394 protein-coding genes, 5 tRNA genes, 3 pseudogenes and 1 riboswitch (2 of these 403 cut by a window edge) are annotated in these 461,373 nt (G+C 55.8%); of the genes and pseudogenes, 144 read left to right on the forward strand and 258 right to left on the reverse strand.

Going from position 1 to position 461,373, the window contains the following annotated elements:
* The 3 genes from RIB44_15115 to RIB44_15125 all read right to left on the reverse strand — a co-directional run.
* Positions 1 to 655, reverse strand: the 5' end (the start) of a protein-coding gene (locus RIB44_15115; protein ID MEQ8617902.1) for a biotin/lipoyl-binding protein. It extends 1,598 nt beyond the left edge of the window; only the first 655 of its 2,253 coding nucleotides appear in the window; it begins with the start codon at positions 653 to 655; the stop codon falls past the left edge of the window.
* Between the two features lie 118 nt (positions 656 to 773).
* Entirely contained in the window at positions 774 to 1,697 is a 924-nt protein-coding gene (locus tag RIB44_15120; protein ID MEQ8617903.1) for an HlyD family efflux transporter periplasmic adaptor subunit, read from the reverse strand.
* Positions 1,698 to 1,767: 70 nt separating this feature from the next.
* Complete coding sequence (locus tag RIB44_15125; protein MEQ8617904.1) at positions 1,768 to 3,891, reverse strand: HlyD family efflux transporter periplasmic adaptor subunit; 2,124 nt, start codon at positions 3,889 to 3,891, stop codon at positions 1,768 to 1,770.
* Positions 3,892 to 4,252: 361 nt separating this feature from the next.
* Here RIB44_15125 and infA point away from each other — a divergent pair, with 361 nt between their 5' ends.
* The 4 genes from infA (at position 4,253) to RIB44_15145 (ending at position 7,788) form a co-directional block, all read left to right on the forward strand.
* A complete protein-coding gene (infA, locus tag RIB44_15130; protein MEQ8617905.1) occupies positions 4,253 to 4,477 on the forward strand; it encodes a translation initiation factor IF-1 in 225 nt (74 codons plus the stop codon).
* Between the two features lie 330 nt (positions 4,478 to 4,807).
* Positions 4,808 to 6,541, forward strand: a complete 1,734-nt coding sequence (locus tag RIB44_15135) for a hypothetical protein (protein ID MEQ8617906.1) — start codon at positions 4,808 to 4,810, stop codon at positions 6,539 to 6,541.
* A 127-nt stretch (positions 6,542 to 6,668) separates the two neighbouring features.
* A complete protein-coding gene (locus RIB44_15140) occupies positions 6,669 to 7,199 on the forward strand; it encodes an ACT domain-containing protein (GenBank protein ID MEQ8617907.1) in 531 nt (176 codons plus the stop codon).
* Positions 7,200 to 7,293: 94 nt separating this feature from the next.
* Complete coding sequence (locus tag RIB44_15145; GenBank protein MEQ8617908.1) at positions 7,294 to 7,788, forward strand: 4Fe-4S dicluster domain-containing protein; 495 nt, start codon at positions 7,294 to 7,296, stop codon at positions 7,786 to 7,788.
* A 91-nt stretch (positions 7,789 to 7,879) separates the two neighbouring features.
* Here the strand turns inward: RIB44_15145 and RIB44_15150 are convergent, their stop codons facing one another.
* A complete protein-coding gene (locus tag RIB44_15150; protein ID MEQ8617909.1) occupies positions 7,880 to 8,737 on the reverse strand; it encodes a sugar phosphate isomerase/epimerase family protein in 858 nt (285 codons plus the stop codon).
* A 118-nt stretch (positions 8,738 to 8,855) separates the two neighbouring features.
* Between RIB44_15150 and RIB44_15155 the strand changes: the two genes are divergently transcribed.
* Positions 8,856 to 9,788 (forward strand): site-specific DNA-methyltransferase, encoded by a 933-nt coding sequence (locus tag RIB44_15155; GenBank protein ID MEQ8617910.1) that lies wholly within the window; start codon positions 8,856 to 8,858, stop codon positions 9,786 to 9,788.
* On the opposite strand, the gene RIB44_15160 is transcribed toward RIB44_15155, so the two are convergent.
* The 3 genes from RIB44_15160 to epmB all read right to left on the reverse strand — a co-directional run bounded on the left by RIB44_15160 (position 9,785) and on the right by epmB (position 12,861).
* Entirely contained in the window at positions 9,785 to 10,411 is a 627-nt protein-coding gene (locus RIB44_15160) for a RimK/LysX family protein (GenBank protein MEQ8617911.1), read from the reverse strand. The two genes, RIB44_15155 and RIB44_15160, sit on opposite strands and share 4 nt — an antisense overlap.
* A gap of 181 nt (positions 10,412 to 10,592) precedes the next feature.
* A complete protein-coding gene (gene rlmN / locus RIB44_15165; GenBank protein ID MEQ8617912.1) occupies positions 10,593 to 11,678 on the reverse strand; it encodes a 23S rRNA (adenine(2503)-C(2))-methyltransferase RlmN in 1,086 nt (361 codons plus the stop codon).
* 142 nt (positions 11,679 to 11,820) lie between these two features.
* A complete protein-coding gene (epmB, locus tag RIB44_15170) occupies positions 11,821 to 12,861 on the reverse strand; it encodes an EF-P beta-lysylation protein EpmB (protein MEQ8617913.1) in 1,041 nt (346 codons plus the stop codon).
* Between the two features lie 81 nt (positions 12,862 to 12,942).
* Between epmB and efp the strand changes: the two genes are divergently transcribed.
* From efp to epmA, 4 genes are all read left to right on the forward strand, one after another.
* Positions 12,943 to 13,524: an elongation factor P gene (efp, locus tag RIB44_15175; protein MEQ8617914.1), complete on the forward strand. Its 582-nt coding sequence runs from the start codon at positions 12,943 to 12,945 to the stop codon at positions 13,522 to 13,524.
* Positions 13,525 to 13,804: 280 nt separating this feature from the next.
* Positions 13,805 to 14,407: a LemA family protein gene (locus tag RIB44_15180; protein ID MEQ8617915.1), complete on the forward strand. Its 603-nt coding sequence runs from the start codon at positions 13,805 to 13,807 to the stop codon at positions 14,405 to 14,407.
* Between the two features lie 118 nt (positions 14,408 to 14,525).
* On the forward strand, positions 14,526 to 16,499 hold the full coding sequence (locus RIB44_15185; GenBank protein ID MEQ8617916.1) for a M48 family metallopeptidase: 1,974 nt from the start codon (positions 14,526 to 14,528) through the stop codon (positions 16,497 to 16,499).
* A gap of 3 nt (positions 16,500 to 16,502) precedes the next feature.
* Positions 16,503 to 17,441, forward strand: coding sequence for an EF-P lysine aminoacylase EpmA (epmA, locus tag RIB44_15190; GenBank protein ID MEQ8617917.1), 939 nt, complete (start codon positions 16,503 to 16,505; stop codon positions 17,439 to 17,441).
* A gap of 7 nt (positions 17,442 to 17,448) precedes the next feature.
* On the opposite strand, the gene RIB44_15195 is transcribed toward epmA, so the two are convergent.
* The 4 genes from RIB44_15195 to RIB44_15210 form a co-directional block, all read right to left on the reverse strand.
* Positions 17,449 to 18,033 (reverse strand): DNA-3-methyladenine glycosylase I, encoded by a 585-nt coding sequence (locus RIB44_15195; protein MEQ8617918.1) that lies wholly within the window; start codon positions 18,031 to 18,033, stop codon positions 17,449 to 17,451.
* Positions 18,034 to 18,151: 118 nt separating this feature from the next.
* On the reverse strand, positions 18,152 to 18,655 hold the full coding sequence (locus RIB44_15200) for a dihydrofolate reductase (protein ID MEQ8617919.1): 504 nt from the start codon (positions 18,653 to 18,655) through the stop codon (positions 18,152 to 18,154).
* A 13-nt stretch (positions 18,656 to 18,668) separates the two neighbouring features.
* Positions 18,669 to 19,463 carry a thymidylate synthase gene (locus RIB44_15205; protein MEQ8617920.1) on the reverse strand — a complete coding sequence of 265 codons (795 nt, stop codon included), beginning with the start codon at positions 19,461 to 19,463 and terminating at the stop codon, positions 18,669 to 18,671.
* Between the two features lie 155 nt (positions 19,464 to 19,618).
* A complete protein-coding gene (locus tag RIB44_15210) occupies positions 19,619 to 19,918 on the reverse strand; it encodes a hypothetical protein (GenBank protein ID MEQ8617921.1) in 300 nt (99 codons plus the stop codon).
* A 113-nt stretch (positions 19,919 to 20,031) separates the two neighbouring features.
* On the opposite strand from RIB44_15210, the gene RIB44_15215 reads away from it, so the two are divergent.
* Both RIB44_15215 and RIB44_15220 read left to right on the forward strand, forming a co-directional pair.
* Positions 20,032 to 20,445: a 2Fe-2S iron-sulfur cluster-binding protein gene (locus RIB44_15215; protein MEQ8617922.1), complete on the forward strand. Its 414-nt coding sequence runs from the start codon at positions 20,032 to 20,034 to the stop codon at positions 20,443 to 20,445.
* 21 nt (positions 20,446 to 20,466) lie between these two features.
* On the forward strand, positions 20,467 to 20,781 hold the full coding sequence (locus RIB44_15220; protein ID MEQ8617923.1) for a P-II family nitrogen regulator: 315 nt from the start codon (positions 20,467 to 20,469) through the stop codon (positions 20,779 to 20,781).
* Positions 20,782 to 20,808: 27 nt separating this feature from the next.
* On the opposite strand, the gene RIB44_15225 is transcribed toward RIB44_15220, so the two are convergent.
* From RIB44_15225 to def, 5 genes are all read right to left on the reverse strand, one after another.
* Positions 20,809 to 23,991: a hypothetical protein gene (locus RIB44_15225; protein MEQ8617924.1), complete on the reverse strand. Its 3,183-nt coding sequence runs from the start codon at positions 23,989 to 23,991 to the stop codon at positions 20,809 to 20,811.
* Positions 23,992 to 24,100: 109 nt separating this feature from the next.
* Positions 24,101 to 25,525 carry a tRNA (N6-isopentenyl adenosine(37)-C2)-methylthiotransferase MiaB gene (miaB, locus tag RIB44_15230; protein MEQ8617925.1) on the reverse strand — a complete coding sequence of 475 codons (1,425 nt, stop codon included), beginning with the start codon at positions 25,523 to 25,525 and terminating at the stop codon, positions 24,101 to 24,103.
* A 99-nt stretch (positions 25,526 to 25,624) separates the two neighbouring features.
* Positions 25,625 to 25,810, reverse strand: coding sequence for a hypothetical protein (locus RIB44_15235; GenBank protein MEQ8617926.1), 186 nt, complete (start codon positions 25,808 to 25,810; stop codon positions 25,625 to 25,627).
* Between the two features lie 91 nt (positions 25,811 to 25,901).
* Entirely contained in the window at positions 25,902 to 26,834 is a 933-nt protein-coding gene (gene fmt / locus RIB44_15240; protein ID MEQ8617927.1) for a methionyl-tRNA formyltransferase, read from the reverse strand.
* A 116-nt stretch (positions 26,835 to 26,950) separates the two neighbouring features.
* Positions 26,951 to 27,538 carry a peptide deformylase gene (gene def / locus RIB44_15245; GenBank protein ID MEQ8617928.1) on the reverse strand — a complete coding sequence of 196 codons (588 nt, stop codon included), beginning with the start codon at positions 27,536 to 27,538 and terminating at the stop codon, positions 26,951 to 26,953.
* A 159-nt stretch (positions 27,539 to 27,697) separates the two neighbouring features.
* On the opposite strand from def, the gene RIB44_15250 reads away from it, so the two are divergent.
* Entirely contained in the window at positions 27,698 to 28,786 is a 1,089-nt protein-coding gene (locus RIB44_15250; protein MEQ8617929.1) for a hypothetical protein, read from the forward strand.
* A gap of 63 nt (positions 28,787 to 28,849) precedes the next feature.
* On the opposite strand, the gene RIB44_15255 is transcribed toward RIB44_15250, so the two are convergent.
* Together RIB44_15255 and RIB44_15260 are read right to left on the reverse strand one after the other, a co-directional pair.
* Positions 28,850 to 29,221 carry a hypothetical protein gene (locus tag RIB44_15255; protein ID MEQ8617930.1) on the reverse strand — a complete coding sequence of 124 codons (372 nt, stop codon included), beginning with the start codon at positions 29,219 to 29,221 and terminating at the stop codon, positions 28,850 to 28,852.
* Positions 29,222 to 29,332: 111 nt separating this feature from the next.
* Complete coding sequence (locus RIB44_15260; GenBank protein MEQ8617931.1) at positions 29,333 to 29,734, reverse strand: hypothetical protein; 402 nt, start codon at positions 29,732 to 29,734, stop codon at positions 29,333 to 29,335.
* Positions 29,735 to 30,549: 815 nt separating this feature from the next.
* Here RIB44_15260 and RIB44_15265 point away from each other — a divergent pair.
* The 5 genes from RIB44_15265 to RIB44_15285 all read left to right on the forward strand — a co-directional run bounded on the left by RIB44_15265 (position 30,550) and on the right by RIB44_15285 (position 36,586).
* Positions 30,550 to 32,703 carry a DNA topoisomerase VI subunit B gene (locus tag RIB44_15265; GenBank protein MEQ8617932.1) on the forward strand — a complete coding sequence of 718 codons (2,154 nt, stop codon included), beginning with the start codon at positions 30,550 to 30,552 and terminating at the stop codon, positions 32,701 to 32,703.
* Positions 32,704 to 32,706: 3 nt separating this feature from the next.
* Entirely contained in the window at positions 32,707 to 33,318 is a 612-nt protein-coding gene (locus tag RIB44_15270; GenBank protein MEQ8617933.1) for an exopolysaccharide biosynthesis protein, read from the forward strand.
* Positions 33,319 to 33,363: 45 nt separating this feature from the next.
* The gene (locus tag RIB44_15275) at positions 33,364 to 34,518 is read left to right on the forward strand and encodes a DNA topoisomerase IV subunit A (protein ID MEQ8617934.1); all 1,155 of its coding nucleotides are present in this window, start codon (positions 33,364 to 33,366) and stop codon (positions 34,516 to 34,518) included.
* A 336-nt stretch (positions 34,519 to 34,854) separates the two neighbouring features.
* Positions 34,855 to 35,028, forward strand: coding sequence for a hypothetical protein (locus RIB44_15280; protein ID MEQ8617935.1), 174 nt, complete (start codon positions 34,855 to 34,857; stop codon positions 35,026 to 35,028).
* Positions 35,029 to 35,101: 73 nt separating this feature from the next.
* Positions 35,102 to 36,586: a sodium/solute symporter gene (locus RIB44_15285; GenBank protein MEQ8617936.1), complete on the forward strand. Its 1,485-nt coding sequence runs from the start codon at positions 35,102 to 35,104 to the stop codon at positions 36,584 to 36,586.
* A 62-nt stretch (positions 36,587 to 36,648) separates the two neighbouring features.
* On the opposite strand, the gene RIB44_15290 is transcribed toward RIB44_15285, so the two are convergent.
* The 3 genes from RIB44_15290 to RIB44_15300 all read right to left on the reverse strand — a co-directional run bounded on the left by RIB44_15290 (position 36,649) and on the right by RIB44_15300 (position 41,462).
* Complete coding sequence (locus tag RIB44_15290) at positions 36,649 to 37,044, reverse strand: diacylglycerol kinase (GenBank protein MEQ8617937.1); 396 nt, start codon at positions 37,042 to 37,044, stop codon at positions 36,649 to 36,651.
* Between the two features lie 158 nt (positions 37,045 to 37,202).
* Positions 37,203 to 37,919 (reverse strand): PEP-CTERM sorting domain-containing protein, encoded by a 717-nt coding sequence (locus RIB44_15295; GenBank protein ID MEQ8617938.1) that lies wholly within the window; start codon positions 37,917 to 37,919, stop codon positions 37,203 to 37,205.
* Positions 37,920 to 38,249: 330 nt separating this feature from the next.
* On the reverse strand, positions 38,250 to 41,462 hold the full coding sequence (locus RIB44_15300; protein ID MEQ8617939.1) for an organic solvent tolerance protein OstA: 3,213 nt from the start codon (positions 41,460 to 41,462) through the stop codon (positions 38,250 to 38,252).
* 459 nt (positions 41,463 to 41,921) lie between these two features.
* Here RIB44_15300 and RIB44_15305 point away from each other — a divergent pair, with 459 nt between their 5' ends.
* Positions 41,922 to 44,102, forward strand: coding sequence for an MMPL family transporter (locus RIB44_15305; GenBank protein MEQ8617940.1), 2,181 nt, complete (start codon positions 41,922 to 41,924; stop codon positions 44,100 to 44,102).
* 35 nt (positions 44,103 to 44,137) lie between these two features.
* Here the strand turns inward: RIB44_15305 and RIB44_15310 are convergent, their stop codons facing one another.
* The gene (locus RIB44_15310) at positions 44,138 to 46,501 is read right to left on the reverse strand and encodes a DUF4159 domain-containing protein (protein MEQ8617941.1); all 2,364 of its coding nucleotides are present in this window, start codon (positions 46,499 to 46,501) and stop codon (positions 44,138 to 44,140) included.
* Positions 46,502 to 46,739: 238 nt separating this feature from the next.
* Here RIB44_15310 and RIB44_15315 point away from each other — a divergent pair, with 238 nt between their 5' ends.
* The 7 genes from RIB44_15315 to RIB44_15345 all read left to right on the forward strand — a co-directional run bounded on the left by RIB44_15315 (position 46,740) and on the right by RIB44_15345 (position 54,697).
* On the forward strand, positions 46,740 to 47,732 hold the full coding sequence (locus RIB44_15315; protein ID MEQ8617942.1) for a MoxR family ATPase: 993 nt from the start codon (positions 46,740 to 46,742) through the stop codon (positions 47,730 to 47,732).
* A gap of 9 nt (positions 47,733 to 47,741) precedes the next feature.
* A complete protein-coding gene (locus RIB44_15320) occupies positions 47,742 to 48,641 on the forward strand; it encodes a DUF58 domain-containing protein (GenBank protein ID MEQ8617943.1) in 900 nt (299 codons plus the stop codon).
* Between the two features lie 104 nt (positions 48,642 to 48,745).
* Positions 48,746 to 50,923, forward strand: coding sequence for a BatA domain-containing protein (locus RIB44_15325; GenBank protein ID MEQ8617944.1), 2,178 nt, complete (start codon positions 48,746 to 48,748; stop codon positions 50,921 to 50,923).
* 182 nt (positions 50,924 to 51,105) lie between these two features.
* Entirely contained in the window at positions 51,106 to 53,385 is a 2,280-nt protein-coding gene (locus tag RIB44_15330; protein MEQ8617945.1) for a glutamine amidotransferase, read from the forward strand.
* A 194-nt stretch (positions 53,386 to 53,579) separates the two neighbouring features.
* On the forward strand, positions 53,580 to 53,801 hold the full coding sequence (locus RIB44_15335) for a hypothetical protein (GenBank protein ID MEQ8617946.1): 222 nt from the start codon (positions 53,580 to 53,582) through the stop codon (positions 53,799 to 53,801).
* Positions 53,785 to 54,072, forward strand: a complete 288-nt coding sequence (locus tag RIB44_15340; GenBank protein MEQ8617947.1) for a type II toxin-antitoxin system YafQ family toxin — start codon at positions 53,785 to 53,787, stop codon at positions 54,070 to 54,072. Before RIB44_15335 ends, RIB44_15340 begins: the two co-directional genes overlap by 17 nt.
* A complete protein-coding gene (locus RIB44_15345; protein MEQ8617948.1) occupies positions 54,062 to 54,697 on the forward strand; it encodes a DUF2306 domain-containing protein in 636 nt (211 codons plus the stop codon). The genes RIB44_15340 and RIB44_15345 overlap by 11 nt, the downstream gene beginning before the upstream one ends.
* On the opposite strand, the gene RIB44_15350 is transcribed toward RIB44_15345, so the two are convergent.
* The 4 genes from RIB44_15350 to RIB44_15365 form a co-directional block, all read right to left on the reverse strand.
* Positions 54,660 to 55,376, reverse strand: a complete 717-nt coding sequence (locus RIB44_15350; GenBank protein ID MEQ8617949.1) for a DUF1559 domain-containing protein — start codon at positions 55,374 to 55,376, stop codon at positions 54,660 to 54,662. The genes RIB44_15345 and RIB44_15350 overlap by 38 nt on opposite strands.
* Positions 55,377 to 55,570: 194 nt before the next feature.
* A complete protein-coding gene (locus RIB44_15355; protein MEQ8617950.1) occupies positions 55,571 to 56,278 on the reverse strand; it encodes a DUF1559 domain-containing protein in 708 nt (235 codons plus the stop codon).
* Between the two features lie 180 nt (positions 56,279 to 56,458).
* The gene (locus RIB44_15360; protein ID MEQ8617951.1) at positions 56,459 to 57,616 is read right to left on the reverse strand and encodes a terpene cyclase/mutase family protein; all 1,158 of its coding nucleotides are present in this window, start codon (positions 57,614 to 57,616) and stop codon (positions 56,459 to 56,461) included.
* Between the two features lie 309 nt (positions 57,617 to 57,925).
* The gene (locus tag RIB44_15365; protein MEQ8617952.1) at positions 57,926 to 58,918 is read right to left on the reverse strand and encodes an NADPH:quinone reductase; all 993 of its coding nucleotides are present in this window, start codon (positions 58,916 to 58,918) and stop codon (positions 57,926 to 57,928) included.
* Between the two features lie 379 nt (positions 58,919 to 59,297).
* On the opposite strand from RIB44_15365, the gene RIB44_15370 reads away from it, so the two are divergent.
* The 3 genes from RIB44_15370 (at position 59,298) to RIB44_15380 (ending at position 63,449) form a co-directional block, all read left to right on the forward strand.
* The gene (locus tag RIB44_15370) at positions 59,298 to 60,863 is read left to right on the forward strand and encodes a DUF697 domain-containing protein (protein ID MEQ8617953.1); all 1,566 of its coding nucleotides are present in this window, start codon (positions 59,298 to 59,300) and stop codon (positions 60,861 to 60,863) included.
* A gap of 190 nt (positions 60,864 to 61,053) precedes the next feature.
* On the forward strand, positions 61,054 to 62,391 hold the full coding sequence (locus tag RIB44_15375; GenBank protein ID MEQ8617954.1) for a GTP-binding protein: 1,338 nt from the start codon (positions 61,054 to 61,056) through the stop codon (positions 62,389 to 62,391).
* Positions 62,392 to 62,573: 182 nt separating this feature from the next.
* Positions 62,574 to 63,449 (forward strand): CHRD domain-containing protein, encoded by an 876-nt coding sequence (locus RIB44_15380; protein MEQ8617955.1) that lies wholly within the window; start codon positions 62,574 to 62,576, stop codon positions 63,447 to 63,449.
* A 202-nt stretch (positions 63,450 to 63,651) separates the two neighbouring features.
* Here the strand turns inward: RIB44_15380 and mntR are convergent, their stop codons facing one another.
* On the reverse strand, positions 63,652 to 64,116 hold the full coding sequence (gene mntR, locus RIB44_15385) for a manganese-binding transcriptional regulator MntR (protein MEQ8617956.1): 465 nt from the start codon (positions 64,114 to 64,116) through the stop codon (positions 63,652 to 63,654).
* Between the two features lie 225 nt (positions 64,117 to 64,341).
* Between mntR and RIB44_15390 the strand changes: the two genes are divergently transcribed.
* The 3 genes from RIB44_15390 to RIB44_15400 all read left to right on the forward strand — a co-directional run bounded on the left by RIB44_15390 (position 64,342) and on the right by RIB44_15400 (position 66,706).
* On the forward strand, positions 64,342 to 65,400 hold the full coding sequence (locus tag RIB44_15390; GenBank protein MEQ8617957.1) for a DUF1559 domain-containing protein: 1,059 nt from the start codon (positions 64,342 to 64,344) through the stop codon (positions 65,398 to 65,400).
* 1 nt (position 65,401) lies between these two features.
* Positions 65,402 to 65,716, forward strand: coding sequence for a hypothetical protein (locus tag RIB44_15395; protein MEQ8617958.1), 315 nt, complete (start codon positions 65,402 to 65,404; stop codon positions 65,714 to 65,716).
* 126 nt (positions 65,717 to 65,842) lie between these two features.
* Complete coding sequence (locus tag RIB44_15400; GenBank protein MEQ8617959.1) at positions 65,843 to 66,706, forward strand: YihY/virulence factor BrkB family protein; 864 nt, start codon at positions 65,843 to 65,845, stop codon at positions 66,704 to 66,706.
* Between the two features lie 3 nt (positions 66,707 to 66,709).
* On the opposite strand, the gene RIB44_15405 is transcribed toward RIB44_15400, so the two are convergent.
* From RIB44_15405 to RIB44_15430, 6 genes are read right to left on the reverse strand one after another with little or no spacing between them, the layout of a single operon-like run.
* Positions 66,710 to 66,901: a hypothetical protein gene (locus RIB44_15405; protein MEQ8617960.1), complete on the reverse strand. Its 192-nt coding sequence runs from the start codon at positions 66,899 to 66,901 to the stop codon at positions 66,710 to 66,712.
* Between the two features lie 18 nt (positions 66,902 to 66,919).
* Positions 66,920 to 67,444, reverse strand: coding sequence for a phage holin family protein (locus tag RIB44_15410; GenBank protein MEQ8617961.1), 525 nt, complete (start codon positions 67,442 to 67,444; stop codon positions 66,920 to 66,922).
* A complete protein-coding gene (locus tag RIB44_15415) occupies positions 67,426 to 67,665 on the reverse strand; it encodes a hypothetical protein (GenBank protein MEQ8617962.1) in 240 nt (79 codons plus the stop codon). The genes RIB44_15410 and RIB44_15415 overlap by 19 nt, the downstream gene beginning before the upstream one ends.
* Before the next feature lie 37 nt (positions 67,666 to 67,702).
* Positions 67,703 to 68,155 (reverse strand): hypothetical protein, encoded by a 453-nt coding sequence (locus RIB44_15420; GenBank protein ID MEQ8617963.1) that lies wholly within the window; start codon positions 68,153 to 68,155, stop codon positions 67,703 to 67,705.
* Positions 68,156 to 68,174: 19 nt separating this feature from the next.
* Positions 68,175 to 68,516 (reverse strand): hypothetical protein, encoded by a 342-nt coding sequence (locus RIB44_15425; GenBank protein ID MEQ8617964.1) that lies wholly within the window; start codon positions 68,514 to 68,516, stop codon positions 68,175 to 68,177.
* A gap of 50 nt (positions 68,517 to 68,566) precedes the next feature.
* Positions 68,567 to 68,953, reverse strand: coding sequence for a CsbD family protein (locus RIB44_15430; protein ID MEQ8617965.1), 387 nt, complete (start codon positions 68,951 to 68,953; stop codon positions 68,567 to 68,569).
* Between the two features lie 380 nt (positions 68,954 to 69,333).
* Here RIB44_15430 and RIB44_15435 point away from each other — a divergent pair, with 380 nt between their 5' ends.
* The 3 genes from RIB44_15435 to RIB44_15445 all read left to right on the forward strand — a co-directional run bounded on the left by RIB44_15435 (position 69,334) and on the right by RIB44_15445 (position 73,355).
* Complete coding sequence (locus tag RIB44_15435) at positions 69,334 to 70,509, forward strand: AI-2E family transporter (protein MEQ8617966.1); 1,176 nt, start codon at positions 69,334 to 69,336, stop codon at positions 70,507 to 70,509.
* Between the two features lie 114 nt (positions 70,510 to 70,623).
* A complete protein-coding gene (locus tag RIB44_15440) occupies positions 70,624 to 72,240 on the forward strand; it encodes a hypothetical protein (GenBank protein MEQ8617967.1) in 1,617 nt (538 codons plus the stop codon).
* Positions 72,241 to 72,350: 110 nt separating this feature from the next.
* Positions 72,351 to 73,355 carry a hypothetical protein gene (locus RIB44_15445; protein ID MEQ8617968.1) on the forward strand — a complete coding sequence of 335 codons (1,005 nt, stop codon included), beginning with the start codon at positions 72,351 to 72,353 and terminating at the stop codon, positions 73,353 to 73,355.
* Positions 73,356 to 73,360: 5 nt separating this feature from the next.
* Here the strand turns inward: RIB44_15445 and RIB44_15450 are convergent, their stop codons facing one another.
* Positions 73,361 to 74,047 carry a DUF2490 domain-containing protein gene (locus tag RIB44_15450; protein MEQ8617969.1) on the reverse strand — a complete coding sequence of 229 codons (687 nt, stop codon included), beginning with the start codon at positions 74,045 to 74,047 and terminating at the stop codon, positions 73,361 to 73,363.
* Between the two features lie 226 nt (positions 74,048 to 74,273).
* On the opposite strand from RIB44_15450, the gene RIB44_15455 reads away from it, so the two are divergent.
* The 3 genes from RIB44_15455 to RIB44_15465 all read left to right on the forward strand — a co-directional run bounded on the left by RIB44_15455 (position 74,274) and on the right by RIB44_15465 (position 79,350).
* A complete protein-coding gene (locus tag RIB44_15455) occupies positions 74,274 to 75,053 on the forward strand; it encodes a class I SAM-dependent methyltransferase (protein ID MEQ8617970.1) in 780 nt (259 codons plus the stop codon).
* Positions 75,054 to 75,317: 264 nt separating this feature from the next.
* Positions 75,318 to 76,613 carry a hypothetical protein gene (locus tag RIB44_15460; GenBank protein MEQ8617971.1) on the forward strand — a complete coding sequence of 432 codons (1,296 nt, stop codon included), beginning with the start codon at positions 75,318 to 75,320 and terminating at the stop codon, positions 76,611 to 76,613.
* Between the two features lie 1,192 nt (positions 76,614 to 77,805).
* Entirely contained in the window at positions 77,806 to 79,350 is a 1,545-nt protein-coding gene (locus RIB44_15465) for a sigma-70 family RNA polymerase sigma factor (protein ID MEQ8617972.1), read from the forward strand.
* A 210-nt stretch (positions 79,351 to 79,560) separates the two neighbouring features.
* Here RIB44_15465 and RIB44_15470 read toward each other — a convergent pair whose 3' ends face one another.
* Complete coding sequence (locus RIB44_15470; protein ID MEQ8617973.1) at positions 79,561 to 80,286, reverse strand: hypothetical protein; 726 nt, start codon at positions 80,284 to 80,286, stop codon at positions 79,561 to 79,563.
* 159 nt (positions 80,287 to 80,445) lie between these two features.
* Positions 80,446 to 80,669: riboswitch (cobalamin riboswitch) on the forward strand.
* Between the two features lie 107 nt (positions 80,670 to 80,776).
* Here RIB44_15470 and RIB44_15475 point away from each other — a divergent pair.
* From RIB44_15475 to bioD, 6 genes are all read left to right on the forward strand, one after another.
* Positions 80,777 to 81,586, forward strand: coding sequence for a DUF1559 domain-containing protein (locus RIB44_15475; protein MEQ8617974.1), 810 nt, complete (start codon positions 80,777 to 80,779; stop codon positions 81,584 to 81,586).
* On the forward strand, positions 81,583 to 82,620 hold the full coding sequence (locus RIB44_15480) for a DUF4465 domain-containing protein (GenBank protein ID MEQ8617975.1): 1,038 nt from the start codon (positions 81,583 to 81,585) through the stop codon (positions 82,618 to 82,620). The genes RIB44_15475 and RIB44_15480 overlap by 4 nt, the downstream gene beginning before the upstream one ends.
* Positions 82,617 to 83,519 carry a hypothetical protein gene (locus RIB44_15485; protein ID MEQ8617976.1) on the forward strand — a complete coding sequence of 301 codons (903 nt, stop codon included), beginning with the start codon at positions 82,617 to 82,619 and terminating at the stop codon, positions 83,517 to 83,519. Before RIB44_15480 ends, RIB44_15485 begins: the two co-directional genes overlap by 4 nt.
* A 360-nt stretch (positions 83,520 to 83,879) precedes the next feature.
* The gene (locus tag RIB44_15490; protein ID MEQ8617977.1) at positions 83,880 to 84,692 is read left to right on the forward strand and encodes a class I SAM-dependent methyltransferase; all 813 of its coding nucleotides are present in this window, start codon (positions 83,880 to 83,882) and stop codon (positions 84,690 to 84,692) included.
* A 919-nt stretch (positions 84,693 to 85,611) separates the two neighbouring features.
* The gene (locus RIB44_15495; GenBank protein ID MEQ8617978.1) at positions 85,612 to 86,469 is read left to right on the forward strand and encodes a shikimate dehydrogenase; all 858 of its coding nucleotides are present in this window, start codon (positions 85,612 to 85,614) and stop codon (positions 86,467 to 86,469) included.
* A gap of 66 nt (positions 86,470 to 86,535) precedes the next feature.
* Positions 86,536 to 87,219: a dethiobiotin synthase gene (gene bioD / locus RIB44_15500; protein MEQ8617979.1), complete on the forward strand. Its 684-nt coding sequence runs from the start codon at positions 86,536 to 86,538 to the stop codon at positions 87,217 to 87,219.
* Positions 87,220 to 87,620: 401 nt separating this feature from the next.
* On the opposite strand, the gene RIB44_15505 is transcribed toward bioD, so the two are convergent.
* From RIB44_15505 to RIB44_15520, 4 genes are all read right to left on the reverse strand, one after another.
* Positions 87,621 to 89,807 (reverse strand): DUF1926 domain-containing protein, encoded by a 2,187-nt coding sequence (locus RIB44_15505; GenBank protein MEQ8617980.1) that lies wholly within the window; start codon positions 89,805 to 89,807, stop codon positions 87,621 to 87,623.
* 262 nt (positions 89,808 to 90,069) lie between these two features.
* Positions 90,070 to 91,023, reverse strand: coding sequence for a DUF4931 domain-containing protein (locus RIB44_15510; GenBank protein MEQ8617981.1), 954 nt, complete (start codon positions 91,021 to 91,023; stop codon positions 90,070 to 90,072).
* Between the two features lie 318 nt (positions 91,024 to 91,341).
* Positions 91,342 to 92,847 carry a glycogen synthase GlgA gene (gene glgA, locus RIB44_15515; GenBank protein MEQ8617982.1) on the reverse strand — a complete coding sequence of 502 codons (1,506 nt, stop codon included), beginning with the start codon at positions 92,845 to 92,847 and terminating at the stop codon, positions 91,342 to 91,344.
* A gap of 448 nt (positions 92,848 to 93,295) precedes the next feature.
* Positions 93,296 to 94,501 (reverse strand): amino acid aminotransferase, encoded by a 1,206-nt coding sequence (locus RIB44_15520; protein MEQ8617983.1) that lies wholly within the window; start codon positions 94,499 to 94,501, stop codon positions 93,296 to 93,298.
* Positions 94,502 to 94,765: 264 nt separating this feature from the next.
* On the opposite strand from RIB44_15520, the gene RIB44_15525 reads away from it, so the two are divergent.
* Positions 94,766 to 96,022, forward strand: a complete 1,257-nt coding sequence (locus RIB44_15525; protein MEQ8617984.1) for an inositol-3-phosphate synthase — start codon at positions 94,766 to 94,768, stop codon at positions 96,020 to 96,022.
* Positions 96,023 to 96,132: 110 nt separating this feature from the next.
* Here RIB44_15525 and RIB44_15530 read toward each other — a convergent pair whose 3' ends face one another.
* Entirely contained in the window at positions 96,133 to 97,452 is a 1,320-nt protein-coding gene (locus RIB44_15530) for an NAD(P)-binding domain-containing protein (protein MEQ8617985.1), read from the reverse strand.
* 157 nt (positions 97,453 to 97,609) lie between these two features.
* Between RIB44_15530 and RIB44_15535 the strand changes: the two genes are divergently transcribed.
* Positions 97,610 to 98,164, forward strand: a complete 555-nt coding sequence (locus tag RIB44_15535; protein ID MEQ8617986.1) for a helix-turn-helix transcriptional regulator — start codon at positions 97,610 to 97,612, stop codon at positions 98,162 to 98,164.
* A gap of 132 nt (positions 98,165 to 98,296) precedes the next feature.
* Here the strand turns inward: RIB44_15535 and RIB44_15540 are convergent, their stop codons facing one another.
* From RIB44_15540 to RIB44_15635, 20 genes are all read right to left on the reverse strand, one after another.
* A complete protein-coding gene (locus tag RIB44_15540) occupies positions 98,297 to 98,941 on the reverse strand; it encodes a hypothetical protein (protein ID MEQ8617987.1) in 645 nt (214 codons plus the stop codon).
* Positions 98,938 to 99,165 (reverse strand): hypothetical protein, encoded by a 228-nt coding sequence (locus RIB44_15545; protein MEQ8617988.1) that lies wholly within the window; start codon positions 99,163 to 99,165, stop codon positions 98,938 to 98,940. Before RIB44_15545 ends, RIB44_15540 begins: the two co-directional genes overlap by 4 nt.
* Positions 99,165 to 99,563, reverse strand: coding sequence for a hypothetical protein (locus tag RIB44_15550; protein MEQ8617989.1), 399 nt, complete (start codon positions 99,561 to 99,563; stop codon positions 99,165 to 99,167). Before RIB44_15550 ends, RIB44_15545 begins: the two co-directional genes overlap by 1 nt.
* Positions 99,563 to 100,339, reverse strand: a complete 777-nt coding sequence (locus RIB44_15555; protein ID MEQ8617990.1) for a LamG domain-containing protein — start codon at positions 100,337 to 100,339, stop codon at positions 99,563 to 99,565. The genes RIB44_15550 and RIB44_15555 overlap by 1 nt, the downstream gene beginning before the upstream one ends.
* 2 nt (positions 100,340 to 100,341) lie before the next feature.
* Positions 100,342 to 100,824 (reverse strand): hypothetical protein, encoded by a 483-nt coding sequence (locus tag RIB44_15560; GenBank protein ID MEQ8617991.1) that lies wholly within the window; start codon positions 100,822 to 100,824, stop codon positions 100,342 to 100,344.
* 147 nt (positions 100,825 to 100,971) lie between these two features.
* Positions 100,972 to 102,129 (reverse strand): hypothetical protein, encoded by a 1,158-nt coding sequence (locus tag RIB44_15565; protein ID MEQ8617992.1) that lies wholly within the window; start codon positions 102,127 to 102,129, stop codon positions 100,972 to 100,974.
* A 65-nt stretch (positions 102,130 to 102,194) separates the two neighbouring features.
* Positions 102,195 to 102,668: a hypothetical protein gene (locus RIB44_15570; GenBank protein ID MEQ8617993.1), complete on the reverse strand. Its 474-nt coding sequence runs from the start codon at positions 102,666 to 102,668 to the stop codon at positions 102,195 to 102,197.
* 120 nt (positions 102,669 to 102,788) lie between these two features.
* Positions 102,789 to 103,802 (reverse strand): hypothetical protein, encoded by a 1,014-nt coding sequence (locus RIB44_15575; GenBank protein MEQ8617994.1) that lies wholly within the window; start codon positions 103,800 to 103,802, stop codon positions 102,789 to 102,791.
* 313 nt (positions 103,803 to 104,115) lie between these two features.
* Positions 104,116 to 104,301 carry a hypothetical protein gene (locus tag RIB44_15580; GenBank protein MEQ8617995.1) on the reverse strand — a complete coding sequence of 62 codons (186 nt, stop codon included), beginning with the start codon at positions 104,299 to 104,301 and terminating at the stop codon, positions 104,116 to 104,118.
* Positions 104,302 to 104,363: 62 nt separating this feature from the next.
* Positions 104,364 to 105,716 carry a phage portal protein gene (locus RIB44_15585; protein MEQ8617996.1) on the reverse strand — a complete coding sequence of 451 codons (1,353 nt, stop codon included), beginning with the start codon at positions 105,714 to 105,716 and terminating at the stop codon, positions 104,364 to 104,366.
* 112 nt (positions 105,717 to 105,828) lie between these two features.
* A complete protein-coding gene (locus tag RIB44_15590; GenBank protein ID MEQ8617997.1) occupies positions 105,829 to 107,430 on the reverse strand; it encodes a hypothetical protein in 1,602 nt (533 codons plus the stop codon).
* A complete protein-coding gene (locus RIB44_15595) occupies positions 107,427 to 107,909 on the reverse strand; it encodes a hypothetical protein (protein MEQ8617998.1) in 483 nt (160 codons plus the stop codon). Before RIB44_15595 ends, RIB44_15590 begins: the two co-directional genes overlap by 4 nt.
* 88 nt (positions 107,910 to 107,997) lie before the next feature.
* On the reverse strand, positions 107,998 to 109,095 hold the full coding sequence (locus RIB44_15600; protein ID MEQ8617999.1) for a GNAT family N-acetyltransferase: 1,098 nt from the start codon (positions 109,093 to 109,095) through the stop codon (positions 107,998 to 108,000).
* A complete protein-coding gene (locus RIB44_15605; GenBank protein ID MEQ8618000.1) occupies positions 109,071 to 109,634 on the reverse strand; it encodes a hypothetical protein in 564 nt (187 codons plus the stop codon). Before RIB44_15605 ends, RIB44_15600 begins: the two co-directional genes overlap by 25 nt.
* Before the next feature lie 14 nt (positions 109,635 to 109,648).
* A complete protein-coding gene (locus RIB44_15610) occupies positions 109,649 to 109,957 on the reverse strand; it encodes a hypothetical protein (GenBank protein ID MEQ8618001.1) in 309 nt (102 codons plus the stop codon).
* Between the two features lie 148 nt (positions 109,958 to 110,105).
* The gene (locus RIB44_15615; protein MEQ8618002.1) at positions 110,106 to 110,780 is read right to left on the reverse strand and encodes a hypothetical protein; all 675 of its coding nucleotides are present in this window, start codon (positions 110,778 to 110,780) and stop codon (positions 110,106 to 110,108) included.
* Between the two features lie 119 nt (positions 110,781 to 110,899).
* Positions 110,900 to 112,210, reverse strand: coding sequence for a serine protease (locus RIB44_15620; protein MEQ8618003.1), 1,311 nt, complete (start codon positions 112,208 to 112,210; stop codon positions 110,900 to 110,902).
* Positions 112,207 to 112,821, reverse strand: coding sequence for a hypothetical protein (locus RIB44_15625; protein ID MEQ8618004.1), 615 nt, complete (start codon positions 112,819 to 112,821; stop codon positions 112,207 to 112,209). Before RIB44_15625 ends, RIB44_15620 begins: the two co-directional genes overlap by 4 nt.
* A 284-nt stretch (positions 112,822 to 113,105) precedes the next feature.
* The gene (locus tag RIB44_15630) at positions 113,106 to 114,284 is read right to left on the reverse strand and encodes an endonuclease/exonuclease/phosphatase family protein (GenBank protein MEQ8618005.1); all 1,179 of its coding nucleotides are present in this window, start codon (positions 114,282 to 114,284) and stop codon (positions 113,106 to 113,108) included.
* 301 nt (positions 114,285 to 114,585) lie between these two features.
* The gene (locus tag RIB44_15635; GenBank protein MEQ8618006.1) at positions 114,586 to 115,107 is read right to left on the reverse strand and encodes a MogA/MoaB family molybdenum cofactor biosynthesis protein; all 522 of its coding nucleotides are present in this window, start codon (positions 115,105 to 115,107) and stop codon (positions 114,586 to 114,588) included.
* Positions 115,108 to 115,216: 109 nt separating this feature from the next.
* Here RIB44_15635 and RIB44_15640 point away from each other — a divergent pair, with 109 nt between their 5' ends.
* Together RIB44_15640 and RIB44_15645 are read left to right on the forward strand one after the other, a co-directional pair.
* Positions 115,217 to 116,425, forward strand: a complete 1,209-nt coding sequence (locus RIB44_15640; protein ID MEQ8618007.1) for a HEAT repeat domain-containing protein — start codon at positions 115,217 to 115,219, stop codon at positions 116,423 to 116,425.
* A gap of 150 nt (positions 116,426 to 116,575) precedes the next feature.
* Positions 116,576 to 116,953 (forward strand): CoA-binding protein, encoded by a 378-nt coding sequence (locus RIB44_15645; protein ID MEQ8618008.1) that lies wholly within the window; start codon positions 116,576 to 116,578, stop codon positions 116,951 to 116,953.
* 257 nt (positions 116,954 to 117,210) lie between these two features.
* On the opposite strand, the gene RIB44_15650 is transcribed toward RIB44_15645, so the two are convergent.
* The 4 genes from RIB44_15650 to RIB44_15665 form a co-directional block, all read right to left on the reverse strand.
* Positions 117,211 to 118,623: a hypothetical protein gene (locus RIB44_15650; protein MEQ8618009.1), complete on the reverse strand. Its 1,413-nt coding sequence runs from the start codon at positions 118,621 to 118,623 to the stop codon at positions 117,211 to 117,213.
* 102 nt (positions 118,624 to 118,725) lie between these two features.
* A complete protein-coding gene (locus tag RIB44_15655; protein ID MEQ8618010.1) occupies positions 118,726 to 119,715 on the reverse strand; it encodes a tetratricopeptide repeat protein in 990 nt (329 codons plus the stop codon).
* 105 nt (positions 119,716 to 119,820) lie between these two features.
* Positions 119,821 to 121,071: a hypothetical protein gene (locus tag RIB44_15660; GenBank protein ID MEQ8618011.1), complete on the reverse strand. Its 1,251-nt coding sequence runs from the start codon at positions 121,069 to 121,071 to the stop codon at positions 119,821 to 119,823.
* Positions 121,072 to 121,500: 429 nt separating this feature from the next.
* A complete protein-coding gene (locus tag RIB44_15665) occupies positions 121,501 to 122,589 on the reverse strand; it encodes a HEAT repeat domain-containing protein (GenBank protein MEQ8618012.1) in 1,089 nt (362 codons plus the stop codon).
* Positions 122,590 to 122,929: 340 nt separating this feature from the next.
* Between RIB44_15665 and RIB44_15670 the strand changes: the two genes are divergently transcribed.
* Positions 122,930 to 123,664: a lipoate--protein ligase family protein gene (locus RIB44_15670; GenBank protein ID MEQ8618013.1), complete on the forward strand. Its 735-nt coding sequence runs from the start codon at positions 122,930 to 122,932 to the stop codon at positions 123,662 to 123,664.
* Positions 123,665 to 123,757: 93 nt separating this feature from the next.
* Here RIB44_15670 and RIB44_15675 read toward each other — a convergent pair whose 3' ends face one another.
* Positions 123,758 to 124,330, reverse strand: coding sequence for a DUF1579 domain-containing protein (locus tag RIB44_15675; GenBank protein MEQ8618014.1), 573 nt, complete (start codon positions 124,328 to 124,330; stop codon positions 123,758 to 123,760).
* 440 nt (positions 124,331 to 124,770) lie between these two features.
* Here RIB44_15675 and RIB44_15680 point away from each other — a divergent pair, with 440 nt between their 5' ends.
* Both RIB44_15680 and RIB44_15685 read left to right on the forward strand, forming a co-directional pair.
* A complete protein-coding gene (locus tag RIB44_15680; protein MEQ8618015.1) occupies positions 124,771 to 125,592 on the forward strand; it encodes a peroxiredoxin-like family protein in 822 nt (273 codons plus the stop codon).
* A 233-nt stretch (positions 125,593 to 125,825) separates the two neighbouring features.
* Complete coding sequence (locus RIB44_15685; GenBank protein MEQ8618016.1) at positions 125,826 to 126,995, forward strand: DegT/DnrJ/EryC1/StrS family aminotransferase; 1,170 nt, start codon at positions 125,826 to 125,828, stop codon at positions 126,993 to 126,995.
* A 375-nt stretch (positions 126,996 to 127,370) separates the two neighbouring features.
* Here the strand turns inward: RIB44_15685 and RIB44_15690 are convergent, their stop codons facing one another.
* The 4 genes from RIB44_15690 to RIB44_15705 all read right to left on the reverse strand — a co-directional run bounded on the left by RIB44_15690 (position 127,371) and on the right by RIB44_15705 (position 130,463).
* Positions 127,371 to 127,928 carry an HYExAFE family protein gene (locus RIB44_15690; GenBank protein ID MEQ8618017.1) on the reverse strand — a complete coding sequence of 186 codons (558 nt, stop codon included), beginning with the start codon at positions 127,926 to 127,928 and terminating at the stop codon, positions 127,371 to 127,373.
* 378 nt (positions 127,929 to 128,306) lie between these two features.
* Complete coding sequence (locus RIB44_15695) at positions 128,307 to 128,747, reverse strand: YkgJ family cysteine cluster protein (protein ID MEQ8618018.1); 441 nt, start codon at positions 128,745 to 128,747, stop codon at positions 128,307 to 128,309.
* Between the two features lie 347 nt (positions 128,748 to 129,094).
* A complete protein-coding gene (locus RIB44_15700) occupies positions 129,095 to 129,649 on the reverse strand; it encodes an NUDIX hydrolase (GenBank protein MEQ8618019.1) in 555 nt (184 codons plus the stop codon).
* A gap of 148 nt (positions 129,650 to 129,797) precedes the next feature.
* Positions 129,798 to 130,463, reverse strand: a complete 666-nt coding sequence (locus RIB44_15705) for a hypothetical protein (GenBank protein ID MEQ8618020.1) — start codon at positions 130,461 to 130,463, stop codon at positions 129,798 to 129,800.
* A gap of 327 nt (positions 130,464 to 130,790) precedes the next feature.
* Between RIB44_15705 and RIB44_15710 the strand changes: the two genes are divergently transcribed.
* On the forward strand, positions 130,791 to 131,738 hold the full coding sequence (locus RIB44_15710) for a DMT family transporter (GenBank protein MEQ8618021.1): 948 nt from the start codon (positions 130,791 to 130,793) through the stop codon (positions 131,736 to 131,738).
* Between the two features lie 48 nt (positions 131,739 to 131,786).
* A complete protein-coding gene (locus RIB44_15715; GenBank protein ID MEQ8618022.1) occupies positions 131,787 to 132,089 on the forward strand; it encodes a hypothetical protein in 303 nt (100 codons plus the stop codon).
* A 39-nt stretch (positions 132,090 to 132,128) separates the two neighbouring features.
* Here RIB44_15715 and RIB44_15720 read toward each other — a convergent pair whose 3' ends face one another.
* A complete protein-coding gene (locus tag RIB44_15720; protein ID MEQ8618023.1) occupies positions 132,129 to 133,436 on the reverse strand; it encodes a potassium transporter TrkG in 1,308 nt (435 codons plus the stop codon).
* Between the two features lie 199 nt (positions 133,437 to 133,635).
* On the opposite strand from RIB44_15720, the gene RIB44_15725 reads away from it, so the two are divergent.
* The 4 genes from RIB44_15725 to RIB44_15740 all read left to right on the forward strand — a co-directional run bounded on the left by RIB44_15725 (position 133,636) and on the right by RIB44_15740 (position 137,621).
* Positions 133,636 to 134,220, forward strand: coding sequence for an HAD family phosphatase (locus RIB44_15725; GenBank protein MEQ8618024.1), 585 nt, complete (start codon positions 133,636 to 133,638; stop codon positions 134,218 to 134,220).
* Between the two features lie 40 nt (positions 134,221 to 134,260).
* Positions 134,261 to 135,994, forward strand: coding sequence for a DUF3592 domain-containing protein (locus tag RIB44_15730; protein ID MEQ8618025.1), 1,734 nt, complete (start codon positions 134,261 to 134,263; stop codon positions 135,992 to 135,994).
* A gap of 209 nt (positions 135,995 to 136,203) precedes the next feature.
* Complete coding sequence (locus RIB44_15735) at positions 136,204 to 137,364, forward strand: hypothetical protein (GenBank protein ID MEQ8618026.1); 1,161 nt, start codon at positions 136,204 to 136,206, stop codon at positions 137,362 to 137,364.
* On the forward strand, positions 137,364 to 137,621 hold the full coding sequence (locus RIB44_15740; GenBank protein ID MEQ8618027.1) for a GlsB/YeaQ/YmgE family stress response membrane protein: 258 nt from the start codon (positions 137,364 to 137,366) through the stop codon (positions 137,619 to 137,621). The genes RIB44_15735 and RIB44_15740 overlap by 1 nt, the downstream gene beginning before the upstream one ends.
* 10 nt (positions 137,622 to 137,631) lie before the next feature.
* Here the strand turns inward: RIB44_15740 and RIB44_15745 are convergent, their stop codons facing one another.
* From RIB44_15745 to RIB44_15765, 5 genes are all read right to left on the reverse strand, one after another.
* Positions 137,632 to 138,189 (reverse strand): DinB family protein, encoded by a 558-nt coding sequence (locus RIB44_15745; GenBank protein ID MEQ8618028.1) that lies wholly within the window; start codon positions 138,187 to 138,189, stop codon positions 137,632 to 137,634.
* A gap of 317 nt (positions 138,190 to 138,506) precedes the next feature.
* Positions 138,507 to 138,722, reverse strand: coding sequence for a hypothetical protein (locus tag RIB44_15750; protein MEQ8618029.1), 216 nt, complete (start codon positions 138,720 to 138,722; stop codon positions 138,507 to 138,509).
* Between the two features lie 26 nt (positions 138,723 to 138,748).
* Positions 138,749 to 139,360, reverse strand: coding sequence for a hypothetical protein (locus RIB44_15755; GenBank protein MEQ8618030.1), 612 nt, complete (start codon positions 139,358 to 139,360; stop codon positions 138,749 to 138,751).
* A complete protein-coding gene (locus RIB44_15760; GenBank protein ID MEQ8618031.1) occupies positions 139,350 to 139,571 on the reverse strand; it encodes a hypothetical protein in 222 nt (73 codons plus the stop codon). The genes RIB44_15755 and RIB44_15760 overlap by 11 nt, the downstream gene beginning before the upstream one ends.
* A 1,672-nt stretch (positions 139,572 to 141,243) precedes the next feature.
* Entirely contained in the window at positions 141,244 to 144,375 is a 3,132-nt protein-coding gene (locus RIB44_15765; protein MEQ8618032.1) for a vitamin B12-dependent ribonucleotide reductase, read from the reverse strand.
* A 633-nt stretch (positions 144,376 to 145,008) separates the two neighbouring features.
* Here RIB44_15765 and RIB44_15770 point away from each other — a divergent pair.
* From RIB44_15770 to RIB44_15785, 4 genes are all read left to right on the forward strand, one after another.
* The gene (locus RIB44_15770; protein ID MEQ8618033.1) at positions 145,009 to 145,842 is read left to right on the forward strand and encodes an alpha/beta hydrolase; all 834 of its coding nucleotides are present in this window, start codon (positions 145,009 to 145,011) and stop codon (positions 145,840 to 145,842) included.
* A 10-nt stretch (positions 145,843 to 145,852) separates the two neighbouring features.
* Positions 145,853 to 146,656, forward strand: coding sequence for a hypothetical protein (locus tag RIB44_15775; GenBank protein MEQ8618034.1), 804 nt, complete (start codon positions 145,853 to 145,855; stop codon positions 146,654 to 146,656).
* 187 nt (positions 146,657 to 146,843) lie between these two features.
* Positions 146,844 to 149,843, forward strand: coding sequence for a flagellin hook IN motif-containing protein (locus RIB44_15780; protein ID MEQ8618035.1), 3,000 nt, complete (start codon positions 146,844 to 146,846; stop codon positions 149,841 to 149,843).
* 474 nt (positions 149,844 to 150,317) lie between these two features.
* A complete protein-coding gene (locus RIB44_15785; protein MEQ8618036.1) occupies positions 150,318 to 151,103 on the forward strand; it encodes a response regulator in 786 nt (261 codons plus the stop codon).
* Positions 151,104 to 151,191: 88 nt separating this feature from the next.
* Here the strand turns inward: RIB44_15785 and rlmN (RIB44_15790) are convergent, their stop codons facing one another.
* From rlmN (RIB44_15790) to sppA, 3 genes are all read right to left on the reverse strand, one after another.
* A complete protein-coding gene (gene rlmN, locus RIB44_15790; GenBank protein MEQ8618037.1) occupies positions 151,192 to 152,259 on the reverse strand; it encodes a 23S rRNA (adenine(2503)-C(2))-methyltransferase RlmN in 1,068 nt (355 codons plus the stop codon).
* 64 nt (positions 152,260 to 152,323) lie between these two features.
* On the reverse strand, positions 152,324 to 153,793 hold the full coding sequence (locus tag RIB44_15795) for a right-handed parallel beta-helix repeat-containing protein (protein ID MEQ8618038.1): 1,470 nt from the start codon (positions 153,791 to 153,793) through the stop codon (positions 152,324 to 152,326).
* Positions 153,794 to 153,915: 122 nt separating this feature from the next.
* Positions 153,916 to 155,022 carry a signal peptide peptidase SppA gene (gene sppA / locus RIB44_15800; GenBank protein MEQ8618039.1) on the reverse strand — a complete coding sequence of 369 codons (1,107 nt, stop codon included), beginning with the start codon at positions 155,020 to 155,022 and terminating at the stop codon, positions 153,916 to 153,918.
* A gap of 186 nt (positions 155,023 to 155,208) precedes the next feature.
* Here sppA and RIB44_15805 point away from each other — a divergent pair, with 186 nt between their 5' ends.
* The 3 genes from RIB44_15805 (at position 155,209) to RIB44_15815 (ending at position 158,244) form a co-directional block, all read left to right on the forward strand.
* The gene (locus RIB44_15805) at positions 155,209 to 156,678 is read left to right on the forward strand and encodes a Gfo/Idh/MocA family oxidoreductase (protein ID MEQ8618040.1); all 1,470 of its coding nucleotides are present in this window, start codon (positions 155,209 to 155,211) and stop codon (positions 156,676 to 156,678) included.
* A gap of 165 nt (positions 156,679 to 156,843) precedes the next feature.
* Positions 156,844 to 157,611: a TIM barrel protein gene (locus tag RIB44_15810; protein ID MEQ8618041.1), complete on the forward strand. Its 768-nt coding sequence runs from the start codon at positions 156,844 to 156,846 to the stop codon at positions 157,609 to 157,611.
* Between the two features lie 153 nt (positions 157,612 to 157,764).
* On the forward strand, positions 157,765 to 158,244 hold the full coding sequence (locus tag RIB44_15815) for a transposase (GenBank protein MEQ8618042.1): 480 nt from the start codon (positions 157,765 to 157,767) through the stop codon (positions 158,242 to 158,244).
* A 239-nt stretch (positions 158,245 to 158,483) separates the two neighbouring features.
* Here RIB44_15815 and RIB44_15820 read toward each other — a convergent pair whose 3' ends face one another.
* The 4 genes from RIB44_15820 to folK all read right to left on the reverse strand — a co-directional run bounded on the left by RIB44_15820 (position 158,484) and on the right by folK (position 162,812).
* Entirely contained in the window at positions 158,484 to 159,623 is a 1,140-nt protein-coding gene (locus RIB44_15820; protein MEQ8618043.1) for a PDZ domain-containing protein, read from the reverse strand.
* 162 nt (positions 159,624 to 159,785) lie between these two features.
* Positions 159,786 to 161,060, reverse strand: a complete 1,275-nt coding sequence (locus RIB44_15825) for a prolipoprotein diacylglyceryl transferase (GenBank protein ID MEQ8618044.1) — start codon at positions 161,058 to 161,060, stop codon at positions 159,786 to 159,788.
* A gap of 96 nt (positions 161,061 to 161,156) precedes the next feature.
* Positions 161,157 to 162,017, reverse strand: a complete 861-nt coding sequence (gene panC, locus RIB44_15830) for a pantoate--beta-alanine ligase (protein ID MEQ8618045.1) — start codon at positions 162,015 to 162,017, stop codon at positions 161,157 to 161,159.
* A gap of 72 nt (positions 162,018 to 162,089) precedes the next feature.
* Positions 162,090 to 162,812, reverse strand: a complete 723-nt coding sequence (gene folK, locus RIB44_15835) for a 2-amino-4-hydroxy-6-hydroxymethyldihydropteridine diphosphokinase (GenBank protein ID MEQ8618046.1) — start codon at positions 162,810 to 162,812, stop codon at positions 162,090 to 162,092.
* Between the two features lie 1,062 nt (positions 162,813 to 163,874).
* Between folK and hemE the strand changes: the two genes are divergently transcribed.
* Complete coding sequence (hemE, locus tag RIB44_15840) at positions 163,875 to 165,785, forward strand: uroporphyrinogen decarboxylase (protein ID MEQ8618047.1); 1,911 nt, start codon at positions 163,875 to 163,877, stop codon at positions 165,783 to 165,785.
* Between the two features lie 86 nt (positions 165,786 to 165,871).
* On the opposite strand, the gene RIB44_15845 is transcribed toward hemE, so the two are convergent.
* A complete protein-coding gene (locus RIB44_15845) occupies positions 165,872 to 166,117 on the reverse strand; it encodes a hypothetical protein (GenBank protein ID MEQ8618048.1) in 246 nt (81 codons plus the stop codon).
* A gap of 434 nt (positions 166,118 to 166,551) precedes the next feature.
* Between RIB44_15845 and RIB44_15850 the strand changes: the two genes are divergently transcribed.
* Positions 166,552 to 167,031, forward strand: a complete 480-nt coding sequence (locus tag RIB44_15850) for a hypothetical protein (protein MEQ8618049.1) — start codon at positions 166,552 to 166,554, stop codon at positions 167,029 to 167,031.
* Positions 167,032 to 167,159: 128 nt separating this feature from the next.
* Here the strand turns inward: RIB44_15850 and RIB44_15855 are convergent, their stop codons facing one another.
* From RIB44_15855 to RIB44_15895, 9 genes and pseudogenes are all read right to left on the reverse strand, one after another.
* The gene (locus RIB44_15855; GenBank protein MEQ8618050.1) at positions 167,160 to 168,008 is read right to left on the reverse strand and encodes a hypothetical protein; all 849 of its coding nucleotides are present in this window, start codon (positions 168,006 to 168,008) and stop codon (positions 167,160 to 167,162) included.
* Between the two features lie 294 nt (positions 168,009 to 168,302).
* On the reverse strand, positions 168,303 to 168,512 hold the full coding sequence (locus RIB44_15860; GenBank protein ID MEQ8618051.1) for a CDGSH iron-sulfur domain-containing protein: 210 nt from the start codon (positions 168,510 to 168,512) through the stop codon (positions 168,303 to 168,305).
* A 78-nt stretch (positions 168,513 to 168,590) separates the two neighbouring features.
* Positions 168,591 to 170,081: a hypothetical protein gene (locus tag RIB44_15865; GenBank protein ID MEQ8618052.1), complete on the reverse strand. Its 1,491-nt coding sequence runs from the start codon at positions 170,079 to 170,081 to the stop codon at positions 168,591 to 168,593.
* A gap of 78 nt (positions 170,082 to 170,159) precedes the next feature.
* A pseudogene (locus tag RIB44_15870) lies at positions 170,160 to 170,246 on the reverse strand (zf-HC2 domain-containing protein).
* 140 nt (positions 170,247 to 170,386) lie between these two features.
* A complete protein-coding gene (locus RIB44_15875; protein MEQ8618053.1) occupies positions 170,387 to 170,983 on the reverse strand; it encodes a sigma-70 family RNA polymerase sigma factor in 597 nt (198 codons plus the stop codon).
* 309 nt (positions 170,984 to 171,292) lie between these two features.
* Complete coding sequence (locus RIB44_15880; protein MEQ8618054.1) at positions 171,293 to 171,493, reverse strand: cold shock domain-containing protein; 201 nt, start codon at positions 171,491 to 171,493, stop codon at positions 171,293 to 171,295.
* A 496-nt stretch (positions 171,494 to 171,989) separates the two neighbouring features.
* Positions 171,990 to 173,684 (reverse strand): hypothetical protein, encoded by a 1,695-nt coding sequence (locus RIB44_15885; GenBank protein MEQ8618055.1) that lies wholly within the window; start codon positions 173,682 to 173,684, stop codon positions 171,990 to 171,992.
* 111 nt (positions 173,685 to 173,795) lie between these two features.
* Positions 173,796 to 176,177 (reverse strand): DUF1559 domain-containing protein, encoded by a 2,382-nt coding sequence (locus RIB44_15890; GenBank protein MEQ8618056.1) that lies wholly within the window; start codon positions 176,175 to 176,177, stop codon positions 173,796 to 173,798.
* A 97-nt stretch (positions 176,178 to 176,274) separates the two neighbouring features.
* Positions 176,275 to 177,078 carry a hypothetical protein gene (locus RIB44_15895; protein ID MEQ8618057.1) on the reverse strand — a complete coding sequence of 268 codons (804 nt, stop codon included), beginning with the start codon at positions 177,076 to 177,078 and terminating at the stop codon, positions 176,275 to 176,277.
* 263 nt (positions 177,079 to 177,341) lie between these two features.
* On the opposite strand from RIB44_15895, the gene hemP reads away from it, so the two are divergent.
* On the forward strand, positions 177,342 to 177,521 hold the full coding sequence (hemP, locus tag RIB44_15900; protein ID MEQ8618058.1) for a hemin uptake protein HemP: 180 nt from the start codon (positions 177,342 to 177,344) through the stop codon (positions 177,519 to 177,521).
* A 78-nt stretch (positions 177,522 to 177,599) separates the two neighbouring features.
* Here the strand turns inward: hemP and RIB44_15905 are convergent, their stop codons facing one another.
* The 6 genes from RIB44_15905 to RIB44_15930 form a co-directional block, all read right to left on the reverse strand.
* Positions 177,600 to 181,664 (reverse strand): CheR family methyltransferase, encoded by a 4,065-nt coding sequence (locus RIB44_15905; GenBank protein ID MEQ8618059.1) that lies wholly within the window; start codon positions 181,662 to 181,664, stop codon positions 177,600 to 177,602.
* 307 nt (positions 181,665 to 181,971) lie between these two features.
* Positions 181,972 to 182,451: a response regulator gene (locus tag RIB44_15910; GenBank protein ID MEQ8618060.1), complete on the reverse strand. Its 480-nt coding sequence runs from the start codon at positions 182,449 to 182,451 to the stop codon at positions 181,972 to 181,974.
* A 52-nt stretch (positions 182,452 to 182,503) separates the two neighbouring features.
* Positions 182,504 to 183,373, reverse strand: a complete 870-nt coding sequence (locus RIB44_15915; GenBank protein MEQ8618061.1) for a HAMP domain-containing sensor histidine kinase — start codon at positions 183,371 to 183,373, stop codon at positions 182,504 to 182,506.
* On the reverse strand, positions 183,374 to 183,910 hold the full coding sequence (locus RIB44_15920; protein MEQ8618062.1) for a hypothetical protein: 537 nt from the start codon (positions 183,908 to 183,910) through the stop codon (positions 183,374 to 183,376).
* 283 nt (positions 183,911 to 184,193) lie between these two features.
* Positions 184,194 to 186,578 (reverse strand): M56 family metallopeptidase, encoded by a 2,385-nt coding sequence (locus RIB44_15925; protein ID MEQ8618063.1) that lies wholly within the window; start codon positions 186,576 to 186,578, stop codon positions 184,194 to 184,196.
* Positions 186,575 to 186,973 (reverse strand): BlaI/MecI/CopY family transcriptional regulator, encoded by a 399-nt coding sequence (locus RIB44_15930; GenBank protein MEQ8618064.1) that lies wholly within the window; start codon positions 186,971 to 186,973, stop codon positions 186,575 to 186,577. The genes RIB44_15925 and RIB44_15930 overlap by 4 nt, the downstream gene beginning before the upstream one ends.
* A gap of 321 nt (positions 186,974 to 187,294) precedes the next feature.
* Here RIB44_15930 and ppc point away from each other — a divergent pair, with 321 nt between their 5' ends.
* Positions 187,295 to 190,057, forward strand: a complete 2,763-nt coding sequence (gene ppc / locus RIB44_15935; GenBank protein ID MEQ8618065.1) for a phosphoenolpyruvate carboxylase — start codon at positions 187,295 to 187,297, stop codon at positions 190,055 to 190,057.
* A gap of 176 nt (positions 190,058 to 190,233) precedes the next feature.
* Here ppc and RIB44_15940 read toward each other — a convergent pair whose 3' ends face one another.
* The gene (locus RIB44_15940) at positions 190,234 to 191,637 is read right to left on the reverse strand and encodes a Gfo/Idh/MocA family oxidoreductase (protein ID MEQ8618066.1); all 1,404 of its coding nucleotides are present in this window, start codon (positions 191,635 to 191,637) and stop codon (positions 190,234 to 190,236) included.
* 172 nt (positions 191,638 to 191,809) lie between these two features.
* On the opposite strand from RIB44_15940, the gene RIB44_15945 reads away from it, so the two are divergent.
* A complete protein-coding gene (locus RIB44_15945) occupies positions 191,810 to 193,027 on the forward strand; it encodes a hypothetical protein (protein MEQ8618067.1) in 1,218 nt (405 codons plus the stop codon).
* 90 nt (positions 193,028 to 193,117) lie between these two features.
* On the opposite strand, the gene RIB44_15950 is transcribed toward RIB44_15945, so the two are convergent.
* Positions 193,118 to 193,567: a flagellar basal body-associated FliL family protein gene (locus RIB44_15950; GenBank protein MEQ8618068.1), complete on the reverse strand. Its 450-nt coding sequence runs from the start codon at positions 193,565 to 193,567 to the stop codon at positions 193,118 to 193,120.
* A 119-nt stretch (positions 193,568 to 193,686) separates the two neighbouring features.
* Between RIB44_15950 and RIB44_15955 the strand changes: the two genes are divergently transcribed.
* The 3 genes from RIB44_15955 (at position 193,687) to RIB44_15965 (ending at position 196,057) form a co-directional block, all read left to right on the forward strand.
* Entirely contained in the window at positions 193,687 to 194,172 is a 486-nt protein-coding gene (locus tag RIB44_15955) for a hypothetical protein (protein ID MEQ8618069.1), read from the forward strand.
* A 37-nt stretch (positions 194,173 to 194,209) separates the two neighbouring features.
* The gene (locus RIB44_15960) at positions 194,210 to 194,695 is read left to right on the forward strand and encodes a flagellar basal body-associated FliL family protein (GenBank protein MEQ8618070.1); all 486 of its coding nucleotides are present in this window, start codon (positions 194,210 to 194,212) and stop codon (positions 194,693 to 194,695) included.
* A gap of 183 nt (positions 194,696 to 194,878) precedes the next feature.
* Entirely contained in the window at positions 194,879 to 196,057 is a 1,179-nt protein-coding gene (locus RIB44_15965; protein ID MEQ8618071.1) for a hypothetical protein, read from the forward strand.
* A 47-nt stretch (positions 196,058 to 196,104) separates the two neighbouring features.
* Here the strand turns inward: RIB44_15965 and RIB44_15970 are convergent, their stop codons facing one another.
* From RIB44_15970 to RIB44_15980, 3 genes are all read right to left on the reverse strand, one after another.
* Positions 196,105 to 197,592: a zf-HC2 domain-containing protein gene (locus RIB44_15970; GenBank protein ID MEQ8618072.1), complete on the reverse strand. Its 1,488-nt coding sequence runs from the start codon at positions 197,590 to 197,592 to the stop codon at positions 196,105 to 196,107.
* Positions 197,585 to 198,220 carry a sigma-70 family RNA polymerase sigma factor gene (locus RIB44_15975; GenBank protein ID MEQ8618073.1) on the reverse strand — a complete coding sequence of 212 codons (636 nt, stop codon included), beginning with the start codon at positions 198,218 to 198,220 and terminating at the stop codon, positions 197,585 to 197,587. The genes RIB44_15970 and RIB44_15975 overlap by 8 nt, the downstream gene beginning before the upstream one ends.
* A 121-nt stretch (positions 198,221 to 198,341) precedes the next feature.
* Entirely contained in the window at positions 198,342 to 198,533 is a 192-nt protein-coding gene (locus RIB44_15980; GenBank protein MEQ8618074.1) for a carbon storage regulator, read from the reverse strand.
* A gap of 396 nt (positions 198,534 to 198,929) precedes the next feature.
* Here RIB44_15980 and RIB44_15985 point away from each other — a divergent pair, with 396 nt between their 5' ends.
* Entirely contained in the window at positions 198,930 to 199,430 is a 501-nt protein-coding gene (locus RIB44_15985; GenBank protein ID MEQ8618075.1) for a MarR family transcriptional regulator, read from the forward strand.
* Entirely contained in the window at positions 199,427 to 200,446 is a 1,020-nt protein-coding gene (locus tag RIB44_15990) for an endonuclease/exonuclease/phosphatase family protein (protein MEQ8618076.1), read from the forward strand. The genes RIB44_15985 and RIB44_15990 overlap by 4 nt, the downstream gene beginning before the upstream one ends.
* 99 nt (positions 200,447 to 200,545) lie before the next feature.
* Here the strand turns inward: RIB44_15990 and RIB44_15995 are convergent, their stop codons facing one another.
* From RIB44_15995 to RIB44_16010, 4 genes are all read right to left on the reverse strand, one after another.
* Complete coding sequence (locus tag RIB44_15995; GenBank protein MEQ8618077.1) at positions 200,546 to 201,601, reverse strand: PA0069 family radical SAM protein; 1,056 nt, start codon at positions 201,599 to 201,601, stop codon at positions 200,546 to 200,548.
* Positions 201,602 to 201,763: 162 nt separating this feature from the next.
* Positions 201,764 to 202,906 carry an ABC transporter permease gene (locus RIB44_16000; protein ID MEQ8618078.1) on the reverse strand — a complete coding sequence of 381 codons (1,143 nt, stop codon included), beginning with the start codon at positions 202,904 to 202,906 and terminating at the stop codon, positions 201,764 to 201,766.
* A 44-nt stretch (positions 202,907 to 202,950) separates the two neighbouring features.
* A complete protein-coding gene (locus RIB44_16005) occupies positions 202,951 to 203,937 on the reverse strand; it encodes an ABC transporter permease (GenBank protein MEQ8618079.1) in 987 nt (328 codons plus the stop codon).
* Positions 203,938 to 204,001: 64 nt separating this feature from the next.
* Entirely contained in the window at positions 204,002 to 206,071 is a 2,070-nt protein-coding gene (locus RIB44_16010) for an ABC transporter substrate-binding protein (protein MEQ8618080.1), read from the reverse strand.
* A 448-nt stretch (positions 206,072 to 206,519) separates the two neighbouring features.
* Between RIB44_16010 and RIB44_16015 the strand changes: the two genes are divergently transcribed.
* Entirely contained in the window at positions 206,520 to 210,326 is a 3,807-nt protein-coding gene (locus RIB44_16015) for a c-type cytochrome (GenBank protein MEQ8618081.1), read from the forward strand.
* A gap of 156 nt (positions 210,327 to 210,482) precedes the next feature.
* Here RIB44_16015 and RIB44_16020 read toward each other — a convergent pair whose 3' ends face one another.
* The 5 genes from RIB44_16020 to RIB44_16040 form a co-directional block, all read right to left on the reverse strand.
* Positions 210,483 to 213,992 carry a mechanosensitive ion channel gene (locus RIB44_16020; GenBank protein MEQ8618082.1) on the reverse strand — a complete coding sequence of 1,170 codons (3,510 nt, stop codon included), beginning with the start codon at positions 213,990 to 213,992 and terminating at the stop codon, positions 210,483 to 210,485.
* A 286-nt stretch (positions 213,993 to 214,278) separates the two neighbouring features.
* On the reverse strand, positions 214,279 to 214,593 hold the full coding sequence (gene rplU, locus RIB44_16025; protein ID MEQ8618083.1) for a 50S ribosomal protein L21: 315 nt from the start codon (positions 214,591 to 214,593) through the stop codon (positions 214,279 to 214,281).
* A gap of 180 nt (positions 214,594 to 214,773) precedes the next feature.
* Positions 214,774 to 215,631 carry an anti-sigma factor gene (locus RIB44_16030; GenBank protein MEQ8618084.1) on the reverse strand — a complete coding sequence of 286 codons (858 nt, stop codon included), beginning with the start codon at positions 215,629 to 215,631 and terminating at the stop codon, positions 214,774 to 214,776.
* A gap of 108 nt (positions 215,632 to 215,739) precedes the next feature.
* Entirely contained in the window at positions 215,740 to 216,402 is a 663-nt protein-coding gene (locus tag RIB44_16035) for a sigma-70 family RNA polymerase sigma factor (protein ID MEQ8618085.1), read from the reverse strand.
* Positions 216,399 to 217,013, reverse strand: coding sequence for a DUF4864 domain-containing protein (locus tag RIB44_16040; protein ID MEQ8618086.1), 615 nt, complete (start codon positions 217,011 to 217,013; stop codon positions 216,399 to 216,401). The genes RIB44_16035 and RIB44_16040 overlap by 4 nt, the downstream gene beginning before the upstream one ends.
* Before the next feature lie 445 nt (positions 217,014 to 217,458).
* Between RIB44_16040 and RIB44_16045 the strand changes: the two genes are divergently transcribed.
* The 11 genes from RIB44_16045 (at position 217,459) to RIB44_16095 (ending at position 230,413) form a co-directional block, all read left to right on the forward strand.
* Complete coding sequence (locus tag RIB44_16045) at positions 217,459 to 218,625, forward strand: 8-amino-7-oxononanoate synthase (GenBank protein ID MEQ8618087.1); 1,167 nt, start codon at positions 217,459 to 217,461, stop codon at positions 218,623 to 218,625.
* A gap of 302 nt (positions 218,626 to 218,927) precedes the next feature.
* Positions 218,928 to 220,163, forward strand: coding sequence for a hypothetical protein (locus tag RIB44_16050; GenBank protein MEQ8618088.1), 1,236 nt, complete (start codon positions 218,928 to 218,930; stop codon positions 220,161 to 220,163).
* 185 nt (positions 220,164 to 220,348) lie between these two features.
* Positions 220,349 to 221,200, forward strand: a complete 852-nt coding sequence (locus RIB44_16055) for a rhomboid family intramembrane serine protease (protein MEQ8618089.1) — start codon at positions 220,349 to 220,351, stop codon at positions 221,198 to 221,200.
* Positions 221,201 to 221,325: 125 nt separating this feature from the next.
* Positions 221,326 to 222,234, forward strand: a complete 909-nt coding sequence (locus RIB44_16060; protein MEQ8618090.1) for a formylglycine-generating enzyme family protein — start codon at positions 221,326 to 221,328, stop codon at positions 222,232 to 222,234.
* A gap of 149 nt (positions 222,235 to 222,383) precedes the next feature.
* The gene (locus RIB44_16065; GenBank protein ID MEQ8618091.1) at positions 222,384 to 223,295 is read left to right on the forward strand and encodes a TIGR01777 family oxidoreductase; all 912 of its coding nucleotides are present in this window, start codon (positions 222,384 to 222,386) and stop codon (positions 223,293 to 223,295) included.
* A gap of 283 nt (positions 223,296 to 223,578) precedes the next feature.
* Positions 223,579 to 224,994 carry a dihydrolipoyl dehydrogenase gene (gene lpdA / locus RIB44_16070; GenBank protein MEQ8618092.1) on the forward strand — a complete coding sequence of 472 codons (1,416 nt, stop codon included), beginning with the start codon at positions 223,579 to 223,581 and terminating at the stop codon, positions 224,992 to 224,994.
* A gap of 86 nt (positions 224,995 to 225,080) precedes the next feature.
* Complete coding sequence (locus tag RIB44_16075; GenBank protein MEQ8618093.1) at positions 225,081 to 225,455, forward strand: GxxExxY protein; 375 nt, start codon at positions 225,081 to 225,083, stop codon at positions 225,453 to 225,455.
* A gap of 80 nt (positions 225,456 to 225,535) precedes the next feature.
* Positions 225,536 to 228,241 carry a pyruvate dehydrogenase (acetyl-transferring), homodimeric type gene (aceE, locus tag RIB44_16080; GenBank protein MEQ8618094.1) on the forward strand — a complete coding sequence of 902 codons (2,706 nt, stop codon included), beginning with the start codon at positions 225,536 to 225,538 and terminating at the stop codon, positions 228,239 to 228,241.
* Positions 228,242 to 228,354: 113 nt separating this feature from the next.
* A complete protein-coding gene (locus tag RIB44_16085) occupies positions 228,355 to 229,764 on the forward strand; it encodes a 2-oxo acid dehydrogenase subunit E2 (protein ID MEQ8618095.1) in 1,410 nt (469 codons plus the stop codon).
* Positions 229,765 to 229,820: 56 nt separating this feature from the next.
* Positions 229,821 to 230,096, forward strand: a complete 276-nt coding sequence (locus tag RIB44_16090) for a hypothetical protein (protein MEQ8618096.1) — start codon at positions 229,821 to 229,823, stop codon at positions 230,094 to 230,096.
* Positions 230,093 to 230,413 (forward strand): type II toxin-antitoxin system RelE/ParE family toxin, encoded by a 321-nt coding sequence (locus tag RIB44_16095; GenBank protein MEQ8618097.1) that lies wholly within the window; start codon positions 230,093 to 230,095, stop codon positions 230,411 to 230,413. Before RIB44_16090 ends, RIB44_16095 begins: the two co-directional genes overlap by 4 nt.
* Before the next feature lie 66 nt (positions 230,414 to 230,479).
* Here RIB44_16095 and RIB44_16100 read toward each other — a convergent pair whose 3' ends face one another.
* Entirely contained in the window at positions 230,480 to 231,328 is an 849-nt protein-coding gene (locus RIB44_16100) for a hypothetical protein (GenBank protein MEQ8618098.1), read from the reverse strand.
* Between the two features lie 67 nt (positions 231,329 to 231,395).
* Positions 231,396 to 232,469: a site-2 protease family protein gene (locus RIB44_16105; GenBank protein MEQ8618099.1), complete on the reverse strand. Its 1,074-nt coding sequence runs from the start codon at positions 232,467 to 232,469 to the stop codon at positions 231,396 to 231,398.
* Positions 232,470 to 232,887: 418 nt separating this feature from the next.
* On the opposite strand from RIB44_16105, the gene RIB44_16110 reads away from it, so the two are divergent.
* Complete coding sequence (locus tag RIB44_16110) at positions 232,888 to 235,167, forward strand: tetratricopeptide repeat protein (GenBank protein MEQ8618100.1); 2,280 nt, start codon at positions 232,888 to 232,890, stop codon at positions 235,165 to 235,167.
* A 76-nt stretch (positions 235,168 to 235,243) separates the two neighbouring features.
* Here RIB44_16110 and RIB44_16115 read toward each other — a convergent pair whose 3' ends face one another.
* Positions 235,244 to 235,984, reverse strand: a complete 741-nt coding sequence (locus tag RIB44_16115; GenBank protein ID MEQ8618101.1) for an MBL fold metallo-hydrolase — start codon at positions 235,982 to 235,984, stop codon at positions 235,244 to 235,246.
* A gap of 269 nt (positions 235,985 to 236,253) precedes the next feature.
* Here RIB44_16115 and RIB44_16120 point away from each other — a divergent pair, with 269 nt between their 5' ends.
* The gene (locus RIB44_16120; GenBank protein MEQ8618102.1) at positions 236,254 to 237,363 is read left to right on the forward strand and encodes an extracellular solute-binding protein; all 1,110 of its coding nucleotides are present in this window, start codon (positions 236,254 to 236,256) and stop codon (positions 237,361 to 237,363) included.
* Positions 237,364 to 237,421: 58 nt separating this feature from the next.
* Here the strand turns inward: RIB44_16120 and RIB44_16125 are convergent, their stop codons facing one another.
* The 5 genes from RIB44_16125 to RIB44_16145 form a co-directional block, all read right to left on the reverse strand.
* Complete coding sequence (locus RIB44_16125; protein MEQ8618103.1) at positions 237,422 to 237,745, reverse strand: hypothetical protein; 324 nt, start codon at positions 237,743 to 237,745, stop codon at positions 237,422 to 237,424.
* A gap of 50 nt (positions 237,746 to 237,795) precedes the next feature.
* Complete coding sequence (locus RIB44_16130) at positions 237,796 to 239,064, reverse strand: DEAD/DEAH box helicase (GenBank protein ID MEQ8618104.1); 1,269 nt, start codon at positions 239,062 to 239,064, stop codon at positions 237,796 to 237,798.
* Positions 239,065 to 239,428: 364 nt separating this feature from the next.
* Positions 239,429 to 239,740, reverse strand: a complete 312-nt coding sequence (locus tag RIB44_16135; GenBank protein ID MEQ8618105.1) for a hypothetical protein — start codon at positions 239,738 to 239,740, stop codon at positions 239,429 to 239,431.
* 481 nt (positions 239,741 to 240,221) lie between these two features.
* Entirely contained in the window at positions 240,222 to 241,298 is a 1,077-nt protein-coding gene (locus RIB44_16140) for a potassium channel protein (GenBank protein ID MEQ8618106.1), read from the reverse strand.
* Between the two features lie 182 nt (positions 241,299 to 241,480).
* A complete protein-coding gene (locus tag RIB44_16145; GenBank protein ID MEQ8618107.1) occupies positions 241,481 to 243,733 on the reverse strand; it encodes a glutamine synthetase III in 2,253 nt (750 codons plus the stop codon).
* Positions 243,734 to 243,998: 265 nt separating this feature from the next.
* On the opposite strand from RIB44_16145, the gene RIB44_16150 reads away from it, so the two are divergent.
* The 8 genes from RIB44_16150 (at position 243,999) to RIB44_16185 (ending at position 249,954) form a co-directional block, all read left to right on the forward strand.
* Complete coding sequence (locus RIB44_16150) at positions 243,999 to 244,547, forward strand: hypothetical protein (GenBank protein MEQ8618108.1); 549 nt, start codon at positions 243,999 to 244,001, stop codon at positions 244,545 to 244,547.
* A 154-nt stretch (positions 244,548 to 244,701) separates the two neighbouring features.
* Positions 244,702 to 245,220: a thiol peroxidase gene (gene tpx, locus RIB44_16155; protein ID MEQ8618109.1), complete on the forward strand. Its 519-nt coding sequence runs from the start codon at positions 244,702 to 244,704 to the stop codon at positions 245,218 to 245,220.
* A gap of 68 nt (positions 245,221 to 245,288) precedes the next feature.
* Positions 245,289 to 246,050 carry an aquaporin gene (locus RIB44_16160; protein MEQ8618110.1) on the forward strand — a complete coding sequence of 254 codons (762 nt, stop codon included), beginning with the start codon at positions 245,289 to 245,291 and terminating at the stop codon, positions 246,048 to 246,050.
* Positions 246,043 to 247,650, forward strand: a complete 1,608-nt coding sequence (locus RIB44_16165; GenBank protein ID MEQ8618111.1) for a cytochrome c peroxidase — start codon at positions 246,043 to 246,045, stop codon at positions 247,648 to 247,650. The genes RIB44_16160 and RIB44_16165 overlap by 8 nt, the downstream gene beginning before the upstream one ends.
* Positions 247,651 to 247,656: 6 nt before the next feature.
* Positions 247,657 to 248,241 carry a hypothetical protein gene (locus tag RIB44_16170; protein MEQ8618112.1) on the forward strand — a complete coding sequence of 195 codons (585 nt, stop codon included), beginning with the start codon at positions 247,657 to 247,659 and terminating at the stop codon, positions 248,239 to 248,241.
* A 63-nt stretch (positions 248,242 to 248,304) separates the two neighbouring features.
* Entirely contained in the window at positions 248,305 to 248,871 is a 567-nt protein-coding gene (locus tag RIB44_16175) for a ferritin-like domain-containing protein (GenBank protein ID MEQ8618113.1), read from the forward strand.
* Between the two features lie 74 nt (positions 248,872 to 248,945).
* The gene (locus RIB44_16180; protein ID MEQ8618114.1) at positions 248,946 to 249,353 is read left to right on the forward strand and encodes a GNAT family N-acetyltransferase; all 408 of its coding nucleotides are present in this window, start codon (positions 248,946 to 248,948) and stop codon (positions 249,351 to 249,353) included.
* Positions 249,354 to 249,363: 10 nt separating this feature from the next.
* On the forward strand, positions 249,364 to 249,954 hold the full coding sequence (locus RIB44_16185) for a transglutaminase family protein (protein ID MEQ8618115.1): 591 nt from the start codon (positions 249,364 to 249,366) through the stop codon (positions 249,952 to 249,954).
* On the opposite strand, the gene RIB44_16190 is transcribed toward RIB44_16185, so the two are convergent.
* From RIB44_16190 to raiA, 9 genes are all read right to left on the reverse strand, one after another.
* A complete protein-coding gene (locus RIB44_16190; protein MEQ8618116.1) occupies positions 249,951 to 251,420 on the reverse strand; it encodes an SDR family oxidoreductase in 1,470 nt (489 codons plus the stop codon). The genes RIB44_16185 and RIB44_16190 overlap by 4 nt on opposite strands.
* A 348-nt stretch (positions 251,421 to 251,768) precedes the next feature.
* Complete coding sequence (locus tag RIB44_16195) at positions 251,769 to 251,975, reverse strand: hypothetical protein (protein MEQ8618117.1); 207 nt, start codon at positions 251,973 to 251,975, stop codon at positions 251,769 to 251,771.
* Positions 251,976 to 252,071: 96 nt separating this feature from the next.
* Positions 252,072 to 252,854 carry a hypothetical protein gene (locus RIB44_16200; protein MEQ8618118.1) on the reverse strand — a complete coding sequence of 261 codons (783 nt, stop codon included), beginning with the start codon at positions 252,852 to 252,854 and terminating at the stop codon, positions 252,072 to 252,074.
* 3 nt (positions 252,855 to 252,857) lie between these two features.
* On the reverse strand, positions 252,858 to 253,352 hold the full coding sequence (locus tag RIB44_16205) for an FxsA family protein (protein MEQ8618119.1): 495 nt from the start codon (positions 253,350 to 253,352) through the stop codon (positions 252,858 to 252,860).
* 21 nt (positions 253,353 to 253,373) lie between these two features.
* A complete protein-coding gene (locus RIB44_16210; protein ID MEQ8618120.1) occupies positions 253,374 to 255,062 on the reverse strand; it encodes an Rne/Rng family ribonuclease in 1,689 nt (562 codons plus the stop codon).
* A 175-nt stretch (positions 255,063 to 255,237) separates the two neighbouring features.
* Complete coding sequence (gene ptsP / locus RIB44_16215) at positions 255,238 to 256,980, reverse strand: phosphoenolpyruvate--protein phosphotransferase (protein ID MEQ8618121.1); 1,743 nt, start codon at positions 256,978 to 256,980, stop codon at positions 255,238 to 255,240.
* Between the two features lie 549 nt (positions 256,981 to 257,529).
* Positions 257,530 to 257,832, reverse strand: a complete 303-nt coding sequence (locus RIB44_16220; protein MEQ8618122.1) for an HPr family phosphocarrier protein — start codon at positions 257,830 to 257,832, stop codon at positions 257,530 to 257,532.
* 57 nt (positions 257,833 to 257,889) lie between these two features.
* Positions 257,890 to 258,375: a PTS sugar transporter subunit IIA gene (locus tag RIB44_16225; protein MEQ8618123.1), complete on the reverse strand. Its 486-nt coding sequence runs from the start codon at positions 258,373 to 258,375 to the stop codon at positions 257,890 to 257,892.
* 153 nt (positions 258,376 to 258,528) lie between these two features.
* A complete protein-coding gene (gene raiA, locus RIB44_16230; protein MEQ8618124.1) occupies positions 258,529 to 258,888 on the reverse strand; it encodes a ribosome-associated translation inhibitor RaiA in 360 nt (119 codons plus the stop codon).
* A 292-nt stretch (positions 258,889 to 259,180) separates the two neighbouring features.
* Between raiA and RIB44_16235 the strand changes: the two genes are divergently transcribed.
* Entirely contained in the window at positions 259,181 to 260,569 is a 1,389-nt protein-coding gene (locus tag RIB44_16235; protein MEQ8618125.1) for an FG-GAP repeat protein, read from the forward strand.
* Positions 260,570 to 260,611: 42 nt separating this feature from the next.
* On the forward strand, positions 260,612 to 261,271 hold the full coding sequence (locus RIB44_16240; GenBank protein MEQ8618126.1) for a phytanoyl-CoA dioxygenase family protein: 660 nt from the start codon (positions 260,612 to 260,614) through the stop codon (positions 261,269 to 261,271).
* Between the two features lie 107 nt (positions 261,272 to 261,378).
* On the opposite strand, the gene RIB44_16245 is transcribed toward RIB44_16240, so the two are convergent.
* The 3 genes from RIB44_16245 to RIB44_16255 all read right to left on the reverse strand — a co-directional run bounded on the left by RIB44_16245 (position 261,379) and on the right by RIB44_16255 (position 267,566).
* Positions 261,379 to 263,553 carry a hypothetical protein gene (locus tag RIB44_16245; protein ID MEQ8618127.1) on the reverse strand — a complete coding sequence of 725 codons (2,175 nt, stop codon included), beginning with the start codon at positions 263,551 to 263,553 and terminating at the stop codon, positions 261,379 to 261,381.
* 189 nt (positions 263,554 to 263,742) lie between these two features.
* The gene (locus tag RIB44_16250) at positions 263,743 to 265,842 is read right to left on the reverse strand and encodes a PEP-CTERM sorting domain-containing protein (protein MEQ8618128.1); all 2,100 of its coding nucleotides are present in this window, start codon (positions 265,840 to 265,842) and stop codon (positions 263,743 to 263,745) included.
* 227 nt (positions 265,843 to 266,069) lie between these two features.
* Positions 266,070 to 267,566 carry a Gfo/Idh/MocA family oxidoreductase gene (locus tag RIB44_16255; protein ID MEQ8618129.1) on the reverse strand — a complete coding sequence of 499 codons (1,497 nt, stop codon included), beginning with the start codon at positions 267,564 to 267,566 and terminating at the stop codon, positions 266,070 to 266,072.
* A 239-nt stretch (positions 267,567 to 267,805) separates the two neighbouring features.
* Here RIB44_16255 and RIB44_16260 point away from each other — a divergent pair, with 239 nt between their 5' ends.
* Positions 267,806 to 268,264, forward strand: a complete 459-nt coding sequence (locus tag RIB44_16260) for a hypothetical protein (GenBank protein MEQ8618130.1) — start codon at positions 267,806 to 267,808, stop codon at positions 268,262 to 268,264.
* Between the two features lie 76 nt (positions 268,265 to 268,340).
* On the opposite strand, the gene RIB44_16265 is transcribed toward RIB44_16260, so the two are convergent.
* Together RIB44_16265 and RIB44_16270 are read right to left on the reverse strand one after the other, a co-directional pair.
* Positions 268,341 to 270,845 (reverse strand): hypothetical protein, encoded by a 2,505-nt coding sequence (locus RIB44_16265; protein MEQ8618131.1) that lies wholly within the window; start codon positions 270,843 to 270,845, stop codon positions 268,341 to 268,343.
* Between the two features lie 208 nt (positions 270,846 to 271,053).
* Positions 271,054 to 271,464 carry a hypothetical protein gene (locus RIB44_16270; protein MEQ8618132.1) on the reverse strand — a complete coding sequence of 137 codons (411 nt, stop codon included), beginning with the start codon at positions 271,462 to 271,464 and terminating at the stop codon, positions 271,054 to 271,056.
* 170 nt (positions 271,465 to 271,634) lie between these two features.
* On the opposite strand from RIB44_16270, the gene RIB44_16275 reads away from it, so the two are divergent.
* Positions 271,635 to 271,820 (forward strand): hypothetical protein, encoded by a 186-nt coding sequence (locus RIB44_16275; GenBank protein MEQ8618133.1) that lies wholly within the window; start codon positions 271,635 to 271,637, stop codon positions 271,818 to 271,820.
* Between the two features lie 141 nt (positions 271,821 to 271,961).
* Positions 271,962 to 272,474, forward strand: a complete 513-nt coding sequence (locus tag RIB44_16280; protein ID MEQ8618134.1) for a tetratricopeptide repeat protein — start codon at positions 271,962 to 271,964, stop codon at positions 272,472 to 272,474.
* A gap of 535 nt (positions 272,475 to 273,009) precedes the next feature.
* On the opposite strand, the gene RIB44_16285 is transcribed toward RIB44_16280, so the two are convergent.
* The 8 genes from RIB44_16285 to RIB44_16320 all read right to left on the reverse strand — a co-directional run bounded on the left by RIB44_16285 (position 273,010) and on the right by RIB44_16320 (position 278,526).
* The gene (locus tag RIB44_16285) at positions 273,010 to 273,336 is read right to left on the reverse strand and encodes a type II toxin-antitoxin system RelE/ParE family toxin (protein ID MEQ8618135.1); all 327 of its coding nucleotides are present in this window, start codon (positions 273,334 to 273,336) and stop codon (positions 273,010 to 273,012) included.
* Positions 273,333 to 273,575, reverse strand: a complete 243-nt coding sequence (locus tag RIB44_16290) for a hypothetical protein (protein MEQ8618136.1) — start codon at positions 273,573 to 273,575, stop codon at positions 273,333 to 273,335. The genes RIB44_16285 and RIB44_16290 overlap by 4 nt, the downstream gene beginning before the upstream one ends.
* Positions 273,576 to 273,734: 159 nt before the next feature.
* A complete protein-coding gene (locus RIB44_16295; GenBank protein ID MEQ8618137.1) occupies positions 273,735 to 275,492 on the reverse strand; it encodes a hypothetical protein in 1,758 nt (585 codons plus the stop codon).
* Positions 275,493 to 275,873: 381 nt separating this feature from the next.
* Positions 275,874 to 276,305 carry a PIN domain-containing protein gene (locus RIB44_16300; protein ID MEQ8618138.1) on the reverse strand — a complete coding sequence of 144 codons (432 nt, stop codon included), beginning with the start codon at positions 276,303 to 276,305 and terminating at the stop codon, positions 275,874 to 275,876.
* Positions 276,295 to 276,534 (reverse strand): hypothetical protein, encoded by a 240-nt coding sequence (locus RIB44_16305; GenBank protein ID MEQ8618139.1) that lies wholly within the window; start codon positions 276,532 to 276,534, stop codon positions 276,295 to 276,297. The genes RIB44_16300 and RIB44_16305 overlap by 11 nt, the downstream gene beginning before the upstream one ends.
* Before the next feature lie 78 nt (positions 276,535 to 276,612).
* Positions 276,613 to 277,455 (reverse strand): AAA family ATPase, encoded by an 843-nt coding sequence (locus RIB44_16310; protein ID MEQ8618140.1) that lies wholly within the window; start codon positions 277,453 to 277,455, stop codon positions 276,613 to 276,615.
* A gap of 126 nt (positions 277,456 to 277,581) precedes the next feature.
* Positions 277,582 to 277,905, reverse strand: coding sequence for a hypothetical protein (locus RIB44_16315; GenBank protein MEQ8618141.1), 324 nt, complete (start codon positions 277,903 to 277,905; stop codon positions 277,582 to 277,584).
* A gap of 39 nt (positions 277,906 to 277,944) precedes the next feature.
* The gene (locus tag RIB44_16320; protein MEQ8618142.1) at positions 277,945 to 278,526 is read right to left on the reverse strand and encodes a hypothetical protein; all 582 of its coding nucleotides are present in this window, start codon (positions 278,524 to 278,526) and stop codon (positions 277,945 to 277,947) included.
* Between the two features lie 111 nt (positions 278,527 to 278,637).
* Here RIB44_16320 and RIB44_16325 point away from each other — a divergent pair, with 111 nt between their 5' ends.
* The 5 genes from RIB44_16325 to RIB44_16345 all read left to right on the forward strand — a co-directional run bounded on the left by RIB44_16325 (position 278,638) and on the right by RIB44_16345 (position 282,214).
* A complete protein-coding gene (locus tag RIB44_16325) occupies positions 278,638 to 278,862 on the forward strand; it encodes a hypothetical protein (GenBank protein MEQ8618143.1) in 225 nt (74 codons plus the stop codon).
* 123 nt (positions 278,863 to 278,985) lie between these two features.
* Positions 278,986 to 280,095 carry a 3-dehydroquinate synthase gene (gene aroB / locus RIB44_16330; GenBank protein ID MEQ8618144.1) on the forward strand — a complete coding sequence of 370 codons (1,110 nt, stop codon included), beginning with the start codon at positions 278,986 to 278,988 and terminating at the stop codon, positions 280,093 to 280,095.
* A 6-nt stretch (positions 280,096 to 280,101) separates the two neighbouring features.
* On the forward strand, positions 280,102 to 280,839 hold the full coding sequence (locus tag RIB44_16335) for a single-stranded DNA-binding protein (GenBank protein MEQ8618145.1): 738 nt from the start codon (positions 280,102 to 280,104) through the stop codon (positions 280,837 to 280,839).
* 131 nt (positions 280,840 to 280,970) lie between these two features.
* On the forward strand, positions 280,971 to 281,558 hold the full coding sequence (locus RIB44_16340) for a hypothetical protein (protein ID MEQ8618146.1): 588 nt from the start codon (positions 280,971 to 280,973) through the stop codon (positions 281,556 to 281,558).
* Positions 281,559 to 281,782: 224 nt separating this feature from the next.
* Entirely contained in the window at positions 281,783 to 282,214 is a 432-nt protein-coding gene (locus tag RIB44_16345) for a hypothetical protein (protein ID MEQ8618147.1), read from the forward strand.
* A gap of 340 nt (positions 282,215 to 282,554) precedes the next feature.
* Here the strand turns inward: RIB44_16345 and RIB44_16350 are convergent, their stop codons facing one another.
* Together RIB44_16350 and RIB44_16355 are read right to left on the reverse strand one after the other, a co-directional pair.
* Entirely contained in the window at positions 282,555 to 282,953 is a 399-nt protein-coding gene (locus RIB44_16350) for a DUF4253 domain-containing protein (protein ID MEQ8618148.1), read from the reverse strand.
* A gap of 38 nt (positions 282,954 to 282,991) precedes the next feature.
* Positions 282,992 to 283,615 (reverse strand): TetR/AcrR family transcriptional regulator, encoded by a 624-nt coding sequence (locus tag RIB44_16355; GenBank protein MEQ8618149.1) that lies wholly within the window; start codon positions 283,613 to 283,615, stop codon positions 282,992 to 282,994.
* A 153-nt stretch (positions 283,616 to 283,768) separates the two neighbouring features.
* Between RIB44_16355 and RIB44_16360 the strand changes: the two genes are divergently transcribed.
* Together RIB44_16360 and RIB44_16365 are read left to right on the forward strand one after the other, a co-directional pair.
* Complete coding sequence (locus tag RIB44_16360) at positions 283,769 to 284,332, forward strand: OsmC family protein (protein MEQ8618150.1); 564 nt, start codon at positions 283,769 to 283,771, stop codon at positions 284,330 to 284,332.
* Between the two features lie 45 nt (positions 284,333 to 284,377).
* Entirely contained in the window at positions 284,378 to 285,571 is a 1,194-nt protein-coding gene (locus tag RIB44_16365) for an FAD-dependent monooxygenase (GenBank protein ID MEQ8618151.1), read from the forward strand.
* A gap of 10 nt (positions 285,572 to 285,581) precedes the next feature.
* Here RIB44_16365 and RIB44_16370 read toward each other — a convergent pair whose 3' ends face one another.
* Together RIB44_16370 and RIB44_16375 are read right to left on the reverse strand one after the other, a co-directional pair.
* Positions 285,582 to 286,835, reverse strand: a complete 1,254-nt coding sequence (locus RIB44_16370; GenBank protein ID MEQ8618152.1) for a hypothetical protein — start codon at positions 286,833 to 286,835, stop codon at positions 285,582 to 285,584.
* Positions 286,836 to 286,907: 72 nt separating this feature from the next.
* A complete protein-coding gene (locus RIB44_16375) occupies positions 286,908 to 287,468 on the reverse strand; it encodes a Uma2 family endonuclease (protein ID MEQ8618153.1) in 561 nt (186 codons plus the stop codon).
* A 568-nt stretch (positions 287,469 to 288,036) separates the two neighbouring features.
* Here RIB44_16375 and dprA point away from each other — a divergent pair.
* The 3 genes from dprA to RIB44_16390 all read left to right on the forward strand — a co-directional run bounded on the left by dprA (position 288,037) and on the right by RIB44_16390 (position 291,928).
* A complete protein-coding gene (dprA, locus tag RIB44_16380; GenBank protein MEQ8618154.1) occupies positions 288,037 to 289,161 on the forward strand; it encodes a DNA-processing protein DprA in 1,125 nt (374 codons plus the stop codon).
* Between the two features lie 664 nt (positions 289,162 to 289,825).
* On the forward strand, positions 289,826 to 290,464 hold the full coding sequence (locus tag RIB44_16385) for an RNA polymerase sigma factor (GenBank protein MEQ8618155.1): 639 nt from the start codon (positions 289,826 to 289,828) through the stop codon (positions 290,462 to 290,464).
* A 321-nt stretch (positions 290,465 to 290,785) separates the two neighbouring features.
* Positions 290,786 to 291,928: a type II secretion system protein gene (locus RIB44_16390; protein ID MEQ8618156.1), complete on the forward strand. Its 1,143-nt coding sequence runs from the start codon at positions 290,786 to 290,788 to the stop codon at positions 291,926 to 291,928.
* A gap of 8 nt (positions 291,929 to 291,936) precedes the next feature.
* On the opposite strand, the gene RIB44_16395 is transcribed toward RIB44_16390, so the two are convergent.
* On the reverse strand, positions 291,937 to 293,808 hold the full coding sequence (locus RIB44_16395; GenBank protein MEQ8618157.1) for an ABC transporter ATP-binding protein: 1,872 nt from the start codon (positions 293,806 to 293,808) through the stop codon (positions 291,937 to 291,939).
* Between the two features lie 132 nt (positions 293,809 to 293,940).
* On the opposite strand from RIB44_16395, the gene RIB44_16400 reads away from it, so the two are divergent.
* From RIB44_16400 to RIB44_16410, 3 genes are all read left to right on the forward strand, one after another.
* Complete coding sequence (locus RIB44_16400; protein MEQ8618158.1) at positions 293,941 to 294,981, forward strand: hypothetical protein; 1,041 nt, start codon at positions 293,941 to 293,943, stop codon at positions 294,979 to 294,981.
* 232 nt (positions 294,982 to 295,213) lie between these two features.
* Entirely contained in the window at positions 295,214 to 295,708 is a 495-nt protein-coding gene (locus tag RIB44_16405; GenBank protein ID MEQ8618159.1) for a histidine phosphatase family protein, read from the forward strand.
* 101 nt (positions 295,709 to 295,809) lie between these two features.
* Positions 295,810 to 297,438: an NAD(P)/FAD-dependent oxidoreductase gene (locus RIB44_16410; GenBank protein ID MEQ8618160.1), complete on the forward strand. Its 1,629-nt coding sequence runs from the start codon at positions 295,810 to 295,812 to the stop codon at positions 297,436 to 297,438.
* An 82-nt stretch (positions 297,439 to 297,520) separates the two neighbouring features.
* Here the strand turns inward: RIB44_16410 and RIB44_16415 are convergent, their stop codons facing one another.
* From RIB44_16415 to RIB44_16425, 3 genes are all read right to left on the reverse strand, one after another.
* Positions 297,521 to 298,423 carry a hypothetical protein gene (locus tag RIB44_16415; protein MEQ8618161.1) on the reverse strand — a complete coding sequence of 301 codons (903 nt, stop codon included), beginning with the start codon at positions 298,421 to 298,423 and terminating at the stop codon, positions 297,521 to 297,523.
* Between the two features lie 96 nt (positions 298,424 to 298,519).
* On the reverse strand, positions 298,520 to 298,999 hold the full coding sequence (locus RIB44_16420) for a PA2169 family four-helix-bundle protein (GenBank protein MEQ8618162.1): 480 nt from the start codon (positions 298,997 to 298,999) through the stop codon (positions 298,520 to 298,522).
* A gap of 99 nt (positions 299,000 to 299,098) precedes the next feature.
* Positions 299,099 to 299,263, reverse strand: a complete 165-nt coding sequence (locus tag RIB44_16425) for a DUF1328 domain-containing protein (protein ID MEQ8618163.1) — start codon at positions 299,261 to 299,263, stop codon at positions 299,099 to 299,101.
* A gap of 303 nt (positions 299,264 to 299,566) precedes the next feature.
* On the opposite strand from RIB44_16425, the gene RIB44_16430 reads away from it, so the two are divergent.
* The 5 genes from RIB44_16430 (at position 299,567) to RIB44_16450 (ending at position 304,663) form a co-directional block, all read left to right on the forward strand.
* Entirely contained in the window at positions 299,567 to 301,093 is a 1,527-nt protein-coding gene (locus RIB44_16430; protein ID MEQ8618164.1) for a sigma-54 dependent transcriptional regulator, read from the forward strand.
* Between the two features lie 115 nt (positions 301,094 to 301,208).
* Entirely contained in the window at positions 301,209 to 301,598 is a 390-nt protein-coding gene (locus RIB44_16435) for an SUF system NifU family Fe-S cluster assembly protein (GenBank protein MEQ8618165.1), read from the forward strand.
* A 91-nt stretch (positions 301,599 to 301,689) separates the two neighbouring features.
* Positions 301,690 to 302,976, forward strand: a complete 1,287-nt coding sequence (locus RIB44_16440) for a cysteine desulfurase (protein MEQ8618166.1) — start codon at positions 301,690 to 301,692, stop codon at positions 302,974 to 302,976.
* Between the two features lie 53 nt (positions 302,977 to 303,029).
* Complete coding sequence (locus RIB44_16445; protein ID MEQ8618167.1) at positions 303,030 to 303,557, forward strand: DUF1643 domain-containing protein; 528 nt, start codon at positions 303,030 to 303,032, stop codon at positions 303,555 to 303,557.
* A 134-nt stretch (positions 303,558 to 303,691) separates the two neighbouring features.
* Positions 303,692 to 304,663 carry a M48 family metalloprotease gene (locus RIB44_16450; protein MEQ8618168.1) on the forward strand — a complete coding sequence of 324 codons (972 nt, stop codon included), beginning with the start codon at positions 303,692 to 303,694 and terminating at the stop codon, positions 304,661 to 304,663.
* 194 nt (positions 304,664 to 304,857) lie between these two features.
* Here the strand turns inward: RIB44_16450 and RIB44_16455 are convergent, their stop codons facing one another.
* From RIB44_16455 to RIB44_16465, 3 genes are all read right to left on the reverse strand, one after another.
* Positions 304,858 to 308,526, reverse strand: coding sequence for a M56 family metallopeptidase (locus RIB44_16455; protein MEQ8618169.1), 3,669 nt, complete (start codon positions 308,524 to 308,526; stop codon positions 304,858 to 304,860).
* A 40-nt stretch (positions 308,527 to 308,566) separates the two neighbouring features.
* Positions 308,567 to 308,950, reverse strand: coding sequence for a BlaI/MecI/CopY family transcriptional regulator (locus RIB44_16460; protein MEQ8618170.1), 384 nt, complete (start codon positions 308,948 to 308,950; stop codon positions 308,567 to 308,569).
* A 229-nt stretch (positions 308,951 to 309,179) separates the two neighbouring features.
* Entirely contained in the window at positions 309,180 to 310,403 is a 1,224-nt protein-coding gene (locus tag RIB44_16465; GenBank protein ID MEQ8618171.1) for a hypothetical protein, read from the reverse strand.
* Positions 310,404 to 310,690: 287 nt separating this feature from the next.
* On the opposite strand from RIB44_16465, the gene RIB44_16470 reads away from it, so the two are divergent.
* Positions 310,691 to 312,307 (forward strand): HDOD domain-containing protein, encoded by a 1,617-nt coding sequence (locus tag RIB44_16470; GenBank protein ID MEQ8618172.1) that lies wholly within the window; start codon positions 310,691 to 310,693, stop codon positions 312,305 to 312,307.
* A gap of 6 nt (positions 312,308 to 312,313) precedes the next feature.
* Here the strand turns inward: RIB44_16470 and RIB44_16475 are convergent, their stop codons facing one another.
* The 4 genes from RIB44_16475 to rpmA form a co-directional block, all read right to left on the reverse strand.
* Positions 312,314 to 313,519, reverse strand: a complete 1,206-nt coding sequence (locus RIB44_16475) for a GTPase (protein ID MEQ8618173.1) — start codon at positions 313,517 to 313,519, stop codon at positions 312,314 to 312,316.
* Positions 313,516 to 314,376, reverse strand: a complete 861-nt coding sequence (locus tag RIB44_16480) for a type III pantothenate kinase (GenBank protein ID MEQ8618174.1) — start codon at positions 314,374 to 314,376, stop codon at positions 313,516 to 313,518. The genes RIB44_16475 and RIB44_16480 overlap by 4 nt, the downstream gene beginning before the upstream one ends.
* Before the next feature lie 64 nt (positions 314,377 to 314,440).
* Positions 314,441 to 315,436, reverse strand: coding sequence for a GTPase ObgE (gene obgE, locus RIB44_16485; GenBank protein ID MEQ8618175.1), 996 nt, complete (start codon positions 315,434 to 315,436; stop codon positions 314,441 to 314,443).
* Between the two features lie 172 nt (positions 315,437 to 315,608).
* Positions 315,609 to 315,884: a 50S ribosomal protein L27 gene (gene rpmA, locus RIB44_16490; protein ID MEQ8618176.1), complete on the reverse strand. Its 276-nt coding sequence runs from the start codon at positions 315,882 to 315,884 to the stop codon at positions 315,609 to 315,611.
* 248 nt (positions 315,885 to 316,132) lie between these two features.
* Between rpmA and RIB44_16495 the strand changes: the two genes are divergently transcribed.
* The 3 genes from RIB44_16495 to RIB44_16505 are packed head-to-tail and all read left to right on the forward strand — an operon-like array spanning position 316,133 to position 316,903.
* Positions 316,133 to 316,360 carry an addiction module protein gene (locus RIB44_16495; protein MEQ8618177.1) on the forward strand — a complete coding sequence of 76 codons (228 nt, stop codon included), beginning with the start codon at positions 316,133 to 316,135 and terminating at the stop codon, positions 316,358 to 316,360.
* Positions 316,350 to 316,655: a type II toxin-antitoxin system RelE/ParE family toxin gene (locus RIB44_16500; GenBank protein MEQ8618178.1), complete on the forward strand. Its 306-nt coding sequence runs from the start codon at positions 316,350 to 316,352 to the stop codon at positions 316,653 to 316,655. The genes RIB44_16495 and RIB44_16500 overlap by 11 nt, the downstream gene beginning before the upstream one ends.
* The gene (locus tag RIB44_16505; protein MEQ8618179.1) at positions 316,652 to 316,903 is read left to right on the forward strand and encodes a hypothetical protein; all 252 of its coding nucleotides are present in this window, start codon (positions 316,652 to 316,654) and stop codon (positions 316,901 to 316,903) included. Before RIB44_16500 ends, RIB44_16505 begins: the two co-directional genes overlap by 4 nt.
* 77 nt (positions 316,904 to 316,980) lie before the next feature.
* Here RIB44_16505 and RIB44_16510 read toward each other — a convergent pair whose 3' ends face one another.
* Complete coding sequence (locus tag RIB44_16510; GenBank protein MEQ8618180.1) at positions 316,981 to 317,964, reverse strand: hypothetical protein; 984 nt, start codon at positions 317,962 to 317,964, stop codon at positions 316,981 to 316,983.
* A 245-nt stretch (positions 317,965 to 318,209) separates the two neighbouring features.
* Positions 318,210 to 319,028, reverse strand: coding sequence for a hypothetical protein (locus RIB44_16515; protein MEQ8618181.1), 819 nt, complete (start codon positions 319,026 to 319,028; stop codon positions 318,210 to 318,212).
* A gap of 221 nt (positions 319,029 to 319,249) precedes the next feature.
* Between RIB44_16515 and RIB44_16520 the strand changes: the two genes are divergently transcribed.
* A complete protein-coding gene (locus tag RIB44_16520; GenBank protein MEQ8618182.1) occupies positions 319,250 to 321,178 on the forward strand; it encodes a sodium:proton antiporter in 1,929 nt (642 codons plus the stop codon).
* A gap of 99 nt (positions 321,179 to 321,277) precedes the next feature.
* Here the strand turns inward: RIB44_16520 and RIB44_16525 are convergent, their stop codons facing one another.
* The 35 genes and pseudogenes from RIB44_16525 to rpsJ all read right to left on the reverse strand — a co-directional run bounded on the left by RIB44_16525 (position 321,278) and on the right by rpsJ (position 343,943).
* The gene (locus RIB44_16525) at positions 321,278 to 322,006 is read right to left on the reverse strand and encodes a DUF3891 family protein (protein ID MEQ8618183.1); all 729 of its coding nucleotides are present in this window, start codon (positions 322,004 to 322,006) and stop codon (positions 321,278 to 321,280) included.
* Between the two features lie 127 nt (positions 322,007 to 322,133).
* Complete coding sequence (fba, locus tag RIB44_16530) at positions 322,134 to 323,177, reverse strand: class II fructose-bisphosphate aldolase (protein ID MEQ8618184.1); 1,044 nt, start codon at positions 323,175 to 323,177, stop codon at positions 322,134 to 322,136.
* Positions 323,178 to 324,298: 1,121 nt separating this feature from the next.
* Positions 324,299 to 324,448 (reverse strand): hypothetical protein, encoded by a 150-nt coding sequence (locus RIB44_16535; protein ID MEQ8618185.1) that lies wholly within the window; start codon positions 324,446 to 324,448, stop codon positions 324,299 to 324,301.
* Positions 324,445 to 324,663: an addiction module protein gene (locus RIB44_16540; GenBank protein ID MEQ8618186.1), complete on the reverse strand. Its 219-nt coding sequence runs from the start codon at positions 324,661 to 324,663 to the stop codon at positions 324,445 to 324,447. The genes RIB44_16535 and RIB44_16540 overlap by 4 nt, the downstream gene beginning before the upstream one ends.
* A 212-nt stretch (positions 324,664 to 324,875) precedes the next feature.
* The gene (locus tag RIB44_16545; protein ID MEQ8618187.1) at positions 324,876 to 325,757 is read right to left on the reverse strand and encodes a hypothetical protein; all 882 of its coding nucleotides are present in this window, start codon (positions 325,755 to 325,757) and stop codon (positions 324,876 to 324,878) included.
* A gap of 270 nt (positions 325,758 to 326,027) precedes the next feature.
* Positions 326,028 to 326,612, reverse strand: coding sequence for a putative metallopeptidase (locus tag RIB44_16550; GenBank protein MEQ8618188.1), 585 nt, complete (start codon positions 326,610 to 326,612; stop codon positions 326,028 to 326,030).
* A gap of 617 nt (positions 326,613 to 327,229) precedes the next feature.
* Positions 327,230 to 327,862, reverse strand: a pseudogene (locus tag RIB44_16555) (L17 family ribosomal protein).
* Positions 327,863 to 327,925: 63 nt separating this feature from the next.
* Positions 327,926 to 328,918, reverse strand: a complete 993-nt coding sequence (locus RIB44_16560) for a DNA-directed RNA polymerase subunit alpha (GenBank protein ID MEQ8618189.1) — start codon at positions 328,916 to 328,918, stop codon at positions 327,926 to 327,928.
* Between the two features lie 109 nt (positions 328,919 to 329,027).
* Positions 329,028 to 329,654, reverse strand: coding sequence for a 30S ribosomal protein S4 (gene rpsD, locus RIB44_16565; GenBank protein MEQ8618190.1), 627 nt, complete (start codon positions 329,652 to 329,654; stop codon positions 329,028 to 329,030).
* 96 nt (positions 329,655 to 329,750) lie between these two features.
* The gene (rpsK, locus tag RIB44_16570; GenBank protein MEQ8618191.1) at positions 329,751 to 330,143 is read right to left on the reverse strand and encodes a 30S ribosomal protein S11; all 393 of its coding nucleotides are present in this window, start codon (positions 330,141 to 330,143) and stop codon (positions 329,751 to 329,753) included.
* Between the two features lie 73 nt (positions 330,144 to 330,216).
* Positions 330,217 to 330,600: a 30S ribosomal protein S13 gene (rpsM, locus tag RIB44_16575; GenBank protein ID MEQ8618192.1), complete on the reverse strand. Its 384-nt coding sequence runs from the start codon at positions 330,598 to 330,600 to the stop codon at positions 330,217 to 330,219.
* Positions 330,601 to 330,665: 65 nt separating this feature from the next.
* On the reverse strand, positions 330,666 to 330,779 hold the full coding sequence (gene rpmJ, locus RIB44_16580; GenBank protein ID MEQ8618193.1) for a 50S ribosomal protein L36: 114 nt from the start codon (positions 330,777 to 330,779) through the stop codon (positions 330,666 to 330,668).
* 157 nt (positions 330,780 to 330,936) lie between these two features.
* The gene (gene map / locus RIB44_16585) at positions 330,937 to 331,749 is read right to left on the reverse strand and encodes a type I methionyl aminopeptidase (protein MEQ8618194.1); all 813 of its coding nucleotides are present in this window, start codon (positions 331,747 to 331,749) and stop codon (positions 330,937 to 330,939) included.
* Between the two features lie 107 nt (positions 331,750 to 331,856).
* Positions 331,857 to 332,429, reverse strand: a complete 573-nt coding sequence (locus RIB44_16590; protein MEQ8618195.1) for an adenylate kinase — start codon at positions 332,427 to 332,429, stop codon at positions 331,857 to 331,859.
* Between the two features lie 84 nt (positions 332,430 to 332,513).
* Positions 332,514 to 333,872 carry a preprotein translocase subunit SecY gene (gene secY / locus RIB44_16595; protein MEQ8618196.1) on the reverse strand — a complete coding sequence of 453 codons (1,359 nt, stop codon included), beginning with the start codon at positions 333,870 to 333,872 and terminating at the stop codon, positions 332,514 to 332,516.
* Positions 333,873 to 333,956: 84 nt separating this feature from the next.
* Positions 333,957 to 334,454 (reverse strand): 50S ribosomal protein L15, encoded by a 498-nt coding sequence (gene rplO, locus RIB44_16600; protein ID MEQ8618197.1) that lies wholly within the window; start codon positions 334,452 to 334,454, stop codon positions 333,957 to 333,959.
* Positions 334,451 to 335,023 carry a 30S ribosomal protein S5 gene (gene rpsE / locus RIB44_16605; GenBank protein MEQ8618198.1) on the reverse strand — a complete coding sequence of 191 codons (573 nt, stop codon included), beginning with the start codon at positions 335,021 to 335,023 and terminating at the stop codon, positions 334,451 to 334,453. The genes rplO and rpsE overlap by 4 nt, the downstream gene beginning before the upstream one ends.
* A 40-nt stretch (positions 335,024 to 335,063) precedes the next feature.
* Positions 335,064 to 335,429: a 50S ribosomal protein L18 gene (gene rplR / locus RIB44_16610; protein ID MEQ8618199.1), complete on the reverse strand. Its 366-nt coding sequence runs from the start codon at positions 335,427 to 335,429 to the stop codon at positions 335,064 to 335,066.
* 58 nt (positions 335,430 to 335,487) lie between these two features.
* The gene (gene rplF, locus RIB44_16615) at positions 335,488 to 336,030 is read right to left on the reverse strand and encodes a 50S ribosomal protein L6 (GenBank protein ID MEQ8618200.1); all 543 of its coding nucleotides are present in this window, start codon (positions 336,028 to 336,030) and stop codon (positions 335,488 to 335,490) included.
* Between the two features lie 102 nt (positions 336,031 to 336,132).
* On the reverse strand, positions 336,133 to 336,534 hold the full coding sequence (gene rpsH / locus RIB44_16620) for a 30S ribosomal protein S8 (GenBank protein MEQ8618201.1): 402 nt from the start codon (positions 336,532 to 336,534) through the stop codon (positions 336,133 to 336,135).
* 104 nt (positions 336,535 to 336,638) lie between these two features.
* On the reverse strand, positions 336,639 to 336,824 hold the full coding sequence (locus tag RIB44_16625) for a type Z 30S ribosomal protein S14 (protein MEQ8618202.1): 186 nt from the start codon (positions 336,822 to 336,824) through the stop codon (positions 336,639 to 336,641).
* A gap of 27 nt (positions 336,825 to 336,851) precedes the next feature.
* A complete protein-coding gene (rplE, locus tag RIB44_16630; protein ID MEQ8618203.1) occupies positions 336,852 to 337,409 on the reverse strand; it encodes a 50S ribosomal protein L5 in 558 nt (185 codons plus the stop codon).
* A gap of 75 nt (positions 337,410 to 337,484) precedes the next feature.
* On the reverse strand, positions 337,485 to 337,832 hold the full coding sequence (rplX, locus tag RIB44_16635) for a 50S ribosomal protein L24 (protein MEQ8618204.1): 348 nt from the start codon (positions 337,830 to 337,832) through the stop codon (positions 337,485 to 337,487).
* Between the two features lie 34 nt (positions 337,833 to 337,866).
* The gene (rplN, locus tag RIB44_16640) at positions 337,867 to 338,235 is read right to left on the reverse strand and encodes a 50S ribosomal protein L14 (GenBank protein MEQ8618205.1); all 369 of its coding nucleotides are present in this window, start codon (positions 338,233 to 338,235) and stop codon (positions 337,867 to 337,869) included.
* 213 nt (positions 338,236 to 338,448) lie between these two features.
* Positions 338,449 to 338,694: pseudogene (gene rpsQ, locus RIB44_16645) on the reverse strand (30S ribosomal protein S17).
* A 48-nt stretch (positions 338,695 to 338,742) separates the two neighbouring features.
* A complete protein-coding gene (gene rpmC, locus RIB44_16650; protein MEQ8618206.1) occupies positions 338,743 to 338,949 on the reverse strand; it encodes a 50S ribosomal protein L29 in 207 nt (68 codons plus the stop codon).
* Positions 338,950 to 338,968: 19 nt separating this feature from the next.
* Positions 338,969 to 339,370, reverse strand: a complete 402-nt coding sequence (gene rplP, locus RIB44_16655; GenBank protein ID MEQ8618207.1) for a 50S ribosomal protein L16 — start codon at positions 339,368 to 339,370, stop codon at positions 338,969 to 338,971.
* Positions 339,318 to 340,013, reverse strand: a complete 696-nt coding sequence (gene rpsC / locus RIB44_16660) for a 30S ribosomal protein S3 (GenBank protein ID MEQ8618208.1) — start codon at positions 340,011 to 340,013, stop codon at positions 339,318 to 339,320. Before rpsC ends, rplP begins: the two co-directional genes overlap by 53 nt.
* A gap of 86 nt (positions 340,014 to 340,099) precedes the next feature.
* On the reverse strand, positions 340,100 to 340,426 hold the full coding sequence (gene rplV, locus RIB44_16665; GenBank protein ID MEQ8618209.1) for a 50S ribosomal protein L22: 327 nt from the start codon (positions 340,424 to 340,426) through the stop codon (positions 340,100 to 340,102).
* 50 nt (positions 340,427 to 340,476) lie between these two features.
* Positions 340,477 to 340,746: a 30S ribosomal protein S19 gene (gene rpsS / locus RIB44_16670; GenBank protein ID MEQ8618210.1), complete on the reverse strand. Its 270-nt coding sequence runs from the start codon at positions 340,744 to 340,746 to the stop codon at positions 340,477 to 340,479.
* A 46-nt stretch (positions 340,747 to 340,792) separates the two neighbouring features.
* Positions 340,793 to 341,653: a 50S ribosomal protein L2 gene (rplB, locus tag RIB44_16675; protein ID MEQ8618211.1), complete on the reverse strand. Its 861-nt coding sequence runs from the start codon at positions 341,651 to 341,653 to the stop codon at positions 340,793 to 340,795.
* A gap of 50 nt (positions 341,654 to 341,703) precedes the next feature.
* Positions 341,704 to 342,018 (reverse strand): 50S ribosomal protein L23, encoded by a 315-nt coding sequence (gene rplW / locus RIB44_16680; protein ID MEQ8618212.1) that lies wholly within the window; start codon positions 342,016 to 342,018, stop codon positions 341,704 to 341,706.
* Between the two features lie 49 nt (positions 342,019 to 342,067).
* Complete coding sequence (rplD, locus tag RIB44_16685; protein MEQ8618213.1) at positions 342,068 to 342,724, reverse strand: 50S ribosomal protein L4; 657 nt, start codon at positions 342,722 to 342,724, stop codon at positions 342,068 to 342,070.
* Between the two features lie 49 nt (positions 342,725 to 342,773).
* Complete coding sequence (gene rplC / locus RIB44_16690; protein MEQ8618214.1) at positions 342,774 to 343,430, reverse strand: 50S ribosomal protein L3; 657 nt, start codon at positions 343,428 to 343,430, stop codon at positions 342,774 to 342,776.
* A gap of 195 nt (positions 343,431 to 343,625) precedes the next feature.
* A complete protein-coding gene (rpsJ, locus tag RIB44_16695; GenBank protein ID MEQ8618215.1) occupies positions 343,626 to 343,943 on the reverse strand; it encodes a 30S ribosomal protein S10 in 318 nt (105 codons plus the stop codon).
* Positions 343,944 to 344,358: 415 nt separating this feature from the next.
* On the opposite strand from rpsJ, the gene RIB44_16700 reads away from it, so the two are divergent.
* The gene (locus RIB44_16700; GenBank protein ID MEQ8618216.1) at positions 344,359 to 344,898 is read left to right on the forward strand and encodes a transposase; all 540 of its coding nucleotides are present in this window, start codon (positions 344,359 to 344,361) and stop codon (positions 344,896 to 344,898) included.
* Positions 344,899 to 345,014: 116 nt separating this feature from the next.
* Here the strand turns inward: RIB44_16700 and RIB44_16705 are convergent, their stop codons facing one another.
* A complete protein-coding gene (locus tag RIB44_16705; GenBank protein MEQ8618217.1) occupies positions 345,015 to 345,602 on the reverse strand; it encodes an ANTAR domain-containing protein in 588 nt (195 codons plus the stop codon).
* Between the two features lie 611 nt (positions 345,603 to 346,213).
* On the opposite strand from RIB44_16705, the gene RIB44_16710 reads away from it, so the two are divergent.
* Both RIB44_16710 and RIB44_16715 read left to right on the forward strand, forming a co-directional pair.
* Positions 346,214 to 346,516, forward strand: a complete 303-nt coding sequence (locus tag RIB44_16710; GenBank protein ID MEQ8618218.1) for a hypothetical protein — start codon at positions 346,214 to 346,216, stop codon at positions 346,514 to 346,516.
* Entirely contained in the window at positions 346,513 to 346,716 is a 204-nt protein-coding gene (locus RIB44_16715; GenBank protein MEQ8618219.1) for a CsbD family protein, read from the forward strand. Before RIB44_16710 ends, RIB44_16715 begins: the two co-directional genes overlap by 4 nt.
* A 44-nt stretch (positions 346,717 to 346,760) precedes the next feature.
* Here the strand turns inward: RIB44_16715 and RIB44_16720 are convergent, their stop codons facing one another.
* Positions 346,761 to 348,077 (reverse strand): hypothetical protein, encoded by a 1,317-nt coding sequence (locus RIB44_16720; protein ID MEQ8618220.1) that lies wholly within the window; start codon positions 348,075 to 348,077, stop codon positions 346,761 to 346,763.
* A 2-nt stretch (positions 348,078 to 348,079) separates the two neighbouring features.
* The gene (locus RIB44_16725) at positions 348,080 to 348,661 is read right to left on the reverse strand and encodes a protoglobin family protein (GenBank protein ID MEQ8618221.1); all 582 of its coding nucleotides are present in this window, start codon (positions 348,659 to 348,661) and stop codon (positions 348,080 to 348,082) included.
* Positions 348,662 to 348,820: 159 nt separating this feature from the next.
* Here RIB44_16725 and RIB44_16730 point away from each other — a divergent pair, with 159 nt between their 5' ends.
* Positions 348,821 to 349,282: an Rrf2 family transcriptional regulator gene (locus RIB44_16730; GenBank protein ID MEQ8618222.1), complete on the forward strand. Its 462-nt coding sequence runs from the start codon at positions 348,821 to 348,823 to the stop codon at positions 349,280 to 349,282.
* Between the two features lie 27 nt (positions 349,283 to 349,309).
* On the opposite strand, the gene RIB44_16735 is transcribed toward RIB44_16730, so the two are convergent.
* The gene (locus RIB44_16735; protein MEQ8618223.1) at positions 349,310 to 350,482 is read right to left on the reverse strand and encodes a mechanosensitive ion channel family protein; all 1,173 of its coding nucleotides are present in this window, start codon (positions 350,480 to 350,482) and stop codon (positions 349,310 to 349,312) included.
* Positions 350,483 to 350,685: 203 nt separating this feature from the next.
* Here RIB44_16735 and phnD point away from each other — a divergent pair, with 203 nt between their 5' ends.
* The gene (gene phnD, locus RIB44_16740; GenBank protein MEQ8618224.1) at positions 350,686 to 351,759 is read left to right on the forward strand and encodes a phosphate/phosphite/phosphonate ABC transporter substrate-binding protein; all 1,074 of its coding nucleotides are present in this window, start codon (positions 350,686 to 350,688) and stop codon (positions 351,757 to 351,759) included.
* 124 nt (positions 351,760 to 351,883) lie between these two features.
* Positions 351,884 to 352,504 (forward strand): DUF1559 domain-containing protein, encoded by a 621-nt coding sequence (locus tag RIB44_16745; protein ID MEQ8618225.1) that lies wholly within the window; start codon positions 351,884 to 351,886, stop codon positions 352,502 to 352,504.
* Here the strand turns inward: RIB44_16745 and RIB44_16750 are convergent.
* From RIB44_16750 to RIB44_16865, 24 genes are all read right to left on the reverse strand, one after another.
* Positions 352,501 to 352,665, reverse strand: a complete 165-nt coding sequence (locus RIB44_16750) for a hypothetical protein (protein MEQ8618226.1) — start codon at positions 352,663 to 352,665, stop codon at positions 352,501 to 352,503. The genes RIB44_16745 and RIB44_16750 overlap by 4 nt on opposite strands.
* Positions 352,666 to 352,988: 323 nt before the next feature.
* Positions 352,989 to 354,197 carry a BBP7 family outer membrane beta-barrel protein gene (locus tag RIB44_16755; protein ID MEQ8618227.1) on the reverse strand — a complete coding sequence of 403 codons (1,209 nt, stop codon included), beginning with the start codon at positions 354,195 to 354,197 and terminating at the stop codon, positions 352,989 to 352,991.
* 370 nt (positions 354,198 to 354,567) lie between these two features.
* Entirely contained in the window at positions 354,568 to 356,700 is a 2,133-nt protein-coding gene (gene fusA / locus RIB44_16760; GenBank protein ID MEQ8618228.1) for an elongation factor G, read from the reverse strand.
* A 215-nt stretch (positions 356,701 to 356,915) separates the two neighbouring features.
* Entirely contained in the window at positions 356,916 to 357,386 is a 471-nt protein-coding gene (gene rpsG / locus RIB44_16765; GenBank protein MEQ8618229.1) for a 30S ribosomal protein S7, read from the reverse strand.
* Between the two features lie 119 nt (positions 357,387 to 357,505).
* Entirely contained in the window at positions 357,506 to 357,877 is a 372-nt protein-coding gene (gene rpsL, locus RIB44_16770; protein MEQ8618230.1) for a 30S ribosomal protein S12, read from the reverse strand.
* A 117-nt stretch (positions 357,878 to 357,994) separates the two neighbouring features.
* Complete coding sequence (gene rpoC / locus RIB44_16775) at positions 357,995 to 362,389, reverse strand: DNA-directed RNA polymerase subunit beta' (GenBank protein MEQ8618231.1); 4,395 nt, start codon at positions 362,387 to 362,389, stop codon at positions 357,995 to 357,997.
* 161 nt (positions 362,390 to 362,550) lie between these two features.
* Entirely contained in the window at positions 362,551 to 366,264 is a 3,714-nt protein-coding gene (rpoB, locus tag RIB44_16780) for a DNA-directed RNA polymerase subunit beta (GenBank protein ID MEQ8618232.1), read from the reverse strand.
* Positions 366,265 to 366,597: 333 nt separating this feature from the next.
* On the reverse strand, positions 366,598 to 367,008 hold the full coding sequence (rplL, locus tag RIB44_16785; protein MEQ8618233.1) for a 50S ribosomal protein L7/L12: 411 nt from the start codon (positions 367,006 to 367,008) through the stop codon (positions 366,598 to 366,600).
* Positions 367,009 to 367,147: 139 nt separating this feature from the next.
* Complete coding sequence (rplJ, locus tag RIB44_16790) at positions 367,148 to 367,663, reverse strand: 50S ribosomal protein L10 (protein ID MEQ8618234.1); 516 nt, start codon at positions 367,661 to 367,663, stop codon at positions 367,148 to 367,150.
* 102 nt (positions 367,664 to 367,765) lie between these two features.
* Positions 367,766 to 368,443, reverse strand: a complete 678-nt coding sequence (rplA, locus tag RIB44_16795; GenBank protein MEQ8618235.1) for a 50S ribosomal protein L1 — start codon at positions 368,441 to 368,443, stop codon at positions 367,766 to 367,768.
* 255 nt (positions 368,444 to 368,698) lie between these two features.
* Positions 368,699 to 369,124, reverse strand: coding sequence for a 50S ribosomal protein L11 (gene rplK, locus RIB44_16800; GenBank protein MEQ8618236.1), 426 nt, complete (start codon positions 369,122 to 369,124; stop codon positions 368,699 to 368,701).
* 47 nt (positions 369,125 to 369,171) lie between these two features.
* Entirely contained in the window at positions 369,172 to 370,104 is a 933-nt protein-coding gene (gene nusG, locus RIB44_16805; GenBank protein ID MEQ8618237.1) for a transcription termination/antitermination protein NusG, read from the reverse strand.
* Between the two features lie 19 nt (positions 370,105 to 370,123).
* Positions 370,124 to 370,528, reverse strand: coding sequence for a preprotein translocase subunit SecE (gene secE, locus RIB44_16810; GenBank protein MEQ8618238.1), 405 nt, complete (start codon positions 370,526 to 370,528; stop codon positions 370,124 to 370,126).
* Between the two features lie 91 nt (positions 370,529 to 370,619).
* Positions 370,620 to 370,692 (reverse strand) — tRNA-Trp (locus RIB44_16815).
* Between the two features lie 94 nt (positions 370,693 to 370,786).
* Positions 370,787 to 371,986, reverse strand: coding sequence for an elongation factor Tu (tuf, locus tag RIB44_16820; protein ID MEQ8618239.1), 1,200 nt, complete (start codon positions 371,984 to 371,986; stop codon positions 370,787 to 370,789).
* Positions 371,987 to 372,175: 189 nt separating this feature from the next.
* Positions 372,176 to 372,247: transfer RNA gene (locus RIB44_16825), tRNA-Thr, on the reverse strand.
* A gap of 114 nt (positions 372,248 to 372,361) precedes the next feature.
* A tRNA-Gly gene (locus RIB44_16830) sits at positions 372,362 to 372,432 on the reverse strand.
* Positions 372,433 to 372,539: 107 nt separating this feature from the next.
* Positions 372,540 to 372,621, reverse strand: a tRNA-Tyr gene (locus RIB44_16835).
* A 112-nt stretch (positions 372,622 to 372,733) separates the two neighbouring features.
* Positions 372,734 to 372,806: transfer RNA gene (locus tag RIB44_16840), tRNA-Thr, on the reverse strand.
* Positions 372,807 to 373,034: 228 nt separating this feature from the next.
* Positions 373,035 to 376,421 carry a hypothetical protein gene (locus RIB44_16845; protein MEQ8618240.1) on the reverse strand — a complete coding sequence of 1,129 codons (3,387 nt, stop codon included), beginning with the start codon at positions 376,419 to 376,421 and terminating at the stop codon, positions 373,035 to 373,037.
* 164 nt (positions 376,422 to 376,585) lie between these two features.
* The gene (locus tag RIB44_16850) at positions 376,586 to 377,416 is read right to left on the reverse strand and encodes a hypothetical protein (GenBank protein MEQ8618241.1); all 831 of its coding nucleotides are present in this window, start codon (positions 377,414 to 377,416) and stop codon (positions 376,586 to 376,588) included.
* A gap of 121 nt (positions 377,417 to 377,537) precedes the next feature.
* Positions 377,538 to 380,633 (reverse strand): hypothetical protein, encoded by a 3,096-nt coding sequence (locus RIB44_16855; protein MEQ8618242.1) that lies wholly within the window; start codon positions 380,631 to 380,633, stop codon positions 377,538 to 377,540.
* 404 nt (positions 380,634 to 381,037) lie between these two features.
* Entirely contained in the window at positions 381,038 to 384,115 is a 3,078-nt protein-coding gene (locus tag RIB44_16860; GenBank protein MEQ8618243.1) for a pre-peptidase C-terminal domain-containing protein, read from the reverse strand.
* Positions 384,116 to 384,278: 163 nt separating this feature from the next.
* Positions 384,279 to 384,824, reverse strand: a complete 546-nt coding sequence (locus RIB44_16865) for a DUF456 domain-containing protein (GenBank protein MEQ8618244.1) — start codon at positions 384,822 to 384,824, stop codon at positions 384,279 to 384,281.
* Positions 384,825 to 384,988: 164 nt separating this feature from the next.
* On the opposite strand from RIB44_16865, the gene RIB44_16870 reads away from it, so the two are divergent.
* Both RIB44_16870 and RIB44_16875 read left to right on the forward strand, forming a co-directional pair.
* Complete coding sequence (locus tag RIB44_16870; GenBank protein ID MEQ8618245.1) at positions 384,989 to 385,879, forward strand: ion transporter; 891 nt, start codon at positions 384,989 to 384,991, stop codon at positions 385,877 to 385,879.
* A gap of 135 nt (positions 385,880 to 386,014) precedes the next feature.
* On the forward strand, positions 386,015 to 387,304 hold the full coding sequence (locus RIB44_16875) for a hypothetical protein (GenBank protein MEQ8618246.1): 1,290 nt from the start codon (positions 386,015 to 386,017) through the stop codon (positions 387,302 to 387,304).
* On the opposite strand, the gene RIB44_16880 is transcribed toward RIB44_16875, so the two are convergent.
* Positions 387,301 to 388,119: a hypothetical protein gene (locus RIB44_16880; GenBank protein MEQ8618247.1), complete on the reverse strand. Its 819-nt coding sequence runs from the start codon at positions 388,117 to 388,119 to the stop codon at positions 387,301 to 387,303. The genes RIB44_16875 and RIB44_16880 overlap by 4 nt on opposite strands.
* Positions 388,120 to 388,463: 344 nt before the next feature.
* Here RIB44_16880 and RIB44_16885 point away from each other — a divergent pair, with 344 nt between their 5' ends.
* Positions 388,464 to 389,288 (forward strand): hypothetical protein, encoded by an 825-nt coding sequence (locus tag RIB44_16885; GenBank protein MEQ8618248.1) that lies wholly within the window; start codon positions 388,464 to 388,466, stop codon positions 389,286 to 389,288.
* Here the strand turns inward: RIB44_16885 and RIB44_16890 are convergent.
* The 7 genes from RIB44_16890 to RIB44_16920 form a co-directional block, all read right to left on the reverse strand.
* Positions 389,191 to 389,952, reverse strand: coding sequence for a PEP-CTERM sorting domain-containing protein (locus RIB44_16890; protein ID MEQ8618249.1), 762 nt, complete (start codon positions 389,950 to 389,952; stop codon positions 389,191 to 389,193). The genes RIB44_16885 and RIB44_16890 overlap by 98 nt on opposite strands.
* Before the next feature lie 179 nt (positions 389,953 to 390,131).
* Positions 390,132 to 391,073: a hypothetical protein gene (locus RIB44_16895; protein MEQ8618250.1), complete on the reverse strand. Its 942-nt coding sequence runs from the start codon at positions 391,071 to 391,073 to the stop codon at positions 390,132 to 390,134.
* A 27-nt stretch (positions 391,074 to 391,100) separates the two neighbouring features.
* Entirely contained in the window at positions 391,101 to 392,804 is a 1,704-nt protein-coding gene (locus RIB44_16900; GenBank protein ID MEQ8618251.1) for a hypothetical protein, read from the reverse strand.
* Between the two features lie 21 nt (positions 392,805 to 392,825).
* The gene (locus RIB44_16905; protein MEQ8618252.1) at positions 392,826 to 394,019 is read right to left on the reverse strand and encodes a hypothetical protein; all 1,194 of its coding nucleotides are present in this window, start codon (positions 394,017 to 394,019) and stop codon (positions 392,826 to 392,828) included.
* A 42-nt stretch (positions 394,020 to 394,061) separates the two neighbouring features.
* Complete coding sequence (locus RIB44_16910) at positions 394,062 to 398,435, reverse strand: hypothetical protein (protein MEQ8618253.1); 4,374 nt, start codon at positions 398,433 to 398,435, stop codon at positions 394,062 to 394,064.
* A gap of 58 nt (positions 398,436 to 398,493) precedes the next feature.
* Positions 398,494 to 401,817 (reverse strand): autotransporter-associated beta strand repeat-containing protein, encoded by a 3,324-nt coding sequence (locus RIB44_16915; GenBank protein ID MEQ8618254.1) that lies wholly within the window; start codon positions 401,815 to 401,817, stop codon positions 398,494 to 398,496.
* A 137-nt stretch (positions 401,818 to 401,954) separates the two neighbouring features.
* Positions 401,955 to 402,257, reverse strand: coding sequence for a hypothetical protein (locus RIB44_16920; GenBank protein MEQ8618255.1), 303 nt, complete (start codon positions 402,255 to 402,257; stop codon positions 401,955 to 401,957).
* 13 nt (positions 402,258 to 402,270) lie between these two features.
* Between RIB44_16920 and RIB44_16925 the strand changes: the two genes are divergently transcribed.
* The gene (locus RIB44_16925; protein MEQ8618256.1) at positions 402,271 to 402,561 is read left to right on the forward strand and encodes a hypothetical protein; all 291 of its coding nucleotides are present in this window, start codon (positions 402,271 to 402,273) and stop codon (positions 402,559 to 402,561) included.
* Here the strand turns inward: RIB44_16925 and RIB44_16930 are convergent.
* The 10 genes from RIB44_16930 to RIB44_16975 all read right to left on the reverse strand — a co-directional run bounded on the left by RIB44_16930 (position 402,558) and on the right by RIB44_16975 (position 413,702).
* Entirely contained in the window at positions 402,558 to 403,085 is a 528-nt protein-coding gene (locus tag RIB44_16930) for a pilus assembly protein (protein ID MEQ8618257.1), read from the reverse strand. The two genes, RIB44_16925 and RIB44_16930, sit on opposite strands and share 4 nt — an antisense overlap.
* 36 nt (positions 403,086 to 403,121) lie before the next feature.
* Entirely contained in the window at positions 403,122 to 403,745 is a 624-nt protein-coding gene (locus tag RIB44_16935; protein ID MEQ8618258.1) for a VWA domain-containing protein, read from the reverse strand.
* On the reverse strand, positions 403,723 to 404,283 hold the full coding sequence (locus RIB44_16940) for a pilus assembly protein (GenBank protein ID MEQ8618259.1): 561 nt from the start codon (positions 404,281 to 404,283) through the stop codon (positions 403,723 to 403,725). The genes RIB44_16935 and RIB44_16940 overlap by 23 nt, the downstream gene beginning before the upstream one ends.
* A 79-nt stretch (positions 404,284 to 404,362) precedes the next feature.
* Complete coding sequence (locus RIB44_16945; protein MEQ8618260.1) at positions 404,363 to 404,782, reverse strand: TadE/TadG family type IV pilus assembly protein; 420 nt, start codon at positions 404,780 to 404,782, stop codon at positions 404,363 to 404,365.
* 54 nt (positions 404,783 to 404,836) lie between these two features.
* On the reverse strand, positions 404,837 to 405,349 hold the full coding sequence (locus tag RIB44_16950; protein ID MEQ8618261.1) for a hypothetical protein: 513 nt from the start codon (positions 405,347 to 405,349) through the stop codon (positions 404,837 to 404,839).
* 157 nt (positions 405,350 to 405,506) lie between these two features.
* Entirely contained in the window at positions 405,507 to 405,800 is a 294-nt protein-coding gene (locus RIB44_16955) for a hypothetical protein (protein MEQ8618262.1), read from the reverse strand.
* A gap of 379 nt (positions 405,801 to 406,179) precedes the next feature.
* The gene (locus RIB44_16960; protein MEQ8618263.1) at positions 406,180 to 407,118 is read right to left on the reverse strand and encodes a PEP-CTERM sorting domain-containing protein; all 939 of its coding nucleotides are present in this window, start codon (positions 407,116 to 407,118) and stop codon (positions 406,180 to 406,182) included.
* 292 nt (positions 407,119 to 407,410) lie between these two features.
* Positions 407,411 to 411,859 (reverse strand): hypothetical protein, encoded by a 4,449-nt coding sequence (locus RIB44_16965; protein ID MEQ8618264.1) that lies wholly within the window; start codon positions 411,857 to 411,859, stop codon positions 407,411 to 407,413.
* Positions 411,860 to 412,119: 260 nt separating this feature from the next.
* A complete protein-coding gene (locus RIB44_16970) occupies positions 412,120 to 412,797 on the reverse strand; it encodes a DUF4166 domain-containing protein (protein MEQ8618265.1) in 678 nt (225 codons plus the stop codon).
* Positions 412,794 to 413,702 carry a DoxX-like family protein gene (locus tag RIB44_16975; protein MEQ8618266.1) on the reverse strand — a complete coding sequence of 303 codons (909 nt, stop codon included), beginning with the start codon at positions 413,700 to 413,702 and terminating at the stop codon, positions 412,794 to 412,796. Before RIB44_16975 ends, RIB44_16970 begins: the two co-directional genes overlap by 4 nt.
* A 344-nt stretch (positions 413,703 to 414,046) precedes the next feature.
* Here RIB44_16975 and RIB44_16980 point away from each other — a divergent pair, with 344 nt between their 5' ends.
* Positions 414,047 to 416,680 carry a hypothetical protein gene (locus RIB44_16980; GenBank protein MEQ8618267.1) on the forward strand — a complete coding sequence of 878 codons (2,634 nt, stop codon included), beginning with the start codon at positions 414,047 to 414,049 and terminating at the stop codon, positions 416,678 to 416,680.
* A gap of 392 nt (positions 416,681 to 417,072) precedes the next feature.
* On the opposite strand, the gene RIB44_16985 is transcribed toward RIB44_16980, so the two are convergent.
* The 3 genes from RIB44_16985 to RIB44_16995 form a co-directional block, all read right to left on the reverse strand.
* The gene (locus RIB44_16985) at positions 417,073 to 419,022 is read right to left on the reverse strand and encodes a hypothetical protein (protein ID MEQ8618268.1); all 1,950 of its coding nucleotides are present in this window, start codon (positions 419,020 to 419,022) and stop codon (positions 417,073 to 417,075) included.
* Positions 419,023 to 419,239: 217 nt separating this feature from the next.
* A complete protein-coding gene (locus RIB44_16990; GenBank protein ID MEQ8618269.1) occupies positions 419,240 to 420,619 on the reverse strand; it encodes a radical SAM protein in 1,380 nt (459 codons plus the stop codon).
* A gap of 706 nt (positions 420,620 to 421,325) precedes the next feature.
* Positions 421,326 to 422,990, reverse strand: a complete 1,665-nt coding sequence (locus tag RIB44_16995) for a sigma-70 family RNA polymerase sigma factor (GenBank protein MEQ8618270.1) — start codon at positions 422,988 to 422,990, stop codon at positions 421,326 to 421,328.
* Between the two features lie 619 nt (positions 422,991 to 423,609).
* Here RIB44_16995 and RIB44_17000 point away from each other — a divergent pair.
* Positions 423,610 to 424,965, forward strand: coding sequence for a hypothetical protein (locus tag RIB44_17000; GenBank protein ID MEQ8618271.1), 1,356 nt, complete (start codon positions 423,610 to 423,612; stop codon positions 424,963 to 424,965).
* 290 nt (positions 424,966 to 425,255) lie between these two features.
* Here RIB44_17000 and RIB44_17005 read toward each other — a convergent pair whose 3' ends face one another.
* Positions 425,256 to 427,598, reverse strand: coding sequence for a choice-of-anchor L domain-containing protein (locus RIB44_17005; GenBank protein ID MEQ8618272.1), 2,343 nt, complete (start codon positions 427,596 to 427,598; stop codon positions 425,256 to 425,258).
* 641 nt (positions 427,599 to 428,239) lie between these two features.
* Here RIB44_17005 and RIB44_17010 point away from each other — a divergent pair.
* Entirely contained in the window at positions 428,240 to 430,591 is a 2,352-nt protein-coding gene (locus RIB44_17010) for a sulfatase-like hydrolase/transferase (GenBank protein ID MEQ8618273.1), read from the forward strand.
* 108 nt (positions 430,592 to 430,699) lie between these two features.
* Here RIB44_17010 and RIB44_17015 read toward each other — a convergent pair whose 3' ends face one another.
* The 4 genes from RIB44_17015 to RIB44_17030 all read right to left on the reverse strand — a co-directional run bounded on the left by RIB44_17015 (position 430,700) and on the right by RIB44_17030 (position 435,331).
* The gene (locus RIB44_17015; protein ID MEQ8618274.1) at positions 430,700 to 431,614 is read right to left on the reverse strand and encodes a hypothetical protein; all 915 of its coding nucleotides are present in this window, start codon (positions 431,612 to 431,614) and stop codon (positions 430,700 to 430,702) included.
* A gap of 549 nt (positions 431,615 to 432,163) precedes the next feature.
* Positions 432,164 to 433,813 (reverse strand): choice-of-anchor L domain-containing protein, encoded by a 1,650-nt coding sequence (locus RIB44_17020; protein ID MEQ8618275.1) that lies wholly within the window; start codon positions 433,811 to 433,813, stop codon positions 432,164 to 432,166.
* Positions 433,797 to 434,549, reverse strand: a complete 753-nt coding sequence (locus RIB44_17025) for a hypothetical protein (GenBank protein ID MEQ8618276.1) — start codon at positions 434,547 to 434,549, stop codon at positions 433,797 to 433,799. Before RIB44_17025 ends, RIB44_17020 begins: the two co-directional genes overlap by 17 nt.
* Positions 434,550 to 434,605: 56 nt before the next feature.
* Positions 434,606 to 435,331, reverse strand: a complete 726-nt coding sequence (locus RIB44_17030) for a hypothetical protein (GenBank protein ID MEQ8618277.1) — start codon at positions 435,329 to 435,331, stop codon at positions 434,606 to 434,608.
* A 371-nt stretch (positions 435,332 to 435,702) separates the two neighbouring features.
* Between RIB44_17030 and RIB44_17035 the strand changes: the two genes are divergently transcribed.
* Both RIB44_17035 and RIB44_17040 read left to right on the forward strand, forming a co-directional pair.
* Positions 435,703 to 436,947: a glycosyltransferase family 61 protein gene (locus RIB44_17035; GenBank protein ID MEQ8618278.1), complete on the forward strand. Its 1,245-nt coding sequence runs from the start codon at positions 435,703 to 435,705 to the stop codon at positions 436,945 to 436,947.
* A 167-nt stretch (positions 436,948 to 437,114) separates the two neighbouring features.
* Complete coding sequence (locus RIB44_17040) at positions 437,115 to 439,016, forward strand: hypothetical protein (protein MEQ8618279.1); 1,902 nt, start codon at positions 437,115 to 437,117, stop codon at positions 439,014 to 439,016.
* Between the two features lie 497 nt (positions 439,017 to 439,513).
* Here the strand turns inward: RIB44_17040 and RIB44_17045 are convergent, their stop codons facing one another.
* Positions 439,514 to 440,779 carry an MFS transporter gene (locus RIB44_17045; GenBank protein MEQ8618280.1) on the reverse strand — a complete coding sequence of 422 codons (1,266 nt, stop codon included), beginning with the start codon at positions 440,777 to 440,779 and terminating at the stop codon, positions 439,514 to 439,516.
* 238 nt (positions 440,780 to 441,017) lie between these two features.
* On the opposite strand from RIB44_17045, the gene RIB44_17050 reads away from it, so the two are divergent.
* Complete coding sequence (locus RIB44_17050; protein MEQ8618281.1) at positions 441,018 to 441,914, forward strand: PEP-CTERM sorting domain-containing protein; 897 nt, start codon at positions 441,018 to 441,020, stop codon at positions 441,912 to 441,914.
* A gap of 163 nt (positions 441,915 to 442,077) precedes the next feature.
* Here the strand turns inward: RIB44_17050 and glgC are convergent, their stop codons facing one another.
* On the reverse strand, positions 442,078 to 443,355 hold the full coding sequence (gene glgC, locus RIB44_17055; GenBank protein MEQ8618282.1) for a glucose-1-phosphate adenylyltransferase: 1,278 nt from the start codon (positions 443,353 to 443,355) through the stop codon (positions 442,078 to 442,080).
* A gap of 340 nt (positions 443,356 to 443,695) precedes the next feature.
* Here glgC and RIB44_17060 point away from each other — a divergent pair, with 340 nt between their 5' ends.
* Complete coding sequence (locus tag RIB44_17060; protein ID MEQ8618283.1) at positions 443,696 to 443,908, forward strand: hypothetical protein; 213 nt, start codon at positions 443,696 to 443,698, stop codon at positions 443,906 to 443,908.
* Positions 443,909 to 444,018: 110 nt separating this feature from the next.
* On the opposite strand, the gene RIB44_17065 is transcribed toward RIB44_17060, so the two are convergent.
* A complete protein-coding gene (locus RIB44_17065; GenBank protein ID MEQ8618284.1) occupies positions 444,019 to 445,089 on the reverse strand; it encodes a glycosyltransferase in 1,071 nt (356 codons plus the stop codon).
* Between the two features lie 148 nt (positions 445,090 to 445,237).
* Here RIB44_17065 and RIB44_17070 point away from each other — a divergent pair, with 148 nt between their 5' ends.
* Positions 445,238 to 445,978 carry an alpha/beta hydrolase-fold protein gene (locus tag RIB44_17070; GenBank protein ID MEQ8618285.1) on the forward strand — a complete coding sequence of 247 codons (741 nt, stop codon included), beginning with the start codon at positions 445,238 to 445,240 and terminating at the stop codon, positions 445,976 to 445,978.
* A 26-nt stretch (positions 445,979 to 446,004) separates the two neighbouring features.
* Here RIB44_17070 and RIB44_17075 read toward each other — a convergent pair whose 3' ends face one another.
* The 7 genes from RIB44_17075 to carB all read right to left on the reverse strand — a co-directional run bounded on the left by RIB44_17075 (position 446,005) and on the right by carB (position 457,484).
* A complete protein-coding gene (locus RIB44_17075; GenBank protein ID MEQ8618286.1) occupies positions 446,005 to 449,211 on the reverse strand; it encodes a hypothetical protein in 3,207 nt (1,068 codons plus the stop codon).
* A gap of 81 nt (positions 449,212 to 449,292) precedes the next feature.
* Positions 449,293 to 449,748 carry a hypothetical protein gene (locus tag RIB44_17080; GenBank protein ID MEQ8618287.1) on the reverse strand — a complete coding sequence of 152 codons (456 nt, stop codon included), beginning with the start codon at positions 449,746 to 449,748 and terminating at the stop codon, positions 449,293 to 449,295.
* Between the two features lie 51 nt (positions 449,749 to 449,799).
* Positions 449,800 to 450,321, reverse strand: a complete 522-nt coding sequence (locus RIB44_17085) for an HAD-IIIA family hydrolase (protein ID MEQ8618288.1) — start codon at positions 450,319 to 450,321, stop codon at positions 449,800 to 449,802.
* 214 nt (positions 450,322 to 450,535) lie between these two features.
* Positions 450,536 to 451,654, reverse strand: coding sequence for a KpsF/GutQ family sugar-phosphate isomerase (locus RIB44_17090; GenBank protein ID MEQ8618289.1), 1,119 nt, complete (start codon positions 451,652 to 451,654; stop codon positions 450,536 to 450,538).
* 1,025 nt (positions 451,655 to 452,679) lie between these two features.
* Positions 452,680 to 453,345, reverse strand: coding sequence for a hypothetical protein (locus RIB44_17095; protein ID MEQ8618290.1), 666 nt, complete (start codon positions 453,343 to 453,345; stop codon positions 452,680 to 452,682).
* A 138-nt stretch (positions 453,346 to 453,483) separates the two neighbouring features.
* The gene (locus tag RIB44_17100; protein ID MEQ8618291.1) at positions 453,484 to 454,086 is read right to left on the reverse strand and encodes a Uma2 family endonuclease; all 603 of its coding nucleotides are present in this window, start codon (positions 454,084 to 454,086) and stop codon (positions 453,484 to 453,486) included.
* Positions 454,087 to 454,157: 71 nt separating this feature from the next.
* The gene (carB, locus tag RIB44_17105) at positions 454,158 to 457,484 is read right to left on the reverse strand and encodes a carbamoyl-phosphate synthase large subunit (protein MEQ8618292.1); all 3,327 of its coding nucleotides are present in this window, start codon (positions 457,482 to 457,484) and stop codon (positions 454,158 to 454,160) included.
* Positions 457,485 to 457,663: 179 nt separating this feature from the next.
* On the opposite strand from carB, the gene RIB44_17110 reads away from it, so the two are divergent.
* The 3 genes from RIB44_17110 to RIB44_17120 form a co-directional block, all read left to right on the forward strand.
* Positions 457,664 to 458,683, forward strand: coding sequence for a helix-turn-helix transcriptional regulator (locus tag RIB44_17110; protein ID MEQ8618293.1), 1,020 nt, complete (start codon positions 457,664 to 457,666; stop codon positions 458,681 to 458,683).
* Between the two features lie 176 nt (positions 458,684 to 458,859).
* Entirely contained in the window at positions 458,860 to 460,512 is a 1,653-nt protein-coding gene (locus RIB44_17115; protein MEQ8618294.1) for an acetolactate synthase large subunit, read from the forward strand.
* A 181-nt stretch (positions 460,513 to 460,693) separates the two neighbouring features.
* Positions 460,694 to 461,373, forward strand: partial view of an aldehyde dehydrogenase family protein gene (locus RIB44_17120; protein ID MEQ8618295.1) — the 5' portion only. Its footprint extends 751 nt past the window's final position; 680 of the gene's 1,431 nt are visible here — the first part of the coding sequence; it begins with the start codon at positions 460,694 to 460,696; its stop codon lies off the right edge, out of view.

Here is a 461,373-nt window from a genome sequence, read left to right on the forward strand (position 1 = left end):
AGAGCCCGTGGCCGAACTCGTGGATGACCTTGGTGACCATCAACACGCTACCAAGCACCAGCCAGTTTTTCGCGGCAAAGAACGAGTGAAAATCGGGCAGGCGTGATTGGAAAACGTCGAACTGCACGATCACTAACGTGGCGGCAGCCAAGGCCAGCATGCAGCTTAGAATTGTCGCGGTTGGGGTGAAAAACCAACTGACCCAGGGGTACAACCCATTGAGGATTCGCTCTGGGTCGAACCCGCGGAAACGGAAAGCGAGGACGTTACTTAAAGAGCCGATGAGCTCTTTGCGTTTCTTCTCGTCGCGCCGTTCTTTGAGCTGAACGCCCTGCCCCGAAGCATCGGAGAGCACGAGGCCGCTCTTGTGGAGCATGCCGATGAAGTTTTGGAGTTCCTCGACACGGATGGTCTGCGGTGGAAAGTCCGCCTCGAACTGCTCGGCAATCTCTTCGAGGCTCGACTCACCATCAAGCATCTGCAGGATGGCAAACTCTTCTTCCTCGAAGCGGTAATACTGCAGGCTAACAGGCTCTTTCACAACCCAATAATTGCGGCCCTGGTAGCGCTGCTTGCGTGCCGTTAAGTCAGGCCTAACGCGAATGGCAAGCCGCCGCGACGAGCTGGAGACGATGCTGTCAGCGAGGGTTGCCATTTGGAGAAAGTAGGAGGTAGAGAGGTGAAAGTAGAGAGGATGATTGGTAGCCTGCGAGCTACGTCTCGCCCGGAATGATACACAGACAATTCACTTGCTTGAGCTACGTGTTAGTAAACTACTTCGCACCTTGAGTTGGTTTCATCGCGGTTTCGCTCACGTGGATGGTCATCGATGCTTGCAGGCCGGGGCGGACGAGCCAGTAGTCGCCGGTACGCTGGTTCGCAATTTCAGCGCGGACGAGGTATTGGCCGTCAGACTGGACCGATTGGCTGACATAGATCACTCGGCCTTCAAAAGAAGCCTGGCGACCACGGGCCAGATTCACTCGCACCGTGACTGGCTTGCGAGCCACGTCAACGGGGTCGAATTCGGCCGAGTCTACAAAGCATTCGACCTGCATCGTCTCAAGCTTGAGCAATCGGAGGATCGGCTCGCCCGGATTAAGCCACTCGGATTGATGCTTGTAGAGTGTTTGCACGTCGCCATCGAAGGGGGCGCGGATGACGCGACGATCGACGGCCATCTTCGCAGCATCCAGTTCGGCCAGCTTCACGTCAGCATCTTTGCCGGCGAGGAACTGGTCTTTCTCAGCCTTTTCAATTTGCAAGATCGACCGTTCCCAATCGAGCTTTTTGCGGCGGAGTTGAATTTCAGCGACGGCTCCCGGGTTGCTGCGATTCGCCTGGAGATCCTGTTCCCAGTCAGTCTTTGCCACAGCAGCGGCTTTGCGAGCGTACTTTTCCTCAATTTTGTCGTCAGCGCGAGCTCGGGCCGCTTCTAAACTGAACTCGGCCACCTTGAGTTGTGCCTGAGGCATCCGGTCGTCAATGCGACCAATGACATCCCCTTTTTTCACGCGAGAACCTTCGCGGACGAGCAGTTCGATGAGCACGCCTTCTTCTTCGCCGGGAATGTCGATATCGTCCTGAACTTTAACGCGAACATCGTTGAACGTGGGGTCGCCCTCGTAGCGGGAATTCTGGGCGTAACTGTTGGCAGCTAGGAGGAAAGCCAAGGCGATGGGGACGAAGGTTTTCATAGTTCGATTCCCTATTCTGTTCATGCCTAAGGAGTTCATGGGAGCGAGGTACGCGGCGTACCCTACATGCCTAGAGGCGAAATAAAATTCGCGACTGAATGAACTCAAATAAATCGTGGAATAATACATACCCGACCGGGCGGGTGCCGCAGTCGATTTTGACTTTGACATCTTGGCCAACTTTCAAGTCGTTGACGATGTCGTTGATACCGAGCTGATTCTTCAGCAAGGCTTGGTCAAAGGAGGCGGTCATGCGGACGGTGTTTCCCTGGTCGCCGTGGACTTCGGCGGAGGTGTGGATCTCCTGGACGGTGCCTTCCAGTTTCTCGCCGGGATGGGTGGCGAGAATGAAAGTGAGTTTCAGTTTCGCGCCGGGATCTTTCTCTTGCAGTTTTTGTAAGCGCTCAATGACATGACCCATCTTCGACTCCGGGACGAAGATATCGAGTTCCCAATCTTGGGTCGGATCGGCGACTTCCATCAATTGCTGACCCTTGCGCACCGGTCGACCCTTGAGCCGTTCTTCGACGCGCCAGGTGACAACTTTCCCATCGATCGGGCTGCGAACTTGCAGACCTTCGCGTTTCTTATCAAGCAAGCGCCGTTGGGCCTCGTAGCTGTCCATCACTTTCAGGAGCTGCTTGATCTCGCCCGTGACTTGGGCCATGTCGGCTTCGCTTGCCCGGGAACGCTGATCGAGCATCATCTCGCGTCGTTTTCGTGCCGCGGCGATCTGCTCAGAGGTTTTCTGTAATTCACCGTCTAACGAAGCGGCTTCCGCTTCGAGATCGGTGGATCGCATTTCAGCGACCACATCTTTTTCCTTAACCGGCGAGTTCAGGGAAACCTTGACGTCTTCGATGGTGCCATCCAGATCAGCGAACACATTGCGGCGAACCTCGGGCAAAAGCTGGCCGTCGGCGACCATGGTGAAGTCATATGGCACGAGGATCGCCGCGGCAATCAAACCGGCCAGTACGATGGTCGCGGCGATCGTTTTGGGGAGGTTACGGGCGGTCGTCAGCACGCGGCTTTTGCCGATGAACTTCCACAGCGGCAGCAGGAACAGGCCCTCGTGCGATTGGGCGTTGGTCAGCGATGTAGCGCTGTGCTTGCGCACGACATCGACTCGTTGCATCAGGCCATCGGGGGGGCGGCTATCGACGAGTTGCTCAATGATGATCGCCCCGAGCATGTTCTCCTTCTTACGACGGTTTTCCTTGTCATCCTCGTTGGGATCGGCTTCTCGCAGCGGCAGCACCGAAAGCTGTTTGGTGTGCGATTCGTCAACGTATGCGTTGACCGCTTTCTCCACTTGAGGCGCTAGATCCGAAGTGTCGCCGGTGTACCAAAGGTCCTCTCCGCTCTTGCAAACCACTTTGGAGAGGTTTCGCAAAAGACGAACAACGTTGGAACGCTTATCGAAAGTATCTTGCCCGCTGATCGACTCAACGACGTATTTGGTACCCTTCTTGAGGACGACCGTTACGCGATCGCAACCAATCAGCCGGCGACCTTCATTGGCAATCGTGTAGGCCGTCTCGCGGGAATCGAGGTGCTGGTGAACTTGCGAGGTGAACGACTCGAGTTGTTCCCAAAGCGTTTGCTTGGTGGCAAAATGGCGGAGGCGGCGAGTCTTCAGGTACTCGCCGGCCAGCTCACACAGTTGCATCAGAAAACGCAAATAGCCGCGCTGCGTGGTCGGGCGTGCGCCGGGACGTTGGAAGACTTCCACCAGACCGTCCACGCCACGGTCGGTCTGAATCGGCGCGACGACTAAGAGGTGATCTGTGGGGTTGGCGGCAACGTGGTCGTCATCATCCCCTTCGCCACCCGAGCCGGAATGGGGGGCAACGAGCGTCGGCTCGCCTTTCTTGGCGATATCTTCCAAGAGACGAGCGTGCTGCATCTGGGCGGCCGGATTATCGGCGAGCCCTGAGCCCCGAAGGTTCGACTGATACTCGAGTTTGAAGCCGGTCGTTTCGTCGATGCTCCAGACGACGCCACCGATGGCAGCGAGAGCAGCGACGGCCCGGTCGAGCAGGCCCGCATAGAACTCAGCCGTCTCGACATCGCTCTTAGAGAGCTCGACGACTTCCTGGACGAGACCTTGAATCTCCTGTTTTGCGCGATTGACATCATCTCCGTCCGGCATCGACGCGCTCGCACTGGGAGTTTCGGTAGAATTCGACACGGGGTGGTTTGCCGGAGAGGTCGTAGTAATGGCTTTATTGAGGGAGCTACACAACTTTCAACACTCTAATTCTTCTGCGTTTTCAGGCAAACGTCAAACAAAGCGAGGAGAAGATTGGTTGAATGATTCCTCCGGACGGCGACTTGGAGCGATTAGGGGCGATTGGGGCCGAATAATCGGCAAACTCGGCAAGTGATGAACTTTGCGGACGAAAGAGTGCCACGCCAGACTGGCTCAGAAGGGCCGGATTGGACGTAACCTGCAAAACTGCTAGAATTTAGCCCAATTCGAGGCGAGAGTTGTGACTGAGGCATAGTCGCGGCGGCTGGCCATATTTCACAGATGAGGATTCCGCATTTCGATGGCAAAAGAAAAAGAAGAAGCTCTGGAAGTCGAGGGGGTGGTTACCCAAGCCCTCGCCAACACGCGATTCCGTGTTGAAATTGAGGGGGGACATATCGTCCAGGCACATGTGGCCGGGCGGATGCGTAAGCACTTTATTCGTATCGTGCCAGGGGACAAGGTCCGCGTGGAGCTTTCTCCCTACGATCTGACCAAAGGCCGCATTACTTACCGCGAACGCTGATTTGCAACCCCTAGATGTGATGCAAGCACGAAGCGCAAGCGAGTCTCTCAAGCAGAATCTGCGGGAACGCGAGACTCTGTTGCGCTTCGTGCTTTCGTTAGCTGCTTAAAGTTCGTGGCAAATAACGGTTTTTCTAGCAAGACAGTCCCCACCACCGGCGAAAGCCACTATATTTTGAGGTCGCCCCAGTAACGTGACCAATGACCCTTTCAGGAGTTTCGTGGGGAACTCCGACCCTCGTTACTGCGTACTGACTTGATGCAAGCCAGTCCCCCTGGCGACCCAACATCCTAGCGACCCAACCTCAACCCCCCTCGGGAGATCACGACGGTGAGCCAATCCTTCCAACGTACCACGTCCCAACGCACCATCTCTTTTGTGCTCGGCCTGTTGGCCAGCGTCGCCCTCTTCTGCTGTGCATCAGCTACTGATGCGAAAGCCCAGGAGAGTTCCGAGAAGCCTGTCGCCGTCGTGGCCTTTAGTGGTTACGACGCTCTGATGACGGATATCGACTTCATCGGCAACCTTGGCAACGTGCCAAATCTTTCCGCCCAGATCGACGGCATGCTGGGAATGTTCACCCAAGGCAAGGGCCTGGCGGGGCTCGATAAGGGCAAACCGATCGGCGTCGTGGTAAGAATGGACGAGAATGGTGCCCCAGCAGGCGCCATTTGCTTGCCAGTGACCGATCTACAAGCGCTGGTTGGCATTGGCCAAGGCTTCGGCGTTACCGCGGAAGACAAGGGCAATGGCCTGTGGGAAATCAGCTCGCCCGGTCAGCCGGAACCCATGTTTGCCCAAGAAGGTAACGGCTGGGCCTTTCTTGCTCCTTCTGAGCAGATGCTGGAAGGAGCCCCTGCTGACCCCGATGGCGTGCTTGGTGCCCTGACCAAGGAGTACGATCTGGCGGTCAAGATCAACGTTCAAGAAGTGCCCGAAGCTTTCAAGCAACAGTATGTTGAGTTCATCGCCCAAATGTCGGAACAAGGTTTACGGCAAAACCCTGGTGCCGAGGATGCTGACATCGAGGAACTTCTTGCAGAGCAACGCAAGGCAATGCAAGAAGGCATGAAGGACATGGACACGCTGACCGTGGGCCTTTCGCTCGACAGCGGACAACAGCGGACGTTCTTAGACTTCGTCTCGACAGCCATCCCCGGCAGTGATGCGGCAAAGCAGGTCGCCGGCATGCAAGACGTGACGACTGACTACGCTGGGTTCATCCAACCAGATGCGGCCATGATGATGACGATGGCACTCAAGATGGACGAGAAGGCTCAAAAGCAGTTCATCCAGTCGCTCAGCCTGAATAAGCAACAAGCCCTTGCCTCGATCGAGAACGAGGACGATTTGGACGACGAGGCCAAGAAGGTCGTCAAGAGTGCGATTGACGATTTGTGGGCCGCGCTCGAAGCAACCGTCGCGAAAGGCAAGTTCGACATCGGGGCCGTTATGAATCTCGGTGCCGACGATTTCTCCTTCGTCGCTGGCGGATTCAATGGCGACCCCTCGAAGATCGAAAGCGGCATCAAGAAGCTGATGGAAGTCGCTAAAGAGAACGAAGAGTTCCCCGAAGTGAATTGGAATGCTTCCTCCCACAATGGCGTCCAGTTCCACACGGCCAGTAAGGAGATCCCTGCCGACGAAGAAGAAGCTCGCCAAATTTTCGGTGACACATTGACGATGGCTCTCGGCTTGGGCGAAGAGAGTGCTTACTTTGCTGTCGGTCGCAATGCCGTGAACGCGATCAAAGAAGTGATGGATGCTTCCGCCTCAGCAGGTAGCAAGACGGTTCCTCCGATGGAAATCTCGTTTGCTGCTACTCAGATCACTGAGTTTGCCAGTGTGATTGCCGGTGTCGAAGGCGGAGCCGAAGCCCAAGCGATGATCGAAGGCGTGTCGAACATGCTCGCCAACGACGCCAGCGGTCGCGATCACATTCGCATGCTGCTGACCATCATTCCCAACGGCTCGAAGTTCCGCATCGAAGCTGAGGAAGGTGTCCTGCGTGCGATCGGCATGCTGGTGATGCAAGCTCAGATGCAGCAAGCAGGTGCCTTCTAAGGCATCGCAAGACAGAAACGCCCTGAGCCGTTAGTCGTTAGCCATCGGGTTGAATTCGCATGAAGAATCACCCGACGCCTTACGGCTAACGGCTCTTGGCAACTCCTAACATGGGTGTAAGCGAGCAGTGAACCAGGTTACGATCGTTGCAACAGTGATTGGTGAAGATCGTCCAGGTCTCGTCGAATCGATCGCTGAGACGGTAGTTGCCAACGGCGGGAACTGGGTAGAAAGCCAAATGGCTCACCTAGCAGGCCAGTTCGCGGGCATCCTCAAAGTCGGGGTGCCTGCGGAGAGTGTCGCTCAGCTTGAGACTGCACTGTCCGGATTGCAAGCGACCGGGTTGCAAACGATCGTCCGCACGGATGACTCGTCGCCCGATGGGATTCAGGCCGAATCGCTGCTGCTCGAGCTGGTCGGACACGACCGTCCGGGCATTATCCGTGAGGTGACCGGTGTACTTGCAAGCCTTGGAGTGAATGTCGAGGAGCTGGGCACCGAAATCACAGCAGCCGCCAACACGGGGCAACCGCTATTCAATGCCGCGGCAACGCTCAGATTGCCAGCCGGCGTGGACCGTGCCCAGTTGCAGGCCGCTTTAGAAGAAGTCGCTGGGGACCTGATGGTGGACATCCAGCTCAAGGCGAATGAGCTATAATTTCCCCATCCGCTGAGATGCTAGCCCGAGCTCGATATTTGACCAATGAGGCTTGATTTCAGCTTGGCGTCAGGCCGAGTAGGAAATAAGATGAATGAAACATCGTGAAAGAATTCACGAAGTTTCAATTCTACGAAATGGTACCCACAGAGAGCCCGAGGCGGGGCAGCACCTTAACCCCCACGATTTCGTCATGGCGAAAAAAGGTCCTAGAAAGAAAGTTCCCAAGGAACTGGCGATCATCAACGCCGACAACTGCACCGGGTGCGAGTCGTGTCTCGAGGTCTGCCCTGTGGACTGCATTGAGCTGAAGTCGCTCAATGGCGGCATCATCAAGGGCAACCAGCAGTGGTGCGAGATCGACCTTGAGCGTTGCGTCGGTTGCGAAGTGTGCGTCCACATCCCGGGTAAAAAGAGCAACCCTTACGAACTACTGGTCTGCCCCTGGGACGCGATCGAAATGGTGCCCACGGAAAACGCGGCTGTGGTCATGGCACAAGTTGGCGGCCCGCCGGAATACATCGAAGAACATTGGGACCGACTTGTGGGGACGGCACAGCATCTGGCTGAACTGCGGGCAGCAACCTAACACGTATTCTTGGTTTTCTGCCGGGGCAGTTCGCACCACGAATTAGACGAATAACACGAATCTAACTTGTGTCTCGTCATCTTCATTCGTGCTATTCGTTGGATTCGTGGTGTATCGAAACACTCTCGCAAACCTTTTTCATGTAATCGATACTTTGCTTAGCGATCTCAAGCGGGCTCGGCTCATAGCGAAAAACTTCTACGGATACCCAATCGTCGTAGTTGGTTTCTTGGAGTGCCTCGAAAATCGGCGCGAACTCGACGTCGCCCATTCCTGGCCCCAACAAGTTGGGGTCGTTTGCGTGGAAGTGGGCAGTGTGCTCGGCATTGTCGCGAATGATCTGTTTGATCGAGATGGCTTCACTCGACATCGCCTTCACGTCGAGATGCAATCGGCAATTGGGGGATGCAACAAGCTGCATCAACCGCACGGCACTGGCAGCCGTCGTGAGGAAGTCGCCCTCGGCTGGGCCTAGCGGCTCAAGTGCGATGGTCACTCCTAAATCTTCACAGGTTGGCGTCGCCGCTTTCAGCACTTCGGCAGCGTGGCTCTCGGCCTGCTCGTAGGTGACTCCCGGGAGCAGGTTCCTTTGCTGCGGCGAGCCCAGCACCATGACCTTCCCTCCGAGATCGTGACAGAGCTGCGCGAGTGCTCTGAAGTACTCGCTCGTCTGCTTTCGCACCTCGCCGTCAGGGCTCGTGAGATAGAAGCCTTCCGTCTTGGCGAGCAACCAATGCAACCCGACGACTTCTAGCTGGGCGTACGCGGCTTGTTGTTTCACCTCGGCACGCCTTGCAGAAGAGACATCACGAACATCGGTGATGTCGCCACCTTCGCCGAGCGTGAAAGGGGCAATCTCAACACCGGTGTATCCTAGCTCACGCGCTTGTGGCCAGGCTCGGTCAAACGGCTCGCTGCCGAAGAGTTCGTTGCAGAAGGCGTATTTCATGGCATTTGATGGAAGGGGCAATTCGAGAAACAACACGACGGATCGGGCCGTTGCGCTGCGGCCCCTGAGCGGCTAGAATTTTACCAAGAACAGGTCACAGCCGATAAGGATGCTCTCAATGTCTTTAGCTCAAGGAACGATCCATCAAGGCGATTGCCTTGACCTAATGAAGCAAATCGGCGACGAGAGCGTGGATCTCGCCTTTGCCGATCCGCCTTTCAATATCGGCTATGAGTACGACGAGTACGACGACCGGCAAGAGGACGAAAAATACCTCGATTGGTGCGAAACTTGGATCGGCGAAGTGTACCGGCTGCTCAAACCGAACGGCACTTTTTGGCTGGCAATCGGAGACGAGTATGCAGCGGAGCTGAAAGTTGCCGCGACGCGTTCGCTGAAACCGGGCTTCCACATGCGTAGCTGGGTGATCTGGTATTACACGTTCGGTGTCAACTGCAAGACGAAGTTCAGCCGCTCTCATGCGCACCTCTTTCACTTTGTGAAGAACGAGAAGGTGTTCACGTTCAATGCGGAAGACCCTTCGATTCGGGTTCCTTCGGCACGAGCGTTGGTCTATGGCGATAAGCGAGCAAACCCGAAGGGCAGACTCCCCGACGACACGTGGATTCTCAGGCCGCAAGACGCCCCGGAGAGTTTTCAGTCAATGGACGACACGTGGTACTACAGTCGCGTGGCCGGCACTTTCAAGGAACGGCAGGGATTCCACGGGTGCCAAATGCCCGAGCAACTCCTGGGGCGGATCATTCGTGTGAGCAGCAATGCTGGCGATGTCGTGTTCGACCCATTTACTGGCAGCGGCACGACCCTAGCTGTGGCGAAAAAGCTCGGACGTGAGTTTATTGGCACCGAACTCTCATCGGACTATGCGCAATACGCAGAAGAACGACTCCGAGAGATTACACCGGGAGATTCGCTTGATGGGCCTGCCGATCCGTTATCAAGCTCGCCAAACACCAAAAGCGGCGTGACGCTAGAACAACGAAAGCAGCGCAGAACCAGCACGAAGGCAAAGGCGAAAACCAACCGTTAGTTCGCCCCGGCCCGTGGTGGGATTCTTGTCCCGCGGGCGAGCAATTCGTCCTCGGCATCGGCTCCCGTCACGTCGACGAGGAAGGCTCCGTCGAGGAAGTTACGACCGAGCAGCATCGCGTAGCTCATGGCGGAGCGGTCGTTCAGAGAGACCAGCACCGTACGCTGGATTCCTTCGACCAGCAGCGTCATGGGGATTTTGTAGCGTTTTTCTTCGCGTTCGCTGGTGCGAATGACGGCGACTTCTTCGATCGTTCGCTCCAGCCACTGGGAATCGCCTTGTCGGTTGGAGATCTGGAAGCGGATCGTCTTGCCGAGGTTCTCTTCCATGACGTCTGAAGCATCTTCGATGGTCCAGGAATCGGCATGCAACGAGCAGGTCTTCGCTCCGGTATCAACGCGGGAGAGGAAGAGCATCGACTGGTCGCTAACCTCGAAATCGATCAGCGAAACATCCGCAGTTGGCCCGAGAATGTGGATTTCTTCGCCCGAATGCTCGATAGTTTTTCCCGCGAGCGACTTCCCGGGAGCTTGCAGATCGAGCGACAGCACAAAACCGGTGGCGGCTAGCAGCAGTGCCAGGATGGCAAACAGAGCAATGGTTTGTCGACTGAAGTTTTTCATAGCGAAGCTCACGAGTCTGATGATCGTATCGAAGCAGGCCTATCTCACGCGTAACCTTTCGTTCCCTAAAACCGATAAGGTCTGCCACAAAGCCGATGCATAAGCCGTACCGAACGGCAGACGTTATCGCTACTAAATTATACCTGCGCGTCTGGCGAGGGGCCAAAAATGACGTAACACCTTATGCAGTAATAACTTTAAGTTGTTTTGCGATTTCCCGATTTTCTCGCTGCACAAGCTGTCCGCACGCGGCTGCGACATCCGCGCCAAGGCTATAGCGAATTGTCGTTTGCAAACCGGCCTCTTTGAGAAGGTTGGCAAACGCCTCGCGTGTCTCACAGCTGCTACTCTCCAGGTGCGGCGCGTCATCAATCGGATTGAAGGGTATCAAGTTGAGATGCACGTTCAGCCCCGTCGTCCACTGGATGAGTTCCTCAGCGTCCTCAGAGGAGTCGTTCAGCCCGGCGAGCATGAGGTACTCGATCATGATCGTCTTGCCAGGCTTCTGATATTGCTGCACCTCCTCAAGGGCGGCTCGCAGCTCTGCCAGCGGATGCTTCTTGGCGAGCGGGATAATCGATTCGCGTTTCTCCTGGTTCGCACTGTGGAGGCTGAGAGCCAAATTGACGTTTGGGAACGCCTTGGCGAATCGCACCATTGCCTCTGGAACACCTACGGTCGAAACGAGAATGCGACCCGGCGAGTGATAGAAGAATTCAGGGGAAATCAGCAGACGAAGTGCCTCATGCAGTTCCTGCTCGTTATGAAACGGCTCACCCATACCCATGAAGACGAGATTGCGGATTTGGCGGCCTTCCTCAGCCAGCAATTGGTTCGCCTGCGTGACCTGGTCGAGAATTTCTGCGGTGGTGAGATTCTGAGCGACGCCCATCTTGCCGGTAGCGCAGAAATCGCAAGCAGCTGCGCAGCCGACTTGGCTGGAGAGGCAAAGCGTCGTGCGACCGGTCTCGATGCGAAGGATGACCGACTCGATCAACATGCCGCTGGCGGTGCGAAAGAGCAGCTTGGTGGCGCCGTCTTGCTGGGAATCGCAACGCTGGTGGAGCTTGAGCACGTGAAGCTGGACTCGCTCCGCGAATTGAGAGCGTGCTTGCTCAGGCAATTCAGCCAAAGCAGCTTCATCCTGGCCGTGGTGCTTCAGCACCACGGTCCGTAGTCGGCGCAAGTGTTGCGGGTCGAGTTTGAGATCGCGACGTGCGGACTCTACTTCACGCTCGTCAAAAATGGTTGCTTGGTTTTCGGCCACGGATTTCACGGATTAGTCGCAAGGCGGAACATTCTTATCGAGGGTCGATACTTCAATCGTAACCCGAAGCGTAAGCGAGGGAAAAACCGCTTTTGGCGTAGCCCCTCGCTTACGCATCGGGTTACGAAGAGCGATTGCACTACTATAGGAGAACCTGCTTTGAAGTTTCTCCGGCTTCTTCTTTCACATAACGCGGCACAAGATAACCGGGCAAACGCTGACGCAGTTCAGTAATGATTTCCCTTCCTCGATCCTCCGAAACTTCAAAGTGTGCCGCTCCGGCGACGCGATCGAGTTGGTGCAAGTAGTACGGCGTCACCCCCTGCTGGATGAGTTGCTCACTCAAGTCGCATTGGGCTTCAACGCTGTCGTTCACGCCGCGGAGTAGGACCGCTTGATTCAGCAATACCGCCCTCACCGCTCGCAACTTTTCCGCGGCGTTTGCGGTTTCGCCGTCAAGCTCCTGTGCATGGTTGACGTGCAGAACGATGATCGTTTGCAAGCGCGACTGCGCCACGCATTCGAGTAAGCCTTTGGTAACACGGGAGGGAATCATGATTGGCAAACGCGTGTGGATCCGCAGGCGCTTGACGTGGTCGATCGCTTCAATACGCGCTATCAAGCTTAGCAGCCGTTCATCAACCAGCATCAGTGGATCCCCGCCGCTGAGGATGACTTCTCGAATCGCCCTGTCAGATTGGATCGCTTCAATCGCTTCGTCCCAAGCCGCATCACTGTGCGGAGCCGTTTCGTAGGGGTAGTGACGGCGAAAGCAGTAGCGGCAATGTACGGCACACGCGCCGGTGGTGATCAGCAACACGCGGCCTTGATATTTATGCAATAGGCCAGGCGCTTCCTCAACGGCTAGGTCACCGACGGGATCGGGAATGAACCCGGGAACCGCTTGCCCCTCCTCGGCGAGCGGCAAGACTTGCCTGAGGAGCGGATCGCTTAGGTCGCCGTGAGCGATTTTGGCTAGGTAGGCGGGCGGCACGAACACGGGGAACTGCCCTGCCCCCGCTGCGGCTTCTTGGGCCAAAGCCGCTGGAAAGCCAAGACGTTCGCAGAGCACTTGTGGGTCGCGGATGGCGGCCTTGATGTCGGCTTGCCAACGGGGTTCTGGGGCTTGAACCCCTTTGGAACGGGCGCGGACAGGCTCCGCTGTAGGCGTTAAACTGATCATCTACCAAATCACTAAGTCTTCGCTGGGTGTGCCTTCATACTTCGCCTAGCATCATACACGAATTATCCGAGGAAAGATTCTGTGGGAACCTACAGCACCAATGAGTTCAAGAAGGGCCTGAGGATTCAGATCGATGGCGTGCCCTATCAGATGATCGAAATGAACTTCCGCAAGCCCGGTAAAGGGACGGCACTCTACGAGTGCAAGCTGCGGAATCTCATCCGCGGAACGGTCACCGATAAGACCTACCGGGCGGGCCAATCGGTGGAATCGGCCGATGTCGAGGAATTTACTGCCCAATATTTATACCGCCAAGGCGAATCATTTGTATTCATGAACAATGACGACTTCGAACAGTACGAGCTGACCGAAGAGCAAATGGGCGATGCGGCCAAGTTCCTCAAGGAAAATATGGACTGCCAAGTCATGGTCTGGGACAACCAGCCCATCGCGATGACCCCGCCGAATCACGTGGTCGTGCAAGTGGAATACTGCGAGCCCGCCGCGAAAGGCAACACGGCAACCAATGTAAGTAAGCCCGTGAAGCTGGAAACGGGAGCGGAGATCCTCGCCCCCGCTTTCATCAACATTGGTGACTGGCTACGGGTGGATACGCGGACCGGCGAGTATGTTGAGCGGACGAAAGATCCAGATGCGAACTGAGTCATAATCCACAAATTTTTGAACCACAGAGGCCACGGAGAACACGGAGACCGGTTGGTTAATTTGCAAACAGATTAGCCACCAATCATGAATTTCACCTTTTCACAGAAGACTCGAATTTATTCACAATTATCGTTTCTAAAGAATAACACCTTTACCATTGAGTAGTTGTCTTGATGGTTGTTTGTTTAGACCTGCGAGCAAAGCAACTAACAAACCTCCGTGTTCTCCGTGCCCTCTGTGGTTCAATACCTAACGCCACCCATATTTTGAGGTCCCCATGCAACCCTGGCTTATCACACTGATTGTTCTTGGTGTTCTGGCACTTTTGCTCATCGGCTGGGTGACCGGGATTTACAACCGGTTGGTCACTTTGCGTAACCGTTTGGAAAACGCATTTTCGCAAATCGAAGTGCAGCTAAAGCGTCGTTACGACTTGATTCCAAATCTGGTCGAGACCGTCAAAGGCTACATGGCGCACGAGAAGGACACCCTCGAAGCGGTGATCAACGCGCGCAACCAGGCGATGGGTGCTGTCAAAGCGGCATCGGATAGTCCGGGGGATCCGTCGGCAATGGCTCAACTGGCCGCTGCGGAACAGGGACTCGGCGGGGTACTGGGGCGGCTCTTTGCCCTGTCGGAAGCTTATCCCGACCTCAAAGCCAATGAGAACATGCAGCAGTTGACTGAAGAGCTGACCGCGACCGAGAACAAAGTCGCCTTCGCACGACAGGCTTACAACGATTCGGTCACGCAATACAACACCTATCGCCAGACGTTCCCACCAGTGATCTTCGCCGGCATGATGGGGCACGGACAAGATGCTGAGCTGCTGGAATTCGACAGCGCGGCGATTGCTGAAGCACCGAAGGTAAGTTTCTAAGGCCTTTAGGTCGTTAGGCTGTAGGCTCTAGGGTTGAGCTAGAACGCTTAGCACCTCGATAGTACTAACTGGCTGAATTCCCCCTACCGCCTAAAGCCTAATCCCCTCCAGCCTACGTATGGCTACTGACTTTTTCGAGCGACAATCGGCAGCGCGAAAGTCCACGAAGTGGCTGGTGATGATGTTTTCGCTCGGCGTCCTGGGGATCGTCGGTGGGATTACCGCCCTTACCTGGTACGCCTTGGACGAGCTTCCGCTAGTGAATACGGAAGTCTCGTCTCAGCTTTGGGGACAGCCTCAAGAGCACGTGACGATTCCAGTATTAGCCGGACTGGCAGCTTTGGTGCTGATTGGAGGAGGCACGTGGTACAAGCTCGCGCAGTTACGTGGCGGGGGAACCGTCGTGGCGGAAAGCTTGGGGGGCACGCGGGTCTATCCCAACGTCGAAGGCTTTGCAGAACGGCGGTTACTGAACGTCGTTGAGGAGATGGCCTTGGCGAGTGGCGTGCCCGTTCCACCAGTTTACATCCTCGAGGGAGAACGAGGCATCAACGCCTTCGCTGCCGGCTATGCCCCCAGCGACGCAGTGGTCGCTGTGACGCGTGGCTGTGCGGAAACCTTGTCGCGAGAAGAACTGCAAGGCGTGGTTGCCCATGAGTTCAGCCATATCCTCAATGGCGACATGCGGCTGAACATACGGCTGATCGGAGTGTTGCATGGTCTGTTATTGCTGGGACTGATCGGGCGAATCCTCCTCCGAAGCGGTGCCGGTTCTTCTCGACGCAGCTCGCGCGATAACAACGGTAGTGCTCTGCTGATGATTGGCCTCGCGATGCTGATCCTCGGCTACGTCGGCACGCTGATGGGCAGCCTCATCAAAGCGGCTGTATCTCGCCAGAGGGAATACTTGGCCGACGCTTCAGCGGTACAGTTCACGCGAAATCCGGGGGGACTCTCGGGGGCGCTGAAGAAAATTGGGGGCTTCATCTCAGGATCGAAACTGGAATCCGCGAATGCCTCGGAAGCTAGCCACATGTTCTTCGCCCAAGGCGTTTGGGAGGGGTTCACCTCGCTCACGGCGACCCACCCTCCGCTCAAGAAACGCATCTTGGCCTTGGAGCCAAACTGGAATGGCAAATTTCCAGCTATCACCAAAGCTGCGGCAAGTCGTTTCGGAAGTGAGGCCGTCTCTGGGTTGGCAGGTGACGAGCATGTGGAGCTCAGCGATGCCGACGATAAGGTTCCGCTTGCCGTTGTCGAACATGCGGCTGAACAGGTGGGCGAACCTACCGAATTACACCGCACTTATGCAGCCGAATTGGTGAGCGAGTTGCCGCCTGCGGTTCTCGAATCCATTCACGAACCCTACGGGTCACGTGCCGTGGTCTACTGTTTGCTGATGGATCGCGAAGCGAGCGTACGACAGAACCAGTTTGCCGCGCTGGAGAAACACGCAGCCAAGGATGTCTTCCAGCTGACGAGGAAACTCTTGCCAACGATCGACCAGCTCGACGCGAGCGTGCGGCTGCCGATGGTGGATATCGCCTTGGCCTCGCTCCGCGCGATGAGCGACTCGCAGTACCGCACCTTTATTCGCTGCTTTAAGGAACTGGTGGAAGCGGATCAGCAGCTCGCCCTGTTCGAGTGGACGCTCTACCAAATTGTGCTTCGGCACCTACGACCCCAGTACGAGAAGACGGCCGCACCCGCGATTGCTTACTATGGGCTCCAACGCATGGGTGGGGCTTGTTCCATGTTGCTTTCAACGCTTGCTTATGCGGACAACCGCCGGGCGGAAGCCCCGGCTGCGTTTGCTCGCGGAGCCGAGCGTCTACCGAACGTGAATGTCGAATTACTCACGCCAGAAGCTTGTGGGCTCAAGGGGCTGAATGAGTCGCTTGAGCAACTGACACGAGTGGCGAGCAAGCAGCGTAAGTTTGTCGTTGAAGCATGTGCCGCCTGTATCTGTGCTGATCACGACGTCACGGTGGCGGAAGCGGAGCTTTTCCGTGGAATCTGCGACATGCTCGACTGCCCGATGCCGCCACTGTTGCCGGGGCAGAATGTCAGAGTGATGAATGACGAGCGATGAACGATGAGTAGTTTGACACGGCGAGAGAATCTGCAACGTCGAGCTCAGTTGTTGAAGGAAACGCGGCGTTTTTTTGACGAGCGTGGGTTTCTCGAAGTCGAGACTCCGCTAGTTTCTGCGGAAGTGATTCCGGAGCTGCACATCGAGCCGCGTGGTCTTGCTGATGGAAACTACTTCTTGCAGGCTTCCCCTGAGCTGCACATGAAGCGGCTGTTGTGCGAAGAATTCGAGTCGATTTATCAGGTGACTCGTTCGTTTCGCGGTCACGAGTCAGGCCGGTTGCACTCTCCGGAGTTCACAATCGTCGAATGGTATCGCGTTGGCGAAGCAATGAACGAAGGAATCGGGCTGCTCGATCAGTTCCTGCAAACTGTCGCTGGCACGGCTCCAGCAAAGAGGACGAGCTACCAAGAAGCCTTTCAAAAAGAACTAAACCTCGACCCTCATACGGCAAGTTGTGATGAATTGGCTGACAAAGCTTCGGAAAAGCGACTTGCAGTTCCTGATGATCTCAAACGAGACGACCGTGACGAGTGGCTGAATCTTCTGCTTTCGTTCTGCATCGAACCGACGCTCGGCAATGAGGTGCCAGAGATTCTCTACGACTATCCGCAGAGCCAAGCCGCGCTGGCCAAGGTGAAACTCCTCGAAGACGAAACTCCTGTCGCGCGGCGGTTTGAACTCTATTGGCGAGGCGTTGAGTTAGCCAATGGATACGATGAGTTGACTGACGCGGTGGAGTTGCGAGAACGGTTATTGCTTATCAACGGGCAACGCGAGAGCGAAGGCCGCCCTGCCCTCCCCTTGCCCGAATCGCTTTTTGAGGTGATGTCGGAGCCGGGTCTGCCTCCATGCAGCGGGTGTGCCTTGGGGTTTGATCGGCTGGCGATGCTGGTTTGTGGGTGCGACTCGATTGGTGAGGTGCGAAGTTTCCCGAGTTGAATAGGCGTCAACGAGCGAGCTTCGCACAGTCTTTGTGACGGTAGCAACTCACCAGATGGTCGTTCACCAGTCCGGCGGCTTGCATGTGGGCGTACATGATCGTGCTGCCGACAAACTTGAAGCCACGTGCTCTTAGGTCTTTGCTGAGGGCGTCGGATTCTTTCGTGGTGGCGGGAACTTGCTTGAGTGTCTTCCAGCGGTTTTGGATCGGCTTGCCGTCGACGAACTGCCAGATGTAGTTGGCAAAGCCCTCGTATTCCTCTTGCACTTCGAGGAATGCACGTGCGTTGGTGACTGCCGCGTTGACTTTTAGCTTGTTGCGAACGATGCCGGGATTCTCCAGCAGCTTGGCGATCCGCTTTTCCGTGAACCTGGCGACCTTCTGGACATCGAACTGAGCGAACGCTTTCCGGTACCCCTCGCGCTTGTTGAGAATCGTCGACCAACTCAAACCGGCTTGGGCGCTTTCGAGGGTGAGGAACTCAAACTGCCGCTGATCGTCGTAGACGGGCACGCCCCATTCCTGGTCGTGGTACGTAAGGTAAAGGTCGCTCGACTCGCACCAGGGGCAGCGTTGTTGTTTCTTAGGCATAGGCGTTTTCGCATTCACAATCCATGACGTGGCGAGACGTATTTTTGGGCCACGGATTGCACGGATGACACGGATTTTCGAAACTCGTCCGTGCAATCCGTTTCATCCGTCGCCCAAATTATTTGCGATGGTAGATCGAAAACATATGCGCGTGGTCATTCTTCTCATCTGCCGGAACTTTCTCTGCTTCAACTTGTTTCCATTCAGACCAATCGATCGCGGGGAAAGTCGCGTCGCCCTCGACTTCCGCTTCGACGTGTGTGAAGTACAGTTTGCTCGCCAATGGCAATGCCGCTTCGTAGAGTTGGGCACCGCCGATCAGGTAGGTTTCCTCTCCGCCGGGTAAGCTAGAGGCCACTTCAATCGCATCTTCAAGTGTGTGAACGACGTGCACTTCCTCGAATTCCGTGCAATAGCCTTCTTGCCGTGTGACAACCACAGAAGATCTGCCTGGCAGTGGCTTGCCGATCGAATCCCAGGTCTTTCGCCCCATGACGATCGGATGGCCCATAGTGATCCGCTTGAATCGCCTCAGGTCCGCGGATAAACGCCAGGGAAGATCGCCTTCGCGACCGATGACGCCATTCTTGGCGGCGGCGACGATAATCGAAAGAATTGCCATGAACTACTGCCGCTCACACTGCAACAGGGGCTTTGATATGTGGGTGTGGGTCGTAGTTCTCCAGCGTGAAATCGTCGTATTTGAATTCGAAAATGGAATTCACTTTGGGATTCAAACGCATGTTTGGCAAACCGCGTGGATCACGCTCGAGCTGTGTGCGAGCTTGATCAAGATGGTTTTCGTAGAGGTGCGCGTCGCCCAACGTGTGAACAAAGTCGCCGGACTGGAGGCCGGTCGCTTGCGCAACCATCATCGTGAGCATGGCGTAGGAAGCGATGTTAAAGGGAACCCCTAAAAAGACGTCGGCGCTGCGTTGGTATAGTTGGCAGGAGAGTTTGCCTTCCGCAACGTAAAACTGAAACAGCAGGTGGCAGGGTGGGAGGGCCATCTTTGATAGCTCGCCCACGTTCCACGCGCTGACAATCAGCCGGCGGGAATCGGGGTTGGTTTGGATTTGCTCAACGAGTTCGGTGATTTGATCGACCACCCCGCCATCGGCAGTCGGCCAACTCCGCCACTGGTGGCCGTAGACGGGACCAAGCTCGCCCTGTTCGTCAGCCCATTCGTTCCAGATGCTAACACCGTTCTCTTTCAAGTAGGCGATGTTCGTCTCGCCGCGGAGGAACCACAGTAGTTCGTGAATGATGGAACGAAGGTGCAGTTTCTTCGTCGTGAGTAGCGGGAAGCCTGCGGAAAGATCGAACCGTAGTTGGCGACCAAACACGCTCCGCGTCCCGGTACCGGTGCGGTCGGATTTCTTGGTGCCGTTGTCGAGGACGTCTTGGAGGAGATTTAGGTATTGCCGCATTGGAGGCTAGTTTTCAGTGTTCAGTTTTCAGTGTTCAGCACACGAACACGAGCCGATTAGACCATTCTAAGCGGTCGAAAGATCAACGGGCCACGTATCTTTTACTAGCTTTGCGAACTCAGACTGAAAACTGAACACTGAAAACTGAAAACTTTTTACCCTTGCTCATTCATCAACTGTTCCAGCTTTTTCGCTAGCATCTGCGGATCGTCACTCTTGACGATTTTCGTGATCTCGGCGGGTTTAACGCTCAGTTTTTCCAGGGCTCCCGCGGCTTGTTTCCACTTGGTGGCTCTGGCCTTACCCTCAGCCAAATAGAGGTCCGTGACCAGCTCACCCAGACGCTGGATGCCGATGGCCTCGCGATTGTCGTAGAAGTTCTTGATCGCCTTTTGCTGGAATTTGGTGTACTGGCGGGCCATGCGGCGGGGTTCCTTCGTTTTGGCGGGGCTCATTCAGCGGCAATCATCCCACTTTATCCGCTGCCGCACGTGCGGTAGATTATGGTATCGACTGTCGCTACCTGTGGGTAGCACCACTCTCCGCCCGATTGAAGGCTTTCGTACTCATGCCGGTTATTAAGTTCACCAAAGAAAAAGTTGAGATTGAAGTCCCCGAGGGAGCCAACCTACGGACCGAGGCCGTCAAAGCGGGCGTGAATGTCCATCAGGGGGTGAATGGCTTTGGAGCGGGGCTCAACAAAATGGTCAACTGCCACGGCTGGGGCCAATGTGGCACCTGTCGGGTGCTGATTACTGAGGGCATGGAGAACGTCAGCAAAATGGGAATGGTCGAAAAAGCGCGCTTCAAGGTGCCTATCCCCACGCCTGTGACACCCGGCGGGTTCGATCCCCTGCCCTGCTTGGCATACGTTGGAAATGAAGAAAACATGCGGCTTTCCTGCCAAGTGAAAGTCAATGGCGACATCGAAGTGGAAACCGGTCCGGAACTCGACCTGTTTGGCGAGAATTTCTTTAGTTAAGGGAGAAGCTATCAGCTTCCCATGAAACAAGTCGTCGCCATCGTGAAGCCGTTTCTTGCGGAGCGAATCTTGGAGAGCTTGCGTCGTTCTCCTCTTGAAGCCGTTCATGTCCGCGAGGTGAAGGGTTACGGACGACAGAAGAGCTATCTCGACGAGTATGCGGATAGCGAGTATTCGGAAGCGTTTCTCCCCAAGGTCGAGATCACCGCTTGGGTCGAAGATGCCCGTAGCGAAGAAGTCATCCGTCAGATGGTCGAGGTAGCTCGCACTGGCCGTATGGGCGACGGAAAGATCTTCGTGCTAGGCGCTGAGCATGTCGAAGCGGGATTAATGTAGCGTTGGCAAGTAGAGTGCGGGCTCGCTTCACTCACTTATCACGTCGGTTGGTTCCTCAACTTCCACTGGTGGCGGGAAGAACTCGTTGAAGCGGCTACGCACCGTGCGGAAAACTTGCTCCGCTTCGACGGCCAACGCCGCAGCATTCTCGTAGCCCAACAGCATGGCCAAGCGTGCCAGCTCTTTGTTATCGTCGGGAAACTCGTGGCGCCCGGGAGAATTCATTAACCGTATGCGAGACTCAACGACCCGTTGGAAACGATAAGCTTTGCTCAAGAGATCTGCCGTCTCGAGAGTCAAGAGTTTCGCCGCAGCGAGTGCTTCAAGTGCTTTGAGCGTATTCGGCTGGCGGATTTCAGGGCGGTTTTCACCATGCTTTAATTGCAACATCTGGACGACGAACTCAGTATCCATCGTCCCGCCCGGGGCTCGTTTCAGGTTCCTTTCGGACGCAGACTCTTCGAGCTTTGAGCGCATCTGGCGGATCGACTCAATGTCGTCTTCCGCAAACGGCTGGCCATAAATCGATTGGTGAATCACCGCCTCGGTCCGCCTGACGGCTTGCTCAGAGGAGGTCAGTACGCGAGCTTTGCATAACGCCAATCGCTCCCAAAGCTGACCCTTGCCACTATCGAAGTACTCTCGGAAGGAGTCCAACGAGACTGCTAGCCGACCGTTACGTCCTGTGGGACGGAGTCGTGGATCCACTTCGTAGAGCTGACCTTGCGGGCCGAACTGATTCACCTTCTGGATAATTCGCTGAGATAGCTCCCCAAAAAAGTGGCTATTCGTCGTTGATTGGACGCCACGGTGTGTCGGTACCGTTTCGCCTTCTGCTTCGTAAAGGAAAACAAGATCCAAATCGCTGTGGAAGTTCGGCTCGCTGCCACCGAGTTTGCCGATCGCGACCACGACCAGTTCACAACGTTGGCCCAATCGGTCTAGCGGAAGACTCCAGGGGGTGATCTCTGCGGCAATCGACTCATCTTGACAGACCGCTTCGGGAAGGTCAGCAGCGATCCGTGGCTCGCCGAATTTTTCAATCAGTGCTTCGTATTCCGTCGCGATGACTTTCTTGAGGCAGACTTCTGCCGTATCGGAGAGCGCTTGGTGCGTCGCGTGAATGGCATCTTTGCCGAGGATGTCGCGGACGCCGATTCGCAAATGCTGCGAGGCTTTGAAGCTGTGGAGAATTGGCGCTAGCGACTCGGCTCCTTTGGCTAATTCGGCAAGTGACTGCTCGATGCGTTGGTAATCCGGCAATTTGCTAGTCACTAGGCTATCGGTGAGCTCGTCGATCATACCGGGGTTCGTCGTGAGAATGCCCGTCAAATAAGGGCAAGCAGCGCACAGAGTCACGTAAAGGTTCATCGAGGGATGATTCTCGCTGAACAACTCCCAGAGTGCTCCTTTACCGCCGAGAGAATCGCTCACACGGCTTAGCGCGATCAGCGTCGCATCGGGATCGGGAGTATCCGTGATGGCGGTGAGCAGACGCGGTGCGATTGAAGCGAGAAACAACCGACAACGGCGTGTCGATAAGAAGGGAATGGTCTCCGTGGCCAGCGACATCAGATGCTCGTAGGCTACCTGAGGGTCGCGGAACGGGTAACGTCCTAGGACCAGATCAATAGTTTCTTCGCTGGGGTCTGGATCGTTGACGAGATCGACTTCAGGCTGTTGATCGACACTATCCTCGAAAGCATCGTGGAGCAAATGATCGAGAATGCGGCGATTCTCCGCTGTTCTAAGATCATAGTCCTGCTGGAACAGGGAGCGTGCGGTTTCTGTCGGAGTTGATTCGTAGCCGAGTCGGCGGGCGAGCTTCTGCAACTCTTCGCGACTCATGGGCAGTTCGTGCGTCTGCAGATCGAACATAATTTGCAGACGATGCTCGACCTGCCGTAGGAAACGATAGTTTGCATCCAAGATGCTGCGTTCCTGATCGGTCAAGCACCCGGCTTGAGTGAGCTGGCTGATGGCTTCCAGGGTGTTCCCGGTGCGCACACCAGGGATCGCTCCTCCATTGAGCAATTGTAGAAACTGGATCACAAATTCGATATCTCGGATACCACCGTGACCCGTCTTGACGTTCGTGTGGGTCACGCCCTGATGATCGGCCCGCTTCTCGATACGTCGTTTGAGCGACTGGATTCCCGAAATATCCGCCAAGCTAAGATAGCGCCGATAAACCCACGGCTTAAGTAATTTGAGGAACTGCTCGCCGAGTTCGAGTTCTCCGGCAATGACACGTGCTTTGACGTAGGCCTGCCGCTCCCATGTCCGACCACGGAGATCGTAATAAGCGAGCGCCGCGTCGACATCCATGCTGAGAGGGGCCCGCTTTCCTTCAGGCCTGAGTCGCATATCCACGCGATAAGATGCCCCCGAGTCGGTCGACGTCAGTAGGTGGATCAAACGTTGTGCAACTTCGTGTGCAAACTGGTCGGCCGCACTTGGGGAAGTTCCCGCAGGGTGACTGTGGATAATGATCAGATCGATATCACTGGAGTAGTTCAGCTCTTGGCCGCCCAGTTTCCCAAGTGCCAGAATCGAAATCTGAGGAGCCGTGCCAGGGAACTGGATTCGATTGGCGTGCTCTCGCAATGCGTAGGAAAGGGCTGCCTCGACACTGGCATCGGCCACGTGGGAGATTTGCCGAGTGACTTGATCGATCGGATGGTCAGCAACGATGTCTCCATAGGCAATCCTGAGAATCTCACGTCTTTTGAATCGCCGCAAATGGGCGATCACTTCCTCATCAGATTCCAGTTTCTCAACGTCGGCAACCAACTCTTCAACAATCTTGTCACGCGCGTAGGGTAACCCTTCGGTCATTCGCAACAAGTCGTAGCTTTCTGGGTCGGTACAGAGCAGGTCGCTGAGGTCCTGGCTAGCCGTCAGCAGCATCAGTAAGTTCGGGAGCGCCTGCGGATCGCGTTCAAAAAGAGCGGCGGTTGAGAGAGGGCTTCGCGCGCCAAGGAGAAAACGCTCCAAATTATTGAGCGCCATATCCGCATCTGCGAGCCGAGGGGCGGAGGCCTCAAACTGGTCGCAAATCACTGAGAGCAGATCCAGCGGGATCCCAGCTTCGGAAAGCCTCAGCAGGTTTGTGTGCCCTGTACGGACATCGGAGACTCCCAGTCGCTTGAGCCAGTCGCGGGCCTCGCTGGGAACATCGAGAAGGGAACGTAGGCTCTGGGTCTGCATCGGTGGCGGAGACGGAATGGTAGCTCAATGGATAGATTCGCCTACATCTCTATCATACACACATTGCACTCTAAAGCGTAGCTCCAGACGGGCAGCAGCCTCCGCCGAACTAGGCACCAAGCGAGAAGAGCTCGGGGCCTACATGCTGTGTCACCACATTGCCGAAGAGCGTGTGGGCGTTGGCGTCGTAGATAGCGATTGGGAGAATTTCACCGATTTGGCGGCGATTTCCTTCGAAGACGACGATCCGGTCGCACATGGTCCGCCCTGTGAGCTGCAGCACGGGCCCGTCGGTCTCGTCCTTGCGTGCGGCCGCTTTGCTGGGTCCCTCGACCAAGACCTCGACCTGCTGGCCAAGAAACTCTTGGTTGTCTTCCTCGCTGATCATGTTTTGCAGATTGAGCAGAGCGTTGTTGCGCTGTCGTTTGACTTCCTCGGGAATGTCATCAGAGTAACGCTCCGCTCCCTTAGTTCCCGGGCGTTCGCTGTACTTGAAGATGAAGCTATTCTTGAAGCGATACTCCTTCACTGAGTCGTAAGTGGCCTGGAACTCGTCTTCCGTTTCGCCACAGAAACCGACGATGAAATCGCTCGAGACTGCCGCGTCGGGCAGCCACTCTCGCACGCGATTGTGCATTTCGCGATAGTCTTCGGTTGTGTAGCCTCGCTTCATGCGGTCGAGTACGGCGTCGGAGCCGCTCTGGAGCGGAACGTGCAGATACTTCGCGAGCTTCGGCAGATCGCGGACCGCTTCAAGCACATCGTCGGTCATGTCCTTGGGATAGTTGGTAACGAACTTGATTCGCTCGATCCCTTCGATCTCGTGTACCGCGTGCAATAAGTCGCTAAACCGCGTTGTCCGCTCACCGTCTCGATACGTGTAGCTGTTGACAGTTTGCCCTAGGAGTGTGATCTCCTTGCAACCTTCGCTGGCAAGCTGCCGGGCTTCGGCAAGAATCTGCTGTGGCGGGCGGCTTTGCTCGGGTCCGCGTACGCTGGGAACAATGCAATAGGTGCAGAATTTATCGCAACCGATGACAATCCGCACGTAAGCCTGATAGGGCGTGGGGCGCATCGTCGGGTCTCGCAGAGGATCGAAACTCTCGTGACTGCGTTCGATGTCCGCTCGCGGGCCGTCCTTGCGACCCAGGCTGACTTCCATCTTCTGGCCGGCACCGTCGGCAATGTCGGTAATTAGTTGCGGCACCTGATGGAGTTGGCCGGGACCGACGATCAGATCAACGTAGGGGGCCCGCTCGAAGATCAACCGTTGGTCCTTTTGAGCCATGCACCCCAGCACGCCGATAATCTTGTCTGGGTTTTTCTTCTTGGCGTCTTTCAGCCGGCCCAAAGCGCTGTAAATCTTATCCTCAGCGTGCTGGCGAACGCTGCAGGTGTTGAAGAGCACGGTATCAGCCGCCTGGGGGCTGTCAGTCAGCTCGTAACCGTCTTTGCGCAGGCTGGCAACGACGAGCTCGCTGTCGAGCACGTTCATCTGGCAACCGACGGTTTCGATGTAGAGTTTCTTGGGCATTTTATTTTGTGGTTTAGCCACCGAGCTTGCTCGGCGCTAGCTTGGTACTCCTGCCAAGCGCCGAGCAAGCTCAGCGGCTAAACTTTGTTGTTGGCGGCTTTACGCAGCTTCTTGCTCTTGTTGTTCTTGCTGACGTTGCTTTGCTGCTTGCACTTTCTTTTGCTGTTCCACTTGGGCCTTCACCTGCTCGACAAGTTCATTGCGACGGGCTGCCATAAGCTTCACGAGGGTAGAAATGGCAATGTAAATCGCAAACCCAAGCAGTAGTATATCCCAGCGATCCATCGCAGTGCTCCGTATCCAGAATTTCGAGGGACACTATGATACCGCGCAATTGCGGGCCTGAGCGAGGCCGTTTTCGCCCTTTAGGATACGACTACGAAAACTGATCTCCTGGTTTAAGGCGATTTCCCCGTAGAAAGTCGCTAGCAGCCATGGCTCGCTTGCCGGCGGGCTGAACCTCGACGAGTTCGATTTGGCCCTGGTTCGTGGCGACCAGCAGGGAATCTTCGCAGGAAAGAACGGTGCCTGGATCGCCCTTTCCGCTCTCGGGATGAACGACGGTCTTATGGACGATCAACCGTTGGTGCTCTCCCCCCTCGACCTGCCAGTGCGTGTAGGCGCGGGGCCAGGGCTGTAGGGCACGCACTTGGTTATGAATTTCCTGGGCGGACTTGCTCCAATCAATCAGGCCGTGTTCTTTCGTGAGGCGCGGAGCTTTGCACTTTAAGCTGGCGTCCTGCTCAAGCGGCTCCGTGGTGTCCGTTGCCAACTGCGCGATTACTTGGGTAACCAACAGAGCCCCCATCTCGGCAAGCCGTTCCTCCAACTCGCCAGCCGTTTCATGCGGGTCGATCTCGGTTTGATCAGAACCCAGGATCGGCCCCGCATCCAAGCCAGGGGTCATTTGAATGACGGTATTTCCGGTCACCTCGTCCCCGTTGAGAACGGCCCACTGAACCGGCGCGGCTCCGCGGTACTTTGGAAGTAGTGAACCATGCAGGTTGATTCCCCCGAGCGTCGCACATTCGAGCGTGGCCGGTTTGAGGATTTCGCCATAGTCGCAAACGACCAGTAACTGAGCATCATAACCGTTGAGTTGCTCGCGAGCTTCGTCGGAATTAACGGTCTCTGGCTGCCAGAGTGGGATACCGAGTTCCCCAGCAGCCAAAGCCATCGGGGCAATCGGCGCACGGCGGCCTCGCGGAGGACGAGTCACAACGGCGAGGACCTCGTGCTGAGGATCCTCGTGCTGAGTTCGCAGAGTGGGGACGGCGAAGGGGCCGGTGCCTAGGAAGACGAGTCGCATGGTTGGGGATTCGTAAGCTTGGTCGAGTTTGCTTCAGAGCCGAGCAGCGTTAGCTCTCGGGTTGTGCCTGGAGAGAGTTCAACCCGAGAGCTAACGCTGCTCGGCTCATGGGGCATTTATGTTCGCAAGCGTTCTAACTCCGTAATCCGCGCGGCGATCTGCTCGTCGGTTGGAAGCTCGTTGTGATTTCGCTTGCTGTCAAAATCAATTTCGAACTCTTCCAGCTCGTCGCGGACTTCCGCCTTGTGGGTTTCGCTGAGACGATCAATGAAGAGCGTGCCGTCCAAGTGGTCGGTTTCGTGCTGGACGATACGGGAGAACAGGCCATCAACCTCGGCGGTGATTTCTTCACCCTTAAGGTTGTAGGCTTGGATGGTGATCTTCTCTTTGCGAATGACTGGGGCTCGCACGTCGGGGATGCTGAGGCAACCCTCCTCGCCTTCAACGGAACCTTTCCCGTGGGAGAGGACCGGATTGATGAAAACGCACTCTGCTTCTTTCTCTGCCGAGTCCCCCGTGGCGTTGGCAATAAACAGACGGTACGGCAAATCGACCTGATTGGCCGCCAGCCCGACGCCTTCGTGTTCGTACATGAGCTCGAACATTTGGGCGACCATGTTTTTCAGCTCGGCATCCACCCGCTTTAGCGGCTTTGATTTGTGGCGTAGCGTCGGATGAGGATAATGAATGATCTGGAGTTCCACGCAGGGGCCTCGCTCGGCAATTGGAATTCATTGGTATTTTGGATTTATGAGCGAACATTATACGCGACAAGCAGCCCAGCGGTACGGGGCCCACATGCGCTTGGCCACAATCGGGCAACCAAGAGGCCCTTGTAAGAAACGTTTAAAAGCAAGCTCACGATGAATCGAACCACTCCACATAACGAAGGGTTTTGGGCCGGCTGGCTTTCTTCGTCGGCGGTTCATCTGTTAGTACTTTGCCTAGCTGCGCTCACCATTGCTCCGACAGTGATGAAGCGGCATCACCCGAATACCCCAGGACTGGAACTCACCCTTGCCGAAGAAGAGGACGAAGCCAGCAGCCAAAGGGAACCCGAGAGGGAAGTTAATTTCGAAGCTGTCGAGCCAGAAACTTCGGCAGCGGCCTCAGCTAGCCCACCGGCTGTTGTGGAGGAAAGCTTATCGGAAACCCAACCGTCGCCATCAGTGGCGATCGAGAAACCGGTGATCCAAGTGCAAGTCCTTAACGAACGTATCCCTGAAAAACGTAATGAGGACTTTAGCAAGCCCGCCTCGGAGGTAGCGACCGCTTCTCCCGCACTCCGTGCTCTGCGTGCCGAGATTGCCGAGGCCGCTGAAGGCGGCCCGGCCAAATCGTCTCCTGGGCAGCGGTCCTCCGGTTTAGGGCAAGCGGTCGACAAGATTGGTCGCGGGCGAGTAAAACTGTTTGGCGTCGAAGGGGAAGGAACGCGTTTCGCTTACGTGCTTGATCGATCCGACAGCATGACGGGCACGCCGCTGCAAGCCGTGAAGGTACAACTCTCCGCCAGCTTGCGATCATTGAAGCGGGTCCACCAGTTCCACCTGATTTTTTTCAACCATCACCTGCAAGAATGGCGCGGCAATCGCCCTGGCGGACGCCACACCTTCGCCACCGAAGATAACTTGCGAGACGTGATTCGCTTTGCCAATGGCATGACCGCCCACGGAGGGACGTATCGACTGACGGCACTCAATCGCGCACTGGCAGTGCGACCCGATGCTTTGTTCTTTCTGACCGATGCCGACAACCCGATGCCTCGATACGAGGTAGACCGAGCCATCGGTCAAGCCACTCGCCAAGCGACGGCGATCAACACGATTGAGTTTGGAATCGGGCCCGGTGGGAAGCGTGACAATTTCCTGAAACGCTTGGCAAGCGAGACGGATGGGCAATATGTCTACGTAAACGTCTCTCAAATGGGCGACTACGTACGAAATGACCAATGACCAAGCGCAAATGACCAAGAGAAGCCGTTGGTCATTGTGACTTGGTCATTGGACATTGCACCATTACGGCTGCGTCGGATACCAAGGCCCGCGAACATAATGCACGCCGAACTGAGCCGTGTCTTGTGGCCACGCAGGAGTGGATTGGTAAGGACCTGCCGAGCCGGGGCCCATGTAGTTGCGACTGAACTGGTGGTCGATCCGCGAGATACGGGCGCTTCCTACGCCCCAACTCCAGTTGGTCTGCATGTTGGCCGTTGGCGGAACAACGAGCGACACAGGCACGCCGTAGTTGGTGTGGGCATACTGTGCGTGCCAGTTGTAACCTTGGGCACGGTACTGGGGAAGCAAGTAGCGTTTGGGGCCGGACGCTTCGGCTTGGCTGCTGCAGGCGAAGATCGCACTGGCAGCGAGAATTGCAAAGAAGGGTTTCATGGAGAGGTTCCTTGTTTTCGTTCTGCTTTCGGGAACGCCATCCCGGCACGCCGGAATTCCCTACGGAGTCAATGTTTCAACAAAGAAAGCTGATGGTTAATCGCTGACAGCTCAATAACGCGGACTCAACTTCCACCAGAGGTGATCCAAACGCAAGCCGTACGTGCGATAGCGAACCTTCGATCGCGTCCAGCCAGCGCCCTGGTTGTGCGTGTAGTGACTTCGCGTGTGGCGATAGAGATACTCGTGCGGCATTAAAGGCTGATAAGTCGTGTAGGTGTGACCAACATTCGCAGGCACAGGCATCGGCGAGATGTACATGTTGGCCGTGGTGCCGCTGGGCTCAGGACCTTCGTGAAAGTTGTAGAACAGGTCGCCCTTGTTCTGGTAACTGATCGTGCGGTCGTACATGCCCTCAGCGTGAGCCGTGGCGGCGGCTTGCCACCAGGCCGCGGCCACTACGGCCAGCAGGCACATCTTCTTCAGCCTCATCTTGTGGAAGTTCTGGGTCATCGTTTCTTCCCCCTCAAATATTTGAAAACTCACGAGCCGAGCTGCGTCAGCACTCGGGTTAATCGGCTTCTCTAGGATTCCCTTTCGGGTGGTGAGGCTCGCGACGATGAGTTTCTTTTTCCCACTCGTAACAGATGTTTCATCTGTATCGGGTCGTGTGTAAAACCCGGGTGGGAATGCGGCCTTGCGACCAGTACAATTGGAGGAATCGCTACAGTTTAACATTGCAAATTCGCTGTTATGCCAACTGTCTTCATTGTAAAAACCTCAAAGAATCACGCTGCTTTATTTCCAAGCACATGTGTAGTTTGCGGGGAGAGTGAGCCAGATCACAACATGAAGGTTGTCACCAGTTCATTCGGCAGATGGATTAGTCTATTAGCCTATGGCTTACCTTTTTTGAGCTTTCACTCAGTTGACGCTCCTGCACACAAAGATTGCATTTGGAGTCTTCACCGAAGAAGAGCATTCAGCTGGATATTGATAGCTGCCAACATCGCATTCGTGATATTCTGGATTTGGCCGAAGCTCAAAGGGGCTGTTCCGGCCTCAGCTGAGATATGGGTGATGTGTGGCACAGTCTTAGTGCTAATGATTCCCCAGCTTGTATTCGAGTTTCTATATCCTCCCTCCTTCGACATTGAACTAGATGGCGCCTTAATCAGATACGAATTCACGAACGAGAAACTGGCTGAAGATTTCGCGGAAAACAATCAGAACGCCGAATTATTCGACGTAGACACTAGATTCTGACTTTCAACAGTTGCAGAGATCTCTCTCTACGACTGCTAAAACTTCATAGATATTCACTCCTCATGGCCAAGAAGAAACGCAAGAAGAAAGTTGCAGCGAAAAGCAAGACCTCCGCCACGCCTCGCAAGAAAAAGCGAAAGAAGAAGGTCAAACGGACGCCCGCGAGCCAATCGGCGGCAGCGTCGAACGGTGCGCCGAGCCAATCGGCGGCAGCGTCGAACGGTGCGCCGAGCCAGAATTCTAAATCGAGGCGGAAACGTCGCGCCACGGCCCAGTCGATGGCCGCGTCGCAGCGCGACATTTCGGTCAGTGAGTTCTTCGCCAAGAACCGCCACCTCTTAGGTTTCGACAATCCGCGCAAAGCGCTGCTCACCACGATTAAGGAAGCGGTCGATAACTCGCTCGACGCCTGCGAGGAGGCAGGTATTTTGCCGGAGATTTGGGTCCACATCGAACAGACCGGCAACGATCGCTACAAGGTGGGCATCCAAGACAATGGGCCGGGGATTCTCAAGAAGCAGATCCCGCTAATCTTCGGTAAGTTGCTCTATGGCTCGAAATTCCACCGCCTACGGCAAAGTCGGGGGCAGCAGGGCATCGGCATTAGCGCGGCGGGCATGTACGGCGTGCAGACGACCGGTAAGCCGATCAAGATCATTTCGAAGGTTTCAGTGCGCAAGCCGGCTCACTACTACGAGCTGCAGATCGACACGAAGCATAACAAGCCGAAGATTATGAACGGCAAAGGGGACGGCGTTGATATTCCCCCTGGAGATAAAGGAATCAAGTACATCGAGAAGCACGGCATCGAGTGGGTCGAGCAGAAGAGCGGCACTCGCGTCACCATCGAACTGCAAGCCAAATACAACCGCGGCCGCGGCAGTGTCGATGAGTACCTGGAGCAAACAGCCATCGCCAACCCACACGTAACGCTGCACTACACGGACCCCGACGACAACACCCGAGATTATCCGCGTTCAACCGAACAGCTTCCGCCTGAGCCGAAAGAAATTTTGCCGCACCCTTACGGTGTTGAGCTGGGCCGGCTCGCCGCGATGCTACAGGACGCGGAAGGGATGACCGTTTCGCAGTTTCTCACTGGGAACTTCTCTCGCGTTACGCCTGCGGTGGCGAGAAAAGTTTGCGAGAAGGCGGGGATCTCCACGCGGGCAAACTCCAAAAAAATGGCACGCCAAGAAGCCGACGCGCTCTATCACGCGATTCAAGAGACGAAGATTTCCAACCCTTCAACCGATTGCATCTGTCCGATTGGTGAAGAGCTGATCCTCAAGGGATTGCATCAAGTGGTGCCAGGTGAGTTCTACGCCGCGGCAACGCGGCCGCCGGGCGTCTATCGCGGGAATCCGTTTCAGATCGAAGTAGGACTCGCTTACGGTGGAGCGGCACCCGCACAAAACGTCACCAAAGAGCTTCTCCACGAGTTGCTCGACGAGACCGATGCGCGTACCTGCCGTCAGTTCCTGATCAACACGTTCAACGGCATGGGAGCGGAGGCGGCGGATAAAATTCTCAAAGCAGCCAAGCTCGGCACGAGGCAGTCGCCCTCGAAGCTCACTCCCAAGCAGCGGGCCGGACTGCTCGACGCGATGAAGAACGTAAACATCAGCGAGGGCCAGTCGATGAACGTCCTCCGGCTTGCCAACCGCGTCCCGTTACAGTTTCAACATGGTGCTTGTGCAATCACACAAAGCGTGATCGGCAACAACTGGCGGAGCTATGGTCTCAGCCAATCCCGCGGCAGCTTACCCAAAGGCCCGGTTAGCGTAATGGTCCACATCGCTAGCGTCTGGGTGCCGTTCACGAGCGAATCGAAGGAAGCGGTTGCCAGCTACGACGAGATTCAGAAAGAGATTCGTCTCGGTTTGCAGGCGGTGGGCAGAAAACTCGGCATGTATCTCCGCCGCCGCTTGAAGGTTCGGCAACAAACCGATCGCCGCGAAGTCTTCCTACGTTATCTAAAAGAAGTTGCCACCGCCGTCAACGAAATCAACGGCACCAAGCGCGATGAGCTCTACGACCAACTGGTAAAAGTCGCCAAGAAGCGCACCGCTGAAGCAGACATGGTGATGGACGACCGAGGGCGAAAGATCGATCAAGAAATGGATCTCGGCGAAAACGTGCTGATTGTCGACCCCGGAGAGAGTGAACATCACATCAACCGCGTGGCGACCTCGGCTAACGACGAGGAAGAATAACGCATGGCCGAGAAGAATAAGGAAGGTACAGAGAAATCATCGCCGGATACTTTAACGGACGTCATTGATCAACTTGAGGAGAAAGCCGGCGAGGATGGTGAACTTACTGTGCAAGACGCGCTCGATGAGTTTGCAGGGCGTGTTTTCGGACCTCTATTGGTGATTCCCGCGATGGTCGTGGTGACGCCGTTGGGAGCCGTGCCGACAATTCCTACGGCCATGGCCGTGTTTATCGTTCTAATTGCCTCCCAGGCGTTATTTGGGAAGAAGTATCCTTGGCTTCCAAATCTCATCACTGAACGAAGCGTGGAAGAATCACAACTGAAAGAGTCGATGAAGAAGTTTCGCCCGTGGGCAAAATGGATTGATGCAGTACTCAAGCCGCGGCTGAAGTGGCTTGTCGAAGGCCCAATGAAATATGTAATCGCACTGGTTTGCTTGCTAATGGCAGCAGCTATTCCACCTTTGGAGCTTGCCCCCTTTGCCTGCTTTATTCCAGGATCAGCCGTACTGCTGTTGGGGCTTGCAATGATGGCGAAAGACGGCTTAGCAGGAGCCTTAGGGTTGGTGGCGTCGGTTGGTGCCTTGTTTGTTGGCGGACGATGGTTGATCTAGAACTTACTCAGAATCACTTGATTAAGGACGTATACGAAACAAATCATGGCCAAGAAGAAACCAACCAAATCCGCCGGCACCAAGACCCGCGTCAAGCTCACCCCGCGTGACAAAAAAACGATGGCAGCCCTCACCGGGCTGGCCGACGGGGTAGTCCGTGCCGCCACGGCCAAGCGTGACCCTTATGTCGATATCCCCAGCCGAACGCTTTCCAATGTGAAGTATTCGCCGCGGAAGAAGATCATCGAGATGGGCAACAACAAGAACCGACGGCAGTTGTTCGATCTTTCGCAAGCGAAAGCTTATATGCGGACGATGCTGGTCGCAAGCGGCTGTAAGAAGCTCTTGGAGCAAGGCAAGACGACCAGCCTCCGGGGTTTGTTTTACATGCTCAAGCACACCATTGAGGGGGCAAAGGAAAACACATTCGACGATCAGAACGAGTGCGACACGATCATCGAAGATACCGAGGTGCTGCTGAACAGTATCCGCGAGGAATTGCACCTGTACGCGGAAAATCGTGGCGCGATGGTAGGGAATATCACGCTCACGGATCGTGGCGATACGATCGATTGCCGACGGATGGGCTCAGGAGGCTACGCGATCCCCTCGATTGTCGAGCCGGAGATTATCGAGCTTACCAAGAAGAACTGTGATGCGAAATTCATCCTTCATGTCGAAAAAGGAACCGTCTGGCAACGGTTTAATGAAGATCGCTTCTGGGAGAAACACAACTGCATTCTCACGCACGGTTCAGGGCAACCGCCACGGGGCGTGAGGCGAATGCTCAATCGTCTGCACAACGAGTTGAAACTGCCGGTCTATTGCGTGCTCGATAACGACCCCTGGGGATACTACATCTACAGCGTTATCAAACAGGGCTCAATCAACTTGGCATTTGAGTCGCAAAGGATGGCGATCCCCGAGGCGAAGTACCTCGGCCTACGAAGCATCGATTACACGCGTTGCGACCTGTCTGACAGCGTGAAAATCTCGCTCAACGAAACCGACAAGAAACGCGCTAAGCAGATCGCCAAGTATCCCTGGTTCGAGAAAAAGCCGAAGTGGCAACGCGAAATCAAAAAGATGCTCGACAACGATTTTAAGCTGGAAGTCGAATCGTTGATCTCCAAAGACATCAGCTACGTTACGGAGACCTATGTACCAGAGCGATTGGATGCTCGGGATTGGCTGGATTAGGTTTTTGACGCAAAGACGCAGAGGACGCGAAGAATCGCAAAGAAACCAATGACAAGAGAATTGACGAGATGTGGTGATAATCGGATCGTGATTCATCGTTACCAACAAAGCGCGTCACCCCCCAGCTTCGAATCCCAACCTTTCGTCTGCATTCTCATAAGTGCGGATCGAGCACGTGACCAAAGAGAAAACGAAGCTATCTGCGATCTTCTAGTCGCTAACAATTGTCGCTACTTTCTTAGTTGGGGAGTAGATGCCGAAGATTGGCACGACACAATGGATTATGCCTATCTTGGATCTGATCCAAACTATGCTCCTCCAAACAGTCGCCACGTCATGACTAGTTGGCATAACGACGAAACCCTGAGTGACGTCGCCTTCTTCGCAAAGAACTGCACTAACTTCGACCAGCACGAGTTTCACAATTTTTTGGTTCTCATCATCGGCGACGATGAACAGCTTGAACAAGAAGTCGAGGCGGCTCTAGTCTCTGAGTTTGCAACCAAATAGCAGCTAGTTTCTCTGCGATTCTTCGCGTTCTTTGCCTCTTTGCGTCAGAAAATACTTTGTAAAGCTTTGCGATATGATTGCCGCAACATTCAGCACGCTCAACTACACAATTCTCTTCGTCTACCTCGCCGTCATGTTCGCCTGCGGCATTTATCTCGCAGGGCGGCAGAAGAACACGGACGACTATTTTCTTGCTGGGCGGAAAATGCCTTGGCTGGTCGTGGCGATGAGTATGTTTGCCTCGCTGACGAGTGCAACTTCCTACATGGGATATCCCGGGCAGGCATACGGCGGGAACTGCTCGATGCTTATGGTCGGGGTGGCTAGCATCTTGGTAGCGCCGGTGCTGATCTTGGTTTTCTATCCCTTCTACCGTCGGCTGGGCGTGACAACGTCATTTGAGTACGTCGACCATCGCTTTGGTCGGACAGCGCGGCTTTGCGTGACGACGCTATTCCTGCTCGCAAGATTGGGTTGGTTAGGCGTGGTCATTTATTCGCCGGCACTGGCGATTTCAGTCGTCACGGGGATCAACCTTTACTGGGCGATTGTGTTGATGGGTGTTCTCTCAATCGCTTATACCACCCTCGGTGGCTTAGCCGCAGTGCTGTGGACGGACTTGCTGCAGTTCCTCATTTTGGTAGCCGGGGCGATCTGGATTGCAATGACGCTCATCAATGCCGCTCCCGACGGGGCGACTGGAATTCTCCATGAAGCTCAATCCGCAGGCAAACTGTTCGACTGGAGCGTGAATCCTTTCGGCATGAGCGCGACGGTCATCCTGATTGCCTACTTCCTGAATCACATGCAAGACTACGGCGTGGACCAAATCACGGTGCAGCGACTGATGTCGATTCCCACCTACGGCGGTATGGCGAAGGCGGCGATTTTTGATGCGGTATTTAACGTGATGATCCTAGGGCTCTTGTTATTCCTCGGACTTGGCCTCTCCTCGTATTATCTCGCTCAGCCCGACATACTCCCCGAGGGAATATTCGGTGACAAGGTGCTGCCGTATTACATCATCACAGTGCTGCCCGACGGCATTTCTGGTTTGTTAATTACGGCACTCTTTGCGGCGGCAATGTCGAGCGTCGACTCGGGGGCAAACTCGCTAGCCACAGTCATCATCAACGACTTTGACCGCCCACTACGTTCTGAGCCCCGCACCGAAGCGGAAGAAATTCGCCTCGCACGGATTCTCACGATCCTCATCGGCGGCCTCGCCATCGGGGCGGCATGTTACGCTGCCACGATGGAAGAGATCTTGAAGGCGGCGCTCGTACCTTTGAGTCTCTTCACGGGCCCGATTCTAGCGTTGTTCTTATTGGGTATGCTCACCCGCAAGGGGAACTTCTGGGCATGGGTCATCGCCTCTGCCGTGGCGATTCCCGCGACCTACTGGCTGCAAAGTTACGAGAATGAAGCAGGCCAGTCGGTGCATTTCACTTGGTACTTTCCATTTGGATTTCTTATTTGTTTCTCGCTGAGCTTGCTTTTGAGCCTTTTCATGCCGGGCAAGGTTGCACAGAAAGAACTGACCGTATGGCGTGAATAACGTTTCGATTGGCACCACGAATCGAACGAATTACGCGAAGCCCTATTCGATTTATTCGTGGTTCAAAAAAACATCGCCCACAAAGGTATGCCCAGAACGACAATTCCTATTGCTGAAGCACCGATCGCCGCCACCAGCACCGCGCCGCTAGCCATGTCGAGTGCGTCGCGGATGTGAGCGTTGGTTTCTTCGGTGATGGCTTTAGCGAGGCGTTCGATGGCCGAGTTGAACAGCTCCGCTGTGAGCACCCCCGTGATACAAATAGCTAGGACACACCAGGAGAGTTTCGAAAGGCCCAACGTCATTCCGATGATCACCACCAACACGGTGACGAACAAATGAACATAGAAGCTCACCTCCGCACGGATGGCTACCTTGACGCCACGAGCGGCATCTGAGAATTTCTGATGCCAGCGGCGTTTCAAATCAGGGGGATGAGTGGCATTGATGTCAGTCATGGCTTATGCAGTGTATTGAAACGGTGAACGACTAAAATCACCCATTGCGGCTATCCACGACATCGACGCCAGGCTGCCTCACAATTGTATGGCGCAAAAAAAGGGAGTGGGTCGTGACCCACTCCCTCTCAGTTACGTATCAAAAAATATTAGCCAGCTCAGCTCAACCGGCGACGGGCTGTTAGGCCAACGAGTCCTAGGCTGAGCAGCAAAGCAGAGGTTGGCTCTGGGATTGCCAGAGAGAAGCTGTCAAGGAAGCCACTCTGACCGCCTGGGATTTGCGAATCTCTTCCGTCGAGTACGACTGCCGTTACAGTGAGCAGTTCGCCGGCAGACACCCCATTGAGTGTCAAGGAGAAAGGCGTACCGCCAGGATTACCACTGGCTGCGCCGCCGAGATTTCCATCAGGAATCGCAGCGGTCAAGAGATCGACCGTGGTTGACTGGCTGCTGGTTGATAGGGTGACTTCGAAGACGCGGGCCATGAAGTTCACTTCACGACCGGCTACAAAGTTAAGCGTATAGTCGCCAGCGGTAGGCGCAAATACCGACTGAGTGAGTCCCGCTTGAGCCAAGGGCTCACCACTGCCACCTTGGTTACCTTCAAAGGTACGGAACCAAACGCCTGTGCCAGTCCCCGGAGGTTGTGGTCCGCCGACGCCAGTGTTCTGTGCGTTTGCAAAACCGGTCTGGAATTGGGCAGCTCTGTTGACCCCGTCTGGGAAGTTGCTGATGAGCTGCCAAGCACTGTTGCTAGTCTGTGACCCACTCGTCGCCAGAGAGAAGTCTCCGTCGGAAAGAATGCTAGCCTGGGCAGGTAGCGCCCAGCTAATCGCAGCAATGGCTACGAGGTAAATCGAAATTTTGCGAATCATTAGTCCCTCTCCGAATGAATGATTTGGGCAAGCTTAAAAGGAGAACGTTTTGAAAAGGCTTTCAGTCTCCCAGTTTATCCGGTAATCCCCGGATAAACCACAACTTTTTTCAGATATTTTGCTGAGCGCGGATCTCGTCTTTCTTGGTAAAAAGGTGGCTTATCCTAACTGGTTCGCCAGTAGGCACTTACGGACTTATTCGACCCGAAAAGCGACGGCAGTTCACGATCGTCAGATACCGCTCCCATTGCACCAAAACTGAGGAATTGCTCCTAGCGATTCGAGTTCTGCCAGCAGTTTCGACAATCGGCAGGCTGAGGCAAAACCGCTCTACTCCAAGCCGAACGCCCCGGCTGGGGCGATCTCGATCCCTGTCATTTGCGTGAGCCGCTTCTTTGGCAAGAAGCGGGGTTCGACGAGGAACCGGACTCCGACGTTGTCTTTGGCGTCGTCGATGTTCAAGCCCATCGAGACCAACAACGATTCACCGACTCGAGTGATTGAGAACGTCTGGCCGATGCTGCCCGCTTCGCTGAGATCGTAGGAAGCGCTGGCTGTGCTGATCCATTTGGGGCTGAAGCGGTAGCTGTAACTGCCCAGCAGCACGTTACTGGAGAACGGGCCTTCGATCGAGCGGAAGCCAACATAGCCGTTGCCAATCGTCGGTCGATTGAGCAGCACGCCGGCGGAGACCGTTTTTAGGCCGCTGCCGAAGAAGTCGAAAGCACCGTCGGAAACGATGCTAAAGCGGTCACCTAGGTGCCAGCGCATGTCGTAGTCTGCGAGACCAAAGTCTTGACCAAGGTTGTCGCGGTCGGAGTCGGGGAACCACGAGATGTTCGTGTCGAGCGTCAACCAGTCAACGATATGCTGACGGCCCGGCCCGCCCCGTTTGGTCTGCCAACGATGACGCATCCCTGTGCGAAGGACCGTCTGATCTTCGACGACTTCAGTTGATGGTGCCGTAACCCAACCTTGCAATCCGGAACGGATGGCGTAGAACCGAGGGTCGAATTTTTGATCGCTGAAATCAATGTTCGGCGGTAGCGTGCCATCGAACAGACGGCGGCGGAACTCGGTAATGGGAATGTCATCGAGTTCATCATAGAGCGGCAATTCGTCGAAGTTGCGATTCGAATCGGCGTAGGCGAACTCCGCGTCGAAGACCACCTTGTGGGCTAAGCCGTTCAGGTTGAACAGCGTGTCGCGGACCGTGGGGTCGACCGTCCAAAAGGGGATACTTGCCCGGACGCCCGTCTGCATGTAGAGCCGGTCGAGGCTATTGCCATCGAGCGCCTCGCCCCAACGTGCCGCTTCGCCCAGGGCGTAAGGGACGACCTTCACGGCTCCAATCTGTAACGGCAAGTCGATTTCTTGCCGCGTCACCAGTCGCTCTCCTTGCTGGCCGGAGCCGGCTTCCCAAGGCAACGGGCTGAATTGGCCGAGCAACGTCGGCTCGCTCGGCGGCGTCGCATTGTTGAGATTGGCGTAGCCGGCTTGCGAGTGAGCAAACCAAGTAAAGCGGTCACCAAATAACGCTTCACCCAACCAGTAATGATCGGCCCTTGGAAGCCACTGCGTTTCGGTGAAGAAGGGGTTCACTTGGCCATTAGCTTCGATGGAAAACGCGCGGTTGTTGTTGAGGCGTTTGGCACGCAAGCCGGTGCGGGGCGATTTCAGTTCGTCCCATTCTTGTTCGTAATACTGTTCGAGGAACGTGCGATCACTGGCGAGCCCCAACTCGCCGGTGATTTCCCAACCACTCGCCAAGCGTTGGCGATGCTGACCGAACGCGCGGTAGCGGAAGGCTTCCTCGGGGACGATTGAACGACGCCCCAAGCCGAGGTTGTCCACACCGTTGTCGTCAATGCCCCACAGATCGAATCTGCCTTGAGCCGGTCCGTCGAAGTTGAACAACCCAGGCCGGTCATAGGAAAAGTCCGTGCCGACGCCGATGCCGCGGTCGCTGAGGTAGTCCGTGCTGAGTCCCCACTCGGTTCCCTCGGGCGCGTTGCGGATGCCGAAGAGCTGGTAGGCGTCGAAGTCGACCATCGCCTGCGTGCCGAAGATGTTATCGTCCCCCACGCGGACGCGATCGATGAAGAAGGAAGGCTTTTCCAGGTCAGTTGCAATCGTCGGCCAATAGAAGACAGGCAGGCCGCGCAGGTAGAGGAAGTTCCCACGGCTTTCGGCCAACTGTTGGTGATCGACCACCGGGGCGCCGGTGTTGGGGTCGATTAGCGGGGCGCCGGTTCTTCGATCAACGACCGTTTGGTGAACGTCTTCAAAGAGGATCTGCTGAGAACCGAAGTGATATGCCGGTTCTTCCAGACGGCTGGTGGTCACGAGCGCATCGGTGGCGGCGAAGTGGGAGTCGTCGAGCTGTCGAATCGCAGCGGCTTTCAACCGGACGAGGCCCTGGTACTTGAAGTCCTCGGTCCTTGGCAGCGGTGTGAGCAGTTCCGCGTCGAGAATGATGCCAATCTGACGACGGACGTCATAGAACATGCGGTCCGCGTAAACGATGCGGTCGCCTTGGCGGAACTCGATGTTCCCCTCCATGTAAATTTCCAGCGGATCGTCCTGCCCCTGCACACCCGCCCCACCGGCGCCGGACTCGACACCAGAAGCCCAGACCACGGCACGGTCGGTCGAAATGTCCACCGTTCCTACAGGGCCGAGCGCACCAGGCAAGCCGTTACTTGTGAGGCCCTCGACAATCAGGCGCACTCCATTAGTGACCACCAATGCGTACTGGCCGTCGGCCTGTTGTTTCCACTCGAAGTTGTTATCGACATCGCTGCGGTTGAGAATCTGCCAGCGCCTTGTCCCAGGAGGCAAACCTTGCTGGATTCCCGGCGTCGGAGCGAATTCGGTAAATTGCGCGAGCAATAATTGATGTCGGCGGGCCGGGTCGAATTGTTCGAGACCGCGGTTGTAGATTTCCGGCTTCAATTCCGGCGCGGGCGCGGGCTGAGGGAGTTGTAACCTGAGCGGCGCGGTGGTCGTCATTCGCGAGAACCAACGAGGGGACTTTTCGCGTCCAATGACTTTGCCCTTCTTCCTTGCTTCTGTGGATCTGCGGAAGTCAACCGAAACGTTGCCACCCTTTTCCGGCTCGAAGTAGGCGATCACTTTCTTGGTAGGTTCACGCTGGTCAATCCAGAGGATCGCTTCTTTTCCGCGAGCGTAAGTGAGGCCCTGATTCAAATAACAGTGACCGTGCAAGTGCCAGACTTCGTAAACGCCCTGTTGCCAGCGGCTGCACCAATCGGCAGCGACTGTGATGGGTTGATTTTCGTTGACTTCGGAATGGAGAACATCCGCGGCTTGGAGTGGGCTAGGAAGTGACAACACAAGCAGACACAACACTCGTAACCCGAAGCGTAAGCGAGGGGCCACGCTAGTTGAGTTTTTCCCTCGCTTACGCTTCGGGTTACGATTGAGGAGAAGGGAAACCGCTGCGAAGACAAACTCCGTGACGAGAACGAACAGCGCGTAACGGTTGCGCAAGAAGCGAGTGGCTCGCTTAAAGCAGTCCATCAATTGCCGTCGTTTGGGAATGATTGCTTCTCGTTTCGATCGCTACGATCACCGGAATGCGCACCTTGCGCGCACGACTTTCCACTCACTGTGGAAAGAATCGCGGCGGAGTATAGGAAAGCCTCACGCCGTTAGGAAGGCGAATTGCGGTAGGCTAGCAGATCGATAAACCTATACCTTCAAAGAAGTTAGGCGACCTAATATGGATAGAACCACAGAGGCACCGAGAGATGTAAAGAGGACGCGGATGAACACGGATTGAGCGGTTTTCCGCGGATTGGCATTCGCGGTCTAATATCAGCGACAGCACCGTAAAACCACGCTCCGCGTGGTTGGCTTAGAAAAGATGTATCTGTGCTGAAAGTGGCTGCACGCGCATCAAGCTTCATATCCCTAGCTCGCGGGCTAGTAAGATCTCCCCAAGTTCATTCCACGCGGAGCGTGGAGTTACAGTCGTTTATGCGTCATTTCATCGAGTTCACCATCCGTTGGCGCTATGCTCTGCTAGCACTTGGCCTTGTGCTAGGAATGGCTGGCGCTTTCACGGGACGGCAACTGGCTCTCGATCGTTCGATCGAGAATATGTTCGCCCCCGACGACCCAATTCTCGTCCCCTACCGACGCTTGCAACGGACCTTCGGTGAGAACGAGCTTGTCATTGCGATCTACGCCGACGAGGAGCTGACCGAGCCAGCCGGGCGGGAGAGGATTGAGAAACTCGCTGCCAAGCTTCGCGAAATCCCAGGCGTAGTTGCGGCAGTGTCGCTATTGGATCCACCCGGCGCGATCGACTTTGAGAATGAAGAGATCGGCGCACGCTTTCGAGAGGTTTTCTCAGGATACACGCACAACACGGATCTAGATGCCGCCGGGGTGATCTGTCTGGTGGAGCGTCCCCGTGCTGAAGGTCCACCGCGTCGCGAGACGTTTGCCGAAATGCGTGCCGCGGTATCGGAGTATCCCCAAGGGGTACTGGTTGGTGAGCCGGTGCTAATTGAAGAAGCGTTCGACCTCTTGGAGATCGACGGCAGGCAACTAAACACCTGGTGCACGGCACTCGTTCTACTGGTATTGCTTGCTTGCTTTCGAAATCTTCGCTGGGTGATTCTGCCGCTGGCAGTTGTGCATCTCACGTTGGCGTTAACTCGTGCGACGCTGGTGCTGGCCGAGTTGAAACTGAGCATGGTGAGTTCGATGCTTGCGGCGATTGTCACCGTTGTGGGGGTGGCAATGGTGGTTCATGTTATCGTGCGATTCAACAATGCGATTAACGAAGGGTTAAGCCGACGAGCGGCTTTGGCGAAGGCGGCGGAGCAACTGATGGTTCCGGTGACGTTTGCCTGTTTGACGGATGCGGCAGGGTTTGCCGCGCTGATGATTTCCAAAGTTGGACCGGTGCACGACTTTGGGCTGATGATGGCGATCGGCAGCTTGCTAGTACTGCCGAGTTGTTGGTTGGTGGTTGCGGGGGTTGTGTTGTTTGGTTCGGATCGCCAAGGCGAAGTCGAAGGTGTAACGGCGAAACCGGCAAGCGGTTGGTTGGATCGGATCCTGGCAAACACTCTGAGAGTGGCACAGAAGAACCGCACCGTACTCGCGACGTTTGCCGTGACGCTTGTCGGTTTCGCCGTAGTGGGAACCGGGCGCCTCGAGCGCGAAACCGAATTCACGAAGAACTTCCGCGCCGGAAGTCCCTTGGTCAAAGCCTACGACTTTGTCGAAACTCGCTTCGGTGGAGCTGGAGTGTGGGACTTGCAGATTCCATCTCCAGCGCGATTGGATAAAGCATTCTTGCTGAAAGTCCTGGAGTTAGAAGAAACACTCAAAGCTGAGGCGGCACAACTTGGCAAGGCGATTTCGCTGGCTGACCTGCTCGACGCCGGGGTAAATGGTTTAGGAGGGCGTTTTGTCGGGCCGATGGTGGTGCGGGGTGGGCTCGCCACCATGCGGGCGCGTATGCCAGAGTTCCTGGAGACGATTACCAATGTCGACCCTGAGGACGATCGCCCCTGGCTGCGGATTTTGTTGCGTGCACCGGAACAACTTGGTGCTGAAGAGAAAACGAAGCTAATCAAGCAAGTTGAAGCCAAGGCCAAAGAAACCTTCCCTCAGGCCGAAGTAACGGGCTACTACGTGCTGCTTACGAAGTTGATCGAGAGCGTTCTCGCAGACCAGTGGAAGACCTTTGGCGTCGCGACCTTGGCCGTGGTACTGATGATGGCCGTGGCATTTCGAAGTTTGCCACTGGCCGTGCTGACGATTATTCCCAACACGCTTCCTGTGTTGGTACTCTTTGGGGCGATGGGCTGGCTTGGCGTGCGTGTGAACATGGGGGCGGCGATGATCGCGGCCGTTTCGGTCGGATTGTCCGTCGATGGGTCGATTCACTACGTGCTCTTGTACCAACGCCTTCGCAAAGAAGGTTCGACGGTTGCCGAAGCACTCGCCAACGTGCAATCGACCGTGGGGCGAGCGGCGGTCTTCGCCACGTTGGCCTTGGTAGCCGGATTCGCAACGTTGGCGTTTAGCGACTTTGTTCCGACGGCTTACTTTGGAGTGCTGGTAAGCCTGTCGATGCTCGGTGGGTTGGTGGGGAATCTGGCAGTGTTGCCTTTGTTGATCGGAATAGTTGATCGTTAGATTTTTTGACGCAAAGGCGCAAAGAATGTAACGCCCTACGGAGAAACTTCTTCCCCAACATCGGGCGAGAGCGAATACAGTAGCACATTCAACCCAATTCGTGCCGCGTCCTCTTGCGTGTACCCGCGGCATTGCTGGCCTTCGTGCTGCTCGAGAGCACAACTGATGTCGTAAGGTGAAAAGATCACGGCGAGGCGACCGTCGATTTCGATGGCTTCCAACTCCGGGGTAACTTTCAGCACCCGTGGTCCTCGCAGCGGTTCGCCCGGCTTTGTGGCCGCCGGGTCGCGGCGTTCGACTTGGCGAATGTCAAACCCGCCCGCCTGCTCGGTCAACACGGGATGATCATTAGGAACGCGAGTGAGCTTCTGCTCCGGCATGACGAGAGCAATCTCACGGCGGAAAGCTTCCGTGAAATCTTTACTCGCGCAGATGGAATCCACCAAGAGCGTTCCCCCGTTGGTAAGGAACTCACGCAGTTGTTCGCGTTCCTTCTCAGTGAAACGAAAATCCTGACGGCCATGCATGAAGGCCATGTGAAAGCGTAACAGTGCTTCGTTCGCAGGAGAGACGGCGTACTCGTTCAGATCGACGCTTAGCTTTAGCTCGCCCTGCCCCGCGGCACGTAACAGATTCACCAACGCACCAGGCGCATCATTGCATCCCCCGCCGTGTTGCAGCTTCGCGATGCGGATCGCACCGCGATTACCGAGGGCGTCGAGTTCCGGCAGTTCGGCCAAATCGAACGCGGCCTCTTTGCCTTTAGGCTCACGGTTCGTCGCGTAGGCCAGCACATTCAAGCCGATGGAGTTTGCATCCGCGATACGCTTGGAAATCGCCTCTGGAACGTCGCGCTCGCGGCCGCGACGGTAGAGTTCCCAGGAGCAGGAGAGATCAACCTCGGAGAAAACCACGCACGTGCGGCAGCCGTACTCGACGGTCCAGAGTCGTCCGACATAGGGTGACTCAGAGTCAACGAGTTCATCGATTCGCCAAATGGGATGCTCGGGGCCGGCGCGACGGAGTTTGTACTCTTTCTCGGGAAAGACTTTGTCGAGATACCTGCGCAGGCCGGTTTCAAAATCGCTGCCGTCATTGCAACAGGCTTCAGCGAACAGAAAGCCGCCACGGTCGAGATAGGCACGCATCTTTTCTTCGGTGCCAGCCAGCTCAGGATTCTGACTGCCGCTGATAAAGAGTACCGGAGTTTGCAGCAGTTCCTCGACGGTCGAAAGCTCCAAGTCGATGATCTGCCACGTGAGGTCGAGCCCCCACCGCTTCTCAACATAGCTGGTGAGGCTGGCGACGTCGTTACGGTGATTCTGCCAGTCCTCGCCAGGACCGTGGATCACTTTTCCCATAAGCACCGGGCGGCGACCTTTGGAAAGAAACAAGAGAGCGAAGGCGGTCGTCACACGCGTGCTGTTCTCAGAAGGCTTTTCGCCCTGCCAAAAATGGCTCAGCGAATCCTGCTCACCCAACAGGAACTCGGCTCCTTCGCGATACCAATCGTGGTCGCCGATGAATCGTCGTGCGGAGAGTCTTCCCGCTCTTTCGAGACCGTAGAGGTAGTAATAGTGCCAGAGGCTCCCCATGCCACGTACCCCCGGGTTGCGCTGCACGGAGAAGTTTCTTCCCATCCAGACCAATGCGCGTTCGAGCGAATCTTCTTCTTCGAAAGGCAGACAACACTGCAGGAGTCCCTCTTCAACCTTCGCGGACTGTCCCGAGATGTGACCTGCGCAAATGACGGTCGCACCGATGCCCGCGCATGTCATGCTCCCGGTGCCACTTCCGGTGCGATATCCCCAAGAGCCGTTGGGATACTGAGCCCGCTTCCAATAGTCCGCGGCTAGTTGCCAGGTGCGTGGGTCGACTTTTGCGCCGACGCGTTCAGCCTCGTGCAAGGCGAGGACAGCGAATTGCGAGCAACTGTTATCGCCGCCAGAACGAGGTTGATCAGGATAGCCCCACGAGCCTGAGTTTCTCCCCTGCTGCACTTGAATTGATTCGAGCCAAGCCACGTTTTTCTGAATCTTTGGCAAGTCGCGACGAGGCTCCGCCTTAGCCAAGGCCATCGTCTGCAGGGAGACGGAATAGGTTTTCGCGGGCCCAACCTTTCTCAGAAAAGCTAGCGCTCTTTGGATACGAGGGTCCTTCACCGGCACGCCCGATTCGAGAAGTGCCAAAGTGCAAAGTGCGGTGACACCCCCTTCGTAACGACCCAGTTCGCTTTCCGTGTTGCGAAGCTCAGCGAGCAAGTACTCTGAGCCTTGTCGAATTGCCGTGCGAACACGTTCTGCGGTGAGTTCGACTTTAGGTCGCCCGCGCTGGGCTCGGGCGGATTGAGGAGTGGCCAGAATTGTCGCTAGCAGAATGAAAATGGAAAGTTGTCGCATGAGTTCATTTTACCAAGCAAACGGTCTCGTAGGGTATTGCCGAGGCAGGAGGCACACCATCCACCAGTTTTCGGTATGCCTCGTGCCTCGGCAATACCCTACAGCAAAAGGCGTGCATTGTCCCTCGCACGAGCCACCGATAGAATCGAACGTTCGACCCCATACATTTCCCGAAGCATGAGGCGCCCACGCTTTGTCAGACACGGCCAAAAACGCACCGACGCGCAACTTGGGCGACATTCTGCAAGAATTCCGCCAGCACCGACAGATCATGCAACAAGAGTTGCAGAAGGTGATCGTTGGGCAAGATGAAGTGATTGAGCAGATCTTCGCAGCGATCTTCACTCGCGGGCATTGCCTGTTGGAAGGCGTGCCCGGGCTGGCGAAGACCCTGATGGTGAGCACGCTCTCCTCGATTCTTGATTTGCAATTCAAGCGGATTCAGTTCACGCCTGACCTAATGCCCTCAGACATCACCGGCACGAATGTTCTGGAAGAAGATGATGAGGGCAAGAGAAGCTTCCGCTTTGTCGAGGGGCCAGTCTTCACAAACATTCTGCTGGCGGACGAAATCAATCGGACCCCGCCGAAGACACAGGCGGCGCTCTTGGAAGCGATGCAGGAACGACAAGTTTCCGTCGGCCAAACAACCTACGATCTGCCGAAGCCATTCTTTACGATCGCCACACAGAACCCGATTGAACAAGAAGGAACCTATCCGCTTCCCGAAGCGCAACTCGACCGATTTATGTTCAACATTAAGGTCGATTATCCGAGTGCTGAGGAAGAAGAGCAGATCCTCACGAGCACCACCCGCCAAGATAAACCCGAGGTGAAGAAGATTCTCTCCTCACGAGCAATCTTGAATCTGCAGAAGCTGGTCGGCTCGGTCGCCGTGAGCGAGTATGTGATCAAGTACGTTGCAAGACTCGTCCGCGCAACACGTCCGAAAGATGAATCAGCGCCCCAGTACGTGCAGGAGCTTGTCGACTGGGGTGCCGGGCCACGTGCTGGACAGTTTCTCATCCAAGGGGGCAAAGCGTTGGCGGCGATGGACGGACGATTCACGGTCGCCGTGGAAGATGTTCAGAAAATCGCAATCCCCGTGCTTCGTCATCGAGTGAGTACGAACTTCCAAGCGCAAGCAGAAGGCATGACCAACGAGGATGTCATCGGGCGGTTGATTGCCGATATCCCGACGCCGGAGATTCCGAAGTATGGGGAGGGGTAAGTTCTACTCATGCCCTCGACCGTCGAAAACTATCTGAAGCCCGAAGTCATTCGGCAGATTTCACGGCTAGACCTGCGGGCACAGTTCATTGTGAAAGGGTTTCTGCAGGGACTTCACGCTAGTCCGTTGCAAGGCTTTTCCGTCGAGTTCAGCGAGCATCGTCGATACGCGCCTGGGGACGACCCTAAAGATATTGATTGGCTCGCTTATGCGAAGACGGATCGCTACTACGTTAAGAAGTTCGAAGCGGAAACGAACATCACCGGCTATTTGGCGATGGACTTAAGCGCTTCGATGGCCTATCGCTATCGGCAGGAGCTTTCCAAGTTCGAATACGCCACCTGCCTGGCGGCGGCACTTTGCTATTTGATGGTTCACCAGAACGATCCGGTAGGGCTCATCACGTTCGGTGAGAGAATCGTCGATTCCCTGGCTCCGAAAAGCAAACGGGCACAGATTGGCAATATCCTTTCGCTACTCGCGCGGCTGGAGCCCAAAGATCAAACCGATGTGGCCAACAGCCTGAATCAGCTTGCTGCGATGCTCAAGCACGAAAGCCTCGTGATGGTGTTTAGCGATCTGCTCGTGGAGCCCGAGCCACTGCTGGCATCCTTGCGACGGCTGAGGCACGGCGGGCACGATGTGATCGTGTTTCACATTCTCGATCAGGCGGAAGTCGAATTCCCTTTCGAGGGACTCGTTGAGCTCGAAGACCCAGAAACCAACGAGCGGCTCGAAGTCGACGCCGATGGTTACCGGACGGATTACTTGGCAGAAATCAATGGCTTTCGCGACATGCTGAGCCGTGAATGCGTAAAAAGCAAAATCGATTATGTGCCGCTGGATACAAGTATGCCGTTTGATCGTGCGCTGATGGAGTATTTGCTGAACAGGCGGGATTGGGGATAAGCAATTTTTCAGTTGTCAGTTTTCTGTGTTCAGTACTCGCAAGCAAACCAAACAAGCCTGCAAGTCCGAACTGAAAACTGAATACTGAAAACTGAACACTTCTTATGAGCTTCCTAACACCATTACTGCTAGCCGGAGCCGGGCTTATCGCCTTGCCCATCGTGCTGCATTTGGTGATGCGCCAGGAGCCGCAACTGCTGCTGTTTCCTGCACTGCGCTTTGTGCAGCAACGTCGAGACTCGAATCGACGGCGAATCAAACTGCGGCACTGGTTACTCTTAGCACTACGCTGCCTACTAATCGCACTGTTTGCATTCGCACTGGCACGGCCCACGCTTCGGGGTAGTGGTTTACGAGGCAAAGAAGGGGCTCCCCTTGCTGTGGCTATGGTGGTCGATACCTCGCCGCGGATGCAGTATGTCCGTCAGAACAAGACGCGGCTAGAAGAAGCGACGGAGATCGCCGGCAAGCTACTTAACAAGTTTCCCGAAGACACGCAGGTTGCCGTGGTTGATTTGGGGCGAGCTGCGGGCGGGTTCGCGCGTGATTTGGGGACTGCACGCACCCGGTTGTCGAATCTAAGAACCAGCCCAAGCACGCGTCCGTTGTCGGAAGTCGCTGCGGAAGCCATCGCGTTGGTTGCCGACAAGGAGGAATACCGTCAGGAGGTGTTTCTCTACACGGACCTTTCAGCCGCTGCTTGGTCGGAAGAAGAAGTGCAAAACTTGAATGCGGCATTGGAAGCTGAACCCGAAGTGAAACTCTACCTGGTCGATGTCGGGGTGGAGGAGCCCACCAATCGAACGCTGGGAGATTTAGAAATCCGCCGTACGGTGCTTCGTCCCGGCGAGTCGCTGCACGTGGAAGCGTCCCTCGAAGGAAGAGGTGGCGAGGAGGCTTCGCTAGTCGAGCTGTGGCTCAAGTCGAGTGCTGGTGATGAGCTCGAAAAACGAGGGCAGCAGATTGTCAAATCAAGTGCCGAATCTGAAGCTAGCTCTCAGAAAGTCTCCTTTGACGTTTCCGATCTGCCACTGGGGACACATCAAGCGGTCGTGAAACTCACTTCGACCGATCCGCTGATGATCGACAACGAGCGTTATTTCACGGTAGAAGTCCGACCCCCTGAGCGTGTCCTTATCGTGGCTGAGAATAAGACAGATGCGCTGTTCGCGCAGGAGGCGCTCAACCCGACGCTGTGGGATCAACCTCTGCGCTTTGTTTGCGAAACAACCACTTTCGACGCTTTGCCTCAAGCGGAACTTAACAGTGAAACAAAAAACTACAAAACCGTCCTCGCACTCGACCCCCCGCCGCTCGGTGCCGACGGATGGCAGCAGTTGACGGACTTCGCCAATCAAGGGGGCGGCTTGGGAATCTTTCTAGGTCACAACGCAAGTCGCGAACCGTTCAACGCAAAAAAGGCACAGGAACTGTTGCCCGGCCCAATAGTCCGCAAGTCACGCGATGCAACTTATCTTCGCCCTAAGCGTCTCGACCACCCTGCCCTGGTTGAACTACGTGACTACGCTGAAACCATTCCGTGGAAGACTTGCGAGGTGTTCACCTATTGGCAGTTTGAGGAGTTGACGGACGATGCCTACACCATCGCCACCTACGCCAACGGCGATCCAGCACTCGTCGAACGCTCGCTCGGCCGGGGCCGGGTGATTACGATGACCACACCGATTTCCGACTCATTGGAACCGGAAGGTCGTGATCCGTGGAACGTCCTCACGGCTCCCGCCGTCGCCTGGCCGTTCGTGGCGATTGTTGAAGAGCTGACCGGCTATCTCACGCAGGATAGCTTGGGTGAGTTGACTTTCGCCGCGGGCAAAACCGCACGGGTTCCCTTGAGCGCCCAGCAGCAGATATCCAGCTATGTGCTGCGTCAACCGGATGGACAAGCACTGCGGCGTACGGCAACTCCCGGAGATCGCTCTTTACAGGTGAGTGTGACTGACCAATTGGGCAATTATCGGCTCACCGCCGGCGGCGACGGAACAAGTAGGGAACAGGCGAACTCGGGCACTCGGCTCGATCGGGGCTTTAGCGTCAACCTTCCGGCGACCGCCACGGCCTTGGAGCGGATTGATTCCAGCGAGTTGCTCGCCTCGTTCCCCGAAGGACGTGTGGAGATCGCTGAGTCGTTGGAAGATGCTCAGGAATACGCAGACGTAGGTACCCGCGGGCGCGAGTTGTTCTCCTGGGTCATGGTGCTGGTGACACTCGTTTGGTGCGGCGAGCACGTGCTGGCGAATCGGTTCTATCGGAAGAAGGATTGAGGACGATACGTGGCGGGCAACTCAAAAAACATGTCATTCCGACAGCCGTCTCAGCGGCGGAGGAATCCGGATCGTACTCTGGTTGGCCATACAAACTCAACTTTTTGGCAAGCCGGATTCCTCGGTCGGCGAGCCTCCCGTCGGAATGACATGTTTGCGAATCTACCAACCAGAGAGGCACCATGACCCAGTGGAGCTTCGATCCTGTTGGCGGACCTTGGGCACTTGCTGCATTGGCTGCGGTGCTACTGCCGTTGCTGGCGATTGGTCCGAATAGTGAGCAGTCGCGTGGGCGACGCATTACCCTGGTTGCGCTTCGGGCACTGACCGTATTGCTGCTGTTTGCAACGCTATTACGTCCCGCGTTGGAAACCACCGAAACGCGTCCACTGCCCGGCAAGTTGCTCGTCTTGGGCGACGTGTCGCGCAGCATGACGGTCGAGGATTCTCTCGGAGACGAATCGCGATCCGCCGCCATGCAAGCGATCCTTCGCGATTCACAGGCCGAATTTGCCGAACTAGGTGAGGCTTGGGAGCTGGGTGCCTACGCGTTCGACGAGCAACTCACGCCGGTGAAAGTTGAAGAAGGCCTGATCGACTTCCCGGATGCGGAAGGAGATCAAACTGCTATCGGTGCAGCACTCGATGACGTCCTCGCCCGGGAAGCACAACAACGGTTGGTTGCCGTGATGGTTCTCAGCGACGGCGCCCAACGGGCCTTTGCCCCGCGCGATACTCCGCCGCAGAACTTAGCTCGTCGATTAGCCTTGGACGGCGTGCCGCTGTACACGTTCACGTTTGGCAAACCGGCTTTGGGAGACCGCTCCGATGTCCGTATGAGTGACTTGCTCACCAACGATACGACATTCGCCGATACACCTGCAACCGTCAGCGGCGTGTTGACGACCAGTGGCTACCGCAATCAACCGTTCACAGTGCAACTGCTTTGGGAAGATGCTGAAGGGGAAATGCAGGTCGTCGACACCCAGCGTGTGGAAATGAAGGGCACGCGACGGCAGCAGGACATCAAGCTTTCGCACACGCCACGTGAGCCGGGTGAGTACAAAGTGACTTTGCGGGTTGAGCCTCCCGAAGGAGAACTCGTCACAGCCAACAACGAGCAGACGACATTTGTCACCGTGCTGAAAGGCGGCGTGAAGGTGCTTTATCTTGCCGGGGCTGCGCGCGTTGGCGGTGGACCGGGGATTGAGGCCCGGTTTGTGCGAAATGCGCTGGCCGCTCACGCGGATTTGAACGTGAATTACGAACTGCTCAACTATCGCAACCCGCGGATTGATTATCGGAGCCAACTGGAACGCGGTAACTATGACGTGTTCTTGCTCGGCAATGTTGATTCGGTCGCCTTCGACAAGCGCACCTGGCAGGCGATTGCCGATCGCGTTGACGACGGCGCCGGACTGGCGATGCTGGGTGGCTTTCATAGCTTTGGTCCGGGCGGCTACCGGAGCACGCCTCTGGAACGGGTAATCCCCGTGGTGATGGGCCGCGCGGAACGGCAAAACTTCGACGAACCGCCCCGCCCCGACATGCACCTCCCGCCCGGGCCGGTGAAGTTGGTTCCTATTGAATTGGGAGGTAGCCTTCACCCGATCCTGCAAATTGGTGAGTCGCCCACGGGGCAGTCCGAGCTCTGGCAAGAGATGCCGTCGCTCGACGGGGCGAACCGTTTCGATCGTTTGCAACTTCCACGCACGGCCCGAGTGATTGCTGAGGCGGACAACCCTTCCCGGTCGCCGCTGCTCGTCGTCAGCGCCTGGGGTGAGGGGCGCACGGCTGCCCTGGCGTTCGACTCGACTTGGCACTGGCAAATGGAAGGCGCCGGCGATACGCATCGCCGTTTCTGGCGGCAGCTCGTGTTATGGCTCGCCAAGAAAGACGACAGCGCGGGGCAACGCGTGTGGGCAAAGCTCGACGGGCGGCGTTACCAGCAAGGGAGCCGCGTCGAGTTCACCTATGGCGCGCGCGACGCACAGAGCAAGCCGCTCGCCGATGCGGAGTTCGACGTGCAAGTTGAACTCCCCGATGGAACCGCCAAAGCCATCCGCACCAGCGGCAGCAAGAAAATCAACAGCGCGAGCTTTGCCGAAACTTCCCAGCCAGGCGACTACCGAATCCTCGTCAGCGTCCGTGCCGGAGGCGAATCACTCGGCACAACGACGCTGCGTTTCTCCGTGACCGACCAAGATGTCGAGCTCGACCAACCCGCCGCGGATCCCACGCTCATGGCAGCCCTTGCCAACGCCACCGCCGAAGCCGGGGGCGAAGCGCTCGCCCCCGAGGAACTGCCGCAGCTTCTGGAACGCTTGAAAGAGAAGCGTGAGGAGTTCGAGGAAGAGATCGTCCAGCAAACAACGCTGTGGGATACGTGGCCAATGTTCCTCGGCTTTGTGGGGTTGCTGGGAACGGAGTGGTTTTTACGGAAGAAGTGGGGGATGGTTTAGCTGGTTTGACACGGATGATAGTGATTGTATTTATCAACGAATTTCACGAATCCGACGAATAAAACTGTGACCCTTCATTCGTGGAATTCGTTGACTAGTTATAGCACGGGCATGCTAATTTCTGTTTCTCGAACGACCAAAGAGAACTATAATCAAATGATGCATAGCCCACACGCTCTTAGCGGAACCAGACCATGACAACCGTCGCCAAGATCATTCACGAAGTCGAAAAGCTCACTGAAGATGAGCGTGCAGAACTTGTCGAGATTCTCAAGCAGCAAGACCTAGAGAAACGGCGTGCTCAGCTCCTGCTTGATATTGAAGAGGGTCGCAGAGAGTTTGCTGAGGGCAAAGGGCGGGTCATTGAGGATCCCAAGAAGTTCGTTCAGGAGATTCTTGATGAAACGGCAAGTTGAGTCATCGCCCGCTTTCGAGCGAAGTCTTCGTCGTTATCTCAAGAAACATCCCGAAGCAGCCGAAACCGTCGCCGAGGCCATCTCAAAACTCGGAGCGGATGCCTATACTCAAGAATTAGGTATCCACAAGTTAAAAGGGAACCTATCAGGCATCTTGTCGGCCGAACTCGCATACGACCTACGGCTGCTGTTTGAGATTGAAACTCGCGGGACTGCTGAGGTAGTTCTTCTGCTCAAGCTTGGCACGCACGATGAAGTTTATGGCAAGTAATCTAGCACTTGTTGTCAAGTTGCTAGCCTGCCTACTGATCCTCAAAACCGTCGCCGTCGTTCTCGCAAACTTCCCCGATTACTTCCCACCGGACTTCCGCTCCGATTTTCTGCTGGGCCGCGAAGAGTATTTCTTCTCCTGGTACCGCTGTGCGTTTTACGTTCATATTCTCTCTGGTCCGTTCACGTTGATAGCGGGGCTGTTCTTGCTCAGCGAGACGATGCGGAAGCGTTTCCCTAAATGGCATCGCCGAGTGGGACGAGTCCAAGTTGCAACCATCCTGCTGTTACTCACACCCAGTGGTCTGGCAATGGCTTGGCATGCCGCCACCGGTCGGATCGCCACTTGCGGTTTCGCCGTCCTGGCAGTCTTTACTGCAATCTGCGTTCTCCAAGGTTGGCGGAATGCAGTGCAACAGAGATTCCAGCATCATCGCCAGTGGATGCTGCGCTGTTATGTCCTGCTCTGCTCAGCGGTGGTACTGCGTGTCATCGGCGGAATCTCACAAACTTACGGCATTGAATGGACGTATTCGTATGCCGCGTGGGTGAGTTGGTTAGTGCCAATCGCTATTCTTGAGATTCTGTTTAGGGCGTCTCCGGCAACTCCGCGACAGACAACGTGAGCATCGCACGCAGTTCTTCTTGGTCAATATCCTTGGGAAGGGAATGACAACTGCCATCAAAATGAGCAACTAGCCCCACTCCCACATGCTGCCACTTGGTTTCCTCGTCGAATGCCAGCACTTCCTCGGGCGTAATGTCCTCGGGCGACATCCAGTGGACGGCTCTCTCGTGGGGAGCATCGATCACGGTAATTAAGCTTGCTGCTCTTTCGGACTCGCCGCTGAACTCTCGTGGTTCCGACCCTGTGAAGGCGCATCCAGGACCAACCACTGCTAGGTACGTTGTCAGGGTCTCGTCTTCGCCTGGGTAACTAGGGCACAAATAGGTTGGGAAAGGAGTTTCTCTTGCCTTGGCGTTGGCCGGGTCGTCCCAAGGCTTGGTGAAGTCGATCAGCTCGTGCAATGAACCACTTTCTATATAGGGCAATATGAGCGTCCGCCAACTATGCAGACGCTTACCACTTTCATCCACGGAGTATGCTGGAGGGAGGGTTCCGTTTGCCTTTTCATAGTTCAAGAGTGCCAGCGAAACCTGCCTGAGATTGTTTCTACACATACTCTGGCGAGCTGGATTTCGTGCAGTACGGATCGACGGCATTAGCAATCCAACGACGATAAAAAGCACCACTAGAACAATCAGACCTTCGACGAGCGTGAGACCTTTCGTTTTGTTTCTCATGGATACCTCCTTTCGCATGAGAATCTACTATAGCACTTCCCTATTCATACCACGAATCTAACGAATAACACGAATCTGTTTCACAGTATGCCTAGTGCCTCGGCATACCCTACTAAACTCTCAACTCGTAAATGCTTCTATCGCAACAGTAAACCAACTCATAAGGTTTTCTCCTAGAATCCTTCTTGATTCACTTACTCACTCGCGACAGTAAGCTTCTTGAGGAGCTCCTTAGGGTCTACTTCGCTAGGAATCAACCCAGCATCACCATCCAGATAGGCTACAAAGTAAAGAGCTGGATGCTTCGTATCCGCATCCTTGAACATTTGCAGTGTAGTCTTCAAGTCAATGTCATGGGGAGACATCCAATGCACAGCGAAAGCATCTTCAACGTCGATAACGCAAGCTGTCGTACTGAAATCCCTGGTGACACTTGCAAGCTCTCGGCTCTGTTTACCTGTAAAGACACACTGCTTACCAACCATCCCCAAATAGGTCGTAAAGCCTTTTTCTTCGGGCGAGTTTGGTGAACTCGGACATTGATAATTCTCGATCCTCGTAATTCTCGCCTCAACATTAACAGGGTCGTTCCACGGCTTCCTAAGATCTATTTTGTCGTACAGTGCGTTCTCCCCTAGGTACGGCAATATCAATGTTCTCCAACTATGCAGGCGGTCTCCCTTGCTGTTTGTTGTGAACGCTGGCGGCAGTGTTCCGTGCTCACGCTCATAACTTCGTATCGCTTGCGCAATACGTTTCAGGTTGTGTTTGCATGTAGCTTGTCGCGCTCGTTCCCTAGAAGGATGGGCATGAAAAGGGTTCAGTAGAGCCAATAAGGTGCCAATGATCGCGATAATGATTAACAGTTCAACAAGCGTAAATCCCTTGTGCTGATTATTCACCGCTAATCTCCATTGAGAGCGACTGCCAGTGCCATTTATTCTAGCACTTCTCTATTCAAACCACGAATCGAACGAATAACACGAATCCGTCTCATGGTATGCCTCGTGCCTCGGCATACCCTACGAAACATTCGTGCAATTCGCGTTATTCGTCGTTCCCTAGAAGAAACAGAGCAGCGTTTACCGCTGGTAAATCGAAAGCAACTGATAAGGCGGCGTGAGCGAAAGAATCGCTAATGCGCTTGAGTAATGCGCGCCGAAGTTGCGATCAGAGGTCGAGTCGCGGGGCCAGGCGCCGGTGCGGGTTTGGCCGGAGAGCATCGTGCCCGCCATCGTCGGGTAGAACTCTTTCCAGTGCTTGCCGCCCAGTTGGTACATGCCGTGGCTGGCGTAGTGGACGCCGTAGTGAAAGCGGTCCATGCGATTGTTGGGGACGGCAACATTGTACTTGTCGACCGGGTGCTTCAGCAGCCAGTCAGCCGCCTTGCGTGCTTGCGGGGTCTTATGCTGGCCCGCCATTCCTAGCGACAGGATCCCCGCGCCGGTCATGCCGCGTGAAACGATGCGATCTGCCGGAACAGGTCCGTAGACGAACGTGCCTTCCCGTTCAAAGCAGCGGATAACATACTTCGCGGCTGCCTGCATGGGTTCGTCAGGGACTTCAAAGCCGGCATTCTTGGCGGAGCGCAGGAACATCATGTGCCAACCAGTGACCGAGAGGTCCGTCTCGCCGCGGCCCGGTTCGTTGGCGAAACGGAGATAACCCCAACCGCCGTCCTCCTCCTTGTACGGTCCAGGACGAAGCTGTTTGCTGAGGGTGAACTTGATGCCACGCTCGATTGCTTGCTTCAAATCTTTCTGTTCTTCCGTGCCAGGGACCATGCCGTAGGCTTCGGTAAGCAACAAGCCGGCAATCGGATGGTTGTACATCGCGGTATGGGTGGGTCCGTGCCATGCGGTGACTGGCGTGTTGGGCGCATCGTGCGAAAACAGGCCGTCCTCGCGTTGCGTCGCCAGCACGAAGTCGATGGCCTTGTCGAGTTCTTCACCATAGCGTCCGATGCCTGGCGCGTGTCCGGCAGACATGAATGCCAGTCCGCACAGGCTGGTCACTCCGGGCTGGCCCGCGGTACGGGTGGGAAACGAACCATCCTGTAGTTGCTCGCTCGCCAACCAAAGCAATCCACGGTCAACGGCTTCCTCGACCTCTTCCCATCTCTCAGGCGAAAGGACGTCGCGAGCCTCTTCTGCTGTGTCAAAGGGTTCCTGTGCGTGAAGCTCAAGCGTGGGAATCCATGCAAGCAAACAGAAAAGCAAAACTGTCTTGAGGTGCAACATGCGAGGGTCCTAGGATGATCAGAATGATGCGGTCAATTTACTGTCGCTTAAGAAGTACATATCACTCGGAGACTTCATCCCTCATCCTTTACAAGGTATGCCTCGCGCCTCGGCATACCCTACAATCTTCTTTTGTGAAATCACGAAGAGTCCGTAAAACCACGCTCCGCGTGGTAGTGCCCAAGAGAACTGATACTGTTTTCAAACCGTTCTGACTCTTCAATTGGTTTAACCAACTCCAGAGTTGGCCTATTTGAAGAGGCTCGCGTCTATGCAGGGCTAAACCACGCGGAGCGTGGTTTGACTGACTTACATTTTTACCAGCAACTTGCCTGTCACTTTATCCTGAGCGTCAACCGTGCTTGCTTCTTGCAAGGCGTGCAACTCCGCGGTTTCTTCGAGCGTGGCGACCCGGTCGATTCTTGTTTTGATCGCCCCTTCGGCAAGCCAGCGATTGATGTCATCGGCGGCGTTGTCTTGGGCTTCAGGCGGGGCGAGAAACATCACGAAGCCGAGCAGCTTATTGCAGTTGGCATAGAACGGGCCAACGGGAAACTCAGGCCTAGCGTCGCGACCGGCCATGATCACCATGCGGCCACCACGGGTGAGCGAGGCGATGGCGGGCTCGAAGTTGGGTGTGCGAGCCGTTTCCCACCAGACGTGGACACCCTCGGGGTACTTTTCTCGCACGCGCTCGGCGATGTTCTCGGTGCGATAGTTAATCGTCAAGTCGGCACCGAGTTTCTGGCAGTACTCGATCTTTGGTTGGCTACTCGTGGTGGCGACGATCTTGTTGCCGTTTGCTTTGGCCATCTGCATGACGGTCGACCCAACCGCCCCGCTGCCGCCGCTGACCAAGACGATTTCGTCCTGCTGGAGGTGCGCTTCTTCAAACAAACCCAAGTGCGCCGTGATGCCCACGAGCGCCGTGGCCGCAGCTTGCTCGTCGGAAACGCCTTCGGGAGTTGGATAGAGCCACTTCTCGTCGACGGCGGCAAGCTCGGCAAAGGTACCTTGCCGTCCCAGCAGGCCTTGGTTCGAACCCCACACGCGATCGCCGACCGCGAACTTGGTAACCTCCTCGCCCACCGCTTCGACAACGCCAGCCAAGTCACACCCAACAACAAATGGGAACGGCAATTCAAACGCCACGTTTCCCGCGCGGATGTAGGTGTCCACCGGATTGAGCGCGGCAACCTTCACGCGAACGAGCACTTCACTGGCCGCAGGTGTTGGGTCCGGAAGTTCGCCAACAATGAGGTTCTCTGCGGGGCCCGTTTCGTTGATATAGGCGGCTCGCATGGCTGGCTCCTTCGAGGATAAGCTTTCAGATTCGGGTACGTGTTCGAGTGTGGTGAGTTTATACTAACGGAACACCAATCATTTTGAACCACAGAGCTGTGGTTACTTGGTTGGGGAGAACACGGAGGCTAGATAGCGACTTTACTCGTCAATCCCGTCATTCGAACCACGACGACACAACGAACACAACGCTATTATTGAAGAGGACTAAAAACACTTGAGATTCCATTCCTGTCCTCGTGTCATTGATTTTGAAGGTTCTGTCAAAGGATTACTATTCTCTTCGTAGTGCTCGTCGTGCCGTTGTGGTTTTCTCCCCCCTCCGTGTTCTCCGTGCCCTCTGTGGTAAAAAACCTAACGCAACCATCTCAATAAACGCTTGAACTGGTTCCCGAAAAAACTTGGCTGGATTCTGCTCGTCTATGTGGCGGCAATCGCCTATGCGCTGGTCGCGTGGTTGCCTTCGATCATTGATACCTACCAGCGGACCGCGGAAAGCAAGCCAACGCTCGCAACGGCTTATCTCGTGGGTGTTTCAATTGGCGGGCTCGTGTTGCTCTGTCTTTCGCTCTGGCTGCTGGGTCGGATGTGGCGGAACAGTTTGGGGAAGCAGCGCGATCGCACACGCCGGGCGAAGAATCCGAGCGAGCTTTCTGCGACCGAACGCCGCGCGGAGCTGGATGCAAATCTCGCCCGCAGCGAGCAATACACCTCGGATGCTGCCGCCGATGAAGCCTTGCGCGAACAGCTCAAGAACGACATGGAAGCGCTGGCTTCCAAGCGCGAAACGCAACGCTTGGAGATCGTTGCGTTCGGAACGATCTCGAGTGGGAAAAGTTCGCTGCTCAATGCGCTTGCCGGGCGGGAAGTGTTTTCCTCGAACGTCGTCGGCGGCACGACCAGTGCGCGGAGCGAAATCCCCTGGCCGGATAGCGACTCGGTTGTGTTGGTCGACACTCCGGGGCTTGCTGAAGTGCAAGGAGAATCGCGAGCAGCCATTGCCGCGGCTTCCGCGAACACGGCTGACTTGGTTTTGCTGGTGGTCGATGGGCCGCTCAAGTCGTACGAAGTAGAACTGGTCGAAGTGCTGGTGGCGATGGAGAAGCGAATCCTCGTTTGCCTCAATAAAGAGGACTGGTTCGACGAGACAGAACAGAAGGAGTTGCTAGCTCAAATTGCTGAGCAATTGCCGACCGTGGCCAATGAAGATGTCGTTGCTGTCCGAGCGGCGGAAGTCATGCGACCGCGGATTCGCGTCACGGCTGACGGTTCGGAGGAGACCGAGTACGTCCCCATGCCGCCCGACGTGACACCGCTCGCCCGGCGGATGCTGCGGGTGATTGAACGTGACGGCAAAGACATGCTGCTGGCGAACTTGCTGCTGCAATCTCGTGGGCTCGTCGATGAGGCGAAAGAACGCGTTCGAGAGGAACTCGACAAGCGGGCTGATGAGATCATCACCAAGTATATGTGGGCAGCAGGCGGAGCAGCGGGCGTGAACCCGTTCCCACTGCTCGATCTTGCCGGCGGTAGTGCGATTACCATGAAGATGGTGCTCGACCTGGCGAAGGTCTACCGCCAGAAGCTCGACATCGACATGGCGGCGAAGATGCTCGAGCAGCTTGGTAAGAATCTCATCGCGATGGTTGGCGCGACGGTCGCGACACCGGCGGTGGCGGCGGGCATTGGCTCGCTGTTGAAAACCGTTCCCGGCATCGGCACGATCGCTGGCGGGTTAGTGCAAGGCGTGACCCAGGCGCTAGTGACCCGTTGGATCGGTAACGTGTTCGTGGAATACTTACGCAACGAAATGAAGCCTCCCGGTGGTGGACTGGCGGAGATTGCTCGTGATAAATGGGAAGAGCTCACTCGCCCGCAGAATCTGCGAAAGTTGATTCAGCTGGGGCGTGATGAGTTGGATGACGAAAAGACGGACGTTTTTTGAACCGCAAAGGACGCTAAGCAACCATGTCATTCCGACGGGAGGCTCGCCGACCGAGGAATCCAGTTTGACCTGTTGTTGACTCAACTCTTGTTCAAACCGGATTCCTCGGTCGCTGGAAGCTCGGTCGGAATGACATGAAGTTTGCTTTTCACAAGAGGCTAGCCGCCTGAAGGCGGAACTACGAACGACTATGCCTGAAACCTCAACCACCCGCGACACGGACTACGCCGATGCTTTGCAATCGGTGAAGGATGCTGTGCTGCGGATGAAGGGTTGCAGCGATGCGGAGCGGAAGGAGTTGTTGGCCGACCTGACCGAACTGGAAGCGATGGCCGCGAAGCTCGAGGCGGGCCGTGTGGAGATTGTGGTTTTCGGAGAAATCAGCACGGGCAAAAGCGCCTTGATCAATGCAATTGTTGGCGAGCAAAAGGCGGCGGTGAACATTCGTGGCGGTTGGACCAAGGATGTCTGGCAGATTCCTTGGGATTCTTCGGGCTACGAGATCCCTGGCTTTGCCGGCTCGAAGGTTGTACTTGTCGATACGCCCGGCTTGAATGAAGTCGATGGAGAAGAGCGTGGCGTGCTCGCGCAACGTGCGGCTGAGCGGGCGGACATGGTGCTATTCGTCACAGACTCTGATCTCAACGAAACGGAGTATTCGGCGCTCGTCGATTTGGCCGCATTGCACAAGCCGTTGCTCTTGGTGTTGAACAAGACGGACCTGTATCGCAAGGAAGAGCTCGAAGACCTCCTCTCTTTGTTCCGTGGGGCAAGGCTCGCCGGGATTGTTGATCCGGAGCATGTGGTCACAGCACAGGCAAACCCTCGCGAAGTCGAGTACGTGATCGAAGCCGCCGACGGCAGCACCCGGACTGAGCATCGCAAGCCGAAGCCGAATGTCAGCGAGGTGACTGCCGGCATTGTGGAACTGCTCCACGCAGAAGGGAAATCATTGGTGGCGCTCAACGCAGCAATCTTTGCTGCTGACAAGAGCGACCGTATGGCGGCTATCCGGGTGAAGTTCCGGGAAGAGGCGGCTTCGAAAACAATCTGGAGTTACGCGACGATTAAGTCCTTGGCCGTGGCGCTTAACCCGGTGGCGGTGACTGATGTGCTTGGTGGCGCTGCCGTCGATGCCACCATGGTCGTGAACCTGGGAAAAATCTACGGTATCGAAGTCACGATGAACAACGCCAAAGAGCTGGTCACCTCAATTTTGAAGGCGGCAGGGTGGGTGATGCTGGGCGAGGCGGTCGTTCATTACACGTCGTCGTTCTTCAAAGCGGTGACCTTCGGTTTCAGCACGGTTGCTTCAGCGATTCCCCAAGGGGCTGCAGCGGGATACGGCTCGTACATTGTGGGGCAGGCGGCTCGGTACTATTTTCAGCACGGTGCTAGCTGGGGCGAGAACGCCCCCAAACAGGTGGTCAGTCAAATCCTCGATAACACTGACAAGCAGTCGGTGATCGAGCGGCTCAAAGATGAGATCCGGGCTAAAATTGCTACAAATGAGCATGCCGATCAGTGAGAATGACCTTAGCATTGGCCACGGATTTCACGGATGTCACGGATTTTTCTTCTTTTCTACATCCAATCGAGTTCTAGCTCCGTAGCCTTGCTTTCTCAGTGTACAGCGGCCACTATGTTGGAATTCCGGCTAGCCCCGTTCGGAGTTGGCCTTCATTCGAAAATTCTACGGGAGGTTATTGAATGTCTATGAAGCATATTCTCTGTGGGCTCTTGGCGGTTGGGGCTGCGTGTCTCGCGCTGCCTGCGGCACACGCGATTACTTTTGATGTTTCTCTGGATACAGCGCAGGAAGTTCCTACACCTAACGTGGCTGGCTTTAGCCCATCAGGCACGGCAACGGTCGACGTGACGATTGCTGATGGCAGCTTTACCGTCGCTGGCAACTACAGCGGAATGACCAGCAATGTCACCGGGTCGCATCTGCATGGCTTAGCAGGCCCAGGCAGTACAGCGGGTGTGATTCAAGGTTTGGCGAACGATGGAGGCACAAGTGGCACCTTCAGCGGTGGAGGCACGTTGTCGGCGGCTAACCTAGCTGGCCTGCTTGCTGGGAATACCTACCTAAATATTCACACGATGGACAACGGCCCTGGCGAAATCCGCGGCCAAGTCGTTGATTCGGACATCGTCGTGTTCGATGTGATTCTGACCGCTGACCAAGAAGTGCCAACACCTGACGTGGCCGGTTTCTCTCCGATGGGTACGGCAACCGTGGTTGGCGATCGTAGCACGGGGGAAGTAGAAATCGTCGGCAGCTATAGCGGGATGACCAGCAACGTCACAGGCTCGCACTTGCATGGCCTCGCAGACTTCGGTTCGACCGCCGGCGTACTCATCGGACTGAGCAACGACGGGGGGACCTCTGGTAACTTCAGCGGCTCAGGCACGCTGTCGCCCAGCGATTTCCAAGGCCTGCTTGACGGATTGACTTACCTCAACATCCACACGCAAAACAACGGTCCGGGTGAAATCCGCGGCCAAGTCATTCCTGAGCCTACAAGCTGCGTACTACTTGCGGTTAGCTTGTGCAGCATGGCGATGCGTCGCAAGAAGTAATACTTCATCGAGAATAGGGCAGAGGGCACATCAGGCCGTCTCGCAAGAGGCGGCCTGATTTTTTGGCTACGAAGAAAAGTCCCACGCAGAGACGCGGAGTTCGCAGAGCATTTTCTCGCCGTTGCCCACTAGCCCTTGGAGCAAGCCGTGGGTTTTCTAAGGCTGTGCGAGAGTTCATTAACCCCGCGGCTTGCGCCGGGGGCTAGGGGCGATTCGATTCTTCACGTTCTTCGAGGAACCGTCGGAATACCTTGAGCGTTTCTTCGCTGACGTGATGTTCGATTCCCTCAGAATCAACTGCTGCTACCGCAGGGCTGACCCCTAGTGCGATGAGGAATTGCTCGACGACCTCATGCCGTTCTCGCGAGGCGGTTGCCAAACGCTTGCCTTTGGTGGTTAGCGAGAGTGGCCGGTAGGGCTCGCTCTCGACGAGGCCCTCGCTCGCTAAGCGGGCGACGGTTTTGGTGATCGTTACGTGGCTGACGCCGAAAAGTCTTGCCAGGTCGGCCCCACGGCATTCGCCCTTCTCTGCCACGAGATCGGCAATCGCCTCGACGTAATCTTCGGCCGTCTCCTGGGCGTGGTCGGAGCGTGTCCGTTGAAAAGGACGGCTGTATTTTCCGGTACTGGGTTTTTTGGGCTGCGGCTTCTTGGGGGCGTCGGTCATGAGTTTATTCTCGCAAGAAGTGGGACGATTCGCTAGCTGATGTTTCGCGGATCCCAGCTCGGCACCAATTCTCGAAGAAGTGTCTTTCCCTACTTCTTCCCAGCGAGGCGTAGCTCGCGGGCTACTGACCCAACACTTGGTAATTCTGACTTGACAGAAGTTTAGCTTCGGCTAAACTACCAATGTTTAACCAAGGCTAAATTTTGTCACTACGAGACTCTTGATATGAAGAAACCACACAGAGAAGGCTTCACGCTGGTCGAATTACTGGTCGTTATTGCGATCATGGGCGTGCTCGTTGGGCTACTGCTCCCCGCGGTCCAAGCAGCGCGTGAAGCAGCACGCCGCTCTCAGTGCACGAATCATCTGAAACAGATGGGGCTCGCCATGCAGAACTACGAGAGCGCGCATCGCGAGTTGCCCCCGGGATATCTTTCGAATTCTCATAGCTCGTCCGTCGCCGTGAAGGATCCTGCAACCTGGGACGCAGAGCCGGGCTGGGGCTGGGGTGCCCACCTGTTGGACTACTTGGAGCAGTCGACCATCTCACTAGGTGTTCATAAGCAAGAGCCCATCTGGGACGCCGACCACAGGGCACTCATTCGTACGAAAATACCGACCTTTCTCTGCCCCTCATCCACTGGATCGCAGGAGTCATTCCTCGTGCAGGACGAGTCTGGCAATCCCTTGTCACTGGGCGGAGGGAACATCGAAGTTGGTCGTTCGCACTACGTTGCCAGCCACGGACAGGAATCTTGCTGGGGCGACTGTGGTGGGGCAAGCTCGCAAGTCATTTTCTCGAACATCTACACCCAGGCGAAGACCACAATCAACCACAATCGCGACGTTTCACTCATTGCCGACGGACCGTTCTATCGGAATTCGAAAACGCGTTTCAAGGACATCACCGATGGCCTTTCCAACACGATCTTTCTCGGTGAGCACTCTTCAGCGTTGAGTGAGAAGACCTGGGTAGGCGTGATCCCTGGGGCGTTCACACATCCGCTATTCCGCTCGCCTGAAAACGGTGAAGACTCAGCGGCTACGTTGGTTCTCGTGCACGCAGGCCCGTCTGGCGGTGAAGAAGACGCCAACGGTCTACCAATCATTCATCCAGTGAACTTCCCGGCGTATCACGTGGGCCAGATGTTCAGCGAACACCCCGGCGGTGGGAATATCGGGCTTGGGGATGGTTCGACACGATTTATTACCGACGATGTTGACTTGTTCGTTTTCGCTGAGTGGTCAAGCATCGCCGAAAGGGAAGTACCGAACGAACTGTGATATGCATAGTTACACACGCAAGCGACTGCTCGCTCTTCTAGCGCTCGTACTGACTACTGGTTGTAGCGGTGCCGTGGAGACAAGCCCTGCTGCTTACGAGCACCTGAAGTCGCTCTATCAAATTACCAACCAGCGCAACTCGGAAACGCTCGAGCTCGTTGCTAGTAAAATCAAAAGCGATCAGGAGTCAGGAAAAATCACGTCCGCAGAAGCGGAAAGTCTCTTAGAGATCGTCGGTGACGCTCGCAACGGTGAATGGAAAGCAGCAAACGGAGCAGCGCGGGAACTCATGGAAGCCCAACTGAGAGCGAACTAGCGATTAAGTCCCGTTGGAACATGTAATCCCGCTTAGCACTCGCATGCTTGCCATAGGTCCTGAAGGTTCTAGCTGCTAGACTGGCTCGTTGACAGAGCAAGTCTCGGCGACTTAGCTAGGACGACCATGAGCCTCAAGAGTCTCGCTTCGCTTTTTACTGATGCCTACGAACGGTGGTCGCGTGATGGGGGCCCGCTGTTGGCAGCGGGTGTCGCATACTATGTTGCACTCTCTCTGCTACCCGTGCTATTGCTCTTGGTTTCGGGGCTAGGTATTTTCTTCTCGGCAACCCAGATGGGGCGGGATGCCGAGAGTACTATCATGCAGGCGGTTTCTGAACAATTGTCTCCACAATTGGCCGACCAAGTTCAAAACCTGTTTGCCGAAGTTCGCGAGAAGGCGAGCTTCGGTGGTCCTCTTGGTATCGCCGCGCTCTTAGTGGCTGGCCTTGCCATGTTTTCTCAATTCGACCATGCCTTTGATCGAATCTGGAATATCCACCCGAAAAGCGAACGCGGGTTGTGGCATTCCATTGCACTGACGCTTCGCAACCGACTCACGGCGTTCGCAATGCTGCTAGGGCTAGGAGCGATCGTCATTGCCGTGTTTGCGTCAGGCGTTATCTTGTCAGCAATCGCTGAGTTCGCCGATCAGTGGATTCCTTACACTCGGAATGCCGCCTGGTTACTTGAAGCTGGGATCACGATTGGCCTAAACGTTTTTGCGTTCACTCTGATCTACCGGCTCATCACCAAAATAGAAGTTCGATGGACCGATGCGGCCCTTGGAGGAATTTTCGCCGCAGTAGCGTGGGAGATCGGAAGGCAGTTGCTTTCCCACTTTGTGATCAACGGACGGTACACCACCGCCTATGGCTTACTTGGCACGTTCATGGGAGTAATGCTTTGGGCCTACTACGCGGTGAGTGTTCTCTTTTTTGGTGCAGAACTTATTCAAGCGATGCGTGCCCGTCGCGGCGAGAAGACTTAACCACTACCAAGGCTTAAGCTTCCAACCCAAAACGAAACCGATACCCAGACACCAGAGTGCGGCGACTTCTGGCTTTTCGCGGGCATACTCTTTCACGTAATCCACGAGATCCGCGCTAGGGGTGAGTTCTCCTGGGCGTTGGTTTTCTACACTGCTGTTGGCTTGCGGTTGATTCTGAATTGTTGTTTCCGGCATTTTTATTTCCTTCATCGCTTAGCATAGTGGATAGTTAGGCTCAGGATTATTTTTAGATTTTGCTATTGAACTAGCAGACTGATCACTAGGCTTAAGAGTCTGCTTCAGCCACTGAATGTTTTGCTGCAATTCCTCGGTCGAGCGCTGCCAGGTGGCAAACCCTTGCCGCAGCTTGTAGTAGGCAAAGCCAAATAATAGACCAGACGCTATCAGACCGCAGCCTGCCGCGGCAAATAGAGCACTGGCCCTCGTCCAATCATACTGCACGGCAAGCCACTCGCCCAAGGAAAACAGTGCTACCGGCAGAGCGGCCATTAACGTCAGCGTTCCCACAACCGCCAAGATCGCTGTTGAGCGTAACTTACGTGCATTCTCGACGGCGTCGAGTTTGGCGAGGCGCAGCTGCAGTTCACCGAGCTCAAGTGCGTCGTGTGCCAGGCTCGCGAAAGCTCCCGATGGCTTGTCAGTTTGACTGCCGCTGGCGCGACCGCCATGGGGCTGACCGTTCTGTGGGTGAGAGGCGTTCATTTTCTTTTTACCCACCAGCCGAACGTTACTCCTAGAGTCACGGCTACGGCAACCGTGAGGCGGGGGTGCGAACCGAGAAACTGTTCAATGCTTTTCACGCCACGAGCGAAGGCATCGCTGGCTGGCTCATCGGAACTGGAGCGAAACTTACCTGCCGAGAACGAACCTTCTCCGTCGCCAGACAGGTTCGAATCGGTCGTGGAAGTCCAGTACTCTTGGAGACGTTGGTCTGTCATGGCGGTTGAAATACTCTGTGAAATTGCTCCGACAAGCTTACTTTGGTCGGGAGTAGTTCGGCGTATCGGATTCCTCCGACGTAGACTGTTGGTTCTCCTGTGCCATCTTGCCCGATAATTCGCCCGCTTTTCCTGTCATGTAACCCATTGCGGCACGGGCGACTCCGGTAGCGGCAAGAGCGAACAGCTGGGCTCCCAGTCCTTTTGGCTCGCTTGCCTTACTCTTTGGAGCAACGACAAGCTTCTCCTCCTTGGCGAGACGAGTTAGCGTTTCGAGGTCGGGCGCGACTTTCTGAATACGTCGCGGCACGGCAGCAAAGCCAACAGCAGCGGCTATACCTGCGGCCAGCCACGGGTATCGCTTGACATAGTAGCGCCAGTCAGTCCGATCACGCATTCGCTGGCCAACTTGCTGGAAGTCGGAGTCCAGGTTGCTGCGTAGCATCCGCATGCGGCTACGAAGCTCGTCTGCGTCAGGTTTTTCGTTCACGGTATTGCGGGCCCCGTCGTTATTTCTTTAGTCGATCGCTGATCGCATCGGGCAGCACGCCATCAAGCTGACCGAGAATCTTGCGACCAACGCCTTCGGCCGTGATCCGATCAGTCCAATGAGAGGGTCTTCGACTACGGGAGGTCTGGGTCAAAATAAAACCAATAGCAAAGCCTGCTCCCAACGCAGCGAAGATGGTCTTGCCGAGATTATCACTGGCCATCTCGCGAACTTGGCCGATGCCCCGTTGGACGTACTCTTTCGCGCGATCTGCCGGATCGTGGGCAATGTAGCGGTCTTGTTCGGGGTCATACGTTTTCGAACGATCAACATTCTCGAACGGTTCAGTTTCGACGGACATTATCAGCATCCTTGTGCAAGTTGCAGTTCAGTTTGGCGGAAAGGTTGCGACTAGCGAGAACGCAGGACCAATCCCACGATGACACCGGCGAGCAAACCAGTTCCAAACGCCACGGCTACCGACTCAGCGGGGCGTTTTTGAACCTGCTGCCGTACTTGGCCGGCAGCGTCACGAACCGTGTCACTGGCTTGATCGTAGTACTGTTTAGCCGTCGCTGCGGCTTGCTGGGCAATTCCGGCTGAGCGTTCGCTTAGTTGCTCCAGCGTTGCTTCGATTTGCTGGCGAGCTTCACCTGTTTTCTGTTGGATGAGCCCAACGATTTGCTCGAACTCTCCTTGGACTTCGGAGAGTTCATCGTCGGTCAATTGGCCCCATTTCTCCTGAATGAGACCTTTAAGTTGGTGCCAGTTTCCGGCCAGCTGCTGTTGCGTGATCATCCTAAAATCTTCCTTTGTCTAAAAGAATTTGCGAGCGTGTACTCTTCCACAGGCTTACGTATCTTAACTGAATTGTCGGAATCTAGTTTTGCAAATACTAGCTCCAACGGTGCGTTGGGCGATCGTCGCCCGTGAGCTCACCAGCGTGGTGCGCTGTCGACTGACAACAATCGACTACCGAGAAAGTTGACCTCGCCTGAATCTTCCCGAAGTTGCTTGTCACGCCCGGGTTGGCCAACTCTAATAGCTTAGCACCTCGGGGCTACTTAGGGCAAACTCCGGGATCGCGTGGTCAGGCTTTATACTGCTGTCATCACTGATTATTCGCTCGCCGCAAGCGATTATAGTGATTAAGCAACCCTTTCTAGGCGGGCACGACCATGGCGACTGAAACTCGCAACCCTGATCAATCCGGCGCTTTATCCACAGGGCCGACCTCCACCCCGCCACTAGAGCTTCGAGCCGACCAGATCGAGAACGACGACGCACAGGCTTGCGATCTGGCGGAAGAAATCGTCGCCTGGGATCTCAAAGAAGTATCTTTGATGGTCCTCACCGTCTTGGCGTGTTTCTACACGCTTTATTTCACGCGGGCGTTGCTCTTCCCGATTGTGCTCGCCTTTATCTTGAATCTGGTTCTTAAGCCAATCGTGCTTCGCCTACGTAAGTGGCATGTACCTACGACTGTTTCAGCCGCATTAGTCATGCTGCTGCTTACCGGGATTCTAGCAGGTGGGATCGGGATGCTATGGAATCCTGCAAGTAGGTGGGTGGCTGAAGCCCAGCTTCGCTTACCAGCGGCAGCCCAGAAGTTGAAAGATCTCCAAAAGCCGATTGAACAAATCGCCGAGGTGAGCAAGCAAGTCGAAGAAATCACCGAAGTAGAAGGGAGGTCGAAGCCGGTGCAAGTCGAAAATAAAGAAGACAAACTCGGCAGTGCGTTGAATCTGACCGGCAGTTTCTTAGGCAGCACAATGATTGTCGTAGTGCTGCTCTTTTTTCTCCTAGCAGGTGGAGATCGTTTCCTAGAAAAAACAGTCGCACTCATGCCCAGTTGGCGTGAAAAACGCCGCGTAGTTGAACTCTCGCGTGAAATTCAGTCGCAGATTTCCAACTACCTCTTCTCAATAACGCTTATCAATATTGCCCTGGGCATCGTTATAGGCCTAGGGCTACATGCAATTGGGATGCCTGAGGCGGCTCTCTGGGGCGTGATGGCCGCTTTGCTCAATTACATTCCCTTTGCTGGTGCCCTTGTTGGCGCAACGATTGTCTTTTTCGTCGCCTTGATTTCACTGCCTTCGATTGGAGCTGCTCTCCTTGCGCCGCTTGTGTACCTAACGGCCAATGTGATTGAAGCCAACTTCATCACTCCGGCAGTGCTCGGTAAATCGATCAGCTTGAATCCTGTGATTCTGGTACTCTCGATCTTCTTCTGGGGCTGGCTGTGGGGCATCGGCGGTGTGCTTCTAGCGGTACCGCTACTAGTGGTACTGAAGATATGGTTCGACCATTCACGCACGCTTCACCCGTTGGGCGTGTTCTTGGGGAGGTGAGAGGACCACTGCGGAAAGTGCTTCATGCGACCCACGATTTGACCGTTTTCAGCTGCCGAGTTACTCTGAAATAACGGAAACCAGTGATTTCGAGCAATCTCCCGGAACAGAGTTATGCTGTCGCGAATCAGAATTCTGTCTGCCACTGCGCTGATGCTGTGGGCATTCTGTATTGCGGGCACGGCTAGTGCCGTCAACTCTTACCACATCGGCAACAGTCTTACCTGGGACAGTCAGCCTCTCTTGCTGTCGCCCGTAGCCCAAGATCTTGGGCTCAGTCACGAGGCTGGCTATCACATTCGCACGGCAACTTCGCTTGACTACTTCATTGCGAATCCTGAAGACGTCAACATAACTCCCGTCGAACCGTTCGGGACCTACACCAATGCTCTGACGAACCATGCTTGGGACGCAGTGACGATCCAGCCCTTTAACGGGCAAACATCGACGATGGCGACCGACGTGTTATCGATTCTCGACTTCATTGACTTAACCCGATCCAACAGCGCCAACCAGGATACCAAGTTTTATATATACGCCGCTTGGCCAAGGAGAACCGGTTTTCGCAATCGCTGGACGGTCGAGGTGGAAGATGAGCTTACAACGAACACGGTTCCCGCAGATCAGTATTTCGATTTCCTGATCGAGCGAGTCCGTCAGGAAACGGATGCCGAAGTCTACATGATCCCCGTCGGCGATGTGCTCTTTGAGCTAGATACGCGACTGCTCAACTCTGAAATTCCTGGGTTCACTACTCTAAATGAGTTTTACCGTGATGAAATTCATCTCGATTTCAATCATGGCCGTTACCTAGCCAATCTCACGACGTTCTCGACGCTCTTCAATACTTCACCAATCGGCATTAGGCCAACCAACGCGACGTTCGGCAACGATATCCTTACGCTCGAACAGCTAGACGCTCTCCAGTTGATCGTAAGCGATGTGCTTTCTCAGCATGAGTATGCGAACGTCAGCTTTCCTGTGCCGACCTTTGCCGATTTCGACTCCAGCGGCCAAGTCGGGCAAGCGGACTTCACTCTTTGGAGCCACTCATACGGTATCGAAGATCCGTTCGACCCGAATGGCGATGGCAAAGTGGATATTCTAGATCACAACTTTTGGTCAGCGAACGTCACACAATTCCATCCGGCTGACTTTAATCGCGATGGCCAAGTCAATCCGCTTGACTTCGAAGTCTGGGAGAACTCGGTCGGGGTTGACGACGGAGCGGATGCCGACCAGGACGGTGACACCGACGAACAAGACAGAATCATCTGGGAGCAAGCCAACGTCCCTTTCGACCCGGCTGACTTCAACGAGGACGGCTTCGTCGATGGCTTAGACAGCTCCGTGATGCTGAACTTCTACGGCCTCAGCGATCAAGGCGATATCTCTGGCGATGGCCAAACCGATGGCGATGACTTTCTTGCGTTCCAACTTGTTCAAACGCCGTATAACCCTGCCGACACGAATTTCGACCGATTAGTCGATAACGTCGATCTTGAGCATTGGCAACGCTCCGTGGGATACGACATCGCTACCGATATCAACGACAATGAGTTGACCGAAGGCATGGAGTTGCTTACGTGGCAACAAGAGTTCGGCAGCGTCTGGCCAATCGTTGGCGCCTCAGCAGTGGGTGTGCCCGAGCCCGTTGCGGCAACTCTCGTTTTCACTGCTTTCAGCCTGTTCTTGGCAGTCCGAACACGCGATAGCTTGCCGCGCCACTGAATTTGACTTTGGCTGTACAAGCCACTATGCTGCGAAAACGCTTCCAAAAGCTCAGCAGAAGTCCGCCTGCTATAGGATGTCGCACCAAGTACCCGCCTAGGAAACACCTTATGCTTCGCCGATTGCCGGCATGCCTCGCATGCTCACTCTTGCTCTACACTGTTGCTATTGTTAGCGTTTCGGCAGCCACATCTTCTTACCACATTGGCAACAGTCTTACTTGGGACAGCCAACCAAAAGCTCTAGAGTCTTTCGCTGCTGCACGAGGAAAAGAGCACGAGGCGGGCTATCACATCCGCACGAGTTCTTCCCTGGCGATGATCGAGGAACATCACGATGCGATCTCGCGCCGGGTGACCAATTCTGCCGAGCATGGTCGCTATCGGGAGGCGCTTCCCAGCCACAAATGGGATGCGGTGACCATCCAACCTTTTGCCTCCGGCGGCTCGACCTTTGCCGATGATCTCGACGTCATCCACTCGATGATCGACCTGACGCAATCGAATCCTGCGAACGATCAGACCCAATTCTACATCTACGGTGGATGGCGAAACCGCAACGGCTACCGCAGTATCTGGGAACGTGAGAGTTCAACGGTTGAGACAACCCGAACAGTTCAGTCTCGCGACTATTACGAAGATGTTGTCCGCAGAGTCCGCGAAGAAACCGATGCAGAAGTCTACCTAATTCCTGTAGGCGAAGTGATTTCGCGACTGGACTATGAAATCGAAGCCGGTGCGATTCCTGGTTTCGATTCTTTTCGCGATCTCTACCGTGACAACATCCACATGAGCTACTCGGTTGGCCGCTTCCTAGCGAGCCTGACGACGTTCGCTGTGACTCAAAACGAAAGTCCCTACGGAATGGAGGTCCCCGAAGACTTTTTCGGTGGATCGAAAATCCTATCTGCGGAACAGCAAATTGCCTTACAGGAGGTTGTAGCCGAAGTCATCAATGCAAATGATTACACCGGCACCGCGTACTTTGCCAATCCATACGAGATGGCTCCAAGCATCAGCATTGCAGCGATCCCTGAACCCGCGTCTTTGCTACTAGCAAGCGGAATAATCCTTCTGACACCAGGAAGGCCAAGCCGTCTTAGCAGGACAGCCTGACCGCATTAGGGGCTGCGGAAGAAGTTCACTGAAACGATGTGGTTGTTTCGATCAGCCGCGTTTGGGACTTCGATCACCTGGTTGAGGTAACCAACCTCGACTCGCCAGCGCTGTTTCGGCTTGGGTTTGAAGCCGACTCCGACGAACACACGGTTCTGATTGAAGCCCGCCTCGGCACCCCAGTCGGTATCGTTGAGGTGGTAGAACAGCTCGTCCCAACCGACCAAGGTCATCTTAGGCATCGAGGGGAGCGTGTGCGTCACGCGGAAGAATTGCCGCCAACGAAGTCCCAAGTCGTCCCCCGTTTCGATGAAACGCTGCTCGAAGCGTGAACGCGTTTGGAGCTTCAAATTGCCTACAGACTCCGTCCATATCCACTGCTGCCAAATGCGGTTCTCGTCGAAGTCCTCCCGCGACAGCGGGGTGGTCCGGATCCAAGCGTATCCGGCCCAAACGGAGTGATTTGGATTGAGCGTCCAGCCAACACCAGGTCGGATGATGCTTTGGTTGAATCCGTCAGTATCCTCCAACAGGCGAAAGTGGCCATCAAACCACCACTTCATTCGATCTTCTTGCGAATCAAACGCTTGCAGGTCGCCTTGGGCAAGAACGGCAGTCCAGTATCCTGCATCATCGACGGCTTGAGCGGAGCAAGCACTGCTGACGAAACCCGCCGCGATGCTGAGGAGCATGCTCGGCAGGATCCTTGCTTTTGGACGCATCATCTGACTGGTCTCGGAGAGCATTTCTGATAGGCTGACGACAGTTCCTGGCTTAATCGTTTTCGACAATTATTGGTGTCGGCATCAGTCGGGCGTGTCCAGCTAGCAAACTTTGACTTGTGGTTACGCTTTCCTGAAGATCGCCCGCGGGCTGACGCCTCGCGGCCTATGACTATTACGTTTTTTTTGGACGCCCATGGAAACTGTTCAAGGCAATCTTTACGACTACCCAAAATACTACGATCTCGTTTATGGCAGCGACTGGCAAGCGGAGTTTGAGTTTCTGGAGGACTGCTTCGAGATTCACACGGACCTGGTCGTCGAGCGTGTCTTCGAGCCGGCATGTGGCACCGGTCGACTGCTCGTGAAGTTTGCCGAGTCGGGCTACGAGATCGGGGGGCTCGACTTAAACGAAAAGGCCATCGACTACTGCAACCGACGGCTGGCGAAGGGTGGCTTCGACGAGATGACGTTCGTCGGCGATATGACCGACTTCGAATTAGCCGAGCCAGTCGACGCTGCCTTCAATACGATCAATAGTTTTCGTCACCTGGCGACGGAACAGCAAGCGCGTGACCATCTACGGTGCATGGCCAATTGTCTGAAGCCTGGAGGACTTTATCTGCTGGGCTTGCACCTAACGCCCACGGCTGCCGAACCGATGCAGGAGGAAAGCTGGTCGGCTCGGCGGGGGAACCTCGCCGTTTGCTCTCGTCTTTGGGTTGAGGAGAGCGATCTAAAGACACGGAAAGAGCGTGTGGGGATGAGCTTCGACGTCTACACACCAACGAAGCAAATGCGTATCGTTGACGCAATCTCCTTCCGTATCTACACGGCTCCTCAGATGAGCAAATTACTCGCCGCCGTTCCAGAGTTCGAAATTGCGGCCACTTACGACTTTGGCTACGACGTTGGAAAGCCAATTGAAATCGGACCAGAGACAGAGGATGTGGTTTTCGTGCTGCGGAAGAAGTAACCCGACACCACTTCTTTTAATTGAACCACGAATTCTACGAATAGCACGAATCGCCCGCTGCTACGGCTATCGACAGATCTAGAACCTGCGGTATTCGTGTGATTCGTGGTTCAAAAAGTACGTGAAGACAAAGCCTGGAGGCTTGATAGGGCTTCGCACGAGAGAGTTTTCTGGCGACAATGGTGGCAACCGAGCGAGGTGTCGCTCACCGACTATTACGTCGACAGCTTGAACCATTCCTGCCACCTAATTTCTATTTCTTCCTTGAGTGAAACACCGTCCACTGCCGCCGATTTGATTCCACGAACGTCGTTTCGTGAAGACCTGGATGTCTTCCTACGGTGTGCTGTTGAATGCGTGGCTAAGAACACAAGGCAGGAAGGCGACCGTTTGATCATAACGCTGACTGCTGATCAACGGGCTGCTTTTGGTGACGCGGAGGAAGTCGACGCTGATTTGACACCTGGCAGCTCTTTCCACGAGTGGTTGCTTGGGCAACTTGCTTCAGAAACGATCCCCCTCCACGCACGTCCGTCCAAGCAACCTCTGACGGTAAACGACTTAGTCTCTCCATTGTTCGCAGCCTACGAGGTTGAAGGGGGACAAGTGCATTTGGGGGGCTGCCAACTGACTGATCATCCCTTCTTCCGATTGACTTTTGCCGAAGACGACAAAACGGTCTGCCACGTGTTCGTCGCTCCCGACGGTTCGACGGTCGAGGATTCGCTCGTTCGCGAGCTGGGACTTGATGAAATCACTTCGTTCGGCGAACGCCATCCGCGGATCGACGATGCCGCGATTTCCGCACTACGAGGTGCCGGGCAAAGAATTGCTTCGAAAGCTGCAAGCAGCAGGAATCCTGATGCGACGGTCGGCCAACCGCTAGCTGCGACGATTGTCTGGATTCGACATGCTGATGGGCAGCTTCAATTCACCATTGGCGAGTCGACTGCGACTCAAGCGTTCAGTAGCTGGGCCCGCTTGCTCAAGCCGCAGCCATTCGTGGCGCGGTTCTCAGGAGCGAGTGGGTTCAATCTAGCAGCTACTGATGACGGACGTATCGACCTCGCGGATCAGATCGAAGCATGCGAGCATTCCGGTCGAAGGGTCCTCAGACAGGACCTGATCGAATGTTCCGTCACCAGTCAGAAGGTTTTGCCTGAATTCACGGAAGTTTGTGCAGTCGTTGGACTACCAGCCTTGAAGAGCGAGTTCGTCACTTGCGGCATGTGCCTGCAGCGAGTGAGCAAAGCAGCATTGGTCGATCAGACAGCTAGCGAGCTGCGTTGTCGTGCTTGCCTAAGCCTCAAAAAAGTCGGTAAAGATGACCCGAGGCTAGTCTGGATCTTCGGCGAACACCCAGGACTCGACCGGTGGGGTCGCTGGCAAATGGCGGAAACGGAAGCCGTCTACATTGCTCAGGGGGCGACCCTTACCAAAAGGCTGCTGGTGGTTGTCGATAAGGAGACCCTGGGAGTCCGTAGGTTAGCCACTTCGGGACTCCTGAGTCCGGGCTGGGTCGACGTGAGCGAGGCGACGCAGAGCGATCTTCTAAAATAGTGCCGCTCGAATGTCCTAAAGTTAGGCCTTGGCTGCAATTACGGCGTTTTCTTGAGCCTGGCAGCAGGGTGGGGTTATTCTGAAAATAACGAGAAAACGCTGGACTTAAAGGTTGACGTGAATACAATTTATAAGCTGGAAACGGCTCAAACCCCCTCATAGCCGCTTACCTCCAGACGCACGCAGTCGTAAGTATTTTTTTCCGTGGTTCTTGCCCCGCCTGAGGTGTCCAACCTTACCAAGACCATTGCATAACGCAGTGACGAGCGAACTGTCCTCTAGGTAGTCCCTCATAACTGTTCGCAAGCTCTTGGCCGTTGTGCATTCTCTCCTGAGGCAACCCTCGCCAGTTGTGGCTGACTTACCTGATTGTGCTGACTAGGTCCGGGGCAGTGGATCTAACAAGGCAGGAGCATTGAGGGCAGCGTGAATACGTTGCTGTCGTGCGCTTTGTTGGAATGTTATTACCTATTACAGCCCGTGTGTATGCGTCAATTTCTGTCTGCTATCAAATGGATTGATCGCTTCGCGCTCCCTTAGCGCTAGCTGTATGCAGCTAGATGTGCTGCAGCAGGCTGAGTAGCGGATCGGTTTCCAGCTGAATATTCAGAATTGATGTGAGATTTCGAGAGACTGTTCGAGTTGATTGGACGTGTCACTAGTGGACCTTCAATCAGATACCCGGCCAGTCTCGATTAGGAAAACCTTGGTTAGCCGGGGGCTTCCATGCAACTGTAACTTTTTACCAAATGCAAAGTAGGACGCGACTTACGACCCTTTAGTGTTAGAATTACTTACCTTTTGACGAGATTCAAGCGATGGCAGTCGCCTTGGTAATTCAGCTCGCTCGCTGGTTGAAGAATTTTTCAAGCGGAGCAGTGAAAGTTAAACCTTGTGCTTCTCAAGAGCTATCTTCTCCTCGCCATGTCTCGTCAGGACAAACCGCATTTAGAGATACCTTCATAAGAGACTTCCGAAAAGAATACGCTACGCCCGCAGCGCCGGTGGCATGGGACCTCCCCTCACTCTGCAGTCCATGCCCGCTTCGCCCTTCTCGTATTCTTCTCCGCAGCGATAACATTGGCGCACCATCGAGAGCTTCTCGACCGATGTCCTTTGGCCAAGAGCGCCCAAATTGTCGCTCCTGTTTTTGACAAACGAATCCTCCAGATACTCCCCAGGAGATTGACCCTTGTACGACGCAATGTTGGACCAAGACCTTGAGAACGACTCGGCAACCGCTGAGGTCGACGCCGATTTGAATGGCAAAGGCAAGAAGGTCGAAGATGATGATTCCGATGGCGTTTCGATTTCGATCGCTGATGATAAAGCCGAAGAGGATGAAGAGGAGCTTCTCGAGACTGAATCGTGGTCGGACGATCCCGTGCGAATGTATCTTACCCAAATGGGCGAGATCCCTCTGCTAACGCGCCAGGAAGAAATCAACCTTGCCCGCCGCATCGAGACGACCCGTACTTCGTTCCGTCGCCGCCTGCTGGCCTGCGACTACGTGATCCGTGCCGCCTACAAAGTGCTGAAGCGTGTCCACGAAGGACAACTTCCCTTTGATCGCACGGTACAGGTTTCCGTGACGGATCGGCTGGAGAAGGAGCAAATCCTTGGTCGTTTGCCACACAACTTGGCAACCCTGGAAACGCTGCTAGAGCGCAATGAGCATGATTACCGGATTGCGACCAGTAAGAGCGAGAAGATGAGCAAGCGTCGCGAGGCGTGGAAACGCCTTGGCCTACGACGCCGTCGAGCGGTCATGCTGGTCGAAGAACTTGGCTTGCGAACCCAGCGCATCGAACCACAGATCGCAACGCTGGAGCAATTCAACAGCCGAGTCATCGAACTGCAGGCTGAGCTGGCCAGATTGAAGAAGAATCGTCGCCCCATGTCGGAGCGCAAAGAAGCCCTGGTCGAGTTGCGAAACATCCTGCGAGCAACGCAAGAAACACCAACCAGCCTGCGAAATCGTGTCAACACTCTGCGCGAGATCTACACCAAGTACCAACGCGCGAAGCGGGGACTTAGTGAAGGAAACCTGCGTCTGGTTGTCTCGATCGCCAAAAAGTACCGCAACCGCGGCCTGAGCTTTCTCGATCTGATTCAAGAGGGCAACGCTGGTCTGATGCGTGCGGTCGATAAGTTCGAGTATCGTCGTGGGTTTAAGTTCTGCACGTACGCTACGTGGTGGATTCGCCAAGCGATCACTCGTGCCGTGGCGGACCAAAGCCGTACGATTCGCATCCCCGTCCACATGGTCGAAACGATGAGCCGCGTCCGCAACGTATCTCGCATGTTGCTCCAACGGCTGGGACGCGAGCCGACGATCGAAGAAACGGCCAAGGCGGCTGAATGTTCTGTCGAAGAAGCACGTCGCGTATTGGCCATGAGCCGCTATCCGATCAGCCTTGACCGACCCGTGGGTAACAGCGAGGACAGCCACTTCGGCGACCTCCTACCAGACTCGGGCGCTGAGAGCCCGCACATCGGTGCTGGTCAAGAGATGCTCCGCACACGAATCACCTCCGTGCTAAAGACCCTCAGCTACCGCGAACGCGAAATCATCAAACTTCGCTACGGCTTGGGCGACGGCTACAGCTACACGCTGGAAGAAGTGGGCCACATCTTCAAAGTGACCCGCGAGCGTATCCGCCAAATCGAGGCGAAGGCGGTTCGCAAGCTCCAACAGCCAAGCCGCAGCCAGGAGCTTTCGGGATTCTTGGATTAGCAAAGCCGCCAAAGCTAGTATTTCACACGACCCCGCAACGTTGCACAGCGTTGCGGGGTTTTTTCGTGCTTGCTGTGGAGTGGAGTTCCAACATCACCGGGAAAAGGATTCAAACTCTTGGGGCCAAAACAATGGGCGGTCTAATTACTTCGTACGAAACGAACTTTGAGCTTGTTCAGTGAGGAACATAGGAGTGCTCTTACAGAGGACTTACGAAATCCGTCGCCGCGCTGCCAAACAACTGACTGCAGCAAAACAGCCCGTCAGTAGGGCCGCAGGCTCAGGCGTTGACACAAACACGCCGCGGACTTGAATCGCGGCAATCTCGACCGTTTGGTCACTTTGGATAATAACGCCCGGCAGTAAAGGAATTCCAATCGTCATCGGAAAGGCAATCAAGTCCTCAAAGAGCAGATAATCTCGACCTTCCACCCCGGGGAAGAAACCTACCGGCGAGGTGTTCGATTGGAACACGCTGGAAAAGTTTAGTTCCAGTGTACTTGCCTCGGTCAGATAGACTGCCACGTCAAATGGTACACTCATGTCGAGCTCGCGAATGGCCAACATCATGCCGTCTTCGAAACGGAGGCTGTCATTCAGCGGCCCGATACCAGGTTGCGTGGTTTCGGAGATCCCTGCGCTTCCGAACGCGGTCACATTCGGCAATGGGGTGAACACGCCTTGAGCTGGCGTGATGTTGAAGCTTTGGCCGAACTCGTCAAGCAACTCCAAGCTATTCGAGTTGATCGAATTAGAATCAATCACATTCCAATGCGTGCCTGTCGGCGAACTCAGCACTCCCCCACTGCCAACATAAGCACCTGCACCGCCAAAATCGAGATTCAAGGTGCGGATGTCTTGTGCAACGGCAAACCGGCCACCGAAAAGTAAGCAAAGGCCAGCAACGAGGCTTGCTAAGTGAGTGAGAGTTTTCACGAGTACTCCGATAAGGCGTGGCGTTGATTCGAAGCGGGAAGGATCGATATTTTTTGAATATAAGCGGCAGTCAAAGACGACGCAAATTTATCCACAAGCATCGCGAACCGCCTTGGCGGGGGGCTTTACATTCCCGCACCGCATGGTAATCTTCCCGTCGTTGAAACAACCCGCGTTGGTGAATCCGCCAAGATTTTGTGCTTGGCTGAACAACAGGGAACTCCGGTGCGATTCCGGGACGGCCCCGCCGCTGTGACTGGGTATTAGGTGTTTGCATTCTACTGAATGCCATTGCCTGCGAGCGTTTTCCACGCTCCGGGTGAGAAGGCTGCGAACACCGCTGCTCAGGAGTCAGAAGACCTACCAATGCTTGTAGCGAGATGTGCTTGCGAGGGCGAGCAACTCGTGCGACCTGCGATTGTTTGACGGCCCCACTAAATCGGGAACGTCGCAAGCGGTTGGTATGTGCTATTCCCTTTATCCCTGCGCAATGAATCCGCCCGCTAAGGGCCGGCGTGCATTTACGCTCGTCGAATTGCTGGTGACAATCGCCGTGATCGGTGTACTTGTTGGCTTGCTGCTACCAGCAGTTCAGGCGGCACGAGAAGCGGCACGGCGTACGCAATGCCAGAATCGCCTGAAGCAGATCGGGCTGGCACTCCACGAGTATCACAACGCGAACGAGGCATTCCCCACGGGATGCGTCGAGTGGCGGCCTTGGGGAAACACAACGAAACGACAACTGGCATGGTCTGCGTTCCTGCTGCCGCAGTTAGAGCAACAGACTCTTTTCGACCAACTCGATCTCAGCAAACCCTTCGACGATCCGGCAAATCAGGCCGCTGAGACGACGCTCGTGTCGTACCTCTGCCCTAGTAACGCAAACTACGAATCGAACCAAGCCAGCGTCCCTAAGACGTTCGGCCGGAGCGATTTCGGCGGCATCTATGGGGAGCGGATCACCGGCCCGAACAACCCGGCCAAAGGAGTGATGCTGCTTGACCGGGCGATTCGAATCTCTGAGATCACCGATGGCACCTCGCAGACGCTGATCGTTGCTGAGGATTCCAGGTCACCCGATGGTCAGTGGATCAACGGTCGCAACTTGTTCGACCAAGCGTTTGCCATCAATGCGGCACCAAGCTTTGAAAACGACATTCGGAGCGAACACCCGGGCGGGGCGAATGGGTTGGCTGCCGACGGATCGGTTCATTTCCTTGCTGAGTCAACAGAAGAACTGGTTCTTGCCGCCTGGTGTACACGTTCTGGCGAAGAGCTGATTGAGGGTTGGTCTCCATGACGAGAACCATCCTACTGATGATATTGCTTGTACTTGCGGTGACTCCACTCTACGCGGAACAAGTCGTGGTCACCTTCGAAGAACTTCCACTCAGCGGTAGCGATCACTACGACGGCTGCGACGGCCCTGATTTCAGTTCGCTAGAAGCTGAATTTCGCACGGGCCAGTTCCTCTTTCAAGGCGACTGTTTCTGGAGTGGCTGGGGATACTCCAACGCGATCGACACCGCCACTGCTGGGGCTGGAAATCAATACAGCGCATATGCGGGTGAAGGCTCCGAAGGATCTTCACAATTCGGCATCGCCTTCAGCGGTCCCGATGGTGGTGGGGGCGGTGTCACACCCCTTGTGATGCTTCCCGAACGGGCGGAGCCGGTTAGCTTGCAAGTGGCGAACTCGACGTACGCGGCCCTCAGCATGTTGCAAGGCGACAGTTTCGCCAAACCCTTCGGGGGAATCTCGGGAAACGATCCTGACTGGTTCCTGCTGACGATCCTCGGGCAAGACAGTTCCGGCACGACACTCGGCGAAGTCGAACACTACTTGGCCGATTATCGCTTCGCGGACCCGGCTAATGACTTCGTTCAAGACGATTGGCAAGAAGTTGATCTCGCACCGCTGCGGGATCTTGGTGTCACGCAGCTTGAATTTCGCTTGACGTCTTCCGACGTGGGCGACTTCGGCATGAACACGCCCGCCTACTTTGTGATGGACAATCTCACGCTGGAAGTCCCTGGCAAAGATTTCGCGGCTGCGGATTTCAATGAAGATGACTCTGTCGATTTGCTCGATCTGAGCCTTTGGCAAACCAACTATGGCTCGATGACCGTTCCTCCCGCTGCACCCCCGGTGGGTGACGCTAACGATGATTCAGTAATCAGCGGCAGCGACCTGCTGATCTGGCAACAACAATACGCACCCTTTGATGCGAGTCTCGCAAACTCGTCGGCGGTTCCGGAGCCGTCGTCGATCTTGTTTGCTGGAATCTCTTTTTGTTTTTTCCTTCACCTTAAAACCTATCGAGAAGACTCATGAATAGACATCTCCGTCTGACAATTCTACTATTGGCCGTCATTGGGCTTTCAAGTACGCAACAGCGCGCCCTACAAGCCGCTGGTAACTTTCCTTCCTATCTCGACAACGGTGTGCTGCCCAGCGAAATCAACGGCTGGGCCAGCAGCGTCGTCGACTACAGTCCCACTTCTGAGGTGGTCGCTTTTGATTCCTTCGATGGCGGACCTCACAACGTGCCCAAGCGAAGTATCGGATACAGCGACGGGCGGACGGTCTCGCTGGGTGACCTTGATAGCGACGCACTCGCAAACAACGAATCACCGGGTTCAATTACGATCCGACTGAGTGGATTCGCTTTTGATGCTCCTGGACCTGACCTGGCGATTTTCGAGAACGCTCTGCCATTTGGTCCTAGCTCTAGCCACGACTTTATTTTCGCTGAGCTAGCTTTCGTCGAGGTCTCGACCAACGGCGTACAGTTCGCTCGGTTCCCTTCAACCTCGCTGAATGTCGAATCGCCCGCAGCAGATCCGCTAGTTCAACTCCACAATCCGTTCGATCTAAGAAACTTTGTGGGGCTGAATACGACCAACATCGATAATCTTGCTGGCATTCACCCCAGCGGCGTCGGGACGCCCTTCGATCTAAGCGATCTTGCTAGCGATCCACTCGTGGTGGCAGGGGAAGTCGACCTGAATGAAATCGTTTTCATTCGGCTTGTGGACATCCCTGGCGACGGTTCGGTCGTAGATTCTTTGGGGAACCCGATACTCGATTCTTGGCATACGGCGGAGTCTGGGGGACTGGACCTCGATGCGGTTGGTGCGATTAACTTCGTCCCCGAGCCCTCCGCCGTTTTGCTGTTTACCGCAAGTTTCTGCACATTGCTTGGCGTCCGCGTAAGGCGACCTAAGCTGTAAGCATATTCATACCCTGAGCGAGGCACTTCAGAGGGGGGTGCCTCGCTTAGCGAAGCGTGGCTCGTGGGATGGTTCGTCATACGATGGACACCTGGACTACTCCAGAATCATCCCGCGGGCTTTTTTTGTGCGCCCACGGACGTTCTGTCCAAATTGGCTAACAATCGCGAAACTAGCGTGAAAGTCACGCAGTTTGCGAATTCTTGCGGGCGAGTTTTCAGTTGGCAGTGTTCAGTTTTCAGTTCTTGTTGCCCACCTGACCTCGACCGCATGAGCGGTAGGAACCAAGAGAATCGATGGCTATTCTGAAAAGGCCAAGAGCAGGCAGACTGAACACTGAAAACTGAACACTGAAAACTCGTGCGTTTGCCCCACGAAGAGAAAAACGCTGCAGCCTGGGACGAGCTTGCACGCAAACAGGCGAAACTCGCCCAACCCGCACGCGACGAAGACTTTCGCGATCCGCTGGCGACGGTTGATCCGCTGGGCTGGCTGGGTGGCGACATTCGTGGCAAGCGTGTGCTCTGCCTGGCGGCGGGCGGGGGTCGCCAGAGTGCCCTATATGCAGCGGCTGGAGCTGTCGTCACGGTTGTTGATCTGAGCGGCGAGATGCTTTCGCTTGACCGTACGGTTGCCTCCGAGCGAGGCCTCGAAGTGCGAACTGTTGAGACTTCGATGGACCAACTCGGCATGTTTGCCACGGGTGAGTTCGACCTCGTCATTCAGCCGGTCAGCACGTGCTATGTTGCTGATGTGGCTCCCGTGTTTGCCGAGGTCGCGCGTGTGATCCGCCCCGGCGGGCTCTACGTGAGCCAACACAAGTCGCCAGTTAGTTTGCAGACCGCGCTGAAGCCCGACGGACAGCATTACCCAATTGCCGAGCCCTATTACCGCGACGGCAACGGACAAAACACTCCCCTACCCTCCCTCAATCAGCCAAGCCGCCTACGTGAAGCGGGCACGGTTGAGTTCCTGCACCGTTGGGAACAGATCCTCGGCGGGATGTGCCGTGCCGGGTTTGTGATCGAAGACCTCATTGAGCCAGTTCATGCCGATGCAGAGGCAGCCGTCGGGACGTTCGGGCATCGAGGGCAGTTTGTGGCACCATATTTTCGCGTGAAAGCGCGACGGATGAGAGACTTTAATTCTGATCGTAAACTCCTGAAGATCTGATCTCTCTAGGTGTTTTCAGCGTTCGGAGATTCTGTCTCTACGCTGCTTGTGGTCCCGATTCTGTCGCCAGGTTGATCAATCAATAACGCTATTTGAGATACTCCAGCGATCACGAAGCCGCACGCCAATGACAATAATTCCCAGCTATCGCTAGTGAGAAAGAATGGCAGTAGGAGCGCAGAATAGAATACGATCCCACAACCTCCATTCGCCGCTAAGAGCGTGCCTGAAACGAACGATCCAAGCAGCCAATAAAGGCCGTCGCTGTGATTAAATAAATGTAAGAACTGGGCCTTGTTAGCCAGCCAACTTGCTATTGCAACAATGAGTGTCAGAACCATGACTTCTGCTATCGAGATTCTCCAAGAATTCTTCTTGCTTGGATCGAGATAACCTCGTCGTCGGACACTAGTAACCAGTGCAACACCAAAGCATGTTGCCAAGACTAATAGGCAACACGCGCCAGAAATTCGCCCCCAAGACTCAAGATCATATTTCAAGTCCTGCCAACAAATGATCAAAACGGCCGTCCAAGGCACCAAGAGCACGGCCATCGCTACCCTCCATAGCCAGTGGTACTTGCCAACTACTACCCACTTGGAGACCAGAAACATCTGGCCAAACACGACACCGCCGCCGAAAACCCAGCCCTCGTAAAAAACTCCTGCTAGAAGCATAAGATTTAATAGAGCCCACAGACCGACAAGCAACCAAGTCAGCGGTCGTTGATAGAAGGTGGGCATAGTCGTGCTAGCGTTCTGATGGAGCGAGTTTCTCTTCTTCAAGTTTACACCACGAACTCTCAAGCAAGCCAACCGTTGAAAAGGGGCTGTATTCAAGCGAGAATGACAACTCCGCGAGACGTAGCTCGCGGGCTAGACATTACTGCCCACTGCCTACCGCCGACTACCCACTTTTGATGTCCAGCCAGCCCCAACAAGACATTTGTTGCCTCATGGGCCAGCCCGTGGCGGGTAACCCGCGGCATTATATGCTGGAGGCGGCCTTTGCCGTGGCGGACCTGGATTGGCGGTTTCTCACGTTTGAAGTCGTCGAAGAAGACTTTGAGCGTGCCTTAGACGGCGTTCGAGTGCTTGGTTTTCGCGGCGTCATGCTCGCACCGCCCCACCGAGCGGCAGCACCCGCCTTATTAGACGAGCTCACCGAATCGGCACGCGTGAGTGGTTCGGTGAATTGCGTTCAACTGACTGAACAAGGTCTGCTCGGCCACAATACTGAGGGGGCCTCGCTGAAGAAACTCGTTGAACAAACGGCATACCTCGAAGATGCCTCAGTAGTCATTCTTGGCGGCGGATTGCGGGCGCGATCGACCGCAGCTGAAATGGCGCTCGCTGGCGTCGGAGAACTGACTTTTGTCTGCCACGAACCCGAACCGTTGCAGCAGTTCGTCAACGGGCTTGTCGAACAGACGCCACTTGCGAACTGCTTTGTGGAACCGTGGCCCGCGGGTGAACCGCTCGCCGTTGCTGAAGAGTGCAACTTACTGGTGAACGCAACCCAAGTGGGTCGACTATCGCCTGATGAGCCGTTGCCGATTGTGGTGGAAAGTCTCACCCCCAGCGTTACGGTAGCAGATGTCGTCTCGAACCCTCCGGAGACTTGGCTACTTCGCCAAGCAGCCGACCAAGGCTGTCCGACGGTCGACGGACTGACGTTGCTCGTCGAGCAAGCGGCCGCGGCGTTTGAAATCTGGACCGGCGAGCAAGCGGACCGCACTGCGATGCGCGAGGCGGTTGAGGAGTTTTTGGCGCTGTAGGGTCCGCAATGCGGACCATAAAGTTCGTTTCCATGAAGTTGGTCCGCACAACGGGCCCTAAGCACTATGCCCACGCTCTTCATCACCGGCACCAGCACCGAAGTTGGCAAGACGCACATCGGAGCGATGATCGCACGATCGCTTGTCGCCAGTGGCGAAAGCGTGGGGGTTTACAAACCGGTTGCCAGCGGCTGTCGACTTGAGGGCGCAGAACTGATCGCCGACGATGCCCTTGCTCTCTGGGAAGCTGCTGGGGAACCTCGCTCGCTGGACGAGGTGTGCCCCCAGAAGTTCCTCGCTGCGCTCTCCCCGCCGACAGCGGCAGCACAAGAAGGAAAGACCGTCGATACGAGGCTCTTACGTACCGGAATCGAAATCTGGCGGCAAAACTACGATCGCGTACTCGTTGAAGGAGCGGGCGGTTTGATGTCACCGCTGTCGGACTCCGACTTCAACGCCGACATGGCTCGCGACTTAGGTGCCGCCCTACTGATCGTGGCGGCCAATCGACTCGGTGTGATCAACGATACGCTACAAACGGTCATCACGGCGAAAGCACGGACTCCGGAATGCCCTCTCGTTGGCGTCGTGCTCAATCAAGTCGAACCACGAACGGACGACGCAAGTTTGGCGACGAACGCAGTAGAGCTGTCTCGCAGACTTCGTGAATTCGAGGTGCCGTTGCTGGCGAGTGCTGGGTTTGGCGAAGAGAGTATTCCAGGTGTTGTCGATTGGCGGAGTGTGTTTTGAACAGTTGATGGGCGAAGGCTTTGAGATGGACTTCGTGCAACCGCAGCGTTGATAAAGATTCGTCCTTTGTGATACGCCGAAGGCGTTACACCCCATAGCCCAGGGTTCACCCATCACGAGCCCCAGCGAGTGTGGGTGTACCCTGGGGAAGTATTGCGAACCACATAGCGACCGAGCAAAAAGGTGTGATTACCGGCGGCACATGTACGAGGTCGCAAAGGGCCGAGCCAAACCTTTCCCATTTCGACCTCGGTTGCGGTCTTCCGGTACACACACCTTGCTGCTCGGTCGATTCTGGTTGTTACACCTTTACTCAGGGTACGATCACACTCGCTGGGGCTCGTGATGATCGAACCCTGGGCTATGTTGCTTATCGCCTTCGGCGTAAGAGCGAGCTTCCGCTAGGTCGGTACGGCTTGCACCTCAGCCGACTCCCCCATGCGGCTCTCAGCCTCGCTGGTGTCGATTTCTAGACGCATGGTGACGCTCCAGCGACCATCGGCGTCGGGGATCACCACCCAGTGCGGAACGACCGCCACTGATTGGTGAACGAGTTCGAAGCCGCCTTCGCTTTGGCTCACCGTTTCTACAGGATAGGCCCAGACGGGCGTCGGACGCTCGAAGGTGAGGCCCAGGCGAATGCCCAGCCAGCGGTCGACAAGCCCCAGTCCGGATGTCGCTTCGAGATTGAGCTGTGTTCCAAGTTGTCCAATGCCATTGCCGTCCTGGTCGGTAAAGTATCGATCGTCCGCTCCGGCAGGAAGTCCCGAGAAATTGAACTCAGGAGCCAAATGAAGACCGATATCGCTAGGCAAGTTCTCCAGTAGATAAGCGATCTCTAAAGTTGAACCGTTGCTATTGAGCGTAATTCCCTTCGTCAGCTTGATCTCGCGGCCGTTCACGTTTCCTTGACGTGACATCTGCAACTGAACGCGACCTTCCCCGCGGCGGAGCTTCGATTCGAAGCTGCCATGGACAAAGTCTCCGCGTTCTTCAGCGGTGCCGGAGACGACTTGCTCAAACGGGACATCATCAGCGTAAAAGTGATCGACTAACGAATTTCGACGATACGCGTCGTACTGCAGTCGCTCGTCGAGGCCTTCCTGCTTGAACACGACGCGATCATGGATGCTGGCCGCACCGTCATCGCCGTGATTCTCACCCTGGAGGACTTTGCGATGGTATGCTTCCGCTCGACGAGTAAGCGTAGCCCCTAAGTTATGGCAGATGCTGTTGACGTCGAGCTCGTAGATTTGGCCACCCTGAGCAGGAGCAACCAGGGCCATCAACCGGTTATTGACCAAGCGTACTTCCTGCCGCCCGTCGAAGTTGTAATCTGCTGCCGTGACCTCGACAAAGTTCCCTTCGTTTCGCCAGCCGCGACCCTCAGCTTGGTCCAAAAGATTGTCCGCGGCGATGAGTTTCTCGAACACCGCATTACGAAGGTGTGGCAAATAGATGCCGCCGAAGGCACCATGCCAGTAACTGCAGTTGCACTGTCCGCGGTAGAGTTCACGGCGGGCCTGTTCGATGAATTCCCCTTCGATTCCTCGGTCAATCGCGTCCTGCAAACGACGGCTCACCATCTGCATGCGTGAGTACATCACGTTCGTTTCAGGGTACTTCACCTTGAAGTTTCGCCAGTAGCCACCACGTACGAAAGGCTGAATCGCGTCCCAATGGCCTGCGTCCTGCAGATCGTGCTGAGCATCCTCGTATTGATTGATCCGAGCCGCGGGCAACGACCACTCGGTCATCTCGCGGTAACTCCCCTCAGGAATATAAACCTTGCCCAACGGCGGCACGTTCTCCAGAGCTTCGGTCGGCGTGGTAACCTTTAACCAATCACTATTCTCCAGGAGTGCTTGGAAGAAACGATCGAGCCAGCCATGTTCGTAGACATGCTCCTTCGTTCCCGGCCACGTGCCGAACTTCTCGCCATCGTCGCCGAATACCATCACGGCACCAGGGCGACGTTCGGCAACGCTCCGCAGATAGTCAATCGTCTCATGCGGTTCTTGGAAGGGAAGAAGATAGCGAAGCCGTTCACTGCCGGGGAAGACGCGCAACAGATGGCAATCGTCTTCGGTGACGTAGTACCCGTCGAGTTGCTCGTCCGCGAGGCCCGCATTCTTAAAGTGGAAGTCATCGAGTACCGTGTACTCGATTCCTGCTTTGACGACATCACTGGTGAGCGATTGCTCCCAAACACGCTCGGGCATCCACATGCCGCGGACTTTCGCTCCGAGGCGATTCTCGAGCCAATCGCGGTACGCTTCGATCTGGCCAATCCGATCACGCGAAGGAATCATCGGGAGGATCGGTTCCATCAACGGCCCGCCGACGATTTCTACACGCCCCGTAGCGACGAGCCCGGCGAGCCGATCCACGTATTCGGGGTGGTGCTGGTCAAGCCATTCCATCAGCGAACCGCTCGTGTGCAGCGCGATCCGCAAGCCCTCGTACCGCTCGAAGACATCCAGAAACGGCAGGTAACTATCGCGGTACGCCTGCTCGAACACGCCATCGAAGTTGCCGATGGGCTGATGATTATGCAGGACGAGAACTAGGCGGAGAGGTTGATTCATAGCGATCGCGTAATACTCAGCGGCAAGGCCGGTAGGAAAACTTTGCGGACAATCGTCGCTGCACCGATGATGTGCGACGCGACAATTCTAATAGCATTGCGTTTTTGCCTGATTATCGCCAGTCGTCGCGGCCCCGAATCGGTGAAACGGCGGTGATTCGCAGAGATTTCTCACCGCAAGATCGGTAGGAAGCGTGTGGGCGACGGAGAGTACCCAAGTTACGGGACCGGCAAAAACTAGCCCGCGAGCGACGGAGAGCTTTTTAATGAATCGTTGACCGCAGGCGCTCCGCGGCGAGTTCTGGAGCGACGGAATTGATCATCACCCCGCTGCCCAACTCCAACCCGGCCAGCCTAGATGTGCGAGGAAGCAGTTTCCAGTGCCAACGATAAGATTCGTCAAAGTCGTCGACTGCCGGAGCTGTGTGCAGCATCAAGTTGTAAGCCGCATCAGGCAAGAAGCTGCCCAGGGCCTTCAGCAGTGTCAGAAGCACCTCAGCCAAACCAGCGATCACCTGGTCACGAACTTGTTCGAAACGCGGCTGATGTTCGTTTGGCAAAATCCAAGTCTCGTAGGGGAGGCGTGCTGGGTAGGGACAGAGCAGCGTGAAATTCTTATCCGCTAAGACAAGCCGGTCCCCGCTACTTTGAGCTTCGGTAACCGCTGCACTGAAATAGCAATCCCCCCGTTCTCTTCGATACGCATCGGCTCGTCTCAGTTCGTGGGCGAATCCCTGCGGAAGAAACTGAAAGGCCGTAAGCTGGCTATGCACATGCGCAAGCGAAGCACCTGCAGCAGGGCCAGCGTTCTTGAAAAGGGCCACGGACTGATACCGCTTGTCAGCGAGCCAATACCGCAAACGATCACGCTGGACGGTTAGAATCCGCGTCCATTGCTGGACATCCAAATCTGCAGGATCGGTGACATGCTCCGGCGACTCGATAATCACTTCATGCATCCCAAGCTCTCCGGTGACTGCCGGATACTTGTTGGGAACCACTCGCACTTGCCAATTGCCTTGCTCATCGCAACTCTCTGCGACCGTGGGAGGCGTTTCTTGCTCGTGACCGGCGCAAAAAGGGCAACCGCGTTTACTAGCCGGCGAGCTACGCTCGGTGAGGGAATCGTCAACGACGAAGTCCTGCGGTCGCAAGCTTCGATCCGCGGCGATTAGTACCTGCTGGCCGGTGAGTGGATCGATGCGGAGCTGGTTCATTGCCTGCTTTCCTCGTTCCCACGCTCACAACGCATAAAAAACATCCAAAACAGACCTAGGCTGACCACCCCAACCAATGCGCCCAACCAAGTGCGCCCGAATAGTGCAGCAACGGCCAGAAAAGGAGCAAGCATCATCACGTGAGTCAGTGGAACTTCGTAAGGTGAAGACACCCTGACGCGATGAAGCCTGGTAATCGTCACGTAACAAGAGACACAAACAGCCAACCAAAAAGTTGCCAATAGAAGTCCACGTACTCTAAACTGAGGCCGAGGGACCTTCATGGCGATCTGTCGATTCCGCTGCAAGATAGTCGACTCAACCCGCGACCGCTTCCATTTTCTTTGCCAGCGTCCGTTCATACAACTCGCGATACTCACCCGCGCTGCGACCCCAGGACCAGTCTTGCCGCATTCCTGTGGACACGATCTGAGCCCACGTGTCGGGGCTGTTATAAATGCCGCAAGCACGGTGCAGGGTTTCGCTTAAAGCATACGCAGAATAGTCATAAAACGTGAAACCGGTCGCGGTGCCGTTCTCGATCGTTTCTTTGTGGGCGTTGACGACCGTATCGTTCAAGCCGCCCGTTTCGCGTACCACAGGTACGGTGCCGTATTGCAAACTGTAGAGTTGATTCAGCCCACACGGTTCGTACTGGCTGGGCATCAGGAACATGTCGGCCCCCGCCTCGATGACGTGCGCCAGTTCATTGGAGAACTCTAAACGAACGGCTATCCGATCAGGAAACTCCAAGGCAAGGTCGGCCAACATTGAGTGATACTTGGGAGCACCCGTCCCCAGAATCACCCACTGGGCAATCGGGTCTCCGGCGTTGCCTTGCTCCGCCCAGTCACGCATCACGCGAGCAATCAGGTCAAAGCCCTTCTGATCTGCCAGTCGCCCCACCGCGGCTAGAAGTGGGACCTCTGGTTGCTGGGGCAACTCCATTCTTCGCTGAAGCTCGGCTTTGCACTTGGGCTTTACCTCTCGCCATGTGTCAGCGTTAAAAGTGTTCTCGCCAAGGAACTCATCGGCCACAGGGCTCCAAGCAGAGTAGTCAACGCCGTTGATGATTCCCGAAAGGTCGTCACGGCGATGTTGCAGGATGCCCTCAAACCCGCAACTGAGCGGCGGCTCGAGAATCTCTCGGGCGTAGGTGGGGCTAACCGTGGTGACCGCGTCGGCAAAGGCAATGCCCGTTTTGAGGAAGCTCAACTGGCCGTAGTATTCCATCTCATGATGGTTGAAGTGCTTCCAGTCGATCCCAGTGAGGGCCATGTCCCAGTGCCAGAAGTTGCCTTGATAGGCGAGGTTATGGATCGTCAAGATCGAGGGCAGTCGGCCCAATTGCGGATGATCGTTGTAGACGGTCTTCAAATACGCTGGTGCCAGCCCGGCGGTCCAATCGTGACAATGGACCAGATCGATGTCGAGGCCCAGCTTAGGAATCGCTTCGAGAGCCGCTCGGTTATAGAAAATAAAGCGTTCGCTGTTGTCGTCGTAATCCTCGCCCGCCTCGTTGTAAAGTTCGGGGCGGTCGAAGTAGTCCTGGTTCTGGACGAAGTAGACGGTGACGTCAGACTCTGGGAGACGCCCCCTCAAGTAGTGCCCTTCGACCAGCTTCTTGCCGACGGGGATTTCGAAGTGGATGTCAGTCGGTTCAATCTCCAACCCCGCTTCGTAAATCGAGCGAAACGCAGGCATGACGAGCGTCGTCCGCACGCCCTGCTCGACCAACGCTTGCGGAAGGCTGCCACAGACGTCGCCCAAGCCGCCGGTCTTGGCGTAGGGCGTGGCTTCGCTGGTTACGAAGAGTACGTTCACAGGATTGCTCTTATGTTTGAGATTACTCAGCTTTTTATTTGAACCACAGAGTGCACGGAGAACACGGAGATAAACTGAATTAATCAGACATTCTCAAGGAACGAAACTTATAGTGAATCTAGTGCACACTTGCTTCTTCGATACAAATACAATCCATAGGACAACACTCTTTTGCAGATCGTATTTGATCATGATGGCTTATGTAGTAGCTCTCGGCGTCCGTTTTTATAGACGCTGTCGTATCTCCTTCGTTGATCTGAAATACCTCGGGGCACTCCGCCACACACATAGCGTGTGCCATGCAATCCTGCTTCACAATCCAAAGTCTAATTATCTTGCCCATCGAATCTCTGATGAGGGCTGGTTGGTGCCTACCTACTTATGGATCCTCAACAATCTTCCTCCGTGTTCTCCGTGCCCTCTGTGGTTCAATCAGTCTTGGTATCGATTACGAAACAGTTTGCCCCACGACTGAGCCGATTGCCTCTGCCACATACTTCAAATTCGACGGAGTCAGCCCAGCGACGTTGATTCGCCCCGAGCCAACAATATAAATTGCATGTTCGTCACGCAGGGCGTCCACTTGTTCTTTGGTTAGTCCGCTGAACGAAAACATCCCGCGTTGCTGGGTGATGAACGAATAATCGCCGGGGACGCCCGCTTCCTCCAAAGCATCGACGAAGCCTTGTCGCATATTGTTGATGCGGCTCCGCATGTCCGCCACGTCTTGCACCCACTGGGCTCGCAACGTGCTGCTGCGAAGAACTGTGTTCACAAGCTCCGCACCGTGGGCGGGCGGGTTGGAGTAGAGCTTGCGAATCACCGCGTTGACTTGCGTCTGCAATGCACTTGCCGATTCGACATTCGCGCCAACCACAGCCAACGCACCGACACGTTCGCGGTAAAGGCTGAAATTCTTGCTGAAGGAACTGCAAATCAGTAGTTCGGCGCCCTCGCTAAGAAAAGCTCGAAGTCCGGCGGCGTCTTCCTCGATGCCGTCGGCGAAGCCTTGGTAGGCGAAGTCTAACAGTGGCAGTACGCCCCGTTCGCGCAAGACACTGGCGATTTCTTCCCACTGCGCAACCGTCGGATCCACGCCGGTTGGGTTGTGGCAGCAACCGTGAAGCAAGACTACATCACCAGCAGGAATCTGCTTCAGCGCTGCAAGCATCCCCTCGAAGTCGAGTCGGTTCTGCTCCGCGTCAAAGTAGGGGTACTTCTTCAGCTCAAGCCCGCAGGCGGCAAACACATTCGGATGATTCGGCCAAGTCGGGTCGCTGTGCCAGAGGGTCGCTCCGGGAAGGTTCGCCTTGATGAACTCACCCACCACGCGCAACGCCCCCGTGCCTCCCGGGGTCTGGGCGGTCGCCACGCGCTCCGTTTCGATGACTTCGTGACCCGCGCCGAAGAGTAACTCGCAGACTGCTTCGCGATACTCGGGCAGTCCTGGAATTGGCAGGTACGATTTGGTGGCCGCCTCTTCAGCTAGTTGCTTTGCCGCGGTGCTGACACACTCCAAGATGGGCGTTTTCCCTTGTTCGTCTTTGTAGACGCCTACACTCAGGTTCACCTTTTCCGAACGAGGGTCGCTATTGTAGGCAGCGGTAAGGCCGAGGATGGCATCGGCTGGGGCGGGTTGGATTTTCTCTAACATCGCTTCATTGTCAAAATAAAGTTTTGAGCAGGTTCGCTTCTGTCAACGAATTGCGCGAATCTCACGAATGATCCCTCGAAAACAATTCGTGAGATTCGTGCAATTCGTTGATAAAACAAAGTCGGCTGATAAATGAACTAAGAAATCAAGTCGTTGACCGGCAGCAATATGCCGTGCGAGAATAATATCATAGAACGTCCTTGGGCTAGTTCCTAGTCCGCCATCTCCTTCCCCCTTCCGCCCTCCACGTTCCCCCCTTTGAACATGTCGCCGACCCAAGCCTCTGAGGAAAACTCCCAGCTCAAAGTTGGTCTGTGGCTGATCGGCGCGCGTGGCGGAGTAGCCGTGACAACGATGGCCGGGCTGATTGCTCAACAACGGGGTCTTTCGAGTAACAGTGGGCTAGTGAGTTCGCTCCCCCCTTTCGCACCGCTGCCTTTGGCCCGATGGAACGATTTCGTTGTCGGCGGTCACGATATTCGTGAGGCTCCACTCATTGAGGAACTAGAGCGATTGCACACCACCAGCCGAGTACTTTCGCCGACGCTTGTGGAAGCGTGCCGTAGTGAATTCGAGGAAATTGAAAAGCGGATTCGCCCCGGAACTTTGTGGAACGTTGGCGAACGAATTCGTTCCCTGGCCGGCCCTGCTTCAGCAGGCCGGAGCAGCGGAGAGGACCGGGGTGCTAAAGCCCCCACGGCCAAGACTGGTGAAGAAGTAGTAGCGGCGGTCCGGGCAGACCTGGCGGAGTTTAAAGAAGCGAATTCGCTCGATCAGGTCGTAGTTATCAATCTCGCTTCAACCGAAGTGAGCCCGAGCGAATCAAACTCTTGGCCCACCAAGTGGGAAGCGTTTAAAGAGTTACTGCCCACTGCCGACTGCCGACTGCCCGCTAGTTCTCTCTACGCCATTGCCGCGCTCAACGGGAGAATGCCTTACGTCAACTTCACCCCGTCGCTGGGCTCAGCTTTGCCGGCTCTCGACGACTTGGCTCGCCAGCGAGAAACTTGCCATGCGGGACGTGACGGTAAGACCGGAGAGACGCTGCTCAAGAGCGTCCTCGCTCCGATGTTTGCCGCTCGTCACTTGGAAGTGATGAGCTGGGTCGGGCACAACATCTTCGGCAATCTCGATGGCAAAGTGCTAGACGACCCGGCGAACAAGCAGGCCAAGCTTTCCAGTAAAGGCAACCTGCTCGGCGACATCTTGGGGTACGATCCCCAATCGCATATTTCGATCGAACACATCGAAAGTCTGGGCGATTGGAAAACGGCCTGGGATCACATCCACTTCCGAGGCTTTCTCGATACGCCCATGACCTTGCAATTCACGTGGCAAGGCTGCGACTCGCTGTTGGCCGCCCCACTGGTGCTCGACCTCGCGCGTTTTACCTTGCTCGCTCAGCAGCGTTGTGAGGTTGGTGCGTTGGAATTCCTCGCGAGCTTCTTCAAGAGCCCGCTCGGCGAGGGCGATCAATCGTTTGCCGCGCAGTATGAGCGACTACTGGCTTGGGCAACATAGTAGCCATATCGCTCCGCGATATGAACTGCGACGCCGCCAACACGCGTTTTACATCACAAAAGTGCGCAATGTCTTTCGATACGCCGCTTTCATCCCGCGGAGCGAGATGGCTACAGTGACTTAATCAACTTTTTGAGCCGCTTCCGATAGCCATAATGCTCGACCTCAAGCCGGTGACGGGGTGAATTCTTGAACTTCACTCCGTAGTCCTGCGGCTGCGACACTTTCTTCAACTCCTGAAAACGTGCGTATCGCGTTGATTCTTGCTGCCTCGCCTGTATGTACTTTGCCACTAACTGCGACTGATAGTCGACAAGCCCCCACTGTCCGCTATCGGGTTGGATGAGTCCGATACAAAACAGATCGTCGCGCTGGGGGTGAAAGATGTTTAGAAACAGTTCGGGGGCGCCGTTGCTCCAATTCAAATGCTGCTCATCAACAAAGGGAAAACTCACGCGAAAACCGGTCGCGTAGATGATGAGGTCGATCTCTTCGATGGTGCCGTCGGCGAATTCCACCTGCTGCCCCTCGAAGCCGCGAATGTCGGGCTTCAACTGCAAGTCGCCGTGGCCCACATGGTGATGGATTTGTGAATTGATCACAGGGTGCGTTTCGAAGAGCCGGTGATCGGGCGTAGGAACACCTGTTCTTGTCGAGGGTCCCAGCGTCAGGTGCATCACGCCGCGGGCGGCTAGGCGACGTGCCCACAACGGAAACCGCAACCAATGCAACAGTTCATGACACTGGTCAATCGGCTTGCCTCGGAAAAATTTCGGTAACACCGGATATCGTCGTCTCGTGCTTAACAACGCTCGATCAGCATGGATGGCCGCTTCGACCGCTAACTCGCATCCCGAATTCCCACCCCCAACTACGAGCACCCGTTTACCCCGTATGACGTCGGGCGTCTTGTACTCGCTTGAGTGCAAGTGCTCGCCGGTAAACTCACTGCCGTACTGTTCGCGTTCATCGGGCCAACGCGGGTCCCAATTGTGGCCGTTAGCGATCACAACGCCACGGTATCGTCGCGTTTCACCATTCTCCAACTCAACCTGCCAGTCACTTTCGCTAGAGGGAGCGATTCGTTTGACCGTCGTGTTGAACTGAATGTGTTCCCGCAATCCAAAGTGTGCCGCATAGTCTTGAAAATACTTCCAAACCAGCTCGTGCCCCGGGTACTGCGGATACTCCTCAGGCATGGGGAAGTCGGTGAACTCGGTGAGCCGCTTCGAGGAGATGAGATGCGTCGAAGCGTAGATGCTGCTCGCCGGGCGACCGTAATACCAATTCCCCCCGAGGTCGTCCTCGCGTTCCAGGCAATCAAACGGAATACCCGCTTGCAGGAAATTCTTCGCTGCCGCCAAGCCCGAGGAGCCGGCGCCGAGGATGCAATACTTTTCTTCAGTTGCTCTGTCGGTCTCTGAGGCCATCCCCTCACTTCTAGTTGGAACTGCGAGCGAATCCAAGGGTTTGAAGTTCGTAGTTCCGCCTTTAGGCGGCAGATGTAGGGATGAGCGGGCGAGAGCCGCCTAAAGACGGAACTACAAGCCTTGACACCCGCGACTAATTAGTGTACACAAATTCACTATGCCGATTTCCGCACCGCCCTCGCCTGCCGAAATGCTTTTCGGGGCAAATATCCGCCGACTAATGGCTCGTTTTGACATGACGTTCGCCGACGTGGTTGAGGCCACTGGTCTGGATGAACGCACGCTACGGAGCCTGCTGCGCGACCAAACCCGCCCCCACGCGCGTACGATCCATAAACTGGCGACCGGGCTGGGAATAAGCACCGATGAGCTCTTCCGCGAGCCCTCCCGTGCCGCGGAGCAAGCCGCCTTCGACCGGGCGACCAACCCCACCGCGGCAGCCACGATCGAGAAACATCCCGAGATGTTCGCTGGCTGGACTGCTGAGCAGTTCGACGAACTTTACAGCCATCGGGGTGTCGGCGGGGAATTGACCGAAGAGGGGACCCTCGCCCTGGCCGAATCGATGAACCAGCGCCGCGAGCTACTCAACCAAGCTGCCTTGCTTTTGGAAACCGACCAGGCCGACTTGCTGCGAGATTTTATTGGGATGTTGTATGAACGAGCGAGTGCGGTGGACGGCACGACGCCTCAAGTAAGAAAGACCGGATAACAGGATAAGCCAGATCAACAAGAGAAGAATTAGACTGGATCAACAGGATTCTCAGGATCAAAACACAATCCTGTTCATCCTGTAAATCCCGTCTAAAAAGATCTCGTCAATCCGGCTCATCCAGTTATCCGGTCATCCCTCCTCGCGCACCACGGTGACCACCGGCAGTACGTCAATCCGTTCTGCTTGATCCACGCGCTCGATCCAGAAGATCGTGCCATCCTCGCCAACTAGCCGATCTTCCGGCTCGAGCTCCAAGCTACCACCAAAGATGACTTCGAGCCGGGTTGTGCTCGTCGGTGGGGTCGCCGTACGGTCAACGATTGTCTCCACTGGCTGAATCCGTACGGGGATCGCGGTGGCGACGTAGTTCCAACTTTCGATCTCCAACTCGCCGCCATTATCAACCCATACGGCGCGCTCAACATCGACGCGATCGCTCAAGCCGTAGGCGACCCGCAACTCGCGGGTTTCGCATTCCCAGAGCCCGACGGTATCGAGTCGCTTGAGCGACAGAATCGTCCAACGGTGGCCGAGACCATCGACTAACGCATCGGCGCAAGCGGGGCTCGCCGCCGCTTCAGGCAAAACAAACTGCCAGCGTGCATCAGCTGCAGTGACCGCGCCGCCACTTGGCTGCGCTTCGCTTGTGACCTTGGAATATCGCCGCGCACTGACGATTGCCGTCGGTTCTGTTGAGTTCGGGCGAACTAAGGTGACCGGCTCAAGATAATCAACGACTACCGCGAAATCCACTTCGAGATTCAAATCAATCATCCGGTCGTTCCTTCCGTGCGAACTTCAAACGGTTGGCACTCGGCAAGCTTGCGGTCGCACCAATCAACGGTTCGCTCTAAGGTTTCGATGTACTCGCTCCACAAAACTCGCTGGCCATCGAGCCAGTAAGTCGGTTTGGGGTTGGCCCGAAGCTCGATCAGTTGAGCGAGCGCCCCGCTGCGAATGGTCGCGAGCTGTTCTTGAGTCGTCTGATTCTCTGACATTAGATGCACCACAGTTGAAAGCGAAAGACGATCGGCTGACCATCCACGGGGGTCAGCTCGTACCGAACTTGATAAACGGCACCCGCTTCGGCAAACGCCTGGTCAGTCGTGATGTCGATCTCGTGGCGGAAGTTGTAGCCGGTTGCATCAACATTCCAGGGCGGTCCGGTTTGCAGCGTGTCAAACAGCACTACGGAAATCGTCAGTGAGGCATTGTCGTGCCCAGGGACTACCGTTCGCTCATTCGGACTACGCGGATCAAGTTGAAAGATCGTGTAACTCGCCGAGGCAAGTGAGATTTGTGTCACCGGCGAATCGTCAGCGTCGACAATCCGCGCCAGCAGCACTGCCGAGCCCTCGCGAAATACGACCCCCGGCATATCTTTAGCGTTAGCCATCAGGAAATCACCTCCGCTGCAAGTTGAGTTTGAGAAATGCTTGCCACGCCTGCGTGAGCGACTGAGCCGACCTCTGAAGAAAGCGTGTGAAACTCGCCAGCAGGTTTGAAGAAGGGACCTCGCTGGCGTGCAGGAGCGAGTGCGACGCCGCTAGATCCGGCCCGCAAAAGTTTCGGATGGTCGACAAACGTCGGCGTTCCACTGGTTGAGAGTTCGGGCCCCAGGCCTGGACGACGTGTTTCGCTGAGAAACTCGTAATAGGCCGTCAGATTTCGTGCCACAGGTAGCGACCAAACCGGCAGTCCGGATGCCAGGGCAGCAACTTCTTCGTCGGAGAGGGCCGCATCGAAGATCATCGCCTCCGCCACGTCGGTCGCTCCGGCGTGAAAGTAGTTGCCGATCACCAGTTCCGTGGGGGCTGTGAAAGAATGCGAGGAAGAGTTCGTCCCTTTGTTTCCACCGTCAAGGTAGACTGCTCGCGAATTTGCCGACGCAAACACTCCAACGACATGATGCCATTGGTCCGGGTTCATCGCCGCACCAGCGATTGCTAGGCTGCTCCCGCCGCTACGCGTACGGGCTATGGGTCGATCCGAACTTTGTCCCGCATAAAAAATGTCGTAATACACGCCCGCCGTGGTGTTCTCCAAGCTCACCAGCGGCGTGATCACATTGTCCCCAGAGACTCGGAACCAACCAGCAATCGTGAACGGATAGTCGACAAGCGCCGTGAAACTGGCCGAAGCCCCCTGCCCTGATTTCGTTTCGATCCCCACGGCTACGCCTCCTCTATCTGCAAGGTGACGAGCTTCCAATCGCCCGAGAGCGTGTCGTCTGCTTCGCCAGGTCGCCGAACGAGCGTCACTAGCAGAAGCTCTCCCGCGAGCAAACCGCTCACGGCAGCGGACGAACTGGTCGCACTGGCCAGTTCGCCCACAGTCGCGGGAGCCACGGCGACGAAATCAACCGTGGCGTCCGCCGCTGGTGGTGGATCAATCGCGTCGCCCGCAGAAAGTCGCGTTAGCTCGCACCGCAAACTTGCCTGGCCGGTATTGCTTGCGGCCAAGTACGTTGCTTTGGCGGTTAGCTCACCACCGCGATAGTGCCCAGGGACGACAACGAGAAAGCTAACGCTACGATCGGTGCCATCGTCGAACACGTTCACGGGAAACGCACCTTCGAGCGCAATCGTCGCCGCCCCCGAAGCGGGAGGACGATTCGTCAAAGCGTCGAACATGGCAATCGTATCTCCAGTCGCCATTGGCTTTGCTCCTTTCTATTCCATAAATACAAAGTTCATGTCATTTCGACCGAGCTTCCAGCGACCGAGAAATCCAGATCGAACCCTAGGTTGACCGGATTCCTCAGTCGCCGAGGCTCCTTCGGAATGACAAAATTGGCACGCGAGTTAGCCGGTGCACTTCACGACATAGCGCGGATTGATCACCGCCGCGGCACCGCGTTCGCTCGCCTTGAATCGCAACACGATGTCGTTGTTGAAGTCCGCTTCGCTTCCTAGCGGCGCCTGCGTCACCGTGATTGGCCAGTTCTCCATGTAGGCAAATGCCTTGCGGAAGTCGCCGACGAACCACCATTTCTTGGCATCTTCTGCCGCTTCACCCGTTGCGAGAATTCGTCGATAGGCCAGCCGACTTTCCTGCACGCGATAGTTGCCCAGTGGATTCGCTGCCGTCGTGGTAGTCTCCGCAGCAGCCGCGGCATAAGTGATTTCTGCCGCGTTAAACACGCGATGCGCCGCGTGACGATAGGCAGGCATCACCAGGACGGTCGTCCCACGCACAAGCACGGGCTCACCCGTGTCTGGGTCGAGAATCTCCGCGAAGAGCTGCTCAGCGGCATCCACGTTGGTCCAGTCAACCAGCTCGTTGCTGGCAAGCTCATTGATCCAGCCTCCGGAGGTCTGATAAGTATCGAGTGCCACGCCATTTCGCTTGTAGTTGTTCGTCGCGCCGATGATCACGTCGAGCAGACGTTTTTCCTTGTTCAAACCGAGCGCTTCGCCGACTTCAGCAGCACGGCGGAGGATCAGATTCGTGCGGTCAAAGAAGATCGCTTCCTTGGTGACCGGCACAATGAAGCCACGCTTCGCCGTCGAGGGCGTTTCAATGTAGTCCTCCCCGAATCCGAAGTTCGGATAGGGCATCCCTGGCGCAACCTCTTCAGCAACATCCGCCAGTCGCGATACACCAGGAATCTTTTCGCCATCCAGTCGCGTCGGAATCGTCTCGACCAGCTTGCTCGCGACGAACGCCTCCTGCGTGTAGGCATCAAGAATCTTCGAGTAGATCACCTGCCCCGCGACGTTCATGAAAGCCGTCACGTCGACGCCCTCGGATTCGGTTACGCTAACCGCACCTCCCGCGCGAGGATCCAACAAACGCACCCAATGTCGCCCGTCGGGGACCAGTGCTTCGGCCAGATCACGCAGGCTAAAGTCCTCGGGTTCCAAATCACCCGTCTGTAGAGCTTCACTCAAATGCTGCACGGTACGGTCGGCACCATCCAGCTCATAGCGTCGTTTTAATTCACGATAATTGAGAGACATGTTTATCCTTGGGTTGATGCTGTGTCTTGTCTTTCATCCTTCTTCCCTCTGCCTTCGTCCTTGAACTACGCTGCGGCTTGTGGACCGCCCTGCATCGTTGTGCTGACGATATCCACCAGCACGCGCTCCGTAGCCGTGGCCGCTTGCCGTGCACATCGTCCGATGGCCAAGTTTTCTGTTGCGACCGGTTCGACCTCTTGCGGCAAGAGAATCGTCCCCAGCGGATCTTCAGCACAGCCAACCAGTTCTCCCAGCTCCACGGTCCCACTCACCATCTGGAATTCGAACACGCCGCTGGTAGCGATGCGGATGGGAGAGGTGTCCCCACTAGGCGAAGCCTGCATTGCCACGCCAACGAATTCATCGTGCAGTGCTTCTTGATTGGCCGCTTTTGTGCCCTGATCAGCCAGCGCTCCGGCAGTCGCGGCTTGACCGTTGCTGAGATAAACCAAATCGCCGATATCAATCACCTGAAACTCGGAGGCAGGGAGCAACACAGGATTGGTGTCACCGTAGCGCCAACGCATAACATTTGCCATGAAAGGTCTCCTTGGAAATAGAATTAGGTTGCAAAGTGGGTGGCTGGGGACGAGTGGAGCGAGCCCCAGTACAACAAGCTGGGGGCTCGCTCCACTCGTCCCCAGCCACCCTAATAGTCATTACCCGTTGCCTTTGATCGCTGTTGCAAATTCCGCGGCACTTGCGATAGGCGAAGACTCGGGATCGACAAGGCTCGACGGATCAACGCTCTGCGGACGACGCGACAACGCCGCACGCTCGGCTAGCAACGCGGGCACGTCCTCGTCGGAAGCGTTGAGCAAGATCGCGTAGAACTGCTCGCCAAGTGACTCCTCCAGAGACCCGGTTCGTCCGCTCGACAATCCGTACTGCTGGGCCAGTTGAACGAAGAGAAGCTCCCGCGCAACACGGTCTGCCTTATCCGTTACTTTGGTGAGTTGCTCCTGAATCACTTGCTCTGCTTCTTCAAGCAGATCGGGCCGGTGCAAGCGAAGCGTTTCAACAGTCAACGCGTCGTAGCACGGTTCGTGTAAACATTGGCACTGAGGACACTTGGTTTGACGACAGCTCGGCGACTTCGCCTCGAACAAGCCCTGCGTCGTCGCCGGGTCAGCGACCAAATCAACGCTTTGCACGTGGGTAATCTCTTCGACGACGGTCTCCTCGCCGTCGCGTGAGAGCCGAGCCAAAACGTTGTGCGAGAAGCCAACGTTTTTCGGATTGTGCTGAGCGTCCCAGACAAGCTGCTCAGCCAAGGCGTGCTTGGGGTTGAAGTGCAGGTCGGCAACGAGTCCTCCAGCCGCAGGGCCGCTCGAAGATTCTTCACTGCCGGTAAATTCAACGTTTCGTATCACTCCTAGTCGATCGCGATAATCTCGCGGAGTGAGCGGCCCACCCGCCGGGTGATTGACGTTGACCTTCGCTCCCTCGTAGAGGGGAGCTGCTTCTCGCAATGTCGATTCGCGATACCGCCGACCATTTTTCGAGTGCAATCCGATCAGTTTCACGCCACGCAACACTCCCGAGGCGGCATCCACTCGGACGGTCACGCCACGCGAATCCGCATACTCGGTGAGCGGCTCGGTCGCTTCCGGCTGATTGGCCGAGACTGAATTGCCAGCGACCGAATCGCGTTGAGAAAGGGTTTGGCTCATAGGCAGAGTTCTCCTAAGTGAGAGTTTTCCTCCGAAACAAAAAAAGCCTCGCTGATCGACCTTCGAGGAAGGTTCTCAGCGAGGCTCGTCGCGATATCCGCCTTAGAGCGGACTCGTCGTGATACCTGTCATATTGTTGAAATCAGGCAGCCGCAGGCTAACAGCCTGCCGGATTTCGCCGTTCAATCTTCACTTGCCAAGACGTGCCCTGAACAGGTGAGCTTTCCTCCAAGGCTCCGGCAGCCAGGTTTGGCTGCGGCTGCCTGAGCTTACCTGTGGCTTTACCACGCGGAGCGTGGTGTTACTCTGGTCGTCAAACTCGTATCATCCGCTCACTCGCCACTCGAACGTGCTGCACATGGCCATCTTGCAAACTGACGGTCAACGTGGCCGTGCCATGAAAGCCTTTCTGACAGACGACTGCCAGCAAGCGTTGTAGCTCGGCGACAACGGCTTGGTTTCGGTCACACGACGGATCATTGCTCTTGGTGTTGGGCATGCATTTCATTATCTGAATTTGGCGAACTCGTTCAGCAACTTTTTTTGGCCACAAGCGCAGACTTAGCCCGCTACGGCAATATTTTTTTGCTCTTGCTCATAATCGAGGCCGAGGCGCTGGCTCCAGGTTTGTGCGGAGAGGATTCCTTTCTCGAAAGCGATCTTCTCAACCTGGCACTCGCGTAGTTGGTCGCGCACGCGTAAGGTTGGCGGAGTGATTTGGATTTCAACAAGCTCGCGGATCCCCCCTGGTAAACGGCCGGCCGCAACGGCATCTTCAATCACCCGCCACATCACGTCGCAATCGTCTTGCATCTGCGTTGCCTGTAACCGCTCGAACATCTTCACCGCCGGTCCTTCCGCGACCAGCGTTGACGCATAATTCGCATTCGAGGCGTCGGAAGTGAACATGAACTCCGGCATCACCAGGCGGGCAGCGATGGCACGCAACTCGGCTTGCAACACCGTTACAAAGCTTGCCGCGTCGATTCCTTGAGCGGGGAAGTCGTATTCCAAGCCGGCTGGAGCGTCGAGAATCGTTCCCGGGGCGTACTGCGTCACGCCCCGGCCTGAGGAGGTCGGCGTCGCAGTGGTTTGGTCCGCGATAAACTGCTCAACCCCACTGCGAGTGGCGCTGCGGTGCTTGCGAATCAGTGCGATCGCCGATTGGATTTCCGCCACGACGCTCATGTTGCGCAGTAGTTTCTCAACCCGCCTCAAATTACTGCGAACCGCGAAATACAACGGCAGTCCCCGCTTCACGTTCCCATCGACATTCGCCTTGCGGTGCTGAATTTCACCCGCAGGAACCGGCTGACCATCGACGTAGTAGCCGAGGACTGACTCGACATCAGCAAGTTCGGTCTGGATACCAAAACTGACGCCCGGCGTACGTTTAAGTTCGGGGGGCGTCGTGATCTGTTCCGGCTCGATGAAGCGAACCCGCGTGATGCCGTCTACGGCAGGAAAGTACCGTAGGAACGCCTCGCCATCGCGATCCATCCGGCGGACGATCTCTTGCTGGCGGCTTTGCCAACGGTTCTCGTGCGTGAACTCGTCGAGCACTTCTTGCACTCGCATCACCAAATCATCCGGTGCTTCGCGACCTTTGCGAACCGTTGCCAAGTAGTGATGCCCTGGCCCAACGAGATAACTGATGCGATTTTCAATGCCGTTGATCGCGAACTCGTTGCTAGCCGCCAGCAGACGGCATTGCCGTCGCACTTCGGCAAGCTGGGTTTCATCTCTGACGAGGCTGGCCACGTGGGTTGGCGACTGGCCGTCAACGCTCACTTCCGACCACCACTGGCCATCGGCGTCAAGAAACGCTTCGCGAGGATCGACTAGCGAATCCCACAGCGAGTCGCACGCTTCGACCACGCGTTGTTCAAGTTGTTGGATCGGTGATTTAGACATAGTTGCTCCTGAGTTGTTGACAGTAACACCAAGCTCCGCGTGGTGAAGCCAATAGGGAAACTGAAGGAAGTGTTCATTTCCGCCACGAACAAAGGCTATTGCTGGTAATTCATCACCACGCAGAGCGTGGTGTTACTGTGGGTAGTCGATCTCCCAGGCCATCAGTGACACTCCCACCGTGATGTAGCTCCTCTGCTAGCCGCAGTGCCATCTCAAGTGCGTCCGGTCCATCGTCATAACTTCCCAGTGGAAAATCACGGAGTTGATCAATGAGTAACCGTGTCGAGGCGCTCCCCTTGTGAAAGCGCAGCCTGCGTTGCGAAAGGTAAGGACCGAGGCGACGAATGCGCATCTGCTTGTTCGTGTGGTTGGTGATCGAAATCGGCAGAGCACGTGGGAAACCCTGCCGTCGAAACTCCTCAGTGAACTCTCCGGCCAGCAACTCTTGGAACTGATTCGTCTCAACGCCGAACACCGCTGGTTGAAATCGACGGTAGAGTCTCACACCGTCGGCAACCATCTGTGGCGTCGGCCGGCGGGCGAGATCGGCTTCGATGAAGACATGCCCGCGGCGATCCACCCCCAGCATCACGAAGGCGGAATAGTCGCCGTGCTTCGCGTCGGTTCCCTTACTAGGATCGAGGGCCATCGTTTTGAGTTGCAGATCGGCAGGCCATTCTGAGAACCAGATGCACTCCCCTTCTCGCTGCTCACTGAAATAGCTCTCCGGCCACTCACAGCGCTCGGGATCCACCGGCGAGCTTTGTTTTTCGCGCTCAAAAGCAGTGTGCCCCTCCTCGGTACGCATTCGCATAAGTCGATAGAGGTCTTCCTCTTCCGGCCACAGCAGTTCAGCACCTTCGTCCATGTCTACACGATGCTTTGAATAGAACTGCTCGGCTTCCTCCAGCGCGTTCGGCGAATCGAGATTGCAGTAAATCCGTTCCCACTCTTCCCAAAGGTCGGTCCGCGTTGGCCAGTTTTCGATCGCACGGAACAACCGCGAGGTCCAACCGGGCGTGCGATGTAGTTGCATGGCCAGCGCATCGCGATGCAGGGCCGTCGCCAGATTTACGAGGTTGGTCGTTCGCGAGCCCGCCTTCAGTAACGATCCGTGAAACCAATCGCGGCTTGAAGCACGCTGCGTTGCCGAAGCGATATGCTGATCGTTCTGCAGATCGTCGCACACGATCAACGTCGGACGGTTCGCTCCACGACGCCGCCCGCGTAACCTTTGCCCGGTTCCGTAGGCTTCGATGATCGACCCATTCCGCAGCTCAATCGCACTGGCCCGCCACCGCGGACCGATGCCGACCGCACGCGGATAGTCGGCTGCCAAGAGTTCGTTGGTCTCCAGTTCGTGCTTCACATTTTCCAGATGCGTTTGCGCCTGGTTTTTGGTGTCTGAAACGATCCAGATGTAAGGTTCATTGTCTTCGAGTGCGGCTTGCAGAACGAAGCTCAAACTGCCAATCGTGCTCTTGGCGGCACCGCGAGGACCGATGACGTTCAACTTGCCGCCGCGGCTAAGCCGCAAGCGGTCGAGTTGCTCGCCGAGCCACAGATGGAGCTTCGAGGGAGCTTGCCGAAAGTGCCTCGGCAGGTAGCGCTGTCCCCAGGTGTTCGTTCCCATGTCGCAGGAAGGCCGTTGGTGAGTGTGCTGACGCAGGCGTTGCGTAAGCGTGCTGAGGATTTTCAGTGTGCTTTCATTCATTGAGCCACACCCCAGTCGTTTTCTTCTCCATAAAGTTCCGATGAATTATTCACGACGGTTTGCCGAGGTTTCTTAGCTACCCTGTTGATGCTCTCCAAACGCGCGAGCAATCGGCGGCGTTCGACAACGTCGTTGATTTCTTCAGCGATCAACGTTTCTAAGAGGTCGATCACTTCATTCAGCTCGTGCGGCGTAACCGTGGCCGCACGCCGGGCGAAGCGTTCCGGGCTGCGGCGTTCAAACCACCAGACCGATGCTCGCCAGTTCTTCTCATCCTTGGCGGCGTTGTGAATCGTTTTCATGTAGTTCACCTCGGCGGTCGCTTCTGCCTTTTTCATTCGCTTGCAAAACTGTTCGTTGGCCCATAACGCCTCGCGCAGCTCTGCCTGCGTGCAATCAACGTACTGGCAGGCGGTTTCGCGATCGCAGCCCAGCACGACCACTCGGCAAGCTTCTTCTTGTTGTGTCTGTGTCAGCAATCTTCTTTTCCTTTGGAACACCGAGTACCGTAACACCACGCTCCGCGTGGTGGATCTTTGAGAAGTCTCAACCACGCGGAGCGTGGTGTTACAATCCTTGATATTCGAAGCTGACCACTGCTCTTCCTGCTGAGCTTTTGTAGCCCGCGTGCATCCGCGAGCCGTGACGGCTGCTGCCGGTTTTCTTCACGCAGACGGACTTCCACAGTGGCGAGTTCCGACAGTGGCGGATCAGTGCGGGGTGACTGCTGGTGATATTCATGCGATGTCCCTCCTGGCGATGCAGCGAAGCGACCTCGGCCAGCACACGCATCCCGATGCCCATGCCTTGAAAATCAGGTAACGTCACCAGTCGCGAAATCCGGCGGTGGCCCTTCCTGCCAATCACGGGCAACGTCGCAACAAACGCGACCGGTACCCCATCCCAAGTCGCCAGATAACGTCGTGCGGAAGGAGCCAGTGAGCCGCTCAAATAGTGATGACGCGCAAACAGTCGCCACGTAGCCAGTCCGCAGCGGTGGATTTCCAGCTTGATCTCTGGTCGCCTAAGACGCCTCCGTGTGAGCTTCCCCGTGGCCATGTCCAACACCCAATCAGCTTCCAGCCACTCGGCAACGTCATAATGACAGGTCACCGCGACGAAGCGCGGCAAGCTGCCACGCCGCACGCCTTTCGCGATGGCCGTCGAGCAAGCCTTGGCGACGTTGCGATCAACGACGCTGGTGAATTCGTCGAAGACGACCAGTGAGCCGGGTCGTCCCCGCCCCCGTCCTGACTCGCCACTCCCCAACGCCCTCGCCAAATCACAGCGAAACTGTTCTCCATTGCTCAGCACGGCGTAAGGCTTCACCCAGGAAGGAGGTGAGCTAAACCCGACGGCGGTAAACAGCTCAATCACCCGTTCCGTTGGCAACTCCCCAAAGCAATCAACCACCGCTCGGTCCGCGGGCCACTCCGCTTTCGTGTAGAGTTGTTCGCCGAACGCCTGGCGAGCGATGGTGCTCTTGCCACTTCCTGAGGGGCCAACAATCAGGCTGACTTCCCAGTCCTCGCTCAAGTCGGGCACCTCAACCGAGAAGCTCTCCTCGACCTTCTCCTTCAAAGGGACATCGAACATGCCGGCGACTTGCTGGACGCGGAACGAATCGTAGACCGGGCAACTTACGCTAACGTCAACACACGGCATCGGCGTCCCTCCTGTTTGAGTGATTCGTAGACTTCTCGCTGCTCCAGCTCGTCCTCGCACTCGACGACCACTTGATAGGATTCGGGAATCGTTGACTCCGGGACCTGTTCTGCCGCGGCCAAAGCGGCTGCAGCCGAATCGGTTTCGCTGGCAATCTCTGCGAGCATTGGTTCAATACCCGGCTCCGCGAACTCGGTCGATCCGAGTAACTCTCCAAGCTGTTCCTTGTCTGTTCCCGCCATCGCGGCAAGCGGATCGTGCGTGAGGAGGATCTTCTCCGCTTCTTCGCTGTTCACGTCCAACACCAATACGGGAACCATTGCCTCAGGCGTGGTCTCCGCGCGAAGGTGGCCATCGATCAGTTCCAGCGTGCCCTCCTCAAGTTCGCGGACAAGCAAAGCGCCTGCGTAGCCGATCTCAGCAAGAACGCCCCGCATGGCATTCTGCTGAGCCGTGGGATGCGTCCGCCAGTTCTTAGGATTCGCCCGAAGTGAACTGGCCGGCACGCGACGGAGCTCTTTGATACGATCTTGATACATGGATTCTCCTAGTTTCACTGCCGCGACTCGACGTGCGTTGAAGAACGCGTCTGAGCATGGATGCCATCGACCACGTCGTTGAGGACATAGCCCACGGCAGCTCCCAACAGGGCAACTAGCGTGATCCACGTGCGACGAAAGATGCTAATCCAACCCACCACGCCCAGGTCCCCGCCCGTGCCGCGGAGTGTGTCTTCGATATTTCGAATCATTCGGTAGTTCTCCTGAACATGACGCGGCAGGTTGCCCTGGGATTCCGAGTCGTACCCCAACTCGCTCCGCAAGTAGGAAATGAGGTGAACAAGTTGGGGATCGGGTTCCATAAGTTGTCACACGGGTTAAGAAGTTGTGTCATTCCGACGGGAGGCTAGCCGACTGAGGAATCCGCGTTGTCCTTGGGCTTATTCAGCCGTTGTTCATGCCAGATTCCTCGGTCGCTGTCGCTCGGTCGGAATGACAGGTATTCCAAGACTACCCACGCGTCGCCGTACCGTCCGCCGTTTCACTTCTCAAATTCGGCGAGTCCGTCGGACCCAGCGGCTCTTCGGTCGGACGAACACCGGCGGCCATGTCGACGCGGTTCGCGTCGCCGGCGAAGGCTTTCAGATACTCGAGCGTCTGCACGTAGCTGCCGTACATGCGCATCGAGTCTTTCACATAGATAAACGTGCTACGGAAACGGCTTTCCAGTCGTGTCCAATTGACGATTGCCCGGTCGAGCGCTCCGAGCAGTATCAGCGCATTCTGGCTGCGGAAATTCAATTGGCTGGACAGCGGAATGTTCGGGTCGCTCCCATCCAGGGCCCATGGCAAAGCGATCAGACCGCCAGGGGCTTCTTGAACTTCCTCACCGCCGAAAGGTGTTGTCGAACCCAATAAGGTTTCCTGCGAACTGGTTGCCCGTTCAATCAAATCGCCCAGGGAGGCACGCTCGGGGTTGTACGTCACCCGGCGACGCATCCGATCTGCCGCGAGCAGGTGCTCCACGTAATGCTCCTTAGTCGTCTCATCCAGACCGCCCCGGACACCGAACTCGTCGTTCGAGACGATCTCCGAGCGAAAGTCGAACAGCGGACCGAGCGCTGCGACGATGTGTAAATTGCGTAATTCGGTAATCGCGCGACGGAATTGTTCTTGGCCAGGCATGGGGTGGTTCTCCAGAGGCAAAAAGGGAGTGAGTTACTACAGTGTTTCCAAGTGCGAAGGATGAAGGTTGAGGGATAAAGGATGATTATCGTTTGTGTGTCTTCTCGACGCTTCATCCCTCATCCTTCCTCCCTCATCCCTATCTCAAACTTCGTTGGCGCTACATCGTTGAATCGCTCACGCAACTCGCGCCTCAAATCGTCTGCGAACGTTGCGTCAGCACCACGGCCCTCGGCAATCTCGTCGAGCCGGTCGAGTGCAAGGCGTCCTGCAAGCGCATCTTGTAACGGGTCACGTCCTTCCAATTGCGAAAGTCGTAGAAGTTGTCGAGCTTCACGATCGTCACGTTCGATCGGCGCGGCTGACTCGATTGCGACTTCGTCCGTTGATTCCGTCGTTGATTTTTCAGGAAACGACTCTTCCGCAGCGGCGGTCGCCTCCTGAGTGTTGGACTTCTTGCTTCGTTTATGCCAGCGTCTGTGCAACAACCAGCCACCGAAAGCGACTCCGACAAGGCCGCTAATCGAAGCCCAACGAGGATTTGTCAATTGCCGCCAGATGGAACTCGACGGTTGACTCGGTGCATTGCTTGCCGATTTCGCCGCTTGCCGGGCTAACTCTTTTTCTAATGCGCTCAGACGCGATCGTGCTTCCTGTTGAAATCGAGGATCGCACGGACACTCACTTTGGCTTGGCTTGAGTAGTCGAGGTGCCTGCAGAGGTCGCCTTGGAACCAAAGGACATCGCCCGTCGGGACAGTTCGCGTTGCGTGCCCAGCTACTATTCGCGTTACGCGTTGAAGGGGCGACGACACTTTCGTAACGGCGACCCAGGGTGCTTTGCAGGAACTTCTCCAGGGGCTTGCCGGAACTGGCGTAGGTCACCCCATCGGCAGTTCCCCAAATCACGCCAACCAGTCGGTCTCGCGAATCGAAAACGCCGCCCCCGGAATCTCCCGAACGGACACTGCCACGGAGGCGAAGATTCATGCTTCCTGAGCTAGCCGTCACGCCCAAACCGAAACCAGAAACGCAAGCGAATTGCCCGTTCGGTCCAAAACCACAAGCGGTGAATCGTTCCGTTGCCGATGTGCTTAGAGAAACCGAAGCGGGTTGCAAGCGAGGCTTCGTAATTTCCAACGCAGCAAGGTCCGCTTCTCGATTGACTCGCAGAACCGTCGCTGCGTGCGTCGTGCCACCAGCAAACCGAACTGTCACGCGGCCCGTTCCCTCGCTAAACAGATGCGCGCACGTGAGGATGAATCCAAACTGAGCGTCATCGGTTATGTCGATCAACGTGCCGCTGCCGAGGTTGATGCTGCCGGTGAGTTGGTTTTCAATCCGACAGACTGATTCCTGGGACGCGTTTGCAATTGAGCTAACGGTAAGAACTAGAAACGTCCAGAACCACATTGTGTGTTGTATTTTCACGCGGCGCTCCCTTCGCTTGCGGTTTCGCCGTCAACATCAGGCACCAACGTAAACCGATACCGATAGAAAGGGCTCCGCGCGAGATCGCCTGGCTCCGTGAGTCGGTCAGCCAAGTGCGGGACCGGATCAACGCCTCCTCCAATGCGATCCGCCATCGCACAAGCTTGGCTGCAGAACGGAGGCAGGTCGCCGCTGCGGCGGTCTTCCGTTTCTGCCCGCACTAAGAATCGCCAGAGCGGCAAGTGCCTGAGCGCTGCCAACAGGACGCCCCAGTAGCCGTAATCGCAACCCGCGAGACGACGCATAAAACGGACAGCACCACGGCGGTTGTAGAGTCGCCAACGACTCGCCGGATTGGTTTCGAAAACGTCAATCGCACCGGGGAACTTCGCAACCTGAGAAGCCAACGTCACTGCCCTGCCCCCTTTCAACTCGCGAACTTCGCAGCAGAACGCATCGGCGCCCCACCACACGACCCGAGCGGCATGTGTGTATTCGCTCCGTCCAGCGACACCAATCAGCCGCGAGACGAAACCGCGACCGCGAAAGAGCAACAGATCGCCGTCACGAATCTCTTCTGACGCTTCGCTGAGAGGAACCAAACAACGCATTGAGTTATCTCACGTAAGAGTTGGGGCACAAAAAAAGCCCGACGCCGGCAAAGGTTGCCGACATCGGGCTCATGGCAGATACCAAAGGCTCTGCCTGATGCCTTCATGTCACACGTGTGATTTTACAAAATCGCGTGGCCTAATTTCTACAAGAAAGTCGTAAAACCACACTCCGTGTGGTTGAAACCTACACCCGAGATACCACACGAAACAATGCAGTTAACCAGAAGACTCGTCGCAAGTTTCAAAGACCCACCACGCGGAGCGTGGTGTTACAGTAAGAATCACCGACGCCACTGTGATTGTTGTCTTCGACTGGCGATCTGCCCTGAGTAGTCGCGCTCGTACGCGCTGAACTCCGCCCAGACGGGGAAGTGGTCGCTGACCATCAGTGCTTGCTCTTGCGAAAGATTAAACACGCGGACCATGTCGAACACGCCACTGCGGCCCGTGTATTCGGTCGTTGAGGGTTGGTGGATCACGAGATTGTCGTAGAGTTTCGTCTGCCGCGTGTTGGTGAAGACGCCAGTGATTAAAGGATAGATGCCGGGAATTTTCCCCAAGCGACCGAGGTTCCGATCATCGACGTTCAAGTCGCCGAGGATGATCACGTCGTCTTCGTTCCCGCCGGCCCGACGAACAACGCGGTAGACATCGGCCATCGCGTCGAGTTCTTCGTCCGTCTCATCAGGATCGGTGTGAATGTTCACAAGGGTAAATGAAAAGGCACTATCGGGATTCAGCCGCGTTTGAAAATGAGCGACCAATGGCTCACGATGCAGCAAATTGTCGGGATCGCTCAGCGTATAAACACTCGAAAAGTCCGCGGCAATCTTTTGGGTATCAAAGATGAACGCGTACTGTTCGGTTGAACGCGAGTTACCAATCCGCGGGCCGATGATGTGATCGTATTGCCTTCCCGTAGCGTTCACCAGCTTCACGAAGTTCGGCATGTGGTAGTCGTCGCTGGTGCGGATTTCTTGAATCGCAACGACGTCGAACTGCCGAATGATCTCCGCCAAGGTCCGAATCACGGCACCGTTCGCCTTTTCCCATTTCGACTTACCAAAGACTTGAATGTTGAACGAAGCAATCTTGATGGTCGGCCCCTCCTGCTGACGAGGAAGCGGTGCGACAGGTCCACCAGAAGAAGCGGGAAGATAAACGGGAGGCTGCGGGTTTCGAGCAGGTGGCTGCGTCGGTCGCTCAATCGGCTGCGCTGGTTGGAGAGGGGGGCGTTGTTCGTAGTTTGGTGGATAGTTGCCACCGATCACGGGCTGCGGAGAGCCTTGCGCACCGGGTTGCTGGGGACTGGGTTGTTGTTGGGTACCTGGGTATTGGCCACCCTGATACGGTCCTTGTCCGCCCGGTGCAGCGATATCGTCCAAGCCGCCACCGGTCAGGAACATCCAAACCAGTCCGCCTAAGACGCCAAGCGTTCCTAATGAAAGTAACCGTTGCACAGCCCTCTCCTTGGGCAATTGTTTCCTCGGTCTGGAGAAGTTCTTTCCAGACCTTCCTCCGTGAACAGCGCAGCAGCCTGCGCTGAGAGTGGCGGAAGATAACGCGTGTGCGATTGGCGTGCCAGAGAGATTGGTGTGCTAGCAGTTCGTACCGCCACGCTCCGCGTGGCGAGATATCAAGACAAGGACTGCCTAACTTGTCGAGGAGAGTTCGAGTGCAATCCCCGCCAGCCATTTAAGGTCATTGATTGTAGAGTCTTGACGAAACTCCGAACCACGCGGAGCGTGGTTGTACTGTGCGCTACTTCGTCGCTTCGTGCACAAGATGCGCTAGCTCAGGCAAGATGAGCTTTTCCATCGCCAGACGCACGGCGGCGGTTGAGCCTGGCATCGTGAGTACGACGGTCTGCTCCACGAGCCCACCAAGGGCTCGGCTAAGCATCGCTGCGGCACCGATTTCCTCGTAGCTCAGAGCTCGCAACAGCTCGCCATAGCCGGGAAGTTCTTTCGTGAGCAAGCTAGCAACCGCCTCGGGAGTTTGATCCCGCGGGGAAATCCCGGTTCCGCCTGTCAGCAGGACCGCATGAATTTCTTCAGCCTCGACATACTGCCCAATCGCTGTGGTCAATTCCGCGGGGTCATCCGGCAGGATCGTGCGGGCGATGATTCTGTGGCCAGCGCCCTCGAGCATCTCGACAACCGTTGCCCCACCGCGATCGGTCGCCAGCGTACGGGTGTCGCTCACCGTAATGACGGCACAGGAGACCGCATCGGGAGAGTCTTTACGGTGTTCTTCGGGGGTCTGACTCGCAAATTCAGACATGTTGGAGAGACCGGATCACAGGATTTGCGGGATGAATAAGATGCTAGGCACGACTTCCAAGCCTATAATAGTGTAGTCGATCATCCCTACGAGGAAGAGAATCCCTGTCATGTCTCGACTCTTGTTTTTCACGACTCTGGTTGTCGCTTTCGTAGCTACTGCGAGTCTCCGCGCCGATACTTACCAACTGAAAACCGGCGGGGAGGTTGTCGGGGCGCTCGTCGAGCGTGGGGAGAAGGGAAGCTACGTCGTGAAAACCGTCGAGGGCATCAAAGTCACGCTGCCTCGGTTCGACGTCATTAAGGTCATCCCGGAGAACCCAGCACTGGCTGAGTACAAGAGTCGGGCACGTTCTCTTCCAGATACCATCGAAGCTCATAGGCGGCTCGCAGCTTGGTGTACGGAGAACAAGCTTACTGAGGAAGCGGACCATCATCTGGAGCGCTTGCTGAAGCTCGACCCTGCTGATCAAGCAGCGCGTCAGAGCCTTGGTTACCAGCGTTATGGGAATCGCTGGATGACGCGGGAACAGATCATGCAGGAGCGTGGCTTGGTTCTTTATCGTGGCAAGTACCGAACGCCACAAGACATCGCCCTGCGGGAGATGCAGGAGCAAGCCGAGAAAGCGGAAGCGGACTGGTACGGTCGTCTAAAGAACTATCGCAACTGGTTGAATAACCCACGCCGTTCGCGTGGTCGTGAAGCCGAAGAGGAAATCGCCCAGATCACCGATCCTCATGCCGTCCCCGCATTACTAAAATGGCTCGATGACGAACCGGATGAATGGACCCGTCGTCTTTTGCTGGAAACGTTGCAGGCGATCAGACATCCCGATGCAGTACGAACGCTCGTGCGTCTCTCGATCGAATCTCCCGATCCCGATGAGCGACAGCAGTGTATCGATTACCTTCTTCAGCAAGACGAGCCTGTCAGTCTCACGCCCTATGTGCAAAAGCTGACCGGCAAGAAGAATGCGAACGTCATCGTGAACCGCGCTGCGTATGCACTGGGTCAACTTGGGAACCCCGAAGCGATTAGCCCGCTGATCGACGCACTGGTCACTGAACACAAGTACGTGACTCGACACGGAAGCGACCAGCAAATCGCTGTCGGGATGACTTCCGGCGGTGGCGGCGGGCTCAACGTGGGCGGCAAGGGCCGAAAAATCATCACTAAGCAGCACGAGAATCATCAAGTCCGGCGGGCCCTTGAAAAGCTCTCCAATGGCGAAAGCTACGGTTTCAACGATGTCGCTTGGCGTCGCTGGTTCGTCAACGAGCAGCAATACAAGTACTACAGTTCGCGACGCGATCAATAAAGCAAGAATGTCCAATGACCAAAGTCCAAATGACCAACATACGCTATCCCCACCACTTGCGGTTGGTCATTGGTCATTAAGGCTTGGTCATTCGTCGTTTTGGCAGAGTCAAAGCTAGTCCCTTAGTTCCGAATCTCGATTGAGAATATCATGCCCACCGTCGCCATTATCGGAGCCAGCTCTGATCGCTCGAAGTTTGGCAACAAGTCGGTTCGCGCTCACTTGAAGCAAGGATACGACGTCTACCCCGTGAATCCTAAGGGGGGCGAAATCGAAGGACTGACGGCCTACGCGTCGATTGGCGAAGTCCCTGTCGAACATCTCGACCGGATCAGTCTGTACGTCCCCCCGACCGTTGGCGAAAAACTGCTGCCTGCCATTGCAGAAAAGGGCTGCGACGAACTGTGGCTTAACCCCGGCAGCGAAAGCGAAGCCTTGGTCGAAGCGGCAAGGCAAGCCGGGCTGGAACCGATCGTTGCTTGTAGCATTGTCGACCTCGGAGAAAGCCCTGGTCAGTACGGTGAATGACTCGCTTGTTGATTTACCACGGAGAGCACAGAGAACACGGAGATTTACATAGAGCCATTAGCTCCTTCAGCAACGAAAAACATCCCTCTTATGGGTCCAGGTAAGTATAGGTGACTCAAGCAACGGATATTCGCAAACCATAGTGAGTGTATCTGGTTCTTACTCTCAGTGTTTGTCATCTAAAGCGGAAGAATTGATCACAGACTCCGTGTTCTCCGTGATCTCTGTGGTAAAAAATGCGATTAGTAGGAAATCGCTTAACCAGTCGAAGCCACATTGTTCGCCTGTAAGCTTTGTCTTCGCAAACGTAGTTGCCACCAACCCTCGGAGACCATGCGTTCAGCCAGCGTGCTTTCCAGATTCGGCCTAAAGATCGCCAACAAGACCAGCGGCAAGAACCAGGCGATATAGATGCCACCTTTCAACGGATGCCAGAACTGGGCGCCGAGCATCAAGGCAGCAGAACAACAGATTAACGAACCTAGGTTTTTCTGGACCGGCCAGGCAGTAAAGCTAAAGGCAAGTGCCACGAAGGCAGCCAGCACTGGCATGCGGTACCAGAAACTCCAGAACCGCCAAATCCCATCTGCGTTTTCAACGGGCAGGCGAATGCCGAACATTAATCGCACATGCCAGAGAAACTGGCTCCAGCTTTCAGCGGTCGCGGCCTGAGTGATCAGAATCACGGCCAATCCAATGACGACACCCGTCGCGAATCGCTTCACACCACGCTTCCAGTAGTAGCTGCACCACAGCGGGACCAAGAAGACGGAGTAATAAATCGTTCCAGCCGCCAAGCCAATTAAGACGCCAGCCAGCGTAGGTCTCCGGTAGGAAACAATTGCCCAGACGAGAAGTGAAGCTGGTAGCGCGTGCGTCGGGTCCCCTGTGAAGAGTGCCGTATAGGGCAACATCAGATACATCGTGGCACAGGCAACCCCCGAGGCAAGGTTTTCAAAATGGCGTTGGCCGATCACGATTAACCCGATCACGATGAATGAGTGGGAAAGAATCGCCATGACGCGCGTCGTTGCCTGAGCTACCCGTTGTGCTTCGGGCAGTTCCTCTTGCTCGGTTTCTCCTTGCTGGCCACGACGAATGACCGTCTGCGTGGTGATCCGTGGTAGTTGATACAGAAACGAGAATCCCGGGGCGGCTTGAGAAAGAGCCTCTGAGGTCTGTTCATCCGCTTCGTCAGGTTCGATCGTTGCCTGTTGTTCTGTTGGATCAGAAGCTTCAGAAGCCGCCACTGCCTGAGCGAGCGATTGGGGTGCCGGGCTTGGCTTTCCGAACAAAACGTTCGCCATCAGAAAGAACAGTAGCGATCCCCCTAGGAACATCAGCCCAGGAGTGTTCAGATTCGGATCAAGAAGTGGCCTGCGCACGAGCGCCGGGTCGAGCAACATCCGTATCATCAGGATCAGCTCGGCCACAAACAGCCAAAGAAAACCGAACATTTGGATACGCGCGGCGTTGTCAGCCGTGCCGTTCTCAAAACTGTATTGCACCAAGAGCAAGCCGGGGGCCAGCGCAATCAGCAGAAACAGGTCAACGTTTCGCAAACTCCAGAAGCGATTGAACTTGAAGAACAAGGCCAACATCAAGAGCGACGAAAGATAAGCCCAACTGCTGGGATTAACTCGCTCATAGTGAAACAGGATGTCGGGCATTGGAAAACGCTATTTGTGTCCAGAGAAGTAGCTACTAGCATAATAACGCGAAAGCAACTGGCAAGGATTACCGTCGGCCCAGTGAGCTAAGAGCCCAGTAAGCTAAGTACGTAATGTACCTAACTGATCTCGAACTGCCGTCGCCCAAGGGCTTTCAGGGGCAATCCTCAGAAACTCCTGGCAATGGTATGCGGCGCGATCCTGTTCTCCCTGCCCGGACAGCAGATTAGCCAAATGAAAATGGGCATCTGCATAGTCATGATGAATATCAAGCGCCCCTTCAAACGCCGCCTTTGCTAACTCTAGTTCTCCCTCGTGCGCGTAGAGACACCCAAGACTGAGGCGAGCTTCAATGAACTCCTGGTCGATTTCCAAGGCGACAAAATAACGCTCGCGTGCAGCAGAGAAGTCTTCTTGCTGGGCGAGAACCTCAGCCAGGGCAAAGTGGACTTCCGCTTGGCGTGAGCCGGCAAGCAACATCGCACGATAGGTCTCAGCCGCCTCTTGAAGAAAGCCGGCTTCTCGTTGCTCCTCAGCAGTCTGCAGCAACTCCTCCTCAACTGCGGTAACGTCCGAAAAGGTTTCTCCAGTGCGATGAACAAAATCATTAGCAAAACTTGAACTCGTCATGGGCAAGGAAACAACTTCTCCTTCGCATACGAGATCATCCCGACCCGGCCTGTCAGATTCGATGGGCTCTTCGAATCCAATGAGTAACTGCCCCCCGGGTTCGGTCAGTCGATCGCCCTCACGCCAGAGAAGTCGTTGGCCGACGACAACTAATCGCGGGTCTGCCAGAGGCCGCTGGTGATTCACTTGGCTGTTGACCAGCGAATCATACTCTCTTTCGATTTCCTGCAAGGTGCGACCGGCGTGCCACAAAGCCGCCAACTTTCTCGCAACCGTCGCTTCTTGGAAATCGAAGTACGGCAGCTTCTTAATCGTACAGACCGCCAGCACGGCCCCTCGGCGATGCCATCGCCGGACCGCCTCGACGGGGACTCTCAGCACTTCGGCCAGAATCGCGGTGGTGTAGAGACCGCCGACCTCGGTCCGAGAGTCTTCAAAGAGCGTCGACTGATCTTGCGGCATCGGACAGGAAAGGTTGTAGGAACGAAAAAACCCTCGCCATTGTAAACCAACAGCAAGGGTTTCGTCTGTAACTACCAAAGAGCGTTTTACTGTAGGGTGTGCAACTCAGCCTTGTTCCTTCTCCTCGTCAAACCAAGCGGTGAGCTCAGCTAGAGAGAATGCGGCTTCCTCGCCATCACGGTCTTGCGAACCCGCATCAGCACATTGGTTGCAGGTTTCCTCAATTGGAACACGGAACCGAATCGTTCGTGGCACACGTACCTTGTAGGTGTATTCTTCACGACGGCACGTTTGGCGTGCGACTTGGACCGTTTCTTGCTTCTCAACCATCCGGCAGACGCGGCGGGTGATTGGTTCGACGCGCTCCTCCTGGACGTAGCGGCAGGTCACGACGGGGACGCGACGGACACGCTCCTCGTTGACCATGCGGCAGACGCGGACCGGTACCTTCCGCTCGATGCGTTCGGTGACGGGACGGCAAACGGTGTAGGGGATTTTCTCGACGCGTTCTTCGCTGACCATGCGACACGTCCGAACCGGGACTTTTCGCGTCATCTGCTGAGGCACGTAGCGGCAGACTTGCACAGGTACTTTCTGCACAACTTCCTGCGGACAGTTCTGAGTCACGGGAACACGAACCGCCACGATATTCGGCTTCCAGACACGCTGGACCTGTTGTTGCGGTGGTGCTTGGACATTCGCCCAAACGAGTCCTGGACGTTGCACCTGGGTGAAGCCAACATTCGGATTCACAACGGCTCGAGCGGGCATCCAGGTAAGTCCTCTACGTGCAGGGGCTGCTGCCACCGGCACGACTTGGTCTTGATAACAGCCGGCATCCACATAACGTGTCACGTAGCGAGTGACGGGACGCATTACCGTGTAACGACGTTCACGCTCAATCGTTTCCGTCACGGGACGCATCACGGTGTAACATTCTTCGCGCTCTGCAGTTTCCCAGACAGGACGCTGGACCGTGTAGCGACGTTCGCGGACACGCGTCTCGCGTACCTGTCGTGTGACATTGTAGCTGCAGTCACGCATGTAGGTTTCCCAGACCGGTCGCTGAACAACATACCGTTGATCGCGATAGTTGGTCTCACGCACCGGGCGAGAGACCGTATAGCGACGTTCGCGAGTTTCGGTTTCCCAGACGGGAACTCGACGAGTTACTTGCCGCTCTTCGTAAACCGTTTCCGGCACCAAGCGGTAGGCGGTAACTTCGCGCTCTTCGTAAACCGTTTGACACTGCACACGATAAGCCGGTGCTGCACAAGCATCGCATTCTTGTGCGCGAGCTGATGACGTGAATAGCCCCGCGATCGCGACGCCGCAAAGCATTAGTACTTGTTTCATAGTGAATCACCAATCTCAGTAGATAAGTTGTGCATGAGCCCGCTCGGTCCTTGCTTGGACCGACCGCGCGACAACACCTGCAAGATGAGCATCCCCCTCATCGCATTTCTAGTCTTGTCTCAAGTGTTGCGGACAAACCGGTGCGGGGCAAATCACTCCTCAAGGAATTCTTGATGCTAGCTTGGTACTTCTCGAGCCGACGGCCATAAATTGGCCAACGGCACGAAGAAACTACTATTTCTATGGGACTCGACACCCGAAATGCGCTCAAGAGAAAAGCGTGAAATCTCGCTCAACCATGTTGAGAAAAAGCAACACCTGGTCGCTACGGTCGGCACAGACGGCAAGGTTTAACGCGCAAGCGTGGCTTCGGCCTCAAGCCGCAGCGAGAACGGCTCAGAGCTGGGACTAGAAGCACCACCCACGGAGCTATCCGGCCAACTTCGTCCTCAACTTTTTCGCCCGCTTGATCAGCGATTCGGGGACTTGCTCGGCCTCTTCTAATTTTGCTGCCTCATTGAGCAGTTTCTCAATCGCGACTTCCAACTCCTGCAGGTCCTTCGGCTCTTGTTTCTCCAGCAACAGCTCGACACCTCGCAGTCCGTTCTTAATCAGCACGTTGCGCTTCTGGGTTTTGAGGCGGGCTAGCAACTGCTCGTAATTGGAGCTATTCGGATCGCCCACACCCTTCTCGCTGTCAACACTTGCGACCAGTGCGTTCAGGTCGAGCATCTCTTGCAAGACAGGTACCGCTCGCAGGTCGCCACAGCGAGCCAAGCCAACCCCGGCGTTGTAGCGAGCATCCGGATAAAAGTCTTCGGCCAGAAGAGCCAACAGATCACGGTAATCGGTACTGGCCGACGGACTCTCTGCTAGAACTCCCAGAGCGAAGGCCGCTTCGCTGCGGAAAAGTTCATCGTCGCTATCAGCTAAATCTCGCATGAGTTCGACTAACTCCGGACGATCGAGATCCGGGACGTTCGTCGCCAACACGGCGATCGCGTTAATCGCATCGCGACGCACCCCTCGTTGTTGATCACGCTCAGCCGTGGCGATCAAGGCGGGCAAACCGTCATCGACGTGGAATTCGCCGAGCGAGCGGGTAAGAAAAGTGCGCATCGTCACGTCTCCCTCCCCTTCACGTTTCTCATCAACTTGTTGTAGGAGCAGTTCGGCAAGCTTCTTGACCAGTTCGCGATTCGTCTTGAGCTCAGGGTAGCGACCTTCCGCCTGGAGCATGTGGCTCAGCTCAGCCGCTTGCTGAAATCGCGCTTGGTTGCTGCTTCGCAGGGCGGCAACGATCTTGTCAGGATCCGTGTCGCCTGAGTTCGCGAGCCACTGCAGCAGCAGCCAGATCCCCACGACCGACGCGACAATCACCATCGGCGTGACGAAGAGCTGAATAATAAACTTCGCATTAGGCGGTTCGACCGGCGGCAGGAGATCATCCGCCGCGATCGGGCCCTCAGGGTTCGTGCGGTCGCCTTGAGAAGGCTCGGAGGGTAAGTTAGTAGACATCGGAAGTACCTAGCGACGGAAATGCAATCAAGCCAATCTTTGAGTTTAGGCCCGCGAAACTACCCTCTCAACCGTGGCACGCAGAATTCCGCAACCCGTCTTGCCACCCATTGTCACCTGCCCCCTATGGAAGCCTTCATTTAGGGCACGGATTGCACTGATGACGCGGATTTGATTCCGATCAAGATTACTAACACTCAGCGCCAGCAAATGAATCAGAAGTACATTTCATCGTGTTCACTTGATGGCAGTGCGTTTTAGGTAGCACTTCCTCTTGAATCCGTGAAATCAGTGCAATCCGTGGCCAAGTCGATTAAGACGTCCCTCATCCGCTAAAGCAATGAAGCTGCTCAACCTCACTCTCGAGACGCCCGCTGAGAATCTGGCGTTGGATGAAGCCCTACTTGAGGAAGCTGAGTCCACGGAAGGCGGCGAGGAAGTCCTTCGCCTGTGGGAATCGCCAAGCGACTTTGCGGTTCTGGGGCGGTCCTCGGACCTAGAGCAGGAGGTCCATGTCGAGCGTTGCCGGGAGGAGCGGGTGCCCATCTTTCGCCGCAGGAGCGGTGGGGGCGTCGTGACGGTGGGCCCCGGTAGTTTGATGTACGCCGTCGTCTTGCGCCTCGACCGGCTACCTGCTGCCCGTGGCGAGGGCCTTGTCAGTATCGACCAAGCTCATGAGTACGTTCTTTCCTGTGTCGCCTCGACGGTGAGCAGCTTGCTGCCCGATGAAACGATTTCACGCGACGGGACCAGCGACCTGATCATCCAACTTTCCGCTGGCCAACGGAAAAAATTTTCGGGCAACAGCCTCCGCATCCGCCGTCGGCATTTTCTCTACCATGGGACGCTGCTCTACGACTACGACCTCGCGAAAATCACTCGCTGGCTCGCGCGTCCCAAACACATGCCTGAGTATCGCCAAGAACGCTCACACGCTGACTTTGTCGCGAATCTCCAAGTGACTCGCACGGAACTCGAATCCTCGCTGATCAGTACCTGGAACGCGGAAACGCCTTTAAGTGACTGGCCCCGTGAGCGAACGCAACAATTGGCCAGTTCCTACGAAGCTCTCTAATCCCCTAGCCGAGAAGCGTCAGCTCTCGGGTGATGCTTGGAACAACTTCAACCCGAGAGCTGACGCTTCTCGGCTCGGGTTGACTTTGAATCGCTATTTCAGAACCGCATCACTCTTCGCGCGTTTCTTGTAGCTAATCTCCATCGCTTTCCACCACTTGCCCTCTTCGCCTTCGACGGCATGGTGGATTTCAAAATGCTTGGTGTTCTCGTCGATGTATTTGCTGACCATTTTGGACTTTTGTTCTTTACCAGTCATCATGTTGATGCCTGTGGAGACCATCGTGAGCGTATGGGTCTCGACATCGTAATCCCCTTCCATTGTGGAAAGGTAAGGGCTCATGTTATCGACCCAAGTCCCTACATATTTTTTCTTTTTGGGGTCGTAACCATACTGGCCACGGCCTTTGTATTTCATCCCACCCATGTCCATCTCAAAGTCGCTGAGCATCCAAAAGTCGCCCAGCATGGTGTTTGTTTCGATGCCTTTGCTCGGCATGGGCGGCGCGTCGGGAGACATCCACATTTTTACTTCTGCATCCCAAACGCCCGCCTCGCGGGCCATGTTCACATGCTGTTCGCCCGGTTGAGGCATTTGAGCCCAGACTGAAGACGTAGCCACAAGACCAACCAAAGCCATCACCATCGATTTTGCTGCAAATCTCATTTTGCTTCTCCTGTTTTCGGCGTGTTTTCTCCCCAGAGCAAGCCGGTCGAGACGCGACTTGCCCATGACGACCCCTGATTATCTCGCATCCGAATCGCCATTCAAGTGAATTCGCAAAAGTCCTGCAAGAACCAGACGGATTCCGCTACTGCTTGCACCGCAAGGTACACGAAGGGCACAAAGAAGATGCTTCTTGAACCACGAATAGCACGAATCCAACGAATAACTCTTAAGGATGCTCTTTTGTGAAGTTGACCGTTTTCACAGAGAACGCTTTCTGCGTTTCTCTTCGTGTTATTGGTGCTATTCGTGGTTTAAGAGAACACCCAGCGCGGACTGTACAAACATACGAGGTCGTCGCTTGATGCCTAGCGTTATCTCTGCTCTGCTAGAAGCTGAAGGCAGCAACTTCATTCATTCTTGATCCTCGGTACTCCATTATGTCGATTCGTCTATTCTTCCTAGTAGCAATTCTCTCAGTGGCCGTACAAGGTTGCCAGCAAGAATCCGAAGAGAAGGTCTCTGCCGAGACAACCACGGCAGAGAAGGAAAGTGCAGAAGAAATGTCTGAGGATTCAAAAGAGGACCAGCCCGAGATCGTTGACTTTGAGTTGCCCTCACTCAGTGACAAGTTGGCCGCGCGGAAAGCAGAATTCGCCAAGCAAGCTCCTGAGGAGTTACGCAACCTATTTGCCAACGGCGTGAAACAGGTTGCCGAAACAGGCATCGTTGAACAAGCCAAGCAGGTGGGCGATATAGCTCCCAGTGGCACGTTGCAAACTGCTGCTGAAGAAACGGTCGAGCTCGATTCACTCTGGTCGGATGGCCCGGTGGTTCTCGTCTGGTATCGCGGAGGCTGGTGCCCCTACTGCAACTTGCAACTTGAAGCGATGCAAGGGGCGACCAGCACTCTTGAACGACTCGGCGCTAAGGTTGTCGCACTCACGCCCGAGTTGCCCCCGAAAGCGGCTGCCACTCAAGAAAAACTCCGCGTCGGTTTTCAGATCCTCAGCGATCCGGGCAACGAATTGGCTCGAAAGTTCGGCCTGGTCTTCAAGCTGCCCCCGGAAGTCGCCAAGGTCTACAAAGATCGCATCAAGCTCAAAGAATACAACGGGGACGACTCCTACGAATTACCACTCTCGGCTGTCTATGTGATCGACACACAGGGCATCATTCGCTACGCCTTTCTCGACGCAGACTACACGAAACGTGCCGAACCGGCAGACATCGTCGCAGCAGTGAAGTCGCTGAGCCTCTAGTTTTAACGCAAAGGCGAAAAGAACGCGAAGCACCGCAAACACTTGTTTGGCAAGTCAGTACGCTCCCAAACAATGGCCATGCTAGCGTTTCGTACCTCTTTGCGTTTCTCTGCGTCTTTGCGTTGAAATAACTCGCGTTGACCCTGCTGCGGCGAGTTTCTAATCTCCGCAACGAATCGCTCCGCAATCGGACCTTGGGGCGACCCACCGGACCCAAGAAGACCCGTGCGAATATGAGTACTCCTAAAGACGCCACTTTCCCTGTTCCTATGCTTGATGTGAATCGCCAAAACCAGCCCCTCCGCAGTGAAGTCGACGCGGTGCTCAGCGAGGTCTGTTCGTCAGGCGCTTTTGTACATGGCCCTGCTTGCCGCGAACTGGAAACCGCGATTGCCGACTACTGCGGCACGGAACACGCCATCGGCTGCGCCTCAGGCAGCGACGCCCTCCTGCTGGCGCTCATGGCGATCGGCATCGGCCCCGGTGACGAAGTCATCCTCCCGAGTTTTACTTTTTTCGCGACGGCCGGTTCCGTTTGGCGGCTGGGTGCCACCCCGGTTTTCGCCGATATTCATCCCGAAACGTTTAACCTCGACGCATCAGCGGTAGCCGAAAAGATCACACCCGCTACCAAGGCGGTTCTGCCGGTCCACCTGTTTGGTCAGTGCGCCGATATGGACGCGCTCGCCGAGGTCTGTGGTTCTATTCCGATCATCGAAGACGCGGCTCAAGCCATTGGGGCCCAATTCCAAGGTCGTCGAGCTGGCAGTCTCGGGCTGATGGGCTGCTTTTCGTTTTATCCCACCAAGAATCTTGGTGGATTCGGCGATGGGGGAATGATGACCACGAATGATACCCATCTCGCTGAAAAGCTGCGTGTTCTTCGCGACCACGGACAACGGCCCCGGTACCACCACGAGCTGGTCGGCCTCAACAGTCGGCTCGACACGTTGCAAGCGGCAGTCTTGGGAGTGAAGCTTCCGCGGCTAGACGACTGGGCCGCCAGTCGACAACGTCACGCTGACCATTATGTCAACGAATTCGACCGGCTTGGTCTGGACAATGACTTCACCCTTCCTGCGGAAGCCTCTGGCTGCCCCAGCGTCTGGAACCAATTTACGATTCGCGTTCTAGGTGGCCGTCGTGATGCCTTGCAAAAGTTCTTGCAAGAGAAGCAAATCGGATCGGCAATCTATTATCCAGTACCCTTGCACTTACAGAAGTGCTTCTTGAACCTCGGGTACACCCCCGGCAGCTTGCCATTGACCGAGCAGGCTTGTGAAGAAGTTCTCAGCCTGCCAGTGTTCCCCGAGCTAACGCGACGGGAACAAGACCGTGTGATTCAATCGCTCGCCGAGTTCGCCAACGTCGCCTACGAACCGCTGGAACGCCACGCGGCCTAGGATTACGGTAGTGGGCGTGAGACTAATCGTTGGCCGGTCGCTCGAAGTCTCGTTTCCGACCGCTAGGACGGTAGGCAGCCAAGGCCCCTAAGATGGTGCAGAGTAAAAGAATTGCCCAGGCCATGTCTTGCTCGCTTTTTTGGTGAGTTCCAGATAGAGCTTAGCTTAATTGGCGATGTTACCGTTGCCAAGCTCGTCTGACCCCACGCAGAGGCGCAGAGGACGCAGAGATTCGTAGAAGTGGTTTCAATAATCGTAACCCGAAGCGTAAGCGCGGGAAAAACCCTGTGAGCATAGCCCCTCGCTCACGCTTCGGGTTACGAAACTGATTTCTGAAACAGCTTCTATAGGATATATCAATGAATCTGACGAGTATCAGAAAATGCCCGATTCGTGAGATTCGTGCAATTCGCTGACTGAAACAGAACCGCCGATCCACTGCTCAAACGGCACCGCCGCGGCCCGAAAATCGGCCACCGGCATTGAGACGGTTTGCCACTTCTGGGAGAGCGGCTTCATTCGCTGGATATAATCGGCAACCCGAACCGCCAGAAAAGCGTACCACTGGCCGCGGAATTCATAGAGTTGTTCGCGAGCGACTGGCGAGCGCTCGCCGACGAGATGATAGGCGAAGGTAAACAGAGCAATTGCGCCGGCTCCAATCCGCTCCTGCCAACTCGCGAGGCTGCGGAGGTCGTCCCACGTCGACCAGTTTCGCCAATACTGGTGATGCTTCTGCCCACTAGGAAATCGCCGCCCCTTCACATCCACCAGCAACGTCGCGCCTTGCGAGGGTGTCACCAAGAAGTCCGCATTCTTGAGCGATCCGCCCAACACCTGACTCCGCCGCTGCTCATCCACCGCCACGTAAGCCACCTGCCGCGACTGCAAGTAGGCCTCGAACGCCGCTTCGTAATGATTGTCGCGCTTCATCGGGAACGCCAACTCACAGGGCAATTTTTGAACAAGAGGAAACGGAGGGAGCAGAGTTTATTGGATGACTCGTAGTCGAAGCTAGATCTCTCACTATTGTTCATTCAAAAAACCATTCAGTTATGGCTTGCTACTGAGTCTTGGCATCCTGCCAGAAGTAGCTTTAACGAACAACAACGTTGCAGAAAAAAATGCAAAGAACTTACAGAACCGGACGAATCGACACCACGATAAATGTCAGTTTTCTGCCGTAAGATACGAATCGAGGAGAGTGAGATGGAAGGATATCTCTGCTACCTCCGTTCCCTCCTGTTCAACACAAATCCGTGCCATCCGTGTGATCCGTGGCCAAAACCGAACGATTCCTCGCCAGAAAGGTTAAAGCACCGGCAACAATTCTGGCTTACGACTCCGGATGCTCTGACCCTTCTTCTGGATCACCGCTTCGGTGTACTCCCAGACTTGGTCCGGCGTTTCGAGATAGAAGTCGTAGGTCCACTCATCGTCGTACTCGCAATTGTCGGTCGTATAGTCGCGACAAATCTGCGGACGCGTCTCGTAGATGCCGCAGCGGTTATCATCCTGCAAGTGACGACACACGGTGTGGACGAGCAAGTACCAGTCGTCATCTTCTTTGAAGACGGTTGCACGCTCGTGAAGTAAGAACCAGCGGAGGTACTCAAGTTCCTTAAACGTATCAGGAGTTTCGATCGGCATCGCAAAGTAACGGCAACACTTCGCTGTGCAGTACTCACAAAGCGACTCCCCTTCAGGCAAATCCGCCCGATCGATCTTCACCGCTCCAAAACCCTTAGCCATATGAATTCCCTCCGCAAGCACACAATTGACAAGCCCCGATTGTAGTTGCTCGCACTTTCAAGTTGAAGCAGCAAAGTGAGCCATAAGCAAGTTGGCGACCGAAGGTTTTGGCCACGGATCGCACGGATTGCACGGATATTTGGGAACACTAATCAACGCTAATCTGCGCTAATTGTTTTGGCGAAGACTAAGGATTTGTGGTGTTCCCAACGCTACCTTATTCAAAAAAAACAAGCTGATAAAAAGATAGATATCGTGCTCTGCTACCTCCGTTCTCTCCTGTTCAAAACAAATCCGTGAGATCTGTGAAATCCGTGTTCAATACTTCGGCAACCATACTCACAAGTTCAACCCCGCGCTTTCCGCCACAGCCTTAAGACGCTCTCTTCATCCGTTACTTCTAACAACTCTCGCTCCGTGAACCACCGCACGTCGTGCGACTCGTCACTGACCACCGGCTCCTCTTCATCCGCGGCGAGAATGAGGAACCGCACGTCGTGGTGTTCGTGGGCGTCTTCAATCAGGTTGCCGTCGGCATCTCGGCGTTCGGGGATCACGTGGACGTCCAAGTCCAAGGGCGACGGGCTGGCAAACATCAACGAACGAAGCCCGGTCTCCTCGAGCGCTTCTTTCATGGCCACGCGAGCGACATTCGCGTCCCCATCGGCGTGCCCCCCCGGCTGCAACCACTTTCCCAACTTCCGATGATGCACCAACAGACACCGCGACCGATCTGCGTTCATAACCCAAGCCGAACCAGTGATATGCCCAGGGCGACACGTCCGCTCGAAGCAGTCAGCGGAAGCAGTCACTAGCGAGCGAATCCGCTCCGTCACCACGGATTCGTCGGCGTATTGCCTTTGGTATTCGTCTAAGAGTTTTAGTAGCGGTTGGCGATGCATTTTTGGACTACGGAGGCACAGAGTATACGGCGAAGAAATCTGACGGGATTTACATGATTGACGGGATGAACGATTCAGCTGCAATCCTGTCCATCCTGTAAATCCTGTCAAAAACCTCCGTGTCCTCCGCGTCTCCGTGGTTATTCCTTCACTTCAACGGTAAGAGGCCCACATCGTCGCTGTTCTCATCAATCAATTCCCGCATCGCTGCCTCCTGATTCTCCAGTGTTTTCGCAGCAGAGGCTTTCACGCGGCGGTCGGCGATGGAGTGTGCCCACCAAGGAGCCTCGGTTTTGATTTTCTGAGTAAGTTTTAAAGTGACTTTTGTTTGCTGCTCATCCCGCTGAAGGTTCGTGGTCATCTGATAATCGAGGAGTTTCTCTCCCGGTTTCTTGAGCCGTACCTGGGAATCGATTTCATCCGGATCGATCTTCACGACCTGTTGAAGCTTGATCTCGTTCTTGCCGATGTACTCGTCGGTGGTGCGAACTTGTAGCTCGCCAGTGAGATCAATCTGCCAGCCTCCTCCGCCGGCGATCATGTCGAGAATCTTCCCTTCCCCTACTTTCTTCTCGCCAAGATCAACGTCGCCTCCCTCCCACTTCTGATCCACGAACTCGCTGTCTCCGCCCATCGTCACAATTTCCTTGGCGGCATTCGTGCGGACCATAATCTTGCGCACTTTGGTGAAGTCCTCAGCTATTGTGAATGGGCGTTCAACCGTTTGCTCGGTGACATACTCCCCGCGAATGAAGAAACCCGCGACAACTCCCACGACAAGGAGGACGGCAAGGATGACTAATATTTTTTTCATCGTGCAATACTCAATGAGACAATAGATGACAGCCACTCATTGTAACGTGAAATTGATGGACGACGAGTCGAGCAGGAACCGTAGTTTCGGCCACGGATTGCACGGATGACACGGATAGAATAGTAGGAAGCAACGAAGGAAACGAAGGAAACGAAGTACCTATTCCGATACCTCCGACCAACTCTGTTCTCTTTCTTTCCTTCTGTTAGAAAATCCGTGTCATCCGTGCAATCCGTGGCCAAAGTAGAGCATGAACTTTCGAACAGCCTTCAACACTCGTCTACAGCTGTCTATGCTGGTTCATCCCTCCTAACCAACCTGCCGATAATGCTGCCCACCCAGTTTCGCCTTTCCCTGCTGAAGCTCTTTGCGGCGATTCTCATTTTCGGCACGGTCCCCGCTTCAATTAGCTCGGTCAGTGCCGACGCGTTTTCTCTGGGATTATTGAGGCTCTGTGCAGCTACCCTAGCGTTCTCGGTGATCCTCCTTGCGAGCGGCAAGTTCCGTGAGCTTCGTCGCCTCAGCGGCAAAGAATGGCAAACGCTGCTTCTCATTGGCTTCTTGTTCGGCCTGCATTGGCTCACCTACATCTTGAGCATTAAAAAAGGAGGCCCCGCCATCGGAGCCATCGGGTTCACAACCTACGGCGTTCAGATCCCGCTACTCGGTTGGTTGTTTGGCTTTGGAAGACCCTCACTGCGTACCTTCCTCGCTTTCGCGCTGGCGATCTCCGGCGCATCGCTTTGCCTGATTGAAAACAATAAGGAAAGGCCTCAAATAGAAAGTGCCGTTGCCGAGACAGACGCTGCCATACCTCCAGAAACAAGTTCGACAGCGAGCGGCGGTTTGGCAGTTTGGCTAGTCGTTGCTTTGCTCAGTGGCACGTTCTACGCCGGTCTCCCGCTGCTTCACCAACGGAACGCGCACCTTTCCAACTCCGTCAGAACTTGGGCGCAGTTTACCTTTGCCTTACCTGTGTTTCTACTTACTCTTCCGATGGCGGAGGGGAACTTTCCACGAGAAGAGATCTGGTTGCTCGCGCACCTGGCCCTCATTGTGACCGTCGTTGGTCACTTTCTCTGGGTGCAAGGCGCTACCGAACTTCCCATTGCGCTGACCGGCGTCCTCGCCTACTTGCAGTTGCCCTCCTCCTTGTTCTGTGCTTGGCTGTTTGTCGATGAGCCGTTGACCGCAGCCATGCTCGTTGGTGCGATGCTGGTGATCGTGGGGAACTTGATCGCCATCAGCGACCGTCGGAAGCAGAGCGCGGCCTAGCAGGAGCCCGATTGTAAGGCTTGTACCGTCTGCAGGTCTCGCGACGGCTTGAATTCTGCCCCCATCGGCACCAGGAAACCGCGTCTCGCCGCTTGGCGACCGATACTTCTTCTAGAGACTTCTTTCTCATTACTTAAGCAGCTTGACGTGAACTCGATCGACCCCGCTATCAGTGCCGTTCTCGCTGCCAAACAAGCGAGCCAGCAGCAGTCAATTGGCTACGCGCTGTTGGCGAAGAGCCTGGAAGCGACCGAGTTCCAAGGCCAAGCCGCCGTTGAGCTTCTCAATTCCGCTGCCTCCAGCTTGAGCAAAGCCCACGGCAAGGGCTCTCAATTCGACGCTCAAGGTTGAACGATATCGTTGAACGCAGTCTCGGAAACGACCGCTTCTTCAAATAGCCAGGTCGTCGCGATCCGGCGTCTCGACTTCGCCTGAGAATAGCGCGAGCCCGAAGGTAATTGGCCCCAGCCTGCCAATAAACATCAGTGCGATGATGAACATCTTCCCCAGCGGCGTTAGCTCCGCGGTCAAGCCACGCGAGAGGCCAACGGTGCCCAGGGCCGACGCGGTCTCGAATAACACCTCTTCAAAGCTTTGATCTTGCACCAGCAACATCAGTAAGCCACCAACGAAGAAGATCGTGATATAGAAAATGACCGACGCAAACGCGAGCGTCAGCCGATGCCGCGGAACCTCGCAACCCCAAAAGGTTACCTTCTCTCGCCCTTTGAGCGTACTCATCACGGTAGCAAAGGCGGCTGATACCGAAGTCGACTTCAGCCCACCACCTGTGCCCGACGGTGATGCTCCTAAAATCATTAGGAGCAACACCAAAAAAGTCGGCGCCATTGCCAAGCTGCCAACCTCCGTCGTGTTAAAGCCTACTGTCGTGAGTGACGTCATCGCTTGGAAGCCCGACACCATCAACCGTTGCTCGCCGGGTAGTTCCCGATAAGCCGGCTCGATCAAGAAGAGCATCACCCAGCCAAACAGCAGTGCCCAAAAAGTAGCATGCAGAATGATACGCGTTGTTAATGTGCGGCATTCGCGTTTGCCTGTCGCGGACCAGAAGACATCGCTCAAGGCGAGGAAACCTATAGCCCCTGAAAGACTCAAACAACCGATCGTGACATTCACCCAAAAGTTATCCGCAAAACCCATTAAACTATCGGGGAACAAACTAAAGCCCGCAGTGCAAAAAGCACTGACCGCGTGAAAGATGGCCTGCCAAAGACAGTCTTCAACGCCTGCACTGCGAAACTCAAAATACAACGACACGGCCCCCAGCGATTCGATAATCAGCGTGAACAGCACAACGTTTCGCAAAAAGCCACGCAACTGAAACCCCTCGGGCAAGGCAAACGTCAGCTTGGCGATTTCCGCCCGCTCGGGGGTAAGCTTCCGCTTCCGCGCAAGCAGAATAAACGACCCGAGTGTCATGTAACCAATCCCCCCGAGTTGGATCAGCACCAGAATGACGAGTTCGCCATAAAAGGAGTAGGTCGCCGGCGTGCTGACCGTCGCCAAGCCAGTCGTACTTACCGCCGAGATCGCGGTAAACAAATGATCGATCGCAGGAACGTCCTCCGCTTCGTGGCATAGCGGCAGACAGAGCGCGATCCAACCGATCGCCATGTACGAGGCATAGCCCAACAGTAGGACTTTCAGCGGGTTCCAGTTCCGGAATGGATGAGACATCGGCATCAGGCTCAAAGAAGGAGAATCGCCAGCAGTGACACGCGAGCCAATCGCACCAGACCCGTCCCTCTAGGGCTCGGTTCTTCTCGCTGCACTGGGCTGCTATGATCAACAAGTGTGCCGAGGTCGTTGATCCTCATGGGTGGCTTATTTTAGTCTCGGCCACCCCGCCCCACCACCCTACCTATTTAGGCATACGATGCTCGCCTATCCAGAAGATACCGCGGCCCTGCTGTTCGATTGCGACGGCACGCTCGCCGACACGATGCCGTTCCATGTCCTCGCTTGGCAGGAGCAGTTTGCTGAGCATGGCATCGAGCTGCCGCAATCGTTCATCGACGAGCGCGCCGGGATGCCGACCGTACAGATTGTCCTCGATGCCAATCAGCACTATGGCGTCGACTTCGACCCCGAGAAATTTACCGCCGAAAAGGAAGCTCGTTTCGAAACTCGGCTCAGCGAAGTCCTCCCGATTGAGCCCGTCCTTGAGATCGCCCGTGAAACCCACGGCAAACTCCCGATGGCGGTGGTTTCCGGTGGCGTCGCGCCGATCGTGAATAAAACGCTTAAACACATCAAAGCCGATCACCTTTTTCCCGTGGTGGTGACCGCGACCGATCCAGTTGCCCCAAAGCCGTCGCCGGAGATCTTCCTCGAAGCGGCCCGCCGCCTCGAAGTCGATCCCGCGAAGTGTCACGTTTACGAAGATGGCGACTCCGGCATCACTGCCGCCAAAGCCGCTGGAATGACTTGGACAGACGTTCGTCTCGCACTAAGCTGTTAGTGTCTCGCCCGAATTGCCCAGCCGCAAAGTGAACTCGGCCATGGCGAAAATCAGAACCAATGCCGGCCCCGGTTGCCTGACACTTTTCTCACTTCCTTTCACGCTCGTCGGCCTCTTTATGCTGGGCTGGACGATCTGGAATGTTCTTGGCTGGCAGCAAGCGCAAAGTTGGGTCGAGACGCCCGCAACGCTTCTCGAGACCAAGCTCAAGACAAGTAACAGCAGCGACTCGACCACTTATCAAGCAACAGCCCGCTACCGTTATGAGTACGCCGGCAAGCCGTACGAATCGGAGCGCGTCTCTCTCCACTCGGGCAGCGACAACATTGGCTCGTTCCAACAAGACCTCGCGAAACGACTGAAGCAGCGGTTCAAAGAAAAACAACCCTGGACTGCCTTTGTCAATCCGCGCAATCCGTCGGAAGCTGTTCTCGATCGCTCGCTAAGGCCTTGGTTCACGTTATTTAAGCTGGGTTTCGGATTGATCTTCGCCTGCGTTGGCATTGGCATGATCGTCGGTTCGCGGATCATGGCTCGTCGAGAGCGCGAGAAGAATCAACTGTCCGCCCTGTATCCTGACGAGCCTTGGTTGCGTCAAAAGGACTGGGCCGCCGGGCGTGTCGAAAGCGACCAACACTATGCCGTTTGGCTGTCCTGGGGATTTGCTTTCTTTTGGAACCTCATCAGTTGGGCCATTTCGATCAGTGCGTTTGCCTCCGACGAAGCACCACCACTATGGACCTACACAATCCTCTTGGGCTTTCCGCTCATGGGATTGTTCCTCCTTGGCTGGGCAATCTACGTCACCTGGCAGCGGATTCGCTGGGGAAGATCGATCTTTGAAATGGCAAGCGTCCCGGGGGTCGTTGGTGGGCAGTTGGCCGGCGTGATTCACGTCCCGGGACAACTCCGTCCCGACGACGGGATTCTGCTTTCGCTCACTCGCTACGTGCAACGCACCAGGCAGACCAGCGAGGGGGAAGAAACTTACGAGGATCCTCAGTGGCAGCGGGACAAACTCATCACTCGCACCATGCCTGGCACCCAGGGTGGCACGGCCATTCCCGTAGCATTTCACATTCCCTTCGAGCAACATCCCACCGACGAAGAGGAAGGCCAACTCTGGAAACTCGAAGCGGAAAGTCATACCCCCGGCGTGAACTACAAAGCGGAGTTTGAGGTCCCTGTGTTTCGCACCGCAGTAAGCAGTGCGGACACGCCCGCGGAAAGCGACCTGCTGGCGGACTACGAAGAAACGCCGCCACTAAAGTCAGTACTCAACCGCATCGGCGGACGCCTGCGGCGTGAAACGGAGACCAGCCTCGAACTATGCTTCCCCACGGGCCATCGCTGGAAACTCGGGACCGTGGTCACTTTCTTCGGTCTCTTATTCGGCGGCGCTGGTGCCGGGATGATCGTCGAGCGTTTCTGGTGGTTGGCTGTCCCGTTTACGCTCATCGGCGGAGGGATCTTTCTCACGGGACTTTACTACTTGCTGGAACGCGTCGACCTCCGCGTCAGCGGCGACGCCCTCACCCACAGCCGCGGCCCCTTCGGCCTCGGTCGCCAACGACGTTTCACGCCCGAGCAAATCCAAGCGATCAACGTCAGCGCCTCAGGCACTCGCTCCGGCAGTACTGTCTACCAACAAATCACGGTCAAACCGAAAGAGGGCAAACGGGTAAAACTCCTGACCAACCTCACCCGCCGTGCGGATGCCGATCGACTCGCAGAAAGGTTTCGTGAGGTTCTGGGGCTTGATTGCCTAGAATGAAGAGTTGCAGAGCTCCTCGATAATGGTCCTGCAGGACTTACATCTTCCAAACCTGCTTTCGCCGCTGAAGCCTGAACGCTAGACTATTGACAGCGGTTTGACTAACTCCCCTTACTGCAAATCCGTGGTCAGGCACCGATTTCGCATAACGTCATTTTGCATTTGTGCATTACGCCGTTATTGCTCATCCTCTAGCCGAAAGCCTCATCATGGATCGCCTTACGACAGAAAATCTCACGTCACTCGCCAACGCTTCCGGCGAGCCGCTGCTCTCGCTTTATATGCCAACCGAACGTGCCGGGCGTGAAGTTCAGCAGAATCGGATTCGCTTCAAGAATCTCATCGACGACGCTCGTAAAACGCTCGAAGGGAAGTCGGCCGAGGCCCTCGGCAACCAGCTCGACGAGTTAGCAAAGCTGGAAGAGGACGACCCCTTCTGGCAACACCAGAGCGACGGGCTTTGCTTCTTTCTGGATGGCAAGCAAGTGCAAAGATGGCGTCTGCCAGCGGACTTTCAATTACTAGCCGTTTGCTCCGATCGCTATCACATTCGTCCTCTGTGCCGGTACTTGCAAGATGATGGCCGCTTCTACATTCTGGCGGTCAGCCAGAATGATGTCCGGTTATTCCTTGGCACGAAAGATAGCATTGCTGAGCTGGAGGAAGCAGACTTGCCCTCCGACTTGCGTTCCGCATTGAACATCGACGAATACGTTAGCAGCCTGCAACATCATTCCACCGCCAGCGATGGTGGCGAAGCAATGTTCCACGGCCACGGCGGCAGCGACCCTGACGTCCAGAAGCAGGACGAGATCAAGCAGTACTTCCACCACATTGATGCAGCGCTGAGCAGTTTCTTTGGAACGGAGCGCACGCCGCTGGTGTTTGCGGGCGTGGAATACCTGTTCCCACTCTTTCGGGAAACATGTAGCTACAACCGTCTGATTGAAGAGCCCGTCAAGGGAAATCCCGATGACCTCACCGGCGAAGAGCTCCACGAAAAAGCCTGGCCGCTCGTAGGGAAGCTCTTTGACAAGCAACGCGGCGAAATCCTAGAGCAGTATGGCACGGCTCAGGCCAACCAACTTGGCAGCGACGACATCCAGATTGTATTGCCAGCCGCCAAGCAAGGGCAGGTGCAGACATTAATCACTGCCGAAGGCGAGCACCTCTGGATGGGTTCCGACGAAGGCAAACTGCCGCAGGAAGGAGCTGCGGAAGATCTCGTCAATGCTGCAGTCGTCGCAACGCTGACCAACGGTGGCGAAGTTCTCTCAGCCCACAAGGAGCAACTCGGCGAGAAACCTCTGGCTGCCATCATGCGGTTTCCTCTTAATGCATCGCAACTTGAAGAAGCGGAGACCAACTGATGTTCTGGTTACTGGGATGGATGATCTTCGGCCTGATCGTCGGCGCGTTGGCTCGCTTCTTAAAGCCCGGCCCCGACCCAATGGGCCTCGTGGCAACCATGTTCCTGGGCATCGCCGGATCGGTTGTCGGCGGCATCGCGGTGAGCTTCCTCACCGGTGACGGCATCGGTGATTCTGAACCGGCCGGCTCTATCGGAGCTACGATCACGGCTATCCTGCTACTTTTCGCGGCTCGCAAATATGGCGGACGGAGCTAGGCGGGAAAACTCAACCACCACGAGCTTCCACCAACCCAGTACGCGGCGTGCGATCAGGAAACGGCACACTCGGCAGTCCTGCCGCCCGGCGCCAAATGCTGATTTGCCCGATGTGAATGTTCTCGTGCATCAGCAGCAAGTCGGGGAGCATAAACTCGACCGTGGGATACATCTCCGCCCAACGGGGCAAGCTCGGACGACGATTCAACTGATCTTCGCTCGCAGTCAGCAACGCCTGGGCGACTTGCTCGTGCCCAGTACTCAGCCGTTCGAGTTGCGACTCCTTCGTGCCATATAGCGAAACATCATCCTGCGGCCCACGCCCGCGAAAGCCGAACAGATCGTGATCCGCAGGATCGTCGAACGCCTCGCCAGCCAACAGCGCCGGCACGATCGGGTAATACAGCGACATATGCCCGAGAATCCAAGCCGGGTGGTTCATACGATGAGGATTATCAGGTTCCCCGGGCCTGAGCACCATCTGCTCGTCAGTCACGTCCTCAAGCAGCGCTTCGGCGTAGCGACCGCCATTGTCCCAAGCGTAAACCAGCGATTCCCTAGAGAACATGTGTTTTCCTTTCCGATTAGACCGTACTCTTCCAGGAGCGAGACACGCGAGTTTGTTGAGAGGTTCGCGACGGTGACAAGTTGGTTTACGATTGCTTTTTACCACGAATTGAACGAATTACACGAATAAGTCTGTTCACTGCTTAGTACTGTGAAGCTTCTCGTTTTTGGGCATTAACTTAACGAGGCATCGCAAGCCAAAAATCTCTGTCGACTTACCACAAGAAATTCGTGCTATTCGTTCAATTCGTGGTTCAAAAAAACTTGGCTCCAAACCCTAGCAGTTCGAAGCCGTGATCGAGCGGCGCGTTGACAAAGCTAATCGTCATCCCATTCGTCGTCGTCATCACTTTGACGTTGCAAACCGTACAACCCCAGCACACGCAGCTCGTGCTTATTGAGCCGGATCCCCTTGTCTTTCCTGAGCGCCTTGCGAATCCGCTTCTGCACCGCCTCGACGGTCGCCTCCTCCTCGTCGGAAAGGCGAATCCCACGCAGTATGCGCCGGCGAATAGTTTCAAAGAGCCGCTTCATGGGTGGCAGTTTAGCGGAAGCAGAAATCAATAGACAGGATTCGCGTCGGATAATTCTTGCCAACGCGTCGTGCGAGGATCGCGCTTGCCGAACAGGTTCTCAACTTGCTCGCCAATCCACGTGCGATCGAGTTGCTTGCCTTGTTCGCGGAGAATTGCTTCGATGTCTGCCAAATCCTTGAGGCGGAAAAACATCAGTTTGAAAACACAGAGCGTAGCCGCATCCCAAACATAGACCTCACGACCCGCCATGCTGACTCTCTGTCTACGCTCTTCGGCCGCCATGTAAAAATCATTCAGCGGCAAGAAGATATCGACCCGAATCCCTTGATACTGTACTTGAGCGAAACCATGCTCAGAAAAGCCTTGCAAGAGATCGCTGGTACGAAAATCGCACGGACAGGCTTCGAGAACCTCCACAGCCTGTTGCTTCTCGTCTTGCGAAATGAAAAGCGTGACATCAATATCAAGCGTGGCGCGCGGCTGACTACTGTAAGCGAGTGCCAACGCGCCACCAATCGCGTAACGACAACCCAACTCTTCCAGTCGAGCTCCCAACTCCGCCGCAACGGTAGCCGCATCTTTAGGGACCTCTTGCCGGGGATCAGGACCATCAGCGGACGAATCATCAGGAGACATGGCCGACCTGACTTTTGAGGTAGTCCCATGTCGATTGGGGCCACGGCGCGGGCTCTGGGTCAGGCATCCCCGACGCCCGGCGATCCGCAAGCTGCTGAGCCGCGGTTCGACAAACCTGCACAAGCCGTCGTGAGCGCTGGGCGACGGTGAGTGTTTCCTGACTCACCTCAGCCTGTTTCGCGGCATCGATTTGTTGGTTGAGACCAGACATAGTTCCCCAATCAAGCGGCCAGGGCTAGTGAGTAGATCCTTGCGGGAGAATTTATTGCACGCGCATCAATTATACCACACGCCAGATTCTCAAGAAAACGCCCCGCAAAGTGTGCCACTGCTGGCTTGTCGCGTACCGCCGACCGAAGTCGGTTTGGTCGAGAGTACCAGCCTCCCCGCAATCGCCTGCAGAAACGCTGACCAGCAGTGCGCGAGGATGCCGGCAACGCAAGAGGGGGCCAAAACTCTTGGTAACGCTCAACCGGCGGCTTCTTAGATGGCACTGGAAGGAAAAAACCTGAGTGGGGTGCCATCAATTTGTGACGTTGGAAATCCGATCTATTCGAAAATTCTTAACCTCGTCATTCTCAGTCTCTCGGCAACGCAATGACCTCCCCAAAACTGAGAGAGGAATAACGCGCCGCCTCTTACAACTTCCGTCTGACTTCGTGTAATCAAACTCAATTTCTCTGTAGCAAGAGTTGGTCTGAAATAGTTTCTCAATTTCCTCTATTGGCAATTTGCCATTAATCGCTTTGATGAGGGCGGCAGGAGGAATTCTGTGTCTGCTAGCAAAGCCTTGCCTTGGAAATTGCAGGCCGTCGCTATGCGCTTTTCGCATAATAATCCTTCGCAATGCAGAGTTGTCGCGTGCCAATTCCCTCTCGATTAATTCCTTAAGCTGCGATCGAGAGAATATCTTTGACGACAGCCAGGCCTCACCTGTGTGTTTGGATGCAACATTCATCCTGAAATCGGTGCCGACTAAACATACGCCTTTCCTTGAGTGGTTCACGTCAATTACTGAGATTTCATCTGCTTCTAAAGCACATGAAACATCAACGCACACTTGAAGGACCGTGACCCGACTTCCACCCGGCGTACGAATCGGCTCTGAGAGCCTTATGGTTTCGTCCGGCATGTACGATTCGACGGAATATTGCTTGCCACTTCTCCAAGGCCAGATTTGCTTTAGATATTTGAGCACCTGGATTATGCCTAACGCTGTGGTATTACTCGCTGCATTTATTCTGGCTAGGAATCAAGCGTTCGCTCAGAATGGTCGCCAAGCGTGCCGCACAGAAAACACCGCCACCGGTATCGGGAGCGATGCTCCGATGGTTGGTCCTGAGTCCTTTTCCAGGTCGTGAATGTGTTGCTTGCAGAGTGCCATTGTTTACGCTGACTGTTCTACAATCATTCCTTCAATTCATTGAACAACCCAAGTTGTAGGACAGTATGAGCAGCTTGCGGACTCATATCATCCGCGTGCAAATTGTGTTCTGCATAAAGAACATCTTTGACTAGTTCTGCAGGAAATCTTTTGTGCTGGGCCTTCACTCGTGCTATTCCTATCCATACCTTTTTTTGCAGTCTGAAAACGTATTGTAGATTTCCTTCACGGTCCTTCCACATTAAAGCACCGTGTTCGATTCCGACGGTATTTGGATTGCGAAACCATTCCGATCCCTCAGGATGATCCACACACTTTTATACAATCGAATTGCACAAACACCTACGCTCGTAACTTCTCTCACCTCGTCGCATGTTGTATTCCTTATATTGTCTAGTTGCCATTGAACAGAAACGAGGGGCGAACCGCTCACACGATTCGCCCCTCGTTCAAACTTTCCGATTTCTAACGAGCGCTTAGCGCCCAACAACTACCAACCTCAACTACACCCCATCGAGTTCCCACAGTTGTGGCATAGGTAGCAGTTTCCGTTTCGCACCGTGATGCTGCCGCAGTTGTCGCAACTGGGGGCGTCGGTTTGGAAGCCGGCAAATTGTTCGCTGCGGGCACCCATCGCACCCTTCGCCTCAGGCTTGTCGTCTTTGACGAGCACGCCGGCGCGTTCGAGCAGGCGTTGGCTGTAGCCGCCCGCCAACGAACCGTTTCCGTTCCCGTTAGAACTGCCGTTGGTCGAACCGTTGGCGTGGCCATTGGTGCCGTTGGCGGAACCGTTCTTCGCGGGGGATGATCCCACGCCAGAGGCGTGGGCTACAGTTGCGGTAGCGTCGGTCGAATCCTGACCACTCTTAGGCCCGCCTTCCTTCTTGGCGACGGGCCGGCTCTCGGTTTCGCTGTCGTCCTTGGTGTTGGAGGACGAACCGGAAGGCGATCCCCCGGCAGAGCCGGAGGCTACGGGGTCGGCAGGAAGCCCTAAACTCGCTTCGCGATACCCGGGCAGGAATGTGATGCCCAGCCAACGGAAGATATAATCAATGAGGCTCTTGGCGATCCGGATGTCCGGGTTCTTCGTGTGGCCTTGCGGCTCGAACCGCATGTGGCTGAACTTGCGGACGTAATCTTCCAGCGGCACGCCGTACTGCAGGCTCATCGAAACGGCCGTGCCGAAGGCGTCCATCAGGCCGCCGATGGTGCTTCCTTCCTTAGCCATTGTGATGAACAACTCACCCGGGCGGCCATCGGCGAACATGCCGACGGTGATGTAGCCCTCGTGGCCAGCGACGCTAAACTTGTGCGTCTTGCTGTCGCGGGTGTCAGGCAGGCGTTCGCGACGAGGCTTCGCAGCGAGTGCCGCTTCCTTCTCCTTCGCTTTGTCAGCCTCAGTGCCGGTGTTCAGCGGCTGGCTATCCTTCGAGCCGTCGCGGTAGATGGCCAAGGCCTTGAGGCCGAGCTTCCAACCATCGACATACGCTTGGCCGATTTCCTCGGGCGTTGTGTCACGCGGCATGTTGACCGTCTTCGAGATCGCCCCGGAGAGGAACGGCTGAGCGGCGGCCATCATCGTGACGTGTGCTTGCCAAGGAATGCTGCGAACGCCGTTGCGCGGGGTGAACGCACAATCGAACACGGGAAGATGCTCCGCGTGCAAGTCGCTGGCCCCTTCGATCGTGTCTTCCTTCTCGATGTAGTCGAGAATCGATTCGATCTCCGGCTGATCGTAGCCGAGGGTTTCCAGCGCCTTGGGCACCGTCTGGTTGACGATCTTCAGCATGCCGCCACCGGCGAGCTGCTTGTACTTCACCAGCGCGATGTCCGGCTCGATGCCGGTGGTGTCGCAATCCATCATGAAGCTGATCGTGCCGGTCGGGGCGAGAACCGTCGCCTGAGCGTTGCGGTAACCGTGTGCCCGACCTGCGGCGAGGACTTGCTCCCACGTGTTGCGAGCTTCGTCGACCAAGTAGTCGGGGCACTCCTCGTTGATCTTCTCGACCGCGTCGCGATGCATGTGCATGACGCGAAGCATCGGGTCGCGGTTTTCTTCGAATGCCTCGAATGGACCAACCGCTTCGGCCAGTTCCGCACTGGTGAGGTTCGCTTGCCCGTGCAGCAGCGAAGTGATCGCTCCGCACACGCCTCGACCGGCGTCCGAATCGTAAGCCAGCCCGTTGCTCATCAGCACGCTGCCCAGGTTGGAGTAACCCAAGCCGAGCGGACGGAACAAGTGGCTGTTGCGGGCGATGTCTTCAGTTGGATAGCTGGCGTGATCGACCAGAATTTCCTGAGCGATGAAGAACAACCGGCAAGCCTTCTTGAAGCCGGCGGCGTCGAAGGTGCCATCCTCATGGCGGAACTTCATCAGGTTGATGCTCGCCAGGTTGCAAGCCGTGTCGTCGAGGAACATGTACTCGCTGCACGGGTTGCTGGCGTTGATCCGCCCGCTGTTGGGGCAGGTGTGCCAGTTGTTGATCGTCGTGTCGTACTGCACGCCGGGGTCGCCACAGTGCCAAGCACAGTCGGCCATGCGATCGACGATGTCTTGAGCCTGATAGGTCGGGCCTTCCTTGCTGTTGTCGGTGACCCAACGCGTGGTCCAGGATTCACCCTTCTCAACGGCTTGCATGAAGTCGTCGGTGAGGCGGACCGAAAGGTTCGCGTTTTGGAACATGATCGAGCTGTAGGCTTCGCCATTGAAGTTACTCTCGTACCCACCTTTTTGGATCAGCACGTGAGCCTTCTGCTCTTCCTTCCACTTGCACTCGATGAACTCCATCACGTCTGGGTGCCAGACCTTGATCGACTGCATCTTGGCCGCACGACGGGTTTTGCCACCGCTCTTCACGACGGCAGCGATTTGATCGTAAACCCGCATGAAGGAAAGCGGCCCGGAAGGATTCCCGCCGCCGGCGAGCTTCTCACGATGCGAACGAAGCGTCGAAAGGTCCGTGCCTGTGCCGGAACCGAACTTGAACAACATGGCCTCGCTGCGGGCGAGCTCCATAATGTCTTCCATGTTGTCGTCGACATGCTGAATGAAGCAGGCGGAACCTTGCGGATACTCGTACGGGTTCTCGGGCTGCACGACTTGTTCGGTCTGTGGATCCCAACGCCAGTTGCACTTCGCACCCTTCACGCCGTACTGATGGAACAGACCGACGTTGAACCACACGGGCGAATTGAACGCCCCGTGCTGGTGGAGGCACAACCAGGAGAGGTCGCGGTAGAAACGCTCAGCATCCTCATTGCTGGCGAAGTAACCGTCCTCAAGGCCCCAGTCGGTGATCGTGCGCGTGACGCGATGCACGAGTTGGCGAACGCTGTACTCGCGCTCGTCGCTGCCGACTTCACCGTAAAAGTACTTGCTGCAGATAACATTGGTCGCGAGCTGCGACCAGAAGTCGGGAACTTCGCAGTTGGTTTGCTCAAACAGCACGCCGCCGTTTTCGTCTTTGATCGCGGCTGAGCGGACTTCCCACTTCACCGTGTCAAACGGATCGCTGACCCCTTCAGGACAAAAGTCGCGGTCGATCTTCAAGCGTCCATGAAATTGCTTCGGCCCGCGGTCATCTTGCGAGCTAGAAGTTGGGGTGGACGTACCGAGAGTTGTGGTCGCCATGACGATCCTCCTGAGGAAATGAGATTGAGAGGGGCATCCTTACCTGCGTTTGCACGCCTCATCCAAAAGGTATTCAAAATACCACGTGTGAACAAATGTGCATATCACTCTATGGTGTCTCATCGACATCCTCTGTCGATCACCTGAGCCTCCCATCAGTGGGCGACTACAAGATTTAGAGTGTGTATCGTAAAACTACCGCAAAAAGCGACAATGAATCCCGATATTTCCACAACATGTAGTATTCGATGCCATTTTTAATACTAGATGAAGTGATTAGCGAGGAGTGATTCTATCCCTTTGGCTCAACTCGTCAAATAGAATCTTGTGTTTTCTCTAAGTAGCTATCATACCACGGGTTGTGTCTAACGTGAAGTGCTAGCGTAGTGGCGATTAACGAATTGTTAAGACACTTAAGTCGCTACGAGGTAATGATTTGTGGAAATAGTCGACAAACCGGCTCTGTCGATCCGGAAAACGGGCAGTTCTCAAGGAAATCTTGGCGGCTTGATCCGGGCCATTTCCCCACTTTGCGCGAGCCTCCCAAAGTGCCATTTCGAGGATAGGACTCGCTGCCCTACCTCAGGATTTCGTACAGTTCGCCACACCCGTCTCTAATTGATAGGCAAGCGAGTGCGAAACGTTTTTCTATTTCTAACGCTACTCGGGCAAGCGGGCTGTCTCTCCCCGTGCGGACTGCGCTTGGTACCGCCGGAAGACTTACTCATCTACCAACCGGCCGGTCCGCACTCCGAAGAATGGCAGCCACCCGATTTGGAGTACGAAGACGTTCATTTCACAACACCCGATGGTATGCAACTGCACGGTTGGTATTGCCCCGTGGAAAACCCACGAGCCACGCTACTGTTCTGCCACGGGAACGCCGGAAATATCGCCTACCGGTACCCCGACTTGCTGATGCTCACCAAAGAAATGAAAGTGAACGTCTTCGCGTTTGACTATCGCGGCTATGGTCGCAGTGAAGGGATACCCAACGAGAAAGGATTGCTAACGGATGCTCGCGCTGCGCGGCAATGGGTCGCACAGCGTGAACAGATCGACGAAACCGAGATCGTACTCTTCGGTCGTTCCCTGGGAGGCGGCGTGGCCGTTGATCTTGCTGCCAAGGATGGGGCGCGGGCGTTGATTCTCGAAAGCACTTTCACTTCGCTGCCAGAAGTTGCGAACGATCTCTTGCCACTCTCACCCGGCTTACTGATGCTCAGCCGCTTCGACTCGATCAACAAGATCGCCGATTATCAAGAGCCCTTGCTGATCGCCCACGGAACGCAAGATAAGCTGATTCCTTTCGCACATGGCAAGCGGCTTTTTGACGCAGCGAACGAGCCGAAGCAGCTCGTCCCGATCACGGGCGCAGATCACAACTGGACACCTCCACCAGGCTATTTGCAAACGCTTGATGCTTTTCTCGACAAGGTCCCCGCGAAAAGAGAAAGGTCTCAATAGCGATCCAGCAATGATGCGAATACCCTTTGTACTTCTAACTTGCTTGATTGTTACCGGCTGCACCGGCTCGCGCTGGGCGCGAAGCGACCCCGACTACGCGGCCAAGTATCCGCATCACACGGGCAACCTAGCGCGGATGACTAAGCAAGCGATTGATGCCCGGCATGTACGAGGGAAGAGTGGAGGCTATGCGGCGATGGGATTCCGAGGCGACCCGCACGCCTTGGCCGCGGAGGTGGGAGGGTTCGACTATACCGCTTCTTGGCTCGAGATGCGTGGCGGGCTCACGGGTTTGCTCTACGAAGGGAATGTGCCGGTTTCCGGTGGGCTGCTAGGCGCGGCAAGAGTCCAAAGCCCATCACGTTTGGCCCCGTATGCCGGCTTCGGTGCTTATGCGGGCATCTCGCCGGAGACCTCACTTCGCAACGATGGCATCGACAACGACCGCGACGGGTTTGTCGATAACGACGGCGAAAGTGAAAGAGATTTTGTCGCAGCTCTAATCCCTGAAGCGGGCGTGCATCTTTGGCTAACTCCAAAGTGGCGCCTAACGGGATCAGCCAACTACTATGTCACGACTGCGGGCCGCGACAATGATTTTCTGATGTTCACCGTCGGACTATCGCGTATGTCCGATACCAACGAAGCAACTACGCAACGTGGCAGAGCCTTGGAAGCAGATCGTCTCGACTGGGAAGTCGGCTGTGTAGAAAGCGAGGACGAGTTGCGAAGCCGAGAGTACTCCAACGACCAACCGCTGTCGACTCAACCGATCTTTGAAGCACCGCTCCAGAAGCTGCCGCCGGTTGAGTAGCTCCAACGCTGGTTCTAACGGTCATGCCAGTTATTCGGCAGAGTCAGCGAGGCACGCTGTGCTCTCGTTTGACCCTCTCATGACCTAGACTTTAGTTCCTACATCACAGCGAGCGCACATCTGCTCTCTCCTCCCGCTGTGACTCAGGCTTAAGGCCAGAAAGATGGGCGCTGCTGCGCGAAGGGCTATGTCACGAATCAATCTGAATCTCTCCTCGCTGGTGCGTGGTCTGAACTCGCTGGAAAGAGACCTAGCGCAAGTCGGCGAAGTGGGTAAGCTCTTCGGCAGCGCTGCTCAGCCCAACAAAATCGGCAGCTTGCTGGGGCAAGTCGGAGCGACTAACGATGTCTCGGTGAACAACTCAGCTACGGACCAGTCGGGCAGTTTGCTCTCCTCAGCCGCCGCGAACGCACAGTCCGATCTCAGCGAACAACTCAACCAATTGCGAGGGCTTCGCGAGCAACTTGCCAGTGCATTAAGTCAGTCGAGTGTCGACGATCAAGAGTTCGAATCGTTGCTACGCCGCTTCAGCGATGTCTCCGGCAGTCTGCCGAACAGGGCGATTGAGAACTCAAGCGAAACGAGCAGCACGACCGTTACTGGCCAGAACGTCGACCAAGTGACCGACGTCGAAGTCGTACGTATCGACGCAAACACCAGCACCACAATTGAAGGCGAAGTCACCCGCAGTGCCGAGGCCGCCACCATTAGCGTCACCGGAGCCGCTAGCGGCTTAGCCACCGCGACGGGCACGTTCCAAGTCACCGGTAACCGTGGCTCGCAAAGTTTCTCGATTGAAGCGGGTGAGTCACTCAGCGATGTCGCTAGTCGCATCAACGATGCTCGCTTCGCCACCGGCGTGCAAGCCGAAGCCGATGGTGACGAACTGCGACTCACGACCACGGACCTTGGCTCGAATGCCACAGTGGCCTTCAACGTGATCGAGCTGGAAGCCACGCAATCCATCAGTGGTGTGAACTCGGGCCAAATCGAAGGTTTCACGGTCAATTCGACGGCGAGCGGAACGACAACGCTCAGCGGACAGTTCGTTTCCGATTCTCAAAGTGCCGAACTACGATTGATTGGCGCTAGCGGCGGCACGGTCGCAGGCACAGCGACCTTTGATCTCACCGGATCCACGGGCACGGCGTCGTTCTCAGCAACAGAAGGCGAATCGCTTGCCGGCTTAGCCGACCGCGTGAACGCAGAAACCAGAACCACCGGCGTCACCGCGAGCGTCGACGGGAACGAACTGGTGTTCACGAGTACCGATAGCGGCGAAACCGCAAGCGTCACGGTCAGCAACATCGTACGCGATTCTTCGACGAATGTCTCAGGCGTGAACGGCTCGCAGGTCACTGACTTTCAAGTCGGCTCAATCACCGCGAACACGACACGTACCATCAGTGGCTCCATCGACAGCACAGCAACGTCGGCCGTCCTGGTTTACCAGGGCGGAGGGGGCGAGATCGTCAACGACGCCACCTTCGACGTGACAGGCAACGTCGGAACTGCCCAAATCAGCGTCACTGGTGGCGAAACGCTCTCCGCCGCCGCCGATCGAGTCAATCAAGAGACCGCCACAACAGGCGTCACCGCCACCGTCGATGGCGATCAACTCCGATTCAGCAGTGACGATACTGGGAGTGATGCAACGCTCTCGATTCAGCTCGTCGATGTGGAAAGTCAGGTGAGCACCTCGGGCATCAATGCTTCACAGATCAGCAGTTTTTCTGTGGACGCGATTGCTGATAACGGTTCGACGGTATTCTCAGGGACGATCGATCAGGCGGCCAGTAGTGCTGAACTGACTCGGACATTCGGCATCCTGGGCAATGGCTCGAACACCACTTTCGAGCTAACCGGCAGCGAAGGAACCGCGACGATTTCTGTTGGCACTTTTGAAGGCGCGGAAAGCGTCCGCGACAAAATCAATGCAGAGACTTCCAACACGGGAGTAACCGCTTCAGTCAGTGGCAATACCCTAACGATTACCAGCACCGACGTAGGCTCGGCAGCAGCGATCGAAGTGAACGTCACTTCTGGCTCATTCGCTACTACCGGGGGCAACGGTGACGGCACGGCTAATGGTCAAGACGCGCAGGCCACCATCAACGGCCAGGCGCTTACTGCTGCCGGTAACGACTTTACGATCACCGATGGCGGCACGACCGTTTCATTCACCGCAGTGCAAGGTTTCACTGGTACCATCGACGACGTTACCGCGACTGCCGAGGACGGCGACTTTGACCTCAACGGTGGCAATGGCGACGGAACCGCAAACGGTGCCGAAGCAACCGCCACCATCAACGGCCAAGCGCTCACCGCCGCCGCTGGCGGGGTGTTCAGCATTGATGTCGATGGCGACACGTTCACACTGACCGTCGACGAAGCCTTCACGGGCACGCTCGACACGATCACCGTCACTGCAGCAGATGCTGAGTTCAACACGGTTGACGAAAGTAGCAATGCCGCGACTTCCGCAAGTGGTTCCGATGCACAGGCGGTCATCAACGGCGAAACACTCAACTCCACTGACCTTAGTTTTTCATTCAGCGACGAGAACGGATCCTTCAACCTAACATTCGCCGAAGGCTTCACGGGGACATTCGACACGATTACAGTCTCGAACGAAGTCGAAGGGGAACTGACCGCCGAGAGCTCTTCCGCAAGCGGAACAGATGGTGAAGCAACCATCAACGGTGAAACGCTCACTGGCGAAGGTAATCGATTTACTGTCGAAACCAACGATGCCGAAATGGCACTCACCTTCGCGAGTGGATTCACAAGTACGTTCGAGGGGCTCACGATCGAAAACGAGGTCGCGACCGAGGATGCTGATGACTCAGTCAAAGAAGAAGACCTCAATACCATTCTCGGGGCGTTGCTTGCCAGTGATGCTTCGACCCGGCAAGATGCCCTTGAATCGGCGCTAGCCGAAGTCGTCCAACTAGAGAACGCGTTGTTCAATCAGCAAACGCGTGAGCAACAGCAAGCTGAACTGGGCGGTCTGACCGAGCGCCGCTCGTTGCTATCAGAATTCGAGAGCGAGTCCAGCGAGCTTCAACGAGCGGCTATCTTCAGCGAGAGCTTTCGGAAACTCGTCGAAGAGAACCCCCGCATCGCGGAAAACTCGCTTTCTAGCAACGGGATTGACCCTCAGACCGTGCTGAACCTACTGGCGTAGGGTCCGCTGTGCGGACCAAACAAATCGTTGGGTATCGCCGAGGCACGAGGCATACCTGACAAATAATGACCAAATCTCATTGACCAATGACCAATCGCAAGCGGTTGGCGAACGTGCCTTGGTCATTTGGACTTGGTCATTGGGCATTCCAGTAACTGGTATGCCTCGACCCTCGGCGAGACCCTCCAGCAAAGTGCTAGCACCACGAGAAAAACAGCCTGAAACTGATATAGGCAGCCCACCCCCCACCGGGGTAGATTAATGGGGTTCGCAAGAGGCGAACATAAACGCATGTGTGGACGGATCTCCAGTCGGTCTTAGTGATCGTCGCGTGCGTAGCAACGGTCAGGCTACCGATGCTTAAGTTCGCGGTGGGAATTGATGCAGGAGTGAACCTGCAACCATCGTGAAGATGGTCAAGCTTCTTGATGCTGCTTCAAAGCACATCAAGCAGGCTGGAATGGAGATCCAACCATGTTAGTCTTATCGCGCGGTCCTGAAGACCGCATCGTCTTCCCCACGCTGGGGGTGAATGTCGAAATCATTCGTGTTGACGGTAACCGGGTTCGTGTGGGCGTTGACGCGCCACGAGAAATTCCCGTGCTACGTCATGAACTTGTCGACGAAGAAGGCGAGGCAAAACCTCGCAAGCAGTCTAAGAAACAAGACACGAAGAAACAGCCTTCCAACAAAGAAACTCACGATTTGCGCAACCAGCTCAACACGGCTCATCTCGCGCTCGGGCTGGTTGAGAAGCAACTGGAAGCCGGCATGACCGACAAGGCGATGAAAACGCTGCATCGTGCGCTTCGCACTTTCGATCAACTTGAAGAGCACGTTGCTCCTTCCGCCGAAGTTGATTCTGCCAAGCGACGCGCGTTACTGGTCGAAGACGATCAGGGCGAACGGGAACTCCTCGCCGAACTTCTCCGTCTGAGCGGTTTTGAAGTCGATACCGCCGAAGACGGACTTCAAGCGTTAGTCTATCTCTCACGCAGCCGGGCCCCCGATGTCGTTCTCATGGACATCAACATGCCACGGCTTGATGGCGCAAAGACCATCGACACGATCCGAGAGAACCCCGACTTCGCCTCAATGCAAGTCTATGCCGTCACGGGTGAGGACCCTGACACGGTCGACGTCGAAGTCGGCCCCTGTGGGGTCGACGGCTGGTTCCAAAAACCCTACCAACCGCGCAAGTTACTAGACCACTTGCAAACGCAACTGGGAATGGAAGCAAAACAGACATTGGCAATTTGACCAGAGCCCAATACAAGCACGCAGCGCAAGCAAGTGGATGGGCAGCCTCTTCGATAATTTTCTTGCTTACGCTGCGTGCTTGTATTTGTCAGGACAGTTCGACCACAGGTTGCTGCGAGCGCCGCAGTTGTCCACAAGCCGCGTCGATCTTGTTCCCCTTGCGGTGCCGGAACTGGACGCGGATGCCAGCTTGTTCGAGAATCTCGCGAAACGCGACCTGCCTTTCCATCGTAGGCGTTTCATAAGGTAAGCCAGCAACCGGGTTGTAGGGAATCACGTTCAGCAAAGCCTCGCGACCAGCCAAATGCTGGGCCAGTTCGCGAGCGTGCTGGGGCGCATCGTTCAATTCGGCGAGCAGAACATACTCATACGTGAGGCGACGCCCCGAGACTTCAAAGTAACGATCCGCCGCGTCGAGAATCGCGTCGAGTCCTATTTTATCATTCACCGGGACGAGTTGGTTACGCAGCTCATCATTGGGAGCGTGCAAGGAGATCGCCAGCCGGTAGGTTCGCTCATGCCGGGCGAGTCGATCGATTGACTTGGGCAGGCCGACCGTGCTAATCGTAATCCGCCGGGCGGAGATACCCAGACCATCTTCGCGATGAGCTTCTTCAAGAGCGGGGAGCAGGTTGTCGAGGTTCGCCAAGGGCTCGCCCATGCCCATGACGACAATGTGGGTGAGTCGAGGGTCCGGCCCATCAAATTCCTCACGGAGAAGGTGCCGTAGCCGGAGCATTTGCTCGACGATCTCGCCGGTGGTGAGATTGCGATCTACCCCGTCCAAGCCACTCGCACAAAACACGCAACCCATCCCGCAACCAACTTGGGTGCTGATGCAGATGGTTCGCCGTACTTTGTCACGCAGCAGAACGCACTCAATCTGTCCTCCCGCGGCAAGCGTGAGCAAAAGTTTCTCAGTTCCATCTTCCGCCTTGGTATGCTTAGCAATTTGGCTCGTCCAAAGTGGCAACTCCGCGTCCAGTTGCTCACGAAGAGCCTTTGGCAGGTTTGTCATCTCCTGCCAACTGCGGGCGCGCTTTTCAAACAACCACTGGCGAATCTGCTTCCTGCGAAACTTCGGCACGCCGTGCCCTTGCAACCATACCGCAAGGTTGGCGTCGAGATCGTCAAGCAAGTGGCTTGGCTGGGACATGGGGGTAGACAAGAGTGAAACACGGGAAGGGTGGCTGAAAGCAGAGGTTAACGAGCACTTCATTCTAATCGAATGACTCGCCGAGCGTTTCCAACAGTTTCTTCTCCGCGGGTTGCTCGGCCCAAGGGCTTTTCAATTCAATCACAGGACGGGCGCCGGCCTTCATTCGCTCAGCGACTGAACCCTCTATTGGCAAAAAGTTGCCTGCCGCAGGGTCAACAAGCCCAGGGTTGAGCTCCTCATTGCTTGGTGGCAGCGCCAGCTGGACGGCCTTCTTTTCATTGCCGCTCTTTTTCTCATACGGCGCAATCGTAAAGTTTTGCTGATTATTCCAAAAAAGATTCCCCGTCAGAGCCAATGACGAACGAATCTCTTCAACGCTCTGAGATTGCTCCGGTTTTTGGTAGCTACTGAGACCGGTATCCGTCTCTTGAAAAATGTTTCTGCGGAGTTGAGCCCTCGTATCGGGAGCTAGTATTACTCCACTCCGAAACGGCTCCCTGGCACCACCGTAGAAAGTATTCTGCTCGATCGTGTCGGACGCCTCTTCGTGAGCACCAATTCCATTGTCGATAAAGACATTATTGCGGATAGTTGCCGCGGTCTTATCACGGAGATAGATTCCGCTACGGCGATTATTGAAGATCAGGCAATCTTCGATCGTCGGTGATGAATCCCTATGGAAGATGCCGTGATAGCAAGCCTGCGAGATCCGGCACCGCTTAATCGACACGTCCGCTGCTCCTTTGCCGACAAGGATGCCGCTATAGCCAAAGGTTCGGAAGTCGCAATCACGAACCCTAACAGGGCCAACTTCATTTCGCTTCGATCCGTGATAGGCCGCAGCACGCTCGTCTCGCGGTTCACGGATTTCCAAGCCTGTGCCCCGAATGCTGGCGAACAAGCAATGCTCGAACTCCACTTCCGCCCCTGTCGTCAACTTGACCCCATCGCCCGCTGAGTCAAGGACAGCCACGTTGGTAAACTTCGCCTGGACATCGGCCAACAGGACCGCTGGGACACTCATCAGTCCCCCCTTCTTTACAGGGCCAGGCAATGAAATTGACAAGCCCCGTACCACAACGCCGCGAGAATGCTTCATCGTCAGGGTTGGCTTCGGGCCAAGCTTCTCAACCATTTCACGCAAGATGGCTTCGTACTCTTCACCTTCAGCGGCGTTGGCTCGGCGATGATACTCGGCCATCTCCTCACGAATATCCTCGGGGGCCGCTTCCAAATCAAAGGGTTGAAAGTATCGCCCCTCGATGCGTGTCTTGTCCCAACCAGCACCCCGGAGCGTGATTGGTTTGTTAATGGCCACACTCGTCTCGTAGACGCCAGGGCCAAGCTGAATGACATCGCCCGACTTGGCGGCATCGATGGCAGCTTGCAGGTCAGGATAGTCGCCGCTCCCATCGGCGCTGACAAGCAAAGAATCCCTATCAGGCCCTGCAAGATCTGCCGCCAGTACGTATGTGACGAAAACGGATGCGACGAGCAGCGAAAGGAGCCAGCAAGTTGATCGATTGATCATTTTTCGCTCTCTTCAAGCTCGACCCTAAACTCGGCAATGCCTCTCATGGTGCGTTGCGCCGGGCTCCACGCACCCTACCGTAAGTTGCATCCGTGTTGATCCGTGTCATCCGTGGCCAAGACCTACCTCCCCGCAGAGAGGATCGACGGCAGCCAAGTGCACAGGTAATAAGCCCGTGGTGCCGTAAGGTCCAAGAGAGTAGCGACATCCACCCCGCCGCTTGATTGATTGCGAAGACGTTGACCTTCGGCACCGAGCAATGCATTCAGCCCGACGGGCGGCTCATCGTATTTCACGGCGCGAACGTTGCTCTTGGTGACGTTTGCCAGCTCCGCCGCGCGCTCAATCGCCCCATCGATGAAACCAATCTTGTCGACCAATCCGTTCTCAAGCGCCTGTTGGGCTGTAAAGATCTGCCCCGTGGCCACCTTGTCGAGTTGCTCGTCGTTGTTCTCAAACTCGGGACGCCCTGAGACGACAATCTGCTTGAAGCGTTTGAAGCTCAGATCGACCAGCGTTTGCAGCAGTTCTCGCTCTTCTGCTCGTTCTTCGTCAGACAAATTACGTGTGGGACTGCCCATGAGTTTGTACTTGTGGCTGGCGACCGAGTCGTCCTTCACATCCCAAGCGGTTAGCAATCCGGAGAAGTCGTAGTGCGGAATCACGACGCCAATCGAACCCGTCCAAGTGGTCGGCTCAGCAAAAATGGTATCTGGTGTCTCACCGACCGCCATGGCCATGTAGTAGCCGCCGCTCGCGCAGATGCTTCCCATGCTGACGACGATCGGCAGATCGCGATCCTCGGCAAGCTCGACAAGGTGATGATAGAGATAGTCACTCCCCGTGACCGTCCCTCCAGGCGAATCGATCCGCAGCACAACTGCCACGACGCTGTCATCCTTACGCACCCGATCGATCTGCTGCTTAACGAAATTGTCTCCCTCCATGATCGTGCCAGTCGCCTTGATGATGGCAATTTTTTTGTTCGCTTTAGCATTAAGCGAGTGATACTTCTCCTGCGGTCCATTGGGTGGGCTGAAGTAACTCTGATACATCGCGCTCTGGCCGATGAGCCCCATGATGCAAAAGCCGAGGGCAATGAGCAGAAACTTACCGTACTTGCCCAGAGCGGTCGGTTGCTGCTGTTGAAGGATTACCTGTGGAGCAGGCTTCGTAGCAGCCGAAGGTTGGCTAGGCGGCAATTCGCGAGGATCGTCGGAAGTGGTCATAGCGGACTCAAATAGGACGGAAAGTGCTGAATAACGCATTCTATCGGTGAGTCGGTCTGAAAGAAACGGGCACCTCATCCCTTGAATCGCGTCATGAGTTCTAACGGGATTTGGATTCCTCGTGGGATGGCTGTAAATTAGAGCCATAGCGTTCTCGCCCATACCCCTTATCCCTGGCATGTCATCATGGCTATTCCCACCACTTCCCGACGTAAGTTCTTGCAAACTAGTACCGCTGCTGGAGCCTCTCTTCTTCTGACGGGGACGCGTGCCTCCGGTCAGGTTGAGGGTGCGAATGACCGCGTTCGAATCGCCATCGCTGGACTTAATAGCCGGGGCAACGCTCACATGGACGGCTGGCTCAGCCAGCAGAATGTTGAGATCGCCTACCTCGTCGATCCCGATTCGAAAGTTTTGGCCAGAGCTCAACAGCGCGTTGACAGAAAATCCGATGGCCGGATGAAGCCCAAAGGCGTGGCGGACATTCGCGAAGTGCTCAACGACGAGTCCATCGATGCCGTCTCGATCGCGACGCCCAATCACTGGCATTCCTTGATGACCATCTGGGCCGCTCAACATGGCAAGCATGTCTATGTTGAAAAGCCAATGAGTCACGACATCGCTGAAGGCCGTGTCGCGGTTGCCGCACAAAAGAAGTATGGCGTCGTGATTCAGCACGGCACTCAGCGACGAAGCAATGCAGGTATCGCTGGACTGCATGAAGCGCTGCACTCGGGCAAGCTACCCCGCCTGAAGATCGCCTACGGCTACGCATGCAAGCCGCGTGATGGGATTGACCACAAATCTCCCACGACACCTCCCGAGAATCTCGACTGGAATCTTTGGAAGGGGCCTTCGGTGCTTGACGACTATCACGGGAACCTTGTGCACTACAACTGGCACTGGTTCTGGAAAACAGGCAACGGTGAATTGAACAACCAGGGCACACATCAGCTCGACGTCGCCCGCTGGGCAATCGACCCTGACCAAACTCACCCCACAAGAGCGATGGCCATCGGCGGACGCTTTGGCTGGGACGATCAGGGTGAAACGCCCAACACGATGTTCTCCGTTGCCGAATACCCCAACGGACAGTACCTGATGTTCAACGTGCGGAACATGAAGCACAAGAACTATAAGACCCAGGTGTACAACGAATACTATCTGGAAGATGGCAGCCGGATCGTTGGTGAAGGGAAGTACAAGATTTATCGACCAGGCAGCACGACTGCCGAAGACCTGCCGCTACCTCCAGGTGTCGTCACCCCCGGCGGTCCCTGGGGTAGTTTCATCAAGGCTGTACGGGCGGGCGATCCCAGCATGGTCAATGGCGACGTCCACGATGCCCACTACGGGTGTGTCGTCGGTCACCTCATGAATAACAGCTACCGCTTGGGCGAGACGGTCCCCTTCAGTGCCAAATCTGGCAAGTTTGGTGACAACCACGAACCTTCAGAACACTTCCTGAAGCTCCACACGATGATGCAAGGCGAAGCGGGTCTCCCGCAGGATGGGACGTCTTACCGTCTCGGCCCGTGGCTCGAATTCGACGGACAGACTGAGCGTTTCGTCGGCGACCACGCTGAAACAGCAAATAGCCTGCTCAAGGACGCTAATAATCCGGGATTCGAGATACCTACGTCTGAGAATGTCTAGCGGGTGAAACTTGTATTCCTTTAGCTGAGCGTGTTCGTTTGGCTCGCTCCGCGCGCCATTGCCCCTTCCCTACCTTACGCGGTAAATTAAGCCGTCCAGCCAAGAGATTCGCCCTCTGCGTATCCCCGCAGGAGCTGATAAACCCATAAAAGGAGTGACCCTACCGTGATTGTCTGCGCGTCGATGGAATGCTTTCCTGACCTACCTAAGGATGAGGTAGCAGGAGCCCTGGTAGACCTGGAATATACAGCCATCGAATTGCCGGTCCACGCTAGCGGCGTCAGTTGGGCTGCCCCCGGCGGCATTGCCGCGAATCTCGAAGAGGCTGTCGAGGCGTTTCGCGATACGAAACGGCTGAATATTTCGGCACTCAGTTTTGATACGGAAGGCTCAGAGGCGGCCCCCGGCAGCGACGCTTACTACGAGCAGTTCACCGCACTTTGTAAGCTGGCCAAGGCTTTACGAATCGTTCCCATTGTCGTACCGGCTGCTGAACAGGGGACGCCCTTCAACGAAGAGATCGATCGACTACGCGAGCTGGTAAAAATTGCCTCGCTCGAGGGCGTTCTGGTTGCCATGAAAACTTCGCTTGGCTGCATGAGCGAAGATCCCGACACAGCCGCGGTGCTCTGCGACAACGTTAAAGGGCTAGGGGTCTGTCTCGACCCGAGTTGCTACATCGCAGGTCCTTGGCAAGGAAAGGATTTCGCGAAGATTGTTCCTTACACCTATCACGTGCACGTTCGGGACTCGACCACCAGTAAGTACCACGTCCGGGTGGGCCAAGGTGAACTCGACTACGGCAAACTCATCAGCCAACTCGAAGCAGCCAAGTACAAGGGGGCCCTCTCGGTGCACATGCCGCCGCTAGAGGATCTCGACCATAAAGCCGAGATGCGAAAAATGCGTCTGCTGCTCGAAAGCTTGCTTTAAAGAAGCTACGCTCTTTGGGCGATTGTGCGTTCGCGTGAGAAATGCTAACAAGCTTCGCATCCGCATGAGCGGCTGGCTATGATCACCCCATAGCCGCGGTGCTACGCACCGCCGGTCCTCGCCCTTCACAAAAAGTACTCCTTCAAGAGTAACATGCCCTGCTATCTTTTCACCTACCACGCCCACGGTAGTTGGATGCCGGATCGCACTCAAGGCTACGTTCACAGGAAAGAAGGAGTGAAGCCATCAGACGAGGAGATGGCCAGAGCCTATCGGCAGAATCAAATCTCTCCAACGGCATACTTTGATTCGCTTATTCAGACTTCACTGATCGAAGCGGCGCGTGGAGCTTGTCGCCACCTTGATGCTCGTTGTCATGCGGTCGTGACGGAAACAACACACGTCCACATTCTGATAAGTTGGAAAAGCGAACGATCTGCAACAAGCATGAGCCGGTCATTGAAAAGTGCCTTGTCACGCTATCTGAACCAGCAGTTCCAACAGCGGCAGTGGCTTTCCAAAGGCGCAAGCAAGCAACCGGTGAAAGACCTTGAACACTACGAGTACTTGGTAGGGGTCTATTTACCGAAGCATCGAGGGGTTCAATGGTTGGAAGATCGAACAAACCGCTAATTCCGGCGGTGCGTAGCACCGGGGCTGTCTGACTATAGAAACAACAACGGCCGCGGCTAGAGGGGGCACCGCGGCCGTCGTGTCAGCCAACGTGTAACGAACGCGAGGGCTGAGGGAGGGTTTCCAATTGTTTTCATGCTCTACTTGAGCTAATGTAACCTCGCTAGTGATTATGCCCTTATTCGTGGCTGCCCTTATTCGTGGCTGCCGTTATTCGTGAGCCAACATTCGTGAGCCAATTACTCAGGCTTGTCCATCTGTTGTTGCATCGCTTCGAGACGCTTTTCGAGCTCTCGCATGCGATCCAAAATATGTTTCTCGCGTGCATCACGCTCCGGATTGGCGTCTTGCATTCTTTGGCGGGGTCGTCGCTCCGGGAGTAGGTTTCTTAGCTCTTCCTCAATATCGAAACCGCCACCGAAGAGGTCTCGTTCACCGGGCAATCGGTCACCAAAGACTCCACCACCGCCAAATCCGCCATTGAATTGAGCTAGGTTATTTCCTTGGAGCAGCTTGCTGACCGTATCGCGCAAATCTTCGGGCAGCTTTTCCAACGCCTTGGCATCATCGCCAACGATCTCCCAGGTTTCGTCTCCTCGTTTCACGGTAATCTTCGGAAGCTCTCCGTTCTGGCGTTGCATCTGAATCGAGACGCCACCTGGAATCGCGGCTTGCCAGTTGCCATCATCTTGAAATATTCGAGCCTGCGGGAGCCCCCGTCCTTGCAGCATTTTCTGCATCAGACGGGCAGCATCTGGGTTTCCCCCGAAGATACCTTGGCGATTCGGAATAGCGTTGTTGACTGACAGATCTGCGGGTCGCTCAGCAGGCTTAACCGTGACCGTCTTCTCTTTGGCTAGCCTCAGAATCTTCAACTCGATCGGCTTTCCTTCGTCAGCTAAGACGAGTTTCTGGAGTGCTCGCATATCTTGCAACGGTTCGCCTGCAGCCGCGATGATGACATCATGCTGGCGAAGTCCCGCCTTGTCGGCAGGACTCTCAGGGACGACCTGCTCGATCACAACACCGAGGTCGTCGGCGAGCTGTAAATGTGTGCGAAGCACCGGGCTCTGCACTGTCCGACCTTGAATGCCAATCCAAAATGCCTTGGCTGGAACTACTCTGTTCTCAAGCTTAGGGACTTCGCGAGTGCTATCGTCAACAGGGTTAATGGGGACAATCGGCCCGTCCAGCTCGGTTGCCGTCTCCTTCGAACCCCCTTCTTCCTGTGAAACTTCGTCGCTTACTTCGACCTGGTCTTGATCAACTTGCTGTCCACTCACCGAAGGCAAAGCCACCAGTAACGTGGCAAGACCAAAGAAGGCGACGGTGACGGCACCGCTGCGAAATGCCAATGACTTGAAAGCGTTTGATCTCATCTCGCTAAACTCCTATCCCTTTCATCGATAGATTCTGCCGTAGTGTAGCAATAGCACCAAGCCCAATGTCGACTCGTCGCTCTCGATCGAGGAGCAGTACAACCCGTATCTTTTTCTTCAAGAGTCGTTGATTGAGCTAAAAACGTCTAGATATGGAGTTATTTACGCATTTCCGACGACTTGGTTCGAGCCCAGCAACGAGATTTTCTGGGCTCCTCCTCTTAGGGTAAATACCCACAGGAGGGTAGCCCCGAGCAGAATAATCACGCTGAGATTCTGGGAAATGCTCAACCCCGTGCCAAACACCGGAGACTCATCCACGCGGATGACCTCGAGCAGAAAACGGGCCACGGGGTAGACCGTTAGCATCAGTGCCACCACCTGTCCGTCACTCTTCCGCCACGGATAGAAACTCCACAGCAGCCAGCAAAGCAGAGCGGCATTCACGGCACTATAGATCTGCGTTGGTTGGACCGGCAGACTCCGCGGTGGCACCTCTGGCCTTATTCGATAGCGTGCCCCACTCTCATCGACGATTTCAAGTGACTTCCCTTCGATGAAGGACAGTGCGGTCAGCCGCTCGGCATCGGCGACCGTCTGCACCTCGTAGCCGTTGATCGCCTGGATACGTTGCTCGGCAGTTAGTCTCTGTTTCGCCGCCGGTGAATCCGGTTCGACACTGGCGATCTGCAAGCCATATGATTCCGGATTTAGTGAATAGCGTAGTCCATGAAAACGGCCCTGCCCTAGTTGCTCCGCGTAGGGTCCGCTCAGTTTCCCGGGCGAACTCTCTTGCGGGAAAGTAATCCCGCAAGCTGAATCAGTCACGCCGCCATAGCAGCATCCATTTAGCAAACACCCGACACGGCCAAACGCCAGGCCGATCAACAAACTTGGCGCGATCAGGTCGGCGAGTGCGAGTGACGGGAGTTTGTGTTTGCGTGTGAAATACAAGAACGCTGCCGTTGCGCCAATCAGCGAACCATAAACGACTAATCCCCCTTCAGTAAAACTGAATGCCGCCTTGATCGTCTCGCCGAGCGTCGCCTGTTTGATTCGCGAGTCCCAGTACTCAATCACATAGAAAAGTCGCGCACCGACGATGCCTGCAACAAACATATGCATCGCGAGCCCGAAGATGGTCTCTGCGCTAACCCCAGCGCGTCCTCCACGCACCACGGCAAGCCACAAACCTGACAGACAGCCGAGGAGCATCATGAGGCCGTAACTGCGAATCGGCAGTCCGCCGGGAAATAGTTTCGGCAAGACGAGAATCGCCACCACGCCAAGGGCAAGTGTCATCCACGCATCACCCGCACCGCCACTTTTATAGACCGAGTAGCCGCCGACACCCAGCCAAAGGGCCAGGAGCAAGCCAAATCCAAAGATAGGCACGCCACCGACTTCGATCGGAATGCGGAGAAGTTCTGAGTACATGTCATCAAGCTGTCAGCTATTGGCTGTCAGCTATCGGCTTGGTTGGAATGTGCTTGATTCGTACTGAAACTCGACGCCGTCTGCAAGCTGAGCTTCTCAAGCTGGCCCATTCGACCTGGCAGCCAACAGCCGATTGTCAATTAACCTCGTCTGACCGACACGCGCTGCTACCAATGCCCGCGTCGGGCCGCTGATTGTCTTCACCGGGTCGACCGTTCCTTCGGAAACAAGCGTAGCGTACTCGGTTTTCACCCCTGCGTCGTCGAGAATCTGCTCGATCTTTCTGCTAATCACTTCAACATCTCGTTCCCCTTGATCGTAGGCAACAACGGCTGCTTCCAGCGACTTCGAAAGGGCAAGTGCTTGCTCTCGCTCCGGGGGACTCAAGTAGAAATTGCGGGAACTCATCGCCAGGCCATCGGGCTCACGAATAATCGGGCAAACTCGCAGCTTGAGATCCAGATTCAAATCGCGCACCAATTGTCTGATGACCAGCGATTGCTGGTAATCTTTCTCGCCGAAGTAAACCGACTGTGCGGGGACGATATTCATGAGCTTGAGGACCACGGTTGCGACGCCGTCGAAGTGTCCAGGACGGGCGGCCCCTTCGAACGGTTGGGCAACACCAGCGACAGAGAGTGTCGTCGCGAAACCGTCGGGGTAAATCTCTTCCGATGAGGGCGTGAAGACCCAATCGCAGCCGCGATCTTCAAGCAACTGGATGTCGGCATCGAGCGGACGGGGGTACTTGCGAAGATCTTCCTTGGGGCCGAACTGGGTCGGATTGACGAAGATACTCACCGCAACTTGGTCGCATTCGGCCAAGGCCGCATCAACGAGGCTGAGGTGTCCCTCGTGCAGTGCGCCCATCGTGGGAACAAGACCAACTCGCCGACCAGAGATCTTGGCCGCGCTGACGACCTGGCGGATAGCATTGGCATGATGCAGAATTTCCATCCTCACCACCGTACCGCCCCGAATCACTCATCGACAAGGGCCAGAAACTAGGTCGCTCGCTCCGCGAGAGCGCTACTTAGTTGCCTCAATCGCGGCGATCGCCTCGTGGAGTACCGCCTCTTGCTCCTCGCGGTCTGTCGGCGTTGGCAGGACAGCCGTCGGACCGGCCAAGACCTCTTTAGGAGGATTCTCGCCAATCCAAATCACCAGCTTCGCCCGTGGCTGCTCCGGATCGTAGGCAAACTTCAGATGAGGGAAGCGATCCTTCAAAGCCTTGTAAATCGGCGTGACTTGAGCACTGTTCTCGCCTCCTACGGCAATCACATTCTCGGCTGTGTCCAAGTGCCGGAGCAGAGCCTCCAAAGTCCAGCCGCTCGTTGTGTGCAAGAACGACGGGGCAATCTCCACTGCAGGTTGAAGCACAAATCGACGAAACGACATCCGAGGATGCGGCACCACGAGATCATTCGCAGCGAACTCCTCTTGGTCGTAGAGCAAGAGGTCGAGATCAAGCGTTCTTGCCTGCCAACGCACAACACGTACGCGGTTTGCACCAGCTTCAATCGCGTGCAGTTCCTCCAACAGTGCTTCCGCGCTTAGTTCGGTGCGAAGCAGAGCGGCTGCATTCAGAAAATCACCTTGTCCCGGGGGACCTCCAATAGGAGTTGTCACAACCAGCTGGCTGCGCCGGATGAGGCTGGTACTACTAATTCGTGAAAGGGCAACAAAAGCAGCCGCAAGCGTTTTTCGGTTTTCGCCGAGGTTCCCACCTAGAGCAATAAGAGCATTTGCCATAGGTTCGCTGGTGAGTCAAACGTTCTAGAATCCTGCGACTTCAAGTTCGCGAAAAAAATAGAGGGGTCTCGGACTTCATGTCCTTGACCCCTCCAAGCGAATCCATTCACAAACGATTTCCGAAGATGCTAGTGGACTTCTCCGGGAAATCAAAAAGCCGGGGGACCGCCATGCCGCGAATGTCGCTCTTGCGAGGGAAACATTGCCGAACGTCGGAGTCCAATCAGTCGTCGCCCCTTGGATACTAATGTAGGAAAATCGAATCACTATTCGACAGTCTCATCACGGGAGCAACATTGCCTGCGAGGTACTCGCCAGAGAATCATTGCTGCCCATAGATGACTGTCGCTGAATGGCCTGCGCTCTTGAGAAACAGAAGATGACGTGGCACTTTCAAGTTGCTCTGTGAGAAACCGATGCGATGGTGGGGTAATTCCCAAACTGCGCACCAGAACTCACGAAAACTTCTCGATGGCACACGCCGCTATTCCCTTAGCGTGCTACTTCACAAATGGCTGCTGCCGAAAACCACCTGACAAACAGGAATCAGCTTCCGAGCAGCTACGATTCTCCTGGACAACCTGAAGAGCCCACCGTTGGGCCCGAAAAGACCACATCAGCGCATTGTCCAAAAAAATCGTAACTCACCGCCTGTGAAGTTAGAATTTCGACTGTTGCAGCTCGCGAATAGGAGTGACCTAAACTGCGAACAGTTCGAATCTCTGCAACTCAACTGTTCGCCATTCTTATGATCTACGCGGTTCTGTCAAGCATACTAGAGAGCTAGTTGCAACAAAAAAATCGAAATGGTTTTTCTTACTTTTTCAAGAAAACTATTTTGAGAGTGCTTGTCAAAGAGTTGATGAAACTTTAGCCCCAATTCGTTGCGACTGCCTTGCTGCGAGTCTCGTTTCTCAATTCGAATGGTCCCCTAATTCTTTGACCCTACTTGAGTCGCTTCCCTTCGCTACCAACGACAGCTAGCATGAAACAAGCCAAACACAGCAACGCCTTTTGCCATGATCTTCTGTGGCAAACGACCAGTCCTCTTTGACACCGACCATGTCGAATCCCACGTTTCAACATCGCACGATCGCCGCTTTCGAGAGTCGCCGAGCTGAAGACACACTGCGCATGATCGAGCGCCTCGAAGGACGAGCTTTTGTCAGTCCTTCGATGCGTGAAACTCCTGTTGAAGAAAATGAGCCGTTGGTCGATTTCGCCCATCGGCTAATCACCGGCCAAGTCGACGTGATGATTTTGCTTACCGGTGTCGGGACTCGGCAGTTTATCGAGCGTGTCGAGAAGCGTGTTGATCGCGAGCGACTCATCAACGCTTTAGAAGATATCCAAACCGTCGTCCGCGGCCCAAAACCGCTTGCAGCGTTGCGCGAGCTTGGCATCTCGCCATCCATCGTCGTCCCCGAACCAAACACCTGGCGAGAGATTCTGGAGACACTCGACCAAGTCCTCCCAGTCACGAACTTGCGGGTCGCGGTACAAGAGTATGGTGTGCCCAACATCAGTCTCACGGCAGGGCTGGAAGCGCGAGGAGCTACCGTCGAAGCGGTGAAGATCTACAACTGGGAGTTACCCGAAGACCTCGGTCCTCTTAAACAGAACGTGCAGCGTTTGGCGCAAGGCGACGTCGACCTGGCGATGTTTACTTCCGGTCAACAAGTTGTTCATCTCTTGAAAGTGGCTCAGCAGTTGGACTTGGAAACCGACGTCCGTCACGCTTTTCAGAAAACGGTGGTCGCTTCCATTGGACCAACGACCAGTGAAGTCCTCCGAGACCACCAGTTACCTGTGGACTTCGAGCCTTCGCATCCCAAGCTCGGGCATTTGATCTCCGAAAGCGCCCAGGAGTCGGCGACGCTGATCGGCAAGAAAAATCGCTCTGCTCACTTAGCAGCTAAGCCGCAAGCGGAGGACGTTCCCGCTTGGTATGACAGCCCCTTCATGAAAGCGTGCCGTCGCGAGCCCGTGCCGTACACGCCAGTCTGGCTCATGCGTCAAGCGGGCCGCTACATGGCGGAGTATCGTGAAGTCCGCGCTCAGACAACATTTCTGGAACTCTGCAAGAACCCCAAACTCTGTAGCGAGGTGATGTGCACGGCGGTCGAGAAACTCGGCGTCGACGCGGCCATTATCTTCAGCGATCTGCTGCCGATCCTCGAGCCAATGGGCTTCGACCTAGAGTTCACCCCTGGCGACGGTCCGCAGATCCATAACCCGGTGCGCATGGCGGGCGATCTCGATCGCGTCAAAGAACTCGAAAACCTCGATTCGCTTGACTTCGTGTTCGATACCGTTTCGCAAACCAGGGCCGACTTGCCCGAGGATCTACCGCTGATCGGTTTCTCTGGCTTGCCCTTCACGCTCGCCAGTTACGCCATCGAAGGAGGCTCCAGCCGTTCGTTTCTACACACCAAGAAACTGATGTACACGGACCAAACCGCTTGGGATGAGTTATTGGCTCGGCTATCACGTTCGATCACTCGCTACCTGAACGCTCAAATCGAAGCCGGTGCCCAAGCCGTGCAACTCTTTGATAGCTGGGTCGGCTGCCTCGGCCCGGACGACTACCGTCAGTATGTCTTACCCCACGTGAAATCGATTATTGAAGGGATCACCCTCGGCACCCCAATCATCCATTTCGGCACCGGCAACCCCGCACTGCTACCCTTACAAGCCGAAGCAGGGGGTGACGTGATCGGCATCGACTGGCGCATCGACCTTGCTGATGCTTGGAAACTCGTCGGCCACGACCGTGCCGTGCAAGGCAACCTCGACCCACTAACCCTGCTCGGCGACGAAGAAACAACCCGCCAGCGCGTGCAAGCAATCCTAGCCGCCGCAGAGAATCGCCCCGGCCACATCTTCAATCTCGGACACGGCGTGCTCAAAGAAACGTCGGTGGAGAACGCACAGCGGTTGGTGAAGATGGTGCAGGAATTGAGTGCGAGATAAAGAAAAACCCACGGCTCGCACCGTGGGCTCGTTATGTTGCTAAAACCGCGACTTGTCGCTTAGCCGTCTGGCTATGCTAATAATAGTTACGCAGACGGCCGGCTGTAAAACTGATAAGCCAACAGCACTTCGTAGAGGTCGGCGGAAATCGTGACGTCGTCGTCTTCGAAGTCCTCAAGCCAAGTTCGCTTGCTGTTGAAAGCATCGGCTAACATCGGTAGCAACTTGGCCATCGAAGCGGTCACCTGGGCCTGGCCCTCGGTGTTCTTCGTGAGCCTCGGAGCGGCCGACTCTTCAGGGCCGCGGAAGATTTTTAGGTGGGGTGCCGACATGTTAGTTGGGTTCCTTCCCAGTTTCACGCCCGGAGCGCTTCCTGCACCGCGAACGTTAGCGTTGTGAATCGAAAGTGGCCCTCGCAGAAATCCTTCCTGCCAATGGGTCACGACACAGCGCCTCCCTACCCAAGGAATCGGCAGGGTGGTTGGCGAAGCTTTGGTTCTTCTGGATAAAAAATAAGGAATAACCCAGTCGCAACTGCTAGCATGCTAACGCCCATGCTAGCGAAGGGAGCGGTTGCCGAATTGTGAAGGCTTCGCATAGGATGTTTGTGAAGACGCTTGGTTGCCAAGGCATGAGAAAACTACCCAGGTTCAACCAGTGATAGCAATGCTTGCACGATGTTCCTTCATGAATATGCCGGCCAATCCCCAACTGTGAAGCCTCGTTAACTTTCCGCCCTCCACCTTCCGCCTTCCCACTTCACACAATGGACTTCAAACAACGGCTACAGAAGGCTGCTGAGCGTGGTGAGCAAGCACGCGAGGCACGCCAGCAAGAGGCTGCCGCCAAAGCTCTCAGCGAGGCGGAATGTCAGCGTCTTCACTCAAGCTACCGGCTGGAGTTGAATGACCACATCGAAAGCTGCATGAAGCAGCTAGCAGAGAACTTTCCAGGGTTTACCTTCGAGACCGTCGTCAGTGACAAAGGCTGGGGAGCAGCGATTCACCGGGACGATCTTTCGTTGAACCGTGGCAAGCGAGAGAATCTCTTCAGCCGACTCGAACTGACGATCAGCCCCTTCAACAAGTACCACGTCATCGACTTGGTAGCCAAAGGAGCGATCCGCAACAAGGAAAACTTCACGCGAAACCATTTCCAAAAGCTCGCCGAAGCGGATCTGGATACGTTTCGCGAGCTGGTGGAACTGTGGACACTTGACTATGCGGAAGAGTTTGCCGCGAGCTGAGGTAAAGCCACGAAAAGGCAAGGCAGCCGCGAGCTAACAGCTCGCCGGAGAGTCTTCTCAGCACTAACCACACTTAGAAATTCCCGGCAGCCTGTTATTCTGCGGCTGCCTTCGATTGCTACGGACTATCAGTCCAAAGGCGCTTCGGCCAGTTGCTTTAGCGCGTCGAGGCACTCCACAATCGCTTCGCAACTGATTTCGCTGAAATTGCTGCGGCGTTGGCTGATGATTGCCAGCTTGAACTGCTCAAACGCTTCCGCCATGTCGTCAGGAAGCTCGTCGACTTCCACAGGCAAGCGCTCACGCTTGGTCTTGCTGACACTGGGCGCTTCCTCCAAGGAATCGGTTTCTTCAAGGTCGGAAGGCTCTTCGATTGCATCGTGCCCGGCTTCTCCTGGCCGTTCCGCTTCAGCGGACCGGTTTGAAGCGGTGTCAGGAGCTTGCACTTCGGTCGACTCTGGCGCGATTGCTGCCTGCTCCTCACGTAATCCTCGCCCATCCTCCAGCGATCCTTCCAATTCGGCCGCAGGCTCTTCAGGCAACGCTTCGCCCGGCTTGCCAACGGTTTCCCAACGCTTGCCTCGCATTTGGGAAATCGACCAGTCATTCTGGATCGCCCCTTCAAGCCACATCTCCGCATCGTCCCAATCAAGGGCAGCTTGAAAGTGGCTCCAGTAAAGCCCAGGGTATTGATCGGCGGTCTCGCCAAACTGCTGATAAACACGTCGCAGCCTGCCAACATGCTGGCTCGTCACCCCACCGACGAGCTGCGCCCAGGCCTCGTCAGAATACTCACTCGCAGCGGCTCCTGCAGCAACGAGAGCGTCGCGCCACTCGCTGATAATCTGTCCCTTCTCCCAGTTGGTGGTACTGACCAACTCATTCCACTTGCCAATGAAGGGCTGGCTCGATTCGGTTGATTCAGGAGAAATAATCTCAGAAGTGGTAATTCGGTTTGTCGTATCCGTCTGAGCCATCGTGCGTTTCGTGCTCCTTGCGAAGAGAGTCGTCCGTCAACCGCACGGAAGAAGTCACATGCGGGCCGCGGATTCTATCATGCTAGCACTCCCCAGGAACACCTACTGACAACAGCATCTATTGAGAAACTGTGAAACGAAACAAGGCACGCGCGGCAAAACCGCTACGTGCCTTAGTTTCCGAAGTTTCTGTCGGTCGTTTCCCTGATTAGGCAGAAGTTGCCAACCGGGGAAAACCTGTCGATACGTTTCGCTGTGGGGAACGCCACAGAGGGCGTTCCCTACAGTTGTCGATCAACGGGCAGGCTGGTCGGCCTCAAACCCACACGTTTTGTGCGAGCCATCACAGAACGGCAAGTTCTGAGAGGCGCCGCAACGGCAAAGCGCATAGGCGGGCTTGCTTTCGTCCAACGTGAACTCTTTCCCTTGAGAATCAAGCAGAGTAAAAGGCCCCTCAACGAGGAGAGGGCCATTGGGGCGGGTGGTAATCTTTACGTCGGCCATGCGTCGGAACTCCTTGGTGGCGTTTGGAAACGAACTTCTCAGTGTAGCGCGACGAATGACAGCCGCCAAGGTCCCGTTTTACTTCCCTTGCGCAGGGCGGAAGTAAAAGAGCACGCGAATCCGCTCGTTTTCGTTTCGGTCTCGCTTCGCATCCTCGCCTTTCTCAGTGCCCTCCACTTTCTCTGCTTTTTCAGACTCCGCAGCAGGAACTCGAGAGCGAGCCTGTCCGCCCTCATTACGGGCAGGACTTGATTTCACAGCGATTCGCATCGCCCAAGAAGTTTGCTCTTGGTCAGCGGCGGAGCCAGCCGGGGTGCTTTTCTCGTTACGATCGATTCTCTTTTCCGAAGACCGCTCTTTCTGTTTGGCTGGAGCCGCATAGAGCGAATCATCAGCGTCACGACCGCCGTATCCTCCGCCCCCGCCTCCGAACTCGCCGCCGGCTTGATCGCCATAGTCTTGAGCTCCGTATGAGCGGCTGCGAGAGAACTTCTGCTTAAGGCGCAAATCGCTGACCTTCTGCCAAGCCGATAACACACGGTCGACTTGCTCAGGGGTTGCTTCTACCAGCATAGCATCGCCGTCTGTGAGTTTGCTCTCATCAGCCACCAGAGCCTCACCCGAATCACCTTGCTCGACGTCGGACAATTCCGAAAGCGATTCTTCGGCAGGCTCGTTTTGGGCGGCTCCAGTCGTTTTGCTCAATCGGGGCGACTTCAGTTCACGCCTACTTTGAGAGTCGTTCCAGGAGTCAAGCTCAACCTGGCGACCGCTCTCATTCGCAAAAAACTCCACCTCCGACCTGTGGCTTCTGTCTGAGGAAGCCTGACGCAAAACGACACCCTGCTGACCAAGCAACTGCTCGAAACGCACGAGGGCATCCTCAGGGTTTCCTTCATAGAGAATCTCGTAAGATTGGGAACTCTCAACGGCGGGATTGCCACCTCGGTCTTTCTTTCCACTTGTGTAGGCATCGACTGTTGGTGGTTGCGAAGTAGAAGCCGCCGCTGCCACCTGCGCACGTTGGTCCGAGGATCGATCAAATTCCTTCTCTTCTAGGTAGTGATCTCGTCCGACTTCTTCGTCACTCGGGACTTCTGCCAAACTCTCTGCAGGCATTGCACGTGATCGTGCGACACTGCCGATTCCGTCGGTGACTTCTCCAACTCGTAAGCCTGCAGGTTCAGCGGGCGCCTCAACGAGTCCGAACTCTTCGCTTCCCTCGCTTGCTGCAAGAGACTCTGACGATTCCGATTCGATTCCTGAAAAGCTCGGCGCAGCTTGGCCATCTGCTTCAGCGACGTTCTCAGTATTTTTTTCCGAATTCGCCTTTTCGTCAGCTGCGGCGATTGGATCGCGGCCGTCACGGTCGGGATTGGCGAGGAACATCAGCATCAGCGCGGCAGCGATTGCTAAGCCCGCCCAAATCAAACCGCGGCGTTGGGCAGCCGTAGTTTCTGGAAGTGTTTCTGGGTGGGCATCATGCTCAGTCAAGATCGCTGAGGGTTGCTTCTGGATCTGCTCAAGAACCTGTTGCTTTAAGTCTTTGCCAAGTGACTCCTTAGGCAAAGCTTTGACTTTCGCTGAAACACCGCCCAATTCTTGCAGTATTTTCTTTGCAGCCGGATCGTTCTCTAGGCGTTGCTCGACGAAAGCGCGCTCCTCCTCAGCCAGCTCGCCATCAAGATAGGCGCTGAGAAGTTCATCGTCGGGCGTAGAGTTATCAGTGTTCAGTTTTCAATATTCGTTATGAGGAAATTTGATGCAAAAAACCTACCTTAGCTCGCGAGCTACGCCTCGCACGGCGCCTCAGAGTTCTTCACCAACGCGCCGTGCGAGGCGTAGCTCGCGGGCTAGATGATTTACGATACTTTCTAATTACTTGGAACCGTCTCTCCCATCAGGCTACTCAGCTTCTCCTTCAATTGTAGCCGCGCCCGAAACAAGCGGCTCCGCACGGTTCCGATCGGCATGGAAAGAATCTCGGCAATTTGTTCGTAGCTGCAGGCTTCCAGCTCTCGTAGTACCAGAATCTGCCGATGCTCGTCCCCTAGCTCACCAATCGCGGCGTGAACTTGCTCGGTCTGCTCGGCAGAGAGAACTTCCTCTTGCACGCTGCGATGATTGTCTACGGGCTCTTCCCCGACGGCTTCACGTGTCTGCTCAACGCTCAGCATGGGCCCTCCACGATTCTTCTCTTTCCGGCGGTGCGAGAGCGCTAAGTTCATCGCCACACGGTACAACCAAGTGTAGAACTGCGAGTCACCTCGAAAGGCGTCGAGCTTCACAAAAGCCTGCACGAAGGCGTCCTGGACCAAGTCGGCCGCGTCTTCTCGCGAACCGGCGATTCGCAATAACGTATTGAACAGCCGATCCTGGTACTTTTTGACCAATTCGCCGTAGGCCTGGGTATCCCCAGCCCTTACCGCGGCAACAATCGTCGAGTCGTCGGTAGGCGGCTTGTGGGTCACACGCTTCTCAGGCTAAGAGGTAGACGCGACGAAGAAAAGAAAAGTTCCGCTGTAAGTGGTACGCACAGAAAACATTCTTGTGCGACTAGACAAAAGCGTCAAATCGCTCGTTACAAGGGCGTGACAAAGAGTAGCCCTACCGCTCCGCGGTGGGATAAGCAGTTCCCGAAAAAGTGTGACGCGATTCCTATCACGGAGTGATAGGGTTACAAAAAATGCCCGCAAGCCAAGAGACTTGCGGACATTCGTTTGATCGCGTGCTGCCGATCAGCAAACTAGCTCATCAGCAAACTCAGCCGATGAATAAACTCAGCCGGCTGGGGCAACCGAAACGGCACAGGGGCCTTTCTTGCCTTGACCGATTTCGTAAGTCACGGTTTGACCTTCTGCGAGATCTTCGATTGTGGTGCCTTGAACTTCCGAGTGATGGAAGAACAGATCGTCACGATCGCCCTCGATGAAACCAAAACCCTTGTCTGTGATCAGCTTCTTAATTCTACCTTCTGGCATTTCTGCACTCCGCATGCGTGTAACCGGACACGTGGCCGGGGTGAAACGTCTCCGCGTAGGAGAATCAATCCACCCAACAAAAATAAGGAGCAGTGGGCAGCATCTGGCGGCCTGTTGTCACTTCCAGCGGAAAATACCTTTGGCGGCATTACTCCCAACGGAAAAGACCACGGCAACGCAGAATGCGGCGTGACGGAAAGAACATCCAAGAAGGTGGTAGCCTAACTCTCAACTCTCTCACTCACTCGTACTCGCTGCTCGCCGCAACACATTCGCGGCTGGCAGTAGTCTACGGGACCCCGCGTCCAAAAGCAACTAAAACCTGCGAAAAGAGTGCTAGCAGGACAAATTCACTAGGAAACAAGGCGATTTAACAAAGAAGTTTTCTTAACAAAGCTCACGAGAACCCCAAGAGCCGAGTTGCGTTAGCTCTCGGGTGATACTCTCTTCAAACAACAACCCAAGAGCCGGCGCTCCTCGGCCCTAAAATACTTCTTTAGTTCTCAAGTTCCACCAACTCGATATCCCCCAAGTGCCCCTCTGCAGAGGCTCCCGCGACGACCAGCAGGCTTTGCTTAGTTTCTGGGAGTTGGGGCCCCGGTAGAATGCGATGGAAGGAGCGTGGCGTGTCGAGTTCTGCCACTTTCTCCCAACCGCTTGCGGCTAAACCATGAATGGTCCCCCCGAAACTACTCGCGTAAACCTTTCCGTCACAGTTCCAAGCGGAAATCCCAAAACCGTCCATGCTGTCTTCCTCGCCGGGAAATTCTGGGAGCTTGCTCCACTCGCCGGTAGCTGGATCGAAAACATCCACTGCGCAAGTGATCTCGCGATCTTCGGTCATTCCGCCAAGGACGACCAGCTTTCCACCCAAGTGTGCGGCTGCCAACGCACGACGGCGAAACGGGGTCTTTGTGACCACCTCCCAAGTACTGCCTGGGCGGGTCAGATCAAAAGCCAACACCTCGTCTTGCCAAGTGCCATCGCTATCGCCCTCAAGTTGCCAGCCGCCCACGACATAAATCTTGTCGCCAATCACCACGGCATCGTGCGAAGAGCGTGGCACTGGCAGTGGTGCTAACTCGCTCCACGCCTTCGCTGCCGGATCGTAACATGCGAACGTCGCGACGGAGTGCAGATCTTCATCCTCTCCTGCCGCGTTCTTAGCATTCAAGCCGCCAACGCGGTACAGCTTGCCGCCATGCGCTACCAAGGGAAAACCTTGCAGCGGTTGCCCAGCGGGGAGCGACTCCCACTCGGCATTCTCTGCGAGCCGAATCCGTTGGAAGTTGGGCGAGAGATTATCCTTGGAATGATCGTGCGCTTTGCCCGTGTGTCCGCTATCCACATAAAGATAGTCACCGGCGACCGCTCCTCCAAAGCTCGCCACGGGCGTGCTTAATGGTGGGAGGAAGGAAGAAGTTTTCTCGTCTTCTTCGGCGGAGGATTCTTTGTTGGCCACTTCGGATTTACCTTTTCCTAAGACGGTAAAAGTGACTGTCGCGTAGTGCGACTCGTTCTTGTAGGGCTTGCCATCAACCTCTCCATCCTTTTCAACGGTGTGGCCCACAATCGCTGCGAGCTTCGTAGGTGAAGAGGGATCCGACAACAACGGTGGAAACCACGCTTCGCCATCGCGATCGCTTTTTGCTTTCCGCGGATCGGCTTCTCCGAGCATAAGCGTCGCTTCAAAGCCCTCGACCGGCTTTCCTTGGTAGTGAATCGTCAGGCAAAGGCCACGCTCGCTAGCACTGGGAATCACGACCAACCCCTTAGCACGTTGCTTGGCGGCACCGTCTTTCACCTTGGCCTTTGGGGGTTCACTCGGCGTCACGCCATAGTAGTAACAGTAGTACTTCAGCAGAGTGCCGTGATAGTTGCCATAGGTCAGGCTCGTGGTCAGCGTGCTCTGGGCCTTCACCGGCTTCTCAGAACGCCGTCCAATAAAGCCTTCCTCCTCCACAGCCGGCATCGCGACCGCCACGGGTTTCTCAGCCCCAATCGAGACAACCTCCGCCTTGCGTACCGCGTCGGGCAGTTTGTAGTCTCGCTCGGTGGGGTTCTCGCCAAAGAACAGCAACGCCTTGCCCTGCCTATCGACATCGAGCCAGGGGAAGTGCGCTGAGGCAAACGGAACATTGCTCGTCAATAAAAATAGACACGCAACTATCGCAAAAACTTTGTACTTCATCAACTTAACTCTCGGTTCGAAAGGGGAATGAATTCATAACGCAGATCAGTGTGCTTTTTCATCTGCGTTGATCCGCGTTCATCTGTGGTTTCAAACTTGCAACTTAGCTGCTCAGTTGAGCGAGTGGTTGACTTCGCCGCCATCACGGGTAACCAAAGCTCGGCGGATCTCCGGGTCGGAATCGTCACCAATCCACAGCACGGAGCCGTCCAGCTTCACAAACTGCACGCCGCCGGGGTGGTCACTACGGAACGCACGGCTATTTTGCGTTGCCACATAGCGATCACTGTTGTTGAACAAGTGGGGCGCGCGGGCGGCAAGGTAGCCGGAGCCCTGAGCCCAGTAACCTTCCGCCCAAGCAAAGCTACTGCGTGTGCCCGGACCGCTGGGCTGGTCGATCCGAGCAAGCGGCTCCCGCTCCTCGAAGGCGTAGTTGATCTCACCGACAAGCAGCGTGTTCGAGGCGCCATCAGTGATATGCTTCAGTTTCAACTGATAGGACCCATCGGCAGGATCATCAAATGCCCCGTTATTGATCGAAGGTTGGTTGTCTGTCCGAGTCGAGATAATGTAGCTCCCTATACCTAGTGTCTCACCTGCGGTTTCACCGGAGGGTCTTTGCATTGAGCGGCAGACATAAACGTCAATCGGAGCCGTCGTCACACTAGCATTCACGGGGTCTGTGTAGGGCTTTGTCAGGTCGTAATTCGCGAACCGATTCCCTTGATCAAGGTACGGCAGCAGCAAAACCAGCGTGCTGCCGAGCGGCTCGAACTTCGCGCCATGCTGTGGTGGCGGCAGTGTCCTGCGAGCGGATTCATAGTTGAGAGTCGCGAGTCCGATTTGCTTGAGGTTATTCTGGCAACTTCCCCGCCGAGCAGCTTCTCTGGCAGCTTGCACTGCCGGCAGCAACAGGCCCACAAGCACGCCGAGAATTGCAATCACCACAAGCAGTTCGACCAAAGTGAAACCAACACGAAGGCGAGAAATTGGGAACGGTTTGCGAATCAGATTCCACGAATTATTAGCCCCGGGATTCATCCCGGGGTGACTGTGGTCTTGAAGTATCTCGACCGAGCAGTTGGGTCGTTTTGTCAGCCAACTCCCAACGAGGTCGAAATGAATCACGGCTGATTTCGGTCTCGGCTTTAAGCCACTCGTACACAATCTTGCTCGCTCGACCGACCCATGGGCATCTCCGTCAACCCCAGGATAAATCCTGGGGCTAATAATTTCCCGAAGGCATCGCTGGCTCCTAACGAGCAAACTGACAAAGCCGACAACAATCACCCAGGCGGCCGGCTCGGGAACCGCGATGACACTAGCGGGGTTGTCACTTCCATAATTCCCGTGCCAATCACTCAAAGCGGTCGAGCCCAATTCGTCACGTTGCCAGAACAGAAAATCCGCTCCATCAACGACATCGTTTTCGTCGAAGTCACCAGCAAGCCCCTCTGCGATGGTGTAATCAATCGTCAGAGTCGCCGCTTCCGCACCGGGGAAGTCCAACGGGTCAGCTTCTTTGAAATACCACCGAGGGATGCCGGCACTGCTTTGCTGTACCGAGGGATGGAGCGATGACAGAGCAAAACCTAGCACTCCTTCCGCAAGCGATTGCTGGACATACTCTTTCACACCGGGCAACGTGAGATCGATCTCGAAGGTGAACGTCGCGTCAAAGGGTACCTCCTCGCCATCGACAAGGTCAGCGGTGTCTGCCGCGTTCCGCGCCGTGCCGATCGCCCAAGGAGTGGCATCAAACGGAGCGGTTGTATTTCCAGGAGCCGTTGCACTGAAGCCACCGGTAATGTTGTTGGAAACGTCGCGATAGTCCCCTGGACTGCTCGCATCTCCATCAGTCGGATATGCAACATAGGACGCGCCCGGACCAGAATGCACACTGTCAGCTTCACTCAGGCGTTGCCCTGTCTGGTTACTACCTAGAGCAAAGCCCTCGTAACCGGCACGAAAACCGACGCCGAACAACTCAATCGCCTGCTGGCCATCGACAGCCTGATTCATGAAATCAGACAGGTAGCCTGTGGCCGTTGGTGCCGAGCTCTCGTAGCGAATTGAGTCGCCAAAAAAGTTTTGCATCCGAGCCGTAAACGTCACGGAGGTGACTTGGTAGGCACTAGGAGCGAGACCTGTAGTGATGTCGTTGAGCGTTTCAAAGGCGAATAGAGTGTTCGCAAAACGGGCGGCATTACTGGAAGTCATGGGGTTGAACTGACCAGATTGCTGATCGACGCTCAAGCCGCCAGTCCACGTCGAGCCTTGCTCGCGTGTCCCCGGTGCACCGCCATTGATGTAAGTCCACGTATCAAGATCTGGCTGGTCCCAGGTGGCGACTTCGGCATGTGCGACACTGCTGCTCAATAAAACGCTCCCCAGCGTAAGCCAAAGGAGGAACACGCCAACGATCAGACCCAGCACGGTTGCGAAACGCCGTGTGGACTGCTTGGTTTGCGACTCTTGCAGAGGCTTTTTCATAAAGCTTCTCCCATAAGGGCTAACAACCGGGTGCTGACCGAATCGTCCATTCCATTCGATCAGCACCGGCCAGTTTTTAAGAGTTAGTTCCTAATGGTTAGTTCCGGCAACGGCGTGCGTGAAGAACACCTATCCCCATGAGAGATACAAGTACAAAAGACGATAGTTCCGGCACACCAATCGAGCCAATGCTATTGATCGCTGGCGAAGCACCAGGAGTCCAATAGGTGTCCACCTGAAAGGCATCAATCGCGATATCTGCGGTGCCAACGTCTGAGGTCATTTCGATACTGAAGGGAAGGTTCGCGCCGGGAGCAGTCCACTCTTGCCAGTAGACTCCCGAGCCGTTGGCCTCGAGCCCATAAAGGTCTTTCTGCTTCGTCCAACCCGGCAGGTCGAAAAAGAGATCCTCAATGGCGGCACCGGTTGTGGCCATCCCACCAGCCGTTTGGCCGATCACCTGCAACACAAGCGTCGTGCAACCATCAGTGCCGCTCGCTGGAGCAATGCCCGTAATGGTGTCATCAAGCTGGTTGTTGTGTGGTGGAGGACCGATCGCAAAACCCGTGTAGAAGTTGCCGCTACCACTACGGTGGCCATATGTCGTTGGAGAGGGATCGTTGGCGCCATCGTTGCCCTGATAAATCCGCACGTTAGGAACTGCGGTTCCCAAGTCGGGCGTCGTATCATCAAGCACCCGCCCAAACCCCAAAACGGCATTTCCGCCGATCTCAAAGTCGTCCCAGCCAAAGTAGGCGGTATTGGCATCACTGCCACGCGCCCAAGCGTCTGGCTGGTAGTCCCAGGATTGACCCTGAGAAGTGGTGATCGCGAACAATCGATTGGAGGAAATGGCAGCGGCCAGTGCGATAGCCAAGAAACAGCATCTGTTAATCATCATCAGTTCAATCACTCTCCAGGAATGCAATAAGAACACCCACAACCGACTCGATTGCGGCTGGGGAACCTCTTAGCTGGCGAGTGACCGGAAGAATCCGCTGCAGTTTTCCACAGTGGCTGCTTATTGAGCAGAACGGCCTGGCTGGCGGGAAGGATACTTGATATCAAGTCTCAGTAGCAATAAACTAACGAATCCCGAGTCTACCACAAGCCCTACAGCCCTCTTTTCGCAAGAAAAGATGCATTTATCACATCGAGTCAATAATGGCTGAATTCAAGGCCCAAAACGATCCTTCGGAGCAAAAAAGCGTCGAGAAAAATCAGATCCGCACCGTGGAAGCGGAGAGTTTGCTGCAAGGAGAAAAGCAAATCCTCATCAGCCATTCGGGTGAGAACTACCGACTGATTGTGACGCGGAACAATCGGCTGATCCTGCAGAAGTAAGCCGCGAGCGTAAGCGACCGGATTGCAGAGTGATTCGGAATCCGGTCGCTTACGCTCACGGCCGAAGTGATACGACAATCACCGCTTGCCGACGCCAGACCGCCCCGCCAGTACGCGATTGAGATCACCTGGCCGCACGGGTTTCACAAGATGCTCGTCGAAGCCTGCGTCCATAATCTCTTGATGAGCCTTCTCGCCACCAAAACCCGTTAACGCCACTAGATAGACGGAGTCGGAGTCGATGGTTGACCGCACCTGTCGGGCCACTTGGTAACCATCCAGCCCTGGCAAGTGAATATCGACGAGCGCGACGTCCGGGCGCTGCGAAAGAATCGCTTCCAGTCCCTGGTTACCATCGGCAGCACTGGTCACCTCGTGACCGTCGAGTTCCAGCAACTCGATCATCATTTCACGCGCGTCCTGTTGGTCTTCAACGATTAACACGCGGCACGGATCAACGGCTGCCAGTTCAACTTGCGGTCGGGGCGTTAGTTGGCTCGCCTGCTCTGCTAACGGCAATCGCACAATGAACCGGCTGCCATGCCCAAGTCCGTCACTCTCCACATCGACTTGTCCGCCATGCATCTCCACAAGCGATTTCACCAACGAAAGCCCCACCCCTAAACCACCATGCGCCTGTTTCTGACTATGTTCCGACTGCACGAACATGTCGAACACCAGAGGCAAGAAATCGGGATCGATCCCCCGCCCCGAATCGATAACCGACAGTACCGCGTCGTTAGTATCGTGTTGGACGACGACCCGAACCTTTCCTTCGGCGGGGGTATACTTAACGGCATTCGAAAGCAGATTTTCCAGCACCTGCATGAGTCGCGTACGATCCACATCCACCCAAACGGGTTTAGTCGGTGTTGCCAGAGAAAGCTCGAGCCCCGCATCCTTCCGCTGAGAATCGAACGACTCAGTGGCCGAGCGTGCTAGTTCGTTGAGATCCAACCGTTGGCGGTCGAGCGTTAGCTTGTTCTTGGTAATCCGTGCCACATCCAGTAAGTCGTCCAACAGTCGCGAGATTTGCTCCGATTGGCGGAGAATAACCTCCTCTTGCCGCGTGAGTCCTTCTTGCGAGCGTTTCTGGGTAACGCGAATCGCACTCAACACGGCAGCTAACGGATTACGCAACTCGTGCGACAAAGTCGCCAGGAAACGATCACGCCCCACGATAGAACTCTTGAGCTGCGCCTCGAACTGCTTTCGCTTGGAAATGTCCTGAACAAACGCAATCGCGTAGAGCGGCTTCCCTTCGTCGTCTCGCTGCATCGAAACGGTTAAGTTGATCCAAACCGACTTGCCTGACTTCTTAATGTATCGCTTCTGGATCGAATAGCTGGATAACTCGCCGGCGATCAGTGAACGATAACGCTCTAGGTCTGCATCCAGATCTTTGGGGTGGGTAATGTGCTGGAAGTCTGAGGCGAGCAACTCCTCCTTGCTGTACTCGACTATCTCGCACAGCCGATCATTCACTCGCAGCCAACGGCCATCCACTGCCACGTGCGCGATTCCGACCGCCGCATTCTCAAACGTGCTGCGGAACCGCAGTTCACTGTCATGCAGTTTACGACGCTCTGCATCGAGCATTGTCAAATCAATCAACGACAGGATTACCCCGTCTTGCGAAGAGGTCGAGAGATAAGGCAGAATCCGCACCAAGTAGCGAGTCCCCGTTTCACTGTGAACTTCCCTCTCCACCCGCGTGTGGTTCTCAACAACGGACCTCAGATCGTTGTACAAATCAGGATAGTCGAGCGTATGCGTGAATGACTCGATGGAACGCCCGATATCTCCCTCATGCACCTGAAAAACCGCACTGATCCCCGGCGTGAACTTGCGGATCAGCAAGACTTCACTCAGGAACATCGTCGCGACATCCACGCTTTGCAGCAGATTCTCGACGTCTTCGCTCAGGAGCGAAAGTTCGCCGATCTTACGTTGATGTTCGGCATTGACCGTATAGAGCTCTTCATTCACTGAATGGAGCTCTTCGTTCGTACTCTGGAGTTCCTCGTTGCTGGCGGTGAGTTCTTCGTTGGTGCTTTGCAGTTCTTCGTTGCTAGTTTCAAGCTCCTGAATGGCCGACTGCAGACTTTCGCGAGTCATCTGCAATTCGTTCTGCAAGTTCTCAAACTCCGTGGAACCGACAAGATCCTGATCTAACTCCTGAAAGACTTCAGCCAGGTCTTCCTGCTCCTCAACCGAGGCAATGTAAATCGTGCCCTCAATCAGTTGGGCCTGCTGCGGGGATACACGAAGATTGACCACCTTCGAATCGGCACCAACTCCCAGGCTAACTCCATGCATCGAGATCGTGCGATCTTCACGCATCGCTCGCCGCAGAGCCCCATTGAGTACTGTACGCAACTCAGGAACGACCATTTCGAGAATGTTATTCTTGAACCTTCCCTCGGCTGGGGCTAAGTACTCATTCGCACCCGGCGTACTATAAACCAACTCATGCGACTCGTTGATGAAGAACGACGGTGGAAAATGGGCACTGGCGAGTTGCTCGAACGCGGCAATAATCTGCTGATCAGCCAGTTGCTGACCCCGTCGTACTTGACGATTCTTCAAGACATCGGAATCCGAGCGCGGCGACGGATCGGAAAGCCTTATTTTATTGAGCAAACTGATGTCGCGTTGCTTTTGAAATAGAGAGGCACGCGTATCGGTCGTTGAAAACTCTTTCTGCAGTTCGCCTACGGTCTCGCTAGAACCAAGCATCAAATAGCCTTTGGACCGTAGCCCAAAGTGAAACAACGACAACGCTTTTTGCTGGGCGCTCGGCTCTAGGTAGATCAACATGTTGCGACATGTGATCAGGTCTATCTTGGTAAACGGTGCATCACGAAGCACGTCGTGCTTAGCGAACACCAACATGCGGCGAAGCTCTGCATTGACGCGATAAGTGCCCTCTGCCGTCTCTTCAAAGTACTGCTCAAGTCGCTCGGCATTGACCGCCGCGACTTGTTCGGAGGTATACTGGCCAGCGGCAGCGAATTCCAGCGACTGTCGATCGACATCGGTTGCAAAGATCTTGACGTCGGCAATCAACTCACGCGCTTGCAGTTGCTCGTGAATCAACATGGCTACCGTGTAAGCCTCCTCTCCGGTAGCACAAGCGGCAACCCAGATGCGTATGTCCCGTCTATTTCCTAAGTCATCGAGGAGTTTAGGAAATACTTCCTCTTCGAGTACCGCGAAGGCCGACTCGTCTCGAAAAAATCGCGTGACGTTCACCAACAGATCTTGATAGAACACACCCTGTTCATGTTCATCACTCAAGATCGATTTCAAGTAGGCCGGCATTTCTTGGGAAGCAAGCTGTGCACGTCGTGCCAAGCGCCGCACAATCGTGCCCATCTTATAGTTGGTAAAATCTACTCCGTTTCGCGTTTGCAATAGCCTAAGCAAGTCGCTCACGTTCTGCTCATGCTCGCTAGGCAATTCTCCAGTGATGCCCTGCTCGGGATGACTGCCAGCCCGTTCTAGGGCTCGTGGAATCTCTTCTGGCAGCGCGACAAAGTCGATCGGGCTGCTGCTCATTGCCGATCGGGGCATACTTGAGAACTCAGCCGACTCGGGATCCTGCACCACAACCATACCTCCCGCATCGGCGATCGCTTTGGCTCCGCGACTGCCGTCACTCCCTGAGCCTGAAAGGATCACCGCGGCAGAACGCTCACCGAAATCTCTCGCCAAAGAACAAAGAAAAGTGTTGATTGGCAGGACCATACGCTCAGAACGATCCGTGTCAGTCAACAGTAAGCGGCCACGGGAAATGATCATCTCCTTTCCAGGAGGGATCACGTAGACGTGGTTCGCCTCGACCTCCATTCCATCATCAACCAGCGTAACCGGCATGAAGGTATGACGAGCGAGAATCGAATCGAGCGCGCTCTCGAAATCCGGCGAGAGATGGGTCACAACCACAAACGACAGGCCGGGCTTCGCGGGCATCGCTTTGAAGAGCTTCTCAAGTGCAGACAGCCCCCCCGCAGAGGCACCGATCCCGATCACGCGAAACTCAGCATCATTTGACGCTGGCGAAACCTGTTCTGATCCTGTTTCCGCGCGAACTTCAGTCGCTTTTGGGAGGCTTGTATCTTGGGTGGTGTCTGGCGTCATTGCCGCTGCACCCTAAAAGGAGATGGTTGTGAATGAGTCGCCCGACCTTCCACTACCCCCATCCTAGGGGATTTGCTGACAAAAGGGTAGCTAAGCCGCTCGCCAATCTAAGAAGAGGGTCAAACGAAAAAAAGAATGCCGCCCAGCCCCAATCGCTCCCCTTTGTTGCCCCAAACGACCAGAGCGGGCGGCATCTCTCGTTTATTCATCCTAGTTCCACAAACTAACGACTGTCGGTTTGTGGGAATCGCCTCGTCGCGCTCGAACACTGCTTCCTAGCGAACGCAACTGCGGCTTCTACTCATGCTTAGAACTGAACTACAGGTTGAAACTCCCACGGGACGTTCCCGGCGTTAGCCGTGGTGGGGAATCGCACCGTAACCAGGAATTTCTGCAGCATCGCAAGGTGGGTCAGGAAGTCACGCCCCGCTTCATGCTTTAGCAGATAGCCGGCCACGTTCTGCTCGTAAGCCGCCATGCGATCTGCCTGATCATCGGAGGTCGTCAACACAAACACGATCGTGTGGTGTAGCTGCGCGTCGGCACGTAGTTCTTGCAAAAACTCCAAGCCGGTCATCCGTGGCATGTTCAAATCCAAGAGCACGAGAACCGGACCAGCAATCGCGGGCTTCTCTTCGGTGCCGCGTAACTGCTCCAGCGCTTCGATACCGTCTCGGGCAATCACCATTTCGTTGGCAACACCGGCCTTCTGAAAAGCCCGTTGCACTACGCGAATATCGACATCGTCGTCGTCGACTAGCAATACTGTGACTTCATCATTGTACATAAGAGACCTCACTCTTGGGGAACGGTCGTAATTCGGTTCGTCGATCTCTATTTCAAGTTGCTGCCATACCACAGGCTGCTGCTAGTGCCTCAGCAGCGGGCGGTTCAAACGCTTTCTCTTCTGATTCGCTTCGCGACTCAGATAAAGTCGGCCAGGTAAAGTGGAACGTGCTACCGCGACCTTCTTCACTCTCAACCCAGATCCGTCCGCCGTGGTTTTCAACAATGCGTTTCACTAGCGCGAGTCCGATGCCACTGCTGTCAACTTCATCGCGACGCTTGAGTGTTTCAAACATTCCAAACACTCGTTGCTGGTATTCCGGAGCGATCCCCGGGCCATCATCCACGACACGGAACTCCAACGCATAGCCGCGGTCGCAGACGACCACTTCCACTTTCCCGGTTTCGCCCTCGTGGTGCTTTAGAGCGTTGTCAACCAGATTTCGAATGACCTGCGTTAGTGGTGAACGTTGCGTATAGAACGGCTTATCGTATCCGTCGAAGCAGACGCGGAATCCCGCCGGCACGTCAAGCACACCAGCGATTTCTTCGACTAACTCTCTTGCGAGACAAGGTTCAGATTTGTGTTCACGCCGCGTCACTCGCGAGTATTCCAACATCCCCGACAACATGCGTTCCAGTCGTTTCGCGCGTCCTTCCAGTTGGGCCAAATCTTGCTTCGCCTGTTCGGTGGCAACGTCTTCGAGTTCCTCGCTGATAAAACCTGCGAGGTTGCTAATTGCCCTCAACGGAGATTTCAGATCGTGAGAAGCGGCATAAGTGAAATCGTCAAGCTCGCGATTTGTTTCCGCAAGCTCCGCGAGTGATTCCTTCAACTCGTCACGTGCGTGAAGCAACTCCAAATTCTTCGCCTGCAACTCTTCCTTTTCCGCTTCCAGCGACTCATTGAGTTGACGCTGCAATCAAGGTGCGTGGAAGGAGAGCTCAAATGGCTTTAAGTTGCTGACGAACTTCCAAGTGATCCAATTGAGACCCATCAAGAAGATTGCCAGGAGCCGATAGGCCGGCCAAAAGAACATCACGATCGAAAACCCATAACCGCAGACAGCACACAACACAAAGATGAAGGCCAACTGCATCAGCTTCTCATTGCGGTCACGTGGCTCCTCCGCCAAATAACAGCGCCGCCAGAACCAGTAGATGCAGAGGTAACCGACGATGACACTTGAAGTCAGAACGATCAGGGCCGCAATCCAAGGCCAGTCGGGGGTCCCCTCTGCCGTCTGCAGACAATGCACCCGCGGCATGTAGTTGCCATGATTGGTGAAGTAATCCCCACCGAAAAAACTGCCAGAAGCAACAACTGGTCGACCCGCTTCAGCAGCCGCAGTTAGCGACTCGCCACTGCAGGTTGAGGCACTCACCAACTCGGTCGCAAAACCGGCAAGCAAAAGTGCAAACAGAATACGAACGCATAGCGTGCGCGCTGCCCCAAACATGGCATGGACCTATAAACAGATCTCGGTGGGAGCGAACCGAAGCCTGGGGCAAAGGCAAGAGGGATTCGCAGAGTAATTACGGTTGGAAAGTAAGGTGGGATTCTTTAGGTGGGAGCCCGCTGCGGGGCTTAGAGAAGTCTAGAACGCAAGAGGAGCGGCAAGCCGAAAATCTCCCCGAAATGACGTTGCCTTTTGGCAACATTCCCGCATGACCAGAACAGCCTGAACTACATTTGGGGTAATGACACCAGCAGAAAGTGAGAGCCCGCAACTGCGTGCGGGTTCACTCTTCTACGGAAACCGGCTGCAGCTTCTCTACCAACGCCTTCGCCTCTTGCTCGTCGAATCCACTTGAGATTTGCAGCCGCTCGCCGATCACACCATTCAGCGTAGGCGCCATCAGCAGTTTGCCGTCCAACAACACCGCGACCCGTAAGTTCGGATCTCGCCCGCCGGCAAGCAGTTGCGTGGTCCGCTCCCGCATCCGCTTGGCTGCTGAGGGTTTCAGTTCGAGCAGGACATCCCAATGGCCACCCCACTCAGACTTTTGCGCTTTCGTCTTGGCAATATCACGCTCCGTAAAAATGGGTCCCTCTTCAGAGAGCATGATCCACTGGCCATCGACATGATTCGGACGAAGCCTGAAAAGTCTTGGATCGTGATTGTTCCGAGCCACTTTGATCTCGTCCTGATCCAGCAACACTCGCGCCGTAAGAACTTCAAGCCCCTCCGCTTGCGGCTTAGCCGTGGGCGGCTCGCCCAAATCCACAGGCAACCCCTCAAACGCTACCCACTCAAAGCTTCGCGTCTGGAACTTCACCTTGGCAATATCCACCAACTTCAAGTTAGCAAAACGATACTGCGTCTGATTGTTGACGCTCGCCGCGACGAAACCACGACGACGCGGCTCATACGCTTTACCGTTGCGATCAACGGCAATAAGTCTTGCCTGAGCATCGGTGAAATCGTGCGAGACAATGAAGGTCGCCTCCCCCTCGCTTGATAGCAACCCGTCGGAAATCACCACTCCTTTGTTCAGAATACTCGTCGCGCCGGAGCCCCCCTCATTTTGAGCCATCGTCACCCAAGGCCCTCTCGCGACGCCAACCTCGAGACGAAACGGTTTGGTAATCTGATTCCTCTGAAATGTATGTGAGTAATAGTTCGCAGGGTGTTGCTTGCAATCAAGGACAATGGTCGCTGAGGAACGGTTACCTGGCGGTGTCATCCGCCATCGTACTTTCACATTCTTTTCTAGACCTACGGTACGAAACACAAGTTGACGATCAGGTACTGGCGAGATGTTCGTTGTGAGGCGAATCGTAAAGGGAACATCTTCAATCGATTCGCCCTTGAGTCCCCACCATTGCGGTTTTGCCTCATCGTGTGTACCGATAGCCAACAGCTCAACCCTTCCCCGCTTTGCAAACTTCCGAATAGCAATCGGCTTGAGCTCCACTTGCTGCTTAGCTGTGAGCGATTGGCCTACGCCAGACGACTTCTTTGCTATTTCCTCACCACGCTCCGCCCACACCAACGAACCGCTCACCAGTAAAACGCCTAGCATTATCAGAGCCCAAACCCCGCCACGCCCCACCGGCAGGGGCTCACCCATCGATTCGCCAAACAGTCTGGCAATCCGGCGGCGCAACTCACTAGGGCTCCTTCCGCTGGCCGCTGAAGCGGCCAGGCCTGCGTGTGAGATTGGTTTACCTGCGAGCTCGACGACCCTAAGTAGCGCATTTGCATAACGAAGTTGTTGATTCGCTGAATCGAGTTCGCTGCCGCATGCCAATTCGTCGCAGCAGTATTCGCGAAGTGTGCTGATCCGGCTGCTCAAGTACCAGAGTGCTGGGTTAAAAAACAGCACTGCTTCTGCCAATCGTTGCACGAGGTTGACCCACATATCCGCGCGGCGGACGTGGGCCAACTCGTGAGCGAGGATCATCTCCAACTCCGCAGTGGTCAGCCCCGCAAGTGCGCTACTGGGAAGCAGAATCATCGGTCGCAGCAGCCCGACGACCTTGGGTACGATCACGCTCTCGCTCTGCTTGAGCATTGGCACAACACGAACGCGCCACTTGTGACTTAACTGCGCAACGAACTCGTGCAGCTTGCCGTGAGAGATCGTTTCACTTTGCTTTGCTAATCGTCCAGCGAGCCAGAACCCACGTAGTACGCGAATAAGCATGAAGGAAACCCCCAGCAAGTACGCACCGAGGAGCCAAGGAGCCCACGCCTGCCAGACCCCTGGTGGAGTGAACCGGGCCGCTGAAGCGGCACGGCCTGGCGCGGGCTGCGAAGTTGCTGGTTCTTCAATTCCGAGTTCAATGGGTTGGGCCGTCTGGGCGAAAGCAGAATCTTCAAACTCAAATCGATCTTCCGAGTGAAGTTCTTGCTCGCCGGGCAAATCGACTTGATGAACATTTTGGCCGTGCCGCTTCAGCGGCCCGGCGCTACCATCAAGAAACAAGAAGGTCACTGGTTCCAGCACGAGCCCAAACATCAGGGCGACCACACTGACCAAGTACTGCTTGGAAGCTGAGCGGATCGAATACGAAAAGCCCCAAACCAGCCCCGCCAACAACGCAAACTGCCAAAATGAATGAGCCAGCGTCATGCAGACCCGTGCCGCGAGATCTTCATGCAGTGAAAGCAGAGCGTTCATGATTTCTGCTCCTTCGCCTTGCGATTGATTAGCTTGCGGATTTCGCCAATTTCCGCAGCATCAAGGTCGGTTGTTTCCAACAAATTCAACACCATCGCCTGCGGCGAGTCGTCGAAGAGCTTTTTTAAAAGGTCGCGTACCACGCCTCCGGTGACACTTTTCTTTTCGACCTTTGGCGAAAAGAGAAAAGCCTTGCCCTGCTTGCGGCGTTTCAAGAACCCCTTGCGATGCATGATGTTCAACATGGTTATCACGCTACTATGAGTGAGTGGCCTGTCCGCTCCAGCGGCCAGGCGCTCTCGCACTTCGCGCACCGCAAGCGGTGACTCCTCCCAAAGGATCTTGAGTAGTTCGAGTTCAAGGTCGGTCGGGTGTTCTGAAGGTGGTCGTGGCATGAAAGTACAACCACGCTCCGCGTGGTTGGCGATTCGAGTTCGTTGTTCCACCGAGCTGGTTAGTCGCCAGCGGGGAGCGATTCTTCAATGAGCCCTAACCACACGGAGTGTGGTAGTACTATCTTTTAATTCTTTCAACGTTTCTAACGCGAGCAGCAATCCGAGTCAAGCATAATCTTCTAATGAATTAAATCTTGGCGTTGAGACGGCAACAGACGTGTGCCTAAAAGAAGAGACTTTCGAGACTCCCCCAATAGCGGTAACCTATCAGGCACCGCCAGTCGCCTTCCCCGACCCCCTCCCCTCTCCCTCCTGTTTGCCATGCGCGCCCCTCAACTCAGCCAAGAAATCGATCAACTAGGTCGCCTCTGCGGCGACATCATTCGTCAACTAACCGGAGAAGACGGCTTCAAACTGGTTGAGCGAGTTCGGAGGCTCGCCAGGGAAATGCAACGAGGCGACCAGAAGGCCGCTGACGAACTCGACACGCTTCTCGAAAAACTCGATCCGCACGAAATCGAAATCGTAACCCGCAGCTTTACGGTGTTCCTAGAACTCTCCAATCTGGCGGAGGACCGTCAGCGGGTTCGCGTACTGCGCAACCGGGCACGAGACGCACACCCCCATCCGGCCAAAGAAACTGTCCGTGCTGCCATTGCTGAGTACCATGCCGCTGGACTTACCGCTCAGCAGGTCGAGTCCCACTTAAAACAAGCACGGATCGAGCTCGTACTGACTGCCCATCCGACGGAAGCCAAACGTCGAGCCGTGCGACGCTTGCTGAGCGAGATGCGTCGGCTCTTGGGAAAACTCGACAACGACGAGCTACTGCCAACCCGTCGATCCCAGTTGCTTGAACGGCTTACCGCGCAGCTTTTCAAACTCTCGCAGACGGACTTCCTACGTCCCTGGCGCCCCACAGTCATGCAAGAAGTCGAGCGTGGGCTCTCGATTCGTCACGTCCTGTGGGAGCAAGTCCCCCGAATCACCAACGACCTTCGCGACGCGCTTGCTGAGTATTACCCCGAAGTCGAAACAAAAGATTCACTCGTTGAATACAACTCTTGGATCGGGGGGGACCGCGACGGCAACCCGTTTGTCACGCCGGAGGTAACTGCCCAGACCCTACGCGAGATGCGTGGCATGGCGCTCGAAAAGCATTTGGAAAGCTGCCACGCACTATCGCGTTCGCTTTCTCTCTCTGACCGCCAGACTCCCCCGGACCAATCACTCACCAACGCCATCTGCGATGCCGGATCAAAATGGCCCGAACTGGCCACTGAACTCGACGAGTTGCCGCCGCTTGAATCATACCGACGTTGGCTCCACGTCATCGGCTGGCGGCTTGAGCGCACGGCAGAGGTCGAAGTCAGTGTCGAGGCAACCAATGCGACGGTGCCAGACTCCGCTTTCGCTTCACCGGAAGCCTTGCTAGCGGATTTGAAGATTTTGCAGGAGTCGCTCGTTTCAACGGGCAACGAAGCGATCTATCAGGCAGACGTGCAGCCTTGGATCGACCAAATCAACGCCTTTTCCTTCCACACCGCCCGGCTCGATATTCGTCAGGACTCTGGCGTTTATCGTGAAGTGCTCAACGAAGTTTGGAAGCTTACTGGCGACTGTGACAATGCGAGTGAGCTGGATGAAAAGGCTCGACAACAGCTCCTGGTAGAGACTCTCGGCAAACCGTTCGAGCCGAGCGACAAGCTGTCCGCAGTAGGTCAGGAAACCTTCGAACTCTTCACACTGCTCCGCCGTACCGCGCGACGGTTTGGACTGTCGGCCTTAGGCAGCCATATCGTAAGTATGACGCGGGTACCTAGCGATTTGCTGGTCATTCTGTGGCTCTGGCATTGGTCGGAACAGGTCGATGGCGGCTGGGAAGGTGACCGAGATATGCATTTGCCGTTGGTTCCATTGTTTGAAACGATCAACGACCTGAAGCGTGCCCCTGAGACATTGGCTGACTTACTGGCTGAGCCTGAGTATCGCGAATACGTTCGTCAACAAGGAGATCGCCAGACCGTGATGGTCGGGTACTCCGACAGCACCAAGGACGGTGGCTACCTGGCAGCCCAGTGGGCCCTGCAGTCCGGTCAAACCGGTCTGGCCAGAGTCGCCAAGAGCGAAGGAATCGACTTAACTTTCTTTCATGGCCGCGGCGGATCGCTCGGTCGCGGCGGCGGACCTGCGGCGAAAAGCGTTCTCTCGCTACCCCGTGAGGCCTTCAACGGCACGCTCCGTTTGACCGAGCAAGGCGAGGTGTTAGCGGATCGGTACGATAATCCAGAGATCGCCCATCGACATCTGGAGCAACTCACGTGGGCCGTGCTTACCGCGGTCTCCAAAGATCCAACGCCACCGCCAAGCGAGTGGCAAACGACCGTCGAAGAGCTGGCAGCCTCGGCTTACACCAAGTATCGCAAGCTAGTCGATCACCCCTCGTTCGCTGACTTCTATCGCCGCGTGACACTGATCAATGCAATCGAGCAACTCCCCATTGGCTCGCGCCCCTCCAAACGCAAAAAGGGAAATCGCGTCGAAGACCTCCGGGCGATTCCCTGGGTTTACTCCTGGACGCAATGCCGCTGTCTGCTCCCCGCCTGGTTTGGCCTCGGCAGTGCGTTTGAGGCGTTCGTGGGCAACGATTTCGACAAGGTCGAAGCTCTCCAACAGATGCATCGCGAGTGGCCGTTCTTTGGGATTGCAATCGATAACTCAACCCAAGCGCTCGCTCAAGCCAACATGTCCGTCTTCGCCAAGTACGCGGCGTTAGCGGCTGACATCGACGGCGGCGAGGAACTCGCCGAGGCTATCCTCACCGAGTACGAACGCTCTCGCCACGCGGTACTCGCAATTACCGGCAGTGCCAAATTACTCGACCGGATCCCCTGGCTGCAACGCTCGATCAAGGCACGCAACGGTTACGTCGACCCGCTGAACCTACTGCAGGTAGAACTCCTCCGCCGCGGCTTGCAAGAGAACAACGAAGACCCGGCTGCCAGCGGACGGCTAAATCAATGGGAACATCTCACGCACCTAACCGTGAAGGGCATCTCAACAGGGATGCGGACGACCGGATAAGTGAGTATTCAGTTGTCAGTTTTCAGTGTTCCGTTCTTGTGGCGTCGAACTCTGTCAATTCTCTAGCCCGCGAGCACGGTGATGCTGGGACTGGCTCGCGTGGAGACCGCTGGAGAGACGTAGCTCGCCGGCTATTGCAGCGCTGCCAGTCGACCGAGTAACTAGCACTGAAAACTCTACAGCGTATACCCCTCGCGATACTCACGCCGCACGATCTTCTCCAACGCAGGATCGTCCGGCTTGAGCTTCTTGGCGTCCCACTCGACGCGGCCACCTTTCCAAACAGCTAGGTTGCCTAGCAAAATCGTTTCGGTCAGCGGCCCTCCGTAGTCGACGATGTTCGAGACCGCCATGCTCGGATCGTTCTTCGCGATGGCTGTATAGAACTCCTGGACGTGACCCAACTCCGGTTTGCCCAGCGGCTTGGGATAGTCCACTTGCTGGGGCTCCATCTTTTCGCCCTGGTTGTCCTGCCAGTGGATGCCCCCTTCGGCATAGTCACCGGCTGCGTAGAGATTCCCCTTGCTGCCAACCATCACGCAGCCACTCGCATTGAGCTTGGCTGGTTTGCCGTCTCCTTCAGCTTGCGAGAGGAACTGATCGGTCAGCGAGTTCGGAGGCAACTGGGTGCCGTCGTACCAGAAAAGTTTGAACGCTGCTCGATCACCAAGTGCTGGGAAATCGAATTCAATCCGTGACCATTCGGGATAGCTGTCCTGATTGTGTCCGGAAGTTTCGGCAGTTACGGCTGTCGGGTCACGCATCGTGAGTGCCATGAACGGGAGGTTCACCGTGTGGCACGCCATGTCGCCGAGGGCACCGGTGCCGAAGTCCCACCAGCCGCGCCATTTGAATTCGTGATACCCATCGGCATACGGACGCATCGGGGCGGGGCCGATCCATGATTCCCAATCCAGCGTCTCAGGCACAGGCTTGGGTTCGTGGCGATCTTCACCCTGCGGCCAGACCGGACGGTTGGTCCAGACGTGCACTTCACTGACATCACCAAGCTGCCCGGAGCGAACTTGATAGGCTGCTTGACGCATGGGATCGTAAGCCGTGTACTGATTGCCCATCTGGGTGACCACGCCCATCTCACGGGCGATGTTTTGCAGCTGGCGAGCTTCCCAGATAGAGTGCGTCAGTGGCTTTTGGCAATAGCAGTGCTTGCCGGTCTTCATCGCCTGCGAGGCAATCACCGCATGGGTGTGGTCAGGCGTACTAACGACTACCGAATCAATTCGATCACCCAATTTGTCGAAGAGCTCACGGTAGTCCGTGAACATATTCTCCTTGGGCACTTTATAAAACGGAGCGGTCCGTCCCATCGTGCCGCGATCAACGTCGCAGATGGCGTAGATCTGTCCAAAACGCGAGGCGTTCTTCGTGTCGCTCTTTCCTTTGCCACCAACCCCGAAGGTTGCAATCTGAAGCTTGCCGTTAGGGCTGTTGGAAGGCTGAGCCTGCACCCCGCCGGCTACCCAGTAGCCAACCCCTGCTGCTGAGGCAGCTAGAAATCGACGACGCGAAGTAGTGAAAGGACGGCTAGGCTCTTTGTTCTGAGTAAGGTCTGCACTCATGGCACTCTCTGGGATCGCATGGGAGATGGGCTGTGTAAGCTCCAATCTAGCTAAGTGGAATTGATGGAACAAGCAAGCGAAGCAACTAATTCTTAGTGCGGAAAACTGCTATGCTAAATGAACGCGAGTTTCTACTCTTCGACAAGACTGATTGGAACGTGGAGCAAAAAACGTGTCACTACTGAAGTATCTCACCAAAAATATCGACAAAATCAAACATGTAACGGCCATTCTCGCCCCGCTGGTGACCAGTCAGGCAGCCACCGCCGATACGCAAACCGTAGAATCCGCGCCGCAAACCCTAGAAGCTCGTGTCGAGCAACTTCGCGGAAAGCTCCAAAGAGACGACGCAGGTCAGATCTTAGTGGTCGATCTTGATCGCTGCAAAATGCTCCCCGAGGACATGGCCTTGCTTGAAGGTGAGGACCAACTCAAAAAACTCGTCCTCTGGGGCGCGAACATCAATAACGAAGCGCTCGCCGCGTTGCCCACGCTACCGCGACTGAAAGAGCTGCGACTCTTGAATACTTCTCTGACTGACGAGAGCCTTACTGAGCTGGCTCGCTTTCCCGCTTTGCGCTCGGTAAACCTGCATCGCTCAGCTCAATTGACGGACGCTGGTATTGAACATCTGACGAAGCTGAAAGACTTAACGCACTTCGCGGCCCCTTACACGAAGTTTACTGACGCAGGCATCAAGCAACTTGCCCCCTTGAAGAATCTCCGCTTACTCGACCTGCGGGGTTGCACGCTTTCCAACAAAGCATTGGAAGTGGTCCCTGAGTTACCCCGACTCTCGAGCCTGAAGTTCCGTGCCCCCGGCATCGACGATGGTGGGCTTGAGTCCTTGCTATCGAGCAAGCAGCTTCGTGGTCTGCATTTGGAGGATGCCAAGCTCACGGATTCCGGAATGCAGCAGATTGCCCATCTGGTGAATCTGGATGATTTGAATTTGCTCCGCGTGCCCATCGGCGACGAGGGACTCGCGCCGCTGGCAAACATGCCAAAGATGCGGCAATTGATCCTTCGCGGCACCTACACAACCGATGAGGGGCTTGCAAACTTGGCCAACATGCCGGAGTTGCTGAAGCTCGATCTCAGCGAAACGGGCGTCCAAGGTCCCGGATTGGCTCAGCTAGAAGGTTCGAAGAAGCTCAAGTGGCTTAATCTGTGGAACAGCTTCTTGGACGACTCAGCCATAGAGCACCTGGCAAAACTCACCAGCCTTGAGGATTTGAATCTCAACGCGACGCTGGTAAGCGACGAAGGGCTCGCGAAATTGGTGACGCTAAAGAACTTAAAAAAGCTGTCGATCACCCAAACCTCAACGACCACCGAAGCCGCGGAAAAACTCCAGGCGGCGATTCCGGGGTTGCAGGTGAAGCAGTAAGGTGATGGTTTAGCGAGATCGAAGAACATATGCCAAAGGCGTCAACTCGTTGGCACAGGTCGGCTCTACTTCCAATCCGCCAAACGGACTTTACAGCGTAAAAAACTTGAACTTATAGAACCCGGCTTCTTTCACCAGTGGCTCTTTAAACGGTTCGTTCACGGCTTCGACCAGCTCTTTTCGCAGGGCAACCAGTTCAGGCTCGGTCAGATCATCCGCGGAGAAGCGGCGGACGGCCATCAGCATGTGATGGCGGAGTCGAGGAATGCTTTCGTCCACGATCGTTTGGACGTGATCGCGGTCGCGATTCGTGACTTGCACGAACGCGTGAAAGTTCACGACGCCTCCTTTGCCATCGGGCGTCTTGGGAGGCAGAGTGATGTGGAAGCGGCCAAGGTCGACTTGTTCCAACCGCATCCCGCGGGTGATTTCTCGCCGACGGCTGATCATCCCCTCAGAATCAATGCAACCCACTTGCAGACACATCCCCAGCGCCAGCAGTAAGGTAGTTGTCACATTACCCGGCAATTTAGTGATCATCGCGAAACGGCAGGCCGGAGGGAGCAGAGAATCGCTACAAACGGCCTTTTCAGGAGGTACTGTTACTCTGCAGAAAGCATAGCTTGCCGCCTGGGCCCGTGCGGAGCCTATATTTGGCTATGCCTTCCGCCTTCCAACATCAAACTGTTCGATTTTCCTGGCCAGCCTTGTTGCTAGCGGCGTTTTCGCTAGGAATGGGCGGCTGTGGCAGTGAGCAGGCTCCGCGGCTTGTGGACTACCTGGAAGATCTGGAATTCGACGCGCCCGCGGACGCGACGGTTGAGGTTCCGCTAGGCAGTTACCACGTCCCCGTGGCGATTCCAACCAGAGGAAAAGAGGACCTTACTTGGCGGAGGCTGAAGTTTTCGCTCTATGCGGTCACCGAAGCGAATCGGGAGAAATCACTTCTGGAAGTTCTGGAACACCGCAAAGGACCGTTCCAAGATGAGGTACTGCGAATCGTTCGCAACGTGACCACCGATGAGCTGGAAGATCCACGCCTCTCCAGCGTGAAAATGCGCCTAACGGATATGGCACGTGCCCAGCTCGGCGAGAGCCGCGTCCAGCAACTGGTGATTGTGGGAACGCTCGAAGAGCCGATTTAAGAGAAGGTAAAACCTACTGCCCTCCCCGACCTGAACCATGACCAAAAAACTTCTTCATCGATCGTTGCACTTTCTACTGAGTGCTTTGCTTGTCAGCTTCGCTAGCGAAGCTGCCTATGGGGCTGACGACGCCACTGGGTCGAAGGCGGCAGGTGATGCCGCAACAACTCCAGATGAGAACGCGGAAGCGCAAGAGAAAACGAAGCACATCACTTTCGACCTAGGTACTTTTCGCCTCCGCGAATTCCGCCCGACCCGCAACGATACGGCAATCCTGCTGTTCGCGGTGCATCTCAAACTGCACGATGATGTCTCAGAGAAAACACTGGATCGTTTACAAAAATGGAAGCAGCGATTACGTAACGAAGCGCTCACGGCGGTGCGTTCTGTCGAATTGGCTGACTACCAGGACCCAGGGCTGATTCGTGTGCAGAAAGTCATTCTACTGCGGATCAATCGTTTACTTCCTATGCCTTTGGTCGAACGTATTTACGTGACCGAGTTCACAGTGGGCGATCACTAGCTCACATAGAGAATCTTCTCTCGATTAGTAGAGAACGTCCTTTGTGGCGTTCCGAGCCCAACTCCAAGGAACACCACAGAGGGCGTTCCCTACAGATCTCGTTCGCAGCTCTGAACGAGGCGGCTTGATTTGCGTATAATGAAGACACAATTCTTTCCTATGCAATTCTAGTAAACATTCGACATGTCCTCCTCTCAGGCTCTTTCCCTCGAAACCTTCACTGAACTGGCTGATAGTCCGGAAACTTTGTTCGATAAAGTCGCCCAACAGTTGGCGGCCACCGAGCAATGGCATCGACTGTTCGACCTGCGACTGATGCAGCGCCGGCACCAATTAGGTTTGCCGTTGGAGCGATCTGGGACGCTCGAAGACGCTGACGAAGCGGTGCGCGATGATCTTGAGGCGGGTTACGTGGCCGCTTGTCGCGAGGTGGGGCAGTTGCTCTTAGAGAAGGATCAGCTCCGCGAAGCGTGGATGTACCTCCGCCCGGCGGGCGAGAAGCAACTGGTCCGCGAGTACCTCAGCAGCGTCGTCGCCAACGAAGAGAATTGCGATGCTCTTATTGAGATTTCCCTCCACGAGGGTGTCGACCCCGAGCGAGGTTACGCCTGGTTGATCGCGCATCATGGCACGTGCAACTCGATCACGACACTTGATTCGCTAGCCGGGCAGCTCGATGAGGAGTCGCAACAGGCCTGCGCGGCAATCCTTTTGCGTCATGTCTATGCGGAACTGCAAGGCAACCTTAGGGGGCATCTCCATCGGCTAGAAGGTACGGCACCCGAGGGAATGGCAATTGGCGAGCTCATCGAACAGTTCCCCGCGTTGACCGAAGGAGGCAGCTACCATCTCGATGCTTCGCACTTGGCTAGCACCGTTCGGTTCTCGCGATTGCTCACCGAGCCTGCACTGGTTCAGAAGGCGCTTGAGATCTGCGACTACGGAAAACGCCTGATCGAAGATCTGCAATACCCTGGCGAAGCGCCGTTTGAGAATCTCTACCCAACCCACGAACTGTTTCTCAAGGCAACCCTCGGAGAAGCCGTCGATGAAGCGGTCGAGTTCTTTACCAAGCGTGCCCGTGAAGAACATGCGGCAGAACCAACTCTTGGCGTCCCAACGAACACTGCCGTGGAAACGCTCCTGGTGCTGCTCGCCCGCAACGACCGACATTCCGACGCAATGGAAATCTACGCGGAGCTCGTTCCGCCAGAACGCGGACTCTCCTCGCTGGCACCCACGCTCCTGGAGTTAGCGAGCGTTAGCGGCAACTGGCAGCGCTACGAAGAGCTCTGCCACGAGCGCGACGACTTGGTCGGCTACACCGCGGGCCGCGCAATGCAGACCCGAAAACTCAAGTAATCGAATCCTTACGAGCCGTCAGGCGTCAGCCGACGGGTTGAAGCGTCTTAACGCTCACCAGGCCGAGGCGGTGGCCCGCGACGGCCATCCCGCTCTTGAAAATCTCGCGGCGGTCGGTCAAACGGGCGCTGCTCGGGTCGCTGAAAATCGCCTCGCGGACCACGTGGTCCTCGCTCAGGCGAGCCAAATCCCTCCTGGTCTCTAGCGTTCTGAGGTCCCCGATCATGTGGACCTCGACCTTGCGGCCCTCTCCCCTCGGGTCCTCGCCAAGGCCCCTCGAACTCAGGCCCGTCAAAGCCGGTGCCTGTTTGGTGATGATACATCTCGCGGAGACGCCGCTGCATGTCCTCGGGCGAAAGGCTGAGCAACTGCTCGCGCTTATCCACAGGAAGTTCCTCGGCGAAGAAGCGTTCTAGCTCAGCCTCGGAAACGCCCCCCTTGAGTGCCATCGCTTGGCGCCGCCAGAAGAATACCTGGGCAACTTTGTCTCGCAAGGATAAAGCTTGGTACTCGCTGCGGACTTCCTCGGGTAAAGTCTGCAAAAGGTTTTGCGACTTTTCCAAGAAGGCTCCGAGGCGTTTGAGCTTCTCGATAGAACTGCTTGTGCGGCCTTGGGCCAACATTCTTCTATGGAGCTTAGCTATCTCGTCAGTCGCTTTGACGACTTGTCGTAGCTGCTCGTCATTTAGCGCAAACTTGGCATCCTTTCGAGACTCTGCCAGCCAACGACCGACGGTTTTGGCACGTTCGATCGGATCGCTGATTTGACGCAGCTCGTATTGCTTTGATTCGGAGAGCCCGTCGAGCCACGCTTCGTAGGCAATCAACGTGGGTTCCAAACCTTGCTCAGCCACAGCTTGCTGAAGCTCGACGATTCGCTCCTGCTCTTCGAGCGAAAGCTCTCGAAAGCGAATCGCCTTGTAGCGGAGGTCGGTTCGTTGCTGCTTGTCGAGACTGGCGAGATACGTTTTTCGAGCGCTCATGTCGGCAAAGCTCGCCAACTGGGCAGCCTCTGATTCGACTTCAAGCTGCTCCTCTTCTGTGAAGTCTGCGGGCAGTTCTTCCTGCTTAGCCAGTTGTTGGAGAAACTCAATCTCGCGAAACTGCGTGTAGGCATCCACGTGCATGACTGCCGGGAGATATTCGCGGAGCTGGCGGTTGGGGCTTGTCCAGGCGAGACGGAACATCGCGAAGCCGACAAGCGCTGCCGCCGCTGCGAGTAACCAATTCGAAATCCGCCGTTTACGCTTCACGACCGGCATCGCGGCAGTTTGCTCCTGCACTTCTTTCTCTGCCGCGGTGACCACGAGTTCCATCGTGGTACGCGAGAAGCGGTCGTCGACGGTAGTCACCGGCAACTCGTCCAGAGCGGCCCAGGCTTGTTCCAGTTGCTTGAGTCGCTGACGAAACGCCCCGTCTTCGGCAAGACGTTTTTCGACTTGAGCAGCTTCCGCCGGGCTGAGTTCGCCATCAAGGTAAGCAACGATCAATTCTTGCGTGCTCACGTCGGCGTTTGAGGGGGGTTGCTTACTCAACTTTCGCCCCCTTCTGCAAATAAGGGCCGATGACATCTCGCAGATTGCCACGGGCTCTGGAGAGCAACGATTTTACGGCCGAGGTGCTCAACTGCATGACTTCGCCGATCTCTTCGTAGCTCATGTGTTCAAACTTGTTGAGTAGCACGGCCATTTTTTGTCGATCGTCAAGCGTCGCCACAGCGAGGTTTACGATGTCACGTAATTCTTCTTTGTCGAGTTGTCGGGTGGGCATCTGGCCACTAGCCGCGAGTGCTTGTGCTTCCAGTCCGTTGAAGTTCTCTTCACCACTATGACGTGCGGCAAGGTTGATCTCCTGACGACGAGCGAGTGACCGCCGCGCATTCGACGCCACGTTATTGGCGATCGTGAACAACCATGTCGAAAACTTAGAACCAGGCACGTAGCGTTTCCGAGCGCGGTAAACGCGTAGGAAAACATCTTGCGCTAGATCCTCAGCCATGTCGCGCTTGCCGACCAAATGGGTCATCAACGAAACGAGCCGATGCTGGTAGTTATTCACGAGCTGCTCGAAGGCGGCAGCGTCGTCATCGCGCACCTTGAGCATGAGCCGGACATCCGGATCTTTTGCCGTGTATCGCTGGGCTGTGGTATCAGTGATGGCCAATAGGTACTTCGCAACCGGGGTCGTGGTGGCTCCGCAAGATTCGTCAAGCGGAGCGCCTCACCTCTAGGATAAACCCCGGAGTGCTGCAAAAGTACCGCTCATTCGCTGTTATGCGTAGAGACTAGGAAACCAGCGTTTCGGCGGTGGTTTGGCCGCCACTTTCAGAGAAATCGAGCTCGCCGCGAAGAATCGGCACTTCCAGGGGAGCTTCGATGGCGAGCCGCACACGCCCGCCGTGAGTTTTGACGACCTTCACAACAATGTCGTCGCCGATGCGAATGGATTCATCTTCCTTTCGAGTAAGTACCAACATGCTTTGCTCCTTCTTCTCTTTGATCAACACTTCCATGTGAGGGATTCGACAAACGTTTGCGTCGAACCGAAACTCACTTCACTCTTGATGGCGGAACTATAACGGTTTGATAATTCGCACACAATACGAATTTAGATTCCTTGCTAGCAAGTGCTAAAAAACTGCCAGAACATGGGTAAATCTGTTTCAGTAACGTGAGTCTTGGTATCTAGCGAGGATTGCATTGCTTCGATTTGCATAGCGTGCAAAATATTCGCTTACGATTGATACGAGCGGCGTCAGAGGAGTTATCGAATCTGCCACTCAAGAGGCGTACCGTGTAGTGCGGGTTCGCTTAACTTCCATTAGCGAAGTCGATGCGAAGTTTTATTCCCAAAACAAATCATAGACGGCCCTATGGAAACCCCTCACCTCGAAGAGCTGCTGCTCGTCGCCCTGCGACGCATCACACGGGCGATTAGTTTGCGTTCGCAGGTCTTGCAGAAAGAGATCGGGCTCACCTCGCCGCAGCTAGCAGCGCTTCACGCGATTGCTCGCTTGCAGCCCGTGGCGACCGGCAAGATCGCTACGGAGTTGCACCTTGGTCAGCCAACCGTCACCGGTATTATCACGCGGCTTGAGCAAGGCGGTTTCATCACCCGGACTCGCGGTGCAAGCGATCGACGCAGCGTTGCGATCACGCTGACCGCGAAAGGCTCCGAGAGCCTCGCCACGGCACCCTCGTTGCTCGAGTCGAAATTCCGTAAAGAACTTGGCAGCCTGCCCGAGTGGGAGCAGGGTCAGATCCTTTCAACTTTGCAGCGCGTGGCCGACATGATGCAAGTCAATCCGGATAATCCGGGTGCCAAGCTAGACGTTGCTCAGCCAGGCGAAGCTCCTAGCAAGACAACACCGTGATTACTGACGAAGCGGCAACGAACGATCCAACACCTTCACGCCGTTTGTGGCGTCAACGCTTCTTCTTGATCACTTCGACACTGCTTTGTTTAGCCGTTGCTCACGTCTATTGGCATCAACCTGACGCGTTGGCGGCGGTGACGCTGATCCCCGCTTGGTGTTGGATTGTTCCTGCTTACGTCCTGCTCCGATACGGGATGAATCGGACGCATCGTGCGGAATCGTGGCTCAGCTTGCTACTTTGGGGCGTGTTCTTCGGACTGTTCGTCGACGAAATCCCCAGCCTGTGGCGCGGGCTGACGTCGACCGCTTCCGCTGAGCGACCGGCCTATGACAGACCGGAGGCAATTCGCGTTGTTACCGCAAATTGCTCTCAAGGAACGATTGAGGCGGTAACACGCACGCTCGAGTTTCAGCCCTCGATTCTTCTGCTCCAGGAATCCCCGGGGAAAGAAGCACTTTCAGAGATCGCTGTGGAGTACTTCGGTGACGGCGAAAGCCTACTCCACGGACAAGACACGTCGATCTTGGCGAAGGGAAAGATCACAGCTCACGAAGTGCCGCGAGATGTGAAATGCCGTATGGCGAGGGTGGAACTTACTGACGGGCCGACGCTGTTAGTCGTGTGCCTGCGACTCACGCCTCCGCCGGCGCGCATCGATTTTTGCAGTCCTGAATTCTGGAAGGCACACGCCGAGAATCGTCGCCAGCATCGGCAAGAACTCTTGGACATATTAGCTGAGGTAGAGAGTCTCAACAGTTCACATCCCGTGTTGATTGGTGGAGACTTCAATTTGCAACCGCGTGACACAGCGCTCGATTCGCTCAGAAAGAACTTTCGCGACGCGTTTCGTGAAGTTGGCCACGGCTGGGGGCACACGGGGACGAACGCCTTTCCGCTGTTCCGAGTCGACATGCTGTGGTCGAGCGAAACACTCAAACCGCTGAGCGTGATCGCCGATTACAACGAGGCGTCAGACCACCGGCTAGTAGTTGGCGATTTCGTAGTGGAGTAGAGGTGGCGTTGTAACATCCTGAGCCGCCAGGCGTCAGCCGGCGGGTAGTACTCCCACCGATTCTCACCCGTCGGCTAACGCCTGACGGCTCGGGGAGAATCAGAATAAACGCGCCTGCCTGACGTCTTTTTCTGGCCTCACGAACTGGCTTGTGTCGAGCGGTGGCAGTCTCTTGTAGCCTAATTGCTCACGAAAAACGCCAAAGAGTTCGCCCACTTGTTTGGCTCGTTCGCCGGTGCCCGTCATGCGTTGGCCTTGCTTGCTGTCATACATTTTGCCGCCACGGGTTTCGCGGATGAAGCTCTCGACCTTCTCGGCATGGGTGGGACGAACGCGCTTGATCCACTCAAGGAAGACCGGTTCGACGGTCAATGGCAAGCGGAGCAGTATGTAGTTTGCCTCGGTCGCCCCCGCGTCACGAGCGGCTTTGAGAATTGCCGGGATTTCGTGATCGTTTAGCCCGGGAATCACCGGGGCGACCATTACCCGCACCGGCACACCACTGCTGGAGAGCTTTTCAATCGCGTCGAGCCTGGCTAGCGGTGTACTAGTACGAGGTTCCATGTCGCGGGCTAAGGGGGGGTCGAGGGTCGTTAGCGAAATGCCCACGTTGGCTAAGCTACGGGCGGCTTGTTTGGCGAGCAGATCTAAATCGCGGAGGACGAGCTTGTTCTTCGTGACGATGCTGATGGGCTGATGACACTCACGGGCGACCTCTAAGCAGGCTCGTGTGAGTCGTAGCTTCCGCTCGACCGGCTGGTAGCAATCGGTCACGCCAGAGAAGGCGATCTGCTCGCACTGATAACTTTTCTTCGCAAGAAACTCGCGAAACAATTTAGCCGCATGGTGCTTCACAAAGATCCGTGTTTCAAAATCACGCCCCGCGTTCAAACCCAAGTACTCATGCGAGTTGCGGGCGTAACAATAAGGGCAAGCGTGGACGCAACCACGATAGGGATTCAAGCTCCAACGAAACGGAATGTCCGGTGACTGGTTCTCCGAAACTATCGACTGAGCCGTATCCTCCAGATACACGACCTCGCGGTCGAGCGTCGCTTCTTCAACCAGCTGCTCGGGTGAAAGCTGTTCCCAATCGGCGACGGTGGAAACCGACTCAAAACGGTTCGGCGGATCGAGATGCGAGCCGTGACGCATTCTGGTCTAACCACGGAGGCACGGAGGACACGGAGAGTGAAATGGGGCGCGGATGAACACTGATTTTACGGATTTTTGCGGATTCAAAAATGTAGGGTTTATGCACCACTAAGATGTTTTCGTTGCCAAAAACACCTCCGTGTCTCCGTGGTTCAAAAAGAATCAGTGCGAATCTTGCCGCAGTCGCGGGTCGGTTGCTTCCTGTAAGCCTTCGCCGATGAGGTTGTAGGCGAGCACCGTCAGGAAGATTGCCGTGCCAGGGAAGACGATCAACCACCAGGTTTGCTGGATGGTGGTTCTTCCGCTCTTGAGAAGCGTCCCCCAACTGGGGTTCGGGGGCGAGGCGCCAAAGCCGAGATAGCTCAAACCGCTTTCGATAAGGATTGCCGCGGCAATGCCGAACGTGATCGGCACCAGGACGGGGGCAAGCGCGTTCCGTAAGACGTGACGGAACATAATCCGCGGACGGCTCGCTCCCAGCGCCCGCGCGGCCGTGATGAACTCCATTTCCTTGAGCTTGAGGAACTCACCACGCGTGAGCCGGGCGATACCCGTCCAACTCGTCACTCCGACGATTGCCATCAGGTGCCAGTTGGTCACGTTGTCGAGCATCGCCACCATCGCCAGGATCAGCACGAGCGAAGGGATGCACATCACGACTTCGATAAAGCGGCTGAGCAGCATATCGACCCACCCGCCCAAGTAGCCGGCTAGTGCCCCGACTGCAATGCCAATCGCGGCAGCAATGCCCATCGAGACAAAGCCGACACTCAACGCGATCTGCGTCCCATGGACCATTTGAGCGAAGACGTCAAAGCCCTGCTGGTTCGTACCAAACCAATTCAGTGAACTCGGTTTACCGTTCGTCCCAGAGGGATTCCCCGGATGCTTCGTACCGTCTTCGTACACCCATTCGCCTTTGCGAATGCGACGGTAAGGATCTTGGTAGACCAAAGGCCAAACAGCCCAACTCTCGGGGTCTTTCTTCTCGAGGCTTGATTGGTATCGATTGCGGAACCGATCCTTACGAAAGATCGGATTCTCCCAGCCACTGTTGAAGTAGCCCATCATTGGGAAGTAGAGCTGCCCCTTGTACTTGCAAACGATTGGCTTCGTTCCGACGATCATCGGGGAGAACAGCGCAACCAAAGCGAGAAAGCCAACGAAGCAGAGCGAGATCATCGCCAGCTTTCGCCGCTTGAATCGCTGCCACGCCTCGCCCCAGAAACCACGCGAAACGACCGATGTGTCGAGATTGCTTTCTTCGACATCCGTGGACGTTTCGGTGGGTAGTTCGTTCTGCATGAGATTCAGACCATTTAGCCGCGAGCTTGCTCGGCGCTAGCGATTCAGTGATACGTTACCCGAGGATCTACCACGGCATACAAAACGTCAGCCAACAACTGCCCAGCGAGCGTCAGCACGGAAAACATCAGCGTCAGTCCCATGATCGTGGGATAATCGCGCTGGCCGATGGCCTCAAAAAAAAGGCTTCCCATCCCCGGCCAGGCAAAAATCTGCTCGAGAATCACCGCACCGCTAAGGATACTCGGCAGGGTAAGTCCCATGAGCGTTACCAGTGGAATCAATGTGTTACGAAAAGCGTGATGCCAAATAATCCGCCCCGGGGTGACACCCTTCGCCTTCGCCGTGCGGACGAAGTCTTGCCGAATCACTTCCTGCATGTTGGCGCGAATAAACCGTGAATAGTAGGCGAGTGACCCGTAAGTGAAACAAATGATCGGCATCAGCGAGTGCTTCAGCAGGTCCCACGCTTTGCCGAGGGTTGTGAATGATTCGTAATCATCGGATTGCAAACCAAACAAAGGCAACCAGTCGAGTTTTACATAGAACAACAACTGCAAATATAACGCCGCCACGAAACCCGGAAGCGAGTACAACATGTACAGCACCGTACTGACAGTTCTCTCCGCAAAAGTATCCGCCTTGGCAGAGGACCAGAGTCCCAAGGGAATTGAGAGTAGGTAAGTGAGCGCTAACGAAGTAACCGAGAGCAGCAATGTCGGCGGCGCTCGTTCGGCAATCAGCTCCGAGACCGGACGGCGATTTTGAGGGATCGAGACGCCCAAATCTCCCTGCACCAGATTCTTCAGCCAGATCGTAAAGTAGGCTTCGATTGGTGGGAGGTGTAAGCCAAACTGTTTTTCGAGCGCTTCCTGAGCTTCAGCCGACCGTTGCCGGCTAGGATCTAAGTTGGCGGGGTCCGCGGTCAGCGGCGAACCCGGCATCGCGCGGATCAGCAGATAGATCAGCATCGTGATCAAAAACAGCGTGAGCAGCCCAAGCCCGAGGCGACGAATCAAATAGTTGGTCATGTCGTTGTTGCAATCCCTGCGCTGATGCCTCTAACCTCGACCATTGATTCGAACCCGACTTTCCCTAGAGCGCTTTCGCAGGAACATAGATGCTATCGATTCCCGGCGAGTAATCGTAGGGTCCACGCGGGCTGAAGTTGTACCCTCGCAGCTTCTTGTTGAACGCGTAGAACGAGTTGCGATAGAACAACCAAGTGTAGGGCTGATCGTCCCAGAGCAACTTCTGAATCTCCCCGTAGTGAGCCATCCGTTTGTCGCGATCCAGCTCGCGCTTGGCATCTTCGAAATGCTTGTCGACTTCGGGATTCGAGTACCCAGGATAGTTACGGTTCTCGCCAGTTTTCCAGATGTTAGAAGACGTATCAGGATCCGCGCCGGTCCCCCAGCCGTTCATTGAGGCGTCGTACTCACGTTTCATCAGCTTATCGGTCATCACAGCAAACTCGGTTGGTTTCACGTGGGCGATGATGCCGATCTGATCGAGACATTCCTTCATCAGCGTTGCCGTCTGAATGCCCGTGTCGCTTTGGTAAGTCATCAGAGTGAACTCAAACGGCACCAGCTTGTCGCCAAACTTCTTATCGCGAATGCCATCGCCGTCGCTGTCGTCCCAGCCCGCCTCGTCGAGCAAGTCCTCAGCCTTGTCGAGGTCTTGCGTAATCATTTCGATGCCCTGCCTGGGAAACATCGGCGAGGTGGGATGGTAGGTCCCCTGCCCGTGTTGGTAGAGCCCGCGGCAGATCGTGTTCAGTAGTTCGTCGTAATCCACGGCATAAGACATTGCCCAGCGAACGCGACGATCTTCGAAGTAGCGTGTCTCCATGTTCCAGCAGAAGTTGAAGGCTGACCAATCGAGAGCCGTGACTTTCGTGTTCTGTTTGTAAAAATCGTTTCCGTTGGTCTGACTTTCCCACTGCTCAGGACGCAGCTCCATCGAATGAATATCACCGGCTTTCTGCGCTAGCAACGCCGTGTTGATATCCGTGATGATCTTCACACGGATTTGCTTAATGTACGGCTTCTTACGCACTTGTTTACCGTTGTGCATGTAGAAACTTTCGCGTCGCTCAACGACAAACTCTTGCCCGCGTTTCCTACTCTTTAGCGTATACGCACCAGCAACGACGGGGTTTTTCTCCAACTTGCGATGGTAGCTGCTCTTTTTCATCGAAGGGTCTTCGGCAAGGCTCTTCTCATAGATGTGCTTCGGGATGACGGGGAAATTCATGTTCCCGGTGTTCGTGGCGAGCGCTTCGTTGTGGAAGTAAACCAAGGTCTGGTCATCGTAGGCGACAATCGCTTTGATCTCCTCCGTCCCTTGCCGGACCGCGGGGATGATCAACTCGGGATGATCCGACATGATCACTTTGAAAGAAAACGCTACGTCGTGGGCCGTCAGCGGTTTGCCGTCGGACCAGGTAAGGTCGTCTCGCAAGACAACCTTGTCCATCATGCCGTCTTTACTGGTCTGCCAAGAAACGAAGTGGCTCGTCGGCAGATACCATTCAAACCGTCGGTTGAACCCCGGGAAGCTGAGGCCTGTGAAGCCGGCATACTCAAACTCGCTGACCGTCTGCACGAACAACGGATTGGTTGTGCCGATGTCGCCGATCACTTGCCGTACAAAGGTCTGATCGTAGTCCACCCCGGAGCCATCCGGAGGAGCAAGCTGCCCCAAGGCGGAAAGTATCTTGTCGTTGGCCGCTTTGGACTTGGGGAAATCGTTCTTTAGTTTGAGGGCCTCGGCCACAGAAACCCTTGGCCCACCTTCTTCGGCTAGTTCCTCACGCAGCGCTTCCTCCGCATCGTAGACGGGGCGATCTTGCCAGTCGGCTATCTTGTCGACTTCTTCCAGACTGGGTGGATCGAACGGATTGAGGGCATTACCCAGCTCGAAAGGTTCATCGGAGTCAGGAATATCGCTATCGGCCGTCTCCTCACTGTCTTGCTCACTTGCTTCCGAGTCCTCTGGGGCCTCGCTTTGCTCTTGCTTCGAATCCTCAGCTTGTTTCGTCTCGGGGTCTGATTTCGATGAGCAACCGGCAAGGGTTGCTAGCATGAAAAACGCGAGCACCAGAGAAGAAAACAGCGAGGAAATGCGAACGGACAGGGCAAAACGGTCAGTCAAAGACATATCGACTTCACAGACGGGTGAGAGTGGCGAAGCAAAACAACTTGGCGGCTTTAGGCAGCCACCACAACGAAGCGCTTAACGTAGTGCAATTGTTCGCTGCGGGTCAATGACAGACTAGAGGATAGAAAACATGAGATTTCTGAATGAAGGCAGCCGCGAGCTAACAGCTCGCCGGAAGTTTGCTCGAATGCTCAGCCTCAGGAACTGAGTCCATGCGATAGCTGGGGTTCGTCATCTGGGTTAGGAGCTCTTATCCAGGGCACCGATGAGCTGTTAGCTCGCGGCTATTCACACGTTGCTAGCACTGCAACTTCTGTTGCCGATTTGCTGCCAACGCTGTTATGCTCGCGATCCACTTCTACCCTACCCAAATTCCCGCACGGATAGCGAGATTGCCATGCAGGCGGTTCGGCCCCTCCCCTCTCGATTTCTTACCGCACTGATTCTTTTGAGTGCCATCGTATCGCCAGTTATCTCTCAGGAGCAGGCGATAACGACCAAGGCGATTCAGGAAAAACGTGCCGCGGAGCAAAAACAGGAACAGATCGGCTTCGACGCGGAGTGGATCTGGACCCCTTCGCAGAAAAAGAACGAAGCCCCGCAAGGCGATTGCTACTTTCGCAAGACCTTCACCGTCGGGGCGCTCGAAGTCGCGGAGATGCAAATCGCCGCAGACAACGCCTACGAACTGTTCGTCAACGGCGAGCCGGTCGGCAAAGGGACCGACTGGCGAAAGATGGAGGTCCACGACATCAAACCCTTCATGGGCGGCGGCAATACGCATACCGTCGCGGTGCGCGTCTCCAACACCGATGGTAGCGCTGCCGGCTTAGTTGCTCGAGTATTGATCAAAGAAAAAGCGGGTACCTATAAAAGCTTCTCCACGGACAACACTTGGAAAACGAGCGTCCGCCGCTTTCAAGGTTGGCGATTAGGAGCGTTCAACGATGCCGATTGGCTCAACGCCGCAAGCTTCGGACCATTGGGGGCGACCCTGCCTTGGGGTGACGAGGTGGTGATCGCAGGGCAAGGCGCCCGTTTCACGATCGCTTCCGAGTTCGTCGTCGAACGGCTGATGCGCGACGAAGAGGTCGGCTCGCTGATCGCCATGACCTTTGACTCGCGAGGCAATTTGTACGCTTCGCAAGAAGGGGGTCATCTGCTCAAGCTGACCGACGCTGACCGCGACGGCATCCACGACACCGTTACTACCTTCTGTGACAAGCTGATGAACACCCAGGGCATTGTTGCTCTAGGAAGTCGCGTGTTCGCCGTGGGTAGCGGGCCCGAAGGCCCCGCACTCTACCGCCTGCGCGATGCGGACCGCGACGGCACGGCAGACGAAGTCACCAAGTTGGTCGGCTTCAAAGGTTCACGTGGTGAACACGGTGCCCACGCGGTACGACTCGGCCCTGATGGTTTGCTCTACGTGGTGATCGGCGACCACGCCCGCGTCGATGCGACGCCCGTGGGCCGCAGTGCGTATCACAGTTGGTACGAGGGCGATCTTGTACGCCCCCGCTATGAAGACCCACAGGGTCACGCGGTAGGAATCCCTGCCCCCGGCGGAACGGTCCTCCGCACCGACGCCAATGGCAGCTTCGTGGAACTGGTCGCCGGTGGGCTGCGTAACTCCTATGACTTTGCCTTCAACGCCGAAGGGGAACTCTTCACTTACGATGCCGACATGGAATGGGACCGCGGTGCCCCTTGGTACCGCCCGACACGAATCAACCACGTCACCGCCGGTGCCGAAATGGGCTGGCGGAGCGGTTGGGCAAAGTGGCCCAAATACTACCTCGATAGTTTGCCCCCCGCCGTGGAACTCGGCGCAGGCTCACCTACTGGCGTGGAGTTTTATGAGCACACCGCGTTCCCGGAAAAATACCGCGGCGCAATGTTCGGCTGCGATTGGGCGACAGGCAAGATTTACGCGGTAACGTTCCAGCGCGATGGTGCCAGCTACCAAGGCAAGCAGGAGGTCTTCCTGGAAGGCCGCCCGCTTAACGCCACCGATATTGCCGTGGGGCCTGAGGGAGCACTGTACTTCTGCACGGGAGGTCGCGGTACGGATGGCGGGGTTTATCGAGTCCGCTGGGATGCGGAAATTGCTACCGACCAGGACTTGGGAACAGGCATTGAGCGCGCGATTCGCCAGCCGCAGTTCGACGCCGATTGGGCACGGGGGCGGATTGCCGGGGTGAAACGCAAACTCGGAGCGTCCTGGGGCGAGCAGCTCAACGCCATCGTGGCGAATCCGAATCGCTCGAATCGCGACCGCATTCGTGCTGTCGATCTGCTGCTCACTTTCGGCCCACGACCTAGCGACGCTTTGATTGTGCAAATGGCCGACGACCGCGAACCGGAGATCCGCGCGAAAGCCGCACGGCTGATGTACGCCAGCGACGCCAAACTTGTACGCAGGCGGCTAGAAGAACTACTCGAAGACCGCGATCCGCTGGTGCGACGTTTAGCTTGCGAATCGCTCATGCGACGCGGCAAACTTCCGGCTGCGGAGTTGGTTCTGCCGTTGCTTTCCGATGATGACCGGTTCGTCGCCTTCGCCGCTAGGCGTTTGTTGGAGAAGCTGCCCGTTGAAACTTGGGCTCGCGACGTGCTGACGGCACGAGACACGGGCCAGTTCCTGAACGGCTCCGTCGCCCTGCTCACGCTTGAGCGTCGAGAGGCCACCGCCAAGGCAGTCCTCGCTCGCTGCGAAGACTTACTCGCCCGAGGAGAGCCTTCACTCGACCTGCTGCGTGTCATTCAGCTCGCTTTGATCCATGGCGAGATCGACCGCAAGGACGTCCCCTCGCTGACGGACGTGATCGCTTCGATTTATCCGACGCGGGAAGCAATGATCGACCGCGAGCTTGTTCGTTTACTCGTTCATTTGCAATCGCCTGTCGCCGCTCAGAAATTCTCTGCGGAACTCGCACGCGACGATTTGCCCATCCTTGAGAAAACACAAATCGCCGCGTATGCCGCTCGACTGCACACCGGCTGGAATCGCGACGCGAAACTCGCGCTGCTGAAATTCTATGAGCAAGCCCGAAGCCTCGAAGGGGGCTACAGTGTGAGCGCCTACGTCGAACAGTTTGCTCGCGACTTCTTCACGCAGTTGTCGCTGGCCGAACGTCAGCATCTGCTGGCCAGTGGCGAAAAGTGGCCCGCCTCTTCGCTTTCCGTGTTGGCTAAGCTACCCAAAGAACCCGGAGCAGAAGTCCTGGAAGTCATTCGCGACCTGGACACACGTGTGGCCCCGCTCTGCAAGACAAACGACGCCCAACGTCGGTTGCGGGTGGGAATAATCGCTGTGCTTGGCCAAACGACAGACTCGGCTTCGCACGAACACTTGCAGCAGATCTACATGACCGAGCCGAACTACCGCGAAGCGGTCGCCATGAGCCTCACGCAGAACCCCGGGGGCGAAAACTGGTCGTTCCTGGTCGACTCGTTGAAAGTCGTCGAAGGAGCACCCGCCGAGGAAGTCCTCGACGCCCTCGCCACGGTTCGCCAGCGTCCCAGCGAAGCGAAGCACTATCGATACCTGATTCTCGCAGGGCTTCGTGGCGAAACTTCGGTGGCGAAAAAGGCGTGCGAATTACTTGAGTTCTGGAGTGGTGAGTCTTCAATCGCTGCGAGCGCGAGTCTCGAAAACCAATTGGCCGGCTGGCAGGCTTGGTACGCTGCCCAGTTCCCGGACGCGCAGGCCGCACAGCTCCCCGTGGATGAAGGTCGCGACAAGTGGAGCTACGACGAACTGCTCACCTTCCTCGAGAGCGGCAGCGGCAAGAACGGCGATCAGCGACTCGGGCACGAGATCTTCAACAAAGCTCAGTGTGCCGCCTGCCATCGCGTCGGCGCGCGGGGTGAATCGATGGGGCCTGACCTAACGACGGTGTCCCGCCGTTTCCTCACCAAGGAAATCTTGGAATCGATCGTCTACCCCTCGCACGTGATCTCCGACCAATACGCCAGCAAGCTGGTCGTGGTGAACGGCAAAACGCATGTGGGAATTGTCGCCTCCCAAGGCCGCGCCGGCGTGAAGATGCTCACCCAAAGCGGCAAGGTGCTGGAGTTCTCCCACGCCGACATCGACGAAATCGAAGCGAGCGATCAAAGCGCCATGCCCACGGGGTTGCTCAACAAGCTGACGCTTGAGGAAGTGGCGGACTTGTTTGCGTATTTGAGGGCAGGCGGAGAGACAGGCTCCACAGGTGTCGCTCGTCGCCGGGCAACGACCGAGCGCTAACGTTTCGCCGCAGTGCATGCACCGCGCTGTCTCCGTAACTAATTCTCTCAAGGAATCGCACAAATTTCACGAATCTCGGTTGCATGATCGTGCAGATTGAGCTGAACTCGATTCGTGCGATTCATGAAATTCGTTGACAAAATATGCTGAGGAGCATCAACCTCCCTGCCCATTGCTAACCCCATTCCCAGCCGCCACCGGCACCTCGCGCCCCGCCAACCGCTCGAATGCCTTCGGCACCGTTCGCAAGTGCAAGTCCGTCTGCGGGAAGGCGATCTCCAGCCCTGCCTCACGGTACTTCTTATCGATGGCCGTATTGAGCTCGTGGATTGTATCAAGCCGCTTCTCCAGGTCCGGCAAGTAGCAGCGCAGGACCAAAATGAGAGCGCTGTCGCCGAAGCGGTCGAACACGACGATCGGCGCCGGGTCGTCAAGGACGAGCGGGTGCTCTAAGGCTGCCTCCTTTAGCAACTGACAGGCCAATTCCGTGTCGCTGCCGTAGGCGACGCCTACTTCGACGACAATCCGATTGGTGTGATCCGAAAGGGTCCAGTTCAAGAGCCGTTCGGTGATGAGATCCTTGTTGGGGACGACATACTCCTTGCGGTCCCAATCGACGATTGTCGTTGACCGCATGCGGATACGATTCACCACGCCGGTGCGGTCACCCAGGGTGATGATGTCGCCGACGCGGATCGGTCGTTCGAACAGCAGAATGATCCCCGAAATGAAATTGGCGAAAATCTCCTGCAGGCCGAAACCCAAGCCAACGCCCATCGCAGCGACCAACCACTGGATACTGTCCCAGTGGAAGCCGAGTGCCCCAAACGCCACGAAGACACCAATCGCAAGCATCACGTAACGGCAAATCGCCATGAATGCGTATCGGCTGCCGCCATCCATCGGCAAGTGTTGCAACACGGCAAAGTCCAGTAGGGCCGGCAAGTCGCGGACGGCACCCCAGGTGACGGCGATAATCAACCCGAAGCCGAGCAACTGCCCCCAGGTAGTTCCCCCCTCAGCAAACAGAATGGGCTTCTCGGTGATGAAGGCCACCGCAGAGAGCATCTCCTCCCAGATGAACCAAGCTGCAATAACCCCTAGGGCTAGCACGACGGTCTGCACGAGCTTGTTGGTCTGCGCGCCGAGTGCTTTCAAGTCGACGACTTCTTCGGCCAGTTCCTTCGGCGGGGTCGCATTGGCATCCGCAGCGGCGGCTTGCTGCTCGCGTCGTTTACGGGCCGTCTCCATGGCCAGCTTGCGGCGCGTCGTGAGGATCCACCGCCGGGTGACGCCTCCGATCACTAGCAGCGCGAACACAAGAGCCACACTCTCCAGCAATCGTACCGCCATGTGCTGGGCAGTGTAGTAATAGCCCATCGTCGCCAGTACCGCCAAGAAGACCGGTAGCAGCACCAACACAGGCCCCCACAGCTTATGCAACATCGCCAGCCACGACTTGTCTGACCGTTTCATTGCCAAGAGCAGCGGGCTGCCGCTGGCCAGCAAGACGCGTCGGAGAACAAATGCAAGCAGCAGCATCACGATGATGAACAGCACGCGCCCGAGTGACGAACTCCAGAGCGGCTCGATGCGCTGTCGCTCCAAACCGACCAACCACAATACCAACGGCAAACCCGCCCAAGTGAGCCAACGAAGATTGCGACGGGCCTGGGTCAAACATTCCGCCGGCCACTGAAAGTGCGCATCGGCGAGTCCCCCCGCACGACAGAGTTGCCGGACGAACTCGAGCAGAAACAAACAGACCGCCACAAACCGTAAACCGTGCGATAGCGTGTGCACGAACTCCGATTCGTCGGTTGGCCGGTCCATCCACCAGCCGAGAAACCAGAGCAGAATCGGCCAGGGCAGCGAAGTGACCAGGGTCAGCCACAGCGCACGGAGCGTCAGCCAAAAGTCGGTTGATGTGCTCTTTGACGCCTGCTTGCCGATTTCCGAGAGCAACCGCCGCGAGCGCTGCTGTGCCGCCAGGAGGATTCCCAAGGCGAGGACGAACAATCCGACCTGATAAGAATGTTCGCGAGCCGTCTTCAGCGTCATCCGAGCCGCATCGGCCCAATGCCTCGGGTCAAGGCTCCAGAGGGCCGCGTCCACGGCAGGACGAATGTCAGTTGTGCTCAAAGGAAAACTGCTGCGAATCCACAGCACGCGTTCGGCAATGAAGCCCGCGTAGTTCTCGGTCAACTCAATCAGTTCCGCTTCCTCAACGCTTAACTCGGCGAGCAGGCGCGAGTATTCCTCGTAGTCGGAAATCAGGTCGTCGAGATATTCTCGCTCCATTTTCAGCAGCTCTCCGATTTCCGCCGCCGCTGATTCTCCGACGCGACCGGTTCGCATGTTCTCAGGCAGTTGCTCAACGACCTTTTGGACCTGTTCTTCACGATCGACGCCTGCCAGATCGCTACTTTGGTCGTTCAGTTCGTACTGTCTGAAAACCACATCTGCGGCCACGGCCTGGCGGGCGGACCGCCGGAGCTTGACTTCGTCCAGGTCTGGCAGCATCGCTTGCTGCTTCCGCAGCAACTGGCCCATCCCTTCAGAAAGCCCGGTCCCTTCGGCCCGTTCTTGGCTCCGGGTGAACTCGGTCTTGATCGCCAGTTTCTGATTGGCAATCTCCTGCTTCTGTGCCGTTAGATCGTCGATGTTCTTGAGGACTGTTCTTCGCAGATCGGCGAGTGCGACGTTCCGTTCGGCCAGTTCGGCTATCGGTGGTAGGCGTTTCTTCTTCGCTTCCCGCGCCGCAGCGTTCGCTTGAGCGGTCGCATCCGCTTGACGGCGGGTGGCGATCGCCTCGCGCAGTTTCGTAAGTTGTTTCTCTTGGGCAGCCAGTTTGCGAGCGGTGACGTCTTGTTTCAGTTTCAACGCTTCGCTGCCGGTGCTATAGAGCTGCTGCTGGGCCTGCATCAGTGAGAGCGAAGCTGTCAGTGATTGCCTCCTGGCACGCAGTTTCGTTTCTTCCGCGAGTGCCACAGCATCCGCCGCAGCCGCGCTCGGCGCAGACTCCAACATGTCGTTGAGCTCTTCCAACTCCTCACGCACCTTGGCCATCAACTCAGGCAATTCCGCCAGCCGCGTCGTACGTTCCGCAGGCTCTGACTGTGACTTGGTGTAGTTTTCGGTCGTCTTCTTGACCAACTGCTCTAATTCGAGTGCCTCGCGTTCCAGGGACTCGAGCTCGGCATCCGGCGAGATGTCCGTCTGCTTCGGCAAAGGTTCGCTCAGTTGCTCTCGAAACAACTTGGTATTTTGCGGAAGCTTCTTAAGTTTCTCTTCGAGCTTCGCCCGTTCTTCGCTCTGCTGCTCGGCAAGCGTGAGCGATTCCAAAGCCGCCTGATAAGCCGCGGTCGCCCGGCCCATTTTGGTCTCATCCAGCCCCGCTGATTCTAGGAGCTTGAGCCGCTCAGTCACTTGCTCGACGGTCAGCTCCGCAGTCGATTTGCTCGGAGTGGAAGCTTCCTCTTCAGCCTCGGGCGACTCGACGTTTTCGGCCTTCTCCGTAGCCTCGCCCTTTGATTCCGCTGCGTTCTCGCCACGCAGCGGATTGGCCCCTTGTTGGGCGTGGCTCGACGGCAACGCAGCCGGCACTAGGCCCAGAACAACGAGAGCGATCCAGCAGCGTGAGAATAAAGAGCGTTTTTGAACCATCAGAAATTCCAATGACACTGAGTTTGCGTAGCGTGTGTCTCGAAGAAGGGCATCTCGAAACAGGCACGATGAAACCAAGTTTCGCCGCGGTGCTTGCACCGCGCTGAGGCGAGAATGTGGCGGGACCTCATTCTTGAGGCTATGGTGAGAGCTTCTGCATCGAAAATGCTCTGCTCTAATTATTGGACACCGACACAAGCGAGCATCGCAAGAGTGGACCGCGCATAAAAAACCGTCGAGCTGAAGCTCGACGGCCAAGGTTCTTCTCGTAAGATCGACGAAGTGCTCACGAACTGATCTTGTTGATCTTCACCTTCGTATACATGCTGCGGTGGCCGGTCTTGCGACGGCTGTTTTTGCGTCGACGGATCTTCTGTACCACCAGCTTCGGGCCCTGCTCGGGACCTACCACTTCTGCCGTGACGCTCGCGCCATCAACGGTGGGCGTGCCCAGCTTCAAGTCGCCGGAGCCGTCACTGACGGCCAACACCTTCTCAAAGGTGAATGTCTCACCTGCGGCGATGTCACGGTAATCGACCGTAACTTCTTGTCCTTCTTCCACTTTGTGCTGGCGGCCGCCATCGGCGATGATTGCGTACATGATAGTCGTGATTCGTAATGGGGGACTGGTAACTGAATAGCTAGCCGCGGTGCTACGCACTGCGGGAAACTGGAACCCTTCTTTCATGCCAAAGGTTCGTACATAGTTTCGAGCCCCATAGAATAGCAATTTCTCGCCGCCTGTCGAGGGGGCGAACAACCGACGCCCAGCGAGACTTGCCTATTTTGTGGTGAACTGCGTGCGGGCGATTTCCTGCCCGTGGCCCTCGCCGGAGCCGTCTGAAAGCGTCAGAGCAGCGGATACTGGGCCTGAATCTTCCGCAAAAAGTGCTTCAGGGACTGGGGCCAGAAGCGCGTGGCTTCCCGAGGATTCCTGCAAAGTGCCGGCAAATGTCCATTGATCCTCAGCAGCGATTAGCCAGAGCTGATACTCTTGGCCTTGGGGCGGCTTGGGAAGGCCTACCGCGTGGAAGTGCAGTTTTCGAGAAGGCACATCCCAGGTCAGCATCGCTGCCAGACCGGGCCGCTGCGGCGACTCAAATGCTGCACTTCGTAGCCCCCCTGTTCCAGCCAGTCGCTGGGCGGACTGCATCACGCTTGCCAATTCTTCTGCCGCCTGTTGTCGTTTGTCTAAAGCCGCCTGATCAACGCGATTCTCAGCGCTGCGCTCCATCAGCGTCGAAGTGACAATTCCCCCAACTGCAACGCCGACGAGCGTCGCGGCCCAGAGCATGCCGCGTGACCATGTGGCTCCCTCGGTTTTCTGAGAGGCAACTTCCTGAGGTTGATCGAGTGCTTCAGACATGCCAAAGGCTATTGTCGGAGGCGGGGACTCTAGGGGCGCTGAACTTGACTGCTTTTTTGGCAGCGACGCCATCAGCCGCGTTCGCATTCCCTCGGGCGGTGCAACAGGCTGAACGGTTTCCGCTAGTAGGGAGAAGGCGGCTTGCGAGTGATTGTAGGCCTTCTGGCAATCGTTGCACTGAGACAAATGCGCATCGATAGCCGCTTGCTGCTCGCTTGGCAGTTCACCAAGCAAGGCATCATTCAACAGCGGTTGGCATTGGTCGCAGTTCATGAGTTTAAGTGGCCACGTCACCGGAACGTCGTCGCTCGCAACGTTTTCTTCACTCAATCAAGACCACCGTCTAGCGACGGTGGCCTCGCCCTTCTTTCTCTCTACTCTCTACTCTCTCAATGTCCCCGCTTCGTGAGCAGCTACTGCGGAGCGTAGTTTCTCCAAACCCGTACGGATATGCGTTTTCACCGTCCCTAGTGGCAGTTGCAAATGATCAGCAATCTGCTGCTGTGTTAATCCTTCAAAGTAGGCCGCTTCGAGGCAAGCTCGCTGATCCTCCCCCAAACTGTGAAGCACCTCGTGAACGAAACTCATCGTTTCATTCTCTACCGCCGTCTGCTGAGGGCCCTTCACCGGCGAAGGCCCCGAGGCCAGCCGTCCCGCCTCGGCACTGTATTCCGCCTCGTGGGTCGATCGCGTGGATTCCGATCTAATCCGATCAATCGAACGGCTCCGAGCCAGGGTTGTAAAATAGGTACGGACCCGACCCCGCTCTGGATTGAATCGATCTGCCCGACGCCAAATTTCATAAAAAACATCGGATAGAACAGCTTGCGCTTCGGCGGGACGCCGCAGAATCTTGAGGCATAATCCGTACAAGTGGCCCGAGTAGCGGTCGTATAGCTCACCGAGGGCAGCTTCTTCGCCCTGAGCGACCTGGCTCATGAGTTCCGCATCGCTGACCCTCGCCGGCTCCGCTTGCGGGCCTGTGGAACCCGAACCGCCTGTCGCGGGGGAGTCCTTGGCTAGTAATGGCTCACTGCTGCTCATACGCCAGGCCCCCGAGGTCGAGGCGGGCTGAGCGGAGGCGAAATTCTTGAGACCCCATCGGTCATCCAACAATCTTTCAATTCGCTGATCGCGTTGGGGACACCAACTGCCGGTGCGCCCGTCTGCCGCGAAAGGAGAAATCGAAAGGCAAAAGGCTCCCCTTCGTGCGTCATCAGGGTGACAAGAACGGCAGCGAATCGATCTCGCGTAATTGCTTCGCCGACCAGAAACGACTTGGCATCAATAAGCGGTCGATAGCCGGGCCCGGCCACCATGGCGGCAAAGCGCTCCAGCGGTCCAGTCACGACGCGATTCGAGGGAGAAGCCAGCGCGAAGCAGTTCGCGATCGCCGTGGGGTTCGTACTGCTTTCAACGAGTGCTTCCATCTGAAGCTGCACTACTTCCCGCGGTGACCAATCAGGATTGGGCGTCACGGTTGCGTTGTCGGGAAGCTCAATCGAAGACGTTTCCGTCGAAGGTTCTTCCGCGCTGCTCCGGCCGTCACCTCCTGAACCGAACAGGCTCACAAGCACAGCCCCCAATAAGACGCCACCCCCGAAACCAACCAAGGCATTGAAGGAAGAACGGGATCTCGCAGGTTGATCAGACATCAAGAAAGCTCGGTGGAAGCATTGGGGCATCTTGCACGTTAGAACGCGACCGAGCGAGGGTCAAGACGCACAATCCAGCCAAATAAGCGTGGTTCTCTTTTTGATTTTTTCATAAATCTAAACGCGATTTTCAATCGTAACCTCACCGGCCCATGCGCTCCGTCGATTCTCTCAGGAGGCTCGCGGGGCGCTGTTTTGTGCATTCCCATGTGGCCTTCGCGCTACATGGGAATGCCTTGTTGGCTTGACTGACCCCCCAACTCACAGCCGCCAACCTATCCCGCGGGCCAATCTCTGGCGAGCCCGGCAGCCCCCCACGTTGCTGCCGGGCTCGTTTTTTCTAATACCTATTAAATCGTAGGGTGCGTGAGCGACAGCGAACGCACCAACGGTACTGCGGTGCGTTCGCTGTCGCTCACGCACCCTACCTACTAGGATAGCAAGCATGCCCACGCTCTCCTGGATTACCGAATCGCTACGAGATCTCGAAGAAGAGGATCTGCTCCGCGAGCTGCCCCTCGGGCTGGAAGTGGCTAAGCCGCGAGCGGGGGGGCTCGTCAACTTTGCCTCGAACGACTACCTCGGACTCGCCAGCGATCCCCGGGTCGTCGAAGCTGCCAGCGCCGCTTGTCGTGATCAGGGTGTCGGGCGTGCCGCGAGCCCGCTGATCTGCGGTCGTTCGACTTTGCATGAGCAGCTCGAACGAGAACTTGCCCGTTTCCTCAATGCGGAAGCGGCCCTGCTGTTCACCAGTGGATATGCCGCCAATGTGGGGATCATTCCCGCACTCGTTGATCGGGGCGATTGCCTCTACGGAGACGCCCTCAATCACGCCAGCCTGATCGACGGCTGTCGGCTCGCGCGGGCTGAGCGAAAGGTCTATCGCCACGGCGACATAGAGCAACTCGAAGCGATGCTCCAAGAGGGCCGGAACTTCCGCCGTCGCCTAATCGTCAGCGATACGCTTTTCAGCATGGACGGCGATCTGGCCCCGCTCCCGCAGCTCGTCCGCTTAGCCCAAAAACACGACGCGATGCTGCTCATCGACGAGGCGCACGCCCTGGGAGTTTTCGGAGCAAATGGCTGTGGCGCGTGGGAACACTTTCGTCATGAAATTCCCGATGACGACTCCTTGCCGGTCGTTCGCATCGGGACGCTCAGCAAGGCGTTCGGATCGGCTGGAGGTTTTGTTGCTGGAAGTCAGAACCTCATCCATTGGCTTGCGAATCGAGCTCGTAGCTACGTCTTCTCCACAGCACACCCAGCCGCCAACGCTGCGGCAGCACTCAAGTCTCTGGAGATCGTCCACTCAGACCGGACCGCAGGGACAAAACTTCTCAGCCGAGCGGCCGAGCTACGAGCGAGCCTCGTTGGGCAAGGCTGGGACGTCGCTCCTTCAGCAAGCCAAATCATCCCGCTGCGTGTTGGCTCTGCGGAGCGGGCAATTCTACTGGGGAAACGACTCCGCGAGGCTGGCTACTGGGTCCCAGCGATCCGCCCTCCCTCGGTCCCCGAAGGGCAGTCACTCCTGAGGCTGAGCCTGACAGCAGCCCACACGGAGGAAATGATCTCTGGGCTCCTTGCGGCTTTGGGTACCAAAGAGCCCGATTAGCCGTCGAGCTTGCTCGGCGCTTGATTCTTGGGCAATTCTATCGCTGAGCAAGCTCAGCAGCGAAACATCCGGAAAAGCCCTGCCGATCATGCCGGTCGTATCGGTTCTGGCCTTATATGTCCGCAAGCCGTAACCCTATGCCCAGCAAAAACTTGACCCCACTCCTAGGGCTACTTAGTATCGAGTGAGGGACAAAATGTTTACAAGTAGGGGCTTCCGGTAAAGTAGAATCTACCGGTGCATCGCTCGCTCGTCTTTATTTTGGGCGTACGCGGGTCCGCAATCAGTAATAGGAAACAGCGTTGGGCATCATCATTCTAGCCGTGATTGGAATCATCGCCCTGCTTGCGCTGGTGGCGACGTTTCTGAGCATCAAGAACTGGCACTGGGCACAGATGCTCCTCGTGTTGGGGCTGTTTCTTTTCTCGCTCTGCGCACTTTTCCTCTCCGCTGAGGTATTACGGATCCATCAAGCACTGCGGAAGAACTTGCCAAGCAACCGGGCCAAACTCGAAGAAGCCCAAGCAATCAATGATGCGTTGCGTAAAGGGAGTAGCGACGCTGGCCTGATTGGTCGTGTTTTCCGCGGCACCGAAGGCGGCTCGCCATTTGGGGCTGATGTTCAGCGGATGCCCAGCCTCGCTCAACTCAATCAACAAGTGAAACAACTCACCCGTCAACGCGGCCGCGTCTGGCGTGGCGTGCGCCCACAAGGGGGACTCAACCAGGGAACGATCCAAGTCGCCATCCCGCAGCCCTCGCCGCACGGCCTGCCACCCGAAGCGATCGTCTATGCCTTCGAGATCGGCTTGGCGAACGGGCCAAATCCGCAAGAGGGAGCCCAGTACCTGGGGCAATTCAAAGTCGAAAGCGTGTCTGCCGAAGGAGCAGTACTTTCGCCGATTCAGCAACTCGACGGACGCACTGGTCCGCGATTGGAACAAAGCCAGGGACCTTGGAGCATCTATGAAACGATGCCCGACGATCGTCACGAACTTTACGCGGAACTACCGCCTGAGCAGAAAGAGCAAATCCTGCGACGCTTGCTTCCTGGCGAGACCGTCGAAGAGTACCTCCGCCACGGAGGCCCTGCGACGGCTGACGACGATGAGTTCCACGTCGCCGGCTACGACGAGGATGGCAAGCGAGTGCCACCCGACGAAACAGACAATGCCGCTGAGAAACGATACGATCGCCCTTTACGTTCTTATGCCTATCTATTTGACGAGCTCAATCGCGAGAAGGTGGTAATGCTTGCGGATCAAGTGGCTCTTCAACGAGACATCGAACTGGTCACGCAAGCCCAAGAAAGTGCCGCGAAGCTAGAGTCTTACCGCAAGGCAGAGAAGGCGAAACTAGCTCAGGACAAGAAACTAATGATCCGTGATCGGGAGGCAATCGAAGCCCTCTCGCAGACACTGACCAACATGGTCGAAAACGCCAGCGGCTTGCTGAAGCAGGCCCTCGACGCAAACGCCCAGTTGGCTGATCAGCTCATGCTTCGCCAAGTCGGTCGGATCGAGACTTCAACGCGATAGCACACGAGCCGAGAGGCGTCAGCCCTCGGGTACGTTTGCTTCTCTCGCCACTCTGGCGAACAATGCTAGCATCGGCAACCCATACGCAATGCCAGCCTGGGTTCCTCTATCGGTAGCCTGGGAAGAAAAGTACCCTTGGCTAAAACTGAATCTAGCCCCTACCCCCTCGCCCCTGGCCCCTCTCCATGGGATTCGAAAACCGCGACTACTTCCGTGAAGACCAGCCCGGCGTGCAGCTTTCCATGCCGCAGACGGTGACGATGCGCTTGGTGCTGCTGAACGTGGCGATCTATTTCCTGCAGTTAATCATGCAGTCCGGCGATACGTCGGTGATCAATCAGTACTTCGCACTGAGGGCTGACTGGTTCTCGCGTCCCTGGCAGGCCTATCAGCTACTCACTTACGGTTTCCTCCATTCGCTAGGTAACGTGGGTCACATTCTGCTGAACATGTTCATGCTCTGGATGTTTGGTTCGCAAGTTGAACAGCGATACGGACCGAAAAGCTTTCTCGCCTTTTATCTCACTGCCATTGTTTTCGCCGGACTCGGTTGGTCGCTTACTGAGCTGGCCTACCAGGGTTCGCCCTCAGGGATGCTTGGCGCTTCAGGCGGAATCGCAGCCATGTTTATTCTCTACGCTTTGAATTGGCCGCATCGTCAAATCATGTTTATGATGATCATCCCCGCGCCGGCTTGGTTGGTTGCATCGCTCGGCATACTACTCGACATGCAGGGCGCTATCTCTCGCAGTGGAAACGTCGCCTTCACCGCCCACTTGGCGGGCGCACTGTTCGGTTACCTTTTCTACCGAACGGGCTTCAACCCACTCGCGAAACTGCTTGACGGTGCTTCCGCTCCCAAAATTCGCCGTGGCCCCAAACTGCGAGTTCATACCCCCGACGATGACGAGGATGAAGGCGACAGCGAAGTCGATCGTATCCTCCGCAAAATCAGCGAACAGGGTCAGGACAGCCTCACAAGGCGTGAACGGAGAACGCTCGAACAGGCCAGCCGAGAGATGAAAGGCCGCCGGTAACGCTTGCGAACCCAAGGCAGCCGCGACTTAAAAGGTCGCCGGAAATTACTCGTTGGCTTTCGGCGACCTGTTAGGTCGCGGCTAGTGGAAACTTCAACAACTCATTATTACTTGGCACGGAAGCCATGCTGCGAATCCTACTCATCGTCGCTGCCCTTGCGACTGCGGCGGTTTGGCCACGGGCTACAGAAGAGCCTACGGCGAAACCGCAAGCGTCGCGGGTGACGGTTGGGCAGCTCGTTGAGGTTCCTGGCGGTGCCTTCTCGATGGGCGCACCGCGACCCTTCCCAGCGGATCAGCAACCCGTGCATCGCGTCGTGGTCGAACCCTTTCAAATGGAAGCCACACTCGTCACCAATGCTCAGTTCGCAAAGTTTGTCGAAGCTACCGGCCACGTCACCACTGCTGAGCGACGTGGCACTTCACGAGTCTTCGTTCCAGCAAAGCGTGTTTGGCGGGAGGTTGCCGGAGCGACTTGGCGAAATCCCAAAGGGCCGGGCAGCTCAATCGCTGGGCGTGATGATTACCCCGTGGTGCATGTCTCGTGGTACGACGCCAGTGCGTACGCGGCTTGGGCGGGCCATCGTTTGCCGACCGAGGCTGAGTTCGAATATGCCGCTCGTGATGGAAGAGTTGATTGCCCCTATCCGTGGGGCCGAGAGCTCGCCCCCAGCGGAAACACCTCACAGAAAAAGTGGCTCGCCAACGGTTGGCAGGGCTGGTTCCCCCAGGATGATGCTGCTGAGGACGGCTATCACGGCCTTTCCCCCGTGGATGCCTTCCCACCCACGCGTTGGGGGCTCTACGATATGGCTGGGAACGTCTGGTGCTGGTGCCAGGATAGCTACGACCCCGAAGGCTATGGAAAAATCGCTTCAGGCAACACTCCTCGCCAAACCAGTGAACATCGGGTCCGCCGTGGCGGTTCATGGTTGTCAGCGGCCAACTATGGTGATGGGCTGGTCGTGAGCTATCGCGACCATGCCCCGCCCGAAGAAACAACCAATCACACTGGGTTTCGGTGTGCCGAGTAGGGTCCACTATGCGGACAGAGAATAGTCGCTTAGCGATCACATTCAAAAAGCTCAGTCTCACAGAGCCACCCAAGAACCAATTCAATGGTCCGCACAACGGACCCTCCGAACTGAGGCCTAAAGCCCCGTAAACCCAAGACAGACTCTCCATGAGCGACACAGCACAAACCATTATCGTCACCGGTGCCAGCGGCCTCGTTGGTTCCGCCCTGGTCACGGCCCTTGAGAACGACGGCCACAAAGTCATCCGTGCGGTGCGTCGAGAAGTGAAAGACTCCGCACGTGAGTTGCACTGGGATCCCGACAAGGGTGAAATCGACGCCGATCGGTTCGAGGGCGCGGATGCCGTCGTTCATCTTGCGGGAGAGGGGATCGCCGACAAGCGTTGGAACGAAACGGTCAAGCAGCGAATCCATCACAGTCGCACCAAGGGCACCCTGCTGATCGCCGAAACGATGGCCAAGTGTGAAAACAAACCCCACACGCTCGCTTGCGCTTCAGCGATCGGCTACTACGGCAACTGCGGCGACACGGTACTCACGGAGCAATCCCCAGCCGGCAAGGACTTCCTCGCCGATGTTTGCCAACAATGGGAAGCCGCCTGCCAACCGGCGCGCGACGCGGGCATCCGTGTTGCCAACATGCGGATTGGTGTGGTCCTCAGCACCAAGGGCGGTGCGCTGGCCAAGATGCTCCTCCCGTTCAAACTCGGCGCTGGTGGTGTGCTGGGAAATGGTCAGCAGTACTTCAGTTGGATCACTCTGGACGATCTCGTCTCCGGAATCCAGCACGTCTTGAACACCGAATCACTCTCCGGCCCCGTCAATATGACGGCTCCCAATCCGGTGACGAATCACAAGTACACCAAGACACTTGGCAGCGTACTCGGACGTCCCACAATCATCCCGGTTCCCGCCTTTGGTGCGAGACTCGCCTTCGGCGAAATGGCCGACGCGTTGCTGCTCGCCAGCATGCGAGTGAAACCAGCGGTGCTGACCGACACGGGTTTTAGCTTTGCTCATGCTGAGCTAGAGCCGGCGCTGGAATATTTGCTGAAGTAAGACTTCGCAAATTCAAGGGGCCCTAGCCGTAGTGCTACGCACTGCCGGAAGAATGCCTTCTCGCAAGCATTAAAGTCGCTAGAAAGGCTGACCGACCGCTCGCGGAGAATACTGGCGGAGTCGTGGCTCCGCGGCTAGTGGCTCAGAGAAACAGATTTTCAGCCAGCCTCGTAGACAAACCGAGCCCCACTCAGAGCCCTATATCTGAGCCTCCTTTAGCGTTAAACTGGGGGTTTCACGAAAAGTCCTGGCTCCCGGTCCCTAACCCCTCGCCTCTCTCTACATGCATTCTCAAGTTGTTGTTCTCGGAGGCGGTCCCGGCGGTTACGCCGCGGCGTTTATGGCTGCAGACTTGGGACTGGAAGTTGCCATTGTCGAGGCCGACCCGCGACTCGGCGGCACTTGCCTCTTGCGGGGGTGCATCCCTTCGAAGGCATTGCTGCACGTTGCCAAAGTGATCAGCGAATCGCGCGAGATGCACGAGTGGGGCGTCGACTTCACCGAACCAAAGCTCAACGTCGACACGATGCGGGCGCGTAAGGAAAAGGTCGTCGATACGCTCACCGGCGGGCTGGCGGAATTGGCCAAGCGTCGCAAGGTGAAAAAGATTCACGCTCGCGGGGTGTTTGTCGATTCGACCACGCTGCAACTCGAAGGAGGCAACCCCGACACCTACGAGAGCGAAAGGATCACGTTCGATCATTGTATCCTTGCCACCGGCAGCGTCCCGGCGATGCCTGGGATGTTCAAGATCGGCTCCGACCGCGTGATGGACTCCACCGGCGCACTCGCGCTGGAAGACATCCCTGAATCACTCTTGGTCATTGGCGGCGGTTACATTGGCCTTGAAATGGGTACCGTCTATGCGGAGCTCGGATCGGAGGTTTCGGTCGTCGAGATGACCTCAGGCCTGCTCCCCGGAGCCGACCGCGACTTAGTAAAGCCACTTGCCAAGCGGCTCTCCCAATTGCTCACCGAAATCCACCTCGAAACGAAAGTCACCGCGCTGCGTGATGCTGGCGATAAGGTCGAAGTCGATATCGAACATGCCGAAGGCAGCGAGACCAAAACCTACGACCGCGTGCTCGTCTCCGTCGGACGTTGGCCGGTCTCCAAGGGCTTTGGCCTCGAGAACACGAAAGTCGAAGTCGACGAGCGCGGCTTCGCGAAGGTGGACAACCAGCAACGGACCACTGACCCGCACATTCTGGCCATCGGCGATGTGGCGGGCGATCCGATGCTCGCCCACAAAGCCGCTTATGAAGGAAAAATCGCCGCCGAAGTTCTCGCCGGCCACCCGGCAGCCAACGACACGCAGGCAATTCCTGCCGTGGTATTCACCGACCCCGAAATCGCCTGGGCGGGTCTCACCGCCGAGGAAGCAAAGGCCCAGGGACGCAACGTAAAAATCGCCCAATACCCCTGGCAAGCTAGTGGCCGTGCGATCGCCAACGGCAGGACCGACGGCATGACAAAGTGGATCGTCGACCCCGAGACCGATCGCGTCCTCGGCTGCGGCATTGTCGGCTCTGGCGCAGGCGAACTAATCGCTGAAGCCGTGGTTGCCATCGAAATGGGCTGCCAAGTACGCGACCTCGCCGAGAGCATTCACCCGCATCCAACGCTCAGTGAAACGGTGGCGTTTGCGGGGGAAGTTTATTTGGGAACCGCGACGGAAGTTTACCGGCCGAAGAGATAGATGACGGTCACAGCTGCTATTTGAACCACAGAGATCACGGAGAACACGGAGGTTTGTTGGAAACCGCAAGATAGCCGCAAGCCGCCATGCAAGATGAGCAACTAACGAGTGAGGTTATTGGGTGTGCGATGGAAGTTCATCGTGCGTTGGGGCCTGGGCTGCTCGAATCGACTTATGAGAAGTGTTTGCTTTTTGAGTTACGCGAAAAAAGGATCAACGCCGAGGCTCAAGTTGCCTTACCCATCAAATATAAAGGCGAATCACTCGATGCCGGCTACCGAATTGATTTACTGGTTGAGGACAAAGTAATCGTCGAACTCAAATCTATTGATTCACTGCTACCGATCCACGAAGCTCAATTACTCTCCTACCTAAAGCTAAGCGGTCTACACACCGGACTATTAATCAACTTCAACACCAAACTATTAAAAGAAGGCATCAAGAGAATGGTTAACGGCTAGGCATAAGCGTCTCTAACAAACCTCCGTGCTCTCCGTGCCCTCTGTGGTAAATAAAAAGAAGCTTCAAGAAAGCAACCATCATGTCAAATGCCAACCTCGAACCCCGCTCTCCTATTCCTGGCGACGTCGACCCTGGTGAAACCGCCGAGTGGCTCGAATCGCTCGATTACGTCTTGGAGAGCAAAGGCCCGGAGCGTGTCCAGCAGTTGCTCGCTGCACTCGACGAGACGGCCCATCGCAATGGGGTCGAGCTGCCGTTTACTGCGACCACACCCTACATCAACACGATCCCCGCAGACAAGACGCCTGCATTTCCAGGCAATCGCGAACTGGAACGCCGCATCAAGTCGTTTGTCCGCTGGAATGCGATGGCGATGGTCACGCGTGCGAACCGCGACCCGGCGGCTCCCGGTGGGCACATCAGCACCTTCGCTAGCTCCGCCACCTTGTATGAAGTCGCGTTGAACCACTTCATCCGTGGTCGTGGCGAAGATGGTTACTCGGGCGATCAGGTTTACTATCAGGGCCATGCCGCTCCCGGCATGTACGCCCGGGCATTCCTCGAAGGCCGACTCACTGAGAAAAACCTCGTGAACTTCCGTCGCGAGCTGAGTGAAGGCGGCGGGCTTTCCTCTTATCCTCATCCGTGGTTGATGCCTGAGTTCTGGGAGTTTCCGACCGTCTCGATGGGCCTCGGCCCAATCATGTCGATCTATCAGGCTCGCTTCAATCGTTACCTGACTGACCGGGGCATCAAGGATGTCGCTGGCAAGCGTGTCTGGGCGTTTCTGGGCGACGGCGAGTGCGACGAGCCGGAAACTCTTGGCGCGATCACCCTCGCTGCCCGCGAACATCTGGACAACCTCACTTTCGTCATCAACTGCAACCTACAACGGCTCGACGGACCGGTCCGCGGCAACGGCAAGATCATTCAGGAACTCGAAGGCGCTTTCCGTGGCGCTGGCTGGAATGTCATTAAAGTCATCTGGGGAAGCGACTGGGATCCGCTCATTGAAGACGACGAGCATGGCCTGCTCGCTGAGCGCATGATGGCCACGATCGATGGCGAGTATCAAAAATATGTCGTCAGTGGTGGAAAGTACATTCGCGAACACTTCTTCGGCACCCATCCTGAGCTGCTCGCGATGGTGAAGAACTACTCGGATGAGCGTCTCGACAAACTCAAACGAGGCGGTCACGACCCTGAAAAAGTCTTCGCTGCCATGCAAGCTGCCACGGAGTGTGAAGGGCGCCCGACGGTCATCATCGCCAAGACGATCAAAGGCTACGGCGTGGGTGAAAGTGGCGAAGGGCGTAACATCACGCACAATCAGAAGAAGCTCAACGAGCAAGAACTGCGTGAATTCCGTAGCCGATTCGGTATCCCTATCTCCGACGAACGCGTAGCCGAAGCACCGTTTTATCGCCCCCCGGAAGATAGCCCCGAAATGAAATACATGCGCGAGCAACGCGCTAAACTCGGCGGCAGCGTCCCGGCACGCAACAACGACCCAGTGCCTATGGAAGTGCCTCGCCTGGCAGACTACTCCAAAACAATGGACAAGCTTGCCAGCGCTGATGAAACCAAACCGATGTCCACCACGATGGGCTTTGTCCGTTTGCTGGGTGATCTTCTCCGTGACAAAAAGATCGGTAAGCAAATCGTTCCTATCGTGCCGGACGAATCGCGTACCTTCGGCATGGAGGGCCTCTTCCGCCAAGTCGGCATTTACGCCCACACCGGGCAGCTTTACGAGCCGGTCGACTCCGATCAGCTCGCCTTCTACAAGGAAGCAAAGGACGGTCAGCTTCTCGAAGAAGGAATCACCGAAGCGGGCTCGATGAGCAGTTTCATAGCCGCAGGCACCAGCTACTCGTCCCACGGCGTGAACATGATCCCTATGTTCATCTACTACTCGATGTTCGGCTTCCAGCGCATCGGCGACCTCATCTGGGCTGCCGCCGATTGCCGGGCGAAGGGTTTCATGCTCGGCGGAACTGCAGGGCGGACGACGCTCAATGGCGAAGGTCTCCAGCACCAGGATGGCCATAGCCTTTTGAATGCGATTGCCTTCCCCACAGTCCGCGCTTACGACCCGGCCTACGCCTACGAGACGGCAGTCATCATCTTCGACGGTATGAAGAAACTGTACGAAGAGAACGAGACAGCCATCTATTATCTCACGCTGGAAAATGAAAACTACGTCATGCCCCCGATGCCCGAGGGATGCGAGGAAGGCATCATCCGCGGCATGTACCAGCTCAAGGACAAGACCACCGACGACGCCAAGCATCGCGTTACGCTTCTCGGCAGCGGACCGATCTTGCGAGAAGCGATCCGCGCCCAGCAGATTTTGTTTGAGAAGTACGATGTCGCCAGCGACATTTGGAGTGTCACCAGCTATACCGAACTCCGCCGCGACGCACAGGAGTGCCAACGCTGGAACATGCTCCACCCAACCGAAGAAGCGAAAGTGCCTTATGTGGCGGAGCAACTCGCGGCCGTCGAACACCCAGTCGTCGCCGCCAGCGATTACGTGCAAGCCCTGCCCGAGCAAATCGATCCTTGGGTCCCCGGCGGATTAACCGTCCTGGGAACCGACGGTATGGGCCGTAGTGAAAGCCGCGAAGCCTTGCGACGCCACTTCGAAGTCGACGCCGAATGCATCACCATCGCCGCGCTCTACGAATTGAGCCGCCGTGGTGAGATTGATGCGAAGGTTGTAGCGAAAGCGATTCAAGATCTCGGCGTCGATCCCGAAAAGCAATCCGCTCTGTATGCATAAGAGTTACCAGTTTTCAGTGTTCAGTTTTTCAGTTCCCAATGGCTGTGCCAGATCGAAACTGAAAATTGCTCCTCACTGAAAACTGAACACTGACAACTGAAAACTAATTTACTATGCCAACACAAATCAAACTTCCCAACCTAGGCGAAAACGTCGAGTCCGGTGATGTCCTCACCCTGTTTGTGTCCGAGGGAGATACCGTCTCCAAAGACCAAGACTTGATGGAACTTGAAACCGACAAGGCGACCCTGCCGATCCCTTCCCCCGAGGCGGGTACGATCACCAAGATCTTGGTGAGTGAAGGTGACACCGTTGAGGTTGATCAGGCGATTGTTGAGATCGATGCCAATGGTGCGGCGAGCGCTCCTGCCCCAGCGGCTGAAACACCTAAAGAGGAGGAGCCTGCACCTGAGCCGGAACCTCAACCCCCAGCGTCGCAGCCGTCAGCGCCACAACCTCCCGCAGCCCAACCTCCAGCACCGCAGCCTGTCGCGGCGACCCCACCGCCAGCTCCTGAACCTGCACCTGCTCCAGCTGCGACACCCGCGCCTGTGGCAGAGCCTCCAGCTCCGGTAGCAGCGCCTCAAGCGAATGTTGATCTCCCCGGTGATGGACACTCCGCCGCCGCTGCGGGGCCTGCCGTGCGTCGTTTGGCCCGTGAATTGGGCGTCGATCTTCGCAGCGTGAAGCCCGCCAGTGGCAATCGCATCACCGAAGCCGACGTACAAGCGCACGTCCGCGCTGCCAATCAGCAGGCGACCGCCAGCGCCCCCAAAGGCGTCACGCCCCCGGGGATGCCGGACTCCGACAGCGGAGGAGCCGTTCGCGTCGAGAAGATGACCCGCATGCGGCAGACCATCGCCCGCAACATGGTCGCCTCCTACACGACGATCCCGCAACTCACGAACTTCGACGACGTGGACGTCACGGACCTGGAGCGTATCCGCAAGGAGAGCAAAGAGGACTATGCCGCTCAGGGCATCAAGCTCACCCACATGCCATTCATCGTGAAGAGCGTTGCCACGGCACTGAAGCATCACCCAATCGTCAACGCTTCGGTCTCCGACGAAGGCACGGAGATCATTTACAAAGAGTACGTGAACATCGGCATCGCCGTCGACACCGAGCGCGGCTTGGTGGTCCCCGTGTTGCGAGACGCGGATCGCAAGAGCATCCCAACGATCGCTTCAGAGATCGCTGAAATCGCCGAAGCGGCCCGCACGGGTACGCTCGCCGTCGACGACATGCGCGGTGGCACGTTCACTATCAGCAACCTCGGCGCGATCGGCGGCACCTACAGCACGCCCATCATCAACCCACCCGAGGCCGCTATCCTCTTAATCGGTCGCAGCCGCATGCTGCCGCAGTTCGATAAGGAGAGCAAGACGTTCGAACCCCGCCTGATGATGCCCCTCTCGCTCACCTACGACCACCGCATCGTCGACGGCGCCGCAGCGGCACGGTTCTTGAATGACGCGAAGAGCTATCTGGGGAATCCAGGGCGGTTGTTGCTCGCGCCGTAGATTATTGGTTCGTCCCAAAATTGACTTTCGTGCGAAATCGGAGTCATAATGGACTTATGCAAATCAACATCCCTCCACTCGCTGAACAACAGCTCGCGCAACACGCCACCGCTGCTGGCTACAGCGATGTCACGGTCTATGTCACAGAACATGTGCTCGCACTAGCTGAGCAACCAACGTCGCAAGAACACCCACCACTCAGCGAGCAACAGTTGCAAGCCAGTCTCGCCTCTTGCGACCTAAGTATGGCACAGTTTGAGCAAGGCTTAGGACTCACAACGGAAGAGGCGCGTGAGCGCACGAAGAATCTCCTCCGCCAGCAAGAACCATGAAGCAATACAAGGTGCGCACCTCGCCGCACGCGACCGAGAAGATTGCTTACTATGGAAGTTACATCGCTCACAAGTCCGCGTCATTAGAAGTTGCCGATCATTGGGTTGATCAAGTTTACGCGGCCATCGACACACTCGCTCACGCCCCGTATCGATTCGAACTTGCCGAAGAAAATGCCCATCGCGACTACGAGGTCCGCTGTCGAGTGATCGGCAATTATCTTGCCCTCTACACCGTTGATGAAGAAGCAGGCGTAGTTCGCGTTCTGAACTTCCGGCATAGCAGGCAGTTGCCACAGCCTGAGGAGTTGCCTTAGCGTTGAGCAATAGCCAACGGGCTCTTGATTTGTTCAGAATCTTTTATGCGATGCCTGCATTTCACGTTATTCAACGCTGCCTGAACCAAACTCTGCCGTTTCGTACGGAGCCATCAACTCACTTTCGATTGCAGATAACTCAACCTGCTCTCGGGCGGTAAGTTTCCGTTCGCCTAGATCAAAATCTTGCTTCACAGTCTCGTTGCCCTGGCCGCGTGAAATGCTTTTGACCGTTCCATCCTCATATAACGAGTAGCGGCATGGCTCGGTACCACTTCTTCGTCGGACGCTTCGCAATTCGCCATCTGGGAAATAACCTACGGCCAGACCGGACGTTCCTGGCCCAAATTCTTCGTTGACTGTCGAACAACTTGTCGTTGCCCCTAGGCGATTGAGCCAACGCAGAGAAATCACTCTTCCCTGTTGCGTGGCCAATTGCACCGGCAAGCGATCAAAGGCCTGCACTCCGTTGCCCTCGCTCACTTCGCTCAACAGCTTACCAGTCTTGTCGTAGTACTTTGCATTCCAAACCCGAAATGGATGCAAGATGGGACCCGTGGAAATAGCTTCCTGTCGTACATAGCACGTTCCTTCAGACAGCAACTCGCCAGTGGGGTAAAAGCATTGAAACGGTTCATATTCCGAACCTGTTAGCTCCACTTTGATGCTGCTCTTCCCGATGAATGATCCCAGCTCACCTTCAAGACGGACCCAACTCCTCCCAAAAAATCCCGGCTCACTTTCCCAACCTAGTCCGTGATAGTACCCGCGGCACTTCCCATGCCCGCAATAAACGGAGATTGCTTCTTCGCGAGGCATAAGATAGGTGCCCCACAACCCAACAACGACCATGAGCGCAGTCAGCCCACCAAGCAAATAGAGCAGCTTCCGCGATTTCGGCTTCTCATCGATCATCACTCAGCGTCCTCCGCGCCTCTGCGTGGGACCAAACAAGCAGCTAAGCCACGAGTGGCGCGTTCGCTCACATCGTGAACCCCAGAATCGGGAAACAAAGCACCGGGATACTCAAGCTCGCGATCCCGATCCACCAGCGCACCTCGTCGATCTCCACCTTATCATTGGCGGTCTTCGGATGGTGGATGCCCATCAGAATCACCAGGATCAGCATCGGGGTCCACATCACGGCGTGGTCGAGGTTGATCACGATGTAAAAGATTGAGAACGACGTGAACACCTTGGCGATCGTGTGCGCTTTGTCCAGAAACAGGGCGTAGATCGTGTGTCCACCGTCGAGCTGGCTCACGGGAAGCATGTTCAACCCGGTGATCAGCATCCCCACCCAGCCGGCCATGAAGTACGGGTTCACCTGCGAGAGGGGAATCCAGCGCGTGCCCGCCCATTGCGGTTGGAGGTAGTCGAGCATCCAACTCCCCAGCACCGGCAGATAGAGTTGCAATTCGTCAGGCTTCTTCGGTCCCCCCAACTGTAAATCGCCAATGCCCCACCAGAACACAGGCACGGCTACCACTAACCCGGCCAGTGGTCCGGCGATGCCGATGTCGAAGATTTGCCGCCGGTCAGCACGCATCCCATCCATGCCGATCACGGCGCCCATCGTGCCGATCGGATTAAATGGCACGGGAATGCACATCGGGTAGCTGGCCGCGATGCGATACTTCACGGTTTGGATGAAGTGGCCCATCTCGTGCGTGAGCAGAATGGCGAGCACGGCCACCATATATTGCAGCCCGATTCGCCAGTTTGCCGTGACCGTCTGCCACATCGCCTCGTAGGTGCCGAGATAACGCGGGTGAGTCGGTTCCCACTCCGTGCAGCCAACCCAAAAAGTCGACAGACACGTGGCGACAAACAGCAGAATCGGCAAGACCGTGCGACGCTTGCGGAACTCCCGTGGCGGCTCCAGGTCGGAAGCCTTCAATTCAGGCAGTTTCGCGTATGCCGGATCATGAAACGGATCATCCGGCCCGGGCTTCCGCACCGCTTGCGGCTTAGCCGTTGAGGGTTGGGCCGCCGTAGGTTGGGCCGCCGGAGTTTGGGCGGGGGCGTCTTCACTATTCTGCTTAGGCTCGTCCATCACGCAATTCTAGGGCAGAAAACAAGCCCCGTCGAAGGGGCAGCTCATTTCGTCTCTGAGCCGTGAGGCGTTAGCCCGCGGGTGGTATTCTCACAAGCTTCCACCCGCGGGCTAACGTCCTGCGGCTCATGGGTTGAAGACCTGTGGCTTAGGAGTCCAGCAGAAAAAATCCGCACATTCAGCACATTTTACCAAACGTCCACCCCAAGACTCGCCGATAGTTGTCGATGGACAGGCTGAAAAGTCTCGTCGAGCGTGCGGGGATTGGCCGCTTTTATTAAGGCAAGACTGCCGGTGATGAAAAACAACGCTCGTCGGAACTCAAGTCGCAAACAACTTTTCAAGAGATCGCGCTCGATCTGGAGCATTCTGGCTCGGACAACCGTTCCAGCCGCGATCAACAACGGGGGAACGAGTTATGAGTGGGGACACACTTCTAGCAGCTCTTGAGCGTCGGGCTTGGTGGGCATGTCAGCGATCGCGCGAGGCGATCGTCCTCGGCAGTTTTGCCCTCGCCTCGGTCGGTCTCCCTTCGCTCGTGCATGCCGAAGGTGCCGACTGCGACACGAAGAAGGATGAAAAATCCATCGTCGTGAAGGCCGGCGAAGCACTCGACCGCATCGCTTTGGCAGACGCGGAGAAAGTGTCCGAGGAGAAAAGCGAAAGCGACGCTTCTTCGACGGCTCCACTTGAGCCAATCGCTAATGTCTCTGACTACGAACCCGACCTGGCCGATGAGCCAACGGCAATTGCTGAAGAGCCTACCCCAGCACTGAAAGAGATCGCAACCAAAGACACCAACGACGAAGTCGTCGTTTCTGACCAAGCTGCGGAACAGGAATCAGCAGAAGCGGCTAGTGAAGAAGCCGAATCAGAAGAAACAGCATCCACAGAAATCCAACCTTCGAGCTTCTTCGGGGCCACCCCTGGCTACACGAAGCGGGATACACTCGTCGAAGAGTGGGGCGTTCCGGTCGATGGCGATACCGCCTCGAACCTCTTGGTTTACGAATTAAAAGGTTTCCCTCGTGTCACGGTTCGACTCAAAGACGACGTCGTCTCGCGGATTCGCGTCCAACTGAGCAAGCCTTTCGTCGCCAATTCGCTCATCGAACGGCTTCAGCTCAGCAGCTTCGACACCTACACGCGCACCAACAGCCGTGGGGACGTCACGGAGACGGTTGTGCCTGAACGCGGTGTTACGCTCAATCACGAATTGATCCGTGCGGACGATCTTGCTTACAGCTCGGAAGACCAATCCGTCCAGGAAGCCACCGGCGAGTACCTCGTTCACGGCCTCGTGATCGAAACGATTCAAGGGGAGCACTTCCTCAGCCGTGCTGAGCGTCGATCACCACGCGATTATGATGCACGCGTGGCCGATCTGGAAACGGCTTTGACCTATGATAGCGAACTGGCTGTCGCGAAGCTCGAGCTTTCAAAGATCGGCTTCGAGTTAGGACGTCCCCAGCTCGCACTCGAACTTATCGAAGAGGCCTTGGAATCCAATCCTGAGTCCTCGGAATTTCAACTGCAACGCGCTCGCTGCCTCACCACGCAAGCCAAGTACGGTGAAGCCGTGGCCGCTTGCCAGAAACTCTTGGAGTCGACAGAGACGCCAAAGCTCGTCCGTGCTCAAACGCTTTACCAAATGGGTTTGCTGTCGGCTTTAGGCTCGCAGGAAATCGCTAAGCAGACCGTGCCTCTGCACAACAAGGCGATTGAACTGGCTGACGAACTGTCGATCAGCGAAGACCCTGCCGTCGCCAGTGCCGCGGGTAAGCTGCTAGTGGATGCTCACCTTGCCGTAGCGAACGCGATTTCCTCAGGGGAGTGGCAGGATAAGGAAGCAACCGTCGCCCAGTGGATCGAACGCGCTTCGGGGCTCGCTGAACAACAGATCGAAACGAATGTTGCGAACCTGCATCTTCGTTTGCAAGTCGCTGTGGAAGCTTTGGCCGCCGGTGCTAAGTTGAGTCCGCCAATTGATCCCAAGCTGTGGGTCGCGGAGGCGGAAGAGACGGCTGCCAAACTGAACGCCCTCAACGGTGACACTTCCGCCACGGAAGCCACCAACTGGCAACTCGGTCTGGCTTACTACTTCGCCACCGACATCCAGCATCGTCGCGGCAAGAGCGCTTCGGCTCTGCGTTACGGCGATCTGGCCGAATCGCAACTGGCGGAACTTGCCGAGTCACGCAGCGAACTCCCTGACACGGACTTCCTGGTCGGACGCCTCTACTTCCAAATCGGTGCCGTCCACGCGGTTCATCGCAGCGATCACGACATCGCTTGCAAGTACTACGACAAGGCTGGTGAATTGCTCATGCAGCCCTGCCCTGTCACGGCTCTGGCTAGCCCAGGTCGTCACGGCGACGCTTTGGTAAGCATGGGCGTCAGTTACTGGCACGTTGGCCAGAAGACACTTGCCTACGATTACACGAAGAACGGCGTTGAAATCGTCAGCCAGGGCATCAAGGAAGGCCTGCTCGAGGGCGATGCGTCAGCTGTTGCTGAAGGGAACCTCGCCGCGATGGATCGTGCGATGGGCAAGGTCGAGGTGATCGCCCCAGTGACACCGACTCCGCAAACCCAAGTTGCAAAGAAAAGCAACCAGCGTCGTACGAACTCGAATAGCTCGAAGCAACGCGTCGCACGAAAGAACTCGCAGCAACGCAATCGTACGCAACGTCGCTAGTTCAGCAGCTTTCGCGAAACATTTTACCAACCACTAGCCGGCGACCTACGCGTCGCCGGTTTTTTATGCGCTACTGCTAAAAATCCAACACCATCCCGTCGGTGCCAATCTCAACGTTTGGGAAGATCTTTCTTGCCGCTTCGAGATCCAGCACCGAATCATCATCAAATAGCGGATTGATGTGCACGAGCACCATCCGCCCAATCTCGGCCTTCTTGGCGACCTCGACCACGGGCGTCAAGCAACTGTGCCCGGTCAGTTGCGCGTGTTCCTCCATGCCGTCGTCGAAGTTGCACTCGTGGATCAGCAAATCGACACCTGCAATCTTTTCGAGATAGTCCGCGTCCGTTTTGGCAACTGTATCAGTAACGTAAGCCATCGAACGATCAGGCCAATCCAGCCGATAGCCGATCGAACCGCCCGGGTGCTCCAGCGGAAAATGCGTCAGCTTGCCGCCGTGGGGTAGCTCGACACTTTCGGCAATCGGCTGCATGTCGATCGGCGGAAGCACCGGGAACAGCAGCTCTGAGAAGAGATGCTCGCGGATCGCTTCGAGCTTCGCTTGCTCGCCGTGCACATTCACGCGCTCCACGTTCTTTTCATGCAGCACGTCGAATAGAAACGTCAGCCCAATGCAATGATCGAGATGGGCGTGAGTGAGAAAAATGTCAAGCGTCTCGGTCTCGATCAGTGGCCGCGCCCGATAAATGGCCGTCCCCGCATCAAGCAACACCCCAATCTCAGGCAGCATCAAACAAGCCGTCTGGCGACGATCGTTGGGGTGATAGCCAGTGGTGCCGAGAAGGACGAGTTTCATCAAAAGTAGACGGCGGGGAGATTCTTGTTCCGACGATATTCATTGACGCAGTGCTATATTGTAGCTAGTGAGTGCAAATATCGCATCTAGCATTTCTTGGCCGATTTTGTAGGTCCCACGCAGAGACGCAGAGGTCGCGGAGATTCCTAGTTGAAAGTGTCATTCCGACGGGAGGCTCGCCGACCGAGGAATCCGGTCTAAACTCAGGTTGAGTCAACAAGAGTACACGCCCGATTCCTCGGTCGCTGGGGCTCGGTCGGAATGACATAATGGCACACTTGGCACACGTGCATCGAAAACCGAAGATCGGCTCCGCAATGAATCAGCCTCCAGCCCCCAACCACTCTCCGCGTCTCTGCGCCTCTGCGCGGGACCTCTACACCTGCCTTCTGTTAAGCCTTACCCTACTCGCCGGCTGCGTCCCATCTGAGAAGCGTGAGGTGATTGTCTACACGGCACTCGACGAGCCCTTCTCGCAACCCGTGTTCGACGAGTTCACCCGCGAGACGGGCATCGCCGTTCGGGCAAAGTTCGATACCGAATCTACCAAGACCGTCGGCCTCACCCAAGCGATCATTGCTGAACGGGAAAGACCCCGCTGCGATCTGTTCTGGAATAACGAAGTCGTCAATACGTTGCGACTTGAGCAGGAAGATCTCCTCGCCAGCTACGCCTCACCCGCCGCGAAAGTTTTCCCCAAGCAATACCGTTCCCCCCAAAGCCACTGGCACGGCTTTGCCGCACGGGCCCGCGTGCTGATCGTGAATACGGAGCTACTCGCCGAAGAAGATCGTCCCGATTCAATCCTCGCGCTCGCGGACGACAGATGGAAAGGCAAATGTGGGCTGGCTAAACCCCTAGCCGGAACAACGGCCACCCACGCCGCTTGCGTCTTCGCCGCCTGGGGAGAAGACCGCGCCAAAGAGTTCCTCAGCCAAGTCGCCACCAATGCCCAAATCCTCAGCGGCAACAAGCAAGTCGCCCGCGCGGTGGCCGACGGGCAAATCGCGTTCGGCCTCACCGACACTGACGACGCCCTCATCGAACAGGCCGCGGGAAAGCCGGTCGCGATTGTTTACCCCGACCAAGGTGAGGGCCAACTGGGGACGCTATTCATCCCCAACACAATCGCCCTGATCCAAGGCGCTCCCCACGGCGAAGATGCAAAGCGATTGGTTGACTTTTTGCTCTCACCCAAAGTCGAACGAATGCTGGCCGAGGGGGCGAGTGCGCAGATTCCGCTCAACCCCAAGGTCAAAGGCTCCGACCGCGTCGAGACCCCACAAACCGTGCGGGCGATGGAGGTCGATTTCGGGGAAGCGGCCAAGCAGTGGGATGTCGCGGCGGAGTTTTTGCGGGATGAGTTTACCGTCAAATAATTCGCGGCTGTGGCATCCTGCCGAAGTAAAAAAACTGAATCGTTAGTCTTATCGCACATCAATGGCGTGTAATAATTACGCCTTGATTTTTGCAGCTGTTACGAATTGAGAGTTGGTAATAATCAAAATCCCAAACTGCCACCATGGTATCGGAGATGTTGAGCGACATGCGCCAGTCAACTTCATTTCCCCCGGGGAAATCTGGGGAGCCAAATCGTTCGACGAGAAACGCGAACAGTGCAATAAACCCAAGCATTCCAATATCTTTGTCATCCAATACGGAGATATCGCCCAAAGGAATACCAACGATTAGTGTTTCCTCATATTCCGTTCGTGCAACGCCCAACCACTCGTCGAGTCCGTGAAAGGGTGTTTGTTGCATAGCTCAATTCTAGATCAACTGGTGTTGCGTCTGCCATTGGTTATTCAAGCCTACAACCCCCGCCGATGCCGCTTCCGCGGCCTTCTCCCCGGCGGTGGTGGCGGAGCGGGTTTCTCGGGCTCCTCCGGCTTCAGTTCCTCCGCCGGCGGGGCGGCTTGAGCAACTGTTTGGAAGCCTTCGATCTCGTCGCGTTCCAGAAGCTTGTTGATCAGCATTTCGATCCGCGTCAACTCACTCCCCTGCTCTGGGGTGACAAACGAAAAGGCGATGCCCTCGCGGCCCATCCGCCCGGTACGGCCGACACGATGCACGTAATCGTCGGACGACTGCGGCAGGTCGTAGTTGATGATATGCGAGATACCGCTCACGTCGATCCCGCGGCCTACGACGTCGGTCGCGACCAGCAGTTTTGATTTCTCGGCACGAAAGGCTTTCATCACGCGGTCGCGGACGTTCTGGGCCATGTCGCCGTGGATGCAGGACGCGTCTTTGTACTTTTTGCTGAGCTTACGATGCGTGCGATCGGTTCCCCGCTTCGTCCGGCAAAAGATAATCGCTTGCTCCGGCTCTTCTCGCTTGAGCAACTGAAGCAGAAGGTCGAACTTCCGTTCCTCTTCGACGGTAAAGTAACGCTGCTCAATCGTGTCGGCGGATTTTCCCTTGGGGGAAAAGTCCATCACCTCGGGCTCTCGCATGTAACGCTTGGCGAGGCGTTCGACCGCCGGCGCGACCGTCGCACTGAGCAGCAACGTCTGGCGATCACGGGGACACTTACGAAGAATCTTCTCGATGTCGGGCCGAAAACCGATATCGAGCATCCGGTCCGCCTCGTCGAGGACCACGACTTCCAACTCACCAAGTTGGAGCGTTCCCCGCGAAAGGTGATCGAGCACCCGACCTGGCGTCCCCACGACAAAATCGCAACCCCGTTCGAGTCGCCCGATCTGCGACTTGATCGGCTTGCCACCGTAGACGGCCACAGTCTTCAACTTGCGACCATGTGACAGGCGTTCCACCTCATCGCGGACTTGCACGGCCAACTCGCGCGTCGGCACCAGTGCTAGCGCCCGTGGCCGTTTGCTTTTCCGCGGCTTGTCCATTCGCTCCAGAATGGGAATCGCAAACGCGGCCGTCTTCCCGGTCCCTGTGCGGGCTTGCCCCAGGACATCGATGCCCTCAATCGCACGGGGAATGACCCCCGCTTGCACGGGTGTTGCCGTCTCGTAGCCGACCTCCACCAGGGCGGCTTGCATCGTGTCAGAAAGATCAAGATCAGCAAACAGCGTTGGGGCTTGCTCGGAAGATTGGGAAGAGGACAACCGTCTATCGCTTATTTTGGGTGTTTTCGTGCGTTTTTCCTATGCTCAAGCTATCACCGTGGCCGCTTTGGGTCAACGCAAGCTATTGTCTCGCGCGGAGACAGTAACTCCAAGCTCCGCGTGGAGAGGCACCTCGAATCGGTCTCGTATTCGGTAAGTGTTGCAAGTTGGGTTGAGAAACCTGAGTCCAAGCTGCCCGCTTCTCAGAGGCTGAACCACGCGGAGCTTGGTTTTACAGAAGAATCTGTGTCATCCGTGTCCCGACCAGTCGGGATGGCCTAAAACTCAGCGCTACCAACACAAGAAACGACGCCCCGCAAGACTGGAGCGTCGTTCGATAACCTGCAAATTCCAGAAGCAGCGACTACTTCTTCGCACGGCCGCGCTTGGCGGTCGTTTTCTTAGGCGAACGCTTGGCAGTCGCCTTCTTGGTGGTGCGCTTCGCAGTCGCTTTCTTCTTCGGCGACTTCTTGGCGGCCTTTTTGGTTGTGACGCGCTTGGTCGTCTTCTTCTTAGGAGACTTCTTTGCTGCCTTCTTCTTTGGGCTCTTTTTAGCAGCTTTTTTCTTCGGCGACTTTTTAGCCGTTGCCTTCTTGGCGGTCGCACGCTTCGAGGTCTTCTTTTTAGGGGACTTCTTTGCCGTTCGCTTGGAAGCGGTCTTCTTCGCTGCAGCCATTATAGTTTGGCTCCTTCCTAAGGATTGGTACCCTGATCAAGTACAGAAGCTCTTCTCCCGGGTACCAAAGAGGCTAGGAAGAGCCGTTCAAAAAAGGGGGATCTCTAGGAAGAGCTCCTAGAGTTCATGCTGAGGTTGGTATGGTTCCACGCGGGCAGCGGTTGGGGCAACTGATGGTGCGGGATCGGGGTGCCCAAAAGGTTTGCGTTCAATTTTCGCGTCATTCGCCGAGGATGGCGACAGGGCAATCGTGACCTGCGGCCGGGGTGTCTCTTGCTCTGCTAAACGTAGCAGAACATGAAGCTCGTCCAAACTTCCCAGCTTCAATTGCGCGCATTGAAGCAGTTTTTTGTGAATCGCTCAATACGAATTGCGAAGAAAGTGAAAGTTTTTTCCGGTCTCTTCAGGTCGAGCCTCGCAGCGATCGTAGGCGTGACGTTTACCTCGGCATATCATTCGAACCACTACGATTGGAGAAGCGCTAACTCATCTTCACTCCACGATACATCATTGGCGAACCGCTCTCTTGGAACTTGGCGGCCAATTGGGGAATATCGTCGTGGTGCCCAAGCACAATCACCGTATCGCCCGCGGCCAGGGGCGTCGATTGCGAAGGATTCAGCGAGAGCGTTCCGTCAGCGGTCCTCACACCGACGATCAGAAATCCCTGGTTGCCTCGAACTTCGATGTCGGCAAGCGTTTTCTCGGCAAGCTGCGAATCGGCAGTGACTTCAATTTCCTCAAATTGCAAACCGATCTGGCCCAGTTCTTCACTCACGCTGCTTTGCTGAGTCATCTGCTCCAGCATGTTTTCTGCCGAGGGTCGAATGATTAGCTGCGCAACCTTCGACGCCCCGATTGCAGTGGGCAAAATCACACGATCCGCCCCGCTACTACGCAACTTCTTCTCCGTACGAGGGTTTTCGCCTCGTGCGATGATCATCAGGTTGGGGTTCATCTCGCGGGCGGTAATCGTGACGAAAACGTTCAGCGCGTCTTCAGAGAGTACCGTCGCAACGACCGAAGCACGCTCAATTCCTGCCTGCTGAAGGATGCTCTCCTCGGTCGCGTCGCCATCGATGATCAGATAGCCCGCTTCGGCAGCATCTTGTAATCGTCGCTCGTCGCGGTCAATCACCACAAAGGGTTTGCCTGCCGCATGAAGCTCTCGCGCAAGCATCGAGCCCATCCGTCCAACGCCGCAGAGTATCGTATGATTCTCCAACTGCTCTAGACCTTTTGTCATACGTCGCGCTCCTAGAGATCGGTTCAGTTCGCCATCAATGAGCATCTGGATGAAACCCCCGCCGGTATAGATCAAGGCCCCGTAGCCGAGGATGATCACCAGAATGGTCAGGAATCGGAGACCTGACGACTCGATCGGCTGGACTTCGCCATAACCAACCCCGAAGATGGTGATCACAACCATGTAGACGGAATCAGTAAGCTTCCACCCTGCCGACATGTAACCGGCGACCGCCAACACGCAGATCGTGAGAAACAAGCCCAAACCGACGCTGATTTTACGAAACGGTTCGGAACTTGCAGAACGATTCATTCGAGAACGATTCTCAGGCGATGAGACTCAGCGGCGATCGACCATGCCCAGTCAAAGTAAGCAATCCTCAAAAGGGAGGGCTGGCATCCGTGCCATTCGGTTCCCATCCCGTGGAGCAATCCGCCCTTTCACACAGTCGATCTCCCAGGGGCCAATCAAAGTTGTCAGCTATTGGAGACACGTTATTTGATGAATAGCATCTCTTGATAGGTCGGCAGCGGCCAAAGATCGTCGGCCACCATGCCTTCGAGTTGGTCGGCAAACTCACGGACTTTCGCCATAGCCGGCAAGACCACGTCACAGCAGTGACGCGCTTCCGCGTGGTAATCGTCCGAAGCCGTTTCTGCCACCGCAGATTCGAGCTCGGCGATGCTGTCTTGCAGGGACTTGACCAAAGAAGTGGTCTTATCGAGCGTGTTGGTATCGAACTCGTATCCGAGTGCTTTCAGATTCGCACAAGTCGCAGCCAGCTCATTCTGGTAGCGAATCGCCGCCGGGAAGATCAGCGTGCGTGCCATCTCGATCGTCAGATTCGATTCAACATCGATCGACATGCAATATTGTTCGAGATAGGTCTCTAAACGGCTTTCTAGTTCCCGCTTGCTGAGCACCTCGTACTTTTCGAACAATTCTTGCACTTCCGTAGCTTGGAGTGCCGGTAGCGCATCGGCGGTGGTCTTCAGGTTGAGCAGGCCTCGCTTCTCAGCCTCTTCGTGCCACCAAGCGCTATAACCATCGCCATTGAAGACGACGGTCCCATGCTCATTCATGATTTCCGTAAGTAGCGTTTGGAGCTCGCCGTGCAGCTTTTCAGGATCACCACCGGTGGCCTCTTCCAGACATGTCGCACAGAAGTCGAGAGATTCCGCGATGATCGTATTCATTGCCACTAACGGCCCAGCAATCGACTGATTCGAACCGACGGCGCGGAACTCAAACCGATTGCCGGTAAAGGCGAAGGGGCTCGTACGATTCCGATCTCCCGCATCTTTTGGTAGCGGAGGCAAAACGTCCACGCCGACGGTCAGGGTGCCCTTGGGGATCGAAGAGTTTGCACCGCCCGATTTGATCTGCTCAAACACATCGGTCAGTTGATCGCCCAAAAAGATGGAGATAATCGCCGGCGGTGCCTCATTGGCACCCAGCCGATGATCGTTACTTGCTGAGGCAACCACGGATCGCAACAGCCCTTGATACTTGTGTACGGCGCGGATCACCGCGGCACAGATCAGCAGAAATTGAGCATTGTCATGAGGAGTATCACCCGGGTCGAGCAGGTTGCCTTGCGAAGAACTTCCCATCGACCAGTTCACATGTTTACCCGAACCGTTGACGCCAGCGAACGGTTTCTCATGCGTCAGACAAGCCATGCCGTACTTCTCGGCGACTTTCTTAAGTGTCGTCATCGTGAGCTGTTGATGATCGGCCGCGACGTTGGCACTCTCGTACATCGGGGCAACTTCATACTGGCCCGGAGCCACCTCGTTGTGGCGGGTCTTTACAGGAATGCCTAATTTGAAGAGTTCGCGTTCCGCTTCCAGCATAAAAGCCAGGACGCGATCAGGAATCGCGCCAAAGTAGTGGTCGTCGAATTCTTGCCCTTTTGGGGGCTTCGCCCCAAACAGCGTCCGTCCCGCGGTTAGCAAGTCAGGGCGGGCGAAGTAGAAGTGACGATCGATGAGAAAGTACTCCTGCTCTGGTCCTGCCGTTGACGAAACCAGAGCTCCGTCGGTGTGACCGAACAGCTTCAGGATCCGCTGCGCCTGCGTGTTGAGCGCTTGCATCGAACGCAGCACGGGCGTTTTCTTATCGAGCGCTTCGCCCGTCCAAGAAACAAACGCGGTGGGAATGCAGAGCGTGGTACCATTAGCATTCTCAAGCAGATACGCGGGGCTCGTCACATCCCAAATCGTATAGCCACGGGCCTCGAAAGTAACGCGAATGCCACCCGTCGGGAAACTCGAACCGTCCGGCTCACCTTGAATCAGTTGCTTACCGCTGAACTCGGCAAGTGCCCCCCCCTCGCCATCGGGTGAGAGAAAGCTGTCGTGCTTTTCAGCCGTCAGACCGGTCAGCGGATAAAAGACGTGGGCATAATGAGTGGCTCCATTGTCGAGCGCCCAATCCTTCATCGCTGCGGCAACGACATCGGCCGTCGAACAGTCGAGCTTTTCACCTTTTTCAATGGTCTTAGTGAGCGTCTTGAAGACATCCTTAGGTAGCCGCTTTTTCATCTCCGCTTTTGAGAAGACATTCGCGTTGAACAAGTCACCCGTCGCTTCTTCGGCGAACCCGTTCGGGCCACCCGACTTGTAATTGACGACCGCCGAAATTGCCGATGCTCGTGCGGAGCCGGTGGCCGTGGTCGGAGACGAACCGCCAACGGGAGAAGCGGTACTAGAGGAACCTGGACTCTTGGTTAATGTCGTTGACATCGGTACGCCTGACTGAAGAAGGGAGTGAAGACGAGCCGGTGCGGACGGGTTTCTCCGGCTCTAGGGGCAATCGGCAATCCTTTGCCACGACAGCAAATTGCTGTAATCTAGATAGTGATTGCAAACTTTATACCAACCCAGCAAGTTGCTACTTTGCACGTGTAATCAACTGCCTCTCGAAGGTGATGCCGCGTTCCCTGGCTCGTAATGCTCCAAGAGCGGGCAATGGGCTTCTCTTCGCTAGCACCAGCCTTGAGTCGTCTCTATGTCCAGCTTCAATCCAAACGATTACGGCCCGGTACTTTCTGAACTCGTCGATATCGACCGCCAACGTCCGCTCGACTCGGGGAATCCCTCACAAGCAGCCAAGGCCAAACTAAGGACGGCAACACTTGATTCCGCCTTCGCTCATACAGAGATTGCCGATGCGGAAATGGCCCGTTGCGTTCTCTCCGGAGTTTGGCTGCTGCACGACTTTCTTGATGAATCGCATACGTTCAGCCAGGCGATTCACACTTCCGAGGGAAGCTTCTGGCATGGCATCATGCACCGTCGCGAGGGAGATTTTTCCAATGCAAAATATTGGTTCCGCAACGCCGGAGACCATCCGGCGTATTCCCTGATCGCGGCTCGTGTGGCCAACGAAGTTGAAGGGGGCGAATCACTACTCAGCGGCACGGACTGGGAACCGTTCGACTTCGTCGACGCTTGCCAGGCGGCGCTACGCACTGGCGAGCAAGCCACTGCGTGCCTTCATGCCCAACAAATCGAATGGGAAGTGCTGTTCGACCACTGCTACCAAGCAGCTCTGTAGCTCGGGCCTCCAGGCCTGAGTTAAAGAGTCAGTGAACTACTCTCAGCCCTGGAGGGCCGAGCTACTAGAGCCTTGAAAGTCAGCCTGACACCCTGATAATGAAGGGTTCAAAATAACCCTTCCAGCAAACCTCCCCTCCCATAGGACCCTCCCCATGTCGCGTTCTGGCGTCGTAACGTTCAAAGGCAACCCCATGACTCTCGCCGGCGAGGAAGTGAAGGCCGGCCAAGCCGCTCCTGACTTCACGCTGCATTACTTCAAAGACGGCATGCAGTCGATCTCACTCGCCGACGTGAAAGGCAAACCGACCATCCTCAGTGTCGTGCCTTCGCTCGATACGGGCGTCTGTGCGATGCAGACCAAGAAGTTCAACGAAACGCTCGGTGCAATGGGCGATTCGATCAACGCCCTCACGGTCAGCCTCGATCTCCCCTTCGCGATGAACCGCTTCTGCGGTGCCGAGGGCATCGAGAACATGCAGTCTGCCAGTGACTACCAGGAACGAAACTTCGGCACCGACTACGGCACCATGCTCGAGGAGCTAAAGATCCTCACTCGTGCCGTGTTCGTCCTGGATGCCGACGGAAACGTCACCTATGCGGAGTACGTTCCCGAAGTCACCAGCGAACCCAACTACGACGCCGCTTTGGAAGCACTCAAGGCCGCTTCGTAAGAGTTTCAATCTCAACGAAAGACCCGTAGCCCCCAGCGCAAGCTGGGGGTTCTTTTTTGACTACGAACATGGCGCTAACCACCAACCAACGTGCTGTCCTCAGCGAGCTGCTCGGAACGTTCCTCTTCTGTTTCATCGGCATCGCCGCCGTCCTGGCAACGTTTCCTCCAATTGAATCTGGCGGCGGATTACTTGGCGTGGCGCTGGCCCACGGACTTGGGATCGCAATTGCCGTCAATTGTTTTTGGGGACACGGCGGGGCACACTTCAACCCAGCGGTGACGGTGGCGCTTCTGACCGTGGGAAAGATTAAGCTCCCGCTGGCGATTCAGTACATCGCGGTTCAAATTCTGGCCGCGGCGGTTGCTTCGCTCTGCTGCGTGGCGATCTTCCCTGAAGCAGTCATTGATGCGGGAATGCTGGCGATCCCCCGCCCTGGCGTTTTCCCAGGTGAGTCGCAACCCTGGATCACCCCCGGCGGCATTCTCTTAGCCGAGTTCCTTCTCACATTCCTACTAATGACCGCCATCTACGGGGCGGCAATCGACCCCACGGGAAAACCGATGAACATCGCTGCCTTCGGCATCGGACTAGCAGTCACGGCACTGATTCTGGCCGGAGGTCCGATCACCGGGGCTTCGATGAACCCGGCCCGCTCGCTGGGTCCCGCATTGGTCTATTCACTGTTTGGCGGGGCGCGCAGCAGTGAGGCTTTTGCACTACACTGGTGTTACTGGGTCGCCACAATTGCGGGCGCTATTGTAGCGGCTCAGCTTTATGAAATGTTCTTGATAAGTCGTACCGAATCGGGGAAACGCGAAGATGGGTAGATTGATTGTCGTTGTACTTGTCCTGTTGGCCATCGCCTTCTTGGCGAACAAATACCTCATTCAAGGCGGAGATATTCCCGACCAAATGGTCGAAAAAATGGAGGAAGAAGAAGCCGCTCGCGGCTTAGCCGAAGAAAAGGAAGAAGTCGAACCCGTCGAACCCTCTGCCAGCGACGTTGCCGAAGATCTGACCAAAGACGAAACAGAATCGACCGAAGAAACCGCAACTGAGGACCAGGAACCGGCGACACCAGCAAAACCTGAGACCGAACTCCCCGCTGAACAAGTCGAAGAAGCCACCACCGTTGGTGTTACGGCCGAGGAAGAAGCCTCAGATGCCGAACCCGAAACCGTCCTCCTCGGCACCGATGAACTCTACGACGGCATTCCCGGCGGCGAGGGAGACTTAACCCTCGACCAAGTAAAACTTTGGCTTGCTGATCCCAACAACCACGTCACGCTCACGCCTGATCTCCCCCTCGGCTTGAAAGCCGGTGCCGGCGAGATCGTTGGCATCGAGGAGAATCCGCTCACCCGTGCGAAGATCGAACTGGGTCGTCAGTTGTTCTTCGACCCTCGCCTCTCCGGCGACAACTCGATCAGTTGTGCAAGCTGCCATCACCCTGACTTCGGCTACGGGAAAGACACTCAATTCGGTGTCGGCGTCGAAGGTCAGACAGGCAATCGTAACTCGCCGACCGCATACAACCGCATCCTCAGCGGTAAGCAGTTCTGGGACGGGCGTGCGGAAAGCTTGGAGGAGCAAGCCAAGGGCCCGATCGCCAACCCCATTGAAATGGCCAATTCCCATGAAGCGACTGTGGCTGATCTAAAAACCGTCCCCGAGTATGTGATGCAGTTTGAAGCCGTCTTCGGCGATCGCGAAGGGGACGATGCCGTGGAGATTGAGAACGCCGCCAAAGCAATCGCCGCGTTTGAGCGAACCCTCGTCACCGGCCCCACGCCTTGGGATTATCACGTCGAAATCCAATCGCTTGAGGAAGGCTACCAAATTGAAGAGGAATACCTAGACGAGCTAAAAGAAGAAGACCCTGATGTCTATGACGAGTACATGGCTCTGAAAGCAAAAGCGGAGGAAGCTCCGCTCACCGAATCAGCCCGTCGCGGCGGCGAGCTTTTCTTCAGCGACAAAGCAGGCTGCACCGCCTGCCACGTGGGTGCCAACTTCGCCGACGAAAAATACCACAACCTGGGCGTCGGCTTAGAAAAACTCGACGCAGAGAAACCCGCAGAAACCGAAGGCATCGACTGGGGACGCTTCGCAATCACCAACGAAGAAATCGACCGCGGTGCTTTCAAGACACCCACCATCCGCAACGTCGCCGACACGGCCCCCTACATGCACGACGGCACACAGAAAACCTTGGAAGAAGTCGTCGAGTGGTACGCCAAGGGCGGCCACGCGAACCCGTGGTTGAGCGAAAAAGTAAAGAAGCTCGACCTCACTGAGCAAGACAAGCAGGACCTCGTGAACTTCATGAAAAAAGGACTGCAGGGATCGCTGCCGAAGATCGAGCAAGGCCGTCTACCCGCGGGGGCGGAAACGGCGAAGGAGGAAGCGGTGGCGAGTGTGGAGTAATTGAAGGTGAGATTCAAACTTCGTTCTCTGTTGGTACTGTCTTCGATACTCGCTGCGGTCCTAGCGTTCAGCAACTATAGACCCTCACCTTTTCTCTCCCACGAAGAACAAGCGATAATTAGATCCTTAGTCGAAGCTCATTTGCCCGCTGACGAAACCGATGGATTATTTGTGAAGAGTTGGACGTTCGGTGGAGAGACTTACCATGGAGACCCAGAGTCCTTGCAAGCTCAACTTTTGCAGGCCACCACGAGTACAAGTCCGGGACTATTGGAGAGCTTCGTAGTTCGTAATAAAGAGTCGCGTCTGCTCCGCCCCGAGTTGCGGAAGCTGCCCAACGTCTTTTTGGCTCCTCAGGAGCAATGGCAAGAAATAGCTCAGCAACACGCAATCGAACGCGGAAGATCGATGACGTTCTCTTGCCCTGGCATTAGCGAAGATGGAAAGCTCGCACTGGTTTATCTTTCTTCACAGGCACCCCATGATATACGCTCGACAATGACTTGGTTTTTGCTCAAGAAAGTAGATGACAAGTGGGAGACCGTAGAGTGGCGAAATAGTTACAGCGATTCGTGGCTGTCACCCCTGTGATTCTGGTGTTCTATTTGATCAGTTGCTACGTGCTCCCTCTCAGAAAAGCGAAACGGTTAAGCCGTGAAACTCGACCACCCTGCGCTCGTCGAACTCCTCCAACTCGCCTACTCCGCGGAGAAGGCCGCCGCGTTTGCTTACATCGGTCACGCCGGCAGCGTCAAAGACGCTGAAGCGAAGGAGGTCATAAAGCAGATTGAGCTCGACGAGTGGGGCCACCGCGAGACGGTTCTCGCCATCATGCAGGAGTACGACATCCCCATCTCTCGCTACAAGGAGGTGAAATATCACATCATAGGCAAGATCATCTCCGCGAGTTGCTACGTGATTGGCTGGTTCATGCCCTACTACTTCGCCGGGCGACTGGAAAGCGGCAACGTCTGCGAGTACTTCGTCGCGATGCACTACTTCAACGACTTGGGCATCACCAAGCACGACGACGCCCTCTACGAAATGGGCATGAAGGAGAAGGAGCACGAGGTTTACTTCCAGAAAAGCCTGGAGAACAACCGGATGCTGCCCTTGTTCGAGAAAATCTTCGGCTGGGGAGAAAACAGCAGCTACAACGATATTGATTTGGAGAACAAGTATTCCGTGAAGGCGTCGAAAGCTTATTGTCGGAAGAAGTAGTGAACCCATAGCACTGCCAAGGGGTCCTCGGCACTGACGATCTCACCTAAGATTCCGAACCAGGGTGTTCCCGCGTGTCAATCTCTTACGCAAGCGAGCCTGAACTAAATGTTGAAGAGTTTGTTGATATTCTGGAACGCTCGACTCTAGCCCAACGGCGACCCACGAACAATTCGCAACGTATCGCAGGAATGCTTGCCGGCGCTGACGTGATTGTCACCGCACGCAATCAAGAGGGACTGCTCGTCGGCGTCTCCCGCGCGATCTCCGACTTTCACTACTGCACCTATCTTTCTGACCTAGCGGTCGACGTTGCGTATCAGAGGCAAGGAATTGGCAAGCAGTTGATTCAAGAAACTCATCAACTGGCGGGACGGCAAACCCAGTTGGTTTTGCTGTCAGCGCCTGCCGCACGTGACTACTATCCTCGTCTCGGCATGCAGCGTCATGACTCCTGTTGGACGTTTTCTAGCAACGCTTAAATGCAATTTGATGCCAAGCCGTAGCCCAGCCCCTCAAAACTTTCTCGCCTCGTGTGAAGTCATTGACTTCGACAACCCGGACGTCGCAGCTTTGGCGGCATGCCTCAAGAGGGATAACTCAACAGACACCGCCCAAGCGTGTTTCGAGTTTGTCCGCGACGAAATCAAACACAGCAGCGACCACCAGCTCAACCCCGTTACCTGCACCGCCTCTGAAGTTCTGAAGCACGGCACGGGCTACTGCTACGCCAAGAGCCACTTACTGTGTGCTCTGATTCGCGCAAATGGCATCTCGGCTGGCATGACATATCAACGACTAAGCATCGACGGTGAAGGACCGCCGTTTTGCCTGCATGGCTTGAATGCGGTCTACCTCGAAGAACACGGCTGGTACCGCATCGATCCGCGTGGCAACCGCGATGATGTTGATGCACAATTCGATCCGCCGCACGAAAAGCTGGCGTTCGCGACAAACCTGCCCGGAGAGTACGACCTGGCGAGCATCTGCGCGAAGCCAATGCCCATCGTTCTCAAAGCTCTTCGAGCCTACACGAACTGGTGTGAACTGGGAGAGAATCTACCAGATGTGCAGCAGTCTTAGGCGTATGCCTCGTTTCTCTTTTCTTGCTTCTCAGCAGCCCGCTTAATCCCTCGCAGCATTCCGTTGAACACAAAATGGTGCAACGGCAGCACCGAGTACCAGTAGAGAATGCCGCTAAGCCCGCGCGGGCGGAAGCGTGCGGTCATGGTGAGTTTGGTCCTCTCCTGCTGACCAGAGAGCGGTTCGAGATGAAACTCTAGCCGAGCAACTCCCGGCAGTTTCATCTCCGCAAGTAAGAGAAGTGAGCGGTCGCGTTCAATCCCCACGACTCTCCAGAAATCGAGCGCCTCGCCAAACTCGACGCGTTCGGGATTTCTTCGACCACGGCGTAACCCCGGCCCACCAACGATTTGATCCATCCATCCACGAATGCGCCAGAGGATATCCGCTGCATACCAACCGTGCCCGCCACCAATCCGACAGACGGCAGCAAACACCGCGGTGGGGTCGGCATTAATCTCGATGGTTCGCTGATCCTTGAAGACTTTACCACCCGCCCAGTCAGGGTCGCCAGGAATCGGCCCCGCCGCGGACCAACGCGTTGGGACTTCGCCACTCTTCGTGCGTTGAACGCTTCGATGAATCGCCTCTTTCACGGATAGAGGTTCGTGCGGCATGAGGTCCTGGGCAGGATTCTTCGTCACCACGACACGGTTGCGCAACCCATCAGCCAATGGCCGTGCGATGCGATAGTTCACCGGTGTAACAAGGCTGATCCATAGGGAGCTTAGGCGAGGTGTGAGCACGGGCAGCGGGACGATGACCCTTCGACGCAGTCCAAGCTCTTTCGCACAGACTTGCATCAGTTGCTGATAGGGCAGGACATCAGGACCGCCAACCTCGATCGTTTGCCCAATCGTTTCGGGAGTCTCCAGGCAAGTCACTAACCAATGCAGGACGTCTGCAATCCCGATCGGTTGGCATTCGGTCTTCACCCAGCGCGGCGTGACCATCACCGGCAGTCGTTCGACTAAGTAGCGAAGAATCTCGAATGAGGCACTACCCGAGCCAATGATCATCGCCGCCCGAAACGTGGTGACGGGTATCCCCGTCGAGGCGAGTACTTCTTCGACCTCTCGGCGGCTTCGCAAATGCTCGCTCAGCCCGTCGCCAAGCTCACCGAGTCCGCCGAGATAAATGATTCGCTGGATGCCTGCCTTGGCGGCCGCTTCAGCAAACGTGGTGGCCAGCCGACGATCACGTTCAGCGTATTCGCCGCCGCTGGAGATCATCGAGTGAATCAGATAATAAGCGACCTCGCAGCCCTGCATCTTACTCGCGAGCTCATCAACATCGTCGATACTCCCCTCGACGACTGATACACGGCTACTTGACCGCCAAGGCCGTTCTTCGAGCTTCCGTGGCTCACGCGCCAAGCATCGGACACGGTAGTTGCACTCTAACAATTTCGGAGCAAGCCGACCGCCAACGTATCCAGTGGCACCGGTGAGGAATATTTCGGGCATGGAAAGCTTCTGCATGTCCTCTAGCATAGCAGACCGATAGTTAGATAGCTTACTAATGGCGTCTTTAGCAGAAGTAGTTTCGGCTGGTTTACTTGACTAGCCAACTGATGAGCTTAGACGGCGTGGGCAATACTTCGACTTTGCCCCATTGGCGGAAGCTCGCAGTCACCGAAAGGGGACTTAACGAATATGTTGAGTAGATTGATCGCAAGTACTCTAAAACATATTTCGATTTTCGAGCAACAATGACGCCGCGTAAGCTCTCAAACTCAACATTCGCGTTGAGATCGCTAAAACGTATTTGGACCGGACAACCATCAACAGACCCGTCAAGCTGTCCGGCCAACATTAGTTTGGGGACGCGCCGTCCCGTGTGCTGATTTTCAGCGTACCAGAGAGAACCCACTTCGCATGTTCGGCACTCTCACCCGTTCCGCTGGGAATCTGGATGTTCATATCGTCAAAGTGGTAGGAAATTTCCGCATTTCGGCCCGTAAGACGGTCATAAAGCCCAATGGCAAGGTCGGGCCAGTTCTTCGTTTGTTCGCTACTCATCGTTTGCTACTCCTGCTGATGGTGAAGTTGTGTTGTGGACTTTGGAGCAGACCGGGAAAAGCCTAGTGCACTTAACCACCTGCGGAAACAGAATTGTCAGGTAATACCAAGGATCCAACCCTCTTTGCTAGCGATCCTTTGCTGTTCCGACGTTAGCGGTGGATTGAAATAACGCTGCAGGAACCCGCGCTGGTCGTTCTCGACAAGCCACCTTGCGACCGCATAGGCGTCTTGTTCGTCCGCGGTTCTTTCTGCCCGTTCAAACCGCTTGCTGAAAACTGACGGATACACCTCGGCGATTACGGATTTCTCACTTGGTGGATCCCAACCCTCAAAAGGCCAAATGTGGACTTGTTCACCCACGGCTTGGCGAATCCACCCCAGCCAAGGCAGTCCGGCGTGCGTACTCTTCGCAACCGAGCCCTGAACGTCGAACAGAAAAACCGACTTTGCCGACGGTGACCACGTTTCAGTCAACCGATAGTCTTTTCCTTCACGCGTAAACTCGTAGTGGCGCTTTCGATGAGGGCGAAAGTCTTCCACACGAGCATCGTCGGCCAGCAGAGGCCAATGCCGGCAAAAGTCATCGAGGAATTCGTGCCATGACTTAAGCTTGTATCGCTCGAAGTAGGCCATCGGAAAAGAAAAGGCATGATCGATGCCAGCGAGAACGCGCTTTCCCGAAGCAATCTCCGAGACCAACCATTCCGCGATCTCGCGACGATTCCACGAACGAACTCGCTTGTTGGTCGAACCAAGAGATCGGACAGCGACCGGCTGCTCGCCCGCCGACGCGGCATAAACCTGGAGCGTTCGGCTACGGGCAATCGGTGTTGAGGCTCCCGAGTAATCGATCCCGACATAAAGGTCGTAGGCCATGTTCTATTCTTCGACCCGCGTTTCCACCACCCGCGCGTCGATGACTTCTCCCTTCGGCATCTCTGCCTGCGGTGGTCGCTCGACATACGGCGACGGCTCTTCAGCGAAGCCTTGCCAGAAGTTGGTGGTTGTCACTTGCACTCGCTTGGTCAGCCATGCGGTTGCAAACTTGCGAACGGCACTCCGCACCGGAGGCAATAAAAGTGACAGGCCGACGATGTCCGTCAAAATACCTGGCGTGATTAGCACGACACCAGCAATCAGTATGAGCACCCCATCGATCACCTTATCCGCAGGCAAGCGTCCTTGGACAAGTTCACCGCGTAACGCGTTCAGCGCGAGAAAGCCCTGCAACTTCGCTAGCCAAGCTCCGACAATACCTGTGCCGAGTACGAGCAGCAGCGTTCCTGGCCAGCCCAGCAACTCGCTAAGTTTGAACAGCAGCGTCACCTCGATGATCGGGATGAGCGTAAACAGAATTAGTAAGCGGAAGAACATTTGGCATCACTCTAATTGAAACTACCGCTCAGAAACCTTCACCTCGCGTCCTTGTTCATCCTCGCACTCAATCCTCAAGAACTCCGGCGACACATCCTCGCGACTGACAACGAGCAGCTCTATTTCGTGGGCGTCTTCAATGCGTGCGAGCTCTCTGCGCTTGCGGTTGTTGATGTAGCTGGCGACTTCCTCTTCGATTGTTACGGTCAGTTTGGTCACTCGGTTCTCTTGAGCCGCCATAATCAGCTTGCGAATCACTTCAATCGCCATGCTCTCAGCACTTTTCACTACGCCGGTGCCGCTGCAGGCGGGACATTCCTTGTAAACGCTGCGTTTGAGGCTGGGGCGAATCCTTTGGCGAGTCATTTCGATCAGGCCAAACGGGCTGGTTCGCAGAATCTTTGTCCGCGCCCGATCTCTCCGCACGGCGTCTCGGAGCGTGTTCTCTACCTTGCGGCGGTGACGGTCGTGCCGCATGTCGATGAAGTCGTTCACCACCACGCCGCCGAGATCTCGCAGCCGCAACTGGCGGGCGATTTCCTTCGCAGCAATCATATTCAGACGGTACGCACTTTCCTCAGCAGAGCCATCGGTGCGGAAGCTGCCGCTGTTCACGTCAATGGCGACGAGTGCTTCGGTTTGATCGATGACCAACGAACCGCCCCCTTTGAGCGGAACGTGGCGATGGTTGATTTGAGCGATCTCGTTGTCCAACTTGTATTTGTGAAACAACGGCTCCTTGCCATCATAAAGCTGCAAACGATTCGCATATCGCGGCATGGTAATGTGCAGGAACTCTTTCGCTCGCTCGAACGCCTCCTCCTGGTCAATGTGTATCGCGTCGACATCGCTGGTGAAGATGTCGCGGATCGTCCGAATGATCATGTCGGACTCTTGGTAGATGTCGCACGGCGCAGGCGTACTCTTGATCCGGCGGACGATCGTTTTCCAGAGCCTTAGTAGATAAGCCAAGTCGCGCGAGAGTTCTTTCTTGGTTCGATCCGTTCCGGCGGTACGCACAATGAAGCCAAGTCCCTTGGGAGGACTCAAGTCGCGAAGAATATCGCGCAGTCGGCGGCGAGCTTGTTCATCTTCAATCTTGCGAGAAACACCAATCCGTCCCAAGGCCGGCATCAACACTAGATAGCGTCCAGGGATACTGATGTAGGTCGAAAGCGTCGGCCCCTTTGTGCCGATGCCCTCCTTGATGACCTGCACCAATACCTCATCACCACGGCGAAAGATATCTTGAATCGGCGGCTTCACCCGCGGGCGTACGCCAGGACGCGTTTTCCTTTGCGATCGTTGGCGAGTTTTCGTTCCGCCGCTGCCATTCCCAGAATCGCTCCCCTCGGAGTCTCCCTCGTCGGCTTCCTCACTGGAGGGAGATCCATTGGACGAATCGTGGGGACGATCATCTCGCTGTGTACCGTCCGGCTGAATCGGCTTGTCTGGATCGAAGCCGCCTTGGCGGAAGTACTGCGACTCGACGTCGCTAATGTGCAAAAAGCCGTTTCTTCCGACACCAAAATCGACAAACGCCGCTTGGATGCTCGGCTCGAGGTTAACGATCTTTCCCTTGTAGATGTTCCCTACATAGTTGTCTTGGCTACTCCGCTCGATGTACAGCTCTTCGAGCTGATTATCCTCAACAATCGCAATCCGGCATTCCTCCGGCTGAGCGACGTTGATCAGCATTTCCTGTTTCATGTTCGGTTACTCTCTCGATTAGATGTATTTGATATTGGCGCGACGCTGCGCACCCTTTGAAAATTGGTTGGAAGTTTTCAGTGTTCAGTTTTCAGTGTTCAGTCACGCATGGTTCGCTGTTGAGAGCTTATGCCCTCTCCGACTGAAACCGAACACTGCCAACTGATAACTAGCTTCATACCGGTAACTCCGGGAATACTTTTGATAGTTCGTCTCGCAAGAACGCTTTGATGTCTCGTGCGCTCTCGAGCTTCATCACATGGGCGGCTATCTCTTGACAATGCTCGACAGAGACGCTGCGGCAAATGCGTTTGATCTCGGGCACGGCCGCCGGGGTGACGCTCATGCTTCTCAGTCCTAAGCCCAGCAGCAGCATGGTGTACATGGGATTGCCACACATCTGGCCGCACATGCTGACCGGCTTGCCAGCTTCCGTTGCGATGCTAACCGTTTGTTGAATCAGCCGTAGCACAGCAGGGTCAGCCGACGTGTAGAGATTCGCCACGTCTTTATTACTTCGATCCACTGCTAAGCAATACTGCACGAGGTCGTTGGTACCGATGCTGAAGAAATCAACTTCTTCGACGAATCGGTCCAGCATCACCACCGCCGAGGGAACTTCGACCATCATGCCGACTTTGATGTCGCGATCGAAAGCAACGCCCGCTTCCTCTAAGTCCTCCATTGCATCGTTGAGCACCATCTTGGCTTGCCGTAACTCAAGCAAATTGCTGATCAGCGGAAACATGAGGCGAATATTCCCAGCAACGCTCGCTCTCAAGATGGCTCGAAGTTGTGTGCGGAACAGATCCCGATTCCTCAGCGCTAAGCGAATACTCCGCAAACCCAAGAAGGGGTTCCGCTCGTCCTCAGGATTGGGCAGCATCCGCATCTTATCCGCACCTAAGTCGAGCGTCCGCATGACGACCGGCTTGCCTTGCATCGCCTCGACAACACCGCAATAAGCTTCGTAGTGAGTATCCTCGCTAGGGTCGTCGTCTCGTCCTAGATAAAGAAACTCGGTTCGGTACAAACCGATTCCATCGGCGCCCCGTTCCTTACATTGCTCGACTTCATGGGGGAACTCAATGTTCCCCAGCAACTGCACGACCTCCCCGTCGGTAGTGACTGCGGGTAAGTCCCGGAGCATTTCTAGCTTCGCCGCCAGGGAACGCTGCTCTTCCACCTCGTGACGATACCGGGCGAGCGTTTCCTCGTCGGGGTGCAGAATAATCTGCCCTTGGTCGCCGTCGATAATGACGGTATCGCCGCCAGAGACATCCGTAAGAAAACCACCGACGCCGACGATGGCGGGAATCCCGAGACCTTCGGCTACGATCGCCGTGTGGCTGCCTGGTCCGCCAATCTCCGTGACCATGCCCATCACGAACTGAGGATTCAAGTTTGCCGTTTCGCTAGGAGTAAGATTCCTCGCCAGCACCAAGACCGGGGACGTCACCTGCGACAGTTCTTCCCTCCGCATTCCCAAGAGATTACGCAGGATGCGTTTCTCAATGTCGAAAATGTCGTTCGCCCGCTCGGCCATGTATTCGCCGTCGAGCGATTCGAACACCTTCGCGTACTTTCGCAGCGAACGGCTGACCGCGTACTCAGGCGAGTAGTGACGCGTGCGAATCAGCTCTTCGACTTCTTCTCGCAAGCGCCGATCGCGCATCATTTGCACATGTGCGGAGAAAATGGCCGCGTACTCGTCGCCCAGCTCGGCGGCCACGCGATCACGGTTGCGTTCCACCTCGCTGGTGGCGGCTTCCATCGCTTTGTGCAGGCGATCGAGTTCTTCCTCGACCGCATCGCGCGGGAGGAACCGACGGGGGATCCGAAATCCCTCGTTGTCGAGCACGAGTGCTTCGCCGATCGCCACGCCGGGCGAAACGGCAATTCCCTGTAGGCGTTCCATGGCGCCCCCAATGTTCGGTTAGGGCGTCATCACGCTGCGGCAACTATTTCTTTTGGACAAGCAACCAATCGCTTGCGTCTTCGCCGCAAGCGGAGGGTCAAGTCGACCACAACTTCAGCGTTGATAGCTATTTCACCAACGCTTCATGGGACTCTGACGAACAGTTTCAACTCCCAGTTTGTGATTGGAATTGTTCCTGGCAATCATTAGCAATTGAGAATATGCGACTACTCCGCGTTTCCTCAAAAAGCATCAATGCATTCACCGAGCCCGGGTCACTTCGATGCACTGCGCTTCGATGCGTTGACTCGATAAAACGTGGTTGCTTGTCGTTGTCTTAGCTACCAGCGTAAGACGCACGACGTTCGAGCCGCAAGAAGCATCAGGCTCACAAAGTGAGGTTGCATTACTTCAGATAATCTTTGCGAAATATTCAGCGGCTGTATGAAGCGGCTGACCAATCCTTTTGGCTTTGAGTTCTCATCGTGTCGGCCGAAGTCAAACTTCGCCCGAGCGAACTCTCTTCGCACGGAATGTCTAAGTACTGTCTTAACCTGAGTTCTCGCTACTCATTGTTTCATTATCTGCAAAATCGTTTTCCACTAGCTGCGCGATCGCATCGATGGCCTCTTGGGCATCCTTACCACGCGCTTCAAGCGTCAGCTCGACACCCTGCCGGGCGGCTAGCGTCATTACGTGCATGATGCTTTTCGCATCCACACGGTAGGTCTCGTGGGTAATCGTAATTTCAGAGTTGAACTGTTCAGCTAGCCGCGCAAGCTGCTCGGCAGGGCGAATGTGAATTCCCTGCGGATTGGTCACCGTCACGGTTCGTTGGACAGTTGAAGTCATACTCTACTTCAATGGGTTCTATGCAAATATCGACGATCCAGCGTTCCTCGCTAACAACTAGCTCGCACCGCCAGCAAACTTCCCTGCATCAGCTTCTTCGAGCAGTTGCCACACATCGTCCGCTTCTTTGGTCTGCTTGAGGAAGCTGCAGAAGGTATCGTCGCGAAGCTGCCGAGAGATATTCTCTAAAGCTCGCAAATGATCGCCGGGACGATCTGGCGGGGAAATCAACAGAAAGAGCAGATGAACTTTCTCTCCATCGAGGCTGTCGAACTCAACGCCTTCATCACTTACGGCAACGGTGCCAACAAGTTCACTAACACTGGGGTGCTTCGTATGAGGAACGGCTACCCCGCGACCGATTCCGGTACTCCCGAGCTCTTCTCGTTTCAGAATCGCTTCAACAATGCCTTCGTACTGATCGTCGCCGATCTTGCCCGCTTCCTTGAGCGAAGTGGCCATCGTACGAATCACTTCTTCTTTCGAGGTTGCCGCCACATTGGTGCGAATCGCCTCGCGATTGATAAAGTCAACAAATTTCATACCTAACGTATTCCTTGAATCGAAAATGTGTGTTTCGTATTTACTTTGTTTCGTTCCTATTTCGCCGCTGCGCTCTCACCGCGATCATTGACCCAGACGGAGGCGCTGCCAGACATCTCATCGCGGAGCAAGCTCAGCGGCGAAACGAATGTCTCATTCTTCTTCATCTTCGCCAACAGGGACTTCGGCTCGTCGCGCATCGGGGTTACGATGTCGCTCTTGTACCTTCGTCTTATACTTGCGAAGTTGCTGTTCAATCTTGGCGATCGCACTTTCCACCGCCCCCATGAGGCTGTCCGCCCGATCAGCCGTCTCGTGAGCCACAAAGTCGTGCTTGTGCTCTGCTGAAACTTCCAAGGTCACCTTGGGGTGAATCTGATCCTCAAGATCAACAACAATTTCGATCGAGGTGATTCGATCGAAAATGCGAGTCAACTTGTCCGCTTTCTTCTTGAGTTTCTCCTGCGAGGCCTCGCTCAGGTGGCCATGCCGGGTGGCAACGCTAATCTGCACGTGGTGCTCCTTCTGTGCTATGGAGTCCGAAATGCGCTCCAGCAAGCATTTCGCTCAGCTCAGCAGTTCGGTCGTAATTCTAGGCAGTCGTGCATTTTAGCGGTTTTGGGGCAATGCGACAAACGGGCAAAACTCGAGATTATTACGGTGTTTTGGCATGAAATCTCGCTCCGAAATGAGGTTTCCTCCTAGCACCCCCAACGCCGCAGGATTGCTTTGTGGGATCAACGGGAAGCAGATAAATTAAGAAACTTCTGCTTCGCTCCTCGCTCCTCTTCGGGACTATTCGGCCATGGATCGTTCTGTCCGCTCATTGAGCCTGCTGGCCCTGTCAGTATTGGTCATCCCCTCCGCCAAAGCACAGCCGTTCCGCTATGTGCAGACCCTGACCGCCAGTGACACGGCCGACGGCGATTTGTTCGGCACCTTGGTCGACCTAGACGGAGACATAGCAATTGTCCGCAGCCGGGCTGCCTATGGTGAATACGAAACCAGCCCACAAACACACGTCTTCGAGTTCTCAGCCGGCCAGTTCGTCGAAACGGATATCATCGCGTTTCCAGATCTTTTCCAAGACGGCGGTTTCTATACGGGGCAAGAATCAGCAATCGACAACGGCGTGATCGTCAACGGCCAATCGTTCGGCTACCAAAGGGCCGGGATTCGTGGCATTACTTTCGCTGAGAAAACCAACCCCGGCTGGGATTGGAAATCGTTGACAACAGACAGCCAAGATCGTTTGCGTATCCATCAAGAGTATCGCCAAGGACTAAGAGCGGTGAGCCGCTCCGTGGCAATCAGCAACGGCGTGGTTGTGGCAGGGGATCTGGCGGGAGAAGCGAAGGTCACAGGACAGCAAGGCGTCGTTCACTTTTTTGAGCAGTCTTCTGCCGGCGCGTGGAAGTGGGGTGGGCTGATCCAGCCCGACGGACCGACCGAACCAGTCTACGGCTACTCGGTCGCCATCGACAACAACACGGTTGTCGCCACAACAAAACCCTTCCCGCACGCTAGTCAACAACCGGCGGCACATTTCTTCGAACGTCAGCCTGATGGCTCGTGGCAAGAGTCCGCCAAGTTTCAGTACGACATCAGCACTGGCGGCTTCGGTGCCCTGTTCTTCGAGATCAGCGGCGACACGGCAATCGGCCGCACAGAAAATGAACTTCTAGTCTACGAACGTCGAAACACGCCCGACCCCGTCACGGGCAATCTGTGGGAACAAACGGCCACACTGCCGCAAACACGCGTTAACTCCTTAAGCAAGTCGGCCACCATCGACGGCAACCTTATCGCCGTCACAACGCTCGATCCAGTGGCGTCGGCTGAATATTTTGAGGCGATAGACTTCCTTCGCGCTAACCCCGGGCTCGCCGATGTCGTGATTCCTGAGCGACCTACCCCGCAGATCGATCTCTATCGTCGCAATGCGTCAGGCGATTGGCAACTCGCACAAAGCCTTCACTCCCCTGACCTCGATTATGCCGACACCTTCGGTGCGAGCCTCGCCTTGGATAACGGGCGGCTACTCATCGGCGCTGCGAACGCTAACGACCAACAAAATCAACCCGGGGCGGCATTTTTGTTTATGGTAGTGCCGGAGCCGAGTGCGGCTGCTTTGCTGACTCTCTCAGCGTTTACGTGTTCTTGCCTATCGCGATCTTCCCACGGTCGTGCTTAAGCACGACGGCCATACTGCTCACTCTAATGAGACACGCCGACTATGACGTTGATCTCTGACGGATTCGACATTGTTGAGCAGTGCCTCACCGCACCAGAATGCAGGGATGTTTCCTCTGGGCTCTCAACCGTAAAGTCCGCTGGCACACGTAAGTTGTTAGAGAGCCGCTGGTGTCAGGAATTGGCCGCAACGCTGCGGGAGCGTCTCGCTCCCCACTATTCCGTACTCTCCGAATTAGTTGCGATCCAATGCAACTACTTCCACAAATCACCCAAGAGCAATTGGCTCGTCGCGTTTCACCAAGACCTCAGCATTCCAGTTGCAGCTTCGGCTTCTGCTAAGACCCAGCCCGGTTGGTCGCAAAAGGAAGGAATGACATTCGCCCACGGCAGCGAGAAACTACTCGCCCACATGTTGGCCGTTCGCCTTCATTTGGACGACTCCAACGACTTGAATGGCCCGTTGCAAGTCGTTCCCGGCTCGCATCGTCAGGGAATACTTGCACAGGGTGATGCAAGCAGCCTGCGTGAGAGTTCACCGGAACAAACACTGAATGTCAATCAGGGAGGTGTCATCCTGATGCGGCCGCTCCTGCTGCATGCCTCTTCAAAATCACAGACTTCCAGTCCTCGGCGTGTGTTGCACTTTGTCTTCGCACCAAGGAAGCCGCCTAAAGGACTCAAGTGGAATCTCGCTGTCTAACCTAGGAGTTTTTCGCCTTCGTTATCACTGCACTCGCCTGCTCTACCCCCTCACCATTCCCTGGCCGTCGTGCTTAAGCACGACGGGCCAAGAGGCACTGCTAGGCTTCAACAGATTGAATCGTCAACCAGTCGATCCACACACATTGTCTCCGCAGACAGCACTTCATAGCCGTGGGCTCGCCAAAACGCTCGGCCCCGCCAGCACAAGCCGCCAACTAGAAAAACGGCAAGTAAGATCGCGGCACTTGGCTCGGGGACATTCGTGAAAGCAGCGGTGGAGGAGTAGACCTTGCCGTACTCTTCTCCCCACTGCTTGATGTCTTGCGAGTTCACAAGCCCATCGCCGTTGGCGTCTCCGCTTAAGGTCCTCGGCTGGCCGATACCGCGCTGGATTGTTAAAAAGTCGAAGCCGTCAACCAAGCCGCTGTCGTCAACGTCGGCGTTGGCGAGATCGGCAACTACGCTCAACGTGACCGCCAAAGGTTCGTAACTCAAGTCCCAGCCCAACCCTGGGGACAGGCTTGGCAATTCCAGATTGTCAAACTCACCATGAATGCCTGTATTGCTCGTCATGATGAGAAACTCATCCCCCAGCACGGGATCGAAGGTTTCCTCGTTGATCGGCAGCCCCTCAAGCACCCCGTCCAAATGAGCATCGCCCACGACATGCAGATGCCCGGTAAGATCAGTCTTAAGATGATCGTAGTCTTCCTCCTCCAACAAAAAGACCTGCATCGTCCCGCTACCGGCTTGGTAATAGTCCTGCCAGAAGGTCGAGGGAGCCGCAGCATAGCTGTAATGCACTTTGACGTTTCCCTCGTTGATGATCACGATATCCATGCTGGCACTGGCATGGGCCAGCAACTCCCCCTGAGGCTCGACGCGAATCCGCCCGCCGCCACCCACTTGGGCATGCTCAAGCACTTTCAAGGGAGCAGCCACCAAAAGCTCCGTCGCAGGATCGATTAACGTTGTGGAGGTTGGCCGAAGATTCACTTCCGATTCCAGACGCCCCCCCGCGCCGCTCACATAGAGCTGTCCTGCTTTGTTGAAAAACGAATCGCTTCGCACGGTCGAGGGAACTTGGCTTTGGCTGCCCCCCAGTTCCATATAGCCATCATGCGTCGTATGACCGTATCCGGTCGGATCAAATCGATTGAACTCCAAAATGGCACTGTCGGCCTCGATGCGGCCAGAAATTTCGCGTTGGTTCTCGAAAAGGCCTGAGGAAGGGCCGTTGAATTGCAGGAGCGAACCGGGGCTGAGGCTCATCACATGGTTGGGGTGCGCATCAACCGCACCGTTGAGCTTCAGCGTGCTAAACGGGTTGAGCGTCGTGCTGCCGCTGGAAGCGAGGACGACATCGCTGTCGATTTCTCCGCGGCGGGCCGTATCCACGCTCAACTCGCCTTCGATGCGTCCTTCTGCTCCCGTGATATAGCCGCCAGGTAAGGTGATCGGCGTTTGACCGTAACCGAAGGTCAACGTCCCCTCAAGCTCCCAAGGGTGCGAGAAATCGAGCCGATTTCCTCCGCCCACGATCACATCGCCGTAGAGCGGCGACGACAACTCAGACTCAATGAACAGATCGCTATAGTAATGGGTCACTTCGATATCCGTATCGCCGAAGTAGATCCGCCCGCCTCCGGTGGCTCGCAGGGTAAGTCGGTCACCTTGCGACCCGCCAATCGGCAGGACGAGTGAATTCGACAGGAAGGCCATCGCATTGCCGCTGCCGCCAGCCTCGACGAGACCGTAACCATATAGATTGCCGCCGAGGTAATCGATTTCGCGATCGACCTGTAAGCGACCACCGCTTATGGTCACGTGAGCATCGTTGCGCACTTCCAGGTAGTCCGTATCGACGTCGGGCCCTGTTCCTGGCCGGTCACCTACGTAGAGCCCCGACCAGTCGCCGGTGACGGTAATTTTGGCATCTCCCGTGCTATTGCCCACTGGGAGCTTTTGCCCCGTCGTACCGACCGATGATCCCCCAGCGATGTAGAGGCTGCGTATCCGCTCGGCATCCTGATTATTGAGAATGACGCCAGCGTTCACGTCAATCACCACCGCATCGCCTGCTTGCGGCACTCCAAGGTTCCAATGCTCGCTCTGGTGCCAAGAGGCGGCAAGATCTGGAGACGTCCAAGTCACCACCCGACCACCACCAGGATTGTCGAACTGGGCGAAAGCAGTCTGCGACCACCAACTGAAGCCGATCGCGACGATGAATGCAGCAAGTGCGATACTGGGAAGACGGTTCGTCGTGAGTGAAAACATGATGGCTCTCCCTTGCATAAGGCGGGCTCGATTCGAGGAGCAAGGTCTCGAAACGAGGTCAGCGAGCGGAGAAGCCCCCCGACAGAAGTAAAACCAAGAAAACGCCCAAGAACCGGACACGCGGGGAAGAAGAGTTTCAAACTTGCCAATTAGCAAGAGAATTGGCCAGAAAATCTAACGCGGGAGCGATCAGCGCCGCTTGGTCAGTGCAACCAAACCCAGCACCGAAAGCAAAACCAACGAACTCGGCTCTGGGACGGCCCCTAACCCGACCTTGCTCGACGGATTCGTGCCGTATTGCTCCTGCCAACGTGCAATGTCGGCCCCATTCACGTAACCATCCCCGGTTGCGTCAGCCGGGTTGGGACTCGGTCCACCGAAGCCACGCTGAATCGCGAGAAAATCGAATCCGTCAACCTGCCCGCTATTGTTCGTGTCGGCGTCGAAGACATCCTGCACAACGCTCAGAATAAGATCGTTGGGCGTGTAATCGAGATACCAGGCTAAGCCCTCGCCAAGCGCTGGCAAAACGACATCTTCGAATCGACCGCTGAAACCTTCGTTAGCGGCCAACACCAAAAAGTCGTCCCCGAGACTAGGCTCGTAGTCCCCCCAGGCGGCCACTTCGAGCACTCCGCCCAAATGGGCTCGCCCGCCAACCAGCAGCCGATCGTACCCAAGCCCCTTGTAGGGCCCCATGCCGATATGCAAACGCCCGTCACCTGCTTGGTAATAGTCTTCGGCGACTTCGAAGTGAGCGCCCACGCCGACCGCGATACCGATCTGCAGATCGCCCAGGTTGATCACGTCGCTGTCGACAACGGCCGAGTTGAGACCAAGTAACTGCCCCTGCTCTTCAATTCGGATGCGACCGCCTCCGCCCAATTGGGCAGTCGCGTGAACGACGCTCAAATCGGCGATTTCCAGTTCCGCACCCGGGTTGATCCAAGTAGACGAGCCAGGCCTGAATTGGATTCCTGTTTCAGTCCGGGCGCCAATACCCGTGACAAACATCTGACCACTTTGCATCACCGAAGACGTGCCTCGGATCGTGGAAGGAACCTGCGTACTGCCACCGAGCGTCATCACGCCATGATTGGTCCAATGACCAAATGAGTCCGGTTCCGCGGGCAGGTTGAGTTCGAGAATAGCGCTGTCTGCCTCGACGCGGCCACTGTATTCCGTGTAGGTCCCAAGCGAGTTTCCCGCAGGGGAATTGATCTGTAAGAGTGAACCCGGTTTCAAATCGAAGAGGTGATTCGCGTGCGACGAAATCTCCCCGTGTAGTTTCAGCGTGCTAAACGGGTTGAGCGTCGTCTTGCCGCTGGAAGTCAGATTCAAGTCGCTGTGGATTTCCCCTGTACGGAAAGCATCAACCGTGATTTCGCCCTCAATGCGCCCTTCAGCACCTGTGACACTGCCGCGTCCATTTGTGAAGTTCAGCAGTCCGTCCAACTGCCACGGGTGTTGGAAGTAAATCTCGTTCTCACCGCTTTGGTAGCTGGTCCCGACACGCATGGTGTTGTAGATCGGGCTACTCAGGGGCCCTTCAAACCGGACACCTCCGGTCCAAGCCGTCGCATCGATTTCCGCGTTCCCCAAATAGATGCTTCCATTCGGGGTTCGAAGTCTCAAGTCGCCACCCACGGGCGACAACTTTGAAGTTGCACTAAAGGCAATCGCGTTACCGCCACCCAGCACTTCGAGGAGTCCGTACCCACCGATCTCGACATCACCCACCATGTCGATCTCGCGATCCACCTGCGCATAGCCACTGTTGTACAACCGAAAGCTCGCGCCATTCTGGAGGTTCAAGTAATCCGTGTCGAAAGCGGGGCCGTTTCCTTGGTGATTGTAAGAAACCCGCAGCTCCGTCCCTTCGCCAATCAGTGTCGTGGTCGCGTCACCGGTGCTGTTCCCAACAGGAAGTTTGCTCCCGTAGGTGCTAAGCTCCGCACCACCGCTAAGGTGCAGGCTGCGAATCCGTTTGGGAGCCTCGTACTCAGAGAGGATGAGTATCGGAATTTCACTGAAGCCGATGATCACCGCTTCGCCATCCTGCGGGACGCCAAGATTCCAGTTGCCGTTCTGGTGCCAGTAATTCGCCGACGCCTTCCCAGTCCAAGTGACGACGTCGCCCCCGCCGCCCGGATTGACGATTTGGCCAAAGGCTGGCGCGTGCCACCAACTGAACGTGAGAATCCCAACAACTGCAAGCCAAGAGCGAAAGCTCCGTAGCATCACAGCGAACATGGTACGAAGCGTGACTTTCTGAGCGACGCGGATCATGCTGGATTCTCACGCAGCTGGAGGCAACTCTGACTCCAGTGGGCCAACTGTCATCAGACCGGGGAGAAACGTTCCCCCCGGCGGAAGTAAAACCAACAAACGCGCAAGAAACCTGACAAGGCTACACAATTTTCTTGCAAAAGGTCCCGCGCAACAAAAAAGGCCCGGGGTGCTTAAGCACCCCGGCCAGGAGATTCTCGGTCCTCTAGTCTTGAGAACTCGTTTCTTCAGGAAGCCGCAACCTGCTCCGCTTTGATTTCCGGAACGGCAAACTCCTCGCGGTAATCATTGTCCCGCAGGAAGCTGTTCGCCAGCTCCGCAGTTCCGCCAGTGAACTTTTCCTGTGCCGGATCGAAATCAAGCATCGGACCCAAAGCGAATTCCGCTTTGTCGCCACCGTGTTGTTCGCAGATCTTCTGCAAGCCCTGATAGACCTGGGCGATCTCCGGCGTATCCATCGCCAGGACAACATCTTGAATCGACTTCGCTGCGACCTTTTCACCACTGTTGGCAACCTGCGAACCGACATTGGCCAAGTTGCACCAGCCGGTTGAATAATAGCCTTCTTTGATCGGCGCGTTCAGTAGCGAAGGATCGTTCGCGCGGATGGCATCAGCAAAGTTTTGCTGGTGATTGCCTCCGGCGTTGCCGCCACTCTTGCCGCCAAACTTCGCCATCTCGCTACCTGTTTCGGCATCGTAAGCAATCGCACGACCGCGTTGGCCCTCAAAGCGGCCTCCCTCGCAGTGGACGACGTAACCACTGTCGGGCCCCGCCAAGCCGGGCGACCAGCGAACGTAGTTGTCCATCTTCAAATTGCACACGCCAATCGTGACAGGAATACCGCCCGCGTTGAGGACCGCAAAGTGCAAGTTCGGCGTGTTGCCCGCGTCGTTCCATCCGAAACGACCACCAGCAGAAATCACTTGCGAGGGCATCGCGACCTCATCTTGGAACACATTGTTGCGGACGTCATCAACGATATGCACGCCCCAGTTGCCCATCTCCCCCGAGCCGGTGTTCCAGACCCAGTGCCAATCGTAATGAAAGTTCTTACGGTAGATCGGAACGTCCTTGGCGGGGCCAAGCCACAGGTTGTAGTCGACGGTCTTCGGTGGTGCGAGTGGCGTATCACGCTTGCCGATTGAACCGCGCTGACCATAGCGATTCACTTGCACCCATTTGATCTCGCCCAGCTTCTTCTCTTCGTGCAGAAACTTTTTGATCTCCGACTGCATCGGATCGGTCCGCTGCTGCGTTCCGATCTGGCAAATTAAACCGCTATTGGTCGCCGCATTGACTACCTGCTGACCTTCCCACTGCGTTTGGCAGAGGGGCTTCTCGACGTAGACATGCTTGCCGGCCTGCATCGCCAGAATCGACGCCAACCCGTGCCAATGATTGCACGTTGCAACGACCACGGCATCAATGTCCTTGGATTCGATCATCTTGCGTAAGTCGGTGTAGGTCTTCGCACCCTTGTGTTTTTCACTCATCTTGCCGGAACGCGCCGTGTCAGGATCACAGAGCCCAGCGACCTTCATCCCAGGCACCTTCGCACAACTATTGATGAGCAGCCCACCGCGACCACCGCAACCAATGAGCCCGACGTTAATCTGTTCATTGGCACTTGAAGCTAATAGCGAACGCGTGGGTAGCGTGAGCGCCGCGCTGGCAGTAAGCCCAGCTTGAAGAAAACGACGACGTGAAAGTGAGTTTTTCATCGGTAACACCATTGCCTGGGAAGAATGAGTTTTAGGAGGGAGCGTATCAATCGAGATGCGTCATTTCGCCGCGGTGCTCGCACCGCGCTAAAACAGCTTTGACCATGTAAAAAAGAGACTGCGTCACAAGCCTAGAATTTACGCTTCAAGCACGCAGTTTGCAAGAAATCGCTCACGTCAATAGTATAGGAAGCCCCTGGTTGCTTCGGGAGAGTCCGGAACCAACTTAAGAGTACGTCATGTTCAAAAAAATCAGTCTGCTATTCCTCTCGGCAATTTTGCTAGTCGGAGGCTGGGTGTACTACAGGCTGCACAACATGAACCATACCGACCAACTCGTCGGTGTTTGGGAGCTTGACGCTGCTGCGATGGTTCAGGAGGCCGAACGAAAATCCAAGGAAGCGAATATCGAGGGTTTACTCGCTTTGCAAGACCTAATGGAGAATTCCGATTACGTATATCGACTAATTGTTCGAGAAAACGATACTTTGGCACTCAAGTTTGGCACCGAGGAGCTTGCGGGCAAGTGGAGAACCAGACCTGAGCTCTCGACGCCGAAAGAGACCTTCTTTGAGGTCGAAAACTCTGAGGGGAAACTATTCTTTGTCGTTTGGACCCTGATCGATGAAAACCACCTGAAGATTCGACTGAGCCTACGGGAAGTGGATGAAATCATCTACTTCAAACGCGCTGGATAACAATCTAGCTCGTGCTGGAAAGACCTGTCGCTTCGCGGAAGAAAGGTAATTCGTAGAGAAGACGCGACGCACTCGCTTACCGATCTTTGCGCAACTTCAGCTTCCCTTTTTCCAGATAGCTCCAGTAAACATCAGCCGACTTGCGTCGTTGACTCTCGCTGTCCGTAGGGCTGTATTTCCCCGGATTCATGTCCGTAATCTCTTGCAAATTGTGGAACGCAAGCACCCGGTAATACAACTTGGGTGACTCGAGCCAGCGGATCAATCGCTGGAGAGTTCCGCTGTCCGGTGAATCTGCCTCAGCTCGCAGGACCGCACTGCTGTAGCCGAGCAACATTTCCATCAAGTCGGCGGCTTCATCTTCACGCTTCTTCCTGGCAAACGTCAGGAACACTGCCTCTGCTGCGCCCGGATCGTAAGCGATTGCCTCGCGGACGGTATCGATCAGTTTCCCCCAGAAAGCCTTTTGATCAGTGTCCTTGAGCGAATCCAAAAAGGGTTCGAAAACGCCCACGTAAGCACCACACTCGACAACACCACGGCGGACTTCTTGCAGACGATGGTCCGCGAGTTCCAGCAAGCTGAGATTCACTGGCTCGCCAGCGGTAAGATAGTTTGAGATCTCTTTTCGCGCTCGCTCGTTGATCCCTTTGAAAAGTTTATCTTCTTTGCCCCACTCAGGAAGCTTCTCGACGGGCTTGACCGAAGTATCGATGCCCGAGAGCGTTAACCACTTGGAGTTCTGCCCCGCCTCTCCACCTTCCCACGTCGCATTCCCCTCAACCACATACCACTGCATCTCCAACGGACCTGCACTTGTCAGATCAGTACCCGGCTGGAACTTGCGGCGTGCCTCGACCCAGAGGGTGGTCGAGCTGGCTAGGTCGAAAGTATGGCTCGACTCTCCACTGGTAATCGTCACACGACTCTCTTCGGCCCCTGTCGTCAACTGCATCTGGCCGAACAAGAGCTCAAGTGCAACGTCGGCAGGCTGCTGTTGATCGACTTCTTCTACCGCCAAGAAACGGACCCGAGTACCGCCGAGCAGCGCGGCTCGCACGTCTTTGTTGAGCAATAGATTCGCACGAAACTTTGGCAGAACAAGCACCTGCTGGCTACTGAAGACCGAGCCATCGCCGGTCAATCGTTTCCAAAGCTTGTCGTTACGCGACCAGCCAAGCAGCATGCTTTCGGCATCCGCGCTCGCTTGAAATTGCCCAACCACAACCGGTTCAGCGGGCTCTGCAACCACAGCCTCTTCTGAGGGCTCTGACTCGTCATCTTCGGTCGCCTCTTCTTTGGTTGGCCCCTCTTCGGTTGGTTCTTCCTCCTCCGAGGTCGGTGGCACGGGAACCGGTGGCGGTCCGCTGGGCTCACTCTCCGTAGCGTCTTCCGTTGGCGGCTCTTTCATATCTGGGCCGATGCGTGTTGTTGAATCACCTGACGGTTCGCTTGGCGACTCGGTATCAAAGGTCTCAACATCAATGGGACCTAGCGGCTCTATCTCTCTCCCCTCATCGCCCTTGCGATAGTTAGGATCCTCGACTCTCGGCGGCAGATCAGGAAGCTCATCCCCTCCGCCACCCGCCTCCTCACCGGTTGCGTCGTCTTTCGAAGTTGGGCCGTCACCATTCTCGGCTGGCGTCCCCGGCACAAACGGCGGTGGTCCATCTCCTTCGGCACCACTTGGGTCGAACGGTGGAGGCCCATCACCAGTCGCCTCTGGAACGGGCATATCGGCGCCAGAGGATTCACCACCGGCTAGCGGGTCCTCGATCTCCAATCCCCCGTCCACATCTTCCGGCATGCTTTGCGCGACTTCGTTAGAAACCTCCACGGGTCCTTGAGGCCAGAATAGATAGGTGAGCGAAAGCCCCAACACCAACGCCGCGGCAATCGCCAACTTCGTGTTACGACTTCTTCGCTCGCTGGCCGCAGCGGTCCGTAAGTAATCCGGGACTTCTTTACTGTCGCTCGCTTTCGTTTCCCTTGGTTCCTCACGCACGGCAGCAACCGGCGGTGCTACAGGCTCGGCTGCTTCAGCAGCCGTGTTCGTCGGCTCACCAGTTTCACCAACCGCATCGGCATGCGCGGGCTCAATTCGTAGCTTCTCACCAATCGGGTCGGCACTTTGGCCTGCCGCGGCCATCATCGCTTCCGCCTTGGCCTTCAGCGAGTACATCCGCTCGCGTACTTCGGTCGGCACGTCGGCCGGCTCTCCCAGAACCATCGTCAAAATGTGATGGCAAGAAGCGACTTCCGCCAACCGCATGTCGGCGTCCATTCCCATCTCAAGGCACTGGCGTTCGAAGACAGCCACTTGCTCCGGCGGCATCGTGTTGTCGAGATACTCCGCCACCGCATTCGCATCCAGGTTAGGCGTACCCCCGAGAACTTCGTCGTTGTCCCCAGCATCAACGTCCGGCGCCGCCAGCTTAGTCCGCCGCACGGTGTCACGCGTCCGATGAATCAGCTCGGTGGCGAAGTCGCTCGATTCGATCTTCCGACCCAATTCCTCATGGTCGGCCGGATCGAGGATGTCGTCCATGTAAGCAAGTAGCGTACGGAGAGTAAGTCGCATGAGAGGGTCCAGATTCAAGAGAAAGCGGTAGGCAGCCGCAGGCTAACCAGCCTGCCGGAGAATCACCAAAAAGTTCCACCATGAGTAATAGTGGGAATCGCGAGCAGATTTCGTGCAAGAAAATCACGAAAAGGGAGAAAGTTTTCTGAAATTTCCACCACGCGGAGCGTGGTGTTACTGTAACTCCACGCTCCGCGTGGAAAAGCGTCTAAGAAGCAGTCGCACCTTGACGAGTTACCAGCCCCCGCCGCTTCTCATGCCGCGCCGCTTGCGTCTTCGCCGTCGCAGTCTCGCCCGCCAGCACCCGAGCTCGACTAGGAAACGCCATCAGCGCAAGCGAAGAAAGCCCAAGCTGCAGCGCCGCGATGATCCCCGGATGCGGCAACGGCCAAGGGTTCGATGACGGGGCCGGATCGAGGACATGACGTCGCTCCCAACCGTCGCGCGTGCGGATCCAGTCGCCAACACTCGACCTCGCGGTCCCCAGAGTCGCCGATCCGTAGCCGAAGGATTCCGCGCCGCCTTGACCTTGAGCGACTTGTCGCACCTCCAACTCGCAGCGCGAGAAGAGTCCCGCCAAGCAGGAAACGATCAGTAGTGTCAGACAGAAACGACGCACAGCACGGCTCGCAAAGAAGGAGGATCGCCAAGACAGGCAATTCACCATTTCGCAAGGGACGTACCGCGTCGGAAAATGCCGCGAGATTCGGACTATTCGTTACAGGCAGACGCGAGATGATTCCAAGAGGCAACGCCCGTGGCGAATTCGCCACTTCAGAGGGATTCTTCATGCGAACTCCACTAGCCGCGATGCTACGCATCGCCGGGCGGTTTTTTGGCGATTCACCGGCGGCTCGTAGAGCCGCGGCTAGGGAGACACCACCAGGAATGAAGCCCCAGCAAACTCAACCGCACCTTCACACGCAGCAGATTCGCGCAACTCTTTTCCGCGACCCTACCGCCACGCTCTCTTAGGGTTACGTCACGACTTCCGTCAACTCGTGGGCGACAAACAAATGCGCGTGTACAATTAAGCCTTGTCACATCGGCTGCCGCTTTCGCAGAATCCGCAGCCCTGTTACTCAACCGCGTTCGTACTAACGCAAGCTCCCCAAAATGAAAACTACGCACCTACGCGACCGCGTCGAGCGGCTTCGTCGAGAGGCTGAAGGCTACCTCGAACTGGGCATGCCCAGCCACGCCTTCGCAGCGATCCAACGCCACGGCAAACTCATCCACACCGACGCCCGCGGGTGTTACCTAATGGGCGAGGCACTCCGCGAGATGCGTCGCTACAAGGAAGCAATCTTCCCGCTGCGTCGCAGCCTAGAACTGATCCCCGACGATATGCACACCGCCTTGTCCCTAGCGTGGTGCTTCAAGCGGATCGGCCAACTCGACCGCGCGATCGACGCCCTGGAACACGCGGTGCGAATCGAACCGGGCGAGGCGATCCTACACTACAACCTCGCCTGCTACTGGAGCCTCGCCCACAACCGCCGCCGCAGCTTGCAACACTTGGCAAATGCGTTAGAAATCGACGGCAACTTCCGTGAGATGGTCTACGACGAACCGGATTTCGAGCCGATGCGCACCGATCCATTGTTTCGGAGTTTGACGGGGGTTTGAAAACCGACGCGAAATGAACACTCAATACAAAATACTAGCTGTTGTACTTATCACTGGAGTCGTAGCTTTCGTAACGTCGCCGGCAGATCAACTTTCTTTCCTGATGTATTGGGCGATACTCCTTCTATGCGCTGCGGCTCTATTCTTAGTCGCGAACAAGTTGCGCACTCGCCAATGACCGCAAAGAACCGAACTTCAATGGAGCCCAAACCATCACGGTTCGCAACGGTTGCCTTCTACCTTCAGTTTCTTGCAATCGCGATCATAGCCGTTTATTTGGACGCTGTTTGGCGTTGGATTTCCAACAGCCACTGGCTCTGGAAGCATCGCTACCCTTGGGTGCCGCAAGCTCTAGCAATTGCTATGCTCATTTCTACGGCAGTAGGGCTAAGCTGTTCTCTGTACTGCATGAAGCGATATGAGCAAAAACTTTGGGTAATAAGCTTGATGCTAGGCATGCTATTCGCAGGTCATAGCATCCTTCTATTGGTTATGAGCTTAGGCTAGGACCCTATCTTGTTTATCCTGAAAACTGCTAAGGCTTCAGTTCGCCTTCAACAAGCGGTGCTTGCCCTGGACCGCGTAGCCGTAAAATGATGACATCCTCGCCATCAACCGTAAACACGGCACGATAGCGTCTTCCGTGCGGCGTCTTGAAGAACATCTGGCGCAGCTCAAAGTCAACGCGTTCGTCCTCAGGTGCCATTCCACAAGAGAACGGATTGCTCTTCAATCGGTTCGTTGCGGTGTAGAAAGCCGCTTCCCAACGGTCAGCGCCTTCTTGAGAACGCTGAGCGATGTAGCCATACATGCTCCGAAGATCGCGCTTCGCTCTCGCGAGCAGACGGACCGAGTAGCTCACTTCGATTCGCCCGCGGCACGTTCAGCACGCAGCTCGGCAAGCACATCCTCGACCAGCTCGCCCCGTTCGCCGTTCTCATAATCCCGGGCAGCAGCGAGGATGGCTCTGGCATCCTCATCACGATACGCTTCTTCTCGCCAACGGTCGTAGATTACATCGAGAGAAATATCACTGCCTTCTTGCTCGGCAACCGTCATTGCGAACTTCGTGAAGTCACTTATTTGTTCAATCGTTGACATGCCGCAATTGTACCTCGGAAGCAGCGAAAGACCAAACCACAACCGCACAGAAAAAACCCCGGCCGGCGCAAACGCGCCGACCGAGGCTTTGAAGGGGGTACACACTATTTCCTCTTCGGCCAGCGGCTATCGCCCCTGGCCTCTCGTCTCTCAAATCTCCTAGTAGCAGAACTCGACACCGGCTTGCAGGCCGTGCAGCAATAGGGAGCCGTTCGTGTTGACGTAGTTCAAGTGAGCCGGGTCGATAAACGCACTCGGTACTTGATCCGTTGCCAGGGCAACGCCGGTGACGCCAATCGCACGCCAACCGCCGTAGAGTCGCGTGCGGCAGCTATGTTGGTAGCTCAGACCGGCACGAATCTCGCCGACGAATGAAACATCGCTGCGAGTCGCATGCACATTGAAGTCGTCACCCGTCAGGACGTAGCGAATGTCGCCCGTCGGAGAATCGAAGTACTGGCGAACTTCAGAATCGTTGCCATAGATACCACCGTTGACGCCAAAGTTCAGTCCCCAACGCCCCGAGCAACCAAGACGGTAGAGACCGCGGCTACCGATTTGGAAACCGTAGAGTTGGTTCTCAACATCGGCGTGGTAGTTCATGAACCCGGTCGCTGCCGTAGCGGTGTTCGTAAAATCAACGCCGTACATGAACGACTCGTCGATCTTCAGATAACGGAAACCGAACAACGAGGTGAGCGTGAAGCGTTGACCGCAGCCGCAGCCACCGCCACCACAAGTGTCACATCCACCGGCGGTGCAACCGCTCAAGTCGCAGCCCCCTGCGTCGCAGCCGCCAACGCCACAAGCACCAGCACCGCGACGAGCAGCCAAGCGTCCACCAAGGCCAGCACCGTAGCCAATGCCAGGACCAGCAGCAACGCCGAAGCCGTTAGCACCGAATAGTGAAACGCGAAGCAGGTTAATCTCAGCATTGATCACTTCAAAGGTGCTGCGGACACGAGCCAGATCAACGCGGATCGGGTCGCCGTTGTCCGGTTGGATCGGCGTGCCGAAGTCGTAGTAGTCGTTCATTGAACGATAGCCAGTCCCCGGATCGTATTCCAATCCGCGGAAGTCCATCATGCCGTAGATGCGGAGCGTACCACTTTGCACGTTCACTGCTGTGGAACTCTCCTCGAACAGTTGCCAGTAGCCGCCTTCGACACCCCAGCGAGGACCGCAACCGCACGGATCGCAACCCAACCACTTACCAACGCGAGCCTCGAAGCCACCTTGGTATCCGAGATCAACATTGCGAGTGGTTAGCGTGATCGTGCTGGAAGGAGCGTAATCGCCCACGGCGTAAGTACCGTCAACGGCTGTGAACGCCAGGGGCACTTTGTCGGCGGTGTCGCGTTCCATCAACAGGCCGTAAACACCACCAAACCAGTTACCACCGTGACCGTAGCCACCGCCGAAACCGCCACCGAGTCCGCGACGAACAGCAGCGGCACCAGCGCCATAGCTGCAGCCGAAGGTGTTGTAGCCGTTGCTTGCACAGTCGTAGCTACCGTAGGGTGAACCTCCGTAGCCAACGCCACACTGGCCCGTCGAACAACCAGCCGCTGGGGCCGGAGTCGAGTACACGGGAGCGGGTGCCGCTACGGGAGCAGGCATCGTGTAGTTAGCCGCTGGGGCTGGGTTGCAATTGCAGTCAGCACCGACAGGTGGCAAAGCCACGGGCTGTTGGGCTGCCGCATGTGGGGCTGGGTCCTGGAAGTTCATCGCCACGCGTGGTGCGGGACCTTGCGGAACGACATAGCCTTGCTGGGTTTGCTGATAGGCTTGGTAGGGCTGATACTGCTGCTGCGGCTGGGCGCCGTAGCCTTGATATTGTGCTTGGGCAGCAGTGTTCCCAAGCAGGGCGGCCGTCGCGGTTAGCAGGCCGAGCCCAAATAGTTTGGTAACTCGCATCTCTCACGCTCTCCTTAGTGTGTGTTTCCCGTTGTCGTCGTCCGTGACGCGCGAGGGCAGTGTCCGTCTGCCCACGGGGGATCGGTCCTTGTTGAGGCTGCCAGGCAACCTCCGGTGTCACTTTCCGTGCAGAAGGACCCACCGCCAATTTGCGCACATCTGAGCGCAGGTGTTTCCATCCATAGGAGCCAATCGACCAAGACCGGTCCGAAGAATTGGCACAGGTGGTGGCTACCGGCAAGGTTTTTCTCACCGGAGGTGCATCACCCGCATAGCCGGAAAAGCTTCCCAGGAGAGCTTTTGCCAATCGGCAAGGTTTGCCAAACCGCTTGCGGCTTAGCCGGGGGGTTGGCTTAGCATGCTTGAGATTCCGGCCAGAACTCACATCATTGCGTCAGGGAGGAGAGAGAAGGCCTCCCCATTCAGTTTCCGGAAGACGCTAAAGTGCCGACGGTCGGTCGTAAAGATCGAACCGATGTTTTCTCGCTCGGCAAGATGCACTAAGCATGCATCAGCCAAGTCGACTTGCTGATCGTGATACTTCTCGAACACGTCTCTAATCCCTTGCAAGTCCCCGCTCCGCAGAGCAAGGATTTGCATATCTTGAGATTGCACGGTGTCCAACATCTCCTCACGCAAGGCAGCCTTTTCACCAAGCATGTAGACTGCCTCAGTGATAACTGGCCAGCAAGTAAAGACTTTACCCAATGGGAGATTCAAAGACTGCTCTCGGCAGGCTTCGTGATGCTGGTCACGTTTGTTATACATTGCCAGTAATGCACCAGTATCGACAAGCACTGGATCACTGAGCATTGCGACCGAATCCTTCCATGTACTTCGGATTCGTACTCCAATCTTCCGGAGCATCGTCGATGCAGCCAATCAGACCACGCTCGTTGAGCGCATCAAAAAGTGTTCGTTGAGCGGAGTCGGCGTGGCCATCAGACTGCCTTCGGTCTAGCTGCAAGATCAAATTCTCACGCTCCTCGGCGCTGAGCGTATCAAATCGCTTCAGAATTTCTTCGATGTTCTCAGAAGCCATTTCTCGCCCTCATCTCTTTGAACAGTCGTTTGCTACGATTTTCTATTGTATTGACAACATTCCTCGTGAGGCAAATCTTTAAGCAGCCATAGGAACTTCCGACGGAGTCACCACTTCCCCGTACAGAGCAATCACCTCGTCCGCCAAAGCACGATAATCCTCCGCCCCGGCTGATTGCGGAGCGTATTGAAAGATCGATTGCTCGTGGCTCGGCGCTTCAGCCAGGCGAATATTGCGACGGATGGCCGTTTCGAAGAGACGCACATCGCTCCAAGCGGAGTTGCCCGAAGCGGCTTCTTGGAAGAATGCCGCCACGTCATCGCTCACTTCGGCTGCTAAACGAGTGCCTGATTCGTAGAGACAGCGAATCACGCCAGCGAGACGCAACCGATCGTTCAATCGCCGTCGCACTAAGTCGATCGTCTGCAGCAGTTTACTCAAGCCGTGAAGCGCCAAGTAATGGGGCTGTAACGGCAGAAACACATCATCGACGGCACTCAAGGCGTTCAGCGTCAGAATGCCAAGCGACGGAGGACAATCAATCAGCACGAAATCGAGCGGTTCCTTTAGCTCCGCTAGCGCGTCGCGCAGAATCACTTCGCGTCCCACGACCCCAGCCAACTCAACTTCGGCGGCGGCCAAATCAATGTGTGAGCTGGCAACGCGCAGGTTTGTCTCGACCGTTTGCCAGATTTCATCCAACGGGACTTCGCCGGTCAACAAGTCGTAAGTGGTCGGCTTGGGTTCACTCTCAGCACCATGCTCAGGACCAACCCCTAAGTGCAACGAAGCATGCGCCTGCGGGTCGAGGTCAATCAGCCCAACACGATAGCCCGCCTCAGCGAGCGCAGCGCTTAAATTCACTGCCGACGTGGTTTTTCCCACCCCGCCTTTTTGATTGATGATGGCAATCGAACGCATAACTCAAGCCCAAAGGGGTTCTCGTGTTTGATAGCGTCGCGATTGTAGAAATCCACCCCCAGCGGAAACAGAGCATCTAGAAAATAGTGCTAGCAGTGCAATACGAATCTCAGTCACTAGCCTGGGTTACTGCGAGCATTCGTTCCCATCGTCGTAGAAACGATCAAGATATTCGTCAGTCGTCAAACTACTCTTTCGCACTAGTGAGTAGACTTCTACGCCCTCGGGTAGAGTCTCACCATTCTCGTCAAAGATGTGAAAAGCTTGAGCGAAGCCTACATAGACTGTTGTTTCGCTTTCGTACGACTGACGTGAAATACTCTCTGCACGCCCTATGGCAGAATCGATATCTAGAGCGCGAACGACAAGTATTCTTTCTTCGTAATGCTGCTCTGCTTGGCCTGATAGCTTGTAAATTAGTCGCACTCCGTACCATGGTTCGTTGATCATGGAATAAGTTCCTCACCTTTTCGAGCATACGACAGGCAACTAGTTCTCCTCTAGCTCACCGATGTACTCACGCGTCATCCGATCCAGATTGACCGCCGGAACGACGTCCACCGTTTCGCCATCCTCACCTAAACGCCCCCAATTCTGGTAGCCTTCATCAAGCAAAATGGTGAGCTGCTTTTCGCCGCCTGAAAACACCAACGCTTGCTGCCATCGCTCCTGTGACTCGGCAAGGGGGACGCTTTCCAGCCGTGTCCAATCAAAGTAGCGATCTAGCGTCAGTGCGTTGCGGAAATGAACCATCCCCGGCTTTCCTGTGAGCACATGGCGAGCCGTCACGGCGAAGCCGGCAAGCGCGGGATTCGCTGGTTCAGGGCCTGACGCCTCGCTTGCGTCTTCACCGTCCATCGGCTTGAATTCGAGCAGCTCCGCTTCGCCCTCTCCTACGATCAATTGCGAACCTTCCACTCCCCAGAATCTCACGCAATCGTCAGTCGTCGAGACCCGGTACCAAGCTCCCCCCAGACCAATGATCGCGGCCAATCCCAGGCAGGAGAGGAACACGAGACGCCCACTGACTTCGGGGATTTCGATTTCTGCAGAACGACTATTATCTTCCACGCATAACTCCTGTGGTACGCAGGCCGAGGGCCGCCTTCCGCCCTCCCATTGATTCACTATACTGAGAGATTACAGCCGCCTAAACCACAACCTTTATGAAGCGACCCCACAATGGCCGACAAGTTTGATCCTTACCGTGAAGCCCTGGTGATGGAAACAGAAACCGAGTGGCCAGAGTCTTACCTCGACCGCGACCCGGCAGAGCTCACCAAGATCGCCATCGCGCTCCATGCAGCGGCTGAGGAAGCGACTGAAATCCAATACGTCCGCACCCACACGGGCTTCTGCCGCAAGATCGTTGCGACGGAAGAGGACATTGAGCGGGTTAGTGACTGATAAGCTGTCAGCTCTCAGCCTTCAGCTATCAGCTTTTGTATCGAGACAAAGCTTTCATCCCTACATCCGCGTTTATCTGCGTTCATCCGCGGCTAAATCTTCCTCCGTGCTCTCTGTGTCTCTGTGGTAAATTCTGAATCAAAAGTCCGCGTTAATCTCGCTGAGCGTTCCTACGACATCGCCATCGGCAACGGCAACCGCCACCAGTTGGCGGAGTTCCTCAGCTCGCGCACCAAGCACGACCATGCCGTCATCATTACTGACGAGAATGTCGACCAGCTTTACGCAGACACGATCGCCGATTCTTTGACCGACGCCGGCTGGGAAGTGCAAGTGCTGATCGTCGAACCGGGCGAAACGAGCAAGTGCATCGGCGAAGCAGAGAACCTCTGGGAAACGATGCTCAACGAAGGAGCCGATCGCCATTCGATCGTGCTGGCCATCGGCGGCGGTGTCGTCGGGGACCTCGCCGGTTTCGTCGCGGCAACCTTTACCCGCGGACTCGACTTTTTCCAAGTTCCGACAACACTGCTCGCGCAGGTTGATAGCTCGGTCGGCGGCAAGACGGGCGTCAATCTTCCCGGCGGTAAGAACATGGTCGGCTGCTTCTGGCAACCCCTCGGCGTGCTGATCGATGTCGAAGTCCTCACCACCCTGCCCGACCGCGAGTATCGAGCCGGCCTCGCCGAGGTCGTGAAGTACGGCGTCATTCTCGACGAGCCCTTCTTCGCGTACCTCGAAGACAACGCGGAAGCGATCAACGCCAAAGACCCGGCCGTCCTCGCTGAAATCGTCCGCCGCAGTTGTGAACTGAAAGCCAAAGTCGTCGAAGCGGACGAACTGGAAGCCGTCGACATGGATGTCCCTCTAACACGTGCCATTCTCAACTACGGCCACACCTTCGCCCACGCCTTCGAAGCGATTACCGGCTATGGCGAAATGCTCCACGGTGAAGCCGTCGCCGCCGGGATGCGCTGTGCTGCGCGACTCGCAGAGAAGCAATGCCGCGTCGACGAACAATTCGTTCAGCGCCAAGATCTCTTGCTCGCCACCCTCGGCCTCTCTTTCGCCCCACCCGAGGCGGACCCGGAAGACCTCCTCCATCTGATGAGCCGCGACAAAAAAAGCGACGGCGGCCAAATTCGCTTCATCCTGCCTACGAAGATGGGCCACGTCGAGCTGGTCGACGACTTCAAGAGCGAAGACGTCATCGCGTCGTTCAAGTTCGAATAGCTCGATATGCCCGCCAACAAACCTCTCATCAAAGCTGCGAAAAGCCTCTCTGACAAAGTCAACGAGCTCACTTTCGCTGAGCCTGTCACGCACGTCTACAACCCACTCGACTACGCCCGCGCCGCACACAACGAGTATCTCCGCTTCGCGAACCCCGAGGGAATACGTGTTCTCTTCCTCGGCATGAACCCCGGCCCCTGGGGCATGGCGCAAACGGGCGTCCCTTTCGGCCAAATCGAAGCGGTACGCGACTGGATGCAAATCGACGCCCACATCAATAAACCAGACGATAATCATTTTAATGGCGAACACCCCAAACGCCCCATTCATGGCTTAGACTGCGAACGCAGCGAAGTCTCCGGCGAGCGTCTCTGGGGACTGTTCCGCGAACGCTTCGTGACAAAAGAAAAATTCTTCGCCGAACACTTCGTCACCAACTACTGCCCGCTGGTGTTCATGGAAGAAAGCGGCAAGAACCGCACGCCCGACAAGCTGCCTGCCGTCGAACGCGAGCCGCTAGAAAAACTCTGCGACGACCATCTGCTCCGCGTGCTGAGAATCCTCGACCCCGAATGGGCCGTCGGCATCGGCGTCTACGCGGAGAACTGCTTGAAGCGTGTTTCTGAATTCACGAACGCCAGAATCCGCCGCATCCTCCACCCCAGCCCGGCGAGCCCCGCCGCCAACCGCGGTTGGGCCGCAGCGGCAACGAAGCAGCTCGTTGACGGGGGCATCTGGAAGTAGCTCTACTTTTCTCCGCCCCGATTTATTTCATGGAACGATAAGAGCTCACTATACCTGTCGAATGGCATGTCAACCGATGCTATGCAATGCATAGCTACCAGAATACTAGCCGCGACGAGAAAGAGAGACGAATGAAAGAAGACATTCTTGAGCAACTGGTAGACGACTACTTACAAACGAAGGGCTACTTCACTCAACACAATCTGAAGTTTCGTCCAAGTCCCGACCACCCAGACTTTGTGACCAATCAAGACTCCAACCATAGTGACATCGATGTCATTGGCTATAACCCGTGTCTCCGAGGCGCCAAGAGAGTGATGGCTGTCAGCTGCAAAAGTTGGCAAGGTGGACTGCGGCCAAGAAAAAAAATCCGACAGATAGAAAACGGAATGACAGCCGGAGGAAGGGACGCCTGGCGAGGATTCCGCGAACTCGTTGTCCCGAAGTGGAGCGAGGCTTTTCGAAACGCCATCCTTGAGATCACAGGACGCCAAAAGTTCACTTACGTGACGGCAGTTACCAGAATTCACGGAGATCGCCGCGTATGGGAGAAACACGCACCTTTCCGTCAAGCGATGGGCAACAATCCCATTCAAGTGCTAACCTTCGCAGACATACTTGCAGAGCTGTGGCCAAAGCTGAACACAACAGTGGCGGCCTCCGATGTCGGTCGAACTCTCCAACTCATGAAGGCTTCAGGTTGGAAAGTCGATGAATAGGCCAGAACAAGCGAGAACTGGTTTCGAGTCAACTAGACTGAACTTGTAACAATCGCGTGATCTTCACGCTCAACAAGGCAGACAACCCCATCCCACAAACGCCTGCCTTGTAAGGAGCAATCATGTTCAACACAACGAACAACCGCGAACACAACCAGTGGTGGTAAGGCCATACCAACCTTAAAACCCGCCCGCACAGTCTCTCAACACATCAACGATTCACCATGAAAACCCTAGAAATGCTCGGCATCGTGCTACTGCGATTCCGGCCAATCCCACGAGCGTGGGCAGCCGTGCTGATCGCCATCAACGCGTGTGCGCTGTTGTTTATCAACACGTCCTACGGACAGGCCAACCTCGTTGCTCTCGGGGCAGCGATTTTGGTCATGTCGATCCTTCACGCTCGCCTAGGATTCGTTCGCTTATTGGGCATTGGGCACGTGTTTTGGATCCCGATGCTCCTTTGGTTCGCCGCGAATCTCCCCGACCGTGCCACCCAGCCTTGGCTCTACGCCTGGGTGGTCACACTGATGGCGTGCAACTGCGTGTCGTTGGTGATCGACACGATCGATGTGGTCCGCTACGCCCGTGGAGAACGCGAGCCGCACTATCGTTGGCAAGAGTCGGCCGACAATCAGACGCTTAGTGCGACGTAGGCCGCGTTAGCGCGAAATAAATCACATAGAACCAGGACAAAAGACCAGCAATGATCGCGAATAGAATCGAACGGTTCCGCTCCCAAGAACAAACCACGGCGATCACGGAACCCAAACCGAGCCCACCTCGCACAACGACATGGGCCTCAGCAAGTAGCAGTGGAACAGTCATTACGATCAAGCACCTGAAATCAAGAAACGGTCATACTCAGCTAGCTCATTCGCCCAACAAGCACCGATCTTCCCAAAAATCCGTGTCATCCGTGCTAATCCGTGGCCCAAAAACCATTCGTGCGATTCGTGAAAATCGTTGATAAGACTTTGCTAAGACAAGACCGTATCAATCCCACCACAGCGCAACTGCCTTGTCTCGTTTCAAAGCTCGGGCGAGTAACTCGACGCCGTAGCTTTCCTCAGATAGGTCAACGCCCTCCAACAATTCGAGCGCCTCCGGGGGAATCTCTTGTCCCATTTCCTCGACCATTTCGATCATTTCGTCGTAGCAGCCAAAACCTTGATCGACAGTGTCCGGGCAGAACTCATAGATCTCTTCGGCCAACGCTCTGGTATCGTCCGGCAGCGATTCGAATTTGACCGTCACCCGGTCGTGCGTGATGCCGGAAGTTTCGATCCCGTACTTCGCGTCCCAGGCTTCCAACCGCGCGATGATGTCAGCGTTGCTGACTTCGTAGTTGTCACCGTTGGTGGCTTTGGCTTTGAGTTCGTCAGTGTTGATCATCATTCACGCTCCCAGAATGAGAAGGACGGTACACTTATCTAACAGCCTAACGTCGCTGCCACAAGTTGTTCCACGGCAGGCTTGATCACTCGCGCCGCATCGTTCCGGCCGTGAACCTGCCGTAACACGAGCGTCCCTTCCACCAACGCCGTGAATTGGCCCGCGAAAGATTCCGGATCAGTCGCACCCGCCGCTTCCGCAAGGTCGCGAAACAGATCTCGATTCTTCCGCTTGTGTTCGGCCGCGACTTGGTGAACCGGGTCATGTGGGTTGGGGAACTCAGCAGCGGCGTTAATGAACTGACACCCACGGAAGTCGGGCGAATTAAACCAAAGATCAAGCACTTCGAAGAACCCCACAAGCTGATCTCGGGGATCGTCTCCCGCAAAGTCCTTGACAGCGCTAACCCAAGCCTGCATCTCCCACTCGTCGCGCTGGCGGATCGCGGCAACCAAAAGGTCGTCTTTGCTTTCGAAATGCTTATAGAAGGTTGTCTTTGCCACGCCCGCCGCGGAGAGAATCTGATCAACGCCAACCGCCTGAAAACCGTGGCTATAAAACAACTCGATCGCCGCGTTGACCAACCGCCCACGTCCCGTTTTGGGTGGTTCGGGCAGGCCGAACAACTCGGCGACTGGCTTGTGTTTGTCGTTGTAGACCATCGGAGGAAAACTCCTATCAGGGGGTGTACCTAAAGTACACCGGGGGGTGACCTCAAGTCCACTCCGCACGGCCGATTCAGAGACGATACTTGGTTGCAAAGGACACGTCATGTAGGCGTGTCGCAAGCAAGTCTCACTTTTAGGAGTCCTGTCATGCCAGCTCAAACTCACGCAGCCGTCATCAACGGCATCGATGTCGAAGCCCTCCTGGGAGCGATTGCAGCTATCGAAGCGAACCCCGCTGAAGGAGCAACCACTTGGAAAGTCACCAGTCGCTGGAACGGAGGAACTCGAACTGATCACTTTGTTGACGGTTTCACAATGGGCGGGAATAAAGTTGATCGTCACTTCCAGATACAGATCGACGAGCCAAAAGAGCTCTGCGGCACGGATCAATTCGCGAATCCGCAAGAGTACCTCCTAGCAGCAACCAACGCCTGCATGATGGTCGGCTATTCCGCGGTTGCAGCGCTGATGGGCATCGAGCTGTCGAAGCTTGAAATCGAGATCTCCGGCGATATCGACCTGCAAGGATTCCTCAATATTAATCAGGCGGTCGCACCCGGATACGAACGATTGCACTATGTCGTGCACTTGGCGGGCAATGCGACTGCTGAGCAGTTGGAGCAACTACATGCAACGGTGCAGCGTACGAGTCCCAACTATTACAATATCTCTAATCCCATCGAACTCACTTGCGACCTGATTGTTGAGTAATTTCCGTTTCCCAATCGCCCTTCTCAAAAGTCAGTGAGCAGTCCCATGAACGATCGCATCCTCATCGCCGGGGGCGGCATTGGTGGCTTGACCGCCGCCATTGCCTTGCGGAAGTGTGGCGCGGAAGTTGTCGTTCTCGAGCGCCAGCCGGTCGTCGCCCCGGCTGGCGCGGGCATCACGATTCAAGCCAATGCCCACGCCATCTTGGATGCCCTGGGCGTGATGATCCCCACCGAAGATGCCAGCCCGTTGGGCTCGTTCCGCATGGTCAACAGCAAGAACCAAGTGCTGATGCGGGGCGACGCGGGGAATGTCGATATTGCGACCCCCTCGATCAACGTCCACCGAGCCGATCTCCACCGCGCCCTCGACAGCGCTGCCGAAGCGTTATGTATCGAGCGACGCCTCGGATGCGAAGTTGTTGAAGCAACCCAACATGGCGACAAGGTTGAAGTTAAGTTGAACAACGGCCACAAGGAAACGGGCGACCTCCTTATCGGAGCCGATGGAGTCCGTTCGCGTACGCGGAAGTCCCTGCTGGGTGAAGAGGCGATGCACTTCCGGAGTAGCCGACAAACTTGCTGGCGATTCGCTCTCGAAGCGCCTGACCTAATGAAAGAGGAGACGATTGAGAACTGGGCCCCAGGTCGTCGCGCGGGGATTGTGCCGCTCTCTCGTGGCAGGCTCTACGTGTATCTGGTGATGAGCGACTGGTGGAACCCCGACGCCGCTCGCGAGAACAGCTCCGCGTTTCTCCAACAAGAATTCGGCGGCATCTCCAAAGCTCTCGACGAGGTGCTGGAACGTGTCGATCCCAAGCTCACCCTCCACGCCGACGAATTAGCCGAGCAGCCTCACATCCATTTCGGCACCGACCGCATCCTACTAATCGGCGACGCCGCCCACGCGATGACTCCCAACCTCGGCCAAGGCGCCGGCATGGCCATCGAAGACGCCGCCACCCTCGCCCTCATCTACGCCGAGCTGCAAAACCACCCCGAAAGAATCGCCGCCGAACTCACCAAGCAAAGAATGACCCGCGTCAAGAAGGTCCAAAAAACCTCCTGGCGAATCGGCCAAATCGCTCACACGAAGAACCCCGTTCTCCGCACGGTTCGCGACTGGCTTCTACAACGCATGTCAACGGCTGCGACGGAGAAACAAGCAACGTCGCTGTGGGGACCTGGGTTGGAGTTGGGAGAGCGGGTTCGGGTGGAGTTGGTAAATGTAGCCAAGTAGTAGGCTCGGACTATTTCATACGCCGCATCAAGCAGACGGAAGCGAGCAGCATCAGTACTACACTGGATGGCTCGGGGATCAGCAACTCGAATAAATGCACTTGGCTAACAGAAGCGTTAGTGCTGCTAAAAGACGGCGATCCGATGACAATTTTATCGCTGTCAATTGCTAAAGAAGTTCCAAACCTGTCTCCCCCGGAAACCGATGGCTCATTAAGAGTATTCTGCAAATTGCCGGTTATGGCATCGAATAAATGAGCTTGGCCAACATTGAAACCGTCAGCGTCGTCAAATCTCGCTCCGATCAAAACGTTGGTACCATCGATCGCAACAGAAGAGCCAAAATTGTCGCGGAGGTTGCTCTGGGGGTCGTCAAAGGTATGTAGCAGGTTGCCCGCGGTATCAAACAAATGTGCTTGCCCAGCTTCGATAGCATTCGTGCTATCTGCTGGTGCTCCGATGACGATTAAGTCGTCCCCAATGTCTACGGAAGCGGCGAATACGCCACCGGCTCCGCCGATGAATGTGGGCGTGGGGTCATTAAATGTAAACTGAAGGTCGCCACTTATTGCATCGAAGAGGTGAGCCTGGCCTGCTGCAGTACCTAAAGTGCTATCCAAGGATGAGCCAATCAGGACGTTATCACCGTCGATTGCCACAGCGTTTCCAAAATTACCGAAACTGCGGGTATTAGGATTATTGAAAGTGTGCAGAAGATCACCAGAGGCAGCGTCGAATAGGTGAGCCTGACCAATACTTCCGTTCGTGTCGTCACCGCTAGCCCCGATAAGGACTTTGTTACCGTCAATCGCTACTGCACCACCGAAATTGTCGGCAGCAGTAGGTGTTGGATCATTGAAAGTACGTAGCAAGTTGCCTGTGATTCTATCGTAGAGATGAGCCTGCCCAACGCGTCTACCGTTCGTGTCATCGCCCCATGCACCGATCAGAATATTTCTTCCACTGATTGCGACTGAAACTCCGAATTGATCAATATCTGTGGGCGTGGGGTCGTCGAAAGTATGCAGTAATCCGCCCGAATTGTACTCGAACAAATAGGCCCGACCGATACGGTTTCCTTTGGTGGTGTCTTCCATAGCACCAACAAGAACATAACTTTCATCTATTGCTACAGCGCTGCCAAACGCGGCGGTACTCGTCAGCTCAGGATCGTCAACAGTCTGCCTAAAAGTAACGGCGGCAAAACTGATTTGCGCAACTAGGAATACTGCGAGAAAGAAGAAGCCTATCCGAAGAAACTGCATTCAGATCATCCCCCGACTATTTACTTGCACATAGACCGTGCAACTTGGCCGACAATAATCTAAACTGTCGGCTCACGCAAATAACTCCGCCGCCGTCAACTTCGCACTGGCAAGCACCAACGGACTGGCCGCCTCCTTACCGCGGAAAACCTGCTTGCTCTTGTAAGCGTTCCCCTCGGGCTCGCGATAGACCTCAATCTGCTTGTCGACGCAGTTGACGATCCAGTAATCGGCAATGCCTGCCTCCGCGTAGAGAGCGAGTTTTTCTCCTCTATCATCAGCTAGCGATGCGTTGGCGACTTCGATCAGCAGTAGCACATCTTCAGGGCCAGGATGTTGTTGGCGATAGTCGGCTTCGCGCAACCACAGAATATCTGGCTCAGGCTCGCTTACCAGTTCTGCAATCCGCAAAGAGCCTTGCACTCGAATGTGGATTGGCTGATTCCCTACGCAGGAGAAACTCCAACGCATTAGGTAGTCCACTTCGTGGTTGTGCAACGGACCAATCGGCGTCATTTCAACAATCTCCCCGCGAATTAGTTCCATCCGCTTCCGCTGGATGCCCTCAAACACCCCTCGCTCGCCCATTCGCTCGTATTCTTCAAGCGTGAACTTGGCCGTCGTCATGCTCATGCGATACTCTCCTGATCCCGAATGACCTGATCCAACTCATGGGAATATCACCCATTGTACACGATCTCCGCAGGATCTTAGCGCTTCTCAGCGTCCTTTGCACCTTTGCGTCAAAACCCATATCGCCCACAACAGTGCCAACTGATTGTCACTAAAGCAACTAACCCCTGGCCCCTCACCCCTCGCCTCTCCTCAAGCGGCCAAAAACAGTTGCGGACACGCCTACCCACATGCTATACAATCGTCCACGTTCGACGGCGGCCCCCAGGGCGACAGCGGCGGACTGCGAAAAGGTAGCAACGCACGCTTGAACAAAGCAACCTGAGCCTCTTTAGCGGGAGGCCCGTGGACGTTTCCCGGGAGCGTGCGCGGCAACCCCAGTAGCGGTGCTCGCGAACGCGGTTCTGGAGGTCGACGAACGGAACGGCCCGATGGATCGCCCGTTCCCCTCGAATGATGGACGTCCATCTTTTTTATGTAGGGTCCGCTTTGCGGACCAAAGAAATAGCGGCGACACGTCCGCCAATCACTGTCCATTGATCATGGTCCGCACAGCGGACCCTACAGCATGGAATTCAACGACTCCGACCGCGCTCAAATCCTTTTAGCGTTAACCCGCGATGTCGGGCCGTTGACGCGTGCGCGGTTGTTGGAAGCCTTCGCTACGCCTGAGCGCGTGCTGGCTGCCAGCGAAGCGGACTTGCAAAAGGTACAGGGCATCGGACCGAAAATTTCACGGCGGATTATCAACGCACGACGAGACATCGATCTCGACGTGCAACTCGGTTTCGTCGAGCGCGAAGGCCTTGGCGTACTATTACCTCCCCGCAACCCAGAGGATGACACTGACTATCCCCGCATGCTTCGCGAAATTCCCGACCCGCCAGGCGTGTTGTTCACCCGTGGCGAACTATTGCCGGGTGACGCAGTCGCTGTGGGCATCGTTGGTACCCGCAGGGCAACTCATTACGGCAAGCAACAAGCAGAGCGTCTGGCGGGAGCACTCGCCCGTGCGGGCGTCACCGTGGTTAGCGGTTTGGCCCGCGGCATCGACACGGCAGCCCATGGCGGAGCGCTGGCAGCGGGTGGTCGCACGATTGCCGTGTTGGCCAGTGGCGTGTTGAACATTTACCCACCTGAGAATGAAGGGCTTGCCGAGGAGATCTCTCAAAACGGTTGCGTCCTCAGCGAAGCGGCCCCGACGATGCCACCAATGAGCGGGATGTTCCCGCAGCGCAACCGCATCATCAGCGGGCTGTCCTTGGGGGTGATCGTCATCGAAGCTGCCGAGCGCAGCGGGGCGCTAATTACCGCTCGCCATGCTTACGAACAGAACCGCGAAGTGTTTGCTGTGCCGGGCCAAGTCACCAGTCGAGTTTCCGCCGGGCCGCACAAGTTGCTGCGCGATGGGGCCAAACTGGTTACTTGTGTCGACGACGTGCTGGAGGAACTCGGCCCACTGGTCGAGCCTGCCCCGCGCGAAGATGGCCGCGTGATGCGCTCCCCCGCCGAGCTGAAGCTCAATGAGATGGAACAACGCGTTCTCGACAAAATCGACCCGGCGGGCTCACACATTGAAAATGTCGCCATCCACTGCGAGCTACCGATCCATCGCGTACTCGCCACGATCAGCGTTTTGGAGACTCGACATTTAGTAAGGAAAATTGGTGGGAACCAAATCGCGCGGATTTGAGTCTAAGCCTTGTTAGCCGCCGTCCTTGGTCGGCGCATGGTTTGTGCACCCAACATCGCGCCGACCAAGGTCGGCGGCTAACCAAGCAAGTTTGGAGTGACAGAACGACGAAAATTCGGCCAAGAACGAAATACCACCAACGAACTACCCAACTCAGGCTGAAAACTGAGCACTGACAACTGAATACTATCGCTACCCCCCCCATAGAGGGGAAACGATCAATAACGCCCATTGTCTCAAAATTGACCACTCAAACACCCACTTTGAGACCGCCAACCTGCCAAATCTCGTGTAAGAAGTGCAAGGTTGGCAGCCAAATATTTTACAAAATCCGCGTGAACCAACCCCCTGCAAGCGACGTAAACCCTTAGCTAGTCTACTTTTCGCCCTTCGCTAGCCCTTTTGACGCTAGCACGGCCACCGGCGAACGGCATGTGACTTGCTTAACTGAGATCCGGTTGCTTAAACGTCATAATTGATCGTAAGCAACTAAACAGAGAAGTGCGGTAACGCAGACCATCACGGTCAAAAGCCGCCAAAGAGATGCATCCCCAATCCATGGAAATGCCTGTCGGCTAGGACTGGCGGATTACTGAATTGACGGCGAGGAGCAAGGACTTTCTCCTCCGATACGTCGGACTCTCTTATGAGGAGTTCGTTGACTATGACTAAGACACGCACGGAAGATAAGGTCAAACGACAAGCCGCTGACAGCACGATGATCAGTGATGAACAATTGTTCGAATCCTATCGCAAAGATGGTGACTCGACCGTGTTCTCTCAACTGGTCGAGCGCTACCAGCGAGAACTGTACAACTACCTCCGACGCTACCTGAACGATGCGTCGCTCGCTGAGGATGTGTTTCAAGCCACATTTTTAGCCGTCCACGTAAAACAGCACCTTTACCAATCAGGCCGTAAGTTTCGTCCTTGGCTCTACACCATCGCTACCAACCAAGCGATCGACGCCACGCGACGCAACAAACGGCACAAGCGTCTAAGCCTTGATCAAAGCCACAGCACTGGCAGCGAACAGCTCGGCTCGCTCTTAGACATCGTCGCAGGCGGGCAGCTTAGCCCCTCAGAAGCCGTCGACCAAAGCGAGCAAGCCGCCTGGGTCCGCGATGCGGTAGCCAACCTGCCTGACTCGCTCCGCAATGCGGTCAACCTTGTATACTTCAAGGGCATGAAATACCGCGACGCCGCTGAGGTGATGAGCATCCCCGTCGGCACGGTCAAGAGCCGCCTCCACTCAGCTATCAGTCGCCTTGGCGAAGCCTGGAGTGAAGGCAAGACCACCTAGGATTTGAAAATTCGTTACAACCGGGTATTGTTGGCTGCTAACCTAGTAAGCCACACAAGCCTGCCATCCAGCCACCCCTCCCCGTGGGCCGGATGGCAGGCTTTTTTCATGTTTTTTTGCCGCCTGAGCGGCCAGTTCTTTGACAACCGAAACCTTGCTACCGAAGCTAGAGACTACCATAGCTTAAGAATGGTCTGTTTTTCGCAAACAGACGGCCAGCTGGCTACGTAGAGAATGCAGGCCAACCGCTGCGGTATCTGCAGCTTTGGCCTAAAATCGCTATGTCGCTGAATTCCCAGGTGTTTGTAAACTTCTCCCGCTATGACCGACGAGCCCACCAAAACCGATGAGCTAGTCGCCTATTTATTGAATGATCTCTCCGACGACCGCCGGGCGGAGGTCGAAAGCCGGCTCGCCGTTGATCCCCAATGGCGAAGCGAACTCGAACGCCTTAAGGAATGTCTCGGCGAAGGGCACGAACCGGGTGATTGCGGTCAGCCTTCGGAAGCCCAACACACGGACGAGCCACCAGGCGACTTGGTCACCCGCACTTGTACACTGGTGGACAGTGTCTGTGATTCGGTGAGCGGCCTCTCGCAAACGAGCGAGCGTTGCTCTGGCCGGTCTCGCTGGACGCTTGCAGACGTTTGCGTGGCAACAGGCGTCGTCCTAATCCTGAGCGCTCTGGTGCTGCCCGCTATTCGCGGTAGCCGCGACGATGCCCGCCGCATTGCTTGCCAGAATAACTTGCGCACGCTCGGCACAGCGTTGTACGACTATGCTCAAGCGCACGATGGTCAGTTGCCGACCATCCGCGCGAACGAAAACGCCGGCATGTTTGCCGTGAAGCTCGCGTCAGCCGGTTATCTTCCGCCACAAGAATTGGCGCAATCGCTGGTCTGCCCGGAGTCAAAACTTGCCGGCGAGTCGACAAATCGTCGTGTGCTGGTCCGTGTGCTTTCCTCACGTGACATGCATGGTGATGTGAAACTCAAGGTTCAACTGTGGCCAATCATGGGCGGTAGCTATGCGTATCGGCTTGGTCACTTCGACAAGTATGGCCAGTACCAGCAGGTTCCCTTCACGGGCAGTCGTCATGCTCCGATGCTGTCGGATGCTCCCAGCTTCACCCTGGCGAGCTTCCGCAGCGATAACCATGGCGGCAACGGCTACAACATGATGGCTCAAGACTTGAGTTGCCGTTACGTGGTCGACTGCGAAACAAGCTGCCAAGCGAAGGACTACGACCATCCGTTCCTGAACAGCGATCTCACCCACGCCGCCGGACGAAGCCCACATGATGTGGTCATGGGCCGCAGCGAATGCACGGCACTGGGTCCACTTGCCCCGGTGAGCCAGTCCGTCGCCGCGAGAGTCTCACCTGTTTCGATGATGCTCTACGTCAGCGGAATGAACGGTGAAGGCCCATCTAAGCGTGTCAGGATTCGCAGCGTTGCCAAGTAAGCTCTTCGCTACGATTCGTTACCCCTCTGTTGCTCTCTCTGAGCCACCAGCTTGCGAATGTGTTCGAGATCGTCATTGGGTGTCGCGCTGATGAGACGCTGCGTGTACTGCTCTCGCGGATGCTCGTAGATGGCTTCGCTGGGACCGAATTCGACTATCTTGCCTTTGTTCATCACTGCCATCATGTCAGCCATGAACTTCACGACGCTCAAATCGTGGCTGATGAAAATGTAAGTTAGCCCGCGCTGCTCTTGAAGTCGCTTCAACAGATTCAACACTTGGGCTTGTACGGAAACATCGAGTGCCGAAACCGATTCATCACAGATGATGAACTCCGGTTCCACGGCAATCGAACGCGCGATGCAAATCCGCTGGCGTTGGCCGCCGGAGAATTCGTGCGGATAGCGTCGCAAGAAGGCGGGGCTGAGGTCCACTTCTTCCAGCAGTGCCGCGGCACGGTCACGACGGTCTTTCTTCGAATCGCCAATCCCTTGAATGACCATTGGTTCGGTGATTGCCGATTCGATCGTCATGCGAGGATTCAACGAGCCGTAGGGATCTTGGAAAATGATCTGCATACGGCTGCGAATCTCGCGCAAGTCTTTTCTGCCAAGCCCTGCAACGTCGATCCCGTCAAAGGTAACCTCGCCGCTGGTCGGTTCAATCAGTCGCAAAATCGCGCGGCCTGTGGTCGTCTTGCCGCAACCGCTCTCGCCCACAAGCCCCAAAGTTTGCCCCGGATAGACGTCGAAGCTGACCCCATCGACCGCTTTCACATGATCAACCACTCGTGCCAGCAAACCTCGTCGCACAGGGAAGTGGACTTTCAGATCACGAATCGAAAGCAGCGGCTTGGTCCCTTCCTCGACGGCTGTCGCGTCGGGAAGGTGGTTCGCTTCTTCCCAAGGATGGCCAATCTCAGCAAGTTGGCTCTTGGGGTGCAGCAGCCTGCCGCGGCCCTGCGTCTTGAGTTGATTGAGCCGCTCCTCGCTGATTCGCTTCTCGATCACCTCGACGCGACGACCCTGCTCATCTTCGATTGTCTTCGCTTCCATGAAGTCGCTTACCGTGGGAAGCAGTCGATAAGGCGTATCAAGCCGCGGGCGGCAGGCGAGCAGGCCTTTCGTGTAAGGGTGCTTGGGGTTCTCGAAAATCTCAAGGACGGTGCCCTGCTCCACCATCTCGCCACGGAACATCACCAGCACTTCGTCGGCGATCTCCGCGATCACGCCCAGATCGTGGGTGATGAACAAGATGGCCATGCCGCGTTCGTCGCGTAACTTGCGTAGCATGTCGAGGATTTGCTTTTGAATCGTCACGTCGAGCGCGGTCGTCGGCTCGTCGGCGATCAGCAGCTTCGGATTGCAAGAGAGCGCCATCGCAATCATCACCCGCTGCTTCTGCCCGCCCGACATTTGATGCGGATAGGAATCGACGCGCTGCTCCGGCTCCGGAATGCCAACCTCTTGAAACAACTCAATCGTTTTCTGCCGTGCTTCTTCCTTGGTGGTTTTCTGATGGAGGATAATCGCCTCCATCACTTGGGCACCGACGGTGAATACGGGATTCAGCGAGGTCATCGGCTCTTGAAAAATCATGCTGACATCCTTGCCACGGATGTCGCGCATCTCGGGCTCGGGCAAACCGACCAAGTTCTTGCCCAGCAGCGAGATGGAGCCGGTCTCGATCTTCGCTGAAGAAGCCAGTAGTTGCATGATCGAAAGCGACGTGACCGACTTGCCCGAGCCGCTCTCCCCGACGATTCCGAGCGTATGTCCCGGTTCGATGCGAAACGAGACTCCATCAACGGCTTTGACAACGCCCTCGTCGGTATGGAAGTGGGTGTGGAGATCGCTGACATCAACAACGGCGGTGGACACGGGTGAACCTTCAAATGGTGGTCTGTAGGGAACGCCCTCGGTGGCGTCCGCTTGTGAGCGTGAACCACATTTTAGGTGATCGTCGTCACGAAACGAAGCGCAACTTTTAGCCACTTTGCTACACTGCTCGGCATGACATACCTCATCGGCATCGACGAAGCGGGTTATGGTCCGAATCTGGGGCCGTTGTGTATCGGTGCGACTGCGTGGAAAGTCGAGTCGATAGTAGGCCCATTCCCCAAAGATTCAGGGCAAGGGGCAGCCACATTACCAAACCTCTACGAGACTCTCTCCGATATCGTTACACAAACAGCTTCTGAAGGAAAAGTTGCAATTGCCGACTCGAAGCAACTCTACAAGCCCGCCTCGCATGCCAAAGGGAGCGCCGGCTTGAAACACTTGGAATTGGGTGTTCTTTCAGCACTGAGAGCGTCAGGTAGCGAAGGCAAAACACCAACGAATGTCGAGGAATTCTTCGCTGCGACCTCTGCGGACCCTGCCAATCATCGTGCGGGTATCCCATGGTATCAAGAAGCCAATGAGCGCTTGCCGATTGATGCTAAACCGCAAGCGGTTGACCAGGTCGCTTGTCGGCTTCGCCGCGTGCTGGAAGAAACTAACATCAAGCTCTGCGAAATGCAAAGCCGATTGGTTTACCCCGAAGAGTTCAACACACTTGTCGAGAAATATGAGACCAAGGGAGCCGCATTGAGTCATGTCACGCTCGCTCTCGTGCGTGGAGTTATTGATGCTCTTGGAAACTCAAACGGGGCCGGGGACAGCCCGACTCGCTATTCCATCGTTTGCGACAAACATGGCGGGCGGAATCGTTACGCGGCTCTCCTGCAACATCACTTTCCAGAAGATTGGATCGAAACGGAAGTCGAAAGCCGTGGCGAGAGTCGTTACCGCTGGCAATCAGAAACCCGCCAGGCGACGATCAGTTTTCGCTCAAAAGGTGAATCGTTTCTCCCTGCCGCTCTCGCGTCAATGATTGCCAAGTATCATCGTGAACTGGCAATGAGAAGTTTCAACGCCTTTTGGCAGAAACAAGTCCCAGGCATCAAACCAACGGCTGGCTACCCGCAAGATGCAAAGCGGTTCAAAGCAGAGATTGTGGAGAAGCAACGAGAGCTTGGGATAGATGATCGCGTGTTGTGGAGAAGTCGATAGCCTAAAACCATCTAACAGCGGAGAAGTTATATTAAGCCACGGATTGCACGGATGACACGGATTCTTGTTGATCGACAATATTAACACGCAGCGCCAGCAAGTGAATAATTGCTCTCGATTTACTTGCTAGCGCTGCGTGTTGGTAGTGCTCAGAATCCATCCGTGTCATCCGTGCAATCCGTGGCCAAAAACAAAGGCTGCGCCCTTCCTCCTGGTTTGCTAGAATCTTGTCATGCCCGAATTCCTCTACATCGCTCGTCACGCTTGGGCTGGTTCGTTTGGTGATCCTGGTTGGCCGAACGATTCCCTGCGCGAGCTGGAACCTGAAGGCATCGAGCGTTACGAGCGCGTGATCGAACTTCTTGCCGATCGCGGCTTAGCCCCTGAGGTAATCGCCACAAGCCCCTACATCCGTTGCCGTCAAACGGCCGAGATCATGGCCGCGGGCGTTGCGGGAAATCCCGAGGTTGTCGAACTCGAAGCCCTCACCCCAGGGAGCGATTTTGAAGCGGTCGTCGAATGGTCGCGCCCGTACTCGGGGTCCTCGATCGCCTGGGTTGGTCATGCACCCGACGTGGGTCTGATGACTTCCGCGGTGATTGGTCAGGGACGCTCGCACATTCGATTCGCGAAAGGCTCGATCGCTGCCATTCAACTATTCGACGAAATTGACTACTCAAGCGGCGAGCTCTACTGGCACACGACGGCGAAGTCGCTTGGGGTTTGAATGTAATGCGTAGGGTATGCCTCGTTCCTCGGCATACCCTACGAAAACAGGCTCGCATCGCGTATTCTTGAGGAACACGCATCTCAAGGAGGAACCAACGAGTGCCAAAACACGGAAAGTACGACTGCATCATTATCGGCGGAGGCCACAACGGGCTTGTCTGCGCTGCTTATCTGGCGAAGGCTGGTCGCAAGGTTTGCGTTCTGGAACGCCGCCATGTGCTCGGTGGTTGCGCGACGACCGAAGAACTTTGGCCCGGTTATAAAGTCTCGACCGCCGCGTATGTGATCAGTCTGTTTCAGACGCAGATCATTCGCGAGCTAGCACTCAAAGACAACGGGCTGAAGATTCTCCCACGGACGCCTTCCTCGTTCACGCCGTTGCCCGATGGTCGAAGTCTCACGCTCGGACCCGACGCGGCACTCTGCGAACGTGAGATTGGCAAGTTTAGTCTTCGCGATACGCAGGCCTATCCGCGTTACAACAAGCTGCTCGAAAAGGTGGCTGCGACGCTAGAGCCAACCCTCTCTGAGGCAGCCCCTGATCCGTTACCGTTGCCCGAGAGCTGGCGGAAGATCGGGTTTGGGAAGAAACTTCGCGACGGAAAAAAACTCTGGGCGATGTATGGCGCACTCAAGAATCTTGGCGACGCGATGCCCGAAGCGGTTGAGCTGCTAACTGCCGCCGCACGCCCGATTCTTGATCGCTGGTTTGAATCCGAGGCGCTGAAAGCGACGCTCGCGACTGATGCCATTATCGGCGCGTTTACTTCGATCAGTTCACCCGGCAGTGCTTATGTGTTGTTGCATCACGTGATGGGTGAAGCAGGCGGTGCGCGGGGTGTTTGGGGCTACGTCGAAGGGGGCATGGGCGGGCTCGCAGATTCGTTGGAGAAAGTCTGCCAGCAGCTAGGCGTTGACATCCGTCGCGAGTCGCCCGTGAATTCGATTCATACCGACAAGTCAGGAGTCAGCGGTGTGGGTCTCGTCGATGGTTCGCAGCTCGAGGCTCACGTCGTTGCTTCGAGCGTCGATGCGAACTTAACCTTCAACAAGATGCTCGACCCCAGCGTCTTGCCCGATGAGTTCCGCGCTGCTGTGAGCCGAATCGACTACGCCAGCGCTTCGGCTAAGATCAACTTAGCACTGGCCGAACCGCCAAACTTTACTTGCCTGCCATCAGAAGGAATCATGCCACACCATCACGGCACGATGCACGTTGGCCCGACGATGGACTATATCGACCGCGCGTACGACGATGCGAAGTATGGTCGCCCTAGCGAGAACCCGGTTCTCGAAATGACGATGGCTACGAGCGTCGATCACACGATCGCTCCTGAGGGCAAACACATCTTGAGCATGTTCGTGCAGTATGCTCCATACGATTTGGCGGAGGGCACGTGGGAAGAAAAGCGTGAATCATTTGCCGATCGCTGCATCGAGGTCCTCGCCGAATACGCACCCAACGTCCCGGGAGCGATTGAGCATCGTCAGGTGCTCACGCCCGTCGACCTCGAAAGTGTCTACGGCATCACCGGCGGCAACATCATGCAGGGAGCGATGGGGCCGCACCAGCTCTACTGCTTTCGTCCGGTCGCTGGCTGGGCCGACCATCGCACGCCAGTGCCAGGGCTCTATCTCTGCGGAGCTGCCAGTCATCCCGGCGGCGGCGTGATGGGAAGCTGCGGAAAGAATGCCGCGACGGAGATTCTACGGGACAAGAGCTGGTAGAACCTACAAAAAGAAAATGCCCGCGACAGTTTTAACCGTCGCGGGCCTTCGCCTGAAAAGTTGATTAGAATGAACTAATCAACTATTTCACATCGACTGTTGAAGCAAGATTTGAGTCGACTTTCGACTTACTGTCACCGACCTCTACATCAGTGTTTTGGTCGGCTTCAACTGAAGCTTCAAGGTCGTCTTGTTCAGACTGCGAATTATCCGCGGGAAGATCACTTTCTGCATCTACATCTGCGTCAGCTTTAGACTGCTGATTCGCAAGAGCTTCCTCAGTCTGAGCTTTAGCAGGAGGTGCTTGTTGACCTTCCGCTACACTTTCGTCCGATGGCTGCTCAGCTTTATTAATCGCTGTCTCTTCAACTTCACTCCCTGAGCTCGACGATTGTGCTGTCGCGGCCTGATTATCAAAGTAAATCCTTTGACCATTCGCACAGATGAACTCGCGTCCATTGGCGTCATGCTGCAATGTGTACACAGGTGAGTTATTAGCAGCCTGCTGATACTTTACCGGCTGACCAACGGTCGCATAAGACTGATGCTGTACATTACCATCATACCACCACTGTCCTTCATTCGACTGGTAAGACTGCGATGGTTGCACGTAGGCATTGCCGCGATAGTTACTTGAATAACGACCATTAAATGGCTGCGTGATACGGTCAGTTGTACGGTCAAGCGTATTAACTGTTGCTTGTCCAGCACGTCGCGTCACATTGGCTGCACCTTGTACTGTGTTGCGAGTTACCTGTGCGGCACCCTGTGCGACGTTACGAGTTGCTTGGGCGGCACCTCGAGTAATACTGGCCGCGCCTTGAGCCACACCGCGGGCTGTATTTCGTACGGGCCCCTGTCCACTGACTTCACTAGCCACTGGAAGAATCAACATGGCACCAAGTGCACTCGCTCCGAACTTACTGAATCGCGTTTTACGAAATTTACCAAACATATTGTTACTCCCTTCAAAGTAGAAATTCATTCATGTCAGCTTCTTTCGCTGACTGTGATATTCAGACCCTCCGCTCGTTGGAAAATCATCAATCCTCCGAGCGGAGGTTCGCACCCTGCAAGCTTTCTAGCTCTGCTTGTAGGAGTCGCGGAGATCACGAACTTCGTCGTGGACTTTCTTCACTTCTGCATACTGGTGCTGAATAACATCGTTCACCGCAGAGCCGGGTGTGTCCTTCAGCACTTCTTCGTATGCCTCTTTGATATGATCTTCACCGGCTTCAGCTTCTTCCAAAACGGTTTGCTTGTCGTCAGAAGTCAGAGCCGCTTTCATGTTGAGATAGCAGCGGTGGAAAGCGGCCAACCAGCTACCTTCACGATCGATCTCCTCGCCATTGATCTCGATCAACTCCCCGAGTTCGGTCGAGTTTGCACGACGTTGTTGTGCCCACTTCTCGAACTTCGACTTAAGGGTTGGATCGTCAAGATGTTTGGCGGCTTCAGTGAATCCGTCTGCCGCGTCAATATTTGCTTGACGAATCTTCGCAAGATTATCAATAACCTCTGGCTTGAGGTCGTATTTCGTTTCCGATGCTAATAAACTCATAATAATTCCTCCTTGGAATTAGTCGTTAGGGTGGATGGTTAACAGATGCTTTCCGAAGAAAACAAGGCGAGGCGGTGTTGAGCTGCCTCGCGAGAAGTGCTAGACGCTTCGCAGCTTAGGAACGACCAAGCTGACCACGAACAACACTAGAAATATGAAGAAACAAATCTGCGCGATACTGGCCGAAGCACCGGCTACGCCCGTAAATCCCAGTACGCCAGCAATCAAAGCAATCAGGAAAAATGTAAGTGCCCAACTAAGCATGATGCACCAAACCTTTCTAAAAACAGGGTGACGAAGTTTTGAATAGCGAACACTTTCATGTGTCGTTCGCGTTGCGATACTTAGGTTGCAACCCTCATGCCAAAGCCGCGTCACCCTTGTTTTCCAGCGGTTTTTGCTGCTTTGGAGGATAATCAGCCAAGACTGGCTGACGGTTGATCAACCAGGTCGGTGGCGAAGTGACCAGATTCAAGTGACGCAGAGCTATCGCCCGCCAGAGAGCGTGTTTAAGATAAGGGACTACCGCTCACTATCTCGGTCAGGCCTTAGGTCGAGATCTTTCCCATGTCGATTATTCTGCTGGTCGGCAACGACCCCTCATTGCTGCCCTCGCTGCAGTGCGTCACGTATCACTCTCCTCTTGAAGTCAAGCACGTGGGGACCGCAGAGGAGGCCATTAGCTTTATAAAAGATCACCAGCCAGAGATCGTTCTCCTGGAGAATGATCTTCCCGACCGCTCGGGTTTAGACTTTTATGACGAACTCATCGAGATCGATGCTCAACTCCCGGTGATCATCTTCGCCTCGGAGGCTTCAAGTGAGATCGCCATTGAAGCGATGAAGAAGGGGGCATTCGATTTCTTGACGCTTCCTATCGACGAACCACGTCTTGAGCTTGTCATCGAAGATGCGGCGAAATCGCGACGCATGATGACACGCAAGGTCGCATTGGACCGCCTTCTAAAGCCCGACGAGAAAGCGGACGAGTTCGTTGGTTCTTGCGAAGCGATGCAAAACGTTTTCAAGGAAATAGGACGTGTTGCCGCGCAAAATGTTGCCGTATTAATCCGTGGTGAAAGTGGTACAGGGAAAGAGCTGGTCGCGCGGGCGATCTATCAGCATAGCGATCGTGCGAACAAACCATTCTTAGCCGTCAACTGCGCAGCGCTTTCTGAAAATCTGCTGGAAAGCGAGCTTTTTGGCCATGAAAAAGGCGCCTTCACTGGGGCGAATGAGCAGCGTATCGGCAAGTTCGAACAATGCAACGGAGGAACGATCTTCCTCGATGAGGTCGGCGACATGTCTCCCTCGCTGCAAGGCAAAGTATTGCGACTGCTCCAACAGCAAGAGTTTGAACGCGTTGGTGGTCGCGAAACCATCAAGACCGACGTGCGTATTCTCTCTGCCACAAATCGTCCCCTAGAAGAGATGTGTCGCGAAGGTGACTATCGCGACGACCTTTACTATCGGCTGAATGGTTTCGCGATCAATCTGCCTCCACTTCGCGAACGGGGCGACGATCTGCAAATATTAATTGAGCATTTTCTCGCTCGCATTGCCGAAGAGCTCGACAAAGAACTAACCGGCGTTGCACCAAAAGCGCGAGAACTATTGCTCGCCTACGATTGGCCTGGCAATGTTCGCGAGCTGGAGAGTTTGCTCCGCAAGGCGGTACTGTTAACACCAGGACCTGTGCTCTTAGAAACCTCGCTGCCTGAACCCATTCTTGGCGAGGATGCCGTCGCGCTTGAGGAAAGAGAAACGCGAACCTCATGGCCGGTCGAAGACGCAGCAATCAACGCCGAGACAAGTATCAGTAATTCCACCACCGCTGAGGGGCTACTGACCTTCTTTCAGAAACGCCTCGCCGCAGGGACTTCCGACCTCTACAGCGAGGTTATCGATCGGGTTGACCGTGAGCTCCTCACTTTCTTACTTAGACAAACCGACGGCAACCAGTCCGAGGCGGCCCGCATCCTTGGCATTACCCGCGGTAGCCTGCGAAACAAGATTCGCTCGCTGGGAATCGTGATTGACCAAGTTGTCAAGGTCGAGGAAGAGCCGGCAGTGGACCCCGTTCCTGCCGAGTAGGAACGGGATGCTAGCCGCGGGGCGTGTTCGAGGTAAGATGGAAGTAATCAGAAGTGCGGATCAGCAATGTCATTAGCACTTCGTCCCTCGCACATCGTACCTTGACCTTCCCACCATGCCCTCCGAAGAAGAGCTCTACGAAGAGCATATCCTCGACCACTACGAAGACCCTTTCCACCGCGGCAACCTGGCCGACGCGACCCATGCGCATGAGGACAAGAATCCGCTGTGCGGCGACGTCGTGCGGATCGAGTTGAAGCTCGACGAAGCGGGAAAAATCACCGATGCCTATTTCGAAGGCCAAGGCTGCGTGATTAGCCAAGCCTCGGCCTCGATGTTGCTGGAAGAAATGCAAGGCAAGACGGTCGACGACCTGAAAGACTTTAGCGCCGAAAACATGCTCGACCTCTACGGCCCGCGGCTCACCCCGAACCGACAGAAGTGTTGCTTGCTCTCTTGGAAGGTGCTGCAATCGGCGGTGCATGCTCCTACGAATGACCAATGATCAAATCCAAATGACTAATACGCTGCAATGAATCCCTTTGGTCATTTAGGCTTGGTTATTGGTCATTTATCCCCTTCTGTGGTTCAAAAAAATGAATGCCGTTGAAGTCAGCAATTCCCAGTTACTTTCCGAGTCGTTTCGCGACGACTTTCCGATCCTTCGAGAAACCGTTCAGAATGGTCACCCGCTCGCGTTTCTCGACAATGCGGCAAGCACGCAACGACCTTCGCAGGTGATTGATGCGATCTCTCGCGTCTATGAGCGCGACTACGCGAATGTCCATCGTGGAATTCATACGCTGAGCGAACGCAGCACCGAACTCTACGAGGAAGCACGGGAGAGTGTCCGGGCGTTCATCAACGCGAAGAGTTCCCGCGAGTGCATTTTTACGCAAGGGACGACCGCTTCGATCAACCTCGTCGCCCGAAGTTGGGGAGATGCAAATCTCAAGGAAGGCGATGAGATTCTGCTCACGGTAATGGAGCATCACTCGAACCTCGTCCCGTGGCATCAGCTTGCCGAGCGGACCGGAGCGGTACTGAAGCACATTCCGCTCACCGAGGATGGCCGACTCGACATGGCGGCATTCGAGACGCTGCTGTCTGAGCGAACTAAGATGGTTTCGGTCGTGAGTGTTTCCAACACGCTTGGCACGGTGAACCCCGTTGAAGAGATCGTTGCCAAATCGCATGCAGCGGGCGCACTTGTGCTGATTGATGCCGCACAAAGTGTTCCGCACATGCCGACGGATGTGCAGCAGCTCGATTGCGATTTTCTCGCTTTCAGCGGCCACAAGATGTGCGGCCCCTCGGGCGTGGGCGTCCTCTATGGTAAAGAAGAGTTGCTCGACGCGATGCCTCCATTCTTGGGCGGAGGGAGCATGATCAACGAGGTGAAACTCGATAGCTTCACGCCGGCGGAATTGCCTTCGAAGTTCGAAGCTGGCACACCACCGATTGTACCAGTGATCGCCATGCGGGCCGCGGTGGATTATCTCTCAGAAGTTGGGCTCGAGAAGATTCACGCACACGAACAGGTCCTCGTCAGCGAAGCTTACACGCGCCTTAGCGAAGTCGAAGGGCTAACGATCCTCGGTCCTGCGCCCGCGCATCGTGCTGGCTTAGTATGTTTTTCGTTCGAGAAGATTCACGCTCACGAGTTCGCCCAAATCCTGAACGACAATTTCGGCGTGGCGGTGCGTGCTGGACATCATTGCACGCAACCGCTACACGCACTACTAGGAATTACTTCCAGTACGCGTGCCAGTTTCTATCTGTACAACACCCTCAATGAAGTCGACCGTTTGGTTGAAGGTGTGAAGGCGGTACAGGAGAAGTTCAAGCCGCAGGGGCGGAAGCGCAAGCCGCGACGTACGTAGTTTTTGACGCAAAGGCGCGAAGGACGCAAAGAAACGCAGAGAGGATGCTGTTTATGGCAAAGAGGGTCTACTATCACCGCAGCGACCTCAGTGTAGATGTGGTTGCAGAGACTGTGAAAGGTGTACGGTACCGATACCTCTTGGATGTGAAACTTAGATCGCAGCCCAAGGGGTCTGGCGAAACGGCATGCATAGTCATGCAGAATCCGAGCGAAGCCAATCAGGAGAAAGCGGACAAAAGTGTCAAGTTTTTGGAAAACTATTTTTTCGAGAAGCGTTTTCCTAGATTTTCAGCTGTGTCCCGGCTGTTGATTGTTAACCAGTTTGCAAGAGTCAAGACCAACAATTTTCAGGGTAAGCCTTCCGACATCGGAGCGGAAAACGACAAGTATATTCAGAAGGCAATTAGCAAATCTGACTTGGCTATTATCGCCTGGGGTTCATCTAATACTTACTGCGATCGACAAGTTGCGATTAAAGCATTCCTCAAGAAAAGAGCTGGTTTGCGTTGCTACCAAACAACAAAGCACCCACGGTGTGGAGAACATTCCAGTAGTTATATCCTCAGGGTTCTTCTCTGACTTACAGGTATGCGATTGGCAGCTCTCTGCGCACTTCGCGTCTTTGCGTCGAAGCCTAATCGTTTTGCTTTTCCAGTAAGTTCTCCGCTATAATCACGCACGAACAAACTCGAGCCTCTTCAAGGAAACTCTCGATGCCCTTCCAATTCCCCGGCCAATCGCGCAAACGTAGCGGCGGCTTTCCGTTTCCCTTCCCGCAGCAACGCCAACCTCAACAACGTCGCAGGCAGCGTCCAATGTTTGGCGGTGGCAGCCGAGGGCAGCGTTCTGCCGGTGGTGGCATGGGCAGCGCTATCAAGATGCGGCTGTTGATCGCGGCGGGAATAGCCGTGTTTGCTTTGATTAGCTACTACGGCAAGCCGGGTGATGTGAACGAAGTCACAGGCGAGAGCGAACGCGTGGCGATGGCCGACGAGGCGGAAGAGATTCAACTTGGCCTGCAAGCCGCCCCGAAGATGATTCAACAACATGGCGGGCCGTCGAATAGCTTGGCGGACCGACGACGTGTCCACAACATCGGGCAACGCCTGCTTGCCGCGCTCGATGAAGAGCTGGCAGGGTCTGATCGTCACAACCCTTACCGTGATAGTTTTCACTTCACGCTGCTCGCCGACCCACAAACGGTGAACGCCTTCGCGCTGCCCGGCGGGCCGGTGTTCATTACGCACGCTCTTTACGATCGCCTGACCGATGGCGAACTGGCTGGTGTCTTAGGTCATGAAATCGGCCACGTCCTCTTGCGACATGGCAACAAACGGATGGCCAAGCAAGGGCTCTACCAGGGCCTTGCTGGAGCGATGGGCGTTCTTGGCGGCGACGCCGGGGGGCAACGGATGGCGCAGATGATTTCTAGCGCTTTGAGCATGAAGTATGGTCGCGATCATGAGCTCGAAAGCGACAAGTGGGCCGTCAAACTCACGGCGATGGCCGGCTACGACCCACGGGCGATGATCGGCGTGATGAAAATTCTCGACGAAGCAACAGGGGGACAGGGGCCGCCCGAGTTTCTTAGCACGCATCCGAAGCCTGAGAACCGCGTGGCTTACATTGAAGAAGTGATCGCCAAGCAGTTCCCGAACGGCGTGCCTGACGGGTTGCGGCAATAGCGGATTTCTTGTCAACGAATCACACGAATTTCACGAATTTTCGTAGCCATCTCGCTCCGCGAGATGAATTGCGGCCCCGCCGCCAACCGCCCAGGCAAGAGACCTGTCTAACAATCGCCGCTATCCTCTCGCGGAGCGAGAGGGCTACTTTGAGATTCGTTGACAAAAAACGTCCCGTGCAGAGTCGCGGAGTTTCACTCTCCGAAAATGATTTTGCGTTCTTGCTCAAGAAGTTCACGGATTTTGTAAGCATTGAGGCGTTCGCCTTCTTCCGTGGCAAGTACTGTGTAGAGAGTCTGCGTTGCTTTTTCCCTATTGTTAGTAATTTGCTGGAGGGCATAAGCTGTGGCCACGTGCGACTGCTGACTTTGCTCGGAATCAAGAAGCAGCAAGAGATAGTCGCTAGCCCCACGCGCTTTCCCTTGAAGTGCCGCCAAGTTGCGTATCGCTGAGATCTTCTGCTTCTCGTCGTCTGGTTGCTTTAACTCGTGAATCATCTGCTCATAAACCTCTTTGGCAGCGACCGCATCTTTCAAATCTCGCAACCCGGTACGAGCCACGAGTCGGACACGTTGGTTCTCGTCCCTTGTGAGCTCAACCCACTTCGGTCCACTCCCTTGTACGGAAGCAAGTAACCAGAGGAGTTGCTCGTTGGGATTCTCCTGAAACTCTCGTAACGTTTGCTCAACCAGCTTCGCGGTCGGCTCGTGTTTCATCGTTGGGTAACGTTGGAGATAATGATTGGCTGCTTCATAGTTGTGTGGGTACTCTGGATTCGAAGCAATTCGCAAAAGCTCTTCATCGAGGGCTTTTCGGTTTTCTTTTTTCAAGCGTTCCGACGCGGCAGCCACGACGACCCAACTCCAGTTTCTGGGCTCTTCTTGAAAACGCTGCTTCAGCAGTGGTAGCCAAACGCTGTCTGGCATCCGCAATAACGAACTTCTCGCTTCATAAAGTAGCTTGCCTTCGGAATTCGCCACGTGATTGAAATCGTATTCGGCCATCACCTCCATGATCGCCTCAGCCGCTTCCGTCTGCTTCCCTGATCGCCCAAACGCCGCCAGTGCTTTGATCGCTTCGAGGCGCCGCTCGGTGCTTAGTTCGTACTTGAAGAGGTCACGCCAATGCTCGAAAGATTTGCCAGCGTAGAGATACTTGCGTGGCGATTGTCGCGGTTCGCTCTTGCCAAGCTTGGCTTTTAGCAACTCGATTTCCTTCTCTTTGGCTTCGATTTGCACGCGAAGTTTTCGTTCCTCTTTTGCTGGCTCACCCTTGAGGTCACCTCGCTTGATGGCAGCTTGTAACGTCCGCCAAGTTTCCAGGATCACGGCGAGTTCTGTCTCGGCTTGGCGTAATGTCTTCGTGGGGGAAGACACTTGTTGTGGCTTTGAATATCCGAGCTGAATGAGCACTTCTTCCCGCTGTGCTTTTATTGCTTTGTTACGTTCCTCGGCTTCTACGCGTTGCTGTAGTTGCTTTGCGGTTTGTTTGCGTGTGGCTTCTAGCGCCTTTAGCTCCACTTCTTTGGTCGCCAGCATCGACTTGAGGTTGGCAATGGTGGCTTGGAGCTCGTTGACATCGACACTTGATTTTGCATTACGAAGCTGTTCTTGGCGTTTCTTCAAGTCGATTTGCAACTTGGCGAGGTCAGCTTTCACTTTCTTGCTCTCATTCTCCCTACGAAGGTCGTCCAATGAGGATCGAGAGGCTGAGTCCCCAAGCTGCTGTGCTCCTTTCTCTTGCTGCGTCCCCTTCGCTTTCCGACGCTGCTGGATCGTGCGCCACGCTTCGAGGTCTGGCTCGATTCGCCCCGTGATCAGCACGTCAACCGCTTCTAATTCCGGCTCGCGGGACGCTCCAAACTCGCCACCGCCGTACTCGCCGCCGAATTCTCCCCCGTAGCCGCCGCCATACTCGCCTCCGTAGCCACCGCCACCGAACTCGCCGCCACCGCGACGCTTGCGGGCCCGCTCCTGTTGGCGTTTTTGCTCCGCTTCTGTCGGACGCATTTCTTGGCGGATGACGTAGAACTTCAGCGGGGAAAGCTCATCGAGGTCGTCGCGCTGGAAGATGGTTTCGATGTCTGCCAGCGAAGTCGTCGGCCAGACATGGAGGCCAACAAGCAGGTCGCCTGATTGCAAAGGACGCATGCCTCTCCCCATGCTCCCGGGGAATTGTCCATCAGTGATTTTCAACCCGCCGGCAAACTTCTTTGCCTTCACCCGCTTGAGTTCTTCGTCACTGAGCTTCTCAACTTCGATATTCAGCAGCTTGTAAACAAGGTCCGCGGCGCGTTGTTCCTCGAGGGTTGGGAATAGGGACTTTTCGTCCACGGAAGTCTGAGAAGCGTTTAAGAACTCTACCCAGGGTACTCTTGCCGAGTCATCAATCGAGATCTGAATCTTTGCGTTCGGAATCTTATGGTGATCAATGAGCTGATTGATTTCCTGCGTCGGCGTGTTTCGAGGAGCAACGATTCGAATCGTAATTTCGTCATTGCTAGAGCCAATGCTTTTGACGATTTCCTCTACAGAGTTCGTTTCCGAACCTGCGGTCTCACCCAGGGTGCTGCTCTCTTCTACGACCGCTTCACCTTCATGACTCAGCTCCGAGGCTTCCTCCGTGGTTGAATCCTTCACTTCGACAACTTCTTCTTGCTTCGTTTCCTGGGCAATGCTTTCCGGTGCCGGTTGCCAGATCAAGAGGCTCAGCACCACCAGCACGGCGAAACCGGCAAGCGTTGCGGTGGAACGTTTGACGAGCATCGGTTCGTCCTCCAAATTCAGGATTCTGCGAATGCGGCCAGCCAGCGGGTGACGGGCCATCGCGCTGGCGGCGAGGTTTCGTGGTAACTGGTTGCGCGCGGCAGCGAAGTTCACAAGAAGCTCCGCATACGCTTGCGGTTTCGCCGTCCGTCCGACGACCGCGGCGTCGACGCACTCTTCGCGATCGATTCGTACCTGACGGCTAATCCACCAAACGCACGGATGAAAGAATAGCAGCGACTCAATGAGCCTTTGAGCGAGATTCACCAAGTTGTCCCAGCGGCGCACGTGCGACAGTTCATGCAGCAGGACCATTTCTAGTTCTTCAGGAGTCCAGCCCGTGAGCGCTGACGAAGGCAAGAGAATCATGGGGCGAACGATGCCGATGAGGATCGGTTGTGCGATGCGATCACTCACCGCGACGGCGACATTTCGCGAAATCGGAAGCGTCGCGGCCAAGCGATCAGCGATCTCTTTGATCTGATCACTGGCAGACTGTGTAGTCCGGCGGAGCTTTTCGGAGCCTACAATTCCGGTTGTGAGCAAAGCGAATGTCAACGGTGCGCCGACCAACCAAACCCAGGGCAAGTGAGAAGCGAGCGATGAGAGGCGCGGGGCGAGAAGTGTGGTTGTAGCGCGCGAGGCGCTGGGCGCTGGTTGTTGGTCGGTTGGGAAAGCCGGCTGGCTGTGCGTTATTGTGGGGAGGTTGCCTAGTTCGGTGTCGATACGGTCGAGGTGGGTTTCCTCAAGTGGCATTTCGGCCAAGTCGATCACGAGAGGTTCGTCGGGCTGTTCATCCTCGATTGTTAGAGGAAGCACAGCGGCTGGCGGTAATGGAGCTGATGGTTGTGGTTCGACGTTTGTAACTTCGCTCTTCGGCGGTAAATGATTCGACAAGTGCCAGGCAATTCCTACCGGAGCAACGGCGAAGACGACAAGCGTGACAAGGGCCGTCATGTAACGCAAACCTTGCCGCTGTCGGCCTGCGAAGTAATGCATCAGCATCCCCAGCAATGCGATCGCTGTGCCGATCCAGAGAAAATGCAACATGGTCCAGCCAGCGATATGCCATCCGTGCGTATTGAGTAACGCGTTCATACGACAGAGCCTTAGGGGAAGAGGACTTTTGGTTTGGCTTTCACTTCTTTGTCTTTTGATCAATCAATTCGCGTAGCTCTTGGAGCTGTTTCTTCGAGAGTTGCCCGCCCTCGACCAAGTGTGCTGCCAAGCGGTCGGTCGAGCCATCGAACACGCCTTCGACCAGTTTGCGGACCATTCCGCGGGCCGTCTTCTTCTGGGTCGTGGCAGCCGACCAGGTGGCCCCGCGACCTTGGCCGGTTCGTTTGACGAGCCCCTTATCGAGCATCACGCGGAGCATGGTCGCCACGGTTGTGGTGGCGACTTCGCGCTCGCGACGGAGTTGTTCGCAAAGATCACTTAACGAAGTCGCACCGTCGGACCAGAGCACGCGAAGGATTTCCAGCTCGCCGTCGGTTGGTTGATTGGCAGGAGGTCGAGGCATGGGGAGTTCGTCGGTCGAGAGTAGAAAGGAGAGAGTCGAGGCATGGATCAACGACCTGCTCGATCCGCTAATTCTATCGAATTAGAACTACTAGTCAAGCCGATAATGTAGCCCTCTCGCTCCGCGAGAGGAATTGCGGTCTCTAGGAACGGCCTTCTCCTGCCGCTCCGGTATCGAGCGTGTGTTGGAGCGCTGCTTTTCCTACCGCGGAGCGGTAGGGCTACGGGGGTTACTCGAACAGCAGCACTGAATAATCAGCCGCTTGCGGCTTAGCCGGTACCACTTGCTCCGGCAGCAACCGCTCGCAACGAACTGCCCAGGCATCACTCGCCGTGGGCGGGGAGTCAACAAGTGAGCTCCACGCGACGGCCACTTCGACTTGCCAATGCGTTTCGGAGGAATGGGCGGCGACGAACCATTCAGGGTTCCACGTCGCGTCACCCCAGCATGCGTCGGAGGTCCAGCCGCGATGGTCGATCGTCATTTCATAGGCGGTAGCGTAATCGCGATCAACATCCAAGAGAAAACGGACCCGATCAAAATTCGAAAGATCCGTATCGCGAGATCGCGGACGCTCGTCCGGCACGAAAGCAATGCTTGCTTTGCGTTCCACCTTCGCGGTAAAGTAAAGATATTCCGAATCGTAAGCGAAACGTAATGCCACTGCTTGCGGCTTAGCTGTCGGGCTTTCGTTTACCTTGCCGTTCCAAATCGGATCATCGAGAACACCGTCAAGATGAGGCCGCTGAGCGGAGTAGACGCAAGCGATGGTTGGGATTGGTGCTTCCGATTCGCGGTCGCCTGTCACCCACTCTTCGAAGTCGACCCGCTTGCGATAGGAATCGCCCGGCGGTCGTCGTTTCAACGGGGTGTGCAATCCGATCGCTGCTTTCTCTTTCCCCAAGAGTCGCTGAATCGTGCCGCGGTGCCAATCGAGGTCGGGCGTTTGCAGGGCCTTGTTCGCTTTGAGTTGCTGAGTCGAAAACATACCGGCATAGGTAAGCATCTGCCGATTGGCGGGCCCTTGCTCTGCAGAAGTCTTCATGGCTGACGTTAGCCGATGCGCATGGGCAACTTCGCCGCTGGAGTACGTTTGAATGAGGTCGAGAAACGCGGCCTTGGCCTCGGGCGACGAAGGGAACTTCTGCAGGAGAGTCCGTCGACATTCACCCGCCAAGTCGATCTCACCCGCGGTGTGCCATTCTCTAGCGAGCCGCTCGAACAACTTCGCTGAGTTCTTATCTGGCAGATCTCGACAGAGCTGAAGGAGCAGCGCCACCGAAGCGGCATTCGCTCCGCGCGTGCGGACCATATGGTAGGCGCGTTCGCTTTTGGCGTGGACTACTTCTTCCGGCAGGGCAGACTGTTGGTAAGTCGCCTGCTCGATACGTTCGCCCGCGTGAGACACGAGTGGGATGAGCAAGCCGAGAAATAATACGAGTCGAAACGTCATGGTTCGCAAATTCTATCGCTGCAACCTCTGGCAACCTAGAGGAATCGAAATGCCCTAGCCCGCGAGCTACGCCTCGCGCGGAAATCTCAAAGTCTCCGTGCGAGGCGTAGCTCGCGGGCTAGAGGACATGCGATTGGTGATGCGATTGTAGGGCTTGTGCTAGCAGTAGGGCCGAGTTCTTCCCGCTGCGTGAGCTATGTTTCTATAGCCCTTCGTTTCCTGATTCGACGTCCCCTGATTCGATACTCTCTCCGGCGGTGCGTAGCACCGCGGCTGTATCCAACGACATGTCTGCTGCCACTGCTACGAAACAAACGAATCCCCAGCTTGCAGCGCTTGTCCAGCGAAGTTCTGCGCTTTACACGCTTCCGGCAGTCGCCTCGGAAGTCTTGCGACTGACTGAAAGCCCTAAGGTGGATGCCCAGGCGCTCAAGGAGTGCATCGAGCGCGATCCGGCTCTCACAGCCAAAGTGCTGCGGGTAGTCAACAGCTCGATGTTTGGTCTGTCGAGGGGCGTGAGCGATCTCAACCAAGCGGTTGCACTTTTGGGCGTGAAGCCGCTGAAACTGCTCGTACTGGGCTTCTCACTGCCAGAGAACTTATTCGCCAATGTTGCTGCGGAGGAGCTGCAATGGTATTGGCGGACGACTTTAGCACGTGCGGTAGCTGCTCGGGAAATCAGCGAACAAGTCTTTCAGAAGAACGGTAACGATGCTTTTCTTGCCGGACTGATGCAAGGAATTGGCATCCTCGCTTTGCTGGGTGAACTCAAAATAACTTATGCGGAGTTCATTCGACGCGTGATCGCCGAGCAAGGCGACCTGAGTGATATTGAAAGAGTAGCTCTAGGTTTCGATCATCGTGACCTGACAGCCGCACTCTTGAGCCAGTGGCGGCTTCCTCAGGAATTAGCCGAGGCAATTCGCCAACCGCGAATCGTTGCCGTACTTGCCCGCGGCACCGACGATGCTCATCGCTTGCGGCAATCGGTTCACTTGGGCGACTTGCTCGCTCAGTTGGTTTCCCAACGTCGAATCAAAGTCTTACCGGAGTTGCTCGAAGCGGCAGATGCTTACGCTGGTTTGAATCGCGACCAACTCAACGGATTCGTCGCTACGCTGCAGGAGCATGTTGAACAACTCGCCGATGTGCTGTCTGTGGGATTGGCGGACCAAGAGAACTATTTGGAGATCGTGGCTGAAGCTCATGAACGACTCGGCAGGGTTGCTGAAGAGTCCTCGAAGGAACATGGCCCATTCAACGCTTGCGACGAACTAGGTAAGGCGGAGCTCGCCAGCAAAACCGCGTTGCTGCAGTCCGCGGTAGCCACGGCGACCGAGAGCGTTGCTAACGAAAATGACTCCGAACAATCTGAGGAGCAAGCGTCCGCCGAGCGTAGAAAGCAAACTGCGAATCCCCCATGTGCTGATCATCCGGAGGTGACCGGGCGACGGTTTGAGGACAGACTCACGCTTGCCGTCGGACAATGTCGCGCAGCACGCCAACCCTTAAGTGTTATTCACATCGCGGTAGAGGCCTCACCGAGTCTGACGGCCAAGACAAAGAGCGTTCTCGACCAAGTCTTTGATGCGGTCTGTGAGCAGATCGATCACGAGGGTCGTGATTTTGGAGCGGTACAGCCGGCAACCCGTGCGGTTGTCCTGCCAGATTGCGATCGTCGTGAAGCCATCCAGCTCGCTCACGAAGCGAACAATCGACTTCGCACCGTACTCCAACGCTTGGCCTCTTCCGGAAAACTTCCGCCTTGTACCGTGAGCGCTGGCGTCGCAACGGTTGCTCTCGTGCCAAAGAACTTTCCCCCAACGGCGTTGCTAGAAACGGCTCAACGCTGCCAAGCTGCCGCCCAAACGGCGGGGACGGTCAAGAGTTTGGAGATTTGCTGATTAGGGCTATTGGCTCTTGGCTGATAGCTCATGGCCAAGCAACTCATCACAGAGTCTCACTGCTGCTTCGAGCTGGTTCGATTCGAGTTCTTCTGCCAAGCGCGTCAGCCCGGTTGATTGTCGCTGGGTGAAAGGAATAGGCTCGTTCGCTTCTGGCGCGAACGGAATCAGGCGCTCGATGATTTCTTCGATGAGCTCCGGAATTCCTTCGCCGGTCAGTGCGGAGACTAGTAGCTCGGGCCTCCAGGCCTGAGTCGATTCGCCGAGCTTGTCACACTTATTGAGTACCACTAAAGGTGAACCAGCAAGAGGTTGCCCCACAAGCTGATTGACTTCGCTAGCAACAGTCTGCTCGAATTCACTGTCTCCTACCGACATCGCACTGTCCACTTCTTCAACCCACAGCACCAAGTCAGCAGCGGCAATCGTTTCGCGAGCCAGCGCGATCCCTGCCGCCTCGAGCGGCTCGCCGGTTTCTCTCAATCCGGCCACGTCGAACAGGGCGACAGGCCAACCTTCCAACGCAGTAACTGAAGAAACCACGTCGCGGGTTGTGCCGGGCTGGTCATAAACGATTGCCCGTTGGTATCCCACCAATGCATTGATAAGGCTACTCTTGCCGACGTTAGGTCGCCCGGCAATCACAACACGCCAGGGCTTGGTGAGGTGCAAGCCGAACGGGATGCGTGCGATGAGGTGGTTGACGCGTTCGAGGGCTTCAGATCCCTCGCCGGAATCGATCAATTGTTGGATTCGTTGGATCTCGTTTCTTAAGGCTCCCCCGTGCTGCTGAAGCAGCACGGCCGAAGTTTTTAGGGTGGTTGCTTCGACGAGGGCGATTTTGGCTTCGGCGGTGATTTTGTCGGGGGTTTGTCTTTCGAGCCATTGCTGCCAGGGAATAGTTTCGCAATCCGCTTCTGCGAAGTGACCGATGATGCGTTCGACTGCTGCGGGGCCGCCGTGGCAATGGACTTCGATCTCTGCCTGTGAGGTTCGACAGACGATCGCTTCTTCGCGGTGATTGTTGGCGTCTCGCCAGTGGCCAAAGACGATTCGGTTAATTTCCTGTTCGCGGATTCGTCGACCATTGGCCGCCGCGAAGCGGGCGTCAATCGCTACCATTGCCTGCTCGCCACAAGCAATCACCACGGCTACGGCGCCGCGCCCTGGCGGCGTCAGGACGCTTGCCAAGTTCTCTAGGCTCTCGCTCAAGATTCGCTCGCTTTGTTGATCGCCGCCCAAATCCCAGAGAGCGTTAGCGCCGGCTCTAGTCGAAGATCGAAGCCGTCGAGTTCGAGGTATTCTCTCAAGTGGCGAGAGTCGCCACCGGTGAGATAGACCTTGCTCGCATGGCCGCAACCTTCGTCTTGCAACCATTCGCCGGCCTTCAAAACAAGCTCTTTGATGGCACCAACCGCCCCCCAAAAGAGCCCGGCAGAAATCGCGGCGCTGGTATTCCTACCAACCGAGGGCGGTGCCGAACCGTCAATCTCCAGCGACACTTCAGGAAGCGATGCGGTCCCGGCATGGAGGGACTGGCTCGCTAGTCGAATGCCCGGAAGAATCGCCCCGCCGCGGAAGTTTCCCTCGGCATCGACCGCATCCACTTTGATGGCAGTGCCCACATCAACGACGATCGCCGATTCGTGCGCTGGCCGCAGGCGATTAACCGCGACGGCATTCAAGAGTCGATCGATGCCGACCTTCTCCGGAAATTCAACGTCAATCGCCAAGGGAAGATCGTCGAACGTCAAAGCCTGTAAAGGTCCAACGCCTGCACGTTTCAAGCCAAGCTGCAGATCCCCAAGCGTTGGCGGATGGACCGAACCAACCGCACATGCAAGTTCCTCGCACTCACTCTGATCGATGCCAAATTTCTCGAAGGTCGTGCGAACTTCGCTCAGCCAAACTTTGACCGGGCGGTCGCGATGAGGCACCGCGATGAACTCCTCAGGCTGTGCCAGGGGCGGCGCGGCTATCGGTAACAGTGTCTGGGGCTTGTCCGTGCAGCCCGTAGCGTTGCGAAACAAACCGAGCTTGATGCGCGAGCTGCCGACATCGATGGCCAAAAGAGTGTTCAGTGTTCAGTTCTCAGTGTTCAGTTCGACAGGTCGTTAGCTCTTCCGCCAAAATTCAATCCGGTGACTCAGCGAGAACGGCGTAGGTTCGATTCATCAGCTCATTGAGCCCTTCGCCTGTCACGGCTGAGAATTTCAGCACTTCCTTGCTGATTGCTTGAGCCAGCTTGGCCTGAACTTCCTCTGCCTCGGGGAGTTCACACTTGCTGACAGCAACGATCTCTGGGCGGCTGGCCAGATCGACATCGTAGCTTTCGACCTCTTTGCGAATCGCCTGATAGTTCTCTATAGGGTCGGTACCATCCACAGGAGCCGGTTCCACTAGGTGAACCAACACACGTGTTCGCTCAACGTGACGGAGGAACTCATGGCCCAGCCCTGCCCCCTCGGCGGCACCTTCGATCAGGCCGGGAATGTCCGCCATGACCAAGGTGCGATCCATGTCGATCTGCACGATACCGAGGTTGGGAATCTTGGTCGTAAACGGGTAGTCGGCGATCTCTGGCCGGGCCCTGGAAACGCGGCTGAGCAGCGTGCTTTTACCGGCGTTGGGCTTGCCTAGCAATCCGACGTCGGCAATCACCTTCAGCTCGAAGGTTAGCCGACGCGATTCTCCCTCGCCGCCACGCGTGAACTCGCGTGGTGCTTGATTGGTGGACGACTTGAACCGGGTATTCCCCTTGCCCCCTTTGCCACCGCGTGCAGCAACAACTTGCTCTTCGTCGGCGGCCAAATCCTTGAGAACGAAGTCGCCTTTCTCATCAATGACAACCGTGCCGGGAGGCACGCGGATGATCAGGTCGTCAGCATTCGCACCGTGACGATTCGAGCCCTGCCCAGGTGTGCCGCTCTTGGCACGCCAATGCTTGCGATGGATGAGCTCAGAAAGACTGTCGACCCCGGCTTGCGCAACAACGATCACACTCCCACCGTTGCCTCCATCACCTCCGTCAGGGCCGCCACGAGGGACGAACTTCTCACGACGAAAGCTCAGGCAGCCATCACCCCCACGGCCCGCTTCGACATCGACAGTGACTCGGTCTATGAACATTCGAGAGGCGAGGGGTTAGGGGCGAGGGGCGAGAACTTGAAGACGCTTCGGAAGCGAAGTACTCGCCTCTCGTCTCTGGCCTCTCATCCCTCAAAGAAAAAGGGATGCCACCGCACGCGGCGCATCCCTTGGATTACGTATGGTTGAGCTGGAACGGCTAAGCCGCAAGCGGCTACGATTTAACGACCACGCCTGCGACTTGGTCTGCGGCAAGGACGCTAATGCGGCGGCCCTTGCGGTCGAACTTTACGTGGCCTTCAACCAGGGCGAACAGGGTGTAGTCGTTACCTTGCCCGACACCCTTACCAGGATGCACCTTGTTACCGAGCTGGCGAATGAGAATGTTGCCGGGCATGACATGCTCGCCACCAAACTTCTTTACGCCACGGCGTTGTGCGTTGGAATCGCGACCGTTACGGCTCGAGCCTTGTCCCTTTTTATGTGCCATCTGAATTCACCTCGCAGTTAAAACTGCTGTCTTGTCTCTTAGTTTGGAAACTTACTGCCCGTGAGGGAAAATTCTTTCGAGCCCCAAATTTTAGCAGGGTTGGCGGGGGTGGGCAAGTGCTGGAAAACAAGCGTTTCGGGCTACCAGATTAGCTGCACAAGACTACTTATCGCTTAGTACTATAATAGTAATGACAGTATTAGCTAGACCATGTCATTTACCGACACCTTCTCGACGGAAACGATGCGATGCACCCAGCACTAGGCCAACTCACCCAGCTACCTGTCGCTGAGCGTCTTGAGATCGTTCACGAACTGTGGGATAGCATTGCAGAATCGAAAGAGCAACTTTCAGCAGAACAATGGCACCGTGAAATCGCTACCGCCAGACTTGCGGAGCTGGAAGGACGGGAAGAGGAAGAGGGACTTACTCGTGAGCAAGTTTGGGAACAGGTAGATCAACGACGTGGCTCATAGGCTGATCTTTCATCGCGAGATCCCCGCTGATCTCTCAAATGCACTCGACTACTACGAGCCCATTTCGCTTGAGCTCGCCAACAACTTTCGCCGTTCGGTCGATCGAACTCTAAATCATTTATCGAGTAGCCCAGAGATCTATCCACTGGATGTCGTCCCGATCCGCTTCGCAAAAGTCCAGCGATTTCCTTACCTCATCTTCTTTGCTGCCAGAAAGGATATTGTCCTTGTGTTGGCAGTACTACATGGATCAACCGATCCTTCGAAGTGGCGTTCGCGGTTGGAGGGCCAATGATCCACCGCCCGCTGGAAGACTGGGAATACCCCGACCCCGACGAAGAGGACGATCTCGACGAGGACGCCACCGCCACGCGGCCTTGCCCGACTTGTGGCACTGAGGTCTATGAAGACTCGCAACGCTGTGCGGTGTGTGGCGAGTACGTGACGTTTCCCAACCCTGCCCTGGAAGGTTGGCCTTGGTGGGCTGCAGCGCTGGGGCTGGTGGGGATCGTCGCCGTGATTCTGGCGATGGCTGGGGGATGAGCCGTGAGCCGCGAAGCGTTGGCTCGCAGGTAGACGCGTGTAGGAGTGCAACCTGACGGCTCTTGGACGGCAGAAAGTTACCGATAAATCCAGCGGTAGTTGACGCCTTCGTTGGCACCGTCGTAAAGATTGGCTTTGCCGGGGGGCGTGCCGAAGCGGATTTCGCCTTCGTCTTCCTCGTACTCATCGCCGGGTCGCCAGAAGTTCAACTGCAGCAGCTTGTGCGTAAACTCGCGACCGGTGGCGGGCGCGTCGCCCGCTTTGAAGGCGCCCTCGGGATCGTCCCAACGGTATGCGTTCGAGAGTCCCCGAACGTAGACGCTGAAGTAATCGGTGGTCGGGTCAACATCTTCCCACATGGCAACTCCCCACAAACCGCGGGCGTCGCGGCCCTCCTCGATGGGAAGCTTCTGCTGTGCCATCTGGGCGCTAGTGAGCAGTCGACCGGTCGAAAACTCGCGGCGTCGGATTGGCTCCAACGCAGCGGGAATCACGCGATCAAGGTACGCCTTGCGAATACGCTGGCCGGTCGCCTGATCACGATCTTGCGTGCTGAGGATAAAGCTCGGCAGGAAACGAACGTCTTCGGTGCCTTGGCTTTCTGTGACGAACTCGCCATCCTCTTGCACTTTGGGGATCAGACCGGCACCCGTGTTGCGGACGCGGTAAACCATGTACCAAATCAGTTTTCGTTCGACGCCGCCTTCGCGGGTCGGCACATCCACGGCAAGCATCCGTAGTGGCTTGAAGGTAAGCTCCAGGCACCAAACGTCGTGGACGAAGGGCACGTCGGCAGCCATTTCGTAGAGCGTCCGGCTCACAGCCGTCGAAGCCGGATCCCACTGCAACGATTCGTCTGCTCGAAGGGACAACAGATCATGGATGGAAACGGCGTCCGCGCGTTCGACCTTCGGCGGAATGGTCGTCAGGATGCCTGGTGCAAACTTGGGGACGCTGCCAAAGGAATCGTCCTGAGCGAACGAGTGATCGCCGAACGCAGCAACGAGTGCGACGATCGCCCAGAACTTGAGCGAGAGAGACTGAATACGATGGCGGTCCATGAACTGCTTCCAATAGTGAGCGGACGAGGCAAATAGCCCTGCTCTAGCAGTATAAATGGGCCGTCGGAGAGGGGCAAACTTTTCCGCTCAGGGAAGTGGCCTCGGCGAGGGTCTCAGTCGCAGAGCAGTTTCAACCGTCACAATCGGAACGCAAAATCGCCTGCAACTCGGCTCGCTGGGGCATACAGGCGAAGCCGAGTCGCAAGCGGTGGGGGCGGTTCGGTCGGCGTTTCCTTGCTCAGCCGCTAGGTCGTCTTGTCGATGTCTACGTCCTGGGAATTGCTCTCGGGGCGCGGACGCCCACGACGGCCCTCGCGACGAGGACCTCGCTCGCCGTCTCGTGGCGGGCCGCGGAATTCACCCCGATCCTCTCCCCGAGGTGGTCCAGGGAAGTCCCCGCGATCTCCGAACCGGGGACCACGCGGAGGGCCACGGAACTCGTCACGCCCCCCTTGGGCTTGCCCACGCATCTGCTGCATCTGTTGCATCCGCTCGGCGAGGCGGCCGAACTCTTCGCGGCTGAGCATGCCATCGCCATCCTCATCGAAGTGGTCGAAGGCTCGCATCGGATCGGGCCCTCCGCGACGATTTCCGTCACCACGGCGACCTCCGGCAGGTCCCGCTTGCTCGCCACCGCGACGTCGTGGGCCATCAGCGCGATCGCGATCTTCTGGTGGAGGTCCGCGGCGTTCGCCAGGTCGTTGGGGACGAACTCCTCGTTCGATGCGGTCGCCCGGATTGAAGTTACCGCGACCTTTTCCTCCGCCACGCATTCTCTCCTGCATTCTTTCCCGCATCGCTTCGCGTGCCTTGGAACGCTCTTCGCCGGTCAGCTCGCCATCGCCATCCTCGTCGAATTCTTCGAGCATACGGGCTCGTATTTCTTTCCTGTCTGGACGATCCGCTTGATCGGGACGAGCCCGACGCTTCGGCTTTTCGTTGTCGACTTCCGAGGCCGCAGGTGAGTCGTCATTGTCTTCGCCTGCAACCACGTCATTTGCCGCTACACCGATTAAGAGGAGCCATGCGACGGCGGATAAGCTGAGGTAGGTAAGTTGTTTCATGGTTTTCTCACTTCATTTACTTCGAGGTAGAAAAGGCCTCAAAGAGAGGCCCGTGGGTTGCTGCCTGGTTAATCTAACTCCGGTTGGGAACTGGAGTTTCGCTTAAATTGCCCATTTTTTGATCGTTCTCTGGTCCGCTGGTCAGGCTATATTGCCAGTCATACAAAAGAACTCTCGGCGAGATTCATGAAACATTTCGACACTCCTCAATAGCTTTCATCATGCTTCATCCGGCCCTCGCCTTCTCGCTCGAGTTCACTCCCGCCGTCCAGGTTGCTAGCGTGTTAGCACTTGGAATTGTCGCCCAATGGGTCGCCTGGCGACTTCGCCTTCCGGCGATTGTGCTGCTACTGGTGTTCGGCGTTGCACTGGGACGGTTTCTGCCTGCCGAAGAGTTGGGTGCCAACCAGAAACTGTTTTTCGCCCTGGTTTCGCTGGCGGTCGGCGTGATTCTGTTTGAAGGCGGACTGAGCCTCAACTTCCGCGAGATCCATGACACGAAGGGGGTGGTTGCCCGGTTGGTTTCTGTGGGCCTGGTGATCACTTGGCTGGCCACAGCGGCGGCGGCGCATTACGTGGGCGATTTTTCGATCCCCACCTCGCTACTGCTGGGAGCACTGCTCACCGTCAGTGGACCAACGGTGGTGTTGCCGCTGTTGCGGCACGTGCAGCCGGTCCGACGGATCGGTTCGCTGGCGAAGTGGGAAGGGATTGTGAACGACCCGATCGGTGCGGTCCTGGCGGCGCTCGTCTTTGAGGTTGTCCTGGGGCAAGCCGAGCGAGGTGAGTTTTCGACAGGGGACATGTTCGTCAATCTCGGTTTGACGATCGTTTGGGGGCTCGGATTAGCAGCTCTCGGGGCCTGGTTCCTGCTGTCGGTTCTGCGGCAATACCTCGTCCCAGACTTTCTACAGAACCCGTTGATCCTGGCATTTGTGATGCTACTGTTTGCTGCTTCGAATCAACTGCAGCACGAGTCGGGCCTCGTTACCGTCACACTCATGGGCGTGATCCTGGCGAACCAGCGCAAAGTCGAACTGCGGCATGTTGTCGAGTTCAAAGAGAATCTGCGCGTGCTGCTGATCTCGATGTTGTTTATCGTGCTGGCATCGCGTTTGGAATTCTCCCGGGAAAAGATTGCCGAGCTTGGCTGGGGAAGTGTTGGGCTAGTCCTGTTGATCATCGTCGTGATCCGACCGATTGCCGTCTTCTGCTCGACGGTGGGAAGTAGCCTCAGTTGGAATGAGAGAGCCTTCCTCGCCTGGATTCATCCCCGCGGAATCGTTGCCGCCGCGGTGAGTTCGCTGCTCGCATTGCGCATCACCCTCAATCTAAAAGAAAACCATCCTGACGCCACGCTCCTGGCGGAAGCGGAACGGTTTGAGCTGGTCACGTTTCTGGTGATCATGGCCTCGGTGACCATTTACGGGCTGACGCTCGCGCCGCTAGCACGGTGGTTGGGCCTTTCGGGCGAGAACCCACAGGGGGTTCTCTTCGCTGGTGCTTCGCGCGCCGCGCGTGAGATTGCCCTGGCGATCCAGGAAGAAGGGTTCCCCGTGTTGCTCGTCGATACCAACCACAAGAACAATTCTTCCGCACGCATGAAGGGCTTGTCGGTCACACGGGCGAGTATCGGTAGCGAGTTCGTCCAAGAAGAGATCGACCTGGGTGGCATCGGTCGGCTGTTGGCGATGACACCCAATAATGAGGTCAACACCCTTGCCGTGCAGGGCTTCACGGAGCGTTTCGGGAGGGTCGAAGTCTACCAACTGGCCTCCCCTGAGGCGGGCAGCGAGAAGACCGAGTCAGTAACGGCATATCGCCGCGGGCGAATCCTTTTTGATAAGCCCACCACGTTTGGAGAATTGGAAGATCGCTTTGAAGCCGGGGCGAAGATTAAGAAAACGATGCTGAGTGAGGATTTTACTTACGCGGATTTCCTCGCCGAGCACGGGCAGAACGTGTTGCCGCTGTTCCGCGTTGAGGGCAAACGTTTGATCGTCGAAACCGACGAGAACGAAGCGAGCCCCAAGCCTGGACAGAAAGTGATCGCCCTGATCGATAAGAACGAATCCGTGCTGGATCGCGATATCAGAACGACAACTTTAAGCGACGATGCGAGTGATTCCACGCTGGGGGCGGGGCTTTAGTTCGCGTCCGAGATTACTTTGGCCACGGATGAACACGGATTTCACGGATATCGCTTGATGCTATCTGTGTCATCGGTGTTCATCCGCAGTCTTACTTGATTACTTATTCATCTGCCATTCGATCTGCTCAACAGTGGCAGCAGGGAGAAGTTCGCTGGTGTTCTTATAACGGGCAACAGGGACCAACTTGGCTTCCAGACTGCCATTGAGTTGAGGCCCCTCGAAGGGCCATGGTTTGGCCGTGAATTGCCACCTGGCTTGACGCGTGAAGGTGATTGCTTTGCCGTTGCCGCAAGTGAGTTCGAAGCTTGGCTCGTCGCGCATGATCGCTTCACACATCCAAAGGCTGAGCGCGTCGAACCCAGGGACCACCTCTTGATAGCGATCCAGTTCCGCCTTGCCGATCTCAGAAGCGGCGAGCATCTGTGTGTCTGCCATTTCTTCTAGCCATCGACGACACTCGGGGTCCGCCTGAGCATTCTCGTCCCGCAACAGCAACTGCTTGAAATGCTCTGCAACGAAATACGCGGCGGTAAAATCGCGAGTCAGTGTGCGGCTGATTGAGCGTTCCCAGATTGCAAGCGAGGTCGCTCGGTCGACTTCCGAAAACGTGAGCGGCCTGCCTTGCTCGTCGAGCTCGGGAGCTTCGTCCCACTCGCGCCAGCCGTCGTCATGGTGATGGACTGCTTTGAGGAGAGAGTCTCGTAGCGGCGAAACCGCAAGCGGTTGGTAGGCCTCGGCGAGTTCACCACTGAGGCGAGCGTGCTCGATTTGGGGAATGAGTTGCCAGTGAGGCCTGCCTTCGATCGTGATTTCGCGGCGGAGCATGAACTTGTTCCTCGCGCATGAAAAACCGGCGAGACGTAACTCGCCGGCTAGTGGTTTCGACTTTTCGCTTAGCCGTCTCCAACTCGGTGACGGCTAAGCGGCGAGCGGCGTCATGTCTTCTAAAAACCTAGACCGCGGCGTAGAAGCTGCTGAACTTGTCGATCGAAACTGGCTCGATCTTGTCCGCATTTCCAGCTTGGCCAAAGGCGGTCATGCGGGCGACGCAGACTTCCTTCATTGCGGCACGAGCGGGCTTCATCCAGTCGCGAGGGTCGAACTTCGTGGGGTCTTCGAACAACGCCTTACGAACCGCACCGGTCATCGCGAGACGGTTGTCCGTGTCGACATTCACCTTGCGGACGCCGTGCTTGATGCCCTTTTGGATTTCCTCGACGGGCACGCCGAACGTCGGTTTGATCTGGCCGCCGTACTGGTTGATGATGTCCTGCAAGTCCTGAGGCACGCTGCTGCTGCCATGCATGACGAGATGGCAGTTGGGCAGACGCTTGTGGATCTCTTCAATACGATCCATCGCCAACACGTCGCCAGTCGGCTTGGTGGTAAACTTATAAGCACCGTGGCTGGTGCCGATCGCAACGGCGAGTGCGTCAACGCCGGTCTCCGCAACAAAGCGTTCCGCTTCATCCGGGTCGGTCAGAAGCTGATCATGCGAAAGCTTACCGACAGCGCCGTGACCATCTTCGGCTTCACCCTCGCCACTTTCCAGTGAGCCAAGACAACCGAGTTCGCCTTCGACCGAAACCCCTTGTGAGTGGGCGGACTCGACAACCTTCTTAGTCACTTCGACGTTGTAATCGAAATCGGCAGGCGTCTTGCCATCTTCCTTGAGCGAGCCGTCCATCATCACGCTGGTGAACCCGTTGTCGATGGCGCTCTGACAAGTCTCCGGGCTATTGCCATGATCCTGGTGCATGGCGATCGGAATCTTCGGATAAAGCTCAGCCGCGGCCAGCATCAGGTGACGCAGGTAAGCATCTTGCGAATAGGAACGAGCACCACGCGACGCCTGAATGATGACCGGCGAATTGGTCTCCTCGGCGGCTTCCATGATCGCCTGGATTTGCTCCATGTTGTTCACGTTGAAAGCGGCCAAGCCGTAATCGTTCTCGGCGGCATGGTCGAGCAGGATACGCATGGGGACTAGGGGCATGGTTGGGTCCTCTTTTTTAGCTGTTAGTGATTAGTCGTTAGCTATTAGCTTTTTTTATCGGAGAGCGACCGCCGTAGCTGAGCGTCGCTCGATATGTTTTCGCCTACGGTCACAGTTTACCAAATCTTAGGGGCTGTGGTGAGGGGGCGGGAATGGCTGCTAGAGAGGCTTCTTAGGAGTCATGACTACTCTCGTGGCCGACGATCAACTCGAATTTATCCCTAGAACGCAGGCTCCGAATCAGAAGAACGGTTGTGGCAGTCTCGTTCGGTTGAAGTAGAATTGTTAGGATACTTCAACGACGGAGTTCCCGAATGAACTACTTGGGAAGACGAATTTCCGCGGGCGATATCGAACACTTATCTGGAAATTAAAATGCCAATCCAAGCCAAGTGCCCCGGTTGCAAGAAGTCATTATCGATACCATCGAAATTCTTTGGGAAGTCGGTTGCTTGCCCCGCCTGCAAGACAGAATTAGCTATACCCGCTGCTCAAGAAGTTCAGAGTACAACGCATTCGAAGGTCTCCTCAGCAGCGCCGCCGAGGGTTTCACCCCGAGTGGATACGGAACCTCTACGTTCTGATCAACACGGCGTAGCCCAGAAAAGAACTTGCCCAAACTGCGGAGAAGATATTCTTACAGCAGCGAAAAAGTGTAAACATTGCGGCGAATTCCTCGATCCAATTCTACGCGATCAACAGCGCATGGATAGCAACGCAACGAAGCCCTTGGACCCACAGGCACCTAATCCAGGAGTTGCGGCGGTCTTGAGCCTTGTAATTCCTGGCGCTGGTCAGATGTATCGTGGAAAAATTGGGGAGGGATTCGTCTGGCTTGTCTGCGTGTGTATAGGCTACCTGCTTCTTATCATCCCTGGCCTCATTCTTCATATTTTTTGCATAGTCTACGCAGCTTCATCCAACCAAAGTAAATTCGACTAGACTTTCACGTTTCAGGCTGGAAGCACTGCTCTACTTGTCACGACAGCCGTCGCCATGTCCACTCAGGATCGCGTCGAGCATCCAGTACGGCCATCACCACGACTAGCTCTGCGTGAACTTCGTAATAGATGGCGTAGGGAAAACGGCGCGATAGTACACGGTGATAACCGTAAGCAATCTCATGAATTCCGCCATAGAGTGTGAGTGACTTCGATGTCAGCGATCAGGCAATCGCGAAAGTAGCTCCCCAGGCCCGGTTCCTGTGCTTCATAAAACCAGTAACCAGCAACAAGATCGTCTTCTGCATCGGAGGAGACTTCGACAATCATTGACCCAACTTCTGCAGACGTTGCTTGACTTCTTGCCAAGGGCTTAGTGTCGCCTCACCGGATTCAAGGCGGCGTTTCCGCTCTTTCAGCACTTCTTCGTGCCATGCAGGTGACTCGACATCGCTTGGTTTCTGGCAGAGGCTAGCCCAGATCGTTTCAATGGTCGCGAGTTTGTCGGCGACGGACATGCTATCCAAGGGTAGGTCGACGGGCATTGGAGGTCCTCACGTGGAAGAACTGGAGATCTCTGCAATTATACTCGCGCGAATGGCTGTGTACGAGTATCACTTCCTGTCAACGAATCTCACGAATCGCACGAATTTTGTTCGCATCGAATTCATTCGTGGAATTCGTGAGATTCGTTGACAAAACGAGAGTACAATCCAGATTCCTCGGTCGCTGGGGCTCGGTCGGAATGACACGAAGGCTACCGCTCCGCTAGAATCTCGCTCGGCGGCACCTGGAGTAGCCTGACGAGGATCAGTTTGCTCTGTGGCGTTCCCGAGGTTTCGGCGACGTGGAAGGCGTTGCCGAGACTGCTGCCGGCGTCTTCGAGGCCGCCGAGGATCAGGATTTCGCCGGCGGAGATTTCTGCCGCGATGCGTAGGCGAGAGAAAGTCTCGCGTTCGCGGGAGGCGGTCATTAGGAAGATGCCTTTGTCAGAACCGATGCGTCGGTTGCGAAGCTGGCCGTGGTGCAACTCGGGGGTGACGCTCAGGCGAACGCGTTGGCCGGTCTGGGGTGTAGCTTTCAGCGAATAGACGGCTTCCACCTCGCGATACTCGTTGCCGCTCAGCCCACTGTCATCGTTGATGATCACCTGCAGCTTTTCACGGACTTCGCTGGCGGTGATCGGCATCTGTTCACGAAGGGAGAGCTGCTCGACCCGGCGGGTGATACGCGGCTGGGCGGTCAGGGTGGTGATCACCTTCTCGCCGGTCATGGCCGTGTCGTCCGAGGTTGGCTGGTCGACGAGTTCGAGGAGCTCCGTCAGCTGAACAGGAAGCGGCGCGCCGACGGTCCCGGCGCGGAGGCCATTGGCGGTCAAGCGGCTACGCGTTTGGTTGTCGATTTGCTGTTCGTCGACACGCTGCCAAAGCTCGCGGACTTCGGCTTCCATCTCGACGGGAATTCGCACGTGGAAGACTTCCAACGTCACACTTTCGGGTGCGGACTCGATCGGCCTAAGGAGCGACTCGAATGCTTCATCCGAAGGAGCAAGCATTGTATGGCAACCGACCAAGGCACAGGCCAGGGCGATACAGAGGCCATGGTAGAGCAACAGTGCTGGATGAAACCGAACGGGCATGGAGGAGTTTTGCAGCTGTCAGCGATCAGCCATCAGCTTCTTTTAGGGCTTCCTTGAAACACAGGGTAGCGCGAGCGTTGCGGAGAATAGGATTTCAGTGCTTCGACGGCAATGGCGGCAGCGGGTGCTAGCAACGTTTGAAAAGGCAGCCGGCAAGCCAACAGCTTGCCTGCAATTTGCTTGCCGACTTTCCACCGCTTGTCCGGCGAGCTGTTAGAAGCGCGGCTGTCTTCGTGCTTCACGGCGTTCCTCACAGTGCGACGTTCTCTTTCACGCAGGAATCAGCTTCGGTGCGGGCCAGCGTGTGCCGACGATGCGGCCATGCTCGGCAGTCAGCTCATTGAAGTCGAACTCAAGAAAATCGTAGAGGTGGGCCGGTGGATCGGCCGCGAGCCATTGCTGGGCGAAGCGTTCCATTTGAGCGTCGTACTCTCGTTGTGAATTGCCATGCGCATAGTTGCGCCCCGGGAAGCGGCGCAGGTCGCCGTCGAAATTCGGCCCGATGTGCCACAGTTCGTGCAGCAGAGTGGCCAGTTTTTCTTCGAGAGAAGTATTCAAAAACCGCGGCAGATAGATGCTCAGGATATAGAGATACTCTCGCCCTTGGCGATCGCAAACGGATTGAACCAAATAACGTCGACCCCGCGTACGCTTCTCGCGAGCACCACCTTCGAAACGCAACGGCGTTAGCGACGCGTAGATCCCGTGGGAAACATCCCTGCGAGCTTGGACGAGACTAACAGCAACGCGATCGAAATCGATGTGCGAGAACTCCGGCAGCCGTGCGATCATATCGCGGCAGACCTTCTCGATGGCAGCGGAGAAGTTGAAGCTTTGGCCAGGGTCTGAAAACAAAGTGCGCCCCTCCTTGGGTACATTTCGCGAATCAAAGGAGCGTCATTTCAAGCACGCCCGTCGAACCACTTCTCTTATCATACGCCGAAGGCGTTACATCCCATAGCCTAGGGTTCGATCATCACGAGCCCCAGCGAGTGTGACCGTACCCTAGGTCAAATCCGACAACAAACATCGACCGAGCAACAAGTCATGGATGCCGATAAGCTTTACCGAGGTCGAAACGAAAATGGTTAGCCTCGGCGTGTTGCGACCTCGGTTGAGCGCCGCCGGTAGTCAAGCCTTCTTGCTCGGTCGCCTACCTACGTTCAATTGCGTACCCAGGGTAGGTCAAAGCTCGCCGGGGCTCGCTGTTGACCAACCCTGGGCTATGTTATGTAACGCCTTCGGCGTAGCTTTAGAAATCCTAACCTTCCGAAGTCGCTCATATTCAAACAACAGGAGGCCGCAGAGGAAACAAAGCATTACGATGCTCTGCTAACTCTGCGACCTCCTGATGGCTTCTCAGGTCGCGAGAAGTATGTCTGCTACTCTTTCGACTCTTCCTCGTCCGCAGCAGCTTCTTCGCTCTCGTTTGTCTCCTCGGCAGCCTCCTCTGATGTGGATTCTGCCTCTTCCGCAGATTCTTCTTCGGCTACCTCTTCATCCGCTGGTGACTCTTCCTCAGCGGGCGCGTCGTCGAAGGCGGGCTTTTCGCTCTTTTGAACGACACGGTCTCGAACGCCAACGAACTCGAGAATCGCGCGGGTTGCATTATCTCCGAGGCGGGGATTCGCTAAGCGGACGATGCGAGTGTATCCGCCTGGACGTTCCATGAATCGACCAGCGACTTCTTCGAAGAGAACTGAGACGGCGTTCTTGTCTCCGAGCAGTTGGAGGCATCGCCGACGGGCGGCGACGGCGGGTGCCATCGCGGCGTTCCATTGCGACCACTTGTCGCTGGATCGCCAAGCCTTGTACTGATCGCTCCCCTGCTCTGCGTCGGTTCCGAATTGGCGTGCTTCTTCAGCAGCAGCGAGTCCACGACGAGCGATCGTGATGCACTTCTCGACCAGTGGGCGAACTTCCTTGGCCTTGCTGATCGTGGTGACAATACGTCCCTTAACCGTAGGCTCGCTTTCTAGCTTGATGTAGCGAATGTCCTCGACATCACGTTCGGTGAGGAAGAGCGCGGAAGCAAGGCTACGCAGCAAAGCGCGTTGATGCTTAGGATTGCGACCGAGCTTGCGGCCTTTACGACGATGACGCATGGTTGGGTTTCCTGAATACTTCTTTCAGCACTTCGCAAGCGAAGCGGCACGGTGTTGCTGTTGCTACATGCTTGATGCGGCGGGGACTCTCATGCCAAGGTGCAAGTTTAGCTCACGCATTTTTTGCTGCACTTCGGTCAAGGTGGTTTCGCCGAAGTTACGTACTTCAAGCAGTTGATCTTCGGTCAATGCAACTAAGTCGCGGACCGTAAGGATGTTTTCACTTTCGAGGCAATTGCTTGCTCGCACAGAGAGGTTCAAGTCAGCAAGCGTCATGTTGAGCTTGGCATCGAGAGCCGCATCGCCACCGCCACCTGGGCCAGAGCGTGGTGCGGAGTGAACTTGCGAGCCGAGCTCCGTGTACTGAACAAACGGAGCCAAGTGCTTGCGAAGAATCTTCGAGGCTTCGACCAGTGCCATTTCAGGGCTGAGCGAACCATCGGTGAAGATCTCCAAGGTGAGCTTGTCGTAGTTGGTCTTTTGGCCAACGCGTGTTTCTTCAACGTCGTAGCGGACGCGAGTGACGGGACTAAACACGGCATCGATAGGGATAATGCCGATCTCTTGGCCCCCTTCACCATGCTCGCCCGAAGAGACATAGCCGCGACCATTTTCGACGACCATTTCCACAACGAAAGGAACATCGTCGGTGAGGGTGGCAATCACCAAGTCTTTGTTGATGATCTCAACGGACTCATCCGTCTCGATATCCGCGGCGGTGACGTCGCCCGCGGTGTTGCGTTCAACGCGAAGAACCTTTGTTGAATCACTATGGTTCTTGACCACCAATGATTTAATATTCAGCACAATGTCCGTGACATCCTGCAGGACGCCCTCAATCGTGGTGAATTCGTGCTGCGCGTTGTGAACTTTGATCTGCGTGACGGCACTACCTTCGAGGCTCGAAAGCAGAATGCGACGCAAGCCGTTACCGATCGTGGTACCGAAGCCACGCTCGAACGGTTCCGCATAGAATTTGCCATAGTTGGCAGTGAGCGACTCAGCGTCGCAAACTACTTGACTAGGAAGCTCAAGTCCACGCCAGCGAATATGCATTTGGAGGGTCTCCGGGGAGTTAGTGGCTAGCAATTGATGGCTAGTCACTGGTGTTTCTATTGAGTGGCTATCGTTTCGAGGAAGGCTCGTCGACTGTTGGAACCGAAACTTATCTTGAGCAGAGCTCAACGATTAGTTGGGTTTCGATGGGGATCGAAACATCCTCAGCAGCAGGCAGGCGACCGATGATGCCCTCGGGGACGCCTTCAGTCGTTACGGATAGGAAGTCAGGAACGTCAACGCCCCCTTCTTCGATATGACCACGAGCCAAATCGAGGCTCTTTGCACGGTTCTTCACGCGGATGATATCGCCCACGCGAACCTGGAAGCTTGCGACGTCGGTGCGGACACCGTTGACCGTAACGTGACCGTGGTTGATCATCTGCCGTGCTTGGCTACGGCTGAGGCCGAAACCGAGACGATGAACGACGTTGTCTAAGCGACGTTCTAGCAAGCTCATCAAGACGTCGCCCGTGTTCCCTTTAGCACGTTCCGCCTGCGTGAAGTACTTGCGGAACTGGCGTTCCAGCACGCCGTAGTAATGCTTCACCTTCTGCTTTTCACGCAGATGGATACCGTAGTCGGTCTGCTTACCACGACGGTAGTTTTGCTGTCCTGGTGGTTGCTCGCGGCGTTCGATCGCGCACTTCGGCGTATCGCAACGCGTGCCCTTGAGAAAGAGCTTCATTCCGTCGCGACGGCAAAGGCGACAAACAGGTCCGGTGTATCTTGCCATAGTTTCAGCTTCTTCGTTTCTTTATGCCAACTTTAATGCTATCCAGATTCCTCGGTCGGCTAGCCTCCCGTCGGAATGACATGTCTTCTCTATACGCTATACGCGTCGCTTTTTGCGGGGGCGGCAGCCGTTGTGGGGAAGCGGCGTGACGTCCTCAATCGACTTGACCTTTAGGCCGGCCGCTTCGAGGGCGGTGATCGCACTTTCGCGACCGCTGCCGGGGCCCTTCACACGGACCTCAACATCCTTGACGCCAAACTTCCGTGCTTTTTCAGCCGCCTGTTGAGCAGCCATCTGACCGGCGAACGGTGTGCTCTTGCGACTTCCCTTAAAGCCACTTGTACCGGCGCTCGCCCAGCAAAGCGTGTCGCCCTTGGTATCGGTGATTGTCACGGTAGTGTTGTTGAACGTAGCAACAATGTGAGCCACGCCCACAGTCACGTTGCGGCGTGCCTTTTTGGCTTTTGATTTGGTTTTCTGCTTGGCCATAAGTTTCTACTACTTTTGATTTCAAAACGCCGAACAAGCTCGGCAACTAGACATTGTTGGCAACCGCTGGCTATTAGCGGAGATCTTTCACGCCCTTCTTACCGGCAACGGTCTTCTTGGGGCCTTTGCGTGTGCGAGCGTTGGTCTTTGTGCGTTGGCCGCGAACGGGCAGGCCGCGACGATGTCGCAAACCTCGATAGCTTGCGATGTCTCGCAGGCGGGAAATGTTTTGGCTGACTTGACGGCGGAGTTGACCCTCGACGGTGTAATCTTTGTCGAGCAGAGCCGCGATGCGAGCGACCTCGTCTTCGTGCAACTCACGGGCACGAGCCTGAGGATTGACCCCTGCTTTGTGGCAGAGCTCACGGGCTGTCTTCTCACCAACACCATAGAGGTAGGTCAGGGACACAACCGTGGGGCGGTCGGCGGGGATATCAACACCAAGCAAACGTGGCATCTGGGGAACTCCAAAAAATCAAAGTCGCAACTTGTACGGTTTATGAACGGCTAAGCCGCAAGCGGTTAGCCTTGTCGTTGTTTGTGACGGGGGTTGCTGCAGACGACCCGAACCACGCCACGGCGGCGGACGACTTTGCACTTGTCGCAAATGCGTTTCACACTGGCACGGACTTTCATGGCGGGGTTTCCTGCTCTAGGTCTTCAAATAAAAACGTCTTCTGACAAAAACCGGGGCCACTACTGTCGGCTCCGGCGAGATTGGTCGAAACGTGCTAATATAGCCGTTTCTGGGAGGAGGCTTCAAGGGCTGGCAAGCGGTTTTTGTCTCGTTCCGCTAAACAGCCAATTCTTCCAATTCTGCGGGCGTGGGGGCTCTGGTAAGCAGTTCGGGGCCGTCTTCGGTAATCGCAATCGTATGCTCAAAGTGGGCACTTGGCTTGCCGTCGGCGGTGACTTGGGTCCAGTAGTCTTTCATCATTTTCACCCGCTTGGTGCCCATGTTGACCATGGGCTCAACGGCAATCACGAGACCTTCCTCGATGAGAAAATCGCCGCTCCCTTTGAGCCCCCGGCCAGCAAAGTTAGGCACTTGCGGGTCTTCGTGCATGTCGCGTCCGATGCCGTGCCCGACAAAGCACTCGACCGTGGAGAACCCGTGGTCGCGGACGTACTTGGCCATCTCGCGAGCAATCGAGCTCCAGCGGTTCTTCACCGCGAGCAGTTCAATTGCCAAATCGAGCGTCCCTTGCGTGACATCGAGTAACTTCTGGACTTCTGGGCTGACTTCACCAATGGCGTGGGTCACGGCCGCGTCGCCGCACCAGCCGTTGAGGCGACAGCCGGTGTCGATGCTGACGATGTCGCCCTCTTCGAGTGGACGATCATCGGGGATGCCGTGGACGACCGCCTCGTTGACGCTCATACAAGTGACGGCTGGAAACGGTGGCTTGGTTTTGACGGAGTTGGGGTAGTTCTTAAACAGCGGCGTCGCACCAAGCTCATCGAAGTGGGCTTCGATCGCCTTGTCGATTTCTTTGGTCGTCGCTCCGGGGCCGATCATCTCCGCAGCGATCTGATGCGCACGCCAAACTGCCAGGCCAGCGCGCCGCATTTTTTTGAGTTCGCGTTTGGATTTCAGTTCGGCCATCGGAGGCAGTTCAGATTCGCTTGTTGTTCAGGCCAGATCGATAGACTGCTGGCAAAAGGTGCAGGGTGTCGCGAGCAACTGCGAAACGAACCCTACAAAGTATTTCTCTACTCCGTTGCTCCATGACTTTCCTGTCCCACGGCAGCCACGATGCGGCCGAACACCTCATCCGGTGTGCCGTGGCCATCGATCACGTGCAGCACATCACGCTGCTGGTAATATTCCAACAGCGGACGGGTTAAGTCGTTGTATTGCTGCAATCGCTTTTTGATAATCTCCAGGTTGTCATCCTCGCGGCCTCGATCTGATAGCCTCGCAAGGAGAATCAACTCTTCGACTCGAATCTCGACAGCCAGATCCAACGGCATGCCATGCTCTTCGAGCATTTCATCAAGCGTCTCCGCTTGAAACTCCGTCCGTGGGAATCCATCCAGGATGTATCCGCCTTGGCAGTCGGGTTCCTCGACGCGGGCGACGAGAATCTCGCGAACGAGATCATCGGGCACCAATCGCCCCGTCTGCATGAACTCTTCGGCCTGCTTGCCGATGGGCGTTCCTTGACGACATGCTTCGCGGAGCAGGTCGCCGGTAGAAAGGTGTGGAACTTTCAGCTTCTCGGCAAGCCGAACTGACTGCGTCCCCTTCCCGGCACCGGGCGGCCCTATGAAAACAATCCGCATAACTCTCGCGTCGCTGTGCCCATTGCTACTGACTTCCCTGAGCAGGTCAGCTGAATACAGCAACCAACCCAGTACGCCTCGGCTTTAGGATTCCAGCAGTCCTTTGTAATTCCGCATCACGAGGTGACTGTCGATCTTCTGCACGAGGTCGAACGCAACACTAACGGCAATCAGCAATCCTGTTCCACCGAAGAAGCTCGATACCAAGTAGGAAACACCAACCGAGGCAGAAATCAAAGTAGGAATAATTGCTACCAAAGCCAGGAAGCCTGCACCCACGTAGGTAATGCGGAACATGACTTTTTCCAAATAGTCCGAGGTACGCTTCCCGGGACGATAGCCTGGAATGAACGAGCCGTAATTCTTCAAGTTGTCCGAGACGTCTTTTGGATTGAAGGTGATCGCTGTCCAAAAGAAGCAGAAGAAGTAAATCAAGGCGATGTATGCGATGACATACAGATAGGAGTTCGCCTGGAAGCTATCGGCAAGTGACCGCATGATCGCGCCAAACGTGCTGTCTGGGTCTTCGCTAAGCTTGGCGAGCTGCCCGAAAAGCAACGCGGGAATCATCATCAAACTGCTGGCGAAGATAATTGGCATCACGCCAGCTTGGTTCACCTTGAGAGGCAAGTATTGGCGTGCCCCGCCGAAGACTTTACGACCCCGGACGTGCTTAGCGCTCTGCATGGGAATGCGGCGTTGGCCAAGGGTGATGTAGACCACGCCAACCACCACGGCCAGGAACATCGCTGCCAACAGGAGCAATTGCTCAATGCCGTATTCGCCTTTGCCGCCTTCAAGAGAAATCGAAGCGTTGCCCAAAAGCTCAGCGGCTGCCGCCGGCATGGAAGCGAGAATACCCGCCATAATCAAAAGGCTGATACCGTTGCCGATGCCGAACTCGTCGATCTGCTCGCCGATCCACATCAGGAACACGGTTCCCGCTGTCATCGTTAGGACGCTGATCATGATCCAACTGAACGGCAGCGAACCGTCAACGAGATAAGTCTCTTTGACTAATCCCTGGGGAATCACAAAAGCCGTCACGTAGAGATAGCTTTGGATCAAGCAAATCGCCACCGTCGCGTAGCGCGTGTACTCGTTGATTTTCTTACGGCCCGCTTCACCCTCTTTCTGGAGGGCTTCCAGAGGAGGATAAACGCTGCCGAGTAGCTGAAAGATAATCGACGCCGAAATATACGGCATGATTCCCAGACCGAAGATTGTGACTTGGGTCAATTGGCTAGCACTGAGCATCGCCACCTGTTGGAGACCCTTGGCGAAGTCGCTTCCACTTTTACCGAAGGCTTCGATCGCGTTAGGGTCGACAATTGGCAGCGGGACCTGAAAGCCAAGTCGGTAAACGGCCAACAGACCTAAGGTAAGAAGGATCTTCTTGCGAAGTTCCGTAATCTGCCAAACGACGCGGAGCTTTTCCCACATACAACAATCCTGCTTGGTTGAATCCTACCTAGTTTGTGAAATCAGCTCAGGTGATGAATCGTAGGTCGCAAGATGAAAGGTGGGTTAGGCCTTGGCAGCCTTCTTCTCCCGCTTCTTTTCTTCCACGGGAATCTTGGCAGCCAGGACGACCATTTCCGCACCAGCTTTTTCGATCTTCTCTGCCGCACTCTTGCTGAAACGGTGTGCTTGGATGGAAACCTTCTTGGTCAGCTCGCCATCGCCCAGCACTTTGAGAATGTCGAAACGCCCGCGAGCCAAGTTCTTCGCCGCCAGAGCCCTCAGGGAGACTTCCTCGCCTGCCTCGAAATTGTCGTTGATCTGGCCAACATTGACCACAGCAACTTTCAAAGCCCAGCGATTGTTGAAACCACGCTTGGGGACGCGGCGTACCAGTGGCATTGCACCACCTTGGAACGTTGGCTTGCGAGAGTGACCCGAGCGCGAGCCCTGCCCCTTATGACCGCGACCGGAGGTCTTGCCATGGCCGGAGCCGGAGCCTCGACCGATACGTTTTTTCTTTTTATGACCGCGTATGCCGCGGTGGACGTCGCTTAAATTCATGAGAGGTTTACTCCACGGAGGCGCTCGACCTCGATTTTTGGCCGTAGTTGCTTGAGCCCCGCGATGGTCGCTTTCACTAGCGAAACGGGATTATTCGATCCGAAGCTCTTCGTGAGAATGTCGTGAATACCAGCCGCCTCGCACACCGCACGTACGGCTGCGCCGGCGATGACACCGGTACCGGGACCCGCGGGAACCAGCACCACACGAGCGGCACCGAATTCGCCAACCACTTGGTGAGGAATGGTGGACTCATCCATGGGGATTTCCACCTGGCTACGCATTCCTTCTTTGACGGCTTTCTCGACACTGGGCGGCACTTCGTTGGCCTTGCCATAACCCCAGCCGACTTTGCCCTTGCCGTTACCGACCACGACCATGGCGGCAAAGCTAAAGCGACGACCGCCTTTGACAACGGCAGCACAACGCTTGATCTTGACGACCTTCTCTAAGAGTTCGCCGCGTTGCTTCTCTTCGTCGGACTTCTGCGGGCGACGACGGCGCTTGCCGCCTTTACCGTCGGACTTGCCGTCTTTTTTCGAATTGCTGGGGGGGGCACCAGTGGACACGGTTACTCCAGTGAGTTTGCTAATGCTTGTTCTGTGTTTTCTAGAAATCGAGGCCTGCTTCACGGGCAGCTTCGGCAAGGGCGGCGACTCGACCGTGGAACTTTGCAGCTCCGCGATCAAAGCGAACTTGCTTCACACCTGCGTCGGCCGCACGTTGGGCGATGATCTTGCCAACTTCCGAAGCGGCAGCAACATTACCGCCGTACTTGATACTGGAAAGACCTTTGTCGGTAGTCGAAGCAGAAACAAGCGTCTTGCCTTGCTCGTCATCGATAATCTGTGCTGTGATGTTCTTATGGCTGCGTGTCACACAAAGGCGCGGACGCTCAGCATCGCCGCGTAGTCGCTTGCGGACGCGGTACGTGCGACGTTGACGTTGTTTGCCGATGGCTTTGGCGTGTTTCATGGCTTTTCTCTCATAACGACATCCGGTTGATGTCGGCAATTTTTGTTCTACTCAACAACTACTTGGCAGTCTTACCGGCCTTGCGACGGACTTGCTCGCCTTCGTAGCGGACGCCCTTCCCTTTGTAAGGCTCTGGCTTGCGGACGGCACGGACTTCAGCGGCAAACTGTCCGACCTTTTGCTTGTCGGTACCTTTGACAACAACGTGTGTTTGATCAGGGCAGCTGACATCCAATTCTTTAGGAATCTTCTTGTGGATCTCGTTGGCGAAGCCGACACGCAGTTGAAGTGTGTCACCTTGAATTGCGGCCAGGTAACCTACGCCGTGGATTTCGAGACGCTTCTCGTAACCGTTGGTGACTCCTTCGACCATGTTGGCAATCAAAGCGCGAGTCAAACCGTGCAAAGCACGGCCTTCGCGATCGTCCTTCTTGCGAGTGACGACGACCTCCTTCGCCTCATCATCGACTTTCACTTCGATTTCAGGACGGTGCGTAAAGGAAAGCTTCCCGAGCTTGCCTTCAACATTCACATCGTTGCCTGCGACGTTAACTTTAACTCCGTCGGCGATCGCAACAGGTTTTTTTCCAATACGGGACATTGCTTAGGGCCCTTGGCTACTGGCTGTTAGCTCTTGGCTGATTTGTTGTTTCTGTTTCTCTAACTGAAAGCCAATAGCCGATAGCTATCAGCCAACAGCCGCTTACCATAATTCGCACAAAACTTCGCCACCGAGCTTCTTCTGACGTGCTTCGCGGTCGCTGATCACACCTCGGCTGGAACTGATAATCGAAATGCCCAACCCGTTGAGGATCGGACGCAATTCGGTCGCTCGGCTATATACACGGCAACCTGGCTTGCTAACTCGTTTAATGTGACGAATGACCCGCTCGCCATTGGGACCGTACTTCAGGTCAATGCGTAAGTGTTTGACAGGCTTGCCTTCGACGGCTTCTTCGGTCCAGTCCCAAATGTAACCTTCGCGCTTGAGCACCTCAGCCACGCCGCGCTTGACCTTGGACAGCGGAATCGCTACCTCGGGTTTTTCTACGCTAACGGCATTCCGGATGCGGGTGAGCATATCGGCGATCGGGTCGGTCATCATTGCGGGTTCATTCCCCTCGCGGGGACGCTTGCGTTGTTGCTAATACGGCAGTCGTGGGTGACGCCGGTTAACGAATCTCTATTAGGATAAATAACTTGTCGGAACTACCAGCTTGCCTTCTTCACACCAGGGATCAGGCCCTTGTCGGCAAGGTTGCGGAAGCAGATTCGGCAAATGCCAAACTTGCGATAAACGGCACGAGGGCGTCCGCAGAGCTTGCAACGCGACTCGCGTCGCGAGGAATACTTGGGCGTTCGGTTCGCCTTCGCGATTTTTGACTTGCTTGCCACGTTGGGCTCCTCAAACTTTCTAAATCGTTAGGTTGCTGACTCGGGAGTCTTGAACGGCATTCCAAAGCCGCGGAGCAGTTCACGAGACTCGTCATCCGATCCGCCGGTGCAGCAGATGGCGATGTTCATGCCCTGCGGGCGGGTGTACTTGTCTGGGTTCAACTCAGGGAAAACCAATTGTTCAGTCAAACCAAGGCTGTAGTTTCCGTTGCCATCAAAGGCTGTGGGCTTCAAGCCGCGGAAGTCGCGGACACGAGGCAGCACCAGCGAGATCAAGCGATCCAGGAATTCGTACATCCGTGGGCCGCGGAGCGTGACCTTGCAGCCGATGGCTTGACCTTCGCGTAGCTTAAAGCCGGCGACACTCTTGCGTGCCTTGCAAACCATCGGCTTTTGGCCGGTGATTTCTGCCATTGCTGAGACTGCCTCTTCGATGTGCTTCTTGTCGCTGATCGCCGAGCCGACGCCCATGCTGACCACGATCTTTTCGATCTTGGGCAGATTCAAGCGATTGTCCCGACCAAGCTTCTCCTTGAGAGCCGGCAGCACTTGGTTTTCAAATTGTTCTTGAAGTCGTGGAGTCATTGTTTTGGGCTCGTGGCTGTCGATTGTCGGCTGACGGCCCTGGCTAATAGCCGAAAGCCGATAGCTAATAGCCTTTTACTTCTTTGCGTATTTTTCTTTCGCGGGGGCAATCTCACCGGCGCTGGCGTCGCAGCTTTTGCAGAAACGCTCTTTTGCACCGTCGTCTAGGTAGCGGGCACCCAATCGTGTCTTCTTGCCGCAGCTCTCGCAGATGTAGGCGAGGTTCGACAGCTGGATGGGCATTTCCTTACTCAGACGACCACCTTGGGGATGCTTCTGGCTACGTCGGACGTGCTTGTAAACACGATTCACGTTCTCAACCAACGCTTTTCCCGTGGCGCGATCAACCTGGATCACACGGCTTTGCGTGCCGCGATCAGCACCGGTCGTCACTTCGACGGTATCGCCTGTTCTAATGAGCATGGTTACAGGGCCTCACTACTTATACGACTTCGCGTTATACAACTTCACTGGCAAGACTGACGATCTTCATGAATCGACGCTCGCGTAATTCACGGGCAACAGCACCAAAGATGCGTGTTCCCCGCGGGTTATTATCTTTGTCAATCAGCACAATCGCGTTGCTATCGAAGCGAACGTAGCTGCCGTCGGGACGACGCGTGGGTGCTTTGGTTCGCACGATCACGCCGCGGATGACGGATTTCTTTTTCACTTCGCTGCCTGGGATGACGCTTTTCACGCTGCAGACGATCACATCGCCAATCTGTGCGAAACGGCGTCGGCTACCACCAAGCACCTTGATGCACATCACTTCTTTCGCACCGGTGTTGTCCGCGACAGCTAGGCGGGATTGCATTTGGATCATGGGTAAACTCGAAAACTTCTTTTATGGCTAAACCGGCAAGCGTTGCGGTTAATCTTCTGTTGTTTCTTGGGAGTCAGCTTCAGCCGACTCAGGAGCTTGGGCCTCTTCTTGCTTCACTTCCTGTGGCTTGGGGTCTTTGGCGCGGGCCTCTTCAATTTCTTTCTGGCGAGCCTCTTCAAGCTTCGCTGCGGCACGCATCGCAGTGATGTCGACCAATTGACTCTTCTCTACCACCCGAAGCAAATCCCAACGCTTCGTCTTACTCTTGGGTGGGCACTCGATGATCTCGACGGTATCGCCGATGCCCGACTCGTTATTCTCGTCATGCACGTGGCAGATCGTTTTACTGCGGACAAACTTGCCGTACTTGGGATGACGCTTGAGACGCTTGATTTCCACGCGACGTGTCTTGTCGCACTTATCGCTCATCACGACGCCGGTTAGTTGTTTCTTTGGCATGCTGAGTTTCTGGGATAGGGGCTCTTGCTACTGAATGAGCTGCTCGCGTTACTTTGCGGCGGCCGCTTTTTGTCTTTCGGTTTGGATCGTTTTCACGCGAGCAATCAACCGACGCTGACGACGCAACTCGCTTGGGGCGTCGAGCTTTTCCGTCTGGGACTGCACACGGAGGCGAAATAAGTTTTCGGCCGCATCCTTGAGCGTCAACTCAAGTTGCTCGTCACTCATGTCGCGTAATTCGCTGTTGTTGGCCATTGTGCTTCGCTGTTTCGTTCTAGGTACGTTTCACCATGCGGACGCGAACGGGCATCTTATGAGCCAAGCGGGCAAAGCAAATTTTAGCCGCCTGCTCAGTCACGCCGCTCACCTCGTACAAAATCGTGCCTGGCTTGACCGTTGCGGCCCAGTAGTCAGGCTCTCCCTTACCCTTACCCATACGGGTTTCAAGCGGAATGGACGTAATCGACTTGTGGGGAAAGATGCGAATGTACAACTTTCCTTCACCACGGACGTATTGCTGGGCAGCGATACGACCCGCCTCGATCGTCGCGGCGCTGATCCATCCGCCCTCCATCGACTGGAGACCGTACTCGCCGAAGACGACCGTGTTGCCACGGGTCGCGTTACCTCTTATACGACCTCTTTGGCTTTTTCTGTGTTTGACCCTCTTCGGCATCAGCGCCATCGGCTTGGTCCTCGAACATACCCTGGTTAATCCAAACTTGAATGCCAATGTGGCCTTGGGCCGTCTTGGCTTCGACAATGCCGTAATCGATCTTCGCCCGCAAAGTGCTGAGCGGAATCGATCCGGAAATCTGCTTCTCACGACGGGCCATCTCGGCACCGCCCAGTCGACCCGCGAGCTGAATCTTGATGCCCTTGGCACCTGCTTCCATGGTTTGTTCCATGGCTCGCTTCATCGTGCGGCGGAAACCGGCACGCTTGACGAGTTGTTCAGCGATGTCTTCTGCCACCAACTGAGCTTGCAGCTCAGGGCGGTTAATCTCTTCGATCTTGATGTTGATGCGCCTGCCCACCAGGGCCTGCAACTCATCTTGCAACTGCTCAACCTCGGTACCTTTGCGCCCGATGATCACACCAGGACGGGCAGCATGGAGGATGACTTTCACTTCATCACGTGTCCTCTCGATTTCCACTTTGGGGATGCCGGCGAACTTGTACTTCGAATGGACGTAATCGCGAATCTTCTTGTCCTCGACAAGCAGATCGGCAAAGTCCTTCTTCGAGGCGTACCAGCGGCTCTTCCAGTCGAGCATAACGCCCGTGCGAAAACCAATTGGATTGACTTTTTGACCCATAAGTTTGGGGCTTTCGGCTGCTGGCCTTTGGCTATTGATTGAAGGAACTCCGCCAATAGCTAATAGCCAAGAGCTAATAGCCTTTCCTATTCAATGGCAATATGGATGTGTGAAAAACGTTTCTTGATGATGTGAGCCATGCCACGGGCACGGGGGCGAACTCGCTTGAACATGGGGCCACCATCGACGCGGGCTTCGATCACTCGCAGGCCACCAATGTTGGTAGCACGTTGATCTTCGGCGTTGCCCAACGCGCTTTTGAGCACCTTCTCCAACATCCGAGCGCCACGCTGTGGCTGGAACTTCAAGATCGCCAGTGCGTCATCGACTCGCTGACCACGAATCAGCTTCGCCAAGGGGCGAACCTTCGTCGCGCTGATTCGTGCGTGTTTATGGTGTGCTGTGTATGCCATAGTTAAAGCCTTCGTTTGGCGAACCATTGCTGCGGCTAAGCCGCGGGCGGTTATTTTTTGCCTTTGCCGCCGTGACCACGGAAGTTGCGAGTTGGCGAGAACTCGCCCAACTTGTGGCCGACCATATCTTCGGTGACCTGAACCTTCAGGTGCTGCTTGCCGTTGTGGACCATGAAGGTGTGGCCAACAAACTCAGGGACGATCGTGCAGGCACGTGCCCAAGTGGTGATTGGCTCTTTCATCCCCGCCTCGTTTTGCTTCTCTACCTTGAGATAGAGCTTCAAATCGACGTAAGGTCCTTTTTTAAGCGAACGGCCCATAGTTAGTTTTCAGTGTGCAGTTTTCAGTTTTCAGTTACGGACGCAACTACTTGATCAATTTCTGTGTGCCGTAGCGTTTGCTGCGGCGACGGCGGATGATGGCCTTGTTTGATGCCTTGCGACGCTGGCGTGTCGAACCACCCTTAGCGCTCTTGCCCTCGGGACTCACGGGGTGACGGCCACCCTTGGTGCGACCTTCGCCGCCACCGTGCGGGTGGTCGATTGGGTTCATCGCGGTTCCGCGAACATGCGGGCGACGCCCCATCCATCGCTTACGGCCTGCTTTGCCGAGAACGATCATCGAGTGATCACCGTTGCCGGTCGCCCCAATCGTTGCGCGGCAAGCAGAAGGGACACGGCGAATTTCACCGCTGGGCAAAGAAATCTGTGCCCACTCAGCTTCGCGAGCCATCAGCGTGGCGCTGGTCCCCGCACCACGGCAGAGGACGCCACCGTTTCCGGCACGCAGTTCAACATTGTGGATTTCAGTCGCTAGCGGGATCTTCGCTAGTGGCAAGCAGTTGCCCAACTTCGCGGGAGCTTCGGGACCGCTCATCACCTGATCGCCTGCCTTCAATCCGGCAGGAGCCAGAATGTAACGCTTCTCGCCATCGGCATAGTGGAGCAAAGCGATGCGAGCAGAACGATTGGGGTCGTACTGAATCGAATCGACCTTCGCGGGGATTCCGTCTTTATTGCGGCGGAAATCGACCACGCGATAACGCTGCTTGTGTCCACCACCACGGTGGCGGGCAGTGATTTTGCCTTGATTGTTGCGGCCGCCGGTCTTGGTTTTCGAGCGGAGCAAGCTTTTCTCTGGCTTGGCTCCTGGAGTCAAGTCAGCGAAGTCGCTCACCGAGGCGCCGCGACGGCCCGGAGTGGTCGGTTTGTATTTTCGAATACCCATAGTCGGTGGCTTTCAGCTATCGGCTGTCGGCGATCAGTTTCTGTGGTGGCCTAGAAGAAGTTGATGCGATGCTCGGCATCGAGCGTGACGATCGCTTTCTTCCAATCAGCAGTCTTGCCCATGCGGGCTCTTGTGCGGCGATACTTGCCCTTGCGATTCTGCGTGTGAACCTTCAGGACCTTCACCTCGAACAACTCTTCAACGGCTTTGCGGACGTCGGTCTTCGTCGCCAAACGATTGACCTCGAAGGCGTAGGCATTATTGCGAGTCGATTTATGCATCCCCTTCTCCGTGACCAATGGCTTGATGATCACCTGATGGGGCTTTAGCTCGAGGCTCGTCTTTTGGGGGATATGTCTTGGCATGGCTGTTGATCCATTTCACGGCTAAGCGACAAGTCGCTTGCCGAGGGGCTTACTCGGCGGCTCCATTGCTTTCCGGGGACTTTGCCACTCTCGCCTTTAACGCGTCCATGGCCTCGGGAGTGAATAGCAAACGATCAGCGGAAAGCACATTAAGGGCGTTCAGCTCACCGGCAGGTGAAACCGAAACCTTCGCAATATTGCGAGCGCTCTTATAAACATTTGGACTGTAGGCTGGCGTCGTGACCAACAGCGAACCTTTGTCGCAGTCAAGCGTCTTGATGATGCCGGCCATGTCCTTGGTTTTGGGCTGCTCGAACTCAAGCTTATCAATCAGCGTGACTTCTTCATCCTGCAACTTCGCAGCGACCGCCATCCGCATTGCCAACTGCAGTGCTTTGCGAGGCAGCGAGTACGAGTAGTCGCGATTACGGATATTGTGGATGTGACCACCGCCCCGACGAATACCCGAACGACGCGAACCAGCACGAGCATTACCGGTGCCCTTCTGGCGGTACATCTTCTTCTTCGCGCCAGCCACTTTGCCGCGACTCTTGGTCTGATGCGAACCCTGGCGAGCGTTCGCCTGGTACATCACCACTGCGTCGTGCAGCAACTGCTTGTTGATGTGCGGAGCGAAATCGGCAGGCTCGACATTATAGGTGCCGACCTTTTTGCCCTTCGCATCGTGTACTGTAAGTTTCGACATAATTCGCTCGAACTGCACCCCTGAGACAAGCCTCTGCTCGCCAGAAGCCTTATCTCAATTTGTTAGTTTCCTGAACCACTACGTAGCCGCCGTTAGGCCCTGGAATACCACCCTGAATCACAAGCAGGTTTTGCTCTGCATCAATGCTGACCACCTTCTGATTCCGCAAGGTGCAGCGGGCATTGCCATATTGGCCTGGCATCCGCACACCTTTGAAAAGGCGGCTCGGATAAGCACTACAGCCAGTACCACCCATGTGACGGTGGCATTTCTTGACACCGTGTGAAGCACGCTGGCCGGCAAAGTTGTGCCGCTTCATCGCCCCCGAGAAGCCGCGACCCTTGCTGATGCCGACGACATCAACTCGCTCGACCCCCTCGAAAGCACCAACCTTGACCTCGCCACCAACCTCAAGCTCACCCGCTCCCCCGCGAATTTCGCGGACGAAACGCTTGGGCTCGCAATCAGCCTTAGCGACTGGTTCAATTCCGCCGGCAGCACGGCGCTTCGAACGCTTGCTGTCGAGCTTGGCGACCTGACCACGCTCGCTGCGAGAAGCCAACCGACGGGGCTTATCAAGATAGCCAAGCTGGACCGCTTCATAGCCGTCACGTTCAGGAGTGCGGACCCGCAAGACACTACATGGGCCAGCTTCGACGACCGTCACGGGAACGACTTTCCCTGACTCGTCATACACCTGCGTCATGCCGACCTTACGGCCCAAGATACCAATAGCCATCGTTGAGTTTTCCTGTGGTCGGCACGCCCAGCGGGAGAAATCACCTGTCGCGTATCCCCCGAAGAGGAAGGCAGTCGGCAAAACTTACCCGCGGAACTTCCGCAGCATAGGTTCAAACCTGATATAAAAGTGAAAGACGTCTACCTAGAGACGCAAAGGTTCTTAGGTGGTAGTCGCCTTGATTTTGATGTCAACGCCCGCCGGCAAGCTCAGCTTATTCAGAGCCTCGATTGTCTTGGCCGTGGCCTGGACAATATCGATCAGCCTTTTGTGCGTGCGGATTTCAAATTGCTGCCTGGCTTTCTTGTCGACATGCGGACCCGAGAGGACCGTATATCGCTCAATCCGCGTCGGCAGCGGAATGGGGCCATGAACTTCTGAGTTGGTTCGCTTGGCGGTGTCCACGATCTCGGCACAGCTCAAATCGAGCACCGAATGATCGTAAGCTTCCATACGGATACGAATGACGTCTTGAGCCATAGTTCGCTTTTCCCAGATGCTCCGGACTGCCAAGGCAGCCACGGCCAGGAACCAATTCTTGAAGTTTCAAAGAGCCTGAATACAGTGAACCCCACGAAATAATGGGGAATCGAGGATTCTAAGCCGATTGCGAAATTCGGTCAACTGCTCACTCGTGAGTTTTTTGAAAAACTCGAAGCATGACCCGTGAGCCAAACATGCACGATCTATGAGCCGAGAAGCGTCAGCTCTCGGGTCGAAGCGGAGATGAAGATGGAACGATCATGAGAGCGCAACCCGACGGCTTACGCCTGTCGGCTCTTGAGCTGGTTGCTCTTGCTTCGATTCACTTCGAATATTCTTGACATACAAAATAGCTGTGAGTATACATGCGTTCACATTTGCTCTTTGCTCATCCTCACTGGAAACGCTTCTGATGAACCTGCACTGGCTCCTCACTTGGACCACTCACGGGACTTGGCTTCCTGGTGACCAGCGTGGTTTCGTGGGGAATGCCGTCGATGGCCACGGAGTGCGGCGCTCGAACAACCACTACGGAGTTCCCTGCGACCGCGACTTGCCCAAGCTTCATCGCGCGATTCAATCGAGTTTGAAGGAGAAGCCCGTGTGGCTGAAACGCGAGCAAGCCACCCGGCTACTCCAGCAATTTCAAGAGACGGCTACCTATCGAGGGTGGCAGCTCGCTGCGGTGGCTGTCATGGCTAATCACGTGCATTTGATTGTAGGCGTTGCCGAAGCGATCGACCCGGAAAAACTGCTTGGGGACTTCAAAGCTTATGGGAGCCGAATATTGAACCGCTCTTGGGGGAAACGCGACTGGTGGACGCGGTCGGGCTCGAAGCGGAGAAAAAGCGACGCACGCGCTGTGGCAACAGCAGTGCGCTATGTTGCGCGTCAAGAGCGACCACTGGCCTTGTGGATCGCACCCGAGTGGCGAGAGGAGTTGGGGCTTTGACCAAGATAACTACTCCTGAGCCGAGGTGCGTAAGCTCTCGGGTCGAAGCGTCGAGAAGATTAAGCGAGTGTGAGAGTGCAACCCGACGGCTGACGCCTGTCGGCTCTTGAAGGCTTTCAGTCGCTCAGGGCTTCTTGGGCGGTGATGATCGCGTTGGCGATATCGACCAGTTTCCGCCGTTTTTCGCTTGCTAGCTTCTGCAGGCGGCGGAAGGCATCCCCCTCGTCGAGTTGGCTTTGGCTCATAAGGATGCCTTTGGCTCGCTCGATAATTTTACGGTCCGCAAGGGCTTGCCGTAGGTCCTGAACTTCTTCATGGAGAGCTTCGAATTGCTCAAATCGCCTTAATACCAAGTAGATGGTCGGCTGGATATGCTCACTCTCGATCGGCTCAAGGAGATAAGCCATAACGTGATCTTGCAGAGCCCGTTCGACATCGTGGAGCGAATCGTTATCAGTAACCACGATGGCGGGGATTGGGTCTTCCTTGCTAACCTCGATTAGCACGCTTACGGCGTCGCCGTCGGGCATGTCCACGCCGCTGATGATTAGCTCAGGTCGCTCGCGTTGGCACTGCTCAGTGATCCCACCGCAGGTCTCAACGGTTGCTTGGATCTCGTAGTCGAGACTCTTGATCGCATCAACAAGCGTCTTTCGAACAAGCGCATCGTGATGCGCGATCAGAATCTTAATTGCTTCGGCCATAGCTTCGCATGCAACGACACCCGCAGCGCGTCGTCATTACCTTCTTAGATATAGAGCGAGAGGGAAAGTATCGACTAGCCGAGTGCCGAATTGTCCCGCCGAGAGTGCCTAACCTTTGCAAGCCCTATGTAGCTAAATGCCGGCTTGGAGACACTAGTTTGGCGATCTTGGGGCATCCCGTACAGTGGATTTCTACCTGAAATCGAAATTTTGCTTGACAGCTCATCGCCGAACGTTACTATTGTCCACGTTGCGACCGCGATTTGGTCGGAACACTATTATTGTCGGTCTACGAAAGCCCGGCTGCGAAGCTGGTTTCCCCCTGGGAGCCTCTCCGCAGGCCGGGTTTTTTTTGCGCCTTGGCCAGAGGGAGACTGAGCGTGAAAAGAGCCGGGCCGACTAACTCATTTCAACGCACCCATTTGGCCTTCGGGCCAGATGTGGCTGAACCGCGGGCCGGGTGAGTGCCGAGACGCACTCGGTTTCGCGGGGAGGCCACTTTAGACAGGAGTGTGCTGGACGAGTTTCGTGTTGTTTCCGCCTGACCCAACACGCTCGCCAGCACGCTTCTTTTTTGTTTCTTTCAATTGCAGGCCTGAGCCAGCCTACTCATGAGCGACTCACGGGAGCAAACCCAGGACACAAATAGTGTACCCCGAAGTACACGAGACAAGTTCGAAGCTCTACTGGCGCGGGGCGTCGGCGAGGAAGAGGCGATGCGTTTATCAGGGTACAACGATTATTCAAAAGGTGCTTTGCCGAAGGCTCCTTTACCGCTTTGGACGCGTGAGGAATTGCTTGAATTGGCACGGCGCAGCGGCATCCGAAACCCAAAAACGCTGAGCCGCGATGAGCTCATCGAATTGCTAGGCAAACAAGTTAGTTCCTCAAATCCGAAAGGAGACTCAGAATGAACTGGGATCAAATCGAAGGGAAATGGACCGAGGTGAAAGGGCAAGCTCAAGAAAAGTGGGGTGAGCTGACCGACGATGAGCTCGACCAAATCGCCGGCAAGAAGGACCAACTCGTCGGCAAGCTGCAACAGAAGATGGGGCTGGCCAAAGAAGAGGCTGAAAAGCAAGCCGACGAGTTTGCTGCATCGTGCAACTGCTAAAGGCAGTATTGTGCTGGCTCTTGGGTGGCTGCTGCCCTCGCTACTCAAGAGCCGGCATTCTCAGTTTGCGACTCGAACGCCGCGTGTGACTTCAGCGTCTCCACGAGGATTTGCTGAATCGATTGGCGATCCTTTGAACTGAGGTGCGCGAAGGCTTCCGACTGATCTTCGCCACTGAGGATCTCGTGAAGTCGCTGATCGACGATGGTTCGGATTGATTCCGGCAGTGCCGCGAACGAGTCGGAATAGATCAGATAGCTGCACGGATACTTGAAAAGACGCGTCTTTAAGTCGAACTCTCGTAGCGTACGGCCCTGAGCGTCCCGCGGGCCGAGCTTCTCGAACTGCTCGGCAAAATCGCTCGTCCCCGCCACGGGCGACTCGAGCTGGTATTCGCTGGAGAACAGCAGACACTCGACGAGCTCTTCCGCTGCTTTGCGAAGCCTTCTCTGTGAAACGTCATGCACATGATCCGCTGGCTTCTCCAGGATTTTATTCCAAATGGCATCATAGTGAGCCGCCTGCCGTGCTTCGTAAGAGGCCCGCGTGATCGCGTTGTGCATCTGCGACTGATGTTCAAGGACCATCAGGGCCACGACATCGCTGTGCGGCGTGAGATAGGCCCGTGTGCTCACTCGCTTTTTCAGCGAGAGGAGATTCGAATTCTTCTGAGTGTCGATTTCGCCCTCTTCATCAAGCAGCGTTGCGTTGCCGCGGTGCCTCATCTGACCGTGCTCGCCAGTGACGTACCAGCCGCCGAAACGCTTCTCCAGCGGCGTCGTCGCATCCGTGGTATCCGAACCAAGAGACAACAAAGGATGGCCCCGGCGATCGGGAAAAACGCTGCGAACCAGATAGCCCGGGACATCCCGCGTGCGGTCGCCATGATGGCAAGCGAGGCACGCCCCCGTGTCGCGGATGAATTTGGGGCGTTCGGTTTCTCGCTGCTCGAGCGAGTAAAAGATTGCCCCCTGCACCGGATCAACGGCTGAAACTTCCAGGATATCGCCCCGCTGCACGTAGCCCACGTAAGCGTCGTCGTTGTAATAGAGCGCTCGGGGTGTCTGCGGCGAGATCTCATGCACCTGCAGGCTGGTCTTGGAGAACACCAATAGCTGCGAGTGCTGAGAAATGCCTAGTTCTTCGAGTACTGAAGGTAACCAGCCCCGCCGCTTATCCCATTGGAGCTTCACCTCACCAGCGTCGAGTCTCGCTTGCAACTGAGCGACCGAATCGTTGACTTTCGCAGTGCTGTAGTGGATGGGTGCTTGGTCAATATCGTCATTGGCACCAACGACCGGACACCGCGCACAACAGAGCAGCAGAAAAACGCACAACAGAGACTTGAAGCCGTTAGGCATTTCTAGGTCGTCGAGTTGAGATAGTGACGGTTGATCAAATCATTTTGAAGCCAAAGCAGCTTGCTTACCGCCCGTAAGGTCTTCACTTCGGTATCGCGGTCAAGATTCAAGCCAAGGATGGTGGCATTCAAGGCGTCGGCAACGAACCCCATCAGTGCGTTCATCTGCACCAATGGGACGTTGATCTTCGTGCTTCCCTGCCCTGGCGTGTGCATGGCGCCAACCCGGTCGAGGTACTCAACCATACTCCCGTCGTAAGGCTTCGTGACCAAGTTGACCAAATAACGACCGAGGTGTTGCTTGCGGAACTCGATCGTCGCGGCATCCATCGCCAAATTCTCAACAGAGCTGGCTGTCTCTCCTTCGAATCCATGTTGCCTCGGGACGAAATGCCGCCAGGTGGCATCCTGCTGAAACAGCTTATCGTAAACTGCGTCGACGAGCCCAGGCACCAATGGAGCCAGCGCCTGGGCTGCCCCGTGCAAGGCAGAGATGTCGTCTTCACCAAAGCCGATGAAGCCGGCTAGATACTCAAAACGGTACCCAAGGTCCAATTCGAGTCTGGGCTCGTCAATCTTTTGCATGGAAATCATCCGAGAAATCAAGGGATTTGCGAGGGACTGGCTCGCCAGAACGTGCCTTGCGAACTAAATTGGATGAGATCATCCAATTAACCCCAAATCTAGTCTCGGCTGAATTGGATGTCAACATCCAATTCAGTCTGCTCTTCGACGAGTCTGAACATGCTTTCCCAATCGGTCGAGTATGCCCTCCGGGCAATGGTCCATCTGGCAGCGGAAACTCCTGCCAGTTGCACGACCGCGGAGCTGGCAAAAGTCACTCAAGTGCCTGCTGCCTACCTAGCGAAGATCATCCAGGGGCTTTCGAAAGCTGGCTTGGTGAAGTCACAACGCGGGGCAGGCGGTGGTGTCGCGTTGATCGGATCACCAGAAACAGTCACCATCCTCGACGTGGTCAACGCGGTCGATCCTCTGCAGCGCATTCACACCTGCCCGCTCGACTTGAAAACCCACGGCACGCGACTCTGCCCATTACACCGACGGCTCGACAATGCCATGGCTGAGGTCGAACGTGCCTTCGCCAATACATCGCTCGCCGAGGTACTGGCGGACCCAAGTCAATCGAAGCCGTTGTGCGACGGAGAAGAGCAAGTCATTGGGTTGACGGATACTCCCCTGCGTTGATCCGACAGATGTCAGTCGCCTCGCGGCTTAGGAGATCGCCTCTTCTTTCTGAATCGGCAATGGCTCTTTGAAGGTCAACGTGCGATAGGGGAACGGAATCTCAACGCCGGCATCATCAAGGGCACGCTTTACGGCGGCGACAACTTCGTCGCGGCTTTTGCGTTCTGCTACCGGCGTCGATCCAGTCCACCAGGTCACTTCGAAGTTGATGCTCGACGCGCCGAATTCTTGGGCGAATATTTGGATCGGTTTTTCTTTGGTAACCGACTCACAGGACTCGACTGCCTTAGTGATGATCTCGCGACACTGATCAACGTCCTCGTCGTACGCCACGCCTGCGATGATTGTCGTCCGGCGATACCGTTGGCTGGTGATTACGTAGACGGCATTCTTAAACAACTGGGCATTGGGCACGACGATCAGTTGGCCATCGACCTGGCGAATCGTGGTCATGCGTATCGTCGTGTCCTCGACCTTGCCTTTGATGCCGTTGCATTCAATGAAGTCGCCCGTCTCGAAGGGGAATCCCCACAGAATGAGGATGCCGGCGAAGAAGTTCTCGACAATGTCCTTAAACGCGAAACCGACAGCGATCGAACTGAGGCCCAGCACTGTAAGAATCTTCGCCGCGTTGAGCCCCGGAAAGATCACCCCCGCAGCAACCGTCAAACCGGCAATCCAGATACCGATGTAAAGGAACTGGCGAATCAGGTCCTTGAGGCTGCCGCGGATACTCACGCCACGGAGCATTCTTCGGGCAAGTCGCTGCGCTAGCGAGGCGATGAACCAAGTCAGCACCAGGACGGCAAACGCCAGAATGAACAACGGCAGGCGACCGAGAAAACTGTTCCACATTTCCCAGACGCTTTTCCAAACTTTACTGAGTGCTTCGTTCACATCCTCAGGCGGGTCGGCCATTTTAAGGGAGTCGACATCATCGGCGTTAGCGTTGTCTTCTTCGGTTTGCTTGTCGCTGTTCTCTTGGTTGTCGCCCGTGGATGCATCCTCATCGGAATTGTCATTCCCATCCGCGGCGTCCCCATCATTGTCTTGTTCGTTAGCCTCTTCGGTTTCCTCGCTCGCTGACTCGTCCGTCGTGGTCTGCTCAGGGGGCGCAACCGCTTGCCCTAGAGCGGCTGGGCTCGATAACAGGAAATTGAATGGAACAACTAGCACGCAGCAGAAAAGTAGTGCACGCACGGAAGATTCTCCCCTCGTCGATTTTCATCTAATGGTGGCCTGCCTGACCGTTACCTATTAGACCACTTCCTCTGCAGGGCTCGAAGGCATGATCTTGACGATCTCTTCACATGAAAACGCTTGAGAACGGGGATCAGAACGCCTATGTTTAACCGAATCTGGTTTCTTCTCAGCCGCCGCATTGCTATCTCTGGGAATGAGTTATGTCTGATGCACCTGAACAAAAGAGTTTCTCGCTCCTGCGAATCCTTCTGATCGCTGTGCCCGCCGCCGCGATCGCCTGGGGCGTGAAGTCATACTGGGACGGCCAACAACAAGCTGCGGAAGCGAATACCCAGCAGAACACCGTGCGAAATCTTCTCGGTACGGAATCTGCCAACGCCTTAGCGAAGGACTTTCAAGACGCCGACGAAGACCTGCTGGCTGACCCGCCTGAGGATGCTGAGAAGCTGCAAGACCCTGAGGAGCTGGTGTTCTCTTACTATGCATCGCTGGCCGAAGCGGGCGATGAAGCGACTGAAGAGCAAAACTGGAAAGCCTTCACGGACGCCCTCTCCAAAGCGACCAACAAGCCGGTGAAATACGTTCACTTTAATGACGTGAACGAACAGCTCCGGGCACTCAAGGACGGCAGCCTTCACATTACCGCTTTCGGTACGGGTGCCGTGCCCACCGCGGTGAACAAAAGCGGCTTCACCCCGCTTTGCTGCTTCGCCGACGCGGAAGGCAACTACAGCTACACGATGAAGATCATCGTCCCCGCCGACAGCAAGATCGAGAAAGTCGAGCAGCTGCGCGGCAAGCGCGTGACGTTCACCCGACCGCGTTCCAACAGTGGTTACAAGGCAGCACTTGCGCTGCTGCTGGATGAACACGACATGCAGCCCGAGCGCGACTACAAGTGGGGATTCTCCTACGGGCACGAAAACTCAATCAAAGGCATTGCTGATGGCAAGTTCGAAGCGGCAGCCGTAGCGAGCGACATTCTCGACCGCATGATCGCCGGTGGAGAAATCGAAGAAGGAAGCGTCCGCGTGATTCACGAATCGAAACCCTTCCCGCCCGGCGTGCTAGGTTACGTCTACAACCTCAAGCCCGAGCTCCGCGATGCCATTCGCGAAGCAGTCGCCGACTTCCAGGTCGAGGGGACGCCGCTGATCGAAGCCTACGGTGCCGGCGAGCCGCTCGCCCTAGCAATGGTCAACTACAAGGAAGATTGGGGCCCCGTGCGTGCGATCAACGAAGCGGTTGAGGCAGCACGGGACGAGGTGAAGTAGGGGTAGCTTTCAGCGGTCGGCTCTCAGCTTCTCCTAGTGAAGGTACTCGAACTCCCCAGTAGCCGCGGCTCTACGAGCCGCCGGAGCTCAGCTTGAAAGGTCGACCTTTTCAGAGGCTTCCACCATGCGATTCCGCCTCCTCACGGTGCTGTACGTCTTCGCCCTGCTGGCGGCGGGGATGGCGGTGTTTGGGGGGTGGGGGATTCTGATTGTATTGGGTCTACTGTCTTCTTACTGGATTCCCAACGAGCGTCTTGTTGGTAGGCTGTTGAGTTCTTGCCTGGCCTTTCTCAGCCTCATTAGCCTTGCAGTTTCGATCAACGTACCACGCGACCTCGCTCATCACTCGGGAGCTAGCAAGGTGTGTGGGAACCACATGCGACAGCTCGCTTTAGCACTTCGAGACTACCGAGTAGCCAACGGTAGGTTTCCTCCCACAGTGGCGACGGATTCTAGCAAACTGCCGCTCTACTCATGGCGCGTTAACGCTCTGCCATTCTTCGAGGAAGAGAAAACCTGGGAACTGTGGCGAAAAGATCTTCCTTATACGGACGTTGCCAACTTAGCTCATTCTAAGAAGCGCGTTGGCTACTTCTGCTGCCCTAGCGACTCATTGGCTTCCTCCACAACCGGACCCCATACAAGTTACTTCGCGATCACAGGGCCAGACACCGCTTGGTCGAACCCTGAAGGTACTAAGGTTAACGAGATCGGTGACCGCGAGAGTGAAACGATTCTCTTCTAGAAGCAGCGAACATCGCCTGCGGCTGGGCAGAGCCTCATGATCTGAGTTTTGAAGAGGCGATCGATCTGCTGACTAGCATTGATGACGAACGTTTCGCCCACTACCACTGGAATGAAGGCCACTTTCTCTACAAAGCCTATCGTGAGTTTCGTGGAATTCATGTAGCGTTCTGTGACGGCTCAGTCCGCTTCCTTAGAGTTCCGCTGGACGAAGGACTCGCCCAAGCACTGCTCACCGCCAACGGCGGCGAAGTGATTCCGCCGGGGACGCTCGACGCGCTGACCGAACCGCAGTTGAACTACCCGCGCATCTAGGGATTGAGCGTATTCGTGGTGCTGGCATTGCTGCCAGGGTTTGTGCTGTGGCGGCGACGAAACCGGCCAAACAAATCAGAGGCAGCCGCAGGCCCACCTTCCTAATACTGTGGGGCTCGTCGGAGAATTGACTGGGTCGGTTAGTCGTCGGTAAGGTTCGGTCTTGGAAACTACCACCGAGCCTCAACCCCTACTTGCAAACCTTGGGCCCAGAAGTCGGATTCGCGCCACCGGAAAGCAGGACGCTGGGCTCCTGCGGGGGGTGAGCTGCCGAAGGCGAAACCGTCGGGGTTCAAGCCGCGGTCGATCAAGTCGGCCGGGCGGGTCACGTTGCTCCAGTAGAACAAAGAATAGCCGACCGATGCACTGAGCCAATCCACCATTTGCCAACGCACCCGCGCGGCGAACTCGCCCTGCATGCTGAAGATGGTGTCGCGAAACAAGCCGCTGTTGGTCGAGGCCCCGAAGAGTCCTACGTCGTCGAAAGTCGCTCCAGTAGGAAACGTGGCCGCCGTGCCAACGCCCGTCCTGCCTTCAACAATCGCTCGGCGGCGGTTTGAGCCGATGGCGGTACGTCCCTCCAACTCGAAGGTCCAGCGATCGCGATTCCAAGAACGCACCAAGCCCAGATCGACTCCGTGGAAGAGGTTTTTCGCTTGGAACGAATCCCACTGCTCGATACCCATTAGCGGCGGACCATTGAAGAACGCTGCGGTGACATACTCAAACCGCTCATTCAGTCCACCGAATCGGTAGCCAGCATAGATGTCAAACCGATTTCCGGTTTCCACCGTTTCGAGCCGATCAAACAGGTTCTGTCGTATCGCCAATCCAATGAGGCTAAAGAAACTCTGCGAAACAGCCTTGGCACCTCCGACCCTCGCGCCCGGATAAGCCAACACGACGGAGCTTTCTTCATCGCTCGAAACGTCATAGAAGGGCACTGCCAGTACACTGCTTCCATCAAGTCGGAGGATTTCCTCCGTTCCATCTTGTTCTCCAAAACCCAGAACGTCGACTTGAAGACCAAATTGATTCGCGACCGACCACTCGTCGTAGCTTGTCAGCCGATAGCCGTGACGGGCTGACTCAGCAAAGGATTCATCGCCTAAGAGGACTGAAGTCGTCGGAAAACCGAGTACCCCAGCGTCACCAATCGGCACCGTGGGGTCGCTCGTCGTAAGCAACGGCGGCAAATCCAAGCCATCCGTCCACCAAGCCACGTAACCGGCGCGGAACCAATGCTCTCGGCTTCGCACGGCACTTGGATGTTCAGTCACATAAACGATCGACTGCTGTGCCTGGTGCTGTGAGTAAGCCGTCGGCGTGACCGTTGCGTTGAGATCGTCCGCTACGGCGAAGTATTGCTCCGTGGGCACGGCTGCATCGCTTTGCGCGACTGGTGGCACCGACTGTTGAGGGTATTGGGCATGCGACGAACGGGTATTCACCAGAATAAGTGTGAGAACCACTGCAAGGCAGTGCTGCCATAAAGCTGAAGCCGTTAACGAGTTCGAGTTCTTCACAGACACCGGTCACCACGAAACAGAATGCACACCACCACAGTGGGGTGGCGGACTATAAGAGTCACGCGCTACTGTGGCAAGCCGAAACGGCTGTCTTAGGTTCCAATGAAGCTTGCTAGCAGCAGGCAATCCGGCCAGTCTAGTGTTGAACAGTTGTCCCAACTGTTTTGAGAACCACCAGCATATGCCAAACACAAAAAGCAGTAGGGACAACTGCTCTGCCTTACATGAACCGCCCCATCACGTCCGGCGGAGCCGGGGCGAATCCATTTGGCTCGAGCGAGCAACTTGCACGGCCTTGGCTCGAAGAACGCATCGCGCTGGAGTAGCCGAACAGTTCAGCCAGCGGGGCATCGGCGTGCAAGACCGTGAGGCTGCCGCGTTGTTGGGTTTGGTGGATGATGGCGCGGCGTTGTTGGAGGTCGCTCACGAGGTCGCCGACGTGTTCGTCGGGTGTGCTAATTTCTAGCCGCATGATCGGCTCAAGCAGAACGGTGCCTGCTTTGCGTAACGCTTGGTCGAACGCTTGAGCGGCGGCTGTGCGGAAGGCGATCTCGGTGCTGTCAGTCTCATGCATTTCCCCCGAGAGGAGCCGCGTCTTGATACGCATCAGCGGGAAGCCGAGCGTGCCGCCGCCTTGCCCTGCGTTTTCGAGTTCTTCGAGAACGACCGTGAGCATTTCATTAGGCAACCCGTGATCGAGCGAATTACCAACGACCACTCCAGTGGCGGATTCCATCGGCTCGACGGACAGTTTTAACTTGGCCGCATGGGGAACGCCGTTGATCAAACGATTCACGTCCACCTCGACTTCGGCCGGGCCAGCAATCGTTTCACGGTAGCTAACCCGTGGGTTGTGGACTTTGACGTTCAGCTTGAAGTCGCGTTCGAGACGGTGCTGGATCACCTCCAGGTGCAGCTCGCCCATGCCGCTGATGAGGGTCTGGCCGATTTCCTCGTTCTCATCGGCGGTGAACGTTGGGTCTTGCTTGCGAAGCATTTCCAAGGCTTCGGCCAACTTCTTCTTGTCGGTGGTGCTCTCCGGCTCGATCGCCATCGAGATGACCGTCTCAGGGAATTCGATCGATTCTAAGAGAATGGGATCGCGCGTGTCGCAAAGTGTGTCGCCGGTGACCGATTCGCGCAGTCCGATAATACCGACGATGTCGCCCGCTTGAGCAGACTCAAGCTGCTCGTCTTTTTTGCTGGCGTGGATCTTCCAAAGTTGAGCGACGTTTTCCTTCGTGTCTTTCCCAGGATTCAAAACGCGGCTGTTGCCTTTGAGCGTTCCCGAGTAGATCCGCACCCAGTAAAGGTCGCCCGTCTTATAGGGCAAGATCTTGAAGACCAAACCGCAAAAAGGCTCCTTGGGATCGGGCTTGCGGATAATTGCTGGAAGTTGGTCCTCGTTTTCTTCTCCGCCCTCACCCTTCCGCTTTCCGCCTTTCTTCCCCTTCGCCTTACCGCTCGGATCGACACCTTCAACCGGCGGCATTTCCAGCGGATTAGGCAAGTAAGCCGCCACCGCGTCGAGCAATGGCTGGATGCCAACACCATGAAGGGCGGAACCACACAGCAACGGCTGAATCTGCCGATGAACCGTCGCGTCGCGGATGACTTCATGCAACAGCTTTTCAGGGATATCCGCCTCTTCGAGAGCCAACTCCATGAGCTTGTTGCTGTAGTTGCAGAGGTCCTCGATCATCTGCTCGCGGTAGAGCGAGGCATTCACCTGCAGATCTTCGGGGATGTCCGCGGTCACCACTTCGCGGCCTTCCTTCCCTGCGGGGAAGGTGAGCATCTTCATCGTGACGAGATCGATGATCCCCCGGAACGGATCGTCCACGTGTGCGGGGCCTAGTCCCACGGGAATTTGCAGGGCGACCGGCGTGGCGTTCAATCGCTCTTTGATCTCTGCTAGCACTGCCTCAAAGTCGGCCCCTTCGCGGTCGAGCTTGTTAATGAACGCCAGTCGGGGGACGCCGTACTTATCGGCTTGCCGCCAGACGGTTTCGCTCTGTGCTTCAACGCCCTCACGCGCGCTGAAGACAATCACCGCCCCATCGAGAACTCGCAGGCTGCGTTCGACTTCCGCCGTGAAATCAACGTGACCTGGTGTGTCGATCAGGTTGATTTGCACGTCGTTCCAGGGGAACGCCACACAAGCGGAGTAAATCGTGATCCCTCGTTCCGCCTCTTCGGCATCGTCGTCGGTCGTCGTGGTGCCGCGATCGACCTCACCGGCGCGATGCTTCGCCCCGGAGACGTACAGCATCCGTTCGGTGACGGTTGTCTTGCCGGCATCGATGTGGGCGATGATGCCGAGGTTACGGAGTTTGGTTAGGTCAGTGGGCATGGTTTGTTGTATGACGCGAAGCGAAGACTTGTGTTCATGTCATTCCGACAGTCGTCTCAGCGACGGAGGAATCCGGTTTGCGCTGTTGTTGACTCAACATTTCTTCAAACCGGATTCCTCGGTCGGCGAGCCTCCCGTCGGAATGACAGAATATAGTTAGCGCAACAAAAAACGCCGCGCTTATGTTAGAAGCGCGGCGTTGGATTGATCTCTTCTTACCAACCGAAGTGAGCAAACGCCTTGTTCGCGTCGGCCATTCGGTGGACGTTTTCGCGTTTGGTCATCGCGGCGCCTTCGCGATTGTAGGCTGCGGTCAGTTCGTCGGCGAGCTTAAGTGCCGTGGGGCGGCCCTTCTTGTCGCGGACGGCGGCCAGAATCCAGCGGAAGGCGAGTGCTTGCTGGCGGGAGCGATTCACCTGCATCGGCACCTGGTAAGCAGCACCACCAACACGCTTCGATCGCACTTCGATCGACGGCTTTACGTTCTCAACCGCTTGGGTGAACGCTTCGATCGGTTCGACGTCGTCGATCCGCTCTTTCAGCATGTCGAGAGCATCGTAGAACACCTTCTGCGCGGTGGCTTTCTTGCCATCGAGCATGAGGCAATTGATGAACTTCGCAGCGAGTAGCGAATCGTGAACCGGATCAGGCTTAAGTTGTTTGCGACTTGCGGTAATGCGGGCCATGAGTTGGCTTTCGGCTGTTGGCTATTGGCTTTTGGCCTTATAGCGATATTCGTTTCTACAAAAATGAAATGGAAAGAGCGTCTTCAGCTAAAAGCTAACAGCCATTAGCCAAGAGCCTTTTACTGCCCCTTCTTCGCGCCGTAGCGGCTGCGGGATTGTTTTCTGCCGTTGACGCCCAGGGTATCCAAGGCACCACGGACCACTTGGTAACGCACACCAGGAAGGTCGCGGACACGTCCGCCGCGGACCAGCACGATGCTGTGTTCCTGCAGGGTATGGCCTTCGCCGGGGATGTAGACCGTCACTTCCTTGCCGTTGGATAGCCGGACACGCGTGATCTTACGGAGTGCGGAGTTCGGCTTCTTGGGAGTCATGGTCCGAACCTGGAGGCAGACGCCACGCTTTTGCGGGCAGCGCTCCAGCACGGGTGACTTGCTGAACTTCCGCTTCTTCTTGCGGTTCTTCCGGACGAGTTGGTTGATCGTTGGCATAGGTATCTAATATCTTTCACAGGCTGCTGCCCCTCTGTCGGAGCAGCTTTATCAGTGGAACCTCACAGTGTATCGCACCCACTGCCGTAGGACAATGGGCTAGAAACGCAGGTCTTTTTAGGCTTCGTCGCCAGTTTCGGGTGGCTTCTCTTCAGCGGCAGCGTCTTCACCGCCGAGCAATGCATCGAGGCTTGGAGCTGATTCAGGCAACGGCGAGTCGGCTGGAGCACTTTCGCCATTGGAAGCACTTTGCTCCTGCAACGCGCTGTCCAACAGCGGGAACGAACGTTCCAAGATGCTTTCTTTCTCGGCAGCCAAGGCTTCCAGGGCGGCTGGTTGGATACGTACTTCCGAATCCTGCACCGTGTGGAAACCGGTACCCGCGGGGATCAAGTGACCGAGGATCACGTTCTCCTTGAGGCCGACCAAGTTGTCCGTCTTGCCTGCCAACGCTGCCTCGGTGAGCACTTTCGTAGTCTCTTGGAAGCTTGCGGCGGAGATAAAGCTGCTCGACTGGACCGAAGCCTTTGTGATACCAAGCAGTTGCGTGCTGCCGGTTGCCATCGAAGGCTTCTTGCCCTTGGCGATGTCGCCACCGAGTGCTTCGATCTGAGCGTTAGCTTGCTCCAAGGCGTCCTTGGGAACGATCGTGCCTTCGGCAAAATCGCTGTCGCCCTTGTGGCTAATCTTCAAGCAATCGGCCAGCTCTTCGTTGGCGGTGCGGAAGTCGTGCTTATCCATCACGGCACCCGGCAGCAGATCGGTATCGCCAGGCGATTCGATCATGATCTTGCCAAGCATCTGGCTGACAATGATTTCGATGTGCTTGTCGTTGATCTCCACACGTTGGCTGCGATAGACGTTTTGGATCTCGCGGGTGAGATACTGCTGCACGGCCTCTTCGCCAGAAATGCGAAGAATGTCGTGTGGCACCAACGGTCCATCAACCAACGCTTCGCCAGCACGAATCGTGTCACCAGCATGCACGCGAAGATGCTTCGAGTGTGAGACCAAGTGCTCGCGCTCGACGCCCGTTTCGCTGCGGACGATGATCGAACGCTTGCCGCGCTTCTTCTCGCTGAGCAGCTCGACCACACCGTCGATCTCGGCGATGACCGCTGGGTCTTTCGGTTTGCGAGCCTCGAAGATTTCGGTGACACGAGGCAGACCGCCCGTGATGTCTTGCGTACCGGAAGCTTCACGTGGGGTTTTCGCCAGGAGCGAGCCTGGGCTAATGGTCTGGCCCTCTTCCACTTCGATGTGGGCCTTTTCAGGCATGTAGGAGAACTCAAGGATTTTTCCATCGGCAGGATCTTCGATGATGATCTGCGGATGGAGGTCGCCCTTGTGCTCCATAATGACAAAGCGAAGTTTACCCGAGGGGTCTTTCTCGCCACGCATCGTTTCGCCTTCGACCATATCCTCGAAGCGAATCACACCACCCGTTTCGGCAATGATCGGAATGCTGTGGGGGTCCCACTCGCAGATCACGCCGCCGGCTTTGATCGTGTCGTTCTCGCCCGCCTGCAAAATCGCACCGGTGGGGACTTCGTACTTCTCCACCTCGCGACCTTTTTCATCGACAAGAGCGATCTCGCCGTTGCGCGAAAGAACAACTTGTTTGCCCGAATCGTTGGTCACGACTTTCAAGCGAGCCGTCTTCACGATACCGCCGATCTTCGCTTTGATGTCGGAGTCCTCAACATTGTGCTGACCGGTACCACCGATGTGGAAGGTCCGCATCGTGAGCTGGGTTCCCGGCTCACCAATACTCTGGGCACCGATGATACCGACGGCCATTCCTTCTTCGACCATCGAACCGGTCGACATATCCATGCCGTAGCAGGTGCGGCAAATGCCGAGCTTCGCATCGCATGTCATCGGACTGCGTACCTGGATCTTCTCCAAGCCCAGCTCCTCGATCTTGCGAGCCGCTTCACCGGTGATCATGCCATTTTCAGCAACGATCTTCTCGTCGGTGATCGGGTTGACAATGTTCGAGCGACTCACGCGACCACGGATCGAGTCAGCGAGGCTTACCTCGACCTTCTCACCACGGTAAATGATTCCCTTGGTGATGCCCTTGGTCGTGCCGCAGTCGTCCATGGTGATGACCACGTTTTGGGCGACGTCGGCCAGCTTACGCGTGAGGTAACCACTGTCAGCCGTCTTGAGTGCCGTGTCCGCCAGACCCTTACGTGCACCGTGGGTCGAGCTGAAGTACTCCAGCACAGTCAGGCCTTCGCGGAAGTTCGCTTTAATCGGCGTCTCGATGATCTTTCCGGACGGCTTGGCCATCAGACCACGCATACCGCCAAGCTGACGCATCTGCTCGACACCACCACGGGCACCGGAGTGAGCCATCAAGTAGATCGGATTGACGTAGCCATCGGTACGGAAGTCGTTCTCGAGGCCGGTCATCATTTCCGCGGTGATTTGCTCGCGGGCATGCGTCCAAGCGTCAAGCACCGAGTTGTAGCGTTCTAGTTCGGTGATCACACCACGTTGGAACAGCTTGTTGAACTTGAGAACCTGCTTCTCGGCATCGCCGATGATCTTGGTCTTCGTTTCCGGCGTAATGAGGTCGTCGGTGCCGAAGGAAAGACCGCTGAGCGTGCTTTGACGGAAGCCAAGCTGGTTCATGTCGTCGAGCAACTCTATCGTTTGGCGACGCCCAAGGAATTCGTAACAGTCGCTAATCACCTTGGCGAGTTCGCTCGAACGCAAGGCGACATTATAGAACGGCATGCCTTCAGGCAGGATCGCGTTAAACATCACGCGACCAACGGTCGTCTCGATCCGCTTGCCAGACTCCGTCTCCTTGCGATCAAAGTCTTCGCGGAGGCAACGATTCTCGGGCAGACGAAGTTTGATCTTCGAATGCGTGACAACTTTGCCGGCGGCGTAGGCGGTTTCGACTTCCTCAGGCGAGCTGAATGCCATGCCATCGCCGACGTTGTCGGGGACATTCATCGTCAGGTAGTAGCTACCCATCACCACGTCTTGCGACGGGCTAATAATCGGGGCACCATTCGACGGGCTGAAGATGTTATGGGTGCTCATCATCAGCGTATGAGCTTCAACCTGAGCTTCAATCGACAGTGGCAGGTGGACCGCCATCTGATCGCCATCGAAGTCGGCGTTGAAGCCCTTACAGACGAGCGGATGCAGGTTGATTGCGTTCCCCTCGACGAGCGTTGGCTCGAACGCTTGGATACCCATACGGTGAAGCGTTGGGGCACGGTTGAGCAACACGGGATGATTCGTGATCACCTCTTCGAGGATATCCCAAACCTCTTCATCCTTGCGCTCGAGCATCTTCTTCGCCGACTTGATCGTATCGGCGTGGCCGAGTTCTTTCAGGCGACGAATGATGAACGGCTGGTAGAGCTCCAGGGCGATTTTCTTGGGCAGGCCGCATTGGTGCAGCTTGAGTCGCGGACCGACCACGATCACCGAACGGGCCGAGTAGTCGACGCGCTTGCCAAGCAGGTTTTCGCGGAAGCGACCCTGCTTACCTTTGATCATGTCGGTAAGCGACTTGAGCGGACGGTTCGAAGAACCAAGCACGGGTCGCTTGCAGCGGTTGTTGTCGAATAGTGCATCGACCGACTGCTGGAGCATTCGCTTCTCGTTGCGAATGATCACCTCAGGAGCGTTCAAGTCGACCAGCTTCTTGAGACGGTTGTTGCGGTTGATGATACGGCGATACAGGTCGTTCAAATCGCTCGTCGCAAAGTTGCCAGAGTCCAACAACACAAGCGGGCGTAAGTCAGGCGGGATCACGGGGATCACATCGAGAACCATCCACTCCGGCTTGTTGTCCGAGTCGCGGATCGATTCAACGGTCTTCAAGCGGCTGATATAGTCCTTCGCCTTTTGCTTCGAGCCTGTCTCTTTCAATTCCTGGCGAAGCTGTTCGCTCAAGGAAACGAGATCAAGTCCGGCGAGCAGCTTGCGAATCGCTTCGGCACCCATGTCGGCGTCGAACGCGCCTTCCCCGTACTCTTCACGAGCGGCGCGGAACTCTTCTTCGGTAAGCAGTTGACCCGCTTCCAACGGCGTGTCGCCCGCATCGCAGACGACGTAATCCTGGAAGTAGATCACCTTCTCGAGCGAAGTGGTCTTCATCGCCAGGAGCGAGCCCAAGCGTGAAGGCATCGCCTTGAAGAACCAGATGTGCACGATCGGTGCGGCCAACTCGATGTGGCCCATTCGCTTACGACGCACACGGCTGTGCGTGACTTTCACGCCGCAGCGGTCGCAGATCATGCCCTTGTACTTCATGCCGCGGTACTTACCGCAGGCACATTCCCAGTCCTTTTCAGGGCCGAAGATACGCTCGCAGAACAGACCGTCCTTTTCAGGGCGGTACGTTCGGTAGTTGATCGTCTCCGGCTTCTTCACTTCACCGAACGACCAACTACGAATGTCGTGCGGACGAGCCAAGCTAATTTTGACCGATCCGTAGTCGTTCACGCGATCGTAGTTTGCACCTTCAAGAATGCTCATTCAGTTCTCCTGACTTCGCCTAGCGGGGATGACGTCGCCGATATGTTTTTTGAACCACTAAGGACATGGAGATCACGGAGAGAAGCAATTCGCAAGTATCTCTCGACTAGACTCTGTGTCCTCCGTGTTCTCTGTGGTGAAAAATATTATGTTAGCAGTGCTTAGAGAGTTCGTTTCTCAAGCTGCATGTTCAAACCAAGACCGCGAATTTCGTTGGTCAACACATCGAAGCTTGCTGGCGTGCCGGCCTGCAGGGTGTTCTCTCCCTTGACCATCGATTCGTAAATCTTTGTGCGACCTTCGACATCGTCGCTCTTGACGGTCAAGAGTTCTTGCAAGATGTAGGCAGCACCGTAGGCTTCGAGCGCCCAAACTTCCATCTCTCCGAAGCGTTGGCCACCGAAGCGAGCCTTACCGCCGAGCGGTTGTTGGGTGATCAACGAGTAAGGACCGGTACTACGTGCGTGCACTTTGTCGTCGACCAAGTGATGCAACTTGAGCATGTAGATGTAACCGACGGTCGTCTCCTGCTCGAACGGCTCACCCGTGCGTCCATCCAACAAGCGTGCCTTACCGTGACGCGGGAGACCTGCTTCGTCGAGGGCATCGTTAATCTGCTCTTCTTCAGCACCATCGAACACAGGGGTGATCGCACGGAAGCCAAGCTTTGCACCGGCCCAACCGAGGTGGGTTTCGAGGATCTGACCCACGTTCATACGGCTAGGAACACCCAGCGGGTTGAGCATGATCTGGATTGGCGTGCCGTCTTCCAGGAAGGGCATATCTTCGATCGGTAGGATCTTAGAAATGACACCCTTGTTTCCGTGGCGGCCAGCCATCTTGTCACCGACGGAAATCACCCGCTTGGTGGCAATGTAGACCTTCACCATTTGCAGCACACCGCTGCGAAGCTCGTCACCACGCTTCATGGAGTTAAGCTTGCGATCGCGAGCATCAATGGCCTCTTCCACAGCAGGCCAAAGCTGACGATGGAGCGACTGCACCTCTTTCTGGCGTGCTTCGCTGCGGATGTCGAGTGCTTCGAGCTTGAACGCCACCGCCTGATCGGCCACGAATTGCGGCTCTTGGTTGTGGACGATCTCATTGCCATCCTCGTCGGTGAGCTTCTTGGACAGCACGCTTTCGATTTGCGTCACCATGTCCGTGAAGGCGGCAGCGATTGCTTCGTTGCTTTCCTTCTCCGCATCTTTCAGCGACTTCTCGAACAACTTGCGTTCGTCTTCCGATAGGCTCATTCGACGAGAGAACTTCTGCGTGTCGATGACAATACCTTCGACGCCCGAGGGGACTTCCAAGGAGTCGTTCTTCACGTCCTCACCAGCACGTCCGAAGATCGCGTGAAGCAGTTTCTCTTCAGGGGTCAGTTCGGTTTTGCTCTTCGGCGAAACCTTACCGACAAGAATATCGCCAGGCTGGACATAGGTGCCGATTTGCACGATACCGGTCTCGTCAAGATTGCGAAGAGCCTTCTCGCTGACGTTGGGGATGTCGCGAGTGAACTCCTCGCGGCCGAGCTTGGTTTCGCGAATCTCGACGTCGAACTCTTCAATGTGGATCGAAGTGTACGTGTCGTTGTGAACCAACTCCTCAGAGATGATAATCGCGTCCTCGAAGTTGTAGCCCATGTAGCTCATAAAGGCGACCAACACGTTGCGACCCAAGGCCAAATCACCCTGGAAGGTCGCAGCACCATCGGCAATGATGTCGCCCTTCTCAACCTTGTCGCCTGGTTTGACGATAGGCTTTTGGTTTTGGCAGGTTCGCTCGTTGAGGCCAACAAATTTACGCATGTGGTGGACTTCGGGACCGATCTCGATGCGGTTCGCATCCACGTAGGTCACCGTGCCTTTGTGTCCAGCACGGGCAATCATGCCCGAGTGACGGGCGACGTCGGTTTCCAAGCCGGTGCCAACCACAGGAGGTTCAGCAACCAACAGCGGCACGGCTTGTCGCTGCATGTTCGAGCCCATCAACGCACGGTTGGCGTCGTCGTGCTCAAGGAATGGAATCAGGCCGGCCGAAACGCCAATCATCTGGCTAGGTGCTACATCGGTGTACTCGATCTTGTCCGTGGGCACGAGTACGAAGTCGCTACGGTAACGAGCAACCACCGTATCGCCGTCGATCTTGCCATCTTTAACCGGTACGTCGGCCGAAGCCACATAAGCATCGGACTCTTGATCCGCACGAAGCCAAACCACTTCGTCGGTCAGCTTCTTGTTCTTCACCACACGGTAAGGCGTGACAAGGAAGCCGTAGTCGTCGACGGTCGCGTACATCGCGAGGCTTGAAATCAAGCCGATGTTTGTGCCTTCGGGGGTCTCAATCGGGCAGATACGACCGTAGTGGGAAATGTGAACGTCGCGAACTTCAAATCCCGCACGCTTCCGATTCAAACCACCGGGGCCAAGTGCAGACAGACGACGCTCGTGCGTGAGCATCGAGAGTGGGTTCGTCTGGTCAACCACTTGCGACAACTCGCCGCGACCGAAGAAGTATTCGATCGCTGCACTGATGCTCTTCGGATTGATCAAGCTGCGAGGAGTCATGTCCTCAGCATCCTTGAGACTCATCCGCTCCTGCACCGTACGGCGGAGCTTCAAGAAGCCTTTGCGGATTTCGTCGCAAGCCAACTCATCGATCGTGCGTAGACGACGGTTGCCGAGGTGATCGATGTCGTCAACGTATGCCTCGGGATCGCTCGCCACGAGTTTTAGCAGGTATTGCAACGAGGCGATGATGTCTTCCTGGCGAAGAACCATCTCGTTCTCGGAGACTTCCAGACCGAGCTTGCGGTTGATGCGGAAGCGACCAACTTGACCAAGACGGTAACGGTTCGAGTCGAAGAACTTCTCGTTAAACAGTGTGCGAGCTTTTTCCAACTGCGGAGGGTTGCCCGGACGGAGGCGTTGGTAGATCCGCAACAGAGCCTCTTCGTGGCTCGACGTATTATCGTCGGCCATCGCGTTCAAGAGGTGCGGCGTTGGCGGCGGATCCATCACCTCGATCGTCTTCACATCTGAAGTGCAGATGATCTCTGCCGTGTTCTTGGTGATCCGCTGGCCGGCTTCGATAATGATCTCGCCAGCTCGCTCGCTACCGACGGGGTAGACGACATCCTCAACGGCGATCTTGTTTTCGATCTTCGTCGCGCTGCGACCGTCAGCAACTTTCTCTTTGCTAACGTCGTAGAAGGTGCGAAGAATGTCGGAGTCCATCCCCATGTCGGGCGTCATCGCGCGCAACAGCGTGATGGCCGAGAACTTGCCGCTTTGATCGATGCGAACGGTGATCGAATCCTTCTTCGTCGTGTTCAGCTCGATCCAGCTCCCACGCTCAGGGATCACGCGGCAACTGTGGAGGCGGCGATCGCCTGCGTCGAGCTCCGACACGAAGTCGATGCCAGGGCTGCGATGCAACTGACTGACCACGACACGCTCAGCACCGTTGATGATGAACTCGCCACCACCGAGCATGATGGGCAGGTCGCCTAGGTACACTTCTTCCTCGATCGGCTCATCCTTGACCAAACGCAACCAGATGCGGAAAGGCCGACCGTAAGTCAGCCGCAACTGACGGCATTCATCCGTTGTGTAACGGGGCTTGCCGAGTTCGTAACGGAGATACTCAAGTTGGATGGTCTTGTCGTAGCTCTCGATCGGAAAGATTTCCTGCAGTACGGATTCCAAGCCATCGATCTTGCGCTTGGCGTTTGAACCGTTGTTGTACTGGAGAAAACGTTCGTAGCTTTCGGTTTGAATCTCGGTCAGATCAGGGATGGCGAAAGCTTCTCTTCCGCTGCCGAACTGGCGAATCTCAGGGGTAACTAAGCGGCGTGTTTCCGTGACTGCCATAGAGCCAAATACTCCGTCGTCTAATGAATGTGGAGTGGTGTAAGTCGCTCTCGCCGCAACGCACCGCAAACTACCTGGCTGGGTCACCAAGGGCAGTTGCCATGATTCTCGCTGGGGAGGGCTCCTTATGAGCGGGGTAACGCTGGCCGACGCGCATTACCAACTAGCTGTGGCAATAGCGCGGCAACCCGCGTTCAGGCGGCCCGGGTTCGGGCCGCCTGGCGGGAAAGGGATTCGATCAAACTGTAGTGAGCGTATTGAATATGCATCAAAAGGGGGCCAGCCACACAAAAACGTGCAGCAAAGCCGCGTAACCAAGGAAGCTACAAGGAACTACTTGATAGAAACGGTGGCACCCGCTTCTTCCAAATCGGCCTTGGCTTTCTCGGCATCTTCCTTCGATACGCCTTCTTTGATCTTGCTTGGGGCACCTTCGACCATTTCCTTGGCTTCCTTCAAGCCAAGACCGGTCAAAGCACGGACGACCTTAATCACGCCGATCTTCTGATCGCCGAAGCTGTCCATAACGACGTCGAATTCGGTCTGCTCAGCAGCACCGCCTTCGTCACCGCCACCACCACCGCCAGGCATGACGACAGCGCCGCCACCGGCAGCAGGCTCGATGCCGTGAACGTCCTTCAGGTAATCGCTCAGCTCTTTGGCTTCCTTCAAGGAAAGCTCAACGATCTTGTCGCCAAGTTCTTTGGCGGTGTCAGAAAACTCTGCTACAGCTGCATCGCTCATTTTAATTTCCCCTCATCGAGGGGCCCTTTCTACTAGTTGGGACCGAAGCGGTCCGCGAATCGAATCTGAATTTGGTACGTTAGTTCCGAAGCTTCTTGTATCAATAAATTGCGAGCGAATCGCAATGTTGTATCTCTTTCTACTCTTCACCCTTCTGCTTGATCTGGCCACCGAGCGTTCGACCTGGGCCAAGCAATTGACCTGACAGGGTCGCACCTGGTCCAAGAATCTGACCGACCAGCATGCTGAGCTGCTCGGTACGGCTTGGCCACTTGCTCACACCGGTGACCTCCTCCGGCGAGAGGGCTGCTCCGTCCATGACACCACCCTTGGCGGTGAAGTTCTCGTACTTCTCGTCCTTTGCGAGCCGTACGACTTCCTTAGCGAGCGAGACAATATCCTCGCTTCCCCAAACAACCGCGGCAGAGCCTTCAACACCCTCAAAAGCGGGAGCGAGCGCTGTTCCTTCGGTGGCTCGTCGCGCGAGGCTATTCTTGACGACTAGCATGCTGATGTCTTTTTCGCGAAGTTCGCGACGAAGCTCCACGCAAGCGTTCGCCTCGACGCCAAGGCAATCGACAACCAGCATGTTCTCAACGCCTTCGAGCTTTTGCTTGAGGTCTTCGGTGATCAGGTTTTTCAGGTATTTACTCATTGCTCAGGCTCTAGGTAATGAGGCTGTAGGCTATAGGGTCTTTCGATGGAAAGCCGTGTGATGTGACTCACCCTCGGCTTGAAGTCCTCAAATCTTCTATGACTAAACCGCCAGGCGAACGCTGGGGCTCATCGTTGCGCTGATGTGGGCGCTTTTGACATAAGTGCCTTTGATCGTATTTGGCTTGAGGCTCATGATGCGATCGACGAAAGCCTCAATGTTCTCAGCCAGCTTCGCAGCGTCAAAGCTCATCTTGCCGACGGGGGCCTGGACGTTGCCACCTTTGTCATTGCGAAACTCAACCTTACCCGCCTTGTACTCCTCGACCGTCTTCGCAACGTCAGGCGTCACGGTACCGGCACGAGGCGAAGGCATGAGACCACGGGGGCCGAGGACACGACCCAACGGGCCGACGACCTTCATCATGTCGGGCGAGGCAATACAGGCATCGAAGTCGGTCCAGCCGCCGAGGATCTTCTTGGCGAGATCGTCGTCACCCACTTCGTCAGCACCTGCCTCACGGGCAGCATCGGCTGCGGCGCCTTTGGCAAAGACAACGACGCGGAGTTCCTTGCCAATGCCATTGGGCAGTACAATCGAACCGCGGACAATCTGATCCGCTTGGGTGTGATCGACGCCAAGGCGGAGAACAACTTCAACCGTTTGGTCGAACTTGGTGCCGTCGTATTTTTGCAGTGCTTCGACAGCATCTGAGACGGGGAGAGCAGCCTCGGGCCGTTTGGCAGCCGAGGATTTCATACGCTTTGCTAGTTTTGGCATCGTTACCTTCTTTCGAGTGCTCCTGTTCGCACCAAGCTCTTCGCGTTGGGAAACGGGAGTTTTACCTCTGACTCTTGTGTCTCTTCACTATTCTGTCATTCCGACAGCCGTCTCAGCGGCGGAGGAATCCGGCTCAAACTCTAGTTCGGATTGAGTACTGAATCGCATCCAAACCGGATTCCTCGGTCGGCGAGCCTCCCTTCGGAATGACACTAATTATGGTCACTGCGACGGGACACTCGGAATGACAAATCATTAACCCTCGACCTCAATTCCCATGCTCCGGGCGGTACCGGCAATCATTCGCGAAGCGTGTTCGACATCGCGAGCGTTGAGATCGGCCATCTTCATCGTGGCGATCTCTTCTAATTGTGCCTGAGTGACCTTGGCAACTTTATTCTTGTTCGGAACCCCAGAACCCTTGGCAATGTTCGCCGACTTTTTCAGCAAGACAGCCGCTGGTGGGCTCTTGGTGATAAAGTCGAAGGAGCGGTCGTTATATACGTTGACGATCACGGGAATCATCATCCCGTTGGCGTCCTTGGTCTTGTCGTTGAACGCCTGGACAAACTGGCCCAAGTTCACGCCGAATTTACCGAGCGCGGTACCAACCGGAGGGGCCGGGGTGGCCTGGCCGCCGGGGATCTGGAACTTCGCGCTGCCTGTGAGTTGTTTTGCCATGACTAAATGTATGCTTTGATGGAACGGCTAAGCCGCAAGCGGTTGGTTTAAGTTGCTTCGATTTGCCAGTATTCGAGTTCGACGGGGGTACTGCGGCCGAAGATGTTGATCATCACAATCACCTTGCCGCTCTGGTCGTCGATTTCGCTGACATTGCCTTCGAAACCTTCGAACGTGCCTTCCTTGACCTTGACGGCTTCTTCCAGCTTGAACGGGATGTTCAGCTTTGGTGCTTCGTCGGTCTCTTCCTCTTCGGTCTGAACGATGCGAGCGACTTCGCTGGGCAACATCGGAGTTGGTTTTCCGCCGGAGCCGGTGAAGTCGCCGATGCCGGAGGTCTCACGAACGGCAAACCAGGTGTCGTCGTTAATGTGCATGTGCACGACGATGTAGCCTGGGTAAAGCTTCCGCTGGACAACCTTCTTTTTACCGCCCTTGAACTCAGTGACTTTCTCTGTGGGGACGATCACCTCGCCGAAGTAGTCCTCAAGGCCTTCGATCGCAATCTTCCGCTTCAAAGCCGCTGTGATCGACTTTTCGCGATTGCTCTGGACCTTAAGGATGTACCAGTCCATTTTGATGGTGCCACTATCATCCTCGTCATTGGCCTCTTCGGCGACTTCTTCCTCGTCCTCTTCTTCGTACTCGTATTCGGCTTCTTCCTCAGCCTCTTCTTCGTATTCTTCTTCCGCTGCTTCCTCAGCTTCTGGCTCGCCAGAGACTTCCGTCTCGCTGGCTTCCTCGGTCGTTGCCTCCGCTTCGACCGGTGACTCTGACTCGGTGGACTGCTCTTCTGGCTCCACCACCGCAGCTTCATCCGACGATGCCGCTGACTCCTCGGACGCTGGCCCCTCCGTTGCTGGCTCCTCAGCCGCTGGCTCAGGCTCCGCTGGGGATTCTGCAGGCGCAGATTCATCAACGATTGCTTGACTTGCAGTCGTCGAGTCCTCTTCGATCGGTTTTTCGAGTTCGTCGCTCAAGTGCCCAATCCCAGGTAGCTTAAATGCCAATAAACTTGTCGAGCACGATGTCGAGGATAATGTCGTAACCGAACAAAACGGCCACCAACACGAAAATCACCACGATCACCACCAGCGAAGCTCGGTACAGCTCGCCCCGCGATGGCCAGGACACCTTGTTCATTTCCGCTTCAACCGAAATCAAAAAATCGGCAAAGCGAGGAATATTCACAATGCGGTGAGCGATCCAAGCCCCGGCAGCAAAAATGCCCATGGGGATGAAGTACTGCCAGACAGGTTCGCCACCACTATTACGTTCGCTCATCAACCACGCGCCAGCACCAATAATCAGCACCATCGCGTAAAACGTGACTTGGCGGGCAACCTTGCCCTGGCTTCGCTTGTAGCGCGAAGTGTTGAACATTCCTGCGATAAGTTCAGCCACGGGGCTTCTTTCCTCAACAAAACTGCCAACAAAACTCAGGAACCCAGCCCAAACGAAAATTCGCCAAACACTTTAGAATGTCGAATGTAAGCAGGGGCGGTGGGATTCGAACTCACAACCCCCGGTTTTGGAGACCGGTGCTCTGCCAATTGAGCTACGCCCCTTTGACAAGGAAGAAGGCTGAGGGATGAAGGATGAAGTCGAGCATACGGCTGACTTCGCTCCTCATCCCTCATCCCTCACCCCTCATCCTTTTACTTATTCAACAATCTTCGTTACAACACCCGAACCAACGGTCTTGCCACCTTCGCGGATAGCGAAGCGGACACCGTCGTCCATGGCGATTGGCTTCATCAGCTCGACGGTCAGCTTGGCGTTGTCGCCAGGCATGCACATTTCGGCATCACCCACCAAGTTGGCGGTGCCAGTCACGTCGGTGGTACGGAAGTAAAACTGCGGACGGTAACCGCTGAAGAATGGCGTGTGACGGCCACCCTCTTCCTTGCTCAAGACGTAAACCTCTGCCTCGAACTTGGTGTGCGGCGTGATGCTGCCCGGCTTGGAAAGCACCTGACCACGCGTGATGTCTTCACGCTTCACACCACGGAGCAGACAGCCGACGTTGTCGCCAGCGTAGCCTTCGTCCATCGTCTTGTTGAACGCTTCAACACCGGTGCAGGTGGTCTTGGTAGGAGCTTCGGTCAGACCGATGATCTCAACCTCTTCACCAACCTTGATCGTGCCGCGCTCGATACGACCAGTAGCCACAGTACCGCGACCTTCGATCGAGAAGACGTCTTCAACGGCCATCAGAAATGGCTTGTCGTTCTCGCGAACAGGCTCAGGAATGTAGCTGTCGATCGCGTCCATCAACTCGCTGATACACTTGCTGTAGGTTTCGTCACCAGGATTATCGATTGCACCCTTAGCGTTACCACGAACCAACGGGATTTCATCGCCAGGGAAACCGTAGGTGGTGAGTAGCTCGCGAATCTCAAGCTCGACGAGCTCCAATAGCTCTTCGTCGTCGACCAAGTCGCACTTATTCAGGAATACGACGATCTTAGGTACACCCACCTGACGGGCGAGCAGGATGTGCTCGCGCGTCTGAGGCATCGGGCCGTCAGCAGCGGAAACCACCAGAATGGCACCATCCATTTGGGCGGCACCGGTGATCATGTTCTTGACGAAGTCGGCGTGGCCTGGGCAGTCAATGTGAGCGTAGTGACGGTTGTCGGTCTCGTACTCAACGTGCGAGACGGCAATCGTCACGGTCTTGGTCTCGTCACGCACGGTACCGCCCTTGGCGATATCCGAGTACGACTTAGCCTTCGCGAAGCCCTTTTCAGCCTGGACGGCCAAAATGGCGCCGGTGGTGGTGGTCTTACCGTGGTCGATGTGACCGATGGTGCCTACATTGACGTGCGGCTTTGACCGCTCAAAAGTATCCTTAGCCATTTTTCTTACCTAACTCCGGTCGTAAATCCAGTGTTTGTTAAGGACAACCGTAAAACAGTTTATAAACCAGCTTCAAACCTTATGGGAGCTGAAGCACGAATCTCAAAATTTGCGTTTCCGAGAGTACAACCCGACGGCTGACGCCCGACGGCCCTACTCTCACCTTTCGACTCTCTACTATCTCTTAAGAGCTGCTGATGAGACTTGAACTCATGACCTCTTCCTTACCAAGGAAGTGCTCTACCACTGAGCTACAGCAGCGTTGGGAGCTATTGGCTATTAGCGGTTAGCTATTAGCTGCCTGCTCGCATACCTTACTCAAACTCCATCAGTTCCGACCGATAGCCAAAAGCCGTCAGCCAACAGCCTCAAAAAAGCGGGTGAAGGGAATCGAACCCTCGTCTTCAGCTTGGAAGGCTGTGGCTCTACCATTGAGCTACACCCGCAAGGTGAATCCGGATTTTGGAATTCGGATTGCGGAATTTTGGGCCGCAAACCTCACTCTCTATTTCAATTCCGCATTCCGCATTCCTACTTCCGCATTTCTCCTCAGTGGGGGGTACAGGATTCGAACCTGTGAAGGCATAGCCATCAGATTTACAGTCTGACCCGTTTGACCGCTCCGGAAACCCCCCGGTGCTCGATTGATTTCTGGGGTAATGTTATGGGCACCGGTTACGGCTAAGCCGACGAGCGGCTGCTTCCTGCGTTTCGTTTCTTTTCCCTCGTAGCTCGTGATATAAAATGAGCTAGCGGAGGGACTTGAACCCACAACCTGCGGTTTACAAAACCGCTGCTCTGCCAATTGAGCTACGCTAGCCTGGGTCCGCTAAAGTTGTGCGAATCAACCAATATACCCAGCCGCGGAAACAGGGCAAGGCGGGTGTTTTGATTTTCAGGGGCGAATTTCGGGCCAAAGTTGCCCCCGGGAAGAGCCCGGCTCCCCATTAGTGAAAATGGGCAATTTGCCCTACTTGCCCTAAAATCGGGGGGCGACCTGCCGGCAAAAAAGACGTGATTCTCTGGCGTTTGGTTCGCGGAGCTTTGCCTAGCCGCGTTGGCGGAATTTGGGGCCAGCCGCCACGGCGAAGACGCAAGCGAGGAGTATCGCGGTGTTGGGCTCGGGGACCGTGGCCAGTGACGAGGGGCCATCGCCAGTGAATTGCTGCTGCCAGGCGAGGAAATCGAGCCCGTTGGAGGACTGATCGCCGTTGGCGTCGGCGGCATCGCTCGTGCCATAGGCGGTCTGCCACTCCATCAGGTCCCAGCCATCGACGGTGCCATCGGTGTTGAAGTCGGCTGGTAGGGCTCCCGCTGCAATCACGTTCAGGGAAACCACTTGGGGCAGGTACTCAATTTGCCAGTCCAGACCGTCACTCAGTTCTGGCAAGTCGAGCGTCTCGAACTGGCCAGCAATCTGCCCAGAAGACCCGGGATTGTACTGGATTATGTCGAACGAATCGCCCAATTCGGGCTCAAAAAGCCCTTGGCCCAGACTTAGATCGATAAATAATACTTCAAGTGCACCTGCTAATTCAACTTCGCCACCCATAGAGATGGTCAGAATATCATACTCACCAAAACCATTACCTCCAATTTGTAATTCAAGCACTCCGCTCTCGCTTTGAGTGAAATTGCCGAAAACCCCAAAACTGCTGACCAGACGATCGGGCAAATTACTTCCAGGAGAAACAATGCCGTGGGAAATAAGACCGCTACTATTCCCCAAAAACATCATTAGTCCCGAGCCATCAATTCTTGCCCCTAATAGGTTGATGAAGTCCGTATCAACAAACTTCATGCGCCCATCAATGACAGCGAGGGAACTTGCTTGATTGACAACAACCTCTTGTTGGCTTGAACCGAGCAGCCCATCAAACCTTAGAGTGCTATCCGCTTGGACGTCTAGGACACCGTCATTGGATAGAAATTCTGAGACTTCGATAAACATGGTAGAGCCTAACTCGGTTTTTATGAGCCCTTGATTGCTCCAGTTGCGAACATCCGTGATGCTGAACTGACTATTGTTCCGTGCGATCAGTTCCCCCTGCTGAAAGAACTGATGCGCGATCCCCGTCTGCGTTACGCTGATCTCAGCGACTGAGCCTTCCGCAGATTCGATTCGTCCCTGATTGAGCAAGGTCGAGCCAGCCATCAAGACCCTGCCCTGGATGGTATGCCCCGAACCATTGATCAGGGTTTGCCCCGGTTCGACCGTCAGTCTGCTAGCAAGTTGCAACCTCCCGTCACCCAGGAATTGGACGATACCGCCCTGGAGCCGCGTATTGTCATTCGTTGTGAGCAGCCCCTCGTTCCGAATGACTCCGGCGATGTTGAAGCCTCCGAACTCGACTGTGCCGAGGATCTTTAATTCGGACTCTGAGAAACGCGGAGTCTGCCCCGAATCGTCATAGTTGAGGTCTTGGTTCACTCGGAGAGATCCATCTCCGGCGGTCTGCAGGGTGCCGCCGAGGACGCGATCAACCTCGACTTGCGAGCCGCTTCCAGCTTGAATCTTGCCGGGCACGAGGTTGCCTAGCTGGTCGAACTCGTAGTTGTCGACCGTGCTAAAGATTTGCAGATTGCTTCCGCCGATGGCGCGGATGACGCCGCTGTTGGTGAGACGGTTTCCATTGGTGTTCGCAGAAATCTGCCCGAAGGAGTTTGGTTGGGTGGTTTCTACGGTCCCTCGATTGGTGAAGGCGACATCAGAGAACGAGAGATCGTTGACGACACTGAATGTATTGTCGAGGTTAATCAGTTGGGCGTCAGCGCTAGAGCTTTGAACGCGTTGGATTTCGGAAGAACTGACCACGCCACTCCCTCCAAGAACCACATTGCCAATCAGCCCAAGAGGTCCACTAAGGTTCCCCGTGTTCTCAATACTTCCCAAAAGCTGTATTTGATCGGCCTGAACGAAACCCTCGAGACGAACCCCATCAAGTGTCGTCAGTCCTTCAAAAAGGAGTCCTGGATTGAATGGAGCAGGCCCGACATTAGGTCCGCGGAGGGTTCCACCACGAATAACGACATCGCCTAAATTCATGCGAGAGCCAAATCCCAATTCAATGACTCCACCTGCGTTGTCAACCTCGGCACCTCTGCCGCGAGGTATGGTGATTTGCCCGCCATTGATGGCGCGGATGACACCCGAATTCTTCCAGGCAGGCTGACCCTCCGGATGATTCTGCGGAGGGGTAAAGTCGAGGAATAAGCTTGCATCGCCCTGCGGAGACAGCCCGTTCGCTTCGATGATACCTTGGTTCAGAACCTCAAGATTTCTGCCGAAAGACACGGCACCATCGACCGTCCTGCTAATTGCGGGCGAGATGGTGTTGTCGACGTTAATGAGCTTCCCGGTCGTGAAAGAAAAATTCACGCCTTGGACCGCGCTTCCCGTCGAGAGTTCCAACCGCCCGCCTCCAGAGAGCACGACGGTCTCCGAGATCAGGGCGGACTCCCCGCGAGCGGTAATGAGCAATCTTCGATTCATCAGGGAACTATTGGAAATTATTGTTTGTGTCGAGGCATTCGTCTCGCCAACGATTACGTTCCCATCCAACTCGACTCCCGCCAACGAGACTGATTCCAGCAACCGAATCGTCCCTTCCTCAACACCCCCTGCAGTCGAAGTGGTGATCCGCCCCCCGACAATTCGCGAGTTGCGAATTTCAACGATGGAGTCGCCGAGTGCTTGAATCGTTCCGGCAACGCCGGCATCGGTGTTGAACAAGGGTGACCCTGAGAAGTTATTCAGCTGCAACGTCCCCTCGCCACTGGCTTGCATGATGCCGCCGTTGGAGTGTGTCCCGCCGCTTGGATTAGCAAAGCCGTTGAAGGGGTCGTGGATTGCCAGAACCTCCCCGGCACGATTGGCGTCGATCAAGCCGTTGTTTCTGATCGAGATGCCGTCGAAGTTTTCATCGATCCCACCGCTTCCTTGGATGGTGCCCTGGTTCCAGAGCAAGCCGGCATTGTTTCCTCCGAAGTTGAGATTCGCGCTGATTGAACCCTGCTGCATTTCGATGATACCGCCGGTTTGATTATGCAGTAGCGAGAAAAAACGCAGCCCCAAGGGACCCGTCCCTTCAAGCCCAGTAATAGACAAGGTGCCAGAGTTGTTCACCGAGCCAAGGTAAAGCTCCGTCTCCGACGCCATGCTGAGCGAGTCACCCGCGTCAATGGTTAGCGTAAGAACTTCACTGGTCTGCTGCGGCCCAGGAAAGCCGTAGCTGACGGCTGTGTTCTGCGCCGGGTCGCTATCGATACGCACATCTTGGAACATGCTTGGTGCCACGCCGAGTGACCAGTTGGCACCGTCAAACCAATCGCCCGTTGGGGGGCCAATCCACGTGTTGGTTTGGGCACGTAGCGAACAGGGCAACGATGCTATCAAGAAAGCTGCGGCAAGAATCGTTCTTGTAAGAGCAGACATGGTGCAAAACTCAGAGGAGCAGGGAACAAGCAAGGAATGACGAGAAATGAATGTCCCCATTATGACGGTGGCGGTGAAACGCGTCAAAAAAAACCGCCTGCAGCTTAGCCACAGGCGGTTCTCAAAAAATGAAGCACTTTCGATAAACAAGTTTGAAGTGGCCCTTAACGACGGCCGCGTCCTAACAGGGCAAAACTACCCAGTGCCATCAACAGGGCCGATGTCGGCTCGGGCACTAGGGTGTTGGCAAGTTGACCTCGCTCGACGAGTGTGCCAGTCAGACCGGTGACTTGAAATGGACTGCCGTTGTACGTGCCATCCAAATCAATGGTAATTCCCACCGCGTGTTCAATATCGCCGTTGGGAAGAGTCTTGTAGTTGTCGGTTCCGGGTAGCAATTCGACCGCCATGCCGTCGGCCGCCAAGTCGATATCACCACCTCCGCCACCAAAGGCGATTTTCAGGACGGTAACATGTCCGCGAAACCGTTTCTTTGGCGGACCTGCCGCCTTAAGCATGTTGAAGTCGGGCTCCATCTTATCGAAAACAAACGTGGCCCCTTGCTCTAGCTCAAGGATGGCATTGCTATCTGTTTCAGCGATTGGCGTGTCGCCCAGAGCCTGAGCAAAGTCAACATTGGGATCGTTGTCGATGAAACTCAGACTGAACTCCACATCAATCGAGCTGAAGAGCGGAAACGTCTTCCCGTCTTCCTCATCGGGATCGATGTCGTCGGGTGAGACCGCATTTGAAGAAGTCTTGTTTGATCGTGAAGAGTTGTGATCAGTCGCTCTTGTTAAGGTGATCCCCGTAATCATATCGGCCCCACCCTGCCCCAGTGGCAATGTTGCCGTGCCGGTGAGATCCATCGAAACGATTTCCGTATCGAACACGATATTCTGTGCCGAAGCATCAGCCGACTCCAACAAAAACGACAAACCCAGTACTGCAGTGCACACCAAACTAGCACGCAGTCTCATCTGAAAGCGAATCATTAGCAAACCTCCCGCGAATAATGGAAATCGATCCGCACGAACTGGCGGACCCTGAAGAGTGCTCGCACTATACCCGGCACTGAGCAGGCTCGCAAATCTCCCGAAGTTTGAAGCTTCAGACTCAACTGCGGCACCTAGTAGCCGACCCAATCATCACAACGAAGACGCAAGCGAGGAGCAGCGCGGTGCTTGGCTCCGGCACTGCAACCACCGGCGGCATAGGCGTCGGCACTGTTTGCGTGACCTCCCGTTGCCAAGCAAGAAAATCAAGACCGTTAGTCATACCGTAATCGGCTTGCCACTGATCGAGATCCGACGCGTTGATGGTGCTGTTGCCATCGAAATCACTGGCAAGGGGCTCGGTGATGCTCAGGATGACCTGCGTATCGTTGTAGAACAGACGGAAATCGAGGCCCGGATCAAGCGTTGGTGCATCGACTGAATCAAACACTCCCGAGAGAAGTGTCCCTGAGATGGTGGTCTCTAAAATGACGAACTGGTCGCCCAGCTGTGGCTCGTAGATTCCGCCGCCCAAATCCACCAACTCGATGGCCAACTCACCAGCGAGTTCTGCGAAGCGGGCGATGCGGAGCGTATCGAATTCGCCCTGCGCGGTGCCACCAATTCCGATTTCAAGGCGACCTGAGGCGGTTTGCTCGAAGAAGCTGCCACCAATGGAGAGACTGCCTATGCCGCCTGGTGCAGTCAAGCTACCGGGGGCAATGACGCCTTGGTTGATGAAATCGATTGGCGAACTTGATGTATCGCTTCGCGGTTCGAAGTCTAACGACCCGTCACCGAAAACAACGCCACCGTCGCGATTGAGAAATCGAGCGTTAATAAAACTTAGCGTGCCGTCAAGAGAAACTTCTCCTCCGTCGTTCTCAACCAGTTGGGAGGGACCTGGGGCGGCGGCAAACGTGATACGACCGCCCGCTTCGACTCGAATAGTTTCATGGTTTTCAAAGCCGTTCTGCATCTGTACTTGAAGCATGGAGAGCGGTCGACTTTCAATCAGGCCATTGTTGGTCAAGTTCCCGAATCCTTCGACTCTTAGAACTGAAGCATCTCCGGCGATAAGACTGCCAACTTGCACGAATTGTGATGGGTTGGTACCGGTTTGGCCCTGTAAGGTGAGCGTGCCATTCATGCTTGATTGAATGCGCCCCTCGTTGAGTAGGGTGGTCTGGTCGACGGTAATGGTGCCTCGCCCCACGATCGAATGGGTGCTATCGTTCTGCAAAAAAGCATTCCCCCCAATCAATAGAGTTCCTGGGCGATCTCCGAAGCCTAGCTCAAAAGTGCCTGGCCCTGAAAGGACAGCACTCGAGATGACGCGCGTAGTTCCCGCGGCACGCAGGCGTCCCGCGTTAACGATCTCACCAGTAAAGCCGAGATTTTCCGCTACGATGATTCCAGATAATTCCAACGGCACCGGAAGGCTGGTCGAATTGAAAATTGAATCAATCGCTCGCAAACTGCCGCCGGGTTCAGCGACGAGCCTACCGCCAAAAACATCGCCGACCAAGACGGTCGATCCCGCCCCGGCCAGAATCGTTCCGGGGAACAAATCGCCGTTGGTGCCTCGCTCGTGGCTCTGCACAACAACACTCGTCAGGTTGAGTTGGTTGCCGCCCAGAGCGCGCATCGTGCCGCTGTTGATCACCCGACGGGGTTGAGCCCTAGAGGAGACAAGTTGATTCGACGGACTTGCGCTGACAGCCTCGACGATGCCCCGATTCACTAGCTGCACCGTATCCAACGAAACGGGTCCGTCTACTTCAATGGTGTTGTCTTCATTGATCAGCTCAACAAACTGATTGGTGTTCACACGAGCAAAACGCTCCACGGCTACCACTCCGCCGCCTCCTAGCTTGACCTCGGGTGTCGAGATCTCCACTTCGCCAAAGAGCATCCCCGTGTTCTCAATCGTCCCAACAAGCTCCAGCGGTTCAGGGGAACCGACGAAGCCTTCCAGCCGCACGTTCTCCAAGGTAGCCCGCTCTTGAAAGCCGTTGTTCGCACTCGGCATAGCGGCGGGACCACGTAGCGTGCCGCCCAGGACGTGCGCGGCGTCGAGTTCGAATTGCGAGGCGGCATCGACTTCAAGAACGCCTGTCGGCCCGTTGGCAATCTTCCGGCCAGGACCCACCAGACTGATTTTCCCACCGCTAGTGGCGTTGATCGATCCTGAGTTCATCCAGGCAGGCTGCTGCGGAGACTGCCCGCTCGGACCAGTGAGATTCAACGAGAGCTGACGGCCTGGACCGTCCGCCTCGATCAGCCCGCCGTTCTCGACCAGCATCCCCGCTCCAATGGCGGCAGTACCGGTCGTGTCCATGAACAGGCGATTATCCACGTTGATTAAGCGCGGTGGGGAAGGTGCACCAAGACCATCGCCGCGGATTTGCCCCCCCGCAGCCAGCCGCATTTCCCCTCCGCCAGCAATGCGGACGGTCTCGTTGATGAACAACTGGTTGCTGCCCAGCTGCAAGGTCTGCAAGTTTTCGAAATCGCTGTCGTACAAACTTGCATTGAAATCGAAATCCACTTGGCCATCGACTTCCACCCCAGCGAGCGAAACTTGACTGCCGATCCGCACGCGTCCCTCCGCAAGGCGTCCGCCCCGCCTGGTAGCAAGATTTCCACCTTCGAGACGCACATTGAGCAGAGTAACGGTGGAACCACCCAAGGCTTCAATCAGCCCTCCGTCATTAACAAGCGGTGTAGTGCGTTGAAAACCGGAAACCCTCAACGTGCCTCCTGAGGATGCACGCAACGTGCCTGAATTCGAATAAGTGGGCAGCGGAAGATTGAGAATTCCATCACCAATTCCCGTAAAGAACAAGGTGCTGCCAGCCCGGTTAGCGTCGACCATTCCCTCGTTCGCGATGCTCATCGCGCGGTTGCTCAGCCCGATTCGACCGTTCCCTTCCACGGTGCCCAAGTTGTGCAGCCACGCACCGCCCACAGCCGACGGACTCAACGCGGTCAACAAACCGCCTTCCAATTCCACATTCCCGCTAGCCTCATTCTCGAAGAGGCTGGCAAACTCCAGGCCGCCGGTGTTGTTCACCCGTACCAGAATCGACCCGGAGTTCTGCACATCGCCATTGGCCTGCAAACTGACTGCGGGCTCGACAATCAGACCGTCTCCAAGATCAATGATCAGGCTGCCAATCGTTTGCGTTTGATTAACCGTGACCTCAGAGTCCATGATCGGATTATCATCAATCCGAACATCATTTGACGGGGTATTTGGCACCACCCCGAGTGACCAATAAGAAGGAACCTCCCAATCGCCAATGCCGTTGGCTCCAGGCGGCCCTACCCAAAAATTTACTTGGCTACGGACTGGGTTTGCGAAACACGCAGTGAGTAGAAGTAGTACCGCAGCAGCAGCTCGGGTACCGCAAAGGTGTCCTGAATTCATAGCTGGCCAATCACATGAAGCGTAGGAAACGTGAATACAATGGAATCCGCTCTGGGATTCTCGACGTCTACTTGCTCCGTTCCGGTACTCTCTAGAGCTATGAATCCGCCCCTTTTCGCATTATGTCGAGCGGTTACCGCGAAGTCAAAAAGAAGGTTTCGGGGCCACTTGTGGCTTAGCCCCAGAACTTAACCAAAGTAGCTAAGCCGCGAGCGGCGGTTGGCGAACGTTAATGCGAAGAGTGCGAGGATCGCCGTGCTCGGTTCGGGGACGGCTGCGAGCGAGCTTGGTGAAGAGCCCGTGAACTGACGCTGCCATAGGAGGAAATCGGAACCGTCGACGACGCCGTTTTCATTCGCGTCACCGTCGGTACGGATGACATTCAAGTTATCGCCGTAACCGCTGTTCCAAATGCCTAGGTCGATGCCATCGACCGTGCCACTGTTGTCGAAATCGGCTGCGATGGTGGCTGCCGAAACGACATTCAATGAGACGGCAATCCCGCCTGGGTTGATCTCCCAATCAAGCCCCGCGCCGAGGTCTGGCAGATTGAGCGTATCGAACACGCCACCGGCTCCGCCATCCACGGAAAGCAAAGCGAAAGAATCGCCAAGCTGCGGATCGTAAACTCCGCCACCAAGGTCGACAAGCTCCACGGTCAGCGTGCCGTCAAGCATTGCCGTCCCGTCAACGAGAAGCTGATCGAACTGACCGACGGTGGTGCCTCCGATTTCGAAGATCAGCTCGCTGGTCGAAGTCAACGTGAGATTGTCACTGAGGCTCAGCGAAGCAATCGAATCCGTCAAGTCCGCGTCGCCAGGAGCGATACGTCCGTTGGTAGTCAGGTTGCCGTTGACCGTGCCGTTGCCGGCAAGGGTTGAACCGGACTGCCAACTATGCGTACCGGTCAGCGTCAGGCTTGCACCGGCATTCACCTCAACGATACCGGAGATCGTACCACTGCCTGAAAGCGTGGTCGCGCCCGCTTCGAGCCGCACAGGGCCCTGCGAACTGAGAGTGCTCGTAATGTTGAGCGTGCCAGCTTGGCTCATTCGCAGTCCACCGCTGCCTAACTGCAACGGGCCATTAAAGTTGACAGTCCCTACGGGGCTGAGCAGCACTTCACCTATTCCTGAAGTTGAGTTCACTGAACCTGAGAAATTGGTGATGGCGGAATCCTCGTTCTGAATAGTCGTTGCCGCGGCGATTGTCACGTCGCCGGTGAAGTTCGCCACCACGCCCTGCTCGACTAGTAACAGGCTATTTGTAGATCCGCTCCCGGTATTCGAAAACTCAAGATCATCCGCAAGCGTAGCGCCCGCTTCGACTTGAAATGTGCCATCGCGTTCAATCACGGTATTGCCGACCGCACTTCCCAAGGCGGTACTATCTTCAGCAATCGCGATAGCCCCTGAACGAACGATCGTCTGTCCTGTATAGGTGCTTCCACCACCGAGGAACGCTGTGAGTTCTTCGGCGATTACCGTCCCCGAGCCGCTCACGTTACGAACGGCTTCAAAGTCGAAAATTCGGATGGTTCCGTTGTTCACCACGGATGTCGGCGCATTGGGAAAGGTGTCCGCATTGGTCGATACGCCCTGATCCCCCACATGCAGTTCACCGCCCGATTGGATCTCGAACGTACTGCTCATCGCCCCGGCGAGCGACGCGTTCATGACCAGCGTCCCTCCGTTGGCAACGGTAATGGCAGACTGCATCGCGGAGAGGTTGCCAGTCAGCTTAAGGGTCCCGGAGTTGATTTGCGTTGGCCCGGAGTAGCTGTTGCCATCACTCTCAATCACCACGGTGCCTGTGCCGTTGAGTATCACACTCCCGCCGGAGATCGCCCCACCGCCGGTGATCGTGTAGTCGCCGCTGGCGTCAAAGACAATCGCATCCGCGTTGACCAATCCGTTCACCTCGACAGTACGCCGATTGAGCGGCGAGGTATCGTCGAAACGAACGTTATCAAGGTTCGCAAATGCAATGGCTCCTGAAGTTGACGAAAAATTCGCGTCTCCGTTGGTGCTCCAAACAGAACTGACCTGCCCTGTCCACGTTAAGTCCAACGGATCGCGACTGGTGAAGATCGACAGTTGGTAAAGCTGAACGTTGTTATTCGTACCGGTGACCCGGGCAAAGTAATCGCCAGGGGTTAGTTCCGTGGTGATCGTCTCGCTCTGACCGGCGGCTGCCGAGTTACTGTTGGCGAGCTGGGTAACACCGTTACTTGCAAATAGGGTCAACCCGAGATTGCTCAGGGCGCGTGAATCGAAACTGCTTTGCGTGCCGCCCTCCGGTCCAACTTGGTAGACCGCTCCGCGAGGTACGAGGTCGAGCCGAATGTCGGCGGTCTCCGTGACGGTAAAGCGGAAGTAGTCTTGATCGCCATCGTCGTCGATACTCACGAAGTCTGTTTCGGCAGGGCCAACGGAGGTGCCGCTGCCTGAAGTCCCGACACTTGCGACGGTCGAGGTGTTGACGATCCCCAATGAAGTTGCGGTTCCGCTCGTATCGTTGCCGCCATTCTTTTCGAGCACGTCACCGTAACTTCGCTGCATCCCAAGAATGTCATCGTGTTGCGGGCCATCGAACGAGGTATTCAGCGTCGGTTCGATAAGGAAACTGGCGTTACTGCTTTCAACGTGCTCGAAACCCAGTCCGTGCATCGCTTCGTGCATAATCGTATTGCGCAGAAAGCGAGCGTTATTCGTCGTGCTGCCCAAGTCGGTACGGTCTGTGTTGAAGACCATATCGCCATTGTTGGGAAAGGAATTGTAAGCCAGCGTGCCACCCACGCTGCTGCCGAAGGAGTTGCCGCCGATGCGTACGTCCCCGCGAACTGAATTGCCGGAGGCTGTTCCGATCGTCGGGCCATCGTCGTTGGGCTGGTAAACGTAGCTAACGCCGGACAGCGAACTAAGCCGGCTGAACGAATCTTCAAAGTAGATGAACCAGGGACGAAGCGTATAGTCCGATCCGCCCGGCCCGGCGCCAAACTCCGAATCAAGGAACGAAATAAAGTCGCTCGGACCTGCGTCGGTAGAAGAACCACCGCCGAAGTTCACCGAATTGATAAACGTTCCGTCATCCACCAAGCTCCAGGTGACCGTCGTGGGAACACCTTGGGAGGCCGCCTGGGATCCAATGAAGCCATCGGTGGCTGTCGTGGTCCAACGATTGAAAATCTCGAATCCGTACACGCTGGTGCGCGGAGCGATCACACTGCAAGCGCAGACCAATACTAAGACGAACAATCGTCGCATGAGTTTCTTCGTTTCTGTTCCACTGAGGATGTCCTCGTCCACACTAGACGTGGGCGGTTGGGGAGAATGCCAAGAGAGGCATAGGACATCGCGACTTATATTATGGTCAAGAACTACGGCTGGGGCAAAGATCAGGTTCTGCCGGTTGTGGCCGTCCTACGGTCTACCACAGCAAGCTCGCTATCACAGAAACCATCATCAGCGTGGCGACCATTGCCTTCACGCCAGTGCCGAAAATGCGGCCTTTGAACGCCGCTCGCCCTACCCGCAATGACCGACGCGAGTCTTCTCCGCGAGTCATTTCGGCCAGAGTCGCTCCGCCGAAAGCCCCGGTCGCGCCCCCAAGGATCGCCCCCACGAGGGAACCGATGACAGGAATCGGAATTCCCATTCCCGCCCCACCAATCGCTCCGACAATCGAACCAACCAAGGCAAACCAACTCGCTCGACGGCTCCCTCCGGCCCGTTTCGTACTCCACATGCCTGCCAAGGTTTCTAACGCTTCCCCGGCAATCGCTTCCGCCAAGAACAGTGCAACGCCCGCCCAACCAATAGCCATCACCCCGGCTTGGGGACCGAACGCCGCATAGACCGCCGCGGCAATCACCATGAGCCAAGTCCCAGGCATACCAAACAGTGTGAGAACCCAACCAACAACGGCAGTCAGGGCGAGAGCAATTGCGGCGAGATAGGGGAGTAGTTCTTGCACGAGTGACCTCAATAAACCACAGAAAACTCACCAACGAAACCTAGCCCCTGGCGCAAGCCGGGGGTTGAAGTCTGTGCGAATACGCAACAACCCCGCGGCTTGCGCCGGGGGCTAGATGTAATACTCTGTCGCTCAACTTTTCGAATCCCGTTACACTATCTTGCATGTCTGACGAAGACCTTCTCATCGAACCCAATAAGCAGCGACCGGCAGCGGAATCTTCCGCGGGACTCACCGGCTGGCAACGTCGTTGGCACGACATCATCTTCGAGGCAGACACGCCCGCGGGCAAGGCATTTGATGTCACGCTATTGATCTTGATCTTGATCAGCGTCCTCGACGTGATGATTCAAAGCCTGCCAGCTTACCAAGAACACTACGAACCGCGCTGGGGTCGCACGCTTAAGCTCGTTGAGTGGGGCATCACGATCCTGTTCACCCTTGAGTACCTCGCCCGCCTCGCCTGCGTCGCCCGTCCCTGGCGTTACGCATTTAGTTTTTTTGGCATCGTCGATCTGCTTGCTATTCTGCCAACCTATCTCGCTCCTTTCATTAGCGGCACTCAAGCGCTGGCAACGATTCGCACACTGAGACTGCTTCGTGTCTTTCGCGTTTTCAAACTGGGAGATCACGTCGCCGAAAGCCAAACCCTTCTGAGAATCGTCAAACGAACACGTACCAAAATCACCGTGTTCCTTTCGGTGATCTCCGTCGCGATCGTGGTGCTGGGGACCATGATGTACGTGATCGAACATGAGGAACCCGACAGCGGCTTCACGAGCATCCCCATCAGTATCTATTGGGCGATCGTGACGCTGACGACCGTCGGCTATGGGGATATCGCCCCCGTGACCGTGCTGGGGAAAACCTTGGCCGCGGTGATGATGCTCATCGGCTACAGTATCACGGTCGTTACGATCGGCATCTTCGCCGCGGTGGTGTTGGGTAAAGACGAAAGCAAGGCGAAGATCGGCAGCCGCAGTTGCCCCAATTGTCTCAGTGAAGATCACGCGGCAGACGCGCGGTTTTGCAAAGCGTGTGGGACGTCGTTATGAATCTCCTACCAACGGACTCAAATTCTGCTGAAGCGATTGTTAGATCAGCGACGATAACTCCCTGAGTAGGCTCAATCTGTTCCCGCACAAGAGCCGGCAAAACACCTTCTCTGCCACTCATCGTTTGCTAGCATCATGCGCGGGAACTCTCCACTGCGGCGTTTGCCGTTACGTAATCTCTATGTATTCGTGACAGTGGCTGTTTTCTTAGCCGCTTCCGGAACCTACGCCCAGGAATCCATCCTTGGTAAGCCACCCTTGAAAACGGGTAGCTCGCCAAGCATCGAGGTCCGCACGGATACCGAGCTGTTTCGCTATATGCTCGATTTTCAGAATCGGCAGAACTCCAAAGAAGTGGCTCTCCTGCTGAATCATGAGAACTGGGATGGCGACCAACTTCGCGTTGTGCTTGGTGGGCAGGGGCGGTTCTCCTTGCTAGCAGCCGGCACGAACACGGCTGACAAGTTTCCTTACCTGGGTCGCTTCCCGACCGACTTTGCCGGCAACAGCGCGACCGACGCTCGCTTGCTGCAAGCCAACATGGGGGCCGCGGTGCATGCCGGTTCGTGGGTGAATCTCTACGGCGAGTTGCTCTTTTCTGACGTGTTCACGTTCCCTTCATTCAACCAGGGGAGCTTGCAAACACGCCAAGCGTACGCAGTGATTGGCGATCTCTCGCAGACTCCTTGGTATGCGTTTATCGGTAAGAAGAATCTCTCGTTCGGCGACATGGGCACCCTCAGCCCTTTTACCCAAGCGGTGCCTTGGCATTACTTCGGTGCACTGTCGGAAGGGATCGGTGTCGGCTACGCGGGCGAGCGATTCCACATTGCGGCCCAGGCCGTTAATGGAAGTCGTGGGATTCGAGTGGCTGACTCGAAAGAAAAAGGGAAGCTCGACAATCTGGCCACCAACATCATCTACACACTTCCCTTCAGCGATGAAGTGCAGCTGCAGTTGGGTGGCGGTTTTCTCCTGGGCACTATCTACGATGGCAATGTGGCAGAACACATCGACGCCACCGTCGTGGGTGATCGCAACTCCGCTTACGACTTAAATGCGCTCCTGCAAATCGGCGCGTTCACCTTCGCGGGGGAGTTCGTCTCGACGGTGGATGACTGGCCAGTCACCAACCACGAAGTACGAGCCTACCGCACCGAGGGGGCCTACGATACAACTTGCCTCGGAGTGCCCAGCCGCTTCTCCGTGAGTTGGAGCGAAGGCATCCAAGGCGACCGCGGCACCGAGTTCGAGTTCAACCGACAGTTGGTGATAGGCCTCGGGATGCAGGTCAGCAACAATGCCCTCTGCACCTTTGAATACGTGCGCAGCAGCGGCTTTGCCCCGCTGATCAACATCACCACGGTCAGCGATCGGAACGTCGTTCAAGACAGCGCTGTTCTAGGGCTTACGCTCGTTTTCTAGCGTCGACGCGCGTAACTCCCCGTCAGAATCAACAACACTCCGGCTATTACCAAAGTCCCCGGCTCGGGCACCGCAGTAATCGAGGCCGATGCCGCGGCCAATGTCGCGTCGAGCACTGCCATATCGGGCACGGCTTCACCCTGTTGGCGTTGGAGCGCGAGAAAATCGCTGCCGGCTGTGCTGCCATCCTCATCGAGATCGCCCACGGTATCTTGGCCGAAATGGTCGCGCCACATCGTGATGTCCGCACCGTTGACCAGGTCGTTACCGTCGAGATCAGCGAACGGGCGGATTCTGGCCAGGGCGCGAATATCGTACTCAAAGAAATCCGCCGTGCCGGGACCCGGCTCGTTCTCGCCGCGCATGTAGAGCCAACGGCCGATCTTCGCAGCGAATAAGCTCATCGGCTGACCCTGACCTTCAACGCCTTCAAACTTGTAAACGTCGAAAGGCGCACCCACGGGTAGCGGCGTTCCATCCAGCCCGCTCAAGTTAAGCGTGGCATCAAGATCAATCCCTGGAAAGGCCGCGGGGTGCAGCCAGAGCGCATCGACGTTCGCGAACTCAGCGTAAGGTTCGAACGCTGGCAACCAAGGACCCAAATCGCGCCAGCCCTCGATGAAATCGAACGTGCCGTAGATGGGGGCTTCGATTTCCCAGCCAGCAAAACCGCCGGTTTGTCGGAGCGTGCTATGCCGCGGCAAGAAGCGGTAGCTCGTTAATCGGTCGGGCGGCTGCGCCTCAGCTCGCGGTGCCGAAACTAGAGAACTGCTGACCAGAACGGCCAACACCACAACCCAAGAAAAGCGCTTCATGATCTTCATCCCACAGCACGACGCCCCTCGATGCTGGCCCTGATTTCCCATCCGCAGGATAGCAAATGCGACCTTCTCCAAGCAAGCCTTTTTCGACACCCCCCAATAGAAGGAATTCTTTGTTGACAGTGCCGTCACGCGAATAACCGAACGGATTCTTAAGAATCAAATCAAGAAACTCTATCCCGTTGATCCTGTAAATCCTGTCCAAGAATTCCGCTCAGTCGACGGCATGTCGCGTTTCTGCATCACCGTGGTTGCCTCTCAAGAACGATTCCTGACCTAGACTTCATTATGCTACGCTCACTCCTCGTTCTCATGGTCTAGAGGAATCGATGACTTCAATGTCCTGCAAAGTCTTTCAACTTCTGTTCGCTACGTTTCTTGTATTTGGCGTGGCGAAGTGCGTCCACGCCGCACCGAAGGTTGGTTCGCCGGAGTGGAAGCGAGAGCACGAGCGAAAGATGGCGGAACACAAACAGAAAATGGCGGAGCACAAACGGAAGTTCTCCTCGAGTAGTTCGTCGAGTCGTAGCTTTGAAAAGGGAGCGGCAGCCGCTCGCAAACGGTACGAGAAGTTTCACGCCGAACTCGAACGCGAACGTGCCGCCAAAGCCGCGCGTCAGCCCGTCGCACCAAAGTTCAACGCAGCCGCAGCTCCTTCGCCGCTGCACTGCCTGCTGGCCTTCCGCAAAGCAGCCAGCCGGGCAACTTCCGCTGAACAACTGCTTCCTTATCGAGCGAAGGTACTTCGCGACAACTATCGCACCTCACAGAGTTGGGGTTCCGACTACGATCACCTCCAGCACGATAAAGACATGCTCCTGGGGATCGTCCGCATCGACGACATTCGCATCAATGACGACATCGCAAAAATCCAGGTCGTCAACCGCTGTAAGCTTGGTAGCTACACCGAAGGTACCTTCACAATGAAGGGCGAAGGCAATCGCTGGCGGATGGAGGCCTACACTTCTGGCAATCTTTTCTACTCTCGCCTGCCAAACCCACCCAAGCACAAGAGCCGCGAGAAACGGGACTTTCCGATCTACGTAGAAAACTATCTCGCGAGGCTCAAGTCCGCCGACGGGCAGCAACTGCCGCAAGACCAGCAACAAGAAGAATCAGAGCCGACGGTTCCGGAACCACCTGAGCCGCAGCCTGAGAGCTAAGCGCTCCGTAGTCCGTTTGCCACTCGAGAATCATCTCAGGATCTACTCGTTGTAGCCCCAGCAAGTCGAGTCCGTCGACTTCGCCATCCAGGTTGAAATCCACGCCTGCCGACTGGGCATCAAGTTGGCTCCGGCCCTCGATGATTAGACTCGCGTTTGCAATCTGCACCTCTGGATCGGACACGATATATGTGGTCGCGAACAACGGCGGCGAGATAAAGCTCAACTGGAACTCGGCAGTTCCTTCGAGCCAACCAGAGTAGTCAGGCCCTTCATTGGCGAACCGACTCGTGCGGAAAGTTTGCTCATAGGTAAACTCCCCTCCAACCGACGGCAGAATCTCTTCGACGAAAGCCCACTCGCCGGTGGTTTCGCCTTGAAAACTACCGAAGATGTCCGCGGGCAGGGGAAACTGTCCGGGCTCATTCAGATCGCCATAGAGCCCCGGCGTGTGCGTCCCTGTGATTTGCACCGTCGCTTCGTCGATCTCTTGAAACGCTTCTCCCAGATCAATCGAGAGGGTGAAGAAGTCGTTCGAAGCGTTGACCCCTGTGAGCTCCGTAATCGGTATCACGTACTGCACCGCGAGAGCCCGCTGGCACGCGGCCACCAGCACTATCGACAAGAAGCAGATACTGACAAAGAGATGACGAAGTGGAAGCATGGTAGGAATGACTTCTCGCAAGGAATATTGGAAGCCTTCTCAAAATATCAGCCGCAACGCGTTAGCGTCCGGTTTTCCAGGTAACCGGGGGCTAACGCCCGGCGGCTGATGCGCTATTGAAACTGCTTCTAGCCAGTTTCAGAGTCTAGCGAAACCAGACCGAAGAACGCAAGAAAGGTTTATTTGCACCCGCGATAGATAATACGTCGCCGGGCTACTCCGCAACACATTCCAACGAGAAGGAGCAAAGCCCCCGCGGGTTCCGGAATCGGCTGAGTCGCAGCCTGAGAGCCGGCGGTGCCGTAGTCGCTCTGCCATTGCGGAATCAGCGAAGAATCGTCCCGCTGAATTTGCACAAAGTCCGACCCGTCGATCGTGCCGTCATTGTTGACGTCAGCAGACGGAGAAAGATTTACCATGAAGCTGCTGATAGCAAAGACAGTGCCGTCAACATCGAGCGTTACAATCTGTCCATCGACATCGACATCCTCAATGAACTGGATTGGTAATTCCAAAAGAGCATCGATCATGGTTAGCGCCCCCGCCATTCCGGTTGGCGTCAAGGTAATCGTCCCTAAGGTTCCAGGCGATGCATTACCGATCACCGGTGAGTCTGCCAAATTGATCGTTTGATTCACGGCACCCGTGGAAACCACGGTTCCTTGATTGAGAGTAATGTCAAACTCCGAGGCATCGAACTCATACTGAATCGCGCTGGTGGCGAGCATCGTCAAGGTGGCTGGCGGATTCGGCGTTGTCACATCGGCCACCGCATCATTCACTGAAACATTGACACCAAAAGTGGGAGGTGATCCTAAAGTGAACAAGAAAGGACTGAGCGGCGAGACTTCCGCCCCCGTGACAGTAAAGTCCGCCATCGCAGGAAACCCACCCGCGGTTCCGAAGTCGAGAGTCGTATCAATCGTCCCGCCCAACATTTGCGTATCGGTATCGCTGAAAGGAACGATAAAAACCGTGGAAGCTTCAATCGTGAGGCTCGACTGCTGCTCGTCGATCGTGAAGACGGTATCGACAGCAGTTGCAGAGCCGCAGAGAGCGAGGATAAAGGAAGGGGCAAGAAAAAGCTGCGTTAGTCGGAAAATATTCATACCCATCAGCATAGTTACTAAATCCAGAATCGCCTAACGTTATGAATGCGAGCGTCGTCCGAGGATTACCGTGGCAAAGACTGCGAAAAGAAGCCTCCAGCCGCTCGGTTCAGGGACAGCCTGCGTTTCAGCGACTGAATTGGCCCCGCTACCGTATTCCGTCAGCCAAGTAGGAATCAGTGGCGGATCGTCTCTCTGGAGCGAAAGGAAATCGAGGCCGTCGACATCGCCATCGTTGTCCGTATCCGTTGAAGAAGAACCCGACAGGTCAGCCACAAAGACGCCTGACGTGAAGTCGCTGAAGAAAAGCGTGAAGGCAAGCTGCCCCGCATCGTTGAAGCTGGTGCTGGAACCGCCCGTGCCAGCACTATTGAGAATTGGCGCAATGGCGGTAATCGTCCGGAGTTCTTCGGTGTTCGAATTGTCGTCCACATCAAACTGGTCGCCCTTGCGAACCACCATCTGCAGATCGCCGTTGAGGTCGGTCGCCCACAGGGCTTCATCATTCTGCGAAAAGTTCACGCCGGGACCGGAAAGATGCGACTTAAAAGCAACTTGGTTCTGATCGTTGAACGCTGGAAACGCGATCTGCGTCATAACGACCCCAGGATCGAGCCCGGGCGCCTGCTGTCCATTGTGCCCAGCGAGGGTTAGTGTTCTGCCTGTGTCTTCATACCAAACTCCGTCGACGAAACCGCCCCCCAGTTCTTCTGCTGTAGCAACTAGGATCACGTCACCCGACTCGTTCGCATCAAAGACACTGAAGAAACTGAAATCGTGATTGACCAAGCCCGGGGCCGGATCTCCTGTCTTGGCAATCGACCGTCCGCTTGAAATACTTGTGTCGTCGATTTGAAACTGATGAACACTCGTGCCGCTGACGAAGCCTTGGTATTCGGTAAATACAGTCACTTGGCCAGCATCGTTGACCTTCGGAACGAATAGGTCTTTTACCGTCGTCCCCGCAGGCAAGCCGAAACCGCTGTCGCCGGATTCGACTAAACCGGTGGTCGTAGGAAGAATGCGACCAGCCAGATCAAGTGCCGCGGATCCCGTGACGACAGGGGCCCACTTACGGAGATAAAGAGCCAACCGTCGACTAGCATTGGTGGTCACGGAATTGACTTCGACGACCTGGTTCGAGTCGACCGTGACCCCCGTTTGAGTAATCAATTGCTCAGGGCTGCCGCCCGATTGCGGAAGGTAGGAAATTGACGTTTCTCCCGAGGATGCAAGCGTGCAACGAAAGGTGCCATCGCCGGCGGAGTCGTAGCTCATTAAGCTGAGCGAATCACAGGTATCGCCGGTGCCAGCCACGGAGTCCCCCTTCTGAATGGCAAGGTCGGAAGTGCCGCCCTCACGGATGACGATGCCACGATCGTTTGCCGAGCTAATTGGTGCGCCATCAAACAAACTGAGAAGGGCCTGATCACCCTGATCGTTCGCGATCAGGGTGCCAAACACGTCGTAGGTGACCCCTGGGGCGGCGCCGGGAACTTGAGAACCGGTGAGGAAAGCGATCTGGTTTTGAGCAACAATCGCCTGTTCGCCCCCGGCCGTGTTCGCCGTGAAGACCGTCTGGCCATTTGTCAGAATCTGCGGCGCGACGAATTGCGAGAAATTGGTTAAAGTTTCCCCTTCGACAACGTCCCCCGTAAGAGCCGAAGTTGTGAATATCTGTGCCCGAGCTACGACAGACGTCAGTAGGAATAACGTAGTCAATAATAATGTGATACGTTTCATCGATCTCAACTTTCAAAAAACTCAGTCGACTCTGAAACTCCGAGCCTCTGCCGCAAGCTGCGAATGAACGATACTAGCAACCCGGGGCTTGCGTTGAGGGCAAATAAAAAGTGCGAGGGCCGCTAGACAAAGCAGCAAGCTCGCCGGCTCCGGCACACCCACCTCGGGAGTTGCTACAACAACGTGCTCGCCGTCAATGCAGTCGCCGTTGACCGAGCCGGCGAGGACTTCGATCGTTCCCAAGTTCTCGAACGTGCCGCTGGGGTGGTGGAGCAGTTCGATTCGTCCCGCACCGCCGCAGCCTCCGACATTCACTCCGCTTCCGCCATCGCCACCGTTGGCTTGCATGAGAGTCGCCGCATCAAGAGCAATCGACTGTCCGTGGACGAGGATTCCGCCGCCGCTACCTGCGCCGCCATCAGAAAAACCGTTCGCTCCGTCGCCACCGTTGGCGAGAATGGTTGCACCGGCGAAGTCCAGCGTTGAGAGCGCGCCGATTTCGAGCGCGCCGCCCCCGGCTCCACCGCCACCTCCCAGCCGAGTTGTACTTTGTCCGCCGCCCCCACCGCCGCCACTGCCAGCGAACAATAAGTCGCGTAGCGGATCACCATAAGGCAAACCGCCCGGGCGTTCGGTCACCGCAACGCCACCGCGACCTCCGCCCGTGCCGAAACCGGCCCCGGAACCTGAACCAACGCCGCTGACCGACGCACTGTTCGACCCATTCACGCCGTGCCCTGGACCGATCCCGTCGCGTTCCGAACTAAACGGTCCGCCATTGCCACCATCTCCTCCACCCGCAACGCCCAGTCCCCGCAAGCCGGTAACGACGTTGGGCACCGGTTCCGAGCCATCACTACCACTAACGTCGATCGTCCCCGAGAGCATCGCCGAGCCTTGAAACAGAATCGCGAGCGCCTTATCGCCAACAACCGTGATCGAATCTCCGCTGGCGAAAGTGCTCCCGCCGTTGAAAGCAAACACAGCAATGTCTGGCGCGTCCCCACCTTGCGGAACGACAATGCCTCCTGGAATCCCGTCGAAAGTCAGCGCATCGGTATCGATCGTAAAATCACCCGAAGGAAAAGCACCCAAGGATGAAAAGTCCCGCGGGTCGAGCGGTGCACTTTCAGCATCCGCTACGACGAGCATCGTTGCCGCCGCAACGACAAAAGTTACCTTCACCTTGAAGTGTGATAGGTTGGAAATACTCATGAGACCAACACTCCTCTAGGGTTGCCGAGGGAGGAAAACTGCTCAGAGATGTCGTGCTATGCGTAAGGGAGAAACAACAGCAAACATTAAAAGGATGAAGACGACCGGCGCTGGTTCAGGCACATTCTGTGAAGATGCAAGCGACGGCGTCGTCCCATATTCGGTTTGCCATGCAGAAATCAGCGACGGGTTATTGCGCTGCAACGTCAAGAAGTCTGCCCCGTCGACATCGCCGTCCGGTTCGGTGTCGGCGGCGAGTGCGGCGAGCACTTCCAGCACGACGTTGTTGGTGCCGTAGAGTATGTTCCACTCGAGGTTGCCGCTAAGTGCGGGAAGAATTTCTTGAACAAAGGTCCCTGTAATGCCGCCGTCTGCAGCGAGGATTTCAAAGCTATCGCCGTTGGTCGGATTGAAGCCACTCAGCAGTGACACGTCAAGCGTTCCATTGAGCGTCGCCATACCGGAAATGTCGAGCGTGTCGAATTCGCTCCCAGAAGTGAGGCCTTCGATCTCAATTTCTAGTATTGAGAGTATGCCGAAATGAACATTGCCGCCAAAAGTTTCCAATCCGGGACTACTTCCGGGGGTCACATCGGCTTCAAAAAAGACATCGCCACCGCCAGAAATACCAAAGCCCGCACTGCCGAAGAACGTAGCGCTCGAGCCGGCTGAAACATTGAATAATGTCCCCGTATTAGCCACGTCGTCCCAGAAAGTCACGTCCGCATTACCGCTGACGATAACGCGTCCGGTGGTTTCGTTATTCAGGTCACCGAACACGTCAGTCTGTCCGTTGGAAAGAGCGAGATCGCCTTGGTTGGTGAGCCCTGCTCCGCCGACATTCAGAGCACCGCGACCCACGATGTTACCGGCTGCCGCGTTGGTTAGCGAACTGGACGTTTCCAGGGTTCCGCCTTGAAGGCTGATTAAACCTTGGTTGTTGCCGAGGGCGCCGGTGAGCGAGAGCGTCTTGCCAAATGCAACTCGAATTTCGCCGCTGGAGAAGTTGGACAACGGCATGTCGATCTGGCCGTCACCTGTGATTAAGCCAGCATTGTTCAGCGAACTACTTCCCTGCAGTCTCGCACCACTACCTAGGAGTTCGATGCGACCGCCGTTGTCAATATCTACTGGCGACACCAAGCTACGCGTTTGCTTGACGAAGATGCGACCACTTGATTTCACGTCAATGAGGCTGTTGATATTGAGTTGGCCTCCATCGAATGAGAAATGGCCAAACAATTCAAAATTGTCGGCCGCGAATGAGCCTCCTTCCATGTCGAGCTGCCCTTCGGCGTTGAGAAATGCATCCCCGCCAACAGACAAGGTCTTGTCGGCACCCAGAGTAACTGTCGCACCGAGTAATCCGCCAGCGCCAACCGTGATGTCCGAACCCGTTAGATTGAGCGTCCCGGCGTTGAACTCGAGAATGCCATTGGTCCCAACACTCAGGTTGCTGGTTGTGAGACTGCCGCCGTTGAGCGTCAGCGAACCAATCGAACTGACAATTGTGCTACTCGTCGTGGCAAGGTGCTTGTCGTCGGTAAGATCAACCACAGGACCGAGAAGTTCCGCGTTATCAATGCGTAGCAAGTTAGTCGTGGAAAGCGTGCCACTATTAAAATTGAATTGGCCGCGTATGTCGTAGTCGATTGTCCCCGCGTTGAGGGTGCCGCCATTTAAGTTAACGATGCCTGCGTGAGTGATAAACAAATCGCTGCCGCTAGTGTTCAGCTCGCCACCATCGGTCAGCGTCACCGTCGCGAGGCGCCCGTCGGTGACGGCATCGATTTCCGGCGATCCGATGTAGGCATCGTGTCCGGGACGTACGGTGAGACTCGACCCGGGACCTTCGATGGTCAGGTCAGCCGCATGGGAGAAACTAACATCGAAAAAGCCTGCGCCATCATCAGTAATGAATGTCCCGACGCCCAGGTGGCTAGTGGTCGCGGTGCTACCCGAGGAAATACTAACTCGGTTCACTTCATTACCGGATCCAGCGGTGGCGATATTAAGAATCCCTACATCGAGCATTGCTGTATTTGAAAGGCGAATCTCCGCATCAGGCGTGCCAGTGAAGGATGACATCCAGATTTGCCCGTCATTGATATCCGAGCTGTCCAGACTGAAAGAACTGCCCGGTCCGTCGACGACGAGTCGATTTCCATCTAACGCGAATACTGATTGGTTCAGTTCGACCATTCCACCCTCGGTGACTTCAACGCCAATTCCAGCAAAGCCGGAGAGGCTGACCACTCCGTCGGTCCCTGAGGTCGTTGCTAAGGTCCCTCCTTGCACAAGCAAGTCGCCAAACATGTCGATCCGACCATTCGCAAGCTGAACGGTTCCCAGGGGATTGACAATGAGCCCTTCATCATCGCTCGTGAAGCGGGCGTTATTGGTAATGTTCATTTCAGCTGTGGTGCCCATACCTGAATCCTGCCCTAGTTTTGGGGCAGAGAATACTTCCTGCACGATTAGATTGGAGCCAGGCCCGTCAAGGTTTATGAGGATTTGTCCGTTGCCGGTATCGCTTCCTAAGAGGCTGAATTGGCTTGCTCCGTCAATGATGAGATCGGCGCCCGAGAGAACGTTGAGCGTGGCTACCTGGCCGGTCTGCTGTGCTCGCATGGATACAGCATCTACTGTCTGCTGGAACCCATTGCTTAGCGTCAGTGTCGAGGAGGTCGGATCAGAAAAGCCTCCTACCGACAATGAATTGAATGGGGTCGTGAAACTTAGCTGTGAAGAAGCACCATCCAGCGTAACGGTACCTCCGCCCTCAGCACGGAGAAAACCTACGTTCGTAATGAACAACCCGCCATTGGTAATGGTCAACGATGTGCCGCTGGCACGTGTGTGCGTGGCATCGCCGCCAGGACTTTCTTCGTAAGTGCCGTTGTCGACGATCACATCGCCGTTGAAGTTGACCGCACCGCCGAAACTGACAATGAGTCCTGTATTATCGATTCTTGTCAGGCCTGTACCGGTGTTGAGTACGCCATCGTCGAAGAGATCGATTCGTCCACCTTGCCCGAGATTGGCTGCGTCGGCTCCAACGCTCAGTGTCGCGTTTCCATTCTGTGAAAGCGTCCCGTCAATTTGCAACGCACCCCTGCGTGTCGCTGAAGTCGTCGTCGCGATAGAAATATTATCCGCAGTGACGTTAGTTCCCGCTCCAACCTCCCAGAAAGCTTGTGACGTTCCAGTGCCGGACTCTCCAATCGAGACGTTGGCCACGTCTGCGGTGGCGCTAGAGAGAATTTGAATCGAGGAAGTTCCACTCGCGGCAGATTCGATGGTCAAGTTTGCTGCCGTCATATTGCCGCTGCTTTCAACGCTGAGATCGGCTCCATCGCGCATGATGATGTTCTGCCCCGCGGCGTTGAGCGTGCTATTGGTGCCGGTAATCGTTGCATCCACGCTGGCCCCATCTAGCGTCAACAACCCGTTGACGTTGACATCGCCGCCGCCACTAACATTCAGGTTTCCCGAGTTTCGAATAAGAATATTCCCAGTACCGGTGTTGAGGACTCCGTTGTTTTCGATCAGCACTTGGGCGGTGATGTTAGCGTTGACATCATCACCAATAGTCAGTGTCGAAGCTCCCGTCATATTGAGTAGCGATCCGGAGCCGTTGACCGTAATGGTCGCTTCTTGAACGACTGAACCAGAATTCGAATCGCCGACAACAATGCTGGCGGTATCGACTGCTGAACCAGACAAAACATTCACACGCCCCGTACTGCCTGCAACTCCCGATCCGGAAATCATTCGCAGCAATCCGCCGATCTGGTTAGCCGTGGTTCCGTTTTGAAACGTTAGGGTGCCGATCCCACCGCTGGAACCCATGCTCACTCCATCGGAAACGTCCAGCGTCGAACTATTGCCGTCCAAAATAAGTGTGCCATTGCCTCCCAGCCCCAGAAAGACATCATCGCCGACGTCGACGCGACTAGCGAAGTTCACATTCAGGGAGCTACCGCCACCAACGGAAAGATCGTCGCCAATGTTCAATCGCGAAGGGTCATTGAAAGTTCCCAGGGTGAGATTGCCGCCAGAAATCATGGCATCGGCTTGCCCAGTCGTCAGGTTGAAAATGCCAAACCCGATAACATTTTCTTTGAATGTGACGTCCCCGGCTGTCACTTGCAAAAGATCACTGGCAACCGGAGACAGACTCATCGTCACGGTGTACGTTCCCGCTTCGTTAAAGCGAGCAACATCGCCCGCGTTTGGCGGGGCCGAGTCAGTACCGGTGATATTGGTCCAATTCGTAGACGTGGTGAACACACCGCTGGTAGGGTTCGTCCACTCAAAGGTGTCCCCTCCAGCCAGCGAACCAACGGCGATAATCGAAAGGATGAAAACTCCGCAGCGTGCAATGCCGCGACAAATAGTAAGGCAAAATTTCATCACAAATCCCCGCTCTCGAGACATACTGGCTAGGGCCGTTGCTCCGCTTAGGCAACAATTAGAACCTTGCAGAACGCCGCAGGCAAGAAAAGCTATAAAGGCTGCTGATAAGGAGTAGAAGAGCACTCGGCTCCGGCACGTTTTGCGAACTCGCCAGCGAGGCCGTTGTTCCGTATTCTGTTTGCCAACTGGGTATCAACGACGGATCGGTACGTTGCAGCGTCAAGAAGTCCGCCCCGTCAACATCGCCGTCCGGCTCGGTGTCGGCAGCCAGTGCCGCGAGGACTTCCAGCACGACGTTGTTCGACCCGTAGAGGACGTTCCACTCCAGACCTGCAAGCGTGGGAAAGTTCTCCACAGCAAACACATCTTGCACGCTGGTGGCCGTGATGATTTCGAAGGTGTCGCCCGCTACCGGTGTGAAGCCGCCAAGTAGCGAAACCTCCAACGTACCGCCCAGGTCGGCGATGCCTGCGCCGAGGATATGTTCCAAGCGATCGAACTCGCCCTGCCCGGTGCCACCGAGTTCAATTTCTAGTGTGCCGTTGTAACTAACGCTGCCACGGTTGACCGTTGCGGGCGAAAAGCCGGGCGAGTCGGTCCCCGTAATGTTGCAGTTATCGCAAGTGCCGACACCTTTCACGAAGCCGGTGAGCGTGATCGGCTCGGCCAATGAATTCCCCGTGATGTTGCCGTTATTGATGACTGGCGTCGCCGAGTTATCCGGCGTGTCGATGGTGCCAAAGCCTGAGACGTTCCCGCCAAAGTCCAGCGTCAGGCCATTGTTGGCAATTAGATTTGCCGATCCACCGCTGCCGTTACCCAGCGTCACGTTCGCGCCCGAATCGAACACCGCGTCGTTGGCATCGTGCAGCGTCGTCGCGCCGGATTGAATCTGCACATCGCCGTTGGAGTAAAAGCCTGAGTTAGAAGTCGCATCGCCGAGTGCAAGGGAGCCGGTAGCCATAATCGTTGAGCCGGTAGCAGCCAAGACGCGAGCGTTCACTGAACCATTGCCCGAAAGTTGTCCGCCGAATTGAAGATTCACACGCTCCGAATCAATCGTTCCGCCGGTGAGACTCACCGAGCCCAGCGCGCCGATGTTGGTTTGGCTCAGTGCCGAGGTTGTCAACGAAGCCCCAGAGGCAATCGTCACACTGCTTGGTGAAATAACACCCGCTACGCCAATCGACATGTTACCGGTGACGCTCACTTCGCCGCCTTGAATATCAAGCGGCCCCTCGCCACCGGAGGCCGAATCGTTCAAGGCAAGCAGTCCAGCGCTGACGAGCGTTCCGCCCGCGTAGTCGTTGTTGCCGTTGAGGACGAGTGTTCCGTCGCCACTCTTGATGAGTTGGCCCGTGCCGCCTAGATCGCCGTTGACGGTGTAAGCTTGACCGGAGTCGATGTCAAAGGTGCCTGTTGAGCCCGTTAACAAGAATCCGCGTGCCGCTGTCGAACTGCCGGTGACCTTGAGTGTCGTTGAGTCTTCCAGGGTCACAGTTCCTCCTGCGCCTAAGCTAGTGTCATCGGCAATCTCCACGGTCCCCGCATTGATCGCGGTTGCACCCGTATAAGTGTTCGTTGCTGAGAGCGTCAGCCGCTCCGTTCCGTTCTTCTCAAGATTCCCGGTACCGCTAATGACGCCCGCGAACGTGACGGGATTGACGAGGTCGAAATCGAGCGTGGCGTTGTTCTCGATGTTTCCCCCAGTAGTCCCTTGCCCGGTGATCTGCAAAGTCCCCTGCTCAATCACTTTGTTATTCCCGTCGACATCATTGCCATTCAGCGTGAGCGTACCTAGGCCCGACTTGGTCAGCACACCCGTGCCGGAGAGCGTCCCGGCGAGAATGTATTCCGCACTAGGATTGGAGATTTCGAAGTCGAAATCGTTGGTCACTTCAAACGCGCGGCTGCTGGCAAGCTGGTTGCTGCCGGTGTATCGAAGATCGCCTCCGAGGGCTCGAATCTCTGCGGACGAGAGCCCGAGATTTCCAAGTCCAGAGAAAGAAACAAGACCGCTGAGAAGATCGTTCGAACCGGAGTAGGTATTGTTTCCCGTGAGCGTAAGTGTTCCGCTGCCTGCTTGGGTGACCGTCCCGCTTCCGCTGATTTGCCCACCGTTGCTTATCGAGCTAGAGCGACTGTACCTTAGGTTTCCGTTATTGAGGATGTTGCCGCTGACTGCCCCTGTCGATCCGCCGTTGCCAATCTGCAAAGTTCCGTCGGTGATCGTTGTTCCGCCGCTGTAGGTGTGGTTCCCAGTAAGCGTAAGCGTGCCGCTTCCTTGCTTCTCGACGGCGCCAGTCCCCGAGATATTGCCCCCGTAGGTTACGTTGTTGTCGCGGTCGAAAATCACATCAGATAAGTTGTTCACGTTGCCAGTGATTGAACCGGTCGACCCATCGCCAATCTTCAAGGTTCCCGCGGAGACAATCGTTGTCCCACCGTAGGTGTTGTTTCCTGTCAACGTAAGCGTTCCACTGCCCAGCTTCGTCACGGTGCCGCTACCGCTGATCGTTCTGCCATAGGTAGAGCTTGTACTGCGGTTAAAAGTCACACTCGTGTTGTTGACGATATTGCTATTGATCGATCCGCTACCGCCGCCGTTACCAATGTTCAAAGTTCCGCCAGTCAAGACTGTGGTTCCACTAAAGGAGTTATTGGCCAACAGCGTCAACGACCCGGCCCCTTGCTTATTGAGCGTGCCATTGCCGCTGATGACGCCGCTAAAGAGATAAGGATTGGAACGGTTGATGGTGACTGTGGCGTTATTAGAAAGATTGCCATCGATCGAGCCAGTCGTCCCACCTGATCCGATTTCTAGAATGCCACCAGTGACTGAAGTCGTCCCGGTGTAAGTATTGTTTCCGGTCAGTCGCAACCGACCGCTCCCTGTTTTGCTGAGCGACGTTGATCCGGAAATTGGTCCAGAGACCGTCAACCGTGCCGGAGCATTGACGATATTCCACTGCGCACTAGTCAGCAAAAGCACGCTGCTGTTGATGTTGTAATTGGCCGACGTGCCATTGACCGTCAAATCGCCACTGGAGAGCCGCAGTTGCGACTCGGACAACGTCACCGACGACGAGCCGCTAAAGGTCGCCGAGATGATCGTGCGACTTCCATTGAGCTGAACATTAATCGGCCCTACGCCACCCGTATTGAACACGGCAACGTCGTTCGAATCCGGAAAAGTACCCGCCGGGCCGCCGGACCAATTCGACGTACCTGGGAAACCGAAGTCGACTTCATCCCAGTCGTTACCAGTGGCGTCGCCCGTCCAGGTATACGTTAGGGCCCAAGCCGGACGAGCCATTCCCAGAAGAACGAGAATGACGGCTGATAAGAAGACGAACTTCGTCCCTTGAGAATGGTACATCGCAGACCCCCACACCGAGAATTCGGAATTCGAATAGGTAATGCCTGCTCTGCTCCAGTGGTCTATTAGAACCTTGCTCCGCCTCGTAAACAAGGAAATAGTGTGGAGGCCAGCAGGAGAAGGCAGATCGCACCGGGCTAGGGCACGTTTTGCGAAGACGCGAGTGATCCCGGCGCGCCGGGACTGCCGTACTCGGTTTGCCAAGAAGGAATGAGCGCAGGGTTATCACGCTGAAGCGCAAGAAAGTCCGCTCCGTCGACGTCGCCGTCCGGTTCGGTGTCGGTGGACGATCCGGCAGCGATTTCGAGAACAACATTGTTCGTGCCGTAGAGAATGTTCCAGTTCAAATCGCCAGCGGCGTGGAAGCGATTTCCTTCGAATTCATTAAACCTGGGCGAAGCACCCACCATTTCCCGCGAAGGAATCGTGCATCGAGACATCGCGACGCGCAACATGCTGGTCACTACCACCAGCGGGAATTACGCCTCGGGCGATGGCGAGTTTCTCCTCTTCGGCAACGATGGCGGTCAGTCACTCCGCGGTTCCGATGTCGGCCCGGTGCGCTGGATGGCCCCCGAGTCGATCCGCCTGTTCTCGACGAACCCTGGGGCCGGACCTGACGACTACTTCGACCTCCCGGCCGGTTCGTACTTTACCGTTTTCTATGCCGTGCTTGAACCTTCAGCGGTTGGGTTGCTGGTTTTTGCGAGCGGACTTCTGTGCTGCCGACGGCTTCGCAGCTAGTCATCATCGTCACCGCCGCCCGAACTGTCTCTGTTCTCGTGCCGTAGGTTGCCATCGTTTTCTTGGTCGTCGTCGGAATCAAAATAGCCGTTCGTATCGCCGCCGTCACTTCGGTCGATGTCAGCGGGCATGACGCAACGTCCTTGCAGGGTTGCTCCTGACAGGAAGTTCGGCGGCAGCCAGGCGACCTGGGAGTAAGGGATGGTCACGGTCACCGTGATCGGTTCCAGGGGAACGTCGACCGCGGCCTTCGAGCTCGGGTTGAAGACAATTGTGTGATTTGTCAGTCCCGCATTCGACATCGCCGTGTTGATGATCGCCGAAGCGTTCGCTTGCGTGGTGCCTTCGACACTGTACACACGACAGCCGGCATTCGCGGCTTCTTGCAAGGCATGCGACACGATCACGGCTCGAGCTGCTTCGACAGCTCCCAAAACAAGCATCACGATCAGCGGCAACACCACGGCAAACTCCGTGGCAGCCACGGCGCGGCGTTGGGGTGGTTGATGGCTAGTTTGAAACATGATCCTGCCTCTAATCATTCCTCGTAACATCCGCTTTTATTGCACAAGCTGGGTCTGCTTCATGGCATCGGCAATCCGAGCAAAAGCGTCGGTTAGCCCGGTGGTGAGTGTCCCCGACGAACCGCCGGGGGCGCGAAAATGCTCGCCACCGGTAACGTCGGCAATCTGCTGCATGAGATCTTCGTCGGCGCCGTTGCCTAGGCTGATCGTGTAGACCTTAATGTTCAAGCCCTTGGCATAGTAAGCCATGTCGAGGGCGTACCCCGGTCCGTTGCCGTTGGGTTTGTTGGCGCGGCCGTCGCTCATGAGGATGATAACCCGCTCGACACCACTTCGTGCATTCTGGCTCAAGTAGTGGGCCGAATCTCGTAGCGCACCGCCGACGGGTGTCCAGCCGTTGTATTTGTTGGCCAACAACGTACTGGAATTCAACACATTGTTCCGAATGTAATTCAGGTCGTAGGTAAGGGGAGCTTCGAGAACGCCGCACCACTCGTCGTTCGAGGGATACAACGAGGAAGGGGCGAGCGTATACGAAACGCCGCCATGCCCCTGGGAGCTGGGGTTGTACTTGCTAATGATAGCGCCGTACCCCATCACGCCTAAGCGGTCGTTGTCGCCCACATCCCGCAACACATCAATAAAGGTGGGGGGCAGCACTACGCAGCGCTTGGATTCGGCCCTGCGCCGCCATCGAACCGGAGAGATCAAGCGTCATCATAATGTCCATCGGGTTGCCGCTGCCAATGGCAATGGCCGACCGCGGCACGGCAAAGGTGTGCAGTCCCATGAGCTTGCCAAAGAACAACGGTTCTTTGTCGAGCGTCCCGCTCACTTGGATAGCATCAGGCACGCTACCACCTGGCGTGAAGGAACGTGTTGCTGAGCTCCAATTTCCTGCTTGGATCGTGATCGCCTCTTCAGGGACGGTGACAAACGCCCCGGCGCGATTCTGCTGGACAAAAGCGAGGCCCGCGGCCAGAGCTGCGTCGACATCGTCGGGGTCTTCGCGCAGTTGTAGCCCAGCAGCCAAAGCCCCCGCATCCACGGCCGTTTGCAATTGCGAACGCACCAGATAGATACGGCCAATCTCCACTGAGAAGGCGACCATCGCGATCAAGACGGGAAGCAAAAACGCGACAAGCAGCATGGTGGCGCCACGTCGGTCGCGTCGATCAATTGTTGGCTGTGTTGGCATACGAAGAGGTTCTCTGAAAAGTTGTTGTCTCGCAGTGCTCCGCGAAGCGGCAGCCGGTTCAAGGCAGGTGGCCGAAGCGCTAATCGGTCGAGTATTCCTTTGGCAATGTGCAGGTCGCTGTGTAGGTCTTGCCGTTGAAGAAACTCAGCAACGGTAACCAACTCATGTCATCGAACGTGGCTGTTACGGTAACGGTCAGCGGCGACCAGCGAGGTGCGCTGGCGGGGTTCATGGGTTGCAGCTGCACTGTGTAGGTGGAAATTCCGACCGGTCTGAGAATCGTGTCGACTTCTTGCTCAACCTGACTGGTCGTCGCCCCGCGAAGCAGCGCGACGCGGCAGCCTGACCGGGCCGCTTCCTCCATGCTGTGCGTGGTCATCAGTGCCCGCGCAACTTCGATGGTGGTAACCAGCGTTAGGAACAACAGCGGCGCGACTAGGGCGAACTCCACGACCGTGGCCCCTCGTCTGCTGCGTCGCTTTTTCAACACGCTAATCATTGCTCAGGATTATTTATCTTCCAGGGATGTGGTTGGTCGGCCGGTGATTCCCGTCTAGCCCGAGACCTCCGCCAAAGCGAGAGGCATCTCGTCGTTTTCAGGCTCTGCGGTGTCCACCTGTTTGCAGTGACCTTCTTCACTGTCAAATGCGTCACGATCCAAACGTGCGAGCAGCCGATTGAAATCCTCCGGGATGTCTTGCCAGTAGTCCCTCTGGCGAAACTTGAGTGGCGGGACCGCTTCGCCCCGCGCTAAAGTCTTGATCGTACTCCGCAGCCGATCGACCGGACCGACAATGCGATTGCTGAGCCGGAAAGAGTCGAGTAGCAAAGCCGGTAGCAACACGACGAACGTTAGAGCATAGAGCGAAAAGTTGGTGAGGATTTTCGTTGTCAGCTCGCCGCGGTCGCCAATAGGATTGGTAAGGTACTGCCCCACGGCAGCAACGGTGCCGCCCACGGTCATAAAACAAAGGCAATGCAACACCATCCTGAGCGCCAACGCCCGCTGCGTGCGTGCATCGACATAAAGCTTCTGCCGTTGGTCCTTTTGTAAAGTCGTGGACATCGAGCTCACCTTACGTTCTTCTTGGTCGCGATAAACTGCTACTTATCCGCTGGGAATTTGGACAGCAAGAAAGTTCCACGGGAAGTATAGGTCACGCATGGTGGGAGGAGCCGGATCCCTGGAAGTTCGTCAAGCGAGGGCTTTGACACGAAAGAACCTAAATAGCGGCATACGCTGGTGTCCCGGCATTACCGCCACAATCAGCGCGATGGGCACTTAGGGCCACGACTGCCGCAACAGCGACCAATCCGCCGGAGGCGGGGTTAGCGGCGGCGCTCGTTACATGCTCGGCAGTAGAGAGTCGTCTCGATGAAAGTGACCAAAAATTGTGCAACAGGCCACGTTCTTCGGCATCGGCGTCGGTTGCCGACCAATTTGAAGTACTCGTAAAGAAGCCGCCGTTATCGTCAATCCAAAACCGCTCAGCAGAATTTGATGGTTCAGTGACCAAAAAGAAAATGGTCAGTCCAAGAAGTGAGCGCAGCGAGCCACGCCAGAGTTGCGTAACTATGAGAATTCCCCAAAGAAATCGAGCGAAAGTGCAGGCGGAGCCTTCTGCTCTGTTCGGCGATCATTATTGCCGTCGGGTCTGCTTCTCGCAAGAAAGCCCAAAAAAACTGCGTGTCGAAGCATAAAGACGACTGAACGACGTGGAACGAAAGAATTAGCAAGCACTCCCGGAATTACAGCCAAGTCGGGCTGCAAGTGAGACTTTAACCGTACGCTCAACCGTCAGACGGAACTCAAAAAACAACACAGCCACGGAGAAAGCTCCGTGGCTGTGTAATAGAACAATACCGAAAAAAGTCTTCGGCTCTTTGCAACCGACCTTACCTGCGACGGCAGCCGGCGACTAAGCCCAAGCCAACCAAGATCAGCGAAGCCGTCATAGGCTCTGGGATCTGAGTGACCACAACGTTGTCGAACAAACCGAACTGCATTTGGGGTGCACTGCTGACCGATGAGAAGAAATCAGCATAGAACAGGCCGATGTTTCCATCCGAGGTATACGGACGCGAGCCGTCTCGATTGATGGTTGTAATGTGTAGTCGGTCTCCGCCTGGCTTCTCGATGAAGACCGCCGATTTACCGTTAGCAGTATTCACCTCAAACGTGACCCACTGGAAGCCTGGGGAACCAGCAATGCTATCGCCGGGAGCCGTCTGGGCTTGGCCGGCAGGGGGCGAAACCGAGGGAAGAAAATCTGAATAGTAAGGATCGAAGCCATTTCTAGTTCCAGCGACCATCTCGCCGGTCGAGAGGAACGCTCCGTCGGCGAACGCCCGCCAATCGCTGCCCGAGCCACCTTCGCCAGTGGCGATGATCTGGGCACCTGACCCCACGTTATTATCGGTGTCGTTGTAGCCAAGACCGCCACCAATGAACTCGGTCGTGCCTGCAGCACCATTGTTGTAAAAGTTGTCGGCGTCGAAGTTGATCCAGGCGTCGAAGCGGAGCTGATAGCTACCCGAGAAGCTCTCACCGATCGGATACGCGATGAAGCTCTCACCAGCCGCCGGCGAGACAATGTTAGCCTGGGCGAGGAGTCCCGTTGTCGACGCATCACCAACTTGGGTGTTCGGTGCCTCAGGAATTGAAAGGTTGCTAACGCTGTAGTCGAAGCCAAAGGTTGCTGAAGTATCGCCGGTTGAATTGACCCCCCAACCTACGCTACTTTCCAGCGCGTCTCGGAATAGCTCGGTCGCCTCAGAGATATTCGTGCCAATTACGGCAGTGGCTAATGCAAAAACCCCTAGAAATCGCTTCATTATTCTTCCCCCGGGTACGTGGTAAGTTCAGCCAACGAGAAAGCAAAACGCTCCGCTCGTAACGAAAGTAATCATTTGCAGACGCCGACGGAGTATAGTCAGCCTATTAGCTCTCCGCAACGATTTTGGATTCCGCGGGCCGGTCCACCCATGCTGCTAAGAAACACACAACTGCATAAGAAGCGCCAGAGCCGTGAATTCCTAATGAAAGTGCGCAAACGTGTGAATTCTCCACGAGATAACGAGAGAGGGCGGTGTTCCCGACTTCGAATCAGTTCTGCGCTAGGGCTTGCTACAGACCGCGCCGCCGAAAAGTACGCGTTGCTATGCTAAGCAATACCAAGCTGAGCGTGTTCGGCTCCGGTACATTCTGCGTTGCAGCGGGTGACGCAACGCTGCCGTACTCGGTTTGCCAAGTCGGAATCAGCGAAGCATCATCGCGCTGTAACGATAAGAAGTCCGTGCCGTCTACGTCACCGTCGGGTTCGGTGTCCGCGGCGAAGCCTAGGTCGGTGATGAGGGCGATGATGTCGTTCTCATAATCGTAATCGATAAACAGATCCGTGCCGTCGAAGGTGCCGACCAGATCGCCGTCGCCAAAGTTGGCGAACTCGCCGATCAGGTTGCCGCTGATGTCGATCAGCTCGAAGGAGTCGCCCTCGCTCAACGTGAGAGCGCTGTTGATGTCGAGGTCGAGTGTGCCAGTGAGCGACAAGTTGCCGCCGACTGTTAGCGTGTCGAAATCGCTCAGGCTCTCGACATCCATTCCCAACGAACTGCCCGCCTGCAAGTTGAGGCTGCCACTCGCAACGCTATTGACGATCTCGAGATGGCCATTGTTAGTGATCGTGCCGCTGGTGGTCGCATCCACGAGGACCAAGTCCCCGTTATTGATCAGCCCTGTCGATAAAAAGTCGGCCGTTCCTTCAGCAACGATGATTGTGCCAAAATTGAAAACAAGGTTTGCAGAGAAAGACCCGCGGGTGATGTTCAAAATGCCGTCGGCGTTGACATTCATCTGCGTCGTGTTGACGGCCTGGTCTTCGTCGATCACCAGGCTGCTCCCGAACAGGCCGCCCGAGGTCACCGTGAAGCCGTTGCCTGTGATGTTCAACGTCCCGGAATCGAAATCGACACGGTCCATACTCGCCTTGGTCGTAAACCCGATTGAGAGGGTCCCACCGTTGAGTCGCAAGTCGCTGTCGATCGTCGCCGTGTTCACGACTTCTAAGTGCTGGCCACTGCTCAAAGTGGGGACGCCCGGGCCTAGCAGGTCGTCGAGCGTTTCCGCTGTGAGACTCGCTCCATTGGCAAAACGAAAGGTTCCGCTCACGAAATTGAAATTCTGCTGAGTCGGCTCCGACGGATCGGACAGATCCAAAGTGCCAACTTCGATGGTGCCGCCATTGAGATGAACCGAGCCATTATCCCAGAGTTTCAATTCGGTCTCGACATCAAGCAGTCCGCCGACATTCACATTCACGGTACCTGCACCGCCATTGCTGGCGCTCGTTCCACCGACATACATCGAATTCGCATTCCAAGTTCCGCCCGCGTTGATGTTGGCCGTGCCAGAGCCCATCGCAAGGCTGCCGATCTGCGCTTCGCTATCAGTTTGCACGACGCCCCCATTGCTCACTTCGACCAGACCGGTCGCCATTGCGGAGGCTGCCGAGTCGCCCAGTGCCGTATGCCTGCGAGAGATCAGTTGCGAACCGGCCCCCGTCACGGTGACAACTCCATCACCGTTGGCGAAGCCGCCGATCTGAAAGTCGCGTGCCGCTTCGACAACGCCACCCGCTTCGATGTTCAAGAAGCCATCACTTTGATCGCCGACGAAAAGGTCCGTCCCCGCATCAATCCTCGAAGCGTTGCCGTTGCCATCGTCACCGCTGACCGTCACCACGCCGCGAGAGTTCGTCGAGTCGGCGATCAGAATTCTTCCCGCGACATCCAGCGCGCCACCCCCCGTGATGTCGAGGGTCACTTCGTTGGCAGCTCCGACACTTCCGCCAGAGAGGGCCACCGAGAAATCTGCGGTCCCCATGTGGGTCCACTTCGATCCAGCACCGTCGATCACCACGCTCGACCCGTCCGAAGCCGAGCCGAATCCGATGCTGCCGCGAAAGTTGCCACTGCTGCTTGTTGTCAGCGTTCCCCCGTTGGAGATGGTCATCGAACCATTGTTCGCATCGCCGATGTCGGCGATGCCAGTGATCGTCACGTTCGCACCTGGCGTGTTCAAGCTATCGATAATCACATTGCCCACGCCGGTCGTGTCGTTACTCACAAACAGTTGCTCCGCTTGCAGCGTGCCACCATCGCGGACCTCGAGGGTGCCGACTCCGTTGTTTCCGACAACGAGAAAATCGTCATTTCCTCCTGCAATTTCACCAACTCTCACACGGGAACCAGCACCCATAACTTTGAGCATGCCATTGGCTCCACTGACGCTACCGATGAACAGATCGTCCGCGACCGCGAACTCGCCGCCATCAGTGACTTCCATAAGCCCGGTCGCACCGACCCCTGAGGAAAGCGAACCACCGATATAAGAATCAACGGTATTTGAATTGATCAACAACCGGGAGTCCGTACCCTGCACCTTGACGGTGCCGGTGGAGCTAGTGCTCGCAGCGACGCGAAGATCGCCTGCCGAGGTCACCGCACTGCCGCCGGAGATCGTGAGCTCTCCATCGCCATCCGTGACAATGCCGACATCTAAAGTGCCTGCAGTGGTTTGAGAAAGAGACCACTGAGAGCTCGACCCGTCGACGGTAACCTTTGCCGGAAGTCCGGTGCCGCTATTGTAGATATCGAGATCAGTCGTGTTGACTTGCGACCCCGCTTCAACCGTCCACTCAGCGTGACGCACATCCACGCTAGCCCCGGTATGCGTCGCGTTGTTCGTGAGAAAAATTTCCGGTCGGTTTACCCCGTCGAGTGTGAAAGTACTTGAGCCAGAACCGAAGTCGCCTCCATCAATGGTCAGCGTCCCACCGGTGTGATCGAAGATGCTATCAGCACCTCGGACCCAGCCTCCCGCGGTGATCTGCCCGCCATCAAGATTCACTCGACCCGTCGTGTTAATTTCAACGATCCCCGTAACGTTGACTTCAGCACCGTTGGAAACATTCAGTTGGTCGCGTCCCCGATTGGCATCTTGATCGTTGACGTTGCCGTGCCCCAGATCAAGAATTCCATTGATATTCCAAGTCGACCCCGGACCATCGACGTTCACGATCGCATCAGAACTGAAAGAAATGCTCCCCACGTTGGCATCGGTGTTTGAAACCGTACTGCCGCTATTGATATTCAGAGTTCCGTCTTGGCTGGCATTGGGAGAGACGTTCAGCACCCCGGCGAATGCCGCATTGCCACCGTTGTTGAGCGTCAGCGTCGGGTTATTCGCGCCTTGCAAAGTGAAGTCTGCCAATCCGGCAAACGGCGTGAACGCTCCCCCATCTACGACAATCTCGCCGCCGCTGTAGGAGGCCAATGCGACCGCACTCGTGTCAAAGGAATTTGCCGTGATCTGTCCGCCGGTGATGTTGGTGGTTCCGGTGTTTGTATAGGCACCCGTCAAATTGACGTCGCCGCCATTGACATTCACTGTTCCTAGAAACGGCGTGAGGCTGGCCCCGTTGACCGTGCCGCCGTTCACCGTAACAATCGCCGGGCTATTCACTTGGATGTCGCCGGTCACGTCGAGGGTTTTCCCGGCATCAATCGTGATCGGGTTTGGCCCAAGCTGTGCATTGTTCGCGACGGCAAGTCCCCCCGCCCCCGTCACTTCGAGCGTTCCACTGTTCCAATTGAACGCCGGACTGCCACTGAGTTGCGTAATCGTTTCGACTGACAGCGTGCCGCCATTCAGATTGGTCGCGCCGGCCGGATTGTAAGTCGTCCCCGCCTGAAGCTGCAGTCTTCCGCCAACCCCAACGTTGGTATCGCCGGTGACATTCAGCGTGCCAGAGGCTTGCAAGTTCAACGCGGTCTCAAACCCACCTTGATTATCAATCGTCAGTTGAGCGACGGTCGAAGTCCCCGCCGGTCCCGTAACCGTCACTGCCGTTGAGGGAGCGATAACGACGAAGTCCGACGCCGCGGGCACCGCGCTGCCGGTCCAATTGGTCCCCGTATCCCAGTTGCCACTTCCAACGTTCGTCCAAGCTTTCGCCAAAGCGCCTGTGTAGAACTGGCCGAACAACTCGTTTGCCCCATCGTCACCCACTTCTCGCACTTCGATTCGATCAAAAGGTTGCGAAGCGACAAAGCCTTGAAAGTTCAACAAGTTCTCCGGCCCTGCAAAGTTGACCAGGTCGACAACCGTGCCTCCAGCCCCGCCCGTCAAGAAGGTCACGTCGAAAGAGGTATCCTGCGCATCCGCAACGTCGACCCACTCGAACCCAAGGCTGGTGATCGGGGCGGCAAAGTCGATGTTGAACTCTTCATCCCCGCTGATCGCCAAATCGCGACCCGGGATGATGCCCGAACCCGTACCCGCAAAGTTCCAAGAGAACGTCGAGGGAGCATGGGCTGTGAACGTCATCCCGCCCACAACTTGCGTGGTCGAGTTGCCGCTAGCAGGGATCTCCGCCTCTGCCGTCGAGCCGGAAGCGTCTAAAAAGGACGCCTGATCCGTGTAGGTCACCTGCGCATAGCCAGCATCAGACGGCAAGAACGACCCGCACAGCGTTAAGCCTGCGCAGCACGAGGCAATCAGAAATCGACGAAACACGAACTACCCTCCCACAAAACAAAAAGCGACGGCCATGTAGCCGCAATATAGAGACGGCCTTCAACAGACCGCACGAGCATTGTCAGCCGGTGGCGAGGCGGTTGCAAGACTGCGGGAGGAGAGAATCGTCGATATACGCTAAACAATACGCGTTTCGCGATTTCGTAGGTTGCGTGAAACGCACTACAGAACGGCCAATCGATGGGGCATAGCACGCACTCGCAGGAACGACTAGCCGCACAATCCGGCATCAAGACCCCTCACTCGCGTTGCTCTTCCCTGACCGGCTTCACCGCTTCCGGCACGTCGTCCGGTTCTACCGAGAGCCATTCCACATCGAAGGTTCCTCGATATCCGAAAAGCGGCCCCCATGTTTTGTTCGAGACATGGACGTCGATGCAGAACTTTCCGAGTTCGTCGTCGTACCATTCGCAAACGTTGGCTATGCCTGAGAACAACATGGGAAATCGAAAGGCGATCGGGCCCTCATAAAAGCGCTGCTCACCTGAACGCAATCGCAGGCCGCCACGCTCGTCAACGGACAGGTCAATGTCGACGGCCAAGTGTTGATGCGTTCCCAAGTAATCAACAACCTTTCCTCTCTGCTGACTGTAAATCATCGTCGCATCGAACCGTCTCGGCTTTTTTGTCTCGAAATCACGAACCCAGGTGACAGTCTCTCGGCCAAATGAGTCACGATACGCATAGTTCCTGATCGTAAACGGAATGTTTTTTCCTCGCTCAGGGAACATAATGCGCCGCCAAGTTCCAACGTAAAGAAACGGCAGTGTATAGAAGCGGCCGTGCCACACTTCGTCCATGATGCCGGTGCCGATCGAGGCGATGCCGTCAGCACTTGAGAAGCCGAAACGTTTTTGAATCTGCGGATGGAGCCGCTCGAAGTCAGACCCAAGCACTTCTTGGTAAATGGACGTCACTGCGCTTCCTCCTGTTTTTTCCGCAGGCACCGGTTCGCCCGGGGCAAATCTTTCATCGAGAGTAAGCCGATCACCGCCAAGGCAACCATCAGCACGTTGAGGCTCACCGGATTAAAGGCGGCGTGCAAAAAGTGCGGCGAATTCAAGGCGACGCCGACCGTGGCGACGACCATCAACACGATCGTGCTTATCAACGGCCAAGCACGATGGAACGCAAGCAGCAATACGGCGCCAAACCCCACCTCCAACCAGCCGACCGTTTGAGCAACGGCGAGCGCTGCCGAATCAGAGAATCCTCCCTGCCGTACCATTTCCAACTCATCCGCGTGGTGACTGAGAATTTTCGGAACAAGACCCTGGTAAACCCAAACAAAAGCCAACGCCCAGCGAGCAACCAAATGAACGAGGCTACGCTGAATCGAAGAGACCGGCTGAATCCCCCTTTCTATCCAAAGCCGCAAACAATCAAAGCTCCACGCGGTCGCCCACCCCATGAGGGGACGAAACAACACCTTATCAAAAACGCGTCCCACAATCCCAAAGCGAACTTGATAATCATAAGCCGTCAAAAAGCGGATCGCCTCGCCGTCCGGGACGTACTGCCAGTAGCCTGCGCCTTCACGAATCAGCGACTTAGGATCATTCGACCAAAACTTCAAAGAAGAAGTCCGCTCCCCGCTGGGTGCGTCCCTTTGCCCAACCGTTTCGCCCTCGCCCCGAATCGAAAGACCGAACCCAAGACGGGTGCCGTACAAGAATCTCTGCGGCTGACTCTCATCAGAGTGGGGAAGATACTCAATGTCAGTAAATCGCAAGTCCCACTGAACGTGCTGCTGCGGGTTTTGCGTCCGCTCCCAAAGCTCGGCCATCTCTCCACGAACGCGCGTTTCAACATAGATGCCCATCAACAGCCGTCTCCGAGAGCTTTTTAGGAGCGGCTTCAGAAATCAGGTTTCGTAACTCGAAGCGTAAGCGAGAGACCACGCCTGAGAGGTTTATCGCCTCGCGTCCGCTTCGTGTTACGATGAATGAAACCGCCTCTAGTCTAACTGCTTCTCGTTGTCTCGTTTAACGGTTGTTTGCTCCGTTCAGTATCGCGTCGAGTGCTGTCCCATCATTTCCGAGCGAATTGTTTGATTATCACTGCCAAGCTCGCTAGTTTATGGGGATTCCAATAAGTGCTACGGCAGGTTCAAGCACATATTACTTGCTAGCAGGCTCTTCAATTTAGCATCTGTGAGAAACAACAATGAGCACCCTTCGACAACTTCGGTTTCGAGACCCAACACGAGTTAGCTACGAGAGACGCCTTTCCTTCGAATCTTTTGAGCCCCGTTTGATGCTCGCGGGAGATTCACCCCTGGTGTTTGGCTCCAATTTCGGCGATTCAATCGCCACGGGAAGTAATTACTATCAAACCGTTCAAACGGACGAAACACTCGGCGATGTCATCATCGGGACAATTGACGAAACCGTGGACGGCAACGGTGCCACGTGGATACGTCTCCAACAACGCAACGTCAATCAATTTAGCGTGCGTACCAACCAAGTCATGGACGGCATGCACTGGCTTTCTGCCGAGTCAGGCAGCTATTCAGTTGATGGTAAAGTGATCGAAGTCGGAAGGATCGAAAACGCCAGTAACGGTGACTCGGTAACTTTCTCGACAAGCTTCAGCACGCCACCCGTTATTCTCGCTATGGTCGATGAGTCTGTCGACGACAGTGGTGCCACAGCGGCTCGGGTTGTTGGCAATCACGAGGCGACCGGGTTTACCATTTGGACAGACAACACAGCCGACGCCGTGATGTGGATTGCCATGGAGCCGGGTCTCTATCTCACGGAGGATTTCGCTTGGCAGGCAGAAACTTTCGCCAGTCCTATCAACAACACAACGATCACCTTCCCTGAGCCTTTCGAGCAATTGCCTGGGGTCGTTGCGACGATTCATGACATAAACAACAGTGGTCCTTTTCTCGTCAGGCTCGCGGAGCTTGCTCCTACTGGCTTTGCCCCCGAGTTTAACTTTTCTCAGTCGGAATTGCTTCATTACATTGCTTTTGGGAGCCGCGAGGAGTTCTTAGACGATCTGACATGGGATTTTTCGGCAAATGCTGGCGACGGCTTAGTGCGTTTGAATGGCGAAACCCTTGAAGCGGTCGATCCCATTACGCAGACCGTCCTATTTTCTCATCCACTGGACAGAACCAACTCCTTGACACTGATGGGCGATTCTCTCGAACTCGACTTTCTAACGGGTTCGTCGTTTGAGCTCCCTGCCGGAATTAATATTGTCGGAGGAGCAGGAACAACGGACGCTTTCACGCTCACTTCGGATGACTCCGCTCACGTTGTCCATAACCTGACGGTCACTGGCGAACAGCAAATAACTGCGACGCAGGGTGCAAATACCACGAGCATTCGCTATGCAGGCATTGAGGAAATCCAGCTTGATTCCCTCTTTTCGTTTACCGTTGAAGGCACTCTGGATTTAGGCAGCAATTCATTGACCGTCGAATCCGCCACACCATTAAACCTCGGTAATCTCACGCTTCTCGATGGCGGCACGCTCACTGCTAATAGCGTAGCAGCCTTAGGAGCGGGTGAGTCGATTGTCGGTTCTGGCACTATCAATGCAAGATTCAGTGGCGAGGCGGGTTCCCTTGTCCGAGCTACCGGAGATCTCACCATCGGCACGGTAAACTCAACCTCGGGCTTCTATACCCGAGGCGACCTTGATGTCGGCCCGCACACCGTCACACTTCTCGACACCGACCAAGCAGTTTTGGGGACAGAAACCCAACTCGGAGAATCTTCCGCGGCGGGCACCTTAGTTTCCGACAACGGGCTCATTGTGGACTTCGGAAATAACGTTTCCGGCTTTGGCACCTTGAGTTCTCAAAATACAACCGCTCAAGCGGTGATCAACAACGGCACAATCACCGGCAACGACGCTAGCGAGCAAATCACGACCACCGGCTATGTCAAAGGCGTCGGCACCTTCGATTTCGTACTATTCAACGGCACTTTTGCACCTGGCCTCAGCCCCGCAGCGCTCGATGTCGGAACCGTGGAGCTTAGCAACTCGAGCAAACTGGAAATTGAACTTGGCGGACTGTCGCCCGGTAGCGGCTACGATCAATTAAATAGCGATGCAACTCTGCAACTAGAGGGAGGGCTCGTCGTTGAGTTCTTACCTGGCTTCCAAGCGTCACCAGGTGATTCTTTCACGATTCTCACGGCAGCCGGCAGCGTTCTCGGCACCTTTGATACGGCGATAACACCTGCTGGTTTGCAATGGGAACTTCTCTACGAAGCGAACGAAGTGCGTCTATCGGCAAGTGCGCTGCCTGGCGATTACGACAATAACGGCGAGATTAATGCCAACGACTTAGGTGTTTGGCAAAGTACTTACGGTTCAACGACTCTGCTCGCCGCTGACGGCGATCAGAATGAGCATATCGATGGCGGCGACTTTTTACTCTGGCAACGTGCATCGACGTCCCCGGCCACTCCAGCAGTTCAAGCAGCGCATTCCCCTCTAACCAAAGCTACATCACATGATGAGACATTTGCAGCGACCGATCATCTGACGCCAGCCAAGTCTGCGATCTTGAATCGAGGAACTTGGTTAAGCTCACCTTTGTTGCACGGCTTGCGAAGGCAAGAATCCGAATTATTGTTCGATGAGTACAAAGGGCCTATGGCAATGCGATACCCAAAAGCAAGAGTGGGGCAATTACCGCATGTTACCACCAATGATGATACGACAATCGAGTCAAAGGCTCACGCGAATGGGCGAGAATTGACGGAGCACACTTCAATGACGAATGATGCTCTCATTGAGCAAGCCTGGAGTGAATTCTACTCTGATTTATCCTGATTCTACTGGCTTTCCCAAGCGAAACCTTGCTCTAGATGTACTTCTGATTCCCCACCAGCTTTTGGCCACCCACTCCGCTAAAATACAAAGTCCGCGACCGTTCACTCTCAACCCGATAATTAACAGCCTTAGCGGATCGACTTACGTCAATTCGCTCCCCTGAGCAAAAAGGGGTTTTGAGAGCAAAAGTCATCAACACGCTTACTACTAACGAAGCACAAACCTCATGACGGGTTGGGTTTGCGCTCCTTAGAGAAAGCCTGCACGTCGCACTTTTGCACAGTGAAACCGTGTTTCCGTGCAAAAGTGCAAAAGGGAGCCGTTGTCGTAAGTTGCTTTGGCCGTCAAGTGCTGGCTCTCAAGTCGAACCAGTGAGAAAGGTCGAGTGCGAGTCAGTTGCGTTTGCCGAGTCGCGCGACTCGTCGCCCTGAGCCAAAGAACCCTATGGATAAGAACATTGCAACCAGTAGCAGCAAACTCGTGGGCTCTGGCACACTTTGCGAAGAAGCAACAGAAGTCATGCTGCCGTAGGCCGTCTGCCAGTCCGGAATGAGCGGCGGGTTGTTGAGCTGCAGCGTTAAAAAGTCCGCTCCGTCGACATCGCCGTCGGGTTCGGTATCGACGCCGTCAGCGATTAAGGACTCGAAGTCAGTGAGGATGATTTGCGTGGGATCGAACAGACTGTTGATCCCATAGTGAATCGTAAACGTGCCCAAGCCGTCGGCGGTCGCGATGGTTCCTCCCGTGGGGACACCATTTGGTAAGCCGGCAACGGTCGATGCCGTGACAATCGTGAAGGTGTCGCTGGCGTCGGGGAGAAAACCATCGAGCAGCGAGATGGCGATCTCCCCTTTGAAGCTCGAGCTGCCCGTGACGCTGAGCACATCGTACTCGGTGCCCGGCATCGTGCCGGCGAGTTCGATCTCAAGCGTTGCTCCATCAAATTGAACGTAGTTACCGTCAACAGCAAGCGTCCCCGGTGAAAGACCCGGCTCGACGCGACCGCGCACTTGAAGATTTCCACTGTGAGTTCCCGACCCGGCAAGCGTACCACCTGCTTCGATAAAGGTCGTCGTCGTGCTTAGTTCACCGCCATTGGAAAGTTCAACCCGCCCCGTGCCGCCATTGCCAACAACAAACACGCCTGCCGGATTCGTTTGCGAAAGCAGCGAGCCGGGACCACTGATCGCCACGATTCCCTCACTGCCAGCCGTCGGTGCAACCGTACCGCTGTCGAAGGTCACCACACCCCCGTCGAGAATCTCCAGCAAGCCCTTCCCTTCGTTACCCACCTGGAGCGTGCTCGTCATGTTCCATTGCGAACCGCTACCCGACACAAGCACGGCTCCGTCGGAGGTAGTCGTAAAAGCGCCCAAGGTTCCCGAGCGGGAAAGAAACTCCGCCCCGTCGAGCACCTCAACGGTTCCCTCGCCACGATTACCAATCTGCGCACCTTGGTTCGATAAATCGAGCTGCGTCCCAACGCCACTCAGGAAAACGTCGCCTACGCCGCCCGCCGTATCGCCAACACGAAGGATGTCACCGCTGGCGGTTCCCGTTCCCGTGACGACAGCTCCGCCCGTTGCATCAAGGCTACCATCGCCACTGCCGCCGATGGTGAAGGATTTCATGCTCAGCGTCGAAGCATCGACGAGCACCGTCCCTTCCCCCGAGGCGAAGTTGCCGGCACGCAGCGTGTTGGTGGAAGTCAACGAAGCACCGGCGGCAAGTTCGATCAATCCCACGCCACGCGATCCCGCGTCGACAAAACCCGATGAAGTAGCGGTAGCGTCCTCGATGTAGAGACTTCCTGAGGAGTTACCAAACACCCCCACGCTGAGAAACTGCGTACTGGTAAGCAGCCCGTCATCCAGCACAGCCAAGCTACCAATCGATCCACTGTTTCGCCCGACGCTCAAGCCGCCGGAAAGATTCCAATGACTTCCCGTCCCCGTAACCGTAGCATCCCCAAACGCAGCCGCCCCTTCTTCTCCGACGATCGAAATGAAACCGTTGACGACCGCCCCATCTTCAATACTCAGCATTCCCGGTGCCGTGGTGCCAATGTTCAAGCGATCGAAGGTGGCCGTCGTACTGCTGCCAGTCACCAAGAGCGAGCCGCCCTCATTAACTTCCACGGTTGTCGTCGTCGAGGGACTGCCCGAGCTGACGGTCAGATCGTCCTCAGGAAAAGGCACGCCGACGGGATCCCAATTGAAGGCGTTGAACCACTCGTCGTCCACGCCAGCCGATTGGAACGTGCGGGGGACGGCGTGGGAGGTATTGCTGACGAACAGAACACAGAGCATGGCCATCGCCAAGCCCACGAAAGAACGGAACATTTCCCAACCCCTCTATTCGAAACTATTTGGTTCTCACCAGAATCTGAAAGAGCAGTATGGACGCTCTTGATACGTCGATCAAGTTGAGAAGGAAGCTAAACGCTAGCGGGAACCACCGAGCTGGCTCGAAACGATGTGCCTCGTCGCTGGAGCCTCTTACGATATCTCACATGGCGACGGCGTGTGCTTTCGATCATGGGTTTCCATGCCAGTGCGGTCAGCCGATGCTGAATAAGAAAGTGCCACAGGTAATTGCTTCGCTTGTACAGATAGGCCATCGCCAGGTAAGAAGCCACGGCTCGCCAGTCCTCGGGCGGCGACGCCAGATGGAAGCGTGCGAGAAGAGCCGGTCGTAGCACCTCTGGTATCCCTCGATAAGTTGCGTTTCACTCATATTCTTCGGCTTGAACACGACATGAGCCGTGTCGTACAGCTCCCAATCCCTATGCAGCAGACGCCCTTCGGACCCAAGTTGTCGGAAGAGTGGCGTATTGGGATAGGGGGTGAGAATATGAAACGTCGCACATTCGAGTCGGTTCTCCTCGACCCACTCGATGGTACGGTCAAACACCTCTGGACCGTCGTGGTCGAAGCCCAGAACAAAGCTGCCGTTCACTTGGATTCCGTGATCGTGCAGCAACCTGACACGGCGAGCATAGTCGCTCGTTTGCGGGCTACGTTTTCCCTGATCTTGAATGTTCGCATCGTTCAGCGACTCAAACCCCACAAACACACCCGTGCACCCCGCCAGCGCCATTTCTCGCACGGTTACGGGATCGTCAGCAACGTCGATCGAGACAGCAGCGCTCCAGATCTTCTGCAGTGGCTTGAGTGCGCGACACAAGGCTCGCAAATAGTCTGGCTTGGAACCGAGATTGTTATCCGTAAAGACAGCGTAGGGTTGATCGTCCCTCTGCCATTCAGCGACGATTTGCTCAGGCGTGCGCATCTGATAGGGCATATGCAGCCCGTCGGTTGCCAGATAGCAGAACCCACAACGGCTATGGCATCCGCGTGTCGCATTCAAGCTGGCTGTTGTCAGGAACGACTCCTTAGGAAGCAAATCGCGGCGCGGCGGAGGATCCTCATGATAAGGCGCACGGAACGAACCGTGATACTTGGTTTTGAGCGTCCCTTGCTCAAAGTCAGCCAATACCTGCCCCCATGCAGAAACTCCTTCGCCGAGAACCATTACATCGCAGTGAGGTTGTACTTCCTCAGGACAAGAGAGCACGTGGAGTCCGCCAAACACGACCAGCGAACCGCGCTCGCGAAACCAACGCGCAAGTTCATACGCCCGTTTCGCGAAGGTGAGATGAACGGTGATTCCCACCACAGCAGGAAACGGCTCAGTAGGCGGCGGCCCTTGCAGAAGGTTTTCGTCCCAATAGGAAACCTCCCAATTCGCAGGCGTCGCTGCCGCGATGGATGTCAGCGCGAGTGTCGGCGTAAGAACGTGCTTGCCAAAACTTGCGTAAGGATCTTTGGCGTAGAAAGGGTTGATAAGCAACGCCGTGCGAGGTTCGATCTTTGCTGGAACGAAATTCGGGTCGAGAGCTGGCGGCGTTCGGAAACACTCGGGCAGCGGACGGGCCATTGAGTACCTCAGAATCCTTTGGAGTGCAATCGTCGAGTCTAAGGAGTCTACGCACGTCGTTGGCTAACTTGCAAGGCGAGCGACTTTGTCGCTGATTGGCTGTTTACCGGGCGGCTACTTGCCAGGATGAAAGGCGACGTAGCGACATGAAGAACTCATATCGGGGCGTTGCTCTCAGAGGGACGCCCCCCACGAAGTTAAATTATATCTGCACAGAAGATGAATCAAGAAGCCATTTCCAGAATCATCATGCATGCGGCTCGCTGAACTAACGCAATGTAGCACAGTCGCACGCCCTACAAGATGTCTGGAAGTAACCGATACGAAGCGATGCCAATGATCAATGTGATCAGAATAAAACTAGCTTCCCAAGCGACTAGACCAAAAGCACTGGCGATTAACAGAAGAACAACAGGTGTCAAGTAGAGTGCAATAAGCCAACGATTTCTAAGAACGTTACGCATGCGTGACAAATCCGCCTATTTTGCATTCGCTGCTACAAACTCTTGCTGAACTCAACGAGAGTTTCGACTAGATTCCTCGGTCGCTGGAAGCTCGGTCGGAATGACATGATGATAAACTTCTGCGAAAGCCACATAAATGCAGAACTACGAACAAAAAAGCCGCCGCGATCGAATGTTGTCCTAAGACTTGTTCGACCACGGCGGCTAGGGAGGGGGAATCGGACTATCAAAAAACAGGGGGGTTAGATGTCTAAAACAATCTTCTCTTCTTGGGCCGCGATTCGCAGCTTGTTCAAAGCTCGCGCTTCGATCTGGCGGATGCGTTCCTTGGTGACACCCAAGTCGGCGCCCACTTCCTTGAGCGTTTGTGGCTCGCGGCTGTGGTCGAGGCCGAAGCGGCCGACGATGATCGCTTGTTCGCGCTCGTCGAGTTTCGACAGGATGCGGTTGATCTTTGCGACGCGGTCTTCTTGAGCGCTCAGCTCCAAGGTCGGGTTGCCCCGCTCTTCCTCAGTGGCCGCGAACAGTTCGTCGTGGCTCGTGCGGAAGCGATCACGCTGTTTGTACTCACCAGGAATCGTGCGGGCGAAGTTCTTCATGATGGCCCAACTGGCGTACGTGCTGAATTTGTTGCCACGGGCGAAGTCGAACTTCTCGATCGCTCGCAACAGCGAGACGTTGCCATCGGACACGAGGACGAAGAAATCCTGATCGGGCTTCACATGACGCTTGGCGATGGAAACCACCAATCGCAGGTTCGCCTTAATGATCTGGTTTTTCACCTTCACGACTTCGTCGTAAAGCTGCTCGATCTCATCCATTAACGCTGTTTTGGGGTTCTCTGGATCAAGTTGATTGCGAGCCTTCGACGCCTTGTACTTGAGGTAGTTGTATTTGCGGAACAGGTGTTGTTCCTGCTCGCGAGTGAGCAACGTCATCTCGTACAGTGCGGCCAAGTAAGGAGGCAAGCCGTTGGGTCGCTTCGGGCGGCGGGTGACGGTTTCCGGCTCAGGCATCTCACCCAGGCAGGCTTTGTCGGCACCTTTTCGCTTGAAGCGCGGGTTGTCCATGTAATCGAGCGGCAACTCCATGATGCGTTCGGCGCGGATTTCGTTGATCACCCGATAGACGGTGGTCTTCGTGCGATCGTAGTCAGAGCAGAGCCGCTCGACGGTCGCTCCACGACGGTACGCTTCGTAGATATTCTGACGCTGGCTCTCGGTCAGCGGACCGGCACCGGCGGGGAAGATCGCATCTTCAGGATGATCCGCATCGTGCTGACGCAAGGCGGTACGAATCGTTTCCACGCTGCGTCCCGAACGCTCGGCGAGCAGACGTGCAATCTCGGATTGACCGCTGCCACCGTTGGCTAGCTCTTTCGCGCGGGCGACAAATTCCTGACGCTGGCTATCAGTCAGTTGACTGAACTTCGAGCCGCGTTCGACGCGTTCCGAATTGTTCTTCACGAAGCGATCGACGCTGCTGCGAAGGAAACCGACACGTTTGCGGCCATCGAATACAAGGCGACGGCTCACGAGCCCTAAAGCTCGCCAACGCGAAATCGTTTTGGTCGAGACATTAAACTGCTTGGCAAGCTCTTCGACAGTAAAGACTTGCTCGCCCATGGCATCCGCTTCGAGGTCTGCCACGTCGGACATATCTTCAACGTAGAGCCGCAAATCGTGGAGTAGGTCCTCGCCATCAAACTTGCGAGGCCGGACGATTGGCATATCGTCCCCAGCAAGCGCGGTCAGGATGTCCGTGCTCTTGTAAGTCTTTTCAGGATCGATACCGGCAATGAGCCGCTCGGCAGCGTCAATTCGCGACAGCAGACGTTCGCGTAGCGGAGCGCTGGCGTCGTTGTCACGCAGGTCTTCGATCACGGGGATTTTGTATTCGTTGTGCATGGGGAGTGCCTCGCTTCTTCTCTTCTGTTCCGAGTCTCTGTCACTCGAAAGGGCGGTGCCGCGTGGGTTTCTGCTTGCAAGGCGACAAGTCTCACCGTCTTGGTAAGCGTTTGTCGGTCGCTAGTCAGGACGCGGCGGTAATAAGTAGTCTCCGGGGTCTGAAGCTGTCTTAGGTTCAGTAACTCAAGGTTTGAGCAAACACTGCTCTAGCTTGACCTGACACAAGTTGGTGCTTAGTGCCAAGTTACGGCCTACTCGTTGTACGCATATTCAGCGAATTGGGTCGAGAGAAGTTTGCTAGCTGATGGCTCTGAGAATGCTTGCAAGAGCTGATCTACGGCTGCAAACTCTTTCATATCAACGACTTGTAAAATCTTTTGAATTCCGAATCTGGGTCTTTCCCGGGACTAAGTGTCCTTCATTTTGGGCAATCTGCGGGGAGAGCGATGAGCAGACGTCGGCTACTTCTTGAAATCACGTCAGGTGCTAATTCCGCTGGACTGTCCAAGGGAGTTGGGTCGATTTAAGGGGTGAGGTCTGCTTTTCAAGCGGCTTTGCTTTTCTAGCGGCATCGTGCGATGTCGGCCTGTCCTTCTCACTTTGCTCACCTGTGTTAGTTATGACCGTATCTCGTGCCTTGATGTTCACGCTGTTCCTGCTGTCACTCGCTCCTGCGGCGGTGGCTGAGGGCTACCTTTTGGAAGCAGCCGAAGGACAGGAACCGACCCAAGTCACGGTCAAGCTCCAAGTCGGGGGCGATTCGATCGTTCCCGCGATGGACGCGGATGGCCCGACGGGTACTGAGAAGGTCACCCCCATGAGTGTGCAGGGGAATTTCGAGTACCAAGAGCAGGTCTTGGGGCGAGGTGAACAGGCACGGTCTGTGCGCGTCTATCAACGCGCCGACGCAATTTTGAAAATCGAAGAGAAGAGTTCTGAGCAAGGGTTCGAGCGCGTCTTACCAGAAGACATGTGCGAGGTCGTGTGTGACTTGCATGAAGGACGTGGGCGATTCCTCTGCCCCGACGGTTCGCTCACGCGCTCGCAAGTTGATCTGCTCGACGTGCTTGGGAACACCCTGGTCCTCGATCGTCTCCTGCCAAATCGAGAAGTGGCGGAAGGAGAATCCTGGGAGCACGACCCGCAAGCGATTACCGCCATTTTCGGACTCGACAATGCCGGCGTTTGCGAAGTGAACAGCATGGTGGTCGGTGAAGAGAATAACCAAGTTCAAATCCGCATGTCGGGCACCGTGCATGGCGGCGTTGATGGCGCTTCTTTGGAAATGGAAATCAAGGGCGCCTACCTGTTTCACCTCAAGCAAGGCCGCATCACGAAAATGAACCTCGTGGTCAAAGAGAAGCGCAAGGCGAGTGTCGTCACCCCAGGTTTGGACATCACCGCGAAGCTGAACATCGTTGTCGGCCCCGCGACGTCGTCCTTGATCAGCGAAGAGATGATTGCTGCCGCTGAGAAGCTCCAGGTCGAGCCGCGAAGTCGTTTGTTCTTCAACTCGCCGATCCGCGGCTTTCGTTTTGCTCATGCGGGGAATTGGTATGTCACCAAAGAGAGCCGCAATCTCGTGACGTTACGCTTGCTGGACGACAACACCTCGATCGCCAGTTGCAACGTCACCACCCTGCCCCCTCGCTCCGCCGAGCGTGAAACGTCGCTCGAACAGTTCCAGCGCGAGGTGCAACAGTCGCTCGGCGAAAACGTCCAAGAAATCGCCGCCGCCAACGAGTGGACCAGCCCCAACGGCCACAAGTGCATGGCCGTCTTCGCCAACGGCAAAGTGAAAGACATTGCCGTGCAGTGGCGCTACTATCTGGTCTCCGCCCCCGACGTGAAACGCGTCTCGGTAGCCGCCACGGTCGAGCAAGCGAAGCTCGACAAGTTCGCCGACGCGGATCGGCTGATTGTGGATTCGATGGAATTGGTGGGGGCGGCTAAGGAAGAGACGGCTGGGAAGTAGTTGGGCTATTCGCCTCTCACGTTGCCTCCTGTGTGCCACTGCTGGCTTGTCGGGTGTTGCTCACGTAACGAGCTTGAACTTCGGCCGTCATCACGTTCCATCGGGCGTTTGTAGCAGTCCAGCAGTGCCTATTCGTTGCGGCAAGAGCGACTTCGACCTTTTCCCAGCGATTACACTGCTGGCTCCCAGTAACGCTTCAAAGAGCGGCAAAGAACAGTCGATACATGACACGGCGTGCAGGGCCTAGCTCACTAAACCAGCAGTGGCACCCTACGATTCGAAGTGTATATCTACTCCAAAGACTTGAAGTAATCTCGCCAGAGTAGCACATCGTCGCGGTCGACATCCCCATCTTCATCTTTGTCGGCTGAATGAAACTGCGAGTTGGGTGTTGCCGCGGCAGTTGGACCGCCCGATGAAGGAGCCGACTGGGCTGACCCGCTACCTCCACCCCCGCTGGCCGCTTGCTGTGTACTGCCGCAACCACACAACCCCGAAGGGATTCCGCCAAACTCCTGATCGTAAATCGCGCGGTCAGCTAGATCAACGTCCCCATCGCCGTCGGCGTCTCCCTCAGATCGCGAAGCGCACTCCGCAAGACCATTATTCTGCTGCCAAATAGTAAAGTCGGTCCCGTCGACCGTGCCATCGCGATTGAAGTCCGCACAGAGTAGCTTGTTGCCTCCGGTCTGGTTGAAATTGGCTAGCACGATATCTAAGTCATCCGTATCGATTGAGCCATCACCATTGGCATCGCCATCGGTGAATTTTGGATTCGGTGGTGCATTCTCTCCGAAATTACTGAGCAGAATCGAAAGGTCATCACCGTCAACATCGCCATCTAGGTCGAAGTCAGCGGCCATGAAGTCGTAGAGCCTGAGGCTATTTTCTTGAAAGAAGGTGGCTGAATCAATGAAGGCATCGCCAACATCTTGCACAACTATCTTGATCGTATAAGTGCTAGGTGCCAGCACGCAAGCACTTTCACGGGTGAGCAACTTGGTAAACCCTCCGTACTCGTGATCGAAGTGCAGGTTGGTAGCGACGTTTGCATGAAGTGATGTTTGTAAGATGGCAGGTGATGGTGCTACCTTGTTTTCAAGCAGAAGACCACATTGACGAAGATCAAACAGTGTAAGAGTGGATTCGTTTCCGCTTCCATCTCGAAACAGAATGATGTTTTCAAGATTTTGGCCGTTCTCGTCGCCGATGAATACGAGCGGTGTGTCATTATACGTACTCAGACTATAATGAGGGTGTTCGTCTGACGCATGTACAAAGCTGATGCTGAGAATGCCGGGTGAACTGAGTGTGACTTTGAATTCTAGAACCGTTGCATCGGAGCCTGGTGGAACTCCTGGCGGCAAGACAACTTCGTTGAAGAAGTCCTCGTCCCTAGGAAGTTGCAGAACAAAATCAGCTTCACCTGGCGCCGCAGCTGAAGCTAGTGCAAAGCCATTATTTGGACCCTCGACACCTACGCCGCGATCATTCGGTATACCTGAGATCTGAGAATCTGCATCAGTAATCAGCCCCGTGCAAAGACATACTCCTGAGTCTACTCCGAGGCCCCCTTCGTACTCAGCGTCACCGTTAGCATTTTGGTTAGCTGCAGGAAGCAGTGTACCCTGTGCAGTGACGCCATTGGTGAAAGTTCCCATACCGCGAGGGTTACTATCGGGATTGCCAGTAGCATTTATCTGAGTAGTGGCAGAGCCTGCAACAACGATGTAGTTGCTCGCTGAATCAGCGAGGTTGTTTGCCAATTGAGCAGGAGTAGGTCCGCCAACCTCTCCGCTGCTTTGTACGTCCACGGCTAAGCTAGGCAGAGATAGAAAAAAACAACAAAACAATACAAGCAATGCACTGAATGTTCGCTTACACATGGAATGTCCTCCATTAATTGACTTAAAAATGTTCGTTCTCCTAGCAGAAGCCATGCCGCAGAAGCATAGAAAGAGTATGACGACTGATCTTGGTTCGGGTATTCTCCCAAAGCGAATCCGATCGATCTGAGCTGACCAAGCTACATTCTCACTTGGGCCCAGGAAAAAGAAATCAAATTCCAGTCTAGTAACAGTCATTAAGTCAGGAGTCCCGGGTGAACCACCTCGAAAAGTAAAGTTCTCGAATGGCATTACAGCTGTGAATTCCCCACTATTGAGCGGTATGTCTAGAATTCGTTGCTCGTACGAAAACGACTGGTGGGTATCTTCGCGCAGAATGACTCGTAGATAGCTGGGCGACTCTGTCGCATCAATGGAAAGGAAGTCGAAGAGAATTGCATTATTGACTCCTTGCTCGCTAATATCTGCCGGAGGAAGGTCGTAGTTAAACTGAAAAGCAACAAGTGGAGTCAGCATGTCAGTTCGGTTCAGTTCGGTGAGACTTGCTGACATCACAGATGATTGCGTAACGCCGACATCGAACGAAGCAACTGGATTGACGCCCCCACCCGCTATCTCGATCGTTCTTGTCGTTGGGATTGGGCCTGTGAGATTTGTTACGACTGGTTCGTTTTCCATTTCGGGACTAACCACCTCCGCAGGATCATCAAAGTCATCAAGAATAAACGCGGCTTGCACGTCGGAAAGGAAACAGAAAACCAGCAGGCTGACGGGGATGATTCTCATGGTGTTTGCTCGATATGGGTGTTATTTCTATCCTAATCCTTTTTTTTTTTCGTTTGTCAAACAGTTGCCGGAAAGCACTGGCAGCATCGGGTTGAAAGCCTCACTGTTGCCAGGCTGGCAAGCAGAACCGAGTTTGGCTCAGGACTTTTGGCTAATCAAGAACAGACCTCAATTGACTACTGCCCGGAAGCCAAACGGCTTAGCAGGAAGCAATCAATTGAGGTCTGTTCGTTAGTTCTAGTCGATATTAGTTAGACGGGATCGGACACTGGTCTAGTTCCATCTTATCACTGGTAATCGCCGAGTGCAAAAATGCTAGCGGCGGGTGGCACTGGCTCTGCCAGTGTTTGACTTTTTTATGCAGCTCTACACTTGAGAAAGTTTGGACTTAAGTGCCCTACCCAGCTGCAAACTGCAAGCAAGTAGAAGGGAATCGATCAGCTTGTGGTCGCAACACATAGCTCCTCGAACTTGTTACCCACGCCAGAAGTTCGGCACTGGCAGAGCCAGTGGCACTCGTGTCGGGTGCCGCTGCAGCAAGACGGCGCTCGCGTTCATTGGCAATTCTCTAGCCAATGGCCCGTAGACGATTTATGCTGGAGGCTTCTCTTAAGTAGTACAGAACGAGCTTGAGGTGAGTCGTGAGAAGGCTTCAAAACGGGTTCGCTTTTTTTGTTTTCTTGGCGACCGCTTCTCCTCTGTTTGCGGAGACTCCGAACATTCTTTGGATCATCTCGGATGACCAAAGCAATGACATGGGCGCTTACGGCACGCCTGCCGTGAGTACGCCGCGGTTGGATCAGCTCGCTGCTGAGGGGGTGCTGTATCACAATGCTTATACGACCGCCCCGGTTTGTAGTGCTAGTCGTACCGCGATGATGACCGGCATGTATCAGACCTCGCTGTCCCGAGCGATGCATCATCGACCGGCGAACGCCTCGAAGCTGCCGTTGCCCTCGGGTGTCGAACCGATCAGCAAGTACTTTCGCGACCAAGGCTACTTCGTTGGCAACGCGAAACCTGATTTCAGCGGCAACGGCAAGTTGGATATGAACTTTGCCGACAAGGATGGTACCACGCTCGCCTTCAGCGATCTGTTCGATGGCAACGATTGGCGGCAGGCTGGGAGCCAGCCCTGGTTTATGCAAGTCAACATTTTCGAACCGCACCGACCTTTTCGACTGGCCAATCAAGATCTGAATCGGCGCAACCAGCTTGCGTTGCCCGCGGATATGCCTGATCACCCACTCGCCCGGGCCGATTACGCGGACTACTTGGCCTCGATCGAATCAGCCGACGCCAAAGTGGGGGCCGTGCTCGATCGGCTTGCAGCAGACGGATTGGCTGACAACACGATCGTGTTTTTCTTTTCCGATAACGGTCGCGAGTTTACCCGCGCTAAAGGTTCCGCTTACGATCCGGGGTTTCATGTCCCACTGGTGGCTCGCGTCCCTGAGGCTTTGCGACAACAACGGCCCGATCTGGCCCCAGGCACGCAGAATCATCAACTTGTCAGTATGTTGGATGTGACCGCGGCGACGTTGGCGGCAGCAGGGATCGACTTATCTGCAAACGAACTCGATCATTTGGCAGGGAACGATCTGCTTTCGGCCAGCTACACCGGGAACGATTCGCTGGTGATGGCGAATGATCGTTCGAGTAACGCTGCCCATCGCTCGCGTGTGGTGCGTTCTGGTAATCTCGCGTACATCAAGAACATTCATCACGATCTTGGCTACTTTGGCGTAGACGCGAGTTGGTATAGCAAACAAGAACGGCCGGTCCACACGCTGCACGAAGTGCTGAAAGGTCGTGGATTGGTGACGGCTGAGGACAATTTGCTTTACGGAGACTCGCATCCCGAAGAAGAACTTTACGATCTGGCTGCCGACCCACATCAGTTGAACAATCTGATTGACGATCCGACCTATGCGACTCAATTAACGCAATTACGGGGCGAGTTGGATCAGTGGACCAGCGCAACAGGCGACCGGGGAGGAGAATTCGATCCCGATCTCCTGCCCGGACAGAATTGGTATCGAAACACGGGCCGCTTTCGCCATTTGGATGACAAGAACCTGCCCCGTGATACGACCGACTACGAATACCTCCAGTGGTGGGCCGATCAATTCAATGTGCCGCTCGATTTAGAAGAAGGCGAATTTGACCGCAACAGTTTTTGGTTGCCCAATCGTTCGCTGGAGAATACTTCGCTAGCTGATGGCGGTTACTCGGGCGGCACCCCCCAAGGGTGGACCGACGCGACGCCTGGTGGCGTCTGGGTGCAGAACCTCCGCTCCAACCAACTCACCGCTGAGGCTGTCGAAGGGGGGAATACGTTGCAGCTCAACTCAGGCGGGGCTGAAGTGCGCTGGGCGATCGACGACAACTGGGGCAATCTCTTGGAAGCGGGTGAAGCCGCCGGTTGGCAAATCAATTTGGCTGCGTGGGTCGGGCGGCGAAGTGATTTCCAGGGGAACCAACCTGGTCAACTACGGGTAAGTTTGCAAACGGCTGCCGGAGAAATTCTTGTCGAAGAGGAATTCGATCTCCAAGGAATCAATCAAGGCACATTTCAGCAGGAAGTTTTCCAGTTGCTCATCGATCGTGGCACGGCGGTCACCTACCGTGACGAAACGCTGTACCTAGCGCTGGCCAACCTAGCAGACGGCGGCACCGATGCTCGTAACGCACGCGTAGTGCTTGATCAAATGGTGCTCGCGATTCAAGAGTTTCAATCGGCTGACTACAACTACGATGGCAAGGTCGATCTGGCCGATCGTGCCGTCTGGACCAACAGTTTTGGTTCAACTACAAGTCTCGACGCCGACGGAAATCTTGACGGCGTCGTTAATGGAGCCGACCTGCTCCTCTGGCAACAAAGCCGCACTGAGCAAGCCAACACAACAAGCGCCGTCCCCGAGCCGGGAGCGTCTTTCATGGTGTTCAGCTTGACCATGTTGCACAGCATTGGAACAGTTAGGTTGCGCTAGATCGCCTCGCTCGTCAAAACGCCAACAGCGCAAACGAAAAGCCTGACTCATCAAATGACGAGCCAGGCCGTTCTTTACTAATTGGCAGGTGCTCTCGAATCGCTCCTGCTAGTTATTGATATCGACAGCGGCGTCAGCACCAACTTCGGCGTTAGCCGCGGAGTTCCCGGTGCCGACATCGCTGGCAGCATCTAAGCCTGCATCGATGTTCGCATTGCCGGAATCGTTCCCTTGCCCGGCATTCGCCGAAGCGCCGGTGTTGTTGCCGATCCAGATCTGCTGGCCGTTATAGCGAATAAACTGACGGCCTTGGCCGTCGGCTTGGATACGGTAAACGGGCTGGCCGTCGCGCATCCAGCGGTCGTTATTGTCACCCTGCTGACCGCGGAAAGCCGCTGTGTAACCTCCGCGACCGTCGGGGCGGCGGAAGTCTTGCTCGCTGTACTTGTTCCATTGGCCATCGCGATGGTACATCCAGTTTCCGTTTGGTGAGTAATACCACCACTCGCCATTGTGACGCGTCTTCCGCCAGTCTGCATTACGATCTGCTTGTGCATTGAAGTTCGCATCAGCTTGTGCACGAGCTGGCACTTGCGGCGTGTTTGACCGGACAGAGCTGTTAACGCTTATTCCTGATCGGCCTTGAAAGTTCTGCTGATTGCCACCTTGCAGACGGGCGTTGCCCTGCAGGTTGCCGTTGGCGTCGATGCGACCAAGATTACGGCCCTGCTGATTCAAATCGTTGCGCAAGTTTTGAACGCCTTGCTGCGTGCGTCGTACAGCCCCTTGAGTTGCCCCTTGGACTCCTCTCTGGAGATTTCGTGCGCCTTGCTGTGCACGGTTAACGGCGTTGCCGACTCCTTGCGTGGCACGTTGGACTCCTTGGCCCACTCGTCCACCGACGCCGGCATTCGCATTTCCACCCACGCCAATATCAACTTGAGCTTGAACAGCAGCACCCGCAAAAAGCACGACAGCTAGCGAGCCCATCGCAAAGCCCACTCTCGACAAAACTATTCTCATCACATCTCTCCTTCTCGATCAATCGAGTACGCGTCACTTTCGCAACGTCGCCCTTCCTAAGCTGGAAGTGGTAACGCCGCTGCTCGCCTTAGGTAGAGGGTGGCCTGCCGAGCAGCCACTCTCTTGAACCGAGAATACTCCCTAGTAACGCTGAATTTCAGTATAGAACATTTTGCAGAGCAGCGCAGTGTGTCAGGTCGTTACAGTAATTTGTGGTCAATCAAACTGGTGCTAGCGATTCGTTGATTCGTAAAGTTCACAAGCTGGTATCATTAAGGCCACAATCTGGCGGGAGCTGTTGTCAAGGGACCTCACTTCTGCCACGACGGCTGGTCAAAATTCGACCAGTCCTTCTTTTTGATGAGGGTGCTGTCGTGTATCGCCTCGCACCGAATACGTCTGATCCAGGCCTCAACCGCCTGTCTTAAGGGCATATGATATAGAGGTGCGACGACCCTAGAGCAGCGGATGGCACACGTGCAATCCTATGAACGGGAGTGTCGTGAAACAACGACGATGAATTCGCACCCGGCGATTCGAAGTGGGTGACTACTCTAACGATTTGAAGTAATCGCGCCAGAGGATCACATCGTCGCGATCGACATCCCCGTCGCCATCTTTGTCGGCTGAAGGAAGCTGCGAGCTGGGTGTTGCCGCGGCAGTTGGGCTGCCCGATGACGGAGCCGCTTGGGATGACCCGCTTCCCCCGCCCCCGCTGACCGCTTGCTGTGTGCCGTTGCAACCACACAACCCTGAAGGGGTTCCGCCGAACTCCTGATTGTAAATCGCGAGATCGTTCGCATCGACATCGCCATCGTCGTCGGCGTCTCCCTCGGCGCGCGAAGCACACTGTGCAAGGCCATTATTGTCTTGCCAGATCAGGAAGTCGTCGCCATCGACCGTGCCATCGCGATTGAAATCGGCACAGAATAGCTTGTTGCCACCGGTCTGATTGAAATTGGCCAGCACAATATCCAGATCGTCGCCGTCGATTGCCCCGTCCCCATTGGCGTCGCCATCGGTGAACTTTGGATTTGGTGGGGAATTGTTGAAATTAAAGAGCAGAATCGAAAGATCATCACCGTCGACATCGCCATCGAGGTCGAAGTCGGCGGCTAGGAAGTCGTAGAGTTTGAGGCTGTTTTCTTCAAGGAAGACGGCTGCGTCGACTCGCTGGTCGACAACATCTTGAACCACAATCTTGACGGTATAAGTGCCGGGAGGAAGCACGTGGCAAGTCTCGCGTGTTAGCTTCCGAGTAAAGCCCCCTAGCTCGATATTGTAGTTATCGGCCGAAGGAATCGCATGCAAATTAGGAAGCGGTCCTTCCACTGGATCAACATAGGCTTGAGTGAGGATCGCTGGACTCGGCGCTGTGTCGTTGTTCACGAAAAGTTCCGGGCAGGCACTTATTTCGAACAGGTCGAAAGGAGAATCCACACCATTGACGATTGTCGTAGCAATGTTTACACCGTCGACGATGATTGCGACTGAATCGTTAAACGCGAATTCGGGGTTCACATAATATGGATATTCATCCGAACCGAACACAAAACTAATCCGCAAGAATCCAGGTTGGACAATCTCCACGTCGAACTGCAGTACGGTGGGGTCGCCGCCGCCTGGATTGGCCAATGGGAAGGCCAAGTCTTCAAAGTCCTGGTCAACAAAAGCAGAAGCAAACAGTGACGTTGACACCTCGCCTGTATGGTTTTCCAAATTGGGTTGATTTCCGATCACTCCTTCACCGTCGCCATTATTGGGTCCTTCCATTCCGAATCCGAGATTAGGGCCAGCAGTTGCTAAAGAGTCGCTGACCAAGCCCGTGCAGAGACAAACTCCGGTATCAATGTCAATCCCTCCCGCATAAGTTTCACTTGGGCCCCCATTGGTATTTGGCAAAGGAGTACCGGCAGCAGTAATACCATTGACGAAGGTTCCCATCGCTCGATCATCGCTGCTCGGATTCCCTTGACCGGGGTTATTGGGATTCCCTTGAGCGGGGTTATTGATCGTCGTGACGGCAGAACTGGCGACGACTAAGACTCCACCGGAAGTATCGGCAATATTCTCAGCTAATTGCTGTGGCGTCGGACCAACTCCAGAGCTTGGTGTGATATCGATCGCGTTAGCCTTCAAGGCAGATGCGAACAAAACAAAGGTTGTTGCCGCAAATAGGCAATTAGTTTTGGTGATCATCAATGCGATCCCTCCTTCGTAGTATGGATGCTTGTAAGCCAAAAAACACACTGCTTGCAATGCTCCACAGGACAAGGCTTGACGGCTCGGGGATCCGCCCGACGCGAATACGGTCGATCTCGACGGTCCAACCTTGTTCGAGTATGCCGTTGACCGTGCCGTTGCCATTAATGCCAACGAATAAGAATTCTACAGCGTTGAATTCGGTGGTTCCGAGACCGCCACCCCGCGGTCGAAATGAATCAAAGGGAATGGATAGCGATCGGGAAACTCGCACATCCACATTGATCAAGGCTTCGAAAAAAAGACCGCGATCTTCCACGAGCAGATAGATAAATGGTGGCGGAGTTGGTCCTGTGACTGAGGCAACATCAATAATTACTGCCTTGTTCTCTCCGTGCTCCGTGAAATCGACTGGACTTTCGTTGAATCTGTAAGTGGCACTCAATCTGGCCAATCCCAACCCGTCAGAGCTTGAGGACTCGCTTCTCTCAGCAGTCAAGTGCGAAGGGCGTGTTGTACTACTATCAAGCTTGGCAAAAGGATTAGTGAATACATCGAATATGGCTAGAGTCCTCGCCGCGTTCTGGTCCCCAACATTCAATGTTTCAATCAAATCGCCTTCCATCTCTGGACTAACCACTTCCGCCGGATCATCAAAGTCATCCAGAATAAACGCCCCTTGCGCATCGGAAATGAAACAGAAGACCAGTAGGCTGGCGGGAATGATTCGCATGGTGTTTACTCGGGTTTGGTGTTACTTCTACCCTAATCGTTTTTTTTTTGCGTTTGTCAAACAATTGCTGGAACGCACAGGCAGCGTCGGGTTGAGAGCCTTGCTGTCGCGAGGCTGGCAAGCAGGAACGTGCTGGGCTCGGGAATCCGACCGACGCGAATACGGTCGATCTCGACGGTCCAACCTTGTTCGAGGATGCCGTTGATCGTGCCGTTGCCTGTTACAGAAAAGGAAATGCGTGCCACATTCTCAAAACTTGTTGTGCCTGAACCACCGGCTCGAGTACGAAATTGGTCGAACGGGAGAACCACAGTGCTGGGTGTTTGGATATTGCTTAGCGAGAAGAATATCTCGTAGAAGTCGCCTTCGTCCTCCGCGAATCCGTAGAGAATTGGCGGGAGTGTTGGTCCAAAGACTTGCGTAACATCAATGAGGAACGCATCATTTTGGCCGCCTTGGGTAAAATCCTGGGGCTCTTGACCAAACCGATAGATCGTACTCAGCCGTGCTAACCCCAATCCCTCCGATGGATCCGCACTCGATCTAATCGCTGTGAAACGTGATTCACGTGTTAGGTTCGAATCAATCCTAGCAACGGGTGTTGTGAACACATCGAAAAATGAAAGGGTACGCTCTGCTGACAAATCGCCTACCCCCGCGGTCACCGTCGGCTCACCTTCCTGAATTACCATCGCAGGATCGTCAAAGTCATCCAGAATAAACGCGGCTTGCACATCGGAAATGAAACAGAATACCAGTAGGCTGGCGGGAATGATTCGCATGGTGTTTGCTCGGGTTTGGTGATACTTCTACCCCAATCGTTTCTTTTTACGGTTGTCAAACAATTGCTGGAACGCACAGGCAGCGTCGGGTTGAGAGCCTCACTGTTGCGAGGCTGGCAACGAATGCAGGGTTGGCTCAGCAATCTTGCCAATCAAAAAAAGACCTCAATCGACTACTCCCGGAAAGCCAAGCGGCTTTGCGGTAAGCAGCGGATTGAGGTCTTTACGTTAGTTCTAGTCGATTCTGGTTAAGAGGTAACTCGGACGCTGGTATGAAGCTATTCTAGCAGTGGTGATCGTCGAGTGCAAAAACGCTAGCGTTTCTCCTTTTCCCTTGGCAGAAGCCGCCAAATCGAGTAATTGTCCCACTCATGTATACCCTCTTGGACCATCAATCTTCTCTCGACCCACATCTGCAGGCTTCTCTCTGGAAGGTTGGCAAGTACCTGCTGCCGCGCGATCTTCGCAAACTGTATCAAGAAACTTCGACGGTCCCAAAGAAACTGATCTCTGTCAATGAACTGGCCAACGATGATTCCAGCCGATGCGAGTTGATAACGGTAGGAACTGCCGAGGCTCTTGCCCCCTATGAGTTTCCTTGCTCTAGCTCAGGCACGATCGAACAGCAATTCTTAAATGGACGCATCGCACCACCAGCCTGGGTTGCGCGATTGGAGAACGGACACTCCGTTGGTAGGCATTGCTTGGCGATGACTGCTGACGGAACAGCGCTCCGCGAGACCGGCTTCAATCTTGACATGCAGCTCGACCCCAGCCGCCTGCGATATGGGCGTCACAACCTGCGGCGGCGACGGTTCCGTCGTGAAGGGGACCTGTCCCAACGGCGAGCGCTGCCAGCCGTCGAGCGCATCCGCGGCACCGTGGCAACGCTCAACACCGTGAGCAGCCATAACTTCTACCACTGGATGGTCGACATCCTACCGCGTTGGGCTACGCTGCATCGCGCTGGTTTCGAAGCCGACTATTATTTAATCGATTGCCAATCACAATTCCAACGACGTGTCCTACAGTCGCTGGGAATTCGCGAAGAGCAATTGATTCAGCCGCACTGTGGATTGAACTTGCAAGCGGACGAACTGCTTGTCCCCTCCAAACCTTCGCCGGAATGCCAGCGCACACTCGCCCAAGAGTTATGTGAGCGACTGGTTGGCCACCAGCAGAACAATGCGAAAAGGCGGATCTTCATCAGCCGTCGCAATGCGGCCACGCGACGACTGGCAAACGAGCAAGACGTCGAGAAGCTGCTCACGTTGCAAGGCTTTGAAACGCACCTCTTTGAAGAGTATGACTTGGCAACTCAATGCCGCCTTGTGAACGAAGCGGAAGTGATCGTCGCCACCCACGGAGCGGGGCTTGCTAACTTGCAGTTTGCACGGCCCGGCACGCGAGTGATCGAAATCATCCCCGCAGGAAGATACAACGCCACCTGCTATCCGACGATGAGCCGCGTGTTTGGCTTGAGTCATCGGATCCTGTTTGCCGAGCGGGCGCGCTGGAAGCAGATCCTTACGGTCTCGCTCGAGGATCTTTCTTTGGCAGTCGGAGCGGCTCATAAGACCAGCAGCATCAGGCTCCAAGCCGCTGCCGCTGCTTAGACTGCTAACGGCTACCGGAACTTTTCGCGTAGTTCGACTATCCTCGATCCCCCGGCGACCTGTTAGGTCGCGGCTACTCATCTCGTGAACGTTGCGTGACGCGAACTGTCGAAGCGAATAGAATAGAAGCTCGCTGAACCAGCCATCCCTCGTCGGTAGCGAGAGTTATGCTTCGAGCTTCATCAAAACGCGTTTACGATTCCTTTTCATCTGCCAGCTACTTCGCTCTGGCCTTCTTCTTGCTTTTTCCCGCGCGCTCACTAGCGCAGGAGAGTGGCGGCTTAGGTAGCGGGTTTGACCTGACCATCCGTGAGCAGCCGAAAGAGGAAAGAGCGAATCAGGAGGAACCGCAAAAACGATCCGAAAAGAGTTCCGGTCTCGGAAGCACATTCTCTACAGAAGTGAAGCCGCAACATGGCCTGGACCAACTCATCGAGCTCTACAAGAAACGCAAGCTCTTCACCGCCCGCAGTTACGAAGAAATACGCGGCATCTTTGCTGAACGATTCCGACAATCCCACGAAAAGCTGATCCAAGAACACTTAAGCGAGTCAACGCGTGCTTGGTTGGCTGAGAACAGTGACATCGCTGAAGAATTTTTTACCGCGATCGATCAAGAACATGACGATATCGCGAAAGTTCTGCAGCTTTTCGACCAACTCTACACGAAGCATCCCGAACAAGTGGCGGAGCATCCGAACTTGGCGATTGCTGTCGCCCTAGTTTGGGACAAGCCGCGCGGGGCTGTTTATACCTATGCTCATCACCAACGCCGTGCGAAGGCCGAGATGCCTGCCGATCTTGTCAGCTCGTTGGAGAACTTCCAGCACTTGGTGGGCTCCAACAGCGGGAAGTTCTTGCCTTGGGAGTTTCTCGTCTATGCGGTGAATCATCCAACGCCGTTGAAAGAACGCCAATGGGCAGTCGCCAACTACGCGCATCGCACGGGCAATTTCGGTAAGAGTTACCAAGACGTTCCCTACGACTACACGATGCTCAAGAGCGGCTCCGAGGTTGCTAAACTCAACGGGCAAGTCTACGACCTCCCGAGTATCCGCCAGTACGGGGGAGTGTGTGCCCATCAAGCGGACTTTGCGAGCCGTGTAGGAAAGAGCCTGGGGATCCCGGCGGCTTATGTGCGAGGCGAGAATGTCTACAACGACTACCATGCCTGGCTCTGTTGGGTCGAGTTGACCGCACCGCCGACAGCAGATCGTATCGCCTTCGCCTTAAAGTCCTCGGGACGCTACCGTGGCGATAAGTATTACGTCGGCGAGCTGAACGATCCGCACACCGGCGAGAAAATCACCGATCGCGAGATGGAACGCCAGCTCCAAACCGCGGGACTCGACGCCGAGGCGAAACGACAAGCCGATATGGTGATAGCGGCTTTCGAGGAGATCACCCGCGAGTTGGAACTCTCTCCCCGCGATCAGTTGCAATACCTGATGAAGATCACTCGCCTCTGCCCAGGCAATACCGAAGCTTGGCGAGCAATGGCGGCCATGAGCGCCGGCGGCACGATCGACGAGAAGAATAAGAAGCTCATGCGTAAGCAGCTCGACGTCCTGTTCCGCACGTTCGCCAATGTTCCAGACTTCACGTGGGAAGTGTTCGAAGATTTTATCGCTTATGAACAAGACCCTAAACGACGAATCAAAGCTTACGACCAGTTGACTGCCGTTTATGTTTCTGCCGACCGACCCGATCTGGCTTCGCTGGCACGGCTCAAGCAGGCGGAACTGTTCGTCGAGATTGACGAACCGATCGAAGCCGCCAAATCACTCGCGGCCACGACCGCAGCGGTCGCCAAAGATGGCCGCTACGCGCCCAAGATGCTCAAGCGAATGCGCGAAATCGCTGAGCCGATCGAAAGGGGCCCGGAGTTCATCGATAGCTTCTGGCCGCGGTATCTAGCGGCGATTCCACCTCGTCGTGGAAGCGAGCTCAGCAAGTACTTCGTGAAGATGCACGAGGACGCGATCACCTGGTACAAAAAGCGCGACAACGCCGACGCGGTGCGGCAGATTCAGATGCGGTTGGAGGCGGTTAGGAGTGGGCGGGGGTAGAGATTTGATGAATCGACGAAACGGGTCTGTTGCCAACATTGGCCGAAGGCCAAATTCATCGTAGACCAGGGCAACGAATGAGCCCTACCCCGAAGGGGTTTCATCCCATAGCCCAGGGTTGGTCAACGGCGAGCCCCAGCGAGCTTTGAACTACCCTGGGGACGTATGCAAATACCAACGGGCGACCGAGCAACAAGGCCTGACAACCGGCGGCACAATGGCGAGGTCGCAACAGGCCGAGGCTAACCTTACCGGTTTCGACCTCGATGACGTTTTTCGGTACTCATAACTTCTTTCTCGGTCGATCCTTGTTTATTACTCTTACCCAGGGTAGGCCCACACTCGCTGTTGCTCGCGATGGGCCAACCCTGGGCTATGGGATGAAACCGCTTCGCGGTAGCTGTTTGAATTCGTGCTTCAATGACAGGGCGTTGCCCTAGGCTACGGTGATCGAGGCCTTCGGCCATGTCAAACGAAATGGCATAGGAGATACCTTCTCACCGTTCCACACGCCCCAGCATCAATGATGCCACTGCACCTAATAACGATAACCCGCCTAGAAACCAAAAAATCTGTTCGTAGCCGACAATCACCTCGCCCGCATCGCGAGCGCTCTTCACTAAGTGCCCGCAGAGTTTGGGCATGAAAATTTCCGGCAAAAAGCCGACGAAGCAAATCACGCCGACGGCAGTGCCAGTGAGTTCTCGCGGCATGCCGGTCGATTCTAGCGGGGCGAAATAAATACCACGCAGGCCGAACATCGCCAGGCAACTCATCGCCAAGGTGGCGAGCATCAGCCCCACGGGCAAGCCCTCCGGCACCGTGAGAAACTCCGCGTACACGACCAGCAACAGGGCGAAGCAAATGGCAAGCGTTCGCCCAACACCAAACACCTTGTCAGCAACCCAGCCGGCTAATAGTGCTGCGCCGAAGCGGATGTAAGTAAGTAGTGACGTCGCATAGGCAGATTCGGTCTGGGAGTAGCCGTAAGCATCTTCAAGGTAGTGTCCGTAGTAGTCGAAACCTCGGAACACACTATAGGCAGCCAAGATGACAATCGCCTGCAGCCATGTGGTGCCGCGCGACAACACGGCAAGGATCCGTTCGAGTAAGGGTTGCTGCGGGACCGCTTTCTGCGGCTCTTCTTTCTCGTCAGGGAGCTCACGAATAAACAACATGACGCACCCGGCAGCCAAGACCGCAACGACAGCATAGAACCATAGTAAGTACCGCAGTGTTTGCTGGGCGTCGCTCACGGTTTCGCACGTGCAGTAGTTGAAGATTGCTGAGGCAACGCTGGCCACCAGAGCGGCTGCTAGGCCACGCCCCGCATCGAGAACGCCGAAGGCTCGCCCCTGTGTCTTGCTGCCACCCCATTCACGCGTGGCACGAATCAGCGGCGACCAAAACAGCAACACCGTCGAAGCGCCCCAGAAGGCGTAAAGCCAGTAAAGACCCGCAAACGACGGGAACGTCCCCATGTACACAGCGCCTGCCGCCGTCGCAATCAGTGAGAACGAAAGTAACTTGCTCGGCGAAACCCGATCCGCGACAGGTCCACCGAGGAAATAACAAACCATCGCCACGATACCGTAAACGGCAAACAGGTTGCCCAGTTGCGATTCATCAATGCCCCATGCCTCGAGCATGCTGCTCTTGAAGTAGCGATTCAAATGAAACGGCGGAATATAAACCGCCTCACCCGCGAGGATGAGTGAAAGCATCGCGAGGATGCGGTGGCGGGTTGTGGGTTGGTTAGTCAAGGTACTTGAATAGTCGCAGATACAGTAAAACCACGCTCCGCGTGGTTCGTCCCAGAGGAGAGTTCCAAGCTAGAAACCGTGAACGAACTCATTGTCGTTGTCAGTACGAGGCAACAAAGCAATGTGTAACCACGCGGAGCGTGGTTTTACGATGCTAGCAAACGACTGCTCTTGCCTAAGTTTCTAACAGAAACGACCATGTGGCGAAACAACGCCCTAGGTTTCTTGAGGAATCGAAATGCCGTTTCGCACTCTGCTGTTGGCTGTCATCACGCTCGCAATCTTCTCCGCTCCAACGCACGCTGCGCTCGTCGAGCGTGATTTTCTCGTGCCCGGCGATGGGTTGCTGATTTACGATACGGTGAATCGAAGGGAGTGGTTGGATTTGGCGGTGACGGAGAGAGTCGACTTGACTGGACTCGCGGCGGCATTGGCTCCAGGTGCGCCTTTGGAAGGGTTCACGGTCGCCACGCTTGCAGATGTCTCCCTAATTGCAAACTCCGCAGGTGTAAATTGGGTCGACGAGGATCCTGGAGTAAAGGCGTCCTACGAGCCTGCTAATCGTTGGATGGACAAGCTAGAGGACTCGCATGGTGATGTGTTAAGTCACTTTCGTGAGAAACTGCATCTCACTGAAACAGGAGGGTTTGACTACCGTCTTCATGATCATTGGTTCGGAGATGACATCGATGGCGATGGCAATTATCCGCCCACTGGATTCCAGGGACGAGACCCCGGACGAGTTCCAGATTTAATTGGAGGAATCATAATTGATTTCGACGATCTCGTATGGCTTCCCTATCCCAAGGAATTGTATTTCGCTCAAGATACCGCAGGTAATACTATAGTTGAATCACGACCCAAAAACGGGTTACGGATTAGTTACGGTTTAGCTCGAAATGCGGACCTTTCTGGACAGGAATTGACTCTTGACAATGCCTCCATCGTATATTTATCAACTCAGCAGAAGTTTTCAGCGCCAGGAGTTGGGGGAATTAGCGCCACTACTGCCTTCACGCCCTCCGAGTTAATTGGCCCCTACTGGCTCACCCGCGTCGCCGTGCCTGAACCTAGTGCTCTCGTTCTACTGCTTTCTTCGAGCTTCGTCATCGTCACGCGACGCAAGCGTTCTTGAAGCTTCTCCGGCGAGCTGTTAGCTCGCGGCTGCCTACGTAACACCAGGCTCCGTGTGGTTAGCGATTTCTCTAACGCTGCCTTTCGATAACGGCACTGGTGTTGTTGCTTGATACTGCTTTGTTGCGCTACTGGTGATGCTAACCACGCGGAGCGTGGTTTTACTATCTCGAGAACAACGCACTCGCGTCAGCGATCATTGGGATCACCACGAGCCCGCTTTCGGTGACCGTGAAACCACGGCGGCGGTCGGCTTCGAGATCGACGCCGACTTTTGCTCCTGCGGGGAGGTCAACGTTTTTGTCAATGATCGCGCGGCGGATGATGCTGTCGGGGCCGATGCGGACGCCGTTCATGAGGATCGAGTCGCTCACTTCGGCGCGTTCTTCCACGCGGCATTTCGGGCCAAGGATACTGCGGGTGACTTTCGCGCCGGAGATAATCGTCCCTGCGGCGACGATACTGTCGTGCGCTTCGCCGCGACGGCCTTCGTCTTCGTCGAACACGAACTTCGGCGGCGGGAGGTTCGGCTGGTCGGTGCGGACCGGCCAATGGTAGTCGTACATATTGAGCAGCGGCTCAACGCCGGTGAGTTCGATGTTCGCTTCGTAGAACGCATCAAGCGTGCCCACGTCCCGCCAGTAGGCTTGCTGCTTGCTGTTTTCGTCCTGGAATGGGAAAGCGACCACTTTCTGGGTGTCGATGATCGACGGGATGATATTTTTGCCAAAGTCGTGCGAGCTATCGGGAAGTGTTGCATCCTGGCAAAGCTGCTCGAACAGGAACGGCGCGTTGAAAACGTAAATACCCATCGACGCGAGGCAATGCTCGTCGTCGCCGGGGACCGTCTTCGGGTTCTCCGGCTTCTCTTCAAACCCAACAATGCGACCGGTCTCGTCGGTTTGCATCACGCCAAACGCACGCGCCTCGGGCACGGTCACCTGTAAGGCAGCAATCGTCAGATCGGCCTCTTGCTCGATGTGATGGGCGACCATTTTGCTGTAGTCCATCTTATAGATGTGGTCGCCGGCGAGGATCACCACATGCTCGGGCTTCTCCTGTTCGAGCGTGTAGATGTTTTGATAAACGGCGTCCGCGGTGCCCTGGTACCACTGCTCGTCGATCCGCTGCTGCGGGGGCACAACATCGATGAATTCACCTAGCTCGCGACAGAGCAAATGCCGCCAGCCGTGGGCGACGTGGCGGGAGAGGCTCATCGCCTTGTACTGCGTGAGGACAAGGATTTTGCGGATGCCGCTGTTGAGGCAGTTGGAGAGCGTGAAATCAACAATGCGGTAAGTCCCACCGAAGGGGACCGCGGGCTTCGCGCGATCTCGGGTGAGGGGCTCCAAGCGCGAGCCTTTACCGCCAGCTAGAACTACCGCAAGAACATCCTTCATCGTTGTGTCTTCCTTTGTGCTTCCCTGACCACTGAACGCAATATTCTAAGGGAATTTGAGGTTGAGCGTAACAGCATCCAGAGCCGTCAAGCGTAAGCTGTCGGGTTAAAGCGTGAGAGGGTCGGGAGCGTTTTTGAGAGTGCAGCCCGACGGCTGACGCCTGTCGGCTCTTGGCTCTTCGCGAACAATTCTCCTTGGCTTCACGAAATCTCCACACGGTTTTCCTAGATTCACAGCCATCAGTTGAAGCCGCCTGTCCGGGGCTGCGGTCAAGTGCCGCGAGAAGATACCCGCCTGAACACTCTTGCCGCACGTCGCAGCCCCGGTTCTTTCATTTCAAACTCTTGGATTTGGACCGTCATCTAAGGAAGGACGCTTTCGTATGCGAGGCAATCAACCGGGTTATCTTCCCACGCCAGCCAATATCGCTACCGAATGTGCTCGGATCCGAGCGACATGGAGCGACGCGGAAAGAAACCGCCGTCTTGTGGGAGTCTCTCAAGACCAAGTCAGTACACGCTGGCAGCCGCCGGAGATCGCCACGTCGAACTGCATGGCACGTGTGCGGAGTACCGTGTTGAGCTTGGCGATGTAAGAGCTGTCGAGGATTTCCCTTGCTACCTTCCGAGCCGTCAAGCGTTAGCTGTCGGGTTAAAGCGTGAGAGAGTGCAACCCGACGGCTTACGCCTGACGGCTCTCGGGAGATTATTTGTAAAGCTGAAGCAATGAGGCAATCGTAGCTTGTAGGGAATGATGCTCTGCGACGTTCTTTGCGGCCGCTTCTGCTAACTTCTGCCGCAGGTCTGCGTCCTCCAAAAATTCATTCGTCGCCTTTGTGAACTTTGCCCTGTCTATGATGGGTGCTAATCGGCCAGTTTCGCCTTCTCTGATCACTGCTTGATGAGCAGGTATCTCGTTTGCCACGATCGCTCGCCCGGCGGCCATCGCTTCGAGCAAGGCAATCGGCGTCGTGCGACTAAGGCTCGGTTGCCAAAAGACATCCGCGGCGGCGATAAGTTTCGTCGCATTTTCTCTTTCGCCGAGAAAGTAAATGCTCGATGCATCACTCACCAAGCGTGCGTGACGTTCGAGACGTGCGCGGTCGGAGCCGTCTCCCACAATCACCAATCGTGCCTTTGGGTGAAGAACTCGCACGAGCTCGTAACACCAAATGGCTTCGTCGAGTTTTTTGTCGCGCAAGAGCGGTCCGGCTGCGACAATCAATTCGGTTTCTTCTGGAAGTTGCAGTTCTTTGAGAAGGTCCTGTCGCGCTGATTGGGAATCAAGTTCGTGCGGTATTGCCACCGCAGGAGTGACCTCATGAATCTTTTCGCGAGCAATATCCTGCTCTTCACACCACGTTTGATGAGGTTCATCGGGAACCACGACCGCTGCTAGTTTATTTCGGAGTGCGTGAATTAACTTCGCAGCCCACGGCTGTTCTAGGTCGGTCGCCTGGATGGAGTAAATCAATTGCGTCGCACGTCGTGTCGTGAGCTTTGCCTTCATTAGAGCCGTGACATCCCAAACGTGGACTGCACTAGGACGTTGTCCTCGAATGTGCTTCGCGAGTCGTCCTAATGCGAGAAAATCCCAGCCGCCACGGATGATAATGACTCGGACTTCTACGCCGGATTTGTTGAGCTCCTCGACGACCTGCGAATCGGCTTCGAAAGCGATGATTTTATGCTGCGCGGGATTCTGTCTCGCAACCGCACGCAGAAGGTAGGAACCGCCATAGCGATCTAGTTGCGAGATGACGTGGAGGACTGGCATAAGAGGAAATCTATCGCTGTGGCGGAGGAATCGCTACTGGTTACCGGCGGACATTCAAGCTAGCCGCGACCTAACAGGTCGCCGGGGCCGTGCCATTCAATCCCCGGCGACCTGTTAGGTCGCGGCTGTTCTCGGTAATCTAGCTCCTATGGGAGCATGGAACGAATTCGAAATCGCCGGACACGCTTGTGAGGCTTACACGCCCGCAAAACTGAGCAAACATCCCGGGGCAGTGATCTACCTGCACGATCGCGAGCAAACAAGCCTGCTCGAAAAGGAAACTTTTCTCCAAGAATTTGATCGCCACGGGCTACGTGTCCTTTGCCCCCAAACAGGCCAAAGCTGGTGGGCGGATCGGATACACCGTGACTTTGATCCGGAACTGAGCGCCGAACGATTTGTTCTCGACAAGGTCATGCCGTGGCTAGCCGCCAATTGGCAGGTCGAGCCGCCACAGGTTGCACTCCTCGGCTGCGAGATGGGGGGGCAAGGAGCGTTGCGGATTTCGTATAAGCATCCGAACGTGTTTCCTATTGTCGCGGCGATCGCGCCGGCTCTCGATTATCAGATTTATGTTGAAGACCGAGATCCCGCGCTCACACGCATGTACCAAGAAGTCGAAACCGCGCGACAAGATACGGCGACGCTGCACATCCATCCGCTCAACTGGCCGCGGAACCAGTGGTTCTGTGCCGACCCGAACGACTTCTACTGGCACGACTCGGCGGAACGCCTGCGGATGAAGTTGTATTCGCTGGGCGTGCCCTACGAAGGCGACTTTGAAACAGCCGCGGAGAATACGGGGTGGCCTTACTATGTGAAAATGGTTGGCCCAGCGATGAACTTTATTTCCGAGCGGTTGGACGCGGAGCGGCGACGGGTGGTATGAAGTGATTGCGGCTAAGCGGCGAGCCGCTAACGCCCTCGATTGAATTTATCGAAGTCCAATTGCAAACCGCTTCCCTTGATACCGGTGCCTTTCATTTCTCCGGTGTTAGTCCAATACTGCAGCTTCTTGGCGGTGCTTTCGTTGACTGGTGCACCAACGAATTCCTGGTGAGCGATCGTCACTGGGTTGCCTTCGAGAACGAACAGCGTCTTCGCTTGGTCGTAGGTGGCCCGATTCGCGCGGGCGTTGATCAGGCCGCGAGTCGGGTGTTGGGCTTCAAACGAAACGCGCCCCATTGCGGCCAATTCCAACGGCCCTAACTGCTGTCTTCCAACAGGACGACCACCTGGCGGGGCGAAAAGCCGACCGGTTGGGCTTTCGGCGACCTCCAACTCGTCGCAGTTGATCCAGACGGTGTTCTCACGCGGGCCATCGACGCCGGCCAGTGGTAGCTTCTGTTCCCAAGCGTCCACCGGTCCGTAGACGGTTCTGACATTGCCAACCAACTTGACCCGTTTCTGATGCAAGTTGCCTTGGACCTCGCGCGTGAAATCGGTCCTTAAGTAGCGAAGCCTCTGTCCCGAGCTGCTTTCCGCTTCCACATTGCCCGCCAAGCGTCCCAGTGAGCCCGACTTTTTGCTTAAGTGTGTGCTTTCGATTCGTCCCGGCCCTCTCCCGGCGATGGCTCCGGTGATCTGATTCACACTGAGCGATTGCACCTCGACCCGTTGGTGTGAAGTTAGCCCCGCGGCGTCGCGATCATCGAACTCTGCTAAGACGCCACCGGTACAGGAAAGCTCCGCGATCTCTGCTTTCCGATCGGCAGATGCTCCGTCGAAACTCACCGTGCTGGTCAAACGGGCGCCGAGCTGCTCTGTCTGAATCCAACCGCTGGGGTTTCGCACCCGCACATCGCCGCGGAAGGAAAGCAGATCGCCGTTGAGTTGCATCGACTGCTGCCAGGTGATGTGCGTGCGCTGCGGCTTGGCGAGCTTGCCACCATTGCCTACATCTATGCGACTCACGGGGCGATCCGAGAGCATCACCACTTCGCCCGGCGAATCGATCCGTGCGCGGCTGGAACCCCGATTGACGATCAACTCCGCCGCGCGAATCGTTGTGCCGCGAACGTCGATCTCCGCGGGAACGATCTTGCCGCGGTCGACGGGACGACCTTTAATGGCGATCCGTGCATCCGGCGTATCGGCTCCGGTGACTTCCAGGCTTCCGGCAGCAATTCGCATGGGGGATTCTTGCTGGGATTGATTCGCTCCCAGCGGATACTCCTGAAACAATACATTGCCTTCGACATGAATGTTTGCGACGTCTGGGCGGCGATCTCGCACGGCCACTTGCATTTCAAGCCGATTACCCACGACGCTATAGGAACGGCGGCCTTGCCGATTACCACGGTCGATCAGCGAGCGACTGCTACCGCCGGATTGGCTTGATGTTGTCGCGCTACTCGAAGCTGCGTTTCGATAGTCCATCCAGAGAGAGAGTTCATTGACTTTGCCGATGATCTCCGGCGATTGGATTTCGACGTGGCCGCTGGCGACCATGCGTTCGGGCAGAATGTTGATCTGCTTGTCATCGCGGTTCACGGAAGCAAACGCCGCGGCCACCTCTGGGCGAGTCAGGTCATTGTTCTCTAGCAGATAAACCTTCATTTCGTCGGCCCACAGACGCCCCATCGCCGGCATGTCGAGCTTTGGTCGGCCCTCAAGTGCCAGAACCGGCTTGCCTTTGATCCGCTTAAGCTGCATGGAACGCCGCCAGCTTACTTCTAACGGTTCGCCGGGGCGGTTCTTATCAACCACTGCGCGGAGCCAGCCCCGCCCCGCGGCTAGCAGATCGCCCACTTGGTGAGGCGAATCTTTGGGGGGCTGATGATACTGCACCATCGGAGCGTGGATTTCACTCCCGCCGTAGGAGAGTGTGACCTCATCGCCGCCATCGACGATGATTCCCCGTTGATCGAGTAACAAACGCAAACGTTCGCAACGTGCGGTTGCATTTCGCGACGGAGCGTTCAAGACGACGGGATGCCCCTTGGCCTCAATGGTTGCCGGTTGGAGTTTGCCCAACCGTTGCCCGGCGGTCACCTCACCCGACTTTTTCTCGACAGACAGAGCGCTCGACTCAGTGAAGTAAAGATTCACTTCGCTCGCCAAGAGTTGATCCAGCTTGCCGTCAGGATGCACTTGGCGAATCTGGACTCCACCGTGATCGGTGCGACCGGTTCCGCCCACTTCGTCGGGTTTGCCTCGGAAACTGGCGATGTAGTTGAGGAAATCAAAGGTGAACGGGCCGGTACTGCGAATCCTTACGGGGGGCACGGGCTGGCGTTTCTTCGGCGCGCGGCTCTTGGTTTGTAGCGGTTGATCGAGACCTTCGCCTGCGGCGCTACCCAAGGTGAGCGTTCCATTTCGTGGTCGACGAGGCTCGGCATCTTCCTCTGGTAAACTCGATTTCAACCAGTCCGACTGTTCAATCGCCAGATCGACGGAAACCTCGTTGGTAATCTCCAACATCTCAAACGGACCAAGTCGCGACCCCTTACGGCGATCGTCGCCGGGGGGAAGCATCGAGATGTTCAAACCCTTACCGCGAGCGTAATGCTTCCCCAGCCGTAGTTCGACCGCGGCGGGGGTGTTGATGCCGTCTTCATCAATGTTGATTTCGCGTGTGGTGATGAGCAGATCATCCTGAGAACCCGGCTCTTCCATATCGCTACGAATGGTGATCGGGCCGAGGAGCTTTCCTCGCTGAAACTTGCCCAGCGAAACGGATTTCGAACCGGCTGCGTTCTCATCGGTTCCTTGATCGAGATTGATGACGGCACCGCTGGGGGCTTCCAAGAGAATCGCATCCCGCGGAGCGACCTGCCCGAGCTGCCAGCCCTTGGGAAACGCAATGATCAGGCACTGATCAATCCGCAACTGCCCGTTGCGCGAGGGTTGACTGCCATTGGGAATATCGGCCACCACCATGACCTGCCCATTTTGAAACGTCTTGGGCGGCTCGCGCAATGCCCAATGGCCGGCGGGCAAGTAGCTGGCGAGCAACTCGCGATACTTATGCGGCGGTGTGCGAGGTGTCTCATAGGAAACGCTCTGTCGCCGTGAACCTCCCGCCGGCGCCACCCGCGGCACCACCGTCAGCGCGTAGACCTGGTAGCACACCGCCGTGATGGCGAAAGCAATGGCGGCATGGGTCAGGCGGGTGAGCATTGAGGGGGGAGGGGTTAGGGGCTAGAGGCGAGAGGTTGGGATTAAAAGTTTAGCCGCCGAGCTTTCTCGGCGCTTGGTTGCCTATCGTGTGAATGCGATCCCGCCGAAGTAGTAGATCTTTTCGGAGGGCTGGTTCTTATTTTCAGCGAGCGTCCTAGTGAAACCTCTAAATCGCTGAGGATCGAAACAACCCCACTTCATGAATTTAGCCGTCAACGGAAATTGCCAAGGCATGTCTAGTGAAGTACCAACTTCGGTGCCCTCGATTCGCAGACGTTTCCCCGAGTTGACTATGTCGTACTCTTCTACCGTGAAGCCCTCTGAAAACAATTGAGCCTTTTTACCGTCTGACCTGGGTATCCAGCGGTGCCGTCCAAGTCGAACCATCTTCGACTCGGGATATTCGTCGTAGTTCTTGATTGAGTAGTCATCGAATTGGTACGTGGTTTCTGGAGTCAGCGCGGAGACATGGTTGCAAGCAAGTAGTCCAAACACAAGCAAAGCGTACGAGATCCATCTGCGTTGATCCGTGTTCATCTGTGGTTCCTTTACTTAAGTTGGTAACGGCTAAGCCGACGAGCGGCTTCGCTAGCGCGTAAACTGCTTAATCGCGCCTTCCCAACGGTCCGTATTCTTGAGAATCACTTCGATGAGTTCGCGAAGGGCGCCGCGACCGCCACCGACGCTGGTGACGTAGGCGGCTCCCTTGCGACATTCTTCGGCCGCATCGGCGACCGCTACCCCGAGGCCAACTCGTTTGATAACTGGCAGGTCGGGTAGGTCGTCGCCAACGTAGGCGACTTGCTCAAGCGTCAGCTCTTGCTCGGCGACGATCCCTTCGACCATCGGCAGTTTATCTTTGACGCCCTGACGAAGGATATCGATGTCGAGCTCCGCTGCCCGCAGCTTGACGATTTGTGAGCTGCGCCCCGTGACGATTCCTACTTGACCACCTGCTTGTTGCCAGAGGCGAATGCCTTGGCCGTCGCGAATCGAAAAGCGTTTTGACTCGACACCCTGGTTGTCGAGAATCACCCCCCCGTCGGTCAATACGCCGTCGACATCGGTGAGGATCAGCTTGATTTGTTGGCAGCGGTCTTTCAGGGACATTCTACTTATTCACCACAGAGGAGCACGGAGTGCACGAAGGTTCTTTGACATGGTTGCAGAACATTGGAGCGCTCAAGGATTAACACGTATGCTCATCAGTACCTATCTCCAAGACAAACTATCTGGCGCTTCAATAATCTCTATCTTCTCAATAGATAAGAACACGCCTGATAGGCTGGACTCAAACCTCCGTGCTCTCGGTGTCCTCTGTGGTTCAAAAAATGTGGTCGCCGTCGGGGAAGATTTTTACCGTCGGTGGCCCGGTCACTTCTGGCTTGTCTTTGCTCGTTTTCGGCAATTGACCAACGATATCGGTGACGTCAATCATTCCTACGGGGCAGCCTTCTTCGTCGACGACTGGTAGTTCACTAATCTTGCGATCTGCCAGCAAGTTCACTGCAGCACTCATCGGCTCGCCTACTTGGATTGTTGTTGGAGAGCCGATCATTCGCGTAGAGATCGGCTCGTCGAGGGCCGCTTCGTCTCGTTTTTCGATGAGTCGGGCCAAGTCGCTATCCGTGAACAGACCTGTAAGTGTGCCCGTCGAGTCCGTCAGCATGATTGCCCCACTACGACGTCCTGGTCGTGTTGCCGTTACTAAGACTTCGCGGATCGAACGAACATCGTCCGCCACGCGGCACTCCTCGAGCGTACGCATGTGATCCTCAACCCGACTCAGCTTAAAACCCAGAGCGCCGCCCGGATGATAGCGGGCGAAGTCTTCTGGCTCGAATCCACGGAGGCGACTTGTTACCAATGCCAACGCGTCGCCGAGGGCAAGCATCGCGGTCGTGCTCGCACTGGGGGCAAGTCCTAGTGGGCACGCTTCGTCGATTCTTCCCAGTGGTAACACGAGATCCGCGGCACGCCCGAGTGTGCTGGTACTGCTTGCCGTCATTGCAATGAGATAGACGCCCATCGTTTGCAAAGGAGCCAGTAGTTGGGAAACTTCACCCGTCTCACCACTTTGCGAGAGCACGAGAACAACATCGCCGCTGGTGACGCGTCCTAAATCCCCGTGAAAGGCTTCTGCCGGATGCAGGTAGTGCGCAGTTGTGCCCGTCGAAGCAAAAGTTGCCGTCAGTTTTCGCCCAATCAGACCCGCTTTGCCCATCCCCGTGACGATCAAATTGCCTTCAAGGGTGCGAAGCTTCTCAACGGCTGTAGCAAACGCTTCATCCAGTCCTGGCAGCATTTCAACGAGCGTTCGCGCCTCAGCAGCGATCACTTGCCGACCGAGATCGATCGTCTCTTGTGCGGTGACGGGGGAATCGGAGAAAGCAGAAGTCTGCGGGGCATACTGATGCGCGCGAGCGGCTGAGTCGTAGCTCATCGGAACCATCCTTGGTTGCAGTGAGAAATGCGGGGCGTGCACTTTACGAAGAGTCGTCGCGTAGCACAAGACATAGCTGTCAGCCCTCAGCCTTCAGCTATCAGCTTTTGCATTGCTCGCAATCCTAGCCCCTAACGCAAGCCTGAGGTCACTGCGATACGTGTTAGCGCTGCAAACCCCAGGCTTGCGCCAGGGGCTAGTAAAGAAACGCTAGGGATGCTGACTCATGATTCAACAAGCTGATCGCTGACGGCTGAAAGCTGACAGCTCAAGCGAAGCGCAAAAAAAATGCTCCCAGAAAAGCCTACGTTCCAGGGGGGCAAAGAACGTAGCTACCTTTCCGGGAGCGATTGGATGCGTTTTACGCCTGCGTCACAAAGGCGGACTGAAAAGTTGTGTCGGGCTCTTCAGTCGAGGGGAGTGTTTCCAAGCGGGGCGCTTGCTTCCGTGCTCACGCGTGCCGCTCGATGATTGTTGGGAATTAATTCCGATCCCCAATCAATCCTTCCACGTGGTCTCGAATGTGTGTTGTTGGACAAACTTGAAGAAAGTTGTTTCGTTTGTGTGGGTCGCAGAGTAGCGAAAGGCGAGGAGTGTGGCGAGAGCGATTTGATCATTTTTCAAAATTGGTTTTTTGAAAAGTTTCGCGTCGCTTGATTCGGCGTCCCTTGCCTTCGTGACAACTGCGTGAGCGAGTCATTCGCTCGTGTGGGTCGGAGAATAAATCGAGTCGCCAAGTGGGTCAACAGCGATTTGCGTGGAGCAAGAAAAAAGTTTTGGGCAACAGTTAAAAGCACAAGGTCTTGGTCGCTGAACAGGTGTCGAATGCGCGCAGTGAGACACTACCGATGGTTGTACTTTGTGACTTGCAAGACGGAAAATATGGGGTGGTTTCTGAGAAGTGCTAGCAGTTAGTAGAAGCGGAGAACTTCTACAAAAGAATGTGTAGAAGTCTCGCGCAGAGGCGCGGAGGTCGCAGAGAAACTTCGCGCTATGTTCGCGTTGTACTTTTCTGAGCGACTTGGCTAAGGCAAACCCGGCAACACTTCATTAACAATCCACCAGAAATAATAGCACCAAGACAGAAGATTCACTATCGCCAGTGTTAGCCACATGATCGCACCGCACCAGTGGGACCAATGCCTAGACGATTCCAATGAGACATCTTTTCTCATGGCAACAATCATGAATGCGATTGCAATCAGCGGCATGATCACCTGCATCGACCCAAAGAATACAAACGTTGCCTTTTGCCCAAAAGTGATGAAATAGTTCTGTAATTGTACGGAAAGAACATTAAGCAGCATTTGGGCAATCTCAATCGAGAAAGCGACCATGAAAAAGTTTTGCCAGTGCTGTGCGACATGCTGCCAGCACCAAAGATAGAAGTAAATACCAGCCACGACGAGGTAAGCAAACCAAGCCGGTAAAATCGATAGCAGGAGATTAGCATGATCAAATAGCGCGTCAAAACGCAGCGACATGGCGAATAGAGTGTAGAATCCATGAGAGGCTTCAATCGATAAGGTCAGCAACAGCCAATGACCAGGCTCGCAGAAGAATGGTAATCCGACAATTCTCCAGTAGAGCCCAAGGAACAATGTTGCCAGTACGATTGCTTGTGGCACGTAGTAGAAGATGGAAATTCCCTCGCCCGCGGTCGGGGATATTGGAATATCCATCTCTGGCATGCGTACCAACTTGTACCCACTGATCACTGCTGCAACGGCAATCGTCCACAAAAAAAGTGGTGAATCCGCAACGGTGGCAGCGCTGCCACATCCCTCTTAGGCAGTTCTGGCTCGTCGGTTTCCATGGCTCAGACGACCTCAACCAACCTGCCGTGCAACCTCGTGCCAAAAGTCGGCCAGATTGATCGCCAGCTCTGGCAATCGTGGCGAGGTGTAATGGTCGTCCCGCTGCGGCTGAACTTCGTACCTGCCGTCGCGGTTGAGGTAGAACTCAAAATGCCGCTCTTCGGGATCAACGATCCAGTACTCGGCAACGCCTGACTCCGCGTAGAGTTGCATTTTTTCGAGACGATCGCGGCGCTTGTTCGATGGGGAAAGGATTTCGATAACGAGATCAGGAGCACCTTCGACATGAGTTTTTACGATCTGGCGGCGCTCCTTGGCGATATAAAGCAAGTCTGGCTGGACAATTGAATGATCCGCAAAGGCTACGTCTGTGGGAGCAGCCAGCATTCGACCCCCACCTTTGTCGCTTGCGTTAAGAAGAAAACGCGTGAGAAGGGCTGAAACCGATTGGTGCAGAGGATTCGGTGCAGGGCTCACAATTAACCTTCCATAAATCAGTTCAACTGGCTCACCTTCAGGCAGTTCCCAATAGTCAGCCGCACGGTGCGGACCGAGAGCCGAGGGAGGCGAAAACCCTGGAAGAGTCGATTTGTAAGGAGTGCTAGCGGTACTCATACCCTTAAGTATACCGCGCAGCCGGTGGCCGCCGTAGCATTTTTCTGCCGTCGCACTGAGTTGTGTAAGGGTCAGCTAAACCGATCCTGCAGCGCCTCGACTTCCATCTCTTCTTCTCGCAAGGCTTCTAGCGCACTCACGGCAGCCGTGGCCGCTTCGATAGTCGTCAGGCAAGGCACGTTCGCTTGCACCGCGGCAGCGCGGATGCGTCCCTCATCGGTACGGGCGCCTTTGCCGCCCGGCTTGTTCATCACGAGGGCCACTTTGCCGTCGGTTAGGAAGTCCAACAAGTTGGGATGCCCCTCGCGGATTTTCTTCACGCGCGTTGATGCAACACCCTCTTCGTCGAGAAGCTTACCGGTCCCTTCGGTTGTCAAAAGTGTGTAACCGAGTTTGTGCAAGCGAGAGCCGAGATCGACGACCGCGTCCTTACCACTGTCAGAAACACTTAAGAAAATGTTCCCCTCGGTGGGCAATACCGTCCCCGCAGCAAGCTGGCTTTTAGCGAATGCGATGCTGAACCGGGGACTCGTGCCCATGACTTCGCCCGTGGAACGCATCTCCGGGCCAAGCACGATGTCCACGCCAGCGAACTTGATAAACGGGAAGACCGCTTCCTTCACCGATACGTGTGCGGGAACGGGGTCTTCGGTAACTCCCTGATCGACGAGAGAAACGCCCGCCATCACCTTCGCGGCAACGCTGGCCGCTGGCAGCCCCGTGGCTTTGGCGACAAACGGCACGGTACGGCTGGCGCGTGGGTTCACTTCGATAATGTAAATCTGGTGCTTGCCCTCTTCTTCGCGGACGGCAAACTGCACGTTCATCAGTCCAACAACTTCCAAATCGCGGGCGAGCTTTTCAGCCGCCTCGCGAATCTCCTGCACAGCGGGCCCTGGCAAACTGTATGGCGGAATCGCGCAGGCGGAGTCACCCGAGTGGACGCCCGCCTCTTCAATGTGTTCCATGATTCCGGGAACAACGACTGTCGTGCCATCGCTGATCGCGTCGACATCGACCTCGGTCGCGCCTTCTAGAAAGCTATCGAGCAAGACCGGCTGGCCTTCGGCGGCAATGAAAGCCTCCGCAGCGAACTTTTCGAGCTGCGCGTTGTCGTAGCAGATCTCCATCGCCCGGCCTCCAAGAACAAAGCTGGGTCGGACGAGAAGCGGATAGCCGATCTGACCGGCGATCTCCTTCGCCTCGCTCAGATTCCGCGCGATTCCCCCTGGCGGCTGTTTGAGATCTAAACGCTTCAGCATCGCCTGGAACTTCTCTCGGTCTTCAGCCGCTTCGATGGAATCGACGCTCGTGCCGATAATCGGAACGCCTGCATCGGCCAGATCACGTGCCAGATTCAACGGTGTCTGCCCCCCAAACTGGACGATCACTCCGTCCGGTTCGACACGGTCGCAGATGTTGAGTACATCTTCGACGGTAAGCGGTTCGAAGAACAGAATGTCCGACGTGTCGTAGTCCGTGCTGACCGTCTCCGGATTGGAGTTGACCATCACGCTCTCGATGCCCAGCTCACGCAAGGCATAGCTGGCATGGCAGCAGCAGTAATCGAATTCGATGCCCTGCCCGATTCGATTCGGTCCGCCGCCAAGAATCATAATGGTTTTATTCTGCGGCTTCGCGGCACCTTCAACCGGTTCCTTCTCATAACTTTCAAGGCGCGACTCGTAGCGGGTCTGCCTCCCGGCGACTTCATCTTCCGTTTCATACGTCGAATAGAAGTACGGCGTGTAGGCCTCAAACTCCGCAGCACAAGTATCGACTGACTTGTAGACCGCACAGATGTTCTGATCGAGCCGTCGCCCGCGGACCTCTAACTCTTCAACACCAAAGATGTTCGCAAGCTGCCGATCTGAAAAGCCAAAGCGCTTGGCGGTGCGCAAGACTTCACGATCGAGTTCCTTCCAGCCGCCACTATCCGGATTCTCTTTGGCGATCTCGCGTAGGCGGTTCTCTGTCTCAATGATTTCCATCAAGTTGTCGAGGAACCAGCGGTCGATCTTTGTGTGTTCGAATACCTCATCAACCGTCATGCCATCTTTGAATGCGTAGCGAATGAACCAGATGCGTTCCGGGCAGGGCCGGGAAATCTTCGCGAGAATGTCCTCGCGGGTCGGTTGCTCGTCTGTCCCCCAGAGGTCTTTCCCGTCGCAGCCAAAGCCTGCTGCACCGACTTCCAATCCGCGGAGTGCCTTCTGGAACGATTCCTTGAAGGTACTGCCAATGGCCATTGTCTCGCCGACGCTTTTCATCTGCGTCATCAGCGTGTCGTCCGCTTCTGGGAATTTCTCGAAGGCGAATCTTGGGCACTTGGTCACCACATAGTCGATACTTGGCTCGAAACAGGCCTGTGTTTCGCGAGTAATATCGTTCGGTAACTCGTACAGCCGATAGCCTACGGCCAGCTTCGCAGCGATCTTGGCAATGGGAAATCCGGTTGCCTTTGAGGCGAGCGCGCTGGAACGGCTTACCCGAGGATTCATCTCGATGACAACCATCCGCCCGTCGTCGGGGTTGATGGCGAACTGAATGTTCGAACCGCCCGTTTCGACGCCAATTTCGCGAATGACGGCGAGGCTTGCGTCGCGCATTCGCTGGTACTCCTTGTCGGTGAGCGTCTGCGCGGGGGCCACAGTGATCGAATCGCCCGTGTGCACGCCCATCGGATCAAAGTTTTCGATGGCACAGATAATGACGACGTTGTCATCCGCGTCGCGCATCACTTCCATTTCGTATTCTTTCCAACCGATGATCGACTCTTCGATCAGCACCTCGGTGGTCGGCGATTGATCGAGCCCGCGGAGAACCTTCTCGTCGAATTCGGCCCGGTTGTAAGCAATACCACCGCCAGCGCCGCCCATCGTAAAACTAGGACGGATAATCGCCGGCAGGCTAATCTGTTCGACCCACTCGCGCGCAGCTTCAATCGTTTGGACCGTCTTACCCCGGCAGACCCCGAGGCCGAGCTTCTCCATCGCCGCCTTGAAGCGTTCGCGATTCTCCGCCTTGTCGATCACGTCCGCATCGGCACCGATCAGCTCGACGCCGTACTTTTCGAGTACGCCATGCTCAACCAGCGCCATCGCCACGTTGAGCCCCGTCTGCCCACCGAGCGTCGGCAGCAGCGCGTCGGGCTTCTCCTTGGCGATCACCTTCTCGATCATCTGCCAAGTCAGCGGCTCGATGTAGGTCCGATCGGCGGTCGCCGGATCGGTCATGATCGTCGCCGGATTGGAGTTGACGAGAACCGTCTCGTACCCTTCCTCGCGCAGCGCTTTACAGGCCTGCGTTCCCGAGTAGTCAAACTCGCAAGCTTGGCCAATCACGATGGGGCCAGAACCAATGAGGAGAATTCGCTTTATATCGTCTCGGCGGGGCATAGTAGGTGGGGCGAGGGGTTAGGGGCGAGCGATGTCTCGCCTAGCAGGTTCGGGGATGCGAAAACGCGAGTAAAATCGCTCCAAGGTATCACGGCCTACGGCTATGCTTCAACCGGCGGAAGTCGAAACGCGAATCGAACCTGCTTCCGCTGGGGACAGAACGCGCTAGAATAGGGTTCATGCACGCCTTCGGCCAACGTCTCCGACAGCTTCGCATTGATGCCGGGCTGGGGCTCCGTACGTTTGCTCAACTGGTCGACCAGCGGGCTTCGGTCGTGTCGGCCGTTGAATCAGGGCGACGGGGGCCGTGGCGGGATGAGGAGATTCTTTTGCAAGTCGCCAATGTGCTTGGCGTCGAGGAAAGAGTCCTTGAAGAAGCGGACTCCATTTCCGACGAGTTTCGCCCGGACGATGATTGGTCTTTGGACCCAATCTCTCGACTGCACTCTTGGGTGCTCTCGCCAGCCGCTTCTGCCGCGGGCGGTGAGTTCGATGACGAGGCACAAACAGAACTGACCGAAACGCTCGGCGTCCAACCGCCCACTCTTGGCGAGCAAGACGGCTTCCAAGAAACACAGCCCCTGACAGACTTGGCGGTCGAGTGGCAAGCGCGGCGACTGACAGCGCGCCTCTCAACTCCTGTAGATGTTGAAGCCGCTTTGGAAAGAAACGGAGTACGACTGGAAATCGTCGCTGGGTTAGTGCCACGGTACAGCGTTCAAGCCTGCGTCACTTGCGAGGAGCCTGATCAGGAGGATCCATCCTCTTCATCAACGATCTGGATTGATCGGACGATTGCCGACAGTCACCCGATCGCTTCGTATCGATTGCTCCTAGCACGCGCCTACGCGCCACTTGCACTGAGAAGTGAGAATCTTCAAGATCGAGACGCGAAGGCGTTTGCGCTTGCCATGTTGTTGCCCGCGGCTCCGCTTCAAGCCGCCGCCGAAACGGCCTACACGGACTACGTCGACCGCCACGGCTGGCTTTCTCCCGGAATCATGAAACAATACCTGTGCAACCAACTCGCCGAAGCGTTTGCCGCCCCACCCCACTTGATCGCCCAAAGATTAGACGGCTGGCCCTGCCCTATCACACCCCGCCTTGAATTGGCACTCGAGACAAGAGAACGCACCCTACCACCGACTGATTGGGAGCGTTCCCCAGAACCAGCCGAGCAGATGTTGCTGTTCACGTGATGGGTGGCCCCATGAGTATCCCGCGCGAGCCAACTCCAAAGTCGTTGTGCTCGCGGGCTAGCCGAGTCGTTCGTTCTTTGAGATTCAAACTTGCACCGGTACGTTTGCCTTGGCCAAAGGTGTAAAATGAAGCTCCTAAGTCACTGCCCCCTGCCGACTGCACCCTGTCCACTCCTATGACTAAAGCCTCTGATCTTTTCATCCAAGCCCTCGAAAACGAAGGCGTGGAGTATCTCTTCGGCATCCCTGGCGAAGAGAATCTCGACATGCTTGAGTCGCTCTCGAAGAGCTCGATCAAACTTGTCCTCACTCGCCACGAGCAAGCCGCTGGCTTCATGGCGGCTACCTACGGACGACTGACGGGCAAGGCGGGAGTTTGCCTTTCGACGCTTGGCCCGGGGGCGACCAACTTCGTAACCGCGGCCGCCTACGCGAACCTCGGCGCGATGCCGATGGTAATGATCACTGGCCAAAAACCGATCAAGACCAGCAAGCAAGGGCAGTTTCAGATCGTCGACATCGTCGACACGATGCAACCACTCACGAAGTTCGCCAAGCAAGTCGAAAGCGCGGATATGATCCCGGCTCGCGTCCGCGAAGCGTTTCGGCTAGCACAAGAGGAGCGACCCGGAGCGACGCATCTTGAATTGCCGGAGGACATCGCCAAAGAAATGACCGACGCCCCCGTCCTGGAGCCAAGCTTCACCCGTCGACCCGTTGCCGATGATAAAGCAATCCGCAAAGCGGCCGAAGTGATCGCTGCGGCCAAGCATCCGTTGTTGTTGGTCGGTGCGGGGGCGAATCGTAAGCTCACTTGCCGGATGCTCCGCAAGTTTGTGGAGGACACGAATATTCCTTTCGTTACTACTCAAATGGGCAAAGGTGTCCTTGGCGAGAACAACCCGCGTTGGCTCGGCAACGCTGCCCTCTCAGACAACGATTACGTCCACCGTGCGATCGATGCGGCTGACGCGATTATCAACGTGGGGCATGACGTGGTCGAAAAGCCACCGTTCTTCATGCGTCCGGGCGGACGGACGGTTCTGCATATCAATTTCACCTCCGCCCAGGTCGACCCGGTTTACTTCCCCCAGGTGGAAGTCATCGGCGACATTGCGAACAGCGTATGGCAGATTGGCGAAAAACTCAGCGAAATGAAAGCCGACTGCTGCTGGGATTTCACCTTCTTCGAGAAAGTCCAAGCGGCTCTCCAAGAGCAATTGGCCGAGGGAGCCGACGATCCACGCTTCCCCATTTACCCGCAACGACTCGTCGCCGACGTTCGCAAGGTGATGACCGACCGCGACGTTATCGCCTTGGACAACGGCGTCTACAAACTGTGGTTTGCAAGGAACTACCCTGGGTATTTCTCCAACACCGTACTTCTAGATAACGCTCTGGCCACGATGGGTGCCGGACTCCCCTCAGCCATGGCCGCCCGCATGGTTCATCCGGATCGCAAAGTGATGGCCATCTGCGGCGACGGAGGCTTCATGATGAACTCCGCGGAAATCGAAACGGCTGTGCGGTTAAAGCTCGACTTGGTCGTCGTCATCCTCCGCGACAACGCCTATGGCATGATCAAGTGGAAGCAAGATCACGAAGGCTTCAGCGACTACGGCCTCGACTTCGACAACCCTGACTTCGTGAAGTACGCCGAAAGCTACGGAGCTCACGGCCACTTGATCGAGTCCGCCGACGCGTTCATCCCCACTGTCGAGAAAGCCTACGCCGCAGGCGGTGTTCACGTCGTCGATGTGCCGGTGGATTACTCGGAGAATGTGAAGATCCTGAATGAAGAGATTCCACGACGGAGTGCTGCTCTCTAGCCGAACGTGTTAAGTCTCGCGCAGAGACACGGAGACGCAGAGGATTCGACTTGAAACAGCATGAAATAACTCAAGCCACTGTCCTGTGAATTGCTTCGATTATTCTAATTAGCTTACGCCCTCAACTCTGCTGTCTCCGCGTCTCTGCGCGAGACCTACCCGAATCCGAAATGAGAAAGCAATGAACTCTCAATATCCCTACTACCTAGCCAACAAGCCCCAACAACCCAACGCGGACCTCGAAGTCACCGACAAGTACACCGGCGAGGTGGCCACCAAGGTTGCCGTCGCCGACCGAGACACGATCGATAAAGCAATCGCCGCCACGGTCGAAGCCACCCGACCGATGCGAGAGCTGCCGCCGTACAAGCGGCAAGAAATCCTTTATCACTGCGTCGACCAGTTCGAGAAACGCTTCGACGAGTTCGCCGATGCGCTTTGCGTCGAAGCGGGTAAACCGATCAAGGACTCCCGAGGCGAAGTCTCCAGGCTGATCGATACGTTCCGTATTGCCGCCGAGGAAGCGGTCCGCATCGGTGGCGAAGTGTTGAATCTGGAGATCTCCGCCCGGGCGAAAGGGTACCGTGGGATGGACAAGCGGGTGCCGATTGGGCCTTGCTCGTTCATTTCGCCATTCAACTTCCCACTGAATCTGGCCGCTCACAAAATCGCCCCTGCGATTGCCGCCGGGTGCCCGTTTGTGTTGAAGCCTGCTAGCCGCACGCCGATTGGTGCGTTGATGATTGGTGAAGTCATGGCAGAAACAGACTTGCCCGAGGGGGCTTTTTCGATCCTCCCCTGCTCGCGTGACGCGGCCGATTTGTTCACCACTGACGAGCGGCTGAAACTCCTCAGCTTCAC

It is taken from the genome of Lacipirellulaceae bacterium (assembly GCA_040218535.1).
In the GTDB taxonomy this organism is placed as follows: Bacteria; Planctomycetota; Planctomycetia; order Pirellulales; family Lacipirellulaceae; genus Adhaeretor.

Coding starts and splice junctions, on each gene's coding strand:
- RIB44_15120 (MEQ8617903.1), bottom strand. CDS start 1,697: ATGAAAACCTTCGTCCCCATCGCCTTGGCTTTCCTCCTAGCTGCCAAC.
- infA (MEQ8617905.1), top strand. CDS start 4,253: ATGGCAAAAGAAAAAGAAGAAGCTCTGGAAGTCGAGGGGGTGGTTACC.
- RIB44_15145 (MEQ8617908.1), top strand. CDS start 7,294: ATGAAACATCGTGAAAGAATTCACGAAGTTTCAATTCTACGAAATGGT.
- RIB44_15150 (MEQ8617909.1), bottom strand. CDS start 8,737: ATGAAATACGCCTTCTGCAACGAACTCTTCGGCAGCGAGCCGTTTGAC.
- RIB44_15155 (MEQ8617910.1), top strand. CDS start 8,856: ATGTCTTTAGCTCAAGGAACGATCCATCAAGGCGATTGCCTTGACCTA.
- RIB44_15160 (MEQ8617911.1), bottom strand. CDS start 10,411: ATGAAAAACTTCAGTCGACAAACCATTGCTCTGTTTGCCATCCTGGCA.
- epmB (MEQ8617913.1), bottom strand. CDS start 12,861: ATGATCAGTTTAACGCCTACAGCGGAGCCTGTCCGCGCCCGTTCCAAA.
- RIB44_15180 (MEQ8617915.1), top strand. CDS start 13,805: ATGCAACCCTGGCTTATCACACTGATTGTTCTTGGTGTTCTGGCACTT.
- RIB44_15185 (MEQ8617916.1), top strand. CDS start 14,526: ATGGCTACTGACTTTTTCGAGCGACAATCGGCAGCGCGAAAGTCCACG.
- epmA (MEQ8617917.1), top strand. CDS start 16,503: ATGAGTAGTTTGACACGGCGAGAGAATCTGCAACGTCGAGCTCAGTTG.
- RIB44_15195 (MEQ8617918.1), bottom strand. CDS start 18,033: ATGCCTAAGAAACAACAACGCTGCCCCTGGTGCGAGTCGAGCGACCTT.
- RIB44_15200 (MEQ8617919.1), bottom strand. CDS start 18,655: ATGGCAATTCTTTCGATTATCGTCGCCGCCGCCAAGAATGGCGTCATC.
- RIB44_15205 (MEQ8617920.1), bottom strand. CDS start 19,463: ATGCGGCAATACCTAAATCTCCTCCAAGACGTCCTCGACAACGGCACC.
- RIB44_15210 (MEQ8617921.1), bottom strand. CDS start 19,918: ATGAGCCCCGCCAAAACGAAGGAACCCCGCCGCATGGCCCGCCAGTAC.
- RIB44_15215 (MEQ8617922.1), top strand. CDS start 20,032: ATGCCGGTTATTAAGTTCACCAAAGAAAAAGTTGAGATTGAAGTCCCC.
- RIB44_15220 (MEQ8617923.1), top strand. CDS start 20,467: ATGAAACAAGTCGTCGCCATCGTGAAGCCGTTTCTTGCGGAGCGAATC.
- RIB44_15225 (MEQ8617924.1), bottom strand. CDS start 23,991: ATGCAGACCCAGAGCCTACGTTCCCTTCTCGATGTTCCCAGCGAGGCC.
- miaB (MEQ8617925.1), bottom strand. CDS start 25,525: ATGCCCAAGAAACTCTACATCGAAACCGTCGGTTGCCAGATGAACGTG.
- RIB44_15235 (MEQ8617926.1), bottom strand. CDS start 25,810: ATGGATCGCTGGGATATACTACTGCTTGGGTTTGCGATTTACATTGCC.
- fmt (MEQ8617927.1), bottom strand. CDS start 26,834: ATGCGACTCGTCTTCCTAGGCACCGGCCCCTTCGCCGTCCCCACTCTG.
- RIB44_15250 (MEQ8617929.1), top strand. CDS start 27,698: ATGAATCGAACCACTCCACATAACGAAGGGTTTTGGGCCGGCTGGCTT.
- RIB44_15255 (MEQ8617930.1), bottom strand. CDS start 29,221: ATGAAACCCTTCTTTGCAATTCTCGCTGCCAGTGCGATCTTCGCCTGC.
- RIB44_15260 (MEQ8617931.1), bottom strand. CDS start 29,734: ATGACCCAGAACTTCCACAAGATGAGGCTGAAGAAGATGTGCCTGCTG.
- RIB44_15265 (MEQ8617932.1), top strand. CDS start 30,550: ATGGCCAAGAAGAAACGCAAGAAGAAAGTTGCAGCGAAAAGCAAGACC.
- RIB44_15270 (MEQ8617933.1), top strand. CDS start 32,707: ATGGCCGAGAAGAATAAGGAAGGTACAGAGAAATCATCGCCGGATACT.
- RIB44_15275 (MEQ8617934.1), top strand. CDS start 33,364: ATGGCCAAGAAGAAACCAACCAAATCCGCCGGCACCAAGACCCGCGTC.
- RIB44_15280 (MEQ8617935.1), top strand. CDS start 34,855: ATGACTAGTTGGCATAACGACGAAACCCTGAGTGACGTCGCCTTCTTC.
- RIB44_15285 (MEQ8617936.1), top strand. CDS start 35,102: ATGATTGCCGCAACATTCAGCACGCTCAACTACACAATTCTCTTCGTC.
- RIB44_15290 (MEQ8617937.1), bottom strand. CDS start 37,044: ATGACTGACATCAATGCCACTCATCCCCCTGATTTGAAACGCCGCTGG.
- RIB44_15295 (MEQ8617938.1), bottom strand. CDS start 37,919: ATGATTCGCAAAATTTCGATTTACCTCGTAGCCATTGCTGCGATTAGC.
- RIB44_15300 (MEQ8617939.1), bottom strand. CDS start 41,462: ATGGACTGCTTTAAGCGAGCCACTCGCTTCTTGCGCAACCGTTACGCG.
- RIB44_15305 (MEQ8617940.1), top strand. CDS start 41,922: ATGCGTCATTTCATCGAGTTCACCATCCGTTGGCGCTATGCTCTGCTA.
- RIB44_15310 (MEQ8617941.1), bottom strand. CDS start 46,501: ATGCGACAACTTTCCATTTTCATTCTGCTAGCGACAATTCTGGCCACT.
- RIB44_15320 (MEQ8617943.1), top strand. CDS start 47,742: ATGCCCTCGACCGTCGAAAACTATCTGAAGCCCGAAGTCATTCGGCAG.
- RIB44_15325 (MEQ8617944.1), top strand. CDS start 48,746: ATGAGCTTCCTAACACCATTACTGCTAGCCGGAGCCGGGCTTATCGCC.
- RIB44_15330 (MEQ8617945.1), top strand. CDS start 51,106: ATGACCCAGTGGAGCTTCGATCCTGTTGGCGGACCTTGGGCACTTGCT.
- RIB44_15335 (MEQ8617946.1), top strand. CDS start 53,580: ATGACAACCGTCGCCAAGATCATTCACGAAGTCGAAAAGCTCACTGAA.
- RIB44_15340 (MEQ8617947.1), top strand. CDS start 53,785: ATGAAACGGCAAGTTGAGTCATCGCCCGCTTTCGAGCGAAGTCTTCGT.
- RIB44_15345 (MEQ8617948.1), top strand. CDS start 54,062: ATGGCAAGTAATCTAGCACTTGTTGTCAAGTTGCTAGCCTGCCTACTG.
- RIB44_15350 (MEQ8617949.1), bottom strand. CDS start 55,376: ATGAGAAACAAAACGAAAGGTCTCACGCTCGTCGAAGGTCTGATTGTT.
- RIB44_15360 (MEQ8617951.1), bottom strand. CDS start 57,616: ATGTTGCACCTCAAGACAGTTTTGCTTTTCTGTTTGCTTGCATGGATT.
- RIB44_15365 (MEQ8617952.1), bottom strand. CDS start 58,918: ATGCGAGCCGCCTATATCAACGAAACGGGCCCCGCAGAGAACCTCATT.
- RIB44_15375 (MEQ8617954.1), top strand. CDS start 61,054: ATGCCTGAAACCTCAACCACCCGCGACACGGACTACGCCGATGCTTTG.
- RIB44_15380 (MEQ8617955.1), top strand. CDS start 62,574: ATGTCTATGAAGCATATTCTCTGTGGGCTCTTGGCGGTTGGGGCTGCG.
- mntR (MEQ8617956.1), bottom strand. CDS start 64,116: ATGACCGACGCCCCCAAGAAGCCGCAGCCCAAAAAACCCAGTACCGGA.
- RIB44_15390 (MEQ8617957.1), top strand. CDS start 64,342: ATGAAGAAACCACACAGAGAAGGCTTCACGCTGGTCGAATTACTGGTC.
- RIB44_15395 (MEQ8617958.1), top strand. CDS start 65,402: ATGCATAGTTACACACGCAAGCGACTGCTCGCTCTTCTAGCGCTCGTA.
- RIB44_15400 (MEQ8617959.1), top strand. CDS start 65,843: ATGAGCCTCAAGAGTCTCGCTTCGCTTTTTACTGATGCCTACGAACGG.
- RIB44_15405 (MEQ8617960.1), bottom strand. CDS start 66,901: ATGCCGGAAACAACAATTCAGAATCAACCGCAAGCCAACAGCAGTGTA.
- RIB44_15415 (MEQ8617962.1), bottom strand. CDS start 67,665: ATGACAGACCAACGTCTCCAAGAGTACTGGACTTCCACGACCGATTCG.
- RIB44_15425 (MEQ8617964.1), bottom strand. CDS start 68,516: ATGTCCGTCGAAACTGAACCGTTCGAGAATGTTGATCGTTCGAAAACG.
- RIB44_15430 (MEQ8617965.1), bottom strand. CDS start 68,953: ATGATCACGCAACAGCAGCTGGCCGGAAACTGGCACCAACTTAAAGGT.
- RIB44_15435 (MEQ8617966.1), top strand. CDS start 69,334: ATGGCGACTGAAACTCGCAACCCTGATCAATCCGGCGCTTTATCCACA.
- RIB44_15440 (MEQ8617967.1), top strand. CDS start 70,624: ATGCTGTCGCGAATCAGAATTCTGTCTGCCACTGCGCTGATGCTGTGG.
- RIB44_15445 (MEQ8617968.1), top strand. CDS start 72,351: ATGCTTCGCCGATTGCCGGCATGCCTCGCATGCTCACTCTTGCTCTAC.
- RIB44_15450 (MEQ8617969.1), bottom strand. CDS start 74,047: ATGCTCCTCAGCATCGCGGCGGGTTTCGTCAGCAGTGCTTGCTCCGCT.
- RIB44_15455 (MEQ8617970.1), top strand. CDS start 74,274: ATGGAAACTGTTCAAGGCAATCTTTACGACTACCCAAAATACTACGAT.
- RIB44_15475 (MEQ8617974.1), top strand. CDS start 80,777: ATGAATCCGCCCGCTAAGGGCCGGCGTGCATTTACGCTCGTCGAATTG.
- RIB44_15480 (MEQ8617975.1), top strand. CDS start 81,583: ATGACGAGAACCATCCTACTGATGATATTGCTTGTACTTGCGGTGACT.
- RIB44_15485 (MEQ8617976.1), top strand. CDS start 82,617: ATGAATAGACATCTCCGTCTGACAATTCTACTATTGGCCGTCATTGGG.
- RIB44_15495 (MEQ8617978.1), top strand. CDS start 85,612: ATGTCCAGCCAGCCCCAACAAGACATTTGTTGCCTCATGGGCCAGCCC.
- bioD (MEQ8617979.1), top strand. CDS start 86,536: ATGCCCACGCTCTTCATCACCGGCACCAGCACCGAAGTTGGCAAGACG.
- RIB44_15505 (MEQ8617980.1), bottom strand. CDS start 89,807: ATGAATCAACCTCTCCGCCTAGTTCTCGTCCTGCATAATCATCAGCCC.
- RIB44_15510 (MEQ8617981.1), bottom strand. CDS start 91,023: ATGAACCAGCTCCGCATCGATCCACTCACCGGCCAGCAGGTACTAATC.
- RIB44_15520 (MEQ8617983.1), bottom strand. CDS start 94,501: ATGTTAGAGAAAATCCAACCCGCCCCAGCCGATGCCATCCTCGGCCTT.
- RIB44_15525 (MEQ8617984.1), top strand. CDS start 94,766: ATGTCGCCGACCCAAGCCTCTGAGGAAAACTCCCAGCTCAAAGTTGGT.
- RIB44_15530 (MEQ8617985.1), bottom strand. CDS start 97,452: ATGGCCTCAGAGACCGACAGAGCAACTGAAGAAAAGTATTGCATCCTC.
- RIB44_15535 (MEQ8617986.1), top strand. CDS start 97,610: ATGCCGATTTCCGCACCGCCCTCGCCTGCCGAAATGCTTTTCGGGGCA.
- RIB44_15540 (MEQ8617987.1), bottom strand. CDS start 98,941: ATGATTGATTTGAATCTCGAAGTGGATTTCGCGGTAGTCGTTGATTAT.
- RIB44_15545 (MEQ8617988.1), bottom strand. CDS start 99,165: ATGTCAGAGAATCAGACGACTCAAGAACAGCTCGCGACCATTCGCAGC.
- RIB44_15550 (MEQ8617989.1), bottom strand. CDS start 99,563: ATGGCTAACGCTAAAGATATGCCGGGGGTCGTATTTCGCGAGGGCTCG.
- RIB44_15560 (MEQ8617991.1), bottom strand. CDS start 100,824: ATGGCGACTGGAGATACGATTGCCATGTTCGACGCTTTGACGAATCGT.
- RIB44_15565 (MEQ8617992.1), bottom strand. CDS start 102,129: ATGTCTCTCAATTATCGTGAATTAAAACGACGCTATGAGCTGGATGGT.
- RIB44_15570 (MEQ8617993.1), bottom strand. CDS start 102,668: ATGGCAAATGTTATGCGTTGGCGCTACGGTGACACCAATCCTGTGTTG.
- RIB44_15575 (MEQ8617994.1), bottom strand. CDS start 103,802: ATGAGCCAAACCCTTTCTCAACGCGATTCGGTCGCTGGCAATTCAGTC.
- RIB44_15580 (MEQ8617995.1), bottom strand. CDS start 104,301: ATGCCCAACACCAAGAGCAATGATCCGTCGTGTGACCGAAACCAAGCC.
- RIB44_15585 (MEQ8617996.1), bottom strand. CDS start 105,716: ATGTCTAAATCACCGATCCAACAACTTGAACAACGCGTGGTCGAAGCG.
- RIB44_15590 (MEQ8617997.1), bottom strand. CDS start 107,430: ATGAATGAAAGCACACTGAAAATCCTCAGCACGCTTACGCAACGCCTG.
- RIB44_15600 (MEQ8617999.1), bottom strand. CDS start 109,095: ATGCCGTGTGTTGACGTTAGCGTAAGTTGCCCGGTCTACGATTCGTTC.
- RIB44_15605 (MEQ8618000.1), bottom strand. CDS start 109,634: ATGTATCAAGATCGTATCAAAGAGCTCCGTCGCGTGCCGGCCAGTTCA.
- RIB44_15610 (MEQ8618001.1), bottom strand. CDS start 109,957: ATGGAACCCGATCCCCAACTTGTTCACCTCATTTCCTACTTGCGGAGC.
- RIB44_15615 (MEQ8618002.1), bottom strand. CDS start 110,780: ATGCCTGGCCAAGAACAATTCCGTCGCGCGATTACCGAATTACGCAAT.
- RIB44_15625 (MEQ8618004.1), bottom strand. CDS start 112,821: ATGCGTTGTTTGGTTCCTCTCAGCGAAGCGTCAGAAGAGATTCGTGAC.
- RIB44_15635 (MEQ8618006.1), bottom strand. CDS start 115,107: ATGTCTGAATTTGCGAGTCAGACCCCCGAAGAACACCGTAAAGACTCT.
- RIB44_15640 (MEQ8618007.1), top strand. CDS start 115,217: ATGTCTCGACTCTTGTTTTTCACGACTCTGGTTGTCGCTTTCGTAGCT.
- RIB44_15645 (MEQ8618008.1), top strand. CDS start 116,576: ATGCCCACCGTCGCCATTATCGGAGCCAGCTCTGATCGCTCGAAGTTT.
- RIB44_15650 (MEQ8618009.1), bottom strand. CDS start 118,623: ATGCCCGACATCCTGTTTCACTATGAGCGAGTTAATCCCAGCAGTTGG.
- RIB44_15655 (MEQ8618010.1), bottom strand. CDS start 119,715: ATGCCGCAAGATCAGTCGACGCTCTTTGAAGACTCTCGGACCGAGGTC.
- RIB44_15660 (MEQ8618011.1), bottom strand. CDS start 121,071: ATGAAACAAGTACTAATGCTTTGCGGCGTCGCGATCGCGGGGCTATTC.
- RIB44_15665 (MEQ8618012.1), bottom strand. CDS start 122,589: ATGTCTACTAACTTACCCTCCGAGCCTTCTCAAGGCGACCGCACGAAC.
- RIB44_15670 (MEQ8618013.1), top strand. CDS start 122,930: ATGAAGCTGCTCAACCTCACTCTCGAGACGCCCGCTGAGAATCTGGCG.
- RIB44_15675 (MEQ8618014.1), bottom strand. CDS start 124,330: ATGAGATTTGCAGCAAAATCGATGGTGATGGCTTTGGTTGGTCTTGTG.
- RIB44_15680 (MEQ8618015.1), top strand. CDS start 124,771: ATGTCGATTCGTCTATTCTTCCTAGTAGCAATTCTCTCAGTGGCCGTA.
- RIB44_15685 (MEQ8618016.1), top strand. CDS start 125,826: ATGAGTACTCCTAAAGACGCCACTTTCCCTGTTCCTATGCTTGATGTG.
- RIB44_15690 (MEQ8618017.1), bottom strand. CDS start 127,928: ATGAAGCGCGACAATCATTACGAAGCGGCGTTCGAGGCCTACTTGCAG.
- RIB44_15695 (MEQ8618018.1), bottom strand. CDS start 128,747: ATGGCTAAGGGTTTTGGAGCGGTGAAGATCGATCGGGCGGATTTGCCT.
- RIB44_15700 (MEQ8618019.1), bottom strand. CDS start 129,649: ATGCATCGCCAACCGCTACTAAAACTCTTAGACGAATACCAAAGGCAA.
- RIB44_15705 (MEQ8618020.1), bottom strand. CDS start 130,463: ATGAAAAAAATATTAGTCATCCTTGCCGTCCTCCTTGTCGTGGGAGTT.
- RIB44_15710 (MEQ8618021.1), top strand. CDS start 130,791: ATGCTGCCCACCCAGTTTCGCCTTTCCCTGCTGAAGCTCTTTGCGGCG.
- RIB44_15720 (MEQ8618023.1), bottom strand. CDS start 133,436: ATGTCTCATCCATTCCGGAACTGGAACCCGCTGAAAGTCCTACTGTTG.
- RIB44_15725 (MEQ8618024.1), top strand. CDS start 133,636: ATGCTCGCCTATCCAGAAGATACCGCGGCCCTGCTGTTCGATTGCGAC.
- RIB44_15730 (MEQ8618025.1), top strand. CDS start 134,261: ATGGCGAAAATCAGAACCAATGCCGGCCCCGGTTGCCTGACACTTTTC.
- RIB44_15735 (MEQ8618026.1), top strand. CDS start 136,204: ATGGATCGCCTTACGACAGAAAATCTCACGTCACTCGCCAACGCTTCC.
- RIB44_15740 (MEQ8618027.1), top strand. CDS start 137,364: ATGTTCTGGTTACTGGGATGGATGATCTTCGGCCTGATCGTCGGCGCG.
- RIB44_15745 (MEQ8618028.1), bottom strand. CDS start 138,189: ATGTTCTCTAGGGAATCGCTGGTTTACGCTTGGGACAATGGCGGTCGC.
- RIB44_15750 (MEQ8618029.1), bottom strand. CDS start 138,722: ATGAAGCGGCTCTTTGAAACTATTCGCCGGCGCATACTGCGTGGGATT.
- RIB44_15755 (MEQ8618030.1), bottom strand. CDS start 139,360: ATGTCTCCTGATGATTCGTCCGCTGATGGTCCTGATCCCCGGCAAGAG.
- RIB44_15760 (MEQ8618031.1), bottom strand. CDS start 139,571: ATGTCTGGTCTCAACCAACAAATCGATGCCGCGAAACAGGCTGAGGTG.
- RIB44_15765 (MEQ8618032.1), bottom strand. CDS start 144,375: ATGGCGACCACAACTCTCGGTACGTCCACCCCAACTTCTAGCTCGCAA.
- RIB44_15775 (MEQ8618034.1), top strand. CDS start 145,853: ATGATGCGAATACCCTTTGTACTTCTAACTTGCTTGATTGTTACCGGC.
- RIB44_15780 (MEQ8618035.1), top strand. CDS start 146,844: ATGTCACGAATCAATCTGAATCTCTCCTCGCTGGTGCGTGGTCTGAAC.
- RIB44_15785 (MEQ8618036.1), top strand. CDS start 150,318: ATGTTAGTCTTATCGCGCGGTCCTGAAGACCGCATCGTCTTCCCCACG.
- rlmN (MEQ8618037.1), bottom strand. CDS start 152,259: ATGTCCCAGCCAAGCCACTTGCTTGACGATCTCGACGCCAACCTTGCG.
- RIB44_15795 (MEQ8618038.1), bottom strand. CDS start 153,793: ATGATCAATCGATCAACTTGCTGGCTCCTTTCGCTGCTCGTCGCATCC.
- sppA (MEQ8618039.1), bottom strand. CDS start 155,022: ATGACCACTTCCGACGATCCTCGCGAATTGCCGCCTAGCCAACCTTCG.
- RIB44_15805 (MEQ8618040.1), top strand. CDS start 155,209: ATGGCTATTCCCACCACTTCCCGACGTAAGTTCTTGCAAACTAGTACC.
- RIB44_15815 (MEQ8618042.1), top strand. CDS start 157,765: ATGCCCTGCTATCTTTTCACCTACCACGCCCACGGTAGTTGGATGCCG.
- RIB44_15820 (MEQ8618043.1), bottom strand. CDS start 159,623: ATGAGATCAAACGCTTTCAAGTCATTGGCATTTCGCAGCGGTGCCGTC.
- RIB44_15825 (MEQ8618044.1), bottom strand. CDS start 161,060: ATGTACTCAGAACTTCTCCGCATTCCGATCGAAGTCGGTGGCGTGCCT.
- panC (MEQ8618045.1), bottom strand. CDS start 162,017: ATGGAAATTCTGCATCATGCCAATGCTATCCGCCAGGTCGTCAGCGCG.
- folK (MEQ8618046.1), bottom strand. CDS start 162,812: ATGGCAAATGCTCTTATTGCTCTAGGTGGGAACCTCGGCGAAAACCGA.
- hemE (MEQ8618047.1), top strand. CDS start 163,875: ATGTCGAATCCCACGTTTCAACATCGCACGATCGCCGCTTTCGAGAGT.
- RIB44_15845 (MEQ8618048.1), bottom strand. CDS start 166,117: ATGTCGGCACCCCACCTAAAAATCTTCCGCGGCCCTGAAGAGTCGGCC.
- RIB44_15850 (MEQ8618049.1), top strand. CDS start 166,552: ATGGACTTCAAACAACGGCTACAGAAGGCTGCTGAGCGTGGTGAGCAA.
- RIB44_15855 (MEQ8618050.1), bottom strand. CDS start 168,008: ATGGCTCAGACGGATACGACAAACCGAATTACCACTTCTGAGATTATT.
- RIB44_15860 (MEQ8618051.1), bottom strand. CDS start 168,512: ATGGCCGACGTAAAGATTACCACCCGCCCCAATGGCCCTCTCCTCGTT.
- RIB44_15880 (MEQ8618054.1), bottom strand. CDS start 171,493: ATGCCAGAAGGTAGAATTAAGAAGCTGATCACAGACAAGGGTTTTGGT.
- RIB44_15885 (MEQ8618055.1), bottom strand. CDS start 173,684: ATGAAGTACAAAGTTTTTGCGATAGTTGCGTGTCTATTTTTATTGACG.
- RIB44_15890 (MEQ8618056.1), bottom strand. CDS start 176,177: ATGAAAAAGCCTCTGCAAGAGTCGCAAACCAAGCAGTCCACACGGCGT.
- RIB44_15895 (MEQ8618057.1), bottom strand. CDS start 177,078: ATGATGATTAACAGATGCTGTTTCTTGGCTATCGCACTGGCCGCTGCC.
- hemP (MEQ8618058.1), top strand. CDS start 177,342: ATGGCTGAATTCAAGGCCCAAAACGATCCTTCGGAGCAAAAAAGCGTC.
- RIB44_15905 (MEQ8618059.1), bottom strand. CDS start 181,664: ATGACGCCAGACACCACCCAAGATACAAGCCTCCCAAAAGCGACTGAA.
- RIB44_15910 (MEQ8618060.1), bottom strand. CDS start 182,451: ATGTACAATGATGAAGTCACAGTATTGCTAGTCGACGACGACGATGTC.
- RIB44_15920 (MEQ8618062.1), bottom strand. CDS start 183,910: ATGTTTGGGGCAGCGCGCACGCTATGCGTTCGTATTCTGTTTGCACTT.
- RIB44_15925 (MEQ8618063.1), bottom strand. CDS start 186,578: ATGAACGCTCTGCTTTCACTGCATGAAGATCTCGCGGCACGGGTCTGC.
- RIB44_15930 (MEQ8618064.1), bottom strand. CDS start 186,973: ATGCCACGACCACCTTCAGAACACCCGACCGACCTTGAACTCGAACTA.
- ppc (MEQ8618065.1), top strand. CDS start 187,295: ATGCGCGCCCCTCAACTCAGCCAAGAAATCGATCAACTAGGTCGCCTC.
- RIB44_15940 (MEQ8618066.1), bottom strand. CDS start 191,637: ATGAGTGCAGACCTTACTCAGAACAAAGAGCCTAGCCGTCCTTTCACT.
- RIB44_15950 (MEQ8618068.1), bottom strand. CDS start 193,567: ATGATCACTAAATTGCCGGGTAATGTGACAACTACCTTACTGCTGGCG.
- RIB44_15955 (MEQ8618069.1), top strand. CDS start 193,687: ATGCCTTCCGCCTTCCAACATCAAACTGTTCGATTTTCCTGGCCAGCC.
- RIB44_15960 (MEQ8618070.1), top strand. CDS start 194,210: ATGACCAAAAAACTTCTTCATCGATCGTTGCACTTTCTACTGAGTGCT.
- RIB44_15965 (MEQ8618071.1), top strand. CDS start 194,879: ATGTCCTCCTCTCAGGCTCTTTCCCTCGAAACCTTCACTGAACTGGCT.
- RIB44_15980 (MEQ8618074.1), bottom strand. CDS start 198,533: ATGTTGGTACTTACTCGAAAGGAAGATGAATCCATTCGCATCGGCGAC.
- RIB44_15985 (MEQ8618075.1), top strand. CDS start 198,930: ATGGAAACCCCTCACCTCGAAGAGCTGCTGCTCGTCGCCCTGCGACGC.
- RIB44_15995 (MEQ8618077.1), bottom strand. CDS start 201,601: ATGCGTCACGGCTCGCATCTCGATCCGCCGAACCGTTTTGAGTCGGTT.
- RIB44_16000 (MEQ8618078.1), bottom strand. CDS start 202,906: ATGCAGAACGAACTACCCACCGAAACGTCCACGGATGTCGAAGAAAGC.
- RIB44_16005 (MEQ8618079.1), bottom strand. CDS start 203,937: ATGACCAACTATTTGATTCGTCGCCTCGGGCTTGGGCTGCTCACGCTG.
- RIB44_16010 (MEQ8618080.1), bottom strand. CDS start 206,071: ATGTCTTTGACTGACCGTTTTGCCCTGTCCGTTCGCATTTCCTCGCTG.
- RIB44_16020 (MEQ8618082.1), bottom strand. CDS start 213,992: ATGGTTCAAAAACGCTCTTTATTCTCACGCTGCTGGATCGCTCTCGTT.
- rplU (MEQ8618083.1), bottom strand. CDS start 214,593: ATGTACGCAATCATCGCCGATGGCGGCCGCCAGCACAAAGTGGAAGAA.
- RIB44_16030 (MEQ8618084.1), bottom strand. CDS start 215,631: ATGAACTGCGACCAATGCCAACCGCTGTTGAATGATGCCTTGCTTGGT.
- RIB44_16035 (MEQ8618085.1), bottom strand. CDS start 216,402: ATGAGCAGCAGTGAGCCATTACTAGCCAAGGACTCCCCCGCGACAGGC.
- RIB44_16040 (MEQ8618086.1), bottom strand. CDS start 217,013: ATGTCTGATCAACCTGCGAGATCCCGTTCTTCCTTCAATGCCTTGGTT.
- RIB44_16045 (MEQ8618087.1), top strand. CDS start 217,459: ATGCCCACGCTCTCCTGGATTACCGAATCGCTACGAGATCTCGAAGAA.
- RIB44_16055 (MEQ8618089.1), top strand. CDS start 220,349: ATGGGATTCGAAAACCGCGACTACTTCCGTGAAGACCAGCCCGGCGTG.
- RIB44_16060 (MEQ8618090.1), top strand. CDS start 221,326: ATGCTGCGAATCCTACTCATCGTCGCTGCCCTTGCGACTGCGGCGGTT.
- RIB44_16065 (MEQ8618091.1), top strand. CDS start 222,384: ATGAGCGACACAGCACAAACCATTATCGTCACCGGTGCCAGCGGCCTC.
- lpdA (MEQ8618092.1), top strand. CDS start 223,579: ATGCATTCTCAAGTTGTTGTTCTCGGAGGCGGTCCCGGCGGTTACGCC.
- RIB44_16075 (MEQ8618093.1), top strand. CDS start 225,081: ATGCAAGATGAGCAACTAACGAGTGAGGTTATTGGGTGTGCGATGGAA.
- aceE (MEQ8618094.1), top strand. CDS start 225,536: ATGTCAAATGCCAACCTCGAACCCCGCTCTCCTATTCCTGGCGACGTC.
- RIB44_16085 (MEQ8618095.1), top strand. CDS start 228,355: ATGCCAACACAAATCAAACTTCCCAACCTAGGCGAAAACGTCGAGTCC.
- RIB44_16090 (MEQ8618096.1), top strand. CDS start 229,821: ATGCAAATCAACATCCCTCCACTCGCTGAACAACAGCTCGCGCAACAC.
- RIB44_16095 (MEQ8618097.1), top strand. CDS start 230,093: ATGAAGCAATACAAGGTGCGCACCTCGCCGCACGCGACCGAGAAGATT.
- RIB44_16100 (MEQ8618098.1), bottom strand. CDS start 231,328: ATGATCGATGAGAAGCCGAAATCGCGGAAGCTGCTCTATTTGCTTGGT.
- RIB44_16105 (MEQ8618099.1), bottom strand. CDS start 232,469: ATGGACGAGCCTAAGCAGAATAGTGAAGACGCCCCCGCCCAAACTCCG.
- RIB44_16110 (MEQ8618100.1), top strand. CDS start 232,888: ATGAGTGGGGACACACTTCTAGCAGCTCTTGAGCGTCGGGCTTGGTGG.
- RIB44_16115 (MEQ8618101.1), bottom strand. CDS start 235,984: ATGAAACTCGTCCTTCTCGGCACCACTGGCTATCACCCCAACGATCGT.
- RIB44_16120 (MEQ8618102.1), top strand. CDS start 236,254: ATGGCACACTTGGCACACGTGCATCGAAAACCGAAGATCGGCTCCGCA.
- RIB44_16125 (MEQ8618103.1), bottom strand. CDS start 237,745: ATGCAACAAACACCCTTTCACGGACTCGACGAGTGGTTGGGCGTTGCA.
- RIB44_16135 (MEQ8618105.1), bottom strand. CDS start 239,740: ATGGCTGCAGCGAAGAAGACCGCTTCCAAGCGAACGGCAAAGAAGTCC.
- RIB44_16140 (MEQ8618106.1), bottom strand. CDS start 241,298: ATGAATCGTTCTGCAAGTTCCGAACCGTTTCGTAAAATCAGCGTCGGT.
- RIB44_16145 (MEQ8618107.1), bottom strand. CDS start 243,733: ATGTCAACGACATTAACCAAGAGTCCAGGTTCCTCTAGTACCGCTTCT.
- RIB44_16150 (MEQ8618108.1), top strand. CDS start 243,999: ATGTCCAGCTTCAATCCAAACGATTACGGCCCGGTACTTTCTGAACTC.
- tpx (MEQ8618109.1), top strand. CDS start 244,702: ATGTCGCGTTCTGGCGTCGTAACGTTCAAAGGCAACCCCATGACTCTC.
- RIB44_16160 (MEQ8618110.1), top strand. CDS start 245,289: ATGGCGCTAACCACCAACCAACGTGCTGTCCTCAGCGAGCTGCTCGGA.
- RIB44_16165 (MEQ8618111.1), top strand. CDS start 246,043: ATGGGTAGATTGATTGTCGTTGTACTTGTCCTGTTGGCCATCGCCTTC.
- RIB44_16185 (MEQ8618115.1), top strand. CDS start 249,364: ATGCCAAGCCGTAGCCCAGCCCCTCAAAACTTTCTCGCCTCGTGTGAA.
- RIB44_16190 (MEQ8618116.1), bottom strand. CDS start 251,420: ATGCCCGAAATATTCCTCACCGGTGCCACTGGATACGTTGGCGGTCGG.
- RIB44_16195 (MEQ8618117.1), bottom strand. CDS start 251,975: ATGAGTAGCGAACAAACGAAGAACTGGCCCGACCTTGCCATTGGGCTT.
- RIB44_16200 (MEQ8618118.1), bottom strand. CDS start 252,854: ATGGCCTACGACCTTTATGTCGGGATCGATTACTCGGGAGCCTCAACA.
- RIB44_16205 (MEQ8618119.1), bottom strand. CDS start 253,352: ATGTTCTTCCGCTTACTAATTCTGTTTACGCTCATCCCGATCATCGAG.
- RIB44_16210 (MEQ8618120.1), bottom strand. CDS start 255,062: ATGAAACAGGAAATGCTGATCAACGTCGCTCAGCCGGAGGAATGCCGG.
- ptsP (MEQ8618121.1), bottom strand. CDS start 256,980: ATGGAACGCCTACAGGGAATTGCCGTTTCGCCCGGCGTGGCGATCGGC.
- RIB44_16220 (MEQ8618122.1), bottom strand. CDS start 257,832: ATGACTTCAACTGTCCAACGAACCGTGACGGTGACCAATCCGCAGGGA.
- RIB44_16225 (MEQ8618123.1), bottom strand. CDS start 258,375: ATGAAATTTGTTGACTTTATCAATCGCGAGGCGATTCGCACCAATGTG.
- RIB44_16235 (MEQ8618125.1), top strand. CDS start 259,181: ATGGATCGTTCTGTCCGCTCATTGAGCCTGCTGGCCCTGTCAGTATTG.
- RIB44_16240 (MEQ8618126.1), top strand. CDS start 260,612: ATGACGTTGATCTCTGACGGATTCGACATTGTTGAGCAGTGCCTCACC.
- RIB44_16245 (MEQ8618127.1), bottom strand. CDS start 263,553: ATGTTTTCACTCACGACGAACCGTCTTCCCAGTATCGCACTTGCTGCA.
- RIB44_16250 (MEQ8618128.1), bottom strand. CDS start 265,842: ATGATCCGCGTCGCTCAGAAAGTCACGCTTCGTACCATGTTCGCTGTG.
- RIB44_16255 (MEQ8618129.1), bottom strand. CDS start 267,566: ATGAAAAACTCACTTTCACGTCGTCGTTTTCTTCAAGCTGGGCTTACT.
- RIB44_16260 (MEQ8618130.1), top strand. CDS start 267,806: ATGTTCAAAAAAATCAGTCTGCTATTCCTCTCGGCAATTTTGCTAGTC.
- RIB44_16265 (MEQ8618131.1), bottom strand. CDS start 270,845: ATGCGACTTACTCTCCGTACGCTACTTGCTTACATGGACGACATCCTC.
- RIB44_16275 (MEQ8618133.1), top strand. CDS start 271,635: ATGCGAACTCCACTAGCCGCGATGCTACGCATCGCCGGGCGGTTTTTT.
- RIB44_16280 (MEQ8618134.1), top strand. CDS start 271,962: ATGAAAACTACGCACCTACGCGACCGCGTCGAGCGGCTTCGTCGAGAG.
- RIB44_16290 (MEQ8618136.1), bottom strand. CDS start 273,575: ATGTCAACGATTGAACAAATAAGTGACTTCACGAAGTTCGCAATGACG.
- RIB44_16295 (MEQ8618137.1), bottom strand. CDS start 275,492: ATGCGAGTTACCAAACTATTTGGGCTCGGCCTGCTAACCGCGACGGCC.
- RIB44_16300 (MEQ8618138.1), bottom strand. CDS start 276,305: ATGCTCAGTGATCCAGTGCTTGTCGATACTGGTGCATTACTGGCAATG.
- RIB44_16305 (MEQ8618139.1), bottom strand. CDS start 276,534: ATGGCTTCTGAGAACATCGAAGAAATTCTGAAGCGATTTGATACGCTC.
- RIB44_16310 (MEQ8618140.1), bottom strand. CDS start 277,455: ATGCGTTCGATTGCCATCATCAATCAAAAAGGCGGGGTGGGAAAAACC.
- RIB44_16315 (MEQ8618141.1), bottom strand. CDS start 277,905: ATGATCAACGAACCATGGTACGGAGTGCGACTAATTTACAAGCTATCA.
- RIB44_16325 (MEQ8618143.1), top strand. CDS start 278,638: ATGGCCGACAAGTTTGATCCTTACCGTGAAGCCCTGGTGATGGAAACA.
- RIB44_16335 (MEQ8618145.1), top strand. CDS start 280,102: ATGCCCGCCAACAAACCTCTCATCAAAGCTGCGAAAAGCCTCTCTGAC.
- RIB44_16340 (MEQ8618146.1), top strand. CDS start 280,971: ATGAAAGAAGACATTCTTGAGCAACTGGTAGACGACTACTTACAAACG.
- RIB44_16345 (MEQ8618147.1), top strand. CDS start 281,783: ATGAAAACCCTAGAAATGCTCGGCATCGTGCTACTGCGATTCCGGCCA.
- RIB44_16350 (MEQ8618148.1), bottom strand. CDS start 282,953: ATGATCAACACTGACGAACTCAAAGCCAAAGCCACCAACGGTGACAAC.
- RIB44_16355 (MEQ8618149.1), bottom strand. CDS start 283,615: ATGGTCTACAACGACAAACACAAGCCAGTCGCCGAGTTGTTCGGCCTG.
- RIB44_16360 (MEQ8618150.1), top strand. CDS start 283,769: ATGCCAGCTCAAACTCACGCAGCCGTCATCAACGGCATCGATGTCGAA.
- RIB44_16365 (MEQ8618151.1), top strand. CDS start 284,378: ATGAACGATCGCATCCTCATCGCCGGGGGCGGCATTGGTGGCTTGACC.
- RIB44_16370 (MEQ8618152.1), bottom strand. CDS start 286,835: ATGCAGTTTCTTCGGATAGGCTTCTTCTTTCTCGCAGTATTCCTAGTT.
- RIB44_16375 (MEQ8618153.1), bottom strand. CDS start 287,468: ATGAGCATGACGACGGCCAAGTTCACGCTTGAAGAATACGAGCGAATG.
- dprA (MEQ8618154.1), top strand. CDS start 288,037: ATGGAATTCAACGACTCCGACCGCGCTCAAATCCTTTTAGCGTTAACC.
- RIB44_16385 (MEQ8618155.1), top strand. CDS start 289,826: ATGACTAAGACACGCACGGAAGATAAGGTCAAACGACAAGCCGCTGAC.
- RIB44_16390 (MEQ8618156.1), top strand. CDS start 290,786: ATGACCGACGAGCCCACCAAAACCGATGAGCTAGTCGCCTATTTATTG.
- RIB44_16400 (MEQ8618158.1), top strand. CDS start 293,941: ATGACATACCTCATCGGCATCGACGAAGCGGGTTATGGTCCGAATCTG.
- RIB44_16405 (MEQ8618159.1), top strand. CDS start 295,214: ATGCCCGAATTCCTCTACATCGCTCGTCACGCTTGGGCTGGTTCGTTT.
- RIB44_16415 (MEQ8618161.1), bottom strand. CDS start 298,423: ATGAATTTCTACTTTGAAGGGAGTAACAATATGTTTGGTAAATTTCGT.
- RIB44_16420 (MEQ8618162.1), bottom strand. CDS start 298,999: ATGAGTTTATTAGCATCGGAAACGAAATACGACCTCAAGCCAGAGGTT.
- RIB44_16425 (MEQ8618163.1), bottom strand. CDS start 299,263: ATGCTTAGTTGGGCACTTACATTTTTCCTGATTGCTTTGATTGCTGGC.
- RIB44_16430 (MEQ8618164.1), top strand. CDS start 299,567: ATGTCGATTATTCTGCTGGTCGGCAACGACCCCTCATTGCTGCCCTCG.
- RIB44_16435 (MEQ8618165.1), top strand. CDS start 301,209: ATGCCCTCCGAAGAAGAGCTCTACGAAGAGCATATCCTCGACCACTAC.
- RIB44_16440 (MEQ8618166.1), top strand. CDS start 301,690: ATGAATGCCGTTGAAGTCAGCAATTCCCAGTTACTTTCCGAGTCGTTT.
- RIB44_16445 (MEQ8618167.1), top strand. CDS start 303,030: ATGGCAAAGAGGGTCTACTATCACCGCAGCGACCTCAGTGTAGATGTG.
- RIB44_16450 (MEQ8618168.1), top strand. CDS start 303,692: ATGCCCTTCCAATTCCCCGGCCAATCGCGCAAACGTAGCGGCGGCTTT.
- RIB44_16455 (MEQ8618169.1), bottom strand. CDS start 308,526: ATGAACGCGTTACTCAATACGCACGGATGGCATATCGCTGGCTGGACC.
- RIB44_16460 (MEQ8618170.1), bottom strand. CDS start 308,950: ATGCCTCGACCTCCTGCCAATCAACCAACCGACGGCGAGCTGGAAATC.
- RIB44_16465 (MEQ8618171.1), bottom strand. CDS start 310,403: ATGACGTTTCGACTCGTATTATTTCTCGGCTTGCTCATCCCACTCGTG.
- RIB44_16470 (MEQ8618172.1), top strand. CDS start 310,691: ATGTCTGCTGCCACTGCTACGAAACAAACGAATCCCCAGCTTGCAGCG.
- obgE (MEQ8618175.1), bottom strand. CDS start 315,436: ATGTTCATAGACCGAGTCACTGTCGATGTCGAAGCGGGCCGTGGGGGT.
- rpmA (MEQ8618176.1), bottom strand. CDS start 315,884: ATGGCACATAAAAAGGGACAAGGCTCGAGCCGTAACGGTCGCGATTCC.
- RIB44_16495 (MEQ8618177.1), top strand. CDS start 316,133: ATGCACCCAGCACTAGGCCAACTCACCCAGCTACCTGTCGCTGAGCGT.
- RIB44_16505 (MEQ8618179.1), top strand. CDS start 316,652: ATGATCCACCGCCCGCTGGAAGACTGGGAATACCCCGACCCCGACGAA.
- RIB44_16510 (MEQ8618180.1), bottom strand. CDS start 317,964: ATGGACCGCCATCGTATTCAGTCTCTCTCGCTCAAGTTCTGGGCGATC.
- RIB44_16515 (MEQ8618181.1), bottom strand. CDS start 319,028: ATGAAACAACTTACCTACCTCAGCTTATCCGCCGTCGCATGGCTCCTC.
- RIB44_16520 (MEQ8618182.1), top strand. CDS start 319,250: ATGCTTCATCCGGCCCTCGCCTTCTCGCTCGAGTTCACTCCCGCCGTC.
- RIB44_16525 (MEQ8618183.1), bottom strand. CDS start 322,006: ATGCTCCGCCGCGAAATCACGATCGAAGGCAGGCCTCACTGGCAACTC.
- fba (MEQ8618184.1), bottom strand. CDS start 323,177: ATGCCCCTAGTCCCCATGCGTATCCTGCTCGACCATGCCGCCGAGAAC.
- RIB44_16535 (MEQ8618185.1), bottom strand. CDS start 324,448: ATGATTGTCGAAGTCTCCTCCGATGCAGAAGACGATCTTGTTGCTGGT.
- RIB44_16540 (MEQ8618186.1), bottom strand. CDS start 324,663: ATGCCCGTCGACCTACCCTTGGATAGCATGTCCGTCGCCGACAAACTC.
- RIB44_16545 (MEQ8618187.1), bottom strand. CDS start 325,757: ATGCCCGTTCGGTTTCATCCAGCACTGTTGCTCTACCATGGCCTCTGT.
- RIB44_16560 (MEQ8618189.1), bottom strand. CDS start 328,918: ATGCATATTCGCTGGCGTGGACTTGAGCTTCCTAGTCAAGTAGTTTGC.
- rpsD (MEQ8618190.1), bottom strand. CDS start 329,654: ATGGCAAGATACACCGGACCTGTTTGTCGCCTTTGCCGTCGCGACGGA.
- rpsK (MEQ8618191.1), bottom strand. CDS start 330,143: ATGGCCAAGCAGAAAACCAAATCAAAAGCCAAAAAGGCACGCCGCAAC.
- rpsM (MEQ8618192.1), bottom strand. CDS start 330,600: ATGCCACGTTTGCTTGGTGTTGATATCCCCGCCGACCGCCCCACGGTT.
- rpmJ (MEQ8618193.1), bottom strand. CDS start 330,779: ATGAAAGTCCGTGCCAGTGTGAAACGCATTTGCGACAAGTGCAAAGTC.
- map (MEQ8618194.1), bottom strand. CDS start 331,749: ATGGCCGAACTGAAATCCAAACGCGAACTCAAAAAAATGCGGCGCGCT.
- RIB44_16590 (MEQ8618195.1), bottom strand. CDS start 332,429: ATGCGGATTGTTTTCATAGGGCCGCCCGGTGCCGGGAAGGGGACGCAG.
- secY (MEQ8618196.1), bottom strand. CDS start 333,872: ATGTGGGAAAAGCTCCGCGTCGTTTGGCAGATTACGGAACTTCGCAAG.
- rplO (MEQ8618197.1), bottom strand. CDS start 334,454: ATGAATTTAAGCGACGTCCACCGCGGCATACGCGGTCATAAAAAGAAA.
- rplR (MEQ8618199.1), bottom strand. CDS start 335,429: ATGAAACACGCCAAAGCCATCGGCAAACAACGTCAACGTCGCACGTAC.
- rplF (MEQ8618200.1), bottom strand. CDS start 336,030: ATGTCCCGTATTGGAAAAAAACCTGTTGCGATCGCCGACGGAGTTAAA.
- rpsH (MEQ8618201.1), bottom strand. CDS start 336,534: ATGATGACCGACCCGATCGCCGATATGCTCACCCGCATCCGGAATGCC.
- rplE (MEQ8618203.1), bottom strand. CDS start 337,409: ATGACTCCACGACTTCAAGAACAATTTGAAAACCAAGTGCTGCCGGCT.
- rplX (MEQ8618204.1), bottom strand. CDS start 337,832: ATGCTCATTAGAACAGGCGATACCGTCGAAGTGACGACCGGTGCTGAT.
- rplN (MEQ8618205.1), bottom strand. CDS start 338,235: ATGATCCAAATGCAATCCCGCCTAGCTGTCGCGGACAACACCGGTGCG.
- rpmC (MEQ8618206.1), bottom strand. CDS start 338,949: ATGGCCAACAACAGCGAATTACGCGACATGAGTGACGAGCAACTTGAG.
- rplP (MEQ8618207.1), bottom strand. CDS start 339,370: ATGCCGAAGAGGGTCAAACACAGAAAAAGCCAAAGAGGTCGTATAAGA.
- rpsC (MEQ8618208.1), bottom strand. CDS start 340,013: ATGGGTCAAAAAGTCAATCCAATTGGTTTTCGCACGGGCGTTATGCTC.
- rplV (MEQ8618209.1), bottom strand. CDS start 340,426: ATGGCATACACAGCACACCATAAACACGCACGAATCAGCGCGACGAAG.
- rpsS (MEQ8618210.1), bottom strand. CDS start 340,746: ATGGGCCGTTCGCTTAAAAAAGGACCTTACGTCGATTTGAAGCTCTAT.
- rplB (MEQ8618211.1), bottom strand. CDS start 341,653: ATGGGTATTCGAAAATACAAACCGACCACTCCGGGCCGTCGCGGCGCC.
- rplW (MEQ8618212.1), bottom strand. CDS start 342,018: ATGCCAAGACATATCCCCCAAAAGACGAGCCTCGAGCTAAAGCCCCAT.
- rplD (MEQ8618213.1), bottom strand. CDS start 342,724: ATGTCGAAACTTACAGTACACGATGCGAAGGGCAAAAAGGTCGGCACC.
- rplC (MEQ8618214.1), bottom strand. CDS start 343,430: ATGACGCAGGTGTATGACGAGTCAGGGAAAGTCGTTCCCGTGACGGTC.
- rpsJ (MEQ8618215.1), bottom strand. CDS start 343,943: ATGGCTCAAGACGTCATTCGTATCCGTATGGAAGCTTACGATCATTCG.
- RIB44_16700 (MEQ8618216.1), top strand. CDS start 344,359: ATGAACCTGCACTGGCTCCTCACTTGGACCACTCACGGGACTTGGCTT.
- RIB44_16705 (MEQ8618217.1), bottom strand. CDS start 345,602: ATGGCCGAAGCAATTAAGATTCTGATCGCGCATCACGATGCGCTTGTT.
- RIB44_16710 (MEQ8618218.1), top strand. CDS start 346,214: ATGAGCGACTCACGGGAGCAAACCCAGGACACAAATAGTGTACCCCGA.
- RIB44_16715 (MEQ8618219.1), top strand. CDS start 346,513: ATGAACTGGGATCAAATCGAAGGGAAATGGACCGAGGTGAAAGGGCAA.
- RIB44_16720 (MEQ8618220.1), bottom strand. CDS start 348,077: ATGCCTAACGGCTTCAAGTCTCTGTTGTGCGTTTTTCTGCTGCTCTGT.
- RIB44_16725 (MEQ8618221.1), bottom strand. CDS start 348,661: ATGCAAAAGATTGACGAGCCCAGACTCGAATTGGACCTTGGGTACCGT.
- RIB44_16730 (MEQ8618222.1), top strand. CDS start 348,821: ATGCTTTCCCAATCGGTCGAGTATGCCCTCCGGGCAATGGTCCATCTG.
- phnD (MEQ8618224.1), top strand. CDS start 350,686: ATGTCTGATGCACCTGAACAAAAGAGTTTCTCGCTCCTGCGAATCCTT.
- RIB44_16745 (MEQ8618225.1), top strand. CDS start 351,884: ATGCGATTCCGCCTCCTCACGGTGCTGTACGTCTTCGCCCTGCTGGCG.
- RIB44_16750 (MEQ8618226.1), bottom strand. CDS start 352,665: ATGAATTCCACGAAACTCACGATAGGCTTTGTAGAGAAAGTGGCCTTC.
- fusA (MEQ8618228.1), bottom strand. CDS start 356,700: ATGCCCACTGACCTAACCAAACTCCGTAACCTCGGCATCATCGCCCAC.
- rpsG (MEQ8618229.1), bottom strand. CDS start 357,386: ATGGCCCGCATTACCGCAAGTCGCAAACAACTTAAGCCTGATCCGGTT.
- rpsL (MEQ8618230.1), bottom strand. CDS start 357,877: ATGCCAACGATCAACCAACTCGTCCGGAAGAACCGCAAGAAGAAGCGG.
- rpoC (MEQ8618231.1), bottom strand. CDS start 362,389: ATGAGCATTCTTGAAGGTGCAAACTACGATCGCGTGAACGACTACGGA.
- rpoB (MEQ8618232.1), bottom strand. CDS start 366,264: ATGGCAGTCACGGAAACACGCCGCTTAGTTACCCCTGAGATTCGCCAG.
- rplL (MEQ8618233.1), bottom strand. CDS start 367,008: ATGAGCGATGCAGCTGTAGCAGAGTTTTCTGACACCGCCAAAGAACTT.
- rplJ (MEQ8618234.1), bottom strand. CDS start 367,663: ATGAGTAAATACCTGAAAAACCTGATCACCGAAGACCTCAAGCAAAAG.
- rplA (MEQ8618235.1), bottom strand. CDS start 368,443: ATGCCAAAACTAGCAAAGCGTATGAAATCCTCGGCTGCCAAACGGCCC.
- rplK (MEQ8618236.1), bottom strand. CDS start 369,124: ATGGCAAAACAACTCACAGGCAGCGCGAAGTTCCAGATCCCCGGCGGC.
- tuf (MEQ8618239.1), bottom strand. CDS start 371,986: ATGGCTAAGGATACTTTTGAGCGGTCAAAGCCGCACGTCAATGTAGGC.
- RIB44_16845 (MEQ8618240.1), bottom strand. CDS start 376,421: ATGTCTGCTCTTACAAGAACGATTCTTGCCGCAGCTTTCTTGATAGCA.
- RIB44_16850 (MEQ8618241.1), bottom strand. CDS start 377,416: ATGATTCGCTTTCAGATGAGACTGCGTGCTAGTTTGGTGTGCACTGCA.
- RIB44_16855 (MEQ8618242.1), bottom strand. CDS start 380,633: ATGGACTCTGAGGTCACGGTTAATCAAACGCAAACGATTGGCAGCCTG.
- RIB44_16860 (MEQ8618243.1), bottom strand. CDS start 384,115: ATGCGACGATTGTTCGTCTTAGTATTGGTCTGCGCTTGCAGTGTGATC.
- RIB44_16870 (MEQ8618245.1), top strand. CDS start 384,989: ATGTCTGACGAAGACCTTCTCATCGAACCCAATAAGCAGCGACCGGCA.
- RIB44_16875 (MEQ8618246.1), top strand. CDS start 386,015: ATGCGCGGGAACTCTCCACTGCGGCGTTTGCCGTTACGTAATCTCTAT.
- RIB44_16880 (MEQ8618247.1), bottom strand. CDS start 388,119: ATGAAGCGCTTTTCTTGGGTTGTGGTGTTGGCCGTTCTGGTCAGCAGT.
- RIB44_16885 (MEQ8618248.1), top strand. CDS start 388,464: ATGTCCTGCAAAGTCTTTCAACTTCTGTTCGCTACGTTTCTTGTATTT.
- RIB44_16890 (MEQ8618249.1), bottom strand. CDS start 389,952: ATGCTTCCACTTCGTCATCTCTTTGTCAGTATCTGCTTCTTGTCGATA.
- RIB44_16895 (MEQ8618250.1), bottom strand. CDS start 391,073: ATGCTGATGGGTATGAATATTTTCCGACTAACGCAGCTTTTTCTTGCC.
- RIB44_16900 (MEQ8618251.1), bottom strand. CDS start 392,804: ATGAAACGTATCACATTATTATTGACTACGTTATTCCTACTGACGTCT.
- RIB44_16905 (MEQ8618252.1), bottom strand. CDS start 394,019: ATGAGTATTTCCAACCTATCACACTTCAAGGTGAAGGTAACTTTTGTC.
- RIB44_16910 (MEQ8618253.1), bottom strand. CDS start 398,435: ATGAAATTTTGCCTTACTATTTGTCGCGGCATTGCACGCTGCGGAGTT.
- RIB44_16915 (MEQ8618254.1), bottom strand. CDS start 401,817: ATGTACCATTCTCAAGGGACGAAGTTCGTCTTCTTATCAGCCGTCATT.
- RIB44_16920 (MEQ8618255.1), bottom strand. CDS start 402,257: ATGTCTCGATGCACGATTCCTTCGCGGGAAATGGTGGGTGCTTCGCCC.
- RIB44_16925 (MEQ8618256.1), top strand. CDS start 402,271: ATGCTGGTCACTACCACCAGCGGGAATTACGCCTCGGGCGATGGCGAG.
- RIB44_16930 (MEQ8618257.1), bottom strand. CDS start 403,085: ATGTTTCAAACTAGCCATCAACCACCCCAACGCCGCGCCGTGGCTGCC.
- RIB44_16940 (MEQ8618259.1), bottom strand. CDS start 404,283: ATGCCAACACAGCCAACAATTGATCGACGCGACCGACGTGGCGCCACC.
- RIB44_16945 (MEQ8618260.1), bottom strand. CDS start 404,782: ATGATTAGCGTGTTGAAAAAGCGACGCAGCAGACGAGGGGCCACGGTC.
- RIB44_16950 (MEQ8618261.1), bottom strand. CDS start 405,349: ATGTCCACGACTTTACAAAAGGACCAACGGCAGAAGCTTTATGTCGAT.
- RIB44_16960 (MEQ8618263.1), bottom strand. CDS start 407,118: ATGAAGCGATTTCTAGGGGTTTTTGCATTAGCCACTGCCGTAATTGGC.
- RIB44_16975 (MEQ8618266.1), bottom strand. CDS start 413,702: ATGGGCATCTATGTTGAAACGCGCGTTCGTGGAGAGATGGCCGAGCTT.
- RIB44_16980 (MEQ8618267.1), top strand. CDS start 414,047: ATGAGCACCCTTCGACAACTTCGGTTTCGAGACCCAACACGAGTTAGC.
- RIB44_16985 (MEQ8618268.1), bottom strand. CDS start 419,022: ATGTTCCGTTCTTTCGTGGGCTTGGCGATGGCCATGCTCTGTGTTCTG.
- RIB44_16990 (MEQ8618269.1), bottom strand. CDS start 420,619: ATGGCCCGTCCGCTGCCCGAGTGTTTCCGAACGCCGCCAGCTCTCGAC.
- RIB44_16995 (MEQ8618270.1), bottom strand. CDS start 422,990: ATGCACAACGAATACAAAATCCCCGTGATCGAAGACCTGCGTGACAAC.
- RIB44_17000 (MEQ8618271.1), top strand. CDS start 423,610: ATGACCGTATCTCGTGCCTTGATGTTCACGCTGTTCCTGCTGTCACTC.
- RIB44_17005 (MEQ8618272.1), bottom strand. CDS start 427,598: ATGAGAATCATCCCCGTCAGCCTGCTGGTTTTCTGTTTCCTTTCCGAC.
- RIB44_17015 (MEQ8618274.1), bottom strand. CDS start 431,614: ATGAGAATAGTTTTGTCGAGAGTGGGCTTTGCGATGGGCTCGCTAGCT.
- RIB44_17020 (MEQ8618275.1), bottom strand. CDS start 433,813: ATGATCACCAAAACTAATTGCCTATTTGCGGCAACAACCTTTGTTTTG.
- RIB44_17025 (MEQ8618276.1), bottom strand. CDS start 434,549: ATGCGAATCATTCCCGCCAGCCTACTGGTCTTCTGTTTCATTTCCGAT.
- RIB44_17030 (MEQ8618277.1), bottom strand. CDS start 435,331: ATGCGAATCATTCCCGCCAGCCTACTGGTATTCTGTTTCATTTCCGAT.
- RIB44_17035 (MEQ8618278.1), top strand. CDS start 435,703: ATGTATACCCTCTTGGACCATCAATCTTCTCTCGACCCACATCTGCAG.
- RIB44_17040 (MEQ8618279.1), top strand. CDS start 437,115: ATGCTTCGAGCTTCATCAAAACGCGTTTACGATTCCTTTTCATCTGCC.
- RIB44_17050 (MEQ8618281.1), top strand. CDS start 441,018: ATGCCGTTTCGCACTCTGCTGTTGGCTGTCATCACGCTCGCAATCTTC.
- RIB44_17060 (MEQ8618283.1), top strand. CDS start 443,696: ATGCGAGGCAATCAACCGGGTTATCTTCCCACGCCAGCCAATATCGCT.
- RIB44_17065 (MEQ8618284.1), bottom strand. CDS start 445,089: ATGCCAGTCCTCCACGTCATCTCGCAACTAGATCGCTATGGCGGTTCC.
- RIB44_17070 (MEQ8618285.1), top strand. CDS start 445,238: ATGGGAGCATGGAACGAATTCGAAATCGCCGGACACGCTTGTGAGGCT.
- RIB44_17075 (MEQ8618286.1), bottom strand. CDS start 449,211: ATGCTCACCCGCCTGACCCATGCCGCCATTGCTTTCGCCATCACGGCG.
- RIB44_17080 (MEQ8618287.1), bottom strand. CDS start 449,748: ATGAACACGGATCAACGCAGATGGATCTCGTACGCTTTGCTTGTGTTT.
- RIB44_17085 (MEQ8618288.1), bottom strand. CDS start 450,321: ATGTCCCTGAAAGACCGCTGCCAACAAATCAAGCTGATCCTCACCGAT.
- RIB44_17090 (MEQ8618289.1), bottom strand. CDS start 451,654: ATGAGCTACGACTCAGCCGCTCGCGCGCATCAGTATGCCCCGCAGACT.
- RIB44_17095 (MEQ8618290.1), bottom strand. CDS start 453,345: ATGCCAGAGATGGATATTCCAATATCCCCGACCGCGGGCGAGGGAATT.
- RIB44_17100 (MEQ8618291.1), bottom strand. CDS start 454,086: ATGAGTACCGCTAGCACTCCTTACAAATCGACTCTTCCAGGGTTTTCG.
- carB (MEQ8618292.1), bottom strand. CDS start 457,484: ATGCCCCGCCGAGACGATATAAAGCGAATTCTCCTCATTGGTTCTGGC.
- RIB44_17110 (MEQ8618293.1), top strand. CDS start 457,664: ATGCACGCCTTCGGCCAACGTCTCCGACAGCTTCGCATTGATGCCGGG.
- RIB44_17115 (MEQ8618294.1), top strand. CDS start 458,860: ATGACTAAAGCCTCTGATCTTTTCATCCAAGCCCTCGAAAACGAAGGC.